Origin of the sequence: Actinomadura barringtoniae, assembly GCF_017573505.1 — a bacterium.
Taxonomy (GTDB): Bacteria; Actinomycetota; Actinomycetes; order Streptosporangiales; family Streptosporangiaceae; genus Spirillospora; species Spirillospora barringtoniae.
The window spans coordinates 1-457,341 of the sequence record NZ_JAGEOJ010000009.1 but is presented as its reverse complement, the minus strand read 5'-3'; the positions used below and the strand labels follow the sequence as shown (position 1 = coordinate 457,341).

At 71.2% G+C, this 457,341-nt stretch carries 417 protein-coding genes, 2 pseudogenes and 1 riboswitch (1 of these 420 only partly in view); of the genes and pseudogenes, 244 read left to right on the top strand and 175 right to left on the bottom strand.

Annotated elements, in window-relative coordinates:
- A protein-coding gene (locus tag J4573_RS24070) for a hypothetical protein (RefSeq protein WP_243773439.1) crosses the window boundary here: on the top strand, window positions 1-175 show its 3' end. The gene continues 545 nt to the left of window position 1, outside the view; the window shows 175 of its 720 coding nt (coding positions 546-720); the start codon falls outside the window, past its left edge; the stop codon is at window positions 173-175.
- Here J4573_RS24070 and J4573_RS24065 read toward each other — a convergent pair.
- Window positions 172-1,104, bottom strand: a complete 933-nt coding sequence (locus J4573_RS24065) for an MBL fold metallo-hydrolase (protein ID WP_208258050.1) — start codon at window positions 1,102-1,104, stop codon at window positions 172-174. The genes J4573_RS24070 and J4573_RS24065 overlap by 4 nt on opposite strands.
- A 76-nt stretch (window positions 1,105-1,180) precedes the next feature.
- On the opposite strand from J4573_RS24065, the gene J4573_RS24060 reads away from it, so the two are divergent.
- Window positions 1,181-1,531, top strand: a complete 351-nt coding sequence (locus tag J4573_RS24060; RefSeq protein WP_208258049.1) for a single-stranded DNA-binding protein — start codon at window positions 1,181-1,183, stop codon at window positions 1,529-1,531.
- A 1,037-nt stretch (window positions 1,532-2,568) separates the two neighbouring features.
- Window positions 2,569-3,759, top strand: coding sequence for a hypothetical protein (locus tag J4573_RS24055; RefSeq protein ID WP_208258048.1), 1,191 nt, complete (start codon window positions 2,569-2,571; stop codon window positions 3,757-3,759).
- A 69-nt stretch (window positions 3,760-3,828) separates the two neighbouring features.
- Here the strand turns inward: J4573_RS24055 and J4573_RS24050 are convergent, their stop codons facing one another.
- Window positions 3,829-5,136 carry a DUF1015 family protein gene (locus J4573_RS24050; protein WP_208258047.1) on the bottom strand — a complete coding sequence of 436 codons (1,308 nt, stop codon included), beginning with the start codon at window positions 5,134-5,136 and terminating at the stop codon, window positions 3,829-3,831.
- A 69-nt stretch (window positions 5,137-5,205) separates the two neighbouring features.
- On the opposite strand from J4573_RS24050, the gene J4573_RS24045 reads away from it, so the two are divergent.
- The gene (locus J4573_RS24045; protein WP_208258046.1) at window positions 5,206-5,643 is read left to right on the top strand and encodes a tetratricopeptide repeat protein; all 438 of its coding nucleotides are present in this window, start codon (window positions 5,206-5,208) and stop codon (window positions 5,641-5,643) included.
- 827 nt (window positions 5,644-6,470) lie between these two features.
- Complete coding sequence (locus J4573_RS24040) at window positions 6,471-7,478, top strand: HAD-IIA family hydrolase (protein WP_208258097.1); 1,008 nt, start codon at window positions 6,471-6,473, stop codon at window positions 7,476-7,478.
- 166 nt (window positions 7,479-7,644) lie between these two features.
- Here the strand turns inward: J4573_RS24040 and J4573_RS24035 are convergent, their stop codons facing one another.
- Entirely contained in the window at window positions 7,645-7,986 is a 342-nt protein-coding gene (locus tag J4573_RS24035) for an SCP2 sterol-binding domain-containing protein (protein ID WP_208258045.1), read from the bottom strand.
- Window positions 7,987-8,707: 721 nt separating this feature from the next.
- Here J4573_RS24035 and J4573_RS24030 point away from each other — a divergent pair.
- The 11 genes and pseudogenes from J4573_RS24030 to J4573_RS23980 all read left to right on the top strand — a co-directional run bounded on the left by J4573_RS24030 (window position 8,708) and on the right by J4573_RS23980 (window position 22,344).
- Window positions 8,708-8,848, top strand: a complete 141-nt coding sequence (locus tag J4573_RS24030; protein ID WP_208258044.1) for a hypothetical protein — start codon at window positions 8,708-8,710, stop codon at window positions 8,846-8,848.
- Window positions 8,845-9,639 (top strand): TlyA family RNA methyltransferase, encoded by a 795-nt coding sequence (locus J4573_RS24025; RefSeq protein ID WP_208258043.1) that lies wholly within the window; start codon window positions 8,845-8,847, stop codon window positions 9,637-9,639. The genes J4573_RS24030 and J4573_RS24025 overlap by 4 nt, the downstream gene beginning before the upstream one ends.
- Window positions 9,636-10,520, top strand: a pseudogene (locus tag J4573_RS24020) (NAD kinase); the annotation flags it as partial. The gene J4573_RS24025 and the pseudogene J4573_RS24020, both read left to right, overlap by 4 nt.
- Window positions 10,521-10,764: 244 nt before the next feature.
- Window positions 10,765-12,468 carry a DNA repair protein RecN gene (recN, locus tag J4573_RS24015; RefSeq protein WP_208258041.1) on the top strand — a complete coding sequence of 568 codons (1,704 nt, stop codon included), beginning with the start codon at window positions 10,765-10,767 and terminating at the stop codon, window positions 12,466-12,468.
- 354 nt (window positions 12,469-12,822) lie between these two features.
- Window positions 12,823-14,055 carry a putative cytokinetic ring protein SteA gene (gene steA / locus J4573_RS24010; protein WP_208258040.1) on the top strand — a complete coding sequence of 411 codons (1,233 nt, stop codon included), beginning with the start codon at window positions 12,823-12,825 and terminating at the stop codon, window positions 14,053-14,055.
- Window positions 14,052-15,005, top strand: coding sequence for a copper transporter (locus J4573_RS24005; protein WP_208258039.1), 954 nt, complete (start codon window positions 14,052-14,054; stop codon window positions 15,003-15,005). Before steA ends, J4573_RS24005 begins: the two co-directional genes overlap by 4 nt.
- A 5-nt stretch (window positions 15,006-15,010) precedes the next feature.
- A complete protein-coding gene (locus J4573_RS24000) occupies window positions 15,011-16,009 on the top strand; it encodes a hypothetical protein (protein ID WP_243773437.1) in 999 nt (332 codons plus the stop codon).
- Window positions 16,010-16,022: 13 nt separating this feature from the next.
- Entirely contained in the window at window positions 16,023-17,636 is a 1,614-nt protein-coding gene (murJ, locus tag J4573_RS23995) for a murein biosynthesis integral membrane protein MurJ (protein ID WP_208258038.1), read from the top strand.
- 58 nt (window positions 17,637-17,694) lie between these two features.
- Complete coding sequence (locus J4573_RS23990) at window positions 17,695-18,906, top strand: glycosyltransferase family 4 protein (protein ID WP_208258096.1); 1,212 nt, start codon at window positions 17,695-17,697, stop codon at window positions 18,904-18,906.
- Between the two features lie 139 nt (window positions 18,907-19,045).
- A complete protein-coding gene (locus J4573_RS23985; protein WP_208258037.1) occupies window positions 19,046-20,059 on the top strand; it encodes a TerC family protein in 1,014 nt (337 codons plus the stop codon).
- An 89-nt stretch (window positions 20,060-20,148) separates the two neighbouring features.
- A complete protein-coding gene (locus tag J4573_RS23980) occupies window positions 20,149-22,344 on the top strand; it encodes an acyl-CoA dehydrogenase family protein (protein ID WP_208258036.1) in 2,196 nt (731 codons plus the stop codon).
- A 79-nt stretch (window positions 22,345-22,423) separates the two neighbouring features.
- Here J4573_RS23980 and J4573_RS23975 read toward each other — a convergent pair whose 3' ends face one another.
- A complete protein-coding gene (locus J4573_RS23975) occupies window positions 22,424-22,786 on the bottom strand; it encodes a hypothetical protein (protein ID WP_208258035.1) in 363 nt (120 codons plus the stop codon).
- 141 nt (window positions 22,787-22,927) lie between these two features.
- Between J4573_RS23975 and J4573_RS23970 the strand changes: the two genes are divergently transcribed.
- From J4573_RS23970 to J4573_RS23960, 3 genes are read left to right on the top strand one after another with little or no spacing between them, the layout of a single operon-like run.
- Window positions 22,928-23,353, top strand: a complete 426-nt coding sequence (locus J4573_RS23970; RefSeq protein WP_307796828.1) for a hypothetical protein — start codon at window positions 22,928-22,930, stop codon at window positions 23,351-23,353.
- Window positions 23,350-24,228, top strand: coding sequence for an AAA family ATPase (locus tag J4573_RS23965; protein WP_208258034.1), 879 nt, complete (start codon window positions 23,350-23,352; stop codon window positions 24,226-24,228). Before J4573_RS23970 ends, J4573_RS23965 begins: the two co-directional genes overlap by 4 nt.
- Window positions 24,229-24,233: 5 nt before the next feature.
- Complete coding sequence (locus J4573_RS23960; RefSeq protein WP_208258033.1) at window positions 24,234-25,667, top strand: vWA domain-containing protein; 1,434 nt, start codon at window positions 24,234-24,236, stop codon at window positions 25,665-25,667.
- 42 nt (window positions 25,668-25,709) lie between these two features.
- Here the strand turns inward: J4573_RS23960 and J4573_RS23955 are convergent, their stop codons facing one another.
- Entirely contained in the window at window positions 25,710-27,128 is a 1,419-nt protein-coding gene (locus J4573_RS23955) for an MFS transporter (protein WP_208258032.1), read from the bottom strand.
- A 92-nt stretch (window positions 27,129-27,220) separates the two neighbouring features.
- Here J4573_RS23955 and J4573_RS23950 point away from each other — a divergent pair, with 92 nt between their 5' ends.
- A complete protein-coding gene (locus J4573_RS23950; RefSeq protein ID WP_208258031.1) occupies window positions 27,221-27,736 on the top strand; it encodes a winged helix-turn-helix transcriptional regulator in 516 nt (171 codons plus the stop codon).
- 30 nt (window positions 27,737-27,766) lie between these two features.
- Here J4573_RS23950 and J4573_RS23945 read toward each other — a convergent pair whose 3' ends face one another.
- The 6 genes from J4573_RS23945 to J4573_RS23920 all read right to left on the bottom strand — a co-directional run bounded on the left by J4573_RS23945 (window position 27,767) and on the right by J4573_RS23920 (window position 32,505).
- Entirely contained in the window at window positions 27,767-28,342 is a 576-nt protein-coding gene (locus tag J4573_RS23945; RefSeq protein WP_208258030.1) for a TetR/AcrR family transcriptional regulator, read from the bottom strand.
- Between the two features lie 69 nt (window positions 28,343-28,411).
- Complete coding sequence (locus J4573_RS23940) at window positions 28,412-28,744, bottom strand: SPW repeat protein (protein WP_208258029.1); 333 nt, start codon at window positions 28,742-28,744, stop codon at window positions 28,412-28,414.
- 96 nt (window positions 28,745-28,840) lie between these two features.
- Window positions 28,841-29,425: a GTP-binding protein gene (locus J4573_RS23935; RefSeq protein WP_208258028.1), complete on the bottom strand. Its 585-nt coding sequence runs from the start codon at window positions 29,423-29,425 to the stop codon at window positions 28,841-28,843.
- On the bottom strand, window positions 29,409-29,768 hold the full coding sequence (locus J4573_RS23930) for a DUF742 domain-containing protein (protein WP_208258027.1): 360 nt from the start codon (window positions 29,766-29,768) through the stop codon (window positions 29,409-29,411). Before J4573_RS23930 ends, J4573_RS23935 begins: the two co-directional genes overlap by 17 nt.
- Window positions 29,765-30,187: a roadblock/LC7 domain-containing protein gene (locus tag J4573_RS23925; RefSeq protein WP_243773436.1), complete on the bottom strand. Its 423-nt coding sequence runs from the start codon at window positions 30,185-30,187 to the stop codon at window positions 29,765-29,767. Before J4573_RS23925 ends, J4573_RS23930 begins: the two co-directional genes overlap by 4 nt.
- The gene (locus J4573_RS23920; RefSeq protein WP_208258026.1) at window positions 30,184-32,505 is read right to left on the bottom strand and encodes a sensor histidine kinase; all 2,322 of its coding nucleotides are present in this window, start codon (window positions 32,503-32,505) and stop codon (window positions 30,184-30,186) included. Before J4573_RS23920 ends, J4573_RS23925 begins: the two co-directional genes overlap by 4 nt.
- Window positions 32,506-32,752: 247 nt before the next feature.
- Here J4573_RS23920 and J4573_RS23915 point away from each other — a divergent pair, with 247 nt between their 5' ends.
- A complete protein-coding gene (locus J4573_RS23915) occupies window positions 32,753-34,396 on the top strand; it encodes an adenylate/guanylate cyclase domain-containing protein (RefSeq protein WP_208258025.1) in 1,644 nt (547 codons plus the stop codon).
- Here J4573_RS23915 and J4573_RS23910 read toward each other — a convergent pair.
- From J4573_RS23910 to J4573_RS23900, 3 genes are all read right to left on the bottom strand, one after another.
- Window positions 34,393-35,172, bottom strand: coding sequence for a hypothetical protein (locus J4573_RS23910; RefSeq protein WP_243773435.1), 780 nt, complete (start codon window positions 35,170-35,172; stop codon window positions 34,393-34,395). The genes J4573_RS23915 and J4573_RS23910 overlap by 4 nt on opposite strands.
- 120 nt (window positions 35,173-35,292) lie before the next feature.
- Window positions 35,293-35,922: an MBL fold metallo-hydrolase gene (locus tag J4573_RS23905; RefSeq protein ID WP_208258024.1), complete on the bottom strand. Its 630-nt coding sequence runs from the start codon at window positions 35,920-35,922 to the stop codon at window positions 35,293-35,295.
- Entirely contained in the window at window positions 35,922-37,007 is a 1,086-nt protein-coding gene (locus J4573_RS23900; RefSeq protein ID WP_208258023.1) for an S-(hydroxymethyl)mycothiol dehydrogenase, read from the bottom strand. Before J4573_RS23900 ends, J4573_RS23905 begins: the two co-directional genes overlap by 1 nt.
- 107 nt (window positions 37,008-37,114) lie before the next feature.
- Between J4573_RS23900 and J4573_RS23895 the strand changes: the two genes are divergently transcribed.
- The 6 genes from J4573_RS23895 to J4573_RS23870 all read left to right on the top strand — a co-directional run bounded on the left by J4573_RS23895 (window position 37,115) and on the right by J4573_RS23870 (window position 45,477).
- Window positions 37,115-38,089, top strand: a complete 975-nt coding sequence (locus J4573_RS23895) for an LLM class F420-dependent oxidoreductase (protein WP_208258022.1) — start codon at window positions 37,115-37,117, stop codon at window positions 38,087-38,089.
- A gap of 25 nt (window positions 38,090-38,114) precedes the next feature.
- A complete protein-coding gene (locus J4573_RS23890) occupies window positions 38,115-39,770 on the top strand; it encodes a class I adenylate-forming enzyme family protein (RefSeq protein WP_243773434.1) in 1,656 nt (551 codons plus the stop codon).
- A 96-nt stretch (window positions 39,771-39,866) separates the two neighbouring features.
- Window positions 39,867-41,291, top strand: coding sequence for a family 2B encapsulin nanocompartment shell protein (locus J4573_RS23885; protein WP_208258021.1), 1,425 nt, complete (start codon window positions 39,867-39,869; stop codon window positions 41,289-41,291).
- Between the two features lie 11 nt (window positions 41,292-41,302).
- Window positions 41,303-42,160, top strand: coding sequence for a geranyl diphosphate 2-C-methyltransferase (locus J4573_RS23880; protein ID WP_208258020.1), 858 nt, complete (start codon window positions 41,303-41,305; stop codon window positions 42,158-42,160).
- Window positions 42,161-42,253: 93 nt separating this feature from the next.
- The gene (locus J4573_RS23875) at window positions 42,254-43,756 is read left to right on the top strand and encodes an MFS transporter (protein WP_208258019.1); all 1,503 of its coding nucleotides are present in this window, start codon (window positions 42,254-42,256) and stop codon (window positions 43,754-43,756) included.
- Window positions 43,757-43,821: 65 nt separating this feature from the next.
- Complete coding sequence (locus tag J4573_RS23870; protein WP_307796826.1) at window positions 43,822-45,477, top strand: serine/threonine-protein kinase; 1,656 nt, start codon at window positions 43,822-43,824, stop codon at window positions 45,475-45,477.
- Here J4573_RS23870 and J4573_RS23865 read toward each other — a convergent pair.
- Entirely contained in the window at window positions 45,459-46,241 is a 783-nt protein-coding gene (locus J4573_RS23865) for a hypothetical protein (protein WP_208258018.1), read from the bottom strand. The genes J4573_RS23870 and J4573_RS23865 overlap by 19 nt on opposite strands.
- Before the next feature lie 225 nt (window positions 46,242-46,466).
- Between J4573_RS23865 and J4573_RS23860 the strand changes: the two genes are divergently transcribed.
- From J4573_RS23860 to J4573_RS23840, 5 genes are all read left to right on the top strand, one after another.
- The gene (locus J4573_RS23860; RefSeq protein WP_307796825.1) at window positions 46,467-46,832 is read left to right on the top strand and encodes a hypothetical protein; all 366 of its coding nucleotides are present in this window, start codon (window positions 46,467-46,469) and stop codon (window positions 46,830-46,832) included.
- A 109-nt stretch (window positions 46,833-46,941) separates the two neighbouring features.
- Window positions 46,942-47,322, top strand: coding sequence for a roadblock/LC7 domain-containing protein (locus J4573_RS23855; protein WP_208258017.1), 381 nt, complete (start codon window positions 46,942-46,944; stop codon window positions 47,320-47,322).
- A gap of 83 nt (window positions 47,323-47,405) precedes the next feature.
- Window positions 47,406-48,581 (top strand): hypothetical protein, encoded by a 1,176-nt coding sequence (locus tag J4573_RS23850; RefSeq protein ID WP_208258016.1) that lies wholly within the window; start codon window positions 47,406-47,408, stop codon window positions 48,579-48,581.
- Complete coding sequence (locus J4573_RS23845) at window positions 48,581-49,357, top strand: SDR family oxidoreductase (RefSeq protein ID WP_243773433.1); 777 nt, start codon at window positions 48,581-48,583, stop codon at window positions 49,355-49,357. Before J4573_RS23850 ends, J4573_RS23845 begins: the two co-directional genes overlap by 1 nt.
- Before the next feature lie 41 nt (window positions 49,358-49,398).
- The gene (locus J4573_RS23840; protein WP_208258015.1) at window positions 49,399-50,532 is read left to right on the top strand and encodes a sulfotransferase family protein; all 1,134 of its coding nucleotides are present in this window, start codon (window positions 49,399-49,401) and stop codon (window positions 50,530-50,532) included.
- 10 nt (window positions 50,533-50,542) lie between these two features.
- Here the strand turns inward: J4573_RS23840 and J4573_RS23835 are convergent, their stop codons facing one another.
- From J4573_RS23835 to J4573_RS23775, 13 genes are all read right to left on the bottom strand, one after another.
- On the bottom strand, window positions 50,543-51,571 hold the full coding sequence (locus J4573_RS23835) for an ABC transporter ATP-binding protein (protein ID WP_208258014.1): 1,029 nt from the start codon (window positions 51,569-51,571) through the stop codon (window positions 50,543-50,545).
- Window positions 51,568-52,557, bottom strand: coding sequence for an ABC transporter ATP-binding protein (locus J4573_RS54175; RefSeq protein ID WP_243773432.1), 990 nt, complete (start codon window positions 52,555-52,557; stop codon window positions 51,568-51,570). The genes J4573_RS23835 and J4573_RS54175 overlap by 4 nt, the downstream gene beginning before the upstream one ends.
- A 10-nt stretch (window positions 52,558-52,567) precedes the next feature.
- Window positions 52,568-53,461 carry an ABC transporter permease gene (locus J4573_RS23825; protein WP_208258013.1) on the bottom strand — a complete coding sequence of 298 codons (894 nt, stop codon included), beginning with the start codon at window positions 53,459-53,461 and terminating at the stop codon, window positions 52,568-52,570.
- A 10-nt stretch (window positions 53,462-53,471) separates the two neighbouring features.
- Window positions 53,472-54,398: an ABC transporter permease gene (locus J4573_RS23820; protein WP_208258012.1), complete on the bottom strand. Its 927-nt coding sequence runs from the start codon at window positions 54,396-54,398 to the stop codon at window positions 53,472-53,474.
- A complete protein-coding gene (locus tag J4573_RS23815; protein WP_208258011.1) occupies window positions 54,398-55,456 on the bottom strand; it encodes a LacI family DNA-binding transcriptional regulator in 1,059 nt (352 codons plus the stop codon). The genes J4573_RS23820 and J4573_RS23815 overlap by 1 nt, the downstream gene beginning before the upstream one ends.
- A 28-nt stretch (window positions 55,457-55,484) precedes the next feature.
- A complete protein-coding gene (locus J4573_RS23810) occupies window positions 55,485-56,990 on the bottom strand; it encodes an ABC transporter substrate-binding protein (RefSeq protein ID WP_208258010.1) in 1,506 nt (501 codons plus the stop codon).
- Window positions 56,991-57,025: 35 nt separating this feature from the next.
- Window positions 57,026-57,349 carry a hypothetical protein gene (locus J4573_RS23805; RefSeq protein WP_208258009.1) on the bottom strand — a complete coding sequence of 108 codons (324 nt, stop codon included), beginning with the start codon at window positions 57,347-57,349 and terminating at the stop codon, window positions 57,026-57,028.
- 14 nt (window positions 57,350-57,363) lie between these two features.
- Window positions 57,364-58,296, bottom strand: coding sequence for a DUF6772 family protein (locus J4573_RS23800; RefSeq protein ID WP_208258008.1), 933 nt, complete (start codon window positions 58,294-58,296; stop codon window positions 57,364-57,366).
- Complete coding sequence (locus J4573_RS23795; protein ID WP_208258007.1) at window positions 58,293-59,369, bottom strand: exonuclease/endonuclease/phosphatase family protein; 1,077 nt, start codon at window positions 59,367-59,369, stop codon at window positions 58,293-58,295. Before J4573_RS23795 ends, J4573_RS23800 begins: the two co-directional genes overlap by 4 nt.
- Before the next feature lie 123 nt (window positions 59,370-59,492).
- A complete protein-coding gene (locus tag J4573_RS23790) occupies window positions 59,493-60,437 on the bottom strand; it encodes a VOC family protein (protein WP_208258006.1) in 945 nt (314 codons plus the stop codon).
- Window positions 60,421-61,530 carry a 4-oxalomesaconate tautomerase gene (locus J4573_RS23785; RefSeq protein ID WP_307796823.1) on the bottom strand — a complete coding sequence of 370 codons (1,110 nt, stop codon included), beginning with the start codon at window positions 61,528-61,530 and terminating at the stop codon, window positions 60,421-60,423. Before J4573_RS23785 ends, J4573_RS23790 begins: the two co-directional genes overlap by 17 nt.
- Window positions 61,527-62,231 (bottom strand): 4-carboxy-4-hydroxy-2-oxoadipate aldolase/oxaloacetate decarboxylase, encoded by a 705-nt coding sequence (locus tag J4573_RS23780; RefSeq protein ID WP_208258005.1) that lies wholly within the window; start codon window positions 62,229-62,231, stop codon window positions 61,527-61,529. Before J4573_RS23780 ends, J4573_RS23785 begins: the two co-directional genes overlap by 4 nt.
- Window positions 62,228-62,974 carry a PIG-L deacetylase family protein gene (locus J4573_RS23775; RefSeq protein ID WP_208258004.1) on the bottom strand — a complete coding sequence of 249 codons (747 nt, stop codon included), beginning with the start codon at window positions 62,972-62,974 and terminating at the stop codon, window positions 62,228-62,230. Before J4573_RS23775 ends, J4573_RS23780 begins: the two co-directional genes overlap by 4 nt.
- 105 nt (window positions 62,975-63,079) lie before the next feature.
- Between J4573_RS23775 and J4573_RS23770 the strand changes: the two genes are divergently transcribed.
- The 5 genes from J4573_RS23770 (at window position 63,080) to J4573_RS23750 (ending at window position 67,149) form a co-directional block, all read left to right on the top strand.
- On the top strand, window positions 63,080-64,042 hold the full coding sequence (locus J4573_RS23770; RefSeq protein ID WP_208258003.1) for an ABC transporter substrate-binding protein: 963 nt from the start codon (window positions 63,080-63,082) through the stop codon (window positions 64,040-64,042).
- A complete protein-coding gene (locus J4573_RS23765; RefSeq protein ID WP_307796822.1) occupies window positions 64,039-64,842 on the top strand; it encodes an ABC transporter permease in 804 nt (267 codons plus the stop codon). The genes J4573_RS23770 and J4573_RS23765 overlap by 4 nt, the downstream gene beginning before the upstream one ends.
- Window positions 64,839-65,621: an ABC transporter permease gene (locus J4573_RS23760; protein ID WP_307796821.1), complete on the top strand. Its 783-nt coding sequence runs from the start codon at window positions 64,839-64,841 to the stop codon at window positions 65,619-65,621. Before J4573_RS23765 ends, J4573_RS23760 begins: the two co-directional genes overlap by 4 nt.
- A 2-nt stretch (window positions 65,622-65,623) precedes the next feature.
- Entirely contained in the window at window positions 65,624-66,415 is a 792-nt protein-coding gene (locus J4573_RS23755) for an ABC transporter ATP-binding protein (RefSeq protein ID WP_243773431.1), read from the top strand.
- A gap of 83 nt (window positions 66,416-66,498) precedes the next feature.
- On the top strand, window positions 66,499-67,149 hold the full coding sequence (locus tag J4573_RS23750) for a GntR family transcriptional regulator (protein WP_208258002.1): 651 nt from the start codon (window positions 66,499-66,501) through the stop codon (window positions 67,147-67,149).
- Window positions 67,150-67,219: 70 nt separating this feature from the next.
- Here the strand turns inward: J4573_RS23750 and J4573_RS23745 are convergent, their stop codons facing one another.
- Complete coding sequence (locus tag J4573_RS23745) at window positions 67,220-68,461, bottom strand: oxygenase MpaB family protein (protein ID WP_208258001.1); 1,242 nt, start codon at window positions 68,459-68,461, stop codon at window positions 67,220-67,222.
- Between the two features lie 192 nt (window positions 68,462-68,653).
- Between J4573_RS23745 and J4573_RS23740 the strand changes: the two genes are divergently transcribed.
- On the top strand, window positions 68,654-69,313 hold the full coding sequence (locus J4573_RS23740) for a TetR/AcrR family transcriptional regulator (RefSeq protein ID WP_208258000.1): 660 nt from the start codon (window positions 68,654-68,656) through the stop codon (window positions 69,311-69,313).
- On the opposite strand, the gene J4573_RS23735 is transcribed toward J4573_RS23740, so the two are convergent.
- Window positions 69,310-70,464 (bottom strand): acetyl-CoA C-acyltransferase, encoded by a 1,155-nt coding sequence (locus tag J4573_RS23735; RefSeq protein WP_208257999.1) that lies wholly within the window; start codon window positions 70,462-70,464, stop codon window positions 69,310-69,312. The genes J4573_RS23740 and J4573_RS23735 overlap by 4 nt on opposite strands.
- Before the next feature lie 45 nt (window positions 70,465-70,509).
- On the opposite strand from J4573_RS23735, the gene J4573_RS23730 reads away from it, so the two are divergent.
- The 4 genes from J4573_RS23730 (at window position 70,510) to J4573_RS23715 (ending at window position 75,523) form a co-directional block, all read left to right on the top strand.
- A complete protein-coding gene (locus tag J4573_RS23730; RefSeq protein ID WP_208257998.1) occupies window positions 70,510-71,730 on the top strand; it encodes an acetyl-CoA acetyltransferase in 1,221 nt (406 codons plus the stop codon).
- A complete protein-coding gene (locus J4573_RS23725; protein WP_208257997.1) occupies window positions 71,720-73,243 on the top strand; it encodes a carotenoid oxygenase family protein in 1,524 nt (507 codons plus the stop codon). The genes J4573_RS23730 and J4573_RS23725 overlap by 11 nt, the downstream gene beginning before the upstream one ends.
- 20 nt (window positions 73,244-73,263) lie before the next feature.
- Window positions 73,264-74,205, top strand: coding sequence for a winged helix-turn-helix transcriptional regulator (locus J4573_RS23720; RefSeq protein WP_208257996.1), 942 nt, complete (start codon window positions 73,264-73,266; stop codon window positions 74,203-74,205).
- 91 nt (window positions 74,206-74,296) lie between these two features.
- Complete coding sequence (locus J4573_RS23715; protein WP_208257995.1) at window positions 74,297-75,523, top strand: alpha/beta hydrolase; 1,227 nt, start codon at window positions 74,297-74,299, stop codon at window positions 75,521-75,523.
- Between the two features lie 14 nt (window positions 75,524-75,537).
- Here J4573_RS23715 and J4573_RS23710 read toward each other — a convergent pair whose 3' ends face one another.
- Window positions 75,538-76,119, bottom strand: a complete 582-nt coding sequence (locus J4573_RS23710) for an AAA family ATPase (RefSeq protein WP_307796819.1) — start codon at window positions 76,117-76,119, stop codon at window positions 75,538-75,540.
- Window positions 76,120-76,179: 60 nt separating this feature from the next.
- Entirely contained in the window at window positions 76,180-77,325 is a 1,146-nt protein-coding gene (locus J4573_RS23705) for an MFS transporter (protein ID WP_208257994.1), read from the bottom strand.
- A gap of 106 nt (window positions 77,326-77,431) precedes the next feature.
- On the opposite strand from J4573_RS23705, the gene J4573_RS23700 reads away from it, so the two are divergent.
- Window positions 77,432-77,923 (top strand): Lrp/AsnC family transcriptional regulator, encoded by a 492-nt coding sequence (locus J4573_RS23700; protein WP_208257993.1) that lies wholly within the window; start codon window positions 77,432-77,434, stop codon window positions 77,921-77,923.
- Here the strand turns inward: J4573_RS23700 and J4573_RS23695 are convergent.
- Window positions 77,895-78,539, bottom strand: coding sequence for a sensor histidine kinase (locus J4573_RS23695; RefSeq protein ID WP_208257992.1), 645 nt, complete (start codon window positions 78,537-78,539; stop codon window positions 77,895-77,897). The two genes, J4573_RS23700 and J4573_RS23695, sit on opposite strands and share 29 nt — an antisense overlap.
- Window positions 78,540-78,681: 142 nt before the next feature.
- Here J4573_RS23695 and J4573_RS23690 point away from each other — a divergent pair, with 142 nt between their 5' ends.
- Window positions 78,682-81,549, top strand: a complete 2,868-nt coding sequence (locus tag J4573_RS23690; protein ID WP_208257991.1) for an AfsR/SARP family transcriptional regulator — start codon at window positions 78,682-78,684, stop codon at window positions 81,547-81,549.
- Between the two features lie 13 nt (window positions 81,550-81,562).
- On the opposite strand, the gene J4573_RS23685 is transcribed toward J4573_RS23690, so the two are convergent.
- Together J4573_RS23685 and J4573_RS23680 are read right to left on the bottom strand one after the other, a co-directional pair.
- Window positions 81,563-83,398: a RiPP maturation radical SAM C-methyltransferase gene (locus J4573_RS23685; RefSeq protein WP_208257990.1), complete on the bottom strand. Its 1,836-nt coding sequence runs from the start codon at window positions 83,396-83,398 to the stop codon at window positions 81,563-81,565.
- Window positions 83,399-83,405: 7 nt separating this feature from the next.
- On the bottom strand, window positions 83,406-85,124 hold the full coding sequence (locus tag J4573_RS23680) for a S8 family serine peptidase (protein WP_208257989.1): 1,719 nt from the start codon (window positions 85,122-85,124) through the stop codon (window positions 83,406-83,408).
- Between the two features lie 200 nt (window positions 85,125-85,324).
- On the opposite strand from J4573_RS23680, the gene J4573_RS23675 reads away from it, so the two are divergent.
- Window positions 85,325-86,665, top strand: a complete 1,341-nt coding sequence (locus J4573_RS23675; protein ID WP_208257988.1) for a S8 family serine peptidase — start codon at window positions 85,325-85,327, stop codon at window positions 86,663-86,665.
- A gap of 53 nt (window positions 86,666-86,718) precedes the next feature.
- Here J4573_RS23675 and J4573_RS23670 read toward each other — a convergent pair whose 3' ends face one another.
- The 4 genes from J4573_RS23670 to J4573_RS23655 all read right to left on the bottom strand — a co-directional run bounded on the left by J4573_RS23670 (window position 86,719) and on the right by J4573_RS23655 (window position 92,640).
- Entirely contained in the window at window positions 86,719-89,085 is a 2,367-nt protein-coding gene (locus J4573_RS23670) for a helix-turn-helix transcriptional regulator (RefSeq protein ID WP_208257987.1), read from the bottom strand.
- Window positions 89,082-89,843: a HEAT repeat domain-containing protein gene (locus J4573_RS23665; protein WP_208257986.1), complete on the bottom strand. Its 762-nt coding sequence runs from the start codon at window positions 89,841-89,843 to the stop codon at window positions 89,082-89,084. The genes J4573_RS23670 and J4573_RS23665 overlap by 4 nt, the downstream gene beginning before the upstream one ends.
- A gap of 2 nt (window positions 89,844-89,845) precedes the next feature.
- Window positions 89,846-91,834, bottom strand: coding sequence for a protein-arginine deiminase family protein (locus J4573_RS23660; RefSeq protein ID WP_208257985.1), 1,989 nt, complete (start codon window positions 91,832-91,834; stop codon window positions 89,846-89,848).
- Between the two features lie 140 nt (window positions 91,835-91,974).
- Window positions 91,975-92,640 (bottom strand): MBL fold metallo-hydrolase, encoded by a 666-nt coding sequence (locus J4573_RS23655; RefSeq protein ID WP_208257984.1) that lies wholly within the window; start codon window positions 92,638-92,640, stop codon window positions 91,975-91,977.
- Between the two features lie 190 nt (window positions 92,641-92,830).
- On the opposite strand from J4573_RS23655, the gene J4573_RS23650 reads away from it, so the two are divergent.
- The 6 genes from J4573_RS23650 to J4573_RS23625 all read left to right on the top strand — a co-directional run bounded on the left by J4573_RS23650 (window position 92,831) and on the right by J4573_RS23625 (window position 102,975).
- Window positions 92,831-93,325 (top strand): hypothetical protein, encoded by a 495-nt coding sequence (locus J4573_RS23650; protein ID WP_208257983.1) that lies wholly within the window; start codon window positions 92,831-92,833, stop codon window positions 93,323-93,325.
- A complete protein-coding gene (locus tag J4573_RS23645) occupies window positions 93,322-97,197 on the top strand; it encodes a tetratricopeptide repeat protein (RefSeq protein WP_208257982.1) in 3,876 nt (1,291 codons plus the stop codon). Before J4573_RS23650 ends, J4573_RS23645 begins: the two co-directional genes overlap by 4 nt.
- 135 nt (window positions 97,198-97,332) lie before the next feature.
- Entirely contained in the window at window positions 97,333-98,004 is a 672-nt protein-coding gene (locus J4573_RS23640; RefSeq protein WP_208257981.1) for a Crp/Fnr family transcriptional regulator, read from the top strand.
- A 186-nt stretch (window positions 98,005-98,190) separates the two neighbouring features.
- Window positions 98,191-101,028 carry an excinuclease ABC subunit UvrA gene (gene uvrA / locus J4573_RS23635; protein ID WP_208257980.1) on the top strand — a complete coding sequence of 946 codons (2,838 nt, stop codon included), beginning with the start codon at window positions 98,191-98,193 and terminating at the stop codon, window positions 101,026-101,028.
- A gap of 373 nt (window positions 101,029-101,401) precedes the next feature.
- A complete protein-coding gene (locus J4573_RS23630; RefSeq protein ID WP_307796817.1) occupies window positions 101,402-101,959 on the top strand; it encodes an RNA polymerase sigma factor in 558 nt (185 codons plus the stop codon).
- Window positions 101,956-102,975, top strand: a complete 1,020-nt coding sequence (locus J4573_RS23625) for a CU044_5270 family protein (RefSeq protein WP_208257978.1) — start codon at window positions 101,956-101,958, stop codon at window positions 102,973-102,975. The genes J4573_RS23630 and J4573_RS23625 overlap by 4 nt, the downstream gene beginning before the upstream one ends.
- Before the next feature lie 49 nt (window positions 102,976-103,024).
- On the opposite strand, the gene J4573_RS23620 is transcribed toward J4573_RS23625, so the two are convergent.
- Entirely contained in the window at window positions 103,025-103,519 is a 495-nt protein-coding gene (locus J4573_RS23620; protein WP_208257977.1) for a pyridoxamine 5'-phosphate oxidase family protein, read from the bottom strand.
- Between J4573_RS23620 and J4573_RS23615 the strand changes: the two genes are divergently transcribed.
- On the top strand, window positions 103,518-104,000 hold the full coding sequence (locus tag J4573_RS23615; protein ID WP_208257976.1) for a MarR family winged helix-turn-helix transcriptional regulator: 483 nt from the start codon (window positions 103,518-103,520) through the stop codon (window positions 103,998-104,000). The two genes, J4573_RS23620 and J4573_RS23615, sit on opposite strands and share 2 nt — an antisense overlap.
- 1,462 nt (window positions 104,001-105,462) lie before the next feature.
- Here J4573_RS23615 and J4573_RS23610 read toward each other — a convergent pair.
- Window positions 105,463-105,888 carry a hypothetical protein gene (locus J4573_RS23610; RefSeq protein ID WP_208257975.1) on the bottom strand — a complete coding sequence of 142 codons (426 nt, stop codon included), beginning with the start codon at window positions 105,886-105,888 and terminating at the stop codon, window positions 105,463-105,465.
- Window positions 105,889-106,385: 497 nt separating this feature from the next.
- Window positions 106,386-106,520 (bottom strand): hypothetical protein, encoded by a 135-nt coding sequence (locus J4573_RS55460; protein WP_279575555.1) that lies wholly within the window; start codon window positions 106,518-106,520, stop codon window positions 106,386-106,388.
- Between the two features lie 367 nt (window positions 106,521-106,887).
- On the opposite strand from J4573_RS55460, the gene J4573_RS23605 reads away from it, so the two are divergent.
- Window positions 106,888-107,142 (top strand): hypothetical protein, encoded by a 255-nt coding sequence (locus J4573_RS23605; RefSeq protein ID WP_208257974.1) that lies wholly within the window; start codon window positions 106,888-106,890, stop codon window positions 107,140-107,142.
- 143 nt (window positions 107,143-107,285) lie between these two features.
- On the opposite strand, the gene J4573_RS23600 is transcribed toward J4573_RS23605, so the two are convergent.
- Window positions 107,286-107,732 carry a VOC family protein gene (locus J4573_RS23600; RefSeq protein ID WP_243773430.1) on the bottom strand — a complete coding sequence of 149 codons (447 nt, stop codon included), beginning with the start codon at window positions 107,730-107,732 and terminating at the stop codon, window positions 107,286-107,288.
- A gap of 98 nt (window positions 107,733-107,830) precedes the next feature.
- On the bottom strand, window positions 107,831-108,268 hold the full coding sequence (locus J4573_RS23595; RefSeq protein ID WP_208257973.1) for an aromatic-ring hydroxylase C-terminal domain-containing protein: 438 nt from the start codon (window positions 108,266-108,268) through the stop codon (window positions 107,831-107,833).
- A gap of 9 nt (window positions 108,269-108,277) precedes the next feature.
- Here J4573_RS23595 and J4573_RS23590 point away from each other — a divergent pair, with 9 nt between their 5' ends.
- Complete coding sequence (locus J4573_RS23590; protein ID WP_208257972.1) at window positions 108,278-108,535, top strand: Lrp/AsnC ligand binding domain-containing protein; 258 nt, start codon at window positions 108,278-108,280, stop codon at window positions 108,533-108,535.
- Between the two features lie 121 nt (window positions 108,536-108,656).
- Here J4573_RS23590 and J4573_RS23585 read toward each other — a convergent pair whose 3' ends face one another.
- Window positions 108,657-109,841 (bottom strand): lactonase family protein, encoded by a 1,185-nt coding sequence (locus J4573_RS23585; protein WP_208257971.1) that lies wholly within the window; start codon window positions 109,839-109,841, stop codon window positions 108,657-108,659.
- A gap of 126 nt (window positions 109,842-109,967) precedes the next feature.
- Window positions 109,968-110,915 carry a LysR family transcriptional regulator gene (locus J4573_RS23580; protein WP_208257970.1) on the bottom strand — a complete coding sequence of 316 codons (948 nt, stop codon included), beginning with the start codon at window positions 110,913-110,915 and terminating at the stop codon, window positions 109,968-109,970.
- Window positions 110,916-111,019: 104 nt separating this feature from the next.
- On the opposite strand from J4573_RS23580, the gene J4573_RS23575 reads away from it, so the two are divergent.
- Window positions 111,020-111,862 (top strand): TIGR03619 family F420-dependent LLM class oxidoreductase, encoded by an 843-nt coding sequence (locus J4573_RS23575; RefSeq protein WP_208257969.1) that lies wholly within the window; start codon window positions 111,020-111,022, stop codon window positions 111,860-111,862.
- 64 nt (window positions 111,863-111,926) lie between these two features.
- On the opposite strand, the gene J4573_RS23570 is transcribed toward J4573_RS23575, so the two are convergent.
- Window positions 111,927-112,103, bottom strand: a complete 177-nt coding sequence (locus J4573_RS23570; protein WP_208257968.1) for an Lrp/AsnC ligand binding domain-containing protein — start codon at window positions 112,101-112,103, stop codon at window positions 111,927-111,929.
- A 147-nt stretch (window positions 112,104-112,250) separates the two neighbouring features.
- On the opposite strand from J4573_RS23570, the gene J4573_RS23565 reads away from it, so the two are divergent.
- Complete coding sequence (locus J4573_RS23565) at window positions 112,251-112,718, top strand: Rieske (2Fe-2S) protein (RefSeq protein ID WP_208257967.1); 468 nt, start codon at window positions 112,251-112,253, stop codon at window positions 112,716-112,718.
- Here J4573_RS23565 and J4573_RS23560 read toward each other — a convergent pair.
- From J4573_RS23560 to J4573_RS23530, 7 genes are all read right to left on the bottom strand, one after another.
- Window positions 112,690-113,205, bottom strand: coding sequence for a DUF1638 domain-containing protein (locus J4573_RS23560; RefSeq protein ID WP_208257966.1), 516 nt, complete (start codon window positions 113,203-113,205; stop codon window positions 112,690-112,692). The genes J4573_RS23565 and J4573_RS23560 overlap by 29 nt on opposite strands.
- A 70-nt stretch (window positions 113,206-113,275) precedes the next feature.
- Window positions 113,276-115,075 (bottom strand): ASKHA domain-containing protein, encoded by a 1,800-nt coding sequence (locus J4573_RS23555; protein WP_208257965.1) that lies wholly within the window; start codon window positions 115,073-115,075, stop codon window positions 113,276-113,278.
- The gene (locus J4573_RS23550; RefSeq protein WP_208257964.1) at window positions 115,072-115,920 is read right to left on the bottom strand and encodes a dihydropteroate synthase; all 849 of its coding nucleotides are present in this window, start codon (window positions 115,918-115,920) and stop codon (window positions 115,072-115,074) included. Before J4573_RS23550 ends, J4573_RS23555 begins: the two co-directional genes overlap by 4 nt.
- Window positions 115,892-116,821: a methylenetetrahydrofolate reductase gene (locus tag J4573_RS23545; protein WP_208257963.1), complete on the bottom strand. Its 930-nt coding sequence runs from the start codon at window positions 116,819-116,821 to the stop codon at window positions 115,892-115,894. Before J4573_RS23545 ends, J4573_RS23550 begins: the two co-directional genes overlap by 29 nt.
- Complete coding sequence (locus tag J4573_RS23540) at window positions 116,809-117,195, bottom strand: methylenetetrahydrofolate reductase C-terminal domain-containing protein (protein ID WP_208257962.1); 387 nt, start codon at window positions 117,193-117,195, stop codon at window positions 116,809-116,811. The genes J4573_RS23545 and J4573_RS23540 overlap by 13 nt, the downstream gene beginning before the upstream one ends.
- Window positions 117,192-117,863 carry a cobalamin B12-binding domain-containing protein gene (locus J4573_RS23535; protein ID WP_208257961.1) on the bottom strand — a complete coding sequence of 224 codons (672 nt, stop codon included), beginning with the start codon at window positions 117,861-117,863 and terminating at the stop codon, window positions 117,192-117,194. The genes J4573_RS23540 and J4573_RS23535 overlap by 4 nt, the downstream gene beginning before the upstream one ends.
- Before the next feature lie 30 nt (window positions 117,864-117,893).
- Complete coding sequence (locus tag J4573_RS23530; protein WP_208257960.1) at window positions 117,894-118,673, bottom strand: IclR family transcriptional regulator; 780 nt, start codon at window positions 118,671-118,673, stop codon at window positions 117,894-117,896.
- Between the two features lie 70 nt (window positions 118,674-118,743).
- Between J4573_RS23530 and J4573_RS23525 the strand changes: the two genes are divergently transcribed.
- The 14 genes from J4573_RS23525 (at window position 118,744) to J4573_RS23460 (ending at window position 136,614) form a co-directional block, all read left to right on the top strand.
- Window positions 118,744-120,222 (top strand): trimethylamine methyltransferase family protein, encoded by a 1,479-nt coding sequence (locus J4573_RS23525; protein WP_307796814.1) that lies wholly within the window; start codon window positions 118,744-118,746, stop codon window positions 120,220-120,222.
- Between the two features lie 42 nt (window positions 120,223-120,264).
- Window positions 120,265-121,905, top strand: coding sequence for a choline dehydrogenase (gene betA, locus J4573_RS23520; RefSeq protein WP_208257958.1), 1,641 nt, complete (start codon window positions 120,265-120,267; stop codon window positions 121,903-121,905).
- A 28-nt stretch (window positions 121,906-121,933) separates the two neighbouring features.
- Window positions 121,934-122,710 carry an IclR family transcriptional regulator gene (locus J4573_RS23515; protein ID WP_208257957.1) on the top strand — a complete coding sequence of 259 codons (777 nt, stop codon included), beginning with the start codon at window positions 121,934-121,936 and terminating at the stop codon, window positions 122,708-122,710.
- Between the two features lie 140 nt (window positions 122,711-122,850).
- On the top strand, window positions 122,851-124,323 hold the full coding sequence (locus J4573_RS23510; protein ID WP_208257956.1) for an aldehyde dehydrogenase family protein: 1,473 nt from the start codon (window positions 122,851-122,853) through the stop codon (window positions 124,321-124,323).
- A gap of 16 nt (window positions 124,324-124,339) precedes the next feature.
- Window positions 124,340-125,410, top strand: coding sequence for a quaternary amine ABC transporter ATP-binding protein (locus tag J4573_RS23505; protein ID WP_208257955.1), 1,071 nt, complete (start codon window positions 124,340-124,342; stop codon window positions 125,408-125,410).
- A 103-nt stretch (window positions 125,411-125,513) separates the two neighbouring features.
- The gene (locus J4573_RS23500) at window positions 125,514-127,466 is read left to right on the top strand and encodes an ABC transporter permease (RefSeq protein WP_208257954.1); all 1,953 of its coding nucleotides are present in this window, start codon (window positions 125,514-125,516) and stop codon (window positions 127,464-127,466) included.
- 23 nt (window positions 127,467-127,489) lie between these two features.
- Window positions 127,490-128,455: an ABC transporter substrate-binding protein gene (locus J4573_RS23495; protein WP_208257953.1), complete on the top strand. Its 966-nt coding sequence runs from the start codon at window positions 127,490-127,492 to the stop codon at window positions 128,453-128,455.
- Between the two features lie 97 nt (window positions 128,456-128,552).
- Window positions 128,553-130,898, top strand: a complete 2,346-nt coding sequence (locus J4573_RS23490) for a GcvT family protein (protein WP_208258081.1) — start codon at window positions 128,553-128,555, stop codon at window positions 130,896-130,898.
- Window positions 130,891-132,108, top strand: coding sequence for a sarcosine oxidase subunit beta family protein (locus tag J4573_RS23485; RefSeq protein ID WP_208257952.1), 1,218 nt, complete (start codon window positions 130,891-130,893; stop codon window positions 132,106-132,108). Before J4573_RS23490 ends, J4573_RS23485 begins: the two co-directional genes overlap by 8 nt.
- Window positions 132,109-132,118: 10 nt before the next feature.
- Window positions 132,119-132,361, top strand: coding sequence for a sarcosine oxidase subunit delta (locus J4573_RS23480; RefSeq protein WP_208257951.1), 243 nt, complete (start codon window positions 132,119-132,121; stop codon window positions 132,359-132,361).
- Entirely contained in the window at window positions 132,358-134,916 is a 2,559-nt protein-coding gene (locus tag J4573_RS23475) for a 2Fe-2S iron-sulfur cluster-binding protein (protein ID WP_208257950.1), read from the top strand. Before J4573_RS23480 ends, J4573_RS23475 begins: the two co-directional genes overlap by 4 nt.
- Window positions 134,897-135,523: a sarcosine oxidase subunit gamma gene (locus tag J4573_RS23470; RefSeq protein WP_307796812.1), complete on the top strand. Its 627-nt coding sequence runs from the start codon at window positions 134,897-134,899 to the stop codon at window positions 135,521-135,523. Before J4573_RS23475 ends, J4573_RS23470 begins: the two co-directional genes overlap by 20 nt.
- 82 nt (window positions 135,524-135,605) lie before the next feature.
- On the top strand, window positions 135,606-136,028 hold the full coding sequence (locus J4573_RS23465) for a Rieske (2Fe-2S) protein (protein ID WP_307796811.1): 423 nt from the start codon (window positions 135,606-135,608) through the stop codon (window positions 136,026-136,028).
- 91 nt (window positions 136,029-136,119) lie between these two features.
- On the top strand, window positions 136,120-136,614 hold the full coding sequence (locus J4573_RS23460) for a Rieske (2Fe-2S) protein (protein ID WP_208257949.1): 495 nt from the start codon (window positions 136,120-136,122) through the stop codon (window positions 136,612-136,614).
- Here the strand turns inward: J4573_RS23460 and J4573_RS56175 are convergent.
- Window positions 136,611-137,687 (bottom strand): mechanosensitive ion channel family protein, encoded by a 1,077-nt coding sequence (locus J4573_RS56175; RefSeq protein WP_307796810.1) that lies wholly within the window; start codon window positions 137,685-137,687, stop codon window positions 136,611-136,613. The genes J4573_RS23460 and J4573_RS56175 overlap by 4 nt on opposite strands.
- A gap of 145 nt (window positions 137,688-137,832) precedes the next feature.
- On the opposite strand from J4573_RS56175, the gene uvrC reads away from it, so the two are divergent.
- From uvrC to whiA, 4 genes are read left to right on the top strand one after another with little or no spacing between them, the layout of a single operon-like run.
- Window positions 137,833-139,890 carry an excinuclease ABC subunit UvrC gene (gene uvrC, locus J4573_RS23450; RefSeq protein WP_208257948.1) on the top strand — a complete coding sequence of 686 codons (2,058 nt, stop codon included), beginning with the start codon at window positions 137,833-137,835 and terminating at the stop codon, window positions 139,888-139,890.
- Complete coding sequence (rapZ, locus tag J4573_RS23445) at window positions 139,887-140,765, top strand: RNase adapter RapZ (protein WP_208257947.1); 879 nt, start codon at window positions 139,887-139,889, stop codon at window positions 140,763-140,765. Before uvrC ends, rapZ begins: the two co-directional genes overlap by 4 nt.
- A gap of 40 nt (window positions 140,766-140,805) precedes the next feature.
- A complete protein-coding gene (locus J4573_RS23440; protein ID WP_208258077.1) occupies window positions 140,806-141,819 on the top strand; it encodes a gluconeogenesis factor YvcK family protein in 1,014 nt (337 codons plus the stop codon).
- A gap of 60 nt (window positions 141,820-141,879) precedes the next feature.
- Complete coding sequence (whiA, locus tag J4573_RS23435) at window positions 141,880-142,860, top strand: DNA-binding protein WhiA (protein WP_208257946.1); 981 nt, start codon at window positions 141,880-141,882, stop codon at window positions 142,858-142,860.
- Between the two features lie 63 nt (window positions 142,861-142,923).
- Here the strand turns inward: whiA and J4573_RS23430 are convergent, their stop codons facing one another.
- Window positions 142,924-144,099, bottom strand: coding sequence for a hypothetical protein (locus tag J4573_RS23430; protein ID WP_208257945.1), 1,176 nt, complete (start codon window positions 144,097-144,099; stop codon window positions 142,924-142,926).
- Window positions 144,096-144,515 (bottom strand): RNA polymerase sigma factor, encoded by a 420-nt coding sequence (locus tag J4573_RS23425; protein ID WP_208257944.1) that lies wholly within the window; start codon window positions 144,513-144,515, stop codon window positions 144,096-144,098. Before J4573_RS23425 ends, J4573_RS23430 begins: the two co-directional genes overlap by 4 nt.
- Before the next feature lie 285 nt (window positions 144,516-144,800).
- Here J4573_RS23425 and gap point away from each other — a divergent pair, with 285 nt between their 5' ends.
- From gap to J4573_RS23400, 5 genes are all read left to right on the top strand, one after another.
- Window positions 144,801-145,805, top strand: coding sequence for a type I glyceraldehyde-3-phosphate dehydrogenase (gene gap, locus J4573_RS23420; RefSeq protein ID WP_208257943.1), 1,005 nt, complete (start codon window positions 144,801-144,803; stop codon window positions 145,803-145,805).
- Window positions 145,806-145,894: 89 nt separating this feature from the next.
- Window positions 145,895-147,082, top strand: a complete 1,188-nt coding sequence (locus J4573_RS23415) for a phosphoglycerate kinase (protein WP_208257942.1) — start codon at window positions 145,895-145,897, stop codon at window positions 147,080-147,082.
- Window positions 147,083-147,085: 3 nt separating this feature from the next.
- A complete protein-coding gene (gene tpiA / locus J4573_RS23410) occupies window positions 147,086-147,904 on the top strand; it encodes a triose-phosphate isomerase (protein WP_208257941.1) in 819 nt (272 codons plus the stop codon).
- Window positions 147,905-148,065: 161 nt separating this feature from the next.
- Entirely contained in the window at window positions 148,066-148,305 is a 240-nt protein-coding gene (gene secG / locus J4573_RS23405; protein WP_208257940.1) for a preprotein translocase subunit SecG, read from the top strand.
- A 94-nt stretch (window positions 148,306-148,399) separates the two neighbouring features.
- The gene (locus J4573_RS23400; protein ID WP_208257939.1) at window positions 148,400-148,774 is read left to right on the top strand and encodes an RNA polymerase-binding protein RbpA; all 375 of its coding nucleotides are present in this window, start codon (window positions 148,400-148,402) and stop codon (window positions 148,772-148,774) included.
- 117 nt (window positions 148,775-148,891) lie between these two features.
- Here J4573_RS23400 and J4573_RS23395 read toward each other — a convergent pair whose 3' ends face one another.
- Window positions 148,892-150,193 carry an acyltransferase family protein gene (locus J4573_RS23395; protein WP_208257938.1) on the bottom strand — a complete coding sequence of 434 codons (1,302 nt, stop codon included), beginning with the start codon at window positions 150,191-150,193 and terminating at the stop codon, window positions 148,892-148,894.
- A gap of 112 nt (window positions 150,194-150,305) precedes the next feature.
- Window positions 150,306-151,136 carry an alpha/beta fold hydrolase gene (locus tag J4573_RS23390; RefSeq protein ID WP_208257937.1) on the bottom strand — a complete coding sequence of 277 codons (831 nt, stop codon included), beginning with the start codon at window positions 151,134-151,136 and terminating at the stop codon, window positions 150,306-150,308.
- 88 nt (window positions 151,137-151,224) lie between these two features.
- Here J4573_RS23390 and J4573_RS23385 point away from each other — a divergent pair, with 88 nt between their 5' ends.
- On the top strand, window positions 151,225-151,938 hold the full coding sequence (locus J4573_RS23385) for a TetR/AcrR family transcriptional regulator (RefSeq protein ID WP_208257936.1): 714 nt from the start codon (window positions 151,225-151,227) through the stop codon (window positions 151,936-151,938).
- A 7-nt stretch (window positions 151,939-151,945) separates the two neighbouring features.
- Here the strand turns inward: J4573_RS23385 and J4573_RS23380 are convergent, their stop codons facing one another.
- A complete protein-coding gene (locus J4573_RS23380; protein ID WP_208257935.1) occupies window positions 151,946-152,806 on the bottom strand; it encodes a M23 family metallopeptidase in 861 nt (286 codons plus the stop codon).
- 73 nt (window positions 152,807-152,879) lie between these two features.
- Window positions 152,880-152,964, top strand: a riboswitch (ZMP/ZTP riboswitch).
- Window positions 152,965-152,985: 21 nt separating this feature from the next.
- Between J4573_RS23380 and glyA the strand changes: the two genes are divergently transcribed.
- Complete coding sequence (glyA, locus tag J4573_RS23375; RefSeq protein WP_208257934.1) at window positions 152,986-154,257, top strand: serine hydroxymethyltransferase; 1,272 nt, start codon at window positions 152,986-152,988, stop codon at window positions 154,255-154,257.
- Window positions 154,258-154,287: 30 nt separating this feature from the next.
- Here the strand turns inward: glyA and J4573_RS23370 are convergent, their stop codons facing one another.
- Together J4573_RS23370 and J4573_RS23365 are read right to left on the bottom strand one after the other, a co-directional pair.
- On the bottom strand, window positions 154,288-155,079 hold the full coding sequence (locus J4573_RS23370; RefSeq protein WP_208257933.1) for a class I SAM-dependent methyltransferase: 792 nt from the start codon (window positions 155,077-155,079) through the stop codon (window positions 154,288-154,290).
- Entirely contained in the window at window positions 155,076-156,152 is a 1,077-nt protein-coding gene (locus J4573_RS23365; protein WP_243773427.1) for a GNAT family N-acetyltransferase, read from the bottom strand. The genes J4573_RS23370 and J4573_RS23365 overlap by 4 nt, the downstream gene beginning before the upstream one ends.
- Window positions 156,153-156,267: 115 nt before the next feature.
- Between J4573_RS23365 and J4573_RS23360 the strand changes: the two genes are divergently transcribed.
- The 3 genes from J4573_RS23360 to J4573_RS23350 are packed head-to-tail and all read left to right on the top strand — an operon-like array spanning window position 156,268 to window position 158,869.
- Complete coding sequence (locus tag J4573_RS23360; protein ID WP_307796807.1) at window positions 156,268-156,924, top strand: carboxymuconolactone decarboxylase family protein; 657 nt, start codon at window positions 156,268-156,270, stop codon at window positions 156,922-156,924.
- Window positions 156,917-157,432, top strand: coding sequence for a GNAT family N-acetyltransferase (locus J4573_RS23355; protein ID WP_208257932.1), 516 nt, complete (start codon window positions 156,917-156,919; stop codon window positions 157,430-157,432). The genes J4573_RS23360 and J4573_RS23355 overlap by 8 nt, the downstream gene beginning before the upstream one ends.
- Window positions 157,433-157,480: 48 nt before the next feature.
- A complete protein-coding gene (locus J4573_RS23350; protein WP_372442874.1) occupies window positions 157,481-158,869 on the top strand; it encodes an NAD(P)/FAD-dependent oxidoreductase in 1,389 nt (462 codons plus the stop codon).
- Window positions 158,870-158,881: 12 nt separating this feature from the next.
- Here J4573_RS23350 and J4573_RS23345 read toward each other — a convergent pair whose 3' ends face one another.
- Complete coding sequence (locus tag J4573_RS23345) at window positions 158,882-159,370, bottom strand: NUDIX domain-containing protein (protein ID WP_208257930.1); 489 nt, start codon at window positions 159,368-159,370, stop codon at window positions 158,882-158,884.
- 146 nt (window positions 159,371-159,516) lie between these two features.
- On the opposite strand from J4573_RS23345, the gene J4573_RS23340 reads away from it, so the two are divergent.
- The 3 genes from J4573_RS23340 to J4573_RS23330 are packed head-to-tail and all read left to right on the top strand — an operon-like array spanning window position 159,517 to window position 161,674.
- Complete coding sequence (locus tag J4573_RS23340) at window positions 159,517-160,089, top strand: dihydrofolate reductase family protein (RefSeq protein WP_208257929.1); 573 nt, start codon at window positions 159,517-159,519, stop codon at window positions 160,087-160,089.
- Entirely contained in the window at window positions 160,086-160,439 is a 354-nt protein-coding gene (locus tag J4573_RS23335) for a YciI family protein (RefSeq protein ID WP_208257928.1), read from the top strand. The genes J4573_RS23340 and J4573_RS23335 overlap by 4 nt, the downstream gene beginning before the upstream one ends.
- Window positions 160,440-160,489: 50 nt before the next feature.
- Window positions 160,490-161,674: an RNA polymerase sigma factor gene (locus J4573_RS23330; RefSeq protein ID WP_307796834.1), complete on the top strand. Its 1,185-nt coding sequence runs from the start codon at window positions 160,490-160,492 to the stop codon at window positions 161,672-161,674.
- On the opposite strand, the gene J4573_RS23325 is transcribed toward J4573_RS23330, so the two are convergent.
- A complete protein-coding gene (locus tag J4573_RS23325; RefSeq protein ID WP_208257926.1) occupies window positions 161,653-161,799 on the bottom strand; it encodes a hypothetical protein in 147 nt (48 codons plus the stop codon). The two genes, J4573_RS23330 and J4573_RS23325, sit on opposite strands and share 22 nt — an antisense overlap.
- 76 nt (window positions 161,800-161,875) lie before the next feature.
- On the opposite strand from J4573_RS23325, the gene J4573_RS23320 reads away from it, so the two are divergent.
- Window positions 161,876-162,769 (top strand): LysR family transcriptional regulator, encoded by an 894-nt coding sequence (locus J4573_RS23320; RefSeq protein ID WP_208257925.1) that lies wholly within the window; start codon window positions 161,876-161,878, stop codon window positions 162,767-162,769.
- Here J4573_RS23320 and J4573_RS23315 read toward each other — a convergent pair.
- On the bottom strand, window positions 162,766-163,677 hold the full coding sequence (locus J4573_RS23315; RefSeq protein ID WP_208257924.1) for a metal-dependent hydrolase: 912 nt from the start codon (window positions 163,675-163,677) through the stop codon (window positions 162,766-162,768). The two genes, J4573_RS23320 and J4573_RS23315, sit on opposite strands and share 4 nt — an antisense overlap.
- A 361-nt stretch (window positions 163,678-164,038) precedes the next feature.
- Here J4573_RS23315 and J4573_RS23310 point away from each other — a divergent pair, with 361 nt between their 5' ends.
- A complete protein-coding gene (locus tag J4573_RS23310) occupies window positions 164,039-164,872 on the top strand; it encodes an SAM-dependent methyltransferase (RefSeq protein ID WP_208257923.1) in 834 nt (277 codons plus the stop codon).
- Here J4573_RS23310 and J4573_RS23305 read toward each other — a convergent pair.
- From J4573_RS23305 to J4573_RS55455, 5 genes are all read right to left on the bottom strand, one after another.
- Entirely contained in the window at window positions 164,869-165,633 is a 765-nt protein-coding gene (locus J4573_RS23305; RefSeq protein ID WP_208257922.1) for an isocitrate lyase/PEP mutase family protein, read from the bottom strand. The genes J4573_RS23310 and J4573_RS23305 overlap by 4 nt on opposite strands.
- A gap of 48 nt (window positions 165,634-165,681) precedes the next feature.
- A complete protein-coding gene (locus J4573_RS23300) occupies window positions 165,682-166,476 on the bottom strand; it encodes an ABC transporter permease (protein ID WP_208257921.1) in 795 nt (264 codons plus the stop codon).
- Entirely contained in the window at window positions 166,473-167,363 is an 891-nt protein-coding gene (locus tag J4573_RS23295) for an ABC transporter ATP-binding protein (protein WP_208257920.1), read from the bottom strand. The genes J4573_RS23300 and J4573_RS23295 overlap by 4 nt, the downstream gene beginning before the upstream one ends.
- Before the next feature lie 91 nt (window positions 167,364-167,454).
- Window positions 167,455-168,129 carry a response regulator transcription factor gene (locus J4573_RS23290; RefSeq protein ID WP_208257919.1) on the bottom strand — a complete coding sequence of 225 codons (675 nt, stop codon included), beginning with the start codon at window positions 168,127-168,129 and terminating at the stop codon, window positions 167,455-167,457.
- Window positions 168,130-168,138: 9 nt separating this feature from the next.
- A complete protein-coding gene (locus J4573_RS55455; RefSeq protein WP_208257918.1) occupies window positions 168,139-169,317 on the bottom strand; it encodes a sensor histidine kinase in 1,179 nt (392 codons plus the stop codon).
- Between the two features lie 171 nt (window positions 169,318-169,488).
- Between J4573_RS55455 and J4573_RS23280 the strand changes: the two genes are divergently transcribed.
- The gene (locus J4573_RS23280) at window positions 169,489-171,009 is read left to right on the top strand and encodes an alpha/beta fold hydrolase (RefSeq protein WP_208257917.1); all 1,521 of its coding nucleotides are present in this window, start codon (window positions 169,489-169,491) and stop codon (window positions 171,007-171,009) included.
- Window positions 171,010-171,024: 15 nt separating this feature from the next.
- On the opposite strand, the gene J4573_RS23275 is transcribed toward J4573_RS23280, so the two are convergent.
- Window positions 171,025-172,230, bottom strand: a complete 1,206-nt coding sequence (locus J4573_RS23275; protein WP_307796805.1) for a L,D-transpeptidase — start codon at window positions 172,228-172,230, stop codon at window positions 171,025-171,027.
- 204 nt (window positions 172,231-172,434) lie between these two features.
- Between J4573_RS23275 and J4573_RS23270 the strand changes: the two genes are divergently transcribed.
- Window positions 172,435-173,109: a response regulator transcription factor gene (locus tag J4573_RS23270; protein ID WP_208257916.1), complete on the top strand. Its 675-nt coding sequence runs from the start codon at window positions 172,435-172,437 to the stop codon at window positions 173,107-173,109.
- Window positions 173,110-173,993: 884 nt separating this feature from the next.
- Here the strand turns inward: J4573_RS23270 and J4573_RS56170 are convergent.
- Together J4573_RS56170 and J4573_RS23260 are read right to left on the bottom strand one after the other, a co-directional pair.
- Window positions 173,994-175,448: a sensor histidine kinase gene (locus J4573_RS56170; RefSeq protein ID WP_208257915.1), complete on the bottom strand. Its 1,455-nt coding sequence runs from the start codon at window positions 175,446-175,448 to the stop codon at window positions 173,994-173,996.
- 34 nt (window positions 175,449-175,482) lie between these two features.
- The gene (locus J4573_RS23260; RefSeq protein ID WP_208257914.1) at window positions 175,483-176,160 is read right to left on the bottom strand and encodes a response regulator transcription factor; all 678 of its coding nucleotides are present in this window, start codon (window positions 176,158-176,160) and stop codon (window positions 175,483-175,485) included.
- A 150-nt stretch (window positions 176,161-176,310) separates the two neighbouring features.
- Between J4573_RS23260 and J4573_RS23255 the strand changes: the two genes are divergently transcribed.
- From J4573_RS23255 to J4573_RS23245, 3 genes are read left to right on the top strand one after another with little or no spacing between them, the layout of a single operon-like run.
- Window positions 176,311-177,042, top strand: a complete 732-nt coding sequence (locus J4573_RS23255; protein ID WP_208257913.1) for a class F sortase — start codon at window positions 176,311-176,313, stop codon at window positions 177,040-177,042.
- Window positions 177,042-178,184 (top strand): alpha/beta hydrolase, encoded by a 1,143-nt coding sequence (locus tag J4573_RS23250; RefSeq protein WP_208257912.1) that lies wholly within the window; start codon window positions 177,042-177,044, stop codon window positions 178,182-178,184. The genes J4573_RS23255 and J4573_RS23250 overlap by 1 nt, the downstream gene beginning before the upstream one ends.
- Window positions 178,185-178,194: 10 nt before the next feature.
- Window positions 178,195-178,773 carry a hypothetical protein gene (locus J4573_RS23245; protein ID WP_208257911.1) on the top strand — a complete coding sequence of 193 codons (579 nt, stop codon included), beginning with the start codon at window positions 178,195-178,197 and terminating at the stop codon, window positions 178,771-178,773.
- A gap of 86 nt (window positions 178,774-178,859) precedes the next feature.
- On the opposite strand, the gene pgl is transcribed toward J4573_RS23245, so the two are convergent.
- The 8 genes from pgl to tkt form a co-directional block, all read right to left on the bottom strand.
- Complete coding sequence (gene pgl, locus J4573_RS23240; RefSeq protein ID WP_208257910.1) at window positions 178,860-179,642, bottom strand: 6-phosphogluconolactonase; 783 nt, start codon at window positions 179,640-179,642, stop codon at window positions 178,860-178,862.
- Window positions 179,639-180,640 (bottom strand): glucose-6-phosphate dehydrogenase assembly protein OpcA, encoded by a 1,002-nt coding sequence (opcA, locus tag J4573_RS23235; protein ID WP_208257909.1) that lies wholly within the window; start codon window positions 180,638-180,640, stop codon window positions 179,639-179,641. Before opcA ends, pgl begins: the two co-directional genes overlap by 4 nt.
- Before the next feature lies 1 nt (window position 180,641).
- Window positions 180,642-182,171, bottom strand: a complete 1,530-nt coding sequence (zwf, locus tag J4573_RS23230) for a glucose-6-phosphate dehydrogenase (protein ID WP_208257908.1) — start codon at window positions 182,169-182,171, stop codon at window positions 180,642-180,644.
- Between the two features lie 91 nt (window positions 182,172-182,262).
- The gene (locus J4573_RS23225; protein ID WP_208257907.1) at window positions 182,263-183,894 is read right to left on the bottom strand and encodes a hypothetical protein; all 1,632 of its coding nucleotides are present in this window, start codon (window positions 183,892-183,894) and stop codon (window positions 182,263-182,265) included.
- Window positions 183,895-183,906: 12 nt separating this feature from the next.
- Complete coding sequence (locus tag J4573_RS23220; protein WP_208257906.1) at window positions 183,907-185,610, bottom strand: phosphoheptose isomerase; 1,704 nt, start codon at window positions 185,608-185,610, stop codon at window positions 183,907-183,909.
- A gap of 148 nt (window positions 185,611-185,758) precedes the next feature.
- Complete coding sequence (locus tag J4573_RS23215; RefSeq protein WP_208257905.1) at window positions 185,759-187,423, bottom strand: phosphoglucose isomerase-related protein; 1,665 nt, start codon at window positions 187,421-187,423, stop codon at window positions 185,759-185,761.
- On the bottom strand, window positions 187,420-188,535 hold the full coding sequence (gene tal, locus J4573_RS23210) for a transaldolase (RefSeq protein WP_208257904.1): 1,116 nt from the start codon (window positions 188,533-188,535) through the stop codon (window positions 187,420-187,422). The genes J4573_RS23215 and tal overlap by 4 nt, the downstream gene beginning before the upstream one ends.
- A gap of 35 nt (window positions 188,536-188,570) precedes the next feature.
- Complete coding sequence (gene tkt, locus J4573_RS23205; protein WP_243773487.1) at window positions 188,571-190,622, bottom strand: transketolase; 2,052 nt, start codon at window positions 190,620-190,622, stop codon at window positions 188,571-188,573.
- 662 nt (window positions 190,623-191,284) lie between these two features.
- On the opposite strand from tkt, the gene J4573_RS23200 reads away from it, so the two are divergent.
- From J4573_RS23200 to J4573_RS23180, 5 genes are all read left to right on the top strand, one after another.
- On the top strand, window positions 191,285-192,262 hold the full coding sequence (locus J4573_RS23200) for a heme o synthase (protein WP_208257902.1): 978 nt from the start codon (window positions 191,285-191,287) through the stop codon (window positions 192,260-192,262).
- A 99-nt stretch (window positions 192,263-192,361) separates the two neighbouring features.
- On the top strand, window positions 192,362-193,630 hold the full coding sequence (locus J4573_RS23195) for a PrsW family intramembrane metalloprotease (protein ID WP_208257901.1): 1,269 nt from the start codon (window positions 192,362-192,364) through the stop codon (window positions 193,628-193,630).
- 57 nt (window positions 193,631-193,687) lie between these two features.
- Entirely contained in the window at window positions 193,688-194,707 is a 1,020-nt protein-coding gene (locus J4573_RS23190) for a COX15/CtaA family protein (protein WP_208257900.1), read from the top strand.
- Between the two features lie 23 nt (window positions 194,708-194,730).
- Window positions 194,731-195,603, top strand: a complete 873-nt coding sequence (locus J4573_RS56165; RefSeq protein ID WP_208257899.1) for an HNH endonuclease family protein — start codon at window positions 194,731-194,733, stop codon at window positions 195,601-195,603.
- A gap of 19 nt (window positions 195,604-195,622) precedes the next feature.
- Window positions 195,623-197,302 (top strand): helicase HerA-like domain-containing protein, encoded by a 1,680-nt coding sequence (locus J4573_RS23180; RefSeq protein ID WP_208257898.1) that lies wholly within the window; start codon window positions 195,623-195,625, stop codon window positions 197,300-197,302.
- A gap of 15 nt (window positions 197,303-197,317) precedes the next feature.
- On the opposite strand, the gene polX is transcribed toward J4573_RS23180, so the two are convergent.
- Window positions 197,318-199,033 carry a DNA polymerase/3'-5' exonuclease PolX gene (gene polX / locus J4573_RS23175; RefSeq protein WP_208257897.1) on the bottom strand — a complete coding sequence of 572 codons (1,716 nt, stop codon included), beginning with the start codon at window positions 199,031-199,033 and terminating at the stop codon, window positions 197,318-197,320.
- Between the two features lie 84 nt (window positions 199,034-199,117).
- On the bottom strand, window positions 199,118-199,957 hold the full coding sequence (prcB, locus tag J4573_RS23170) for a proteasome subunit beta (RefSeq protein WP_208257896.1): 840 nt from the start codon (window positions 199,955-199,957) through the stop codon (window positions 199,118-199,120).
- A 316-nt stretch (window positions 199,958-200,273) separates the two neighbouring features.
- On the opposite strand from prcB (J4573_RS23170), the gene J4573_RS23165 reads away from it, so the two are divergent.
- The 5 genes from J4573_RS23165 to J4573_RS23150 all read left to right on the top strand — a co-directional run bounded on the left by J4573_RS23165 (window position 200,274) and on the right by J4573_RS23150 (window position 203,880).
- Complete coding sequence (locus J4573_RS23165) at window positions 200,274-200,441, top strand: hypothetical protein (RefSeq protein WP_208257895.1); 168 nt, start codon at window positions 200,274-200,276, stop codon at window positions 200,439-200,441.
- A gap of 76 nt (window positions 200,442-200,517) precedes the next feature.
- Window positions 200,518-201,030 (top strand): MauE/DoxX family redox-associated membrane protein, encoded by a 513-nt coding sequence (locus J4573_RS23160; protein WP_208257894.1) that lies wholly within the window; start codon window positions 200,518-200,520, stop codon window positions 201,028-201,030.
- Complete coding sequence (locus J4573_RS54155; RefSeq protein WP_243773426.1) at window positions 201,030-201,557, top strand: TlpA disulfide reductase family protein; 528 nt, start codon at window positions 201,030-201,032, stop codon at window positions 201,555-201,557. The genes J4573_RS23160 and J4573_RS54155 overlap by 1 nt, the downstream gene beginning before the upstream one ends.
- Window positions 201,554-203,386 (top strand): ABC transporter ATP-binding protein, encoded by a 1,833-nt coding sequence (locus J4573_RS23155; RefSeq protein WP_307796803.1) that lies wholly within the window; start codon window positions 201,554-201,556, stop codon window positions 203,384-203,386. The genes J4573_RS54155 and J4573_RS23155 overlap by 4 nt, the downstream gene beginning before the upstream one ends.
- Window positions 203,383-203,880 carry a S26 family signal peptidase gene (locus tag J4573_RS23150; protein ID WP_208257892.1) on the top strand — a complete coding sequence of 166 codons (498 nt, stop codon included), beginning with the start codon at window positions 203,383-203,385 and terminating at the stop codon, window positions 203,878-203,880. Before J4573_RS23155 ends, J4573_RS23150 begins: the two co-directional genes overlap by 4 nt.
- 27 nt (window positions 203,881-203,907) lie before the next feature.
- Here J4573_RS23150 and J4573_RS23145 read toward each other — a convergent pair whose 3' ends face one another.
- From J4573_RS23145 to J4573_RS23135, 3 genes are read right to left on the bottom strand one after another with little or no spacing between them, the layout of a single operon-like run.
- A complete protein-coding gene (locus tag J4573_RS23145) occupies window positions 203,908-204,840 on the bottom strand; it encodes an EamA family transporter (protein ID WP_208257891.1) in 933 nt (310 codons plus the stop codon).
- A gap of 3 nt (window positions 204,841-204,843) precedes the next feature.
- Window positions 204,844-205,635: an ABC transporter permease gene (locus J4573_RS23140; protein ID WP_208257890.1), complete on the bottom strand. Its 792-nt coding sequence runs from the start codon at window positions 205,633-205,635 to the stop codon at window positions 204,844-204,846.
- Window positions 205,632-206,558: an ABC transporter ATP-binding protein gene (locus tag J4573_RS23135; protein WP_208257889.1), complete on the bottom strand. Its 927-nt coding sequence runs from the start codon at window positions 206,556-206,558 to the stop codon at window positions 205,632-205,634. Before J4573_RS23135 ends, J4573_RS23140 begins: the two co-directional genes overlap by 4 nt.
- A gap of 146 nt (window positions 206,559-206,704) precedes the next feature.
- On the opposite strand from J4573_RS23135, the gene J4573_RS23130 reads away from it, so the two are divergent.
- From J4573_RS23130 to J4573_RS23055, 16 genes are all read left to right on the top strand, one after another.
- Entirely contained in the window at window positions 206,705-207,619 is a 915-nt protein-coding gene (locus J4573_RS23130; protein ID WP_208257888.1) for a F0F1 ATP synthase subunit gamma, read from the top strand.
- Window positions 207,620-207,764: 145 nt separating this feature from the next.
- The gene (locus J4573_RS23125) at window positions 207,765-208,034 is read left to right on the top strand and encodes a DUF3040 domain-containing protein (RefSeq protein ID WP_208257887.1); all 270 of its coding nucleotides are present in this window, start codon (window positions 207,765-207,767) and stop codon (window positions 208,032-208,034) included.
- A 203-nt stretch (window positions 208,035-208,237) separates the two neighbouring features.
- Complete coding sequence (locus J4573_RS23120; protein WP_208257886.1) at window positions 208,238-209,671, top strand: amino acid permease; 1,434 nt, start codon at window positions 208,238-208,240, stop codon at window positions 209,669-209,671.
- 52 nt (window positions 209,672-209,723) lie between these two features.
- Window positions 209,724-210,965 (top strand): arginine deiminase, encoded by a 1,242-nt coding sequence (locus J4573_RS23115; protein ID WP_208257885.1) that lies wholly within the window; start codon window positions 209,724-209,726, stop codon window positions 210,963-210,965.
- Between the two features lie 58 nt (window positions 210,966-211,023).
- A complete protein-coding gene (gene argF, locus J4573_RS23110; protein WP_208257884.1) occupies window positions 211,024-212,025 on the top strand; it encodes an ornithine carbamoyltransferase in 1,002 nt (333 codons plus the stop codon).
- An 82-nt stretch (window positions 212,026-212,107) separates the two neighbouring features.
- On the top strand, window positions 212,108-213,043 hold the full coding sequence (arcC, locus tag J4573_RS23105) for a carbamate kinase (protein WP_208257883.1): 936 nt from the start codon (window positions 212,108-212,110) through the stop codon (window positions 213,041-213,043).
- Window positions 213,044-213,084: 41 nt separating this feature from the next.
- Window positions 213,085-214,548 carry an amino acid permease gene (locus J4573_RS23100; RefSeq protein WP_208257882.1) on the top strand — a complete coding sequence of 488 codons (1,464 nt, stop codon included), beginning with the start codon at window positions 213,085-213,087 and terminating at the stop codon, window positions 214,546-214,548.
- The gene (locus J4573_RS23095) at window positions 214,545-215,444 is read left to right on the top strand and encodes a universal stress protein (RefSeq protein ID WP_208257881.1); all 900 of its coding nucleotides are present in this window, start codon (window positions 214,545-214,547) and stop codon (window positions 215,442-215,444) included. Before J4573_RS23100 ends, J4573_RS23095 begins: the two co-directional genes overlap by 4 nt.
- A gap of 144 nt (window positions 215,445-215,588) precedes the next feature.
- Window positions 215,589-216,302 (top strand): helix-turn-helix transcriptional regulator, encoded by a 714-nt coding sequence (locus J4573_RS23090; RefSeq protein WP_208258074.1) that lies wholly within the window; start codon window positions 215,589-215,591, stop codon window positions 216,300-216,302.
- The gene (gene sufB / locus J4573_RS23085) at window positions 216,299-217,711 is read left to right on the top strand and encodes a Fe-S cluster assembly protein SufB (RefSeq protein WP_208257880.1); all 1,413 of its coding nucleotides are present in this window, start codon (window positions 216,299-216,301) and stop codon (window positions 217,709-217,711) included. Before J4573_RS23090 ends, sufB begins: the two co-directional genes overlap by 4 nt.
- Window positions 217,711-218,850, top strand: coding sequence for a Fe-S cluster assembly protein SufD (gene sufD, locus J4573_RS23080; RefSeq protein ID WP_208257879.1), 1,140 nt, complete (start codon window positions 217,711-217,713; stop codon window positions 218,848-218,850). The genes sufB and sufD overlap by 1 nt, the downstream gene beginning before the upstream one ends.
- A complete protein-coding gene (locus tag J4573_RS23075; RefSeq protein WP_208257878.1) occupies window positions 218,847-219,164 on the top strand; it encodes a non-heme iron oxygenase ferredoxin subunit in 318 nt (105 codons plus the stop codon). The genes sufD and J4573_RS23075 overlap by 4 nt, the downstream gene beginning before the upstream one ends.
- Window positions 219,165-219,204: 40 nt before the next feature.
- Window positions 219,205-219,972 (top strand): Fe-S cluster assembly ATPase SufC, encoded by a 768-nt coding sequence (gene sufC / locus J4573_RS23070; protein ID WP_208257877.1) that lies wholly within the window; start codon window positions 219,205-219,207, stop codon window positions 219,970-219,972.
- Window positions 219,969-221,234 (top strand): cysteine desulfurase, encoded by a 1,266-nt coding sequence (locus J4573_RS23065; RefSeq protein WP_208257876.1) that lies wholly within the window; start codon window positions 219,969-219,971, stop codon window positions 221,232-221,234. Before sufC ends, J4573_RS23065 begins: the two co-directional genes overlap by 4 nt.
- A 97-nt stretch (window positions 221,235-221,331) precedes the next feature.
- Entirely contained in the window at window positions 221,332-221,787 is a 456-nt protein-coding gene (sufU, locus tag J4573_RS23060) for a Fe-S cluster assembly sulfur transfer protein SufU (protein WP_208257875.1), read from the top strand.
- Entirely contained in the window at window positions 221,784-222,200 is a 417-nt protein-coding gene (locus J4573_RS23055; protein WP_208257874.1) for a metal-sulfur cluster assembly factor, read from the top strand. Before sufU ends, J4573_RS23055 begins: the two co-directional genes overlap by 4 nt.
- A gap of 71 nt (window positions 222,201-222,271) precedes the next feature.
- On the opposite strand, the gene J4573_RS23050 is transcribed toward J4573_RS23055, so the two are convergent.
- The 4 genes from J4573_RS23050 to J4573_RS23035 are packed head-to-tail and all read right to left on the bottom strand — an operon-like array spanning window position 222,272 to window position 226,284.
- The gene (locus tag J4573_RS23050) at window positions 222,272-222,979 is read right to left on the bottom strand and encodes a GntR family transcriptional regulator (RefSeq protein ID WP_208257873.1); all 708 of its coding nucleotides are present in this window, start codon (window positions 222,977-222,979) and stop codon (window positions 222,272-222,274) included.
- Window positions 222,980-223,014: 35 nt separating this feature from the next.
- Window positions 223,015-223,989, bottom strand: coding sequence for an LLM class flavin-dependent oxidoreductase (locus J4573_RS23045; protein ID WP_208257872.1), 975 nt, complete (start codon window positions 223,987-223,989; stop codon window positions 223,015-223,017).
- Window positions 223,986-225,350: a dihydroorotase gene (locus J4573_RS23040; protein ID WP_208257871.1), complete on the bottom strand. Its 1,365-nt coding sequence runs from the start codon at window positions 225,348-225,350 to the stop codon at window positions 223,986-223,988. The genes J4573_RS23045 and J4573_RS23040 overlap by 4 nt, the downstream gene beginning before the upstream one ends.
- Window positions 225,340-226,284 carry an alpha/beta hydrolase gene (locus J4573_RS23035; RefSeq protein WP_208257870.1) on the bottom strand — a complete coding sequence of 315 codons (945 nt, stop codon included), beginning with the start codon at window positions 226,282-226,284 and terminating at the stop codon, window positions 225,340-225,342. The genes J4573_RS23040 and J4573_RS23035 overlap by 11 nt, the downstream gene beginning before the upstream one ends.
- Before the next feature lie 167 nt (window positions 226,285-226,451).
- On the opposite strand from J4573_RS23035, the gene J4573_RS23030 reads away from it, so the two are divergent.
- Genes J4573_RS23030 through J4573_RS22990 form a run of 9 tightly spaced genes read left to right on the top strand, consistent with a single transcriptional unit; the run spans window position 226,452 to window position 234,109 of the window.
- Window positions 226,452-227,303, top strand: a complete 852-nt coding sequence (locus tag J4573_RS23030; protein WP_208257869.1) for an ABC transporter ATP-binding protein — start codon at window positions 226,452-226,454, stop codon at window positions 227,301-227,303.
- Window positions 227,300-228,076: an ABC transporter permease gene (locus tag J4573_RS23025; protein ID WP_208257868.1), complete on the top strand. Its 777-nt coding sequence runs from the start codon at window positions 227,300-227,302 to the stop codon at window positions 228,074-228,076. The genes J4573_RS23030 and J4573_RS23025 overlap by 4 nt, the downstream gene beginning before the upstream one ends.
- Window position 228,077: 1 nt before the next feature.
- Window positions 228,078-228,890 carry an ABC transporter permease gene (locus J4573_RS23020; protein WP_208257867.1) on the top strand — a complete coding sequence of 271 codons (813 nt, stop codon included), beginning with the start codon at window positions 228,078-228,080 and terminating at the stop codon, window positions 228,888-228,890.
- A gap of 47 nt (window positions 228,891-228,937) precedes the next feature.
- A complete protein-coding gene (locus tag J4573_RS23015; protein ID WP_208257866.1) occupies window positions 228,938-229,966 on the top strand; it encodes an ABC transporter substrate-binding protein in 1,029 nt (342 codons plus the stop codon).
- Complete coding sequence (locus J4573_RS23010; RefSeq protein ID WP_208257865.1) at window positions 229,963-230,991, top strand: alcohol dehydrogenase catalytic domain-containing protein; 1,029 nt, start codon at window positions 229,963-229,965, stop codon at window positions 230,989-230,991. Before J4573_RS23015 ends, J4573_RS23010 begins: the two co-directional genes overlap by 4 nt.
- Window positions 230,981-232,117, top strand: coding sequence for a CaiB/BaiF CoA transferase family protein (locus J4573_RS23005; protein ID WP_208257864.1), 1,137 nt, complete (start codon window positions 230,981-230,983; stop codon window positions 232,115-232,117). The genes J4573_RS23010 and J4573_RS23005 overlap by 11 nt, the downstream gene beginning before the upstream one ends.
- Window positions 232,110-232,967: an amidohydrolase family protein gene (locus tag J4573_RS23000; protein WP_208257863.1), complete on the top strand. Its 858-nt coding sequence runs from the start codon at window positions 232,110-232,112 to the stop codon at window positions 232,965-232,967. Before J4573_RS23005 ends, J4573_RS23000 begins: the two co-directional genes overlap by 8 nt.
- Before the next feature lie 3 nt (window positions 232,968-232,970).
- Complete coding sequence (locus J4573_RS22995) at window positions 232,971-233,810, top strand: DODA-type extradiol aromatic ring-opening family dioxygenase (RefSeq protein ID WP_208257862.1); 840 nt, start codon at window positions 232,971-232,973, stop codon at window positions 233,808-233,810.
- Window positions 233,807-234,109 (top strand): hypothetical protein, encoded by a 303-nt coding sequence (locus J4573_RS22990; RefSeq protein WP_208257861.1) that lies wholly within the window; start codon window positions 233,807-233,809, stop codon window positions 234,107-234,109. The genes J4573_RS22995 and J4573_RS22990 overlap by 4 nt, the downstream gene beginning before the upstream one ends.
- Window position 234,110: 1 nt before the next feature.
- Here J4573_RS22990 and J4573_RS22985 read toward each other — a convergent pair whose 3' ends face one another.
- Window positions 234,111-234,707, bottom strand: a complete 597-nt coding sequence (locus J4573_RS22985) for a Uma2 family endonuclease (RefSeq protein ID WP_208257860.1) — start codon at window positions 234,705-234,707, stop codon at window positions 234,111-234,113.
- A gap of 68 nt (window positions 234,708-234,775) precedes the next feature.
- Here J4573_RS22985 and J4573_RS22980 point away from each other — a divergent pair, with 68 nt between their 5' ends.
- Window positions 234,776-235,549, top strand: coding sequence for a class I SAM-dependent methyltransferase (locus tag J4573_RS22980; protein WP_208257859.1), 774 nt, complete (start codon window positions 234,776-234,778; stop codon window positions 235,547-235,549).
- Here the strand turns inward: J4573_RS22980 and J4573_RS22975 are convergent.
- Window positions 235,518-236,084 (bottom strand): hypothetical protein, encoded by a 567-nt coding sequence (locus tag J4573_RS22975; protein WP_208257858.1) that lies wholly within the window; start codon window positions 236,082-236,084, stop codon window positions 235,518-235,520. The two genes, J4573_RS22980 and J4573_RS22975, sit on opposite strands and share 32 nt — an antisense overlap.
- A 134-nt stretch (window positions 236,085-236,218) precedes the next feature.
- Between J4573_RS22975 and J4573_RS22970 the strand changes: the two genes are divergently transcribed.
- On the top strand, window positions 236,219-237,370 hold the full coding sequence (locus J4573_RS22970; RefSeq protein WP_208257857.1) for a sensor histidine kinase: 1,152 nt from the start codon (window positions 236,219-236,221) through the stop codon (window positions 237,368-237,370).
- On the top strand, window positions 237,370-238,050 hold the full coding sequence (locus J4573_RS22965; RefSeq protein ID WP_208257856.1) for a response regulator: 681 nt from the start codon (window positions 237,370-237,372) through the stop codon (window positions 238,048-238,050). The genes J4573_RS22970 and J4573_RS22965 overlap by 1 nt, the downstream gene beginning before the upstream one ends.
- A 51-nt stretch (window positions 238,051-238,101) precedes the next feature.
- On the opposite strand, the gene J4573_RS22960 is transcribed toward J4573_RS22965, so the two are convergent.
- Both J4573_RS22960 and J4573_RS22955 read right to left on the bottom strand, forming a co-directional pair.
- Window positions 238,102-238,923 carry a hypothetical protein gene (locus tag J4573_RS22960; protein ID WP_208257855.1) on the bottom strand — a complete coding sequence of 274 codons (822 nt, stop codon included), beginning with the start codon at window positions 238,921-238,923 and terminating at the stop codon, window positions 238,102-238,104.
- Between the two features lie 10 nt (window positions 238,924-238,933).
- Entirely contained in the window at window positions 238,934-239,527 is a 594-nt protein-coding gene (locus J4573_RS22955) for a papain-like cysteine protease family protein (protein ID WP_208257854.1), read from the bottom strand.
- Window positions 239,528-239,724: 197 nt separating this feature from the next.
- Here J4573_RS22955 and J4573_RS22950 point away from each other — a divergent pair, with 197 nt between their 5' ends.
- Window positions 239,725-240,651 carry a hypothetical protein gene (locus tag J4573_RS22950; RefSeq protein WP_208257853.1) on the top strand — a complete coding sequence of 309 codons (927 nt, stop codon included), beginning with the start codon at window positions 239,725-239,727 and terminating at the stop codon, window positions 240,649-240,651.
- 15 nt (window positions 240,652-240,666) lie between these two features.
- Here the strand turns inward: J4573_RS22950 and J4573_RS22945 are convergent, their stop codons facing one another.
- Entirely contained in the window at window positions 240,667-241,815 is a 1,149-nt protein-coding gene (locus J4573_RS22945) for an EAL domain-containing protein (RefSeq protein ID WP_307796801.1), read from the bottom strand.
- A 104-nt stretch (window positions 241,816-241,919) separates the two neighbouring features.
- Window positions 241,920-242,315, bottom strand: coding sequence for an ABC transporter permease (locus J4573_RS22940; RefSeq protein WP_208257852.1), 396 nt, complete (start codon window positions 242,313-242,315; stop codon window positions 241,920-241,922).
- A 131-nt stretch (window positions 242,316-242,446) separates the two neighbouring features.
- Between J4573_RS22940 and J4573_RS22935 the strand changes: the two genes are divergently transcribed.
- The 3 genes from J4573_RS22935 to J4573_RS22925 are packed head-to-tail and all read left to right on the top strand — an operon-like array spanning window position 242,447 to window position 244,516.
- Entirely contained in the window at window positions 242,447-243,085 is a 639-nt protein-coding gene (locus J4573_RS22935; RefSeq protein ID WP_307796800.1) for an AIM24 family protein, read from the top strand.
- Window positions 243,085-243,735: an AIM24 family protein gene (locus J4573_RS22930; RefSeq protein WP_208257851.1), complete on the top strand. Its 651-nt coding sequence runs from the start codon at window positions 243,085-243,087 to the stop codon at window positions 243,733-243,735. Before J4573_RS22935 ends, J4573_RS22930 begins: the two co-directional genes overlap by 1 nt.
- Before the next feature lie 25 nt (window positions 243,736-243,760).
- Window positions 243,761-244,516: an AIM24 family protein gene (locus J4573_RS22925; protein ID WP_208257850.1), complete on the top strand. Its 756-nt coding sequence runs from the start codon at window positions 243,761-243,763 to the stop codon at window positions 244,514-244,516.
- Window positions 244,517-244,560: 44 nt separating this feature from the next.
- On the opposite strand, the gene J4573_RS22920 is transcribed toward J4573_RS22925, so the two are convergent.
- Entirely contained in the window at window positions 244,561-245,325 is a 765-nt protein-coding gene (locus J4573_RS22920; RefSeq protein WP_208257849.1) for a VOC family protein, read from the bottom strand.
- Between the two features lie 259 nt (window positions 245,326-245,584).
- On the opposite strand from J4573_RS22920, the gene J4573_RS22915 reads away from it, so the two are divergent.
- From J4573_RS22915 to J4573_RS22905, 3 genes are all read left to right on the top strand, one after another.
- Window positions 245,585-247,183 carry an ABC-F family ATP-binding cassette domain-containing protein gene (locus J4573_RS22915; protein ID WP_208257848.1) on the top strand — a complete coding sequence of 533 codons (1,599 nt, stop codon included), beginning with the start codon at window positions 245,585-245,587 and terminating at the stop codon, window positions 247,181-247,183.
- A 116-nt stretch (window positions 247,184-247,299) separates the two neighbouring features.
- Complete coding sequence (locus J4573_RS22910) at window positions 247,300-247,512, top strand: helix-turn-helix domain-containing protein (protein WP_012852589.1); 213 nt, start codon at window positions 247,300-247,302, stop codon at window positions 247,510-247,512.
- A 187-nt stretch (window positions 247,513-247,699) separates the two neighbouring features.
- Window positions 247,700-248,506 (top strand): enoyl-CoA hydratase/isomerase family protein, encoded by an 807-nt coding sequence (locus J4573_RS22905; RefSeq protein ID WP_208257847.1) that lies wholly within the window; start codon window positions 247,700-247,702, stop codon window positions 248,504-248,506.
- A gap of 93 nt (window positions 248,507-248,599) precedes the next feature.
- Here J4573_RS22905 and J4573_RS22900 read toward each other — a convergent pair whose 3' ends face one another.
- Complete coding sequence (locus tag J4573_RS22900) at window positions 248,600-250,534, bottom strand: Xaa-Pro dipeptidyl-peptidase (protein ID WP_307796799.1); 1,935 nt, start codon at window positions 250,532-250,534, stop codon at window positions 248,600-248,602.
- A 233-nt stretch (window positions 250,535-250,767) separates the two neighbouring features.
- On the opposite strand from J4573_RS22900, the gene J4573_RS22895 reads away from it, so the two are divergent.
- The 3 genes from J4573_RS22895 to J4573_RS22885 all read left to right on the top strand — a co-directional run bounded on the left by J4573_RS22895 (window position 250,768) and on the right by J4573_RS22885 (window position 253,579).
- Window positions 250,768-252,717, top strand: coding sequence for an ABC transporter ATP-binding protein (locus J4573_RS22895; RefSeq protein ID WP_372442869.1), 1,950 nt, complete (start codon window positions 250,768-250,770; stop codon window positions 252,715-252,717).
- Window positions 252,718-252,813: 96 nt separating this feature from the next.
- Window positions 252,814-253,302 (top strand): hypothetical protein, encoded by a 489-nt coding sequence (locus J4573_RS22890; RefSeq protein ID WP_208257846.1) that lies wholly within the window; start codon window positions 252,814-252,816, stop codon window positions 253,300-253,302.
- Window positions 253,303-253,438: 136 nt separating this feature from the next.
- Entirely contained in the window at window positions 253,439-253,579 is a 141-nt protein-coding gene (locus J4573_RS22885) for a hypothetical protein (RefSeq protein ID WP_208257845.1), read from the top strand.
- 28 nt (window positions 253,580-253,607) lie between these two features.
- Here the strand turns inward: J4573_RS22885 and J4573_RS22880 are convergent, their stop codons facing one another.
- Window positions 253,608-254,558 (bottom strand): sulfotransferase family protein, encoded by a 951-nt coding sequence (locus tag J4573_RS22880; protein WP_208257844.1) that lies wholly within the window; start codon window positions 254,556-254,558, stop codon window positions 253,608-253,610.
- A gap of 124 nt (window positions 254,559-254,682) precedes the next feature.
- On the opposite strand from J4573_RS22880, the gene J4573_RS22875 reads away from it, so the two are divergent.
- The 4 genes from J4573_RS22875 to J4573_RS22860 all read left to right on the top strand — a co-directional run bounded on the left by J4573_RS22875 (window position 254,683) and on the right by J4573_RS22860 (window position 259,169).
- The gene (locus J4573_RS22875; RefSeq protein WP_208257843.1) at window positions 254,683-255,450 is read left to right on the top strand and encodes an SIR2 family NAD-dependent protein deacylase; all 768 of its coding nucleotides are present in this window, start codon (window positions 254,683-254,685) and stop codon (window positions 255,448-255,450) included.
- Between the two features lie 88 nt (window positions 255,451-255,538).
- Window positions 255,539-256,528 carry a S66 peptidase family protein gene (locus tag J4573_RS22870; protein ID WP_208257842.1) on the top strand — a complete coding sequence of 330 codons (990 nt, stop codon included), beginning with the start codon at window positions 255,539-255,541 and terminating at the stop codon, window positions 256,526-256,528.
- Window positions 256,525-257,415 (top strand): hypothetical protein, encoded by an 891-nt coding sequence (locus J4573_RS22865; RefSeq protein WP_208257841.1) that lies wholly within the window; start codon window positions 256,525-256,527, stop codon window positions 257,413-257,415. Before J4573_RS22870 ends, J4573_RS22865 begins: the two co-directional genes overlap by 4 nt.
- A gap of 110 nt (window positions 257,416-257,525) precedes the next feature.
- Window positions 257,526-259,169, top strand: a complete 1,644-nt coding sequence (locus J4573_RS22860; protein WP_307796798.1) for an alkaline phosphatase D family protein — start codon at window positions 257,526-257,528, stop codon at window positions 259,167-259,169.
- Here J4573_RS22860 and yczE read toward each other — a convergent pair.
- Entirely contained in the window at window positions 259,069-259,740 is a 672-nt protein-coding gene (gene yczE / locus J4573_RS22855) for a membrane protein YczE (protein ID WP_243773425.1), read from the bottom strand. The genes J4573_RS22860 and yczE overlap by 101 nt on opposite strands.
- Window positions 259,741-259,849: 109 nt before the next feature.
- Between yczE and yczR the strand changes: the two genes are divergently transcribed.
- Window positions 259,850-261,331, top strand: coding sequence for a MocR-like transcription factor YczR (gene yczR, locus J4573_RS22850; RefSeq protein ID WP_208257840.1), 1,482 nt, complete (start codon window positions 259,850-259,852; stop codon window positions 261,329-261,331).
- 6 nt (window positions 261,332-261,337) lie between these two features.
- Here yczR and J4573_RS22845 read toward each other — a convergent pair whose 3' ends face one another.
- Window positions 261,338-261,772 (bottom strand): CBS domain-containing protein, encoded by a 435-nt coding sequence (locus tag J4573_RS22845; protein ID WP_208257839.1) that lies wholly within the window; start codon window positions 261,770-261,772, stop codon window positions 261,338-261,340.
- 200 nt (window positions 261,773-261,972) lie between these two features.
- Here J4573_RS22845 and J4573_RS22840 point away from each other — a divergent pair, with 200 nt between their 5' ends.
- The 5 genes from J4573_RS22840 (at window position 261,973) to J4573_RS22820 (ending at window position 268,197) form a co-directional block, all read left to right on the top strand.
- Window positions 261,973-263,760 carry a glycoside hydrolase family 15 protein gene (locus J4573_RS22840; protein ID WP_208257838.1) on the top strand — a complete coding sequence of 596 codons (1,788 nt, stop codon included), beginning with the start codon at window positions 261,973-261,975 and terminating at the stop codon, window positions 263,758-263,760.
- A gap of 111 nt (window positions 263,761-263,871) precedes the next feature.
- Window positions 263,872-265,134 (top strand): ABC transporter substrate-binding protein, encoded by a 1,263-nt coding sequence (locus tag J4573_RS22835; protein ID WP_208257837.1) that lies wholly within the window; start codon window positions 263,872-263,874, stop codon window positions 265,132-265,134.
- A gap of 103 nt (window positions 265,135-265,237) precedes the next feature.
- Complete coding sequence (locus J4573_RS22830; RefSeq protein WP_208257836.1) at window positions 265,238-266,182, top strand: carbohydrate ABC transporter permease; 945 nt, start codon at window positions 265,238-265,240, stop codon at window positions 266,180-266,182.
- Window positions 266,182-267,012: a carbohydrate ABC transporter permease gene (locus J4573_RS22825; protein ID WP_208257835.1), complete on the top strand. Its 831-nt coding sequence runs from the start codon at window positions 266,182-266,184 to the stop codon at window positions 267,010-267,012. The genes J4573_RS22830 and J4573_RS22825 overlap by 1 nt, the downstream gene beginning before the upstream one ends.
- A 6-nt stretch (window positions 267,013-267,018) precedes the next feature.
- A complete protein-coding gene (locus J4573_RS22820) occupies window positions 267,019-268,197 on the top strand; it encodes an ABC transporter ATP-binding protein (protein ID WP_208257834.1) in 1,179 nt (392 codons plus the stop codon).
- 7 nt (window positions 268,198-268,204) lie between these two features.
- Here J4573_RS22820 and J4573_RS22815 read toward each other — a convergent pair whose 3' ends face one another.
- The 4 genes from J4573_RS22815 to fdhD form a co-directional block, all read right to left on the bottom strand.
- Entirely contained in the window at window positions 268,205-269,968 is a 1,764-nt protein-coding gene (locus J4573_RS22815) for an SDR family oxidoreductase (RefSeq protein ID WP_208257833.1), read from the bottom strand.
- On the bottom strand, window positions 269,965-270,810 hold the full coding sequence (locus J4573_RS22810) for a M24 family metallopeptidase (protein WP_372442866.1): 846 nt from the start codon (window positions 270,808-270,810) through the stop codon (window positions 269,965-269,967). The genes J4573_RS22815 and J4573_RS22810 overlap by 4 nt, the downstream gene beginning before the upstream one ends.
- Window positions 270,811-270,945: 135 nt before the next feature.
- Window positions 270,946-271,878: a metal-dependent hydrolase gene (locus tag J4573_RS22805; RefSeq protein WP_208257832.1), complete on the bottom strand. Its 933-nt coding sequence runs from the start codon at window positions 271,876-271,878 to the stop codon at window positions 270,946-270,948.
- Between the two features lie 165 nt (window positions 271,879-272,043).
- A complete protein-coding gene (gene fdhD / locus J4573_RS22800) occupies window positions 272,044-272,856 on the bottom strand; it encodes a formate dehydrogenase accessory sulfurtransferase FdhD (RefSeq protein ID WP_208257831.1) in 813 nt (270 codons plus the stop codon).
- Between the two features lie 97 nt (window positions 272,857-272,953).
- Here fdhD and J4573_RS22795 point away from each other — a divergent pair, with 97 nt between their 5' ends.
- Window positions 272,954-274,147 carry a DUF475 domain-containing protein gene (locus J4573_RS22795; protein WP_208257830.1) on the top strand — a complete coding sequence of 398 codons (1,194 nt, stop codon included), beginning with the start codon at window positions 272,954-272,956 and terminating at the stop codon, window positions 274,145-274,147.
- Here J4573_RS22795 and J4573_RS22790 read toward each other — a convergent pair.
- From J4573_RS22790 to J4573_RS22780, 3 genes are read right to left on the bottom strand one after another with little or no spacing between them, the layout of a single operon-like run.
- Complete coding sequence (locus tag J4573_RS22790; RefSeq protein ID WP_208257829.1) at window positions 274,053-274,670, bottom strand: trimeric intracellular cation channel family protein; 618 nt, start codon at window positions 274,668-274,670, stop codon at window positions 274,053-274,055. The genes J4573_RS22795 and J4573_RS22790 overlap by 95 nt on opposite strands.
- Before the next feature lie 51 nt (window positions 274,671-274,721).
- Complete coding sequence (locus J4573_RS22785; RefSeq protein ID WP_208257828.1) at window positions 274,722-274,904, bottom strand: DUF3099 domain-containing protein; 183 nt, start codon at window positions 274,902-274,904, stop codon at window positions 274,722-274,724.
- A 24-nt stretch (window positions 274,905-274,928) separates the two neighbouring features.
- Window positions 274,929-275,237 (bottom strand): hypothetical protein, encoded by a 309-nt coding sequence (locus tag J4573_RS22780; RefSeq protein WP_208257827.1) that lies wholly within the window; start codon window positions 275,235-275,237, stop codon window positions 274,929-274,931.
- A 127-nt stretch (window positions 275,238-275,364) separates the two neighbouring features.
- On the opposite strand from J4573_RS22780, the gene J4573_RS22775 reads away from it, so the two are divergent.
- Window positions 275,365-276,258: an ion transporter gene (locus tag J4573_RS22775; RefSeq protein WP_208257826.1), complete on the top strand. Its 894-nt coding sequence runs from the start codon at window positions 275,365-275,367 to the stop codon at window positions 276,256-276,258.
- Window positions 276,259-276,278: 20 nt separating this feature from the next.
- Here the strand turns inward: J4573_RS22775 and J4573_RS22770 are convergent, their stop codons facing one another.
- From J4573_RS22770 to J4573_RS22760, 3 genes are all read right to left on the bottom strand, one after another.
- Window positions 276,279-278,456 carry a Pr6Pr family membrane protein gene (locus J4573_RS22770; protein WP_208257825.1) on the bottom strand — a complete coding sequence of 726 codons (2,178 nt, stop codon included), beginning with the start codon at window positions 278,454-278,456 and terminating at the stop codon, window positions 276,279-276,281.
- 111 nt (window positions 278,457-278,567) lie between these two features.
- Window positions 278,568-279,356 (bottom strand): bestrophin-like domain, encoded by a 789-nt coding sequence (locus J4573_RS22765; RefSeq protein ID WP_208257824.1) that lies wholly within the window; start codon window positions 279,354-279,356, stop codon window positions 278,568-278,570.
- Between the two features lie 93 nt (window positions 279,357-279,449).
- Window positions 279,450-281,300 (bottom strand): AMP-dependent synthetase/ligase, encoded by a 1,851-nt coding sequence (locus tag J4573_RS22760; RefSeq protein WP_208257823.1) that lies wholly within the window; start codon window positions 281,298-281,300, stop codon window positions 279,450-279,452.
- A 204-nt stretch (window positions 281,301-281,504) separates the two neighbouring features.
- Between J4573_RS22760 and selD the strand changes: the two genes are divergently transcribed.
- From selD to J4573_RS22740, 4 genes are all read left to right on the top strand, one after another.
- Window positions 281,505-282,518, top strand: coding sequence for a selenide, water dikinase SelD (gene selD / locus J4573_RS22755; protein ID WP_208257822.1), 1,014 nt, complete (start codon window positions 281,505-281,507; stop codon window positions 282,516-282,518).
- A 76-nt stretch (window positions 282,519-282,594) separates the two neighbouring features.
- The gene (locus J4573_RS22750; RefSeq protein ID WP_208257821.1) at window positions 282,595-284,118 is read left to right on the top strand and encodes a peptide MFS transporter; all 1,524 of its coding nucleotides are present in this window, start codon (window positions 282,595-282,597) and stop codon (window positions 284,116-284,118) included.
- Window positions 284,119-284,181: 63 nt separating this feature from the next.
- The gene (locus tag J4573_RS22745) at window positions 284,182-286,071 is read left to right on the top strand and encodes a CASTOR/POLLUX-related putative ion channel (RefSeq protein ID WP_208257820.1); all 1,890 of its coding nucleotides are present in this window, start codon (window positions 284,182-284,184) and stop codon (window positions 286,069-286,071) included.
- A gap of 135 nt (window positions 286,072-286,206) precedes the next feature.
- Entirely contained in the window at window positions 286,207-286,491 is a 285-nt protein-coding gene (locus tag J4573_RS22740) for a GlsB/YeaQ/YmgE family stress response membrane protein (protein ID WP_208257819.1), read from the top strand.
- 38 nt (window positions 286,492-286,529) lie between these two features.
- Here the strand turns inward: J4573_RS22740 and J4573_RS22735 are convergent, their stop codons facing one another.
- Together J4573_RS22735 and J4573_RS22730 are read right to left on the bottom strand one after the other, a co-directional pair.
- Window positions 286,530-288,419: a propionyl-CoA synthetase gene (locus J4573_RS22735; RefSeq protein WP_208257818.1), complete on the bottom strand. Its 1,890-nt coding sequence runs from the start codon at window positions 288,417-288,419 to the stop codon at window positions 286,530-286,532.
- A gap of 77 nt (window positions 288,420-288,496) precedes the next feature.
- The gene (locus tag J4573_RS22730) at window positions 288,497-289,933 is read right to left on the bottom strand and encodes an MFS transporter (protein ID WP_243773424.1); all 1,437 of its coding nucleotides are present in this window, start codon (window positions 289,931-289,933) and stop codon (window positions 288,497-288,499) included.
- 108 nt (window positions 289,934-290,041) lie between these two features.
- Here J4573_RS22730 and J4573_RS22725 point away from each other — a divergent pair, with 108 nt between their 5' ends.
- From J4573_RS22725 to selB, 3 genes are all read left to right on the top strand, one after another.
- Window positions 290,042-290,578 (top strand): MarR family winged helix-turn-helix transcriptional regulator, encoded by a 537-nt coding sequence (locus J4573_RS22725; protein WP_208257817.1) that lies wholly within the window; start codon window positions 290,042-290,044, stop codon window positions 290,576-290,578.
- Window positions 290,579-290,701: 123 nt separating this feature from the next.
- Complete coding sequence (gene selA / locus J4573_RS22720) at window positions 290,702-292,021, top strand: L-seryl-tRNA(Sec) selenium transferase (protein ID WP_307796797.1); 1,320 nt, start codon at window positions 290,702-290,704, stop codon at window positions 292,019-292,021.
- Entirely contained in the window at window positions 292,021-293,778 is a 1,758-nt protein-coding gene (selB, locus tag J4573_RS22715; RefSeq protein ID WP_208257816.1) for a selenocysteine-specific translation elongation factor, read from the top strand. The genes selA and selB overlap by 1 nt, the downstream gene beginning before the upstream one ends.
- A gap of 51 nt (window positions 293,779-293,829) precedes the next feature.
- On the opposite strand, the gene J4573_RS22710 is transcribed toward selB, so the two are convergent.
- On the bottom strand, window positions 293,830-294,441 hold the full coding sequence (locus J4573_RS22710) for a hypothetical protein (protein WP_208257815.1): 612 nt from the start codon (window positions 294,439-294,441) through the stop codon (window positions 293,830-293,832).
- 188 nt (window positions 294,442-294,629) lie between these two features.
- On the opposite strand from J4573_RS22710, the gene J4573_RS22705 reads away from it, so the two are divergent.
- On the top strand, window positions 294,630-295,823 hold the full coding sequence (locus tag J4573_RS22705) for an RtcB family protein (protein WP_208257814.1): 1,194 nt from the start codon (window positions 294,630-294,632) through the stop codon (window positions 295,821-295,823).
- 17 nt (window positions 295,824-295,840) lie between these two features.
- On the opposite strand, the gene J4573_RS22700 is transcribed toward J4573_RS22705, so the two are convergent.
- Window positions 295,841-296,713: a peptidoglycan-binding protein gene (locus J4573_RS22700; RefSeq protein ID WP_243773423.1), complete on the bottom strand. Its 873-nt coding sequence runs from the start codon at window positions 296,711-296,713 to the stop codon at window positions 295,841-295,843.
- A complete protein-coding gene (locus J4573_RS22695; protein WP_208257813.1) occupies window positions 296,713-296,853 on the bottom strand; it encodes a hypothetical protein in 141 nt (46 codons plus the stop codon). Before J4573_RS22695 ends, J4573_RS22700 begins: the two co-directional genes overlap by 1 nt.
- Window positions 296,854-296,971: 118 nt before the next feature.
- On the opposite strand from J4573_RS22695, the gene J4573_RS22690 reads away from it, so the two are divergent.
- Window positions 296,972-297,418: a group II truncated hemoglobin gene (locus J4573_RS22690; protein WP_208257812.1), complete on the top strand. Its 447-nt coding sequence runs from the start codon at window positions 296,972-296,974 to the stop codon at window positions 297,416-297,418.
- Here the strand turns inward: J4573_RS22690 and J4573_RS22685 are convergent.
- Entirely contained in the window at window positions 297,415-298,221 is an 807-nt protein-coding gene (locus J4573_RS22685) for an alpha/beta hydrolase (RefSeq protein ID WP_372442878.1), read from the bottom strand. The genes J4573_RS22690 and J4573_RS22685 overlap by 4 nt on opposite strands.
- Before the next feature lie 187 nt (window positions 298,222-298,408).
- Here J4573_RS22685 and moaA point away from each other — a divergent pair, with 187 nt between their 5' ends.
- The 3 genes from moaA to J4573_RS22670 are packed head-to-tail and all read left to right on the top strand — an operon-like array spanning window position 298,409 to window position 300,252.
- Entirely contained in the window at window positions 298,409-299,398 is a 990-nt protein-coding gene (moaA, locus tag J4573_RS22680) for a GTP 3',8-cyclase MoaA (protein WP_208257811.1), read from the top strand.
- Window positions 299,391-299,966, top strand: a complete 576-nt coding sequence (gene mobA, locus J4573_RS22675) for a molybdenum cofactor guanylyltransferase (RefSeq protein WP_208257810.1) — start codon at window positions 299,391-299,393, stop codon at window positions 299,964-299,966. Before moaA ends, mobA begins: the two co-directional genes overlap by 8 nt.
- Window positions 299,967-300,012: 46 nt before the next feature.
- Window positions 300,013-300,252: a DUF6457 domain-containing protein gene (locus tag J4573_RS22670; RefSeq protein ID WP_208257809.1), complete on the top strand. Its 240-nt coding sequence runs from the start codon at window positions 300,013-300,015 to the stop codon at window positions 300,250-300,252.
- On the opposite strand, the gene J4573_RS22665 is transcribed toward J4573_RS22670, so the two are convergent.
- From J4573_RS22665 to J4573_RS22655, 3 genes are read right to left on the bottom strand one after another with little or no spacing between them, the layout of a single operon-like run.
- A complete protein-coding gene (locus J4573_RS22665) occupies window positions 300,249-300,455 on the bottom strand; it encodes a hypothetical protein (RefSeq protein WP_208257808.1) in 207 nt (68 codons plus the stop codon). The genes J4573_RS22670 and J4573_RS22665 overlap by 4 nt on opposite strands.
- Window positions 300,452-301,786 (bottom strand): FAD-dependent oxidoreductase, encoded by a 1,335-nt coding sequence (locus tag J4573_RS22660; RefSeq protein WP_208257807.1) that lies wholly within the window; start codon window positions 301,784-301,786, stop codon window positions 300,452-300,454. Before J4573_RS22660 ends, J4573_RS22665 begins: the two co-directional genes overlap by 4 nt.
- Complete coding sequence (locus J4573_RS22655; protein ID WP_208257806.1) at window positions 301,776-302,576, bottom strand: tryptophan 2,3-dioxygenase; 801 nt, start codon at window positions 302,574-302,576, stop codon at window positions 301,776-301,778. The genes J4573_RS22660 and J4573_RS22655 overlap by 11 nt, the downstream gene beginning before the upstream one ends.
- 199 nt (window positions 302,577-302,775) lie before the next feature.
- On the opposite strand from J4573_RS22655, the gene J4573_RS22650 reads away from it, so the two are divergent.
- The 4 genes from J4573_RS22650 to J4573_RS22635 all read left to right on the top strand — a co-directional run bounded on the left by J4573_RS22650 (window position 302,776) and on the right by J4573_RS22635 (window position 307,029).
- Window positions 302,776-303,183 (top strand): hypothetical protein, encoded by a 408-nt coding sequence (locus J4573_RS22650; RefSeq protein WP_208257805.1) that lies wholly within the window; start codon window positions 302,776-302,778, stop codon window positions 303,181-303,183.
- A 7-nt stretch (window positions 303,184-303,190) separates the two neighbouring features.
- Complete coding sequence (locus J4573_RS22645) at window positions 303,191-303,817, top strand: chemotaxis protein CheB (protein WP_279575553.1); 627 nt, start codon at window positions 303,191-303,193, stop codon at window positions 303,815-303,817.
- Between the two features lie 135 nt (window positions 303,818-303,952).
- Window positions 303,953-305,821, top strand: a complete 1,869-nt coding sequence (locus J4573_RS22640) for a CheR family methyltransferase (RefSeq protein ID WP_307796795.1) — start codon at window positions 303,953-303,955, stop codon at window positions 305,819-305,821.
- Window positions 305,822-305,916: 95 nt separating this feature from the next.
- Window positions 305,917-307,029, top strand: coding sequence for a PAS domain-containing protein (locus tag J4573_RS22635; protein WP_208257802.1), 1,113 nt, complete (start codon window positions 305,917-305,919; stop codon window positions 307,027-307,029).
- 16 nt (window positions 307,030-307,045) lie between these two features.
- Here the strand turns inward: J4573_RS22635 and J4573_RS22630 are convergent, their stop codons facing one another.
- The 3 genes from J4573_RS22630 to J4573_RS22620 are packed head-to-tail and all read right to left on the bottom strand — an operon-like array spanning window position 307,046 to window position 309,787.
- On the bottom strand, window positions 307,046-307,705 hold the full coding sequence (locus J4573_RS22630) for a TetR/AcrR family transcriptional regulator (RefSeq protein WP_208257801.1): 660 nt from the start codon (window positions 307,703-307,705) through the stop codon (window positions 307,046-307,048).
- 14 nt (window positions 307,706-307,719) lie between these two features.
- Window positions 307,720-309,210 carry a class I adenylate-forming enzyme family protein gene (locus J4573_RS22625; RefSeq protein ID WP_208257800.1) on the bottom strand — a complete coding sequence of 497 codons (1,491 nt, stop codon included), beginning with the start codon at window positions 309,208-309,210 and terminating at the stop codon, window positions 307,720-307,722.
- Window position 309,211: 1 nt separating this feature from the next.
- On the bottom strand, window positions 309,212-309,787 hold the full coding sequence (locus J4573_RS22620; protein ID WP_208257799.1) for a VOC family protein: 576 nt from the start codon (window positions 309,785-309,787) through the stop codon (window positions 309,212-309,214).
- 93 nt (window positions 309,788-309,880) lie between these two features.
- Here J4573_RS22620 and J4573_RS22615 point away from each other — a divergent pair, with 93 nt between their 5' ends.
- Window positions 309,881-310,984 (top strand): alpha/beta hydrolase, encoded by a 1,104-nt coding sequence (locus tag J4573_RS22615; RefSeq protein ID WP_208257798.1) that lies wholly within the window; start codon window positions 309,881-309,883, stop codon window positions 310,982-310,984.
- On the opposite strand, the gene J4573_RS22610 is transcribed toward J4573_RS22615, so the two are convergent.
- The 4 genes from J4573_RS22610 to J4573_RS22595 form a co-directional block, all read right to left on the bottom strand.
- The gene (locus J4573_RS22610) at window positions 310,956-312,284 is read right to left on the bottom strand and encodes an MFS transporter (RefSeq protein ID WP_208257797.1); all 1,329 of its coding nucleotides are present in this window, start codon (window positions 312,282-312,284) and stop codon (window positions 310,956-310,958) included. The two genes, J4573_RS22615 and J4573_RS22610, sit on opposite strands and share 29 nt — an antisense overlap.
- 63 nt (window positions 312,285-312,347) lie before the next feature.
- Window positions 312,348-312,722: an FmdB family zinc ribbon protein gene (locus J4573_RS22605; RefSeq protein WP_208257796.1), complete on the bottom strand. Its 375-nt coding sequence runs from the start codon at window positions 312,720-312,722 to the stop codon at window positions 312,348-312,350.
- A gap of 7 nt (window positions 312,723-312,729) precedes the next feature.
- Window positions 312,730-314,001 carry a hydroxyacid-oxoacid transhydrogenase gene (locus tag J4573_RS22600; RefSeq protein ID WP_208257795.1) on the bottom strand — a complete coding sequence of 424 codons (1,272 nt, stop codon included), beginning with the start codon at window positions 313,999-314,001 and terminating at the stop codon, window positions 312,730-312,732.
- Window positions 313,998-314,807: an N-acyl homoserine lactonase family protein gene (locus J4573_RS22595; RefSeq protein ID WP_208257794.1), complete on the bottom strand. Its 810-nt coding sequence runs from the start codon at window positions 314,805-314,807 to the stop codon at window positions 313,998-314,000. Before J4573_RS22595 ends, J4573_RS22600 begins: the two co-directional genes overlap by 4 nt.
- A 96-nt stretch (window positions 314,808-314,903) precedes the next feature.
- On the opposite strand from J4573_RS22595, the gene J4573_RS22590 reads away from it, so the two are divergent.
- Window positions 314,904-316,571: a class I adenylate-forming enzyme family protein gene (locus tag J4573_RS22590; protein ID WP_243773422.1), complete on the top strand. Its 1,668-nt coding sequence runs from the start codon at window positions 314,904-314,906 to the stop codon at window positions 316,569-316,571.
- Here the strand turns inward: J4573_RS22590 and J4573_RS22585 are convergent.
- Both J4573_RS22585 and J4573_RS22580 read right to left on the bottom strand, forming a co-directional pair.
- On the bottom strand, window positions 316,540-318,945 hold the full coding sequence (locus J4573_RS22585) for a PA domain-containing protein (protein WP_208257793.1): 2,406 nt from the start codon (window positions 318,943-318,945) through the stop codon (window positions 316,540-316,542). The two genes, J4573_RS22590 and J4573_RS22585, sit on opposite strands and share 32 nt — an antisense overlap.
- Window positions 318,945-320,072, bottom strand: coding sequence for a WD40/YVTN/BNR-like repeat-containing protein (locus J4573_RS22580; RefSeq protein ID WP_208257792.1), 1,128 nt, complete (start codon window positions 320,070-320,072; stop codon window positions 318,945-318,947). Before J4573_RS22580 ends, J4573_RS22585 begins: the two co-directional genes overlap by 1 nt.
- Before the next feature lie 133 nt (window positions 320,073-320,205).
- Between J4573_RS22580 and J4573_RS22575 the strand changes: the two genes are divergently transcribed.
- A complete protein-coding gene (locus tag J4573_RS22575) occupies window positions 320,206-321,198 on the top strand; it encodes a helix-turn-helix transcriptional regulator (protein WP_208257791.1) in 993 nt (330 codons plus the stop codon).
- Here the strand turns inward: J4573_RS22575 and J4573_RS22570 are convergent.
- Window positions 321,195-321,701: a MarR family winged helix-turn-helix transcriptional regulator gene (locus J4573_RS22570; RefSeq protein WP_208257790.1), complete on the bottom strand. Its 507-nt coding sequence runs from the start codon at window positions 321,699-321,701 to the stop codon at window positions 321,195-321,197. The genes J4573_RS22575 and J4573_RS22570 overlap by 4 nt on opposite strands.
- Before the next feature lie 50 nt (window positions 321,702-321,751).
- On the opposite strand from J4573_RS22570, the gene icmF reads away from it, so the two are divergent.
- The 3 genes from icmF to J4573_RS22555 are packed head-to-tail and all read left to right on the top strand — an operon-like array spanning window position 321,752 to window position 326,836.
- Window positions 321,752-324,943: a fused isobutyryl-CoA mutase/GTPase IcmF gene (gene icmF / locus J4573_RS22565; protein ID WP_208257789.1), complete on the top strand. Its 3,192-nt coding sequence runs from the start codon at window positions 321,752-321,754 to the stop codon at window positions 324,941-324,943.
- Window positions 324,940-325,692, top strand: coding sequence for a helical backbone metal receptor (locus tag J4573_RS22560; protein ID WP_208257788.1), 753 nt, complete (start codon window positions 324,940-324,942; stop codon window positions 325,690-325,692). Before icmF ends, J4573_RS22560 begins: the two co-directional genes overlap by 4 nt.
- A gap of 40 nt (window positions 325,693-325,732) precedes the next feature.
- Window positions 325,733-326,836 (top strand): calcium:cation antiporter, encoded by a 1,104-nt coding sequence (locus J4573_RS22555; protein WP_208257787.1) that lies wholly within the window; start codon window positions 325,733-325,735, stop codon window positions 326,834-326,836.
- A gap of 12 nt (window positions 326,837-326,848) precedes the next feature.
- Here J4573_RS22555 and fabG read toward each other — a convergent pair whose 3' ends face one another.
- Together fabG and J4573_RS22545 are read right to left on the bottom strand one after the other, a co-directional pair.
- Window positions 326,849-327,604, bottom strand: a complete 756-nt coding sequence (gene fabG, locus J4573_RS22550; RefSeq protein ID WP_208257786.1) for a 3-oxoacyl-ACP reductase FabG — start codon at window positions 327,602-327,604, stop codon at window positions 326,849-326,851.
- A 43-nt stretch (window positions 327,605-327,647) separates the two neighbouring features.
- A complete protein-coding gene (locus J4573_RS22545; RefSeq protein ID WP_208257785.1) occupies window positions 327,648-328,799 on the bottom strand; it encodes an acyl-CoA dehydrogenase family protein in 1,152 nt (383 codons plus the stop codon).
- Between the two features lie 337 nt (window positions 328,800-329,136).
- Here J4573_RS22545 and J4573_RS22540 point away from each other — a divergent pair, with 337 nt between their 5' ends.
- Entirely contained in the window at window positions 329,137-329,358 is a 222-nt protein-coding gene (locus tag J4573_RS22540) for a hypothetical protein (RefSeq protein ID WP_208257784.1), read from the top strand.
- Window positions 329,359-329,386: 28 nt separating this feature from the next.
- On the opposite strand, the gene J4573_RS22535 is transcribed toward J4573_RS22540, so the two are convergent.
- Complete coding sequence (locus J4573_RS22535; protein ID WP_208257783.1) at window positions 329,387-331,510, bottom strand: VWA domain-containing protein; 2,124 nt, start codon at window positions 331,508-331,510, stop codon at window positions 329,387-329,389.
- A 608-nt stretch (window positions 331,511-332,118) separates the two neighbouring features.
- The gene (locus tag J4573_RS55450) at window positions 332,119-332,448 is read right to left on the bottom strand and encodes a DUF3099 domain-containing protein (RefSeq protein WP_208258099.1); all 330 of its coding nucleotides are present in this window, start codon (window positions 332,446-332,448) and stop codon (window positions 332,119-332,121) included.
- Window positions 332,449-332,499: 51 nt separating this feature from the next.
- Between J4573_RS55450 and J4573_RS22525 the strand changes: the two genes are divergently transcribed.
- On the top strand, window positions 332,500-332,712 hold the full coding sequence (locus tag J4573_RS22525; protein ID WP_208257782.1) for a dodecin: 213 nt from the start codon (window positions 332,500-332,502) through the stop codon (window positions 332,710-332,712).
- Between the two features lie 97 nt (window positions 332,713-332,809).
- On the opposite strand, the gene J4573_RS22520 is transcribed toward J4573_RS22525, so the two are convergent.
- The gene (locus J4573_RS22520; protein ID WP_208258062.1) at window positions 332,810-334,183 is read right to left on the bottom strand and encodes a metallopeptidase TldD-related protein; all 1,374 of its coding nucleotides are present in this window, start codon (window positions 334,181-334,183) and stop codon (window positions 332,810-332,812) included.
- An 11-nt stretch (window positions 334,184-334,194) separates the two neighbouring features.
- Entirely contained in the window at window positions 334,195-335,694 is a 1,500-nt protein-coding gene (locus tag J4573_RS22515) for a TldD/PmbA family protein (protein WP_208257781.1), read from the bottom strand.
- Between the two features lie 178 nt (window positions 335,695-335,872).
- Here J4573_RS22515 and J4573_RS22510 point away from each other — a divergent pair, with 178 nt between their 5' ends.
- Both J4573_RS22510 and fabI read left to right on the top strand, forming a co-directional pair.
- Complete coding sequence (locus tag J4573_RS22510; protein WP_208257780.1) at window positions 335,873-336,577, top strand: beta-ketoacyl-ACP reductase; 705 nt, start codon at window positions 335,873-335,875, stop codon at window positions 336,575-336,577.
- A 3-nt stretch (window positions 336,578-336,580) separates the two neighbouring features.
- Entirely contained in the window at window positions 336,581-337,366 is a 786-nt protein-coding gene (gene fabI / locus J4573_RS22505; protein ID WP_208257779.1) for an enoyl-ACP reductase FabI, read from the top strand.
- A gap of 67 nt (window positions 337,367-337,433) precedes the next feature.
- Here fabI and J4573_RS22500 read toward each other — a convergent pair whose 3' ends face one another.
- The 3 genes from J4573_RS22500 to J4573_RS22490 form a co-directional block, all read right to left on the bottom strand.
- Window positions 337,434-338,102, bottom strand: coding sequence for a hypothetical protein (locus J4573_RS22500; protein ID WP_208257778.1), 669 nt, complete (start codon window positions 338,100-338,102; stop codon window positions 337,434-337,436).
- Between the two features lie 92 nt (window positions 338,103-338,194).
- On the bottom strand, window positions 338,195-339,949 hold the full coding sequence (locus J4573_RS22495) for an ATP-dependent DNA helicase (RefSeq protein WP_208257777.1): 1,755 nt from the start codon (window positions 339,947-339,949) through the stop codon (window positions 338,195-338,197).
- 10 nt (window positions 339,950-339,959) lie between these two features.
- Window positions 339,960-340,913 carry an aldo/keto reductase gene (locus J4573_RS22490; RefSeq protein WP_208257776.1) on the bottom strand — a complete coding sequence of 318 codons (954 nt, stop codon included), beginning with the start codon at window positions 340,911-340,913 and terminating at the stop codon, window positions 339,960-339,962.
- A gap of 128 nt (window positions 340,914-341,041) precedes the next feature.
- Here J4573_RS22490 and J4573_RS22485 point away from each other — a divergent pair, with 128 nt between their 5' ends.
- On the top strand, window positions 341,042-341,860 hold the full coding sequence (locus J4573_RS22485) for an undecaprenyl-diphosphate phosphatase (protein ID WP_208257775.1): 819 nt from the start codon (window positions 341,042-341,044) through the stop codon (window positions 341,858-341,860).
- Window positions 341,861-341,915: 55 nt separating this feature from the next.
- Window positions 341,916-342,542 (top strand): hypothetical protein, encoded by a 627-nt coding sequence (locus J4573_RS22480; RefSeq protein WP_243773421.1) that lies wholly within the window; start codon window positions 341,916-341,918, stop codon window positions 342,540-342,542.
- Here the strand turns inward: J4573_RS22480 and corA are convergent.
- A complete protein-coding gene (gene corA / locus J4573_RS22475) occupies window positions 342,539-343,510 on the bottom strand; it encodes a magnesium/cobalt transporter CorA (protein WP_208257774.1) in 972 nt (323 codons plus the stop codon). The genes J4573_RS22480 and corA overlap by 4 nt on opposite strands.
- 75 nt (window positions 343,511-343,585) lie before the next feature.
- Here corA and J4573_RS22470 point away from each other — a divergent pair, with 75 nt between their 5' ends.
- From J4573_RS22470 to mshC, 10 genes are all read left to right on the top strand, one after another.
- Window positions 343,586-344,284 carry a histidine phosphatase family protein gene (locus J4573_RS22470; RefSeq protein ID WP_208257773.1) on the top strand — a complete coding sequence of 233 codons (699 nt, stop codon included), beginning with the start codon at window positions 343,586-343,588 and terminating at the stop codon, window positions 344,282-344,284.
- A 10-nt stretch (window positions 344,285-344,294) separates the two neighbouring features.
- Window positions 344,295-344,843: a DUF3090 domain-containing protein gene (locus J4573_RS22465; protein WP_208257772.1), complete on the top strand. Its 549-nt coding sequence runs from the start codon at window positions 344,295-344,297 to the stop codon at window positions 344,841-344,843.
- Window positions 344,844-344,976: 133 nt separating this feature from the next.
- The gene (locus tag J4573_RS22460) at window positions 344,977-345,756 is read left to right on the top strand and encodes an SCO1664 family protein (protein ID WP_208257771.1); all 780 of its coding nucleotides are present in this window, start codon (window positions 344,977-344,979) and stop codon (window positions 345,754-345,756) included.
- A 97-nt stretch (window positions 345,757-345,853) separates the two neighbouring features.
- Window positions 345,854-346,669: an NRDE family protein gene (locus J4573_RS22455; RefSeq protein ID WP_208257770.1), complete on the top strand. Its 816-nt coding sequence runs from the start codon at window positions 345,854-345,856 to the stop codon at window positions 346,667-346,669.
- 127 nt (window positions 346,670-346,796) lie between these two features.
- A complete protein-coding gene (locus tag J4573_RS22450) occupies window positions 346,797-348,560 on the top strand; it encodes an ABC transporter substrate-binding protein (RefSeq protein WP_208257769.1) in 1,764 nt (587 codons plus the stop codon).
- Window positions 348,561-348,646: 86 nt separating this feature from the next.
- Window positions 348,647-349,684, top strand: a complete 1,038-nt coding sequence (locus tag J4573_RS22445; protein ID WP_208257768.1) for an ABC transporter ATP-binding protein — start codon at window positions 348,647-348,649, stop codon at window positions 349,682-349,684.
- Window positions 349,685-349,698: 14 nt separating this feature from the next.
- On the top strand, window positions 349,699-350,778 hold the full coding sequence (locus J4573_RS22440; RefSeq protein WP_208257767.1) for an ABC transporter ATP-binding protein: 1,080 nt from the start codon (window positions 349,699-349,701) through the stop codon (window positions 350,776-350,778).
- Window positions 350,775-351,737, top strand: coding sequence for an ABC transporter permease (locus J4573_RS22435; RefSeq protein WP_208257766.1), 963 nt, complete (start codon window positions 350,775-350,777; stop codon window positions 351,735-351,737). The genes J4573_RS22440 and J4573_RS22435 overlap by 4 nt, the downstream gene beginning before the upstream one ends.
- A gap of 7 nt (window positions 351,738-351,744) precedes the next feature.
- Complete coding sequence (locus J4573_RS22430) at window positions 351,745-352,689, top strand: ABC transporter permease (RefSeq protein ID WP_208257765.1); 945 nt, start codon at window positions 351,745-351,747, stop codon at window positions 352,687-352,689.
- Window positions 352,690-352,745: 56 nt separating this feature from the next.
- Window positions 352,746-353,987, top strand: coding sequence for a cysteine--1-D-myo-inosityl 2-amino-2-deoxy-alpha-D-glucopyranoside ligase (gene mshC, locus J4573_RS22425; RefSeq protein ID WP_208257764.1), 1,242 nt, complete (start codon window positions 352,746-352,748; stop codon window positions 353,985-353,987).
- 62 nt (window positions 353,988-354,049) lie between these two features.
- Here the strand turns inward: mshC and J4573_RS22420 are convergent, their stop codons facing one another.
- From J4573_RS22420 to J4573_RS22405, 4 genes are all read right to left on the bottom strand, one after another.
- A complete protein-coding gene (locus tag J4573_RS22420; protein ID WP_243773420.1) occupies window positions 354,050-354,877 on the bottom strand; it encodes an oxygenase MpaB family protein in 828 nt (275 codons plus the stop codon).
- 89 nt (window positions 354,878-354,966) lie between these two features.
- Window positions 354,967-356,484, bottom strand: coding sequence for a serine/threonine-protein kinase (locus J4573_RS22415; RefSeq protein WP_208257763.1), 1,518 nt, complete (start codon window positions 356,482-356,484; stop codon window positions 354,967-354,969).
- 170 nt (window positions 356,485-356,654) lie between these two features.
- Window positions 356,655-357,497, bottom strand: a complete 843-nt coding sequence (locus tag J4573_RS22410; RefSeq protein ID WP_208257762.1) for a PAC2 family protein — start codon at window positions 357,495-357,497, stop codon at window positions 356,655-356,657.
- A gap of 200 nt (window positions 357,498-357,697) precedes the next feature.
- Entirely contained in the window at window positions 357,698-358,156 is a 459-nt protein-coding gene (locus tag J4573_RS22405; RefSeq protein ID WP_208257761.1) for a universal stress protein, read from the bottom strand.
- 192 nt (window positions 358,157-358,348) lie between these two features.
- Between J4573_RS22405 and metH the strand changes: the two genes are divergently transcribed.
- From metH to J4573_RS22335, 14 genes are all read left to right on the top strand, one after another.
- The gene (gene metH / locus J4573_RS22400) at window positions 358,349-361,825 is read left to right on the top strand and encodes a methionine synthase (protein WP_208257760.1); all 3,477 of its coding nucleotides are present in this window, start codon (window positions 358,349-358,351) and stop codon (window positions 361,823-361,825) included.
- 100 nt (window positions 361,826-361,925) lie between these two features.
- Window positions 361,926-362,585, top strand: a complete 660-nt coding sequence (locus J4573_RS22395; protein WP_307796792.1) for an HAD family hydrolase — start codon at window positions 361,926-361,928, stop codon at window positions 362,583-362,585.
- Window positions 362,586-362,739: 154 nt separating this feature from the next.
- Window positions 362,740-363,156 (top strand): hypothetical protein, encoded by a 417-nt coding sequence (locus J4573_RS22390; protein WP_208257759.1) that lies wholly within the window; start codon window positions 362,740-362,742, stop codon window positions 363,154-363,156.
- Between the two features lie 420 nt (window positions 363,157-363,576).
- Window positions 363,577-364,572 carry an ABC transporter permease gene (locus J4573_RS22385; protein WP_208257758.1) on the top strand — a complete coding sequence of 332 codons (996 nt, stop codon included), beginning with the start codon at window positions 363,577-363,579 and terminating at the stop codon, window positions 364,570-364,572.
- A 63-nt stretch (window positions 364,573-364,635) separates the two neighbouring features.
- Entirely contained in the window at window positions 364,636-366,402 is a 1,767-nt protein-coding gene (locus tag J4573_RS22380; protein WP_208257757.1) for an ABC transporter substrate-binding protein, read from the top strand.
- Window positions 366,403-366,483: 81 nt separating this feature from the next.
- A complete protein-coding gene (locus J4573_RS22375) occupies window positions 366,484-367,494 on the top strand; it encodes an ABC transporter permease (RefSeq protein WP_208257756.1) in 1,011 nt (336 codons plus the stop codon).
- A complete protein-coding gene (locus tag J4573_RS22370) occupies window positions 367,494-368,585 on the top strand; it encodes an ABC transporter ATP-binding protein (protein WP_208257755.1) in 1,092 nt (363 codons plus the stop codon). The genes J4573_RS22375 and J4573_RS22370 overlap by 1 nt, the downstream gene beginning before the upstream one ends.
- A gap of 109 nt (window positions 368,586-368,694) precedes the next feature.
- Entirely contained in the window at window positions 368,695-369,798 is a 1,104-nt protein-coding gene (locus J4573_RS22365) for an ABC transporter ATP-binding protein (RefSeq protein ID WP_307796831.1), read from the top strand.
- Between the two features lie 203 nt (window positions 369,799-370,001).
- Window positions 370,002-371,783, top strand: a complete 1,782-nt coding sequence (locus tag J4573_RS22360; RefSeq protein ID WP_208257754.1) for an ABC transporter substrate-binding protein — start codon at window positions 370,002-370,004, stop codon at window positions 371,781-371,783.
- 235 nt (window positions 371,784-372,018) lie between these two features.
- A complete protein-coding gene (locus J4573_RS22355; protein ID WP_243773419.1) occupies window positions 372,019-373,761 on the top strand; it encodes an ABC transporter substrate-binding protein in 1,743 nt (580 codons plus the stop codon).
- Window positions 373,762-373,836: 75 nt separating this feature from the next.
- Entirely contained in the window at window positions 373,837-375,033 is a 1,197-nt protein-coding gene (locus tag J4573_RS22350; RefSeq protein WP_208257752.1) for an ABC transporter ATP-binding protein, read from the top strand.
- Entirely contained in the window at window positions 375,030-376,106 is a 1,077-nt protein-coding gene (locus J4573_RS22345) for an ABC transporter ATP-binding protein (protein WP_208257751.1), read from the top strand. Before J4573_RS22350 ends, J4573_RS22345 begins: the two co-directional genes overlap by 4 nt.
- Entirely contained in the window at window positions 376,103-377,074 is a 972-nt protein-coding gene (locus tag J4573_RS22340) for an ABC transporter permease (protein WP_208257750.1), read from the top strand. The genes J4573_RS22345 and J4573_RS22340 overlap by 4 nt, the downstream gene beginning before the upstream one ends.
- Window positions 377,071-378,015, top strand: a complete 945-nt coding sequence (locus J4573_RS22335) for an ABC transporter permease (RefSeq protein WP_208257749.1) — start codon at window positions 377,071-377,073, stop codon at window positions 378,013-378,015. The genes J4573_RS22340 and J4573_RS22335 overlap by 4 nt, the downstream gene beginning before the upstream one ends.
- Window positions 378,016-378,117: 102 nt before the next feature.
- Here the strand turns inward: J4573_RS22335 and J4573_RS22330 are convergent, their stop codons facing one another.
- From J4573_RS22330 to J4573_RS22310, 5 genes are all read right to left on the bottom strand, one after another.
- On the bottom strand, window positions 378,118-380,622 hold the full coding sequence (locus J4573_RS22330; protein WP_208258057.1) for an ABC transporter permease: 2,505 nt from the start codon (window positions 380,620-380,622) through the stop codon (window positions 378,118-378,120).
- Window positions 380,622-381,416 (bottom strand): ABC transporter ATP-binding protein, encoded by a 795-nt coding sequence (locus J4573_RS22325; protein ID WP_307796790.1) that lies wholly within the window; start codon window positions 381,414-381,416, stop codon window positions 380,622-380,624. The genes J4573_RS22330 and J4573_RS22325 overlap by 1 nt, the downstream gene beginning before the upstream one ends.
- Window positions 381,417-381,653: 237 nt before the next feature.
- Window positions 381,654-382,334, bottom strand: coding sequence for a response regulator (locus J4573_RS22320; RefSeq protein ID WP_208257747.1), 681 nt, complete (start codon window positions 382,332-382,334; stop codon window positions 381,654-381,656).
- Between the two features lie 66 nt (window positions 382,335-382,400).
- Window positions 382,401-383,621: a sensor histidine kinase gene (locus J4573_RS22315; protein ID WP_208257746.1), complete on the bottom strand. Its 1,221-nt coding sequence runs from the start codon at window positions 383,619-383,621 to the stop codon at window positions 382,401-382,403.
- Between the two features lie 119 nt (window positions 383,622-383,740).
- Window positions 383,741-384,658 carry a RecB family exonuclease gene (locus J4573_RS22310; protein ID WP_208257745.1) on the bottom strand — a complete coding sequence of 306 codons (918 nt, stop codon included), beginning with the start codon at window positions 384,656-384,658 and terminating at the stop codon, window positions 383,741-383,743.
- A 287-nt stretch (window positions 384,659-384,945) separates the two neighbouring features.
- Between J4573_RS22310 and J4573_RS22305 the strand changes: the two genes are divergently transcribed.
- The 6 genes from J4573_RS22305 to J4573_RS22280 all read left to right on the top strand — a co-directional run bounded on the left by J4573_RS22305 (window position 384,946) and on the right by J4573_RS22280 (window position 392,679).
- Window positions 384,946-386,043, top strand: a complete 1,098-nt coding sequence (locus J4573_RS22305; RefSeq protein ID WP_208258056.1) for a M50 family metallopeptidase — start codon at window positions 384,946-384,948, stop codon at window positions 386,041-386,043.
- A 73-nt stretch (window positions 386,044-386,116) separates the two neighbouring features.
- The gene (locus tag J4573_RS22300; protein ID WP_208257744.1) at window positions 386,117-387,118 is read left to right on the top strand and encodes a tRNA (adenine-N1)-methyltransferase; all 1,002 of its coding nucleotides are present in this window, start codon (window positions 386,117-386,119) and stop codon (window positions 387,116-387,118) included.
- A 325-nt stretch (window positions 387,119-387,443) separates the two neighbouring features.
- Complete coding sequence (arc, locus tag J4573_RS22295) at window positions 387,444-389,207, top strand: proteasome ATPase (RefSeq protein ID WP_208257743.1); 1,764 nt, start codon at window positions 387,444-387,446, stop codon at window positions 389,205-389,207.
- A 215-nt stretch (window positions 389,208-389,422) separates the two neighbouring features.
- Window positions 389,423-390,712, top strand: coding sequence for an acyltransferase family protein (locus J4573_RS22290; protein WP_208257742.1), 1,290 nt, complete (start codon window positions 389,423-389,425; stop codon window positions 390,710-390,712).
- Window positions 390,709-392,226 (top strand): depupylase/deamidase Dop, encoded by a 1,518-nt coding sequence (gene dop, locus J4573_RS22285; protein ID WP_208257741.1) that lies wholly within the window; start codon window positions 390,709-390,711, stop codon window positions 392,224-392,226. Before J4573_RS22290 ends, dop begins: the two co-directional genes overlap by 4 nt.
- 243 nt (window positions 392,227-392,469) lie before the next feature.
- Window positions 392,470-392,679 (top strand): ubiquitin-like protein Pup, encoded by a 210-nt coding sequence (locus J4573_RS22280; RefSeq protein WP_208257740.1) that lies wholly within the window; start codon window positions 392,470-392,472, stop codon window positions 392,677-392,679.
- A 91-nt stretch (window positions 392,680-392,770) separates the two neighbouring features.
- Here the strand turns inward: J4573_RS22280 and J4573_RS22275 are convergent, their stop codons facing one another.
- Window positions 392,771-394,276 (bottom strand): hypothetical protein, encoded by a 1,506-nt coding sequence (locus J4573_RS22275; RefSeq protein ID WP_208257739.1) that lies wholly within the window; start codon window positions 394,274-394,276, stop codon window positions 392,771-392,773.
- Window positions 394,277-394,435: 159 nt separating this feature from the next.
- Here J4573_RS22275 and prcB (J4573_RS22270) point away from each other — a divergent pair, with 159 nt between their 5' ends.
- The 6 genes from prcB (J4573_RS22270) to J4573_RS22245 all read left to right on the top strand — a co-directional run bounded on the left by prcB (J4573_RS22270) (window position 394,436) and on the right by J4573_RS22245 (window position 399,942).
- A complete protein-coding gene (gene prcB, locus J4573_RS22270; protein WP_307796786.1) occupies window positions 394,436-395,281 on the top strand; it encodes a proteasome subunit beta in 846 nt (281 codons plus the stop codon).
- 21 nt (window positions 395,282-395,302) lie between these two features.
- Window positions 395,303-396,043, top strand: coding sequence for a proteasome subunit alpha (gene prcA / locus J4573_RS22265; RefSeq protein ID WP_208258055.1), 741 nt, complete (start codon window positions 395,303-395,305; stop codon window positions 396,041-396,043).
- 250 nt (window positions 396,044-396,293) lie between these two features.
- Window positions 396,294-397,652 carry a Pup--protein ligase gene (gene pafA, locus J4573_RS22260; protein ID WP_208257737.1) on the top strand — a complete coding sequence of 453 codons (1,359 nt, stop codon included), beginning with the start codon at window positions 396,294-396,296 and terminating at the stop codon, window positions 397,650-397,652.
- A gap of 107 nt (window positions 397,653-397,759) precedes the next feature.
- Window positions 397,760-398,701: an FKBP-type peptidyl-prolyl cis-trans isomerase gene (locus J4573_RS22255; protein ID WP_208257736.1), complete on the top strand. Its 942-nt coding sequence runs from the start codon at window positions 397,760-397,762 to the stop codon at window positions 398,699-398,701.
- 42 nt (window positions 398,702-398,743) lie between these two features.
- Window positions 398,744-399,412, top strand: coding sequence for a helix-turn-helix transcriptional regulator (locus J4573_RS22250; RefSeq protein ID WP_208257735.1), 669 nt, complete (start codon window positions 398,744-398,746; stop codon window positions 399,410-399,412).
- A gap of 32 nt (window positions 399,413-399,444) precedes the next feature.
- The gene (locus tag J4573_RS22245) at window positions 399,445-399,942 is read left to right on the top strand and encodes a DUF3291 domain-containing protein (RefSeq protein ID WP_208257734.1); all 498 of its coding nucleotides are present in this window, start codon (window positions 399,445-399,447) and stop codon (window positions 399,940-399,942) included.
- On the opposite strand, the gene J4573_RS22240 is transcribed toward J4573_RS22245, so the two are convergent.
- Window positions 399,879-400,970, bottom strand: coding sequence for a DUF3866 family protein (locus tag J4573_RS22240; protein ID WP_208257733.1), 1,092 nt, complete (start codon window positions 400,968-400,970; stop codon window positions 399,879-399,881). The two genes, J4573_RS22245 and J4573_RS22240, sit on opposite strands and share 64 nt — an antisense overlap.
- A 95-nt stretch (window positions 400,971-401,065) precedes the next feature.
- On the opposite strand from J4573_RS22240, the gene J4573_RS22235 reads away from it, so the two are divergent.
- The 9 genes from J4573_RS22235 (at window position 401,066) to J4573_RS22195 (ending at window position 409,696) form a co-directional block, all read left to right on the top strand.
- Window positions 401,066-402,034 (top strand): helix-turn-helix transcriptional regulator, encoded by a 969-nt coding sequence (locus tag J4573_RS22235; RefSeq protein ID WP_208257732.1) that lies wholly within the window; start codon window positions 401,066-401,068, stop codon window positions 402,032-402,034.
- Window positions 402,034-403,038 (top strand): helix-turn-helix transcriptional regulator, encoded by a 1,005-nt coding sequence (locus J4573_RS22230; protein ID WP_208257731.1) that lies wholly within the window; start codon window positions 402,034-402,036, stop codon window positions 403,036-403,038. The genes J4573_RS22235 and J4573_RS22230 overlap by 1 nt, the downstream gene beginning before the upstream one ends.
- Window positions 403,039-403,311: 273 nt before the next feature.
- The gene (gene tatA / locus J4573_RS22225; protein ID WP_208257730.1) at window positions 403,312-403,677 is read left to right on the top strand and encodes a Sec-independent protein translocase subunit TatA; all 366 of its coding nucleotides are present in this window, start codon (window positions 403,312-403,314) and stop codon (window positions 403,675-403,677) included.
- An 88-nt stretch (window positions 403,678-403,765) separates the two neighbouring features.
- Window positions 403,766-404,590 carry a twin-arginine translocase subunit TatC gene (tatC, locus tag J4573_RS22220; protein ID WP_307796785.1) on the top strand — a complete coding sequence of 275 codons (825 nt, stop codon included), beginning with the start codon at window positions 403,766-403,768 and terminating at the stop codon, window positions 404,588-404,590.
- 69 nt (window positions 404,591-404,659) lie between these two features.
- The gene (locus J4573_RS22215) at window positions 404,660-407,428 is read left to right on the top strand and encodes a DEAD/DEAH box helicase (protein WP_208257728.1); all 2,769 of its coding nucleotides are present in this window, start codon (window positions 404,660-404,662) and stop codon (window positions 407,426-407,428) included.
- A 155-nt stretch (window positions 407,429-407,583) separates the two neighbouring features.
- Entirely contained in the window at window positions 407,584-407,904 is a 321-nt protein-coding gene (locus J4573_RS22210) for a DUF2470 domain-containing protein (protein ID WP_208257727.1), read from the top strand.
- Window positions 407,905-408,050: 146 nt separating this feature from the next.
- Window positions 408,051-408,704 carry a biliverdin-producing heme oxygenase gene (locus tag J4573_RS22205; RefSeq protein WP_208257726.1) on the top strand — a complete coding sequence of 218 codons (654 nt, stop codon included), beginning with the start codon at window positions 408,051-408,053 and terminating at the stop codon, window positions 408,702-408,704.
- A 153-nt stretch (window positions 408,705-408,857) separates the two neighbouring features.
- Window positions 408,858-409,400 carry a copper chaperone PCu(A)C gene (locus J4573_RS22200; RefSeq protein WP_208257725.1) on the top strand — a complete coding sequence of 181 codons (543 nt, stop codon included), beginning with the start codon at window positions 408,858-408,860 and terminating at the stop codon, window positions 409,398-409,400.
- Between the two features lie 92 nt (window positions 409,401-409,492).
- Entirely contained in the window at window positions 409,493-409,696 is a 204-nt protein-coding gene (locus J4573_RS22195) for a hypothetical protein (protein ID WP_208257724.1), read from the top strand.
- Between the two features lie 21 nt (window positions 409,697-409,717).
- Here J4573_RS22195 and J4573_RS22190 read toward each other — a convergent pair whose 3' ends face one another.
- From J4573_RS22190 to J4573_RS22180, 3 genes are all read right to left on the bottom strand, one after another.
- A complete protein-coding gene (locus J4573_RS22190; RefSeq protein ID WP_307796783.1) occupies window positions 409,718-411,151 on the bottom strand; it encodes an RNB domain-containing ribonuclease in 1,434 nt (477 codons plus the stop codon).
- Window positions 411,152-411,233: 82 nt separating this feature from the next.
- Window positions 411,234-412,052, bottom strand: a complete 819-nt coding sequence (locus tag J4573_RS22185; RefSeq protein WP_208257723.1) for a Crp/Fnr family transcriptional regulator — start codon at window positions 412,050-412,052, stop codon at window positions 411,234-411,236.
- 214 nt (window positions 412,053-412,266) lie between these two features.
- A complete protein-coding gene (locus tag J4573_RS22180; protein WP_208257722.1) occupies window positions 412,267-413,181 on the bottom strand; it encodes a 5'-3' exonuclease in 915 nt (304 codons plus the stop codon).
- A 111-nt stretch (window positions 413,182-413,292) separates the two neighbouring features.
- Here J4573_RS22180 and J4573_RS22175 point away from each other — a divergent pair, with 111 nt between their 5' ends.
- Complete coding sequence (locus J4573_RS22175) at window positions 413,293-413,538, top strand: hypothetical protein (protein WP_208257721.1); 246 nt, start codon at window positions 413,293-413,295, stop codon at window positions 413,536-413,538.
- A 3-nt stretch (window positions 413,539-413,541) separates the two neighbouring features.
- Here J4573_RS22175 and J4573_RS22170 read toward each other — a convergent pair whose 3' ends face one another.
- Window positions 413,542-414,642 carry a helix-turn-helix domain-containing protein gene (locus tag J4573_RS22170; RefSeq protein WP_208257720.1) on the bottom strand — a complete coding sequence of 367 codons (1,101 nt, stop codon included), beginning with the start codon at window positions 414,640-414,642 and terminating at the stop codon, window positions 413,542-413,544.
- Window positions 414,643-414,788: 146 nt separating this feature from the next.
- Here J4573_RS22170 and J4573_RS22165 point away from each other — a divergent pair, with 146 nt between their 5' ends.
- Window positions 414,789-416,144, top strand: coding sequence for an FAD/NAD(P)-binding protein (locus J4573_RS22165; protein WP_208257719.1), 1,356 nt, complete (start codon window positions 414,789-414,791; stop codon window positions 416,142-416,144).
- On the opposite strand, the gene J4573_RS22160 is transcribed toward J4573_RS22165, so the two are convergent.
- On the bottom strand, window positions 416,137-418,641 hold the full coding sequence (locus tag J4573_RS22160) for a SpoIIE family protein phosphatase (RefSeq protein ID WP_208257718.1): 2,505 nt from the start codon (window positions 418,639-418,641) through the stop codon (window positions 416,137-416,139). The genes J4573_RS22165 and J4573_RS22160 overlap by 8 nt on opposite strands.
- 173 nt (window positions 418,642-418,814) lie before the next feature.
- Between J4573_RS22160 and J4573_RS22155 the strand changes: the two genes are divergently transcribed.
- The 6 genes from J4573_RS22155 to J4573_RS22130 all read left to right on the top strand — a co-directional run bounded on the left by J4573_RS22155 (window position 418,815) and on the right by J4573_RS22130 (window position 426,377).
- Window positions 418,815-419,924, top strand: a complete 1,110-nt coding sequence (locus tag J4573_RS22155) for a M24 family metallopeptidase (RefSeq protein ID WP_372442860.1) — start codon at window positions 418,815-418,817, stop codon at window positions 419,922-419,924.
- 273 nt (window positions 419,925-420,197) lie between these two features.
- Window positions 420,198-421,388, top strand: coding sequence for an ABC transporter ATP-binding protein (locus tag J4573_RS22150; RefSeq protein WP_208257716.1), 1,191 nt, complete (start codon window positions 420,198-420,200; stop codon window positions 421,386-421,388).
- Between the two features lie 38 nt (window positions 421,389-421,426).
- Window positions 421,427-422,755 (top strand): ABC transporter substrate-binding protein, encoded by a 1,329-nt coding sequence (locus J4573_RS22145; protein ID WP_208257715.1) that lies wholly within the window; start codon window positions 421,427-421,429, stop codon window positions 422,753-422,755.
- A gap of 69 nt (window positions 422,756-422,824) precedes the next feature.
- The gene (locus J4573_RS22140; protein ID WP_243773416.1) at window positions 422,825-424,468 is read left to right on the top strand and encodes an ABC transporter permease subunit; all 1,644 of its coding nucleotides are present in this window, start codon (window positions 422,825-422,827) and stop codon (window positions 424,466-424,468) included.
- Complete coding sequence (locus tag J4573_RS22135) at window positions 424,465-425,394, top strand: carbohydrate ABC transporter permease (protein WP_208257714.1); 930 nt, start codon at window positions 424,465-424,467, stop codon at window positions 425,392-425,394. Before J4573_RS22140 ends, J4573_RS22135 begins: the two co-directional genes overlap by 4 nt.
- Window positions 425,395-425,483: 89 nt before the next feature.
- Window positions 425,484-426,377 (top strand): hypothetical protein, encoded by an 894-nt coding sequence (locus J4573_RS22130; RefSeq protein ID WP_208257713.1) that lies wholly within the window; start codon window positions 425,484-425,486, stop codon window positions 426,375-426,377.
- A gap of 139 nt (window positions 426,378-426,516) precedes the next feature.
- On the opposite strand, the gene J4573_RS22125 is transcribed toward J4573_RS22130, so the two are convergent.
- Window positions 426,517-427,764: an ABC transporter ATP-binding protein gene (locus J4573_RS22125; RefSeq protein WP_208257712.1), complete on the bottom strand. Its 1,248-nt coding sequence runs from the start codon at window positions 427,762-427,764 to the stop codon at window positions 426,517-426,519.
- A gap of 167 nt (window positions 427,765-427,931) precedes the next feature.
- On the opposite strand from J4573_RS22125, the gene J4573_RS22120 reads away from it, so the two are divergent.
- The gene (locus J4573_RS22120; RefSeq protein ID WP_208257711.1) at window positions 427,932-428,990 is read left to right on the top strand and encodes a LacI family DNA-binding transcriptional regulator; all 1,059 of its coding nucleotides are present in this window, start codon (window positions 427,932-427,934) and stop codon (window positions 428,988-428,990) included.
- Window positions 428,991-429,088: 98 nt separating this feature from the next.
- On the top strand, window positions 429,089-429,553 hold the full coding sequence (locus J4573_RS56160) for an Lrp/AsnC family transcriptional regulator (RefSeq protein ID WP_208257710.1): 465 nt from the start codon (window positions 429,089-429,091) through the stop codon (window positions 429,551-429,553).
- Window positions 429,554-429,605: 52 nt separating this feature from the next.
- On the opposite strand, the gene J4573_RS22110 is transcribed toward J4573_RS56160, so the two are convergent.
- Window positions 429,606-430,523, bottom strand: coding sequence for a TIGR03619 family F420-dependent LLM class oxidoreductase (locus J4573_RS22110; RefSeq protein ID WP_208257709.1), 918 nt, complete (start codon window positions 430,521-430,523; stop codon window positions 429,606-429,608).
- Window positions 430,524-430,773: 250 nt separating this feature from the next.
- Here J4573_RS22110 and J4573_RS22105 point away from each other — a divergent pair, with 250 nt between their 5' ends.
- The gene (locus tag J4573_RS22105) at window positions 430,774-431,043 is read left to right on the top strand and encodes a hypothetical protein (protein WP_208257708.1); all 270 of its coding nucleotides are present in this window, start codon (window positions 430,774-430,776) and stop codon (window positions 431,041-431,043) included.
- 16 nt (window positions 431,044-431,059) lie between these two features.
- Complete coding sequence (locus J4573_RS22100) at window positions 431,060-432,001, top strand: hypothetical protein (protein WP_208257707.1); 942 nt, start codon at window positions 431,060-431,062, stop codon at window positions 431,999-432,001.
- 75 nt (window positions 432,002-432,076) lie between these two features.
- Here J4573_RS22100 and J4573_RS22095 read toward each other — a convergent pair whose 3' ends face one another.
- The 14 genes from J4573_RS22095 to J4573_RS22030 all read right to left on the bottom strand — a co-directional run bounded on the left by J4573_RS22095 (window position 432,077) and on the right by J4573_RS22030 (window position 448,243).
- Window positions 432,077-433,045 (bottom strand): N-acetylglucosamine kinase, encoded by a 969-nt coding sequence (locus tag J4573_RS22095; RefSeq protein ID WP_243773415.1) that lies wholly within the window; start codon window positions 433,043-433,045, stop codon window positions 432,077-432,079.
- Window positions 433,045-434,301: a 6-phospho-beta-glucosidase gene (locus J4573_RS22090; protein WP_208257705.1), complete on the bottom strand. Its 1,257-nt coding sequence runs from the start codon at window positions 434,299-434,301 to the stop codon at window positions 433,045-433,047. Before J4573_RS22090 ends, J4573_RS22095 begins: the two co-directional genes overlap by 1 nt.
- Window positions 434,298-435,215 carry a carbohydrate ABC transporter permease gene (locus tag J4573_RS22085; RefSeq protein ID WP_243773414.1) on the bottom strand — a complete coding sequence of 306 codons (918 nt, stop codon included), beginning with the start codon at window positions 435,213-435,215 and terminating at the stop codon, window positions 434,298-434,300. The genes J4573_RS22090 and J4573_RS22085 overlap by 4 nt, the downstream gene beginning before the upstream one ends.
- A complete protein-coding gene (locus J4573_RS22080; protein ID WP_208257704.1) occupies window positions 435,212-436,177 on the bottom strand; it encodes a carbohydrate ABC transporter permease in 966 nt (321 codons plus the stop codon). Before J4573_RS22080 ends, J4573_RS22085 begins: the two co-directional genes overlap by 4 nt.
- A gap of 2 nt (window positions 436,178-436,179) precedes the next feature.
- Window positions 436,180-437,508 (bottom strand): ABC transporter substrate-binding protein, encoded by a 1,329-nt coding sequence (locus J4573_RS22075; RefSeq protein WP_208257703.1) that lies wholly within the window; start codon window positions 437,506-437,508, stop codon window positions 436,180-436,182.
- Window positions 437,509-437,534: 26 nt separating this feature from the next.
- Entirely contained in the window at window positions 437,535-438,797 is a 1,263-nt protein-coding gene (locus J4573_RS22070) for an ROK family transcriptional regulator (protein WP_208257702.1), read from the bottom strand.
- Window positions 438,798-438,899: 102 nt separating this feature from the next.
- Window positions 438,900-439,991 (bottom strand): ZIP family metal transporter, encoded by a 1,092-nt coding sequence (locus tag J4573_RS22065; RefSeq protein ID WP_208257701.1) that lies wholly within the window; start codon window positions 439,989-439,991, stop codon window positions 438,900-438,902.
- 13 nt (window positions 439,992-440,004) lie between these two features.
- Window positions 440,005-440,598: a DivIVA domain-containing protein gene (locus J4573_RS22060; protein ID WP_208257700.1), complete on the bottom strand. Its 594-nt coding sequence runs from the start codon at window positions 440,596-440,598 to the stop codon at window positions 440,005-440,007.
- 117 nt (window positions 440,599-440,715) lie between these two features.
- Entirely contained in the window at window positions 440,716-441,255 is a 540-nt protein-coding gene (locus J4573_RS22055; RefSeq protein ID WP_208257699.1) for an FHA domain-containing protein, read from the bottom strand.
- 140 nt (window positions 441,256-441,395) lie between these two features.
- Window positions 441,396-443,093 (bottom strand): serine/threonine-protein kinase, encoded by a 1,698-nt coding sequence (locus tag J4573_RS22050; protein WP_208257698.1) that lies wholly within the window; start codon window positions 443,091-443,093, stop codon window positions 441,396-441,398.
- Window positions 443,094-443,154: 61 nt separating this feature from the next.
- On the bottom strand, window positions 443,155-444,381 hold the full coding sequence (locus tag J4573_RS22045) for an acyl-CoA dehydrogenase family protein (RefSeq protein ID WP_208257697.1): 1,227 nt from the start codon (window positions 444,379-444,381) through the stop codon (window positions 443,155-443,157).
- Between the two features lie 101 nt (window positions 444,382-444,482).
- Complete coding sequence (locus tag J4573_RS22040; protein ID WP_208257696.1) at window positions 444,483-445,565, bottom strand: DUF3616 domain-containing protein; 1,083 nt, start codon at window positions 445,563-445,565, stop codon at window positions 444,483-444,485.
- A gap of 89 nt (window positions 445,566-445,654) precedes the next feature.
- A complete protein-coding gene (locus tag J4573_RS22035; RefSeq protein WP_208257695.1) occupies window positions 445,655-446,830 on the bottom strand; it encodes a cytochrome P450 in 1,176 nt (391 codons plus the stop codon).
- Between the two features lie 24 nt (window positions 446,831-446,854).
- Window positions 446,855-448,243, bottom strand: coding sequence for a KamA family radical SAM protein (locus tag J4573_RS22030; protein ID WP_208257694.1), 1,389 nt, complete (start codon window positions 448,241-448,243; stop codon window positions 446,855-446,857).
- Window positions 448,244-448,359: 116 nt separating this feature from the next.
- Between J4573_RS22030 and kdd the strand changes: the two genes are divergently transcribed.
- The 3 genes and pseudogenes from kdd to J4573_RS55440 form a co-directional block, all read left to right on the top strand.
- Entirely contained in the window at window positions 448,360-449,466 is a 1,107-nt protein-coding gene (gene kdd / locus J4573_RS22025) for an L-erythro-3,5-diaminohexanoate dehydrogenase (RefSeq protein ID WP_208257693.1), read from the top strand.
- A 66-nt stretch (window positions 449,467-449,532) separates the two neighbouring features.
- Window positions 449,533-450,864 carry a DUF2252 domain-containing protein gene (locus tag J4573_RS22020; RefSeq protein ID WP_208257692.1) on the top strand — a complete coding sequence of 444 codons (1,332 nt, stop codon included), beginning with the start codon at window positions 449,533-449,535 and terminating at the stop codon, window positions 450,862-450,864.
- Window positions 450,865-451,015: 151 nt separating this feature from the next.
- Window positions 451,016-451,258: pseudogene (locus tag J4573_RS55440) on the top strand (CAP domain-containing protein); the annotation flags it as partial.
- A gap of 1 nt (window position 451,259) precedes the next feature.
- On the opposite strand, the gene J4573_RS22010 reads toward J4573_RS55440, so the two are convergent.
- Window positions 451,260-451,841, bottom strand: a complete 582-nt coding sequence (locus tag J4573_RS22010; RefSeq protein WP_208257691.1) for a TetR/AcrR family transcriptional regulator — start codon at window positions 451,839-451,841, stop codon at window positions 451,260-451,262.
- Window positions 451,842-451,932: 91 nt separating this feature from the next.
- Between J4573_RS22010 and J4573_RS22005 the strand changes: the two genes are divergently transcribed.
- Window positions 451,933-452,280, top strand: coding sequence for an ester cyclase (locus J4573_RS22005; RefSeq protein ID WP_208257690.1), 348 nt, complete (start codon window positions 451,933-451,935; stop codon window positions 452,278-452,280).
- On the opposite strand, the gene J4573_RS22000 is transcribed toward J4573_RS22005, so the two are convergent.
- On the bottom strand, window positions 452,274-454,160 hold the full coding sequence (locus J4573_RS22000) for an elongation factor G (RefSeq protein WP_208257689.1): 1,887 nt from the start codon (window positions 454,158-454,160) through the stop codon (window positions 452,274-452,276). The genes J4573_RS22005 and J4573_RS22000 overlap by 7 nt on opposite strands.
- Window positions 454,161-454,384: 224 nt before the next feature.
- Window positions 454,385-456,574, bottom strand: a complete 2,190-nt coding sequence (locus J4573_RS21995) for a S8 family peptidase (protein ID WP_208257688.1) — start codon at window positions 456,572-456,574, stop codon at window positions 454,385-454,387.
- Between the two features lie 417 nt (window positions 456,575-456,991).
- Between J4573_RS21995 and J4573_RS21990 the strand changes: the two genes are divergently transcribed.
- Window positions 456,992-457,153, top strand: a complete 162-nt coding sequence (locus J4573_RS21990) for a hypothetical protein (protein ID WP_208257687.1) — start codon at window positions 456,992-456,994, stop codon at window positions 457,151-457,153.
- The last annotated feature ends 188 nt before the right edge of the window (window positions 457,154-457,341 follow it).

Sequence of the window (457,341 nt, the reverse complement as noted above, 5' to 3'; positions counted from 1 at the left end):
CGAGCCCGAGGCTCCCGCTGTGCCGGAGATCGAGGTTTCCGGAGTGCCCGGGATCGAGTTCACCGAACCCGACCCCGAGCCGGCACCGGAACCCCCGGCCGAAGCGCCCGAGACCTCAGTGGTGTTCCTGGAGCCCGTCACCGAGGAGACCAGGGAACGCCCGGAAGACGGCTAGGCGTGCTTGTCCAGTGAGTGCATGATGCCCGCGACGTTGCTCTCGGTGCCGTTGAGGATCTCGTACTTCGCGATGTCCTCGGGGTCGGTGAGCTCGGTGGCCATCCGGTAGCGATCCTTCGTACGGTCCCGGACCATCGCGACCGCGTGGTCCAGGTCGAGGCCGAGGTCGCGGGCGTCCTTCACCGCGTCCACCCACACCCGCAGTTCCTCCGCGGACCGTTCCAGGGTGTCGGCCACCTCCGTCACCGGCCCGTAGTGCGCGAACAGCAGCCGTTCGGGCTCAAGCGAGCGGAACTTGTCGAGCGACCGCAGCGCCGTCTCCAGATCGAAGTCCGGAGGCGGCGTCGCGGGCCGTACGTCGGCCGTCTCCTGAACGTAGATTCCCGCCGCGTCCCCGACGTACAGGTCACCGGTCTGCGAGTCCATCAGCCCCACATGGTGCTTGGCGTGCCCGGGCGAGTAATACGACTCCAGCCGACGCCCGCCCCCGAGGTCGATCGAACCGGTGTCCTCCACCGACCGGATCCGCGCCGCGTCCGTCGGCTTGAGCTCGCCGAACAGCTCGTCCAGCTTGTCCCCGTACACCATCCGCGCGCTGCGCATCAGCCGCTCGGGCCCAGCCAGATGCCTGGCGCCCTTCTCGTGAACGACGACCTCCGCCTGCGGATACATCTGCGCGATGTCGCCAACCCCGCCAGCATGGTCAAGATGAATGTGCGTGACGACCACGCTCGCCAGATCCTGAGGTCCCACTCCCAACTCGGTGAGAGCGGCCTGCACCACCGGCGCCGACCCTGACGTACCCGGTTCCACCAGGCATGGCCGGTCGGACAGGATCAGATATCCGGCCGTGATGCCGGTGTAGCCCGCCATCCGGGTGTCGATCTCATATACGTTCCCGCCGAGCGGCCTGACCGTGGTCTCCATCGCTCGATCATCGCCGGTTATCCACAGTTTTCGCCAGGTCTTCCGACCGCGATCCGTGGCCTCCACCATGTGGAACATGAGCATCAACCACATCAACACCGTCGCCCTGCTCGGCCGGCTGGCCGACGACCCGGCCCGGCGCCCCTTACCCGCAGGAGGCACCGTGACGGTCTGGCGCCTGATCGTCGACCGCCCCAAAGAACCCGGCAGGCGCCGCAGAGTGGACGCCATCGCCTGCGCCGCCTTCGACCTTCGCCTCCACGACCAGGCCGCCACCTGGCGCCGCGGCGACCTCATCGAGGTCCAAGGAGCACTCCGCCGCCGCTTCTGGAACGCCGAGGAGTTCACCTACGGCCGCTACGAAGTCGAAATCCACGAGGCCGCCCTAGTAGCCGTAGCCCCCGCCCCTCTCCCCACCAACGCCTAACTCCCACTCACCCCCTGGAGGCCGCCGAGCGCCAAAGCCCACGCCGTGCCCGGGAGCCCACGCCGGCGAGAGTTCACGCCGGGCTCGGGTGTCCACGCCGCTCCCGGGCGTCACCCCGCGCCCGGGAGCGCAGGCTGCTGCGCGCGGGTGTCCACGCCGTGCGCGGGTGTCCGGGCCGCGCGGGGTGTCCACGCCTGCCCGGGTGTCCACGTCCCGTCCTGGCGTTCACGCCGGGTCCGGGTGTCCGCGCCGGGCTCGGGTGTCCGCGCCGGGTCCGGGTGTCCGCGCCGGGTCCGGGTGTCCGCGCCGGGCTCGGGTGTCCGCGCCGGGCTCGGGTGTCCACGTCCCGTCCTGGCGTTCACGCCGGGTCCGGGTGTCCACGCCGGGCTCGGGTGTCCACGCCGGGCTCGGGTGTCCAGGCCGCGCCCGGGAGTCACCCCGCGCCCGGGAGTGCAGGCTGTTGCGCGCGGATGTCCACGCCCCGCCCCGGCCCGGGTGTCCACGCTGCGCCCGGGGAGTCCACGCTGCGCCCGGGAGTGCAGGCTGCTGGCGGGTGTCCACGCCGCGCGCGGGTGTCCACGCCTGCCCGGGTATCCACGTCCCGTCCTGGAGTTCACGCCGTGCCCGGGAGTTCACGCCGTGCCCGGGAGTTCACGCCGTGCCCGGGAGTTCACGCCGCGCTTAGGCGGCCCCTGCATGCTGCGGGTCGCTCGGGAGCCATGCGCCAGCGCCGCCCCGCAGCCAGACGCCCGGCCCGCGGTCGAAGCGAGCTGGAGCACCCGGATGTCAGCGCGGCTCGGTAGGCGCGCCGGCTGGGTCGGCCTGGTTGGCGGGGGCGCCCAAGTGGTGCGATCGGTTCGGTCGGTCTGATGGGCTCGGTCGGTCTGGCGCTGTGAGGTCGGAGTCGCTCGCGTGGTGGGGCGGTCTTGGGGTTGGGGCGTGGCTGGACTGGGGGAGCGGGGCATCGGGGTGGTGGAACGGGGTGGAACGCCTCCTGGGTGGGAGCCGCGATCGGCGGTTCGAGCGTGGGAGGACACATGGCCAGGAAGCGGCGGGTGGGGGTTGTTACGGCGATCTCGGCCGGGGCGGTGCTTGCGGGTTCGCAGGCCTTGGCGGGGCTGACCTGGACGGTCGTGCCCAGTCCTAACCCGTCGGCGTCGTCCAACCGGCTGAACGCAGTGTCGGCCCGTACGGCGACCGATGCGTGGGTGGTGGGGTCGTTCACCGGGCCCGATGCTGACGCGGACGGGCAGCAGATGCTGACGGCGCGGTGGAACGGGGCTCAGTGGCAGCAGGTGACGACGCCTGCGGTGCTGCATCAGGACGAGGTGCTCAACTCGGTGTCGGCGAGTGGGGCGAACGACGCGTGGGCCGTGGGCGTGACCCGGGTGGTGTCGGCTGCGGCGCGGTCGCCGCTGGCGATTCACTGGAACGGAACGGCCTGGTCGATCGTGCCCGTGCCGAACAGCGGGGGCTCGTCCAAGTCCATGTTCAACGGGGTCGCGACGCTCGATGCCGGCAATGCGTGGGCGGTCGGGCGTGGCAAGGACGCCCGTGCTCTGGTGGAGCACTGGGACGGGACTGCGTGGTCGGTGGTTCCGGTGCCCGCGCCGAGCGTGCCTGCCGGGTCGACGCTGGCGAGTGTGACGTTGAGCGGTGTCTCGGCTCGTTCGGCGACCGACATCTGGGCGGTCGGGAGCTTCAGCGCGGTCATGAGCACCAATGTGCTGACCAAGTCGCTGGCCATGCACTTCGACGGCACCTCGTGGACGGTCGTTCCGACTCCGTCCAACGCCTCCAGCACGGTCGCCACTGCGCTGAACGGGGTGACGGCGGTGGCGGCGAACGATGTCTGGTCGGTCGGGCAGCTGTCCACGAGCAACGGGACGACCCTGCCCAACACGATGGTGATCCAGCACTGGAACGGCACCGCGTGGTCGAGCGTCACGACTCCGGCCTTGCAGGGCGGGCTGACGGGCGTCGCCGCGCGGTCCGCCGGGGATGTCTGGGCCGTGGGGTCGGCCACGGACACATCGGGGAACGTGCCGGTCAGCAAGACGCTCACCCTTCACTGGGACGGGTCCACCTGGACTCGGGCGGCCAGCCCCAATGGGTCGTCAGGAGAGTCGCTGGTGAATGGAGTGAGTGCCACGCCGGGCGGCGGGGATGTGTGGGCGGCCGGGTTCGATATCTCCGGTCGGACTCTCCTTCTGCGCAATAGCCCCTGATGGTGGGCGCCTTAAGGGAGGCAACTCTCCCTTAAGGCGGGGCGCCTTAGGGGGTGAAGCGGCGGTGCCTTAGGGGGTGAGTAGGCGGAGGACCATTCCGGTGCGGGGCTTGGGGCCGAACGAGGTGGATTTGCGGGGGACTCGTTCGCCCTCGCCCGCCACCGCGAGAACGTCCTCGACCTGGAGAGGGTTGAGCACGACGGCAGTGCCGGACGTGCGGCGGGCTCGTTCAATGGCGGCGGCGGGGTCGTCGTGGACGACCTCGACGCTGTGCTCGTTCTCCGGGATCTGCCACAGGTCGTCGATGAGGAGGTGGTCGAGAACGGCGGTGTCCAGGCGGCGCCAGCGGTCCGAGTGGCCGGGCGGCATCGTGCGGGCCAGGCGTACGGGATCCGGGTCGGTCAGGAGGTGCAGGCCGTCGCCGCCGAGGAGGAACGCCGGTCCAGCGGCCGTGGAAAGGGCCTGGAGGGCTTCCGGGAGCGTGTCGTAGGGCGTGATCGTGAAAGCGTCCTTGGCGCGCTGCAGGGCCACCTGAGGCGCCAGAGCGGGCAGCACGCGATGGATGGCGCCCAGATGCGGGGGATAGCGCGTGGAATCGACCAGGAGGGCCAGGCCGTAGTCCCAGGGGCCCGGGCCATGCCCGGCCGCGTGCCGACGTGCTTGGAGGGCGCGGTACGTGGCGTAGCGGTGGTGGCCGTCGGCGATCAGCGCCTGGCGGTCGCGCAGGTCCGCGCTGATGCGCGGGTGGTCCTCGATGCGCCAGAGCCGGTGGATCAGGCCGTCATCGGCCAGGAACTCCTGCAGCGGAGGGGTTTCGGCGACCTGATCGATGATCTCCGCGGTGTCGCCTCCGCCCTCGTACACCAGGAAGATCGGCTCCAGGTTGGCGTCGGTCTCTTCCATTAATGCCAGGCGGTTGCGAACCGGGCCCGGGTAGACGTTCTCGTGGGGGAGGACGATGCCGTCGGCCTCCGAACGCAGGCCGAGCGCGCCGATCAGGCCGCGTTGCAGCGGTCCGGCGCCGGTGGCGGCCTCGTAGACGTACAGCGACGGCTCGTGGTCCGAGGTGAGCGCCCCGGTGGCGCGCCAGCCGTTCAGCGTCGTCGCGCCCTCGGCCGCAGTGGGCGGCAGGATCAGACGGACGATGTTGTGCCCATCGCTGGCCAGCAGCCGGGCCACCTCTTGCTCGTCGATCAGGTCGTACGGCGGCGAGGTGACCGTCGACAGGTCGCCCGCGACCTCGGGCGCGAACCGCAGGCCATGGAAGGGCGTCAGCTCGAGACCCCGTCCGGCCGTAGGGTTTGCGGCGCCGAAGACCCAGGCGCTGAACTCTTCCGGATCCAGGCCGGAAGGAAGATCGTCGTCCACTGTGGGCATGGTAACCATCAGAGGGATGTCTCGCGGGAGCCGGGTACGGTCATAGGGGTCGAAGTCCGGGAGGTCCACATGAGTGTGCAAGGGCCAGGAAGGTCGGCGGATTCCCCTGGCGAAGAACCTGGTCCCGCCGGACCGGACGGCGGGGTCTACGAGTGGTATACCCGGGGCCTGGAGCTCCTTAAAGCGGGCAGCGCCGCAGCGGCGGTCCAGCTGCTCGCCCGGGCGGCCGAGTCGGAACCGGAATCCCGCAGCGTCCGGGAGGCGCTGGCGCGGGCCCAGTACGGTGCGCGCCTGTTCGAAGAGGCGGCCGCGAACTTTCGATGGATCGTCGAGGCCGACCCCGCCGAGGATTACGCGCTTTTCGGTCTCGGACTCACGCTGAGCCGGATGGGCGATTTCGAGGCCGCCGTCGAGCACCTGGCGCTCGCCTGCGCCATGCGCCCCGAGAACAAGGACTACTCCCAAGCCCTCCGCCACGCCCGAGCCACACTGGCGTCCCGCCGCTAACGCCGATCGGCCGTGCCTCTACGCGAGCGGGTCTGTGCGTGGGTGACCGGCCGTCCATGAGCGGGTTGGTCGTGCCTGAGCGTCTGGTCCGTGAGTGGGTGGCCCGTACGTGAGTGGACGGCCCGTGCATGAGCGGGCGGCTCCGTACGTGATCGAGCGGCTTGTACGTAAGCGAGTGGGCCGTACGTGATCGGGCGGTTTGTACGTGACCGGGCAGGCCGTGTGTGAGTGGCTGGCTTGTGCGTGAGCGGTTGGCTCATGTGAGCGGGTGGGCCGTAGGCGAGTGGCTGGCCAGTGCATCAGCGGGCGGCTCGCGCGTGAGCGGCTGGTCCGTGCGCGAGCTGGTTGGTGTGCGTGAGTGGCTGGCCTGTGCGTGAGCTGGTTGGTCGTGCGTGATCGGGTGGCCCGTGTGTGAGCGGGACGTCCATGCGGGAGCGGCTCATCCGTGCACGAGTGGGCGGTCCGTACGTCAGCGGGTTGGCCGTGCCTGAGCGGGCGGCCCGTGAGTCAACGGCTGGCCCGTACGCGAGCGGGTGCCCGGTACGCGAGCTGGTTGGTCGTGCGTGAGCGGGGCGGCTCGGGCGTGAGCTGGCGGGCCGTGTGTGAACGGCCGGCCCGTGCGTGTGCGGGTTCGCCGTGCCCGGGCAACAGGCCCGTGCCTGAGCGGGTGGTCCGTGTGTGAGTGGGTGGGCCGCGCGTGGGTGGGTTGGCCTTGAACGGTCGTCCGTGCGCGAGCGGGTGGCTCTTGCGCGGAGGGCGGGTCCGTGTGTGAAGGCGGGGTCCGTACGATCGGGGGTGTGGAGAAACGCATCATGGAGGGCGGCGGGATGAAGGGCAGTGAGCTGCCACTGAGCGAGGCGTACGACGTCGCGCTGCTCGACCTTGACGGTGTCGTCTACGTCGGCCACCGGGGTATCCCGGGCGCGGCCGAGGCGCTGGAGAAGGCGCGTGCGGCAGGCCAGCGGCTGGCGTTCGTGACCAACAACGCCTCTCGTACGCCAAGCGCGGTCTCGGCTTTGCTGAACGAGGTCGGGGTGCCCGCGAGCCCGGAGGACGTCGTGACCTCCGCGCAGGCCTCGGCGCGGCTGCTGTCCGAAAGGCTGCCCGCCGGATCGCCGGTGCTGGTGGTCGGCGGGATGGGGCTGCGGCATGCGCTGTACCAACGCGGCCTGCGTCCGGTCTCCACTGCTGCCGAACGTCCTGCTGCCGTCGTGCAGGGCTACGACTTGCGCCTCGCGTACGGGCTCATCGCCGAGGGCGCCAAGGCTGTCAACAACGGCGCGCTCTTCGTGGGCTCGAACGGTGACCTGACCATCCCGGGCGGCGACGGGCCGCCGCAGCCGGGTAACGGCTCGCTCATGCAGGTCATCCGTACCGCGACCGGTGTCGACCCGATCGTGACGGGCAAGCCGGAACGTCCCCTCCACTATGAGTCGATCCTGCGTACGAAGGCCGAGCGGCCGCTGGTGGTGGGCGACCGCCTCGACACTGACATCGAGGGCGCGTACAACGGCGAGGCCGACAGCCTGCTCGTCTTCACGGGGGTGACCGACCACCTGGCCGCGCTCACCGCCAAGCGTGAGCATCGGCCTACCTATCTCGCGGCCGACTTGTCGGGGCTTCTTGTTCCTCACCCAGAGGTCGGCCAGGACGACGCTGGTTACCACTGTGGCGGCTGGACGGCCCGCTGGGACGGTGACCGGATCGGCCTCTCCGGCGAGGGAGACCCCTACGACGGTCTGCGTGCGCTTGCGGCTGCGGCCTGGCGTGAGGAGACCCCCGCCGCTCCTGAGGCTGTGCGCCCTGCGCTGGACCAGCTCTCTTTCACCCGCTGACCCTGCGCGCCTTCACGTGCTGACCTCGCGCCCTGCCCATTCGCGCCCAGCGCTCTGTCTTTGCGTGGCGATGGGCTGCTTTGGCATTGCCGGCGCGCGTTCGACCTGCAGGCGCACTGGATAGCGGGGTCCCTGCCAACATCTGGTGGCAAGGGCTCACTACCCCTCAGAGCAGCTTGCGCAGGCGCAGCAGGTCGAAGATGCTCGCCTCGATCTTGAGCTTGCCGCTCGCCCAGGCCTTGGCGGGGCTCAGCTCGTCGTTCGCCAGGGCCACCAGGTCGTCGCTGTTCACGGTGAGCCGGACCTGGGCGCCCTTGGCGTCGTCGGTCGGCTCGAACTCGTCCAGGCCGTCCTTGTGGATCCGGGTCCGGTAGGCCACGCCGAGATCAGGTATCCGGCAGCTGATGCTCCGCTCCACGACATGCTCGGCCAGCTGCTCGGGATCCACGTCACCCAGGCGCCCGGCGATCCGCCCGAGCGCCGCGCGGCATTCCTCCTCGTTCGCCATGGTCAGGCCGTTCCCCGTTCGGTCGACAACGATGTCGTGATGGGACGGTAGCGTTCTGACTGAGCCCGAAGCGACTCGCGGCACGCGGTCGGGGGTCTTCTTGGAGGTAAACGTGATGTCCGACGAGGCGGCAGGGGAGTCCGCGTCGCAGCCCCCCATGCCAGGGCCCGGCCCCGCGCCGGAGGAAGGCCTCACCCCGCCCGGGATGAGCCCCCCGGAGCCCTCCGCCGCCGCTGAAGGCACGCCGGAACGCCCAGGCCCGCCCCAGCCGCTGCCGACCGGTGGTAGGCAGGCCGGCCCGAACGCTGCTGGCGGCCCCGCGCCGTCCGGACTTGGACCGTCGGGTGAGCCTGCTTCTGCGGGCGGCCCCGCAACGTCGGGCGACTCTGGCGAGTCAGGGGCGCCTGGAGAGCTGGGGAGCTCCGGAGCGGCTGGTGGGCCCGCATACCCGGGTGGCCTTGCCGCGCCGGCGGGGGCTGCTGGGCCGGGCGGTGCCGCTTCGCCGGGCGATCATGGCGCGTCGGGCGGGCCTGCTGGGCCGGGCGGCTCTGGGGCGTCGGGTGGGCCTGTGTCTTCGGGTGGCGCGGTCGCGGCTGAGGGGGCGCGGGCGGAGTCGGCTTATGTGGTGCCGGCGTTTCGGGCTGGGCCGCCGCCGGAGGCTACGGGGGATGGTCGGGTGGATGAGGCGCTGGCGCCGCTTGGGCGGTTGGGCGGGACTCAGGTGTCCGATCATGTGGAGGTCTTTGAGGACGTTCACCAGCGGCTGCAGGATCTGCTGGCCTCGGCGGGGGACGAGGAGTCCGGGCCGCCGGTGCCTCGGCCGCCGGGGCCCGGGATCGTGCCGCCGGGGGCGCGGCCGTGACCAGGCGGCGGTTGGACGCCGAGCTGGTGCGGCGGAAGCTGGCGCGGTCGCGGGAGCATGCCGGGCAGCTGATCGCGGACGGGCGGGTCAAGGTCGGCGGGCAGGTGGCGGGGAAGGCCGCCACGCAGGTCGAGGCCGCGGCGGCGATCGTGGTGACCGAAGAGACCGGGCCCGAGTACGTCTCGCGGGGCGGGCACAAGCTCGCGGGGGCGCTGGAGGCGTTCGAGGAGCTGAAGGTCGAGGGGCGGCGGTGTCTGGACGCGGGTGCCTCTACCGGGGGTTTTACCGATGTGCTGCTCAGGGCTGGTGCGGCTCATGTCTACGCGGTTGATGTGGGGTACGGGCAGATCGCCTGGTCGCTGCGGACCGATGAACGGGTGACCGTGCTGGAGCGGGTCAATATTCGTGACCTCCAGCCCGAGCAGGTTTCGCCGCAAGCTGATGTGGTCGTTGGGGATTTGTCGTTCATCTCGCTGAAGCTGGTGCTGGGGCCGATCCAACGGTGCGTGGCGGCGGACGCGGATTACGCGGTGATGGTGAAGCCGCAGTTCGAGGTGGGTAAGGAGCGGGTTGGGGCGGGCGGCGTCGTGCGGGACGCCGGTCTGCGCGCCGATGCCGTACGGGGCGTCGCGGAGCACGCGGCGACTCTCGGGCTCGGAGTCAAGGGTGTGACAGCGAGCCCATTGCCGGGTCCGTCGGGCAATGTGGAGTACTTCCTGTGGCTGCGCGCAGGGGCACCGCCCCTGGACGAGGCCGCGTTGAAGAAGGCCATCACGGAGGGGCCCCAGTGAGCACAAGATCGGTGCTGGTCGTCGCGCACACGGGACGGCCGGAGGCGGTCCGCAGCGCGCAGCTGGTCATCCAGCGCCTCAGCGAGGCGGGGATCGTCGTGCGCGTGCTGGAGGAGGAGGCCGCCGACATCGGCTGCTCCGGCGTTCAGTCGATGCCGAGCACGCCCGCGGCCGCGGAGGACGCCGAGGTCGTGATGGTGCTCGGCGGCGACGGGACGCTGCTGCGCGCGGCGGACCTGGCGCGGCCCGCGGGCACTCCGTTGCTCGGCGTGAACCTGGGCCATGTGGGCTTCCTCGCGGAGGCCGAACGCGAGGACCTGGCGGCGACCGTCGACCGGGTCGTCACGCACCGGTACGACGTCGAGGAACGGATGACCATCGACGTGCTGGTCCGCCGGAACGGTGCGGTGTCCGGCACGACGTGGGCGCTGAACGAGGCGACCGTCGAGAAGGCCGAGCGGGAGCGGATGCTGGAGGTCGTCGCCGAGATCGACGGCCGGCCGCTGTCGCAGTGGGGCTGCGACGGGGTGGTGTGCGCGACGCCCACCGGCTCGACCGCCTACGCGTTCTCCGCCGGAGGACCGATCGTGTGGCCCGAGGTCGAGGCGATGCTGGTGGTGCCAATCAGCGCGCACGCGCTGTTCGCCCGGCCGCTGGTCGTGTCGCCGCGTTCGGTGGTCGCGATCGAGCTGGTGCCGAGCACGCCGCGCGCGGTGCTGTGGTGCGACGGCCGCCGCACGCTGGACCTGCCGCCGGGAGCGCGCGTCGAGGTGCGGCGCAGTGCAGAGCCGCTGAAGCTCGCGCGGCTGCATCTGACCCCGTTCACCGACCGGCTGGTGACCAAGTTCGGGCTGCCGGTGACCGGCTGGCGCGGCCGGGCGGCCCGCCAGGCGAACGCTCAGAACGCCCAGAACGTACAGAACGCACAGGGCGGGCAGAACGCACAGGGTGGGCAGAACGTGGAGAACGCCCAGCTCGACGGCCGGATGGCGACGGGAAAGACGCCGAGCTGTGATGGACTCCCGCCCGCGGCGGGGGAGCAGGCGCAGGGACAAGAGCGATAATCTCACCACCGAGGCGCTGAAACCGGGTTCTGTTAGCGAGGGGTTGACGCTGGTGCGGCCGATGGTCGATGAGGTGCGGATCCAGGGCCTCGGAGTGATCGACGAGGCGGTGCTCGAGCTGTCCCCTGGGTTCAACGTCGTGACGGGCGAGACCGGGGCCGGCAAGACCATGGTGGTCACGAGCCTGGGCCTGATGTTCGGCGGGCGCGCCGACCCACAGCGGGTCCGGCCGGGCGCGGACCGTGCGACCGTCGAGGGCCGGATCGTGGTGGATCCCGGCGGCAAGGTGGTCGAACGCGTCGACGAGGCCGGCGGTGAGCTCGACGAGGACACCCTGATCATCACGCGTTCGGTGTCGGCCGAGGGCCGCTCGCGCGCGTTCCTGGGCGGCCGGTCGGTGCCGGTCAGCATGCTCATCAACCTCGCCGACGACCTGGTCGCCGTGCACGGGCAGTCCGACCAGCAGCGGCTGCTGCAGGCGGGGCGGCAGCGGGGCGCGTTGGACCGTTACGCGGGCAACGCGCTGACCAAGCCGATGCGCGCCTACACCGCCTCCTACCAGCGGCACCGCCAGGTGGCCGCGCTGCTCGAAGAGCTGACCACCCGTTCGCGCGAACGGGCCCAGGAGGCCGACCTGCTCCGCTTCGGCCTGGAAGAGATCGAAAAGATCGATCCCAAGGCGGGCGAGGACGTCGAGCTTGCCGCCGAGGAGGAACGCCTCGGCCACGCCGACGGCCTGCGCACCGCGGCGACCTCGGCGCACGAGGCGCTGCTCGGCGACCCCGCCGCCGCGATCGAGGCCGCGAACGTCGTCGGCCTGCTCGGCACGGCCCGCAACGCCCTGGAGGCCGTACGCGAGCACGACCCGGCCCTCGCCGGGCTGGCCGACCGCCTCGCCGAGGCCGGCTACCTGGTCTCCGACGCGGGCACCGAGCTGGCCTCCTACGCCGAGTCCATCGAGGCCGACCCGGCACGCCTCGCCGCCGTCCAGGAGCGCCGCGCCGAGCTGACGAGCCTCACCCGCAAGTACGGCGAGACTCTCAACGACGTTCTGGAGTGGGCGCGCACCTCCGCCGCCCGCCTGACCGAGTTGGACGGCGACGACGACCGCATCGACGAGCTGGCCGCCGAGAAGGACGAGCTCACCGAGCGGCTGACGGCCGAGGCCGGCGAGCTGACCGCCGTCCGTACCCGCGCCGCCGAACGGTTCTCCGCCGCCGTCACCGAGGAGCTCACCGCCCTCGCCATGCCGCACGCCCGCGTGGACGTCGCCGTCACCCAGACCGAGTACGGCCCGCACGGCGCCGACGAGGTCGAGGTCCGGCTCGCCCCGCATCCGGGTTCGCCGCCGCTGCCGCTGCACAAGGGCGCCTCCGGCGGTGAGCTGTCGCGCGTGATGCTGGCGATCGAGGTCGTGTTCGCCGGTGCCGACCCGGTCCCCACCTTCGTGTTCGACGAGGTCGACGCGGGTGTCGGCGGCAAGGCGGCCGTCGAGATCGGCCGCCGCCTGGCCAGGCTGGCCCGCAACGCCCAGGTGATCGTGGTGACCCACCTTCCGCAGGTCGCCGCGTTCGCCGACCAGCACCTCCTGGTCGAGAAGTCCGACGACGGCCTGGTCACGCGCAGTGGCGTCACCGCCCTGGACCGCGAGGGCCGCCTGCGCGAGCTGTCCCGGATGCTCGCCGGCCTGGAGGACTCCGAGCTCGGCCGCGCCCACGCCGAGGAGCTCCTCGACCTGGCAGCCAAAGAGGCCGCTGCTTCTTAATCTTTCACGGCCTCGAGTCCTCGCCTGGCGGCTCGGACTCGAACCGTAAAAGAGGCGAGCGCGACATCGCTTCGCGATCTAACCGGGCAACTTCGCCTTCGGCTCGTCACCCGCTTAGGTAGCGCGCTCGCGTGCGGGCGGGGGTAGGTAGCGCGCTCGCGTGCGGGCGGGGGCGGCTGTGAAATGGCTCGGTGCGGGAGCGGGCTGGCCTTAGGGTGGAAGGGCGGTCGCCAGGGGGCGCCGGATCACCACGGTCGGGCATCGTGCGGGGGTTGTCTTAATGTCTCAATCGGACACGCCGGAACCTGCGGCGACGCCCGTGGGGCCTGATCGGCTCTGGCAGGATGGCTCTCGATGAACGAGCCGTCTCCGATCACAGAGCGTCGCGTACGAATCTCGCCGCGGCTGTCGCGGCGCGTGCGCGCGCTGCGTGGGCAGGACGGGCAGAACGGCGTCAGCGCCGCGGCGCGCCTCGATCGGCGGACCAAGGACCTCACCAAGCGGCTGGAGCCGGGTGAGGTCGCGGTGATCGACCACGTCGACCTGGACCGGGTGAGCGCCGAGGCACTGGTGTCCTGCCAGGTGGCCGCGGTGGTGAACGTCGCGCCGAGCATCTCGGGCCGCTATCCGAACCTCGGGCCGCAGATCATCGTCAAGGCCGGGATCCCGCTCCTGGACGACGTGGGCCCGGAGATCTTCGCCAAGCTCAAGGAGGGCGACCTCGTCCGCGTCGAGGACGAGAGCGTCTACCGGGGCGACGAGGTGATCGCCAAGGGCACCGTGCAGACCGAGGAGAGCGTCGAGGCGGCGCTGACCGAGGCCAAGGCGGGCCTGTCGCACCAGCTCGAGGCGTTCGTCGCCAACACGATGGAGTACGTCAAGCGCGAGCGCGACCTGCTCATCGACGGCGTCGGCGTGCCCGACGTGACCACCAGGATCGACGGACGGCACGTCCTGATCGTGGTGCGCGGCTACCACTACCGCGAGGACATCGCGACGCTGCGCCCCTACATCCGCGAGTACCGCCCGGTACTCATCGGGGTGGACGGCGGCGCGGACGCGCTCATGGAGGCCGGCTACCGGCCCGACATGATCGTGGGCGACATGGACTCGGTGTCCGACGACGCGCTGACCAGCGGCGCGGAGATCGTCGTGCACGCCTACCGGGACGGGCGCGCGCCCGGCCTCGCGCGGGTGGAGGAGCTGGGGCAGCGGGCCGTGGTGTTCCCCGCGACCGCCACCAGCGAGGACATCGCGATGCTGCTCGCCGACGACAAGGGCGCCACGCTCATCGTCGCGGTCGGCACGCACGCCAACATGGTCGAGTTCCTGGACAAGGGCCGCGCCGGCATGGCCAGCACGTTCCTCACCCGGCTCCGGGTGGGCAGCAAGTTGGTGGACGCCAAGGGCGTGAGCCGCCTCTACCGCAGCCGAATCTCCACCTGGTCGCTGCTGTTCCTGGTGCTCGGCGCGTTCATCGCCATGACCATCGCCGTGATCATGTCGCCCGCGGGGGATGTCATCACCCCGCTGCTGGCCGACCGCTGGCACGCCTTCCTCTTCTGGCTGACCGGACTCTTCACGTGATCGATTTCCGCTATCACCTCGTCTCCATCGTCGCGATCTTCCTCGCGCTGGCGCTCGGCATCATCCTGGGCTCCACCACGCTGTCCCAGTCGGTAACCAAGGGCCTGCAGAGCGAGGCGAAGGCCGCGCAGGAACGCGGCGACCGGCTCCGCGACGAGAACACCCAGCTGACCCAGCAGGTGAAGGGCGACGAGCAGTTCGCCCAGGTGCTGGGCTCGCAGATCGTGTCCAACCGGCTGAAGGGCCAGTCGGTGGTCTTCGTCGAGACGCCCGGCGCGGGCGCCGACAGCCTCGAGCAGATCAGCGACCTCGCCCAGCAGTCCGGCGCCGCGGTCACCGGCCGCGTGACGATCCAGAAGAAGTACCTGGACGACAAGCAGGTGCAGACCGTCGACGCGCTCGCGAGCCAGCTGAAGCCCGAGGGCGTCACCGTTCCGGCGGACGCGCAGCCCTACGACAAGGCCGCGGCGGTCCTGGCCAGCGCGCTCGTCACCAAGGACCCGGCCAAGGCGGGACGCGAGGACGCGCCCGGCGGCACGATCCTCAACGCCTTCAAGCAGGCGGGTTACGTGACCACCAGCGGGAACCCCGGTCAGCATGCGACACTCGCCGTCGTGATCGCACCCTCCACCCCCTACACCGGCAGCGGCGGGGACACCGACAACGACGCCCTGCTGTCGCTCACGACGGCGCTCGACGCGGCCGACCGTGGCACCGTCCTCGGCGGCCCCGTCACCGCGTCCCAGAAGGGCGGCCTCATCAAGGCGCTCACCGACTCCGACGACAAGAAGAACGTGTCCTCCGTCAACGTCGCGGACAAGTCGTCCGGGCAGGTGGTCACGATCCTGGCGCTCCAGGAGGAGCTGGGCGGCAAGTCCGGCCAGTACGGGATCAACGCCGAGAACGGCTACCTGCCGTCGCCGGCGCCCGCCGCCGGGAAGCAGGGGTGACCGGGATGAAGCGCACGCTGATCGGCGCGGCCCTCGGCGCCGTCGCCGCCCGCGCCGCCTACACCGCGCTCACCCGCCGCCCGCCCGGCATGAACGGGCTGCCCGGCGACGAGGTGTGGGGCCGCACGAACCACCGCGGCGAGCCCGTCACGCTGCTGGAGGGTCCCGCGTTCGTCGCGGGCGCCGCGGCGGCCGGGCTGCTCACGCCTGGACTCGGCGGCCGGATGCGCGCCGCGACGCTGCTCGCGGGCGCGGGCTCGGGCCTGCTCGGCGGGTACGACGACCTCGCCGGATCGGCCTCCTCCCGTGGCTTCAAGGGCCACCTCACCGCGCTCGCCCGCGGCGAGGTCACCAGCGGCGCGGTGAAGATCCTCGGCATCGGCGCCACCGGCCTGGCCGCCGCCGCGATCGCCGGGTCCGGTGCGCCCACCCGTACCGGCCGTGCGTTCGACACGCTGGTGAACGGCGCGATCGTGGCCGGCGGCGCCAACCTGATGAACCTGTTCGACCTGCGCCCCGGGCGCGCCATCAAGGTCGGCCTGATCACCGGGACGCCGCTCGCGCTCACCTCGTCCGGCTCGGCCGTCGTCGCCGCCCCGCTCGGCGCCGCGGTGGCGCTGCTGCCCGAGGACCTCGGCGAACGCGCCATGCTCGGCGACACCGGTTCCAACGCGCTCGGCGCCCTGCTCGGGCTCGCCGCCACCCGCCTCGGCCGCGGCCCCCGGCTGGCGGTCCTCGCCGGCCTCGTCGGACTGAACGCCGCCAGCGAGTTCGTCAGCTTCACCAAGGTCATCAAGCAGACCCCGATCCTGGACAGGCTCGACATGCTGGGCCGCCGCCCGCCCGCGGTCCCCGCACCGGCCCCGGCGGCCGACCCGGCCCCCGCGGCCGACCCTGCGCCGCAGTCCACGACGGCCCTCCACATCGTTCAGCCGACCGAGGCGCCGCCGGCGTCGGACACGCCGCCGGCGTCGGGCAGCCGGGCGGGTGACTCGGCGTCCTGACGCTTCCGACACGTTGACACCTCGTCTCCGCCGCCTCACCGGTGGCCTCGCGGGCGCCGCCGTCGTCATCGGGGTCATCACGGTCCTGTCGCGGCTGGCCGGCTTCGGGCGCACGTACGTCTTCTCCCAGACGGTCACCACGTCGTGCCTCAGCCAGGCGTACTTCACCGCGACGCAGTTCCCGAGCATCATCTACGAGATCGTCGCGGGCGGCGCGCTGGCGAGCATGGTCGTGCCGGTGCTGGCGGGCCCCGCCGAACGCGGCGACAGGGACGAGGTGCGCCGGATCACCTCGGCGCTGCTGACCTGGATCGTCGTGCTGATGGTGCCGCTGTCGGCGGTGATGGCGCTGCTGTCGCAGCCCATCATGGAGCTGATGGTGGGCGGCGACCTCAAGGGCTGCTCGCGGCCCGACATCGTGTCGGTCGGCACCGACATGCTCGCCATCATGGCGCCGCAGATGATCATGTATGGGCTGTCGGTGGTGCTCTACGGCGTGCTGCAGTCGCACCGCCGCTTCATCGCGCCCGCGCTGGCGCCGCTGATGTCCAGCCTGGTCGTCATCGCCGCCTACCTGATCTACGCGCCGCTCGGCCGCGGCTACGAGAACGACCTGGCGCACCTGCCGGTGTCGGCCGAGCTCGTGCTGGCGATCGGCACCGCGATGGGCGGCGTGGCGATGGCGGCCACCGCGGGCGTCGCGGCCTGGCGGCTGAAGCTCGGCCTGCGCCCGACGCTCTCGTTCCCCGACGGCGTCGCGCGGCGCGTGCGGCGCCTGGCGATGGCGGGGCTGGCGACCGTCGCCGCGCAGCAGCTGTCCGCCCTGCTGGTCGTACGGCTCAGCTACGAGGGCACCGGCGGCGCCCTGGCCAACTACCAGTACGCCTGGGCCATCTACCTCCTGCCCTGGGCGATCCTCGCGGTGCCCATCGCGACCAGCGCGTTCCCCATGTTGTCCGCCCGCATCAGCGAGGGCGACAACGAACGCTTCGACCGCATCACCGCCGCGACCACGCGAGCCGTGATCCTGGTGTCCTGCGCGGGAGCCGCCGCGCTCGTCGCCGTGGCGCTGCCCGTCGCGGTCCTGTTCAACCCGGGCCATCCGGACCAGCAGGAGGTGCTGACCCGCGCCATCTACGCGTTCGCGCCCGGCCTGATCGGCTACGGCCTGGTGGCCCATCTCGGCCGTGTCCTGTTCGCGTGCCGCCGGGGCAAGATGGGCGCGATCGCGGTCGTCGCGGGCTGGCTGCTGGTGATGGTCGCCGACCTGATCCTGGTGGCCGCCGTCGACCGGCAGTGGGTCGTGGCCGCACTCGGCTTCGGCAACGCCGTCGGCATGACGTTGTCCGGGATACTGCTGCTGGGAACGCTCGTACGGGCACGGGGATGGTCCGCGGCCGTCGGCGTCCCGCGCGCGCTCGTGGCGGGCCTGGCGGGCGGCGCCGCCGGGGGAGCGGCGGGTTACGCCACCGCGGCCGCGTTCGGCACCGGGCGCCAGCTCGCCAACGTCGGCGTCGGGGCGCTGGCGGCGTTGGTCGCCTGCGTGGTGTTCCTCGCGGTCGCGTACGTGATCGACGGCCGCGACCTGCGGGCCGTCCTCAGCCGGAAGGTGACGCGCAGTGTCTGAACGCGCCAGGTCTGAACGCGCTAGGTCTGAAACGGAGCCGACGGGTATCCGGGTGGCCATGGTCCTCGGCACCAGCGCCGGGGGAGTCGGGCGGCATGTGCGGTCGATGGCGGCGGGGCTCGTCGCGCGCGGCGCCCGGGTCGTGGTCTGCGGTCCGGCCGCGACCGAGGAGCTGTTCGGCTTCACCGCCGCCGGGGCGAAGTTCGCCGAGGTCGACCTGGCCGACCGGCCCCGCCCGGTGAACGACGCCAAGGCGGTCGCCAGGCTGCGCATCCTGCTGCGCGACGCCGACGTCGTGCACGCCCACGGACTGCGTGCGGGCGCGCTCGCGGTCGCCGCCTGCGCCACGGTCGCTCCGGGGCCGATCCGGTTCGCCAAGGGCGGGCCGCCACTGGTCGTCACCCTGCACAACGCCGTCATCGCGGGCGGCAGGACCGCCGCCGTCTACGCCGCGCTGGAACGGGTCGTCGCGCGCGGCGCCGACCGTGTCCTCGGCGTCTCGCCCGACCTCGAAGAGCGCATGCGCGAGCTCGGCGCCCGTTCGGTCGGCCACGCGCTGGTGCCCGCCCCCGCGCCCCGCGAGCAGCCCGGCCCCGCCGTACGGGCCGACGTGCGCGCCGAACTCGGCGTTGGGGAACGACCCTTGATCCTCACCGTGGGCCGTCTGGCCGAGCAGAAGGGTCTGCCGACCCTGCTCGACGCCGCCGCCGGCTGGGCCCGCCGCAGCCCGGCCCCGCTGGTGGCGATCGTCGGCGACGGTCCGCTGGAGGCCGAACTGCAGGCCAGGATCGAGTCGGAGAAGCTGCCCGTTCGCCTGCTGGGCCGCCGTTCCGGCGTCCCCGCCCTGCTCGCCGCCGCCGACGTGGCCGTGGTCCCGAGCGTGTGGGAGGGGCAGCCGCTGATCGTTCAGGAAATCCTGCGCGCGGGCCGTCCCCTGATCGCCACCCGTGTGGGCGGCATCCCGATGATGGTGGGCGCCGCCGACCCCGGCGACCCCAAGGCCGGCCCGAAGGGTGGGCCGAAGAGCGGACCGCTGCTGCACGGCCCCGAGACCAACGCCGCGCTGCTCGTGCCGCCCGGCGACCCCGAGGCGCTCGAACGGGCCGTGAGCCGCGTCCTGGACGACCCGGCCCTGGCCGTACGGCTGGGCGCCGCGGCCGCCCAGCGGGCCACCGCGCTGCCGTCCGAGGCCGACGCCGTCGACCAGCTCACCACCCTCTACCTAGAAGTTTCCGCCGGTCGGGAACGATCACGATCCCGGCGGCGTTGAGGAGGATAAGTGGAGGGGAGTATCCCCGCGCGGCGATCTCGTCAGCACGGTCGATCCATATCGGCCCGGGACGTCGGCCCTCAGCCTAAGGGCGGGAGAGACCTCCGGCGCTGAAACATGCTGCCGGAGGTGTCACGTTTTGAACGTATCGCCATGGGTGTGGGCCCTGACCCTCACCGGGCTCCTCGCCATCATCGCCGTCGACCTGTTCTTGATCAACAGGGACGAGAACAAGGAGTTCACCACCCGCCGGGCCGCCTTCTGGTCGGTCTTCTACATCGGCCTCGCGGTCCTGTTCGGACTGGGCGTCTGGGCCTTCGCGGGCGGTCGCTACTCGGCCGAGTTCTTCGGGGGCTTCGTCACCGAGAAGAGCCTCAGCGTCGACAACCTCTTCGTCTTCATGGTGATCCTCACCCGCTTCGCGGTGCCCAAGAACGCCCAGCACAAGGTGCTGATGGTCGGCATCGTGATCGCGCTGGTCCTGCGCGGCATCTTCATCGCGGTCGGCGCCGCGGCGATCGCCCAGTTCACCTGGGTCTTCTTCATCTTCGGCGCGTTCCTCATCTGGACGGCCGTCGGCCTGGTCCGCGGCGGCGACGAGGACGAGTTCAAGGAGAACCGCCTGCTGAAGTGGGCCAAGCGCGTCATCCCGACCAGCGACGAGTACGAGGGCCAGAAGATCCTCACCCGCAAGGGCGGCCGCCGGATGGTCACCCCGCTGCTCATCGTCATGATCGCCATAGGCTCGACCGACGTGCTGTTCGCGCTGGACTCCATCCCCGCGATCTTCGGTCTGACCACCGAGCCCTACCTGGTCTTCACCGCCAACGCCTTCGCACTGATGGGCCTGGTCCAGCTCTACTTCCTGCTCGGAGGGCTGGTGGACCGGCTGGTCTACCTCGGCCACGGGCTGGCGTTCATCCTGGGCTTCATCGGCGTCAAGCTGATCTTCCACGCCATGCACGAGTACGGCGTGGCGTGGGCGCCGGAAATTCCGATCTGGCTGTCGCTGGCGGTCATCGCGGGCACTCTGACGGCGACCACCATCGCCAGCCTCACGATCGGCAAGCGGGCCGGAGAGCGCGCCGCCGAGCCGACCCCGGTGGAGGCGGGGGAGGGCGAGAGCCCCACACTGGAGTCGGACCGGGCATGAGAGTAAGGTCACTGCCGCACTCGACCAGAATCCTGTTCTAGAATCTGAGTCAAAGCGGTGTGAGACAGCGGTCTGAGAGAAGGTGACGAATGGCCATCGGGCTGACCGAAGAGCATGAGGCACTCGCCGAGTCGGTGCGCGGGTTCGCCGAGCGCAACATTCCGGCGACGGTCGTACGCTCCGCCCTTGAGGCGGACGAGGAGACCAGGCCGCCGTTCTGGTCGGCCCTGGCCGAGCAGGGTCTGCTGGGCCTGCACCTGGAGGAGGAGCACGGCGGGCAGGGCTTCGGCCTGCTGGAGCTCGCCGTCGTCCTGGAGGAGCTGGGCCGCGCCGCGGCGCCCGGCCCGTTCGTCCCGACGGTGCTCGCCAGCGCCGTGGTGAACGCCTCCAGCAACGCCAAGGCGCGCGGCGAGCTGCTGCCCGCGCTCGCCGACGGCTCCACGACGGGTGCGCTGGCGCTCGCGGACGGCCTCACTGGCCGCCGCGACGGCGACGCCCTGATCGTGAACGGCGCCGTCGAGCCGGTGCTCGGCGCGACCCTCGCCGACGTCATCGTGCTGCCGGTCGCGACCGAAGGCGGCCAGGAGTGGGTCGCGGTCGACGCCGCCGACCTCACCGTCACCCCGGTCGTGAGCCTGGACAAGGTCCGCCGGGTCGCCAAGGTCGAGGCCGCGGACGTGTCCGTCGCCGCCGACCGCGTCCTGGACGGCCTCACCGCAGGCCAGGTGCGCGACCTGGCCGCGGCGCTGCTCGGCGCCGAGGTCGCGGGCCTGTCCGGTTGGCTGGTCACGACCGCGTCCGAGTACGCCAAGGTGCGCGAGCAGTTCGGCCGCCCGATCGGCCAGTTCCAGGGCGTCAAGCACAAGGCCGCCCGGATGCTGATCCAGCTGGAGCAGTCCCGCGCCGCCGCCTGGGACGCCGCCCGCGCCTTGGACGACGGGGCCGAGGACGCCGGCTTCGCCGCCGCCGTCGCGGCCGTGATCTCCGCCGACGCCGGCGTGCAGACCGCGCGCGACGCCATCCAGATCCTCGGCGGCATCGGCTTCACCTGGGAGCACGACGCGCACGTCTACCTGCGCCGCGCCCTCACCGTGCGGGCGCTGCTCGGCTCCTCCAAGGGCTGGGCCGCCAAGGTCGCGGAGCTGGCCCTGAAGGGCGGCCGCCGCGAGGTCGAGCTGGAGCTGGACGACGACACCCAGCCGCTGCGCGAGCGCATCCGCGCCGAGATCGCCGAGCTCGCCGCCATCGAGGACAAGGGCGAGCGCAACCACGCGATGGGCGACCGGGGCTGGACCGTCCCGCACTTCCCCGAGCCCTGGGGACGCGGCGCGGGCCCGGTCGAGCAGATCCTCATCCAGCAGGAGCTGCGGGCCGCCAAGGTCAAGGCGCCCAACCTGGTGATCGGCGCCTGGCTGGTGCCCTCGCTCGTCCGCTACGGCAGCGAGGAGCAGAAGGAGCGCTTCCTGCGGCCGACGCTGCGCGGTGAGATGGTGTGGTGCCAGCTGTTCTCCGAGCCCGGCGCGGGCTCGGACCTGGCCTCGCTGTCGATGAAGGCCGAGCGGGTCGAGGGCGGCTGGAAGCTCACCGGCCAGAAGATCTGGACCTCGGTGGCCCAGTTCGCGCAGTGGGGCTTCTGCATCGCGCGCACCAACCCCGACGCCGCCAAGCACGACGGCATCACCTACTTCCTGGTCGACATGAAGTCGCAGGGCGTCGACGTGCGGCCGCTCAAGGAGCTGACCGGCGAGGCGATCTTCAACGAGGTCTTCCTGGACAGCGTCTTCGTGCCCGACGACTGCGTGGTCGGCGAGGTCGACAAGGGCTGGCAGGTCGCCCGCAACACGCTGTCCAACGAGCGGGTGTCGCTGTCGACCGGCGGCGGCATGGGCATGGGCGTGCCCGAGCTGCTGGAGTTCTTCAAGGGCAAGGAGCTGGACGCGGTCGGGGCGGCCGAGGTCGGCAAGCTCGTCGCCCAGGGTCAGTCGATCGACCTGCTCGGGTTGCGCACCACGCTGAAGCAGCTGAACGGCGTGGAGCCCGGAGCCGAGGCCAGCGTCCGCAAGCTGCTCGGCGTCCAGTTCAACCAGGACGTCGCGGACTACTGCTGGGCGGCGCAGGGCGAGGCGGCGGCGACCGAGGTGCCGATGGCGCAGAGCGGCATCGTCGCCCGGGCGATGCTGTTCAGCCGGGCCATGACGATCTACGGCGGGACGACCGAGGTCCAGCTCAACATCATCGGTGAGCGCCTGCTCGGCCTGCCCCGCGACCCCGAGCCCGGGAAGTGACGAGGCCGCTGTGATCGATCCCCGGCGCGAGGGGGCGCGGGCGCGGCGGACCGCCGTAAGGCGGTGTGCCGCGCGCCGCTCAGCCGCGCCGGGGACGCAGCACGTGCGCGAAGTTGATCAGCACGATCGCGGTCAGCACGATGAACAGCCCGCCGGTGCCCGCGTTCACCACCGCGATGGCGCTCAGCGGGATCGCCGCGACCATCGAGATGATCGCCAGCGCCAGGTCCGCCCCGCCGCCGTAGGAGGCCCTGCGGGGGCCGGGCGCGGGCGGCGCCGGGTACGCGGCGGGGTACGGATGGCCCGCCGCCCGTACCGCCAGGGTCTGCTCGATGCGTTCGGCGAGCGACTCGACGAAGGCGTCGTCGTACTCGTGGCCCAGCTCCTGGCGTGCGGCAAGGGCCGCCTTGAGCTCGTCGCGCGGCAGGCTAGGTGTCGTCATTCTTCGGTTATAAGCGGGCGGGAGCGCCGTCGGCCACCCTCCCAAGGACGAAACGCCGCGTCACTCCCAGGGATGAGACCGGCCACCGGGCTACGCGCCGGTAAGATGCCGATTCCTTCCCTCGTGCCCCGGAGGTCCCCTGTGAGAGTGCGGCCCCGCTCGACCGCGTCCCTGGCCTGCGCGTTCATCGCCGCCGCGCTGCTGCTCACCGGCTGCGGTGGCGGCGACAAGAAGGAGAGCGCCGACAAGCCCGCGGCGGACACGACCAAGCTGGCCCCGCTGCCCAAGGTCGCTCCCGACCAGGTGAAGCCGCTCGTCGGCCGCTGGGTCGCGCAGCAGGCGCAGGACTACTTCCAGTTCAAGCCGGACGGCACCGGCGTCTGGATCAAGCAGAGCCGCACGCTGTGGAGCGGCACCGCGATCCCGGAGGGCAAGGGCAAGTTCCGCTTCTCCTGGGAGGGCGGCGACCCGCAGACCTCCTCGTACTGGGGAGTGGAGATCGCCGACGGCGGCGCCAAGCTGACCTTCGCCGGCACCAACCAGACCTACACGAAGGCCAAAGCATGACCTTGAGCGCCGACGCGCTGTTCATCTCGCCCGAAGACGTCACGCAGCGGCTGGGCGAGGTGGGCTACCTCACCGACGACGCCATCGCCACGACGGTCTACCTGGCGCAGGCTCTCGGCAAGCCGCTGCTGGTCGAGGGACCGGCCGGGGTGGGCAAGACCGAGCTCGCCAAGGCGGTCTCCCGGGCCGGCTCCGCCGAGCTGATCCGGCTGCAGTGCTACGAGGGCCTGGACGAGGCCCGCGCGCTGTACGAGTGGAACTACAAGAAGCAGCTGCTGCGGATCCAGGCCGCGCCGACCGACCAGGCCTGGGACGCCACCCACGACGACATCTTCACCGACGAGTTCCTGCTCGAACGCCCGCTGCTGGCCGCCATCCGCCGCCCCACCACGACGGTGCTGCTGATCGACGAGACCGACAAGGCCGACGTCGAGGTCGAGGGCCTGCTGCTGGAGGTGCTGTCGGACTTCCAGGTCACCATCCCCGAACTCGGCACGCTGACCGCGGTGCGCCGCCCGTTCGTCGTCCTCACCTCCAACGCCGCCCGCGAGCTGTCGGAGGCACTGAAGCGCCGCTGCCTCTACCTGCACCTGGACTACCCCGCGCCCGAACGGGAACGTGACATCGTGCTCGCCCAGGTCCCCGGGATCGAGGCCGAACTCGCCGAGCAGCTGGTCCGCACGGTCAACACGCTGCGCGGCATGGAGATCAAGAAGGCGCCGTCGATCGCCGAGACCGTCGACTGGGCCCGCACGCTGCTCGCCCTCGGCCTGGACGAGCTGGACGAGAAGGCCGTCGCCCGCACCCTCGGCGTCGTCCTCAAGCACGTCTCCGACCAGGAGCGCGCCACCAAGGAACTCGGCCTCAAGGGCTGATCGCCATGCCGAACCCTCCCGAGACCGGCGAGCGGCAGGCGGGCGGGCGCCGCTCGCTCGTCGACCGGCACACCGCCTTCGTCGCCGCGCTGCGCGAGGCGGGCCTGCCGGTGTCGGTCGCCGAGGGGCTGGACGCCGTACGGGCGATGCAGGTCATCGACCTGGTCGAACGCGAGTCGCTGCGCGCCGCCTACGCCGCGACGCTGGTCAAGCGGCCCGTTCACCGCAAGACCTTCGACACGCTCTTCGACCTGTGGTTCCCCGCCGCGCTCGGGGACGGGGCCGCGCGCCCCGGCGACCGCCCGCTGCGCCGCCACGACCCGGGCGAACGGCGCCCGCCGGCCGCCCTCGACCCCGAGGTGCAGCAGCGCCGCGCGGAGCTGTTCGAGCTCCTGCTGGCGGGCGACGACCCGGGGCTGCGGCAGTTCGCCCGCACGGCCGTCGCCGAGTACGGGCAGACGCCCCGCCAGGAGTCGTGGTTCTCCTCCTCGGTGCTGCGCACCATGTCGCCCGAGACGCTGATGGCCGGGCTGCTGGAGGCCGTCCTCACCGGCCAGGACCGCGGCGGCATGGCCGAGCAGGTCGCCCGCCGCACCTTCCGCGACCGCATCACCCGCTTCGAGGACCTGGTCGCCGCCGAGGTGCGCCGCCGCATCGCCGAGGACACCGGCGTGGAGCGGACCGCGCGCCTGGCCGTCCGGCCGCCGCTGGAACGCCTCGACTTCAACTCCGCCACCCGCGCCGACATGGCCGCGCTGCGCCGCGAGGTCTACCCGCTGGCCCGGCGGCTGGCCTCCCGCCTCGCGCAGCGCAACCGCATCGGCAACCGCGGCCGCCTGGACTTCCGCCGCACGGTGCGGGCGTCGCTGGCGACCGGGGGCGTGCCGATCACCACCCATCACCGGCCGCGACGCCCGCACAAGCCCGAGCTGGTGATCCTGTGCGACGCCAGCGACTCGGTCTCGGCGTTCGCGCACTTCACGCTGCTGCTGACGTTCGCGCTGCGCGAGCAGTTCAGCAAGGTCCGCGCGTTCGCGTTCATCGACGCCACCGACGAGATCACCAAATACTTCGCCCCCGGCACCGACGTCGTCGAGGCGATGACCCGGATGGCCGAGGAGGCCGACCTGGTCTGGATCACCGGCCGCAGCAACTACGGCCACGCCATCAAGGTCTTCGACGAGAAGTACGGCGACGCGATCAACTCCAAGACCTCGCTGCTGATCCTCGGCGACGCCCGTTCCAACTACGGCGAGCTGTCCCTGCCGATCCTGAAGCGCATGGCCGGAACGGCCCGCCACGCGTACTGGCTCAACCCCGAACCGCGCCGCCAATGGGACACCGGCGACTCCGCCGCGTCCCGCTACGGCGACCTGGTGCCGATGTACGAGTGCCGCAACCTCACCCAGCTCGCCGAGTTCATCGAAGAACTCGCCTGACACTGCAACCGCGGGTCCCAGTGCCGCGTGTCTCCCCGCGGGTCATGGCCGGGCGGCTGGCCGGGCTCGGTCATCGCGGATGAGGGCGGCGAGCGCGGCACCCGCCAGGGCCAGCGCGGCGGAGACGAGCATCGCGATGCTCGTGCCGTGCGTGAGGGCCTTGGCGGCGTCGGGGCCGTGACCGTGGACGCCGTTCGTGGCGATGGTGACGGCCATCGCCACGCCGAGCGAGGCGCCGATGTAGCGGGCGGTGTTGTTGGCGCCGGAGCCCATGCTCGCCCGGTCGGCGGGGACGCTCTCGACGGCGAGGCGGGCCAGCATCGCGTTCGCGAGACCGCTGCCCACGCCCGCCACGAGGAGACCGGGGACCAGTCGCCACCAGTGGGAGCCGGGGCTGAGACCGGCCATGGCGACCTCGCCGACCGCGCTCAGCAGCAGGCCGATGGCCAGGAGGTGGCGCGGGGACAGGCGTCCGGGCAGCCGCCGGGCCTGCAGCGCGGCGAGGAACGACATGCCCGACCAGATCGCCAGGACCAGGGCCGCGGTGAACGGGGTGAGGCCGAGCGCCAGGTCCATGACGGTCGCCAGGTAGCTCATCACGCCGATGACCGCGAGGCCCGTGACCATCGCGCCGACGATCGAGAGCAGGAACAGCGGGCGGCGGAACAGCCCCAGGTCGAGCATCGGCTCGCGGCGGCGCCACTCGATCGTGACGAACGCCAGCAGGAGCACGGCGGCCACGGCGAAGAGGGCCAGCACGGCGGGACGGGTCCAGCCGGTCCGGCCGAGGGTGATGGCGGTGAGCAGGGCGGCGACTCCGGCGCTCATGGTGACCAGGCCGGGAAGGTCCAGTCCCCGGCGGTGCTGCGCGCGTGACTCGTCCAGGGCGCGTACGGCGGCGATCGCCAGGAGGACGGACGCGACGAGGGTGACCCAGTACCAGAGCCGCCAGTCGCTGAGGTCGGCCAGCGCGGCGGAGGCGATCGGGCCGAGCGCGATCCCGAGGCCGAGCATCGCGCCCCAGACGCCTGCGGCGCGGGCGCGTTCGTGGCCGGTGAACGAGTGACCGATGATGCCGAGCCCGGTGGCGAGCAGCGCGGCGCTGGCGGCGCCCTGCACGATGCGGCCGGTGATGAAGATCGTGGCGTTCGGCGCCAGCGCGGAGGCCGCGCTGGAGACGGCCAGGACGACCGCGCCGATCACGAACAGCCGCTTGCGGCCGTGGTCGTCGGCCAGGCTCCCGACCGCCAGCAGCGCGGCCGCGAGGCCGAGGCTGATCGAGCTCATCAGCCAGATCTGCGCCGTGGCGCCCGCGTGCAGGCCGGCCGCGGTGTCGGTGAGGGTCGCCATCGGCGCCGTGTAGTTCATCAGCGCCAGCAGCGTGGCGGCGCTCGGCAGCGCGAGGGCGGCCAGCGAGGCCTTCCCCGCCGCCATGGCGCGGGGGGACACCGTGGTGGACATGCGTCACTCCAAGTTCATTGAACGAACCCGATGGTGTGAAGCTAACACATCTGGTTCGTTCAATGAACCCGGGGTCGAGTAGGATCTCAGTCATGGCACTGGGCAAGGACTACGCCTGGCAGGACTGCTCGCTGGCCCGGGCATTGGAGGTCGTGGGAGAGCGCTGGACACTGTTGATCGTCCGCGACGCGCTCTATGGCGTCCGAAGGTTCAGCGATTTCCGCGCGCATCTCGACGTACCGAAGGCCGTCCTCGCGGACCGGCTGCAGAAGCTGGTGGACGCCGGAGTGCTCGACAAGAACGGGCACGAATACCTGATCACCCCGATGGGCAAGGGGCTCTGGCCCATCGTGCACGGCCTGGCCCGGTGGGGCGAGGAACTGCACGAGGACTCGCTGCCCGCCAGACTCTTCTTCCATGTCGCCTGCGGCGCCCACATCGACGCCGACGGCAGATGCCCCACCTGCGGCGTCCTCGTCGTGCCCGACGACATCGAGATGCGCCCGGGGCCCGGCTCGGGGCGGCGGACCGATCCGGTCAGCCTGGTCCTGCGCCAGCCCCACCGCATGCTGGCGCCCATCCGTACCGGAGCCCTGACCCGCACCTGAGCGCGGCCCCGCGGCGCCTCGTCGCCGGGGTCAGGTGGCGCCGAGGGCGCGCCCGATGAGGTCGGCGACGGCGTCGGGATCGACGTGCTGGCCGGTCAGCTGGGAGAGGTTCTCCTGGTAGATCAGCACGGCCGCGAACGTGGCCGCCGCGATCTCCAGGCGGGCCTGGTCGCCCCGGCTGCCGGGCAGCGCGAGCTCCAGGGCGCGCCGGGCGCGCTGGAAGACCTCGCTGTTCAGGCGGCCGAGCCGTTCGCCGACCGACTTGTGCGTGTCGGCCTCGCGGAACAGGATCCGGCGCATCGCGGGGGAGGCCCGCAGCGGGAACCGGCGGGCGAGCCCGGCCAGCGTGCCCGCCGGGTCGCCGGGCACCGCCTCGACGGCGTCATCCGGAATTTCCTCGACGAACGTCCGCTCGTCGATGAGGGCCACCAGGACGTCCATCTTCTGTGGGAAGTAGTGGAAGACCAGCCCCTTGGGGACCCTGGCCAGCTTGGCGATCCGTGCCGTGGAGGTGGCGTCATAGCCGCGGTCGGCGAACAGCCGCTCCGCCGCGTCCAGAATGCGCGTGCGGGCGTCCGGAAGGTCGCTCTGCTTCGATGCCCTCATCTCGCGCCCCCTGAGAAAAGCTGTGGCCCCTGGGCGCTCGCGCGCCAGGGACCACCTCGGGACCTCGGTTCAGGCCGTGGCAGCGTCACGTGCCTGGGTGGCTCCCCACAGGCCGACGATAGCCGCGAGGCCGCCGCCGATCCATGCCGTCCAGGCTGCAGCGTGCTCACTCGTGAAGTTGAACGCCCATGGCGACACGAACAGCAGTGTCGCGAAGGCGGTGGCCGTCCATGCCGACGGCCCGGTCGCGCCCAGCAGATTGTACAGGCCCGCCAGGGCCAGCAGTGCGCCGAGCACCATCAGGGGCTGCTGGCCGGCGTTGTCGGCCCACAGCTCCGGCGCGAGAAGGGCGACGAGGCCGGCCAGGAAGGCCACCCCGTCCTGCCACGCGAACTTACCCATCCGCCACCTCCACAGGGGGATCACGTTTGGACCTCTTTGTCCGCTTAGGTGATTCCCTGACTGACCGACCGGTCAATCTGGCGCGGAGGTGAACATTCAGGCACCGACGGTAATCACGACGCTGTCCAACAAGGCCAGGACGACGGCCTTCACCGACTCCCGGTCGCGGGCGTCGCAGGGCACCACCGGCACCCGGTCCGGTACACCCAGCGCCTCGCGCACCTCGTCCACGTCGAACCGTCGCGAGCCCGCGAAATGGTTGATGCCGACAGCGAACGGGATCCCCGTCTCCTCGAAGAAGTCCAGCGAGGGGAACGCCTGGTCGACGCGGCGGGTGTCCAGCAGCACCACCGCGCCGAGCGCGCCCTCGATCAGGTCGTCCCACAGGAAGGCGAAGCGCTCCTGCCCCGGCGTGCCGAACAGGTAGAGGACGATGCCCTCGTCCAGGGTGATCCGCCCGAAGTCGAACGCCACGGTCGTGGTGGTCTTGCGCTCGACCCCGCTGGTGTCGTCGACCCCCGCCGCCGCGTCGGTCATCGCGGCCTCGCTGGTGAGCGGCTCGACCTCCGACAGCGCTCCGACGAAGGTGGTCTTGCCGACGCCGAAGCCGCCGGACACCACGATCTTCGCGGAGAGCACCGTTCCCGGCGCGGCGCGCGGCGCCTCAGAGTGCACGGACACCTTCGATGATCCTCTCCAGCAGGGCGCGCGAGGGACGGTCCGCCGAGCTCACGTGGTCGTGCAGGGTGACCAGGCGCTCGGCGAGCAGGTCGGCGATCAGGACCTTGGTGACCCCGACCGGGACGCCGAGGCCGCGCGCCACCTCGGCGATGGACGTCGGGTACTGGCAGAGCCTCACGATGTGCCTGCGTTCGAAGCTGAGGGGCGCCGCGAGCGCGGCGGGCAGCGCCGTGATCAGGGTCTCCACCCGCAGCCGCTCGTCGGTGGGGCGGGTCCGCCCGCCGGTCAGGATGAACGGCCGGACGAGGCCGTCGATCGCGGGATCGATCCCGCTCTCGGTCATGTGAGGGCCTGGCTCTTCAACTCGGCCACCAGCTGCGGGGTCAGCAGCCCCCCAAAACGGTCGCACAGCACCGCGATCTCGTGGCCGACCAGGCCGAGATCGCAGTCCGAGGTCGCCACGACGCCCAGGCAGCTGCCGTCCGAGATGGCCGACATCAGCAGGAAACCCCGGCCCATCTCGATCATCACCAGCCGCAGTCCCGCGAAGCCGTACTGCCGGGAAGCGCTGCGCGCCAGGCTGGTCACGCCCGACACGATCGCCGCGAGCCGCTCGGCGCCGTTGCGGCCAAGGCCGTCCGACATCGCCATCAGCAGCCCGTCCGACGAGACCGCGACGGTCTCGGTGACCCCGTCGGTGCTCCGGACGAAATTGGCGAGCAGCCAGTTGAAGTCGTGGGTCTGCGGCATCACCTGGGTCATGTCGTCTCCGTAGCGGGATCTGAGGGGTCTGCGGGCGCGCGGTGCGCGCCGGAACGGAAGGTGTCGAGCATCGAGCGCACCTCGTCCGGCGAGCGCCGTGGGCCCGCCGTCGCCGCGGGCCGCTCCTGCCGAGGCGGCTGTGCCTGTGGTCGCGGCCGGCGCTTGACCAGGCCGTTGCGCGTGGTGTCCCGGCCCGCGGGCGGACCGGTGTCGAACGGGACCGCTCCAGTCGGGGCGTGGGCCGGCCTTTCGAGCGTGAACGAGGGATGGGCCGGCGCGGTGATCACGCCGATCGGCCCGGTCGTCGCGGCGGGCGCCACCGTGACGGGTTCGGCAGGCGCCACCGTGACGGGTTCGGCGGGTGTCACTGTGACGGGTTCGGCGGTCGTGCGCAGGCGGGCCGCGTCGCGCAGGCCGCCCGGCGCGAACGCCTGTGCGGCGGCGGTCGCCTCCGCGTCGGGTACCAGCAGGGTCCCCGGCAGGACGATGCGCGCGGTCACGCCGGTGAGCGGCGACTCGTGCAGCCAGACCTGGATGCCGAGTCGTTCGGACAGCCGTCCGACCACGTAGTGGCCCAGGTCGCGGGCGGGGGCGACCAGGAAGCTCTGCTCGCCGCGCAGCCGGGCGTTCGCCGTGGCCATCGCGGTGGGCTCCATGCCGACGCCCTGGTCGATGATGGCGATGTGGTACTCCGAGCCGGTGTGACGAGCCTGGACCTCCACCTCACGGTCTGGCGGTGAGAACGTCAGGGCGTTCTCCACCAGTTCGGCCAGCAGGTGCGAGACGTCGGCGGCGACCGAGCCCCGGACCCGGGCCTCGTCCATGCGCCGCAGGCTGACCCGGCGGTAGTCCTCCACCTCGGCGAACGCCGACCTCAGCACGTCGCCGACCGCGACCGTGCCGGACCAGCGGCGGGGGCTGTGCTCGCCGACCAGGACCAGGAGGCTCTCGGCGTTGCGGCGCATGCGGGTGGCCAGATGATCCAGTTCGAACAGGTTGGACAGGGCGCCCGGGTCGGTCTCCTCGCGTTCCAGCGCGCTGATGAACCCGATCTGGCGGCGCACCAGGTTCTGGTTGCGGCGCCCCAGGTTGGCCAGCGACTCGGCGGTGTTGCGGCGCATCACCGCCTGCTCGACCGCGAGCCGTACGGCGGTTTGCCGCAGATGGGCCAGCGCGCGGGCCACCTCGGCGAACTCGTCGTCGCGGCGGACCAGGTCGTCGCGGGCGGCCGGTGCCGTCTCCTGGACGAGCTCGCCGGGATCGGATGCCTCGTGGATGCGGGCCATCGCGACCGGCAGCTCGTGCTCGGCCGCGTCGAGCGCCTCCCTGGCCAGCAGGCTGAGCGGACGCATGATCGACCGGAACGTGTAGATCCACAGCAGCAGCGCCACCAGCAGGGCGAGGCCCGCCCCGGCGGCGTAGAAGATCAGCTCTTGCCGCGCCTCCGCCGCGATCTGCCGGGCCCGGGCGCGCACGTCGTCGCCGATGCCCCGCTGGACGGTGCGCATGTCGTCGACGACGGCCGTCATCTCCGCCCACCACCGCGACGGGTCGATCTTCAGGCTCCGGCCACGGGCGCCGCCCAGGGCGCGTTGCTCGTCGGCGGTCGCGGCCGTCGCCTGCGGGGAGCGCAGGACCGCGTCCAGCTCGCCCTTGCGGCGCGTGGAGGCGACCGAGGGGAAGCGGGCCAGGGCGTCGAGCTTGCGGGCCCGGACCTCGGAGAAGCGCGTGTAGTCGTCCTGGGCGAACGAGCCCGCGGCGAACACGCCGTTCAGCTGGCCGCGCTCCAGGGCGGTGGCCTCCTTGGCGTCGCCGAGCAGCTGGAGCGCGTTCAGGCCGCGGCCGAGCTCGCGGTCCCGGCGCCCGGCGTCGCCGTCCGCGGTGATCACGCTCAGCGCCGTGTCCAGCCCCTGGATCGCGCCGGTGTAGTAGTCGAGCATCCGCGGCCGGGGGAGGCCGCCGGCGTCCACGGTGCCGCGCACCGTGCCGAGATCGCCCAGCCGCTCGAGCGCGGGCCGCACGGACCGGGCGCCGGCCCCGCCGGTGATCGTCAGCTGCCGGTCCAGCGCCGCGCGCGCCCCGTCGGAGGTGCGGCGCTGGGCGTCGACCTGTGGCCGGTAGGCGGCGGCGCCGCCGAGCAGGCCGCTGGTCAGCCCGCGCTCGCGCTGCAGCGAGTGGATCAGGTCCTGCGCGGCCAGCACCAGATCGACGTCGGTGACCGTGGCGTTCGCGCGCCGGCCCACCTCGTACTGGGCCCACACCCCCGCCGACGCCAGCCCGATGAGCAGCGCGGTCGGGACGGCCAGGATGATCGCCATCCTGGCCCGGATGGTCCGGGCGCCCGCGAAACGGCGTGGCGCCAGGTCCCGTGCGCGATGCCGCGGACTCACGTGTCCCCCCGGGTGATCGATCTGTGACCGCAGCGACGCTAGAGGCGCCTGATTACAGAGGTGTTGCCGGTCTGTTCAGGGCATGTGCAGGGACGCTCACCATGCTCTTCCACGCCTCTCCGGGCACCGGTGTGACGTACGGAACATCGCCCCTGACCGGCTAATCTGCACCCTCATGGAGATCGAGAGGGCGGATCCGCCCGCGCCCGCGCGGGATCCGGCCGCCGGCGCGCGGGATCGGGCGGCCGGGCCCGATCCGGTGCCCGCGCGGTCGCGGCGCAGCCCGTTCGGCCTCCTGTGGCGCCTGATCGACGGACGCCCGGACGACACCCGCCCGCAGATCATGCGCCGCGCGCACGTGCTGGTGACCGTGGCGACGGGCCTGGCCAACCTGGTCGGGGCGCTGGTCGTGCTGCTGTTCAGCGTCGTCGTGCCGACCCCCGACGGGTCGGTCTCGGACCGGATCCGCCTGATCAACTTCGTGGTGTTCGCCGCCTACGTCGTCGCCGCGGTGCCGGTCGGCCTGATCCTCGGCGAGCGCTTCTTCCGGCGGGCCCGCCGCCTGGTCGAGGGCAACCTGAGGCCCGACAACCGTGAGCGTGTCCTGCTGCTGTACGGACCGCTCCGGCTGATGGCCGTCCATCTCACGCTGTGGGGGATCGGCACCGTCGGCTGGGTGATCATCAATCTGCCGTTCTCGTGGCTGCTGGCCGTCAAGCTCGGCGTGACCAGCCTGCTCGGCGGCATCACCACCTGCACCGTGGTCTACCTGCTGACCGAGCGGCTGCTGCGGCGGGCGGTGACCACCGCGCTGAGCGCCGGGATACCCGGCCGCACCGGCCTTCCCGGCGTGGTCGCCCGTTCCGTGCTGGCCTGGGCGCTCGGCACCGCCGTGCCGCTGCTCGGGCTGATCGTGCTCGCGGTCGGCTCGTTCGGGCTGGCCAAGGTCACCCTGCACGACTTCGCGGTCGTGGTCCTGGCCCTCGGCGGCACCTCGCTGCTCGTCGGGCTCGGCGTGACCTACGGCGCCGCGCGGGCGATCGCCGACCCGGTCGAGTCGGTGCGGCTCGGCCTCGCCCGGGTCGAACGCGGCGACCTGGACGTGGAGGTGCCGGTCTACGACGCCAGCGAGGTCGGGCTGCTGCAGGCCGGGTTCAACCACATGGCCGCGGGCCTGCGCGAGCACGCCCGCCTCCAGGACCTGTTCGGCCGCCAGGTGGGCGAGGACGTCGCCAAGGTCGCGCTGGAGCACGGCATCGACCTCGGCGGCGAGCTGCGCGAGGTCGCGGTGATCTTCGTGGACCTGGTCGGCTCCACGCGCCTGGCCGCCGACCGGCCGCCGACCGAGGTGGTCAAGCTGCTGAACGACTTCTTCGCCGTGGTGGTCGAGGTGATCGGCGCGCACGGCGGCTGGATCAACAAGTTCGAGGGCGATGCCGCGCTGGCGATCTTCGGGGCGCCGCTGGCGCTGGAGGGCGCGCAGAGCCGCGCCCTGGCGGCCGCCCGCGAGCTCGCCGAACGCCTGCGCCGCGAGGTGCCGACACTGCGGGCGGCCGTCGGCGTCTCGGCGGGCGAGGCGGTCGCCGGGCACATCGGCGCCGAGGAACGCTTCGAGTACACGGTGATCGGCGACCCGGTGAACGAGGCCGCGCGCCTCACCGACCTCGCCAAGACGACCGCCGACGGGGTGCTGGCGGCGGGTTCGGTCGTCGAGTCGGCGGGCGCGGACGAGGCGGCGCACTGGTGGCTCGGCGAGGAGGTCACGCTGCGCGGCCGTACGCAGGAGACGCGGCTGGCCTCACCCCGCCAGGAGCCCTAGCGGGTGTAGAGAGTCGCGCCGCTCAGCTCGGTGTACCAGGGCGACTTGGCGAAGTTCGGGCCCGTCTCCTCGCCGATGTAGAGGTCGGCGTGGTGCTCGCCGCCGTACCCCGGTCGGAACAGGTCGGTGACCGTCCACTCCGCCGACCGCAGCCGCGTGCAGACCTTGGCGTCGATCGTGTGGCCGTCGTCGTCCTTGCCGCAGTCGGTGATCACGAACCGGTGGCCGCGCGCCAGCACGTCGCGGTCGGCCGCCGCCGTCCCGAACGGGCGCAGCGGCTTGCCCGCCGAGTCGCGCGTGGTGTCGTCCAGCCACCAGCCGACGATGTGCGACCAGTTGAGGTAGCGGCCGCGCTGCGGGCCCGAGGTGATCCGGCCGCTGCCCTCGATCTGCACGGAGTCCAGGAAGTCCTTGGGATACGAGCCGAGCGCTGCCTTGCCGTGGCTGCAGTGGAACTCCGCGCAACCCTTCACCGCCTTGGCGGGCCCGTGGTGGAAGCTCTCGACCAGCGTGTAGTAGACCGTGACGCGCCAGTGGCCGGGCTTGCCGATCGGCTTGATCCCGCTGAGCGGCCTCAGCGGCTCCTTGACGGCCATCGAGGGCGGCGGGGTGGCCGGGACCTCGGCGGGAGGCGGCGAGGCGACTCCGGCGGCCAGCGGCGGCGCGACCGTGGGCGGCGGGCCCTCGTGGCTCCCGGCCGACGAGGCCGCGCCACAGCCCGCCGCGGCGGTGCACAGGAGCAGTAGGGCGGGGACTCGTGCCACGCTGAGCCCCATCGCCCCTCCCATCCCGGTGAGATCACCCGTGTCCGAGGATGGACGATATCCCGGGACGCTGTCCGGCGTGTCCGGTTCGGGCGAGCCGGTCCGGTGGACCGTCCCCGCGCGGCCCGGCGGTCAGTGGCCGCGCGCGATCCACTCCTCCAGGTGAGGGGCCTCGTCGCCGATCGTGGTGCTGTCGCCGTGGCCGGTACGGACAACTGTCTCCGGCGGCAGGGTCAGCAGCCGCTTCCTGATCGACTCGATGATGGTCGGGAAGTCGGAGAAGGACCGGCCGGTCGCGCCGGGCCCGCCCTGGAAGAGGGTGTCGCCGGAGAAGACCGTGCCGAGGTCGGGCGCGTACAGGCAGACGGCCCCCGGGCTGTGGCCCGGCGTGTGCAGCACGCTCAGCATGGTCCCGGCGACCGTGACCAGGGCGCCGTCCTGCAGTTCGGCGTCCGGCTCGGCGTCGGGATGGCGCTGCTTCCACAGCATGAGGTCCTCGGGGTGGAGCAGCACGGGCGCACCGGTCCGGCGGGCCAGCTCCGGCGCGGCGTCGATGTGGTCGTCGTGCCCGTGGGTGGAGACGACGGCGAGCAGCCGACGCCCGCCGAGCGCCGCCTCGATGGCGTCCGCGTCGTGCGCGGCGTCGATGACGATGGCCTCCTCGTCGTCGCCCACGATCCAGACGTTGTTGTCGACGTCCCACGTTCCGCCGTCGAGCGAGAACGTGCCGGAGGTGACCAGGTGGTCGATGCGGGCCGCCATCAGAGCACCACCACCGAGCGCAGGACCTCGCCCTTGCTCATCTTGTCGAACGCGGCCTCGACGCCGTCCAGCGGGATCGTCTCGGACACGAACGCGTCCAGGTCGAGGCGGCCCTGCAGGTAGAGGTCGATCAGCATCGGGAAGTCGCGGGAGGGCAGGCAGTCGCCGTACCAGGACGACTTCAACGAGCCGCCGCGCCCGAAGACGTCCAGCAGCGGCAGCTCCAGCTTCATCTCCGGCGTCGGCACGCCCACCAGGACGACGGTCCCGGCCAGGTCGCGGGCGTAGAAGGCCTGCTCGTAGGTCTCGGGGCGGCCGACCGCCTCGATCACCACGTCGGCGCCGAAGCCGCCGGTGAGCTCGCGGACCTTCTCGACGACGTCGCCGTCCCTGCCGTTCACCGTGTGGGTGGCGCCGAGGCCGGTGGCCAGGCCGAGCTTGCGGTCGTCCACGTCGATGGCGATGATCTTCGCGGCCCCGGCGAGGCGGGCGCCGGCGACCGCCGCGCAGCCGACGCCGCCGCAGCCGATGACCGCGACCGAGTCGCCGCGCCCGACGCCACCGGTGTTGATCGCTGCGCCCAGGCCCGCCATCACGCCGCAGCCGAGCAGCCCGGCGGCGGCCGGCGAGGCGGCGGGGTCGACCTTGGTGCACTGCCCGGCGGCGACCAGCGTCTTGTCGGCGAACGCGCCGATGCCGAGGGCGGGGGAGAGCTCCGTCCCGTCGGCCAAGGTCATCTTCTGGGTGGCGTTGCGGGTGTTGAAGCAGTACCAGGGACGGCCGCGCAGGCAGGCCCGGCACTGGCCGCAGACCGCCCGCCAGTTGAGGATCACGTAGTCGCCGGGCTCGACGTCGGTGACGCCGTCGCCGACCGACTCGACGATCCCGGCGGCCTCGTGGCCGAGCAGGAACGGGAACTCGTCGTTGATGCCGCCCTCGCGATAGTGCAGGTCGGTGTGGCAGACCCCGCAGGCCTGGATCTGGACGACCGCCTCGCCCGGACCGGGGTCCGGCACGTTGATCGTCTCGATGCGGACGGGCTCGCCTCTGCCCGGTGCGATGACCCCACGTACCTGCTGCGCCATTGCCGCCACCTTTCGTTCGGTACCTGCGGGTCCGACCCTACAGAAGACGCGCCCGGCCGCCGGAGCCCCGTCTGGCCTAGTAACTTCGTTTATTGTAGTTTGACCTCATGACACCCGCGCTGTCGGCCTCGCCCGGCTACTGGCAGGACCGCCCGCCGGCCGAGGCGCTGATCACCGTCGCCGCCGCAGACCGGCTCGGCTACGGCGAGCTGTGGCTCGGCGAGATGGCGACCTACGACGTCTTCGCGCTCGCCACCGCCGTCGCCGCGCGCACCGAGCGGATCCCGCTCACGCTCGGGCCGCTGGCGGTCGCCGTACGGGACCCGATGTCGATCGCGCGCGGGGTCGCCTCGGTAGCCGACCTCACCGGACGCCGGGTGGACGTGGCCATCGGCACCTCCAGCCCCGTGGTGGTGGGGGAGTGGCACGGCCGCGACCGCCGCCGTCCCGCCGTCGCGCTCCGCGAGTCCGCGACGGCCCTGCGCGCGTTCCTGGACGGCGAGAAGGTCAGCCAGGACGGCCAGGTCGTCAGCACGCGCGGCTACCGGCTGCGGCTGCCCGCGCCCAAGTCCGGTCTCACGGTCGCGGCGTTCGGCCCGGCCGCCGTACGTACCGCAGCCACGCTCGCCGACCGGATGGTGCTGAACCTCATCACGCCCGCATCCGCCGCCGCGCTCGTACGCGACATGCGTGAGGCGTCCGCCGCCGCCGGACGGCCCGCGCCGCGGGTGGCGGTCTGGGTGACCGCCGCGGTCGACCCCTCTCCCGAGGCGCTGGAGCAGCTGCGGCGCGGCCTCGTCGGCTACCTGGCCGCGCCGGGCTATGGCGAGATGTTCATCGAGGCGGGCTTCGGTGAGCTGGTCGCGTTCGCCCGCGCCCGCCCGCATCCGCGCGAACTGCTCGCCGCGATCGGGCCCGAGGTGGTCGCGGCCGTCGGCCTGGTCGGCGACCCGGACGCGGTGAAGGCCCGGCTGGAGGAGTACGGGGCGGCGGGCGCGGACGAGGTGGTCGTGATCGCCGCCAGCACCGACGATGACCCCGGAGGCGTGCGCACGCTCGCCCGCGTCAAGGAACTGGACTGATCGAACCGGACGACCTGGAGGGGTCATGGGGGCACGGAGGCTGCATCCGCCCGAGCGCGTCGCCGAGTACACGGCGGCCGGCTGGTGGGGCGAGGACACCCTGGACGCGCTGTTCCGCGCCCGGGTGCGCGAGAACCCGGACCGCCTCGCGGTGGTCGACCCGGCCAACAAGCAGGACCTCGTCGGCCTCCCGCCGCGCCGCCTCACCTGGAGCGAACTGGACGCAGAGGTCGATCGCCTGGCCGCCCTGCTGGCGGGCCGCGGCCTGACCGCGGGCCAGGTGATCGGGGTCCAGCTGCCCAACACCGTCGAGCAGGTCGCGCTGTATCTGGCCTGCTGGCGCATCGGCCTGATCGTGTCGCCGCTGCCGATGCAGTACCGCGAGCACGAGATCTCCCAGCTCGCCAAGCTGGCCGAGTTCGCCGCCTACGTCACCGTCGAGCGCTTCGGGGGCCGTTCGATGGCGGCGGAGGCGGCGGCTCTCGGCCTGCCGCTGATCTCCCTGGACGACGCGCCGACCGAGGCGCCGACCGAGGCGCCGACCGAGGCGCGAGGGCGCGTCCCCGCCCACGTCGCCGACCCGAACGACTGCGTCACCATCTGCTGGACGTCCGGCACCGAGAGTACCCCCAAGGGCGTGCCGCGCTGCCACAACGACTGGCTGGCCGTCGCGACCGTGTGTATGGAAGCGCCGCGCATGACGGCCGACGACGTGCTGCTCAACCCGTTTCCGATGGTCAACATGGCCGGGTTCGCGGGCCTGTTCCTGCCGTGGCTGCTCGTCGGCGGCGTGTTCGTCCAGCACCACCCGTTCGACCTGCCGACCTTCCTCGGCCAGATCCAGCAGGAGCGGGTCACCTACACGGTCGCGGCGCCGGCCCTGCTGAACATGCTGCTCGCCCGCGAGGACATGCTCGCGGCCGTCGACCTCTCCTCGCTCACGCGGATCGGCTCCGGCTCGGCGCCGCTCTCGCCCGTGATGGTGCGCGGCTGGCAGGAACGGCACGGCATCGGCGTCATCAACTTCTTCGGCTCCAACGAGGGTGCCGGGATGCTGACCGACCCCTACGACGTGCCCGATCCCGAGCAGCGCGCCCGCTACTTCCCCAGGTACGGAACGCCCGGCGTCTCGTGGTCCACGCGCGCCGACAAGTGGACCCGGATGCGCGTCGTCGACCTGGTGACCGGCGAGGACATCACCGAGCCGGAGCGTCCGGGTGAGCTGCGGCTCAAGGGGCCGCAGGTCTTCGCGGGCTACCTGGGCGGCGCGGGGCCGGCCGGCCCGTTCGACGAGCAGGGCTACCTCAAGACCGGCGACATTTTCGAGATCGCGGGGGAGCGGCGGCAGTTCGTCCGGTATGTCGACCGTGCGAAGGATCTGGTGATCCGGGGTGGCATGAACATTGCGGCGGCCGAACTGGAGCATCTCATCGCCGAGCATCCGGCCGTCGGCGAGGTCGCCATCGTCGGCTATCCCGACGAGATGCTCGGGGAGAAGATCTGCGCCGTCGTCGTCCCGGCGCCGGGAATCGTTGCCCCGTCTCTCGACGATCTGGTGACATTCCTGCGCGACCGGCACATCGCCTCCTACAAGCTGCCTGAGCGGCTCGAACTGCGCGACTCGCTGCCCCGCAATCCGGTCGGCAAGATTCTTAAACGCGAGTTGCGCGCCGACATCTGACCGCGACCGCAAGGTCCCCCTGACGGTCGCGACATATGCAAGCAGTGAAGCTTCGGACACCATCTGTGAGCGTTCCCGTAGATGGAGGCGAAGCCGATGTCGGTGGATGCTGGAACGGATCCGGCACAGCAACCGCGAGAGCGATCGCAGCAACCGTCGAGCCTGGGCACCGCGGCGGCCCGGAACCTCGCGACGACCACGAAATCCGTCCCGCAGATGCAGGGGATCAGCTCCCGGTGGCTCCTGCGGGTGCTCCCCTGGGTGCAGGTGTCCGGCGGCACCTATCGCGTCAACCGCCGGCTCACGTACGCGGTCGGTGGCGGCCGCGTGACCGTCGCCCGCGAGGGCGGTGAGGCGCGGGTCGTCCCGCCCAGCCTGCGCGAGATCCCGCTGTTCGCGGGTGTGACGGACGACGCCGTGCTGGCCGCCCTTTCCGAGGGCTTCGAGCAGGAAGAGGTGGAGGCGGGCGCGAGCATCACCGATGAGGGCGGCCGCGCGGACCGCTTCTTCATCGTCGCGCACGGCCGGGTGGACCGGATCGGCACCGGCGAGTACGGCGAGGGCACCCGGCTCGGCGTCGAGGCCGACGGCGGCTACTTCGGCGGCGAGGCGCTGACCGAGGAGGCGCCCGGCTGGGTCCACACCGTGGTGGCGGCGACCGCGACCACGCTGCTGTCGCTGACCCGGCAGCGGTTCCAGGAACTCGCCGACCGGTCGCCCGAGCTCGGCGACCAGGTCGAGCGGTTCCGGGAGAACGCCGGGAAGCCCCAGAACAGGCGCGGCGAGGCGGACATCGAGATCGCCTCGGGGCACGACGGCGAGCCCGGGATCCCCGGCACGTTCGCCGACTACGAGCTCTCACCGCGCGAGTACGAGCTGAGCGTCGCGCAGACCGTGCTGCGCGTGCACACGCGCGTCGCCGATCTCTACAACGAGCCGATGGACCAGGTCGAGCAGCAGCTCAGGCTGACCGTCGAGGCGCTGCGCGAGCGCCAGGAGGACGAGCTGGTCAACAACGCCTCGTTCGGGCTGCTGAACAACGTCGACTACTCCCAGCGGCTCCAGACCCACTCGGGTCCGCCCACGCCCGACGACATGGACGAGCTGCTCACCCGGCGCCGCGGCACCCGGGTGTTCCTGGCCCATCCGCGCGCGATCGCCGCGTTCGGCCGCGAGTGCAACCGGCGCGGCCTCTACCCCGACGCCGTCGAGATCAACGGCGACCGGCTCCCCGCCTGGCGCGGCGTGCCGATCCTGCCCTGCAACAAGATCCCGATCACCGGCGGCCGCACCTCCACGATCCTGGCGATGCGGACCGGCGAGGACGACCAGGGCGTCATCGGCCTCCACCAGATCGGGATCCCCGACGAGTACGAGCCCGCGCTCAACGTGCGCTTCATGGGCATCAACGACCAGGCCGTCATCTCCTACCTGGTCAGCGCCTACTACTCCGCCGCAGTACTGGTCCCCGATGCCCTCGGCGTCCTGGAGAACGTCGAGATCTCCCGCCCGTTCAGCTGACAAGGAGAGAGATGATCGGACAGAGCCGTCCCGAGCAGGTCCTGGCCACCGCCTACCAGCGCGACGTCGCCGCCTGGTGGGACAACCGGCGCGACGACCGCGTCAACCTCGCGCTCGGCGAGGTCGACGGCATCTACCACCATCACTACGGGCTGGGCGACTACGACCCGGCCGTCCTGGAGGCGGGCGGGGAACGCCGCGGGGAGGCGATCATCGAGGAACTGCACCGGCTGGAGACGGCGCAGGCCGACTTCATGCTCGACCAGTTCGGCGAGGTCGGGCCGGGCGACCGGCTGCTGGACGCCGGTTCGGGCCGGGGCGGCACGAGCATCATGGCCAACGCCCGCTTCGGCAGCGAGACCGACGGGGTGTCGATCTCGGAGTACCAGGTCGGCTTCGCCCGCGAGCAGTCGGCGCTGCGCGGCAAGGAGGACCGGGTCCGGTTCCACTTCCTCAACATGCTCGACACCGGCTTCCCGTCGGGGGCGTTCCGGGGCATCTGGACCAACGAGACGACCATGTACGTGGATCTCGGGGACCTGTTCTCGGAGTTCGTGCGGCTGCTGGCCCCCGGCGGCCACTACGTCTGCATCACCGGCTGCTACAACGACGTGACCGGCCGGTCCACATCGGTCCGGGAGATCGACGAGCACTACCACTGCAAGATCCATCCGCGCAGCGCCTACTTCAAGGCGCTGGCCGACAACGGGCTGATCCCGTCCCGGGTCGTCGACCTGACCCGGCAGACGATCCCGTACTGGGAGCTGCGGGAGCAGTCGCCCGTCGCCACGGGCATCGAGGGGCCGTTCCTCACCGCCTACCGGGAGGGCAGCTTCCAGTACCTCCTGATCGTGGCCGACCGCCCCTAGAGGCGCCGGGCCACAGGTCCCCCGGCGGAGGTGTCCGGCGGGGCCGGGGCGGGAAAGTCATGATCGACCCCCCTTGGACCTGGGGGGGGACGCATGGGCGGCCGGCGCTGGGCTGTGCTGGCGGTGTTGTCGGGCAGCCTGCTCATCATCGCGATGGACACCACGATCCTGAACGTGGCGTTCCCGTCGCTGGTCGCGGACCTGCAGCCGAGCTCGATCGAACAGCTCTGGATCATCGACGCGTACGCGCTGGTGCTGTCCGGGCTGCTCATCACCTGTGGCGCCCTCGGCGATCGCTGGGGGCGCCGCAGGCTGCTCGTCGCCGGTTTCGTGGTGTTCGCCCTGGCCTCGCTGCTGGCGGTGGTGGCGAACGACCCGTGGGTGGTGATCGCGGCCCGCGCGCTGCTCGGCGTCGGCGGGGCCGCGATCATGCCCTCGACGCTGTCGATCGTGCGGGTGGTGTTCACCGACCCGCGCGAACGCGCCGTCGCCTACAGCATCTGGACCGCCGTGATCGGCGCCGGGCTCGCGCTCGGGCCGCTGGTCGGCGGGCTGCTGGTGCAGACCTTCGACTGGCACGCCGCGTTCCTGGTGAACGTGCCGGTCGCCGCGGTCTGCGTCGCCCTGGCGCTGTGGCTGGTGCCGGAGTCGACCAGCCCGCGCGAGGGCGCCTGGGACTGGTGGGGAGTCGCCCAGTCGCTCGGCGGGATGCTGGCCCTGGCCGCCGGGATCAAGCTGGTCGGCGGCCACGACGTGGTCACCGGCGCGGTGCTGCTGGTCGTCGCGGCCGTGCTGCTGACCGTCTTCGTACGGCGGCAGCTGCGCCTGGAGCACCCGCTGCTGCAGGTGCGGCTGTTCGCCAGCCGCCCGTTCAGCGTGGCGTCGGTCTCGATCCTGCTCGGGATGATGGCGCTGGGCGCGCTGCTGTTCCTGCTCGGCCAGTGGTTCCAGTACGCCCAGGGCCTCAAGCCCTTCGACGCCGGGCTGCGGATGCTGCCCGCGCCCATCGCGCTCATCATCGCGCCGCTTTTCACCGCGCGGCTCCTGGACCGGTTCTCGGTACGGCACGTGCTGGGCGTGGGCATGCTCGTCGGCGCGCTCGGGATGGCGATCCCGTGGCTGGCCGACACGTTCGGCGAGCTGAGGTACGTCCACATCGCCATCGCCCTGGCCGCGCTCGGATCGGGCCTCGGCGTGGCCGCGACGGCCGCCTCGGTGACCCTGATGTCGGCGGCCCCCGCCGAACTGGCCGGAGGCGCCGCCGCCGTCGAGGAGATGTCGTACGAGCTGGGCAGCGCCCTCGGTGTCGCGGTGATCGGCAGCATCGCCGCGGCGCTCTACCGCGCAGACATCTCCGACCTCGGGATGCGGCCGGAGGCGATGGAGAAGGTCCGCGACTCGATCGGCGAGGCGGTCGCGTTCGCGCAGAGCGTCGTCGCGCCGCTCGGCCTGCGGATCGTCGATGCCGCCGCCTCCTCCTTCACCCACGCGCTGGGGCTGGCGTGCCTGGCAGGAGGCGTTCTGCTGGCGGTCTCGGGGGTGATCGGCTGGCGCCTGATCCCCAAGGGATTCGAGCCGACCGAGAGCTCCCACTAGACCGCTTGCGGCGTTTGCGGGGACTCGCGCGTTTTCTGTGGTCGGGGCGTTCTAGGCTGTGCGCCGTGACGTCTGGGCAGAAGGTGATCGACGGGCGGTTCGAGCTGCGGGGACGGCTCGGCAGCGGGGGCATGGGGACCGTCTGGCGCGCGCTCGACCTGGCGCTGGAGCGCGAGGTCGCGTTGAAGGAGGTCCGTCTCGCCGGGACCGACTCCGCCGACCTGGACCCCGCGACCGCGCGGATGATGCACGAGCGCGTGATGCGCGAGGCGCGGGCGCTGGCGCGCGTCGAGCATCCGAACGTGGTGACGATCCATCACATCGTCGACTCGCCGGAGCTGCCGCACCCGTGGCTGGTGATGGAGCTCGTACGCGGGCAGTCGCTACAGGACCGGCTGGCGCGCGGGCCGCTGCCGCCCGCCGAGGCGGCGGCGCTCGGGCGGGGGATCCTCGGCGCGCTGCGGGCCGTGCACGCGGCCGGGATCCAGCACCGCGACGTCAAGCCCGCCAACGTCCTGCTGCGCTCGGACGGGACGCCTGTCCTCACCGACTTCGGCATCGCCGTGCTGGACGACGCCTCCCGCGTCACCGCGACCGGCGCGCTGGTCGGGTCGCCGGAGTACATCGCGCCGGAACGGCTGCACGGCAACGAGGGCGACCCGGCGTCCGACCTGTGGTCGCTCGGCCTGCTGCTGTACGTCGCGGTCGAGGGCAACAACCCGATGCGCCGCCCGACGGCCGCCGCGACGCTGGCCGCCGTCATGTCGGCCCAGATCCCGCCGCCGCAGCGGGCCGGTGCGCTCGGACCCGTTCTCCAGGACCTGCTGGTGCCCAACCCGGCGGCCCGGCCCGCGCCCGAACGCCTCGACCAGATGCTCGCGCACGCGGAACGGTCGTCCGGCCCGGTCGCGGCGCCGCCCGGACCGCCCGGCGCGCATGGCATGGGAGCGCCGCCGCCGCTGCCGTCGTCGCCCTCCTGGCCGACCCAGCCGCCGCCCTCGACCCATCCGTCCCACATGAGCGGCACCTACCCGCCGCCGCCCGCCCCCGTGCGGCGCAGCCGCCCCGGCTTGCTCGTGGCCGCGATCGCCGTGCCGGTGGTCGCCGTCCTCGCCGCTCTGGTCGTGCTGATCGGGTTCGTGCTGCCGAAGGTGCTGGACCGGAGCGACGACGCCCGGGCCGGGACCGGCGGCTCCAACCCGACCGCGTCGCGCGGGGCCCCGCGGGCGACCACCAAGGCGGGGTCCGGCACGGCGGTGAACGGCTCGACGCTGCTGACGCCGGCGGCCGTGCGCGCGGTCATCAAGAAGCTGCAGGACGCGTCCAAGAGCAAGCAGTTCGCGGAGCTGACCATCTACGAGGAGCGGGCCAACGCCGACGCCCCGGTGGCCGGGCGGCGCGCCGCGTTCGACAACTACACCTACGAGAAGGGCGCCGACGCGGCCGTACGGGAACGGCCGAGTATCGCGATCACCACCGGCGACGCCAAGGTCGACCCGAGCCGCTTCAACTGGGACGCGCTGCCTGCCCTGCTGGAGCGGGCGAAGCGCACGCTGAAGGTGCCGAAGCCGACGATGCGGTACGTCATCGTGGAGTCCGCGTGGGCGTTCAACGGCGACCGCCCGACGATGATGATCCACTTCACCGACGACTACGGCGGCGGCTATCTGGCGGTGAACGAGAAGGGCAAGGTCATCAGCACCTACCCGTCCACGTCCTGACCGCCCTGGTCCTCTCGCGGACCGGGAAGGGTGCTCGCGCCGCGGCGGCGACGTGGAAGCTCGGTGGTGGCCGGTTCGCCCGTGCCCGGGGCGGGCGAGGCGGCCTGCTCGGGTTCCTCGGCGGCAGCGGGGTAGGTCACGTGCCCGTCCTGGACGAGCTGGGCCAGGTCGTTCATCACCGGGAAGAGGCCGCGGCCGAGCGCGAACGCGATGTCGCGCGTGGTGCGGCGGCCGTTCACCCTGGCCAGGACGTCGGAGGCGGCGGCCAGCGGGTCGACGGCGACGGGCTGAGGGCGCGCGTGGATCTCCAGGCCGAGCGGACGCCACTGCGCCGCGGAGGTGAGGCGGCGGGCGGTCTCGCGCACGACGCGCTCCACCTCCAGGCCCGGATCGACGGGCAGCAGCGGCGCCAGGTCGTTCTCACCCGCGCGTTCGGCGGTGCAGGTGCGCACCCCGCACAGGGCCATCGCGAAGATGGCGTCGACCACCGCGACCTGCGCCAGGATCTGCAGGCCCGCGACGCCTATCAGCTCGCGTTCGACCAGCTCGGCGGCCAGCCGCCCGGCGGGCGCCCCGACGGCGAACGCCTCGGTCCAGTCGTGCTCGGAGATCCGTCCCGAGCGCAGCAGCAAGGGCTCGGGGCCGGGCGCGGCGGCGGTGGCGGCGGCGATGACGAGCCCCTCACGCATCGTCACCGTCCCGTCCTGGCCGCCGTCGATGCGGAGCGTTCCCGAGAAGCGCTCCTGGCCGCGCCGCTTGAGCACTGAATCGAGGATTCCCGTGCGCCCCGGCCGAGCCTGTTCGGTTGAGAAGGATGGTGCGGTCACGTAGTCCGTCCCCCACGGTGTGAATTCCTGCTCATCATGCCAAGGGTCACGAACGAAAACATTGACATCGACTATCTGAAACGTCCCACTTGCACCATCTTGCCCCGCTATCGTGTCGCCACGGCCCGGGGGCCGTGGTCACGAACCTGAAGGGGGACGCGAGTGAACATCGAAACCGCGCTCAAAGAGGCCATGTCCGTCGACGGCGCCATCGGCGCCGCACTCGTCGACTATGAGAGCGGCATGTCGCTCGGCATGAGCGGGGGAGGCCAGGGGCTCGACCTGGAGGTCGCCTCGGCCGGCAACACCGAGGTGATCCGGGCCAAGGTGCGCACGCTGGAGGCCCTGCGGATCGACGACTCGATCGAGGACATCCTGATCACGCTGGGTTCGCAGTACCACCTGATCAGGCTGCTCGAGCGCGGTGGAAGCCGGCTGTTCCTCTACCTGGCCCTGGACCGGTCCCGGGCGAACCTCGCGCTGGCGCGCCACTCGCTGCGCGCCATCGACAAGGAGCTCAGCCTCTAGGGGAGGTCCGGCGGGCGCCGTACGGGCCGCCCCGCCTCCACCATCCACCCGGCGACGTCTTCGTTCGCCGGGTGTCGTCTTGCGTCGTCATCGGGACGGGGGAACGCACATGGAGAATGCGGCGACGACCAGGGAGGCCGTGCTAACGGAACTCCACGCCTTGCGCGACAGCGTGACGGGCGTGACCGACAGCGCGGTCGCCTCCGTGGACGGGATGCTCGTCGCGTCCGACACCGACGGGGTCCGGCCCGACGTGCTCGCCGCGCTCGCGGCCGCGGCACTCGGCCTCGGCAAGAGCACCAGTCACGAGGTGGGGATGGGTGAGCTGCGCGAGGTGGTGACCCGCTGCCAGAGCGGTCACATCATCGTGTACGCGATCGGGGGCACCAAGCTCTTGGTCATCCTCGGCGACGAGGGCCTCGACATCACCCGGCTCCACCTGGAGTCGCGTCCCGCCGTGGGCCGCCTGGGAACGCTCCTCGGCGCCTGAGCCGTCCGAGCCCGGCGGTTGACCCCTCACTAGAACGCGTTCTAGTGTTCGCCCAAGCAAGCTACCGCTTGGTGGGAGGGTTCGTGGCCACAGAGTCGTTCGCCCGGGCGATCGCCGACGCCGAGGAGATCATCCGTGCGGCGCCGCACGTACGGACCGAGCAGGACCTCGCCGAGGGCCTCGACTACCTCGCCGGAAGCGTCAAGGCGTGCCTGCACATGGCGTGGGCCTACCAGCGCGACTTCCCCTACTTCGCGTCCTCGACCGGGCCGTACAGCAAGCTCGGGCTCGACAACCCCGACACCCTCTACTTCCATGCCTACATCCGCGACGACGCCGAGTACGTCGTCACCGGGCGGCGCGGCACCACCTCCGACCTGAGCTTCCAGGTGCTGAACGGCGACTACTCGCCCGCGCAGTCGCCCGACAGCCTCACCGCGTTCGACGACCGGGACATCGAGATCGCCGCGGACGGGAGCTACGAGGTGACCTTCGGGCCCGCGCGGCCCGACGCGGGCCCGAACCACTTCACGCTCGGGCAGGGCTCGGCGATGCTGCTGGTCCGCGAGGTCTTCAGCGACTGGACCGGCGAACGCCCCGGAGAGATCCGCATCCACCGCGCCGACACGCTCGGCTCGTCCCCGCCGCCCGCGTCCGAGGAGCGCATGGCCAAGCGGTTCGACGTGGCGGGCAAGATGCTGGTGTCCCGGATCAAGACGTTCCTGGCGTTCCCGGAGTGGCACTACCTGAAGCTGCCGGTCAACACGATGACCGAGCCGCGGCCCACCCCCGGCGGGCTCGCGACGCAGTACTCCTCGGCCGGCCACTACGACCTGGCCGACGACCAGGTCATGGTGGTCACCGTGCCCGCCGCCGCGCGGTCGGACGCCCCGTACCAGGGATTCCAGCTCGGCAGCCTCTGGTACATCTCGCTGGACTACATCAACCACCAGACCAGCCTCACCGGCGACCAGGCCCGCGTGGACCCGGACGGCAAGATCCGCCTCATCGTCAGCGAGCGCGACCCCGGCATGGCCAACTGGATCGAGCGCACCGGGCACGATCGCGGCTTCATGCAGATCCGGTGGCAGCGGCTCGCCCGCGAACTCAAACCCGACGACGGCCCCACGGTCGAGGTGGTCGCGTTCGACGACCTGCCGAACGTGCCGTTCTACGACCGGCAGCGCGTGAGCCCGCAGGAGTGGTCCGCACGGATCGCCGCGCGGCAGGACGCCGTCGCCCGGAGGATGCTCGGCTGATGCTTCTGGAGAACCGCGTCATCATCATCTCCGGCGTCGGCCCCGGGCTCGGCCGTGGGCTCGCGCTCCAGTGCGCCAAGGCCGGCGCCGACGTCGTCCTGGCGGCCCGTACGGAGGGCAAGCTGGAGGAGGTGGCCAAGGAGGTGGCGGACCTCGGCCGCCGCGCCGTGACCGTGCCGACCGACATCACCGACGAGGCCGCCTGCGAACGGCTGGTGGAGACCACGCTGGAGCAGTGCGGGCGCGTCGACGGCCTGATCAACAACGCGTTCGCGATCCCGCCGCTCACCGACCTGGCCGACGCGGACATGGGCGCGATGCGCACGGCGCTCGAGGTGAACGTGTTCGCCGCGCTCCGCCTGACCCGGCTGTGCGCCCCCGCGCTCGCCGAGCGCGGCGGCTCCGTCGTCATGATCAACTCGGCGGTGCTGCGGCACTCCAGGCGCACGTTCGGCGCCTACAAGATGAGCAAGTCGGCGCTGCTGTCGCTCGCGCAGAGCCTGGCCACCGAACTCGGGCCGCGCGGCGTCCGCGTCAACACGATCGCGCCCGGCTACATCTGGGCGGACAGCCTCAAGTGGTACTTCGACTATCTGGCGCAGGAACGCGGCGTCACGCCACAGCAGGTGTACGACGAGACCGCCGCCACGGTCGACCTGGGCAAGCTGCCCGAGCCCGACGAGATCGCCGACGCCGTCGTGTTCATGCTGTCGCCGCTGGCCCGCGCGATCACCGGGCAGTGCCTCGACGTCAACGGCGGCGAGTTCCACCACTGAGCGAGTTCCACCACTGAGCTGAGCGCAAGGAGCCGCACGGAATGAGCGCGGGACGCGACACGGTCGGCACGGTCGAGGACCTGCACGCCTCGGCGAGCAGGATCACCGGCCTGCACGACTACGGCGACGACGACTACGTGGACGGCATGGAGGTCCTGCTGGACTCCTATGTCAGGGAGTCGCGGCTCACGCCGTTCGGCAACAAGATCATGCGGTCGTTCCTGCGCGGCGCGCTGGCCGCCAGGTCGCTGTCGGAGGCGGCCTGGCGGGCCCACCCCGGGTACGCCGACGTCCGCCTCGAACGCCCGATCTTCGTCACCGGGCTGCCGCGCACCGGCACCACCGCGCTGCACCGGCTGCTCGCCGCCGACCCCGCCCACCAGGGGCTGGAGGTGTGGCTGACGGAGATGCCGCAGCCGCGCCCGCCGCGCGAGACCTGGGCCGAGGACGCGATCTTCCAGGCCATCCAGGCCGGGTACGAGCAGCACCACATCGACAACCCCGAGTTCATGGGCGTGCACTACATGTCGGCCGACATGGTCGAGGAGTGCTGGCAACTGCTCCGGCAGTCGATGCGGTCGATCTCGTTCGAGTGCCTGGCGCACGTTCCGACGTACTCGGCGTGGCTGGACCAGCAGGACTGGACGCCCGCGTACGCGCGCCACAAGCGCAACCTCCAGCTGATCGGGCTGAACGACGCCGACCGCCGCTGGGTCCTGAAGAACCCGAGCCATCTGTTCGCCCTCGACGCGCTGATGGAGGTCTATCCCGACGCGCTGGTGATCCAGACGCACCGGCCGCCGCGGACCGCCATGGCCTCGATGTGCAGCCTCGCCGCGCAGGCCACGGCGGGCTGGTCGGACGTCTTCACCGGCGAGGTCATCGGCCGGGATCAGCTGGAGCTGTGGAGCCGGGGCCTGGAGCGGTTCCGCGCCGAACGAGCCAAGCACGACCCCGCGCAGTTCTTCGACGTGGACTACGAGGACTTCGTCCGCGACCCGCTAGCGACGGTCGAGGCCGTCTACGCCCACTTCGGCCTCCCGTTCGGGGAGGACGTGCGCGGGGCCATGACCAGGCTGCGCGACGAGAGCAGCTCCGGGGCGGGGAAGCCGGCCCACCGCTACTCGCTGGCGGACTTCGGCCTCACCGCCGAGGAGATCGACGAACGCTTCTAGGCGACCGGCGCTAAGCGGCGGGCCAGGGCGCGGTGGAGCCGGACGCGTCGGCGAAGTGGCAGGCCACCGCCTGGGGGAGACCCTCCCGTGTCTCCAGGCGCGGGACCTCCTTCGCGCACCGGTCGGTGGCCATGTAGCAGCGCGTACGGAAGCGGCAGCCCGAGGGCGGCGCGGCGGCCGAGGGGACCTCGCCGGTGAGGACGATGTCGTCCGCCGGGCCGTCCGGCCGATCGCGCACGGAAGGGGCGGCCGACAGCAGCGCCCGCGTGTAGGGGTGCTGCGGGCTGTTGAAGATGTCGGCGGCGCTGCCGTGCTCGACGACCGTTCCGAGGTACATGACCGCCACCTCATGGGAGATGTGGCGGACGACGTCCAGGTCGTGGGAGATGAACAGGTAGGCCACGCCGAGCTCGGACTGCAGGTCGGCCAGCAGGTTGAGGATCTGCGCCCGCACCGACACGTCCAGCGCCGACACCGCCTCGTCGCACACGATCAGCTTCGGCTTGAGCGCCAGCGCACGGGCGATGGCGACGCGCTGGCACTGCCCGCCCGACAGCTCGTGCAGGTGCCGCGACGCGTGCTCGGGACGCAGCCCGACCAGGTCCAGCAGCCGCGTGACCTCGGCGTCGCGGTCCTCGCGGGCGACGATCCCCGGGTGCACGCTCCAGCCCTCGGCGATGACCGCCGACACGGTCATGCGCGGGTTGAGCGAGGTGTAGGGGTCCTGGAAGACCATCTGCAGGTCGCGGCTCAGCTTGCGCCGCCGCCGTGGCGAGGCCGCGACCAGGTCGGCGCCCGCGAACTCGATCGTGCCCGAGAACGGCGGCCGCAACCCGACGATGGCGCGCGCGAGCGTCGACTTGCCGCAGCCCGACTCGCCGACGATGCCGAGCGTCCGTCCGGCCTCGACGGTCAGGTCGATCCCGGCGACGACGGGCACGCGTGTACGGCCGAAGCCGTGGCGGCCGGGGCGTTCGTAGCCCGCCTCCAGGCCGCTCACCTTGAGGACGACCTCGGTGGCTGAGGTGGCGGCGGTCATGCGGACTCCTTGATCACCTGGTCGGAGTGGTGGCAGGCCACGGCGCGGTCGCCGGTCTCGATCAGGGGCGGGTCTTCGGTACGGCAGACGTCGGTGGCGAACGGGCAGCGCGGATGGAACGCGCAGCCGCCCGGTGGGTTGCGCGGGTCCGGGGGCAGCCCGGGGATCGGCTTCAGCCGGGTGGTCCTCTCCTCGGGCATGGCCTCCAGGAGGCCGAGCGTGTACGGGTGGGCGGGCGCGGTGTAGACGTCGTCCAGCGGCCCCTGCTCCACGATCCGCCCCGCGTACATGACCGCGACGTCCTGGGCGAGCCGGGCCACGACCCCGAGGTCGTGCGAGACCAGCAGAGTGGCCAGGTCGTCCTCGCGCTGCCGCCGCGCGAGCAGCTGCAGGATCTGCGCCTGAACGGTGACGTCGAGCGCGGTCGTCGGCTCGTCGGCCAGCAGCACCGACGGGCCGAGCGCCAGCGCCATCGCGATCACAGCGCGCTGCCGCATGCCGCCGGAGAACTCGTGCGGATGGTCGTCGTAGCGTGAGCCGGCGTCGGCGATGCCGACCTCTCGCATGAGCGCCACGGCCCGTTCGCGCGCCTGCTTGCGGTCCAGGCCGAGGCGGCGCCGGAACGGCTCGGCGATCTGCGGGCCGACGCGCAGGCCCGGGTTGAGCGCGGCCATCGGGTCCTGGAAGACCATGGCGACCCGGTCGCCGCGGGACTCGCGCCAGCGGCGGGCGGTGAAGTCCGCGGTGTCCTCGCCGTCCAGCAGGACGCTGCCGCCGGTGATCTCGGCGCCGGGCGGCAGCAGCCCGATCAGCGCGAGCGAGGTGAGGCTCTTGCCGCTGCCGGACTCGCCGACCAGGGCGAGCACGCGGCCGCGGCGCAGGGAGAGGGAGACGCCGCGGACGACGGGCGTGACGTGCCTGCCGTCGCGGAATCCGATCCGCAGGTCGCGCAGCTCGCCGGCGGGGTGGGTGGCGGTGATGGTCATCAAAGGCCTCTCAGAGCTGGGCGCGCGGGTCGGCGAGGTCGCGGAAGGCGTCGCCGACCACGCCGACGCCGGTCACCACGGCGGCGAGCGCGAGCGCGGGCATGGTGGAGATCCACCAGGCGGAGCCGAGGTAGTCGCGGCCCGCCGAGACGGTCGCGCCCCACGAGGCGGCGTCGGCCGGGATGCCGAGGCCGAGGAAGCTCAGCGAGGCCTCGGCGACCATGGTCAGGCCGATCTGGACGGTGGCGGCGACCAGCAGCGGCTGCCAGCAGTTGGGCAGCACGTGCCGGATGAGGATCCGCAGGTGGCCCGCCCCGAGTACTCGCGCCGAGTCGACGAACTCGAGGTCGCGGGTCGCCATCGCCGACGCCCGTACGACCCGGGCGAAGATCACCCAGCGGGTCACCGCGAGCGTGATGACGACATTGGTGATGCTCGGGCCGAGCACCCCCGCGATCAGGATGGCGAGCAGGATCGAGGGGAAGGCGAGCTGCACGTCGCCGACGCGGGACAGGATCGTGTCGGTCCAGCCGCCGAAGTAGCCGGCCGCGAGCCCTGCGACCAGGCCGATCGCGCCGCCGATGACGACGGTGGCGAGCGCGACGATGAGCGAGACGCGGCTGCCGGCGAACAGGACCGCGAGCATGTCGCGGCCGACCTGGTCGGTGCCGAGCCAGGCGATCGAGCCGTCGCCGAGCCGCGAGCCCGGCGCGAGCAGCCGGTGCGGCAGGTCGGTCGCGACCGGGTCATAGGGCTTCAGCAGCGGGCCGACGAGCGCGGCGAGGACGAACAGGGCCAGGACCGCCAGGCCGATCCAGGCGGTGACGGGCAGGCGGCGGCGCGAGGACTTGCGCGGCGCGGTCGCCGCGGTGGGCATCGCCGGGGTGGGTGCGATGGTGCTCATTGAACGTCCCCTATGCGTTCTCGGGGGTGAGGCGCGGGTCCAGGGCCACGCACACCACGTCGACCAGCAGGTTCAGCGCGATGTACGAGACGGTGATCGTCACGATGGCGGCCTCGACCACCGCGTAGTCGCGGTTGGTGATGGCGTCGACCATCAGCGATCCGATGCCCGGCCAGGAGAAGACGACCTCGACGATGACGGCGTTGGCGATGAAGTTGCCCATCAGCAGCCCGAGGACGGTGACGACGGGCAGCGCGATGTTGCGGGCGACGTGCACGTACATGACGGCGGTCTCGCCGGTGCCCTTGGCGCGCGCGGTGCGGACGTAGTCCTTGGCGCTCTCCTCCAGCGCGCCGTTGCGCACCAGCCGGGCGAGCCAGCCGACGAACGGCAGCGCCAGCGTGACCGACGGCAGGATCACCGCCAGCGGCCCGCCGCCCGCCGTGCTCGGCAGCCAGTTGAGCGACCGCGCGAAGATCAGGATCAGCACGATGCCGACCCAGAACGACGGCAGCGCCTGCCCGACCAGCGAGCCGGTCGACACGACCAGGTCGGCGATCCGTCCGGGACGCCGGGCGCAGGCCATGCCGAGCGGGAACCCGACCACGATGGTGATCAGCAGCGCGAGCAGGGCGAGGATGAGCGTCGCGGGGAACCGGTCGAGCGTCGCCCCCATCGCGCTGCCGCCGAGCCGCCACGAGTCGCCGAAGTCGCCGCGCAGCACCTCGCCCATGTGGGTCAGGTACTGCTGCCACAGCGGCTTGTCGAGGCCGAAGCCGGCGCGCACCGAGGCGAGCTGGTCGGCGCTGGCGTCGGGGCCGAGGATGAGGGTGGCGGGGTCGCCGGGCACGATCCGGACGACCACGAACACCAGGCTGATCGCGCCGAGGGCGACGACGACCGCCTGCCCGGCGCGGCGGAGCAGGAAACGGCCCATCAGGGCACCTCCCGGGTGGATGCGCGGACGACGACCTCGGCGGGCAGCAGCGTCCGCCCGTGCACGCCGGGCTCGACTGTGCTTTCCATGGCCATCCGTTCCAGAAGCCGGTCCACGGCGGTGGCGCCGACCTCCGCGGCGGGCAGCCGCACGGTGGTCAGCGGGGGAGCGAGGTAGGCGGCGAACGGGTGGTCGCCATGGCCGACGATCGCGACGTCGTCCGGGATCCGCAGCCCCTGCTCGGTGAACGCCCGGTAGAGACCGAGCGCGAAGTAGTCGTTGCCGGCCAGGACGGCGCTGCCCGGCCTGATCCGCTGGGCGAGGTCGCGGCCGATCTCGTAGGCGTCGATCGGGTCCCACGGCTGCGAGCTGGCCTCGCGGCGCCGCGTCGGCACCCGGATCAGATGGTCGTAGCCGACCGCGATCCCGTGCTCGTCCAGGACCTCCTCGAAGCCGCGCACACGTTCGGCGACCGGCGAGATGTCCAGGTCCTCCTCCATCAGGTAGAGGTCGCGGGCGCCGGAGGCGACGAGCAGCTCGGTGGCCCGGCGGGCGCTGTCGCGGTAGTCGACGCCGACCAGGTCGGCGTCCAGACCCGGCAGGTCGCGGTTGACCAGCACGACCGGGGTGCCGGACTTCTCCAGCCGTTCCCAGTGGTCGGTGCCGTGCTGTATCGGGACGGCCAGCACGCCGTCCACGCCCCAGCGCATGAGCTCCTCGGCGACGCGCCGCTCGTTGTCGGCGCTGTCCTCGGTGACCATGAGCATGAGCGAGTAGCCGTGCACGCGCCCGCGCGCCTCGATGGCGCTGATCAGCCGGGCGTAGAACGGGTTGGAGGGGTTGGTGATGACCAGCCCGATCGTCATCGCGTTCTGCAGCACCAGCGACCGGGCCATCGTGTTCGGCACGTACCCGAGCCGGTCGGCCTCGGCGCGGACCCGCTCGCGCGTCTCCTCGCTGACGGCGTCCTTGCCGGCCAGCGCGCGCGACACGGTGTTGACCGACAGGTCGAGCGCGGCGGCGATGTCGCGCAGGGTGGCCCTGCGGCGCGGCGTCATGACGTCCTCCCTGAATCGTTCATGGGCGTCACCCTCTGCGGACCGGAGCCAGGTCCGGCTGGTTGTTCGCGGCGGGCGTGAAGCCGCTGACGCGCGACCGCAGGCCGTAGGCGGTGGTGAGCGCGGCCGGGAAGATCCCCACCGCGTCCGACCAGATGGTCTTGCAGGCCTCGGCGTACAGCTGTGCGCGCTTGGCCGAGTCGGCCTCGGCGCCCGCCGCCGCCAGGACCTTGTCCAGGGCCGGGTTCTTGTAGCCCATCCGGTTGGCCTTGGAGGTATAGAGCCGGCCCAGGGTGAACGCGGCGTCGCCGGTGGTCACCGTGTTGGTCTGCAGCTCCATGTCCCAGTCGAGGGTGTTGAGCCGCTGCAGCCACTGCGCCTTCTCGATGCTCTGCGGCGTGACCTTGACGCCGATGTCGTCCCACGCCGAGATCATCGACTGGGCGAGCTCGCGGGACAGCGGACCGGTGGCGTCGAACCACATCATCGTGGTCTCGAAGCCGTTCGGCAGGCCCACGTCCGCCAGCGCCCTGCGCGCCGCCACCGGGTCGTGGGCGAACGCGGGCTGCTCGGCGTACCCGAAGACCGTGGACGGGATCGGCGCGCGCATCTGCTCGGCGCCCGCCCCGAACAGCTTCCCGACGATCTCCTCCAGGTTCAGCGCCTGGATCATCGCGCGCCGCACCCGTGGATCGTTGAACGGCTTGCGGCCGCAGTTGAACCAGTTGAGGTAGTAGGTGCAGCTCGGCACCGTCTCGACGCGGACGCCGCGATGCCCCTGGACCTCCTTGAGCTGGTCGGACGGCACCGGCCACAGCAGGTCCACGTCGCCGTTGCGCAGCGCCGTGATCGCGCTGGAGGTCTCGGCGATGAACGGCATGGAGATGCCCGGCAGCCCCGAGGCCCCGCCCCAGTACCCGTCGAAACGGGCCAGCTCGACGTTGGTCGAGGGGGTGAACCCGGTAACGCGGAACGGCCCGGACCCGATCGGCCTGCGCTTCTGCTCCGGGTCGGCGACGAGCTTCGCCGGAACGATGAACAGCAGCGTCAGGTTGACCGGCAGCGTCGCCATCGGCCCGTCGGTCTCGAACACGACCCGGTGGTCGCCGTCGGCCTTGGCCGACTTGACCGTCGCCCAGAGCGCGCTCTGCGCCGACTTCACCGCCTTGGTGCGTTCCAGGCAGGCCACGACGTCGCGCGCGGTGACCGTACTGCCGTCGTGGAACCGCACGCCCGGCCGCAACTCGAACACCCACGTGGTGTCGCCGCTGCGCTTCCACGACGCCGCCAGCCCCGGGACGAGCTTCTCGCCGTCGCGGCGGACCAGGGTGTCGAACACCAGCCGCTTGACGATCAGCGACGCCTCGTCGACCGCCGTGCCCGCGTTGTAGGGATCCAGGTCGGTGACCGGCTGCCCGAACGCGGCGCGCAGCGACCCGCTGGGCGCCGCGCCCGCCTGGGCGCACGCGCTCAGCGCGACGGCGGACGCCGCCAGCCCCGCCAGGGCGAGGAACTCGCGCCTTCGCACCTCCATGCCGCTTCCTCTCAGTCCGCTAGCTCGTCGGTCCGCTAGCTCTTCAGGGCCAGGTAGATCATCACCTTGGCGTCGCCGGACTCGACGTTGCCCTTCAGCCGCAGCCAGCCCCCGAACTCACCGGACGTCCAGCTCTCCAGATCGCCGGTGACGATCCGCTCGGAGTCCAGGTCGCACCAGTTGAGGCCGTCGGGCGAGATCTGGGTGGTCACCCGCAGTTGCGTGGCGGGCCCGCTGCGGTCCAGCGTCTTGATGAACCAGCGGGCCTCTCCGGCCCAGGCCGCCTCGTACGGCTCGGTCGCGAACTCGCCCGACAGGACCCGGGCGCGTTCGAGGACGGCGGTGAACGACTCGCGCATGTTGGTCAAGCTCCTCACCAGTCCACCGAGATCAGTACCGAGTCCAGGAACAGGAAGTTGCGCACGTCGGTGTGCGTCCTGACCGAGACGTAGAAGTTGAGCAGGTTCTCCAGCGAGCCGTACTCCTCGTCGTACGGCGGCACCGGCACGTCGCTCATGTCGTAGACGACGTCGTTGACCTGCAGTTCCACGTTGGAGCGGGTACTGGTGTCGATCACCCAGCGGACATAGTGCCAGTTGACCTTGGTCGGCACCTCGTTGTAGCAGAGCTCCTGGGGCCCGCCGAACGGCTTCCAGTCCTCGGGGTTCGGGGCGGTGAAGTCGGCGGTCGGCGGCAGCTTGAGCTTGCCCTCGAAGTGCTCGCGCGGCGTCGGCTCCGGCACGGTCGGGTAGACCCACTCGCGCCGCAGCTCGTTGTCCAGGTCGGTGTTCAGGTAGCGGGCGACGCAGTGGTAGCGGACGCCGTCGCAGATGTCGGTGGCGATGGTGAACGCGCCGAACTGCTGCTCGGAGGGGTGCAGGTTGGCGTCCCACGCGCCGGCGCCCGCCTTGGTCGCCGCCTGGTTCTCGGCCGAGTGCGCCTCGGTCTTGAACGTCAGGTACGCCTCGAACTGCACCTTGCCCTTGCCCGCCATGGTCAGCCGCCGGATCGCGACGGCCGTGTGGCCCTTCACCGGCCGGGTCGCGACCTTCAGCGCGTACGTCCCGGACATCGCGCCGTGCGTGCCGACGTCGAAGAAGTTGCAGGAGCTGAGCTGCGGTGGCCGGAAGTCGCGCATGTGGTCGTCGACGGTGTCCAGGTCGCCCTGGCCGTCGTAGTTGCCCAGCAGCTCGATCCAGCCGTGCGTGCCGGTGTTGAACTGGTCGTGCACGAGGATCCGCTTCAGCGGGCTGAACCGGGAGATCTCCGGGTTCGCCAGCCGCAGGTCGTCGGGGGTGATGGTCATCGGGCGGGCTCCTCGATACGGACGTCGGCGTGGACCAGGTTGTGGTCCGAGCGCAGCAGGTCCCAAGCGGCGCCGGACTGCGCGGTGGTCTGCGGGACGAGCGTCCAGCGCTTCACCGGCGTCCCGGCCTTGACGAAGATGTGGTCGATCTTGTCGTCGCCCTTCGGGAGCGGGATCTCGCCGCCGTTGAACGACATGTACTCGTCGTTGACGAGCCGCTTGGCCGTGTCGTGGGCGTCGCTGTAGCCGAGGTCGGCGAACGCGTCGTAGGAGCTGGCGCCGTCCTCCTGGGAGGCGGAGTTCATGTCCCCGGCGAAGATGATCGGCAGCTTGCGCGTGTAGGCGTTGTCGCGCGTGAGGTACTGAACGGTCCTGGTGGCGTCGGCGTAGCGCACCTGGTCCCAGTTCTTGGTCCAGCCGTTGGGGTCGGTGGCGCCGTTCTTGCGGTACTCCAGGTGCATGTCGACGACGACGAAGCGCATGCCGGTGCGGCGGTCGCGCAGGGTGTTCCACGTCATCGTCTTGCCGTAGATCTCGGTCGAGTCCGGCAGCCACAGCAGGTTGTGCGGGAGGTCACGGCCGCGCTCGTCCTTGTGGGAGAAGCGGCGGGCGTCGTAGTAGGTGTACCGGCCCGCGCCCGACTTCAGCGGGTAGCCGTACACCGGGTGGCGGGTGCCCGCGTAGTCGGCGGGGGCCTCCTCGTAGCCGCGGGCGCGCATCGCGTCGGTGAGCGGCTTGCGGTAGGACTCCACGTCCACGATCGGCTGGGTCGGCGTCGCGTTGTTGCCGATCTCCTGCGTCACCACCACGCCGGCGCGGGCCCGGGCGACGTCGTCCACCACGGCCGCCGCGCGCCCGTCCGCCCACGGCGGGAGCTTGGTCGCGCAGTCGCGGCCGATGGTCGCTTCGCAGATCTCCTTGGTCGGCAGGCAGCCGTGCCCGCAGACGTTGTAGGTGGCGATCCGCAGATCGAGCTTCTGGCGATGCTGTCCGGCGGTGGCGGGGGCGGCGGTCAGCGCCAGGGCGCAGACCGCCGCCGCGAGCGTGCCGCCAAGACGGACGGGGGGACGCAACGTCCTCATGCTTCGGGAGGCCTTTCCATGTAGGCTACGTCACATTAACGTTAACGTGAGCGTTCACACACCATGGATCGGAGGCCGCCGAACTGTCAAGAGCCGAAAAGAAAGCGGGAGTGATCAGACGGGCGGGGTGCCGTGCGTGTGGAAGGACTCGATGGTCTTCAGGCCCCACGCCTGTCCTTTGGCGCGCTCGGACTCCGACCACGTGATCGTCTTCCAGTCCGGGGCGAGGATCAGGCGCGCGCACGGGTTGCACAGCTCGATGCGGTTGCCGCCCGGCTCGTAGACGTAGAGGAAGAACGTCTGCTGGATCGCGTGCTTGTGCGGGCCGGTCTCGATGTGGACGTTCTTGTCGAGGAAGATGTCGGCCGCCCGCAGGATGTCCTCGCGCGTGTCGGTGGCGAACGCGATGTGGTGCAGGCGGCCGTTGGACCCGGTCCAGTCACGCGTGTAGACCAGGTCGTAGGACTTGTTGGCGAAGTGGGTCCAGCCGCCCGAGATGAGGCCGGTGTCGAGCCGGATCTGCTCGGTGACGCGGCCGCCGAGGACGTCGGTGATGAACGAGGTGTTGGGCTCCACCTCGGCCGACAGGTAGTTGACGTGGTCCAGGCGGCGGACGCAGACGCCGCGCCCGGGGTAGGCCTGGGCCTGGTTCTTGAGCGCCGGGACCAGGCCGGGAGGCGCCTCGTACCACTCGTTCTCCCAGTACAGCTCCATCTCGTGCCCGTCGGGGTCGCGGAAGAGGAAGCACGGACCGATCCCCGGGTCGCCGTCCTGCCAGCCGATGCCGAGGTCCTGGTCCTGGATCGCCTTCACGAGCCGGTCCAGCGCCTCTGGGCTGGACGCGCGCAGCCCCGTCCGGCGGATGCCGGAGGTCGTGTGCGCGGTGAGCTTGAGGGTGTGGTGCTCGTAGTCGTCCCAGGTGCGCAGGTAGACCGAGTCGCCCTCCGAGCCGTTCTCGGTCAGGCCCATGACCTCGGTGAAGAACCACAGGCTCTGCTCTGGAGCCGGGGTGAGCAGCTCGACGTGGGAGACGTGCGCGATCTCATGGCGCAGGTGCATCGGGGCCTCCGTGCGTGACAGGGGTGGAACGAGTGGCCGGTCGGGGGAAGACGGTGCCGTCGAAGAGCTTGCGGGCCGTCCGGACGATGCTGGAACGCCGCGGGGTGGCGCCGTCGAGCTCGACCCGGACCTCCAGCCGGCCGGACGGGTGCTCCACGCTCATCGGCGCGTCCGGCCCGGGGCGGCGGGTGAGGTCGTGGCCGACCGCGCCGTCCATGAGGACGGCGGCGGCCACGCTGACCGCGCCGAGCACGCCGATCGAGGCGTGCACGCGCAGCGGGATGAACGTCCGGGTGCAGATCGCGCCGCCGTCGCGCGGCGGGGCGACCAGCGTCGTCTTCGGCACGGAGGTCTCGGTGACGTCGCCGAGCCCCATGAGGGCGCCGGCCTGGACCCGCAGCGACTGGATCCGGTCCCGGAGGCCGTCGTCGGCGGCGAGGTCGTCCGGCGGCTCGTAGCCGGTGACGCCGAGATCGCTGGCGGCGGCGACCACGACCGGCATGCCGTTGTCGACGCAGGTCACCTCGATGCCGTCGATCACGTCGCGGACGCGGCCGGTCGGCAGCAGCGCGCCGGTCGCCGAGCCCTCGGTGTCCTCGAAGTCCAGCAGGATCGGCGCCGCCGTCCCGGGCACGCCGGAGATCGCGGTGTCGCCGTCGTAGTCGACCGCGCCGCCCGGCGTCGCGAACGTCGCCGTCGCGACGTTGTCGGAGTTCACCATGCGGATGCGGACGCTCGTGCCGTCCTCGCCCGCGCGCACCAGCCCGCGTTCGACCGCGAACGGCCCGATCCCGGCGAGCAGGTTGCCGCAGTTCTGCCGGTCGGAGACGGTCGGCTCGTCCACGCCGAGCTGGAGGAACAGGTACTCGACGTCGATCCCGGGCCGGCCGGAGGGGGAGACGACCGCCACCTTGCTGGTCAGCGGGTGCGCGCCGCCGATCCCGTCGATCTGCCTGGGGTCGGGCGAGCCCATGATCCGCAGCAGCAGGTCGTCGCGCACGGCCGGGTCGGCGGGCAGGTCGCCGGCGAGGAAATAGGCGCCCTTGGACGTGCCGCCCCGCATGAGCATGCAGGGGATGCCGCCGCCGGTCACGCCTCGTCCTTCAGGCGCTGCTCGTAGGTGACGTACTCGATGCCCAGCTCGGTCAGCCGGTCGCGCAGGCCGTAGCGGTCAAGGCCCAGCTGCCCCTCCTGGAACGCAGCGCGGGTCGCCTCCTCCTTGGCCGCGCGCGCCTCCGCCGCCCGTACGGCGTCCGCGACCCGCGACCGGGGAACGCAGACGACGCCGTCGTCGTCGGCGAGGATGGCGTCGCCCGGCCGGATGACCTGCCCGCCGATCGTCACCGGGACGTTCACCGCGCCGGGCGTGGCCTTCACCGTTCCCTGGGCGCTGACGGCCGCCGACCAGGCCGGGAAGCCCATCGCGCCCAGCTCGGCGACGTCGCGTACCCCGGCGTCGATGACCAGCCCGCGCACACCGCGATGCTGGAGCGCGGTCGCGAACAGCTCGCCGAACATCCCGTCGGTGGAGGGCGAGGTGGTCGCGACGACCAGCAGGTCACCCGGGCGGCACTGCTCGACCGCGACGTGGATCATCAGGTTGTCGCCGGGCCAGGACAGGACCGTGACCGCCGTTCCGGCGACGCGGTGGCCGAGGTGGACCGGGCGCAGGCGCGGGCCGAGGTAGCCCGTCCGTCCCATCGACTCGTGAACGGTAGCGACGCCGTGCGCACCGAGCGCCGCGACGTCCTGGGCGTCCGCGCGAGGGGGCCCGGTGACGACGACCGTTCTCATGCCAGCACCCCCGTCGTCTGCGGGTACAGCCGAACATACGCCTCGGCCATCGTGGCGTTGGGCAGGCCGAGGTTGGGGCCCGCGTTGCGCTTCAGCTGGACGCCGCGCCGTCTGGCCAGGTCGGTGTAGTACTCCCACATGTGCTGCTGGGCGGGCAGGCACTCCATCGCCCTGCGCTTGCGCCCGAAGACCGGCGTGATGTCCAGCAGGGTGTCCGGCTTGAAGTCGCACTGCTCCGGCTGGTGGGGCTCGAAGAAGAACACCGGCGGAGCGCCGAGCGGCTCGCCCGGCGCGTCGTAGCCGATCGCCTGCGCCAGCACGCGCGCCTGGAGCGCCATCCGGCAGGCGGCGGGATGGTCGCCGTTGTACGGGTCGGCCGGCGGATGGGTCAGCACCACCGCCGGCTCGACCTCGCGGTAGACGCGGACGAGCCGGTCCACCAGCTCGGGCGTCTCGATCAGCGGGTAGTCGCCGGCGTCGAGGAACTCGATCTCCGCGCCCAGCTCGGCCGCCGCCGCCTCGGCCTCGGCCCGGCGCAGCGCCTTGATCTCGCCGAGGTCGCGGCCCTCGCGCCAGGCGCGGGCGGACTCGCCGCGTTCGCCGAAGCTCAGGCACACCACCCGGGCCGGATCGCCGCGCTCGGTGGCCAGGGCGATCGCGCCCGCCGCCCGCCAGACGAAGTCGCCGGCGTGCGCGCTGACGACCAGCAGCGGGCCCGTGCCGGGCCTGGTCTCGGTAGTCATGCGGACCATCGTGAGAGGCGGTCACCAAGATTGTCAACGATCCTGTTCACAGAAAGTGTTGAAGAAATTGTTGACAATTTTGTCCACGACAACCATCGTCACGGCATGACCAGACTCCGCGCGGCCCTGGCCGCCGCCTCCTCCTCCGTTCTCCTCCTCGCCGCGTGCGGGAGCGGGCAGGGCTCCTCCGACGCGTCCGACAAGGGCCCCACCTCGGTGAAGGTCGACGTCATCCCGATCGTCGACGTGGCGCCGATCTATCTGGGGAACCAGAAGGGCTTCTTCGCCGAGCAGCAGCTCAAGCTGCAGATGGTGACCGCGCAGGGCGGGGCGGCGATCGTGCCCGCCGTCGTCAGTGGCCAGGTCGACTTCGGGTTCAGCAACTACACCTCGCTGATCATCGCCAAGTCCAAGGGGCTGCCGCTGAAGGTGGTCGCCCCCGGCGCGGCCTCGACCGGCAAGCAGCGCAAGGACTTCGGCGGCGTGATCGTCAAGGCGAACAGCCCGATCAAGACCGCCAAGGACCTGGTCGGCAAGCGCGTCGCGGTCAACACGCTGAACAACATCAACGACACCACCGTGCGCGCCTCGATCCGGGCGGCCGGGGGAGACGCGACCAACGTGAAATTCACCGAGCTGGCCTTCCCGGACATGCTCGCCGCGCTGGACAAGGGCAACGTCGACGCCGTCCAGGTCGTCGAGCCGTTCCTGGCGACCGGGCTGAAGAACGGCGGGCGGCTGGTCGCCTCCAACTATGTCGACACCGCGCCCGACCTGACGATCGCCAGCTACTTCACCTCGCAGAAGACCGCGTCGGCCAAGCCCGAACTGGTCAAGCGGTTCACGGCGGCCATGCAGAAGTCGCTGCAGTACGCGCAGGCCCACCCGGACGAGGTGCGGAAGGTGCTGGGGACCTACACCAAGATCGACCCGTCACTCGGCGGGGCGCTCACCCTCCCGGCCTACCCGGCGCAGGTGAACGCCGCCTCGGTGCAGACGCTGGCCGACCTCGCCGTGAAGGACGGCCTCATCAAGAAGGCCCCCGACACGCAGGACCTGCTGCCGTGACGGCTGCCGTACCCCTAGCCCGCCGCCGCTCGCTTCCCACCTGGTCGCTCGGGTTGATCGGTCTGGCCGCGCTGATGGCGGTCGTGGAGATCGCCCCGCGCGCCGGCCTGGTCAACGAACGCTTCCTGCCGCCGTTCAGCACGATGATCTCCTCGCTCGTCGACCAGGCCGGCACGCCGGAGTTCTGGCGCGCGCTGCTGGAGACGGTGCGCGGCTGGGCGCTCGGGCTGGCGATCGCGATGGCGGCGGGCGTGGTGCTCGGCATCGTGATCGGCGCCGTGCCGCTGCTGCGGTCGGCGACGGTCGGCGCGATCGAGTTCCTGCGCCCGATCCCGTCGGTCGCGCTGATCCCGCTCGCCGTGCTGCTGTACGGCACCCAGATGCGGGCCACGCTGCTGCTGGTCGTCTACGCCTCGTTCTGGCAGGTGCTCGTGCAGGTCCTGTACGGCGTGCGCGACGTCGACCCGGTCGCCAGAGAGACCGCGCGCTCGTACCGGTTCCGCCCCCTGACCCGGGTCCGCACGGTCCTCTGGCCGACCGCCCTGCCGTACGTGATGACCGGCTTCCGGCTCGGCGCGGCGGTCGCGCTGATCCTGGAGATCACCGGTGAGCTGGTCATCGGCTCGCCCGGACTCGGGCGGCAGATCGCGGTCGCGCAGACCTCCGGCGCCGTCGACGCGATGTACGCGCTGGTCATCGTCGTCGGCGTGATGGGCGTCGCGGTCAACACCGCCGCCCGCGCCACCGAACGCCGCGTGCTGCGCTGGCATCCCTCCGTCCGAGGGGAGGTGCCCGCGTGAGAGTCCTGTACGTACTGCGCCGGGTCGTCCTGCCGCTGGTGCTGCCCGTCGTGCTCGTCGCCGCGTGGTGGGCCGCCACCGCCAGCAGCACCGACTTCTTCTGGCCGCCGCTCAGCGACATCCTCGGCACGTTCCCCGACACCTGGTTCCAGGGCAGGTTCACCGCGGACGTCCTGCCGAGCCTGGCCAGGCTCGGCGCCGGCTACCTGCTGGCGCTGGTCCTCGGTGTCGGCCTCGGCGTCGCGATCGGCTCGGCGCGCCCGCTCCGGGCCCTGCTGGAGCCGGTCCTGGAGTTCTTCCGGGCCATCCCCGCGCCGGTGCTGGTGCCGATCCTCATGCTGTTCGCCGGCATCGGGAACGGCATGAAGATCCTGGTGATCGTGTCCGGCTGCCTCTGGCCGATCCTGCTGAACACCGTCGAGGGCGTGCGCGGGCTGGACGACGTGCTGAGCGACACCGCTCGCTGCTACCGGATGCGGCGCGGATCGCGCCTGGTCCACCTGGTGCTGCGCGGCGCGAGCCCGCAGATCGCCGCCGGCGCGCGGCAGGCGCTGTCCATCGGGATCATCCTCATGGTGATCAGCGAGATGTTCGCCGCCAGCAACGGCGTCGGCTTCACCATCATCCAGTTCCAGCGCAGCTTCTCCATCCCGCAGATGTGGAGCGGCATCATCCTGCTCGGCCTGATCGGCATCGCGCTGTCGGCCGCCTTCCAAGCCGTCGAGTCCCGGGCGCTGCGCTGGTACACGGGCCTGCGCCGGTCACAGCGAGAGGGTTGAGAATGACCACCGAACTGCTGGAAGTGCGCGGCCTGCGCAAGGTGTACGAGGGGGCCCGGAGCGTCGAGGCCGTCCGCGACCTCACGTTCGCCGTCGGCAAGGGCGAGCTCGTCTGCATCGTCGGCCCGTCCGGCGCGGGCAAGACCACCCTGCTCAAGTGCGTCGCCGGTCTCCTCGGCTGCACGTCAGGCTCGGTGGTGCTCGAAGGGGAGACGGTGACCGGCCCGCCCCCGGGCATGGCCGTGGTGTTCCAGGAGTACGGACGCAGCCTGTTCCCGTGGATGACCGTGTGGCAGAACGTCGAACGGCCGCTGAAGGAGAAGCGCGTCCCCAAGGCCGAACGGCGGCGCCTCGTCAGTGAGGCGCTGGAGGCGGTCGGGCTCGCCGACGTGCACCACTCCCACCCCTGGCAGCTGTCGGGAGGCATGCAGCAGCGCGTCGCCATCGCCCGCGCGGTCGCCTACGAGCCGCACATCCTGCTGATGGACGAGCCGTTCGCCGCCGTGGACGCCCAGACCCGCGCCGACCTGGAGGACCTCGTCCGCGCGCTGTGGCAGCGGCTCGGCGTCACGGTCCTGTTCGTCACGCACGACATCGACGAGTCGATCTACCTCGGCCAGCGCGTCATCGTGCTGTCGAACGCGCCGACGGTCGTGCTGGAGGAGGTGGCCGTCGACCTGCCCGGCGAACGCGACCAGCTCGCCACGCGGTCCGACCCGCGCTTCGCCGAACTGCGGGCCCGCGTCTACACGCTCGTTCAGCGGGCCAAGGAGGGGCACCGGCCGCCGGAGTGACCTTCGGCCGCGAACGGGGCGGCCGCCCCTAGAATTGGCCGACGAGATCGGCGTGCCCGGAGCACGCCTGCGATCGGGGAAGAATGCCACCGCAAGAACAGACAACCGCCGCTACAGAGCGTCCGGACGTCGCCGCCGCCATCCGCGAGGCGATCGCCCGCGGTGATCTGGCGCCCAACCAGCGGCTCGTCGAGGCCGACCTGTCCGAGCAGTACGGCGTCAGCCGCAGCGGCGTGCGCGCCGCGCTGTTCGAGCTGACCAACGAGGGCCTGGTCGAGCGGCTGCAGAACCGCGGCGCCCGGGTCCGCGCGGTCACCCTCGACGAGGCGATCGAGATCTCCGAGGTCCGGATGGTGGTCGAGGGGCTCTGCGCGGCCAAGGCCGCCGAGCACGTCACCGACCAGGAGAGCGCCGAGCTGCGGGCCCTGGGCGAGTCCATGCGGGCGGCCGTCGCCGACGGGCACGTGCTGGAGTATTCCGAGCTCAACAAGGTGCTGCACCGGCGGATCGTGGAGATCAGCGGCCAGGACACCGCCGCCGGGGTGCTCGCGCGGCTGCGGGCGCAGAACGTCCGGCACCAGTTCCGGCTGGCGCTGGTTCCGGGGCGGCCGAACGTGTCGCTGCGGGAGCACCTGGCCATCATCGAGGCGATCCGCGCGCACGACCCCGAGGCCGCCGAACGGGCCGCCCGCCGCCACCTGGTCAGCGTGATCGAGGCGCTCAAGGCGGTGTGAGGGAGGTCGAGCGTCCCGGGCTCGGAGCGGCGCGGCTTCGAGCCCGGGACGGATCGCGGGGCGGGGACCGTCAGTAGTGCGGATTGTTGGTGTCGGGGATCGAGATGCTGATCGGCAGGTCGCCTCCGGACAGCACGAGCAGGATCCCCAGGCGCAGGATCTCGTCGAACGCCCAGTAGGCCTTCTGCAGCGCCCCAGGCGCCTTCTCCAGCGACAGCAGGCCCTCACGGACCTGGACGAACGGCTCCCAGGCCGTCTCGAAGATCGGGTCCCAGAACGGGTCCCGGGGGACCTTCATGTAGTCGGCGATCTCGTCACCGAGCACGTACCGGCTGAGCGCGCCGAGAATGGGCTTGGAGAGGATGCCCCCATCGACGAAGGAGGCGAGGTTGAGCAGGATGTCGGCCAGCTTGATGCCTTCGGGGGTGGGCGCCAGGATCGGGTCGAGGACCTGCTTGGCCTGGGCGTTGGCTTCGTCCCAGGACTTGGGGATGTACTCGTCCCTGATGCCGAGCATGTGCGCGCACACCTGCCATGAGTGCAGGAACGCCTCGGACTCGGCGGCGGGGATCGGAACCTTCCATTTGACGAGGTTCTGCATGACGGTGGTGGGCAGGCTGTGCCAGGTGACCATCATGTCCGCCTGGCTGATCGGGACCTTCTCGTCGGCGACCTTCGTCCAGTAGGAGGACTTGGGCAGCAGGTGCCGCACCCCCGCGTGCGCGAGCCGGGTCTTGACACAGGTCACGATCATCTCGCCGTCGGACTTGTAGGCGTTCGACGTGCCGATGTCGTAGCCGAGCTTGGCGGTCTTGGTGATGCGGTCGCGCATGTCCGCGCCGCCCTTGGAGTAGTACACCGCGCGCGCCTCGTGCGGGATGGCCGTGCTCATCATCCCGCTGGCGAAGCCGTAGGTGACGCCGAGGTAGAGTCCCCGCTTCTCGTTGAAGTTCACCGCGGTGGCGAGCTTGCCCTGGTCGGTCCACGACGGCATCTGCCTGGCGCGCTCCATGAAGTCGCGCAGATCCGCCGGCAGGCCGCTCGGCAATGACTGGCCGTTCTTGGTCCAGGTCTTCAACAACGTGTTGACCTTGGCGACGTCGCCCCGGTCGATGATGGAGGCGACGAGCTGGTCGGCCTCGTCGTCCCACACCCACCGAGGATCGGCCCCTTCGCCGTAGCCCGCCACCGAGCCCTTGGGCGACCACGTCCACAAGGGACTCGCCTTCGCGGGGGTGGCGACGCTCAGCGCACCGAGTGCGCCCAACGTCCCACCCGCCATCAGCACGTTGCGTCTGCTGGGTTTGTCCATGCCTTCGCTCCTCCTCGGGGCCGAGAGCGCTGCCTTTGATACGATGAAACGCATCCTGCATCTGCGTATCATTGACGGCGGATCTCATAACAGCACACGGTGAGGCACATCACAAGACCCGAACCGCACGACTCAAGACCTGAACCGCATGACCGGCGCGCGAGGCAGAATCAGTCGTCATAGGAGGCGAAGATGGAACCCGGGCTGCCCTTTCTCGCGTCGGAGTCGCTGCTGGAACGCGCCTACACCGACGCCGTCGAGCGGGTGGGCGACGATGACGAGACGCGTACGCGCGTGCTCGACGGCGCCTACGAGCAGTTCTGCCGGATGGGCATCCAGCGTTCGACCATGGAGGACGTGGCGCGGCGGGCCGGGGTCTCCCGGATCACCGTCTACCGGCGGTTCGCGACCAAGGACGCGCTGGTCGAACAGGTCGTGGGCCGCGAGTTCAGGCGCTACTTCGACCAGTTCCTCGTGGACATCCGGCAGGCTGAGACCGCCGCCGACCGGGTGGTGCTGGGCTTTGTGAGCTCGCTGCGCGCGATCCGGGGCAACCCGCTGATCGGCGGCCTGATCACCACCGAACCCGACCTGCTGGTGTCCTCACTGATCAACGACGGGGGCCGGACCGTCGCCACCGTCCGGCAGTTCGTCGCCGGCCAGCTGCGCTTCGAGCAGCGCGCGGGCAACGTGTCGGCCGACCTGGACGTCGATCACGTGGCCGAGATGATGGTCAGGATCTCCGCGTCCTTCCTGGCGATCCCGAGCCATCTCATCGACCTCGACGACGACGAGCAGCTGGCCGCCCTGGCCCGCCGCTTCCTGGTTCCCATGCTGGAGCCGCAGCCCTAGACCCGTTCGAGCAGGACCGCCACGCCCAGCCCGGCGGCACCGCTCACCGCCGCGACGCCATAACGCGCGTCGCGCCGTTCGAGCTCGTCGACGCAGTCGCCGACCATGATCGCGCCCGTCGCGCCGAACGCGTGGCCCTTGGCGATCGTGCCGCCGTTCGGGTTGAGCCGGTCGGGACCCGCGTCCAGGTCGCGCCGGAACCGCAGGCAGAGGGCCGCGAACGCCTCGGCGAACTCGAAGACGTCGATGTCGGACGGGCGCAGGCCCGCCCTGGCGATGACCTTCTCGACCGCCATCTGACCCGCCGTGAGCATGATGACCGGGTCCGTCGCGGCCGTCGCGGTGGCCACGATCCGGGCGCGAGGCCGGAGTCCGGCCCGTTCGGCGGCCTGATCGTCGCCCAGCACGAGGAGCGCGGCGGCATCGGCCAGGGCCGGGGAGGTGCCGACCGTGTGAACGTGGTTCAGCTCGCCCGCCTCCGGATGGGCGGCGAGCGCGATCTCGTCCTGGTCGGGGAACGTGGCGAACGCGGGCTCCAGCCCGGCCAGCGATTCGGGAGTGGTGTCCGGTCGGACCAGCTCGTCGTGGTCCAGGCCTGCGACCGGGACGAGGCTGGTCGGGGTGGACTTGGCGGCCTTCTGCTGGGTCTCCAGGCCGTAGGCGTCGAGCTGGTCGCGGGTCCAGCCCTCGAGCGTGGCGTTCAGATCGGCGGCGATGCCCATGTGCACCGAGCCGATCCGCGCGATGGTCTCCGGATCGCAGAACAGGGGCCCGCCGTCACTGAACATCGGCACGCGGGAGGTGCTCTCGACGCCGCCCGCCACGGCCAGGCCGAGGTCGCCGGCGGTGATCCGCGCGGACGTCTGGGCGACCGCGTCGATGCCGGAGGCGCAGAAGCGGTTGAGCGTGCCGCCGGGGACATCGCCCCAGTCGGCCAGGAGGGTCGCGGTGCGGGCCAGATTGGCGCCCTGCTCGTTCACCTGGGAGGCCGTCCCGATGATCACGTCCTCGACCAGGGCCGGGGTGAGGCCGCGTTCGGCCAGGGCCTTCTGGAGGGTGACGACCAGGTCCACCGGGCTCACGCCGTGCAGGGCGCCCCGCTTGGAGCCCTTGCCGCGCGGGGTCCGGAGGTAGTCGAGCACATAGGTCATGGCAGCCCCTTATCGAGTAACTCTGTTAGTTGTAGTCTTGCAGACATGAGCGTATGGGTGCTGGGCGGACATCAGACGGACTTCGCGCGCAACTGGGCACGGGCCGGGCTCGAGTTCTCCGACCTCGTCGGGGAGGTGGTCGAGGACACGCTGGCCGATTCCGGGGTGGCGGCCGAGGATGTCGAGGTCATTCATGTCGGCAACGCGTTCGGCCAGCTCTTCACCGGGCAGGGCCAGCTCGGCGGCATGCCAGCGACCGTGCACGAGGGCCTGTGGGGCGTTCCCTCGTCCCGGCACGAGGCCGCGTGCGCCTCGGGCGGGATCGCCGTGCTGTCGGCCATGGCCGACCTGGAGGCCGGGCGCTACGACTGCGCGCTGGTCCTGGGCGTCGAGCTGGAGAAGACCGTCCCCGGCGATCTCGCGGCGCAGCACCTCGGAGCGGCCGCCTGGGTCGGTCACGAGGGGCAGGACGCCACGTTCATGTGGCCGTACATGTTCAACGAGCTCATCGGGGAGTACGAGCGGCGCTACGGCATCGACGACCGTCATCTCCAAGCGATCTCCGAGCTCAACATGCGCAACGCCAAGGCCAACCCCAACGCCCAGACCCGGGCGTGGAAGTTCACCGACGCCAGCTTCACCTCCGACGCCGAGGCCAACCCGCCGGTCGAGGGACGCGTGCGGCGGCAGGACTGCAGCCAGATGACCGACGGCGGCGCGGGCGTGGTACTCGTGTCGGACCGCTGGCTCCAACGGAACGGACGCGGCGGCGGCGCCCGCATCGCGGGCTGGGGACACCGGACGGTCGGCCTGCCGCTGCGGCAGAAGGTCGACAAGAGCGCGGGCGAGGCGTACGTCCTCCCGCACGTGAGGCAGGCGGTGCTCGACGCGTTCAAGCGCGCCGGAGTCGAGGGCGTGGACGACCTCGACGGCATCGAGACCCACGACTGCTTCTCCATGTCGGAGTACATGGCGATCGACCACTTCGGCATCACCGGCCCCGGCGAGAGCTGGAAGGCCATCGAGAACGGCGAGCTGGAGATCGGCGGGCGCATCCCCGTCAACCCGAGCGGCGGCCTGATCGGCGGCGGTCACCCCGTCGGCGCGACCGGCGTCCGTATGCTGCTCGACGCGACCCGGCAGGTGACCGGGCGCGCGGGCGGCTACCAGGTCGAGGGGGCGCGCCGGGTCGGCACGCTCAACATCGGCGGCAGCACGACGACCACGGTGAGCCTCGTGGTGGAGGGGAACGACGATGGACGTTGAGGTCGTGGGGCGGGCGCTGTCGACGCTGCCCGAGGATGACGATCACCCCTACCGGACCGGCCCGTGGCGCCCCCAGACCACCGAGTGGCGCGCCGACGACCTGGAGGTCGTGGAAGGCGAGATCCCGGCCGACCTGGACGGGGTCTACCTGCGCAACACCGAGAACCCGGTCCACCCGGCGATCCGCCTCTACCACCCGTTCGACGGCGACGGGATGATCCACGTCGTCGGCTTCCGCGACGGCAAGGCGTTCTACCGCAACCGCTTCGTGCGCACCGACGGGTTCCTCGCCGAGCAGGAAGCGGGGGAGTCGCTGTGGGCGGGCATCGCCGACCGTCCCGCGCTGTCCAAGCGGCAGGACGGCTGGGGCGCGCGGACGCGGATGAAGGACGCCGCCAGCACCGACATCGTCGTGCACAACGGCGCCGCGCTGCCCAGCTTCTGGCAGTGCGGCGACCTCTACAAGCTCGACCCGCTGACCCTCGACACGATCGGCAAGGCGACCTGGGGCGGCGGCTTCCCGTCCGACTGGGGCGTGTCGGCGCACACCAAGACCGACGACCACACCGGCGAGCTGATGTTCTTCAGCTACGCGACCGAGGCGCCCTACCTGCGCTACGGCGTCGTCGACGACAAGGACGCGCTCGCGCACTTCGTCGACGTGCCGCTGCCGGGGCCGCGGCTGCCGCACGACATGGCCTTCACCGAGAACTACGCGATCTTCAACGACTTCCCGCTGTTCTGGGAGCCGGAACTGCTCGCGCAGGGCAAGTACGCCTCGCGCTTCCACCCCGACATGCCGAGCCGCTTCGGCGTGATGCCGCGCCGCGGGGACTCCTCACAGATCCGCTGGTTCGAGGCCGACCCGACGTACGTGCTGCACTTCGCCAACGCCTACGAGGACGGCGACGAGATCGTCATCGACGGGTTCTTCCAGGGCTGCCCGGAGCCGCCCGATCCCAGGGGCGAGGGCGTCTACCAGCGCATGTTCCGATTCCTGGCGCTGGAACGGATGCAGACCCACCTACACCGCTGGCGCCTCAACCTGGCGACCGGCCAGGTGAAGGAGGAGCGCCTCAGCGAGCGCTACACCGAGTTCGGCATGATCAACCCCGGTCACGGCGGCCGCCCCTACCGCTACACCTACGCCGCGACGCAGCGGCCGGGCTGGTTCCTGTTCGACGGGATCGTCCGGCACGACCTGCACACCGGCACCGAGGAGCGGTACGCGCTGGACGAGGGCGTCTACGGCAGCGAGACGGCGATGGCGCCACGCGTCGGTTCCACCGGGGAGGACGACGGCTACCTGATTACACTGACCACGGACATGAACACCGATCGTTCCGAGTGCCTGGTGTTCGACGCGGCGCGGCTCACCGACGGGCCGGTGGCCCGCCTGCGGCTCCCGGAGCGGATCTCCAGCGGCACGCACTCCACCTGGGCCCCGGGCTCGGCGCTGCGGGGCTGGCGGGACGGGGACGCCGCCGAGGCGGCCGGGACGATCGGCCTGTAGAAGCGCATGGGAGTCCCGACATGGACGAGGTGACGCCGACGCGGCTGCGTGCCGGGGGCGAGAACGCCATCGGCATCACCATGGGCCTCATCGGGGACGAGTGGGCGCTGCTGATCCTGCGGTACGCCCACCAGGGCGTGCACCGCTACGCCGACTGGCGCGACCGCCTGGCGATCTCCGACTCGGTGCTGTCGGCGCGGCTCGGCCTGCTGACCCGCATGGGGCTGCTCACCCGCAGGGCCTACCAGACCAGGCCCACCAGGTATGAGTACCGCCTCACCCAGAAGGGCCGGGAGGTCTGGCCGATCCTGGTGGCGATCTGGGCGTGGGAGTTCCGCTGGGTCGCCGACCACACCGAGACGCTGCCCTGGATGCGGCACCGGACGTGCGGCCGCCACATGGAGCCGCAGCTGACCTGCGCCGCCTGCGGTGAACGGGTCGCGCCGCGCGACGTGAGCAGCAGCGTGGGCCCGAGCGGCGGGGACGGCCGTTCGGTCCCGGCCGCCGCGACCCGCCGCCGGTCGGCCTCGGGTGCGGGCGACGGCGCGGGGCTGTTCCCCGAGACCATGGCCCTGGTCGGCAACCGCTGGTCGGTCATGCTGCTCGGCGCCGCGTTCCTCGGCGCCCACCGGTTCGGGGAGTTCCAGCAGATGATGGGCGCGCCGCCGACGATGGTGTCCGACCGGCTGCGCACGTTCGTCTCGCTCGGCGTGCTGTCGGAGGAGCCGAGCGCGGAACGGGCCGACTGGGTGTCCTACCGGCTCACCGACAAGGGACGCGCGTTCTTCCCGGTCATCATGACCGCGATCGCGTGGGGGCAGCGCTGGTTCCACGCGCCCGACGGCCCGGCGCTGCTGTCGGCGCATCGCGGCTGCGGCGCGGCGTTCGAGCCGCGGCTTGTCTGCGACGGCTGCGGTGAGGTGCTGGCCGAGGAGGACGTGCTGGTGGTACCTCCCGAGTAGCAGGTCCAAGATCGACTCTGGGAGCGATGCGGGTCCGGTCGGCGGGGCCGGAGGCTGGAGCACAGCAGCCCCGAACCGAACAGGACCCTTCATGGCACACCCGATGACCCGTGTCACCGCCGCCGCAGTGGCGGCCACCACGGTCGCCGGTCTCACCGCGGCCACCGCCGGAGCGAGCACCGCCGTTCCGACTCAGCGGGGGACGCTGGTGTCGGCGACCCACCTGCGGACGATGTCGGCCGAGCAGGCCCGCACCTGGCTGAAGAGCGACCATTTCGACGCCTCGCAGGTCAAGTACGGGGTGGACACCTACCGGCTGGTCTACCGCACGATCGACGCCCGCCACCGGCCCACCACCGCCAGCGGCCTGCTGGTCCTGCCGCGCAACCAGGCCAAGACCCTGCGCACGGTCTCGTACACGCACGGCACGATGAGCTACAAGCCGGACGCGCCCTCGGTGGCCAAGGACGTCTGGGGCTCCGGCCCGGCCGTCACCTACGGCGCGGCGGGCTTCGCCGCCGTCTCGCCCGACTACCTGGGGCTCGGGCTCGGCCCCGGCGTCCACCCATGGAAGAACGTCCCGTCCGAGACGACCGCCTCCATGGACATGCTGCGGGCCGCACGGCAGGCCGCCGCGCGCCACGGACGCACGCTCGACCGCCGGGTGCTGGTCACCGGCTTCTCGCAGGGCGCGTCGTCCGCGCTCGGGCTCGCACGCGCGCTGCAGGCCGGCAACGACCCGTGGTTCCGGCTGCGCGCGGTCGCCCCGATCAGCGGCGGGTACGACTTCAAGGGCGCCGAACTGCCGGCGCTTCTCGGCGGCAAGGTGCCCTCGAAGATCGGCGTCGCCTACACGACGTACCTGCTGACCTCCTGGAACCGCATCCACGGCCTCTACTCCTCGCCCCAGGTGGTCTTCAAGAAGCCGTACGCGGGCCGCGTGAACAAGCTCTTCGACGGCACCACCCGAGGCGACGTCATGCTGAAGAGCCTGCCCGACCGCCTCGACCAGCTGCTGACCCCGCGCGGCATGGCCATGCTCCGCAAGCCGACGGGCCGGTTCGAGCGCGCGCTGATCGAGGACCGCGACGCGCCCACCGCCTGGACCCCGCACGTCCCGATTCGCCTCTACAAGATCAGCAATGACGAGCAGGCGGTCACGCTCAACACGACCCACTACGCGACCTGGCTCCGTCGGCGGGGCGTGAAGGCACCGGTGATCGACGTCGGCGGCCGGACCTACGGGGGCTCCCGGCACCTGGGCTCGAACCTGTCGGGCACCGCCCAGATCGTCCGGTGGTTCGAGACCCTGCGCTAGCCGAAGTGGCCGCGCTAGTCGAAATGAATGGCCTCCAGCCGGTCGGCGGTGGTCCGGTCCAGCACCGTGACGCCGTCGGCCGGCGGCAGCTCGCCGGTCCGGGCCTGCTCCATGATCGGGCCCCAGCGGCGGCAGTGCCGGGCGAACGCGGTGTCGGTCACCACCCGGCCGCGCGCGACCTGCCCCGCCCGCGCCGTCTCGGGGTCGACATCGATGAGGATCAGGTGCATCTCGCCGCCGCGCCGCCGCGCGAGCCAGGCGAAGCCGTGCAGGATGTGCGGCCAGGTGCCGCGGGTGTGGGCGAGGACCGCGTGCCCGCGGATCACCGCGCGGGCGATGCGCCACACGTGCGTCGCGTGGACGAGAGGGGTGCGTACGCGGGTCGGCAGCGGGCGCAGGAACCGCGCCCACCAGTTGCGGGACTGGCGCGAGTCGATGACGCGCACCGGGCCGCGTTCCACCGGCGCGCTCTCGTCGCCCCGCAGCCCGTACAGCCGGTCCATCAGCGTGCTCTTGCCCGCGCCGGGCAGCCCGGCCACCAGCACCAGCGCCCCCGCCGGATAGGTGAGGCCGGCGCCGGTCTCGCGGGTTTCCACATCGCTACGTTTTCGGATCGGTGCTCTCCTGTCTGGTTTCCCCCGAGGTCGATGGTGGTTTCACAAACGAACACACCCGGGCAGTTGTTCCAGTTTCCTGCCGCCGCGCAAGGCTGCGGCCAGCGCGCAGAGCGCCAGGCCGCCCGCCGTCCACGCGAGCACGGTGAATCCGCCCAGCGACAGCAGGGGCGTGGAGATCAGCCCCGCCATCGCAGCGATGGACCATATCGCGGCATCGACCGCACCTTCGAGTTGCGCCCGCCCGGTCTCGGGGAGATCGCGGGCCAGCAGGCTGCTCCCGCCGACGAAGCAGAGGTTCCAGCCGTACCCGAGCACGAACAGCCCGAACGGCGTGAGGACCGGGGCGATCGCGGCCGCGGCGGCGAGTGTCAGCAGGCCAGCGAACATCACCGGCCGCGGTCCCGCCCGGTCGACCAGCCTGCCCGTGACCGGCGACAACGCGAACATCCCGACCGTGTGACCGGCGAGCATCACGCCGACCGCGCCGAGCCCCTCGCCGTGCATGTGCATGTCCAGGGGCGTCGCCGTCATGACCGTGACCATCACCACCTGGGCCGTCGCCATGACCGTGAGCGCCGACCGCGCCACCGGCGTCCGCAGCAGTGAGGACAGCGGAACGCCGGCGACCTGATGCGATCCCCGTGGCGCGCCGAACGCGGCGACGGCCGCGACCGCGCAGGTGACCAGCGCCAGCACGAACGGGCCGGCGAACGTGACCAGTCCCACGCCCCCGGCGAACGAGCCCGCCGGGTCCAGCAGCAGCGGGCCGCCGATCGCGCCGATGGCCGAGCACCAGACCAGCACGCCGATCGCGAACCCCCGCCGCCTTACTGGGTAAAGGTCGGCGGCCGCGTAGCGGGAGAGCTGCGCCCCCGCGTTCCCCAGGCCGAGCAGCACCATCCCCAGGCACAGCAGCCCGACCCGGCCGCCGACCGTCGCGCTGACCGCGAGGCCCGCGCCCACCATCGCCGCCGCGTACCCGAGCACGAACGACACGCGCCGGTTGGCCATGCGGCTCAGCGCCAGCGCCCCGACACCCGTGCCGATGATGCCCGCCGCGTTGGGCACCGCACCCCACGCCGTTCCGAGGCGGTCCGCCGCCACCAGGGTGCTCGTCGCGCTGCTTGCCGCCATCGCCGCGTTCATGAACGCCGCGCTCGCACACAATCCCGTCATCGCTCGCATGCGTTCAACGCTAGAAAGGTCAGCCCGCGCGATGAATGGGCGATGACTGGTCTTCGGCGCCTCTCGCTTCTAGTTTGAAAGGTGTTGTCCGCGAAGGGGGTTGCACATGGACAGACCACTGGATCAGACCGACTGGCGCATCATCGACGAGCTTCAGCGCGACGGGCGCCTCTCGTTCAACAAGCTCGCCGCCCGGATCAACCTCTCCGCCCCGGCCGTCGCCGAACGCGTGCGGCGCCTGGAGGAGCAGGGCGTGATCGCCGGATATCAGGCGCGGATCGACCCCGCCAGGGTCGGCCAGCCGCTGACCGCGTTCGTGCACATGCGCTGTCACCACGGCCGCTGCCTGCTGAAGACCACGACGGCCGAGGACCTTCCGGAGGTCGCCGAGATCCACAAGCTCAGCGGTAACGGCTGCTCGATGCTCAAGGTCCGCGTGGCCTCGATGGAGCACCTGGAGGGCCTGTTCGAACGGCTCGGTGAGCACGGTGAGATGGACACCCACGTCGTCCTGTCCACGCCGTACGAGAACCGTGCCGTCGGGCCCGCCGCGTTCGAGTCCCGCTCGGTTACATCATCGGCCGGCTGGACGCGCTGAGCGCCGGGAACTCGGCCGCCACGGTGAAGCCGGCGCCGACCGGGCCCGAGAGCAGGCGGCCGCCGGTCGCGTGGACGCGCTCGCGCAGTCCGGGCAGCCCGCGTCCGGACGACGGCGCGTGCACGGCAGGGGCCTCACCGCTGCGGCCGCCGTCGTCGGTCACCTGGACGCGGAGCCCGCCGGCCCAGGTGAGCGTCACCCGGACCGAGGCGCCGGGCCCGGCGTGCCTGATCACGTTCGTCAGGGCCTCCTGAACGACCCGGTAGGCCGCCCCTCCCGCGCCCGGAACCAGCGGAACGGGGTTGCCGGTGGCCCGGATCGTCACGCTGACCCCGGTGCCGGCGACGGACTCCAGCAGGTCGGGAAGCTCCTCGATCCCAGGCAGGTCGCGTTCGCCGGGCATGTCCAGGCCCTCCAGCACGTGATGCAGCTCGGTCATCGCCCGTACGGCGCTCCGCTCGATGCTCGCCAGCGCCCGGTCCCGCGTCGCGACGTGCCCGGCGGGGGACCGCCGCGCGCCCGCGGCCCGCAGCGCGATCACGGTGATCGCGTGCCCGAGCGTGTCGTGCAGATCCTGGGCGATCCGCGCGCGCTCGTCGAAGATTGTTCCGGTCATGCCGCCAGCCTCCGCCGCGCTGCTGGAACGGGCGCTGGAGGGGTGGCTGGACGGCCGCTGGACGCGCGGCATAAGCCGGTGACGGAGCGCCGTCCCCAGAGCTATGTTGGTGACCGATTGCTCAACGCGGCGGGAGACGGGGATGAGCGATCCGGGCGATCCGGTGCTCCGGTTCGAGGTCCTGGGGTCTTTGCGTGCCTGGCGTGGCGGTGCGGAGCTGCCGCTCGGACCGCTCCAACAGCGCACCGTCCTCGCCGTCCTGCTGCTGAACGCGGGCAGGCGCCTGCGGCGGGAGCGCCTCATCGAGGCGGTGTGGGGCGAGGAGCCGCCGGCCTACGCGGTCAACCTCCTGCAAAAGCACGTGTCCGGCCTGCGCAGGGTGCTGGAGCCGGACCGGTCGCCGCGTACACCGTCCAGCCTCCTGTCGTGGACCGACACCGGCTACCTGCTGACCGTTCCGCCGGAACGGCTGGACCTGGCCGCGTTCGACGAGCTGGTGGAGACCGCCCGCGCGACGCGTGCGGAGGGTGACCAGGAGGGCGCCGCCGGGGCGTTCCACCGCGCGCTGGAGCTGTGGCGCGGACCGCTGTGCGACGGCCTCGCCGGACCGCTGCTGGACGCCGAACGCGACCGGCTGGGGGAGCGGCGCCTCGACGTGATCGAGCAGTGCGCCGACCTGGACCTGCGGCTCGGCCGTCACCGCGAGCTGGTCGGGCAGCTCCGCGAGCTGATCGGCCGGTATCCCTTCCGCGAGCGGCTGCGCGGCCTGCTGATGCTCGCGCTGTACGGCGCCGGACGGCAGGGCGAGGCGCTGGAGGCGTTCCACGAGGCGCGCCGCTACCTGCTGGACGAGCTCGGCATCGAGCCCGGCCCGCAGCTGAGGGCGGTGCACGAACGGATCCTGAACGCCGACCCGGGCCTGGCCGCCGAGGCGGCCGAACGGTCCCCGCGCGGCTCGCCCGCCCCGGCCCGTCCCGGCGTGCGGGGGCTGCCCGTTCCCGCGCAGTTGCCCTACGGGATGTCGCACTTCGCGGGACGCGAGACCCAGATCGAACGGCTCAACGAGGTGTGCCTGCGAGACGGCGCCGCGGCCGGGGGAGCGGTCGTCATCACCGCCATCGGCGGCACCGCCGGAGTCGGCAAGACCGCCCTCGCGGTGCACTGGGCGCATCAGGTCCGCGACCGCTTCCCCGACGGGCAGCTGTACGTCAACCTGCGCGGCTTCGACCCGGGCGCCGCGGCGATGGAGCCGGCCGAGGCGATCCGCGGTTTCCTGGACGCCTTCGACGTCGAGCCGCAACGAATCCCGATCAGCCTGGAGGGGCAGGCCGCGCTCTACCGGAGCCTGCTCGCCGACCAGCGCGTCCTGGTGATCCTGGACAACGCCGAGAACGCCGAGCAGGTGCGCCCGCTGCTTCCCGGCTCGCCCGGATCGGTCGTCGTGGTGACCAGCCGCGACCAGATGCCGGGCCTGGTCGCCGCCGAAGGCGCCGTACCGCTGACCGTCGACCTGCTGTCGTTCGCCGAGGCCCGCGGGCTGCTCGCCCGGCGGCTGGGCGAGGCACGGATCGCCGCCGAACTGGCGGCCGTCGAGAAGATCGTCGCCCGGTGCGCGCGGTTGCCGCTGGCCCTGGCCATCGTCGCGGCGCGTGCCGCCGCGCATCCGGAGTTCGCGCTCGAACAGCTGGCGGGGGAACTGGAGGACGGCGACGCGCGGCTGGACGCGTTCGAGATCGCCGACCCGAGCACCGACATCCGGTCGGTCTTCTCCTGGTCGCTGCACCGCGTGAGCCCCGCCGCCCAGCGGCTGTTCCGGCAGCTCGGGCTGCACGCCGGGCCCGACATCACCGCGCCGACCGCCGCCAGTCTCGCCGGGGTGTCGCCGATCCGCGCCCGCGCCGCGCTGGCCGAGCTGGCCCGCGCGCACCTGGCGATCGAGCACGTGCCGGGCCGCTTCACCTTCCACGATCTGCTGCGCGCCTACGCCGCCGAGCTCGCCATGGACCGCGACGGCGCCGACGAGCGCCGGGACGCGATCGGCCGCGTTCTCGACCACTACCTGCAGACCGCGTTCGCCGGTGACCGCCTCATCAACCCGCACCGCGACCCGCCCAAGATCGCGCCGCCCGACCGTGGCGTCACCCCGGTGGACCTGCGCAGCGCCGAGCAGGCGATGTCGTGGTTCACCGCCGAGCACGCGGCGTTGCTGGCCGCGGTCGAGCAGGCGCTGGCGACCGGGGCGGACTCCTCCTGCTGGCATCTGGCCTGGGCCGTCTCGACCTACCTCGACCGGCAGGGGCACTGGAACGACCTGTCGACCGTTCACCGGTCCGGGCTCCTCGCGGCCGAACGCATCGGAGACCTCGCCGGTCAGGCGCTGTCTCATCGCGGCATCGCCCGCGGGTTCGCCCGGCTGAACCAGAACGACGTCGCCGACCGGCACCTGCGGGCCGCGCTCGCGCTGTTCGAGGAGCTGGGCGACCGGGTGGGGCAGGCGTACGCGCACCGGACGCTCGCCGCGATGCTCGACCAGCGCGACCGCGACCTGGAGGCGCTCGGCCACGCCGAGCGCGCGCTCGAGCTCTACCGAGCGGAGGGGCACAAGGCCGGGCTCGCCGACGCCCTCAACGCCGTCGGCTGGTTTCACGCGCGGGTGGGCGACTACGAACAGGCCCTCCCGTGCTGCCAGGAGGCGCTGGCGCTTCATGAGGAGCTCGGGGATGAGGGCGGCTGTGCCCAGACCTGGGACAGCCTCGGCTACATCCACCACAACCTGGGCGCCCACGACGAGGCGCGCCATTGCTACCGGCAGGCGGTCACGCTCTTCGCCCGCCTCGGCGACCGCTACAACGAGGCGGCGAGCCTGACCCGCCTCGGCGACGCCCACGACGCGGCGGGCGAACGTTCCGACGCCGAACGTGCCTGGCGGCGCGCGCTGGACATCTTCACCGAGATCGGCCACGCCGAGGCCAGGCATCCGCGCGCCCGGCTGCAGGCCCGCGCGGGCTAGCCGCCGGGCCGGGTTAGGCGCGGGCCGGCCGTCGTACCCCGAGGGAGAGCCATCGGTCGCCGACGCCGGCCATCACGCGGCGCTCGCGGCATTCGGTGAGGAACCGCCGGACCTGGCTCGCGGTGGCGCCCTGTCCCGTTCCCGCCTCGACCGCGACGTGTTCGGCCGTGACGCGATCGCACCGTTCGTAGACGGCCGCCTGCCATCCGCTGAGCAGGAGGGAGCCCGCCGCGCCGGGTCGCGTGTCCAGCAGCACCAGGTCACCGTCGGGACGATGCAGGAGGGTCAGTTCGCCGCGCGGCACACCCGACGCCCATTGCCAGGCGCGTTCGATGGCCGGGGCGGCGTACTCGGCCGGGACGCGGCCGTCGGCGTAGTCGAAATCGAAGTAGAAGGCGATCCGGCGGAGCGTCTCGTCCGGGAACGGATACAGGTGCGCGTAAGCCGGCTTGGGGCGCACGTCGGTCAGGCCGAACCCGGCAGGGTCGCCGTGGTACGGGCTGAAGCGGTCGAGGCGGATGGCGGCGATGTCGCCGGGCGGCTGCAGGAAGTCGATCGCGTCGATGAGGTCCACGGTCGCGGCGTAGTCCTCGGCCGTCTCCCCGGGGAAGCCGTAGAGCAGGTTCCACTCCGGCCGTACGCCGAACTCCGCGCACCACTTGAGCATCTGGACGTTCTGCAGCGCCGTGGTGCCCTTGCGCATGAGGGCCAGCACGTGGTCGCTGAGGCTCTCCAGCCCCGGCTGCACGCAGCGGACGCCCGCCTTCGCCAGCAGACCCACCTGCTCGGCCGTGAGGTTCGCCTTGACCTCATAGAACAGGTCCATCGGCGCACCGGCCTCCGCCAGCGCGGGCAGTACGCCGGTGAAGTACCGCATGTCCATGATGTTGTCGACGACCGCCGCCTGCCGGACGCCGTACCGCCCCGCCATCTCCGTGATCTCGGCCAGGACGCGTTCGGTGGACTTGCTGCGGAACGCCATCGTCTGCCCGTTCAGCCCGCAGAACGTGCAGTGGTGGCGTGCGCCCCACCAGCAACCGCGCGCCGTCTCCAGCAGCAGGACCGGTGCGATGCCGTCGGAGACCTTGCTCGCCGACAGGTCCGCGAAGAAGTCGTCGTAGGCGGGCACCGGCAGCGCGTCCAGGTCGGCGATCGGCCGGGCGGGCGGCGTCCGCACGGTCCGCCCGCCCGCGCGGATCAGCAGGCCGGGGACGTCCGACGGGTCCGCTCCGTCCCGGAGCCGCCGGACGTACTCCGGGAAGGACCGATCCGCCTCGCCCTGGCAGACCGCGTCCACGAACGGGAACCGCGCGTGCAGTTCCTCGCCCATCTCGCCCTCCCAGTTCGCGCCGCCGAACGCGACGACGACCTGCGGATGCCGCTCCTTCACCCGCCGGGCGAGCGCCAGCGAGGCGATGTTCTGCTCGAACGTGGAGGTGAACCCGACGACGTCGTAGCCCGCCCAGTCGATCATCTCCAGGCAGTCCTCGAGGAACGGCTCGCAGTGCGCGCGCACGCGGCGCAGCCGGGCGAGGATCTGCCCGGCCCGCCGCCCCGCGCCGCTCAGCACCTCGGCGGCGTACGCGGTGTCCCCGCCGGGCGCGCCGTCGCCGTACAGCGCCCGGGTGAAGATCCAGTCGCCCGCGAACGCGGTGGTGGGCATCTCCGCGCTCACCCACCGGTAGTCGTCCAGGCCGGTGCGGTCGGCGAACGCGAATCCCAGATGCCGGACGTCGCAATGCACGCCGTCGCGCCGCAGGGCGGCCTGCAGCAGGCTCAACCCGATCGCGGGCCGGTCCAGGGCGTGCCACGGCATGCTGATCAGCAGGACGCGCAGCGGAGCGGACATCCCGGCGTCAGTCCAGGTCCGCGTCGATGATCAGCTTGATGAGCAGGTCGCGCTCCATCCGCGTCATGCCCTGGGACGTCGGCCAGGCGTTCGGCGGCTGGGCGGCGCCGGTGCCCGAGAACATCGTCACCGGTTGCGCCGGTTGCGCCGGCTGCGGTGAGGCCGGCGACGGCGTGGACGGCCTTTCTGCCTGGGGCGGCTGCTCCGGCATCGGGCGGGGCCCGCCGACTCTGATCGAGTAGAACGGGCTGTAGTGGTCGCCGTAGCCGTTCACCTTGGCGACCAGGGCCGCCTTGTAGGCGTCGACCAGGCCGCTGCCCGTCGCGAGATCCTCGCCGACCTCGGCCGGGTGCCCCATGCCGGGGCGGCCGAGGGTGGCGTCGCCGCCGCGTCCCTCGGTGACGTCGCGCGCGGTGCGCCGCAGGATGTCGCGCAGTTCCGCGGGCGTCAGCGAGGGGTTGGCCTCCAGGACCAGGGCGCACACACCGGCGATCTGTGCGGCGGCGGCCGACGTACCGCTGAGCGCGGCCCAGCCGTCGCCGCCCTTGGTCCCGTCTCCCGCCAGGGAGCAGTAGCGGTCGAGTTCGGACCCGGACGGCACCGGCAGCATGATGTAGGCGGCCGTCGGCTGCATGCCGACCAGCCCGCACACGTCGGGCACGTTCCGGCCCGGGTAGACCTTGCTCTCGAAGCCGCTGCTGAAGTCGGAGGCCCGCAGCCGCCGGTCGGGCTCCATGTAGGCGCCGCCGGCCGCGATGACGTCGGGATGCTGCGCCGGGAAGCCGAAGACGCCGTTCCCCGCCGCGCACACGACGGTGATCCCGTGCTTGACCGCGTACGCGACGGCGGCGGCGAGCGCCTTGTCCGGCGCGCTGAGCGGCTCGGCCGCCAGGTCCCCGCCCCAGCTGAGGCTGATGACGTCGGGCGACAGCGACACGGCGTGGTTGAACGCGGCGACGCTGTTGGACGCGTGCATCTTGACCATGGTCAATTCGACGCCCGGCGCCACGGCGAGCAGGTTCGCCGCCTGCGCGGTGCCGTGACCGCATTCGTCCTTGTCCGGCGCGGTCGCTCCGGGACCGGCCTCCACCGGCCGGATGTTGTAACCACGCGCAGCGAAATACGGGTGGTCCTCGAACCCGGTGTCGACCATGACGACGCGGACGCCCTGACCGGTGAGGCCGATCCGGTGGGCGCGCGCGGCACCGCATCCGCCGGAGACGTCACCGGGAACGTTGAGGTGCCAGTAGTCGGTCTTGGGCGCAATGGACTCCTGACTGACAAACCTGGGCTCGTCCACCGCAATGCCTTCGATGAGGCCCGCGTAACGAGTTCCCGTGGTGTCGATCAGGCCCGACTGATCGGTCCTTTTGCAGTCGATGAACGTGGCCTTGTCGGGCCGGGACCTATCTCGCGATACCGGCCTTTCCTTCGCCTTCAGCTTGCAATTGAACTCCCTGGCAAAGAGCTTCGGCGACCCGGCGAAAGAAATGGTCGTCGGCCACACGTGCAGGATGTCGAAACCCGCCTCCTCCAGCGCGGCGGCGGCGTCGCGCATGACGTCGTGCGGCGCGGCGGCCGCCAGGGCGGTCTCGGCCGTGAGGTCGTCCATCTCGAACAGCGAACGCCCGCCGATCGACGTCGGCGAGGCGTGCGCGAATATCTTCTTCGGGAGTTTTGGTTCCGTCCCCGGATCGGCATAGATCGGCTGTGGTCGGTGCCGCATGATCTGATCCTTTTCAGGCAGGGGGTTGATACAGAGACCGTGACGGCAGCCCTCTCGGCAGTCAACCGGATCGGATGGCCGCAGGCGGTCTTCCCGGGAATGCTCTCCCGGCGACCCAGGGACATCCCTAGGTCGTTTACCGGGGACCGATCGCGGCTTTCTCCTCTAACTTCGGCGGTGGCGGCCAGGAAAGGGGAGACATGGCGGCGAACAAGCTCAGCGCGAGGTTTCAGGAAACGCTCGCGGCGGCCGGCGACGACGACCAGGTCGTCGCGCTGGTCCGGACGCGCTCTCCCCAGCCGGGCCGCGAGACGCTGGAGCGGCTGCGGCCGATGGTGAGCGGCGAGCAGCTGGCCACCCGCCGTTCGGAGCTGCTGGGCCTGATCACCGAGCGGTACGGCCGGGGCGACCAGTTCCGGGCGAACCTGCGCAACGACACCGCGGAGGCGCACGCGCCCGTGCTGGAGGCCGCGCCGGGGGCGCACAGCCTCTGGCTCGCCGACGCGATCGTGGTCACGGGCACGCGCAGCGAGCTGCAGTCCCTGGCCCGGCACGAACGGGTGGCGCGCGTCGAGGCCAATCCCGTCCTGCGGATTCCTCGTTTCCTGCGAACGCCCCTGGAGGACAGCCCCGAGGCGGTGGACGGCAGTACGTGGGGCCTGGCGTGCATCGGCGCGCCCGAGACCTGGGGAGGTCTCGGGCGGGGCGAGGGGGTGCTGGTCGGCCACCTCGACACCGGGGTGGACGCGAGCCATCCCGCCCTCGCGGGGAAGGTGGCGGCCTTCCAGGAGTTCGACGCGCACGGCCTGCCGGTACCGTCCGCGCCGCACGACACCGTCGACCACGGGACGCACACCGCCGGCACGATCGTCGGCCGCACCCTGCGCGGCATCAACATCGGGGTGGCGCCGGACGCCCGGCTGGTGTCGGCGCTCGTGCTGCCGGGGGGTGAGGGCACGTTCGCGCAGGTCGTCGCGGGCATGCAGTGGGCGATCGGGCAGGGCGTGCACGTCATCAACATGTCGCTGGGCGGCTCGGGCTACGAACCGCTGTGGAACCTTCCGGTGCTGAACACGGTGCAGAGCGGTGTGGTGCTGGTGGCCTCCATCGGGAACGCGGGGCACGGCACGAGCGGCGGCCCGGGCAACGACGGCCTGGCCATCGGCGTCGGCGCCTCCCACCGGCTGGACGCGGTCGCCGGGTTCAGCGGCGGGCAGACGATGGACTCGGTGCCGTGGTTCGGCGCCCGGGTCACCTACAACAAGCCCGACCTCGTCGCCCCCGGGGTGCAGGTCGTGTCGTGCGTTCCGGGCGGCGGGCTCGCGGCGTTCAACGGCACGTCGGTCGCGGCGTCGCACGTCACCGGCGCGGTCGCGCTGCTCCAGTCGGCCGAGCCGGGCCTGCGCGGCGACGCCTGGGCCACCCGCGCGATCCTGCTCGGCACCGTCGAGGACTTCGGCGAGGCGGGCAAGGACCAGCGGTTCGGCTTCGGGCGGGTGGACGCCCGCTCGTCGGCCGCCCAGGCGATCGCCTTCTGCTAGCCGTGCGAGCAACGATGCGAGCTGTGATGCGAGCTTTGATGCGAGTCCTCGTGCTAGCCGCCGGCCATCCGTACCGCCAGTTCGGTACGGGAGCGGACCCGCAGCTTCGGATAGATGTTGCCCAGGTGGTACTCCACGGTCTTGACGCTGATCACCATCTCGCGGGCGATCTGGCGGTTGGTGAGGCCGCGGGCGGCACGCCCGGCCACGGCCGACTCCTGGGCGGTGAGCCCCACGGAGCTCTCGCCCGCCGAACGTCCGCCGCCCGGACGGCCGCAGGCCGCCAACTCGCGCGCACACCGTGCGAGGTAGGGGCGCGCGCCGAGTGCCTCGAACCCTACGTGGGCGGGTTCGAGGTGCGCGGCCGCGGCGCCGCGCCGCCCCGCGCGCCGCAGGAACGCGCCGAAGCCGAGCCTGGTCAGCGCCGTGAGGAACGGGGCGCGCAGGCCGTCGAGGACATCGAGGGAGTTCTCGAACGCGGCGACGGCCTGCCTGGTCTCGCGGCGGGCCGCGTGCAGGCCGCCGCGCACCCGGGCGGCGGCGGCCATCTCCAGCGGGCGTCCGACGGCGTTCGCCCGCAGCCGGTCCAGCACCGTCTCGGCCTCGTCCAGGCGCCCGAGCGTGATCAGCGCGTCCACGACGAGATCGGACGGCAGCGTGGGGGAGACCCGCAGAACCTGGTCGTCGTCACCGCGGGCGGCGGCCAGGTGAGCGGCGGCCGTCGCCACCGCCGCCGAGACGAGAGGGACGGTCTCGGCGGCGGGACGGTCGCGGGCGGCCCGCAGCCTCGCCTCCGCGGCGTCCCATTCGCCGCGTGCGGCCAGCAGCGGCACCTGACCCGCCTCGCACAGCGGAACGAGCAGGGCCTGCCCGCCGCCCGCGGCGAGTGCGCCACCGGCGTTCCCTTCGCTGAGCGCCTCGTCCCAGTCGCCGGACAGCCACCGTTGCTCGGCGCGCTGGAGATGGGCGATGACGCGGCGGCGGACACCGTCGAGGTCGTCCGGGTCGGCGAGCGAGGCGGCGGACCACGTTCGATGCTGGAGGTGCCGCACGAACCTCAGGTGGCCATTGATCCGCGCGTGCGGGATCCCATCGGAGTCGGAGGCACGCTGCAACTCGGTGAGCAGCGTCGCCGCCGAGTGGATGCGCCCGGCGTTCAGTTCCAGCAGCGCCTGAACGTAGTCACGCCAGGGCGATGGGGCGAGTTCGTGCAGGCGCCTGGCCAGGGCGTGCTGGTCGGCCTCGCCGACAGAGATCAGGCACTCGGAGGCCTCCAGGTCCAGCCGTTCGCGAGCGGCGGCGTCGGGTGCGAGGCCGGCCGCGGCGCCCAGGTAGCGGGCGGCCTCCGGCCAGTGCCCGGTGGTCGCGTGCCGGTGTCCGAGCGCGCCCAGCTCGGTGGCCAGGTCCGCGTCCGGTCCGACCGTGCTGCGCGCCCGGTGCCACAGCCGCGCGGCCCGGTCCGGAACGGCGGCCGCCGCGCGTTCGTGCAGGGCGGCGCGCCGGACCGGACCGAGATGCTCCTGGTAGACGGCCTCGCGGGTCAGCGGGCTCCGGAAGCGGATGTGCCCGGTGCCGATCTCCTCGGCGAGCAGTCCCGACCCGATCGCCTCCTCGAGCGCGGTCAGCGGCTCGGCGACCTCCGCGACGGCGGCGGCCAGATGCAGCGGACAGCGTTCGTCCAGCACCGCGGTCGCGCCGATGAGGCCCTGCGCCGCCGGGGTGCAGGCGTCGAGGGCGGCGAGCACCGGTGCCGCGACCGATCGGGGCACGGGCAGGGGAACGTCGAGTTCGTCCACGGACTCGGGGGAGACCTCGGCCAGCAGCGCGCGAAGGTGACGCGGGTTGCCCTCGGTGTGCTGCCTCAGACGCCGGGCGGCACGCCGGGACGGTCGGTGCCCGGTCAGCTCCGCGCACAGGTCGCGTACGGCGTCCTCGTCGAGTCCGGTCAGCGCGATCCGCAGCGTGCCGTCGGCGCCGAGGATCCGGTGGACGGCGCCGGGGAGGCCGGGGTCGCCAGGATCGCGAACGATCATGACGATGAGCAGCGAGGCGGTCCGGACGCGGCGCGGCAGCGAGCAGATCGCCTGCAGAGACGGGTGGTCCGCCCATTGCGCGTCGTCGACGACCACGACGACCGGGCCGTCTTGGCTGCGTTCGATCGCCTCGTACAACGTGTCCGGCTCGGCCGACCCGATCAGCTGGTGCGTGAGACCGAAGGCGAGTCCGGTGTCCTCTTCGGCGCCGCAGGCCCGCAGCACGGTCGCGTTCACGGCCGTCGCGGCGAACCGTTCGGCCATCGCGGTCTTGCCGATGCCGGGCGGCCCGCTGAGGACCGCGATCCGGCACCGGCCGGGCCCGGCGTCCTGAAACGCCTGCCGGAGCGCGGCGAGCTGACGGCCGCGGTTGACGAAGACGCTCATGGCTTCTCCGCGGGAGGCAGGAAGTACCTGGCCGCACGGAGCACGGCCCGGTTGCGGTCGTTCACCTCTCTCAGGGCCGCGAGCGCGTCCGGCTGTCCCTTGCGGGCCAGCCGGCCGAGCGCCCCGACCAGGTCGAGCGCCAGACCCTCGTCGGTCTCGACCGCCAGCATCCCCGCCAGCGCCTCGACCACCGTGCGCAGGTCGTCAGGGCCGAGATCCGCCGAGCTCGCCAGATCGCCCAAAGCGGTGATCGCGCCGCCGCGCAGCGCCGGGTCGGGCGATTCCGTCGCGTTCAGCAGCGGGCCGATGGCGGCCGGACTGCCGAACTGGCCCAGGCACTGCGCCGCCGCGCTCCGGACCGTCGTGTCCTCGGACTCGGCCGTGAGCCGGTCCTCGACGTCGGCGTACACCCGCGCGGGGACCGGCCCCAGATGGTCGAAGGCGCCGAGCGCGGCCAGCACCAGAGCGCGCGTCGACGGCGCCGGCTCGCCGCGCAGCAGCGTGAGCAGGTCGTCGACCGCCTTTCGATCGCGCATCAGCGCGACGGCCTGCAGCACGATCTGCAGCCGCTGATCGCCCCAGCAGCCCTCAGCGGTCTGCCAGCGCTGAACGAGGGCACGGGCGTCGGGGCGGAACCGCGCCGCCGCGTGCGCCAGCGAGACAGGACCTCGCCTGCCCCCGAGGGGAACGGCCGAATCGGGCACGCGCCCGTCTTCGACGATGGAGACGACGGGACCGGGGATGCCATCGGTGCTCATGATTACCGGACCTCCCACCAGTAGGGGCCGTCGTGGTCGAGTTCGGGCGGCCTGCGCACGACGTTGGTGGCGCAGTGCAGCTCGCCCAGGTACTGGTGGTACGCGTCCCAGGTCTCGATGTAGTGGACCGTCACGCCGAGGGGCGCGAGCACGGTCGACGTGCACGCCTCGAAGAGGTCGACCCTGCCGTCCTCGCCGACCGGCAGCCGCGGCTCGCCGGTCGCCGCGCCGGTCACGCCCGCCGTCTTGAGCGCGGTCTCGGCGTCCGCCGGGCTCATCCGCGGGCCGTGCGGGCGCGGGATCAGCAGGTGATCTCCCACCGCGAGCATGTTCACCACGTTCGGGGTGAGCGCGAACGTGCGGTTGTGGATCCCGTCGAAGGCCACGCCGAACGCCGCGGTCTGGCGCAGCGGGAGCCAGGCGAACAGGACCGGGAGCCGCACGATCGCCTCGGGATCGAGCGCCAGCCCGTCGATGAGCCGCTGCTCGATCGGGATCAGCTTGCCGATCTGCAGGTCCTCGTTCGTCTCGCGGTGCACGCGCAGCGCCTCGTCGACCGACATGGTCGCGGGCTGGTCCTGGCCCCAGGTCAGGCCGTGGAAGAGGCCCGTGACCCGCGCGTGCTCGCCGCCGGGCCCGGAGTCCTGGACGTTCTGCGCCGCGGTGAGCAGGTCGACGGCCAGCCCGGGGGAGACCACCGGCATCGCGAAGCCGCGTGCGGTCGCGGGCGCCGCGACCGTCGTCACGACCTCGTCGATGTGCCCGACCTCGAGCCAGGAGGTGTCGATCGGCAGGATCGGCTGGACGCCCTGCGCCTCCAGGAAGCCGCGGACGTCGTCGAAGATGCTGCGGACGGCGTAGACCCGGGCCACGCCCCCGGCCGCGACGATCTCGAACTGCCGCCACGGCTCGGTGATCCGCCAGCCGCCGCGCGGGAGGGACTGGACGCGGACCTTGTCGTCGGGGCCGAGCGTGAACATGTGCCGCGCGAACGCCTCCCGCACCGTCCGCGTGACCGGCCGCCATGCGGCGAGCCCGATGAGGGCGTCGGCGGCCATCGAGAACACCAGGGACCGGCCGCCACCGAGGAGGATCTTCCCGAAGGGGGCCGGTGGCTGCTCCGGCACCGCGGCTCCCGCCGGTCCGCAGTCCAGGGCGCCCGTCGTCTTCGGCACCGGCGGCGAGACCTCCAGATTGCCGCCGAAGTTGGGGCTGTCGCCCTGCTCGTCGAGACCGGGGAACAGCCCCATCCGCGGGGCGGGCAGCTCACGCTTCACCCACTCCTCCAGCACGTCCCGCTCGCCCGGGGCGGGTTCGCGCGGGAGCTGCAGAACGACGTGCATCCACTCGTGCGGAGCCCAGCAGTAGCCGATCGCGAACTCGTCGCGTAGCCACAGGTCACGGTCGTCGCCGGGCCCGCCGTCCATCTCGGCGGGCGCGAACTCGACGGGCAGGCCCGCCAGGGCGGCCTTGATCTCCCCGATCGCCCGGTCGGTGTCGCCCTTCACGCTCCGGATGAAGATCTTCTCGACCCGGTGGAGGTTCGAGGTGAACAGCAGCGGTGCGACCCTGAAGACCATCGGGTCCTCGTCCGGACGGAACCCGATCGCGATCGACCCGGGGAAGTCGGCCGCGGGCAGGGTCGTGGCCTCGATCGTGAGGTCCGCCGGGCCGGGCGGAACCGCCCACGTGTCGGTCGGGGGCCCGCTCGCGCTGAGCCCGGCGACGCGCTTCCACGTCCCGTTCTCCCGCCTGAACACCCGCACGCGCTTGGCGTCCGACGGCGACAACCGCAGCGTGAGGCCCTGCCCGTTGAGCGAGAGCCGCGTCAGCTCGGCCTCGTCGGCAGGGCCCTCGACCGTGTCGTTCATGTGGTCGAGGCACTGGCTGCGGTCGCCCTGCGGGAGCGGGACCCGATTGACGTCGAGGTTGGCCAGCAGGATGCCCCCGGAACGCTCCCACTCCTTGGCCCACACCTTCTTGTCGCTCATGGCGATCGGCCCTCTCGCGCATCGGTGTTCATGCGGCCACGATGGCGCCGGGGGTTGGACGCCCCACTGGAACACCCGCTGGAACGTCGGTCCCCGGCACCGCGAGAGAATTCGGGACCGCGCACGCCTCCTAAGAGCTCCTACCAGCCGCGTTCGCGCCATTCGGGCAGCGAGGGGCGCTCGCGGTTGAGCGTGGAGTCCTTGCCGTGCCCGGGGTAGAACCAGGTGGCGTCGGGGAGGCGGTCGAAGACGCGCTCCTCGACGTCGGCGAGCAGCTGCTTGAAGCGGGTCGGGTCGCCCCAGGTGTTGCCGACGCCGCCGGGGAACAGGCTGTCGCCGGTGAACAGGTGCGGCCGCTCGGCGAGCTCGCCGCCCGCGTCGTACAGCAGCGCGATCGAGCCGGGCGTGTGGCCGCGCAGGTGGATGACCTCGAGGGTCGCCTGCCCGACGCGGATCGTGTCGCCGTTCTCGACCGGCTCCAGGACCGGCTCGGGTAGCGCCTCGGCGTCGAAAGGGTGGGCGACGACGGGCGCGCCGGTCGCCTGGACCACGTCGCTGAGCGCCATCCAGTGGTCCTGGTGCCGGTGCGTGGTCACCACCCGGGCGAGCGGCCCGTCGCCGATCAGCTCCAGGAGCCGGGACGCCTCGTTCGCCGCGTCGACGAGCAGCTGCTCGCCGGTCGCGGTGCAGCGGAGCAGGTAGGCGTTGTTGTCGTACGGGCCGACCGCCACCTTGGTGATCGTGAGACCGGGCAGCTCCCGGACGTCCGGTTTGCCGCCGACCTCGACGTATCCGCTGTAGCTCATGCGTCCTCCCGTCGCTGTGGTCCGCGTTCCATCCTTCCCTATCCGGGCCCTGAGTCCACGCAGGACGGCGGCACGGCGAAATGCGTCACCAGACGCAGTCGGTCCGTGCCGTACCGGACGAAGATGGACACGGTCATCGCGCACGATCGGAGTGTGAGGTCAGAAGAGCCCTAGAAGAGGAGGTGACGCGATGGCGATGGACACGTTCCCCGCCCCGGCGCGTGAGGCGGACTCCCCGGACGAGATGCTCGGGCACGCGACGACGCTGGTACGGGTGTGCGCACAGGACGCCGTCATCGCCGGGGTCCTGCTCGTCATGGTTCTGGTCGGGGTGCTGACCCAGCTGGCCGAGCGCGGCGTGCGCGATCCGCTGCCGCTGCTCCTCCTGCTGGTTCCGGGGGTCGCGTTCCTCGTCTCGGCGGGGACGGTGATCCGGGTGCGCATGACGATGGTCGCGGCGCTCAGCAGCGTGCGCGGCCACACGGGGGCACCGCTCGACCCGGGCGTTCCGTGGCGGCCGTTCGGCCTGGACACGGCGCTGGAGTCGCGGGTGCGCGACGGCGAGCTGCGCAAGCTGCTGGCCGCCGCCCACCGCTGCAGCGAGCTCTCGTGGCGGGCGGTGGTCTGGGGGGTGGTGACCGCCGTGCTGTTCATCTTCTGGACGATGGCGATGGTGACCCTGTGATCGATCATGATGTGCGCCCCGGCAGCTTCTGGGACCTCCTGGCGGTCACCGACCGGCAGGCGCTCCGGGCGATGGGGCGCTACACCGAGATCCCGCTGGGCGGGATGCTGACCCACCAGGGCGTCGCACCCAGTGGGGTCTACGTGGTGTTCCGCGCGGGGGCGCGGAACACCACCAACGCGCTCGCCAAGGAGTTCGTGGACTCCAGCGAGGGCGACGAGTCGATCATCGATCTGTTCGGGCCGGGCGACCTGGTCGGCGCCCTGGCGCCGTGGGGGCACCCGCAGCGCGGCACCGTGGCCGCGCTGGACCAGGTCGTGGCGCTGCGCATCGACCGCCGGCAGTTCGGGAGCCTGCTGGCGGTCAACCCGCAGGTCGCCGACGCGGTGATGCACACGATCGCCGAGGGCGGCACCTACGGCGGGCGGCGCCACGCGGTCCGCTCGGCCGACCATCCGCAGCGGCTGGCCTACCACCTGCTGGAGCTGGCCCACCGCTTCGGCGAGACCACGTCCCAGGGCGTGGAGATCCCGCTGCGCCTCACCCAGGCCGAGCTGGCCAACTGGTCGGGGATCTCGCGGGAGACGCTGGTGCGCTGGTTCCGGCTGTGGCGCACCCGGGGAATCATGGAGCACCGCAGCCGCATGCTCACCATCACCGACCCTGAGGGCCTGCGCCGTGCGGCCAGCCCCTGGGGCGACGAGTGGCCGGAGGTCGCGCGCGAGCTGGAGCACGCCGGGACCAACGGCTCGGCGGTGCCGGGCACGGGCCTGGTCGCGCTGGCCGGGAGCGGATCGGGCGGCGCCGGCATGAACGGCGCGTCGTCGAGCGGCGTCGGCATCGCCACGCGTGCGCCCGTACGGCTGGAGAACGCCGGGGGAGGGGCGTCGGCGCTGCGGCTTCCGCCCGACAACCCGTACTTCACCGGCCGCGCGGTCGGCCTCGGCAAGCTCGACCTGCTGGTCTCCCAGGCCGAACTGCCGCGCGCGGTCGTCGTGCAGGGCATGGCCGGCGTCGGCAAGACCACGCTGGCGCTGCACTGGGCACACCGCGTCACGGCGCGCTTCCCCGACGGAGTCATCTTCGTCGACCTGCGCGGCACGACGCGTACCCCGATCACCGCGGCCGAGGCGATGGGCCTGGTCCTGCGCGGCGTCGGCGTGCCCGGCGACCAGCTGCCGCGCACCGATGACGAGCTGGTCGCGCAGTGCCGCTCACTGCTGGCCGACCGGCGCGTGCTGCTGATCCTGGACAACGCGGCGGGGGCCGAGCAGGTCCGGCCGCTGCTCAGTGCCATGGGCGTCGGGCTGGTCCTGGTGACCAGCCGGTGGCAGCTGCCGGACCTGCTCGACGGCGCCGACATCCGGACGCTGGAGCTGCGCGAGATGCCGACGCAGGAGGCGGTGGACCTGATCGCCGCCGTGCTGGGCCCCAGCGACCCGCGCATCCGCGACGAGCGCAAGGCGGCGGTGCGGCTGGCCAGCGAGTGCGGGTTCCTGCCGCTGGCGCTCGGCATCATGGCGGGCAAGCTCGCGGAGAACCCCGGTGAGACGATCGCCGACGCCGTACGGGAGCTGGCCGACCGCGACGGGGCGAGCGTTCCCGAGGGGATGCTGCCGCTGCCGCCTCCCGGCCTGCCGGCGGGCGGGCTGCACGGCGTGCTCAGCCCCACCTTCGAGGTCGCCTATCGGGGGCTGCGCCGGGATCAGCGCGAGGCGTTCCGCCGCCTCGGCCTCATCGGCGGGCCGGACTTCACCGCGACCGCGCTGGCCGCGCTCATGGACCGGCCGTTGGAGGAGGCGCGCGACTGCCTGGAGGGGCTGCGGCAGGCCTACCTGGTGCACGACGTGGCACCCGGACGGTTCCGCATGCACGACCTGCTCCGCGACTACGCGCGTGAACGCGGCCTCACCGAGGACGCCGACAACGAGCGGCTCGCGGCGCAGCGGCGCCTGCTGGCCGGTTATCTGGCCGAGTCGCGGGAGCTGGGGCAATCGCTGGTGCGCGGGCGGCGGCCCGTACTGGAAGGCGTGGAGACCCTCGCGCAGCCGCCGACGCCCGACGACCGGGCGCGGAGCCTGGCGTGGTTCGAGGCCGAGCGCCGCAACCTGGTCGCCGCCGTTCACCTGGCGGCGCGGCTCGGCCTGCACCGCACGTGCTGGGAGCTGGCGGACGCGCTGTTCGACTTCCAGGAGTTCCGCCGCTACAGCGAGGACAACATCGCCGTCCACCTGGCGGGACTGCGCGCGGCCCGTACCGAGGAGGACTGGGCGGCCGCTGCGGTCATGCTGCACAACCTGGCGGTCGCGCACTTCGACCTGGGGCGTTCGGTGCAGGCCATCGGCTACGGCGAGGACGCGCGGCGCGGGTTCCGTTCCGCCGACCCGCCCGACGACCTGGGCGAGGCGCTGGCGCTGGCGACGCTGGCCGACGTGCACTGCGCGCTGGGCCGCTACCCGACCGCGATCGAGCACGCCCGCCGTTCGCTGGCCATCCACGAGGCGCTCGGCGACCGCAGCGGCGTCGCGCGCGGCCACGAGACGCTGGCCCGCAGCTACCTCGGCGTCGCCGCCTACGACGCCACTCTCCAGCACGCTGCCCGCGCGCTGGAGATCCGCCGCCGGATCGGCGACATCCCCGGCGTCGCCGAGACCCTGCTGACCACCGCCCAGGTGCACCGCCGCCGGGGCGACATCCACGAGGCGGTCTCGCACGCGCTGGAGGCGCTCTACATTCGCCAGGAACTGGCCGACCGGCACGGCGAGGCGCAGGCGCTCACCGAGCTGGCGCGGGTGTACGCCTCGCTCGGCCTGCGCGACCTCGCGCAGCAGGACGCCGAGAAGGCCCTGCACACCTACCGGACGCTGGGCGCGCGGCACGGCGAGGCGCGGGCGCTGACCACGCTGGCGCGGCTGATGTGCGACGCGGCCAAGTTCGCCGAGGCGTTCACCTACTGCGGGCACGCGCTGCGGCTGCACCGCGAGATCGGCGACCGCAGCGGCGAGGCCGAGGCGCTGGCGCAGATCGGGATCGTGCACTGGCGGCTCGGCCGCTACCGGGAGGCGCGTGAGCATCTCGTACGCGCGCTGGAGATCCGCCGGGAGATCGGCGACCAGCACGGCGAGGCCCACGACCTGGAGCACCTGGCCATGGTCATGCGCCGTCTCTACCGCGACCAGGAGGCGTTCGTCCTCGGGCTGGAGGCGCTCGACCTGTTCCACCGGCTCGGCGCGCAGGGCGGGCTCGCCGGCACGCTCGGCACGATCGCCCGCACGTACCTGCGCCTGGGCCTGTACGACGAGGCCGAACGCGCCGCCGAGCAGGCGCTGCGGATCCGCAGCGCGATCGGCGACCGGTACGGCCTCGGCGCCGGCCTGGACACCTACGCGCTCGTGCTGCGCCGCAGCGGGCGGCCCAAGGAGGCGCTGGAGACCGAGCTGGAGGCGCTGCGCGTGCTCGGCGAGGTCGGCGACCGGCACAGCGAGGGCACCGCCGTGGTCCACCTCGCCGCGATCTACCTGGACCTCGACGAGCCGGACGAGGCGCTCAAGACCGGGAAGCGGGCGCTGGATCTGGCCGCCGACCTCGGCGACACCCGCGAGCAGGCGTACTCCCTGCACACCATGGGCCGCGCCTGCCAGCGCCTGGACCGGCACGGTGCCGCCGCCGAGCACTTCATGACCGAGATCGTGATCCGCCGTGAGATGGGCGACCACAGCGGCCAGCGGCTCGCCCTGGAACGGCTGGCCGAGTCCCATCTCGCGCTCGGCGACCACACCGGCGTCGCCGACTGCAACCGCCGGATGCGGGCCATCGACAAGTGGCTGGAGGCCGAGGGCGCGGAGACCGAGGAGGGCCCGCCGGTCGAATGATCACGCCATGACGGCAGAATGATCATCTGACCGGCGGAACGACCAGCAGAATGATCAAAGACGGCGGCCCGACGTGTGTCGTCGTACGCAGTCCATCGTCGTGCTGCCCCGTTCACTGGACGTGTGGAGGCGACGATGGACATCACCACGTTCTGGGACGCGTTGCCCGGGCCGGGGCGCAGGGCCATCGAGGAGGCGGGCACCACCGTCCTGATCCGGCAGGGCGCGTTCCTCATGCGTGAGCACAACCGCTCGCCGCAGGTCTACGTGCTGCTGTCCGGCGCGGTGAAGGTGTGGGCGGAGAGCGACGGCGAGATCGTCATCCTCGACGTACTCGGCCCGGGAGACCTGGTCGGCGAGGTGGAGGCGGTGGACGGCGGCGCCCGCGCGGCCAGCGTGGAGGCGCTGACCCCGGTGCAGGCCGTCGTGCTGCCCGCCGACCGCTTCCGCACCGTGCTGAACGGCGATCCCGAGTGGGTGTGGGCCGTCGCCGTGGTGCTCGCCGAACGGCTGCGCGACGCCAACGAACTCCGGATCGCGCACTTCCCCGACGACGCCGAGCACCGCCTGGGAACCCGGCTGAAGCGGTTGTTCGCCCGATTCGGCGCGCCCGCGGAGGAGGGGGAGGGGACCGTGGTGCAGGTCCCGGTCAGCCAGCAGGACCTCGGGCGGTGGGCCGGGATGGGGCGGCGCAAGGTCGCCCAGATCCTGGCCGACGACCGCGTCAAGGAGGGGCTCGCGGTGTCGCGCAACATGATCTGCGTACGTTCGATGGAGGTCCTGGACCGGCTCACCCGCCGCCCCTGACCCGCAGGTACGCGGCACCGGCGCGTTCCGGTGGCGAGAGATCTTCGAACACGTGTACGGTTCGAAATGCGACGGCCGGATGCGGTGTTGTCGCTGGACGGGGAATTCTGTCGTACCCCCTCGCTAGCCTGATGAGCGAGCTGTCTCTCCATTCGCTGCGCCCAGAAGAGGACCGGGAAGAACGCTGTGCATGACCGACTCATCGTGCGTGGAGCACGCGAGCACAACCTGAAGGACGTCTCGCTCGACCTGCCGCGCGACGCCATGATCGTGTTCACCGGGCTGTCGGGGTCCGGCAAGTCGAGTCTGGCGTTCGACACGATCTTCGCGGAGGGCCAGCGCCGCTACGTGGAGTCGCTGTCGGCCTACGCCCGGCAGTTCCTCGGCCAGATGGACAAGCCCGACGTCGACTTCATCGAGGGCCTGTCGCCGGCCGTCTCGATCGACCAGAAGTCCACCAGCAAGAACCCGCGTTCCACGGTGGGCACGATCACCGAGGTCTACGACTACCTGCGGCTGCTGTACGCCCGGATCGGCCACCCGCACTGCCCGATCTGCAGCCGCCCGATCAGCCGCCAGGCCCCGCAGCAGATCGTCGACCGGGTGCTGGAGCTGGAGGAGGGCAGCCGGTTCCAGGTGCTCGCCCCGGTGATCCGCGGCCGCAAGGGCGAATACCTCGAGCTGTTCCGCGAGCTGCAGTCCAAGGGCTACTCGCGCGCGATCGTCGACGGCGCCACGATCCGGCTGGACGAGCCACCCAAGCTCAAGAAGCAGGAGAAGCACGACATCTCCGTGATCGTCGACCGGCTGGCGGTCAAGGACTCGGCCCGCCAGCGGCTGGCCGACTCGGTGGAGACCGCGCTCGGCCTGGCCGGCGGCACGATCGTGCTGGACTTCGTCGACCTGCCCGAGGACGACGAGCACCGCACCCGGATGTACTCCGAGCACCTCTACTGCCCCTACGACGACCTGTCGTTCGACGAGCTCGAGCCGCGCTCGTTCTCGTTCAACTCGCCCTACGGCGCTTGCCCCGACTGCACCGGCCTCGGCACCCGCATGGAGGTCGACCCCGAGCTGGTCGTGCCGGACGTGGAGAAGACGCTCGGCGAGGGCGCGATCTCGCCGTGGTCCAACGGCCACGTCAGCGACTACTTCCTGCGCCTGCTGTCGGCGCTGGGCGACGCCATGGGCTTCGACCTGAACACGCCCTGGGAGAAGCTGCCCGCCAAGTCGCGCAAGGCGATCCTGGGCGGGCACGAGACCCAGGTCCACGTCCGCTACAAGAACCGCTACGGCCGCACCCGCTCGTACTACACCGCCTACGAGGGCGCGATCCCCTACATCCAGCGGCGCCACTCCGAGTCCGAGAGCGACTCCACCCGGGAGAAGTTCGAGGGCTACATGCGGGAGATCCCGTGCCCGACCTGCCACGGCGCGCGGCTGAAGCCCGTCGTCCTGGCGGTCACCATGGGCGGCCGCTCGATCGCCGAGGTCGCCTCGATGCCGATCGGCGAGGCCGCCAAGTACCTGCTGGCCATGGAGCTGAACGACCGCGAGAAGCAGATCGCCGAGCGCGTCCTCAAGGAGATCAACGCGCGGCTGGGCTTCCTGCTGGACGTCGGCCTGGACTACCTCACCCTGGACCGCGCCTCCGCCACGCTCGCGGGCGGCGAGGCTCAGCGCATCCGGCTGGCCACCCAGATCGGCTCCGGCCTGGTCGGGGTCCTCTACGTCCTGGACGAGCCGTCCATCGGCCTGCACCAGCGCGACAACCACCGCCTCCTGGAGACCCTCCTCCGCCTGCGCGACATGGGAAACACCCTGATCGTCGTCGAGCACGACGAGGACACCATCGACGCGGCCGACTGGATCGTCGACATCGGCCCCCGCGCGGGCGAGCACGGCGGCGAGATCGTCGTCTCCGGCACCGTCGAGGACCTCAAGAAGTCCGAGAAGTCCCTGACCGGCGCCTACCTGTCGGGCCGCCGCACCATCCCGATCCCCGAGATCCGCCGCCCGCGCACCCGGGGCCGCGAGATCACGGTCAAGGGCGCCCAGCAGAACAACCTGCAGAACGTCGACGTATCGTTCCCGCTCGGCGTCTTCACGGCGGTCACCGGAGTCTCCGGCTCGGGCAAGTCGACCCTGGTCAACGACATCCTCTACAACTCGCTCGCCAAGCAGCTGAACGGCGCCCGTACCGTGCCGGGCAAGCACAAGCGGGTCAACGGCGTCGACCAGCTCGACAAGGTCGTCCACGTCGACCAGTCGCCGATCGGCCGCACCCCCCGCTCGAACCCGGCCACCTACACCGGCGTCTTCGACCACATCCGCAAGCTGTTCGCGCAGACCACCGAGGCGAAGGTCCGCGGCTACCAGCCGGGCCGCTTCTCCTTCAACGTCAAGGGCGGCCGCTGCGAGAACTGCTCCGGCGACGGCACGATCAAGATCGAGATGAACTTCCTCCCGGACGTCTACGTCCCGTGCGAGGTCTGCCACGGCGCCCGCTACAACCGGGAGACCCTGGAGGTCCACTACAAGGGCAAGACCATCTCCGAGGTCCTCGACATGCCGATCGAGGAGGCCACGGTCTTCTTCGAGCCGATCACCGCGATCCACCGCCACCTGAAGACCCTCAACGAGGTGGGCCTCGGCTACGTCCGCCTGGGCCAGCCCGCCCCCACCCTGTCGGGCGGCGAGGCCCAGCGCGTCAAGCTCTCGGCCGAGCTCCAGAAGCGCTCCACCGGCCGCACCATCTACGTGCTGGACGAGCCCACCACGGGCCTGCACTTCGAGGACATCCGCAAGCTCCTCGGCGTCCTCAACGGCCTGGTCGACAAGGGCAACACCGTCATCGTCATCGAGCACAACCTCGACGTCATCAAGACCGCCGACTGGATCATCGACATGGGCCCCGAGGGCGGCTCCCGAGGCGGCACCGTCGTCGCCACCGGCACCCCCGAGGACATCGCCAAGGTCGAGGCCAGCCACACCGGCACCTTCCTCGCCAAGCTCCTCGACTGACCGAGGGGCAGGCCCGCCGCACCGCCGTCGTCCCGGAACGACCGGTCGGCGGGCCTCACCGCCTCCGGCCTGCCCGCCTGCCCAACTCCGGGCACCCGGCGCGGCCCACACCATGGTCATCTCGGTGCTCGAACGCCAGGAGATCGGCCTGCGCTGCCTCCTCGGCGCCCCGGCCGGGCGATCCGCCCGCAGCTCCTCACCGAAATCCCGCTGCCCTCGGCTCTCGGCGCCTTCGCCACGTTCACGTCCGCCTCGCCGTGGACGGGCGAAAAGGGGGAACAGCGGGGCGCCGCCGCACCAAGTACCGGTTGATTGTTCGTGCCGAAGGGAGCGTTCGCCGGTGGTGCCCAGAAACCCGCCCGACGCAGAGGAGGTGTCCGACAGTGCCGCCATCAGCGCGTCCCTCACGGACCCGGAGAGATTCGCCGAGATCTTCCATCGGCACTGGGACGAGATCCACCGCTACATCTACCGGCGGCTAGGCCCCGAGGCCGCCGAGGACGTCAGCGCCGAGGTCTTCACCACGGCCTTTCAGGCGCGGAAGCGGTACGACCCGGCCCGTACGGACGCGCGGCCGTGGCTGTACGGCATCGCGACCAATCTCATCAGCCAGCACCGCCGGGCCGAGCGCCGCCGCAACCAGGTGCTCGCGCGGGCGGACGCCGAATGGATCACGCCGTTCGACGACAGCGTCGACGCGCGGCTGAACGCCCAGCGCCTCGCTCCACGGATCGCGTCGGCGCTCAGCAGGTTGTCGGCGCACGAACGCGACCTCCTGCTGATGATCGTCTGGGCGGAGCTGACCTACGAAGAGGCGGCCCAGGCGCTCGACCTGCCACTGGGCACCGTCCAGTCCCGCCTGCACCGCATCCGCAAGAAGCTCCGCCGCTCCCTCGGCGACCTCGCTCGTTTCAAAGAGGAGTACGCATGAACGACGACGTGATGACCGCCATGCGGGAGACCCTGCCGGCCGGTCCGCCCGACGACCCGGCGGTCAAGGCACGGGCCTGGGCTCGGCTGCACGCGGAGTTCGACGCGCCGCCGGTCCGGCCTCGCGCCTCGGCACGGCGCACCCGCCGGCGGCTGATGGTCGGCGGTGTCGTGGCGGTCACCGCGGGGGCGATCGTCGCGACACAGGTCGGGACCACCCCGGCCAAGACGCCACAGGCCGGTGGCGAGAGCGGCTCCGCCGATCTGCGGATCCTGGAGGTCGCGGCCAAGACCGTCGAGAACCAGACGGCCCCTCGCCCGAAACCCGATCAGTGGATCTACGTTCCGGAGCTGATCGTCTCCAACGCCCCCTGGGCCCGGAACGGCAAGGCGACGATGGAGCAGTGGTGGCGGTTCGACGGTACGAAGACCGCGGACTACGACGCCAAGTGGAAGAAGGTGACCGTCCACGACTCCGGCCTTGAGGGCGACGACAGGTCGCCCCGCCAGTTCTACGACTACGTGAACGGGTTGCCCACGGAGACCGGAGCCCTCCTGACGCGGTTGCGCAAGGACAGCCGGAAGATCGCCGGAAACAACCAGAACGAACGTCTCTTCGGACAGATCTTCGTGATCTTCAGGGACGCGCCGATCATGCCCCCCAAGGTGAACGCCGCACTGTTCCGCGCGCTGGCGAAGATCCCTGGTGTACGGATCGAGAAGAACATCACCGATCTCGCCGGGCGACCCGGCATCGCGGTGACCCGGGACTCCGACATCGGCCGCGAAGAGCTGATCCTGGACCCCAGGACGTACGACTTCATGGGGAGTCGGACCGTCGCCACACGCGACCGGACCATCACGTCCGCCGGTGCGCCGAAGGGCGGCTCTCCTCAAGGTGCGAAGCCCCCCTCCAGGCGCCTAGGAGAATCCACAGAAGTCCAGCACGTCGGGCAGGTGCTGATCAACATCGCGTACCTGCCCAGCAAGGTCGTCGACAAGCCGGGCGATCGTTAACCGAACGGCGATGCGAGTTGTGACGCGGGCTCGGATGTTGTGGGGTACGTCAGCGCTGCCCGGCGGCCTGCTCCGCGCTGGACGGATCCAGTTGCCATGATCTGTTCGGCGTGACGAGCCGCCACGGGGTCATTCTGATGACGGTGATGCTCTCGTCGCGATGGTCCTCGCTGCCCAAGATGCGCGGGTCGTAGCCGAGCGGCTCTTCCGCGGTCGCGAACAGGTCCCAGATCTTGTGCCGGGTCGCCTCGTCGTCGGCGATCTCACCGTCGCACTCGGCGACCGCGATCTCGTGCGCGGGGTCCCAGTATGAGCACGAGACCTGGGATCGATGGGCGAGGTGTGTGATCTTCGGTGAGGTCGCGCGGGTGAACATCCAGCCGGTGACACCGCCCCCATCGCACTCCCAGTACGGATGCACGACGCGGGAACGCGGGCGACCCCGCCGATCCACGGTGGCCAGCGTGCACCAGACGATGCGATGAGCGATGCGGACGAAGTCGCCGACGACGCCGGCATCGGGTCTGCTAGTTTTCACAACCATGGTTGTGAATCCTACCGCTGAGAACATCGACCTGTCGCTGGCCGCTCTCTTCGCCGGCTGGGCCATGGCCGACGAGGTTCAACGGCGGCTGACCGCCGACGGGTTCGGTGAGCTGCGATTCAACGACGGCCTGGTCATCCAGCACGTGCTGAGCGGACCGCTGTCGATCACCATGCTCGCCGAACGCATGAACGTCACCCAGCAGGCCGCGTCCAAGGCCGTCGTCGACCTCGAACGCCGCGGACTGCTCACCCGCGAGCCCTCTCTCGTCGACGCGCGTGTGAAGCTTCTGCGCCTCACCGAGTACGGCGAGGCCGCAGTGGACGCCGCCCGCCGCCACCGTGCGGCACTCGACAGGGAATTGGCCAGCGAGTTCGGAGCGGACCGTGTCGCCGAAACGCGCTTGCTGCTCGCCCAACTCCTGACCCGCTTCAACGTGGGCGATTCGATCCGCAGGCGTACGATCCGCCCGCCGATCTGAACGCCTCGCCACTCGCCAGACCGCTAGGCAGATCGCTGCCACAAGATCACGGCACGCTTCGACGGAGTTGCGAAGACCACCCCCAAGCAAGGCGGGGTGTGGGTGCGGCTCGTCGTCGTCAGCGTGCTGGTGCTGGCGGGTTGGCTGCTGGCCTGCGGGTCCGACGCCGGAAATGCCGCCACGAAACCAGGACACAGGCACAAGCACACGGCCGTCCGGCACTTGGGCGGTCATCGCGGACATCACCTGCATAAGCACATCAGGCTGCATCTGCGCAGCCCCGTCCGGCATGTCAGGGCGCACCATCTGTCGTCCGTGAGGCACATCGGCCATACACGGCACGTACGGGACGCGACTCTTTCAGCGATACGGCATCATGCTGCGCATCGTTCGCACGTTCGGCGCCTGCACCGGTCCGCGAGGACGCATGGAGCACGCACTAGGGCGAGGATCCGGGTCTTCGCCGACGCCTCGCATGAACGGTTGCGCCCGCGCGCCGTTCATACTCATCGCGCCCATGCCATCCACCGTTTCATAAAGCTGGGCGTTCCTCGTCAGGGCGCTGAGGCAATAAGCAGGCCATTGACGCACTCCGAGCCAAGGACGATTCTCGCCACGGCACTAAAGCCGAGCGTCACCGGTGTAAGGAAGCTGGTGTCGAGCGAAGTGGGTGTCGTCGAGACGGTTGAGCCCGTCATCGCGTCCGTGACCGGCAATCGACTGCCGCGGCTCGTCAATGACGCCGTGGGCACGGTGCCGAGGGCGGGCCACAGGGTGGTTGCGACTCTGCGGGGAGCGGCACCGGCCGCGGTGCCTGACCTCTCTCCTCTCCTCCCGTCGACACCTGAGCAGCTCCCTCAGGTCGTTCTGCCTTTGCTGCCAGGCCCTGCCCGCGCCTCTCAGGTTGAGATGCCCCAGCGTCGGCTCTCGGCAACGGCCCCTTCAGCCGTTCACAGCGTGCTCCTCGCCCCACCACGCACCGGTGAACGTGGAAGACGGACCCTGCGAGCATCAGCCGTTCAGGCGCCACAGTTCCCCGCACCGCCGAGCCGACCCACCGCACCGAACGTAAGTGATCTACCTCATGGCATCTCTGACCATGCGTCCGGGCCACCGGCGGCCATTGCCTCGCTGGACACCGGCCCCACCCAACCTGGCCTGCCCGGCCCCGGCGATGCCCCGCCCTGGTTCCAGACCGGTTCGGCGGGTTCAGATTCAACACGGTCCCAGTCGCCGCTTCTGGCTTGCGCGATCGACCGGGCAGATGCTCATTCCACGTGCCTCAGTAACCGTTACGCGCTCAATCCGCTAATCCCAACGGGCCGCACCACGCGCCCGGGCGTTCCCGCAGGCTGATCCGCTCCACGCCGACCCAGGGTCGGCAGCGTCTCTGCCGCGCCATCCGGCGCCGGCATCCCAGAACGAGTTCGAGACGAACGGAGCTTGAGTCATGTCTCGCTGGTCAATCACGCCCGCTTTCCTTCAGGGAAGCTGGCCGCGTAGGGCCGTCGGCGCGGCCCTGGCGGCGGGCGGATGGATGGTCCTCGCCGCAGGCATCGCACACGCCGATGCCAGCCGCGCGCCCACCGGTCTGCCGGTTCGCCCACCCATCTCGGTGAGCAGCAGCCAGGTCTGCGGCCACGCCAAGGCGCGATGCGGAGCCACCGCACACCGGTACCGCAGCCACCACCACGCTCGCCATCACCACGCAAGTCACCGACACCACGTCCGGCATCACCACAACTGGAGGCACCACCCGCATACGCATCTGCGCATCATCCACAAGATCACCCATCACCACTCGGTGCTGAGCCATCGGCGGCACGTCGAACACCACCGTTCGGCCTACCACTCGCACCACAAGGCCCTGCACCACAAGGCCCTGCACCACAGCACCACGCACCACAGCACCACGCACCACAAGGGCATCGGCGGGAGGGTGCCGGCCACACACAGGCCTGCCCAGTTGCTCGCCGGGATGCGGCTGCACGCTCCGATCAAGGTGTGCGGCAACGCTGTCGGTGTGCTCGGCTCGGCCCAAGGGGCGTGTCGTTCGGGAGCTCAACGCCACGCTCAACACCCGACGGCCTCGCCCAAGCGACACCATGCGCACCGCACCGTCCATCACCACACCCTCATCCCTTCACGTCGAGTTAGGGTGAGGGCACCGATCACGGTGTGCGGCAACGCCGTCGGTGTGCTCGCCTCGGCCCGAGCCGGCTGCGCTGAGCAGTACTCGGCTCGCACCTCGCACTGGCGTAGGGGTCCGCTCTCGGTGAGCGCCCCGGTGACCCTGTGCGGGAACGCGGTGGCGGTGCTGGGCTCCTCGCGTGCCTCATGCACGATCGGGGCTCCGGTGAGGGGCCACCGGTCACCCACCACCGGTCACACCGGCTCGATGATCTCGGTCCCGGTGAGGGTGTGCGGCAACGCCGTCGCAGCGCTGGGCTCGGCGCACGGGCGGTGCTCTCCGCAGCCGAACACCGGCGGCCACACGGCAGGCCCGATCACCGGTGTCATCCAGGCACCCATCACTGTCTGGGGTAACGCGGCCGGCGTGCTCGGGCACGCCACCGCCTCGTGCGGTACGCGCCACCAACGGCACCACGGCCCGGCATCTCACCGGTGCCCGCCGCCGTCACCCTGCCCGCCGCCCACGCACGAGCCACCGTGCTCGCACCGTCCGCCGTCCACCCACAGGCCGCCCACGCACGGGCAGCCCTGCTCGCACAACCGGCTGTCCACGCACAGGCCGCCGTCGACTCATCGGTCACCGTGTGCGCACAGGTCACCGTGCGCGTACAGGCTGGCATGCTCGCCGCTCGCGCATCGCCCGGCGGGGCGTCCAGTCTCGCCGACTGCGCCGCCGTCCTGCGCACGGACTGCGATGACCATGGCGTACGCGAGCCCCATGGGGCAGTTCGCGGAAGCCGGGCTGCGTCCGGCTGGTGCAAGCGATCGCGCGTGGCTCACGCCCACAGGCGGCGGCACGTTGGCAGCACCTGCCGCCACCGCGAAAGCCGCCCTGCCGTTCACCGGGGCACACGCCGCGGCGCTGTCGCTGCTCGCCTTCGTCATGACAGCGGCGGGCATCGGCCTCTGCGTCGCCGCCCGACAGCGGCGCGGACCGTCCAGGAGGTGAGATCGGCACCACCCACACAGCCTCCCGTGATGCTGGAGAAGACCAAGGAGGCATGATCGCAGCATCACAAGGGGTCTGCCGGATCCCCGGCAGGCCCCTTGAGGCCTGTCCATCTCACAGGCCATGGCCGGTCGCGGGGCCTGTCAGTTGATGTCGAATTCGTTGCCCTCGGGGTCTTTCATCGCGACGGCGTAGTGGTCGAGGCCTTCGGTGTACAGGACAGCGACGCGTACGGCGCCGAGCTCGGCTAGACGGCTCGCCTCGGTGTCGACGCGCTGCCTGCGTGTGTGGAGGGCGACCTCACGGCCGCCGCTGACGCCGATGTCGAGGTGCAGCCTGTTCTTGACGGCTTTACGTTCCGGTACGACCTGGAACCAGATCCGTGGTCCTCGCCCGCCGGGATCGACGATGCAGTCCGCGCCCTGGCCCAGTTCCTCCTCTGGCACTCCGAGGTCTCGCCGGTAGGCGTCCCAGCTGGAGAAACCATCGGGAGGGGGCTCGAGCTGGTAGCCCAATGCGGCGGCCCAGAAACGCGCGAGCGGCTCAGGGTCAGTGCAGTCGATCACCAGTTGGAAGCTCACGGACGACATCGGTCTCTCCCGGGGTGGCGGCAAGGTGCGTTCGCCACTATGCACAGAGCCTCCGACACTGACCGCCAAGTGGTGATGCCTGAGCGACTCCGCCGCAGTCACCCCGGAGGACGCAGCCGCGCGGTGTCAGTGGGGGTGGCTTCGCCGAACCAGTGGGCGAGGGCCGGTTCGAGGTCGTCGGGGTTGCCGGCCCAGCAGACGTAGCCGTCGGGCCGGATGAGCATTGGCTGGGCGGCGGTGCCCTGTCCCGCCCGGTCTTGCCAGGGTGCGGCGGCCTTGGCGAATCTGTCGGCCGGGTCGATCAGGACGCCGTGCCCGCGCCGCAGGAGTTCGTGCGAGCGGACCGGGCCGAGGTGCTGATCCGGTGCGGGAAGGCCGACGAGTGGCTGGTCCCGAGTGCCCGGCATCGGGTAGCGGATGCCCATCCCGGACAGCATGTCGTCGAGGTGGTACTGCACGTCCCGTAGTTGGGCCAGCGCGGCGAACAGGTCCTTGGCGGCCGTCAGGTCCGGGTCGCGGGTGCCTTGCTGGTCCATGAGCAGGCTTTGTGCCTGGACGTTGCGGAGCACGGCGGCCGCGACCGGGTGGCGTTCGGCGTGGTAGGTGTCGAGCAGGTGCTCGGGTGCCCAGCCGTCGCCGCCGCCACGACCGGGACGACGAACCTGTACGCGACCGTGGTGTGCGCGAGCCAACGGGACCTGTACCAGTACCTCACCACCCGCGTGGCCAAGCTGCCCGCCATCACACACGTCGAGACCGCGCCAGTGATCAGAACCCTCAAACAGGCCGCGAACCAGACCTAGCGACCACGCAGCAGGAGTGGACGTTCCCAAGTGAGGGCCGGGCACAAGCGTGCCGGTGGGTGTCGATCGTGACGCGCAGATCGCGGTAGCGGCGATCTGCGCATCACAATCGGGCTGATTCCTAACGCGGGGTGGTTGCGGGAACGGGGCGTACGGCGAGCGACTGGCTCAGCGGGCGCTTCCCACCGGTGGGGAACGGGGAACCGGGGGCCGGCTTCAGTGCGCCACCGGCTCCGATCGCGGACGCGACTATCTGGCTCGCGTCCTGCATGTTGGAGAAGATGTCCCGGCCGTCGGGTGTGATCGCGACCGACGAGGTGCCTTCGGTAAGGGTGGGCGATTCGGCGGCCGGTGTGAGCGAGCCGTCCGCGTGGATCGTGAAGCCGAGCAGACCGCTGCCGGGGACCTCGGTGGTGTCGAAGTTGGCGCAGACGTACAGGTGCTGGCCGTCCGGCGTGACCTTGAGACCGACCGCGTCCCGCACGGAGATCGGTGACTGGGTCACGGGTGTCAGCGAGCCGTCCTTGCCGACCCGGAAGCCCCGCACGTCCTGCGCGACGTTCGAGGTCACGTACACCAGGCCGCCGTCCGGGCTCACCGTGATCCCGTAGTCGGCGGGCTCGGCCTTCGCCACGTCCTGCGCGGGGCCGAGCGAGCCGTCCGGCAGCACGGCGTACCTGGTGATGGGCCGCGCCGGGCTGTCTTGCGTCTCGTCCGCGTTGGCGTACGAGAGGTAGAGGAAGCGCCCGTCGGGGGACAGCACCGTCTGCTTCGGAGAGTCCGCTGTGGTCTTGAAGTCGCCGATCTTGGAGGGCGTCCCGTCCGGGCCGATCCGGTACGCCGAGATCGTCCCGACACCGTGGGTGGTGTCGTCGTCATCGCCGTCGCCGGTGTTGGTCACGTACAGGGTGCGCCCGTTCGGGGAGACCGTCGCCCCCCACGGTTCGTCGCCGGTCGGGAAGACCTGCGGGTTCGGCAGCAGCGCGCCTTGCGGCCCCACGCGGAACACCGAGAGCTGGTCCGAGTCGCTGTTGACGACGTACGCGGTGGCCCCGTTCGTGGTGAGGGCGATGCCCCGAGGGGTGGCGCCGCCGGTCTTCACGGGGCGGTTGATGAGCTTGAGTTCGCCTCGCGAGCCGATCGCCATGGACGAGACGTCACCCGAGCCCGCGTTGCTGACGTAAAGGACGCCGCCGGCGGGCGGCACCACCGGGTCCGCGGACGCTTGTGATGGGGCGAGACCCGGAACGCCGAGCAGCGCGGCGGCCAGAACGGCCCCACCCGCTTTTATGGATACGGACGACACGAATGTCTCCCTACTGTTCCTGGAACCTGATGTGACGACACCTCGTAGGCGTTCCACCCCGTTCCATGCCGAGGGGTGCCCCGGCACACCTGGCGCGCTCACAGTGGGCCTTGCCCCGTTCTTCGTTCACGCGAGATGGTCACAGGCGCTCGAACCATCGCAGGCGGCGCTGCTTGCAGCAACGATGGTGCGAGCGGCTTCCTGGAGGCAGTTCAGGAAGGCGATCGCAGGCGGCGCCATCGTCGCTCCGCGCAAGGTTGCCGCGTAGATCGTCCGTACGGGCGCATCGTCGGGGTCCAGGGGACTCAGCTTGATGTCGGGGCGGATGGAGCGCGCCGCCAGCAGCGGCACCAGAGCAACACCGAGACCGGCCGCCACGAACCCCTGCTTGGCGATCCATTCACGTGCCCCGAAGGCGATGCGCGGCCGGAAGCCCACGCGCGCACATGCCTCGATGAGGCTCTCCACGCTGCCGGGAAACCCCTCGATCCAGTGTTCGGAGGCCAACTCGGCCAGGCGCAGAACGTGGCCGCCGCCCAGTCGATGACCGGCGGCCAGCGCCACCATCAAGGGGTCGTCCAGCAGGCGATGAAGGTCGAGGTGACCGGTGTCGGGCGTCTGGTCCGGGTACACGCTGATCACGGCGACGTCGACGCGGCCATCCTGGAGATGCCCGAGCTGAAGGCTGCTGTTGGCTTCGACCAGCGACAGTTCGATCTGTGGATGCGCCGCGTGGAAGGCGGCCAGGGCGCGGGGGACGAGCTCGGCGTCGGCGGAGGCGAAGGCACCAACGCGCAGTCGGCCGGCGTCCAGATCGCGCAGCGCGGCCAGGGCCTCATGCGCGGCGTTCATCCGCTCCAGCATCGCCTCGGCATAGGGCAGAAGGCTGCGGCCCTCCTCGGTGAGACGGACACCGCGAGAGAGCCGATCGAACAGGCGCGCACCGGTGGCGTTCTCGAGGGCTGCGATGTGCCGCGACATCGCTGGCTGCGTGTATCCCAGCGACTCTCCGGCCGCGCTCAACGAGCCGCGCGCCGCGACCTCACGGAAGGCCTCCAGCCAGATGGTGTTCATCCGCCCCCCTGATATACGGATTCTGCATGGCAGAGCCACGATCTCATCATTAGACATATACCTCGCCCCCTTCTAGCGTTTCCGCGTGTGAAAGGGGTGCAACGATGAGCGAAAGACTCAAGCTGGGCCTGTACGGGCTGCTGCGCGGCAACGGCATTCAGCCGGACACGCTGGCGCGTCGGGCACGGCTCGCGGAGGAAGCCGGATTCGAATCCCTATGGGTCGGCGACCACATCGCCCTGCCCACCCAATACGACGGCGAACAGCCGCGGCTGGAAGTGGTCGCCGCTGTGAGTTACCTGGCCGCAGTGACCACGCGTATACGCCTAGGGTTCGGCGTTCTCGTCCTGCCGCAACGGCAGCCGGTTCTGTTGGCCAAGCAGCTGTCCTCGATTGACATATTGGCGAAGGGGCGGCTGAGTGTCGGCATCGGTGTCGGATATGTGGAGCCGGAGTTGCGGGCACTCGGCGTGTCCCTGGCCGAGCGCGGTGCCCGGACCGACGAGTACCTCGCTGCGATGCGCGTTCTCTGGACCGAGGCGGCACCGTCATTCACCGGTCGGTTCGTTTCCTTTTCCGAGGTCTTCCAGCGGCCGTATCCGGTTCAGCGTCCGCATCCACCGATCGTGGTGGGCGGGCACTCTGCAGCAGCACACCGCCGGGCGCTCCTGGCCGGAAACGGCTGGTACGGCGTCTACCTGAGTGTCAAGGAAACGGCGGAGCAGCTTGCCCGTCTGCGTGAAGCAGCCGCGGAATGCGACCGCCCCACCGGACTGGGCGATCTCGAAATCACCGTCACCCCTCCCGGCCCCGTCGACCGCGAAACCGCCCTGCGCTATGCCGACCTGGGAGTGCATCGACTCGTGATTCAATCAGCCACATCCGACGGCTCGGACATCGAGCAACTGATCGAGCAGGCAGGCGAAACACTCATCGGCCGTATCTGACCGACGTGATCATTCCTTCGAGGGTGTCACCGCCGGGACGGTGCGCGGCGCCGCCGAAGCGGCGCTAGATGTCGAGGTCTTGGACTAGATCGCGAGTCACGGGGCGGCCGCTGACGGTGGTCGAGTAGACGACGGTCGTGGACGTCGATCCGAAACGGGCGAGGCCCGCGACGACCTCTTCAAGGTGATGCATCGACAGGGCGGCCACCTTGGCGATGAAGCAGTCGTCGCCGGTGATCACCGAACTCGGGCGCTAGCCTCTCGGGCTCCCGTTCATGCCTGTGCGAGAAATGCCGGTCACCCTAGGTGAACCGAATCGGTGGCGGAGCCGTGAGGTGGGGGAAGGCGGGAATTCCGCCGGAGCCTGTGAACACGGGGAGGTCGTCCGATGCGTCAACGATCCACGCCTGAGGCGGACGGAGGCACTCGGCGCGACGTCCTCGCGGGAGCGGGGCTCGTTGGACTGGCCGGTGTGGTGGCGGCGTGCGGTGGGTCGGACAAGGGCGGTACGGCCGCGTCCGCCACGCCGTCACAGGCCGGTCAGTCCTCCGGGGCTCCGGAGCAGGCGAGCGGGGATCTGGGCAAGGCCAGCGAGATCCCCGTGGGCGGCGGCAAGGTCTTCCCCGCGGAGAAGGTCGTGGTGACGCAGCCGCAGAAGGGCGAGTTCTACGCGTTCACCGCCGTCTGCACGCACATGGGCTGCACGGTCGGGGAAGTGTCCGGCGGCACGATCAACTGCCCCTGCCATGGCAGCAAGTACTCCATCGAGGACGGCTCGGTGAAGCGAGGCCCGGCGCCGCGTGCGCTGGCCAAGATGAAGGTCACGGTCAAGGGCGGCGATCTGAACCTGGGGTGAGCAGGCGTTCAAGCTCGGACTCCAGGCCGGAGACACCTGCGGGGAGGATACGCAGGGGGAGGTCCAGGAAGGCGGCGGCCTCCTGGGCCAGATGTCTGTTCTCGGGGGTCAGGTCCTGGGCAAGGTAGAGCACTTGCTTGTAGTGGCGGAAGTAGTCGTCGCGCAGTTCGGGGTAGCGGTCCAGGCCCAGCTGCGCGACGACCGTCTGCTTGAACGAGCGGGCCAGGAAGTCGGTGAGGATGTAGGTGCCTGGTTCGTCGTCCAGGAGGTCTCTGCCGGCGAAGGTCTCGTAGCAGTGCGGGCCGCGTAGGCGGGGGACGTTGAGGCGTGTGCAGACCTCGTCCAGCGCGCCGTATGTTCCGCAGTCGGCGTAGGCGATCGCGATGCGGATGTAGGAGAACCGGAGTACGCGCACCTGTTCTTCTACGGCGGCCGGGATCTGGGCGGGGCGGTTGTGGAGCAGGGGTGCGAGGGCGTGGACGGTCACGGGCCAGTCGCGGACTTTGCAGATGTGGGTGATGTGGGGGGCGAGGGCTCCGCAGGCGACTATCGCGGTGTCAGGGGAACGCGAGGTTGCCGATGAAGCGGTCGTTGAAGTCGGGGCGGTCGGAGAGCTCGACATAGCGGACCTCGTTCATCAGTGCGCTCGCGCCCGCTCGTTCGCGGAGGCTGAGCAGGGCGAGCTTGGCGCCCTCGCCCGCGACGTTGCCGACGCTGACCACGCGGGGGACGGCCAGGCGGGGGACCAGGCCGATGCGGATGGCGTTGGCGGGGGAGAGGTAGGAGCCGAAGGAGCCTGCGAGGAGGACCTGGGCGATCTCAGACTCCTTGATGCCTGTCTCCTCGAGGAGGAGGGTCCAGCCTGTGGCTATGGCCGCCTTGGCGAACTGGAGTTCTCGGACGTCGCGCTGGGACAGGTAGATCTCGTCGTGGAGGGTGAAGACGCGTTCGCCGTTCACGTTGGTGAAATGGTCGGCCAGATCGCCTGCCTGGTCGGGGGTGACCAGGCGGCCTGAGGCGTCCAGGAGGCCCAGGCGGACCAGCTCGGCTACGGCGTCCACCAGGCCGGAGCCGCAGAGGCCGCGGGGTTCTACGTCTCCGATGACGCCGAGCGTCACTGAGGTGGGCGTGAGCCTGACGGTCTCGATGGCGCCGGTGGCGGCTCGCATGCCGCAACGGATCGCGGCGCCCTCGAACGCGGGGCCGGCGGGGGCGGCGGTGGCGACCAGGCCCGCGACGGAGCCGAGGACGATCTCGCAGTTGGTGCCGACATCGATGAACAGGCGCAGGCGGCGGTCGCGGTCCATGCCGGAGGCGAGCAGGCCGGCGATGATGTCGCCGCCCACGTAGGCGCCCAGGGCGGGGAAGACGGTCGCCTGGGCGGAGGGGTGGACGTTGACGCCCAGGTCGGTGGCGGTCGTCTCGGGGAGTGCGCGGGTGGAGAGGATGAACGGTGCCACGCCCAGGGGTTCGGGATCGATGCCCAGGGCCAGGTGGGTCATGGTGGCGTTCCCGGCTATGGCGATCTCGTAGACGTGAGCGGGGTCGATGGAGGCTTCCTTGCAGACCTCCTGCGTTAGTTCGTCGAGGGTGGTGTGGGCTAGGTCGCGGAGGCGGGGGAGGGCTTCGGGGTCGAGCATCGTGGCGCTGATGCGGGTGATGACGTCGGCGCCGAACGGCTGCTGGGAGTTGAGGCGGGACGCGGCGGCCAAGGGTGCGCCGGTTGATAGGTCGAGGAGGGTCGCGACGACGGTCGTGGTGCCCAGGTCGAACGCGATGCCGTAGCGGTGGGCGGTGGTGTCGCCGGGTTCGACGTCGATGAGGAGTTCATCGACGATGACCGCGGTGACCTTCCAGTCGGCCTCGCGGAGGGTGCGACCCAGGTGGCGGAGGACGTTGAGGGTCGCGCGGGGCTCCAGGTCGTCGATCGCGTGGAGGAGGCGGTCCAGATCGGTGCGCTGGTCGGCGAGGTCGGGTTCGTCGAGTTCTACGTAGCGCTTCTGCACGGCGGGGCGCAGGATCACCTGGCGGCCCACGCCGACCGTTGCTGCCTTGGGACGGGTGACCAGGGGCGGGACGTCGATCGTGAGGTCTTCGCGGGCGACTGCGCGGCAGGCCAGACGCCAGCCGTCGCGGAGACGGTCGGGCTCGTAGGCGCGGCTGTCGAGGGAGGTGGGCTCCACGGTGCCCTCGGCGATCCGGACTCCGCATTTGCGGCAGGTGCCGTGGCCGCCGCACGTGGAGTCGATCGCGATGCCGTTCCAGCTGGCCGCGTCGAAGGCCGTGACTCCTTCGGGGGCGCTGACCTCGCGTTCCCGCCCGTCGTCCAGGCGGTAGGTGAGTCGGACGCGGCTCACGTGCGGCTCCGGTAGGCGGCGATCCAGGCGCCGCCCCACGGGTCGTTGCCGAGCAGGAGGTCGCCTGCCTTGGCGGCTTGGACGACCACGGGTGAACGGGCGTCCATGATGGCGCTGGTCAGGCCCGCGGCCATCGCCATGGGGAGGAACCCCGCGCAGATCGTGTGGCGGTCCGGCATGCCGAACGAGACGTTGGACGCCCCTAGCGTCATGTTGACGCCGAGGTCGGCTCGGATCAGTTCGATCGTCTCCAGCGTCTTGCGCACCAGCGTGGTGTCGGCGCCGACGGGCATCGCCAGCGGATCGATGAGGATGTCCTCGGCCGGGATGCCGTACTTCTCGGTGGCGACGGTGACGATCTTGCGGGCCAGCTCCAGGCGGCGGCGGGGGTCCTCGGGGATCTCGTCCTCGTCGTTCGGCAGGCCGATGACGGCGGCACCGTGCCGTTTGACCAGGGGCAGGATCTGGTCGAGGCGTTCGTCCTCGGCGGTGACCGAGTTGACCAGCGCCTTGCCCTCGTAGACCGCGAGTGCCGCCTCCAGCGCCTCCACCACCGAGGAGTCGATGCACAGCGGCAACCCGGTGAGGTCCTGGACCAGCCGGACGGCATTGGTGAGCAGCTCGGCCTCGTCGGCCAGCGGGACGCCCATGTTGACGTCCAGCATCATCGCGCCGCCCGCGACCTGCTCGGTCACGTCCTTCTCGATGGTGGACAGGTCGCCCGCGCGCAGTTGCTCGGCGAAGCGCTTGCGGCCGGTGGGGTTGATCCGTTCGCCGATGACGCAGAACGGGCGGTCGGGGCCGATGACGATCTCGTCACCGCGCGATCGCAGGGTCGTGTCCATGGGACGTCCTTTCCAGTCCTAGGTCGGTGACGAGCCGGGCGACGGAGCCGTCGCGGCGCATGTCGGCCAGGTGCAGGCCGCGGACGCCGGGCAGCGCGAGGGCGTGCCGGGCCTGGTCGAGCGCGAGGTGGTAGGCGGCCTCGCCCGGATCTGCGGCCCGGTCGACGCGCTCGATGACGTCGGAGGGGACGGAGATGCCGGGGACCTTGGCGTTCATGAAGCGCAGCGCCTTGGCGCCGCGGGTGAGGACGATCGTCTGCAACAGGGCCGTGCGGCGGGACAGGCCCATCCGGACGGCCAGCGCGTCGAACTCCTCCAGACGGTCAAGGCGGAAACAGATCTGGAGCTGGAGGAAGCCAGCCCCGGCGGCGGCCTTCTGCAGGGCGCGCCGCACGCGGTATTCGAACGGGGGCGCGCCCGGGTTCTCGACCGCGCCGATGAAGAGGCCTGGCGCCGGGGTGATCGGACGCCCGGACAGGTAGGTGCCGCGCCTCAGCGCCGCCGCAACCCGCACCAGCTGCGGGCCGTCCAGGTCGAACACCCGCCGCGTCTCCGGCTCGTCGCCCGCCGAGACGTCGTCGCCGGTCAGGCAGCAGATGTTGGTCACGCCGTGCAGGGCGGCCCCGACGATGTCGGCCTGGATCGCCAGCCGGTTCTTGTCCCGGCAGACGATCTGGAGGATCGGCTCCACGCCGAGGCCCTGCAGCGCGATGGCGATCGCGACGTTGGAGGCGTGCGCGTGCGCGGCGGTGTTGTCGGTGGCGTTGATCGCGTCGACGTACGGGGCGAGCCGCGCGACGTGCCGCCGCACCGCCTCCAGCCCGCCGCCGTCCACCACCGGCAGCTCCGCCGTGACGATCGTGCGCTCGCCCGACTCGACGAGGTCGCTCAGCCGGGACATGAGGGCTCGGTCCAGCCCGCCGGGACCTCACGATCCCGCCCGCTGAGCAGGTTGACCCACGACGAGGTGCCGTGCAGCCGTTCGTCCACCGGCGGCCGCAGCTCGGCGAACTCCTCGCTCCACGGCAGCCTCCGCGACCGCCCGTACGCCTTCAGCCAGACGCACCGCATCTCCGGCCTGACCTCGCACGAGCCGTCCTCGCGCACCCCGCCGCACGGTCCGTTCCGCAGTGTCTTCGGGCAGTTCATCGGGCACGTCAGCCCGGTCGAGTGCAGCACGCACTGCCCGCACATCCGGCAGCCGAAGAGAGGCCCCTTCACCGCGTGCTCGACCAGCGGCAGGACCTTCCCGGCGACCCTCGTGGCAGCCCTCATGGCGCGCTCGCCGCCAGGGCGCGGCGCCGCTGGATCAGCTCCTTGGCGCGCTTGACCGCGGCCGACGCGTCGGCCGCGTAGCCGTCGGCGCCGACCGCGTCGGCGTACTCCTGGGTGACGGGCGCGCCGCCGACCATGACGATGACCTGGTCGCGCAGCCCCGCCTTGTTGAGCGCGTTGATGTTGGCCTTGAACATCGGCATCGTCGTGGTCAGGAACGCCGAGAAGCCCACGATGTCCGGCCGGTGCTCGCGGATCGCCTCCACGAACTTCTCCGGCGACACCTGCACGCCGAGGTCGATCACGTGGAACCCGGCGCCCTCGAGCATGATGTTCACCAGGTTCTTGCCGATGTCGTGCACGTCGCCCTTCACCGTGCCCATGAGGAACGTGCCGACGGTCGCGGCGCCCGTCTCGGCCAGCAGCGGCCGCAGGATCTCCAGCGCGCCGGCCATCGCCTTGCCCGCGATCAGCATCTCCGGGACGAAGAAGTCGCCGCGTTCGAACCGTGCGCCGACCTCCTCCAGCGACGGGATCAGCGCGTCGAACAGCATCCGCTCGGGAGTGAGCCCCTGCTCCAGACCCGTGTGGGTGAGCTCCAGGACCTTGGGGCCGTTGCCGACGAGGGTCTCGTCGTACAGGCCGGTGAGGATCTCTTCCGGTGACATTCCGCGCCTTCCTGTGAGGGGAACGGGAAATCAGGTGGGAGCGGGGCGGTGACCGAGCAGGGCCGACAGCGACCGCGTCTCCTCGACCAGGAGGAGCGCCGTCGCCTCGGTCCGCCGCCGGTCCAGACGGGCGGTCGGGCCGGTCACCGCGATGGCCGCGATGACCGTCCCGTCCGAGGCGAACACCGGGGCGCCGATCGACACCAGCCCGATCTCCAGTTCCTCCCGGGCCACGGCGTGCCCGCGGCGGCGGATCTCGGGGAACTGGCGGGCGAGCGCGATGCCGGTGGCGACCGTGTGCTCGGTGCGGGGGACGAGGTCGCCCTCGGGCAGGGGGAGCCTGTCGTGGGCGTAGAAGACCTTGCCGGACGAGGTGCAGTGGGCCGGGAGGTCGAGCCCGACCCAGGTCGTGGCGCTCAGCAGGTAGCTGCTGTCGACCTGCGCGATCGTGATGACCGCGCCCGCGCGGACGACGGCCAGCGTGACGGTCTCGCCGGTCCGCTCGCCGATGCGTTCCAGCGTCGGCGCGGCGAGTTCGGCGAGCACGTCGGTGATGTCGCCGCGGAGGGCGTACTGGGTGAAGACCGCTCCGGCGCGGAACGCGCCGTCCCGGTCGCGGCGGACCAGGCGGTGCCGTTCGAGCGCCTGGAGCAGCCGGGACGTGGTGGATTTGGCGAGGCCGGTCTCGGCCACGAGCGAGGTGAAGGTGCGGGAGCCGGGCGACTCGACCACGAGGGTGAGCAGCTCGGCGGCCCGGTCGATCGCCTGGGTTCCGGTGGGGGCCTGGGCGCTGCCGGTGTCGTCGTCCATGAGTTCCATCATATGGAACCTTGGTTCCATAACTTGAGCGTAGAATTCCGGCCGGAACGACGTCAAGAGGGTGGAAGCGCCCTCCAGGTCCCTAGGCGAGGGAGCCTCGATGTTCGTCAACCGGATGCCCCGCTACGAGATCCTGTCGCCCGACGCGATGAACGTCCTTGACGCCGGCTGGCGCCGCCTGATGACCGAGGTGGGGGTGGAGTTCGCCTCCGAACGCGCGGTGAGGCTCTTCCGCGACGCCGGGCAGAAGGCCGACGGCTCGCTCGTACGGCTGGACCCCGACTTCGTCCTCGAACAGGTGGCCAAGGCGCCGCGCGAGTTCGACGTCCGCGCCCGCAATCCCGAGCGCTCGCTGCACATCGGCGGCGACCACATGTCGTTCGGCGCCGTGTACGGCCCGCCGTTCGTGCGCGAGGGCGAGGTGCGGCGCGAGGCGACGATGAACGACTTCCGCGACTTCGCCCGGCTCGCGCAGTCGTCCGGCACGCTCGACTCGGCCGGGGGAGTGGTCTGCGAGCCCAACGACGCCCCGCTCGACTCGCGCCACCTGGACATGACCTACGCGCTGCAGACCCTCACCGACCGCGTCTACATGGGCAATGTCGTGTCGGGCGAGAACGCGCGCGACACCCTGGCGATGTCGGCGATCCTGTTCGGCGGGCGCGAGGCGATCGAGGAGACGCCGGTCACGATCTCGCTCATCAACTGCAACTCGCCGCTGCGCTGGGACGACCGGATGCTCGACGCGCAGTTCGAGTACAGCGCCGCGGGTCAGCCCGTCGTGCTCACCCCGTTCCTGCTGATGGGCGCGATGTCGCCGGTCACGATCCCGTCCGCGCTCGTCCAGCAGATCACCGAGGCGCTGGCCGGGATCGCGCTGTCGCAGCTGATCCGGCCCGGCTGCCCGGTCATCTTCGGGTCGTTCCTGTCCAACATCGACATGCAGTCGGGCTCGCCGTGCTTCGGCACGCCCGAGTCGGCCACCGGGCTGCTGTGCACCGGCCAGATCGCGCGGCACTTCGGCCTGCCGTTCCGCTCGGGCGGGGCGCTGACCTCCTCGCAGGTGCCCGACGCGCAGGCGGCCTACGAGGGCCTGATGACGATGCTCCCGACGTTCCTGGCCGGGACGAACTGGGTGATGCACGCCGCCGGATGGCTGGAGGGCGGGCTGGTCGCCTCGTACGAGAAGTTCATCATCGACCTGCAAATCCTGGAGATGCTCCAGCAGGAGTTCACCCCACTGGAGATCGACGAGGCGTCGCTGGCGTTCGGCGCGCACGAGGAGGTCGGCCAGGGCGGTCACTTCCTGGGCGCGGCCCACACCATGGAACGGTTCCGGACCTGCTTCTACCGGCCGTTCCTGTCGTCCTCGCAGAACTACGAGCGCTGGATGAAGGGCGGCGCCGCCGACACCGCCGCGCGCGCCGCCGAGATCGCCCGCAAGCGCCTGGCCGAGTACGAGCCGCCCCCGCTGGACACCGCCGTCGAGGCCGAACTCGCCGACTACGTGGCCCGCCGCCGCGCCGAGCTCGGAGACTGAGCCCGATGCCGGGGAGATCACGGACTTGCTAGGTTGCCCGGCATGTACGACTTCGTCATCGTCGGTGGTGGATCGGCGGGCAGCGCCCTCGCGAACCGGTTGAGCGCCGACCCCGGCACCAAGGTCCTGGTCCTGGAGGCGGGGCGGCCCGACTGGCTCTGGGACGTCTTCATCCACATGCCCGCCGCGCTGCCGTTCCCGATCGGCAGCCGCTTCTACGACTGGCGATACGAGTCCGAGCCCGAGCCCTACATGAACGGCCGCCGGATCTACCACGCGCGCGGCAAGGTCCTCGGCGGCTCCAGCAGCATCAACGGGATGATCTTCCAGCGCGGCAACCCGCTCGACTACGAGCGCTGGGCGGCCGATCCCGGCATGGAGAGCTGGGACTACGCGCACTGCCTGCCCTACTTCAAGCGGATGGAGAACCGGCTCGCCGGCGGAGACATGCGCGGCGACTCCGGGCCGCTGGTCCTGGAGACCGGGCCCGCCACCAACCCGCTCTTCAACGCGTTCTTCGACGCCGCCCAGCAGGCCGGGTATCCGCGCACCGACGACGTCAACGGCCACCAGCAGGAGGGCTTCGGCCCGTTCGACCGCAACGTGCACCGCGGGCGGCGGCTGAGCGCGGCCCGCGCCTACCTGCACCCGGTCATGAACCGGCCCAACCTCACCGTCGCGACCCGGGCGCACGCCACCCGCGTCCTGTTCGAGGGCAAGCGGGCGGTCGGCGTCGAGTTCACCCGGGGAGGCGACCGCACGCCGCTGCGCGTGCGCGCCGGTGAGGTCATCCTGAGCGGCGGCGCCATCAACACCCCGCAGCTTCTCCAGCTGTCCGGCGTCGGCAACGCCGCCGAACTGCGCGCGCTGGGCATCGAGCCCATCGAAGATCTACCCGGCGTTGGCGAGAACCTGCAGGACCACCTGGAGGTCTACGTCCAGTACGCCTGCACCCAGCCCGTCTCGGTCGCGCCCGCGCTGAAGATGTGGCGCCGCCCGTTCGTCGGCGCGCAGTGGCTGTTCCTGCGCTCGGGGCCCGGCGCCACCAACCACTTCGAGGGCGGCGGCTTCGCGCGCAGCAACGACCGGGTCGCCTACCCCAACCTGATGTTCCACTTCCTGCCGATCGCGATCCGCTACGACGGCTCGCAACCGGCCGCCGACCACGGCTACCAGGTCCACATCGGCCCGATGTACTCCGACGCCCGCGGCACCGTGAAGATCCGTTCGACCGACCCGCGCGAGCACCCGGCCCTGCGCTTCAACTACCTGTCGACCGAGCAGGACCGCCGCGAATGGGTCGAGGCGATCCGCATCGCGCGCGACATCCTCGGGCAGCCGGCCCTCGACCCCTACAACGGCGGCGAGATCTCGCCGGGCGACTCGGTCCGGACCGACGAGGAGATCCTCGACTGGGTGGCCCGCGACGGCGAGACCGCCCTGCACCCGTCCTGCACGGCGAAGATGGGCACCGATGAGACGTCGGTCGTCGATCCGCTGACGATGCGGGTGCACGGCCTGGAGGGACTGCGCGCCGTGGACGCCTCGGTCATGCCCTACATCACCAACGGCAACATCTACGCGCCCGTGATGATGGTCGCCGAGAAGTCCGCCGACGTGATCCTCGGCAACACCCCGCTCCCGGCCGATCATGCCGACTTCCATCGCCATGTGGCCGGGTAAGGGTTGATCCCTGAGGTACCGTTCCTCAATGGGCAACAGTCCTCGCCCCGAGGGGACCGTGCAGTCGGTCGACCGCGCCGTCACGGTCCTGGAGATCCTCGCGCGCGAGGGCGAGGCCGGCGTCACGCAGATCGCCGCCGAGCTCGGCGTCCACAAGTCCACCGCGTTCCGCCTGGTGTCGGCGCTGGAGAACCGCGACCTGGTCGCGCAGGACAGCGAGCGCGGCAAGTACCGCCTCGGCCTCGGCCTGGTCAGGCTCGCGGGCGCGACGACGGCACGGCTGGACGTGGTGCGGGTCGGCCGTCCCCTCTGCCGTGACCTGGCCGCCGAGATCGGCGAGACCGTCAACCTGACGCTGCTGTCGGGGCACGAGGTTCTGTACGTCGACCAGGTCGCGGGGCCGTCGGCGCTGCAGCCCAAGGACTGGGTCGGGCAGCGGCTGCCGACGCACGCCACCTCCAACGGCAAGGTCCTGCTAGCCCACCTGCCCGGCGACCGGCTCGACGAGGAGCTGTCGCGTCCGCTCGAACGCCTCACCGCGCACACGCTCACCGAACGCGGCGCGCTGGAGGACGATCTGCGCCGCGTCCGCGAACGCGGTTACGCCACCGCGGTCGACGAGCTGGAGTTCGGGCTGACCGCCATCGCCGCGCCCATTCGTGACGCGGACGGCCAGGTCATCGCCACGGTGAGCGGTTCGGGGCCGAGTTTCCGGCTGCCGCCCGAACGCATTCCCGCCGTCGCCGGAGTGGTGCGCCGCGCCGCCGACGAGATCTCGCGGCGGCTGGGTTGGAACGGGTCCTGAGCGCGGCCTGAGCCGGTCCCGACGTTGATCTGACAGCGTTCCCGACTCCCCGAAAGCCTTGACGTGGCACCGGCGCGGGTCTTTTATTGTCGCCCATAGTCAAATTTGTTGCGGAATGAGCAACTCGACCGAGGGGCGACGTGCCGGATCTCCATATCGGCGGGCGATGGATCGGTTCCCGTAAAGGAGACCGAAGGGAGATCCGTTGCCCCGCCGACGGCGCCCTGGTCACGACGGTCGACGAGGCGTCGCCCGAGGACGCCGCCGACGCCGTCCGCGCCGCCCGGCAGGCCTTCGACGACGGACCCTGGCCGCGCACCCCGGTCAAGGAACGCGGCGCGCTGCTGCTGCGGATCGCCGACATGCTGGAGCGCGACAAGTTCGAGTTCACCCGCGCCGAATCACTGGACACCGGCAAGCGCGCGGTCGAGAGCGAGTATGACCTCGACGACGTCATCGGCGTCTTCCGCTACTACGGCGGCCTCTGCCTGTCGGGTGACGCGGGCCAGGTCGTCGACACCGGCCGCGACGACGTCGTCAGCCACGTCGTGCGCGAGCCCATCGGCGTGTGCGCGCTCATCACCCCGTGGAACTACCCGCTCCTGCAGACCTCGTGGAAGGTCGCCCCGGCGCTCGCCGCGGGCAACACCTTCGTGCTGAAGCCGAGCGAGCTGACCCCCTCCACCGCGATCCTGCTGATGCGGCTGCTGATCGAGGCGGGACTGCCGGCGGGCGTCGCCAACCTGGTGCTCGGCGCGGGTCCGACCGCGGGCGCCCCGCTCACCGATGATCCGGGCGTCGACCTGGTCTCGTTCACCGGCGGGGTGGTCACCGGCCGCGCCGTCATGGCCGCCGCCTCCGGCACCGCCAAGAGGGTCGCGCTGGAGCTGGGCGGCAAGAATCCCAACATCGTCTTCGCCGACGCCGACGCCGAGGCCGCCCTGGACATGGCGCTCACCGCCGTGTTCCTGCACTCGGGCCAGGTCTGCTCGGCGGGCGCGCGGCTGCTGATCCACCAGGAGCTGCACGACGAGTTCGTGACCGAGCTGGCCGCGCGCGCCGACCGCATCCGCCTCGGCGGCCCGTTCGACCCGCGCGCCGAGACCGGCCCGCTGATCTCGGCGGGGCACCTGGCCAAGGTCGAGGCCTACGTCGGCTCCGGGATCGACGAGGGCGCCACGCTGCGCTGCGGCGGACGCCGACCCGACGATCCCGAGCTGGCGGGCGGCTTCTACTACCGGCCGACGATCCTCGACGACTGCCACGCCGGGATGCGGGTGATCCGGGACGAGTCGTTCGGTCCCGTGCTGACCGTCGAGACCTTCGAGACCGAGGAGCAGGCCGTCCGGCTCGCCAACGACACCATCTACGGGCTGGCGGGCGCGGTCTGGACCGGCGACCCCGGCCGGGCGCGGCGGGTGGCCGGCGAGCTCAGGCTCGGCACGGTCTGGATCAACGACTATCACCCGTACGTGCCGCAGGCCGAGTGGGGCGGGTTCAAGCAGTCCGGCGTCGGCCGGGAACTCGGCCCGTCGGGCCTGGCGGAGTACCAGGAGACCAAGCACGTCTGGCAGAACCTGCGCCCGAGCCCCCAACGCTGGTTCGGTGGCTGACAACCCATGGAGTGATATGACGACCGCCGATCCCGAGACACCGGCCGTGACCGCCGCCCCGGACGGACCGATGATCTCGGTTCGCGGCCTCTGGAAGATCTTCGGTCCACGGGAGCACCGCATCATCGGCACGCCCGACGCCGAGCTGTCGCGCGCGGAGCTCCGTGAGAAGACCGGTTGCACCGCCGCCGTCCGCGACGTGGATTTCGAGGTGGCGCCCGGCGAGGTGTTCGTCGTCATGGGCCTGTCGGGCAGCGGCAAGTCCACGCTCGTACGGTGCCTGGCGCGGCTGATCGAACCGACGGCGGGCGAGGTGACGATCGCCGGTTGCGACATGAACGCCGCGTCGGCCAAGGAGCTGCGCGAGATCCGCCGCACCTGCATCGGTATGGTGTTCCAGCACTTCGGGCTGCTGCCGCACCGGCGCGTCCTCGACAACGTCGCCTACGGGTTGGAGATCCAGGGGCTCGGCAGGGACAAGAGGCACGCGCGTGCCCGCGAGATCCTGTCGCTGGTCGGTCTCGAAGGCTACGACGCGTCCTATCCCGCCCAGCTGTCCGGCGGCATGCAGCAGCGCGTCGGCCTGGCCCGCGCGCTCGCCGTCGACCCGGACGTGCTGCTGTTCGACGAGCCGTTCAGCGCCCTGGACCCGCTGATCCGCCGCGACATGCAGAACGAGGTCATCCGGCTGCACCGGGAGGTCGGCAAGACGCTGGTCTTCATCACCCACGACCTGTCGGAGGCGCTGAAGCTCGGCGACCGCATCGCCATCATGCGCGACGGCGCCATCGTGCAGACCGGCACGCCCGAGCAGCTGGTCGGCGCCCCGGCCGACGACTACGTCGCCGACTTCACCAGCGAGATCGTCAAGGGCAACGTGCTGACGCTGAGCTGGCTGGCCAGGCGCGACGGCGCGCCCGACGCCGGCGACGGACCCGAATTGCCCGGCTCGATGCTGGTCCGCGACGCGGTGCGGCCCGTGCTGGAGTCGGCAGGGCCGGTGCGCGTGGTGACCGACGGGGAACTGGACGGCTTCGTCGACCGCGACACCGTGCTGTCGGTCATCGCGGAGGGGGACCAGCCGTGACGTGCTCATGGTCGCGGCTCCGCCGCTCCGGGTCATGGGGCGACAACGCCTCGTCTTCCCTCGTCGGTCGTTCCTCCCTCCTCAGTCCAGACAAGGCGGCCCCATGACCGGCCTGCCGCTCACCCGGCGCCTGCCCGCCCGGGTGCCGCGCGGCGCGGCCGAGGCCGGGGCGGTCGTGGTGTTCGTCCTGCTCTACCTGCTCTTCAAGGACAAGTGGACGCTCGCGCACGACGCCGAGGACAAGGTCTTCAACGCGCTGAACGACGTCCGCGACTGGGTGGAGGAGCACCGCAACTCCAACCCCGTCTTCATCTACATCGTCAACTACCTGCGCCTGGGCATCGGGAACCTCTTCGACGCGCTCCGCTCGTTCCTGGACCTGGTGAGCTGGCCCGGTCTCAGCGCGATCGCCGGCGCCGCCGGGCTGGTCTTCGCCGGGTGGCGCGTCGGGCTGCTGGCGTTCGCCGGGGTCCTGTGCTTCGGCGTGCTGGGCCTGTGGGACGAGAGCATGGACACGCTGGCTCTGTCGGTGGCCGCCGTGCTGCTGTCGCTGGTCATCGGCATCCCGCTGGGCGTGCTCGCCGGCCAGTCCGACCGGGTGCGCAAGGCGCTCAACCCGGTGCTGGACGTCATGCAGATCATGCCGCCGTTCGCCTACCTGGCGCCGTTCGCCCTGCTGTTCTCCATCGGCGCCCCGGCCGCCGCCGTGGTGACGATGATCTACGCGATCCCGGCCGCCATCCGCATCACCGCGCTGGCCGTCCGCAACGTGCCCGGCGAGACCGTGGAGGCGTCGGAGTCGCTCGGGTCGACCCGGCTGCAGACGCTCCTCAAGGTGCAGCTGCCGATGGCCCGCCCGACCATCGCGCTCGCGGTCAACCAGACCATCATGATGGCGCTGTCGATGGTGGTCATCACCGCGCTGATCGACGGCCCGGGACTCGGGCAGAACGTGATCGACGGGCTCGAGCGGGTCAACGTCGGGGCCTCGCTGGACGCCGGCCTGGCCGTGGTCGTCATGGCGATCGTCCTCGACCGGCTCATGATGGGCGCGGCCCGCCGGGCCGAGGCCGTGCAGAAGGCCGGACCGGGCAAGACCGACGCGCCCCGGACTCGGCGGATCGTGCTCGCGGCCGGAGCGGCCGTCGCGGTCGTCGGCGTCGTGCTGGGGCAGGTGCTGTCCAAGGAGTTTCCCAGCGCCCTGGAGTTCCGGCTCGCGCCCTACGTCAACGACCTCACCGACTGGATCGAGAAGAACCTCTTCTCGGTGACCGACGCGATCAAGAACTTCTTCACCGACGTGCTGCTGAACCCGCTGCAGGACCTGCTGACCTCCAGTCCGTGGTGGCTGGTCATCATCGCGGTCGTGGCGATCGGGCTGCGCGTCAGCGGCCTGGTCCCCGCGCTGGTCGCCGGCGCGTGCCTGGCCGCGATCGCCGCGCTCGGGCTCTGGGAGCACAGCATGCAGACGCTGGCCCAGGTCCTGGTGGCGGTCGTGATCACGATGGCCATCGGCGTGACGATCGGCGTGCTGGCGGCCAGGTCGCGGGTGTACGCGGCGGTCCAGCGCCCGGTGCTGGACGCCGCGCAGACCATGCCGTCGTTCGTCTACCTGCTGCCCGCGCTGGCGCTGTTCAGCGTCGGCCGGTTCACCGCGATCGCCGCGGCGGTCATCTACGCGGTGCCGCCCGTCGCGCGGCTGGTGGAGGACGGCATCCGGCGCGTTCCCGAGACCGTCGTCGAGGCCGCCACCGCGGCCGGGTCGACGCCGCGCCAGGTGCTGTGGAAGGTGCAGTTGCCGATGGCACGGCGCGCGGTGCTGCTGGCGGCCAACCAGGGGATCGTCATGATCCTGGCGATGGTGGTCGTCGGCGGCATGGTCGGCGCGGGCGCGCTCGGCTACGACGTGGTGACGGGCTTCTCGCAGAACGAGGACTGGGGCCTGGGCCTGGCGGCCGGCATCGCGACCGTGCTGCTCGGGGTCATGCTCGACCGCATCACCCAGGGGGCGGGCGGCCGCTCGGAAGAGTTCCAGGCCGCGCGTAAGTCCGGATGACGGAGGACAGGAGACGAGGAGCCATGAAGGTCATCAAGGGCCGGTCGCTGATCGCGGCCGGACTCGCAGTGGGCCTGGCGGTGGCCGGCCTCGCCGGCTGCGGCGGCGCCAAGGTGGACGACAAGGGCGGCGGCGGAGACAAGGGCGGCACCGTCAACATCGCCATCAACCCCTGGGTGGGCTACGAGGCCGACGCGGCCGTCGTCGGCTACCTGCTGGAGCACGAGCTGGGCTACAAGGTCCAGAAGAAGAACCTCAAGGAGGAGGTCGCCTGGCAGGGCTTCGAGTCCGGCCAGGTGGACGTCATCCTGGAGAACTGGGGTCACCCCGACCTGAAGAAGAAGTACATCGACGAGAAGAAGGTCGCCGCCAGCGCGGGCTCCACGGGCAACAAGGGCGTCATCGGCTGGTACGTGCCGCAGTGGATGGTCGCCAAGTACCCCGGCATCACCGACTGGAAGAACCTCAACAAGTACGCGAGCATCTTCAAGACCTCGGAGTCGGGTGGCAAGGGACAGCTCCTGTTCGGCGACCCGTCCTACGTCAGCAACGAGAACGCCCTCATCGCCAACCTCAAGCTCAACTACAAGGTGGTCGTCGGGGGCAGCGAGGCGACGCTGGTGAAGTCGGCCGAGCAGTCGGAGTCGCAGCAGAAGCCGCTGCTGTTCTACTTCTGGGACCCGCACTGGCTGTTCAAGAAGATGAAGCTGGCCCGCGTCAACCTGCCGCCCTACAAGGAGGGCTGCGACGCCGACCCGAAGAAGGTCGCCTGCGACTACGCCGAGATGGACCTCGACAAGATCGTCAGTTCGAAGTTCGCGAGCTCGGGCGGCAAGGCCTACCAGCTCGTCAAGAACTTCAAGTGGACGAACGAGGACCAGAACACCGTCGCCGACGACATGACCAACAACGGCATGACCGCCGACCAGGCGGCCAAGAAGTGGGTCGACGCGCACAAGTCCACCTGGCAGGCCTGGATTCCCAAGTAACCAGGGGTCGATTGGGTCTTGTTCGGGCCCGCAAGTCCGCTTAGCGTGTTGCGTATTGCGACCTTGAGTTGCGTTCAGCGCAACACCGGAGGTGGGCATCGTGACCGAGCCCCGCGTGGTCATCATCGGCGCCGGCATCGTCGGCTGTGCCGTCGCCGACGAGCTGACCGCGCGGGGCCGGACCCGGATCACGGTCCTGGACCAGGGACCGCTCTTCGAGACCGGCGGCTCCACCTCGCACGCGCCCGGCCTGGTCTTCCAGACCAACCCGAACAAGGCGATGGCCGAGTTCGCGAGCTACACGGTGGAGAAGTACTCGGCGCTGGGTGCGTTCGACCTGGTCGGAGGGCTGGAGCTGGCGGCGGCCCCCGACCGCCTCGCCGAGCTGCACCGCCGCCAGGGCTGGGCGACGTCCTGGGGGATCGAGGCGCGCGTGCTCGACCCAGCCGAGTGCGCTCGCCTGCATCCCCTCGTCGATGCCGACCGGGTCCTGGGCGGACTGCACGTTCCCTCCGACGGCATCGCCCGCGCGCTCGACGCCGCGGCGGCGCAGGCCGCCGCCGCGCGCGAACGCGGCGCTGTCTTCCATGGCGGTCGCGAGGTCCTCGACATCGCCCAGCAGGGCGGCCGGGTCACCGGGGTCGTGACGTCCGACGGCCAGATCCCCGCCGACATCGTGCTGTGCTGCGCCGGGATCTGGGGACCGAAGATCGCCCGGATGGCGGGCATGGCGCTGCCGCTGACACCGCTCGCCCACCAGCTGGCCTGGACGAACCCGATCCCCGCGCTGGCCGGGGCGGCGACCGAGGCCGCACACCCGATCCTGCGCCACCAGGGCGCCGACCTGTACTTCCGCGAACGCTTCGACCGGCTCGGCATCGGCAACTACGGCCACGAACCGCTGCCCGTCCGCCCGGAAGACCTCGGCGAGAACGCCATATCGGCCTTCACCGAAGAAGACTTCGCCGAGGCCTGGCACGAGACGCGATGGCTGTTCCCCGCTGTGAAGGACGCCAAGGTCGAAGAGGGCATCAACGGGCTCTTCTCCTTCACCCCCGACGGCCTCCCGCTGATGGGACCCTCGCGTGAACTGGAGGGATTCTGGGTCGCCGAGGCGGTCTGGATCACGCACTCGGCCGGGGTCGCGCGGGCGATGGCCGAGTGGATGACCGGCGAGGAACCCGTCACGCAGGCGCGCGAGTGCGACGTGCGGCGCTTCGAGGAGCACCAGCGCGGACCGGCCTACGTGCGCGCCCGCGACTGCCAGAACTACGTCGAGGTCTACGACGTCCTCCACCCCCTGCAGCCGATGGAGGACCCGCGCCCCCTGCGCACCAGCCCGTTCTACCCGCGCGAGCAGGCCCTCGGCGGCGTCTTCCTGGAGGCGATGGGCTGGGAGCGACCGCAGTGGTACGCCAGCAACGCGCCGCTCCTGCAAGGCCGCGAGATCCACGAACCGGGGGAGTGGGCCGCGCGCTACTGGTCGCCGATCGCGGGCGCCGAAGCGCAGGTCACGCGTGAACGGGTCGCGCTCTACGACATGACCTCGCTCAAGCGCATCGAGGTCAGCGGACGCGGCGCCCGCGACTTCCTCGCCTCCATGACGACCGCACGGCTGGAGCGCGGCCCCGGATCGGTCACGTACTGCATGATGCTGGACGAGCACGGCCGCGTCCTCAGCGACATCACGGTCGCGCGCCTCGGCGAGGAGGAGTTCCAGGTCGGCGCCAACAACGTCCTGGACGCCGACCACCTGGCCCGGCACGCACCCGAGACCGTCGTCGTCCGGGACATCACCGCCGGAACGTGCTGTATCGGCGTCTGGGGGCCGCGCGCCCGCGAGCTGGTCCAGCCGCTGACCGAGGACGACTTCTCGGGCGAGGCGTTCCGCTACTTCCGCTGCCGCCGCGCCGTCGTCGGCATGGTGCCGGTCACCGCGCTGCGGGTGTCGTACGTGGGGGAGCTCGGCTGGGAGCTGTCCACCACCGCCGACATGGGCCTCAAGCTCTGGGACACCCTCTGGGAGGCCGGCCAGGAGCACGGGATCATCGCCGGTGGCCGCGCCGCGTTCAACAGCCTGCGCCTGGAGAAGGGCTACCGGCTCTTCGGCACCGACATGACCAGCGAGCACGACCCGGTCGAGGCGGGCCTCGCCAAGGGCCCCGCCGGGGGCCCCGCGCCCGCACGCCGTCTCACCTGTCTCACGCTGGACGAGGTCGTGATGGGCAAGGAGCCGGTGTATGCGGGTGGTGACCCCGTCGGCTATGTCACGAGCGCCGCCTGGGGCCACACCATAGGCAAGGGCATCGCCTACGCCTGGCTGCCCTCCCCGCTGACGGCCCCCGGCACCACCGTGCAGATCGGCTACTTCGACCGGCGGATACCGGCCGTCGTCACCGAGGAACCGCTGTTCGACCCTGGAATGGAGCGGTTGCGTGGATAGACCCTTCGAGCACCCCGACTTCCTGTGGGAGGACCGGGAGCCCGAAAGCTCCTACGACGTCGTCATCGTGGGCGCCGGCGGCCACGGCCTGGCCACCGCCCACTACCTGGCCCGCAACCACGGGATCACCAACGTGGCCGTGCTGGAGCGCGGCTGGCTCGCGGGCGGCAACATGGCCCGCAACACCACGATCATCCGGTCGAACTACCTCTGGGACGAGAGCGCCGCCATCTACGAGCACTCCCTCAAGCTCTGGGAGGGCCTGGCCGAGGAGCTCGACTACGACATCCTGTTCAGCCAGCGCGGCGTGCTCAACCTCGCGCACAGCCTCCCCGACGTGCGCGAGGGCATCCGCCGCGTCAACGCCAACCGGCTGAACGGCGTGGACGCCGAATGGCTCACCCCCGACGACATCAAGAAGCTCGTCCCGATCCTCAACACCTCCCCCGCACTGCGCTTCCCGGTGATGGGCGGGACGTACCAGCCGCGCGGCGGCATCGCCAAGCACGACCACGTGGCCTGGGGCTTTGCCCGCTCGGCCAACGCGCAGGGCATCCACCTCATCCAGAACTGCGAGGTCACGGGGTTCTGCCGCACGCCCGCCGGAGCGGTCACCGGGGTCGAGACCTCGCGCGGAACGATCGGCGCGGGCACCGTGGCGCTCTGCGCGGCCGGGCACACCTCGGTGCTCGCCGACCTGCTGGGGTTCCGGCTGCCGCTGCAGAGCCATCCCCTGCAGGCGCTGGTGTCGGAACTGCTGGAGCAGGTGCTGGACACGGTCGTGATGTCCAACGCCGTGCACGTCTACGTCAGCCAGGCCCACAAGGGCGAGCTGGTCATGGGCGCGGGCATCGACCCGTTCAACGGCTACGGCCAGCGCGGCTCGTTCCATGTGATCGAGGAGCAGATCGCGGCGGCGGTCGAGCTCTTCCCCGTCTTCGCCCGCGCCCACGTGCTGCGGACCTGGGGCGGGATCGTCGACGTCACGCCGGACGCCTCGCCGATCATCGGCCCGACCCCGGTGGACAACGTTCTCGTCAACTGCGGCTGGGGGACGGGTGGATTCAAGGCGACGCCGGGAGCAGGATGGGTCTACGCCGACACCATCGCCCGCGGGCGGCCACACGGTCTGGCCGAGCCGTTCGGCCTTGAGCGCTTCACGACCGGCGCGCTCATCGACGAACACGGCGCCGCGGCCGTGGCGCACTGAGGAGCCGCCGATGCTGTCCATTCCGTGTCCCTGGTGCGGAGAGCGGCCCGAGACCGAGTTCCGGTACGGCGGCCAGGCGCAGGTCGCCTTCCCCGCCGAGCCCGAGGCGCTCGACGACACCGAGTGGGCCGGCTACGTCTTCATGCGCGACAACCCCAAGGGCTGGTTCGAGGAACGCTGGGTGCACGCGGCCGGATGCCGCCGCTGGTTCGACCTGGCCCGCCACACCGTGACCTACGAGATCCGCCGATGACCGGACCCTTCCGTGCAGCCGAGGGCGGCGACCGCATCGACCGCTCGCGCACGCTGGCGTTCACCTTCGACGGCTTCGAGCTCAAGGCCCATCCCGGTGACACGCTGGCCTCCGCGCTGCTGGCCAACGGCGTCCGCGTCGTCGCGCACGGCCCCTACAGCAGGCGGCCGCGCGGCGTCTTCAGCGCCGGTGCCGAGGAGCCCAACGCGTTCGTCCAGGTCGAGTCGGGCCCGGGCGAGCCGATGGTGCGCGCGACGCGGCTGGAGGTCTACGACGGGCTGGTCGCCACGCCGCTGGCGGGCCGGGGACGGCTGCTGGATCGCCCCGACCCGAGCCGCTACGACAAGGTCTACGCGCACTGCGACGTGCTCGTGGTCGGCGGCGGGTCTGCAGGCGTCCAGGCGGCCCGTGAAGTGGCCGCGACCGGGGCCCGCGTGCTGCTGGTCGACGACCAGCCCGAGACCGCCGTGCCGGTGCACGCGCGCGCCTTCCCCGACCTGACCGTCCTGACGCGCACGACCGTCACTGGCTACTACGACCACAACTTCGTCGTCGCGGTCGAGCGCCGCACCGACCACCTGGGCGAGCTCGCGCCCGCGCACCTGGCGCGGCAGCGGCTGTGGCGCATCCGCGCCGGGCGCGTGGTGCTGGCCACCGGCGCGCTGGAACGGCCGATGCTGTTCCCCGGCAACGACCTGCCCGGGATCATGCTCGCCGGGTCGGCGGCGGCCTACATCCGCCGCTACGGCGTGCTGCCCGGCCGCCGCGCGGTCATCTTCGCCGCCCACGACGACGGGCTCCGCGCGGCCGTGGACCTGCGGGCCGGGGGAGTGGAGATCGTGCGCGTGGTGGACGTGCGCGAGGGCGAGCGCGTCACCGACACCGAGTCCGACGCGAACGGCGTGCTGAGCGCGGTGATCGTCGACGGCGAACGGGTGCCCTGCGACCTGCTGGCCGTCTGCGGCGGCTGGAGCCCCAACCTGCACCTGTACGGCCAGGCCGGCGGGCGGACCCGCTGGTCCGACGACCACGCCGGGTTCGTGCCGTTCGGCGAGAGCCGCGGCGACGTCCGGGTCGTGGGCGCAGCGCTGGGCGTGCCGGGCAGGGCGGGCGAGCACGTGCCGGAGGACGATCCCGGGCGGGTGTACGTCGACCTGCAGCGGGACGCGACCCTGGCCGAGCTGCGCCGGGCCCTTGGCGCGGGCCTGACCTCGGGCGAGCACGTCAAGCGCTACACCACCATCGGAACGGGCGCCGACCAGGGCCGGACCTCGGGCGTGGTCACCGCGCGGATTCTGGGGGAGACCGGGACCACGACGCAGCGGCCGCCGGTGGAGCCCATCTCCATGGCGCTGCTGGCGGGCCGCGAACGCGGCGACCTCCTGTCGCCGATCCGCCGCACCCCGATGCACTCCTGGCACGAGGAGCACGGCGCGCTGTTCGAGAACGTGGGCGACTGGAAGCGGCCCTGGTACTACCCTTCGGCGGGCGAGTCGATGGAGGAGGCGGTGCTGCGCGAGTGCCGCGCCGCCCGCGGCTCCGTCGGCGTGCTCGACGCCTCCACGCTCGGCAAGATCGACGTGCAGGGGCCCGACGCCGCCGAGTTCCTGGACCGGATCTACACCGGCCGCTTGTCGAGCCTGCGCGTCGGCCGCTGCCGCTACGGCGTCATGTGCGGTGTGGACGGCATGGTCTTCGACGACGGCGTCGTCGCCCGGCTCGGCCCCGACCACTTCCACCTCACCACGACCACCGGCAACGCGGGCCACGTCCTGGACTGGCTGGAGGAGTGGCTGCAGACCGAATGGCCCGAGCTGCGCGTGCGGTGCACCTCGGTCACCGACCAGTGGGCCGCGATCGCGCTGGTCGGCCCCCGGTCGCGGGACGTCCTCGGCCCGATCGCGCAGAACGGCTTCCCGTTCATGGCCATCCGCGAGGGCGACATCGCCGGGGTGCGGGCGCGCATCTTCCGGATCAGCTACAGCGGCGAACTGGCGTACGAGATCAACGTGCCCGCCTGGCACGGCCTCACCGTCTGGGAGGCGATCATCCGGGCCGGCGAGCCGTACGGGATCACGCCGTACGGCACCGAGACCATGCACGTCCTGCGCGCCGAGAAGGGCTTCATCGTCGCCGGTCAGGAGACCGACGGCACCGTCACGCCCGGCGACGTCGGTCTCAACTGGACGCTGGCCCCCGAGGGCGACTGGCTCGGCCGCCGGTCGCTGAGCCGCAAGGACACCGCCCGCGCCGACCGCAAGCGCCTGGTCGGGCTGCGCCCCGACGACCCGTCGGTCGTCCTGGTCGAGGGCGCCCAGATCGTCGCCGAGCCGCCGCCCGAGAAGCCGGACGAACCCGTTCCGATGCTCGGGCACGTCACCTCGTCCTACCGGGGCACGGTCGGGTCGTTCGCGCTGGCGCTGGTGTCGGGCGGGATGGAACGTGAGGGCCAGCGGCTCTACGCCGTCGACTCCGGGCACGCCGTGCCGGTCCTGGTGACCGACCCGGTCGCCTACGACAAGGAGGGGAGGCGCCGTGACGGTGACCCCGCATAGCCCGGCCGAGGCCGAGCGCGGTCCGGTCAAACGCGGAGCGGTCGAGCACCTCGCGGGGCGCCTGGCCCGCACCGGCGGCGCGGCGCGGCTGCGCGTGCTGCCCTTCCCCAGCCAGGTCGAGCTGCGCCTGGACGACGAGGACGCCGACTGCTTCGGGCCTCGGGTCGGCCAGTTCCTCGACTGCGGCATGCCCGCGCCCGGGACCGCGACCGGCGAAGGCGACCCGCACATCCTGTGGGCGGGACCCGGCTGGTATCTGATCGTCGACCGGCCGGACCGCGCGCCCGGCATTCTGGCGGGCCTGCACGACGCGCTCGGCGGTGACTGCGGCGGCACGTGCGGCTCGGCGGTCGACGTGTCGGCGGCACGGACCGTTCTGGAACTGTCGGGACCGTCGGCGGGCGACGTGCTGCGGCACGGCTGCGCTCTCGACCTGCATCCGAGGGTGTTCGGCCCCCGCCGGTGCGCGCAGACCCAGCTCGCGCAGGCGCAGGTCATGCTGCACCGGACGGCGCCCGACGAGTACCGGATCTTCGTGCGGTTCTCCTACGCCGACTACCTGACGCGCTGGCTGCTGGACGCGATGACCGAGTACCTCCCGGCCTGAAGCCGCGTAACGCCGGGCTGAAATCGCGCGCCACGCGGGCCCTGCGGACGCCCCGCCGGAGGCGTCCGCAATGATGGTGACCATGAGTGACGATGTGGCGCCCGGGGGATTCGGGCGGCGGACGGTGCTGTGCGGGGTCGGCGTGGTGGGCGTGGCCGCGCTCGCCGGATGCGCGGGCGGCGACGACAAGCCGGCGGGGCTCGCGCCCTCGATGAAGGGCAAGGAGATCGCCAAGACGGCGGACGTGCCGGTCGGCGGCGGCAAGATCCTCGCCGACATCAAGGTCGTGGTGACCCAGCCGACGCAGGGCACGTTCAAGGCGTTCACCGCCGTCTGCACCCACCAGGGCTGCCTGACCGGCAAGGTCGCGGGCGGTCTCGTCCAGTGCCCCTGCCACGGCAGCGAGTTCAAGATCGCCGACGGGAGCGTCGCCCGCGGACCGGCCGCCAAGCCCCTTCAGGAGTACCCGGTTCAGGTGAAGGGCGATGGAATCGTTTTGATTTGAACCATTTACCGGTGACGTACGTATACCTGTGTGACGGCAGGCGATCGCCGTACCGATCATCGCTCGGATCACCGCACATGGAGGCAGATCTATGACCCAGGAGCCCGCACCGCAGGTGGAGGAGCTTGAGCAGTCGACCGCTGCGCCCCCGAACACCCGGCGCGGGCTCCTGATCGGGGTCGGGCTCGCCGGCGTCGCGGGTCTCGCCGCGGCGTGCGGCGGGTCCGGCGGCGACTCGGGCGACTCCGGAGACTCCGGCGAGAAGCCCGCCGCCGGGACCGGACCGGCGGGCTCCGGCGCCGCGCCGCTGGCGCGCGGCAGCGACATCCCGGTCGGCGGCGGCAAGATCTTCAAGGCCGAGAAGGTCGTGGTCACCCAGCCCGCCGCGGGCACGTTCAAGGCGTTCAGCGCCAAGTGCACGCACCGCGGCTGCACGGTGGGCTCGGTCGGCGGCGGCACGATCAACTGCCCCTGCCACGGCAGCAAGTTCAAGATCGAGGACGGCTCGGTGGCCGGCGGTCCTGCGCCCAAGCCGCTGGAGGAGCGTCAGATCAAGGTCGAGAACGGGGAGATCAAGCTCGCCTAGCGCGGGTCCTGCCATCGGCCGATGGCCACCGGGTGCTCGGGCACCTCGGTCCGGAAGCGCGGCAGCGCCTGGGGATGACGCTCGCGGATGTACTTGATCAGATGCTCCCGCACGTCGCAGCGCAGGTCCCAGGCGCTCGCCGAGTCCGCCGCGCTGACCAGCGCGCGCACCTGGACCAGGCCGCTCGGCAGCGTGTCGGTCACCTCCAGGACCCACTCGCGGCGGTCCCAGAGCGGGTGTTCGCCCAGGAAGGCGTACACCTCCCTGCGCAGGTCCTCGACCGGGACCTGCCAGTCGACGTGCAGCAGCACGGTGCCGAGGACGCGGCTGGAGTGGCGCGTCCAGTTCTCGAACGGCTGCTCGGTGAAGCGCGACACCGGCAGGATCAGCCGGCGGTCGTCCCACAGCTGCACGACCACGTAGGACAGCGTCAGCTCCTCGACCCGGCCCCACTGGTTCTCGATCACCACGACGTCGCCCAGCCGCAGCGCGTCGCTGAACGCCAGCTGCAACCCGGCGAGCAGGTTGCCCAGGGTGGGACGGGCCGCGATACCGACGACCAGCCCGGCGACCCCGGCCGAGGCGAGGATCCCCGCGCCGAGCTTCTGCATGGCCGGGAACGTGAACAGGGCCGCGCCGACCGCCACGACGACCACCACCATGGCGGCGAGCCGCCGCATCAGCATCATCTGGGTTCGCGCGCGGCGGGCCCGCCGGTTGCGCTCGCCCTCGACCTTGTTCAGGCGGTTGAACGCCGGGTCGGTCAGCGCGTACGAGATCCGCAGCAGCAGCCAGGTGGTCACGCCGATCGCGGCGATCCGCAGCCCGTGCCGCACCGTCCCGTCCAGGCCGCCGGCCAGCCTGCCGTAGGGCATCGCCGCGTTGGCGCTCACCACGGCGGCGAAGGCGAAGGCGGGCGCCGCGCAGCGCCGCGCCACCGCGCCGACCGCCGGCCAGCGCGCCGACAGCGGACCCGCCAGCAGGCGCCGGCCGCCCTCCACAACGATCACCGAGGTCGCGACGGCGACCCCGAGGACGATCCAGGCCCAGAACGCGGACACGTCCCCACGCACCCCTTTCACTCTCGATTTCGCCGGATTTCGGGCACCAGGGAGCCCTTTCCGGTCGAGGGGGTCCTCGAACGAGATCCAGATCACTCGTGCCGCCGGACGGTCGGCGGGGAGCGGGTGTCGGTGGGGCGCACTAGGCTTTCTCGACGTGGCAGATCCGGCGACCTACCGACCCGCCCCGGGGTCCATCCCAGACTCGCCGGGGGTGTACCGCTATCGCGACGAGCACGGCCGGGTCATCTACGTGGGCAAGGCCAAGAGCCTGCGCTCCCGGCTGAACTCCTACTTCGCCGACTTCGCGGGGCTGCACCCGCGCACCCAGACCATGCTCCAGACCGCCGCGCGGGTGGACTGGACGGTCGTCGGCACCGAGGTCGAGGCGCTCCAGCTGGAGTACTCCTGGATCAAGGAGTTCGACCCGCGGTTCAACGTGCGTTACCGCGACGACAAGTCCTATCCCTATCTCGCGGTCACTCTCGACGAGGAGTTTCCGAGGGTGATGGTCATGCGGGGAGCCAAACGCAAGGGCGTGCGTTACTTCGGGCCCTACTCGCACGCCTGGGCGATCAGGGAGACGGTCGACCAGCTGCTGCGGGTCTTCCCGGTGCGCACGTGCAGTGCCGGGGTGTTCAAGCGGCAGCACCAGCTCGACCGGCCCTGCCTGCTCGGCTACATCGACAAGTGCTCGGCGCCGTGCGTCGGCCGGGTCACGCCGCAGGAGCACCGGCTGCTCGCCGAGGACTTCTGCGACTTCATGGCGGGCAACACCTCCCGGTTCACCAAGCGGCTGGAGCGCCTGATGCGCGAGGCCGCCGCCTCCCAGGAGTACGAGCGGGCGGCCCGGCTGCGCGACGACATCCAGGCGCTGGAACGCGCCCTGGAGAAGCAGACGGTGGTGCTGGCCGACAGCACCGACTGCGACATGATCGCCTTCTACGAGGACGAGCTGGAGGCGGCGGTCCAGGTCTTCTACGTGCGCGGCGGCCGGATCCGCGGCCAACGCGGCTGGGTCGTCGACAAGGTCGAGGCGGTCACCACCGCCGAGCTGGTCGAGCACTTCCTCATCCAGATCTACAGCGAGAGCGACTCGGTCCCCCGGGAGATCTACGTTCCGGCGGTGCCGCCCGACGAGCAGGCCATGACCGAGCTGCTGAGCGAGCAGCGCGGCGGGCCCGTCCATCTGCGGGTGCCCCAGCGCGGCGACAAGAAGTCGCTGCTGGAGACCGTTCAGCGCAACGCCATGGAGGCGCTGAAGCAGCACAAGACGCGCCGGGCCAGCGACCTCACCACCCGCAGCCTCGCCCTGCAGGAACTGCAGGGGGCCCTGGAGCTGGACGACGCCCCGCTGCGGATCGAGTGCTACGACGTCTCCAACCTGCAGGGCACCAACGTGGTGGCCTCCATGGTGGTCTTCGAGGACGGCCTGGCCCGCAAGAGCGAGTACCGCCGGTTCACGATCAAGGCGGTCGAGGGGCAGGACGACGTCCGCTCCATCCACGAGGTGATCACCCGGCGGTTCCGGCGCTACCTGGCCGAGAGCGAGAAGACCGGCGAGTTCGACGGGCTGACCGGCGAGGAGCTGGAGGAGGCCGCCGCGCACCAGCCGATCGATCCCGAGACCGGCAAGCCGCGCAAGTTCGCCTACCCGCCCAACCTGGTGATCGTCGACGGCGGCCCGCCGCAGGTGGCGGCGGCCCAGCGAGCCCTCGACGAGCTCGGCATCGAGGACATCGCGGTCTGCGGCATCGCCAAGCGGCTGGAGGAGCTGTGGCTGCCCGGCGACGACGAGCCGGTGATCCTTCCGCGCAACAGCGAGGGCATGTTCCTGGTCCAGCGGGTCCGCGACGAGGCGCACCGGTTTGCGATCACTTTCCACCGGCAGAAGCGTTCCAAGACGATGACGGCCAGCGAACTCGATAACGTTCCGGGACTGGGCCCGGCCCGCCGGACCGCCCTGCTGAAACATTTCGGGTCGCTGAAGCGCTTGAAAGAGGCGACGCCCGAGCAGATCGCCGAGGTGCCCGGCATCGGGCGCCGCGGCGCCGAGCAGATCGCCGCCGCCCTGCACGGCGGCGTCGTGCCGCCCGGGGGCGGGGGCACGACCGGTACGGCGGACAAGGCCGGCAGCACAGGAACTGCGGGCGCGGCGGGCGGCGCGGCGGGCAGTACGGGCTCAGACGGGGAGAACAGGGGGAAGTCGGGATGACCAGCGAGACACAGATCCCGGACATCGTCATCGTCACCGGCATGTCGGGGGCGGGACGGAGCACGGCGGCCAAGTCCCTGGAGGACCTCGACTGGTTCGTGGTCGACAACCTGCCGCCGGGGCTGCTGGCGACCATGGCCGACCTCGGCGGCCGGGTGAAGGACGCCGTCCCGCGCATCGCCGTCGTGGTCGACGTGCGCAGCCGCGCGTTCACCGAGGACCTGCACTCCTCGATCACCGAACTGGAGAACCGCGGCGTCCACCCGCGCGTGGTGTTCCTGGAGGCCGGTGACGAGGCCCTGGTGCGCCGGTTCGAGGGCGTCCGGCGGCCGCACCCGCTGCAGGGCGACGGCCGGGTGGTCGACGGCATCGCCCGCGAGCGCGAGCTCACCCGCGAGGTCCGCGCCGAGGCCGACCTGGTGATCGACACCAGCGCGCTCAACGTGCACCAGCTGCGCGCCAAGATCGTCAGCTTCTTCGGCAACGACACCGGCGAATCCAGCCTGCGGGCGACCGTCGTCTCGTTCGGCTACAAGTACGGCCTGCCGGTAGACGCCGACCTCGTCGTCGACTGCCGCTTCCTGCCGAACCCGCACTGGGTGCCCGAGCTGCGCCCGAAGACCGGCCGCGACGCGCCGGTCCGCGACTTCGTGCTGGCCCAGCGCGGGGCCAAGGAGTTCCTGGACGCCTACACCGAGGTGTTGCGCCTGCTCACCGACGGCTACGAGCGCGAGGGCAAGCACTACGTGACGCTCGCCGTCGGGTGCACCGGCGGCAAACATCGTAGTGTGGCCATGGCGGAGCAGATCGCCGCCCGGCTGCGGGACGAGGGAATCGACGTTCAGGTCGCCCATCGTGACCTCGGTCGCGAATGAGACCTCTCCGCAGGTCCGGCACGAGGAGACGAACGCCGCGTTGAACACCCCTGGGCCTCAGGTCGTCGCGCTCGGCGGGGGCCACGGCCTGTACGGGTCGCTGTCCGCGCTCCGCCGGGTGACCGACCGGCTGACCGCCGTGGTCACGGTCGCCGACGACGGCGGATCGAGCGGCCGGCTGCGCCGCGAGCTCGGCGTGCTCCCGCCCGGCGACCTGCGGATGGCACTGGCCGCGCTGTGCGGCGACGACGAGTGGGGCCAGACCTGGCGCGACGTGGTGCAGCACCGCTTCCGCAGCCAGGGCGAGCTGCACGACCACGCCGTCGGCAACCTGCTGATCGTCGCGCTCTGGGAGCTGCTCGGCGGCGTCCAGCCCGGCGTCGACCAGACCGGCGGCATCCCGCTGGTCGGCGGCCCGGCCGTGGGGGGATCCACGGTGGCCGGGCTCGACTGGGTCGGCCGGCTGCTCGGCGCGCACGGGCGGGTGCTGCCGATGGCCTCGGTGCCGATGGACATCGTGGCCGAAGTACGCGGCGCCGACCCCGACCGCCCGGACGAGGTGACCAAGGTCAAGGGCCAGGTCGCGTGCGCCAAGACGCCCGGCACCGTGCTCAGCGTCTCGCTGGTGCCGAGCGACCCTCCCGCCTGCCCGGAGGCCCTGGAGGCGGTGCTGGACGCCGACTTCGTGGTGTTCGGCCCGGGGTCGTGGTTCACCAGCGTGCTGCCGCATCTGAAGGTGCCCGAGCTGGCCAGGGCCTTGACCGACACCCGCGCCCAGCGGATCGTGGCGCTCAATCTGGTTCCGCAGCCGGGGGAGACCGACGATTTCTCGCAGCAGACCCACCTGGAGGTGCTGCAGGCGCACGCCCCGGAGCTGCGGATCGACGTGGTCCTGGCCGACCGCGCGGCGGTGGACGATCCAGCGGCCCTGGAGAAGGCCGTCGACGCCCTCGGCGGGGAGCTGGTGCTCGCCGACGTCGCGGCCCCCGACGGGTCGCCGCGTCATGATCCCGCCCTGCTGGCCCAAGCCTTCGCAAGGATATTCGCTGACTGACAACCGCGTGGGCCGCGATCGGCCAGACTGCAGGAAGTTCTTTAGGGGGAGGGTTCATCTATGGCGATGACCGGTCTGGTGAAGGACGAGCTGAGCAGGCTCTCCGTCATGAAGCCGTGTTGCCGTAAGGCCGAGGTATCGACGCTGCTGCGCTTCGCCGGCGGCCTGCACCTGGTGAGCGGGCGCATCGTGATCGAGGCGGAGATCGACACGGGGTCCGCCGCGCGGCGGCTCCGCAAGGACATCGCCGAGGTCTTCGGCCACACGTCCGACGTGGTCGTGCTCGCGCCGAGCGGTCTGCGCAAGGGCAACCGCTATGTCGTACGGGTCTTCCGCGACGGCGAGTCGCTGGCCCGCCAGACCGGCCTGATCGACAACAACGGGAGGCCCGTGCGCGGCCTGCCCCGGCACGTGGTCGCGGGGGCGGCCTGCGATGCCGAGTCGGCCTGGCGCGGTGCGTTCCTGGCGCACGGCTCGCTGACCGAGCCGGGCCGTTCCATGTCACTGGAGGTGACCTGCCCGGGCCCGGAGGCCGCGCTCGCGCTGGTCGGCGCCGCCCGCAGGCTCAAGATCCACGCCAAGGCCCGCGAGGTCCGCGGCGTGGACCGGGTCGTGGTCCGCGACGGTGACGCGATCAGCGCGCTGCTCACCCGGCTCGGCGCGCACGACAGCGTGCTGGCCTGGGAGGAGCGGCGGATGCGCCGCGAGGTCAGGGCGACCGCCAACCGGCTCGCCAACTTCGACGACGCCAACCTGCGCCGCTCGGCGCGCGCCGCGGTGGCCGCCGGGGCCAGGGTCGCGCGCGCCCTGGAGATCCTGGCCGACGACGCGCCCGAGCACCTGGTGAGCGCGGGCCGCCTGCGCCTGGAGCACAAGCAGGCCTCGCTGGAGGAGCTCGGCCAGCTCGCCGACCCGCCGCTGACCAAGGACGCCATCGCAGGCCGTATAAGGCGTCTGCTCGCCATGGCCGACAAGCGCGCGCAGGACCAGGGCGTCCCCGGCACGGAGGCGAACCTCACCGCCGACATGCTGGCGCCGTAGTCGCGCAGTCGCACGTCAAGCAGTCCACGAACGGGCCGTCCGCACCTGCGGGCGGCCCGTTCGTCATAGGACGACCCTGTCCAGCACCTTGCCTGTCGCGTCCAGGCCTTCCAGGGTTCCCACAGTGCCCGGTTTGGCGGTGGCGCGGACGCGGGTCAGGCGGACGGCGAACGCATGGTGCGAGCCGATCTTGACGGTGTCCGCGGCGAGGATCCTGCCGTCGCGGAGCCTGGCCTGCACGCGCGTCATCCTGGCGCCCATGAAGCCGTACCACCAGGGCACGTCGCTGCCCTCGGTCAGCGAGAACAGAGTGCCGAACCCGGTGTCGTCGCCGGGCAGCGCCGGGGCGCTGGTGTCGCTGCCGAAGCCCACAGCGGCCCCGTCGACGTAGACGTGCATGGTGTTGTCGGCCCGGTCGGGACTCCCGAACCGGAACAGCGGCGCGCCCTGGTTGAGGGGCCTGGGCAGGGGAGCCTGAGCGGTCCAGGGGGACCGCCCGTGAGGACTGCGCCACGCGGTCGCCCCGCCCAGGTTCTTGTGCGTGAGCGCCTGCTGCTCGGCGACCTCGTGATCGGCCGGCAGCCGGACGGCCTCGCCCGACGGCTCGGTCGAGAAGACCACCGTGCCCGGCACCCGTGCCGGGTTTCCGGTCGTCGGCTTCGCCAGCCTCGCCTGCCAGACGTGGCGGCCGGGGCCCGGCTCGGTGAAGATCTGCCCGGCGCCGCGGGCGTCATCGCCACCCGTCACCTCGACCTTGGTCACATCGTCGTCGGCCACGCCGTAGAGGATGGTCTGGCTCTCGTGCCCGCCGTTGAAGGAGTAGGTCGCGGCGCGCGCGCCCACGACCACCGCGTGCCCTTTCCGTTCCGAGGCGGGACGGCAGTCGCCGCCGCCCGCCGCCTGCCGCCAGCACAGGCTGTCACCGGCGAACCACATGGACACGCCGGCGCCCGCGTCGATCGCCGGGCCGGTCGGGCGGTAGCGGGGGTCCAGGTCCTTCACGGGCGCGGCGGGCGGGGTGACCGGGTGCGGCGGCCGGTGCAGCACGCCGAACGTCACCACCGCGGCGGTCGCCACGGCGACGGCGGCGGCCATCGGCACGAACACGTGCCGCCTGCGCCGGGCCGCCGCGAGCCGCCGGACGTTCTCGGCGCGCGCCCAGGCATGCGGGACGACCCGTTCGGCCTCGGCGTGCAGGGCCTCGCGGATCCGGTCCTCGTTGATCTGATCCCGGGTCATCGGCCCTCCTCCAGCTTGGCGTTCAGGGCGGCCATCGCACGGGCCGTGTGGGCCTTCACCGTGCCGGGCGCCACCCCCAATGTCTCGGCGGTCTCCCGTTCGGTCAGGTCCAGCCAGTAGCGCAGCACCAGCACCTCGCGCTGCCGCCTCGGCAGCTCGTCGAGCGCCGCCAGCAGTTCGCGCACCGACTCCTTGTGCACCACCGCCAGCTCGGCCGAGGCGATGTCCTCCTCGCGGCCGACCTGCTGGTGGCGGCGCCGCGCGATGCGCAGGTGCCGCACCCGGTTGCGTGCCAGGTTGCAGACCACGTCCAGGAGGCGTTCGTGCGCCTGCACCGGCTGCGGCGCGGACTCCAAGACCGTCTCGGTCCCGACCGCGTCGTCGCCCCTGCGGGTGGTCGACGTGAGCTGGGGCACCGAGGGAAGCGGGCAGGTCCTTCCCGGCCGACGGGAAGGACCGCGGGACGCTGGTCGTGTCCCGCAGGGCAGGATTTACGCCCGGGTCCCGGGAGTGGCGTGGTAATGGTCTAGACCTTTAGCTCCGGTGATGCCCTCCCCCACCTGGGGGAGGGCGACTCACCCGTCGAATCACACACCTCCGGTGGCGATGCGGGGCCCTACGGTTCGATAGGGTCGCTGGTGGAGGGGTCTGGCGGCCCCGTCACCCTGGTTGGCATTCCGACGTACGAGGAGAGTCGTTCCGTGACCATCCGAGTAGGCATCAACGGGTTCGGCCGGATCGGCCGTAACTTCTTCCGCGCGATCAAGGCCAGCGGAGCCGACATCGAGGTCGTGGCGGTCAACGACCTCACGGACAACACCACCCTCGCGACGCTGCTGAAGTACGACAGCATCCTCGGCCGTTTCCCCGAGGAGGTCACCGCGACCGCCGACGAGATCATCGTGGGCGGCAAGGCGATCAAGGCGTTCGAGGAGCGCGACCCGGCCAACCTCAAGTGGGGCGACCTCGGCGTCGACATCGTCGTCGAGTCGACCGGCTTCTTCACCGACGGCACCAAGGCCAAGGTGCACGCCGACAACGGCGCCAAGAAGGTCATCATCTCGGCCCCGGCCAAGAACGAGGACATCACCCTGGTCCTGGGCGCCAACGAGGACAAGTACGACCCGTCGGCCCACACGGTGATCTCCAACGCGTCCTGCACCACCAACTGCCTGGCCCCCCTGGCCAAGGTGCTGCACGACAACTTCGTCATCGAGAAGGGCCTGATGACGACGATCCACGCCTACACGCAGGACCAGAACCTGCAGGACGCGCCGCACAAGGACCTGCGCCGCGCCCGGGCCGCCGCCCTGAACGTCGTGCCGACCTCCACCGGCGCCGCCAAGGCCATCGGCCTGGTGCTCCCCGAGCTGAACGGCAAGCTCGACGGCTACGCGCTGCGCGTCCCGGTGCCGACCGGCTCGGCCACCGACCTCACCGCCACGCTGTCGCGCGAGGTCACCGTGGACGAGGTCAACGCCGCGTTCAAGGCCGCCGCCGAGGGCCCGCTGAAGGGCTACCTGACCTACACCGAGGACCCGATCGTGTCCTCCGACATCGTCACCGACCCCTCGTCCTGCATCTTCGACTCCGGCCTGACCAAGGTCATCGGGGACCAGGTGAAGGTCGTCGGCTGGTACGACAACGAGTGGGGCTACTCCAACCGCCTCGTGGACCTGGTCAAGCTCGTCGGTTCCAGCCTCTAATGACACCCGTTCCGCCGTGATCGCCAGCCGCGCGCCCCGCGCCGCCGGCGATCACGGCGGAGTCATATCCGGAAGGACTTCGCGTTTCGATGCGCACCATTGAGGACCTCGACGTCGCCGGGAAGCGGGTGCTGGTCCGCGCGGACCTGAACGTTCCGCTGCAGGACGGCAAGATCACCGACGACGGCCGGATCCGCGCCAGCCTGCCCACGATCAACGCGCTCCGCGAGAAGGGCGCCAAGGTCATCGTCTGCGCCCACCTGGGCCGCCCCAAGGGTGAGGTCAAGCCCGAGTTCTCGCTGGCACCGGTCGCCGAGCGCCTCGGCGGACTGCTCGGCACCGGCGTCTCGTTCGCCACCGACGTCGTGGGCGAGTCGGCCCAGGCCACCGCCTCCGGGCTCGCCGACGGCGGCGTCGCGCTGCTGGAGAACCTGCGCTTCGAGGCAGGGGAGACCGCCAAGGACGACGCCGAGCGCGGCGCGTTCGCCGACCGGCTGGCCGCCCTCGCCGAGGTGTACGTGGGCGACGGCTTCGGCGCCGTGCACCGCAGGCACGCCAGCGTCTACGACGTGCCCCAGCGGCTCCCGCACGCGGCCGGCGGCCTGATCGTCGCCGAGGTGCAGGTCCTGAAGAAGCTCACCGAGGATGTCGAGCGCCCCTACGCGGTCGCGCTCGGCGGCTCCAAGGTCTCCGACAAGCTCGGCGTGATCGACAACCTGCTGGGCAAGGCCGACCGGATCCTCATCGGCGGCGGCATGGTCTTCACCTTCCTCAAGGCCCAGGGCCACGAGGTCGGCAAGAGCCTGCTGGAGGAGGACCAGCTCGACACGGTCCGCGACTACCTGCGGCGCGCCGAGGAGACCGGGGTGGAGTTCGTGCTCCCGGTCGACATCGTCGCGGCCACCGCCTTCGCCGCCGACGCCGAGCACGGCGTCGTCGCCGCGGACGCGATCCCGGCCGACCGGCTGGGCCTGGACATCGGCCCCGAGTCGGGCCGGCTGTTCGCGGGCCGGCTCCAGGGCACCAAGACCGTGTTCTGGAACGGCCCGATGGGCGTGTTCGAGATGGAGCCCTACTCGCACGGCACCCGCGCGGTCGCCCAGGGTCTGATCGACTCGGGCGCGTTCACCGTGGTCGGCGGCGGCGACTCGGCCGCGGCCGTCCGCACGCTCGGCTTCGACGAGGGAGCCTTCTCCCACATCTCGACCGGCGGCGGTGCGAGCCTGGAGTACCTCGAAGGCAAGACGCTGCCCGGCCTGCAGGCACTGGAGGACTGACGCATGGCTCCCAAGACCGGCTCGACCGGATCTTCCAAGGACGACGGCCGCAAGCCCCTGATGGCCGGCAACTGGAAGATGAACAACAACCACCTCGAGGCCATCGCGCTGACCCAGAAACTGGCGTTCGGACTCAGGGAGGCCGACTACGACGCCGTGGACGTGGTCGTGCTGCCGCCGTTCACCGCGATCCGCTCGGTCCAGACCCTGGTGGACGCCGACCGGCTGCAGCTCGCCTACGGCTCCCAGGACATCTCCCCGCACGTCTCCGGCGCTTACACCGGCGAGATCTCCGGGGCGATGCTGGCCAAGCTCGGCTGCTCGTACGCGGTGATCGGTCACTCCGAGCGCCGGCAGTACCACAACGAGGACGACGCCCTGGTGAACGCCAAGGTGAAGGCCGCGTTCGCCAACGAGATCACCCCGATCATGTGCGTCGGCGAGGGCCTGGAGGTCCGCCAGGCGGGCGAGCACGTCGCCCACACCCTCGCCCAGGTCGACGGCGGGCTGGAGAAGATCCCCGCCGACCAGGCCCGCACCATCGTGATCGCCTACGAGCCCGTCTGGGCCATCGGCACCGGCGAGGTCGCCACCCCGCAGGACGCGCAGGAGGTCTGCGCGGCCATCAGGGCGCGGCTCGCCGAGCTTTATGACGGCGAGGTCGCGGGCTCTGTACGTATCCTGTACGGAGGGTCGGTCAAGGGCGGCAACATCGCCGGGATCATGAAGCAGTCCGACGTGGACGGCGCTCTGGTGGGTGGTGCCAGCCTCGACCCGGGTGAATTCGTCAAGATCTGCCGGTACCGTGACCTGCCAGTCTGATCAATTCTGATCAATTCGGCTACGACATGGGGGTTCTTGCCGAACCAGCGAAGAGTTCGTCGTACCCTTCGTAGCTGACGGGTAAACCGCCCGGCTCGATGCTCCGTCCTAGACAACGAGAAGCCCCGCGTCAGCGGGGGTGGCCAGAAGAGGCAACTGCTGTGATCATCGCATCGTCCATCGTGCTCATCCTTACGAGCCTGCTGATGGTCGTCCTCGTCCTGATGCACAAGGGCAAGGGCGGCGGCCTGTCCGACATGTTCGGCGGCGGCATCTCGTCCTCCCTGGGCGGCTCGTCGGTGGTCGAGCGCAACCTCGACCGGCTGACGATCGGCACGGGCGTCATCTGGTTCGCCTCGATCGTGGTGCTCGGCCTGCTGTTCAAGCACAAGGGCGCCTGAGAGCCCCGACAGGGCGACATCGGCACGTACGTAGGATCGCCGCGCTTTCCCCAGGGTCAGGTGGGCGGCGAGAACTTTGAGCGAGGAGTAGTCCGTGGGTAGTGGCAACGCGATTCGGGGCAGCCGTGTCGGTGCCGGTCCGATGGGAGAGGCCGAGCGCGGGGACGCTGCACCCCGCGTCTGGGTCACCTTCTACTGCGCCAACCGGCACGAGACCCGTCCCAGCTTCGCGACCGACGTCGCGGTGCCCGACACCTGGGATTGCCCGCGATGCGGGTTCCCGGCGGGCCAGGATTCCAACAACCCCCCGGCTCCGCCCAAGACGGAGCCCTACAAGACGCACCTGGCGTACGTGAAGGAGCGTCGCAGCGACGAGGACGGCGAGGCCATCCTCGAGGAGGCGCTCGGCAAGCTCCGCAAGAAGCGTGCAGCCGTCAAGGCCGCCATGGAGGCCGCGGCCAGGGGCTGACCCCCGGCCACCGGCTCGCAGACAGCGAACGGCCCGGCTCCCGCAACATGCGGGAAGCCGGGCCTTTTCGTTGTTCCAGAGTGATCGTGGCCGACGTTGTCGGCCCGGCTCGTCTGCTCAGCCGGTGGCGGCGTGGGCGGGCTCGGGCGCGGGGCGTACGGCCGCCGGGGGAGTGGCGGCCGGGGCGGGCGCGAGCCGCCGGGAGACCTTGCGGCCCAGGCGCTGCATGGGCGCCTCGACCAGCCGGTAGGCGAGGTAGCACGGGATCAGCAGCAGGACCAGGAACGCCGCCAGCAGCCAGGGCCGTTCGGCACCGGGCCCGCCGATGACGGCCTCGACGACGGCCAGCAGGATCGGGTGCAGCAGGTAGACCGCGAAGCTGATCACGCCGGGCCAGGTGAGCCACTTGGCGACCTTGCGGTGGCGCAGCGCGTACCCGATGGCGAAGATCGCGCCCGCCGCCAGCACCGCCATGATCCGGGCCCGCCGGACGTGCCAGTCGGACGGGCTGTCACCCTCCAGCCAGCGGATCGCCAGCGCGATGGAGGCCGCCACCACCGTGGTCGCGGCGAATCCCGCCGTCCGCCAGCGGATCTGGCCCTTCTCGGCCCGGTAGATCGCGGTGCCGGTGAACATCACGCCGAGGACGATCACGCCCTCCCAGGCGCCCTGCCCGCCGTTCAGCAGCAGCAGGACGACGGCCAGCGCGCCGCCCAGCAGCGCGCCGGCCCGCTGCGCGCCCGCGCCGCGCGAACAGGCGAGCGCGATCGCCCCGGCCATCGCGGCCGCCGTCATCAGCACGATCGGCGTGACGCCGAGCCTGGTGGACAGGCCCGCGACGGGCAGGACGCTCGACAGAGTGAGGGCCAGCACCGCCATGATCACCGCGGCGGCGCTGGACCGGTGGTGCTGCCGGACCGAGTAGAGCGCGGAGACCAGCAGGTAGAACGACATCTCGTACGACAGCGTCCACAGGACCGTGAGCGCGTTCGGCATCGCCAGCAGGTCCTGGAGCATCGTGAGGTGCGCGACCGCCGTCGTGACCGGGTCGTAGGTGTTGCCGAGGCCGCCCGCGAACTGAGGCAGGCCGGTCACCTGGAGCAGCAGCAGGATGCCGAACGCCGTCAGCAGCAGCGGATAGATCCGGAACACCCGGCTGATCCAGAACCGCCGCAGCGACCCCGTCCGCTCCAGCGAGGCGGGCACGATATAGCCGCTGACCAGGAAGAAGACCAGCACCCCCGCCATCCCGGGGTCGAACCACTGCATCATCGCCTTGTGGAAGGCGGGCGTGAAGCGCGCCGAGGCGTGATGGAAGACGACGGTGAGGGCGGCGAGTCCGCGCAGGGCGTCGAGCCAGCCGAGGCGGACCTTCGCCCCGGCCTCGCCGGCGGGAGCACCGGCGGTCGGCTGGGACATCTGGACAGGCGGGGTGAGGTGTCCGGAGAGCATTATCGATGGACACTAGTGGCCCTCACGAGCGCCCGAGCACGCTCTTGACCGATCTCACCGGATGTTCATCACATTCTCATCAAGCTGCCAGGGTTCCTCGCCAGAGCTCGACGAGCGCGTCGTTCACCCTGTCCGGGCGTTCGACGTGTGCGCAGTGCGATGCTCCGGGTACGCGCAGCAGGCGCCCTCCGAGCCGTTCGGCGGTGACCCGCGCACAGGCCATCAGCGGCTCGCCGCCCCGCTCCCGGTAGAGGCCGGGGGCGTTCTCCCATGTGCCGCAGATCACCAGGGTGGGCAGCCGGACGGCGGCGAGTTCGGCGACCGGGATCGGCGCCTCCCAGCAGAGCCGTTCGTGCAGCGCACTGTGCGCGGCGCGCAGGCGGCGCGGCGTGGGCCCCAGCGGCGGGAGGCCCACCGACTCCGTCGCGGCCTTCAGGTAGACGTCGGCGGGCAGGTCTGCCGGGAGGTGCCTGCGGCCCTCCCGGTTGGCCGCCAGCGCCGCGGCCACCACCGGGTCGTCCGCGGCGGCCTGGTAGCAGCCGGGCTCGATCAGGGCCAGCGACAGCACCGCCTCCGGGCGGAGCGCCGCCGCAAGCATCGCGCCCACGCCGCCGTAGGAGTGCCCGACCAGATGCGCCCCATCGCCGAGGAGATCGGCGATGTCGGCCGCGTCCACCAGGTAGTCGGAGGCGTACTCGCCGTCCACGCCGGTCACGCCGGGGTCCTCGCTGAGATCGGGGCTGTCGCCGTAGCCCCGCCGGTCCATGGCCAGCAGGCGGAAGCCGTCCGCGAGCGGTCGCTGAGCGGTGAACCCGAAGGCCTCGTCGGTGCCCCAGCTGGTCGAGCCGTGGACGAGGACGACCGGCGCCCCGTCTCCCCACACGGTCACATGCACGTCGCGGGCGCCCATCTCGTCCTCCCTTAAACAGCGTTCAGCTTTCTTAAACAACGTATAGTTGAGATGTACGGCGTATGGCAAGGGGGCTAGGGTGACGTCCGTGTCCACACGAGAGTCGGTTTGGCTGCGCGGCGAACGGCCGCACCGGGACCGGCGGCTGACCCGCGAGCAGATCGTCGGCGTCACCATCGGGATCCTCGACGCCGAGGGCCGGGAGGCGCTGTCCATGCGCCGGGTGGCGAGCGGCCTCGGCGTGAGCCCGGGGGCGCTCTACTGGTACGTGACCACCAAGGACCACCTGATGGAGCTGGCGCTGGACGCCGTTCTGGGTGAGGTCCTGGAGGGGCTGCAAGGGGCACCGGGGGTGCCCGACTGGCGGAGCGCGCTGAGCCGGATCGCGGGCGGCAGCCGCGCGATGTTCCTGCGGCATCCGTGGGTGCTGGCCGACCTGGCCACCCAGCCCAACCTCGGGCCGAACGCGCTCGCCCTCGCCGACGCCGGGCTGGAGATCCTCGCCGACGCCGGGTTCGCCGACGAGGACCTGGACGCGGCGCTGGCCGCGATCAACGACCACGTGGCCGGCGCCGTGGTCGCCGAGAACGCGTGGCGCTCGGTGGCCGCCCGGATGGGCGCCGACGGGGACGACTGGACCGAGCAGGCGGGGGACTACCTCAAGGAGATCGAGGAGCGGCACCCGCGGCTGGCGGCGCGGATGGCGGCCTCCGGCAAGATCGACATCGACCAGGAGTGCGCGCGCCGGTTCGAATTCGGCCTCGCCTGCCTGCTGGACGGCCTGGAGTCGCGGCTGCCCTGACGGGCCTCTACGCCTGGGCCTCGGCGGTCGCCTGAGCCTCTTCGGCCTCCTTCTGGGGCTCCTCGGCCTCCTGGCCGGTGACGGTGAACGGCCGGCAGTTGTGGGGGAGTTCCCGCCCCTCGAAGGCGAACGGCAGGCCCCTGGCCACCAGTGGACGCGGGCTGTCCATGAGGTGGAAGTGCACGTGCGGCTCGGAGGTGTTGCCCGAGTTGCCGCACTCGGCGATGACCTCGCCCGCCCGGACCCGCTGGCCGGTCCTGACCTTGATCGAGCCGCGCTTGAGGTGGGCGAGCGCCGCGTAGGTGCCGTCTCCCAGGTCCAGGATCAAGTGGTTGCCCAGGATGAAGCGCGGGCCGCCGAGCTCCCGGATCGAACCCTCCGCGAAGAGGTAGATCAGGCCCGCCCATGAGTTGCGGCTCCAGTGGTCGCGCTGCCAGTCGCTCGCCCGTACGACCACGCCGTCGGCCGGTGCCAGGACCGGCTGCCCAAAACCGGGGAAGGTCTTGGCGGGGCGTGCGAGCGGCCGGCTGTGCACGCCGCGCCAGTCGTTCTCTGCGTCCGGGTGGACGAGGAGGTCGATCGCGTACGTCTGGCCGTAGGCGTCGATGCCGTGGCTGGGCACCTTGTCGGCCGGGCTGTTCACCGCCACGAGCCGCCCGTTCATCGGAGGCAGCACGGTCCGGGGCGGCGGCGGGTCGCCCTGGCCGACGCGGACGAACATCAGCGTGTACCCGATCACGAGCAGCACCCCGCCGACGAGGGCGACCATGCCGTTCCCGTGGACGAACGTGGACAGGCAGAGGAACACGCCCACCAGGGTCAGCGGGGTCTTGATCCGGGCGAGCAGCACGGCGAGCTTCGGGTTCATGTCTCTAGATTACGTAATTCCGGAATTCCGTCAATGTCGCCGAGCCCGGAACGGACGGGTGGGCTAGGATCGGGGCCGACGACGTGACTGGCGCTATCAAGGTGGAGTGCACCACCAGGGAGCGAGATCGCCGTTCACCGTGCGCCTGGGTGAGCGGAACCGATCACGTGGAGGTTGTCATGCACCAACCGGCCATCCCCCATCTGCAGGCACAGGATCCCGACGTCGCCGGCCTGGTCGAGGCCGAGGCCCGGCGCCAGTTCGAGAAGATCCGGCTCATCGCCTCCGAGAACTACGTGTCGCCCGCCGTGCTGGAGGCGACCGGCTCGGTCCTCACCAACAAGTACTCCGAGGGCTACGCGGGCCGCCGCTACTACGAGGGCCAGCAGAACGTCGACCCGCTCGAGACGCTCGCGATCGAGCGCGCCAAGGCGCTGTTCGGGGTCGAGCACGCCAACGTCCAGCCCTACTCGGGCTCGCCCGCCAACCTCGCGGTCTACATGGCCTTCCTCCAGCCCGGCGACACGTTCATGGGCATGGCGCTGCCGATGGGCGGCCACCTCACCCACGGCGCGCCGGTCTCGGTCACCGGCAAGTGGTTCAACCCGGTTCGCTACGGCGTGCGCGCCGACACCGGCCGCGTCGACCTGGACGAGGTCCGCGACCTGGCGCTGAAGGAGCGGCCCAAGCTGATCTGGTGCGGCGGCACGGCGATTCCGCGCATCATCGACTTCCCCGCGTTCGCCGAGATCGCCCGCGAGGTGGGCGCGGTGCTCGCCGCCGACGTCGCGCACATCGCCGGCCTGATCGCCGGTGGCGCGCACCCCTCGCCGGTCGGGTACGCGGACGCGATCTCGACGACCACGCACAAGACGCTGCGCGGCCCGCGCGGCGCGATGATCATGTCGACGGAGGAGCACGCCAAGGCGATCGACAAGGCGGTCTTCCCGGGGCTGCAGGGTGGCCCGCACGACCACACCACGGCCGCCATCGCGGTCGCGCTGAAGGAGGCGGCGCAGCCCTCGTTCGCCGCGTACGCCCGGCAGATCGTCGCCAACGCCCAGGCGCTGGCCGCCGCGCTGGTGGAGCGCGGCTACGACCTGGTGTCCGGCGGCACCGACAACCACCTGATCCTGATCGACCTGACCAGCAAGGGCATCGGCGGCAAGCCCGCCGCGCAGGCGCTGGACCGCGCGGGCATCGAGCTCAACTACAACACCGTGCCGTTCGACCCGCGCAAGCCGTTCGATCCGTCCGGGCTGCGGCTCGGCACCTCCTCGATCACCACCCGCGGTCTCACCGAGACGCAGATGCCGCAGCTCGCCGCCTGGATCGACGAGGCCGTGCAGGCCGCGTCCAAGGCCGACGAGGGCGTGCTGGCACGGGTGGCCGGGCAGGTGCGCGAGCTGCTGGCCGCCTACCCGATGCCCGGCTGGGCCGCCACGCCCTGACCCGCGGCATCCGCGGCGGCCGCGGTGGCGTCAGGTGCGCCGCAGCACAGTGATCATTCGCCAGGCGTCGGGATCGGTGATCCCGATGTCGGCGAAGTCCCCGTACTGAGCCACGACCTGAAGCGTCCCGGACAGCCTGATGGCCGCGGCCAGCTCGGTCGCGGTCCAGAACCGATAGGGAACGACATCGCTGATCACCCGGGGCGGCCCGCCGTCCCGGGTGATCGTCATCGTGACGTGGTCGTCGGCGATCTGGGTGACCGGGTCGAGCAGGTCGGTCGGCTCGCCCCAGCGGACCGTGGCGTGCACGCCGCCGTCCTCGACCGTCCAGCCGGTGCTGACGGTCGGGTCGTCGCTCAGCCGGTCCCTCGGGTGCGACATCTCCACGATGTAGAGCCCGCCGTCGGCCAGGTGCTCGGCCGCCCGGTCCAGGTGCGCGGTGAACGCGTCCAGCGTCATCAGGTGCGACGTCGAGTCGAGCATGGTCACCACGAGGTCGAACCGGCGGCCGAGCGCGAACGCGGTCATGTCCGCCTCGACCACCTCGATCTCGACGCCCGAGGACTTGGCCTGCTGCCCGGCGTACGCGCACATCGACGGGTTGAGGTCGAGCGCGGTGGCGGCGATGCCGCGCCGGGCGAACTCGCGGGCGTGCTCGGCCGGTCCCGCCGCCAGCTCCAGCGCCGTACGGACCGGGCGGGCGGCGGCGTCCTCACCGGCGTGCCCGGCGTACCAGCCGAGCATCACCTCCACCTCGGCGGGCACGTCGCGGAAGGAGCAGGCCAGCTCGTAGGCCCACGGGTCGTCATAGATGCCGGTCACCCGGCCATCCTGCCAGTCACCCCCGCCCGCGCCCCGGCGGACCGACCGTCCAGCCGCAGCTTGACCTCGACGATGCCGGGCTCCTCCGTACGGATCGTCCGGCCGCCGAGGGACGTCAGCAGGCGGCGGATCCGGGCGTTCTCGCTGAACGCGGTCGCCCGCAACTCCACCAGGCCCCGGTCGCGGCCCAGCACCAGCAGCAGTTCGGCGAGCGCCCGGCCGAGACCGCGCCCCTGCCAAGCGTCCTCGACCAGGAAGGCCAGCTCGGCGACGCCCGGATCCAGGACGTGCATCAGGTGTGCGAGCGCCAGCACCGACCCGTCCGGGCCCTCGGCGACCAGCGTGAGGCCGTGCGACGGCTCGCAGAACTGGGCGATCGCGCGCGGCGACGGGAACGGCTTGGAGCTGAAGTAGCGCATCCGGCGGCTGTCCAGCGAGCTGCGCTCGTGCATGGCCCGTACGGCGTCGCCGTCACGCCGCTCCAGCGGCCGCACGACGATCTCGGTGCCGTCGCGGAGCAGGACGCGGCGGGAGGTCGGCAGCGGTTCGTCGGCGGGCAGTACGGCGCGTACCAGCGCGTCGGCCCGCGCGGCCTCGGTGGCGGTGAACGGCAGGCCCGCGCGGCGCAGCCGTACGACCCTCCGGTGCCCGATCGGGACGATCAGCACGTCCGGCGCCACCTCCTCCGCACTGCCGGCCACGGCCGGAGCCGACGACCAGGAGGCCTCGTCGGCGCGCAGCAGCTCGGCCAGCGCGGCCGGGAGCGCCTGCGGCTCGTGGCGGAGGCGGGCGGCCAGCGCCAGCGCCCTCGTGGGCTCGTCGACCAGCTCGTGCGGGCGGGCGGGCACGACCGCGGTCCGTACGCCGCCCGCGGCCTCCAGGGCGGCGCGCAGCCCGGCCGCGTCGGCGCCGCCCGGCGGGACGTTCACGATGAACTCGTCCACCACGCCCTCGGTGTCCACCTGCACCGACAGGCCGAGGATGTTGGCTCCCCGGCGGGCCAGCGCGGCCGTCAGCACGGCCAGGCGGCCGGGTCGGTCCTCGATCTCGGTGCGGATGCGCAGCAACGTCATGGACGATCACCTTTGTGCATCCCTGTTACGTCTCGGCTACGTCATCATGATCTGACGGTTTCACCTTGTGGGATTGGGTTGAGCCCGCCGCCGCCGAACGCATAGCCTCCCGTGAGTGATCGACCCCCTCAGCGGTGAGCACGTCAATGAGCAACCCCTGGTGGACGGCCCTCCGCCCCGGTTGCCCCTCCTTCCCCCCGGCCATCTGATCGACGAGCAGCGCGAGGTCTACGAGGCGGTGACCGGCGGCCCGCGCGCCGCCCGCCCGCCGGTGTTCCGCTTCACCGACGATCAGGGGCGGCTGCTCGGCCCGTTCAACGCGATGCTCTACAGCCCGGCCGTCGGCCTGCCCCTGCAGGAGCTGGGCGCGGCGCTGCGCTTCCGCACCGCCTTCACCAAGCGGGAACGGGAGATCGCCACGCTGGTGGTCGCCCGCCACTGCCGGTCGGACTTCGAGTGGTACGCCCACGAGCGGATCGGCCGCCGCGCCGGCCTCGAACAGGAAGAGATCGACGCCCTCCGCGAGGGCCGGGTGCCGATGCTCGCCGACGTCCGCGAGCGCGTGATCTGCGAGGCGGCCGGCCAGCTGGTCGCCGAACGCGATCTCAGCGACGCGCTCTACAACGAGGCGGTGGCGACGCTCGGCCGTCCCGCCCTGGTCGAACTGGTCACGCTCGTCGGCTACTACTCGGCGCTCGCGCTCCAGCTGCGGGTGTTCCGGGCCGGCGTGCCCGAGGGCGAGCCCGCGCCCGACTGGGGGGAGCATGAGTGACGTCCTGCGCACCGGGCGCCTGGCGCTGCACCCGGTCAGCATGAGCGACCACAGCGCGCTGCTCGCGCACTGGACGGGCCCGAAGGTGCGCCGCCACCTCTTCGAGGGCGTCGCGCTCTCGCCGACCCAGGTCACCGAGGTGATCGCCTCCAGCCAGCGCGACTTCGCCACCGAGGGCTACGGCCTGTGGGGGCTGCGCGACGCGGGCACGGCCCTGGACCACGCGCTGCCCGACGGCGACCTGATCGGCGTCGCGGGCCTGCGCGGCCACGGCGCGGACGTCGAGATCGTCTACAGCCTGCAGCCGGACCGCTGGGGGCAGGGGCTGGCGGCCGAGGCGGGACGCGCCGTGCTGGAGTACGCGTTCGAGGTGCTGCGGCTGCGCCGCGTCACCGCCGAGATCGACGCCGGGCTCGCCGACGTCCTCGGCATGCGGCCGCACGGCGACGGCCACTACGCCGCCGAACGGTCGGCCTGGTTCGGATCGCGTCACACAGTCGACGTCTGACGACCGAATTAGTTTCCGAGGGTGCCATTCGCTGTCGGATGCAGCAGTATGAGCGCCATGAGTTCCGTGCGCGCCGCCGATCACGTCAACGGCTCCGTCTCGTACTGGTACCGGCAGATCGGCCTGCCGCGCCCGGGCGAGCCGCTGCCGGGCGACCGGACGGCGGACGTGTGCGTCGTCGGCGCGGGCTACACGGGCCTGTGGACCGCGTATTACCTGAAGAAGGCGCAGCCGGACCTGCGGATCGTGATCCTGGAGAAGGAGTTCGCCGGGTTCGGCGCGTCCGGCCGCAACGGCGGCTGGGTCGTCGGTGAGCTGGCCGGGTCGCGGGAACGGTACGCCCGGCGGCACGGCCGTCCCGCCGCCGTCGCCCTCCAGCGGGCCATGTTCGCCACCGTGGACGAGGTCCTGCGGGTCGCGGCGGCCGAGGGGATCGAGGCGGACCTGGTCAAGAGCGGGGTGCTGACGGTGGCGCGGAACGCCGCGCAGTCCGCCCGACTGCGCGAGGTCATCGCCACCTCCCGCGACTGGGGCTGGACCGAGGACGATCTGATGCTCGTCGACCCCAACCTGAACGTCGAAGGCCTCACCGGCGCGATCTGGAGCCCGCACTGCGCCCGCGTCCAGCCTGCCGCCCTGGCCCAGGGGCTGGCGCGGTGCGTCAGGGACCTGGGAGTGGAGATCTTCGAGCGGACCGCGGTCACCCGCATCGAGCCTCGTACGGCCGTGACGCCGCACGGCACGGTCACCGCCGACCACGTCATCCGCGCCACCGAGGGCTTCACGGCGGCCGTGCCCGGCCACCACCGTGATTGGCTCCCGATGAACAGTTCGATGATCGTGACCACGCCGCTGCCGGAGACCGCCTGGAAGGCCATCGGGTGGGAGAACGCCGAGCTGCTGGGCGACATGGCGCACTACTACATGTACGCGCAGCGCACCGCCGACGGCCGCATCGCCTTCGGCGGGCGGGGCAAGCCGTACCGCTACGGCTCCCGCATCGACGACGCCGGCCGGACGCGGGCGCAGACCACCGGCGCCCTCTGGCAGATGCTGACCGCGATGTTCCCCGCCGCGTCCGAAGCCCAGGTGGCGCACTCGTGGAGCGGTGTGCTGGGCGTGCCGCGCGACTGGTGCTCGACCGTGGTGCTCGACCACGAGACCGGGCTGGGCTACGCGGGCGGCTACACCGGTCACGGCGTGGCGACGGCCAACCTGGCGGGCCGTACGCTGCGCGACCTCGTGCTGCGCCGCGACTCCGAACTCGCCCGGCTGCCGTGGGTCAACTGGAAGGTCCGCCGCTGGGAGCCGGAGCCCCTGCGGTGGCTGGGCGTCCAGTCGATGTACGCGCTCTACCGCACCGCCGACGCGCGAGAGCAGCACTCATCCCGCACGTCGGTCCTCGCCCGCGTGGCCGACGCCATCACGGGCCACTAGCGACAGGCGGCCTCAGGCCGCTTCGCAGAGGAAGGCCGCCGAACGGGTGCGGCGCGCCTCGTCGAGCGCCGTCACGCGGGCGTAGAGACGCATGCTCATGGTCGTCTCCCACTCAGTGAGGGACTGGACGAGCCACTCCGAGTGCTCCTCCGGATCGAGGACGATCCGGTCGAGCACGTCGGGCGTCAGGATTCCGCCGTCGAAGACGAAGCCGACCTTCGCCGACGGCCAGCGGCGTTCAGGGGGCAGGAAGTGGGTGAGCAGCAGGACGGGCGGGCCCTGGAACTCGATGCCGGTCTCTTCGCGGCACTCGCGTACCGCCGCGGCGAAGGGAGAGGCGTCGCAGTGCTCGACGTTGCCGCCGGGAAACTGCCACCTCTCCACGTTGTGCGCCGACCGGAGTGCGAAGGGATTTCCTTCGAAGTCGGTGAAATACAGAGCGGCGTACATCGTCGCGTTCGGTAGCGTCCGGATGTACTGCTCGGGAGGGAGCCAACTCATACAAACAATTGTCCGCGCTGGATGTGAAAAGCGCCTGGGACGCGCTCCGAATGATGTGACCTGAATCACAATGGCGGGCTGTCCCCTGACGGAGTCCCGGTTCGTCCTCTCGCCGAACAACCGGAACGGCACAAGGGAGCAGCATCATGGGCAAGGTCATCGTCATGGAGTTCATCACCCTCGACGGCGTCATCGACGACCCGGACGGCTCGGGCGGCACGGCGTTCGGCGGCTGGGCGTTCCGGCACGGCCCCGAGGCCGTCGCGGGCGACAAGTTCCAGCTGGGCACGATCCTGGACACCGGCGTCATGCTCCTCGGCCGCGTCACCTGGCAGCTGTTCACCCACATCTGGCCGGGCCGCGAGGACGAGTTCTCGCAGAAGATGAACGCCATTCCGAAGCTCGTCGCCTCGCGGACGCTGGACGACCTGTCGGCGTGGAACAACTCCGCGCTGCTGGACGGCGACCTCGTCGAGGCCGTCACCAAGATCAGCCGGGACCAGGACATCGTGATCACCGGCAGCGCCGCGATCGTCGAGGCGCTGCGGGAGCGCGACCTGGTAGACCAGTACCGGCTGATGGTCTTCCCGACCGTGGTCGGTCAGGGGCGGCGGCTGTTCGACGGCGCCGGACCGATCGAGCTGGAGCTGACGAAGGCCGAGCAGGCGGGCGCGGGCGTCCGCATGGTGTACGACCGTCCCGAAGGAGACCGTCGATGAGGTACGCACTGCTGATCAACGAGCGCCCCGGGTCCTACGACGGCCTGGACGGCGACCAGCGCGCCGCGATCACCGCGGAGTACATGGCCGTGCGGCGGGACGGGCGGACGCTCACCGGGGCGCGCCTGGAGCCGGGCGACACCGCGACCACGGTGCGGGACCTGGACGGCGAGCTGCTGCTGACCGACGGGCCGTTCGCCGACACCAAGGAGATCTTCGGCGGGTTCTTCCTCGTGGAGGCCGCCGACCTGGACGAGGCGCTGGAGCTCGCGCGGCGCATCCCGGCCCTGCGCATGGGCGGCTCGGTCGAGGTGCGGCCGCTGGCGGAGTACACCGAGCACCTGAGCTGACGGATCACCGAGGACACGGATCACCGACGACACGGAGAACCGAGTTGAACGTGCTGGAGGACGTCTTCCGCGACCAGTGGGGCAGGGTGTTCGCCTCACTGGTCGGGTACCTCGGCGACGTGGACCTGGCCGAGGAGGCCGCGCAGGAGGCGTTCGCCATCGCGGCCGAACGCTGGGCGAGCGACGGGCCCCCCGACAACCCGGGGGCCTGGCTCGTCGTCACCGCGCGGCGCCGGGCGGTCGACCGGCTCCGGCGCGACCGGACCTACGCGGAGAAGCTCCGGCTGCTGGATCGGCCGGAGCCGGTGGAGATCGAGATGAACGAGACCATCATCCCCGACGAACGGCTCGAGCTGTTCTTCCTGTGCTGCCATCCGGCGCTGAATCCCGAGGCCCGCGTCGCGCTCACGCTGCGCTCGCTGGGCGGCCTGGAGACGCCGGAGATCGCGCGGGCGTTCCTGGTGAACGACGAGACGATGAAGCGGCGCCTGACGCGCGCCCGCACCAAGATCCGGGTCGCCGGCATCCCGTTCACCGTGCCGCCCGACCACGCGCTGCCCGAGCGGGTGCGCTCGGTGCTGGCGGCGCTGTACCTGATCTTCAACCAGGGGTACGGCGACGGACGGGCCGACCTGGCCGCCGAGGCGATCAGGCTCGGGCGGATCCTGATCGGCCTCATGCCCGATGAGCCCGACGCGCGGGCGCTGCTGGCGCTCATGCTGCTGCACGACTCGCGGCGGGCGGCGCGAGTGCGCGACGGCGAGATCGTTCCGCTGCACGAGCAGGATCGCGCGCTGTGGAACGACGCCCAGATCGAGGAGGGCAAGGCGCTGCTCGACCATGCGGTCAGGCTGGGCGCCCGCGGCGCCTACTCGGTGCAGGCCGCCATCGCCGCGCTGCAGACCGAGACGCCGATCGACTGGCCGGCCGTCGCCGCGCTCTACGACCGGCTGCACGAGCTGACCGGGTCGGCCGTCGTCGCGCTGAACCGCGCGGTGGCGATCGCCGAAGTCGAGGGCCCCGCTGCCGCGCTGGCGATCGTGGACGAGCTGGACCTGGGCGAATACCGGTACTTCCACTCGACGCGAGCCGAGCTGCTGCGGCGCATGGACGACGTCGCGGGAGCGCTCGCGGCCTACGAGCGGGCGCTCGACCTGTCCACGACGGAGGTCGAACGCCGTTTCCTCGAACGCCGCATCGACGAGCTGAAGGGTCACAGACTCGCGAACGGCTGATGATCGGCTGTGGCGAGGTCGTACACGAACGCCCGGACCGCGAGGGCGCGGCGGGCGAGGAAACGGGTGATCGGCGAGCGGTCAGGGCCGTAGGCGGCCGACCAGAAACGGGGTACGTGGTTCATGGCTCCCAGCCTGGTCCGGCCGCCTCCCATCGGTCCAACACATCGTTTAGCTGTCCGCCATCCATAGAATCGATGGATGGAGATGCGCCAGCTCCGCCATTTCGTGGCGGTCGCCAACCACGGGAGCTTCACCGCCGCCGCCCGCGCGGAGCTCATCGTCCAGTCGGCCCTGAGCACGTCCATCCGCAAGCTGGAGCACGACCTGGGCGCCGACCTGTTCGACCGGACCGGGCGCAGGCCCGTGCTCACCCCCGCCGGGCACGCCCTGCTGCCCGCCGCCCGCGCGCTGCTGGCCGACGCGGTGGCGGCACGGGACGCCGTCGCGGCCGTGACCGAGCTGACCACCGGACGGGTCGCGATCGGCAGCATCCAGACGCTCACGGGCGTCGACCTGCCCGCCGAGCTCGCCGCGTTCCACCGCCGCCGGCCGGGCGTGCAGATCTCCGTACGCGAGGCGCCCACCGGCGAGCTGCTGGACGCCCTGCTGGCGCGGGAGCTGGACCTGGCCTACGTCGCCCTCGACGGTGCCGAGCTGCCCGACGGGCTCACGACGTTCGCGAGCTGGGACGAGGAGCTGGTCCTGGTGACCGCTCCCGACCACCGGCTGGCGGGGGAGGAGCGGGTGCTGCTGTCGGACCTGACCGAGGAGCCCTTCGTGGACTTCCGCGCGGGCACCGGCCTGGAGACGGCCGTCCGCCGCCTGGCAGCGGGCTGCGGCCTGCATCGCCAGATCACCTGCGAGGTCACCCAGATCAGGTTCCTGGTCGATCTGGTCCGGGCGGGCATCGGCATCGCGATCGTGCCGCGCCTGGTGGGGGAGAGCGCCGGGCTGCCCTGCGTACGGATGCGCCAGCCAGACCCCGCGCGCACCGTGATCCTGGTCGGCCGCGCGCCGCGCCCTCGCAACCCCGCGGCGTCCGCCCTCCTGGACCACCTGGCCCCGCGGGCCGATGAGGCCGCCTCCGCCTAGTAGGGGTCGTAGCCTGCCGCGAGCGCGGCCGGTGACCGCCTCAGGTAGTCCAGCGCCACCTGCGTCGAGCACACCTGCGAAGGATGGTGTGAGGGCCTCAGATAGGTCAGCGCTTCGCGTCCGAAGAAGAACCCCACCATGCCCGGAATCTGTTTCCTGCGGACCGACTTGCGATACGAGCGGTATACGCGCCCGAATGTCACCGGCTTAGTGATCGTTGGGTCGCATTTCAGCAGCATGACCGTTCCACGGGCCAGCGTCGTGGAGAGCAGAAAGACCGCCACCGCCCACGACAAGATCCGCAACAGATAGCCGCCGCCGAGCTCGGCGTAAACGTCGAACACCACCGAACGATGTTCTACCTCTTCGGCCCCGTGCCAGCGGAAAAGATCGAGCATCGTCGGATCGGCGCCGCATTCGTCGAGCCGGTCGTTCTCGATGATCCATTGGCCGATCACCGCCGTGTAGTGCTCGATCGCCGCCACCGCGCCCAGCTCGAAGAGCAGCCGCCGCCGGAACCGGCGCGGTGACCGCCGCGCCATCGCCGCCATCGCCTCCTGGCGTTCGGCCAGCTTGACGTGCGCCTCACGGGTGATCTCGCCGGTGTCCATGCCGTTGCGCGCGAGCAGCCGGTCGAGCACCCCCTGGTGGCTGCGCGCGTGCACGGTCTCCTGCCCGATGAACCCCTTGATCTCCGCCCGCAGCCGCTCATCGCGCACCCAGGGCGTCGCCTCCTGAACGCACTGCACGAACCATTTCTCCCCGGTCGTCAGCAGCACCTGGAAGAAGTTGACCATGTGCGTGGCGACCGGCGCGCCGGGAATCCAGTGCAACGGCGTCGATTCCCAGTCGAACGCGACCCGCCGCGTCTTGATCGGCGGATGCCGCTCAATGTCCGAAGGCACCATTCACTCCCGCCCCTCATGCCGCAAATGTGCCACGAGACATGCGACCACAAGGCCCCACGCGGAACCATCGATAAGCCTGAACCGGACAAGGATTCCCCGTTAATTGTCCAATCCTGCGCACGTACCGTGTCCCACCGCGGGCACCCCGTAACGAGCCGCTCGATCCCCCCGAATTCCCGTCGCGATGAAATGCGGAGAGAGACCAAGAAGCTCCGGAACGCGTTCAAGCGCCCGCGCCGTATCCAGTACCACGGCCCGATCAGCCGGGCGGTTCAGCCGCCGGCGTGTGGATCCATGGGCGGTGACCGTATCTGGAGTGATTTACTGGGGCTTAGAAGATCTTGAAGGGGAACGGTGCCTGATGACCGAGAGGCGTTTGGGTGGTCTGCACGACCCGGCCGACGGGTGGACGCCCACGCAGCTGGAGATGGAGACGCCCTCCGTCGCCCGCATGTACGACTACCTGCTGGGCGGTAAGGACCATCTGTCGGTCGACCGGGAACGCGCCGACGAGGCCGTGACCGCCGATCCGCTGTTCCCTCGGGTCGTGCGGGAGAACCGGGCGTTCCTCGCGAGAGTGGTGCGGTTCCTGGCTGAGGAGCACGGGATCGACCAGTTCCTCGACATCGGCACCGGGCTTCCCACGCAGGACAACGTTCACCAGATCGCGCAGCGCTACAACCCGCACGCGCAGGTCGTGTACGTGGACAACGACCCCGTGGTGCTGTCGCACGGGCGGGCTCTGCTCGCCAACAACGACAAGACGACGGTCATTACGGCGGATCTGCGGGAGCCAGAGAGTCTTCTGGACCACCCGGACGTCAAGCGGCTCATCGACTTCGAGCGGCCGGTGGCGTTGTTGTTGCTGGCCATACTGCATTTCGTTCCCGACCATCAGGACCCGCACGGGATACTGGACCGGCTTCGCGACGCGCTTCCCTCGGGGAGTTTCCTGGCCGTCTCGCATGGGTGCCCGGATCTGCGTCCGGACGTGGTGCACCGGCTTGAGGAGATCTACAGCCGGACGGCCTCGCCCGCGAAGGCGCGTACGCGGGATGAGGTGCAGCGCTTCTTCGGGGACTTCGAGATGGTGGAGCCCGGCCTGGAGTGGGTGCCCTGGTGGCGGCCCGAGACCGAGCCCGGCGAGGACGCCGACCTGGTGTGGTTCCTGGGCGGCGTCGGGCGCAAGCCTTAGTCCACCAGCTTCATCACCTCGGAGTAGGAGGGGATGGGGCGGTCGACCGGGCCGTTCGTGATTTCGAGCGCTGTGGTGACTGCGGTGTTGAGGGCTGCGCGGAAGAGCAGTGAGCCCGTGCTGATACGGCTTACGCCTAGGTCAGCCAGGTGCTCGTAGGTCATTTTGCCTGGCATGTAGAGGACGTTCAGCGGGAGGTCGATCCCGGTCACTAGTGCCTCGATGTCGGCGTCGGTGGCGGCGCCGGGGACGAAGATGCCGTCGGCTCCGGCGTCCGCGTAGGCCTTCGCGCGGCTCAGCGTCTCGGGGGCCGAGCCCTGGTCGAACTGCCAGTACGTGTCCGTGCGGGCGTTCACGAACACGTCGGGAGCGGCTTGCTTCACGGCCGCGATGACGGCGGTGTGATGTTCGGTGGAGGCGAGTGGGCCCGTGGGCCTGCCGTCCTCGATGTTGATCCCGGCGATGCCGTACGAGGCGAGCTCGGCGACCAGGTCGCCGACCTCCTTCGGGTCGTCGAAGAACCCGCCCTCGATGTCGACGCTCACCGGGGCCGGCAGCCGGGCGAGGGAGTAGGCGAGGATCATCGTCTCCTCGACCGTGCCGCCCCGGGCGTCCTGCTTGCCCGCCGCCACCGCGACGCCGAGGCTGGTCGTGGCGACGGCGGGGAAGCCCGCGGCCGCGAGCGCGGCCCCGCTCGCGAAGTCCCAGGCGTTCGGCAGCAGCAGCGGGCGGTCACCGTGGTGCAGGTCGCGGAAGTTCATGTCCCGACGCTAGAACGGGGACGCTTCGGCGGCGGTCGAAGGATCGGCCTATTTCACCTCGCGGCGGGACAGCCTGATGAGGCCGATGACCATGGGGATGAGCAGCCAGACCAGGAGTGATGTGCCCGCCCGCGCCCATTCGCCGGCCGAGACGTTCGCGTCGCCGATGGCCGACAGGGTGCGGTTGGTGTCGAGCCAGCCCGCGGGGCCCTTCAGCCAGTGCACCATCTGGCCGAGCGTCGTCCAGACCGTCGGCAGCACGAAGTAGAGCACGATGGCGAGCGGCGAGTTCATGAAGGCCATGCCGAACGCGGCACCGCTCAGCAGCGCGATCACGGCGAGCAGCAGCATCTTGCCCAGACCGGAGATGGGCAGGTCCCAGCTGCCGCCCGACTGGCCGGTCACCGCGCCGACCGTGCGCGCGAGGACGGCGGTGACGGTGCCGACGGCGACGAACACCGCGGCGAGGGCGGAGCCGCCGGCCAGCTTGGCGATCACCACGCGATGGCGTTCGGGCGTCAGGCAGAACGTGCTGAGCGCCGTGCGCTGGGACCACTCGCTGGTGATCGAGAGGATCCCCAGAACGGGCAGCAGCAGCGTCACGCCGATCTGCGAGGCGGACAGGAACTCCATCAGGCTCTGGTCGTCCTTGTCGGCCGCGAAGAGGATCACCGGCATCATCGCGACGGCGGTCAGGCCGATGAGGATGAGCAGCCAGCGTCCCGCGCGGGTGTCGACCATCTTGCGGACCTCGACGGCCGTGAGGATGGCCAGCGACGGCCGCGCGGGCTCGGTCAGGGCGCTGGGCGTGGCCTGGGCGGTCGCGGTGGTCGTGGCGGTCATGCTGCGGCTCCGTGGGTGAGGCTGAGGAAGAGCTGCTCCAGGCCGCCCCCGTCTTGGGCCTGGCGAAGCTCGAGAAGGACGGTGCCCGCGGCCGCCGCCGCGCGGCCGACGGCCTCGGCGGAGGCCTGGACGACGAACGAGCCGTCGGCCTCGGGCCGTACGGCCAGGCCCGCGGCGGTGAGCGCGGCGTGCAGCGCGGCCGGGTCGAGGCCGCGGACCAGGACGCCGCCGGGCGCGTGCAGCAGCTCGCTCTTGGTGCCCTGTGCGGCGATCCGCCCGCCCGCGATGACGACGAACCGGTCGGCGACCGCCTCGACCTCGCGCAGCAGGTGCGAGGACAGCAGGACCGTGCCGCCCCGGTCGGCGAAGTCGCGCAGCAGCGTGCGCATCAGGAAGATGCCCTCGGGGTCCAGGCCGTTGGCGGGCTCGTCCAGGATCAGCACGCTCGGGTCGCCGAGCAGCGCCTGGGCGATGCCGAGCCGCTGCCGCATGCCGAGCGAGTAGCCGCCGACGCGGCGCCTGGCCGCCTTGGGCGGCAGCCCCACCAGGTCGAGGACCTCGCCGACCTTGGTGCCCTCGACGCCGAGGATCTGCGCGGTCAGCGAGAGCGTCTCCCGGCCCGTGCGCCCGCCGTGCTGCGCCGCCGCGTCCAGCAGGACGCCGACGTGCCGGCCGGGGTTGCCGATGCGGCGGTACGGCACGCCCTTCACCGTGGCCGACCCGCTGGTCGGCGGGGTCAGGCCGCAGATCATCCGCATCGTGGTGGACTTGCCCGCCCCGTTCGGGCCGAGGAACCCCGTGACGGTCCCCGGCTCGCAGCGGAACGACACGTCCGCCACCGCCGTGGTCTCCCGATAGCGCTTGGTCAGGCGCTCAACACTGATCATGCCTCTCAGCGTGCCGCCTGCGCCCGTTCCCCCGCATCGGCCGGGCGTCGGCCGCCGCATCGACCAAAGTCGATGGTCAGATCACCGAACGTCAGATCTCCGAACGTTCCTCCGGGCCCGCGTCGTGCACGAGCAGCGCGATCTGGACGCGGTTGTTCAGCTCCAGCTTGGTGAGCAGCCGCGACACGTACGCCTTGACCGTTGCGACGCTGAGCGACAGCTCCTTGCCGATCTCGCTGTTGGTACGGCCCTGGCCGACCAGCCCCGCCACCGCGCGCTCGCCCTCGCTCAGCCGGTCCAGCAGGTCGCGGGCGCGGGCCTGGCGCGGGTCCATCCCGGCGTCGGCGACGTAGGTCATCATCCGCCGCAGCACCGCGGGCGACATCATCGGCTCGCCCGCCGCGACCTGCCGGATCGCCCGGATGATCTCCGGCGGCGGGGTGTGCTTCAGCAGGAACCCGCTGGCCCCGGCGCGCATCGCGCGCAGGATGTGGTCGTCGGTGTCGAACGTGGTGAGGATGATGATCTCGGGCGGGTCGCTGCGGGAGCGTAGCCGTTCGGTCGCCGCCAGCCCGTCCAGCCGCGGCATCCGGATGTCCATCAGCACGACGTCGGGCCGGTGCTCGTTCACCGCGGCGACCACCTCGGCGCCGTCGGCGACGTCGGCCACCACCTCCAGGCCCTCGGCCCCGGCCAGCATCATCAGCAGCCCCGCCCGGACCAGGGCGTCGTCGTCGACGATGAGCACGCGGATCGGAGAGTCCATGACCTCAGCCTATGGGGACGCGGGATGCGGAAGGGGCAGGCGGGCGCGCAGGCGGAACCGGTCGCCGGTCCTGCCGTGGTCGATCGTTCCGCCGACCAGCGCGACGCGTTCGCCGAGCCCGACCAGGCCGGCGCCCGCGCCCGGCATCGGCGGCGGTCCCGGGTGCGCGACCGCGCCGCGCGGCAGCGGGTTGGTGATGTCGACGACGAGCTCGCCGCCGGACGCCTCGACCGTGACGTGGACGTGCGCGCCCGGGGCGTGCTTGCGGGCGTTGGTGAGGCCCTCCTGAACGATCCGGTACGCGTGGCGGCCGACCCGCGCGGGGACGGCCGCCGGATCGAGGACCTTCACCTCCAGTTCGATGTGCGCGCCCGCCTCGCGGGACTCGGCGACGAGCGCGGGGATGTCGGACAGCGCGGGCTGCGGCCGGTCCGGCTCGGCGGCGTGCTCGTCGTCGCGGAGCACGCCGATCACCTCGCGGAGGTCCTCCATCGCCTCGTACGCGGACTGGCGGATGATCCCGGCGGCCTCGCGCTGCTCCCGTGGAGCGTCGGCGCCGAACTCCAGGGCCCCCGCGTGCACCGCGAGCAGCGAGATCCGGTGGGCCAGCACATCGTGCATCTCGCGGGCCAGCCGCTCGCGTTCCAGCAGCCGCGCCTCCTCGACGCGCAGCCGCTGCCCCTCCTCGGCCTCCCGCGCGCGCTCTCGCAGCGACCGTATGAGCTCGCGCCGTGACCGCACGACCAGGCCGATGGCGACCAGGAGCCCGTAGCCCAGATAGAAGACGACCAGACCGTCGCGGAACTCGCGGGCCGACAGCCCGGCGAGCGAGAAGACCGTCGTGATCACACCGAGCGTGGCGGCGGCGACCCAGGCGGTCACCTTCCACGGGCGATGGACGGCGACGGTGTAGACGGCGATGGCGGCCGAGCCGTAGGCCGTCGACGAGGTGATCTGGACGAGCATCAGCGTGATGGCGAGCGCGACGGGCCAGCGGCGCCGGTAGAGCAGCAGCACCAGGCACGCGACCGCGCCGATGGCGATGTCGCGCACCACCCGGCCGTCCTGCTTGTCCTCCGGGAAGGAGTCGACGGACCCGGCGAGCACGAGGAGGCCGAGCGCCGCCGCGCAGATCGCCGCGCACACGTCGGCGAGCCACTCGCGCCCGGTGCGCCGCGGATCCACCACGGCGCCAACGCTACCGACCGCGCCGCCCTGCGGCAGTCACCGCAGGTAGGTGGCGGTGCGACTTTGGTATACGGGGGCTGTCCCCCGGGCGGGAGGTGGCGCAGGCCCCCAGGCCGATCCGGGAGGACGCTCGAATGATCAAGCGGCCCGGCGAAACTAGCGTCGAAACCCATGAGGAACACGAATCTGATCGTGGGCGCGGCCGCCTTCGCCGTCATCGGAGGCGTCGTCGCGGCGCCCTCGTCGGCGTCGGCCGGCGGGCTCGACCGCTACTACAAGCAGCACCTCGCCTGGAAGGCCTGTACGCAGGGGCCCGACGACGAGGTCGGCAAGGAGCTCGACAAGGCCGGCGCGCGCTGCGCCGACGTGACCGTGCCGCTGGACTACGCGAACCCGGGCGGCCGGACGATCAAGATCGCGATCTCGCGGCTCACGGCGAGCGACCCGGCCCACCGGATCGGCACGATGCTGATCAACGGGGGCGGGCCGGGCCCGGCGATCGACATGCCGCCGTACATGAAGGGCGTGATGGGGGAGGCGGGGCCGCGGTTCGACCTGGTCGGCATGGACCCGCGGTCGCTCGGCCGCAGCGCCGGCGTGGACTGCGGCTGGCCGTCGGCCACCTGGATCCGCCCGGCCGGGCTGACCCGCGGCGGGTTCGACCGGCAGGTCACGTTCGAGAAGGACCTGGCCAAGCGGTGCGAGCAGCGCGGCGGCGACGTCATGCCCTATATCAGCACCGCCAACATCGCCCGCGACATGGACGTCGTCCGCGGCGCGCTGGGGGAGCGCAAGCTGTCCTACAACGGCGCCTCGTACGGCACCTACCTGGGCGCGGTCTACGCGACCCTCTTCGGCGACAAGGTCGACCGGATGGTGCTCGACAGCGCCGTCGATCCCGCCCGCTGGAGCCCGACCCTGCTGCGCGGCACCGAGGGCGCCAACGAGCAGGCGCTCGCGCACTGGGCCACCTGGACGGCCGCTCGCAACGCCAAATACGGGCTCGGCACAAGCCAGGCGAAGGTCCTCGCCTCGGTGCACCGCATCCAGCGCGCCGCGCTGCGCAAGCCGCTCAGCATCGGCACGTACAAGGTCGACGACGCCATGATGCCGGGCCTGCTCTTCGCCGGGCTGCAGGACGACCGTGACGAGCCGAGGGCCTCGCTGGCCGAGAGCGTGGCCATCTTCGACAAGGCCGCCAGGACCGGCGAGACCGTTCAGCCGTCCGCCGACCTGGAGGACGGGCTGAAGTTCATGCTCACCGGCGACGAGTCGCGCTACGGCAGCGGCCAGGCCGCGATCATTTGCGGCGACGCGTCGGCGCCGCGCGACGTCGAGGGCTACTGGCGCGACATCCAGCGCGTCCGCAAGTCCGCGCCGCTGTTCGGCCCGCTGACGTACGCCACCACGCCCTGCACGTTCTGGCCGAGGCCGCCGCGCGAGAAGCCGGTGAACGTGACGACGAGCGTGCCCGCGCTGATCGTCGCCGCCACCGGGGACACCCGTACGACCTATGCCAGCAGCCAGGGCCTGTATCGCGCCATGAGCGGCTCGCGCCTCATCACGCTGCGCGGCGCGGACGTGCACGCGCCTTACCAGGCCGGCTACGGCAACGCGTGCGTGAACGACCTGGTCAACCGCTACCAGGTGACCGGCGTCCTGCCCGCCGGAGCACCCGTCTGCGAGAAATAGCTCAGAGGCAGTAGATCAGAGCTGCTTGCCGGTGACCGGGGCGCCCAGCGCGCTGCCCTTCAGCCACGCGTCCCACGACTTGGCCCAGGGCGTCGGCCCGTTGCCGAACTGGAGCTTGCGGGAGGTCCCGGTCACCTCGATGATGTCGCCGCGGTTGGTGAAGTTGTAGAACCACTTGGCGTCCGACGGCGAGGCGTTCACGCAGCCATGGCTGACGTTGGAGTTGCCCTGCGCGCCGGTCGACCACGGCGCCGCGTGCACGAACGTGCCGCTGTAGGTCATCCGGACGTTCCAGTCGGTCGGGATCCGGTAGGCGCCCGGATCGCCGGTGGTCGCCGAGTCCATGATGATGTGCGCGGCCTTCTCCTGCGCGATCATGATGCCGGAGTAGCTGTCGTCGCCGGGCTTGCCCAGGCTGACCGGCATCGTGCGCACGGTCTTGCCGCCGCTGGTGACGGTCGCCTCGTGCGAGTTGGAGTTGACCTTGGTGATGTGGCGTTCGCCGACGCTGAAGTTCAGCTCCCGGTCCTTCATGCCCCACATCCCGTTGCCGGCCTTGACGCCGGCCAGGTGCGCGACGACCTTGACCTTGCTGCCGCTCGGCCAGTAGTCGCGAGGCCGGAAGTCGACCTCCTTGTCGCTGATCCAGTACCAGGCGCCCTCGACCGGCTTGGACATGCTGATGTCGAGCGACTTCTCGACGGCCTGCCTGCCCTCCTTGGTGGAGACCGCCTGGGTGAGCAGCAGCTGCACCGGCATGCCGACGCCGACCGTCTCGCCCTCCAGCGGTGACATGCCGCTCTCGAGTTTCTTGGTCGGCTTGAGCGTGGTGAACGTCGCGGTGGAGGAGATCGGCTTGTCGTCCTCACCCGTGCCCTGGGCGGTGACGGTGTACGTCGTGGACGGGGTGAGCGGCCAGGTCGTCTGCCAGGACTTGCCATCGGCGGCGAGCTTGCCGTCCGCCTTCTTGCCCTTACCGTAAGTGACCGAGACGGTCGAGACCTTGCCCTTGTCGGCCTTCACGGTGATCGGCTGGTCGGGGGAGACGTTCTTGGTCCCGGTGGCCGGGGCGATCGCCAGGGTGCCCGCGGCACCCGCCGCGCCCTTGCCGTTCCCGCCCGACGTGCCACCGTCGTCCTTGCCGGACGAACATCCCGCGGCGGCCATCGCCACCGCGCAGATCACCGCGATACCGGCCGTTCCGGCCCGACCCTTGAGCACACGTCCTCCACATCGTCCGACAAGGGGTTCCCCCCGCCTCGGCAGACCTTGCGTTGCCAGAGTATGCGCAGATCGCTTCCTGAACGCCGCTTCAGGTACTTCAGGTCGGCTTCAGCCGGATTGTTCCACGATCAATGCCGTGCCGGTGGCCTCCGGCTCGGGGGGAGTGGGGGGTCACCGGCATGACAGTGGAAGGGGGTGGCCGTGCGAACGCTGATCGCTGAGAACGACCCCGGAACGGCGGCACGGCTGATCCGGGAGCTCGCGCGCGAGGGGTACGCGGTAGACCTGGCCGGATCGGCCGAGGACGCGCTCTGGTGCGTGCGCGAGCACGACTATGACGCCGTGGTGCTGGCGAGCGGGCTTCCCGACCCGGGCGGCCTGCAGGTCTGTCGCACCATGCGGGCCGAGCACCGCTGGGCGCCGGTTCTGCTGATCACCCCCGAGGGGGACGTGACGGCCCGCGTCGCGGGCCTGGACTCGGGCGCCGACGACTGCCTGACGGCGCCGTTCGTCTTCGCTGAGCTGTTCGCCCGGCTCCGCGCCATCACGCGCCGCGAGGCGATCGCCCGGCCCGTGGTGCTGCAGGTGGCGGATCTCACGCTCAACCCGGTGACGCACTCGGCCAGCAGAGGTGCCTCCGACATCGTTCTGTCACCGCGGGAGTTCGCTCTGCTACGGGAGCTGATGAAGCGGCCCGGCGGGGTGCTGTCGCGCACCTACCTCATAGATCACGTGTGGGACTTCGCCTATCGCGGCGGCTCCAACGTGGTCGACGTCTACGTCCGCTATCTGCGGGACAAGGTGGACCGCCCGTTCGGCCGGGAGACGATCCGGACCGTCCGGGGAGTCGGTTACCTGCTGGACCCGGACGCCTGACCGCCAGGACAGCGGCGCCTGCCGCCGCCAGCGCCAGACCGGCATAGACCTCGAGGCGATAGTTCCCTCCCGCCGACGAGCCGTCTCCGGTGGCCGCCCCGCCCCTCGGAACGGGACTCGTCGGGGCATACCGGTCCTGGACGGCCCCCGCCACCTCGACGGCGCCCTGGGCCAGCCCCTCACCCGTGCAGTCCACGTAGACGGGGTAGCGGCCCGCCGTGGCGTTCGCGCCGATCACGGCCCAGCCGGACGGCGGGTCGTCGGCGGTCTGCGAGGCCAGCGTGATCGAGGCGGCGAACGCCGTGGACCGCGCGGAGGCCCCGTGACCGCAGTTGTGCACCACGACCAGCACCCGGTCGCCGGGCTGGGCCCGTTCGGGCCGTACGGTCACCGCGCGCGCCAGCGTGTCCGGGCCGGGCAGCGGGTCCGCGGCGGCCGGGGCGGCGGCCGCCGCGGACAGGCCCCCCATGAACGCGCCCGCGAGCAGCACCGTCGCCGCGCCGGGGAGAGCGCGGTCCCGGAAACCCATCACGAAACGCATACCGGCGATCGTGCAGCGCGCCGCCTGAAGGCAAGCTGAGCCGCCTGAAGGCCGCTTCAGGTCTCACCCTTCTCTCACCTGGGCCCGAGCACATTGAAACGGGCGGACCGGATGGACCCGCCCGCCCGCGCGAGAGGGGTGTGCGCCGTGCGCGAGATCATGTTGGCGGACGAGCGTTGGCGGTTCGTCTGCACGAACTGCTCGTTCGCCTGGGACGAGGAGTTCGTGGTGCGGACCGCCGACGACGGCCACGGCGGGGCCTGCGTCACCTACTGGAGGAACGGCGTTCAGCTCATGTCGCCGTGGACCGAGGTGCTCTGCCAGGACTGCCACCGGTCGGGGGTCAGGGCGATCGCCCGTCCGGCGGCGCGGGAGCCGGCAAGGGAACGCGGAGCACGAGCCGGGCGCCGGCCGCGCTCTCGCCGACCCTGAGCGTCCCGCCGTGGGCGATCGCCACCTCGCGTGCGATCGCCAGGCCGAGGCCGGCGCCGCCGGTCTGACGGCCCCTGGCGGCGTCCAGCCGGGTGAACCGCTCGAAGACGCGCTCCCGGTCTTCGGGCGGGATGCCGGGGCCGTCGTCGACCACCTCGACGACGGCCTCGCCGGCTCCGGCGTCGGCCGCGACGCGCACGGTCACGCGTGCGGTCGCGTAGCGCTGCGCGTTGGCGATGAGGTTCTCCAGGACCCGTGACAGCTGCCGTTCGTCGCCGCGCGTGAGCACGCCGTCGGCGACGTCCAGCCGGATCGGCACCCGGTTGCCCTGGCGCCGCGCGACCTCCTCGGCGGCCAACAGGCCCAGGTCGAGCGTCTCGCGCCTGCGCCGGACGCCCGAGGACTCCCTGGCGGCGCCCCCGGACTCCGACCGGATCTCCGAGTCGGCCTGGGCGAGCAGCAGCAGGTCGGCGGCGATGGCCTGGAGCCGTTCGGTGTCGGTCAGCGCCTCGCGGATCGCCGCCCGCAGCGACTCGGCGTCGCCGTCCTCGGCGAGCATCGTCTCCAGCTGGAGCCGGACCGTGGCGATCGGGTTGCGCAGCTCGTGCGAGGCGTCGGAGACGAACTGGCGCTGCCGCTCCCCGGCCCGGTCGAGCCGGTCCAGCGTCTGGTTGACGGTCGCGGCGAGCGCGGCGACCTCGTCGCCGGTGCGCGGCTCGGGCACGCGGCGGCCGAGCGCCCGCGCGGTGATCGCGGCCAGCTCGGCGCGGATGGACTCGACCGGGCGCAGCGCGCGTCCCGTCGTCCACCAGGTGAGGACCGCCACCATCGTGATGAAGACCGGCGCCGCGATGAGCAGCGCGATGAGGATCGCGCGGGTCGCCTTGTCGGTGTCGGTCAGCGCCGTGGCCGCGTACACGTAGACCGGCCCGTCCTGGCTCTGGGTGCGGACCACGACGACCTGCACGGGATGGCCGCGCGCCAGCTCGGGCACCTTCACGACCGTCGAGACGCTGTCCTGCCCGGGGCGGGGCCGGATCCGGATGAGCGGCTGCCCCTCGCTGATCAGGCCGTTGGACTTCAGGATGCCGCCCGCCTCGCTGACCACCTGGATCAGGTCGACGCCCTCGCCCGCCCGCGGCAGCGGGCCCTTCAGGCTGCCCGCCGACTCGCTGTCGGCGACCCGCCGGGCGGTCAGCTCGGTCCGGTCGCCGACCTCGCTGGTCAGCTCCGAGTGCAGCAACACATACAGCAGGGCCCCGGCGGCGGCGAACGCCAGCGTCACCACGAGCGTGGCCGCCAGCGTCGTCCGCGCCCGTACCGAACGGGGCCGCACCGACCGGGGTCGCACGGAACGGGACCGCACCGCCGCAGGGTGCAGGGGACCGGTACCGGCGGCCCTAGTCACCGTCGGGGACCAGCCGGTAGCCGGCGCCGCGCACGGTCTGGATGGTCCGCCGGCCGAACGGGGTGTCGATCTTGCGGCGGAGCGCGCTCACGTAGACCTCGACGATGTTCGGGTCGAGCTCGTCGGCCCAGTCCCACACCTCGTCGAGCATCTCCCGCTTGGACACCACCTGCCCGGCCCGTTCGACCAGGTAGGACAGGACGGCGAACTCGCGGGCGGTGAGCTCGATCCGGGTGTCGCCGCGCCGGCACTGCAGGGACCGCGGCTCCAGCGTCAGATCGCCCGCCTGCAGGGTCTTGGGGCCGTCCCGGCCGTCCCGGCGCAGCAGCGCCCGCAGCCGGGCGAGCAGGACCACCGAGGAGAACGGCTTGGTCACGTAGTCGTCGGCGCCGATGTCCAGCGCCTCCGCCTCGTCGTACTCGCCGCTCTTGGCCGTCAGCATCAGGATCGGCGTGGTGACCCCGGCCTCGCGCAGCCGGGAGCAGACCGCGTAGCCGCTGAGGACCGGCAGCATCACGTCCAGGATGATCGCGTCGTAGGAGTCGGCCAGCGCCCGTTCCAGGCCGGAGCCCCCGTCGTAGGCGACGTCGGCCCAGTAACCCTCCGCCGACATGCGCCGTTTGAGGGAGTCGGCGAGCCGGCGTTCGTCTTCGACTATCAGGAGGCGCACGGACCGACTTTACATCGCCAAATCGGGCGTAGCGCCCCTGGTCAACCCGTGCCTGAACGTTTCCTGAAAGCCCGTTCAGGTCCTTCAGCTCCGGTTCAGGCGGTCTGTCCCACTCTTTTCCTGTCGGCGATCATTCGGGGGAGGGATCCCATGCGTGCGCGGTTCTTGGCGGGAGCCCTGGTCGTCACCGGCGGCCTGCTGCTGATCTCCGGGCTGAACGGCCCGGGCGGGCCGCCGCAGCCGCCCGCGTCGGCCGCCGCCGAGGACCATCCGGTCCCGGCGTCCGGCATGGCGGGCTCGCAGCCGACGACGATCGCGATCTCGGCCATCGGGGTGCGCGCCCCGATCATGAACGTCGGGATGGCGGCCGACGGCACGGTGGACGTGCCGCCGCTGGACCACGCCGGGACCGCCGGCTGGTACGACCGCGGCCCGAGCCCGGGCCAGCGCGGCCCCGCGGTGATCCTCGGCCACGTCGACTCGGCGGCCTCCGGCGCGGCGGTGTTCTACCGCCTGGGCGACCTGCGCCCCGGGGCACTGGTCGAGGTCCGGCGCCGGGACGGCTCGACGGCGGAGTTCGACATCGACTCGGTGGAGCGCTTCAACAAGGACTCCTTCCCCACCCAGCGCGTCTACGGGCAGCTGAACTATCCGGGTCTGCGGCTGATCACCTGCGGAGGCACCTTCGACCGGGCCACCGGCCACTACACCGACAACGTGATCGCCTTCGGGCACCTGGTGCGCAGGCCCGACCTGATCGCCACGACCAGGTCGCTGCGCGACTTCTGGTATCTGGCGCGCCCAGGCCTGCGCTGGGTGAGCAAAGGGCGGTTTTCGGGGGGCGTGGGGGGTCGTCCCCCCTCGAGCGGAACGGAGCGTTGATGTTCGGACCAGAGAGCAAAGCGACCATCGTCCTGCTCCTGATCGTGGCCGCCGGTCTCCTGGTCGCACTGGTCAGAACCCGATATCTGGCGTTGCGGATCGCGGCGGGCCTGGTGTCGCTCACCATGGCGATGGTCCTGGGCGTCCTCCTGGTCAACGACTACTACAGCTACTACAACAGCTGGGGCGCCATGTGGGACGACGTCACCGGCGGCGGGCCCGCGAACGTGCGGAGCGTCGCCTCGGTGGGGGAGGAGTCCCGGGGCCAGCTCGACACGCTGCTCCGCCGCGCGGGGGTGAGCCGTGAGGTGCGCAAGAACGGGATGCTGCTCACCATGCCGTTCGCGGGCGTCGAGAGCGGCATCACCCGCAACGGGTTGGTCTACCTGCCTCCCCAGTACTTCAAGCCCGGGCACGGACGACAACGCCTGCCCGTCGTGGAGCTTCTGCACGGCGATCCCGGCACCCCGGCCAACTGGGTGAGCAACCTGCACGCGCCCACGATCTTCCGCGCCCTGCTGACCCGCCGCCAGGCCGCGCCCGCCGTGCTGGTCATCCCCGACACCAACGGCGGCAGGACCAACTCCCTGCAGTGCCTGAACGAGCCGGGCGGCCCGCAGGACGAGACCTACCTGGTCGACGACGTCCCCCGCTTCGTGGCCTCGCGGCTGCGCGTCGAGCCGCCGGGCCGCCGCTGGGGCCTGCTGGGCTTCTCCGAGGGCGGCTACTGCGCGGCCAACCTGCCGCTGCGCACCCCCACCGCGTACGGCGCGGTCGGCATCATGAGCGGCTACTTCGAGCCCGACCCGAATCGGAACGGTGCAGGCCAGTACGACCCGTTCCACGGCAACGGGCAGCTGCGCGCGGCGAACACCCCGCTCGCCGAGTTGCAGGGTCACACGCCCACGGCAAGCCCGCCGCCGTTCTGGCTCGCGGTCGGCGGGGCCGACCGCGAGGACACGACCCAGGCGAACGCGTTCATCAAGGCCCTGGCCCCCTACCAGCCGCATCCGCCGCTGATGGTCGTCGGCGGCGGACGCCACAACTACGACGTCTGGCGCGCGGGCTTCGCCGGGTACATGAAGTGGGCCGCCACCCTGCTCACCGGAAAATCGGTTGCCCCACCCGCCGCCCGCCGGTGAACCTGGCTGGATGAAGGTCATCTTCCACAAGGTGTCCGAGCGCTCCTACTTCAGCACGGCGGCGCGCGACGACGGCGTGACCGTACGGGTCCCCGGCTACGACCGGACCAGTCCGGTGCCGCACGACCTCGCCCACTTCATCGCCGAACGCGAGCTCGGGATCGGCCGCGGCTTCTGGGGCTCGGTGGCCGCGGGCGCCATGTTCACCAACATGACCGTCGTCGAGGGCCGGCGCCGCCCGCACGCGGACGAACGCTCCAGGCTGATCATCAAGGCGAACGGCGAGGGCCTCGGCCAGTGCGAGGGCGTCGCCGGAGCCGTGCACGAGGCGGTGGAGAAGGGGCAGAGCGCCGAGATCGCCCTGGAGCACCTGCGCCGGATGCACGGCGTCGTCAGTGCCGAGCCGCTGGCGGTCGGCGCCGCCGACCTGGCGGAGGCGATCAGCTCTCTGAGTGCCGCCGCCGACCGCTGGGCCGAGACGCCGATCGGGGAGGGCATGGCCCTGACCTGGGAGCTCCCGACCTACGAGCCGCGCCGCCGCGCGCAGAAGTCCAACGGACGTAAGGGCCGCATCCGCCGCAGCGCCTGAACGGGACTGAACGGGACTGAACGGGACTGAACGGCCCGGACGCGGTGCGGGCGACTCAGGGTCGCCCGCACCGCGTCCATGCAGGCCTACGGGGAGGCGATGCGCTCGATGCCGTGCGGGAGCTGGGACGCGGCGGCCCGGTCCAGCAGGAAGAGCGTGCGCTGCCTGCCGCGGGCGGCGGCGACCGGGACCTGGACGGGACCGGCGCCCTCAAGACCCAGGCGGCACGCCCTGGCCTTGGAGTCGCCCGCCGCCAGGATCCAGACCTCACGGGCCGCCCGGATGGACGGGAACGTCAGCGAGATCCGGGTCGGCGGCGGCTTCGGAGCGCCCCGCACCGCCACGGCCGGGCGCTCGTCGTACAGCGCCGGCATCTCCGGGAACAGCGACGCCACGTGCGCGTCGGGGCCGACGCCCAGCATGAGGATGTCGAACGAGGGGACCGGCGCGTGGTCCTCGGGCCGCGCGGCGGCCCGGAGCGCGGCGGTGTAGCGCTCTGCCGCCGCCTCCGGGTCGTCACCGTCGGGGCCGTCGATGGCGCCCATGGGGTGGACCCGTGCCGGGTCCACGTCCACGTGGTCGAGCAGCGCCTTGCGGGCCCCGGTCTCGTTGCGCTCGGGGTCGCCGGTCTCCAGGAACCGTTCGTCGCCCCACCAGATGTCCAGCCTGCGCCAGTCGATCGCGTCGTGCGCGCGGTTGGCCGCCAGCTCGGAGAGCACCGCCGTGCCCACGCCGCCGCCGGTCAGCACGATCGACGCCGAGCCGCGGGCCGACTGCACGTCCACGATCCGCGTCACCAGCCGGGCGGCGACGGCCTTGGCCAGCACCTCCTGGTCGCGGTGGATGACGACGGTCGGTGTCCCGGTCACTTCTTGTCCGTTTGCTTGGACGGGGTCTTCTTGCGGGGCGCGGGCTGCTTCTTGGGGGCCGGGGCCGGCTTCAGCGGAACGTCCTCGCCCGCCAGGCTCTTGGCGAACCGCTGGGCCGCCTCCTGGTAGATCTCGTCGGGATCCAGGCGGCGCAGTTCCTCGGCCAGCAGCTCGGGCATCGGGCGGCGCAGCAGCGCCACCTGCCGGTCCGGCTGGCCCGGACGCGACAGCGTCGCCACCCGGCCGTCGGGACGCGACACGACCAGGTCGCCCTCCTTGGTGGTCAGCGTGACCCCGGTGATGCCCGGACCGTCGGAGACGGCCCGCTGCACCGGAACGCCCAGCCGCGTCTCCAGCCAGGCGGCCAGCAGCTCGGCGCTCGGGCTGTCGGGCTCGGCCGAGACCTCGCCGCGCATGATCTCGTCGTGGTCCTGGTCGAGCGCCGCCGCCAGCAGCGACCGCCACGAGGTGAGGCGGGTCCAGGTGAAGTCGGTGTCGCCCGGCCGGTAGGCCTCGGCCAGCTTGGACAGCGTGCCGAGCCGGTCGCGGGCGGCGTAGGCGTCGGTCACCCGGCGCTGCGCGAGCGCGCCGAGCGGGTCCTCGTTCGGCACCTTGGGCACCTTGCCGCCCGGCCACCAGGTGACGACCGGGGTGTCGGGCATGAGCAGCGGCACGACGACCGAGTCGGCGTGCTCGGCGAGCGGCCCGTACATGCGCAGCAGCACGGTCTCGCCCGGGCCGGTCTCGCCCATCCGGATCTCGGCGTCCAGCCGGGACGAGCTGCCCCGGGCGTCGCGCGAGATCACGGTCAGCACCCGGCAGGGGTGCTCGCGGGACGCCTCGGTGGCGGCCCGGACCGCGTCGTACTGCGCCGACTCGTCGGTCACGATGATCAGGGTCAGCACCATGCCGACGGCGGGGCCGCCCATGAGGTGCCGGGCCTGGGTCAGCGCGTCCTGGATCCGGCGGGTCGTGGTGTCGGTGAGATCGATGTTCATCTCAGAGTCGCCTCCATGCGCGGCCGTCCCGAGCCATGAGCTCGTCGGCGCTGTTCGGCCCGTAGCCGCCGGACTTGTACTGGTCGAGACCCTTCTGGGTGGCCCAGTACTCGGTGATCGGGTCGAGGATCTTCCAGGAGAGCTCGACCTCCTCCTGCCGCGGGAACAGCGGGGGATCGCCGATCAGCACGTCCAGCAGCAGCCGCTCGTAGGCCTCGGGCGAGGACTCGGTGAACGACTCGCCGTAGGCGAAGTCCATGTTGACGTCGCGGATCTCCATCGAGGTGCCGGGCACCTTGGAGCCGAACCGCACCGTGATGCCCTCGTCCGGCTGCACCCGCATGACCAGGGCGTTCTGCCCGAGCTCCTCGGTGTCGGTGTGCGAGAACGGCAGGTGCGGCGCGCGGTCGAACACCAGCGCCACCTCGGTCACCCGGCGGCTCAGCCGCTTGCCGGTGCGCAGGTAGAACGGGACACCGGCCCAGCGCCGGTTGTCGATCTCCAGCTTGATGGCGGCGTAGGTCTCGGTCTGGGAGTCCTTCGGGATCCCGTCCTCGGCCAGGTATCCCTGGACGCTGACCCCGCCCTGCCAGCCGGCGGCGTACTGCCCGCGCGCGGTGGACAGCGACAGGTCCTCGCCGGGCGACCGCACGGACGAGAGGATCTTGGCCTTCTCGGCCCGGACCGACTCGGCGCCGAAGGAGACCGGCTCCTCCATCGCGGTGAGCGCGAGCAACTGGAGCAGGTGGTTCTGGATGACGTCGCGGGCCGCGCCTATGCCGTCGTAGTAGCCGGCGCGGCCGCCGATGCCGATGTCCTCGGCCATCGTGATCTGCACGTGGTCGACGTAGGAGCGGTTCCAGATCGGCTCGAACATCGTGTTGGCGAACCGCAGCGCCAGGATGTTCTGCACGGTCTCCTTGCCGAGGTAGTGGTCGATCCGGAAGATCGACTCCTCGGGGAAGACGCGGTGCACCGTGTCGTTCAGCTCCAGCGCGCTCTTCAGGTCGTGCCCGAACGGCTTCTCGATGACGACCCGGCGCCAGGCCTCGTCCGACTGGTCGGCGAGGCCGCTGCGCTGCAACTGCTCGACGACCTGGGGGAAGAACTTGGGCGGTACCGAAAGGTAGAACGCGTAGTTGCCGCCGGTGCCGCGGGTGGCGTCCAGCTCCTTGACGGCCATCGCCAGCGCGTCGAACGCGCCGGGGTCGCTGAACTCGCCGGGGACGAAGTGCATGCCCTCCGACAGGTGCTGCCAGACGTCCTCGCGGAACGGCGTGCGCGCGTGCGCCTTGACCGACTCGTAGGCGATCTGCCGGAAGTCCTCGTTCTCCCAGTCGCGGCGGGCGAAGCCCACCAGGGAGAAGCCGGGCGGCAGCAGGCCCCGGTTGGCCAGGTCGTAAATGGCGGGCAGCAGCTTCTTACGCGACAGGTCCCCCGTCACGCCGAACAACACCAGGACGCACGGCCCTGCGACCCGGGGCAGCCGCTTGTCCCGCGGATCCCGGAGTGGATTGGTTGCAACACTCACGTGGCGGCCCCCTCTTCTCGCAACATGACAACGGGCATGCCTACCCCGCGCCTGGTCCGATTATCTCGTCGTGCCGGTGTTCGCGGCGACCTCATGCCTCTCCTCGCGCGGATTCGAGCAGCCGGGCGAGCCCCGCCCGGCGATTTTGCAGATGCAACCGGACCACCGGGCGGCCACCGGTCCGGGCCGCGCGCGCCTCACCGAGGGCCTGCGCGATCTGGAGCCGGCTGAGCCGGTAGTGCCGGTCGGGAACCGGCACGTCGTGGACGACGTTCCCGGTCAGCATCAGATATACGCCCCTCTCCCGACGATCATTCCCGATCGCCGGGTAACGGCAACCCCAGTTGATCGTCACGGGGCGGGCACAGCGGGCCGCCAGCAGCGCGGCCAGCCGCCCGACCTGGGTGCCCTGGCCGCGGGTGCGGTCGGGGTCCAGGTGGGCGACGATCGCCAGGTGGCCGTCGTCGGCCGCGGCTTCGGCAACTGCGGCCAGGACTCCCGGCAGGTCGGTGGCGCGGGCGAGGTCGGGGTCGCCGGTGTGGACCTCGACGGCCCGTCCGGGCTCGCCCTCGGTCAGCACGGCGGGGCCGGAGGCGTCCTCGGCACCGGTGAGATCGGGGCTCGCGGCCCCGATCCGCGGTGGGCCGAGGTGGAACGGGTCGGGGCGCAGCGGATCGGCGCCCAGCAGGTGGGCCGCGACGGCGGCGGCGTACTCCCAGACGACCAGCTGGGCGGGCAGCGGCGCGCTGACGGTGGCGTCGTCCTGCTGCGGCCTGCCGTCCAGGGTGACCAGGAAGACGTCGTCGGCGGGCTGGACGGGGAGCCCGCCGTGCTGGACGAGCGGCAGCAGGCGGCCGCCCGAGGCCTGAACGAGCAGGGTGGAGATCCAGTCGGCCAGGCCCGGCACCGCCGCCGGATAGGCGCCCAGCACGACCGTGCCGCGGCCGCTGCGGACGGCCCCGCCGAGGATCGCGCCGAGCACCAGGCCCGGGTTGTTCTCGGGCCGGGTGAGCGAGGGGAGCGCGGCGGCGGCCTTGTCCAGCAGCTTGCCCACGTCCACTCCGGCCATGGCGGCGGGCACCAGCGAGTAGGGCGACAGCGCCCCGAACACCGTGCGGGCGGGCGCCTCGACGACGGGACGGCCCTCCTCGGCGGCCCGCCGGGCGGGCATCGAGCCGGGGTCGGAAACGGTGACGAACCGGGCGGCGACCTCGCCCGGCGACAGGTCCAGGTCCTGGAACATCCGGACGAAGACGCGCCGGAGCGTCTCGGTGCCCGCGTCGTCGCCGGTGACCACGACGATCGTGCGGCGCAGCCGTTCGCGGTCGGCACCGAGCCGTACCAGCGGGCCCGGCTCGGCGCTGTCCAGCACGGTCACCGGCCCTGCCATGGCGTCGCGGGCGATGAGCGCCGCCGCGCGGGCCGGTGCGCCCCTGCCGAGCAGCGCCACCTCGCGCAGCCCTGCGGAACGGGCCTGGCCGCGCAGCCGGGCCAGCCGGGGCAGCACCGAACGCGCCGGGCCGGGCTGGCCCGGCCAGCACAGCGTGCGGCCCTCCTGGTCGGCAGCGGTGGCGGACGGGAAAAGCGCCGGGTCCTCAGAGGCCAGCCGCACCGGGACCTCGTCGATCCACAGGCGGCCGAGGACGCGTTCAGCCGACTCCCGGACCGCGCCCCGGGCGGTGATGGTCGTGTCCCCTGCCACGACCGCGGTGAAGCTGGTCACGGTCGGGTCCGCCTACTGCGCGCCCGCGGCCGCACCCGGTGCCGAACGGGCCGCCTCGGTGAGCCGGCCGGCGCCCGAGATCGGGTCGCGCAGGTGGAGCCGTACGACGGGCAGCCCGCGGTTGCGCAGCGCCCGCACCTCGGCCAGCGCCCGTGCCAGCTGGAGCTTGCCCAGCGTGTACGGGCGGCCGGGCACCTGGTGGTCGGCCGCGGGGTCACCGGTGACGATGAGGAACGCGCCGTTGCCCGGCCCTTCCTTGTGGAGCGGACCGGTCGCGTGCAGGTAGCCGGGGCCGGGCCCGTACGTCACGGGCCGTCCCGTACGGCGTGCCAGGGCCGGGGCGAGGTAACGGCCGGAGAAGTCCCCCGACAGGTACGTCACGATCGACAGGTAGCCGGTGGGCGGAACGTGGGCCAGCAGGCTGTCCAGCACGCCGTCGAGGCCGCCCCGGGCGTGCGACAGGTCGGCGTGGATCTCGATGTCGCCGTCGACGAACGCGGGCTCCCCGCTCAGCAGCGGGCCCGTGCCCGCCGCCCGGAGCATCGTCGCCGCCTCGTCCTCGGCGTCCTGGACGACCGGGCCGCCGGGCTCGAACGGGTTGATGCCGAGCAGCCAGCCCGCCACCGCCGTCGCGTACTCCCAGAGCAGGAACTGGGCGCCGAGCGGCGCCCACAGCGCGGTGTCGGCGTCGCCTGCCGAGGAGGCGCGTGGGTTGATCGCCACGCCGTGCACGTCGGGCATCTCACCGGGGCTGCCGGGCGGCTCGAACGCCAGCACGCCGCGGCCGTGCTTGCCGGTGCCGACGGCCAGTAGCTGGGAGATCCAGGCGCTCAGCGCGCCGGGGCCGCCCGGCTCGCGCAGCACGACCTTGTCGCGGGCCCGGCCGTCGGGGCCCTGCTGGGCGCAGCCGCCGAGGACGGCGCCGAGCAGCAGGCCCGGGTTCTCGTCCTCCTTGGCCAGCGAGGGGTACAGGGAGGCGGCCTCGTCCAGGATCCGGTTGACGTCGGCGCCCGCCAGCACGGCGGGCACGAGGCCGTAGGCCGACAGCGCGCCGAAGTGGCCGGGCAGGTAGGGGTCGGTGAGGCCGACCCGGTAGCCGCACTGGCGGGCGAAGTCGTGCAGCGGGCTGCCGTGGTCGGTGATGACCAGGAACCGCGCGGCGATCTCCCGCTCGGACAGCCCGCGCTCGCGGAACGCGGCGGAGAAGATCCGCCGGTAGGCGTCGCCCTCCAGGGACACGCCGACCTTGCTGGACAGCACGACGAGCGTCCGGTCGAGGCGTTCGAGGGCGAAGTCCAGGGCCGCCGCGTCGGCGCCGTCCAGCACCGTGAGCTCGCCGGTCCGCTCGCCCGCGCCGCCGGTGCCTGCCGCGCCGCCGAGGGCGCCGGGCACGGCCTGACCGGCCATCGCGGGGGAGTAGGCCTCGACGATCGCCTGCGCGGCGAGGCTCTCCGCGCCTATGCCGATCAGCACGATGTGGTCGAGGCCGCTGTAGCGCGCCTCGGCGACCAGGCCGTCGATCTGGCTCAGCAGGCCGTGGGAGGCGAACGGCAGGTCCAGCCAGCCCAGCCGGCTGTGGTCCACCGTGCGCCGCCCCCACAGCCGCGGGTCCTTGGCGGCGAGCGCGCCGGGCACACCGCAGCTCACGAGGTAGTCGCGAGCCTGCAGCGCGGCCTCGAGGGCGTCACCGCGGGTCAGTACGTCGAATCCGGACACCGTTCCTCCCGGCACCATCGTTTCAGGAGAGAACGGGCGTTCGCGACCAACTCATCGATCTTTGGGAAATCCGGACGCTAGAGCGGACGTTTCGGGGCGCTTCCGACTGAAACGTTCGGCTCGGGTTCACACCCGCGCCGAGCGCCGGTCAGGTGAGGGCGGCGCGCAACTGGGCGACGCCCTCGGCCCGGTCCCGCAAGTGGAGCCGGATGACCGGGCGGCCGCGCGAACGCAGCACCCGCAGGTCACCGAAGGCCTGGGCGAGCTCGAGCTGGCCGAGCGTGTAGGGCCTGCCCGGAACCGGGACGTCCTTGTCCACCACCCCGGTGACCTGGACGAACGCGCCCTTCTCCGGCCCGCCCTTGTGGTACTGGCCGGTCGAGTGCAGGAACCTCGGGCCCCAGCCGAAGGTGACCGCGACCGGGTTCTTGCGCACCTTGCCGCCCAGCCTGGCCAGCAGGGGCCGCACCTCAGCGAGATCGGCGTCCCCGGCACGGTCCAGGTAGGCCATGACCGCCAGGTAACCGCGCTCGGGGGCGGCCTCCAGAATCGCCTCCAGGGCGCCCCGCAGGTCCTTGGCGTCCTTCAGCAGGCTGTCGGGCCCGTGCACCTCGACGACCCCCGACACCATCACCGGAGCGGTGTGGATGACCGTCGGAGCGCCGCCCTCCTCCACACGCAGCAGGGCCGCGGTGTTGTCCTTGGACTCCTGCACGTTCGGCTGGTCGAACGGGTTGACCCCCAGCACCCGGCCCGCCACGGCGACGGCGTACTCCCAGAGCAGGAACTGCGCGCCGAGCGGCCCGGTCACGGTCAGGCCCGCCTCGCGCGCCGGTCCGGGCTGGTCCGGCCGTGCGCCGAGGACGACCCGCCGGACGTCGTCGGTGAGCGTGAAGCCCGGGTCGTCCACCGAGTCGACCACGACCGGCAGCAGGCCCTTGCCGTCCTTGCCCGTCGACTCGGCGACCAGGTGCTCGGCCCACGCGCCGAAGCCCACCAGCCCCGAGCCGTGGTCGGCGATCACCAGCTTGTCGCGCCCGCTGATCGCCGAACCGCCGAGGACGGCCCCGAGCGCCAGGCCCGGGTTGTCGTAGGGCTGGCGGAGCACCGGAACGAGCCGGGCGGCGTCGTCCAGCAGCTGCGCCACGTCCACGCCCGCCAGCGCGGCCGGCACCAGGCCGAAGGCGCCGAGGGCGCTGAACCGGCCGCCGAGGTCGGGGTCGGCGAGGACCAGCCGGTAGCCGGCCTCCTCCGCCAGGGCCGCCAGCGGCGAGCCGGGGTCGGTGACGACGACGAAGCGGCGCTTCAGCTCCTCGTCCCCGATGCCCGCCTCGCGGAACGCGCTCTCGTAGATCCGCCGGACCGCGTCGGTCTCGGCGGTGCCGCCGCTCTTGCTGGACACCACGACGACCGTGCGCTCCAGCCGGTCGGCCACGGCGGCCGCGACCTGGTGCGGGTCGGTGGTGTCCAGAACGGTCAGCTCGGCGCCCGCCGTACGGGCGATGACCTCGGCGGCCAGCGACGAGCCGCCCATGCCCGCGAGCACGACATGGTCAAGGCCGGCGCCCCGCGCCTCGCCCGCGAGCTCGGCCAGCCGGCCGAGCAGCGGGCGCGAGGCCTCGGGCAGGTCGAGCCAGCCCAGGCGCCGGCGCGCCTCGGACGAGGCGTCCGGGCCCCACAGATTGGCGTTCTTGGCCATCAGGGAGCCCGGTACGCCGTCGGAGGCGAGACGGTCCAGGACCGTCTCGCTCTCATCGACGACCACACCCCGGATGGTGACCGACACTCCGCCTGCGGTCACCACCGATGTCACGCGTTGGCCCCCTTGGCCTCGAGCTCGCGCTGGATGGTGCCGAGCATCTCGTTCCAGGAGACCTCGAACTTGTCCACGCCCTCGTCCTCGAGGACCTTCACGACGTCGTCGTAGTCGACGCCGACGTTCTTGAGGGCCTCCATGTGGGCGCGCGCGTCGCCGTAGTTCGGGGTGACCGCGTCGCCCTGCGGGTCGCCCTTCTCCGCCTCGGCGTCCAGCGTCCCCTCCGGCATGGTGTTGACCGTTCCGGGCGCGATCAGCTCGTCGACGTACAGGGTCGGCGGCAGGTTCGGGTCCTTGACGCCGGTGGAGGCCCACAGCGGGCGCTGGGGACGGGCCCCGGCGTCCTTGAGCGCCTTCCAGCGGTCGGTGCCGAACTTCTCCTCGTACAGCGCGTACGCGAGCCGGGCGTTGGCGACGCCGGCCTTGGACCGCAGCGCCTTGGCCTCGTCCGAGCCGATCTTGTCGAGCCGCTTGTCGATCTCGGTGTCGACCCGGCTGACGAAGAACGACGCCACCGACGCGATCTTGGACACGTCGTGGCCGTTCTGGCGGGCCCGCTCCAGGCCCTCGAAGAACGCGTCGATGACCTTGCCGTAGCGCTCCAGCGAAAAGATCAGCGTCACGTTCACGCTGATGCCCTCGGCCAGCGTCGAGGCGATCGCCGGGATGCCCTGCTCGGTCGCCGGGATCTTGATGAACAGGTTGGGCCGGTCCACCATCCACCACAGCGCCTTGGCCTCGGCGACGGTCTTGCCCTCGTCGCGGGCCAGCCGCGGGTCCACCTCGATCGACACCTTGCCGTCCAGGCCGTCGGTGCGGTCGAACACCGGCCGCAGCACGTCGCAGCCCCAGCGGATGTCGTAGGTGGTGATGGCCCGGGAGGCCTCCTCCACCGTCACGCCGCGCAGCGCCAGGTCGCGGACCTGGTCGTCGTAGGCGTCGCCCTTGCTGAGCGCCTTGGCGAAGATCGTGGGGTTGGACGTCACGCCCACCACGTTCTTGTCCTTGACCAGCTGCTCCAGGTTGCCGGTCCGCAGCCGCTCGCGGCTGATGTCGTCGAGCCAGATCGACACGCCCTCGTCGGAGAGCCTCTTCAGGTTGTCACTCATCGTTTTTCTCCTCTGGCCTCTTCGCGGGCTCGTCGTCAGTTGCCGGTGGTGGAGCCGCGGCCCTCGTCGTTCGGTCCGGCCTTGATCAGGCTCGACTTGGCGGCGGCGACGACCCGCTCCGCGGTGATGCCGAACTGCTCGAAGAGCGTCTTGTAGTCGGCGGAGGCGCCGAAGTGCTCGAGGCTGATCGACTCGCCGGCCTCGCCGACGTAGGTGCGCCAGCCGAGCGCGACGCCCGCCTCGACCGAGACCCGCGCGCGGACCGCGTGCGGCAGGACCTCCTGCTTGTAGGCCTCGTCCTGCGCGTCGAACCACTCGACGCACGGCATCGACACCACACGGGTCGGGGTGCCCTCGGCCTCGAGCGTCTCGCGCGCCTGCACCGCGAGCTGCACCTCGCTGCCGGTCGCGATCAGGATGACCTTCGGCTGCCCGCCGGAGGCGTCCACGAGGACGTAGCCGCCCTTGGTGACGCCCTCGGCCGAGGCGAAGTCCGAGCCGCGCTCGTAGGTCGGCAGCTTCTGCCGGGTGAGGGCCAGGCCCGCCGGGCGGTCGGTGTGCTCCAGCACGGTCCGCCAGGCGACCGCGGTCTCGTTGGCGTCGGCGGGCCGGACCACGTCCAGGCCCGGGATCGCGCGCAGCGCCCACAGGTGCTCGACCGGCTGGTGGGTCGGGCCGTCCTCGCCCAGGCCGATCGAGTCGTGCGTCCAGACGTAGGTGACCGGCAGCTTCATCAGCGCGGCCAGGCGGACCGCCGGGCGCATGTAGTCGCTGAAGATCAGGAACGTGCCGCCGTAGGGGCGGGTGCCGCCGTGCAGGGCGATGCCGTTCATGATCGCGCCCATCGCGTGCTCGCGGACGCCGAAGTGCAGCGTGCGGCCGTAGCGGTGGCCCGGGAACTCCTTGGTCTGGAACTCCTCGGGGATGAAGGACGGCTCGCCCTTCATCGTGGTGTTGTTGCTCTCGGCCAGGTCGGCCGAGCCGCCCCACAGCTCCGGCAGCACCGGGGCCAGCGCGGTGAGGACCTCACCGGAGGCCGCGCGGGTCGCCAGGTCCTTGCCCGCCTCGAAGACGGGCAGCTTGTCGGTCCAGCCCGCGGGCAGCTCTCGCTTGGAGATCCGGTCGAACTCGGCGGCGCGGTCGGGGTTGGCCGAACGCCAGGCCTCGTAGCCGGTGTTCCACTCGGCGTGCAGGGCGCGGCCGCGGTCGGAGACCTCGCGGGCGTGCGCGAGCACTTCGTCAGGAACGTTGAAGGACTTCTCGGGGTTCTGGCCCATGATGCGCTTGGTGGCGGCGATCTCCTCGGCCCCCATCGCGGAGCCGTGGATCTTGCCGGTGTTCTTCTTGTTGGGCGCGGGCCAGCCGATGATGGTGCGCAGCGCGATGAACGAGGGCCGCGCGGTCTCGGCCTTGGCGGCGGCGAACGCCTCGGCGAGCCTGCCGACGTTCTCCTCGTAGTCGCCGTTCACGGTCCAGTCGACGTGGTGGACGTCCCAGCCGTAGGCCTCGTAGCGGGCCCGCACGTCCTCCGACAGCGCGATCGCGGTGTCGTCCTCGATCGAGATGTGGTTGTCGTCGTACATCAGGATGAGGTTGCCCAGGCGCTGGTGGGCGGCCAGGGAGCTGGCCTCGTGGCTGATGCCCTCCTCGATGTCGCCGTCGGAGCAGAACGCCCAGACGGTGTGGTCGAAGGGGGACTGGCCGGGCGCGGCGTCCGGGTCGTACAGGCCCCGCTCGCGGCGCGCCGCCATCGCCATGCCGACGGCGTTGGCGATGCCCTGGCCGAGCGGCCCGGTGGTCGTCTCGACGCCCGCGGTGTGCCCGTGCTCGGGGTGGCCCGGGGTGAGGCTGCCCCACTTGCGCAGCTTCTTCAGGTCGTCCAGCGCCAGCGGGTATCCCGACAGGTAGAGCTGGATGTAGAGGGTCAGGCTCGAGTGCCCGCAGGAGAGCACGAACCGGTCCCGGCCGGCCCAGTTCGGGTCCGTCGGGTCGTGGCGCAGGAACCGCTGGAACAGCAGGAACGCCGCGGGCGCGAGGCTCATCGCCGTGCCCGGGTGCCCCGAGCCGCACTCCTCCACCGCGTCCATGGCCAGGGCGCGGACCACGTCCACGCTCTTCTTGTCCAGGTCGGTCCACTCAAACGTGCTGTTGTCCCCACTCACGGAACGCCCGGCTCCCTTCGAAACGCTGTGCCGGCAAAGGGCCACAGCTCAATCGCAATGTCAGTACGCAACGGCGCGGCCGCCTGTTTCCGTAGGAACAAGATCACCCCCGTGGATCTTCCCCCCCGGACGGCACGCGCGGCCGCCCCGGCGATCTTCACCACGGAGCGGGCACTCGCGGCGCCCCGATGGAGATCACGCCTTGCCCTTCGAGCCTATCGAACCGGCGGGCCGCACCTATTGACGTCAGGGTGAACGGCGGGCGTGTGCGCCCTATGCCACCCAAAACGACCCTTGCCCGATCGTTTCTCTGGCTAACCCCCCGGCGGAGTGAACTCGCGGGGGAGCGGAAGGCCACCCGGAGGCGCGTCGCGGCACGCCGGTCCCGGCCCGTTCACAAGGAGATACGGCGCGTCCGGTGCCCCGGTGCTCGACCCTGGGAGGGGGCGGACTACAGTGATTGCGCGGTTGACAAGCCGAAGGTGCGGTCCTGATCGGGGCGCTGTTCCGATGCCGGGGGGCACCGCCCGGTCCGTGCGCGGTCGCGTGCGTGATCTTCTCATGCCTAGTTGGACGTGGACCCGATTGTGACGGTGCTCAGTAACAAGCCCGGCGTCGATCTCGCCGATGAGATTCCGGCCGCCCTCCCGGCGCAGCCGGAGCAGGCGGCCGGACGCCGCCCGCTGACCGCGCTGGTGCGCGCGTACGTCGCGCTGACCAAGCCGCGCGTCATCGAGCTGCTCCTGATCACGACGCTGCCGGCGATGTTCCTGGCCGCGGGGGGCGCACCGCCGCTCGGCACCGCGCTGTGGACGCTGGCCTTCGGCACGATGTCGGCGGGCGCCGCCAACGCGATCAACTGCTACATCGACCGCGACATCGACGCCAAGATGCGCCGCACCCGCCGCCGCCCGCTGGCCCGCGCGCAGGTCTCGCCGGCCGAGGCGCTGGTGTTCGGCATCACGCTCGCGGTCGCGTCCACGGTGGGCTTCGCCCTCGCGGTGAACGCCTTCGCGGCGGCCCTGTCGGCCTTCGCGATCCTGTTCTACATCTTCGTCTACTCGCTGCTGCTGAAGCGGCGGACCTCGCAGAACGTCGTCTGGGGCGGCATCGCGGGCTGCATGCCGGTGCTGATCGGCTGGGCCGCGATCACCCACAGCCTGTCGGTGACCCCGTTCGTGATGTTCGGCGTGGTGTTCCTCTGGACGCCGCCCCACACCTGGACGCTGGCCATGCGCTACCGCGAGGACTACGCGGTCGCCAACGTGCCGATGCTGCCGGTGGTCGCGACCGAGAAGCGCGTGGTCGTGGAGAGCCTGATCTACACCTGGGCCACCGTCGCCTGCTCGCTGGTCCTGTGGCCGGTGGCCGGGATGGGGCCGGTGTACGGCGCGGTCGCGGTCGTGCTCGGCGCGGTGTTCCTGCTCGAGGGGCACAGGCTGCTGCGGGCGGTGCGCGCCGGGGTCACCGGGGTGCACCTGCGCCCGATGCGCTTCTTCCACCTCTCGAACGTGTATCTGGCGTTGCTGTTCACCGCGGTCGCGATCGACCCGATGATCTTCTGATTCTTTCGCCCTGATCCCTTCGAGTTTGTCCGGATCTGGTTGCCCGCCTGGGCGGCTCCCGCCTTAACGAGCCTCTGACGGTCCGGTTACGCTCACGGCATGGCACGCGTTGATCCGAAAGCGGTGCTCGAGGGGCGTATGCCCGGGCGCCCGGCGATCGGCCTGATCTTCGGCTTGATCGTCTGCTCGCTGTGCGCCCTGCTGGCGCTCGGCGTGGACGCCGTCTTCGGCGGCGCCGGGTTCTGGGTCGGCCTGATCCTGGCCATCCTGCCCATCCCGCTGCTGGTCGCGCTCGTGCTGACGCTGGACCGGCTGGAGCCCGAGCCGCCGCGCGCGCTGATCTTCTCCTTCATGTGGGGCGCCGGGGTGGCGGTCCTCGGCGCGCTGGTGCTGAACACGCTCGGCCTGCTGTACGTGACCGTGCCGATCTTCGGCGAGACCGAGGGCCACTTCGTCAGCGCCACCTTCGGGGCGCCGCTGATCGAGGAGTCGCTCAAGGGCTCGGTCCTGTTCGTGCTGCTGTGGAAGCGCCGCAACGAGATCGACGGCTTCGCCGACGGCATCATCTACGCGAGCATGGTCGGACTCGGCTTCGCGATGATGGAGAACATCACCTACTACATGCGGGCCTTCGAGGACGGCGGCGCGCAGCAGCTCCAGGCCGTCTTCATCCTGCGCGGGGTGATCGCCCCGCTCAGCCACCCGCTCTTCACCTCCATGACGGGCCTCGGCGTCGCCTACGCGGCCACCCACCGCGGCAAGCAGGTCATCGCGCCGCTGCTCGGCCTGCTGGGCGCCATGCTCCTGCACGGGCTCTGGAACGGCGCCACCACGTTCGGCATGGGCGGCCTGCTGATCGTCTACGCGCTGGACTTCTGCGTGCTGATCGTCCTGATCACCATCGTGGTCCTGGAGCGTCGCCAGACGGTCAAACGCATCGAGGCCTACCTTCCGCAGTACGAGAGCACGGGCCTGGTGACGCCGCAGGACATCCAGATGCTGCGCAGCCTGCACTCCAGACGGGCGGCCCGCCGCTGGGCCAAGTCGGTCGGCGGGCCCACCGCGGGCAAGGCGATGTTGGACTACCAGCTGGCCGCCACGGAGCTGACGCTGCTGCACAAGCGGGCCGAACGCGGGAACGCCGATCAGCGGTGGTTCGTGGCCCGGCGCGACTCGCTGCTGTCGCTCATGGGCATGGCACGGCAGGCGTTCCTGCGCACCCCGCCCCGGATGGCGCCCGCCGCGGGGCCGCCCTGGGCCCCGCAGGGCCCCTCGGGCTTCATGCCGCCGCCCGCCCAGCCCGGCCCGCCCGGGCCGCCGCTCGGTCCGCCCCTGGGCCCGCCGCCGGGGCCGCCGTACCGGGTCTGAGCCTTGTGAGACACGTGACCCGGGGTCGGGTCAAGGTCGCGGACGGGCGGCCATACGATGAATTCCGTGGCTGAGCGATCCGATGCTGTCTCCTCCCGTTCCTCGTGGGGTAACCCGCTGACCCGAGCCTGGGGCGCCGTCTGGCATCCCACGCCCGGCTCGATGCGGCTGCTGGCCCTGCTCGGGGTGATCGGGAACGCGGGCATCATCGGCACCGGGGGAGCGGTCCGGGTCACCAAGTCCGGCCTCGGCTGCCCCGACTGGCCCAAGTGCACGGGCACCAGCCTCGTCCCGACCTCCAACCCCGACCACCACGCGGTCAACATGGCGATCGAGTTCGGCAACCGCATGCTGACCTTCCTCGTCCTGGCCATCGGCGTGCTGGTCTTCGTGGCCGCGCTGCGGCTCCGGCCGCGCCGCAAGGACCTGGTGCTGCTCGCCCTGGCCCAGCCGATGAGCGTGGTCGCCCAGGCCGTCGTCGGCGGCATCGTGGTCCTCACCGACCTGCACCCGGCCGCGGTCGGCCTGCACTTCCTGATCTCGCCCGCGCTGCTGATCTTCTGTGTGGCGCTGTGGGTCCGCGCCGGGGAGGGCGACGAGGCGCCGCGCCCCCTGGTCGGGCCGGGGCTTCGGCGGATGGCGTTCGCCCTGTGCGGGGCCGCCGGGATCGTGCTCATCGCCGGGACGGTCGTCACCGGCACCGGCCCGCACGCCGGGGACGACAAGGCCCACCGCTGGGGCTTCGTGATCGAGGACGTGGCCAAGGTGCACGCCGGGCTCGCCTGGATCACCGTGGCGCTCACCGTGACCCTGCTGATCATGGCGCACCGCTCCGGGGCACCGGCGGCGCTGCGGCGGCGCGTGCTGGAGCTGTTCGTGCTGGAGCTGGCCCAGGGCATGATCGGTTACATCCAGTACTTCACCGGCGTGCCCGCCACGCTGGTCGTGATGCACATGCTCGGTGCGGCCCTGATGTGGATCGCCGCGCTGCGGGTGGTGTTCGCCACCCGTGACCGCGGCCAGGTCCCGGCGGCCGAGCCGGTCACCGTCGTCCGCGAGGCGCCGCAGCCCGCCTGACCTCGGGCTTCTATGATCGTCATGTGACCTACCGTGACCGGGATCGCACCCATCGTCGCCGGGTCTGGCGGCGCGCGCGGTGGATCGGCACGATCGCGGTCCTGCTCGCGGCGGTCTGGTGGGCCACGGGCGACGGCCCGCTGCGCCACCTGGTGAAGCCCGCGTCGCATCTGTGGTCGGCCACGCCGTCGGCCTCCCCGACGCCCGAGCCGTCGCCCGCCGGGGGCTCACCGTCGGCGTCACCGTCTCCCTCGGCCGCCGCTTCGGCGCCCGCCTCCGCGTACGCGACCGTGACACCGCCGACGGCCGCCAGCGGGTTCCCGCCCGCGCCCGCCACGGCCAAGAGCGAGCTCGCGACCCTGGTGGAGGCGCGCAACCGCGACTCCGAGCACTACCAGCGCGGCGCGTTCGGCCCCGGCTGGTCGGGGGAGGGCCACTATCCGAAGCTCCCGGGCGGCTGCGAGGCGCGCGACGAGGTCCTGCGGCGCGACCTGACCGGAGTGAAGGCCGGGGACCGCAACCGCTGCATCATCTTCTCCGGGACGCTCACCGACCCCTTCACCGGGGCCGTTCACCCCTACTCGCGCTACAAGCCGTCGCAGATCCAGATCGATCACGTCGTGGCGCTCGGCGCGGCCTGGCGTTCGGGCGCCTCCACCTGGACCCAGGAACGGCGGGTCCAGTTCGCCAATGACATCGACGACATGCTCGCGGTCGACAAGCGGGCGAACCAGGACAAGAGCAGCAAAACCCCAGATCAGTGGAAGCCGCAGCGCTCCTCGTGGTGCTCCTACGCGTCACGCTGGGTAGGGATCAAGAAACGATACGGACTGTCGGTGACGACACAGGAGAAGGCGGCGCTCGGCGAGATGCTCGGCGCCTGCCCAGCCGGCTGACCGCGACACGGGGGTGCGCATGGCCGACAAGGAAACAGGCCCGGACGGGGGCGATCTCGCCGCGTCGATCGCGAGCGGGTACGCCTTCGACGGGCCGGTGCTGGAGGTCGGCGCGCTGGTCGTCGACGGCCAGGGCCGCCCGGACGCCAAGGTCCGCATCCCGCTGCGGATGCTGAACCGGCACGGGCTGGTCGCCGGCGCGACCGGCACGGGCAAGACCGTGACCCTGCAGGTGCTGGCCGAGCAACTGTCCGCGCAGGGCGTCCCGGTCTTCCTGGCCGACATCAAGGGCGACCTGACCGGCATGGCCTCACCGGGTGAGGCGGGCGACAAGGTCAAGGAGCGGGCGGCCTCGGTCGGTGCCGACTGGGCCGCGGCGGGCTGCCCCACCGAGTTCTTCGCGCTGGGCGGCGAGGGCGAGGGCGTCCCGCTGCGCGCCACCGTCACCGACTTCGGCCCGACGCTGCTCTCCAAGGTCCTGGACCTGAACCAGACCCAGGAGTCCTCGCTCGGCCTGATCTTCCACTACGCCGACACGGCCGGGCTGCCCCTGCTGGACCTCAAGGACCTGCGCGCGGTGATCCAGTTCCTCACCAGCGCCGAGGGGGCCGAGGAGCTCAAGGGCGTGGGCGGCCTGTCCAAGGCCACCGCCGGGGTGATCCTGCGCAACGTGGTCAACCTGGAGGCGCAGGGCGCGGACCAGTTCTTCGGCGAGCCGCAGTTCGATCCGGCCGACCTGCTGCGCACGACGATCCAGGACGGCCGGGGCGTGGTCTCGATCCTGGAGCTGCCACGGCTGCAGGACCGCCCGGCGCTGTTCTCCACGTTCCTGATGTGGCTGCTGGCCGAACTGTTCCAGGAGATGCCCGAGGTCGGCGACGCCGACCGGCCCAAGCTGGTCTTCTTCTTCGACGAGGCGCACCTGCTCTTCAAGGACGCCTCCAAGGCGTTCCTCAGCGCCGTCACCCAGACCGTGCGGCTGATCCGCTCCAAGGGCATCGGCGTCTTCTTCGTCACCCAGACGCCCAAGGACGTGCCCGAGGACGTTCTCGGGCAGCTCGGCGCGCGCATCCAGCACGCGCTGCGCGCCTTCACCCCGAACGACGCCAAGGCGCTCAAGGCGACCGTCTCGACCTTCCCGTACTCCGAGTACGACCTGGAAGAGGTGCTGACCCAGCTCAGCATCGGCGAGGCCGTGGTCACGGTGCTGTCGGACAAGGGCGCCCCGACCCCGGTGGCCTGGACGCGGCTGCGCCCGCCGCAGTCGCGGATGGGCCCGTCCGACCCGGCGCTCGTCCAGCAGATCATCACCGGGTCGCAGCTGAACGGGAAGTACGGCCAGGCCGTGGACCGCGAGTCGGCGTACGAGATCCTGGCCGCCCGCATGGCCGAGCCGGAGCCCGAGCCCGCTCCCGCCGCGACGCCCGAGCCGGCGCCCGCACAGCAGGCGCCGACCTACTACGAGCCGCTGCCGCCCTACGACCCGATCCAGGACCCGCTGCCGCCGCCGAGCCGGTCCCGCAAGTCCTCGTCGGGCTCGAGCCGGTCGACCTCGACCCGGTCCCGGCGCTCGACCAAGAGCTCCGAGCCGGACAACATGCTCGAGGACATGCTGCTTTCGGTCGGCACGTCGCTGGGCAACACGCTCGCCAAGAAGATCGAACGCGGCCTCTTCGGCACCGCCCGCCGCCGACGCTAGAACGGCACCTGTCCGCTAGGACCGCTTGCGGAGGAAGGCCCGCAGACGGTCCAGCGGCCAGGTGTTGATCACGTCGTCGGGGGTGAGCCAGCCGCGCTGGGCCGTGCCGACGCCGTAGCGGATGTTGCGGTGGTGGCCGAGCGCGTGCGCGTCGGTGTCGATGGAGAACTTCACGCCGAGGCGGCGGGCCCGCCGGATCAGGTCGGCGGGCAGGTCGAGCCGGTCGGGGAACGAGTCGACCTCCAGCGCCGTCCCGGTGCGGGCGGCGGCGCGGAAGACCTCGTCCCAGTCGGCGTCGACGGGGGAGCGCTTGCCGATGAGGCGGGCGGTCGGGTGCCCGATCACGTGGACGTGCGGGTTCTCGCAGGCGCGGACGAAGCGGCGCGTCATCTCGGCCTGCGACTGGGTGAACGCCGAGTGCACCGAGGCGACGCAGACGTCGAACCCGGCGAGGAAGTCGGCGTCCCAGTCGACCTCGCCGTCGGGGTCGATGTTGAGCTCGGTGCCGTGCAGCAGGGTGAGGTCCGGGTACTTGGCCTGCAGTTCGCGGACCTGCTCGCGCTGGGCGAGCATCTTCTCGTCGGTCATCCGCTGCATGAACAGGTTGGGCGCGTGGTCGGTGATCGCGTAGTACTCCAGGCCGCGCTCGGCGGCGGCCGCGACCATCTCCTCCAGCGTCGCCACGCCGTCGGTGAGGTCGGTGTGGCTGTGCAGGTCGCCCCTGAGGTCCTGGGCGGTGACCAGGCGCGGCAGCTCGTTCTTGAGCGCCGCCTCGATCTCGCCGCCGTCCTCGCGCAGCGTCGGCGGGACCCACGGGAGGCCGAGCCGCTCGTAGACCTCCTCCTCGGTCTCGGAGACGATCAGCTCGCCGCTCTCAGCGGAGAACAGGCCGTACTCCGACAGCTTGAGGCCCGCGCGGACCGCGATCTCACGGGTGCGGATGTTGTGGCCCTGCGAGCCGGTGAAGTACTGCAGGGCCGCGCCCCACGACTCGGGCGGCACGACACGCAGGTCGACCTGCAGACCCCGGGTGGTGCGGATCGAGGTCTTCTTGTCGCCGCTCGCGATCACATCGGTGACGAACGGGAGCGCGGTGAACGCCTCCATGATCGGCCTGGGCTCGGTAGAGGCGGCCAGGATGTCGACGTCGCCGATGGTCTCGCGCATCCGGCGCAGCGACCCTGCGTGGGTGCAGCGCTCGGCCAGCGGGGAGAGCGCCGCGACGATCTCCTCGGCCAGGTCGGCGGCCACATCGATCAGCACCCGCTCGCCGGCCTGCCGCATCAGGTCGATGCCGTGCAGGATGTTGTCCTCGGTCTTGGCGCCGAAGCCCTTGAGCCCGCGCAGCCGGCCCTCCTTGATCGCCTCGGCGAGCTCGGGGACCGAGGAGATGCCGAGCTCCTCGTAGACCGCGAGGGCCTTCTTGGGTCCGAGCGTCGGGATCGCCGTGAGGGCACGTACCCCGGCGGGGATCTGCGCCCGCAGGTCCTCGACCTGGCGGATGGTGCCGGTCGCGTTGTAGTCCAGGACCTTCTTGGCGATCGCCTCGCCCACCGCAGGGATCTTGCGGAGCCCGGCCAGGTCCATCCCCGAGATGTCGTCGGGATGGCCCGCGATCGCCCGCGCGGCCTTCTCGTACGCACGGATCTTGAACCCGTCGCCGCCGGTGATCGAGAGCAGGTCCGCCAGCTCCTGGATGAGGTCCGCCGCCTCGTCGTTCGCCCTAGCCATGCGGGCAATCCTACGGATCGCCGGTGACACTCCGGCGAGGCGGCGACCGCGACCTGACCGGGCTGGCGCAGCGGCGCGACCGGGCTAGCGCAGCGGCGCGACCGGGCCGTCCGGCCGCTCCATGCGGGCCTCGACGACCTCCTCGACGATCGCGGCGATCTCGTCCTCGGGCAGCCTGCGGTAGCCGTCGGCGGTCACGACCGAGATCGTCGGGAAAAGGCGGCGGGTCAGGTCGGGCCCGCCGGTGGCCGAATCGTCGTCGGCCGCGTCGTACAGCGCCTGCACGCAGACCGCGGCGGCCTCCCGCTCGGACAGGTCGCGCCGGTAGAGCTTCTTGAGCGCGCCCTGGGCGTACGGGGAGCCCGAGCCGTCGGCGTGGTAGTCGCGGGCCTCCTGCGGCACGCCGATGATGTCGTAGGTGTAGATCCGGCCCGTGCCGGTCTCGGTGTCGAACCCGGCGAAGAGCGGCACGACGGCGAGACCCTGCAGTGCCTGCGCGAGGTTGGCCTGGATGACGGCGCCCAGGCGGCGCGCCTGCCCCTGCAGGGACAGGGTGACCGTCTCCATCTTCTCGTAGTGCTCCAGCTCGACCTGGAACAGCCGGACCATGTCCAGCGCCAGCCCGACCGTTCCGGCGAACGCGACGACCGAGTGCTCGCCCGCCTGCTGCACCTTCTGCAGCTCGCGGTAGGCGATCTCGTTGCCCCGGGTGGCGCGCCGGTCACCGGCCATCATCACGCCGCCGGGGAACGTCAGCGCCAGGATCGTCGTGCCGTGCGGCAGCTCCAGGGAGGAGCGATCGCGGGGGTTGCGGTTCACCGGGAGCAGCTCGGGCGACCTGGCCTTCAGGAAGTCCACGAACGAGGGCGACCCCGCCACGAAGAACTCGGGCGGCAGACCCTCATCTTCACTCCAGGCGGTCACGGCGTCCCCTCCTCGGATTCGTCCTTGCAGAGATCCTTGCACGCTACCCGAGCGCCACGCCACCGAGACGGGCCCGGCCACGGTGCGTCGCGAACCTGGCTACGCAACGCTACGCAACCGACCGGTATTACCGGGTTTCAAGATCGTTTAGGACATGAATCGTTAATGATCTTGGAATCTCCGAAACCGGCGCGAGCTGGGCTTCTTGATCATTAAAAAATCGGTCGTCTTGCACGTCTTGCGCCGAAAATCCCGCCGTTCTCATGATCGAAATTGTCAACACGGGCCGGAGACCCCGGGCCGGAGAGGAGACACCATGACCCGTCTCGCCGATCGCATCATCACGCGGCTGGCCGGAAAGGCCACCGCCGACGCCAGCTGCAGCCGCGCCCTGAGCTGCAAGAGCGGCAAGCTCTGCTGGTGGCAGTGCTGCAGCGACGGCGGCGGCTGCCAGTGGGTCGGCTGCACGACCAAGAAGTGCTGACGACCTCCTGAAGGTTGACGCCGTTCGTGGACGGCGGCGGCACGCGCCGCCGCCGTCCGCCCCGGGGAGGCTGATCGTGGAATACCTGTCCGTCGGATGCGCCAGCCTGCTGGCCCTGGTCTTCGCCGTGTCGGCGATCTCGAAGACGCGGGACCTGGACGGCTTTGTCGCGTCCATGCCCGACCTCTTGCCGCGCCTGTCCGGCGGGACGGCGGCGCGGCCGGTGGGCCTGCTGGTGGTCGCCCTGGAGGCGATCGCGGCCGTCCTGCTGGTGGTGCCGGCGACCGCGCCGTACGGCTTCGGGCTCGCCTTCCTGATGCTCGCGGCGTTCACGGTGGCGATCGCCGCCGCGATCCGGCGGGGGAGACGCGCCCCCTGCCGGTGCTTCGGAGCCTCGGCCGCCCCGCTCGGCGTCCGCCATCTGGGCCGCAACGCGGTGCTGCTCGCGGCCGCCGCGCTCGGGGCGTTCCCGGCCGGGTCCCCGGGGGCCGCGGCCGGTGTGGCGGTGGCCGTGGCGGCGGGCGCGGTCGGCGCCATCCTCATCGTCTCGCTCGATCCCCTCGCCGACCTGTTCATGGAGAGCCCCTGATGCCGTACCTGACCGCGGCCGTCGTCCTGATCGGCCTGCTGAGCGTTCTGAACCTCGCGCTCACCGTCGCGCTCGCCAAGCGCCTGGCGGCCCGCCCGGCCGCGCCGGCCCCCGACCACGGGCCGCCGACGGTGCTGCAGGCGGGCATGCGGCCGGCCGCGGCGACGGCGGTGACGACCAAGGACGAGCCGGTGTCCACCGCGGAGCTCACGGGCCTGGTCGGCTTCTTCTCCGCGGACTGCGACCCATGCCACCGGATCCTGCCCGAGTTCGCCGAGCGCGCCCGCGAGCTCGGCCGCGACAACGTCCTGGCGGTGATCGGCACGGCCGGGCCCGGCTACACCGACCAGGTGCTCCTGGACGCCCTGCTGCCGGTCGCCCGGGTCGTGGTGGAGGACTTCGAGGGCGCCCTGTCGGAGGCCTTCAAGAACGACCACACCCCGGCGCTGTACGTGCTGAACGGCGATCACATGATCACCGCGACCGGCGCGCGACCCGAGATGCTGCCCCGGGAAGCCTTCGCGTGACGGGGCGGGCGCGCGGGCGTGACCTCGGCCCCCGGGCCTTCGCCACCGCCGGGGCCGAGGCCCTCGCGGTCCTGGTCCGCGCCGCGCCGGTCGGCATCGCCGGATACCTGGTGTTGACGATCGCCGAGTCCGGAGCGCCGATCGCCACCGCCTGGCTCACCAAGCTGGTGATCGACCGGCTCACCGACCCCGGCGGCGGCGCGGTCGCCGGGCTGGCGGTCGCCCTGGCCGCCGCGGGCCTGGGCGCGGCCGTGCTGCCCGCCATCGCCCGCTATCTGCACGCGCAGACGGGCCGTGCCGCCGGGATCGTCGCAACCGACCGCCTGTTCGCGGCGTCGGAGCGCCAGGTCGGGCTGCGCCGGTTCGAGGACCCCGCCTTCCTCGACAGGCTGCGGATGGGCCAGGAGGGCGCGCAGCGGACCGGTGAGCTGCTCGAAGGGGCCGGGGGGCTCGTGCGGGGCGCGCTGGTCCTGGCCGGGTTCGTCGGCTCCCTGCTGTTCATCAGCCCCGCCATGACCGGGCTGGTGCTGCTGGCGGCCGTCCCCGCCCTGGTGGCCGAGCTGATGCTGTCCCGGGCACGGGCGGAGATGGAGTGGGGCAACGAGCAGACCCATCGCCGCGAGTTCTTCTACTCACAGCTCCTCACCGGCGTCGACGCGGCGACCGAGATCCGGCTGTTCGGCATCGGGGCGTTCCTGCGCGGCCGGATGATGGCCGAGCGCCGCCGGGCGAACGAGGCAGAACGCGCGATGGACCGCAGAGAGCTGGCGACACAGGGCGGCCTCACCACCCTCAGCGCCGTCGTGGCCGGGGCCGGGCTGTGGTGGGCCGTCACCGCCGCGCGCAGCGGCGACCTGAGCGTCGGTGACATCGCGATGTTCGTCGCGGCCGTGGCGGGTGTCCAGGCGTCCCTCGACACCCTGGTCACCTCGATCTCCGCGCTGCACGGGAGGCTGCTGTCGTTCACCCACTACGCGGCGGTCGTGCGGGCCGAGCCCGACCTGCCCTCGGTCGCCGATGGCGCGGCGGCCGAGCTGCGCGGCGGCATCGAGCTGCGGGACGTGTGGTTCCGCTACAGCGATGATCACCCCTGGGTGCTGGCCGGGGTGGACCTCACGATCCCGCAGGGCTGCTCGCTGGCGCTCGTCGGCTTGAACGGCGCGGGCAAGAGCACGCTGGTGAAGCTCCTGTGCCGGATGTACGACCCGACCCGCGGGCGGATCCTCTGGGACGGCGTGGACATCCGCGAGATCCCGCCGCAGGAGCTCCGCGCGCGCATCAGCGCGGTGTTCCAGGAGCACATGCACTACGACATGACGGCCGGGGAGAACGTCGGCTTGGGCGACCTGGCCGCGCTCGACGATCCCCGGCGGCTGGAGAAGGCGGCCGAGCAGTCCGGGATCCACGACCGGCTCGCCGCCCTCCCTCGCGGGTACGACACGCTGCTCACCCGCACCTTCTTCACCGAGGCCGACAAGGACGACCCCGACACCGGCGTGGTGCTGTCGGGCGGGCAGTGGCAGCGGCTCGCCCTGGCGCGGGCGTTCGTGCGCGACGGCCGGGACCTGATGATCCTGGACGAGCCCAGCTCCGGCCTGGACCCGGAGGCCGAGCACGAGATCCATGCCAGGATGCGCGAGCACCGCGAGGGTCGCACCAGCCTGCTGATCTCGCACCGGCTGAACACCGTCCGGGAGGCGGACCTCATCGTGGTGCTCCAGGAGGGCCGCGTCACCGAACAGGGGCCGCACGAGGCGCTGCTCGCGTCCGGCGGGGAGTACGCGCGGCTCTTCCGCCTGCAGTCCGCCGGCTACCAGGAGGCTCGATGACCAGGGGAGGCCGGGCCGCGCTGCTGCTCGTCGCGGCCGGCGGGCTGTCGGCACTGTGGATCCGGCGGCGCTACCTGGTGACGACCGTCCGGGGACCGAGCATGCGGCCGACCTTCGGCCCGGGGGACCGGATCCTGGTCCGTCGCACACGCCGGGTCCGCACCGGCCAGGTGGTGATCGTCATCGCCCCGGATCCGCCGGTGGTCGAGCTGACCGGCGACGAGCCGTTCGATCTGGGAGAGCCGCCCGAGGCCGAGCTTCCGGCGGCCGCCCTGCCGTCGCCTTATCTGGTCAAGCGCGCAGCGGCCGTGGCGGGTGAGCGGGTGCCCAAGGAACGGTTCCCGGACCTCCGCACGATCCCCTACGACGTCGTGCCGCCCGGGTCGCTGGTCGTGCTCGGCGACGATCCCGAGACGAGCTGGGACTCCCGCGACTTCGGCTTGATCGGGCCCGAGTCGCTCGTCGGCGTCGCGATCCGCCGCTTGGGGACGTGACCCCGCCGGGCCCCGGGGCTCAGGCGATCAGGCTTCGGGTGTCGCGGGCGGGGTGCGTTCGCCCAGCGTGGCGCCGACGCAGGCCACGATGACGCAGCCGATCGCGATCCACTGCCGCCAGGACAGGATCTCGCCCAGCAGCACCAGGCCGATCAGCGCGGCCACGGCCGGCTCCAGGCTCATCAGGATGCCGAAGACCCGGGTCGACATGCGCCGCAGCGCGTCCAGCTCCAGCGAGTAGGGGATGACCGACGAGAGCAGGCCGACGCCGAGGCCGATGACCAGCAGCTCGGGGCTCAGCAGCGACGATCCGCCCGAGTGCACGCCGATGGGCAGCATCGCCATGGTGCCGACGACGCTGGCGACGGCCAGGCCGCTCGATCCGGCGAACCGCTTGCCGGTGGCCGAGCTGAACAGGATGTAGGCGGCCCAGCAGACGCCCGCCAGCACGGCGAACGCGATGCCGACGATGTCCACTCCGCCGCCGCGTGCCAGCAGGATCACGCCGCCGAACGCCAGCAGCGCCCACACCACGTCCCGGAAGTGCCGGGAGGCCGCGATCGCCACGGCCAGCGGCCCGAGGAACTCGATCGTCACGGCCACGCCCAGCGGGATGCGGGAGAACGACTGGTAGATCGAGAAGTTCATGAGGGCGAGCGTCAGCCCGAACCCGGCGGCGATCGCCAGGTCGCGGCGGGAGGCGCCGCGCAGCACCGTGCGCAGCACCTTGCGGCTGACGAAGGTCAGCACGATCGCGGAGGTGGCCAGCCGCATCAGCACGACCGCGTCCGGGGAGGTGCGGTCGAAGAGGTTCTTGGCCAGTCCCGCGCCGGTCTGGACCGACAGGATGCCGAGCAGGATCAGCGCGGGCGGCGGCACCGCCCCGAGCGAGAGCGTCCGCGCGCGGCGCGTGAGCCCGCCGGTGCCGCTGATCGAACCGGGGGCCTCAGCCAGTGCCACGGATCACTCCCACTTGAAGAAACGGGCGGCCAGGGCCAGGCCGGTGACGGCCCACACCGCGAGGACGATCAGGGGCTTGCCGGGCAGCGCCGTGCCGTGCTGGAGGACTTGGCGGAGCCCGTCGGCGAGCGCGGAGATCGGCAGCAGCTCCAGGGCGCCGCGCACGCCGGAGGGGAACTTGTCGAGCGGGAACACCACGCCGCCGACGGCCAGCAGCAGGATGTAGACCAGGTTGGCGGCGGCCAGCGTCGCCTCGGCGCGCAGCGTGCCCGCCATCAGCAGGCCGAACCCGCTGAACGCGGCCGTGCCGAGCAGGATGAACAGCACCACCGAGAACGGGTTGCCGTGCGGGTGCCAGCCCAGCGCGAGCGCCACCGCCGAGATCACCACGGCCTGCAGGATCTCCACCGCGATCACGGTGAGGGTCTTGGCGCCGATCAGCCCGGCGCGCGGCAGCGGCGTCGCGCCGAGCCGCTTCAGCACGCCGTAGCGGCGCTCGAACCCGGTCCCGATCGCCTGACCGGTGAACGCGGTGGACATCACCGCCAGCGCCAGGATGCCCGGGGTGAGGAAGTCGACCCGCTTGCCGGGGCCGAGGTCCAGCAGCGAGGTGGCGCTGAACAGGACCAGCAGCACCACCGGGATGATCAGCGTGAGCAGCAGCTGCTCGCCGTTGCGCAGCAGGGTCCGCAGCTCGTAGGAGGCCTGCGACACGATCATGCGCGGCAGCGGCACCGCTCCGGGCGCGGGGGTGAGGTCCAGCGCGGGCGCGGCGGCGGACGGGGTCGAGGTCATGAGCGCAGCTCCCGTCCGGTCAGCTCCAGGAAGACGTCCTCGAGCGTGCGCCGCTCGATCCGCAGGTCCTCGGCCAGGACGCCGTGCGAGGCGCACCAGGCGGTCACGGTGGCCAGCAGCTCGGGCCGCACGTCTCCCTCGATCAGGTAGTGGCCGGCGGGCGACTCCTTGGCCGCGCTGCCCGCCGGGAGGGCCGACAGCAGCTCGTCCAGGCCGAGCGCCGGGCGGGCGCGGAAGCGCAGCTGCCGCTCGGCTCCGGTGAGCTCGGCCGGGCTGCCCTCGGCCACGACCCGGCCGTGGTCGACGATCACCACCCGGTCGGCGAGCCGTTCGGCCTCGTCCATGTGGTGGGTGGTGAGCACGACCGAGACGCCGGAGGCGCGCAGCTCCTCGACCAGCTCCCAGGTGGCGTGGCGGGCCTGCGGGTCAAGACCGGTGGTCGGCTCGTCCAGGAAGACCAGCTCGGGCCGCCCGACGAGGGCGATGGCCAGCGAGAGCCGCTGTTGCTGCCCGCCCGACAGGCGCCGGAACGGGGTCCGTGCGTGCTCGGTGAGGCCGAGCCGTTCCAGCAGGGCCCCGGTGTCCAGCGGGGTGGCGTGGAACGAGGCGACCAGCTTCAGGAAGTCGGCGGCCGGCACGGTGCCGGGCACCCCGCCCGACTGTGGCATGACCCCGACGCGGGGCTTCAGCGCGCGGGCGTCGCGGACCGGGTCGAGCCCGAGCACGCGGACCGTGCCGCCGTCGGCGCGGCGGAAGCCCTCGCAGATCTCGATCGTGGTCGTCTTGCCCGCCCCGTTCGGCCCGAGGAGAGCGGTCACGGCGCCCCGTTCGGCACGGAAGGTCAGGCCGTCGACCGCGGTCGTCGTGCCGTAACGCTTCACCAGCGCGTCGAGCTCGACCGCGCCGTCTCCGGGGGGTGCCATGGGCTTGAGTCTAGGTGGGAGGGCCGACAGCCACGCGCGCGGTACGGCGGTAGCAAGCGCGCCGTTCGGTGAAGGCACGGTAAAGGCTCGGGCCCGGCGCGGCAGGGAGTGATGAGCCAGGTCACCCCGCGTGCCAGTTTGGAGGCATGGCTGCTGCTCAACTGCGCGCGCTGCGGTCGCGCATCCGGTCGGTGAAGTCCACCGCGAAGATCACCCGTGCCCAGGAACTGATCGCCTCCGCGCGGATCGCCAAGGCGCAGCAGCGGGTCGCGGCGGCCAAGCCGTACGCCCGGCAGGTCACCGCCGCGGTCTCGGCGCTGATCAGCCACCACGTGCACCTGGATCACCCGCTGCTGAACGAGAAGCCCGACGCCTCGCGGGTGGCGGTGCTGATGATCAGCAGCGACCGCGGCTTCTGCGGCGGCTACAACCACAACGTGATCAAGCAGGCTCAGGCGGTCGGGGAGCTCCTGCGCGAGCAGGGCAGCGAGCCGGTCTTCTACCTGGTCGGCCGCAAGGCCATCGACAACTTCAGGTTCCGCGGCCGGGAGGCGGCGGGGCAGTGGGGCGGCTTCACCGGCCAGCCCGCCTACGAGCACGCGGCCGAGATCGGGGAGACGCTCCTCGAGGCGTTCTGCATGCCGACCTCCGAGGGCGGCGTCGGCGGCGTGCACGTCGTCTACACCGAGTTCGTGTCGATGCTGACCCAGCGGCTGACCGTGCGGCGGATCCTGCCGCTGGAGATCGAGGAGGTCGAGGGCGAGGAGGCCCCCGCGAGCGCCGGGGCGCTGCCGGACTACGAGTTCGAGCCGCGGCCGGACCTGGTGCTGGACGGCCTGCTGAAGCAGTACGTGAACGGCCGCGTCTGGCACATGCTCCTGGAGTCGGCCGCCTCTGAGTGGGCCGCCCGGCGCGCGGCGATGATGGCGGCGACCGAGAACGCCCAGGAGCTCGTGGAGAAGCTCAGCCGGCAGGCCAACGAGGCCCGCCAGGAGCAGATCACCATGGAGCTGAGCGAGATCGTCGCGGGCGCCAACGCGCTGACCGACACGTCGGAGTGAGCCCGCCCGGCGACGCCCGGTGCGACGCCGGCCGCGGGGCCCGGTGACCTGGGTCACAGGTAATGACCTGGTCAAAGATTTGGACATGAGCCGCCAAGTCGATTAAAACCGTCTCCTTAAGGACGAATCAGAACTTGGGGGACGCATGGGGCTGTCGGTCGCCGAGACCCGGAAGCTGAACGAGATCGCCGCGCTGGTCGCCAAGGATGACCCGGACTACAGCCGGCGCATGGCCTCCTTCGGCGGCTACGAGGGCAGCGTGCTCGGGCTTCCGGCGCGCTGGACCCTGGTCCCGGTGATCCTCGCCGGCGCCCTCATGGTGATCGGGTTCTTCGCCGCCACGGTCATCGCCGCCAACAGCGCCGAGGGCTCGGGGGCGGCCGACAAGGCCCCCGCCGCCCGCCTGCACCGCTGACCGCGGGCGCCCACCCCTTTAAAAGGCTGCCAAAGCCAAACCCTTCCAGGCAGAAAAAGAAAGTCCCGTCACTGCGGCATCACGTTCTTGCTAATGAACGGCAAGGACGCCGGAGTTTTCCTCGGGAACCCCTCGGGTAATCCCTGATTGTCATCCGATCAACGTGGTGACCTGGGCTTCTGCTGTCTGTCGGGGGGACGAGAATGGGCGAGCCTAAATCAGCCTGGGAAGCCGCCGAGCTCGAAAAGGCGGGTGCGGAACACCCGCAGACCGACCTCTCGGAGGCCTCCGGCGGCGCCAAACTCGGACTGCCGCAGGCGACCGCCCTGGTCATCGGGAACATCGTCGGGACCGGCATCTTCCTGCTGCCCGCCTCGCTCGCCCAGATCGGCGTCATCAGCTTCCCGGTGATGATCGCGACGATGGTCGGGGCGATCGCCCTGGCCCTGGTCTTCGGCAAGCTCGGCGCGCGCATCCCCGCCAGCGGCGGTCCCTACGCCTACGCGCGCGACGCGTTCGGCGAGTTCGCCGGCTTCTGGACCTCGTGGTCGTTCTGGCTCACCGCGTGGGGCGGCAACGCCGGCATCGCGGTCGCGTGGGTCGGTTACGTCAACTACTTCCTGCACTGGGACAGCACGTTCGGCAAGATCATGATCGGCATCGTCGGGCTCTGGATCCCGGCGCTGATCAACATGACCGGCGTGAAGAACATCGGCATGTTCCAGCTGGTCACGACCGTCCTGAAGTTCGTCCCGCTGATCTTCGTCGGCATCGTCGGGCTCTTCTTCATCAAGTCCGGCAACTTCGGCCCGTTCAACGCCAGCGGCGACTCGATGTGGGATGCCATCTGGCTCGCGGCGGGGCTCATCCTGTTCATCTACTCGGGCATGGAGAGCGTCACGATCGTCGCCGAGCGGATCAAGAACCCCGAGCGCAACGTCGGCAAGGCGAGCATCTACGGCGTGCTGGCCTGCAGCGCGCTCTACCTGCTGGCCACGCTCGCGGTGTTCGGCACCGTGCCGCACGACCAGCTCGCCAACTCCTCGGCGCCGTTCGCCGACGCGATCAACCACATGTTCGGCGGCAGCGCCTGGGGTGGCGTGATGGCCACCTGCGCGATCATCTCCGGCATCGGCGCGCTGAACGGCTGGACGATGCTGGTCGCCGAGATGCCGATGGCCGCGGCCCGGGACGGCATGTTCCCCGCGATCTTCGGCCGGCTGAACCGCCGCGGCGCCCCGGTGGCGGGCATCCTCATCGGCACGGTCCTGACCTCGCTGATGCTGGTGTTCGGCTACTTCCAGGAGAACGCGTTCAACACGATCCTGCTGTTCGCCTCCTTCACCACCGCCATCCCGTACTTCTTCTCCGCCGCCGCGCAGCTGTTCTGGCTCGTCACCGGCGGGCGCACGGTGCACAAGGGTCAGTTCGCCAAGGACATGACCATGGCCACCGTGGCCCTGCTGTTCGCGTTCGCCATCGTCTACGGCTCGGGCGAGCAGGCGGTCATGCTCGGCATCCTCGCGATGCTCATCGGCGTCCCCGTCTACATCTGGACCAAGGCCAAGCGGGGCGAGTACGGGCCCAGGGAGACGGTCTCCGCCGCCCCTGCCGCGCCGACCGAACCCGCCTCCTGACCGCCCGTCGCTCTCACGCGCCTTCTCGCACACATCTACAAGGAGTTCTGGAATGTCTTTCCATGTCGATTCCGAGGTCGGCAAGCTGCGCCAGGTCCTGGTCCACAAGCCGGAGCTGTCGCTGAAGCGCCTCACCCCGTCCAACCACGACGAGTTCCTCTTCGACGACGTGCTGTGGGTGCAGCGCGCCGGTGAGGAGCACGACGAGTTCCAGGAGGTGCTCCGGTCCCGCGACATCAAGGTGCACCAGCTGCTGGACCTGCTGCGCGAGACGATCGAGATCCCCGAGGCCAAGAAGCACATCCTCGACTACGTGATCGACCCGCACTTCTTCGGGCCGCTGTCGACCGACCCGATCCGCAACGCCTTCGACGCGATGGACCTGAAGGAGCTCGGCTCCTACCTGATCGGCGGCATCACCAAGCGCGAGCTGCTGAGCTACATCACCGAGCCGAAGTCGATCGCGTTCCACTCCATGGAGATGGACGACTTCATCCTGCCGCCGCTGCCGAACCATCTGTTCACCCGCGACACCTCGTGCTGGGTCTACGACGGCGTCTCCATCAACGCCATGCGCAAGAAGGCCCGCATGCGCGAGACGGTGAACATGGAGGCCGTCTACAAGTGGCACCCGCTGTTCGAAGCCGGCTATGACAAGCCGGACGCGGGCGGGTTCAACGTGTGGAACCACGGCACCGAGATGGCGCCGGCCACCATCGAGGGCGGCGACGTCCTGGTCATCGGCAACGGTGCGGTCCTCATCGGCATGAGCGAGCGCACCCAGCCGCAGGCGGTGGAGATGCTCGCGCAGTCGCTGTTCAACAAGGGCGCGGCCGAGCGGATCGTGGCCCTGCAGATGCCGCAGAAGCGCGCGTTCATGCACCTGGACACGGTGATGACGATGGTGGACCACGGCGTGTTCACCAAGACCTCGCTCATGGGGATGCTGCCGTCCTACACCGTCGAGCCGGGCGACAACGAGAAGGAGCTGAAGGTCACCGACCACGCTCCCGAGGACATGCACGACGCCATCGCCAAGGCGCTGGGGCTGGACTCGATCAACGTCCTCACGCCGACCACCGACGTCTTCTCCGCCGAGCGCGAGCAGTGGGACGACGGCTCCAACGTGCTGGCGATCGAGCCGGGCGTCGTCGTCGCGTACGAGCGCAACACCACCAGCAACAACTACCTGCGCAGCAACGGCATCGAGGTGCTGACCATCCGCGGCAGCGAGCTCGGCCGGGGCCGTGGCGGTCCCCGCTGCATGAGCTGCCCGATGGAACGCGACGCCTGACCGGGCGCCTGACGCCTCAAGACGCCTCACGAGACCCCTGAAACGGAGCGAACGAACCATGGCATTCAACCTGCGCGGGCGCAGCTTCCTCAAGGAGCTGGACTTCACGCCCAAGGAGTGGAAGTTCCTGCTCGACCTGTCCGCCGACCTCAAGGCGGCCAAGTACTCGGGCACCGAGCGGCAGCACATGGTGGGCAAGAACATCGCCCTCATCTTCGAGAAGACCTCGACCCGCACGCGCTGCGCGTTCGAGGTCGGCGCCCACGACCAGGGCGCGCACGTGACCTACCTGGACCCGAGCGGCTCGCAGATGGGTCACAAGGAGTCCACCAAGGACACCGCGCGCGTGCTGGGCCGGATGTTCGACGGCATCGAGTACCGCGGCAAGAGCCAGCAGGCCGTCGAGGAGCTGGCCGAGTACTCCGGCGTCCCGGTGTGGAACGGTCTGACCGACGAGTGGCACCCCACCCAGATGCTGGCCGACCAGCTCACCATGCGCGAGCACAGCGACAAGCCGCTCCACGAGATCACCTTCGCCTACATGGGCGACGCGCGGAACAACATGGCGCACTCCTACATCGTCTCCGGCGCGCTCATGGGCATGGACGTGCGGATCGTCGCGCCGAAGAGCCTGTGGCCCGACCAGGACATGGTCGTCAAGCCCGCCAAGGAGATCGCGGCCAAGACCGGGGCGAGCATCACCATCACCGACAAGGTCAACGAGGGACTGAAGGGCGCCGACTTCGTCCTGACCGACGTGTGGGTCTCGATGGGCGAGCCCAAGGAGGTCTGGGACGAGCGCATCAAGCTGTTGAAGAAGTACCAGGTCAATGCCAAGGCGCTGAAGGCGACCGGCAACCCGGACGTGAAGTTCATGCACTGCCTGCCCGCCTACCACAACCGTGAGACCGCGGTCGGCGAGGACATCTACGAGAAGACCGGCATGGACGCCCTCGAGGTGACCGAGGAGGTCTTCGAGTCCGACGCCTCGATCGTCTTCGACGAGGCCGAGAACCGCATGCACACGATCAAGGCGATCATGGTCGCCACGCTCGGCTGAGCGCGGTCGCGGGCCGCCGGGGCACCGCGCCCCGGCGGGGCGTCGGGGACAACGGGGACATCAGGGATTCGGGGGAGAGAACATGCGCGTCGTAGTCGCGCTCGGGGGCAACGCGCTGATGCAGCGCGGCGACAAGCCCGACGCCGAGCTGCAGCGGGCCAACGTCATGACCGCGGTCAAGTCGCTGGCGCCGCTCGCCGAGCAGCACGAGCTGATCATCACGCACGGGAACGGGCCGCAGGTCGGCGTGCTGTCGATGGAGAGCATCAACGACCCCAACCTGACCAGGCCGTACCCGCTGGACACCATCGGCGCCGAGACGCAGGGCATGATCGGCTACTGGATGCTCCAGGCGCTGCAGAACGCCCTGCCCGGGCGTCAGGTGCTGGCCCTGATCACCCAGACGCTGGTGTCGGCCGTGGACCCGGCGTTCGAGGACCCGACCAAGTTCGTCGGGCAGGTCTACGGCAAGGACGAGGCCGAGAAGCTCGCCAAGGAGTACGGCTGGAAGGTCAAGCCGGACGGCGAGTACTGGCGCCGCGTGGTGCCCTCGCCGCTGCCGCAGCGCGTCATCGAGACGCGGCTGATCCGCCAGCAGGTGCGGTCGGGCACCGTGGTGATCTGCGCGGGCGGCGGCGGCATCCCGGTCTTCCGTAACGACGTCGGCCAGCTCGAGGGCGTCGAGGCCGTCATCGACAAGGACCTCACCGCGTCGCTGCTGGCCGAGACGCTGGAGGCGGACTGCTTCCTCATCCTCACCGACGTGCCGCGCGTGATGCGCAACTTCGGCACGCCCCGGCAGGAGGAGATCAAGTCCACCACCCCGCACGAGCTGCGGGCCGAGGACTTCCCGGCCGGGTCGATGGGGCCCAAGGTCGACGCGGTCTGCGGCTTCGTGGAGCGGACCGGTGACATGGCGGCGATCGGGCGGCTCGACCAGTGCATGCAGATCCTGGCCGGCACGGCGGGCACGATCGTCACGCCGAACGCCCAGTGGCCCCTGCAGAGCACGCTCTGACCGGCCCCGCCGGTCGGACCGCATAGAGGACGGGGAAGAGCGTGGCCACGGGATTCCAGGCACCGGGCAGCGGCTCGCTGCTGCACAGCCTGATCAGGACCAAACCGGTCGACCAGATCGTCTCCGAGGGCGGCCAGGGCGAGGGCGGCGAGCTGAAGCGCTCGATGAGCCTGCTCCAGCTGACCTTGTTCAGCGTCGGCGCCACCCTGGGCACCGGGATCTTCGTGGTGCTCGGCGAGGCCGTGCCCCTCGCCGGGCCCGCGGTCGTCCTGTCGTTCATCCTGGCCGCCGTGACCGCGCTGTTCTCCGCGCTGTCGTACGCCGAGCTGGCCGGCACGATCCCCGTCTCGGGGTCGTCGTACTCCTACGCGTACGCGACGCTGGGCGAGCTGGTGGCCTGGGTCTGCGGCTGGTGCCTCCTGCTGGAGTACGCGGTCTCGGTGTCGGCGGTCGCGGTCGGCTGGGGCTCGTATCTGAACGAGTTCTTCGACAAGACCTTCGGCTTCACGATGCCGGCCGCGATCAGCAACTCGCCCGGCGACAACGGCGGTGTGATCAACCTGCCCGCCGTCGCGGTGGTGCTGATCGCCACGTTCCTGCTGCTGCGCGGCACGTCCGAGAGCGCCACCGCCAACACGATCATGGTGTTCCTCAAGATCGGTGTGCTGATCTTCTTCTGCGTGGTCGCGTTCACCGCGTTCGACTCCGGCAACATGACCCCGTTCGCGCCGATGGGCTGGGCGGGCATCAGCGCCGCCGGGTCGAAGGTCTTCTTCTCCTACATCGGCTTCGACGCGGCCTCCACGGCGGGCGAGGAGGCCAAGAACCCCAAGCGCGACCTGCCGCTGGCGATCATCTTCTCGCTGGTCATCGTGACCATCGTGTACGTGGCGGTCGGGCTGACCGCGGTCGGCGCGATGCCCTGGCAGCAGTTCGAGCTGAGCGGCTCGGAGGCCTCGCTCGCGCGGGTGCTGGACGTGGCCACCGGCGCGTCCTGGCCCTCGATGATCCTGTCGCTCGGCGCGGTGATCGCGATCGCGAGCGTGGTGCTGACCGTGATGTACGGCCAGACCCGCATCCTGTTCGCGATGTCGCGCGACGGCCTGATCCCGGACATCTTCCAGAAGGTGAACCCGCGCACCTCGGTGCCGGTCGCCAACACCTTCATCGTGGCGACGTTCATCTCGGTGCTGGCCGCGCTGATCCCGCTCGGCAAGCTGGTCGACGCCACCAGCATCGGGACGCTCTTCGCGTTCTCGCTGGTCAGCGTCGGCGTGATCGTGCTGCGCCGGACCCGGCCCGACATGCCGCGCAGCTTCCGCACGCCGTTCTATCCGATCACCCCGCTGCTGGGCATCGGGTTCTGCGTGTACCTGATGTACGGGCTCGGCGGCGTGACCTGGACGGTCTTCCTGCTCTGGACGGCGGTCGGCCTGGTCGCCTACTTCGCCTACGGCCGCCGCCATTCGCGACTCGCCAAGCCTGACGGGGGGATGAACCGATGACCGGCCTGCGCGTCCTCGTCGGCTATTCGCCGGACGAACGGGGCGACGACGCCCTGGCCCTGGCCTGCCTGGTGGCCCGTACGGCCAAGGCCAAGCTGACGGTGGCCAACATCCACCCGCCCGCCTGGCCCGCGCGCGGACCCGGCTCGGTCGACGCCGAGTGGGTCGCCTACCTGAAGGAGCAGGCCGAGGCCGCTCTGGAACAGGCCAGGGAACGCATGTCCGGCGCGAAGGTGCCCAAGAAGGACGTGGACTTCGTCGTCCACGCCAACCGGGGGAGCGGGCGCGGCCTGCTGGAGGTCGCCAAGGAGATCGACGCGGGGCTGATCGTCGTCGGCTCGGCGCCGCGCGGCCGCCGCGACCGGATCGCGATCGGCAGCACGTCCGACCAGTTGCTGCACGGGTCGCCGGTGCCGGTGCTGATGGCGCCGCGTTCCTGGGCCGAGGACGCGCCCAGGAAGTTCGACCGGCTGACGGTGGCGTACTGGCACCGCCCGGCCGGTGAGCGCGCGCTCACCGCCGCGGCGACGTTCGCGGGCTCGCTCGGGCTGCCGGTCCGGCTGGTCACGCTCGTGCTGCGCCCGCCGGGGATCGCGGCCAAGTTCCGCAACGCCGACGAGGTGATGGAACGCCAGTTCGCCCAGGCGGAGAAGGACCTCGCGCACGCCGCCAAGATCATCGGCGAGTCCACCGAGGTCAACACCGAGGCTGTCGGTGGCGCGGGCATCGCCAAGACGCTGGGTACGGTCGATATGCTCGCCGGCGAGGTGCTGGCCGTCATGTCCAGTCACGACGGGCCGCTGCGCAAGGTCTTTCTCGGCGAGAGCTCCGGCAAGATCGTGCGCGCGGCGTCCTGCCCGGTCCTGGTCCTGCCCAGGGGCACCACGGGCCGCTGATCTCGCCCGCTTTTCACCCTTTTTCAGGGAGAAGGTGCAGGTTAGGTAAGGCTTACCTGCGTGAGCGACGACATCGTGAATCGTTTGGCCTGGCGGAATGAATTAAGGCACACTGATGTTGTGAAAAACGTGAGCGAGAACCCGATGCACACCGAGCGCGATACTCGCGCCCGGGTCGCTCGGCTCATTCTCGAGCACGGCCCGGTCACCGCCTCCGTGCTCGGAGAGCGGATGGGGCTCACGCCCGCCGCCGTCCGGCGTCACCTCGACGCCCTCCTCGCGGAGGGCATGATCGAGATCGAGACCCGGCGTTCCCCGGCGAAGAAGGGGCGCGGACGCCCCGCCAAGTGGTTCGCCATCACCGATGCCGGGCGGAACGCGTTCGTTCACGCCTACGATGACCTGGCGACCAGTGCCCTGCGGTTCCTCGCCGAGACGGCGGGGGAGCAGGCGGTGGCCGAGTTCGCGCGACGTCAGGTCGCCGACCTCGAACGACGCTACCACCCGGCCGTCCAGGCGGTCCCGCCGCACCAGCGGGTCCGCAAGCTGGCCGAGGCGCTGTCGGCGGACGGCTACGCGGCCGCCGCGGGCAAGGCGCCGCAGTCGGGCGGCGGGGAACAGCTCTGCCAGCACCACTGTCCCGTCGCGCACGTGGCCGCGGAGTTCCCGCAGCTGTGCGAGGCCGAGACCGAGGCGTTCAGCCGCCTGCTGGGCACTCCGGTGCAGCGGCTGGCGACGATCGCGCACGGCGACGGGATCTGCACGACCCACGTCAGCCCCCGGTCCCTCTGCGGAGGAGAGCCGGCGGCGGACGGACAGATCACAGATGACGAGGAGTCCGGAGGGATCTCCCTATGACTACGGCAGCCCACCCCGAGCTCGAAGGACTTGACAGGTACAAGTTCGGCTGGGCCGACAAGGACGTGGCCGGCGCCTCCGCCCGGCGCGGCCTGAACGAGGATGTCGTGCGCGACATCTCGGCCAAGAAGGGCGAGCCCGACTGGATGCTCGACCTGCGCCTCAAGGGGCTGCGGCTGTTCGACAAGAAGCCGATGCCCTCCTGGGGCTCGGACCTGTCGGAGATCGACTTCGACAACATCAAGTACTTCGTCCGGTCCACCGAGAAGCAGGCCGCCTCCTGGGAGGACCTGCCCGAGGACATCAAGAACACCTACGACAAGCTGGGCATCCCCGAGGCGGAGAAGCAGCGCCTCGTCGCGGGCGTAGCGGCCCAGTACGAGTCCGAGGTGGTCTACCACAAGATCCGTGAGGACCTCGAGGAGAAGGGCGTCATCTTCCTCGACACCGACACGGGCCTGAAGGAGCACCCGGAGATCTTCCAGGAGTACTTCGGCTCGGTGATCCCGGTCGGCGACAACAAGTTCGCCGCGCTGAACACCTCGGTGTGGTCCGGCGGCTCGTTCATCTACGTCCCGCCCGGCGTGCACGTGGAGATCCCGCTCCAGGCCTACTTCCGGATCAACACCGAGAACATGGGCCAGTTCGAGCGGACCCTGATCATCGCCGACGAGGGCTCGTACGTGCACTATGTCGAGGGCTGTACGGCGCCGATCTACAAGTCGGACTCGCTGCACTCGGCCGTCGTGGAGATCGTGGTGAAGAAGGACGCCCGCGTCCGCTACACCACCATCCAGAACTGGTCGAGCAACGTCTACAACCTGGTGACCAAGCGCGCCGTCGCCTACGAGGGCGCGACCATGGAATGGGTCGACGGCAACATCGGCTCCAAGGTCACCATGAAGTACCCGGCCGTCTACCTGCTGGGCGAGCACGCCAAGGGCGAGACGCTGTCGATCGCGTTCGCCGGCGAGGGCCAGCACCAGGACGCCGGCGCCAAGATGGTGCACGCCGCGCCGCACACCTCCAGCAGCGTCATCTCCAAGTCGGTGGCGCGCGGGGGCGGCCGGACCTCCTACCGCGGCCTGGTCCAGGTCCAGGAGGGCGCCGCGCACTCCAAGTCGACGGTGAAGTGCGACGCGCTGCTGGTCGATCAGATCAGCCGGTCCGACACCTACCCCTACGTGGACGTCCGTGAGGACGACGTGGAGATGGGCCACGAGGCCACCGTCTCCAAGGTGTCGGAGGACCAGCTCTTCTACCTGATGAGCCGCGGCATGACCGAGGACGAGGCCATGGCCATGATCGTCCGCGGTTTCGTCGAGCCGATCGCGCGCGAGCTGCCGATGGAATACGCCCTTGAGCTGAACCGGCTCATCGAGCTGCAGATGGAAGGAGCCGTCGGCTGATGGGGCTGGACGAAAGGCCTCTCTCGACTCTGCACGAGAAGGCCTCCTACGAGGTCGCCGATTTCGAGGTGCCGACGGGGCGCGAGGAGGAGTGGCGGTTCACCCCGCTGCGCCGCCTGCGCGGCCTGCACAACGGCAAGGCCGAGCCGACCGGCAAGGTCATCGTCGAGATCGAGGCGGCCCCCGAGGTCACGGTCGAGACCGTCGGCCGGGACGACGAGCGGCTCGGCAAGGCCTACGTGCCTGCCGACCGGGTGAGCGCGCAGGCCTACGCCTCGTTCACCCACGCCACGGTCGTCACGGTGCCCAAGGAGGCGGTCGCCTCCACGCCGACGATCCTGCGCGTCCGGGGCGAGAGCGCCGAGGGCGCCGCGTTCGGCCACACCACCGTGATCCTCGAGCCGTTCGCCGAGGCGACCGTGGTGCTCGCGCACCGCGGCAGCGCCACCTACGCCGACAACGTCGAGTTCATCGTCGGCGACGGCGCCCGGCTGTCGGTGATCAGCCTCCAGGACTGGAACGACGACGCCGTGCACGTCTCCCACCAGCACGCCAAGCTGGCCAAGGACGCGCGGTTCGTCAGCCACAACGTCAGCCTCGGCGGCGACGTGGTGCGCATCTCCCCGTCGGTGGTCTACGACGCGCCCGGCGGCGACGCCGAGCTCTACGGGGTCTACTTCGCCGACGGCGGCCAGCACCTGGAGCACCGCCTGCTGGTCGACCACGTCGTGCCAAACTGTCGCAGCCGCGTCGACTACCGCGGCGCGCTGCAGGACCAGGACGCGCACGCGGTCTGGATCGGCGACGTGATCATCCGCGCGGAGGCCGAGGGCACCGACACCTACGAGCTGAACCGCAACCTGGTGCTTACCGACGGCACCCGGGTCGACTCGGTGCCGAACCTGGAGATCCTCACCGGCGAGGTCGCCGGCGCGGGGCACGCCTCGGCGTCCGGGCGGCTGGACGACGAGCACCTGTTCTACCTGCAGGCGCGCGGCATCACCTTCGACGAGGCCCGCCGCATGGTCGTGCGCGGCTTCCTCGGCCAGCTCATCGAGCGCATCGAGGTGGCCGAGGTCCGCGACAAGGTGCAGGAGGCGATCGAGGCCGAGCTCGACCAGGGAGCACGCACGCGATGACCTTCGTGAAGGTGTGCCCGCTGGCCGAGATCCCCGCCGACGGGGCGATGGCCGTGGAGATCGACGACACGCCGGTCGCGCTGGTGCGCAGCGGCGAGAGCGTCTACGCGCTGAACGACATCTGCTCCCACGCCGAGGTCTCGCTCTCCGAGGGCGAGGTCTACGACGGCACCATCGAGTGCTGGCTGCACGGGTCGTGCTTCGACCTGCGCACCGGCAAGCCCACCAACCCGCCGGCCACGCAGCCGGTCGCCACCTACAAGATCAAGGTCGAGGACGGCGACGTCTACGTCTCGCTCGGCTCCGACGACTGACGACGTTCCGACCGACGACTACGAGAGAGCTCAGATAGATATGGCCACGCTAGAGATCCGCGACCTCCACGTCTCCGTCGCCGACGGCACGGACGGGACCAAGGAGATCCTGCGCGGGGTCGACCTGACCGTGAAGGCCGGCGAGACCCACGCGATCATGGGGCCGAACGGCTCCGGCAAGTCCACCCTCGCCTACGCGATCGCCGGGCACCCGAAATACGACGTGACCTCCGGCACCGTCACGCTGGACGGCGAGGACGTCCTGGCGATGAGCGTCGACGAGCGCTCCCGCGCGGGCCTGTTCCTGGCGATGCAGTACCCGGTCGAGGTCCCGGGCGTCTCGGTGTCCAACTTCCTGCGCTCGGCCGTCACCGCGGTCCGCGGTGAGGCGCCGAAGCTGCGGGAGTTCTCCAAGGAGATGAAGCAGGCGATGGAGAACCTCTCCATCGACCCCGCGTTCGCCCAGCGCAGCCTGAACGAGGGCTTCTCCGGCGGCGAGAAGAAGCGCCACGAGATCCTCCAGCTGGAGATGCTGAAGCCCAAGCTCGCGATCCTCGACGAGACCGACTCCGGCCTCGACGTCGACGCGCTGAAGGTCGTCTCCGAGGGCGTCAACCGCTTCTCCGAGGGCGGCGAGACCGGCGTCCTGCTGATCACGCACTACACCCGCATCCTGCGGTACGTGAAGCCCGACTTCGTGCACGTCTTCGCCGGCGGCCGCGTCGTCGAGGAGGGCGGCCCGGAGCTGGCCGAGCAGCTGGAGAACGAGGGCTACGAGAAGTACGTGAAGGCGGCGGCCGCGTCATGAGCCTGCTCCCCGAGGAGATCAAGAAGGACTTCCCCCTGCTGTCCCGCACCGTCCGGGGCGGCCGGCCCCTGGTGTATCTCGACTCGGGGGCGACCTCGCAGAAGCCGCTCGCCGTGCTGGACGCCGAGCGCGACTTCTACGAGCGGCATAACGCCGCTCCGCACCGCGGCGCGCACCTGCTCGCCGAGGAGGCGACCGAGGCCTACGAGAACGCGCGGGCCGCGATCGCGCAGTTCATCGGCGCGGTGCCGGGCGAGATCGTGTTCACCAAGAACGCGACCGAGGGCATCAACCTGGTCGCCTACGCGATGAGCAACGCCGCCACCTCCGGGCCCGAGGCCGAGCGCTTCAGGGTCGGCCCCGGCGACGAGATCGTCGTGACCGAGATGGAGCACCACGCCAACCTGGTGCCCTGGCAGCAGTTGTGCCAGCGGACCGGCGCCACGCTGCGCTGGTTCGGCATCACCGACGACGGCCGCCTGGACCTGGACGAGCTCGACACGATGGTGAACGAGCGCACCAAGCTGGTCGCGCTCACTCACCAGTCCAACGTGCTCGGCACCGTTCCGCCGATCAAGCAGATCACCGAGCGGGCGCACCAGGTGGGCGCGCTGGTCCTGCTGGACGCCGCGCAGTCGGTGCCGCACCAGCCGGTCGACGTGCGCGACCTCGGCGCCGACTTCCTGGCCTTCTCGGGGCACAAGATGCTCGGCCCGACCGGCATCGGCGTGCTGTGGGGCCGCCGCGACCTGCTGGACGTCATGCCGCCGTTCATCACCGGCGGGTCCATGATCGAGGTCGTCCGGATGGAGGGCACCACGTTCATGCCGCCGCCGCAGCGGTTCGAGGCGGGCGTCCCGATGACCGCGCAGGCGATCGGTCTGGGCGCGGCGGTCGACTACCTGGCCGAGATCGGCATGGACCGCGTCCAGGCGCACGAGGAGACCCTCACCGCCTACGCGCTGGAGCGGCTCGCCGAGATCCCCGGCGTCCGGATCGTCGGCCCGGAGACCACCGACGCCCGCGGCGGCGCGCTGTCGTTCACCGTGAACGACATCCACCCGCACGACGTCGGCCAGGTCCTGGACGAGCTCGGCATCGCGGTCCGCGTCGGGCACCACTGCGCGTGGCCGATCTGCCGCCGGTTCGGCATCCCGGCGACCACCCGGGCGACGTTCTACCTCTACAACGACCTGCACGACGTGGACGCGCTCGCCGAAGGCGTCCGCCAGGCGCAGAAGTTCTTCGGCACCCAGCCTTGATCGGGGGGGCTCAGGGGGGTCGTCCCCCCTGAGAGGAACAGCCTGAAAGACCCCGGTGTTGTAGCCGGAAGAGAACCCTCAGAAGGAAAAGGGAGTCATGCAGCTCGAGGCGATGTACCAGGAGGTCATCCTGGATCATTACCGCAACCCCCACCACAAGGGGCTGCGGGAGCCGTACGAGGGCGAGGCGCACCACGTCAACCCGACCTGCGGTGACGAGGTGACGCTGCGCGTGCACCTGGACGGCGAGGGCCAGGACGCCACCGTCGCGGACGTCTCGTACGACGCCATGGGCTGCTCGATCAGCCAGGCCAGCGCGTCGGTGATGACCGACCTCATCATCGGCAAGTCGGTCAAGGAGGCGATGGCCGTCGGTGACGAGTTCCTCGCGCTGATGCAGTCGCGCGGCCAGGGCGAGCCCGACGAGGATGTTCTCGAGGACGCCGTCGCCTTCGTCGGGGTCTCCAAGTACCCCGCCCGCATCAAGTGCGCCCTGCTCGCCTGGATGGCGTGGAAGGACGCGACCGCTCGTGCTCTTGGAGAGGCATCATGACTGACACCCCGGCCACCGAAACCCCGGCTCCGGCGAGCGACGCCGCGGCTCCGGAGTCCGGCGCCACGGCTCCGGAGACGGACGCCACGGCGAGCGCCGCGACCGGCACGATCCCGGACGAGGAGCTCCTCGAGGCGCTCAAGGACGTCGTCGACCCCGAGCTCGGCATCAACGTGGTCGACCTCGGCCTGGTCTACGGCGTGAACGTCGACGACGAGATCGCCACCCTGGACATGACGCTCACCAGCGCCGCCTGCCCGCTCACCGACGTGATCGAGGACCAGGCGCACAGCGCGCTGGAGGGCATGGTCAAGGACGTCAAGATCAACTGGGTCTGGCTGCCGCCGTGGGGCCCTGACAAGATCACCGATGAGGGTCGCGACCAGCTCCGCGCCCTCGGCTTCAACGTCTGAGACAGCGACAGAGGCAGAGACACAGACAGCGACGAGCCGGGTCCCGTCCTCCGGGGCCCGGCTCGTCGTCGTCAGGCGCCCTTGCCCTTGTCTCCGCCCTTGTCCTCGGCCTCTTCGGACAGGGCCTCGATGATGTGCTGGCGGACCAGGGCCAGATGCTCGCGCAAATGCCGTTCGGCCGCGTCGGCGTCGCCCCGGGCGGCCAGCCGGGCCAGCTCGCGGTGCCCGCCGGCCGGATGGTCGACGTGCAGGCCCAGCAGGTAGCGGCCGACCGCGTTGCGGAGATCCTCGATGATCTCGACGGCGGTGGGGTTCTCCGCCGCGTCGTACAGCTCCCGGTAGAAGGCGACCCGGTCCTCCAGCGAGGGATGCTCGTCCAGCCCGGCGCCGAGCTCGCGCAGCCGGGCCGCCCGCGCGGAGGTCATCCGGGCGACCGACCGGCGCAGCACGTGGGTCTCCAGCAGCAGCCGCAGCTCGTAGATCTCCCGGACCTGCTCGACCGTCAGGGACCGCACGACCGCGCCGCGGTGCGGATGGAACGAGACCAGCCCCTCCGACTCCAGCTGCATGAGCGCCGTGCGGACCGGGATGCGCGACACCCCGATCCGCTCGGCCAGGTCCTCCTGCCGCAGGCGCTCGCCGGGCGCGAACACCCCGGCCAGGATGCACTCGCGGATGATCTCGAAGGTCATCTCGCCGACCGTGCGGTAACGGCTGGACAGCCGGGCGACGACCTCGGCGATCGCCGGGTCCGGAGCGGCTGCCTGCTTCAGGGCCATCGGCCTCCCACTTCCACTGGATTCTGCATCCAATCCTAGCGAAGCCGGGGGAGCACCTCCGTCGCCAGGAGGTCGATCTGCTCGAACCAGCGGGCGAACTTGAACCGGAAGTCGAACACCAGATGCTCGACGCCCGCCTCCTCGAACTTGCGGACCTCGCGGACCACGTCGTCGGGGTCGCCCGCGATCAGCTGACCCTCCAGATCCTCGGCGGTCTCGAACCGCCCCGACGGCGGCTTGACGGCGAACTTGGACTTGTTGGCCCAGGCCAGCAGGCCCGGAACGTTCACATCGCGCAAGGCCTCCTCCCGGGTCGCCTCGATCGAGGTCGGCGGGATGACCGCGACGGTCGGCATCGGGCGGCCGTTGTCGCCCGTCAGCTCCCGCATCGACTCGATCCGCCGCTCGATGGTGCGCAGGGAGATGCGCCCGGGCATCCAGCCGTCGGCGTACTCGGCGGCCAGCCGGGCCGAGCGGGGCGTGGCGCCGCAGTACCAGAACGGGACGGGCCCGCCGACCGGCTTCGGCTCGATGGTGATGTTCTCGAACGCGAAGTTCTCGTCCTTGTAGGTGACGTCGTTCTCGGTCGCCACCCGCCGCAGGATCTCGGCGTTGGAACGGACGAGCGAGACCCGGTCGCGGTCGCCCCAGCCGATCGCCTCGAACTCGTGGTCATAGGTGCCCGCGCCGAAGCCCAGGATCAGGCGCGGCCCGACCAGCCGCGTCATCGTTCCCGCCATCAGCGCGGTCGTGAGCGGATGCCGGAACGGGATGAGCGAGCCGGTGCCGAGCTGGATCCGTTCGGTCACCGCGCCGATCGCGGTCAGCGTGGTGAGCGCGTCGTAGAACGAGCGGTCCGGCTTCTCCATCTCGCCGTGCGGCTCGAACACCAGGTGGTCGCGGACCCAGACCGAGTCGAAGCCCGCCTCCTCCGCGCGCCGCGACCCGTCCAGGATCTTGCCACGGTCGGCGTGCTCGCCGAAGTGCGGCAGCAGCAGTCCGAATTTCATGCGAGCCTCCCATGACCCGGGGCGCCGGTGACGCACCCGTCGGCGTAAACCTCGGTACCGCGGACGAAGGTCCGCTCGATCCGCACCCGGCAGTCACGGCCCGCGTACGGAGTCCAGCCGCAGCGCGAGAGCACGTCGGCGTCGGTGATCGTCCAGGGCGAGTCCGGATCGGCGATGACGATGTCGGCGTCGTGGCCGGGCAGCAGCGCGCCCTTGCGTCCCGCCAGCCCGAACTCGCGCGCCGGGACCTCGGCGACCAGCTCGGCCACCCGGGCGAGCGTCAGGTCGCCGCGCGCGGCGGCGTCCAGGAGCAGCGGGTAGTAGTACTGGATTCCGGGAGTGCCGGTGTGGGCGCTCCACATCCTGGTCCAGCCGATCTCCTTCTCGTCCCGGGTGTGCGGGGCGTGGTCGGAGGAGCAGACGTCGATCGTTCCGTCGCGCAGGCCCTCCCAGACCGCGGCGCGCGCGTCGTCGGGCACCCAGTAGGACAGCGCGTACGGGCCGAGCCGCTCCACGTCGTCCCAGGTGGCCAGGAACAGCGCCCAGTGGTTGACCTCGCAGGTCACGTCGACGCCCGCCGCCTTGGCGCGGCGCACGGCCTCGATCGAACGGCGGGTCTGCATGTGCGCGAGGTGAACGGGGCAGCCGGACGCCTCCGCCAGCCGGAGCACGACGTCGATCGCGGTGTCCCAGATGACGCCCTGCCGTTCGGCGTAGGCGCGGGCGTAGGCCTGGGGCGTGTTCTCGCCGCGTTCCAGGTAGGCGCCCTCGATGTAGTCCATGAGCGCCTGGTCGTGCGGGTGGACGATGAAGCGCTTGCCGGTCTTGGCGATCGTGTCCATCATCCGCAGCAGGTCGCCGTGGTCGTGCATGCCCGTCCCCGCCGGATGCGGGTACGTGCGGCCCGTGTCGACCACCATGTAGACCTTGTAGGCCCGCACCCCCTGCTCGGCCATGAGGGGGATCTGGTCGGGGATCGTCGCGGCGGGGTTGTGGTTGTAGTCCACGATCGAGGACGCCTCGTACAGCTTGAAGGTGTCCGCCAGGACCGTGGCGGTGGTGGTCGGCGGGTTGAGGTTGGGCATCCCGAAGATGGTGGTGACCCCGCCGGCGGCCGCCTGCTCGCTGGTCGTGCGGATGTCCTCCTTGTGGGTGAACCCGGGCTCGCGGGTGTGCACGTGAACGTCCACCATCCCGGGCAGCACGAGCCGTCCCGTGGCGTCGACCACCCGTTCCGCCGGCGCCTCCGCGCCGGGCTCGACGAGGCCGGCGACGCGGCCCCCGGAGACGAGCACGTCGGCGTTCAGCTCCCCGCCGGGGACGACGACGCGCCCGCCGTGAATCCTCAGGTCAGCCGGCATCGGGGACCTCCAGCCGCTCCACCCCGCCCGGCGCGCAGATCACGACGTTCGCGGGGCCGAGGTGCCGGTCGAACCACGCGACGATCCGCGGCGTCACGGTCTCCCAGTAGCGGTCGTAGGCGGCGTAGTGCGTGGTGTGCCTCTGCATGATCAGCTCTTTCGGGCCGCGCGCCGCCGCGTAGACCCGTTCGGCATGGTCGGTCGGGGTCGTCGCGTCGCCCTCGATGCCGATCACCAGCAGCGGGACGGTGAGCGCGGCGGCGGCGTCCACCGGCCGGTAGGCCAGGATCTCCTCCACCGCAGGCGCGAATTCGACCTGCTCCGGAACGCGCCCGTCCACGTCCGCCTTGACCTTGGTCGCCCGCCGCTCCTTGGTGGGCACCATGATCTCCTCGCGCGGGTGCACCGCCCGGCCCTTGCCGGTGGCGACCCGCTCGCGCCGATCGGCGCGCACGCTCGCCAGGAAGTCCAGCCACTCGTACTCGCTGCGCATCCGGTGCAGCCAGTCGGCACCGTCGGCCACCGGGAGCTGGCTGACCGCCGCGCGCACGCGCGGGTCGGCGGCCGCCAGCAGCACCGCGTTCCCGCCGCCCGTGCCGCCGCTGCCGAACACCCCGATCCCGTCCGGCACGACGTCGTCGCGGGTCTCCAGATAGGTCACCGCGCTGCGCAGGTCCTGGAGCTGCCGGGCGGGGGAGAGCAGGCCGCGATCGCCGCCCGAGCCGCCGAACCCGCGGTAGTCGAAGACCAGGACCGCGAAGCCCGCGTCGGTGAGGGCCTGGTGGTAGCGGACATAGAGCCCCGCGTCCTTGAGCCCGAGCCAGCCGGGGCCCTGCACGATCACGCGGTACGGCCCGGGGGAGTCGTCGGGGGTGCGCCACAGGGCGCCGATCTGATCACCGTCGGAGAACCAGCCGACCTCTTCGGTACGCATGGACCCCAGGGTGAATTTTGTATCCAATCAATGTCAAGAGAGAGCGGCTCTGAGGTTGATATGCCGGTTCTGGTGGGCGGTATACCCATCTTGAACGGGGATGGAGGACCCATTGACCCTTCGAAAGTCAGATGAATAATGTAGCCAACTCTCAGATCGGAGCGCCTATGGAGATCGGCTCCGTCCCCGCGGGAACGAGGGGCGCCGTGCACCAGACCCCGACCCCCACCCCCACCCATCCGCTCATCCGCGTCGCGGGCCTGTCGGTCCGGTACCGCGTCGCCCGTACCGGCACGTCCCTGACGGCCGTCAGCGACGTCGACCTGGACGTTCACCACGGCGAGTTCCTCACCGTCCTCGGCCCGAGCGGCTGCGGGAAGACGACGGTGATGAACGTGATCGCCGGGCTGGTCGAACCCGCCACGGGGACGGTGACCGTCGACGACCGGCCGGTGACCGGCCCCGGCCCCGACCGCGCCGTGGTCTTCCAGGACTACGCGCTGCTGCCGTGGCGGACCGTCGCAGAGAACGTCCGCTTCGGCCTGGAGATGCAGCCGCGCCTCCGCAAGGGCGCGGCCGAACGCGTTCGCGAGACGATCGCGCTCGTCGGCCTGGAGGGCTTCGAGAACTCCTACCCGCGCGAGCTGTCGGGCGGCATGCAGCAGCGCGTCGGTCTGGCCCGCGCGCTGGTCGCCGATCCGCGCATCCTGTTGATGGACGAGCCGCTCGGCGCCGTGGACGCCCTCACCCGCGAGGTGATGCGCGGCGAGCTGGAACGCATCATCGCCGCCACCGGCACCACCGTCGTCCTGATCACCCACAGCATCGACGAGGCGATCCTGCTCGGCGACCGCATCGCCGTCTTCCGCTCGCACCCGGGCCGGATCGCGGAGATCCTGCCGGTGGACCTGCCGCGCCCCCGTTCCGAACGCCGCACCATCGCCGATCCGCGGTTCGTCGAGTTGCGCGATCACCTGTGGGATCTGCTGCGGGGAGAGGTCGAGAGGCCGGGGCCATGAAGGCGCCGTGGACGGATCGCTACCGGTCGCCGCTGCTCGCGCTGGCGGACCTGGCCGTCTTCCTGCTGCTGTGGCAGCTCGCCGTGGTCCAGTTCGGACTGGTCGACCGGATCTTCGTGTCCGCGCCCGCCGACGTGTGGGCCGCGCTGCGCGACCTGTGGAGCGCGGGCGAGCTGCAGAACGCCCTCACCACCAGCGCGCAGTCCTGGGTCGTGGGTTACGTCGCCGGAGTCGTCGTGGGAGTGGCGCTCGGGCTGGTCATCGGCGCCGTGCGCGTCGTGCACCGGCTCGCCATGCCGCTGCTGTGGTCGCTGTGGACCACCCCGCTGATCGCCTTGCAGCCGATGCTGACCGTGTGGTTCGGGTACGACTCGGGCCCGATCATCGTGCTGGTCTTCCTCAGCACGTTCATCCCGGTGGCGCTCAACACGGTGGTGGGCAGCGCGGGCGTCGGCCCGTCGCTGCTGGAGGCCGGGCGGGTCTTCGGCGGCAGCCGACTGGCCCTGTACCGGAAGGTCCGGCTGCCGTGGACCGTCCCGTACATGATCGGCGGGATGCGGCTGGCCGTGCCGACCTCGTTCATCGGCCTGCTGGTGGGGGAGATGGTCGGCTCGCCCAGCGGCGTCGGCGCGCTCATCACCAACGGCACCGCGCGGTTCCAGACCGGCCAGGCCTTCGCCGGGATCGTCCTGTACGTCGCGGTGTCGGTGGCCCTGGTCCGCCTGATCGACCTGGCCGAACGCCGCGTCGGCCGCTGGCGCGAGGAGGCCTGACATGCGCTGGAAACCCGGTCTGCGCTGGAAGCCCGGCCCGACCTGGAAAGCGGACCTGCGCTGGAAGCTCGCCGTCGCCCTCGAGGTCGCCGCGCTGATCGCGATCTGGGAGCTGGCCGTCTCCGCGTTCGGCCTGGCCAACCCCAAGCAGGTCCCGCCGCCGAGCGAGGTCTGGTCGGCGTTCTGGCGGATGGCCGGGGACGGCAGCCTCGGCGGGAACCTGGCGTTCAGCACCCGCAACGCCGTCGCCGGGTTCCTGCTCGCGGTCGTGGCCGGCATCGGCTGCGGCCTGGCGCTCGGCTCCTCGCGCTGGGTCCGCGACATCGGCGGCCCGCCGTTCTGGACCGCCTACTCGATGCCGCGCATCGCCTTCCAGCCGCTGCTGGTGCTGTGGCTCGGCTTCGGCGCCGCCCCCAAGATCCTCATCATCTTCCTCATGGCGGTCTTCCCGATCGCCATCAACACCATGGACGGCGTGCGCGGCGTTCCGCCGTCCCTGGTCAAGGCCGCCCGCGTGTACGGCGCGCGCCGCCTGACCATCTTCTTCAAGGTGCAGCTGCAGGCCGCGCTGCCGCTCATCCTCACCGGCGTCCGGATGGGCGTCGCGCGCGCCATGGTCGGGATCGTCATCGGCGAGTTCATCGGCGGCAGCCAGGGCCTCGGCTACCTGATCTTCCGCCGTTCCGCCGACTTCGACCTGGCCTCCGCGCTGGCCGTCACCCTCCTCCTGGTCGTCATCGCCAACGTGCTCATGGCCCTGGTCAGCCTGGTCAGGCGGCTGGTCGCGCCCTGGTACGCCGAGGGACTCTCCTGAACGGAGCCGCAATGAGACCTGCAACGAGACCCAAGATGAGACCCGCAATGAGACACCGTCCGCTCGCTTTCCTGACCGCCGTCGCACTCACCGCCTCGCTCGGCACGGGCTGCGCGTCCCGCGCCGACGACGGCCCGGTCAAGGCACAGCCGACCGGGCCGATCGGGACCGCCGAGAAGACCACCGTGAAGATCGGCATGCGGCTGCCCAACCTCGACACCAACGCGCCCGTCGAGATCGCCATCGACAAGGGCTACTACAAGCAGGAGGGCCTCACCGTTCAGCGGATCGAGGCCCAGTCGATCCGGGAGGGCCTGGTCGGCGGCAGCCTGGACTTCGGCGTGGAGGCCGCCCTCGACGTGGTCACCGCCGCGCGAAGCGGCACCGGTCTGCGCGTGGTCGCGGGCTGGCGCAACCGCGAACCGTACGTCGTCGCCGTCCAGCCCGGCATCAGCAAGCCGGAGGACCTGTCCGGCAAGCCGGTCCTGCTCGGCGCCAACCCCGGCACCATCGAGTACGACGTCCGCGTGCAACTCCTCAAGGACGCCGGGTTCGACATCTCCAAGGTGCGGGTGAAACCGGTCAACCTGCCCGGCGGCTCCAACGCCTGGGTCGAGCAGTTCAAGCAGAAGAAGCTCGCGATGACCGTGGTGTTCCCCCGGCACAAGAAGCCCGTCCAGGAGGCGGGCGGCCGCATCGTCCTGGACGTGATGAAGGAGTGGCCGAACGACGTGCTGACCGCCAAGCAGTCGTTCATCGCCAAGAACCCCAACACCACCGCGCGCTTCCTGCGGGCCACCCTCAAGGCGATGAAGGTCTGGAAGGACCCTGCGCAGCAGGCCTACGTGCAGGCCCTCATGCAGAAGAAGGGCTTCACGGTCACTCCGCTGGAAAAGCAGCCGGACGTCTACGCGAACGGCCCGCAGCTCTATGACGCCGACATGGGCCTGGACCCCAAGGGCTTCGACACCCTGCTGAGCACGCTGAAGCTGCCGCCGTCGAAGTTCGGGTCGTACACCGACCTGGTGCAGCTTGGCCGCGCGCAGCGTGAGGCCGGCGTGAAGGCCCGGCCGTGAGAGCGGCCCGGCTCTCGGATCGTCTCCGCGTCGAGGAGATCGACAGCCCCGTGCCCGGTCCGGACGAGGTGCTGGTCGAGGTGCACGCGGTCGGGGTCAACCAGCTCGAACGCGCCGTCATGAACGGCGCGCGCCTCGGCGCTCCGGCTCTGCTGCCTCGTACGGTCGGGATCGATCCGGCCGGCGTGATCGTGGCGCAGGGCGCCGCGGTCGCGGGGGACCACGTGGGCGAACGCGTCGCGATCAAACCGAACGTGCCGTGCGGCGACTGCGGCTTCTGCGCGGACGGCGCCGAGGCCGACTGCCGCCGCCAGCAGGTGGTCGGAGTGCATCGCGACGGCGGCGCGGCGGAGTACGTGGCCGTCCCCGCCCGCGTCGCGATCCCGATCCCCGGGCAGGTGCCGTTCACCGTCGCCGCTGCGGCGGTTCACAGTGTTCCGATCGCACTGCACATGATCCGGCGGGCGGGCGGCATCCGGCCCGGCGACACCGTCCTGGTGACGGGTGCGACCGGCGCGCTCGGCTGCGCCGCGCTGCAGGTCGCCGCCGGTCTCGGCGGCAAGGTCCTGGCCGGGGCGCTGGAGGACGAGCCCGTCGACGGCCTGCCCGGTCTCGGCGCGGCCGCCGTCCTCACGTATGGGCGCGACGACGCGGACGGCCTCGCCGAGCAGGTCCGCGGCCACGCTCCAGACGGCGTCGCGATCGCGATCGACGCCACCGGGAGCGGTCCGCTGATCAGCGCGGGCGTGCGGTCGCTCGCCTGGGCCGGGCACGCGGTGTTCGCGGCCGCGCTGCCCGGAGCGCGCCTCGACCTCGATCCCCGCGAGCTGTACACGCGGCGGCTCACCCTGCACGGCAGCGCGGCGGCCGACTACGCCGACGTCCGCGACGGGCTCGCACTGGTCGCCGACGGCACCGTCACGCCTCCCGTCGCGGCCGAGTTCCCGTTGGCCGAGGTCGTGGACGCCTACGCGATGGCCGGACGCCGTGACCACGTCGGAAAGGTGGTGCTCCATGTCCGCTGAGAAGTCCGCCGGGAAGCCGGCTGAGCGCGGTCCGCTGATCGGGCTGCGCGTGATCGAGGCCGGGCAGTACATCTCCGGCCCGTACGCCGGGCGGGTCCTGGCCGACCTCGGCGCCGACGTCGTCAAGGTGGAGCCGCCCAGCGGCGATCCGATGCGGCGCTGGCAGGGCGGCGGCGAACGGCCCCACAGCCCGCAGTTCGGCGCGTACAACCGAGGCAAGCGCGGCGCCGTGCTCGACCTGAAACAGGAGGCCGGGCGGGACGCGCTGCTCGGCCTGCTCGCCGACGCCGACGTCTTCATCGAGAACTTCCGTCCCGGCGTCGCCGACCGGCTCGGCATCGGATGGAACGTCGCGCACCGCCTCAACCCGGGGCTGGTGTACTGCTCGATCACCGGGTTCGGACCGGCCGGGCCGTACGCGCGCCGCCCCGCCTACGACACCGTCATCTCGGCCATCGGCGGCATGTACGCGCACCTGGTGCCGCTGGACGCGCCCCGGCCGGTCGGCCCCGCGTTCTCCGACCTGCTGTCGGGCGCCTCCGCCGCGCAGGGGATCCTCGCCGCCCTGCACGCGCGCGGAACGCACGGGGAGGGGCAGCACGTCGAGGTGTCGATGCTCGGCGCCCTCACCGACTTCCTCACCGAGCCGATCGCGACCTACCTGGAGACGGGCGCCGTCGTCCAGCCCGGGACCCGCGCGGCGCGCGCCCAGGCGTACGGCTGCGTGGGCCGCGACGGCAGCCCGTTCGTGATCCACCTGTCGGTGCCGGAGAAGTTCTGGCGCGGCCTGCTCACCGTCATCGAACGCCCCGACCTGGCGGGCGACCCGCGCTTCGCCACCCGCGAGGCCCGCTACCGCAACTACGACGCGCTCGACGAGGTGCTCAAGGCCGAGACCCGCAAGCTGCCCCGCTGCGAGTGGTTCGAGCGGCTGACCGCGGCCGACATCCCGCACGGCCCGCTGAACACCATCGCCGACCTCGTCCAGGACCCCCAGGTGATCCGGATGGGGCTGATCGACGACCACCAGATCCTGCCCGGGACCCGGTTCTCCGCCGGGGACCTGCCCCGCCCCGAGCCCGCGCCCGGCCTGGGAGAGCACACCACGGAGGTTCTCGATGCGTGACGACCTGCTGGCCATCGACGTGCACACCCATCCGCAGACCGAGGAGTTCCTGGCCGCGATGGGCGCGCGGCGCGCCCAGATGGGCTCGCACTTCGGCAAGCAGCGCAAGCCCGTCTCGTTCGCCGCGCAGGCCGACCTCTACCGGGAACGGCGCATGATGGCGGTCATCGTCAACTCCGACGACGAGACCCAGTCGGGCGTCCGCGGCGCCCCGAACGACCTGCTCGGGCAGGCCCAGGCCGACCACCCCGACGTCTTCCTCGCGTTCTGCGGCATCGACCCGTGGAAGGGCAGGGCGGCGATCGAGGAGATCCGGCGTTGCCACGAGACGTACGGGATCCGCGGCGTCGGCGAGCTCAACCCGGCACGCCAGCGATTCCACCCGAACGACCGCCGCTTCTACCCGATCTGGGAGACCTGCGCCGAGCTGGGCCTCCCGGTGATGTTCCACGGCGGATTCCTCGGCGGCGGCGCCGGAACCCCAGGCGGGATGGGCTACAAGCTGGAGTACGCGCGTCCCGTCCCCTACCTCGACGACGTCGCCGCCGACTTCCCCGAGCTGAACGTCATCGCCGCCCACCCCGCGTGGCCCTGGCACCTGGACAACCTCGCGGCCTGCTGGCACAAGTCCAACTACTTCATCGACCTGTCCGGCTGGGCGCCCAAGTACTGGCCCGCCGAGGTCGCCCACCACGCGAACAGCATCATCACCGACCGGGTGTTGTTCGGCACCGACTGGCCGGTCCTCGACGCCGGCCGGTGGATGAAGGAGTTCGACGCCCTGGACTTCAAGGAGACGTCCCGCCGGAAGATCCTCCTCGACAACGCCCGCGCACTGTTCGGGATCTGAACGATGGCAGAGATCACCGGAATCTACGGCGTCCCGCACAACCCGCTCCTCTGGCGCGCCCTCCGCCAGGACCCCCTGCCCGACGACCTCAAGGCCGTCGCCCGAGAATTCGCCCGGCTCCGCAGCCGCCTCACAGAGACCCGCCCCGACACCCTCCTCGTCATCTCCACCGACCACCTCACCCAGTGGTTCCACGACAACATGCCCGCGTTCCTGGTCGGCAAGGCCCCCGAGATCCCGGCCACGTTCTGGGCGGAGGAACGCGAGTTCGGCATCCCGCCCGCCACCCTTCGCGGCGACGCCGAGCTAGGCCGGGCCCTCCTCACAGGCGGCGTGGCACGCGGCGTCGACTTCGCCGCCTCCGACGAGTTCCGCGCCGACCACAGCGTGCTGATCCCGCTGCTCTACCTGCGCCCCGAGCTGGACCTGCCCATCGTCTGCCTGTTCACCAACTGCATGGCGCCGCCCCTCCCGCCCCCCGAACGCTTCTACCGCGTAGGTGAGATCGTCCGGCAGACCCTGGAGGAGTCACCGCTACAACGCCGCATAGCCGTCATCGCCAGCGGCCACCTCGCGACCGAGGTAGGCGGCCCCCGCCACTTCGCCGGCTCACCCGACACCGACTTCGACGCCTGGTCGGTCGGCCTCCTCCGCAAGGGAGCGGTCGAGGAGACCCTGCGTTCCATGACGTTCGAAAGACTCCTGGCCGCAGGAAACGTCAGCCACCAGTTCCTGAACTTCCTGGTCACCATGGGCGTCGCGAACGGAGCCCCCGCGATGTCGGCATCCGGCGAGCCCTCCCGCTTCGCCACCTCGCCGTTCTTCGAGTGGAGTCCCCGATGAGCAGGTACGGCATCAACAAGTTCATGCGGGCGGTGAACATGAACCCCGACGCCCTGGCCGCCTACATCGCAGACCCCGCAGCCTTCGTCACCGCCTGGCCAGGCGGCCGCCTAGCCCCCGACGAGGTGAACGCCTTGGCCCAACGCGACTACGGAGCCCTCTACGCCTTCGGCGCCCATCCCTACCTCCTGTGGAGCTTCGCCGAAGCCGTCTGGGTCCCAGAGATCTCGCGCCCCGACCTGGTAGAGCGCTACCGCCAGGCCGCCCTCCGCTGCGGCTACCCCGACTTCTCCACCTGAGTCAGGTGTACCTGAGGAACTCGGAGGTATCGAGCTCGCCGCCGTCCATGCAGTCCACACCGGCGAGCGGCCGGCCGAACTTAGTCTCGGCCACCCGCTTGTAGGTGCCCTCAGACTTCACCGGTTCGCTGTACAGCAGGCAAAGCCCCTCGCGCGGATCAACGAGCAGATACTGGGGAGCGCCAGACAAGGCGTACCGCAGGCGCTTGCCCTCGTAGTCGGCTCGGAAGTTGCGCTGAGAAACCACCTCGACGAGCAGCTCGGTCTCGTGCGCCCACGGCTTGGCCCCAGGCTTGAGTGGCTCCGGGACAACGATCAGGTCCGGAATCGGTTCCTGCGGCTCGGACGTCAGTTGGAGATCAACGTTGGTGATCTTGCAGCGCCGCTGGCGCGGAATCTGCTCCCGGATCTGGACGATGATGTCGTCGTGCTCCCAGCGAGTGCCTGCCAGCATGACGATCTCGTCGCCTCGGGCCTCGAACTTGGAGACCGAAAGGCCCTTGCTCTCGGCGAATTCCGCGAGCATCTGCAGCGCCTTCTCTCGCGTGCCTTCGCTGAACCTGGGCTCGTCCGTCATCCGATCCTCCGTCGCGGTCACGCCCTTAAGCCTAACTTCGTCATGCGGGCCCGGCAGGCTGGACGGGGCCGGCTGATTAGCGTGGGGGTGTGACTGACTCTGAGACGGACCAGGAGCTTCGGGCGCGCAGGGCGGCGTCGTTCGGGGGTGAGGCCGCTGCTTATGCGCGGGAACGGCCTGACTATCCCGACGCGGTTGTGCGCTGGGTGTTGGAACCGCTAGGTGCGCGGAGGCCGTTGCGGGTGCTGGACCTGGCCGCCGGGACGGGCAAGATGACCGAGACGCTGCTGCGGGTGGGCGTTCCGGCCGCTGATGTGGTGGCCGTCGAGCCTGATCCGGGCATGCTGGCCGAGCTGCGTCGGGCCTTTCCCGAGGTTCGGGCGCTGGAGGGGCGGGCGGAGGAGATTCCGCTGGCGGACGGGTCGGTGGACGCGATCGTTGTGGGGCAGGCGCTCCACTGGTTCGACCTCGGCCGCGCCTATCCGGAGATGGCGCGGGTGCTGGCGGGAGGCGGGGTGCTGGCGGCCGTGTGGAACAGGGACGACGCGAGCGTCCCGTGGGTCGCCGGGCTGCAGCGCGTGCTCGGGGGCGGGCTCAGCCAGCGCTCGCGGTCGGGGGAACTGCCGGTGTCGGCCGAGTTTCCCGAGTTCGAGCGGGCCGAGTTCCCGCACGTTCAGCGCCGTACGGCCGAGTCGCTGGCGGCCACGATCGGGACTCATTCGCACATGCTGGTTCTCGGTGATGCCGAACGGGCGGAGGTCGAGGGGCGGATCCTCGGGCATCTGCGGGCGACGCCCGAGACCGCCGAGGGGGAGTTCGACCTGCCGATGGTCACCCTCGGCGTGCGGGCTCGGCGGGGGTGACCTTCTTGGGCTTGGCGGGCCAGATCGTGTAGGTGATCGGCCACAGGGACCAGATGCCGGCGATGGCGGACAGGCGGATCAGCCAGCCGGTGAGCTGCTCGGTCTTGGACGAGTCGCCGACCATGGCGATCATCGCCAGGAGCAGGGCGCAGGAGACGGCCCAGGCGATGATGGCCTTGAGGAACTCGCGCCACTCGTACTTGGCGCGGGCCGTGCCGTACTTGGGCTTGCCGGTGGGCTTCGGGCCGCCGGCGAAGCGGTGCGCGAAGTGGCGGTCGCCCCAGCGGATCATGCTGTGGCCGAACGCGACGGAGAAGCCGATGTAGGCGGCGGCGAGGCCGTGGGTGACGTCGGCCGTGGTGCCGTTGCGGAGGTCGATGATCGTGGCCGCCAGGAGGATCAGGTCCACCAGCGGGACGCAGAGGAGGATGAACGCGCTGGTGCGGCGGAGGCGGAGCAGGTAGCGGGTGGCGAGACCGGCGAACAGGACGACCCAGAACCCGATCTCACAGGCGGCGATCACGGCGAGAAGCATGTATCCAGGATCGGGTGGGGATCGCGCCGAATCCTCGGCGGAGGTGACGAGATCTCGCGTACTTCGAAGGATGTACGCGGCACCCTCAGCGGGGCGGACGCGGGCACGCTTCGGAGGATGCTGAGATAGGGAACGTGCGCCTCACCACGACCAGGCAGGACGTTCTGCTGGCCGCCGCGGCCTTCGCGGGCGGCCTGCTCCTGCTGGTCGCGCGCGGCTACGACACCTGGACGGACGTCGGGTTCGGCTGGCGGATCATCCCGCTGGCGGGATTGTGCTTCGCGATGCTGTTCCGGCGGACGCGGCCGATGGCGGCGCTGGCGATCTCAACGCCGTTCAACCTGCTGGACATCACGTTCGGGGCGAGCCTGGCCAGCCTGGTGATCTACGGCGACGCGCTGTATGCGGCCAGCCTGTACGGGCCGCGGCGGACCGCTCCTGTGCTGCTGACCCTGACCACCGTGGCGAGCCTGGCGGTCGGGGGCGCGGTGGGGATCGCGTTCACGACGCTCCAGGGCGCGGTCCTGATCGCGGCGGTCGCGGGTGTCGGCTGGGTGGGGCCGGTGCTGACCGCGATGGTCGTGCGCGAGCACCGCGACCGGGCCGAGGCCGAGCGGGAACGGGTGCGGCAGATGTCGCAGCTGGCCGAGCTGGACCGGCGCAGCGCGGTGACCGCCGAACGGGCCCGGATGGCCCGCGAGCTGCACGACGTGATCGCCAACCATCTGAGCGCCGTGGCCCTGCACTCCTCGGCCGTCCTGAAGGTCTCCGACCTGGACCGCGAGGGCATCAACCGGGCCATGGAGGTGATCCGGGAGAACAGCGTCCAGGGCCTGGCGGAGATGCGCCGCATGATCGGGCTGCTGCGGGACGGCGAGGACGGCGACTCCGCCGAGGTCCCCGGCCTGGACGGGCTGGAACGCCTGGTCGAGCGCACCGCGCGAACGGACCTGACCGCCGGGCTGAAGGTCACCGGGGACCGGCCCGAGCTGCCCGCCCCGGTCGAGCTGGCCACGTACCGGATCGTGCAGGAGTCGCTGACCAACGCGCTGAAGCACGCGGCGGCGGGCCGCGTCGAGGTCGCGCTGGACTTTCGCCCGGACCGGGTCGTCGTAACCGTCGACAGCCCGCTCGGGCAGGAGGGCTCCCGGCTGCCCGGCTCGGGGAGCGGCCTGATCGGGATGCGCGAACGGGCCGCCATGCTGGGCGGCGAGTTCGCGGCCGGACCGGACGGCGGGCGCTGGCGGGTGCGCGCGGAACTGCCCATCGAGACGGAGAACGCCTGATGATCACAGTGCTGGTGGCCGACGACCAGGCGGCGGTACGGGCCGGCCTGGTACTGATCCTCGGGGCCTCACCCGACATCACCGTCGCGGGTGAGGCCGCCGACGGCGAGGAGGCCGTCGCGCTGGCCAAGCAGCTGCGGCCCGACGTCGTCCTGATGGACATCCGGATGCCCAGGCTCGACGGCATCTCGGCGACCCGCGAGCTGGCCGGGATCGCCGACGTGCTGGTGCTGACCACGTTCGACGTCGACGAGTACGTGTTCGGCGCGCTGCGCGCGGGCGCGGCGGGCTTCCTGCTCAAGGACGTGGACGCCGATCATCTGGTCGAGGCGGTGCGCACGGTCGCGGCGGGTGAGGGCATCCTCGCCCCGCAGGTGACGCGGCGCCTGATCAGCGCGTTCGCGGGCCGGTCCAGCCTCGCGGCGACGGCGCCTCCCGGGCTGAACGAGCTGACCCCGCGCGAGCGGGAGGTCTTCGCGGCCCTGGGCGACGGGCTGTCCAACGCCCAGATCGCCGAGCGGCTCGACATGGCCGAGACCACGACCAAGACGCACGTCAGCCGGATCCTGGCCAAGCTGGGGCTGCGGAGCCGCGTGCAGGCGGCCATCCTCGCCCAGGAGACGGCCGCAGGCGGCCCGGGAGCCATGATCGCTGACACTGGGTCACCCGGCGATCGCTGAGCCCGCAGGATCGCGCTGAGAGCGATCCTGCGGGCTCAGATCGGGCAGATGTCAGTCGCCGTTCCTGCGAAGGCGGCGGGCTCCCAGCGCGCCCGCCCCGCCGGCCATGACGATCCCGCAGACGATCAGCGGGGTCCGGCCGCTGCCGGTGGAGCCGCCCTTGTCCGCCGGGGCGCCGTAACTCCCGGTGGGGGCGGCGGCGTAGCCTCCGGCCGCGCCGTTCCTGGCGTACGCCGAACCGGGCATCTTGTCCGCGTAACGCCGCTGGACGAGGCGCTGGTACGCGGCGAGGGTCGTTCCGGCGCGCACACCGGACCGGGCGGAGTCGTTGAGCGGGGTCACCTTGCCGTCGCGCAGCGCGTACCAGGCGTCGATCTGCGGTTCGTGGAAGGCGATCGCCCCCGACCCGGCCCGCTGGGCGTAGGTCTGCTCGTCGGTCCCGGAGGCGATGTTGACGATCTTCCAGGTCCCGTTCGAGACCCGGGCCGCCCAGACCGACGCGGTCTGGCCGTCGGCGGCGACGGCCGGCGTGGCCAGGAAGGCCAGGTGGGCCACCTCGCCCGACTTGCCGGTGACGAAGCCGGGGGACAGCTCGTAGACGGCGGTCGGGGCGGCGGTCAGCCGGGGCCTGGTCGCGGCGGCGTTCGCCGCCGTGGCGGTGCGCGAGCGCAGCCCGGCCTGCGAGGCGAAGAAGCGGCCCAGCGTCGGGACGGCGCCGGTCGCCGCCTGCCGTGCGGCCGCGACATCGGTGGCCGACGGGGGAGCGACGGGGGCTGGCCCGGAGGAGGCCCAGGCCGCCGGTGCGGCGGCCGTGAACAGTGCGGTGGCGCCGAGGATCACTGCCCCGGCGGCGGTACGGGTGCTGCGGGTCATGGTCGTTCCCCTACTCGTTGATCCGGTCGAGGGAGTGAGTCCAGGAGAACGACCCGTTGCTGACGTAGTAGTCGTAGGTCGCCCAGTTGTAGCGCGGGCTGGAACCCCAGGGGTTGCCCCAGTAGACCCAGCTGTTGCTCTGGTCGTAGCCGTACAGGACCTCCATGTGCCCGCCCCCGGACGACCACTGGATGCGGGCGAGGACCGGCCGCTTGGCGTCGATCTCGCGGATGACCGAGGAGTAGTAGAGGTAGTCGTAGACGTAGGTGCCGGGGTTGATGCCGATCTGCTGGAAGGCCGTCTGGTCGTTGGCCAGCGTGGCCTGGTTGTTGGGGCAGGCCGAGTTCATCGAGCGGTTGAAGGCCAGGTTGCAGAACTGGTTCTGGCTGTAGCTCTTGCCGAGGAAGGCCGCGACGCTGTTGCCTGCCGCCGCCCAGCACCAGTTGGACTTCTCCTGGGCCTGCTGGGTGAAGTTGAGCTTGGCCGCGGTCGCCAGGCTCGCGTTGGCGGCGTTGGCGGCGTTCGCCGGTGCGACGACTGCCGTCGCCGCGGTGCACACCGCCGTCAGGCTCACGAGCCTGCGGAGGGGTTTGCGGACGTGCATGCTGCGCTCCAGGGGGTTGCGCTCAGCGGGTGTGAGGGGGCGCCCACGCCGATGGTCAGAATCCGCCCGGAAAGCGGCAAGAGGGATGCGGGCTCGGGCGGTGCGAGCGTGAACGCACACGTGCGTGGACCACGCGGAAGCGCTATATCTGTGAACATTCACGGAACATGCGGGTTTAAGACACGGAGGTCTTCAGGGTGGAGGCGAGGATCGCGGCCGCGCTGCGCACCGGCCCGTTCCACGAGGCTCTGCGCACCGCCCTCGCCGTGCGCGGCCTCTCACTGCACCGCGTTCGGCACCACCTGGCCCAGCAGGGCGTGGACGTCGGCGTGACGACGCTCAGCTACTGGCAGCAGGGCAAGCGCCGCCCCGAACGACCCGAGTCCCTGCGCGCCGTGGGCGTCCTGGAACACCTCCTCGACCTGCCGGAACACTCCCTGACCGCGCTGCTCGGCCCGCCCCGCCCGCGCGGCCGGGCGGCGGCGAGCCCGGACGAGGTTGTCGGCTTCGCGGCGATCCTCGAACCGGCGCCCGCCCTCGCGCGGCTGCTCGCGGCGTTCGACGGCGCCGACGACGGGCGGCTGCAGGTGACGCTGCAGTACGAGCGCCTCGACATCGGGCCCGGGCGCGCCAGCCGCAGCAGGGAGACCATGCAGGTCCTGCGCGGCACCCGCGACCGGACCGACCGGCACCTGATGATCTACCGGGGCGATCCGGGCTGCGACGTCGGCCAGGTCGAGGTCCGCGCGCTGGAGAACTGCCGGATCGGCCGCGTACGCCGCGACCCCGGCAGCGCGCTGGTCGTCGCCGAGCTGCTGTTCGACCGCGTCCTGCACCCAGGGGAGACCTGCGTGCTGCGCTACCTGCTGACCGACGACGGCGCCCAGGTCTGCACCGACTACGAGCGCGGCTTCCGGTTCCCCGCGCTCCAGTACGTCCTGCAGGTGTTCTTCGACCAGGACGCACTGCCGGTGCGCTGCCACAGCTTCACCCGCGGCGCGGCGGGCGAGCAGGAGCCCGAGCGCGAGATCGCGGCGCTCACGCTGAACGCGCACCGGTCGGTGCACCTGGTCGTCGACGACGTCCGTCCCGGCGTCTACGGGATCCGCTGGGAGTGGGACTGACGCAGGCTCGACGTCTCAGGGAGACGTCGAGCCGGACAGGCTCCTGATCAGGTCGCCGACGCGGACGATGCCGAGGCAACGGCCGACCTCGTCGGTCACCACCAGGTCGTCGTAGACCCGTTCGTCCTCCTGCCCGGCCGCCCGCAGCGCCGCGATCGCCGGAACGGTCCGGGGGACCAGGCGCGGGGCGTCGGCCAGCCGGAGCGCCGGCTTGTGCGCGTGCAGGGCGTGCCCGTACGCGCCCGACAGCTGCAACAGGAACCTGGTGCGGTCCACGGTCGCCTTCGGCCGCTGGCGGTCGTCGACCAGCACCACGCTGGTGGCGCCGGTCTCGGCGTTCAGCGCCGACAGCACGTCGTCGGCCGTCGCGTCCAGCCGCAGCGTCATCGCGGGCAGCGTGAACTCCGAGACGCGCGGCCCCAGCGAGATCTGGGGATCGGTGCGGTGGCTGGGCTCCTCGCGCGCTATCACCGGCACCGTCACCCGCATCCCGGGCTGCCACTCCGGCGGCGCCAGCACCGGACCCTGAACGAGCCGGACGCCGAGCTCGCGCAGGTGCAGCACCTGCTCCTCGGTGGCCAGGCCCGGCGCGAGCACGTGCGTGCCGATCCGGTGGGCGAGCTCCACGAGCGTGCTCACCAGCGCCGAGCGCCGCTGGTCGGCCGTGGTGCGGCGGGCCAGGTCGGGATCGAGCTTGACCAGGTAGGGGACCGCGTCGACGAGCATGTCGAGCGGTGCGTGGGCGGCGCCGAACCCGCCGAGGCCGACCAGGTAACCGGCCCGCCGCAGGCCCTGCACGGCGCCGGTCACCGCCTGCCGAAGGACGGGCGGGAACCCGCCGGTGACGCAGATGATGACCTCGTTCGGGCGGCGTCCCGCCTCGTTCAGGCCGCGGTGCAGGTCGTTGAGCACGGCCTCGCCCTGGGCGAGGGTCTCGGCGCGCACGCCGAGCTGCAGGGGGAGGTGCGTGCCCAGGTCGGCGGCGGCGCGAGCCGCCCCCAGCGTGCGCCGCACCTCCTCGGCCACGGGGTCCGGCCGGATGGACCCGGTCGGCTCGGCCGACGGGCCCGTATGCGGTTCCACGGCGACCACTGCGCCGGTGTCCAGGTCGACGACCGGCTGGAACACCGCTCGCGCCGGGACCAGGAGATCGAGGGCTGACACAGGTGAATCATGCCGCCGTGATCATGCCGAATCGTCCGTTGTCAGCAGAAATTAACGCATAGTTCGTCGTTTCACTGGACAGCGGCGCCCGCGGAAGATCATGATCAGAGGCTTCGGCCGCCGAACATCGCGGAGAGTGCGTACGTGACTCCGGCGAGTGCGGCCAGCCAAGCGTACGGGGTGATGTCGGCGTCGCGCAGCGACTGCACCACCACCGCGCCCACGATCGCGAGGGCGAGCACGTCCCCGGTCATCGCCGCCGACTTCAGGTGCGCCCGCGCGCGGTGCCCGCTGCCGAACGCCTCGCTCAGCGGCAGCGCGGGCTCGTTGCGCCGGTAGGACAGGTGGGCGGCGTACCCGGCCAGCACCGCCAACGCGATCAGTCCCGTGCCGGTGCGGCCGTCGGACGCGAGCACGGCGGCGACCACCACTCCTGCGGCGAGGGCGATTCCGGGGGCGATCCAGCGGCCGAGGCCGCGGTGTTCGGGAGCGAGCCACATGACGCACATCCTTCCTGATTCGGTCGGGCGGCGGGGGCTCCGCCGCGCCGATCGGCTCGCCGCGGATGTCAACGCACCATTGATCCGTTTGGCGGAATCCTGACCTGGCTTGACCGGTAAGTTGGGGTCGCGTGGCTCAATTTCGACTGAACGGCTCAAAAATGCTGGCCGTCGATCTGGCCGGGGACACCATCAGGGCGCTGAACGGCTCGATGGTCGCCTACGACGGGCAGATGACGTTCAAGCGGCAAGGCATGACCGGGGGCGAGGGCCTGCGCGGCGCGCTGAAGCGCAAGATCGCCGGCGAGGGCATGACGCTGATGGACATCACCGGCCAGGGGACGGTGTTCCTGGCCAGTGAGGCGACCGAGGTGACCCTCGTGCCGCTGAACGGCGAGACGCTGTTCGTGGAGTCGGAGAGCCTGCTCGCGCTCGACGGGCGGCTGCAGACCGGGGTCCAGTTCATCGGCCTGCGCGGCATGGGCACCGGCCAGGGCCTGGCCACCACCAAGGTGGAGGGCCAGGGGACGGTCGCGATCCTGTCCGACGGGCCCGCGATCGCCCTGGAGGTCACGCCCGGCACGCCGCTGTGCGTCGACCCGCACGCCTACGTCGGCCACCGCGGCCAGCTCCAGCAGGACGTCGTCACCGACGTCAACTGGCGCACCGTGATGGGGCAGGGCTCGGGGGAGAGCGTGCAGTTCCGCTACCAGGGTCACGGCCTGGTCTACATCCAGCCGGCCGAGCGCGGCGGAATTCTGGAGATCTGATGCCCGGATACACCTCGATCAACTCCAAGATGCTCCAGGTGCCGATCGGCCCGGGCCAGGAGGTCTACAGCAGGCGCGGCGCCATGCTCGCCTACACGGGACACGTCAACTTCGCCCCCACGGCCACGGCCGGGCAGGGGATCGGCCGCACCCTCGGCCGCGCGGTGGCCGGTGAACGCACCGAGATGATGCACGTCACGGGCCAGGGCAGCGTGATGTTCGGCAAGGGCGGCCTGCACGTCGAGGTCGTCCACCTGGCCGGGGACACCCTCTACGTCGAGGCCGACCGGCTGCTGGTCCACGACGCGACGCTGCAGGTCGGCACGATGTTCATGGGCGAGCAGGGCGGCATCGGCGGCGTGGTCCGCGGCGCCGTCAGCGGCCAGGGCCTGTTCACCACCACGCTCACCGGGCAGGGCGCCTGCGCGCTGCTGTCGCACGGCGGCGTCATGGAGATGCCGATCAGCCCCCAGCGGCCCGTGCACGTCGATCCGCAGGCCTACGTCGCGCACCGCGGCCAGGTCCAGAACAAGCTCACCACCGCGATGGGGCTCCGCGACCTCGTCGGCCGCGGCTCGGGCGAGGGCTTCCAGCTCGAGCTGAGCGGCAGCGGCGTCGTCTACGTCCAGGCCAGCGAGAGGAAGATCTGACGTGAGCGAGCCTGCGAGCGAACCAATGAACACAGTGTCCTCGTTCAACCCGACGACGCTGCCGGTCAACGACAACGTCAACCCCTACGCCTTCAGCGTGGACCTGAACGGGCAGTGGTTCACCCAGAAGGGCAAGATGATCGCCTACTACGGGCAGATCAAGTTCGAGGCGCTGTCGGCAGGGTTCCTGGACCAGCTGGTCGCGACCAGCTTCCACTCGCCGCTGTACGCCCACGACTGGGTCGTCGCCCAGGGGCAGGGCAAGCTGCTGCTGGCCGACCGGGGCTTCGACGTCAACTCCTACGACCTGGACGACGGCAACCTCACCGTCCGGGCGGGCAACCTGCTGGCGTTCGAGCCGGGCCTGGAGCTCAAGCAGTCGATCATCCCAGGCTTTCTCACCCTGATCGGCACCGGCCGCTTCGTCGCGGCCTCCAACGGCCCGGTGCACTTCGTGGAGCCGCCGATCCGGGTGGACCCGCAGGCCCTGCTCGGCTGGGCCGACTGCCCCTCGCCGTGCCACCACTACGACCACTCGTACATGCGGGGCGCGCTCGGCATGGCCCGGCACGTCTTCAACATCGGCGGCTCGTCGGGCGAGGAGCACCAGTTCGACTTCACCGGCCAGGGCACGGTGCTGATGCAGTCCTCCGAGCACGTCGCCAACGAGGACACGCTGCTGCGCGACCTGGAGGGCCAGGTGAACGTCCTGGGCGTGAACGGCCTCCAGCGCCTGCACAGCACGATCGGCCAGCGCCTGCAGGCCGAGAAGCAGCAGTAGCCCGCAGGCCCCCGGGAGCCACTCGCCCCCGGGGGCCACGGCGTCTACTGGGACATGAGCTTGAACCGGGCGCCGAAGGGATCGTCCACGACCGCCAGGCGGCCGTACGGGCTGTCCTCGGGCTCGGCGACGACCGAGCCGCCGCCCTCCCTGACCCTGCCGACGGCATCGTCGGCGCTCTCGACCAGGAAGTAGGTGAGCCAGGCGTTGAGATTGCTGCCGGGCTCGCTCATCACCCCGCCGACGCCGGGGTCGTCGGCTTGCGCGGTGAGCTTCAGCGCCGTGTAGTCCAGATCGCCGGGCATGCGCTCCTGCACGTACCCGAAGACGGCCCCGTAGAAGTCCAGCGCCGCCTTGGAGTCGGTCGTGGACAGCTCGCTCCAGGCCATGGCGCCCGGCTCGCCCTTGATCCGCGTCCCGATGTGCGCCCGGCCCTGCCACAGGCCGAACTGCGCGCCGGTGGGGTCCTTGAGCATGGCCATGCGGCCCTGGTCCATCACGTCGTCGGCCGGCAGGACGAGCGTCCCGCCCGCGTCGGTGGCGCGCTTGAGGGTGCCGTCCACGTCGTCGGTGGCGAAGTAGATCTGCCACCAGCACTCGCTCGGGGCATCGTCGGGGTTCCGCATCATCCCCGCGATCGGCTCACCCTGCAGGAGGCAGGCGTGGTAGTGCCCGGCCTCCTCGCCGTAGTCCTGGAACTCCCAGCCGAAGACCGCCCCGTAGAACTCCTTCGCCCGGTCGAGGTCGGGTATGCCCAGATCGAGCCAGTTGGGCGTCCCGTTGGGCTGGTTGCCTGTGACATGCACCATCGAAAGCCACGCTCCTTCGCGCCGGTTCCGCCCGCTGCATGAAATCCTGGCCTGGTCAGCGCGGCCGCACCCGGGTTTGGCCAGGTTCGGCACCGGTGAAGACAGGGCCCGCCGTCGCGTAGACTGATCAGATGGTTTCGCTCCCGAGCTGACAGGCCCCCAGCGGCGCGTCGTGGTCCACCGACCGTGACGCGCCTTCGTGTGTGTGCCCAGCCCGCCGACGCCTCGCCGACCTTTCCGCCAGTGGAGCACTGTCACTGTGATCATTGCGAACGACATCGAGCTGCGCGCCGGTTCCCGGCTGCTGATCGAGGCCGCGTCCTTCCGCGTCAACCCCGGCGACCGGGTCGGCTTCGTCGGCCGTAACGGCGCCGGCAAGACCACCCTCACCAAGGTGCTGGCGGGGGAGGCGCTGCCCGCGCAGGGCGGCGTGACCCACTCGGGCACGATCGGCTACCTGCCGCAGGACCCGCGCGGGGTCGACCTCGAGGAGCTGGCCCGCGACCGCATCCTGTCCGCGCGCGGGCTGGACGAGGTGATCCGCAAGCTGCGCGCCGCCGAGGATGCCATGGCGACCTCCACCGGCGACGAGCGCGACAAGGCCGTACGCCGGTACGGGCGGCTCGAGGAGCGCCTGCACGTGCTGGGCGGCTACTCCGCCGAGCACGAGGCCGCCTCGATCGCCTCCAGCCTGGGCCTGCCGGACCGGGTGCTCGGGCAGTCGCTCGGCACCCTGTCGGGCGGTCAGCGGCGCCGGGTGGAGCTGGCCCGCATCCTGTTCTCCGACGCGGACATCCTGCTGCTGGACGAGCCGACCAACCACCTGGACGCCGACTCGATCGTCTGGCTGCGCGACTTCCTGAAGTCCCACCAGGGCGGACTGGTGGTCATCAGCCACGACGTGGAGCTGCTGGACGCCGTGGTCAACCGGGTCTTCCACCTGGACGCCAACCGCAGCGTGATCGACATCTACAACGTCGGTTGGAAGAAGTACCTGGACCAGCGCGAGACCGACGAGCGGCGCCGCAAGCGCGAGACGGCCAACGCCCAGCGGCAGGCCTCGGCGCTGCTCTCGCAGGCCGACAAGATGCGCGCCAAGGCCACCAAGGCCAAGGCGGCCCAGCAGATGGACCGGCGGGCCAGGCAGCTGCTGGCCGGCGTGGAGGGCGAGCGGCAGGCCGACAAGGTCGCCAAGATCCGCTTCCCGGACCCCGCACCATGCGGCAAAACCCCCCTTACCGCCGAGGGTTTGTCGAAATCGTACGGATCCTTGGAGATCTTCACCGACGTCGACCTGGCCATCGACAAGGGCAGCCGCGTCGTCGTGCTTGGCCTGAACGGCGCGGGCAAGACCACCCTGCTGCGGATGCTGGCCGGGGTGGACAAGCCCGACACCGGCGTCGTGGTGGCCGGACATGGCCTGCGGATCGGCTACTACGCCCAGGAGCACGAGCTTCTGGAGGTCGAGCGCTCGGTCCTGGAGAACATGCAGTCGGCCGCTCCCGGCCTCGCGCCGGTCGAGGTGCGCAAGATCCTCGGCTCGTTCCTGTTCTCCGGCGACGACGTCGACAAGCCCGCCGGGGTCCTGTCCGGCGGCGAGAAGACCCGGCTGGCCCTGGCCATGCTCGTGGTCTCCAGCGCGAACGTCCTGCTGCTGGACGAGCCCACCAACAACCTGGACCCGGCCAGCCGCCAGGAGATCCTGGCGGCCCTGCGGACCTTCGCCGGCGCCATCGTCCTGGTGACCCACGACGAGGGTGCGGTGGAGGCGCTCCACCCGGAAAGAGTGATTTTGCTGCCGGATGGGGTTGAGGACATCTGGAGTGACGAGTTTGCCGATCTGGTGGCACTTGCGTGACCTGCACGGCAGCTATCGCAGATCTTTTCTGGCGGAGTGGGTAGCCGAACTCGCGGGAATGACTGATCATGGCGGGGGATAACGCAGCGGTCACCACATCACTACGGGAGGTACTCGTGGCCGAGACCCTTAAGAAGGGCACCCGCGTGACCGGTGCCGAGCGCGACAAGCTGGCGGCGGAACTCAAGAAGAGGTACGACTCCGGCGAGAGCATTCGCGCTCTGGCAGCCGCCACCGGCCGCTCGTACGGGTTCATCCATCGGATTCTCACCGAATCCGGCGTCAACCTGCGGGGACGCGGCGGCGCCACCCGCGGTAAGAAGTCCTGAACGGACGACGACCCCCGGATGAGCACACCGCCTGACCCGTCGCCGCGACCTACCGAGTAAGGTTCGGTCGCGGCGACGGGATCAGGTGGCGGGAGCGCCGCCGATACCGCGTGACGCCGGTCCGGGCATAAGTCAGGTGACTTAGGTCCGGGCGCATCGCTCAGTCACTGCGGGAGGGTGAGGTTTCATGGCGGACTCCACGGGAGGGGACCCGCGGCCGGATCTGGCCACCGAGCTGGATGCGGCCGGGGTGCGGTTCGAGGCCCACGGCGCGGTCGCGACGGTCACGCTGAACCGCCCCGAACGGCGCAACGCCATGACCTTCCGAACCTGGCGGGCACTGGCCAGGATCGGCGACTCCCTTCCAGCCGATGTGCGCGTGGTCGTCCTGCGCGGCGAGGGACCCTCGTTCTCCGCAGGGATCGACCTCAGCATGTTCTCCGGCGGTGGGGATGAAGGCTTCCCCGATGGGGAGGACCAGCAAGCGGGAGACGCCTTCATCGCCGGGCTGCAGGCCGGGTACACCTGGCTCCGGCGGCCGGAGATCGTGTCGATCGCGGCCGTGCACGGCCACGCCATCGGCGGCGGCTTCCAGCTCGCGCTGGCGTGCGACATCCGTGTCGCCGCCGACGACACCAAGTTCTGCATGAAGGAGCCCGCGCTCGGGCTCGTGCCCGACCTCACCGGCACCAAGCCGCTGGTGGAGATCGTGGGCGTCAACCGGGCGCTGGAACTGTGCCTCACGGCCCGTACCGTGCTCGCCGACGAGGCGGCGCGGCTGGGCCTCGCCGAGTACGTCGTCCCCCGGGACGAGCTCGACACGACCGTCACCGACCTGACGACCGCCCTGCTGGCGGTCAACCCCGGGGCCGCGGTGGCCACCAAGCGGCTGCTGCTGGAGGCCCCCGACAACAGCCTGGAGGAGCAGTGCGCGGCCGAAGGCCGCGAGCAGCTCGGCCGGCTGCGTGAGCTGTCGGCCGCCCTGAAGGGCTGAGCCAAGCCCGCGAAGGGCTGAGATCAACCAAGCGCGGCCCGGACCCCCGAACGGGGTCCGGGCCGCGATCTTTGTCGTACGTCCGCTACAGGCCTACTGGAGGGCCTCACGGCCGCCGCGGGCGAGCGGGAGGATCACCTTGCTGGAGCCGGGCTCCAGGGTCACCTTGGTGCCCGCCGGGTAGCGCAGCGTGTAGTCGTAGTCGGTGGACAGGACGATCACGCCGAGCCGGTGCCCGGGCTTGAACACGTAGTCGGTCGGCTGGAAGTCCCAGCTGAACTCGTAGGTCTTCCCGGCCTTGATCGGCTCGGTGCGGCTCGGGCTGTGCCGGTTGTTGGCGTCCAGCCAGCCGCGGGTGACGACCTTGTACGGCGCCGTCTCGGTGGCCAGCGTCTGCCGGGTGGTGCAGCCGCCCTCGTCACCGGGCACGTTCTCGCCGAAGCAGACCTTCTGGCCGGTGTCGACGCGCGGGCCGGTCGGGCGGGTGTCGGTGCCGTAGTCGACCAGCAGCGCCGTCAGGTAGGGCGAGCGCCCGTCGAGCGAGGCGCGCACCGAGGCCTTCGGGATGCCGTTCAGCCGGACCGGCTGCTTCAGCGACGGGGTGAGGAACGCCAGCCGGTTGGGGTCGGCCTTGTCCTCGTTCACCAGCAGCTGCTCGGCGGTGCGGGTGCGGCCCTCGTCCACGAACGACTGGGTGGCGCCGTGCTGGGAGCGCAGAGCCAGCGTGCCGGGCTGTCCTGACGGGCCCGCGTTCATGCTGAGCGGCACGTCACGGGTGCCGGGCACCGGCCAGTCGGAGGCGTGCTCCCAGGTGCCGGGGGACCGCTCGATGTCGACGCGCGGCTCCTTGGTGATGCCGTTGTCGACGTTGTAGAGGAACCGGTCGAACCAGTGGTGGGTCTGGCGCAGCCACTCCTCCAGCCGCCACCGCATCGGGGTCGCGTGGTTGGCCTGGTGCAGCCAGAGCTTGCGCGGGACGCCCGCCTTCTTGAGGGCGTTCCACCACTGGATGGAGTTCTTGACCTTGACGTTCCAGTCGTTCAGGCCGTGCACCACCATGACGGCGGCCCGCACGTTCTTGGCCTGCCCGACGTAGTCGCGCTGCGCCCACGCCTTGGAGTAGTCGCCGGTCACCCGGTCCTGGGTGGCCTCGATGTCATCGATGATCTTCTTGCAGACCTCGGGGTTCTTGCGGGTCAGCACCGCGCGGGCCAGCACGTCCAGGTCCTCGCCCTGGAAGGTGCCGGGGGCGACCACGCCGCCGTTGGCCCGGTAGTAGTCGTACCAGCTGGAGATCCCCGCGATCGGGATGATCGCCTTGAGGCCCACGACGCCGGTGGCGGCGGCCATGTTGGGCAGCGTGCCGTTGTAGGACTGGCCGATCATGCCGACGTTGCCGGTCGACCAGCCCGCCTTGACCTGCGTGCCGTCCGGCGCCCAGCCGCGGGCGCGGCCGTTCAGCCAGTCAACGGCGGCCTTGGCGCCCGCCTGCTCGCTGCGGTCGCCCGAGGTCGGGCAGCCGGTCGAGCCGCCGGTGCCGATGCTGTCCAGCTGCGCGACCGCGTAGCCACGCGGGACGTAGTAGTTGTCGAGATAGCCGGGGTAGATCGCGGCCAGGTCCCGCTTGGAGGACGACAGCGACTTGGCCTGGAGGCCGTCGATGTCCACCGAGTGGTTCGGGACGTCGTTGATGCCCGCCCAGTACGGGCTGGCCTCCATGACCGTCGGCACCCGCAGGCCCGCGTCGGTCTCCTTCGGCCTGATGATCCGCATCTGCACGCGGTCGCGGACGCCGTCCTTGTCGCTGTCGGCGGTGGTCTCGATGTCGACCGTCTGGGTCACCGCGTCGGCCCGCGAGAACACCGGCTGCGTCTCGCCGCCCGCGATCTTGACCTGGGGCCGCGGCGCGGCGGGGGCCGCGGGGGAGGCGTGCGCGGTGGCGCCCGCCGGGAGTGCGGTGAGGGCGAGCAGCGCGGCGGTGCCGAGGGTGAGCACGCCGGCGCCGATCGACGTTGATCTTCGCGTCACTGGGGCTCCTGAGGGGTGTGAGCCGGGAGGTTGTCGATCTGATCTACTACCGGATCGGCCGATAAGTCCACAAGATCGCCCACAACCGGCCGATCTGGTACACAACCCTCGCGCCCAGGGGATTTTCGCCCAGAGCGGAGCCGGGAAGCGGAGCGGGGGATGGCGCGTTGTCGTCCCCGCAAGCTGAGATGCTTACTTGATTACGTGGCTGACAACCCCCTCGGAGGCTGCAGATGGGCATGCCGGGCAACGGCTGGCAGGTGATGGCGTCGTTCCGGCGCGACGACTCGGTGACCCAGCAGCGGCTCAAGCCCGGGACCGTGAAGCGCATCGCGGGCTACGCCCGGCCGTACATCCGCGAGCTGGTGTTCTTCCTGGCGCTCAACTCGCTGGCCGCGGTGATCGTGGTCGCCAACCCGCTGCTGCTCAAGGCGATCATCGACAGCGGGATCGTGCCCGGCAAGCAGAAGGTGGTCGTCTGGCTCGCCGTCGCGGTCGCGGGGCTCGCCCTGCTCGAGGCGGTGCTCGGCCTGGCCCAGCGGTGGTACTCGGCGCGGATCGGTGAGGGGCTGATCTACGACCTGCGCACCCAGGTGTTCGGGCACGTGCAGCGCCAGCCCGTCGCGTTCTTCATGCGGGCGCAGACCGGCTCGCTGGTCAGCCGTCTGAACAGCGACGTGATCGGCGCCCAGCGGGCGCTCACCACCACCCTGTCCTCGGTGGTCTCCAACGTGATCAGCCTGGTCCTGGTGCTGATCACGATGCTGGTCCTGTCCTGGCAGGTCACCCTGATCGCCCTGCTGCTGCTCCCGATCTTCGTCTTCCCCGCCAAGTGGGTGGGCAAGCGGCTCCAGCGGGTCAGCCGCGAGCAGATGCAGCTGGACGCCGAGATGAGCTCGCTCATGACCGAGCGCTTCAACGTGGCCGGCGCGATGCTCGCCAAGCTCTACGGGCGCCCCGCCGAGGAGGAGGAGAACTTCTCCGGCCGCGCCGCCCGGGTTCGCGACATCGGCATCGTCGCGGCGATGTACGGCCGGGTCTTCTTCACCGCCCTCACGCTCGTCGCGGCCCTCGCCACCGCCATGGTCTACGGCGTCGGCGGCTTCCTGGTCGTCGACGGGACGCTCGAGCTCGGCACCCTGGTCGCCCTGGCCACCCTGCTGACCCGGATGTACGGGCCGCTGACGGCGCTGTCCAACGTCCACGTGGACGTGATGACGGCGCTGGTGAGCTTCGACCGCGTCTTCGAGGTCCTGGACCTCAAGCCCCTGATCGACGACAAGGAGGGCGCCGGCGAGCTGGCCCGTCCCCAGCCGAACGGCGACCGTACGGCCGTCGCGGCCCCGGCCATCGAGTTCGACCGGGTCGAGTTCCGCTACCCGGCCGCCGACGAGGTCTCGCTGGCGTCGCTGGAGTCGATCGCGCGCTCGGACACCTCACCGGGCCGCGACGTCCTGCACGAGGTCTCGTTCACCGTCCCGCCGGGCGCGATGGTCGCCCTGGTCGGCCCCTCCGGCGCGGGCAAGTCGACGATCACCCACCTGGTCTCGCGGCTCTACGACGCCACCGACGGCGCCGTCCGGATCGGCGGCCAGGACGTCCGCGACGTCACGCTGGACTCGCTGCGCACGCAGGTCGGCGTGGTCAGCCAGGACGCCCATCTGTTCCACGACTCGATCCGCGAGAACATGCGCTACGCGCGACCGGACGCCACCGACGAGCAGATCATCGGGGCGCTGGAGTCCGCCTACATCGGCGACCTGATCGCCGACATGCCCGACGGCCTGGACACCGTCGTCGGCGACCGCGGCTACCGGCTGTCGGGCGGCGAGAAGCAGCGGCTGGCGATCGCCAGGCTGCTGCTCAAGGAGCCCTCGGTGGTCGTGCTGGACGAGGCGACCGCGCATCTGGACTCCGAGTCCGAGGCGGCCGTCCAGCGGGCGCTGCGGACCGCGCTCGCCGGGCGCACCTCGCTGGTGATCGCGCACCGGCTGTCCACCATCCGCGAGGCCGACCAGATCCTGGTGGTCGACGACGGCCGCGTGGTGGAGCGCGGCAGGCACGAGGACCTGCTTCTGGAGGGCGGCCTGTACGCCGAGCTCTACCGGACGCAGTTCGCGACCCAGAATGGGCACGCGGGCGAGCTGGACGACCTCACCGTCGAGCCCCTGCCCGCGGAGTGACCGCGCGGAGTGACCGCGCGGAGTGACGCAGCCGATACACATCCGTGATGCATAGCCGCTTTCGGCTGGGTACATAACCCCGTCGGGGGTGGTCGCATGCGAAAGGTGATCCTGCTGGCGGTGACGGGCCTGGTGGGGACCGTGGCGCTGAGCGGGTGCGGGCGGCAGCACGCGCAGGTGGCGCCCGCGGGCGGCACGTTGGTGCGGCATCAGGCCGCCGCGGCGGCGCCGGTCGGCAAGGCGTTCGCGGTCGTACGGCCCGGCGCGAGCCCCGACCAGGTGCTGGTGGCGCGGGCGACGCGCAAGCAGCCTGCCGGGCCGGAGACGCTGGTGCCGTCCAGGGTCGGGACGCCCGCGCCGGTCGCGCTGGCGCCCGGGGCCCGGATCAGGATCACGGCGCCCCTGTACGACGGCGAGCTCACCGACTGGCTGCGCGGGGCGGCGGTGACGCCGCGGCAGTTCGCGGACATGTCGCAGGCCTCCGAGCACCGGTACGGCCCGTTCCCCGACCGGGCGCGCATGTTCGACGTCTGGCTGGACGCCCAGGGCCGCGTCGCGGGGATGCGGCAGATCTTCAGTCCCTGACGACTTCTCGCGAATCTCCCGTCACGCGGCGGCGGATGCGGTTTCCTTGTCTTCCTTTGATCGCGCCAGGACGGCAACCCGGCGGCCATCTGGTGACGTCACAGTCATTGTGAGGAAGTCGAGGGGAGGAACGAGAATGCGTCTCATGGTCAACCCCACCACCGTCGTCAAGACCGGTACGGGCCGCTACACGGTGCTGCTCGTCGGGCTGGGCGCGGCGGGCGTCGCCCTGGGCTGGCGCGGCCCCGAGGTCGCCGCCGTCATCAAGCGCCGCTAGGCGTGAAGCCGCCGGAAATGAGGCAGAGCTAGCCGGCGGGCGTGCTGAGCGAGTAGCCCAGCCGGGCCAGCTCGGTGCCCGCGACCTTCTCCACCTGGACCACCTGGCGGGCGGTGAGCCGGTCGCGCCACGCGCCCACCTTGCGTTCGTCGGCCTCGCGGTCGCCGGTGCGCACCAGGCCGCCCGACAGCGCCACCTTCGAGATCGGCGTGCCGAGGTAGCCCGAGACGGCCCCGGCCACCTCGCCCGGCCGGGCGATCAGATCCTCGTACCGCACGGTGAACAGCTGCTCGTTCGGCGTCTGGGCCCGCAACCGCGCGCTGAGGCGCACCGAGCCCCGCCAGCGCAGCGCGCACCGCACCGCCATCGCCGCCCGCGGCCACTTGTCCCGCTCGGCGACCTCCTCGACTCCGAGGAACGGGTTCGGGAAGACCTCGTTCAGGTTCGACAGCCCCGGCCGGAACCAGGCCAGGCACCGTTCGTCGCCCATCATGTCGGCCACCACGTCGCGGCCGTCGCGGATCACCTGCAGCAGCTGGGCGTCGGGAAAGGCGTCCAGGAGCACGTCGGCGCTGTAGAGCAGGTCGGGGGAGGCGTCGGCGAATCGCTGTACCCCGCGCGGCTCGACGCAGGGCCCGTCGAGGTCGTCGTCGCCGTGCCGCGGCCGCAGCCCCGACAGCTCCCTGCACTCGGCCGGGCATTCGGCGCAGCCGCGTTCGGTGATCTGCCAGGCCTCGGCGTAGGCGTCGCGCAGCACCCGCGCGGCGCCGCGTTCGCGTTCGGTGGCGATCGACGGCCGGCGGGCGAAGGCGTAGGTGACCCGCAGCACACCGGGGCGGCCGGCGGTCAGGTGGAAGCCCGTGGACCGCTTGACCGCACGCGCCAGGAGGTCCGCACCGGAGTGGGGGGCGCCCAGGATGAACACCGGGCGGCGGACCTTGGTGCCGTTGATCACCAGGATGTGCGAGGTCGACCTCATACGAGAGCCCAGTTTCTCACCTCCAGGCCTGCCCGGCACCAGCCGACGCGCCGTCCTGCGACCCCGGTGTCAGCCCTGGGGATAATCGGAGCAGACGGGGGCGTTCCGGGCCTAGCCTAATCGCATGGACGGCCCCATGACCCTCGCAGACTGGCTGCCGCAGGCCGAGTCGATCACCGTGCTGAGCGGCGCCGGGATCAGCACCGACAGCGGAATCCCCGACTTCCGGGGGCCTCAGGGCGTGTGGACCAAGGATCCGGCGGCCGCCGCGATGTCGACGATCGACGCCTATCTGGGCGATCCGGAGGTCCGGCGCCGCGCCTGGCGGTCACGGCGCGACCACCCGGCGTGGTCGGCCGAGCCCAACGCGGGGCACCGCGCCCTGGTCGATCTCGAACGCGCCGGGCGGCTGCGGGCGATCGTGACCCAGAACATCGATGGACTCCAGCAACTGGCAGGTTCCGATCCGGAGCTGGTCATCGAGATCCACGGCACGATGCGCGACGCCCAGTGCCTGTCGTGCGGCCTGCGCACGCCCATGCCGCAGGTCCTGGAGCGGGTCGACGCGGGGGAGGAGGACCCGCCCTGCGCGGTGTGCGGCGGGATCCAGAAGTCGGCGACGATCTCGTTCGGGCAGTCCCTGGACCCGGACGTCCTGGAGGCGGCGATCATGGCCGCACGCTCGTGTGATCTCTTCGTGGCGGTCGGCACCTCGCTCACCGTCCAGCCCGCCGCCGGCCTGTGCCTGGAGGCCGTCGAGCACGGCGCCCGGCTGGTGATCATCAACGCCCAGCCGACCCCGTACGACACCCTGGCCGACGCCGTGCTGCGGGGCCAGATCGGGGAGACGCTGCCCCGGCTCGCGCGCCTCGCCTCGGGCGCGGACCTGTGATCTGTTGGCGGGTCGTGACCGGACGCCCCTTCCGCTGGAGTGCTTCTCCTGACAAGCTCTATCCGTCGCGGTGCGAGGAGGGATCGGGTTGAGAAGCGGGGGCGCCCGAAGATTCGCCAGGCTGCGGCCGGGCGACCGGGTGGCCGTGATCGCTCCCAGCGGCCCGGTGGATCCCGGTCGGCTGGAGGCGGGCTGTGCCGTGCTCCGCGATCTGGGCCTGGACCCGATCGTGGCCAAGCACGCGCTTGATCGGGACGTTCTCGGTGGTCAGAGCCGTGCGCCGGAGAATTGGCATCGGCTGGCGGGGTCGGACGCCGACCGCGCCCTGGACCTTCAGACCGCCTGGTGCGACCCCGAGATCCGTGCGGTGGTCTGCGCCCGCGGCGGCTACGGGGCGACCCGGATCCTCGACCTTCTTGACTGGGACGCCATGACCGAGGCGGCCGCGGACGAGCGCGGCCCGAAGCTGCTGCACGGCTCCAGCGACGTCACCGCGCTCCACACGGCCTTCGGTGAACGGATCGGCATCACGACGGCCTTCGGGCCGATGCCCGCCACCCACCTGGTCGCGGAGTCGCCCGGCGAAGATCGGGAACGTTCCCTCGAGGCGCTTCGCGCCGTCTGGTTCGGCGCGGACGTCCCGTTGACCATCCCCGGGGCCCACGCGCTGAGCCCGGGGCAGGCCGAGGGACCGCTCACCGGCGGCACACTGTCGATGCTGACCGCGACGCTCGGTACTTCGTACGCCCCGCCGCCCGCCGCCGGTTCGATCGTCTTCCTCGAGGATGTGAACGAGGCGCCCTACCGGGTCGACAGGATGCTGACCCAGCTGCTCCAGGCCGGATGGTTCGACGGGGCCGCGGGCGTGGTGCTCGGGCCCTGGACCGGCTGCGGTGATCCCGTAGAGCTCGACGCCGTCGTTTCCGGGCGGCTCGCGCCGCTCGGCCTTCCCGTCCTGGCGGGCATCGCCGCCGGGCACGGGCCGCGCCAGCTCACACTCGAGCTCGGCGCCCTGGCCCGGCTGGACGCCGGTGCCCAGATCCTGACCGTGCACGCACCCGGGGGAGGTGTGCGATGAGCGGCCGCCATTCCCGTCCCAGCGAATGGGACGACGGGGCCCTCGATTCGCTGCTGGTGCTGGTGGCCGAGAGCCTGGGCTACGGGTGCCGCAGGGTGCCCGGGGACGTGATGCTGCTGGAGGGCGCCAACCGGCTGCACGTCAGCATGCGCAACCTCCGCCAGCTGGCCCGCCTGGTACCGCGCGACGACTGGCCCGCGCTGGTCTCCGACCACGTGACCACGATCGTCACCGCGATCGAGGAGCCGCTGGACCTCAGCGACTTCGAGCTCGCCCAGAACCTTCTGCGCACCCGGATCTACCCGGCCGAGGCCGACAACGGCGTGCTGGCCGCCCGGCCGTTCGCGCCGGGCCTGATCGAGGCGGTCGTGGTCGACACCCCGACCACGGTCCGCACGGTCACGACCGAGGAGATGAACGGCTGGCCGGTCTCCGGCGACGCCCTGTTCATGCTCGGCCGCGCCAACGTGCGCGCCGACGGTCCGCTGCAGCTCGACGAGCAGGAGCTCGGCGGGGTGCGGATGTCGGTGCTGCACGGCTGGACGTTCTACGCCGTCACCCACCTGGCCTGGCTCGAGGAGTACCTGCAGATCGGCCCGCACGGCGCGCTCGTCGTGGCGCCCAACCGCAGCCTGATCGTCGCGCATCCCCTCCAGCCCCAGGCCGGCGGCATCCGGGCCGGTTACCGCGCCGCGGTCGCCGCCGCCAGGGAGCTCCAGGCGCAGGCCGCGCAGGCCTACGAGGACGGCCCGGGATCGCTCAGCCCGCACCTGTACTGGTGGCGGGCCGGCGAGCTCAGCCTGCTGGAGACCCGCTACGACGGCGACACGCTGGTGCTGCCCGAGGACTTCCGCTCGGTGCTGACCACGCTGGCGGCCGAGCACTGAGCCCGGGGTCCGTTCCCAGCCGCTAACCCGCCGCCAATGGGCGGTCAAGACACCGGCGAACGCGGCCGGGCCTGGCCTGAGGCACGCTCGTTCGCCGCCAGGCTTCTCCGGTGACGTCGTACAGCGGGGCCGGGGCGGGTCTGGGCCGGAGGGAGTTCCTGGGCAAGGCCGGCACGGTCGGCCTTGTGCTCGGCATTCCGGGAAGGGCCGGGCCGAGCCCCTATCCGTTCGGGCTCGGTGTCGCGTCCGGTGATCCGTGGCCGGACGGCGTGGTGCTGTGGACCCGGCTCGCGCCCGAGCCGCTGTGCCCCGATCCGGCGCGCCCCGGCGGGATGGCGGGCCGCGACGTCGAGGTGGACTGGCAGGTCGCCGCCGACGAGCGCTTCACCAAGGTCGTGCGCCACGGCCGGACGCGCGCCCGCGCGGGGCTGGCCCACTCGGTCCACGTCGAGGTCGGCGGCCTGCGGCCGGGCCGCGACTACCACTACCGGTTCCGTACGGCGGGCGAGATCAGCCCGGCCGGGCGCACGCGTACCGCGCCGGAGGGACGGCCCGCCCAGGTGCGGTTCGCCTTCACCTCCTGCCAGAACTACCAGCACGGGTTCTACACCGCCCACCGGCACCTGGCGGCCGAGGACGTCGACGTGGTCCTGCATCTCGGCGATTACATCTACGAGTGCGACACGGCCCCTGCGGGCGGAACGGTCGTCCGGCCGCACGGCACGCCAGAGCCTGTCGACCTGGCCGGGTACCGCCTCCGCCACGCGCTCTACCGAACCGACCCCGACCTGCGGGCCGCGCACGCGGCGGCGCCCTGGATCGTCACCTGGGACGACCACGACGTCGTCAACAACTACTCCGGCGGCGAGGCTCCCGGCATGGACCGGCAGGCGTTCGCGCGCCGCCGTGCCGGGGCCTACCAGGCGTACTACGAGCACATGCCGCTGCGCCGCGCCTCGGTGCCGAGAGGGCCGGACATGCGGATCAACAGGCGGCTGCGGTACGGGCACCTGGTCGACTTCTGGGTGCTGGACACCCGCCAGTTCCGGGTGGCCCGGCCGCCGTGGGTCGATCTGCTGCCGCCCGACCTCGCGTCGCGGCTCGGCGTGGACCGGCGCTCGCCCGACCGCGCCATGCTCGGCGGCACTCAGGAGCGCTGGCTGCTGGACGGCCTGGCCCGCTCGCGGGCCCGCTGGAAGATCCTCGCGCAGCAGGTGGTGATGGCCCAGCGCAACATGGCCCCGCCCGGCGGCGGCGAGGTCTACCGGCTCGACACCTGGGACGGCTTCCCGGTGGCCCGCGAACGGCTGCTGCGCGGCATCGCCGACCGCCGGATCGACAACGTCACCGTCCTCACCGGCGACGCCCACACCAACCTGGCGGCCGAGCTCAAGACCGATTTCGACGACCCCGCCGCGCCCTGCGTGGGCGTCGAACTCGTCGGGACCTCGGTCACCTCGCGCGGCGACGGCGGCGACGTGCGGCCCGACACCCCGGCTCTGCTCGCCGCCAACCCGCATGTGAAGTTCGCCAACGATCTGAGGGGCTACGTCGTGTGCACCGCCACCGCCGGGACGCTGCGGGCCGACTACCGGGTGCTCCCGTACGTCGGCCGCCCGGGCGCGTCGGTCCACACCCGGGCGACCTTCGAGATCACGGCTGGCAGGCCCCGGCTGGAACGGGTCGCGGAGCGGCGTCCTCCGGGCGCTCGGCGGGTGTCCCCGCCGTCTCCTCCGGACGCGGTCGAGGGCTGACCGTGAGCGCCGGGATGAACACGTGCGCGAGCGGTCCGATGGCCACCGCGTACAGCAGCGTGCCGATCCCGACCGTGCCGCCGAGCAGCCACCCGGCGACGAACACGCTCAGCTCGATGCCCGTACGGACCACCCGGATCGAGTGGCCGCGCGCGGCGAGGCCGGTCATCAGCCCGTCGCGCGGCCCCGCGCCGAAACCGGCGCCGATGTAGCAGCCGGTCGCGAAGCCGCCCACCAGGATCGCCGCGACGAGGTAGGTCCAGCGGATGGCCAGGGGGTGCGGATCGGGCAGCAGGTAAAGGAACAGGTCGGCGAAGACTCCGACCAGCACGACGTTGCTGATCGTGCCGAGCCCGGGCCGCTGTCTGAGAGGGATCCACAGCAGCATGACCAGGGCGCCGGCGATCACGATCCAGGTGCCGATCGACAGTCCGAACTGGCGCGACAGGCCCTGGTGGAACACGTCCCACGGGTCGTTGCCCAGCCCGGAGGACACCTGCAGGGCGATTCCCAGGCCGTACAAGGCCAATCCCACGTAGAGCTGCACCAGCCGCCGGGCCATCAAGGCCATTTCTTCGCTCCCCTTCGGTTCAATACCTGCACCGATACGGTGTTTCGCCTGGTCAGTCTCGCGAAAAGTGGCCTGGTCTTTAAAGAGCCAATATGCGAAAGTGGTCTGCATGAGCACCAGGTACGTGAGCGGCACCCAGCTGGCCCGTCTCCTCGGCGACGTCCCGCACGAGCGCCCGTACTACGCGGCGCTGGCCCGGGCCGTGCGCGGCCTGATCCTGGACGGGCGGCTCGCCCTGCGGACCCGGCTTCCCGCCGAACGTGACCTGGCCACCGCCCTCGGCGTCAGCCGTACCACCGTGACCGCCGCCTACGACCGCCTCCGCGACGAGGGCTTCGTCGAGAGCCGGCAGGGCGCCGGCAGCTGGACGGCGCTGCCGCCGACCAACATGTCCGCGCCCGCGGCCCGGGGCCTGCCGTCGGTCTCGGTCCCGTTCGGCGCCGGGCAGTTCGGCATGGCGTACGCGCCGGAGGGGCCCGGCTTCATCGACCTGGGCTGCGCCACGCCCGCCGCCCCGGCGATCTTCGACGAGGCGGTCGCCGCCGGCGTCGCCTCCCTGGCCCGCTACAGCTCGGGTCCGGGCTACGAGCCCGCCGGGATCGCCGAGCTGCGCGAGACCATCGCGGCCACCTACGAGGCCCGCGGCGTGCCGACCCGGCCCGACCAGATCGTGGTGACCACCGGCGCGCAGCACGCCTTCACGCTGCTGATCCAGGCGCTCGTCGAGCCCGGCGACTCCGTGCTGGTCGAACGGCCCACCTACCCGCACGCGCTCGGCGCGCTGCGGCGGCGCGGCGCCCGGCTGGTGCCGGTCGGGGTGAACGAGGGCTGGGACCTGGAGCTCATCGCGGGCAGCATGCGGCAGGCCGCGGTCCGCGTCGCCTACACGATCCCCGACTTCCAGAACCCGACCGGCCGGCTCATGGGCGACGCCGACCGGGCCGCGTTGGTCGAGGCGGCCCGCCGCGCCGACGCGTTCGTCATCGCCGACGAGACGTTCGCCGAGCTGGCGCACGACCCCGCCGCGGACCGGATGCCGCCGATGGCCGGCTACGACACCGGCGGGCGCGTCATCACGATCGGCTCGTCGTCCAAGCTCATGTGGGGCGGCCTGCGCATCGGCTGGATCAGGGCCACCGCGCCGCTCGCCCGGCGCATCGTGCTGGCCCGCGAGGCCGTGGACATGGCGAGCCCGGTGCTCGACCAGCTGATCGTGCGCGAGCTGCTGCTGCGGCTGGGCGAGGTGCGCGCCGAACGGGCGTCCCACCTGGTGCGCAGCCGGGACGCGCTCGCGGCGGCGCTGCGCGAGCGGATGCCGGACTGGGAGTTCACCCTGCCCGACGGCGGCATGTCGCTGTGGGTACGGCTCGGCGCGCCGGTCGCGTCACTGCTGGCCGAGGCCGCGGGCCGCTACGGGGTCCGCGTCGTCCCCGGGCCGGTGTTCGGCGTCGACGGCGTGCTGGAGGACTGCGTCCGGCTGCCGTACGTGCTGCCGCCGGACGTGCTGCGCGCGGCGGTGGACCGCCTCGCCCAGGCCTATCGGGAGGTCGAGGCGGCCCCGCTCGCCGGGCCGTTGCCGGCCTACGTCTGACGTGGGTCAGGGAGCGCGCTGGATGTAGTCCACCAGGTGCTCGCGCTCGCTCTCCAGCTCGTCGATCGAGCTCTTGACGATGTCGCCGATGCTGACCACGCCCGCGAGGCGGCCCTCGTCGACGACCGGGATGTGCCGGATGCGCCGGTCGGTCATGGTCTTGCGCAGATCGTCCACGGCCGCGTCGGGATCGGTGGTGAACACCTCGGTGGTCATGATGTCGGCGACCGGGCGGTCCAGCAGGTCCGCCCCGTGATCGTGCAGCCTGCGCACGACGTCGCGTTCGGACACGATTCCGGCGATGGCGGCGCCGTCGGGCGAGACCACCGCCGCCCCGATGTTGTGCTGTGCCAGCGTGGCCAGCAGTTCTCTCACAGTGGCACCGGGCGGCACGGTGGCCACCAGGTCGCCTTTTCTCCGCAGGATGTCGCGAATTCGCATGCATCACACTCCGGCGACGGTTCGGTCGGGCCTCGCGGCCCGCCTCGGACCTGTTCTTGTCAACCTCGCATGTTCGGCCGCCCGCGAAAACCCCGCGCTGGTAAACCCTTGGCCGAGTTCCCGGCCGGGCGGCCGGGCCCTGGCATGTGCCCAGTGGATCAAGGGTAGGCAGGTCGGCGGGGAGATCACAGGGGGATGACGTGCCAGGACGTATCGAGGACTATGCCCTGATCGGGGACTGTCAAAGCGCCGCATTGGTCTGCAACGACGGTTCGATCGACTGGTTGTGCCTGCCGCGCTTCGACTCGGGGGCGTGTTTCGCGGCGCTGCTCGGGGACGAGGAGAACGGCCGCTGGCAGCTCGCGCCGTCGGGCGCCGGGCGCGCGACGCGGCGGCGCTACCGCGGGGACACGCTGATCCTGGAGACCGAGTGGGAGACCTCGGCGGGATCGGTACGGGTCATCGACTTCATGCCGCACCGCGGCGAGGCGCCCGACATCGTGCGCATCGTCGAGGGACTGGCGGGCGAGGTCTCGATGACGATGGACCTGCGCCTGCGCTTCGACTACGGCCACCGCGTGCCGTGGATGCACAAGGCCGACGGCCAGCTCGCGGGCATCGCGGGACCGGACTCGATCTGGCTGCGCACTCCGGTGGAGGTCGCGGGCCAGGACTTCGCGCACACCGCCGAGTTCTCGGTGTCGGAGGGGGAGCGGATCCCGTTCGTGCTCACCTGGCACCCGTCGCACATGCCGCCGCCCAAGCCGGTCGAGCCGCTGACCGCGCTGATGGAGACCGAGGAGCTGTGGAACGAATGGGTGGGCCGGATCTCCTACACCGGCACCTACCGTGACGCCGTCGTCCGCTCGCTCATCACGCTGAAGGCGCTGACGTACGCGCCGACCGGCGGCATCGTCGCCGCGCCGACCACCTCGCTGCCCGAGGCGCTGGGCGGCGTCCGCAACTGGGACTACCGATTCTGCTGGCTGCGCGACGCCACGATGACGCTGGACGCGCTGCTGCGCAGCGGCTGCACCGACGAGGCGGCGTCCTGGCGCAAGTGGCTGCTGCGCGCGGTCGCGGGCAGCCCCGAGGACGTCCAGATCATGTACGGCGTCGCGGGGGAGCGCAGGCTCACCGAGTGGGAGGTCGACTGGCTCCCCGGGTACGAGGACTCCAGTCCCGTCCGGGTGGGCAACGCGGCGGCCGGGCAGCTCCAGCTCGACGTGCCCGGCGAGGTGATGAACTCGCTCTACCTGGCGCGCAAGGCCGGCCTGCCGCGCGAGGAGCACATGTGGTCGATGCAGCAGGCGCTGGTGAAGTACGTCGAGGAGCACTGGGCCGACCCCGACGAGGGGCTGTGGGAGATCCGCGGTGAGCGGCGCCACTTCGTGCACTCCAAGATGATGTGCTGGGCCGCGATGGACCGTGCCATCCGCATGTCGGAGGAGTTCGGCTATCCCGGCCCGGTGTCGCACTGGCGCGGCATCCGCGACGAGATCCATGCGCAGGTCTGCGAGAAGGGCTACGACCCCGTGCGCGGGACGTTCACGCAGTCCTACGGCTCGACCGAGGTGGACGCCGCGCTGCTGATGATGACGACGATCGGCTTCCTGCCGCCCGACGACCCGCGCGTGATCGGCACGATCGAGGCCGTGCAGCGCGAGCTGGCGGGCGACGGGTTCGTCCGCCGCTACCCGACGCACGAGGGCGAGGCGTCCGACGGCCTGGTCGGCGAGGAGGGCGCGTTCCTGGCGTGCTCGTTCTGGCTGGCCGAGAACCTGTGCCTCATCGGCCGCGAGGAGGAGGGGCACGCGCTGTTCGAGCGGCTGCTGTCGCTGCGCAACGACGTGGGCCTGCTGGCCGAGGAGTACGACCCGCGGGCCGGCCGCCTGGTCGGCAACTTCCCGCAGGCCTTCAGCCACGTGCCGCTCGTGCACACCGCCTATGAGCTCGACGGGCACCGCCTGGATCTGAACGGCGGCTGAAAGAAACCGAAAGTAATGAATCGGTAGCGATAGGTGATCACTGCCGGGTGTCCGGGTAGGTCGTGATCATCCGGCACGCCGTGCCGGAGTCGTTCACGGGGGGAGCGGGGGATGCGGAGACGTGTGCGCGTGCGTGCCCGCGGGCCTGTCGCCGCCGTCACCGCCGCCGTCCTGCTGGCGGGGGTCGCGGGCTGCGGCTCCGATGCTTCGGGTGCGCGGGTGGTGAACCTCTACAACGCGCCGCAGCAGAACCTCGCCTCCATCGTCAAACGCTGTAACCAGGAGGCGAAGGGGCGCTACCGGATCGTGCTGAACACGCTGCCGCGCGGCGCCGACGACCAGCGCGAGCAGCTGGTCCGGCGCTTGGCGGCGGGCGACTCCGAGCTGGACGTGCTCGGCCTGGACGTCACCTGGACCGCCGAGCTCGCCGAGGCGGGCTGGATCCGTGAGTGGACCGGCGCGTTCGCCCAGCAGGCCAGGCAGGGCACGCTCGCGATGCCGCTGGACACCGCCATCTGGCACGGCAGGCTCTACGGAGCGCCGTCCAACACCAACGTCCAGCTGCTCTGGTACCGCTCGGACCTGATCACGCAGCCGCCGGCCACGTGGGCCGGGCTGATGGCCGCGTCGGCGAAGCTGGCGGCCGAGCGCAAGCCGCACTACGGCGAGGTCACCGGGGCGCAGTACGAGGGCCTGGTCGTCTGGTTCAACAGCCTGGTGATGTCGGCGGGCGGCCGGATCCTCACCCCGGACGGCCTGAAGGTCGACCTCGGCCCGCCCGCGCTGAAGGCGCTGCAGACGATGCGCGACTTCGCGCGTTCCAAGGCCGCCGACCCGTCGCTGTCCAACACCAAGGAGGACGACGCGCGGCTGGCGGTCGAGTCGGGACGCGGCGCGTACGAGATCAACTGGCCGTTCGTGTACGCCTCGATGGCGGCCAACAAACCCAAGATGCTGCCGAACTTCAAGTGGGCGCCCTACCCGGGCATCGACGGCACCGGCCGGTCGCCGCTCGGCGGCTCCAACTTCGCCGTCAGCAACTACTCCAAGCATCCCGCCGAGTCGTTCCAGGCGGCGCTGTGCCTGCGCGACCCCGAGAGCCAGCGCGTCTCGGCGGTCAAGGACGGCCTGCCGCCCACGATCGAGGCGGTCTACGACGCGCAGGGGATGGCCGAGGCCTACCCGATGCGGCAGACGATCCTGGACGCGCTGAAGACCGCCGCTCCCAGGCCGAAGACGCCCACGTACCAGAACGTCTCCACGGTGACGGCGGTGACGCTGTCGCCGCCCGCCTCGATCAACCCGCCCAGCACGCTGAAGACGCTGCGCGGCCTGATCTCCGACGCCCTCGACAGCAAGGGGGTGCTGCCGTGACCTGCTCATGGTCGCGGCTTCGCCGCTCCGGGTCATGGGGCGCCGACGCCTCGTCTTCCCTCGTCGGTCGTTCCTCCCTCCTCAGTCCAGACAAGGCGGCCCCATGACCTCGGCGGACGTCTCGACGGGAACCACACCGGCCAAGACCAAGAAGCCGATCAGCGACGGCAAGCGGTCCGAGCGCAGGCTCGGCCTGTGGCTGTGCGCACCGGCCGCGCTGGTCATGGTGCTGGTCGCGGGCTGGCCGATCATCTACTCGGTCATGCTGTCGCTGCAGCGCTATGACCTGCGCTTCCCCGACAAGCGGGCCTGGATCGGCTTCGGCAACTATGGAACGGTCCTGACCAGCGGCTTCTGGTGGGAGGCGTTCTGGGTCACCGCGTTCGTCACCGTCGTCAGCGTCGCCGTCGAGCTGGTGCTCGGCATGGCGATCGCGATGGTGATGTACCGGACCCTCTTCGCCAAGGGCCTGATCCGCACGGTCGTGCTGATCCCGTACGGCATCGTCACCGTGGCGGCGGCCTACGGCTGGAAGTACGCCTGGACGCCCGACACCGGCGGCGGCTGGCTGGCCGGGCTGATGCCGACCGGCTCCGCGCCGCTCACCGAGCACTGGCCGTCGATCTGGATCATCATCCTGGCCGAGATCTGGAAGACCACGCCGTTCATGGCGCTGCTGCTCATGGCCGGGCTCGCGCTGGTGCCCGAGGACGCGCTGAAGGCCGCCTCGATGGACGGCGCGAGCGGCTGGCAGCGGTTCCGGATGGTGACGCTGCCGCTGATGAAGCCGGCGATCCTCGCGGCGCTGCTGTTCCGCATGCTGGACGCGTTCCGCATCTTCGACAACATCTACGTGCTGACCAACGGCGCGCAGAACACCTCGTCGGTGTCGGTCATCGCCTACCACAACCTGATCGGCGGGCTGAACCTCGGCATCGGCTCGACGATGTCGGTGCTGATCTTCCTGACCGTCGCGCTCATCGCGTTCATCTTCATCAAGGGCTTCGGCACCTCGGCGCCCGGCCAGGACGGGGGAGGGAAGCGCTGATGGAGCGGACCGGCGGCCGGATGGCCAAATGGAGCCTGATCAACCTGCTCGTGCTGCTGTACGCGCTGATCCCGGTGGTGTGGATCGCCTCGCTGTCGTTCAAGGACCCGGGCACCATCACCGAGAAGACGTTCTGGCCCACCAAGTGGACCTTCGACAACTACAAGGGCATCTTCAAGAACGACGACTTCACGCGCGGCCTCATCAACTCGATCGGCATCGGCCTGATCTCCACGGTGATCGCGATCGTGATCGGCACGATGGCCGCCTACGCGGTCGCCCGGCTGGACTTCCCGGGCAAGCCCGCGGTCCTCGGCATGTCGCTGCTGATCGCGATGTTCCCGCAGATCTCGCTGGTCACGCCGCTGTTCCAGATCGAGCGGCAGCTCGGGCTGTTCAACACCTGGCCGGGCCTGATCCTGCCGTACATCACCTTCGCGCTGCCGCTCACGATCTACACGCTCTCGACGTTCTTCAGGGAGATCCCGTGGGACCTGGAGAAGGCCGCGAAGATGGACGGCGCCACGCCGTTCCAGGCGTTCCGGATGGTCATCGCGCCGCTGGCGGCGCCCGGCGTGGTCACCACCGCGATCCTGGCGTTCATCGTCTGCTGGAACGACTTCCTGTTCTCGATCTCGCTGACCTCCTCCAGCGCGGCCCGGACCGCGCCGGCGACGATCTCGTTCTTCACCGGCAGCTCGCAGTTCGAGGACCCGACGGGCTCGATCGCGGCCGCCGCCATCGTCATCACGATCCCGATCGTGCTGTTCGTGCTGTTCTTCCAACGCCGGATCGTGGCCGGCCTGACCTCGGGCGCGGTGAAGGGATGAGCGACCATGGCTGAGATCGAGCTGGCCGGGGTGACCAAGCGCTACCCGGACGGGACCGTCGCGGTCGACGACCTGAACCTCAAGATCGCCGACAAGGAGTTCATCATCCTGGTCGGGCCCTCGGGGTGCGGCAAGTCGACCACGCTCAACATGATCGCCGGGCTGGAGGACATCAGCGAGGGCGACCTGCTGATCGGCGGCGAGCGGGTGAACGACCAGGCGCCGCGCGACCGCGACATCGCGATGGTGTTCCAGTCGTACGCGCTCTACCCGCACATGAGCGTCCGCGACAACATCGGCTTCCCGCTGCGCCTCGCCAAGGTCGACAAGGCCGAGGCCAACGCCAAGATCGAGAAGGCCGCGCGGATCCTGGACATCGAGCCGCTGCTGGACCGCAAGCCCGCCAACCTGTCGGGCGGCCAGCGCCAGCGGGTGGCGATGGGCCGCGCGATCGTGCGCGAGCCCAAGGCGTTCCTGATGGACGAGCCGCTGTCCAACCTGGACGCCAAGCTGCGCGTCCAGATGCGCACGATGATCTCGCGGCTGCAGAACGACCTCGGCACCACGACCGTCTACGTCACCCACGACCAGACCGAGGCGATGACGCTCGGGGACCGGATCGTGCTGATGCGCAAGGGCGTCGTGCAGCAGGTCGGCTCGCCCGAGGAGCTCTACGAGCACCCGCACAACCTGTTCGTCGCGGGCTTCATCGGCTCTCCCGGCATGAACTTCCTGCCCGCTGAGATCACCGGAGACGGCCTGGAGACGGTGATCGGCAGGATTCCCCTGTCCGACCGCGTCCGGAGCGCCCTGGAGCGCCATGACGCGCCCAGGCAGGTCATCATGGGCATCCGCCCGGAGGCCTTCGGTGACGCGAGCCTCGAAACCGCGAGCGGCAACCCCGACGGACGCGACTGCACGTTCAGCGGGGAGGTGGAGATCCTGGAGTCGCTCGGCGCCGAGAAGTTCGCCTACGTCGACCTGGGACGGGCCGGCGCGATCGACTCCGAGCACCTGGCCGAGGCCTACCAGGGCAACGTCGACCACGGCCGGGTGCAGCTGGTCGCCCGGCTCGACGCCCGCTCCCGGGCACGCGAGGGAGAGAGCGTCGAGCTGGACTTCGACCCGGCCGACATCCTGCTGTTCGAGCCCGAGAGCGGGCTCAACCTCACCGAAGAGGTCTGACCGGCCCTTAGCCGACGTCGAAGCGGGCCAGCAGCCGCATCACGCGCGGCGACACCCGGCTGGTGAGGTAACTGAGCCGCGCCTCGGGCGTGACGGGAACGACGGCCCGGTCCTTGCGGACGGCGGCGACGATCTGCTTGGCGACGCCCTCGGGCCCGAAGTTGCGCATCGCGTAGGCGCGGGCCGCGCGGCCCTGGCTCTTGGCCTGCTCCTCGGCGCTCTGCCCCACGAACCGGGACGTCTTGGTGATGTTGGTGTTGACGATCCCGGGGCAGATCGCGCTGACCCCGATGCCCTTGCCCGCGAGCTCGGCGCGCAGGCACTCCGACAGCATCAGCACGGCCGCCTTGCTCGTCGCGTACGCGGGCAGCGTGCGGGACGGCGTGAACGCCGCCGCCGAGGCGGTGTTGACGATGTGCCCGCCCTGGCCCTGCTCGACCATCTGCGCGGCGAACAGACGCGAGCCGTGGATCACGCCCCACAGGTTGACGTCCAGGACCTTCTCCCAGTCCTCCACCGAGTGGTCCAGGAACGAGCCGGCCATGCCGATCCCGGCGTTGTTGACCACGACCTCGGGGACGCCGTGGCCGTGCAGCACCGACTTGGCGAAGTCCTCCATCGCGGTCGGGTCCGACACGTCCACTCCGAAGGCGTGCCCGTGCGGCCCGAGGAGCCCGGCGAGCTCGGCGGTGCGCTGCGCCGACTCCAGGTCCAGGTCGGCGGCGACCACCTCGGCGCCCAGTTCGGCGAACGCCAGCGACGTGGCCCGGCCGATGCCGCTGCCCGCGCCCGTCACCACGACCAGCGAGCCGTCGAACGGGCGGCGGTCGCGGGACACCTTCGCGCGCCGCAGCGCCCGTTCCTCGGTCGTGGTGAGCGCGCCGCCCTCGACCGCGGTGATGTGCTCGTTGATCCAGCGCGCGAGGACCTCGGGGTGGCTGCGCGGCACCCAGTGCCCGGACGCGATGGTCCGCAGCGACAGGTTGGGCACCCGCTCCTGCAGCCCGCCGACCAGATGCGGCGAGACGAACAGGTCCTTGGTCGGGACGATGACCTGGGTCGGCACGTCGGTGCGCCGGTCGCGCGGCCTGCGCAGCCGCTGGACCATGTTGGCCCGGTAGAGCCCGACCCCGGCCGCGCCGTCGCGCGCCAGGGTCCGCGCCGGGTGGCCCTCGCGCGGCTCGATGCCCTCACCGATCTCCAGGGACCGCGAGAACGACGTGGACAGGCCGGTCCGCCACATCACCTCGGGGACGACGGGCGTCTGGAAGAAGTAGATGTACCAGGAGCGGGCGCTCTGCCCGGCGGCCTGCCTGAGGTTGCGCGGCGTCGGGCGGCTGAGCTTGCCGCGCAGCCAGTGCCCCACGTGGTCCAGGCACGGCCCGGACATCGAGGTGAACGACCGGAACCGCTCCGGCATGGTGCACGCGGCCTCCCACGACTGGATGGACCCCCAGTCGTGCCCGACCAGGTGCACCGGCCCGTCCGGGCTGGTCGCGTCCAGCACGGCCCGCATGTCCGACATCAGGTAGTCGAAGGCGTAGTTCTTGCGCCCGAACGGCCGCGAGGACGCGCCCGCGCCCCGTACGTCGTAGCGGACCACGTGGTAGCGCGCGGCCAGCCGTTCGGCCACCTCGTCCCAGACCGCGTGCGTGTCGGGGTACCCGTGCATGAGCAGCACGGTCGGCCGGGACCGGTCGCCCTGCTCGTAGACGGCCAGGTCGACCCCGTCCCCGCGAACGTGCCGGGTGGTCTTGGAAGTGGTGGTCACGCGGTCGCCTTCCGTGCGGCCCAGCGGTGAACGTGCGGCAGGTCGTCGTCGAGCCAGAACGCGTCGTCCTCGGTCACGACGAGCAACTCCTCGAACTTCACGCCCACGTCGCGGAAGCCGATGTGCGGCTCGACGGCCCACAGGCCGGGTGTCGGCGGGTGCTGGGACTGCTTGGCGCCGTTCCAGAGCGGGGAACGCCCCTCCATCCGCTCCTTGACCAGCTCGCGCCCGATCGTCTGCAGGAAGCGGACGCCGAACGGGAAGCCGACGCCCTTGGGCAGCATGCCGCCGATGATGCCGACCTGGTGCCCGATGACGCGCCCGGGGTACTTGCGGTGCCGGTTGTCGTAGCCCTGCCGGTCGATCAGCGCGTCGACCTCGGCGTAGATGTCGGCGAACGTGCGGCGCTGCCTGACCAGGTCCAGGATCAGCGTGCGGTACGCGGCGAGGTCGGCGTCGAGCTGGTCCCAGATGCGGTTCTCGCCCAGCACGCCGCCGTAGCCGATGTCGGCGGAGAAGCCCTGCTTCACCGGCGCCATGTCGAGGATGTAGGGCATCCCCTCCTCCAGGCGCGTGGCGCTCGGCAGGAACTGCGTCGGGACCTTGAAGCCGCGGAAGGCGGTGCGGTCGCCGAACCAGGCGAACGGGGTGTGCAGCCAGTCGTCCACGCCGTGGTCGCGCAGCCAGTGGCGCATGGTCTTGCACACCTGGCGTTCGGTCACGCCCGGCTCGAGCGTGGCTGCCACCTCGTCGGCGCACTGGTAGCACAGGCGCTGGATCTCACGGAATCGCTCGAGCTCCGCGGCGTTGTCGGTGCGGGCGAGCGCCACATTATTGGACACATCGTTAATTAACCGCTGATGTGAACCTCGGTCAAGTAATCGAGGCGTGAGCCGCACCACGTCATGCCGTGAAAGCGAGAACCCGGCCGGGCCCCTTGCGGCGCCGGCCGGGTCGCTGGTGATGGTGCCGATGGTCTAGTACGGGTCGTACCCGCCTGCCTTGGCGGCGGGCGACGTCAGCAGGTAGTCCAGCGCCTGGGGCGTGGAGCAGACCTGCGAGGGGTGGTGCGAGCGCTTGAGGTAGATCGGCGCCTCGCCGAGCAGCAGCTTGAAGATCCCCGGGATGTGGCCCCTGCGGACCGACTTGCGGTAGGAGCGGTAGACGCGGGGGAGCGTCACCTTCTTCTTGATCGTCGGGTCCTGCTTCAGCAGGTAGAGCGTGCCGCCGATCAGCGCCCAGTAGAGGAAGAACAGCGACACCACCCAGGCGGCGACGCGCAGCGGGTAACGGCCGCCCATCTGCTGGTAGACGTCGAACACCACCGACCGGTGCTCGACCTCCTCGGCGCCGTGCCAGCGCAGCAGGTCCAGCATCGTCGGGTCGACACCGGCCTTGTCGAGGTTGTCGTTGTCCATGATCCACTGGCCGAGGACCGCGGTGTAGTGCTCGATGGAGGCGACGGCGGCGAGCTCGAACAGCAGCCGGCGGCGCCACTTGCGCTGGGACTTCTCCTTGAGCGCCGCCATCTGCGCGGGCCGCTCGGCGTTGCCCTTGCCCGCCGGGCCGGTGATCTTGGTGACGTCGATGCCGTTCTGCTCCAGGAGCCGGTCCAGCACGCCCTGGTGGGAACGGGCGTGCACCATCTCCTGGCCGATGAAGCCCTTGATCTCCTCGCGGAGCTTCTCGTCCTTGATGTAGGGGGTGGCGTCCTTGACGCACTGGATGAACCACTTCTCGCCCTCCGGCAGGACGATGTGGAACGAGTTGATCATGTGGGTGCCGACGGGATCGCCCGGTATCCAGTGCAGCGGGGTCTTCTCCCAGTCGAAACTGACGCGCCGGGGCCGGATCGGTGGGTGCCGCTCGTCGATCTCGAACGTCGATCCTGCTTCCACGGGCCTCGTCATTCCCTCTCCTCACCTCAGCGCGCCCCGACCCTTATTGGACGCAGCGTACAGACCTGTGCGCCGGTCCACTGAGATAGGAGTGAACTAGCGATAAGTGCCGGGTTTCTTGGGGGCTGGCACACAAGTTACCGGCCGGTGTTCGTTGCCGGGTGATAAATCCGGCACTCACACCTGGATGCGATGCGCTCCGGTGTAGACGTTCATGCTCTCGCCGCGCAGGAACCCCACGAGCGTCATCCCCGCGTCGTCGGCGAGCTCGGCCGCCAGCGACGAGGGGGCCGAGACCGCGGCGAGCGCCGGAATGCCCGCCTGCATGGCCTTCTGGGTCAGCTCGAACGAGGCCCGGCCGCTCACCATGAGGATCCGCCCGGTGAGCGGGAGCAGGCCGGCGCGCAGCGCCCAGCCCACGACCTTGTCGACCGCGTTGTGGCGCCCGACGTCCTCCCGTACGGCCAGCAGCTCGCCCGTGGCGTCGAAGAGCCCGGCGGCGTGCAGGCCGCCGGTGCGGTCGAAGACGCGCTGCGCCTCGCGGAGCCGGTCGGGGAGCGCGGCGAGGATCTCCGGGGTGAAGGTGACGGGATCGGCGGCGACCTCGTAGGGCCGGTCGGTCCGCAGCGCCTCGATGCTGGCCTTCCCGCAGACGCCGCAGGCGCTGGTGGTGGTGAACGCCCGTTCCATCGACGCGTCCGGGGGCCGCACGCCCTCGGCGAGGACGACGTCGAGGGTGTTCTGCTGGGCGGCGTCGGCGCAGTAGCGCATGGCGCGCAGGTCGCCCGCCGCGCCGATGATCCCCTCGGCGGCCAGGAACCCGGCCACGAGGTCGAAGTCGTCGCCCGGCGTGCGCATCGTGATCGTCAGCGGCCGCCCGGCGACGCGGATCTCCAGCGGCTCCTCGACGGCCAGGGTGTCGGGCCGCCGGCCGCGCGTCCCCCCGGCGCCGAGCCGCAGCACCGGCCTGCGAACCGTTACCCGACCCATGTAGGTGACCGTACCCCCAGGTGCCGCGCCATGCGACAGCGGTCTGTCCCCTTCCCGGTCACTCTGAGTAGTCGATTTAGGGCCTAACGTAATAGCCATGGTTCTCCGCACGTTCGGCTGGTCCTTCGCCGCCACCGTGGTCGCGCTCGCCGCCGCCTTCCTCTATCAGGGCGTCACGGCCTTCGTGCTCGTCGCGGTCCTGGCGATCCTGGAGATCTCCCTGTCGTTCGACAACGCCGTGGTGAACGCCAAGGTCCTGGAGCGGATGAGCCCGTTCTGGCAGAAGATCTTCCTGACCGTCGGCGTCGTGATCGCGGTGTTCGGCATGCGGCTGCTGTTCCCGCTGATCATCGTGGCGGTCACCGCGGGGATGGGCGGCCCGGTCAAGGCGTTCGACCTGGCCCTGGACGACCCCGACGCCTACCAGCACGCGATGGAGTCGGCGCACCCGCTCATCGCGGCGTTCGGCGGGATGTTCCTGCTGATGCTGTTCCTGGAGTTCGTCTTCCAGGAGCACCCCGAGCGGTGGCTGCCCTGGCTGGAGGAGCCGCTGGCCCGGCTCGGCCAGGTCAACCAGCTGCCGGTCGTGGTCGCGGGCCTCGCGCTGGTGCTGGTGTCGGGCATCTACGCCGACGACCCCGGGAACGTGATGATCGCCGGGGTGCTGGGGATCATGACCTACATCCTGGTGAACGGGCTGGGGGAGCTGTTCTCCGAGGTCGGGGCGTCGGCCGCCCGCGCCGGGTTCTTCCTGTTCCTCTACCTGGAGGTGCTGGACGCCTCGTTCAGCTTCGACGGCGTCGTCGGCGCGTTCGCCATCAGCTCCGACCCGATCGTGATCGCGCTCGGCCTCGGCGTCGGGGCGATGTACATCCGGTCGCTGACGGTCTACCTGGTCCGCAAGGGCACGCTCAGCGAGTACATCTACCTGGAGCACGGCGCGCACTGGGCGATCGGCGCCCTCGCGGTGTGCATGCTCGTCAGCATCGCCCGCGACGTGCCCGAATGGCTCACCGGCGGGCTGGGCGCCGGGCTGATCCTCGCCGCGTTCCTCAGCTCGGTGGTGCACAACCTGGACCGCCGCTCGGCCGCCGCGGACGCCGGATCCGGGACGGATCCCGAGGCCGATCCCGAAGCAGGGCCCGTGACCGAATCCGAGGCTGAGCCCGTGGCCGATTCCGACGCGGGCGCGGACGTCAGTCCCGAACGCCTCGAGGACGGGGAGTACGCCAGCCGTAACGCATCGCCGATACCCGCAGCACGAACGCCAGAAGGGCAGCGCCGGCAGTGACGCCTGGACCGTGCCACCCGGTGACGTCGGCGACCGCGACCAGGGCGGCGCCGAGGAGGGCGGGCAGCGCGTACAACTGCCGGTCGTAGAGCACCGAGGGGATCAGCCCGCTCAGCACGTCGCGCAGCATGCCGCCGCCGACGGCCGTGATGACCCCCAGCAGGACCGCGTGCAGCGGTGACAGCCCGAAGTCCAGCGCCTTGGCGGTGCCGGTGGCGCAGAACAGGCCGAGCCCGGCGGCGTCGAACAGCAGCACCGTCGGCAGGATGCGGCTCACCTGCGGATGCCAGAAGAAGACCAGGACGGCGGCGGCCACCGGGACCAGCACGTACCCGACGCTGGTGAACGCGGTCGGCGGCACCGCGCCGATGACCAGGTCGCGCACGATCCCGCCGCCGAGCGCGGTGATCTCGGCGAGCACCACCATGCCCACCATGTCGAGCCGCTGCCGCACCGCCGTGAGGCCGCCCGACACCGCGAACACGAAGATGCCGGCCAGGTCGAGCAGCTCGGGAACGTCCATGGTCCGGCACTCTGGCAGGTCACCGGCCCCCGCCGGAACGCGGCGCGCGGATCATTCGCGCTTGTCGGCGTTCCAGTTGGCGACGATGGCGGCGAACGGCGGGATGACCATCGCCACGACCGACATCGCGATCGCGGCGGGCGGCGAGAACAGCCGCACCACCGACCAGGCCAGCACGAACAGGGTGAGGCAGGTCCCCATCATGATCGCGTAGGCGATCCTGCGACGCCTCATGCCTCCCACGATACGACCCGCGGGTCACTCGGCCTGAGGGCAGAGGTCACCGGGCTCCGGACCGGGCGATGTCGAGAGCACCAGGGGGAGGCACAGCGGGAGCGACAGGCTCATCCCGGAGAGGAAGCCGAGCGGGCTCGCCGGGGTCCGGGCCGGGGTACGGCGCTTGAGCCGGACCTTGGAGGCATCGGTGGCGGTGCCGGTCACGGGCCGCGCGGTCACGGGGTGCGCGGCGGCGGGATGCGCGGCGGGCTGCGCGGAGGCTGCGGGCGGGGCCGGGGCCGCCCCGATGAGGGCGGCGAACGCGGCGGCGCCGGCGGCGAGGAGGGTCACCCGGGACAGTGTCGCGGGCCGGACCGGACCGAATGGCCCGGGCCGACCGTATCTACTTCAACTGTAGTCATCTCATTACACTTAGTTAGCGTCTCTTTAGGGCAATCGGTCCGTCAGAAGGAGAAGCATGGTCGAGAACGATGGCGCTCCCCGAGCCGTCGGTCCGTCGTCCGAGGTCGCCGCGGCGACCCTCACCGCGATCCAGGCGGCGCGGGAACGGGTGCGCCGCCTGGTCGACTCCACCCGCTTCCAGCTCGCCGTCACCGTGCTCATCATGGTCAACGCGGCCTCGCTCGGCCTCGACACGATGCCGGCGGTCATGCGCGACTACGGCGACTGGCTGGAGGCGACCGACCGGGTCTGCCTGATGGTCTTCACCGTCGAGCTCGGGCTGCGTGCCTTCGCGCACGGGAAGGCGTTCCTGCGCGACCCCTGGTGCATGTTCGACGCCCTGGTCGTCGGCATCGCGCTGACGCCGAGCGCGGGCGGCCTGTCGGTGCTGCGGGCGCTGCGGATCCTGCGGGTGCTGCGGCTGATCTCGGCCGTGCCGAGCCTGCGCCGCGTCGTCGGCGCGCTGCTCACCGCGATGCCCGGGATGGCGTCCATCACCGGGCTGCTGGTCCTGATCCTGTACGTCGCGGGCGTCATGGCGACCAAGCTGTTCGGCTCGGCCATGCCGGCCGCCTTCGGCAGCCTCGGCGACTCGCTGTTCACGCTGTTCCAGATCATGACCGGCGACAACTGGTCCGACGTCGCCCGCGAGGTGATGCACCACCAGCCGCTGTCGTGGATCTTCTTCGTGCTCTACATCCTGGTCTCCACGTTCGCCGTGCTGAACCTGTTCATGGCGGTCGTGGTGAGCGCGATGGAGTCGCAGATCTCCGGCGAGCTCGCCGACGACATCGAGCGCGCGCAGGAGGAGGACCGGCAGCGCGACGTGGAGACCCTGGACGCGGTCAAGGCCCTGAGCGAGGACGTGGCGGCCATGCGGGACGAGCTCGCCCGCCTGCGCCCCGCGTGAGCCGCACGGCCGCGTAAGCCTCACCCCACCGGCCTCGGCAGGGTCGCCTCCCTGCGCTCGGGCTGGGTACGCGAGGTGAACCTCCCACCGCTCCAGACGATCAGCTGGGAGATCACCGCCATCGCCAGCCCGAGCGCCAGGCAGTACGCCAGGACCCGCACGTACCCGCCGACGAGCCCCGGGTCCAGGAACGGGTACGGGTACCAGTCGGCGAACGGGCCGCGCAGCATGCTGTAGACCAGGTAGGCCAGCGCGATGACGGCCCAGCCCCGCGTGACCCGGGTGCGCATGCGGCCCGCCGGAGCGTCGATCAGCCAGTCGAGCAGCACGACGACGGGCACGACCACCTGCAGCAGCCAGCCGACCGGCGCCGACGGGCCGACGGGCGCGGGCATCGTCAGGAACACGACGGCGGTCGTGGCCATCGCCAGCAGCGCGCCGCCGCGAATCCGCGCCGGGACCTGCCGTACGACCCCGACCAGCAGCACGACGGCGGCGAAGGTCCCGGTGAGGAACGCGAACGAGCTCAGGTAGTCCATCACCGAGAAGTCCGGCTGGCCGAGGCCGAGCAGCATCCCGTACAGCTCCTCGGTGAGGATCACCACGCCGCAGACCGCGCGGTACCCGGCGATCGGCCAGGGGATCCGCCAGCCGAACCGGCCCGACGTGCGGTGCCCGGCGCCCGACCCCTCGCCGCCGCCCGCGTCGCCGCCGCCGCGGACGGCGCCCGCGATGGCGGTCACCACGAACGTGCCCATGAGCAGCAGCAACGGGATCTGCTTCGCGCCGCCCGACGCGGCCTTGGCCTTGTGCACGTCCCGGATCGGCGTGATCTTCTTGGGTGCCGGCGGCACGGGCGGCACGGCCGGGGGAGGGGGCGGCGGAGCCGGGGCGACCGCCGCGGGCGCGGGCGCCGGCGGCGGGGGAGGCGGCGGAGCCGGTGGCTGCACGATGCTCGCGACGCCCGCGGTGTTGATGAGCCCGGCGACGCCGAAGGAGTTGGCGAAGCCGCCGAGCGCCGCCTTGTTGACGTAGCCCGCGACGCTGCGCTTCTGGCCGCGCGAGTTGTCGCTGGACGACGTCGTGGTGCCGCCCGCGCTGTGCCCGCCGGCCGTGCCGCCCGCGCTGTGCCCGCCGACGGTGGCGGCGGCCGCCCGCGTGGAGGAACGCGCCAGCACCCGGATCGGGACCCGGATGAGGTTGTCGCCGCCCTGCGGGTCCTTGGAGGCGCTGGTCAGCTTCAGCTCCAGCACGCGCTTGCCGGGCTTGGCGTCCGGCGTGGCCCGCAGCGTGATCTTCAGCCAGCGGTGCTCGCCCGGCTTCAGCCGCCCGATGACGCAGCGCAGTTTGTGGTCCTTGACCTGGCACACCGGCTTGGCTCGCCGCTCCGACCGCTCGGGTACGCGCGGCGCCGACCGCTCCGACGAGGCGCTCCGTTCCGGGGAAGCGCTCCGTTCCGGGGAGACGCTGCCCGGCTTCGCCGCGGTCAGCTCCGCGCCCTCCAGGCTGAAGCCGTCCGGCAGCGTCCCGGTGAGCACGATGTCGTCGGCGACCGACGGCCCCCGGTTCAGCACGTCCGCGGTGAACGTGGCGACGCCGCCCGGCTCGATGTCCAGCGAGCGGTCGGCCGTGCCCTTGGGCGACAGGACCAGGTCGCTCTCACGGGTCAGCGTGAACTGCAGACCCGGCTTGCCCTTGGTCCCCTTGGCGGGCTTGGCCTTCTTACCGCCCTTGTAGGTGACCGTCGGCTGGCCGATGACCAGCGACCCCGACGACAATGACGCGTCGGGGAACAGGCCGAGCGTGGCGGTGGCCGACTTCTTGTACGGGATGTTCTTCCACACGCACGTCACCACGACGCTCTGGTCCGGCTTGGTGGCCGACGTGCACTCCCGGGGCATCTTGAGGATCTTGACGCCCTTCGGGAACGGCTGGTTCAGCGTGACCTTGCCGGAGGGCACCTGGCCGACGTTCTTGACCTTCACCTTGTAGAGGAACGCCTTGCCGGCCACCGGATGCGCAGGGACCGTGGAGACCTCGAAGACCACCTTGGGCTTCTTCACCGGACCGTCGGCCGCCGCGCCCCCCGCCACGGCCAGCAGCCCGAGCACGGCCACCGCCGCCGCCGCGGTCACCGCCAGGACCGCGCCCGCGCCCGTTCGCGCGCATGCCAAAAGCCTCGCCCATGTGGCGATCATCAGGTCGACCCCCCCGATCAACGCCCCCTACCCGGGGACCGCACCATTCCTAGTGATCGGCAACGGGGAGATCAAGCCGCCGCACGGAACCCGGAAACACGCGCTTGACCTTTACTTTTTCGCCGGGGCGAGGCGGGTCGGAGGATAGGTGTCGATCCGGGCGAACTGCTCCTGCGCGCCGAGCATGGCGCCCGGCCGGATGCCGACGGCGCCGCCGTAGGGCCGTTCGAACTGGAACACCACGAGCACGGTCACGGTGAACAGCATCGAGGTCGTGATGGCCCACGCCAGGCTGTGCAGGCTGCCCTCGAGCCCCATCACCAGCGGGAAAATGATCATGAGTAGCGAGGTGCCGATGACGCCGAGCAGCAGCATCGCGGGCAGTCTGCTGCCCGCCAGCGAGGACCGTTCGTCATGGAAGCCGGACAGGTCGCGCAGCCGGTCCATGGCGTCCAGGCGCCGCTGCTCCACGCTGAAGTCCTTGGGGTGGAACCGCAGCAGCCGCAGCCTCGCCTGGTCCAGGATCAGCCCCGAGTCGTCGCCGAGGTCGCCGCGCCGCATCATCGGCCACTCCTTGTGGATCGTGACCTGGGCGTACGTGCGGACGTCGCCCTGCACGGCCGCGCCGACCGGGTTCGGGACCGCGCGCGCCGACCAGTAGAGCTCGATGGCGCGCTTGGCCTCGTTGTCGGCGCTCGTGTCGGCGTCGGTGACCGACTGCCATCCGGCGACGAGCGCGAACGCGACGATGAGCATGTGCAGCGCGCCGATCGACGGGCCGAGCACCCCCATCACGATCTCGTCCCGCCTGCTGGCGTTGCGGCGCATCATCCGCACGGTCACGACCGTGCCCGCCGCGGTCAGGGCGAGAGCCGTCGCCATGACACCCGCGCCCTGCATACGCGTCCTCCTGTCGTCCCAAGCGCTCCCCCTCCCCGTCTTTGACCGGCGGTGACCAGGTAAAACACCGGGAAGGGAGAGGTTAGGAAGGAGTCACGACGCGTATAGGGACTCGATGGCGTCGGTGTACTTGCCGTGCACGACGCGGCGCTTGAGCTTCAGGGTGGGCGTGAGCTCCTCGCTCTCGGCGGTCCACTCGGCGGGCAGCAGCCGCCACTTCTTGACCTGCTGAACGCGGGCGAGGCGAGCGTTGGCGTCCTCGACCGCCTTCTCGACCTCCTCCAGCACGAGCGGGTGCTCGGCGAGCGCGGCGAGGTCGGTGGTGTCGACGCCGTGCGCGGCGGCCCAGACCGGGGCGACCTCGCCGTCGAGGGTGATGAGGGCGACGACGTAGGGGCGGCGGTCGCCGTACGCGAGGGCCTGGCCGACCAGCGGGTGCTCCTTGAGCAGGTTCTCGATCATCGACGGGGCGATGTTCTCGCCGCCCGCGGTGATGATGAGCTCCTTCTTGCGGTCCACGACCCTGAGGAAGCCGTCGTCGTCCAGCACGCCGACGTCGCCGGTGTGCACCCAGCCCTCGGCGTCGATCAGGTCGGCGGTCGCCTCGGGCCTGTTCAGGTATCCGGGGGTGCAGCTCGCGCCGAGGACCAGGATCTCGCCGTCCCCGGCCAGCCTCAGCTCGACCCCGTCGAACGCGCGGCCGACCGTGCCGAGCTTGAACGAGTCGCTCAGGTTGGCGGTGATCGCGCCGGTCGTCTCGGTCATGCCGTACGCGTCGAAGATCTTCAGGCCGAGCCCGGCGAAGAAGCGCGCGACCTCCTCCGGCAGCGGCGCGGCGGCGCTGGAGGCCTGGCCGACCCGGTCCAGCCCGAGCAGCGCCCGCATCGGGGTGAGCACGGCGGCGTCGGCCCGCTCGAACGCGGCGGCGAGCTCGGGCGGGCTGGTGTTGCCGTACTCCAGGCTCGCCACGTACCGGCGCCCGGCGTCCAGCGCGCCCTGGACCGCGGCCTTCTTCTGCTCGTCCTGCTCGGCGCCGAGGACGGCCTGGATGCCCGCCATGATCTTCTCCCAGACGCGCGGCACGCCGAAGAACGAGTGCGGGCGCACCTCGCGCAGCACGGTGGTGAGCTGCGCGGGGTCGGGGCAGAAGTGCACGTGCGCGGCCCGGCCGACCGGCAGGTAGTAGCTGAGCACGCGGTCGGCGATGTGGGCGAACGGGAGGTAGGAGATGCCGACGCTGTGGTCGGGCAGCACCGAGCTGCGCTCCACCATCGCGCACTCGTGCATCGCCATCGAGTGCGTGATGATGACGCCCTTGGGGTTGCCGGTCGTGCCGGAGGTGTAGAGCAGGGTGAGCGTGCCGCCCGGCTGGACCGCCTGCCAGCGGGCGTCGACCGCGGCCGGGTCGGCGGCCAGCCGTTCACGGCCGAGCTCGGTGAACGCCTCCCATGTCATGAAGCGCTCGCCCTCGGGGCAGGCGCCGGAGTCCAGCACGATCACCGTGCGGAGGGCGGGCAGCTCGTCCAGGACGGGCAGCCACCGGTTCAGCTGGTCCTTGCCGTCCAGGACCGCGAACCTGGCCGTGCTGTTGCTCGCCACGAACGCCACCTGGTCGGGGGCGAGCGTCGCGTACACGGTCGTGGGGACGCCGCCGGCGTGCACGGTGCCCAGGTCGGCGAGGACGTGCTCGGAACGGTTGGGCATCATCAGCGCCACGACGTCGCCGGGCTCCAGCCCCAGCGCGGCGAACCCGGCCGCCGTCTCCAGGGCGCGCCTGCGGGTGTCGGCCCAGGTGAGCGTCCGCCACTCGCCGTCCACTCGGTCGGAGTAGGCGGGCAGCCCGCCGTGCGCCGCCGCGGTCGCCGCGAGCCGGGTGCAGATCGTCTGCCCGGCCACCGCGGCCTCCAGTTCCGCCCGCCGTGCCAGGATCTCGGCCTCACCCATCGCGCGCCCCTCTCGGCCAGTCCAGTCCATGGAAGTCATCGACGATCCGTCGAAGTAACCGTTCACTTGCAGGACAGGATCGCATCATGCCGAACGCGGTTCGGGCAAGGGGTGGGCGGGTAGGGGAAGCGGGTGGTCACAGGGTGACCGAACCGGCACCGTGTGTTTCTTGATCGTTAGGGTCGGGATTGGAAGGATTCCCACGTGACCTCCCCGCTCGCCGCGCCCGTCCGGCTGACCCAGTACGCCCGCGGCGGGGGATGCGCGTGCAAGATCCCTCCCGGTGAGCTCGAGACCGTGCTGGCCGGGCTGGCAGGCCCGGTGAGCGCCGCCGGCGACGGCGAGCCGCTGCTGCTGGGCGGCGACGACGGCGACGACGCGGCGGTGCTGCGCGTCGGCGACGGACGGGCGGTCGTCTCCACCGTCGACTTCTTCACGCCCGTGGTCGACGACGCCTACGACTGGGGCCGCATCGCGGCCTGCAACGCCCTCTCCGACGTCTACGCCGTCGGCGGCGAGCCGGTCATGGCCGTGAACCTGCTCGCCTGGCCGCGCGACGCGCTGCCCTGGGAGGTGGCGCGCGAGGTCCTGCGCGGCGGCCGCGACATGGCCGCGCTGGCTGGCTGCCCGATCGCGGGCGGCCACAGCATCGACGACGCCGAGCCCAAGTACGGCCTGGCCGTCACCGGGATCGCCGACCCCGACCGGCTGCTGCGGCTGGACGCCGGGCGGCCCGGCGTGCCGCTGTCGCTGACCAAGCCGCTCGGCCTCGGCGTCCTGAACGCCCGGCACAAGGCGACCGGCGAGGTGTTCGCGGACGCCGTCGACACGATGACCACGCTCAACGCGGAGGCCGGACGGCTCGCCTTGGAGCGCGACATCGGCTGCGCCACCGACGTCACCGGCTTCGGGCTGCTCGGCCACCTCTACAAGCTGGCCCGCGCCAGTGGCGTCACCGCCGTGGTGGACTCCTCGGCCGTGCCCTACCTGGACGGCGCCCGCGCGGCCGTACGGGACGGCTTCGTGCCCGGCGGCAGCAGGCGCAACCTCGCGTGGGTGTCGCCGCACACCGACTTCGGCCGGATCGCCGAGGAGGAACGGCTCCTACTGGCCGACGCGCAGACCTCGGGCGGCCTGCTCGTGGCGGGGGAACTGCCCGGAGCGCCGGTCGTGGGCGAGCTCGTCGGTCGGGGCCGGCACACCCTGATCGTCCGCTGACCTCCTCTCTCTCCGTTCATTGATGATCACTCTGGGTATATGAGCCCGCGACGAGCGATCATCGGGGGGAACCGCCATGGCGGTGTCGCAATCGGGCCGTGCGCAGGGCGGGCGCACGTTCTTCGGTCATCCGTGGGGCCTGGCCACCCTCTTCTTCACCGAGATGTGGGAGCGGTTCAGCTTCTACGGGATGCGCTCCCTGCTGGTGCTGTTCCTGGCCGCGCCCGTGGCCCAGGAGGGCATGGGCCTCTCGGACGGCACGGCGAGCGCCGTCGTCGGCGTCTACCAGGGCATGGTCTACTTCGTCGCGCTGCCCGGCGGCTGGATCGCCGACCGCATCCTCGGCGCCCGCAGATCCGTGCTGTGGGGCGGCGTCGTCATCATGTCGGGCCACATCTCGCTGGCGATCCCGGGTGACGCGTTCGTCTGGATCGGCCTGGTCCTGATCGTCATCGGCACGGGCCTGCTGAAGCCCAACATCTCCACGATGGTCGGCTTCCTCTATCGCGGCGAGGAGGAGGCGCGCCGCGACGCGGGCTTCTCGATCTTCTACATGGGCATCAACCTCGGCGGGTTCGTCGCCCCGTTCATCACCGGCACGCTCGGCCAGAACGTGAACTGGCACCTGGGCTTCGCCACGGCGGCGGTCGGCATGGCGCTCGGCCTGATCCAGTACGTGCTGGGCGGACGCGGCCTGGGGGAGGCCGGCCTGAAGCCGACCAACCCCGCCCCGCCCCAGACCCACAGGCGCTTCTACCTGCTCCTGGTCGCCACGGCCGTGGGCCTGGTGGTCGTGGGCGGGCTCTCGGCGGCGGTGGGATGGTTCAGCGTCGACAACGTCACCTACGCGATCGCGGTCTTCGCGGTGCTGACGACGGTCGGGTTCTTCTTCTACGTCTTCCGTGGCAAGCACGGCCTGACGCCCGTCGAGCGTTCGAACATGCGCGCCTACATCTGGCTGTTCACGGCCGCCGCGATCTTCTGGATGATCTACGACCAGGCGGCCAGCGTGCTCAGCCTGTTCGCGCAGGACAACACCGACCTCAGCGTCTTCGGCTGGGACATGCCCTCCAGCTGGACCCAGTCGATCAACCCGGTGATGATCATCGCGCTGGCGCCGGTCTTCGCCGCCCTGTGGGTCGGCCCGGGCCGACGGTTCAGCACGCCCGCCAAGTTCGCCTCGGCGCTGATCCTGGTCGGCGGCAGCTACGTCGTCATGGCGCTGGTGCAGTCGTTCGCCGACAGCGGCGTAAAGGTGACCGTGCTCTGGATGGTGCTGGTCTACTTCCTGCAGACCTGCGGTGAGCTGGCGCTGAGCCCGGTCGGCCTGGCGATCACCACCAAGCTCGCGCCGGCCAAGCTCGCCAGCCAGATGCTGGGCGCCTGGTTCCTGGCGACTGCCGTCGGCGACGCGATCGGCGGCCAGATGGCGCGCCTGAAGGGCACCGTGCTGTCGGGGCCGATGTACTTCCTGTTCCTCGGCCTGCTCGCCGTGCTGGCGGGCATCGCGCTGTTCATGTTCGTCACCCGGCTGCGCGCGCTGATGGGCGAGAACGAGGAGGAGGCGGCGGCCGCACAGGCCGGTCCGCCCACGGCATAGGCCGTCCTTCCTGCGACGTTCGCACTAGAGACGCTGAGCGTCAATTCTTGTTACTCATGGTGAATGAATCGAATCCGTTACCGGTTCGACAACCTCATGGCGCGCGGCATGCCGGCGATGATCGGCCTGCTGGTCACGGTGACGCTGCTGCTGGTCGCCGCCGGGGGAGGCCTGCTGATCTACGGGCCGCACGCGGGCCGCGCGCCCACCCTCTTCCAGGCGATGTGGACCGCCTTCATGCACGCCCTCGACCCGGGCGCGCTCGGCAACGACGGGCCCGGGCCCTCCCTGGTGATCGTCCTGCTCGTCACCCTCGGCGGCCTGTTCATCGTGAGCGCCCTGGTCGCGGTGGTGGGCGCGGGCGTCGACAACCGGCTCGCGCACCTGCGCAAGGGCCGTTCCACGGTCGCCGAACGCGGCCACACCGTCGTGCTCGGCTGGTCCGAGCAGATCTTCACCATCATCTCCGAGCTCACCGAGGCCAACCTGTCGCAGGGCGGCGGCTGCGTCACCGTGCTGGCGGCCAAGGACAAGGTCGAGATGGAGGACGCGCTGCGCGAGCGGGTCGGCCGGGGCAAGCGGCTGCGGCGCACTCGGGTGGTCTGCCGTACCGGCGACCCGATCGACCCGGCCGACCTCGCCATCACCAACCCCCGCGACGCGCGCTCGGTGATCGTGCTGCCGCCGACCGGCGACGACCCCGACTCCCAGGTCATCAAGTCGCTGCTGGCGCTGTCGCAGTTGCTGCGCGGCGGCCACCGCAAGCGCGGCGGGCCGAGTCCGCACGTCGTCGCGACCATCGCCGACCGGCAGAACCTGGCCGCCGCGCGCCTGGCGGGCGGATCGGCGGCCTCCCTCATCGACACCGGCGACTTCATCTCGCGGATGATGGTGCAGACCAGCCTCCAGTCGGGGTTGTCGGCGGTCTACCAGGAGCTGCTGGACTTCGCCGGCGACGAGATCTACATGCGCGAGCAGCCCGAGCTGGTCGGCCGCCCGTACGGCGAGGCGCTGCCGGCCTACCGCGACTGCGCGGTCATGGGCGTGTGCACGGCGGCCAAGCAGATCCTGCTGAACCCGCCGATGAACCGGCTCCTGGAGCCCGGCGACCAGCTCATCCTCATCGCCGAGGACGACGACCTGATCGAGCTCGGCGAGAACCCGCGCCCGCCGGTCGACGAGTCGGCGATCTCGCTCGCCGACCGCGCCGCGCCCGCGCCGAAGCGGGTACTGATGCTCGGCTGGCACGTGCGCGCCACCGCCATGGTCATCGAGCTGGACGCCTACGTGTCGGCCGGGTCGGTGCTGGACGTCGTCAGCGACCACCGCGACATGAAGTCCGACATCGTGATGCTCGGCGAACGGCTGAGCTCGCTGACGGTCGAGGCGATCGAGGGGGACGCCGCGCGGCGCGAGACCCTGGAGAGCCTGGACCTGGGCTCCTACGACCACATCATCGTGCTGTGCAGCGACGAGATGGACACCCAGCGGGCGGACTCGCGGGTGCTGGTGACGCTGCTGCACCTGCGCGACATCTCCTCACGCAACGCCCGGCCGTTCACCCTGGTCACCGAGATGGGCGACGACCGCAACCGGGTCCTGGCCGGGGTGGTGCATCCCGACGACTTCATCGTGAGCGAGAAGCTGATCACGCTGCGGATGGCGCAGGTGTCGGAGAACCGGCATCTGGAGGCGGTCTTCAATGACCTGTTCGACCCCGACGGCAGCGAGATCTACCTGAAGCCGGCCGGCGACTACGTGCTCCCGGGCGCCCAGGTCGACTTCTACACCGTGGTGGAGGCGGCCCGCAGGCGCGGGGAGACGGCGATCGGCTACCGGCTGCAGACGGGCGTGCAGACCCCGCCGCTGTACGGGGTGTCGCTGAATCCGGACAAAGCGGAAAAGCTGACGTTCACCGCCAGCGACCGGATCATCGTCGTCGCGGAGGACTGACCAGGACTGAGCAGGGGTGACCAGAGGGTGTAAAGATCCGCACAGGTCGTGTCAAAGATCCCTACAGTGGGTATCGGACCGGTGACGGGCCCGCGGCGGAAGCGGGTCCGGCGACTCATGACCGAAGGAGCGGACATGACCATCGGGGGCATTCTCACCGCCATCATCTTCGGCGCCATCATCGGGGCTCTCGGCCGGCTCATCGTGCCCGGCAAGCAGAGCATGTCGATCTGGCTGACCGTGCTGGTGGGCATCGTGGCCGCGTTCGCGGGAACCGGCCTCGCACACCTGTTCAACCTGAAGACCAGCGGCTGGAACTTCTGGGAGACGCTGTTCCAGATCGCCTTCGCGGTCATCGGCGTCTACCTGGTCTCGGCGTTCTGGCCGAAGAAGCCCAGCGGCAGCGGCAGCGGCGTCTGAGCGGACGCCTTCTGAGCCGACCGAGCTGAGCGGGCCCGTCAGGGTGCCGTCGGCGGACGCAGGACCGGGCGCAGCGCGTCCAGCACGCCCGGGTCCTCGATCGTCGACGGCACCGACACGTCCTCGCCGTCGGCGATGCCGCGCATCGTGCCGCGCAGGATCTTGCCCGACCTGGTCTTCGGCAGCGCCTGGACCACGGCGACCTCCTTGAGCGAGGCGACCGGGCCGACCTGGTCGCGGACCATCGCGACCAGTTCGTCGCACAGCTCCTCGGGGTCGGCGAGGACGCCGCTCTTCAGCACGACCAGGCCGCGCGGCACCTGACCCTTGAGCGGGTCGTGGACGCCGATGACGGCGCACTCGGCGACCGCCGGATGGGCCGAGATGACCTCTTCCATGGTGCCGGTGGACAGCCGGTGCCCGGCGACGTTGATGACGTCGTCGGTGCGGCCCATCACCCACACGTAGCCCTCGTCGTCGATGTGGCCGCCGTCGCCGGTCAGGTAGTGGCCGGGATGCCGGGTCAGGTAGGACTCGACGAACCGCTCGTCGTCCTTCCAGAGCGTCGGCAGCGTGCCCGGCGGCAGCGGCAGGCGCACCACGATGTCGCCGTCGGTACCGGGCTCGGCGGTGGTCCCGTCGGGGTTCAGCACCCGTACGTCATAGCCGGGCACGGCGACCGTGGGGGAGCCGGCCTTCACCGGCATCTGCTCCAGGCCGCGCAGGTTCGCCACCATCGGCCAGCCGGACTCGGTCTGCCACCAGTGGTCGATGACCGGCTTGCCGAGCATCTCGGCCGCCCACTCGTAGGTGCCGGGGTCCAGCCGTTCGCCCGCCAGGAACAGGGTGTCCATGGCCGACAGGTCGTACCCCGCGAGCAGCGCGCCGTGCGGGTCCTCCTTCTTGATGGCGCGGATCGCCGTCGGCGCGGTGAACAGCGCCTTCACGCGGTGCTGCGCCGCGACCCGCCAGAACGCCCCCGCGTCGGGCGTGCCGACCGGCTTGCCCTCGTACAGAACGGTCGTGCACCCGGTGAGCAGCGGCGCGTAGACGATGTAGGAGTGGCCGACCACCCAGCCGACGTCGGAGGCGGCCCAGAAGACGTCGCCGGGGCCCACGCCGTAGATGTTCTCCATCGACCAGCGCAGCGCCACCGCGTGCCCGCCGTTGTCGCGGACGACACCCTTGGGGCGGCCGGTCGTGCCGGAGGTGTAGAGGATGTAGAGCGGGTCGGTGGCGGCGACGGGAACGCAGTCGGCGGGCTGCGCGTGCGCCACGGCCTCGTCCCACTCCACGTCGCGCGGCCGGACCAGGTCGGCGTGCAGCTGCGGGCGCTGCCGGATCACACACCGGTCGACCTTGTGGGTGGCCAGGTCGAGCGCCGCGTCCAGCAGCGGCTTGTAGGGCACCACGCGGCCGCCCTCGATGCCGCACGAGGCCGACACCACGGCCTTCGGGCGGGCGTCGTCGATCCGTACGGCCAGCTCCTTGGCGGCGAACCCGCCGAACACCACCGAGTGCACCGCGCCGAGCCGCGCGCACGCCAGCATGGCGATCAGGGCCTCGGGGATCATCGGCAGGTAGATCACCACGCGGTCGCCGCGTTCGACGCCCAGCTCGCGCAGGGCGCCCGCGAACCGCGCCACCAGGCCGGTGAGCTCCCGGTAGGTGTAGGTGGCCGTGGTGCCTGTGACGGGGCTGTCGTAGATCAGGGCGGGCTGGTCGCCGCGGCCCTCCTCGACGTGCCGGTCCAGGGCGTTGTCACAGGTGTTCAGCTCGCCGCCGGTGAACCATCGGTAGAACGGGGGCGCACCGTCGTCCAGCACCCGGTCCGGAGGCACGAGCCATCGGATGTCCCGGGCCGCCAGGCCCCAGAACCGGGTCGGATCGGCGATGCTGCGCTCGTATGCGGCCGCGTAGGCCCCCATGTCGTCCTCCGAACGTCCCCCGCCCTCATTCGTGGTTCAGGGCGTCCCCCTATAGGGCATGTCCGAAGCCCGTTTCGTCAAGGGGTGGAACTCTTGTGGCGCAGGCCGTGGACCACCGCGACCGCCGCCGCCAACGCCGCTCCGATCGCGACGATGTAGAAGCAGAGTTCGTAGGCGTCCAGGGTCGGCACCGCGCTGCCCGCGATCGTGTGGCCGGTGAGGATGGCGGCCGTCACCGCGCCCGCGACGCTGCCGCCCGTGGTGCGCACGAGCGAGTTGATGCCGCTGGCGATGCCGCTCTGGTCCATCGGCACGTGCTGCACGGCGAGCGTGCCGAGCGCGGCGTAGGCGATGCCGAACCCGATGCCCTGCAGCGCGCTGAACGCCAGCACGTCGTACACGTGCGCGTTGGACACCGCCAGCCACAGGTAGCTGAGGCCCGCGAAGACCGACCCGATGGCCAGCGTGTACGCCGGGCCGAGGCGTCCGGCGATGCGGCCCGCCAGGGAGGAGAAGACCAGCATCGTGACGGTGCTCGGAAGCATGTAGAGACCGACGTCCAGCACCGAGCCGCTCAGCCCGTACCCGATCTTGTCCTTGGGGGCCTGGACGAAGTTGGAGATCAGGGTGAACGCGGCGAACATCGAGAAGCCGAGCAGCATGGACGCCACGTTCGCCGACAGCGACTTCGGCCCGACGAGCAGGTTGAGCCGTACCAGCGGCTGCTTCACCTTCAACTCGATCAGCACCCAGAGCGCGCAGAGCGCGGCGGCGCCGGCGAACAGGCCGATCACGCCGCCGGACGCCCAGCCCCACTCGTTGCCCTCGCTGATGCCCAGCAGCAGGCAGACCAGCCAGCCCGCGAGCACCGCGGCGCCGATCAGGTCGGGCCGCCCGCCGGTACGGCCGCCGGTGTCGGGCGCGCTGAAGGCGATGAGCACCAGCCCCACCGCGGCCAGCCCGGCGGCGATCCAGAACATCGGGTGGTAGCCGGTGACGCGGTCGGCGATCAGGCCGGTCACGATCATGCCGAGCGTGCCGCCGACGCCCATCGTCGCGCTCACGATCCCGATCGCGCTGGTCACCCGGTCGCGTGGGAACACGTCCCGGATCATGCCGATGGCCAGCGGGATCAGCGCCGTGGAGGTGCCCTGCAGGACCCGCCCGACGATCAGTACGCCGAGCGATCCGGACACCGCGCAGACGACCGAGCCGACCACCAGCAGGGCCATCGCGACGAGGATCATCTTCTTCTTGCCGTACATGTCCCCGAACCGCGACAGCAGCGGCGTCGCGACCGCGCCCGCCAGCAGCGACGCGGTGAACACCCAGGTCACCGCGGTGACCGAGACGTCGAAGGCGGTCATCAGCCGGGGGAGGAGCGGGATCACCAGCGTCTGCTGGATGGAGACCACGGCACCGGCGGTGGCCAGGGCCAGCAGGGTCAGACCGGGATGCGCGGGCCGGTCCGACTGCCCGAGCTTCTCGGGCGCCGCTGTGATGGCGCCGGACAAGGTGACCTCCTGGGGGGAAGGAGTAAGGAGAGCGGCGCCGCGGGGCGGCGCGAGATGATCGCGATTCTACTTACTTAAGTTAAGTAATAAGCATGTAAGGTCGATCACATGTCGTCAAGCCAGCGCGTCCCGGCGGGCGGGGGAGTCCCGCCCGACATCGAGGACATCGAGCGCGCGCTCACCCGCATCGCGCACCTGTTCGGCCGCCACCGGCAGCACAACCGCCAGGCGTCCGAGGCGGGCGTGCCGATCGACCGCGCCGCCGTGCCGCTGCTGCGGCTGCTGGCCGAGGCGCCCGACCCGATGCGGCCGAGCGAGCTGGCGGCGCGCCTGGGCGTGGAGGCGCCGCATGTCACCCGGCAGGTGCAGCGCCTGGAGAAGGCCGGCTACGTCGAGCGCGTGCCCGACCCCGACGACCGCCGCGCCCAGTGGGTGCGGCTGCGCGAGCCCGGCTACGAGGCCGTCGAGGCGATCCGCGCCGTCGGCCGCCGCTGGATGTTCGAGGCGCTCGCCGAGTGGTCGCCCGCCGAACGGCAGCGGCTCGCCACGCTCTTCCACCGGATGGTCGACGACTTCGTCGCGCACTCCGACTACCTCGACGAGGCCGCCACGGCCCACAAGGCGGGCGGGCGCGCCGCCTCCTGAGCCGCGCGAGATCGCTTGAGCGCGTGCCGTCCCGTGACGTTCGCCACACCTGCTCCGGCGAACCCGAGGTGTAGGCCGGATCGGCTTCCGCCAGGGGGCTCCGCGTCCTTAGGGTTGCCTATCGTGGACCCCGAAGGCGCGGCCCCCGCGCACATGGACCCACGGCGTCTGGTCCCCCGTACCGACGCCGTTCTGGCGGACCCGCGACTGCGGGAGGCGGCGGCCCGGCTCGGCCGGGCGATCGTCAAGGCCGCCGTCACCTCCGCCCAGCAGGAGGCACGCGAGGGCACGATCGCGCCCTCGTCCGTCGCGGACGCCGCGTTCGCCGCACTGCCGGACAACGCCACCGGGCTGCGGCCGGTGGTGAACGCCACGGGAGTCCTGCTGCACACCAATCTCGGCCGCGCGCCCCTGTCGGACGCCGCACGCGCGGCTGTCACGACCGCCTCTGGCTGCGCCGACGTCGAATACGACCTGGCCACCGGCCGGCGCGGCCCGCGCGGGGCCGGAGCGCTGGCCGCGTTGTCGGCGGCCTGCCCGGCGGCCGAGGCCGTCCAGGTCGTCAACAACAACGCGGCGGCCCTCGTTCTCGCCGCGACCGCGCTCGCCGCCGGCCGCGAGATCGTCATCGGCCGCGGCGAGATGGTCGAGATCGGCGACGGCTTCCGGCTGCCCGACCTGCTGACGTCCACCGGCGCCCGGCTTCGCGAGGTCGGCACCACCAACCGCACCGTGGCGCGCGACTACGCCGACGCGATCGGCCCCGACACCGGCTTCGTGCTGAAGGTCCACCCGTCCAACTTCCGGATCGAGGGGTTCACCGCGGAGACCTCCGTAAACGACCTGGCCGGGCTCGGCGTCCCTGTTGTCGTGGACATCGGCTCGGGACTCCTCGCACCCGACCCGGTCCTGCCCGACGAGCCCGACGCCGCGACCGCCCTGTCCGCCGGAGCGGCCCTCGTCACCGCCAGCGGCGACAAACTGCTCGGCGGCCCGCAGGCGGGACTCCTCCTCGGCCGACGCGACATCGTCGAACGGCTCCGCCGCCACCCGCTCTACCGGGCGCTGCGCGTCGACAAGCTCACCCTCGCCGCCCTGGAGGCCACGCTGCGCGGACCGCGCCCGCCCGCCGTTCAGATGCTGCACGCCGACGTCACCGACGTACGGCGCCGCGCCGAGACGCTCGCCAAGGACCTCGCCGCCACCGGAATCGACGCCCTCGCGATCGACACGGCCGCCGCAGTCGGCGGGGGAGGCGCACCCGGAGTGGAGCTGCCCAGCGCCGCGGTCTCCCTCCCCGCGGCCTACGAGAGCCCGCTGCGCGAACGCCGCGTCATCGGGCGCCTGGACTCCGGCCGCCTCCTGCTCGACCTGCGCTCGACCGACCCAGCCGACGACGCGACGCTCCGCACCGCCGTCCGCGCCGCACGAGAAGAGACCTGATGCACGTCGTCGCCACCGCCGGCCACGTCGACCACGGCAAGTCCACGCTGGTGCGGGCCCTGACCGGGATGGAGCCCGACCGGCTCGCCGAGGAGCGCCGCCGCGGCCTCACCCTCGACCTCGGGTTCGCCTGGACCGACCTGCCCTCGGGTGAACGCCTCGCCTTCGTCGACGTCCCCGGCCACGAGCGGTTCATCACCACGATGCTCGCCGGGCTCGGCCCCGTCCCCGCCGTGATGCTGGTCGTCGCCGCCGACGAGGGCTGGATGCCGCAGACCGACGAGCACCTCGCCGCCGTGAACGCGCTGGGCGTCCGGCACGGCATCCTCGTCATCACCCGTACCGACCTGGCCGACGGCAAGATCGCCCTGCGCCAGGCCCGCGAGCACCTCGCCGAAACGAGCCTGCGCGGCGTGGAATCGGTCTTCGTCAGCGCCACCACCGGCGCGGGCATGGACGAACTCACCGCCGCCCTGGACCGCCTCGCCGCCCGCCTCCCGGTCCCCGACAGCCACGAACCCGTCCGGCTCTGGATCGACCGCTCGTTCACCGTCACCGGCAGCGGCACGGTGGTGACCGGCACCCTGGCCGCAGGCACCATCACCACCGGCGACGAGCTCCTCCTGCTCCCCTCCGGCGACCGCGTCCGCATCCGCGCCATCGAATCCGCCAAAGAGCAGACAGACACCATCTCCGGCGTAGCCCGCGTAGCCCTCAACCTCCGAGGCATCGACCACGACCAAGTCGAACGTGGCATGTCCCTGGTCACCCCCGACAGCTGGACGTACACCACCTGCATCGACGTGCGGACCCGCTTCGGCGAGGCCTCCGGCCGCCTGGCTCGCCAGATGACCCTCCACATAGGCTCCGCCGCCGTCCCCGTCCGCCTGCGCCCCCTGGGCCCCGACACCGCGCGCCTCACCCTCAACGCGCGCCTCCCGCTCCACGTCGGCGACACCGCCCTCCTCCGAGACCCGGGCCGCCGCTCGATCGCCGGAGTGAGCGTCCTGGACGTACGCCCGCCGACCCTCGTCCGCCGCGGCGCCGGAGCGGCCCGAGCACGCGAGCTCGCCTCCTGGCCCGACCGCCCCACCGGCGAGACCATCCTCGGCAGGCACGGCGTCCTCAAGCGCTCCGAACTGGCCGTCATGGGCTGCGCCCCACCCACCACCGCCGTGGACCTGGGCCCCGAATGGCTGGCCGACCCCTCGCACTGGGAGAGCCTGCACCGCAAGCTGACCGAAGACCTGGTCCGCCACGCCGCCGAGCACCCCCTGGCCCCCGGCATCCCCCTCGAATCAGCACGCCTCCAGCTGGGCCTCCCGTCCCGCCAGCTGGTGGCCTCCCTGGTCCGCCCACCCCTCCGCCTGAACGAGGGCCGCGTCTACGGCCCAGGCAACGGCCTCCCACCCCAGGTCAAAGACGCCGTGGACAACCTCCGCGCTGCCCTCCAGGCGTCCCCCTTCCAAGCCCCCACCCCCACCCAGCTGGCCGAGATGGGCTTCACCCCCAAGGTCCTGGCCGCCGCCGACCGCGCCGGAGCCGTCCTCCGCCCCGCCGACGACATAGTCCTCCTCCCCGGCGCCGACCAGGCAGCCCTGGAAATCCTCCAAGCCCTCCCTCAGCCCTTCACCGCAGGCCAGGCCCGCCAGGCCCTGGACACCACCCGCCGAGTAGCCATCGCCCTCCTCGAACACCTGGACCGCCAAGGCCTCACCGAACGCACCGGCGACACCCGCCGGGTCCCCGGCGACTAACGCTCATCCGAGCGAGGCGGGCGTGATGGGCGTGGTGGGTGTCAGGCGAACTCAGCGGCAGATCATGAAGTCGGGGAACTCGGCGGCTGTCGGGAGCGGCGCGTCCGCGGCCAGGGCGCCGATGTAGACGACGGCCTCCTCGAACTGCGAGTAGGAGAAGCCCTCGAAGGTCTGGCCGATGACCAGGATGTTCCCGTCCCGGCGCCAGGCCGCGTACCGCCACGAGTACGAGCCGGTGGACACCGCGCTTCCCCCGGTCCTGACGTCGCGCTCCGGTGGGCCGAGCCGTTCGGCGAACCGGCCGATGGCCGCGTCGACGTGGGCGTCGAACTGCCCGCGGCCGGCACCCGCGCGGCTCGACCAGCCGGGCAGCGAGCCCCAGGCGTCGTAGCCCCACACCTCTCCGCCCACCTGGTAGGACTGCGAGAACGGCATAGAGAAGCAGGTGTCACCGTGCACCACATGACCCAGGTCGGTGACGAAGCGCCCATCGCCGGTCGGCATGTCCTCGTCCTGCCAGCCGAGCTCACGCATCGCCTGATCGGTGGCCTTCGGGTCGTCCCAGGACAGATCCGCCAGCTCGACGATTGCGCGGACCAGATCCGGGGTGACGGGGCAAACGGCGACGTAGTCCTCGATGCCGCTGGCTTGGTCTTCAGGCATGTGCGGCGTCCACTCTCGAACTTCACGACCAGGCATCGAACCCCCGCGAACCTATCCGGCCGGTCGGGCCGGTCGGGCCGCGCCTTCTCCAGACCGCGGGTGCGGGGAAAATGGTTTGAAACGGGTCTCGGCTTTCTGGCGTCATAGATCACGGTTCGGATCCCTCAGACGACGGAAAGGAGCAGGTGATGCCGTACCAGACGCTCAAGGGCGGCCGCGTTCCGATCCGGATGTGGACCGATCCCGGCGCTGTCGAGGACGTGGCGCTCGAGCAGCTGCAGAACGTGTCGCGGCTGCCGTGGATCGAAGGCCTGGCGGTCATGCCGGACGTTCACTACGGCAAGGGCGCGACGGTGGGGTCGGTGATCGCGATGCGCGACGCGGTGTCGCCGGCGGCGGTCGGGGTCGACATCGGCTGCGGGATGACCGCGGTCAAGTCGAGCCTCACGGTCGAGGACATGCCCGACGATCTGGCGAAGCTCCGGAGCAAGCTGGAGAAGGCGATTCCGGTCGGCCGCGGTTCACACAAGGACGCGGTGGACCCGTCGGGTCTGCCCAACCTGAAGGAACGCGGCTGGTACGACTTCTGGAAGGAGCTCGACGAGCTCCATCCGGCGGTCCGCGGCCGGCTCGGCCGTGCGCGCAGCCAGCTCGGCTCGCTTGGCTCGGGAAACCACTTCATCGAGCTGTGCGCCGACGACGACGGCGCGATCTGGCTCGTGCTGCACTCGGGGTCGCGCAACATCGGCAAGGAGCTCGCGGAGCACCATGTCGAGGCCGCGCGGAAGCTGCCGCACAACCAGGACCTGCCGGACAAGGACCTCGCGGTCTTCCTGGCGGGCACGGTGAAGATGGACGCCTACCGGCGTGATCTGTTCTGGGCTCAGGACTACGCGCGGCGTAACCGTGCGGTCATGATGGCGCTCGCGCAGAACGTGATGACCCGTGCGTTCGGCGAGAAGCGGTGCAGGTGGGGCGAGGTGATCTCCTGCCACCACAACTATGTGGCGGAGGAGACCTATGACGGGGTGGAGCTCCTGGTGACCCGGAAGGGCGCGATTCGTGCCGGTGCCGGTGACCTGGGGATCATTCCGGGGTCGATGGCCACCGGCACCTACATCGTGCGAGGCCTGGGGAACGAGGCCGCGTTCAACTCCGCGTCGCACGGCGCGGGGCGCAAGATGAGCCGGAACAAGGCGCGCAAGGCCTTCACGGTGGAGGACCTGGTCGAGCAGACCAAGGGCGTCGAGTGCCGCAAGGACGGTGGGGTGCTCGACGAGATTCCGGGGGCCTACAAGGACCTGGAGACCGTGATGGAGTCGCAGGCCGACCTCGTCGAGGTCGTGGCGCACCTGCGCCAGCTCATCTGCATCAAGGGTTGACCGGGGCGGTCCTCCTGCTAGTGGACGCGCAGGAGGACCGGCCAGGTCGAGGGGCCGACGACGCCGTCGTCGCTGACGCCGCCCCAGCGCTGGACGGCCTTGACGGCCTTCTCGGTGCTGTCGCCGAACGTGCCGTCGATCTTGATCTCGGGGTGGCTGCGGGCCATCAGGAGGCCCTGGAGGGACTCCACGTGCTCGCCTTTGGCGCCGTGCTTGAGGGTGGGGAGCTTGTCCACGATGGTCTCCGTCCAGTTGGAGGTCGATCCGGAGTAGTCGGGGCGGCCGTAGCCGGCGATGACGCTGGAGGAACGGACGCGGCGGCGGACCGAGTCGGAGGTGTTGGCCTCGATGGTCTGGACGCGGCCGTTGCCGAGGGCCTTCTCGACGATGCCGACGTGGTCGATGGCGCCGACGGAGTTGGTGCTGCCCCAGTCGAAGAAGACGATGTCGCCGGGCTTGGCCTTGTTCACGTTGGCGGTCGTGCCGGAGTACCAGCGCTTGATCTTCTGGAAGTCCTCGGCGTGCCAGACGGTGTAGGCGCGGTCGCCGGCGGGGAGCACGGCCTTGGCGTTGTCGGAGTGCCTGGCCCAGTAGGTGATCCCCATGTCGCACCAGCTGGCCTTCAGGAACTCCGAGCCGTGGCGGCCCGCGTACTCGCGCGTGATGGTGTTGGGCCGGCCCGACATCCCGAGCGACTTGCGGGCCTGGGCGATCATGTCCCCGGCGGTGCCCTGTCGCGCCGCGGCGGCCGCAGGCTCGGCGGCAGTGGCCTCAGCGGCCGTGGGCTCGGCGGCCGTGGGCTCGGCGGCCGTGGCCTCGGCCGCGGGCTGCTCGCGTCGGCCGAACAGCTGTCCGATGCGCCTGAACGCGTTCTTGATGCCCTCGACCATCAGGTGCCCTCCCCGCGGTAGACGCCGTCGGCGTCGGGCTCGCCGTAGAGCTCGCGCAGCACCTGTTCCTCGTCGGGTTCGGTGGCGCGGTGGACGTCGGGATTGGCGTCCACCTGGTCCATCAGGTCGATCTCTTTCATCGCTCCTCCGGCGGTCTCTGCGAGCAAACCAACACGAAGCGCGACGATAGTGGCACAAACGATCTCGTGTCCGGCTTTTGCCATTGACGGGGCCCGGGTGGCCTGTAACTTTGTAATCATGGTTACGATCTTGGAGCATGGCGGCGGCGAGGACGCCTGGCACCACTTCGTGGACGTCTTCTATGGGCACTGTCTGACGGACCCTTTGCTGAAGCCGCTCTTCGGAGCGGGCAAGCCGGAGCACGTGCCGCACCTGACCGCCTTCGAGATCGAGGCGTTCGGCGGGCCGGACCGGTTCACCGAGGAGCTCGGCGGGATGCCGCACCTGATCGACGTGCACCGCGGGTTGAAGATCACCGAGGAGCAGCGGCAGCGGTTCGTGGAGCTCTACCTGGCCTCGGCGGACGAGGTGGGCATGCCGAAGGACGCCCCGTTCCGCGAGGCGCTGCGCACGCACGTCGAGTTCGGGACGCAGGTCGCCAAGCAGAACTCGCACGCCGAGGCCGACGACGAGCTGCACCCGCTGCGGACCGTGCCGAAGTGGGACTGGCCGGACGGCTCCTAGGGGAGGTTGCGGTCGATGAAGGCCGTGACGTCGCCCAGCACCTCGTCCTTGTTGGTCTCGTTGAAGACCTCGTGGCGGGCCTCGGGATAGATCTTCTCGGTCAGGTCGTCGCCGCGGATCGCGTCGATGCCGGTCCGGGTCCCGTCCAGCGGTACGAGCTGGTCGTCGGAGCCGTGCACCCAGAGGGTCGGCAGCGCGCCGAGCGAGCCGTGGGCGTTGATCGCCTGCACGGTGGCGTCCAGCGCCTCGACGGTCGGCCGCTTGAACGGGCCGTGCCAGACCAGCGGGTCGGCGCTGTAGGCCTTGCCGACCTCGGGGTCGCGCGACAGCGTGTCGGTGTCGATCGGGATGTCGGGGATCTCGTCCAGGGCGAGGAGCGCGGCCAGGGCGTCCCAGCGGCCGAGGACGGGGCCCGAGAGCACCAGCGCGGTCAGCTCGGACCCGTAGCGCTGGGCGTAGCGGGCGGCGATCATGCCGCCCATCGAGTGGCCGATCATGACGACGGGCACGCCCGGGTGGTCGACGTGCGCGGCCTCGACGACGGTGTGGAGGTCGGTGACGACCTCCTCGAAGTCGGTGATCAGCACCCGCTCGCCCGCGGACCGGCCGTGTCCCTGGTGGTCGGGGCCGCAGACCACGGCCCCGTGCGCGTTCAGGACGGCGGCGACGTGCTCGTACCGGCCCAGGTGCTCGCCGTAGCCGTGCACGAGGACGGCCACGTAGCGCGGCGGCTCGTGCGGCCAGGAGTGGGCGGTGACGGCGCCGCGCACCCCGGCGAACTCCCAGTGTCGTGCCGTGGTCACGCGCGCCTCCCACATCAGCGTTGAGATCATCGATTGGATGATCCGCCAAAGGATCCACCCTCGGGCGTGGCCGATACCGTCTCTCGGGATGCGGCAGAACGTCAACCGGCGGCATAGGCTGGACTGATCCACCCGATACCGGGCGGCGAACCGCACAGGGGCCGTCCAGCGGCAGAAAGGGGCGCCCGTGCTGGTCGACACCTTCGGTCGGACCGCGACCGACCTGCGGGTCTCCCTGACCGACCGGTGCAACCTGCGGTGCTCGTACTGCATGCCGCCCGAGGGTCTGGACTGGCTGCCGAAGCCCGAGCTGCTCACCGACGACGAGGTGATCCGCCTGGTCGGGCTGGGCGTGCGCGAGCTCGGCATCACCGAGGTCCGCTACACCGGCGGCGAGCCGCTGCTGCGCCGCGGCCTGCCCGCCATCGTGGCCCGCACCGCCGAGCTGGAGCCGCGGCCCGAGATCTCCCTGACCACCAACGGGATCGGGCTGGACCGGCTGGCGGCGCCGCTGGCCGAGGCGGGCCTGGACCGGGTGAACGTCTCGCTGGACACCCTGGACCGCGAGACCTTCAAGCGGCTGGCGCACCGCGACCGCCTGGACGACGTCCTGAAGGGCCTCGCGGCGGCCAAGGACGCGGGCCTCGGCCCGATCAAGATCAACGCGGTGCTGATGCGCGGGATCAACGACCACGAGGCGGTGCCGCTGCTGCGCTACTGCCTGGAGCACGGCTACCGGCTGCGGTTCATCGAGCAGATGCCGCTGGACGCCCAGCACGGCTGGACCCGCGAGAACATGATCAGCGCGGACGAGATCCTGGCCCTGCTCGGCGAGGAGTTCGACCTCGCTCCCGACGAGCCGGAGGCGCGCGGCAGCGCGCCCGCCGAGAACTTCTTCGTGAACGGCGGACCGGAGACGGTCGGCGTGATCGGATCGGTCACCCGCCCGTTCTGCGGAGCCTGCGACCGGGTGCGGCTGACCGCCGACGGGCAGATCCGCAACTGCCTGTTCGCCACCGAGGAGTCCAACCTGCGCGACGGGATGCGCGCGGGCGCCTCCGACACCGAGCTCACCGACCGCTGGCGCAAGGCCGTGTGGACCAAGCGCGCCGGTCACGGGATCGACGACCCGTCGTTCCTGCAGCCCGCGCGCCCGATGTCGGCGATCGGTGGCTGAGCCGGCGGCTTCCTTCGACGCCGTCGTCCTGGCCGGCGGCCGGGCCCGGCGGTTCGGCGGCGCGGACAAGCCGGCGATGCCGGTCGGCGGCCGCCCGCTGATCTCCTGCGTCGTCGAGGCCGTCTCCGGCGCGGAGCAGGTCGTGGTCGTCGGCCCGCAGCGTCCCGGTCTGGAGAACGTGATCGTCGTACGGGAGGACCCACCCGGCGCCGGGCCCGTTCCGGCGCTGCGCACGGGCCTGGCCCGCGTGCGCGCGCCCAGGCTGGTCCTGCTGGCCGCCGACCTGCCGTTCATCACCGCCGCCGACGTCGACCGCCTGCTGCGGGCCGTGAGCGGCACCGGAGCGGTCATGGTCGACGACGACGGCCGCGAGCAGTGGCTCACCGGCGCCTGGCGCACGGACCGGCTCGCCGCCGCCCTCGACGGCTACGACGGCGCCTCGCTGCGGGGCCTCCTCGCGCCGCTGGCCCCGGTCACCCTCGCCTCGGCGGCGGGGGAGCGGCAGCCCTGGTACGACTGCGACACCCCCGAGGAGCTGGCGCGCGCCGAACGCCTCGCCGGGCCCTAGCCGTGCCAGAGTGGGACCCTGCGCACGATCGAGGGGGAGGACGACGGTGCTGGAGGAATGGATCGAGGCGGTCTGCCTCGAACTGGGCATCGACCGCGACCGGGTCGACCGTGACCTGGTGCTGGACCTGGCCAAGGACGTCGCCCACGGGGTCGCCCGCCCCGGCGCGCCGCTGACCACGTTCATGCTGGGCGTGGCCGTCGGCCAGGGCGCGAACGCGCGTGACACCGCGGCCAGGATCACCGCGCTCGCCGAAGGCTGGAAACCGGAGAAGAACGAAGGCTAGGGCGCCTCGCGGTCGGCGACCGGGACCACGTCGCGCAGGAAGTCGCGCCGGTCCAGGAACGCCGACAGCGACTCCTTGTGGTCGTCGCAGGCCAGCCAGATCTTCCGCCGGTCCGGCGTGTGGATCTTGGGGTTGTTCCAGCGCAGCGCCCACACGGCGTCGGCGCGGCAGCCCTTGGCGGAGCACTGGAGCTCGTCGTTCACCCCTTCACCCTGGCATACCGCCTGATCGCCAGCGCGCCCAGGCCCGCCACCAGCACGCCGCCGAGCAGCGCGGCGCCGACCACCGCGTTCTGCCGCCGGACGCGCGCCGGGATCTCGGCGTACGGCACCGTGGAGAACGACACCAGCTCGTACCGCGAGACGTAGCGGCCGCCGGATCGGCGCTCCAGCGCGTGCTGGGCGGCCTGACGCAGCCGGAAGACGGGCGAGCTGACCCGGTCGCGCATCTCGATGAAGTTGTCCAGCGCCATCTCGGCGATGACGTCGGTGTTCGGCTTGCGCCGCTCCTGGTAGAGCGACAGCGCGCGCGCCCAGTCGCCGTCGGTCTCGCCCAGGCACTGGTCGATCTCGATGCAGTCCTCGAACGCGCAGTTGGCGCCCTGGCCGAAGAACGGCACGATCGCGTGCGCGGCGTCGCCGATCAGCGCCACGATCGCGCCCTCGCCGTAGCGCACCCACGGCCAGCACCGCACCGTGACCAGCGACCCGACCGGGTTGTGCGCGTAGTCGTCGGCGAGATCGGGCATCAGCGAAGCCACGTCCGGATACTCCGCGGCGAAGGAGGCGGCCACCTTGTCGGGCGTGTCCAGCGCCGCCAGCTCGCCCTTCGGCCAGAACAGCGTGCAGGTGAACGAGCGGTCCAGGTTGGGCAGCGCGATCATCATCGACGTGCCGCGCGGCCAGATGTGCAGCGCGTCGGGATCGAGCGCGAAGTCGCCGTCGCGCGGCGGGACGGTCAGCTCCTTGTAGCCGTGCTCCAGGAAGTCCTGGTCGCAGTCGAACCCGCCGTCGGACTCCAGCGACCGGCGGACCGCGCTGTAGGCGCCGTCGCTGGCCAGCACGATCCCGGCGCGTTCGGTCCGGTCGGAGTCCTCGAAGTGCAGGAGCCCCGCACCCGCGTCGACCGCGTTCACGCGTTCGGAGAACCGCAGCGTCACGCCGGGCGTCGCCTCGGCCGCGTCCAGGAGCGCGGCGTTCAGCTCGGCGCGGCTGATGGAGTTGATGTGGCGTTCGCCGTCGGCGCTGTAGGGCTGGAAGTTCGGCTTGGCGCCCGTCGGGTGCACCATCCGGCCGTGCATCGGCAGCGCGCGCTCCAGCGCCTGCTTGCGCAGCCCCACCTGTTCCAGCGCCGCGAGCCCGCGCGCCGAGATGGCCAGGTTGATGGAACGACCGCGCTCGGGTCCGGCGACCCGCGGATCAGGTCGCCGCTCGTACACCGTCACCTGCAGGCCGCGCCGCGCTAGCAGCGTGGCCAGCAGGCACCCCGCCAGCCCGGCCCCGACGATCGCGACCCGTTCACTCTCAGGAGTCATGAACGGGACCCTCCTCGATCCGTGACCGGACCTCCCACAGATCCGGGAACGCGGGCGTGAACAGCGTGGAGCGCAGGTAGTCGGCCCCGGCCGAGCCGCCCGTCCCGATCTTGGCGCCGATCGTCCGCTCGACCATCTTGACGTGCCGGTAGCGCCACTCCTGGATGCCCTCGTCGACGTCGACCAGCGCCTCGCAGACCTCGATGGCCGGACCGCTGTCGTCGGCGTAGACCTCCAGCAGGATCTTCTGCACGCCCTCGTCGGCGTGCCACGGTTCGGCGGGGTCGCGGTTCAGCGCCTCCTCCGGCACGGCGTGGTCCTGCCCGGCCAGGTAGCGCAGCAGCGAGTCGAACAGCGAACGCCGCGAGACCGCGGCCTGAAGCCGCTCGTCGCCGCGCAGGTCCGACGCGGGGAACACGCGGCGGCCGAGCACCGCCTCGATCTCGCGGAACTGGGCGGACTGGAACCCGCTGGAGGTGCCGAGGGCGTCGCGGAACGAGGCGAACTGCCGCGGCGTCATCGTCTCCAGGATGTCCAGCTGGCCCACCACGGTCTTGAGGATCTTGGCGATGCGCCGCGCGGTGTGCAGGGCCCCGGCGCTGTGGCCCACCTCCAGCCGCCGCTGGAGCTGCTCGGCCTCGTGCAGGATCTGCTTGAACCACAGCTCGTAGACCTGGTGGATGACCACGAAGAGCATCTCGTCGTGCGCGCCGGTGGCCGGTTCCTGGCAGGCCAGCAGGCGGTCCAGGCGCAGGTAGTCGCCGTAGGTCATGGCGGGTGCGTCGCCCATCCCCGCATCCTCCTTGATGTCAGGATGTTCTCCGCACCATCTTGGACCGCTCCCGTCATGGCCGGAACCGTGGGATCTCGTCCAAGGCTATGACGATACTGTTATACCGGCGAAACTTCACCCCGCGGTGCCGGTCCTGTAGGCCGATTGTCACAGGCCGCTCCTAGCCACGCGGGCTGGGAGGGAGGTTAATGGAAGTGTGACGCCCGAGGGTCCGTCCGCTCATTCCATCGGCCGCCGCCTGGACGAGATCCACGCCCGGCTGTGGGAGCTCTTCGCACGCAACGAAGAACTGGACTTCCTCGGCAGGCCCCTGCAACCGCGCCGGACCCGTGTCCGGCGTTCCGCGGAACTGGTGGAGATCGCCAAGGTCCGCGCTCAGGCCGCCGCCGACGCGGCACAGCGGGCCTACCAGAACGCGGCGGAGGTCCACGAACGCGCCGCCGCGCTGCACGACCATCTCGTCGAGTCAGGGATCGGCGACATCGGACGGCATCGTGAACGCGCCCGCGACCATCGCTCCCTGGCCGCGGCAGACCGTTCGACCGCCGCAAGAATGCGACACAGGTCCTCGGCTCGTGCGGGGGTGAGCTTGAGGAGGGCGTGAACCCGAGATGCAGACAGCGCCAGGACGCGATGTCGTCGTGGTCGCGGCTTCAGCAGGAGGTGTCGAGGCACTGATGAGATTGGTCGCCGGTCTGCCCGCTGGGCTCCCGGCGGCGGTCCTCGTCGTGCTGCACGTTCCGGCGACCGGCGGCCACGCGCTGCCCAGGATTCTCGACAGAGCGGGCGTGCTGCCCGCCGCGGTGGCCGTCGACGGCGCCCAGCTGGAGAACGGCCGCATCTATGTGGCGCCTCCCGACCACCATCTGCTGGTGAAGGATCACGCGATCCACGTCAGCGCCGGTCCCCGCTACCACGGCCACCGCCCGGCCGCCGACCCGCTGCTGGTGAGCGCCGCCAAGGCCGCCGGCGCGCGCGTCCTGGCCGTGGTGCTGAGCGGCACCCTCGACGACGGCGCGGCCGGTTGCGCGGCGGTGGTGAAGGCGGGCGGGATCGTGGCCGTTCAGGAGCCGTGCGAGTGCGCCTACGACGGCATGCCGCGCGCGACGCTGAACGCCGTGCCGACCGCGGCGCGGGTGCCGGTCGCGCGGCTCGGCGCCTACATCGACCGGCAGAGCAGGCGGGAGGCAGGGGACGACTCGTCCCGGGACGAGTCGTCGAGGACCGGGCGGGGCTGAGGCCTCCCAGAGGCCCGGATGGGCCGGGCGGGCCGGAGCCCGGACGCGGCCGAGGCGGAATCGAGACGAGAAGGCGACACGGATCTCCCTTGACCTATGCGGCGTTGCCTCCCATCCGGCGTACGCTTCGTAGGCGTGGCGGACAATGCGGCGACCGGCGACGAGAACGGCCAGGAGTTCGAGGATCTCCTGCTGATGCTGAAGGAGACCCGAGGCTTCGATTTCACGGGTTATAAACCGACGACCTTGACACGCCGGATCAAGCGTCGGATGGACGCGCTCGAGCTGAGAACGGTGGAGGAGTACCGGGACTTCCTGGAACTGGAGCCCGAGGAGTTCGCCCGCCTGTTCGACAGCCTGCTGATCAACGTGACCAGCTTCTTCCGCGACCCGCCCGCGTGGCGGGCGCTGAAGGAGACGGTCCTGCCCGAGCTGCTGGCGGCCAAGGACCCCAGCCGCCCGATCAGGGTCTGGAGCGCGGGCTGTGCGACCGGCGAGGAGGCCTACACTCTGGCGATCCTGCTCGCCGAGGAGCTCGGCGCGGACGAGTTCCGCGACCGGGTGAAGATCTACGCGACGGACCTGGACGAGGACGCCCTGCACCAGGCGCGGACCGGGTCTTACACCGAGCGGCAGGTGGCCGAGGTCCCCGAGGAACTGCGACGGACTTACTTCGAGCCGGCCGGACCGCGTTACGCGTTCCGCCGGGACCTGCGCCGGCAGGTCATCTTCGGGCGCAACGACCTCACCCACGACGCCCCGATCTCGCGCGTGGACCTGCTCGTGGCGCGCAACACGCTGATGTACTTCAACGCCGAGACGCAGACGGGCGTCATCCGGCGCTTCCATTTCGCGCTGTCCAACCCAGGCTACCTGTTCCTGGGCAAGGCCGAGATGCTGCTCAACCACGGCGACCGCTTCGAGCCGCTCGATCTGCGCAAGCGGCTGTTCCGCAAGATCCCGAGCGTGCCGCCGAGCGGGTTTCCCTACAAGGCCTGGGACGAGGGGGCGACGCCCCGGCTCACCACCAGCAAGCTGGAGCAGGCCGCGCTGAACGCCGGGTCGGTCGCTCAGATAGCGGTCGACTTCGAGGGCCGCCTCGCGGTCGTCAACGCCCGGGCGGAGATGCTGTTCAACCTGCGTCCCCGCGACCTCGGCCGCCCGTTCCAGGACCTGGAGGTCTCCTACCGCCCCGTGGAGCTGCGCTCGGTGATCGAGCGGGTGAAGAAGGACGGCAGGGCCGTCGAGCTCCACGACATCGTGTGGCACCGCGCCGCGGGATCCGAGCCGAGCGTCTACGACCTCCAGGCGGTGCCCTTGTTCGCCCAGCCCGGCGAGATGGCGGGCGTCGCCATCAGCTTCTCCGACGTGACCCACTACCGGCGGCTGCGCGACGAGCTCGAGCACTCCAACCAGGAGCTCGAACGGGCCTACGAGGAGCTGCAGTCACTGAACGAGGAGCTGGAGACCACCAACGAAGAGCTCCAGTCCACCAACGAAGAGCTCGAGACCACCAACGAAGAGCTCCAGTCCACCAACGAAGAGCTCGAGACCATGAACGAGGAGCTCCAGTCGACCAACGACGAGCTCCAGGAGATCAACGACGCGCTGCGGATCCGCAGCGAGGAGCTCGACTCGGCCAACTCCTTCCTGGGCTCGGTCCTGCGCAGCCTGGGCTCGGCGGCCGTGGTGGTCGACCGGGACCTGCGCGTCCAGGTGTGGAACAAGGGGTCGGAGGAGCTGTGGGGGATGCGGGCGGAGGAGACGCAGGGGCGTGAGCTGCTCTCGCTCGACATCGGCCTGCCGCTCGCCGAGCTCGAACCGCCGCTGCGGATGCTGCTCGCCGAGACCTCCCTGAACGGGACGGGCGTTGCGGTCGACGCGGTCAACCGGCGCGGCCGCTCCGTGCGCCTCACCGTGGAGTTCAACCTGCTCCGCGACGAGGAGGGCCAGGTCAGGGGAGTGATCATCATCATGGATCACCTGACCGGCGAAGATAATTGACGACACGGAAAGTGACCGCGTGAAACCCTTCCACTTTAAGGTGGAATTGGGAGAATGCCAGGTACCGATGACCTTGCGACGAAGGGGGCGTGACGATGCCCTCACAACCCGACTTGGCGGCCTTCAAGCGAGGCCTTGACGCTTTCACCGGACGCATCAGCGCCCTGCGTGCCGACCCCGCCGTCGAGACGGCGCTCATCGAACTGGAGAACGCCGAAGAGGAACTGCGGGTCTGTGCCGAGGAGATCGAACGGCTGGCGCTGCTCGGCGGCGACGACGCGCGGCAGGGCGCGATGCTGCGGCGGGCCTTCCAGGACCTGCCGACGGCGGTGTTCGTTCTCGACCGCAACGGGGTGATCAGGGGCCTCAACCGGCACGCCGCGGCGATGCTCGGCGTCACCGCGTTCTACGCGGTCGGCAAGCCGTTCGCGGTGTTCGTCGAGCTGCCCTGGCGCGTCTCGTTCCGCTGCGAGCTGTCGGATGCCATGCGCGAGTCCCGGCTCGGCCTGGTCTCCTGCCGGGTGGGATCGGGCGGGCGTCGGACGCCGCCGCTCGAGCTGCGGCTCACCCCGCCCGAGACGGCCGACTCCGAAGAGGCGCTGATGCTGATCACCGTCGATCCGGCGCCGCCCGAGCACGAGCATCAGGAGATCATGGCGGCGGCCGGGGACGTGCGCAGGCTCGACATCATGGGCCGCATGACCCGCATGCTGCTCGGCGCGGGCGAGCGGGACCAGCCGCCGCTGCTGGACCGGGTGGCCGGCCTGCTGGCGGGCGAGTGCGCCGACTTCGTGGTGATCGACCTGGTCGAGGACCGGGCGGTCCGGCGGGCTTCGGTGGCGGGTCCGGGCACCGGCGACGGCGCGGCCGCGTTCTCGGTGCCCGAGGCGCTGGACCGGCTGGACCCGAGCCGTTCCCAGGTCACCCGCTACATCGTCGAGACCGGCGAGTCGATGCTGCACATCCCGCTCTGGGAGGAGGGCGCGCTCGGCGGCGACGGCGAGGCCGTGCCCGTCGTCCGCGCGCTCGGCACCGGGGCCGCGGCCGGGGTCGCGATCCGCGACGACACCCACGTGTACGGTGCGCTGCTGCTCATCAGGGAGAAGGACCGCCCCGCGTTCACCATCACCGACCTGGCGCTCTACGAGGAGCTGGGCGTGCACATCGGGATGGCGCTGGAACGCGAGGCGGACCAGGGCAAGGACTAGGGCAAGGACTAGGGCGTCAGGCGGGGCGCCAGTAGATCGACTTCACCCAGATCGTGGCGACCGCCTCGATGGCGCGCTCGTCGTTGAAGTCGGTGGCGACCTGCTCGCCGCCCTGGCCCTGCCAGATGTAGCAGAAATGCTCCAGCATGGCCGACAGTGCCGAGGCCGTGAGCACCGGATCGACGCCGGGGCAGAAGCCGGCCCGCTGGGCGCGGCGGACCTCGGCGGCGATCCGTTCGATGGCCTCGGCTCGGATCGCCAGCCAGCGGTCGCGGAACTCCTCCTCCAGCATGCTGGCCTGGAAGACGCCGATCAGCTCGCCGCGCCGCCGCGCGTAGGTGCGCCAGAAACCCGCGACGGCCTCGCGCAGCGCGTCCTCCGACGACAGCCCTTGCCGGAACGGCAGGACGGCGAGCTCGGTTGCCTCCTGGTGGAACTCCTCGGCCAGCGCGATCAGCAGCTCGGCCTTGGTCTCGTAGTAGTTGTAGAACGAGGCGACCGACTTGCCCGCCTCGGCGGCGATGTCGCTGATCTTGGCGTTGAAGTAGCCCTCGCGGGCGAACACCGTCCGGGCCGCGTCGCGGAACGCCTGGTCGGTCTCGCGGCCCTTCCTGGTGCTCTTGGCGGGGCGCTCGCCGGCGCTCGGGCGCGCCTTGGTGATGGTGTGCTTCTTCATGACCGGCGCCAAGGCTATGACACCCGGCGGTCGCGGCCGGCCCAGTGCGGGTCGCGCAACGCGGATTTGACGATCTTCCCGGTGGCGTTACGCGGGAGGCCGGGGGCGAAGGTGACGCCGGTCGGGCACTTGAACCCGGCCATCCGCTCCCGTGCCCAGGCGATCATCTCCGCCTCCTCGGCGCCGTCGGCCGCGACCACGACCGCGTGGACGGTCTCGCCCCAGGTGTCGTGCGGAACGCCGATCACCGCGACCTCGCGCACGTCGGGATGGCGGGCCAGCACCGCCTCGACCTCGGCGGGATAGACGTTCTCCCCGCCCGTCACGATCATGTCCTTGAGCCGGTCGACGATGGTCACGTAGCCGGCCTCGTCCACCGCGCCGATGTCGCCGGTGCGGTAGAACCCGTCGCCCGTCATCACGCGGCGGGTCGCCTCCGGGTCGTTCCAGTAGCCGGGGAACGGCGCGGCGCCGCGCACCTGGATCTCGCCGAGGTCGCCCAGGCGCACCTCCCAGCCCAGCGAGGGACGGCCCGCGGTGGCGAGCCTGCCGAGCGCCGGGTCGTGGTCGGCGGGCGGCAGCGTCGTCACCGGCAGGGGACCGGTCTCGGTGGAGGCGTAGTTCTGCCGGAACCGGCAGCCGAGCGTCTTCACGGCGAGCCCGAGCAGGTCGGGGGAGATCGGCGACGCCCCGTACACGACCTCCACGAGGTTCGACAGGTCGGGCGGCACGTCGCGGCGGCGCACCTCCTCGGTCACCGCGCGGATCAGCGTCGGGACGAGCTGCGTCAGCTGGATCCGGCGCGCCGCGAGCTCGTCGACGAACCCCGCCGGGTCGAACGCGCCGAGCACGCGCAGGCTGCCGCCGGTGAACATCGAGTAGACCAGGTTGGCCAGCCCCGCGATGTGGAAGAGGGGCAGCGCCGACAGGTGCCGCGCGCCGGGGAGCGCCTCGGGCACCTCGAGCTTCATGAACGTGACGGCCCCGATGAGCTGCTGGTGGGTGACCGGCACGAGCTTGACCCGGCCCGTGGTGCCGCTGGTGTGCAGCAGCAGGCACGGTTCGGGGCCGCGCAGCCGCTCGACCGGCCGTTCCGGAACGGGACCGGTCGCCGGCTCGTCCTCGATCCGCAGCACCGGCACGCCCGGTGCGCCCGGCGCGCCGACCAGCTCCGCGCACGCCGCGTCGGTGACGATCGCCGCGGGCCGCATCAGCTCCAGCAGCGCCGCCAGCTCGGGCGGCGCCAGCCGCCAGTTGACCGGCGCGGGCAGCGCGCCCGCCCGCATCAGGCCGTGCAGCGCCACCGCCCACTCGGCGCGGTTGCGCGCCACGACCGGCACGACGTCCCCGGGGACGATCCCGGCGGCCGCGTAACCGGCCGCGGCGCGTTCGGCCGCCGCGGCCAGCTCGCCGTAGGTGAGCTCGGTGCCGAGGTCGTCGGCGATCGCGACCTGGTCCCGGCTGACGGTGGCCCGCCATTCCAGGACGTGGATGAGCGACAGCACCTCAGACCGTCGAGGCGGATCGGGGCCGCCGGTCGGAGGCGGTCTTGGGCGTGTGCCCGACGTCGCCGGGCTGGGCCAGCTCGCGCCGCCAGCAGGCGAACTCCAGCAGGATGCCGTCGGGGTCCTGGAAGTAGAACGAGCGGATGTACACGTCGTCGTGGAACTCCGGCGCGTACCCCATCGGGCTGTCGTCGTGGTCGATGATCGGGGCGACCTTGACGCCCTTGGACTTGAGCTTGGCCCGGTACTCCAGGAAGCGCTCCTCCGGGACGCTGATCGCCACGTGGTTCATGGTGCCGACCGCGGTGGTGAAGTCGCCGATGCCGGGCGAGGTCGTCGCGGTGGAGACGCCGGGCACGGCGTCCGGGGCGTCCTTGAACCAGAAGAACGCCAGCAGGTTGCCGCCGCCCATGTCGAAGAAGAAGTGCTGCCCCGCGTCCATCGGCAGGTCGATGGTCTTCACCAGCCGCATGCCGAGAATCTCGGTGTAGAACTCCACGGTCCGCTGCATGTCCGAGCAGACCAGGGCCAGATGGTTGACCCCGCCGAGCTCGAACTCGGTGTTGCGCCACGTCATGGAACTGAATCTAAACTCAGTTTCGGATTTACGCTAGCCTTCGAGGCGAATCAGATTCGGTTCGGGTTCGCGCCCGGGGTCGAGGAGGTCGGGATGACCGAGGTCGTCAGGGAGTTCGTGGGGCTGCCGTCGCCCCTCATCGGGAGGGCCGGCGCGGGCGGCCATCCCTGCCAGGGGGTCTATCACCGGCCGGCCGGCGCGCCGCCGAAGACCGCGTTCATCGCCACCCACTACAACATCGACTTCTCCGAGCACTACCTCGCCGAGCACATGGCCGCGCGCGGCTACGGCTTCCTCGGCTGGAACACCCGCTTCCGCGGCGCCGAGGCCTACTTCCTCCTCGATCACGCGCTCGCCGAGATCGGCGTCGGCGTCCGCTGGCTGAAGGAGCAGGCCGGGGTCGAACGGGTGATCCTGCTCGGCAACTCCGGCGGCGGCTCGCTGATGTCGGCCTACCAGTCGCAGGCGGTCGAGCCGAACGTCACGCCGGTGGCCGGGATGCGCCCCGTTCCGGCGATCGAGGACCTGCCCGCCGGAGACCTGTACGTGGCGCTCGCCGCCCACTCGGGCCGCCCCGAGGTGCTGACCGCCTGGATGGACCCCTCCATCACCGACGAGACCGACGCGCTGTCGGTCGACCCGGCGCTCGACCCGTTCAACCCCGAGAACGGCCCGCCCTTCAGCGCGGAGTTCCAGACCCGCTACCGCGCCGCCCAGCGCGCCCGCAACGAGCGGATCACCGACTGGGCGCTGGAACGGCTCGCCGCGCTCAAGGACACCCGGGCCCGCGACCAGCTGTTCAACCTGCACCGCACCTGGGCAGACCTGCGCATGATCGACCCCTCCATCGAGCCGTCGGACCGCAAGCCCAACTGGTGCTACCAGGGCGAACCGGTCAAAGCCAACTACGGCGTCTTCGGCATCGGCTCGCTCTGCACATTGCGGACCTGGCTGTCGATGTGGAGCCTGCGCACCTCGCAGTGCATCGCCGCGCCGCACCTGGCCCGGATCACCGTGCCCTCACTGGTCATCCACGCGACCGCCGACGAGTGCGTCTACGACAGCGACGCGCGCGCGGTCTTCGACGCCCTCGCCGCGCAGGACAAGCGGCTGGAGTTCGTCAAGGACGAGCACTACGTGCGCAACTCCCGGCCGCAGGTCGCCGACCTCATCGACGGCTGGGTGCGCGAGCACTGACCGCCGCGTCCTCGCCGCCGGGCCCGGCCAGCTCCGACAGGTCGCGCCCGGCGGTCTCGGGCAGCCGCAGCAGCACCGGGATGACCGCGACGGCGACGGCCATGACGAGCAGGCCGGGGCTGAGCCGCCAGCCCGTCCAGCGGATCAGCACGTCGGCCAGGAAGGGCGACAGGCCGCCGAACGCCGCGGTCGCCATCGTGTAGCCGAGCGCCAGGCCGCTCATCCGGCCCGCCGTGGCGAACTGCTCGGGCACGGTGGCCGCCGCCGCGGCGCTGACCGCGCCCGCCCCGGCCGCCAGGATCACCGCGCCCGCGATGCCGCGCGCCCAGCCGCCGCTCGCCATCAGCGCGAACATCGGCAGCGGCAGGACGACGAACACGGCCGTGAGCGCGAGCAGCATCGGACGGCGCCCGAGGCGGTCCGACCACGCCCCGATCGCGGGCGTGACGACGATGACCGCGACCGCCGCGATCGTCGACATGGTCAGCGCCTCGCCGTCGGTCACCCCGCCCACCGAGGTCAGGTAGGTCGGCACGTAGGTGACGGCGACGTAGTAGGTGGCCGAGCCGAGCGCCGAGATCGCGAACGTGCGCAGGATGGCCCGCCACTGGTGCCGGATCACGTCGGCGAGCGGGTTCTTGGGCAGCTTCCCCTCGGCGCGGGCCTGCTCGAACGCGGGCGTCTCCTGGACCGTGGTGCGCATGACCAGCGTCAGCAGCGCCAGGAACCCGCCGAAGAAGAACGGGATCCGCCAGCCCCACGCGTCCAGGTCGCTGGTCGCGAGCAGGCCGACGACCAGCGCGCTCACCCCGGCGGCCAGCAGCGCGCCGACCTCGCTGGCGGCCGAGGCGAGGCTGACCACGAACCCGCGGTTCCTCTTGTCGGCGCTCTCCACCAGCATCGTCAGCACGCCCGAGTACTCGCCGCCCACCGAGAAGCCCATCGCGCAGCGCAGCAGGAACATCAGAAACGCCGCGCCCACCGGCAGCAGCCCGGTCGCGAACATCGCCACCGTCATGATCGTCATCGAGATCAGCAGCACCTGCCGCCGCCCGATCCGGTCGCCGAGATGGCCCAGCACGCCGCCGCCCACCGGCCGCAGCACGTACGCCACCGCGAAGACGCCGAGCGTGGCCAGCGTCGAGTTCTCGTTCCCACCGAAGAAGACCCGCGCCAGCACCGGCGTCAGGTAGAGGTACAGCGTGAAGTCGTACCACTCGACGATCGTGGAGAACGCGGCGATCAGCATGGACCGGCGCGGCACCACGGTGACGGGCGCCGCGGTCAGCGGGACCGTCACCGCTTCGGGACGTGGGTCGTCGGCCTCATAGGGGGACGATTCCCCTGGAGCCGGCCCGGTCCGTCAACCGGTGGTAATGCCGGGCCCATCTTTCGGATCGCCCGCCCGGAGCGGGGCGTTCTCGTAGCGTCCCTCGTGGGCCAGGATCGGGCGGCGATCGCCCGCCAGCTCGGGATGCCGTTCCTCCAGGGACCGCCGCTCCTCGGCCGTGCGGCGCAGCCCGGCGACGTAGTCGCGGTCGGCGCCGTAGGTGCCCCGCCAGGTCTGGGGCATCGCCTCGTTCGGCGGGGGAAGATTCGCCGCACCGGCCAGCCCGCAGCGGCTCGGCACCTTGGCGGTCGCGGCGCCGCACTCCCGGCAGTCCGGCAGCGCCGCGGTGAACGACTGGATCACCTCGAACCGGTGGCCCGCCTCGCACTTCAGCTCGTAGATCGGCATCGGCGCCTCACCACAGGGCGATCGAGCGCTTGAAGATCTCGGCGATGACGTCCGCGGACACCTCACGGGGCGAGGTCGCCAGCAGCCGCTGCTGCTTCATCGTGCCCTCCACCAGCGCCGGGACGTCTCCCTCGGTGTAGCCGACGCCGCCGATCCCGTCCGGGATGCCGATGTCGTGCATCAGGCTGAGCAGGGCGCGCGGCAGGTGCTCGGCCGGGTCGTTGGGCCGGTCCAGGTCGGGCGCGAGCAGCTCGGCGGCGTGCACGTGCCGTTCGGGCCGGGCCTGGTAGGTGAACCGGAACGCCTCGGGCGCGGTGAGCGACACCGACATGCCGTGCGGCACCATCGGCTCCTCGTCCGGGTAGCCCTCCGGGCGGAAGCTCTTGACCTGACCGGCGATCGGATAGGCGTTGGCGTGCGGGATGTGCACCCCCGCGTTCCCGAAGCCCAGGCCCGCGAAGGTCGCGGCGAGCGCCATGTCCGCGCGCGCCTGGCGGTTGTCGCCCTCGCGGACCGCCGTACGGAACGACTTGGCGAGCAGGGCCAGCGACCGTTCCGCCCACATGTCCGACACCGGGTTGGCGCCGCAGTAGGGCACACGCTGCTCGGGAGACTTGCGCTCGTAGGAGTCGTAGGGGCGGGCCGTGTAGCTCTCCAGCGCGTGGCAGACGATGTCCATGCCCGAGGAGGCCGTCACCCCGGACGGCTGCGAGACGGTCAGGGCGGGATCGACCACGGCCAGCGCCGGCCGCAGCCTCGGATGGCTGATCCCGGTCTTGACCTTCAGCTCCAGCACGTCCAGGACGCACACCGTGGTGCTCTCGGCGCCCGTCCCGGTCGTCGTCGGCACCGCGACCAGCGGCAGCAGCGGGCGCTCGGGTGCGCGGCCCGCGCCGACCGGCGGGTTCAGGTATTCGCTCAGGTCACCGTCGTTGGTGGTCAGCAGGTTGATCGCCTTGGCGGTGTCGATGCTGGACCCGCCGCCGACCGCCACGTAGGCGTCGTACGGGCCGTTCGCGCGGGCGTGCTCCAGGGCGGCGCGCATGCTGGCGTCGGTCGGCTCGACGTGGACGCCGTCGAAGACGTCCGCGTCGATGCCATAGGTCTTCATCGCGTCGGCGATGCGCTGCGGGCCGCCGGTCGCCGCGACCCCCGGGTCGGTCACCACCAGCGCCCGCCGCGCGCCGTACTGCGCCAGGTCGTAGCCGATCTCGTCGGCCGCGCCCTCGCCGAACTTCAGCTGCGGGGCGCCGTAGGTGAAGACGGTCTCCTCGGTCATGAGTAGAAGCCCTCCGGCGCGCGGCGCATGCCGCGCAGTTGGTCGGCGTCGTGACCGAAGACCACCGTGGCGTCGTTCTTCTCGGCCAGGAGCCGGATCTTCTCAACGGACGAGTACCAGGCTCCCAGATCGTTGACGATCGCGGCCGGGGTGGCGGGCGGCCCGTAGGAGTCGCCCAGGTAGACCGCGTCCGAGGTGAAGATCATCATGCCGGTGTCGGGCAGGTCGACCGCCATCGCCATCGTTCCCGGCGTGTGCCCGGGGGCCTCGACCAGCGTCACGCCCGGCAGGATCTCGGTGTCGCCCGACACCGTCTCGAAGTCCAGCCCCTCGTAGTCGGACTTCAGGTGCGCGCCCTCGAACGCGCCGCTGATCCCGAACGCGAACTCCTTCTCCTTGTCGTTGCAGACCAGCCGCGTGCTCGTGCCCGCGAACTGCCGCACATTCCCGGCGTGGTCGAAGTGCAGGTGCGACAGCACCACGTATTCGAGGTCCTCGGCGCCGACGCCGAGCTGCCCGAGCCGCTGGTCCAGGTACTCCTCCTCGGAGACCCGGTCGTAGGGGAAGAACTCCTGCAGCCCGGTCGGCTCCCAGCGGGTCTCCCAGTCGCGCGGGCAGCTGGTGTCCCACAGCAGCGTGCCCTCCGGCGTCTCGACCAGCACCGCGTGGGTCGTACAGGCGACCCATTCGGGCGGCCTGTCCTTCTCGGCGCGCGGCCGGATCGTCCTGCCGGCCTTGAGCAGCAGCCAGGTGAGGTCGCAGCTCATCGCCCCGCAGTCCAGAATGTGCAGCTTCGTCGCCGCCATCGGGCACCTCCGTGGAACGGGTGACCTTTCCACCGTCCCATCGGAAGTGGATAAGTCAACGATGGGCAGTTCTCGACCTACCAGCCTGTTTGGGGTATGCCTGACCGCATGAACGGCTACCAGGAACGGCCCTGGCTGGCCAGGTACGACCAGGGCCTGCCGGCCGACCTCCAGCCCGAGTACACGAGCGCGCTGGAGATGTTCGCGGCGACGGCGGCGGCGCACTCCGCCGCGGACGCGATCCGGCATTTCGACGAACCCATCAGCTGGCGTGAGCTGGACGTGCTGTCCGACGCCTTCGCCGCGGCCCTGGCCGACCTGGGGTTCGCCCCCGGCGAGCGCGCCGCCCTCTACCTGCAGAACGTCCCGGAATTCGTGATCGCACTCCTCGGCGTCTGGAAGGCGGGCGGCGTCGCGGTCACGGTCAACCCGATGAACAAGTCCCGCGAGCTCGACCTCATCCTGCGCGACTCAGGCGCCACCGTGCTCGTGTGCCTGTCCGAGCTGTACGACGAGGTGGCCCGCGACACCGTCACCGGCACCGACGTGCGGACCGTCGTCACCACCGAGGACCTGGCGCGGATGCTGGAGCGCTTCCTCGGCCAGGGCCCGCCGCCGCCCAGGTTCGGGCCCGGCGACGTGGCGGTGCTGACCTACACCTCCGGCACCACCGGGCCGCCCAAGGGCGCCATGAACACCCACGGCAACCTGGTCTTCAACGCCCAGACCTACCGGGACTGGATCGGGATCGGCCCCCTCGACGTGATCCTCGGCGTCGCGCCCCTGTTCCACATCACCGGCCTGGTCGGGCACGTGATGCTGTCGCTGCTGACGGGCGCGCCGCTGGTGCTGATGCACCGGTTCGACCCCGAGCGGACGATCGACACGATCCGGGCCGAGCGCGCCACGTTCACCGTCGGGTCCATCACCGTGTTCATCGCGCTGATGAACGCCACCAACGCGAGCAAGGACGCGCTGTCCAGCCTCACCAAGGTCTACTCGGGCGGCGCTCCCATCCCGCCGAGCACGGTCGCGGCGTTCCAGGACAGGTTCGGCCAGTACATCCACAACATCTACGGCCTCACCGAGACGACGTCGCCCTCGCACGCCGTCCCGCTGAAGGCCGAGGCCCCGGTCGACAAGCTGACCGGCGCGCTGTCGGTCGGCGTCCCGGTCTTCAACACCGTCGTGCGGGTCGTGGGGGAGGACGGCCAGGACCTGCCGCCCGGCGAGATCGGCGAGCTGGTCACCTCCGGGCCGCAGGTCGTCCCCGGCTACTGGAACAAGCCCGGCGAGACCGAGCACGCCCTGCCCGGCGGCGCCCTGCACACCGGCGACGTCGGCTACATGGACGCCGACGGCTGGTTCTACCTGGTCGACCGCAAGAAGGACCAGATCAACGCGGGCGGTTACAAGATCTGGCCGCGCGAGGTCGAGGACGTCCTGTACGAGCATCCGGCCGTCCGGGAGGCGGCGGTCGTCGGGGTGCCCGACGAGTACCGGGGCGAGACGGTGAAGGCGTACGTGAGCCTGCGCCCCGGTGCCGCCGCCTCTCCGGACGAGCTGATCGATTTCTGCAAGGAACGGATGGCCGCCTACAAGTACCCGCGCGAAGTCGAGCTCCTCGACGACATTCCGAAGACGGTCACGGGTAAGCTCCTGCGCCGCGAGCTGCGCACCCGCTCCGTCCTCGAAGCCGCGCCCGAAGCCTCACCCGGACCAGCATCCGAACCTACGCCCGAGCCGTCGCCAGGGCCCGAATGATCTCCTCGCTGAAGGTGTTGCCCTGCGTGTCCTCCACATGGGCTCGCAGGGAGACCGCCTCGGCCCCCTTGGGCGGGTCGAGGCGGGCGGTGTAGGAGTCGCCGTGCCCCTTGCGGACCTGGACGTCGCGCCAGGTGGCGCCGTCGTCGTAGGAGACCGCCAGGGTCATCGTCCGGGAGGGGATCTGCGGTGAGCCCTGCTGGTGCCCGGCGGTGAGCGTCACCGTCCGGCCGCGCAGCCGGTTCTGCAGGTCCAGGGGCGCGTCGACGCCGATCAGGGGGAGCGGGAGGACCGCGCGCCGATCCTCCGCCGGGCGCGCGGACCGGAACGTCCACACCGCCTTCGTCCGGGTCGACAGCTTGGCCCAGGCGGCGCTGTTGTCGACGTCCTGCTCGATCCGGAACGCGGCGTCCTCGGCCGGGACCGCCACCTGCCCGCGCGGCAGGTAGCGCGTCTGCGCGATCAGCTGGTCGTCGCGGTAGACCCGGAAGTCGGTCGAGAGGCCGTTCGCGAACATGCTGGTGTAGGCGTCGGCGGAGTTGCCCGCGGCGTCGGTGAACCCCTTGGTCCGCAGCGCGATGACGTCGCCCTCGCGGTAGGTCGGCGACTTGGGGTTGAGGCCGGGCGCGACCGGTGCCTTGAGCCAGTCCATCTCCGTACGGCCGCCCGGCCTGACGTCGGTGTGCGGCGCGTCCAGCACCATGCGCGGGGTGTCGGGACGAGGCCACTGGTGGTTGTACGGGCTCTCCGGCGCGATCATCGCGGAGTCCCAGCGGGTGTCGGGGTCGGGCGTCACGTACTCGGTCCTGGCCCGGGGCGCGCCGATCAGCGGGTGCATCGTCGCGAGCGCCACATCCTCCCAGGGACGCAGATGGAAGCGCATGGTCTGCGCGGTGAGGTCCACGCCCGGCTGGCCGTGGTAGCCCGCCTGGATCTGGGCGAGCCGCCGGTCGCGCACGGTGTAGTGCAGGTCGGACGGGATGCGGCCCTTCTCGGGGAAGATCAGGTCGTAGAGGTACGGGCTGGCGGTGACGCCTCGCGCGTCGATCGTCACCCGCCCCTTGGCCAGCAGCTTCAGCAGGCCGACGCCCTGCTCATGCGGCAGGTGAACGGTCGGCACGTTCAGCCGTGTCCCGTACTCGGCGTCGGTGTAGAGGCCGGGTGTGTCGTTGTAGACGGCCACGATCCTGGCGCCCGCCGCCGCGGCGGCGTTGGCCTGCTGCGCCACCGGGATCTGGTCGGAGCGCCGGATGAGCGCGAGCTTGCCGCGCAGATCCCGCCCGGCCAGCCCCTGCGCGCTCCCGTCGCCCGCGTCGACCAGCGACAGCGACGCCTTGCCGTCGAACCGCGGGAACTCGGCGGAGACGTCGCTGAAGAACTCGGGGCTGTAGTAGCCGGCGTCCAGCCGCACGTTCCCATGCCCGCGCGCCCGCAGCGTGATGGCGGGCGCCTCCAGCCGCCACCTGGTGTAGGCCTCGAACGAGCCGGTGCGGACCGGCCGCGTCGGCTGCATGTAGGCCCGTTCCTCCATCTGGTGGCCGCCGACCAGGAAGCCCTGCCAGACGCCCGTTCCGTGCGCGGGCGCCCGGTACCACTTGATGTGGCTGAGCCCGCCGGTGTTGGCCTTGGTCTCGTGGTCGGGAGTGGAGACCGTCACCTCCTTGGCCTTGCGCGCGTCGAGCACGATCTCGGTGTCCTTGGTGATGGTCACCTCGGGGTCGCCGACGATGCTGCGGTTCAGCGGGGTGCCGTCGGCGGTGCCGTCCTGCGACAGCGGCATCGTGTAGACGAAGCCCATCACCGAGTAGGTCCCCGGCGGCACGCTGACGCAGGAGCTCGTGCGGTCGCCGCAGGGCTTGGCGGGGTCGCCGGGCAGCATCCGCCCGGCGTCCAGGGTGCCGTTCTGGACGTCGAACACGCGCACGATGCCGCGCGCCGGGCGGCCGAACCGGTCGATCGCCTTGACGTGCAGGTCGACCGCTCCGGCGCCCGGGTCCTCGGTGGCGGTGCGGGCGGAGCGCGGCGCCTTCTCGCCGCGCGCCAGGCGCGTGACGTTGAACGCCTCCATGTCGGTGAGCCCGGCGAGCGAGTCCTCCGGTACGACGTAGAGGTTCCCGGCGCGTCCGGTGGTGAGGAACGCGGGCGGCGCGCCGTTCTTGCGCGGGGCGGCCTGGACCTCGCTGACCTGGGTGCCGTCGGCACCGGACGCGACGGTCACCTTGTCGCCGGTCGGCAGCGTCACGGTGGTGGGCGTGGGGGAGTCCCAGGTGGCCGTCGCGGGGGCGGCGGCGTGTCCGGGCGTGGCGGCGAGCGCCGTGACGACCAGGGTCAGCGCGGCGGTGGCGGCGATGTGGGGAAGCGGTGTGCGTCGCATCAGGACAGGTGCTCCTGGATGAGTCCGAGGTACATGACCTCGCGGGCGCCGGGGTTGAAGGCGATCGTCTTGATGCCGTCGTACTTGTTGCGGGTGATGGTCAGCTTCCCGGTGCGGCTGTCGAAGGCGTAGAGCTTGGTGCGCTGCCAGGGGTCGCCGTACTCGAAGTAGACCAGGTCGCGGTTCCACGGGCTCGGCTTGACCAGGCCGCCGTTGGTGACGGTGACCTCGCCGCCCTGGTCGACGATCGGGCGGAACGAGCGGCCGCCGTCGGAGGACCGGTAGAGGTGCCGGCCGTCGCTGGGCGCGTCCTCGTTGGACTCGGTGATGTCCAGGCCCTGCGCGTAGACGACCCGCGAGTCGACCGGGGAGAACGCGACGGTGAAGGCGTTCACCCGGTCGCCGGGGCCGCCGATCGTGATCCGCCGCCAGGTCCGGCCGCCGTTGTCGCTGACGAACCCGCCGAGGTCGGTCATGCCGACCACGATCCGGTTCGGCCGCGTCGGGGCGATGCTCGCGCCGTAGACCAGGTAGTCGCGGCCCGCCTGCTCGACCGGCGCCCTGCCCGCGACGCGGAAGGAGCGTCCTCCGTTGTGGGAGTCGACTACCGCGCCCTCTTCGGTGACGCCGCGCAGGTGCCAGGGGTTGGACCGTTCCGCGTTGAGGGTGATGAGGCCGCCGAGGCGTTCGGTGTCGATCACCGCGCCGCCGGTGACCGCGCTGCCGTCGGCGCGGTACACGCGGTCGCCGCGGAACGACCACAGGTAGGCGCCGCCGTCGCGGGTCGGGACGACCGACCAGGTGCCCTGGTGGGGCAGCGTCGCGGTGTTGCGCCAGGTGCAGCCGGAGTCCGCCGAACGGGTGACCCGGCCTTTCTGGTCGACCGCCAGCAGCTCGTTCGGCCTGGCCAGCGGCTCCAGGCCGGTTACGTAGGTGACCCCGCCCATGACGCCGCTCGTCGGGGCGATCGTGGTGCCGGCGTCGCGGGTGAAGGAGACGGATCCGTCGCTGGTCACCGTCTCGCAGCCGGGCGCCTGCCACCGGTGGCCGGGTGCGGACGCACGGGCCGCGGAGACCGGCGCCAGGGCGAGGCCCGCCGCGGCGATCACTGCCATCAGGCTTCTCACGTGGGACTCCTCTGGACATAGGGGCTATGTCTAGGAAGTAGCGTGATCCACCCGGCGTCGTCCATGATCTTGATTGGCGGACTATCGCCACGGCGAGAACACGTCATCGGAAGGACGGCTGGGAGGGCTCGCCATGCTGGAGGCGTTCGGGGTCGCGGAGATCGACGAGGACGTGTACCGCCTGCTGTTGCGGCACCCGCCGCTCACCCGCGAGGGGCTGGCCGCTCGGTCGGGCCTGCCCGCGGGGGAGCTGGGCACGGTGCTGGCGAGGCTGGAGGACCTGGGGCTGGTCAATCTGCTGCCCGGCCGCCCGGTGCGGCTGGCGGCGGCCCGGCCCGACATGGCCGTCGAGCTGCTGGCGACGCGCTGGCAGGAACGGGTGACCAGCGCGCGGGCGGCGGCTCGCGCGCTGCTGGCCGAGCTGCCCGTCGACCGGCGGCACCGGCCCGAGGACCAGGTGGAGATCCTGTTCGGCCGGGACGCGATCGCCGCGCGCTTCGACCAGCTCCAGCGGGCGGCGGCGACCGAGCTGCTGGTGCTGGACCGGCCACCGTACGCGCAGGAGCCCGCCGAGCCGAACCACGCCGAGCTCGACCTGCTCGCGCGCGGCGTGAAGGTGCGCGGCCTGTACGCGCCCGAGGCGCTGGAGCTTCCGGGCGCGTTCGAGACGTTCGGGCAGATGGTCGCGGCGGGCGAGGAGGCGCGGGTGCACGTCGACCTGCCGCTGAAGCTGGCGATCGCCGACCGGGCGACCGCCATCCTGCCGTTCAGCCGGGACGAGCGGGAAATGGTCGACAGCGCGTTCGTGATCCACACCGGGAACCTGCTCGACGCGCTGGTGCGGCTGTTCGAGCTGCTGTGGGACGTGGCCGTACCGCTGCCGGGCACGCCCGAGCCCGCCGCGACCGCCTCCGAGGACTGGCTCGACCAGCAGCTGCTCACGCTGCTGGCCGCCGGGCTGAAGGACGAGGCGGTCGCGCGGCAGCTGGGGATCAGCGTGCGGACCCTGAACCGGCGGGTCAGCGACCTGATGCAGCGCCTGGGCGCACGGACGCGTTTCCAGGCGGGCCTGAAGGCCGCCGAGCTGTGGGAAGGGGCCGGGGACGCCGGGGATGAGCGCGGCTAGGCGGAGACCTCGCCGACGGCCGCGCGCACGGCGCGCAGCGCCTCGGTCACCTCGGTGGCCTGCTCGGCGGTGAAGCCCGGGAGCCCGAACGACGCCTCGTGCAGGGCGGTGGTCGACTCCTCGGCGAGCTCCAGCCCGGCCGGGGTGATCTCGGCGAGCACCACCCGGCGGTCGTCGGGGGAGGGGTGGCGCTGGACGAGCCCGCGCTGCTCCAGCCGCCCGATCACGTTCGTGACCGAGGCGGGGTGGACCATCAGCCGCTCGCCCATCTTGCCCATCGGCAGTGAGCCGGACCTGGTGAAGGCCAGTAGCCGCAGCGCTTCGTAGGCTGCGAAGGTGAGGCCGAACGGCTTGAGCGCCGCCTCGACCCGGCTGAGCAGCAGCTGCTGGGCCCGCATGACCGAGGTGACGGCGGCCATGTGGTCGGCGTGCTCGGGCCACCGGGCGCTCCACTGGCGGTGCGCCTCGGCGATCGGGTCGAGGGAATTGACTGGGTCGGCCACGAGGAATTATTTTAGCTTCAAAATATTGGAAGTCCAAGGGTGGGGTTCTGATGCATGTCCCGGTGAATCCGGTGCGGTTCGTGACGGCGGCGGCGCTGTTCGACGGTCACGACGCGGCCATCAACATCATGCGGCGGATTCTGCAGTCCCAGGGGGCCGAGGTCGTCCATCTCGGCCACGACCGCTCGGTCCAGGCCGTCGTGGACGCGGTGCTGGAGGAGGACGCCCAGGGCGTGGCGATCAGCTCCTACCAGGGCGGCCACGTGGAGTACTTCGAGTACCTGGCGAAGTCCCTGGCCGAGGCGGGCGCCGGGCACGTGCACGTCTTCGGCGGTGGTGGCGGCGTGATCGTCGCCGAGGAGATCGCCCGGCTGGCGAGCGCCGGGGTGCGGATCTTCTCGCCGGAGGACGGCCAGCGGCTCGGCCTGCCCGGGATGATCAACGAGCTGATCCGCGACTGCGACGTGGACCTGGCCGCCGACCCGGCCCCGGCCGACGCGGTCGTGGCGGGCGAACGGCGCGCCCTGGCCCGCGCGATCACCTGCCTGCAGGCCGGCAAGCTCCCGGACGCCGACCGTACGGCGCTGTCGCAGGCGGCCGGCGAGCGGCGCGTCCCGGTGCTCGGCATCACCGGCACCGGCGGCTCGGGCAAGTCCTCCCTCACCGACGAGCTGGTGCGGCGGCTGCGCGTCGACCAGCAGGACAAGCTGCGCGTCGCGGTGCTGGCGGTCGACCCGACCCGGCGGCGCGGCGGCGGCGCGCTGCTCGGCGACCGCATCCGGATGAACTCCCTGGACGGCGACCACGTCTTCTTCCGCTCGCTGGCCACCCGCGGCGCGCGCGAGCTGCCCGAGGGCATCGAATCGGTCATCGAGTCGTGCAAGGCCGCGGGCTACGACCTGGTCATCCTGGAGACCCCCGGCATCGGCCAGGGCGACGCGGCCGTCGCCGACCTCGTCGACGTCTCGCTGTACGTGATGACGCCCGAGTTCGGCGCCGCCTCCCAGCTCGAGAAGATCGACATGCTGGACTTCGCGGACGTCGTCGCGATCAACAAGTTCGAGCGGCGCGGCGCGGCGGATGCCCTGCGCGACGTGTCTCGGCAGCTGATCCGCAACCGGGAGGCGTTCGGCGCCAGGCCCGAGGACATGCCGGTCTTCGGCACCAGCGCCGCCACGTTCAACGACGACGGCGTCACCGCGCTCTACCAGCACCTGCTCGGCCTGCTCGGCATCGAGCGCGGCGTGTTGCCCGAGGCGACCACCAAGATCTCGACCGGCGCCGCGCAGATCATCCCGCCCGCGCGCGTCCGGTACCTGTCCGACATCGCCGGGACCGTGCGCGGCTACCACGACGAGACCGACGAACAGGCCGGTGCCGTACGGCGCGTTCAGCGGCTGGACGAGGTCCGCGCCGAGCTCACCGAGGCCGGCGAGGTCGAGGGGCTGCTGGAGAAGGCCCGCCGCGACGTCGACCGCGGCAACGCCGAGCTGATCGAGGGCTGGCCCGCCGTCGTGGAGTCCTACTCCGGCGACGAGCAGGTCGTGCGGATCCGCGACAAGGAGATCCACACCAAGCTGACCCGCGAGTCGCTGTCGGGCAGCAAGATCCCGCGCGTCGCGCTGCCGCGCTACACCGACCACGGCGAGCTGCTGAAGTTCCTGCGCCGCGAGAACCTGCCCGGCAAGTTCCCCTTCACCGCGGGCGTGTTCCCGTTCAAGCGCGACAACGAGGACCCGGCGCGCATGTTCGCGGGCGAGGGCGACCCGTTCCGCACCAACCGGCGCTTCAAGCTGCTGTCGGAGGGCCAGCCCGCCACCCGGCTGTCCACCGCGTTCGACTCGGTCACGCTGTACGGCCGCGACCCCGACGAGCGCCCCGACGTCTACGGCAAGGTCGGCACCTCCGGCGTCTCGATCGCCACGCTCGACGACATGAAGGCGCTCTACGACGGGTTCGACCTGTCCTCGCCCACCACGTCGGTGTCGATGACCATCAACGGGCCCGCGCCGACCATCCTGGCGTTCTTCCTCAACACCGCCATCGACCAGGGCCTGGAGGAGTTCCGCGAGGAGAACGGGCGCGAGCCGTCGGAGGAGGAGGCCGCCCTCGTGCGGGCGCGCGTCCTGTCGACCGTGCGCGGCACCGTGCAGGCCGACATCCTCAAGGAGGACCAGGGCCAGAACACCTGCATCTTCTCCACCGAGTTCTCGCTGCGGATGATGGGCGACATCCAGGAGTGGTTCATCGCCAACAAGGTCCGCAACTTCTACTCGGTCTCGATCTCGGGCTACCACATCGCCGAGGCCGGGGCGAACCCCATCAGCCAGCTGGCGTTCACGCTGGCCAACGGGTTCACCTACGTCGAGTCCTACCTGGCGCGCGGCATGGACATCGACGACTTCGCGCCCAACCTGTCGTTCTTCTTCTCCAACGGCATGGACCCCGAGTACAACGTGCTCGGCCGGGTCGCCCGCCGCATCTGGGCGGTGGCGATGCGCGAGCGCTACGGCGCCAACGAGCGCAGCCAGAAACTGAAGTACCACGTGCAGACCTCGGGGCGTTCCCTGCACGCGCAGGAGATGCACTTCAACGACATCCGCACCACGCTGCAGGCGCTCATCGCCATCTACGACAATTGCAACAGCCTGCACACCAACGCCTACGACGAGGCCGTCACCACCCCGACCGCCGAGTCGGTGCGCCGCGCCCTGGCCATCCAGCTCATCATCAACCGCGAGTGGGGCCTGGCGATGAACGAGAACCCGCTCCAGGGCTCGTTCATCATCGACGAGCTCACCGACCTGGTCGAGGAGGCCGTGCTCACCGAGTTCGACCGGATCAGCGAGCGCGGGGGAGTGCTGGGCGCGATGGAGACCGGCTACCAGCGCGGCCGGATCCAGGACGAGTCGATGCTGTACGAGCAGCGCAAGCACGACGGCTCGCTGCCCATCATCGGCGTCAACACCTTCCGGAACCCGAACGGTGACGAGGAGTCCGGGCACACCATCGAGCTGGCCCGCGCGACCGAGGACGAGAAGCGTTCGCAGCTCGATCGCGTTCGCGGCTACCAGCAGGACCACCGCGAGGACGCCGAGGCGGCGCTCGCGGCGCTCAAGGAGGTCGCCAGGACCGACGGGAACGTGTTCGGGGTCCTGATGGACGCCGCCCGGGTGTGCAGCCTCCAGCAGATCACCGACGCGTTCTTCGAGGTCGGCGGCCAGTACCGGCGGAACGTGTGACCTCGCCGGTCCGGCGCGTCGTCTCGCTGGTCCCGTCGCTGACCGAGACCGTCGCGGCGACCGCGCCGGACCTGCTGGTCGGCGCGACCGACTGGTGCACCCACCCGGCGGGCCTGGACGTCGTCCGGGTGCGGGGCACCAAGAACCCCGACGTCGAGAAGATCGTCGAGCTGCGGCCCGACGTCGTGCTCGGCAACACCGAGGAGAACCGCGCGGCCGACGTCGAGGCCCTGCGCGCGGCGGGCGTGCGGGTCTGGATGACCGAGATCCGCACGGTCGACGAGGCTCTGGTGTCGTTGCGCCGCATGCTCACCGAGGCCTGCGGCGTGGCGGCGCCCGCCTGGCTGGACGAGGCCGAACGCACGTGGGCCGCTGCCGCTTCCAGCGAGCGCAGGACGGCCGTCATCCCGATCTGGCGGCGGCCGTGGATGGTCGTCGGCCGCGACACCTTCACCGGCGACGTGCTGTCGCGGCTCGGCGTCGACAACCTCTACTCGGGCAGTCCCGAGCGCTACCCGAAGGTCCCGATCGACGAGCTGAACGGCGCCCGGCCCGATCTGGTCGTGCTGCCCGACGAGCCGTACCGCTTCACCGCCGAGGACGGGCCCGAGAGCTTCCCCGGCATCGACGCCGCGCTGGTCGACGGCCGCTACCTGACCTGGTACGGCCCGTCGATGGTGGAGGCCCCGGCCGTGCTGGCCGGGCAGCTGACCGCCACGATCCGGACAGAACGCCCGCGCAGGACGTGAGAAGGTTGGGAAAGCGGCTCGCCGGGGCAACACTGTGTACATGATCGATCTCGTACGGCGCTGGGCAGGGCGGTGGACGACGCTCGTTCCGGCGGTGGCGATCGTGGTCCTCGCGCTGACCTGGGGGCGCTCGCTGGCACCCCTGGTGGTGACCATCGTCGCGCTGCTGCTCGCGGGCGCCGTGCTGGCCGCCGTCCACCACGCCGAGGTGGTGGCGCACCGGGTCGGCGAGCCGTTCGGCTCGCTGGTGCTGGCCGTCGCGGTCACGGTGATCGAGGTCGCGCTGATCGTGAGCATGATGGTGTCCTCGTCAGGCGACAAGTCCGCGACGCTGGCCCGCGACACCGTCTTCGCCGCCGTCATGATCACGTGCAACGGGATCGTCGGCCTCACGCTGCTGGTGAGCGCGCTGCGCCACCGGGTGGCGGTCTTCAACGCCGAGGGCACCGGTGGCGCGCTGGCCAACGTCGCGACCCTGGCCACCCTGTGCCTGGTGCTGCCGACCTTCACGACCAGCCGCCCGGGCCCGGCCTTCTCCCCGGCCCAGCTGGCCTTCGCCGCCGTGGCGTCCCTGGTGCTGTACGGCCTGTTCGTGCTGACCCAGACGGTCCGGCACCGCGACTACTTCCTGCCGGTGACCACCGAGGGCGAGATCGTCGACGAGGACAGCCACGCCGAGCGGCCGACCATGCGCACGACGATGATCAGCCTCGGCCTGCTGCTGGTCGCGCTGGTCAGCGTGGTGGGATTGGCCAAGGTCGAGTCGCCGGTGATCGAACGCGGCGTCGCCGCCGCCGGCCTGCCGCAGGCCGTGGTCGGCGTCGTGATCGCCCTGCTGGTGCTGCTGCCCGAGACCCTCGCGGCCGTGCACGCCGCCGCGCGCGACCGGGTGCAGACCAGCCTGAACCTGGCGCTCGGGTCGGCGATGGCCAGCATCGGGCTGACCATCCCGACCATCGCGCTCGCCTCGATCTGGCTGAGCGGCCCGCTGGTGCTCGGCCTCGGCTCGACCCACATGGTGCTGCTGGCCCTCACCGTCGGCGTCTCCACGCTGACCGTGGTGCCCGGCCGCGCCACCCTGCTCCAGAGCGGCGTGCACCTCAGCATCTTCGCCGCGTTCCTGTTCCTGGCGATCAGCCCCTGAGCCGGAGCCCGGTCAGGCGCGCGGGCCGCCCGCGACGTAGATGACCTGGCCGGTGACGAACGAGGCGTCGTCGCTGACCAGGAACGCCACCGTTCCGGCGATGTCCTCGGGGACGCCCACCCGGCGCACCGGGATCTCCTTGGCGGCGGCCGCCTTGAAGTCCTCGAAGTCCACGCCCATGCGGGCCGCGGTCGCCGCCGTCATCTCGGTGGCGATGAACCCGGGCGCGATGGCGTTGGCGGTCACCCCGTACCGCCCGAGCTCGATCGCCAGGGTCTTGGTGAAGCCCTGCAGGCCCGCCTTGGCCGCCGAGTAGTTGACCTGGCCGCGGTTGCCCAGCGCCGACACCGACGACAGGTTGACGATGCGGCCCCAGCCCTGCTGTGTCATGTGCGCCTGCGCGGCGCGGCTCATGAGGAACGCGCCGCGCAGGTGGACCGACATGACCGAGTCCCAGTCGTCGTCGGACATCTTGAAGAGCAGGTTGTCGCGGATGATGCCGGCGTTGTTGACCAGCACCACCGGCGGGCCCAGTTCGGCGGCGACCCGTGCCACCGCCGCCTCCACCAGGGCCGCGTCGGCCACGTCCACGCCGACGGCCAGCGCGCGGCCGCCGTTCTTCTCGATGGCCTGGACGGTCGCCCCGCAGGAGGCCTCGTCGAGGTCGCACACGGCGACCGCGAACCCCTCCCGCGCGAGCCGTACGGCCGTGGCGGCGCCGATGCCGCGCGCCGCTCCGGTGACGATGGCGACCCTGGTCTCGGTCATGTCCGTTCCTTCCGGGGATGTCGGATGGGGTTCGGGGCGGGGCTCAGACGCCGATCTGCTTGGCGATGATGGTCTTCAGGACCTCGCTGGTGCCGCCGTAGATGCGGGTGACGCGGGCGTCGGTGTACAGGCGGGCGATCGGGTACTCCAGGATGTAGCCGTAGCCGCCGTGCAGTTGCAGGCACTTGTCCACGACGCGGGCCTGCACCTCGGTCGCGAACAGCTTGACCTTGGCGGCGTCGGCGGGCGTGAGCTCGCCCAGGTCGTGCGCGTCCATGGCGCGGTCGACGAAGGAACGGGCCGCCTCGACCTCGGTCTCGCACTCGGCGAGCACGAACTTGGTGTTCTGGAACGAGGACACCGGCTTGCCGAAGACCTGGCGGTCCTTGACGTACTGGACGGCGAAGCCGACGGCGGCGGCCGCGGAGGCGTAGGACTGGACCGCGATGGCCAGGCGCTCCTCGGCCAGGTTGTGGGTCAGGTAGTCGAAGCCCCTGCCCTCCTCGCCGAGCAGGTTCTCCACCGGCACGCGGACGTCGGTGAACGACAGCTCGGCGGTGTCGGAGGTGCGCAGGCCGATCTTCTGCAGCTTGCGGCCGACCTCGTAGCCGTCGCTCTTGGTGTCCACGCACAGGATCGACAGGCCCGCGCGGCGGTTCTCGGCCGTGGCGGGGGAGGTGCGGGCGACGACCAGCACCATGTCGGCGAGCACGCCGCCGGTGATGAACGTCTTGGCGCCGTTCAGCACGTAGTGGTCGCCGTCGAGCCTGGCCGTGGTGGTCATGCCCGCCAGGTCAGAGCCGGTGCCGGGCTCGGTCATCGCGATGGCGGTCATCATGTCGCCGGAGATGAAGTCGGGCAGCCAGCGCTTCTTCTGCTCCTCCGATCCGTAGGCGAGCAGGTAGGGCAGCACGAGGTTGACGTGCACGGTCGTCGCGCCGAAGTTCACGCCCTGCTTGGCGCACTCCTCGGAGATGACGGCGGCGTACTTGAAGCTGGTCTCGCCGGCGCCGCCGTACTCCTCGGGCACCGTGATGCCGAAGACGCCCAGCTCGCCGAGCTTGTTGTAGAAGTCCCGGGGCGGGTGACCCGCCTCTTCCCACTCGGGGAACTGCGGCACCACCTCGGCCGCGACGAAGTCCCGGATGGTCTCCCGGAACGCCTCATGGTCCTCATTGAACACGGTACGGCGCACGGCCCCGCTCCCTCTCTCGACGACTCCCCATCATTCTCGAATCCGATTCTAGATTTCCAGTCCGGGTGCCACGAACCTCACCCCTCTTCTTGGCGCAGCGCCAATAAGCGTCTAGTGTCGTGGGTCACAGGAATAAGGAGCTGCCGCTCACGCCCGGGCACGTCAACTACTGGGACTCCACCTGGGCCATCACCTCGATCAGCCAGGCGCAGTTCTGAAGCCGCGACTTCGCCACCTACGGCGACGGCACGGTCAAGGACAACCTCTCCACGATCATCTCCGACTGGAACAGCCCGGGGATGTTCAGCAAGAAGACCGCCAGGCAGTCCACCCCTGGGTGCGGACCGCGCTGTACGTGTCGACGATGGAGACCGCCAACGAGGGCGGGCGCCAGGCCGCCAACGCGCTGCTGGACGCCTCCGGCCACACGGCCCAGAAGGCGACCATCGAGGGCCTGTGGTCGCCGCCCGCGTTCGACGACGCCAAGCGGCTCGACCGCGACCGCTACCGCATGGGCCTGCCGCACGTCCTGGACACCGAATGGCCGATGAAGCCCTGACCTGACCTGCCCTGCTCAACCTGCTCCGTCAGCAGTTGGGCGCGCACACCCGGCGCGACACGGCCTGCAGGAAGAACTTCTGCACCTCGGCGGGGGTGTTGGCGACCATCGTGTCCCCGTGAGTCGCGTCGGCGATCTGCCGCAGCTCGGAGACGTCGACGCCCTTGCCGTAGCCGAACATGAAGACCATCACCGGGCGGTCCGGGTCGTACTCGCGGCGCAGCGCCGCCAGCGTCGCCTCCAGGCTCGGCCCGCCCGGGTCGTCGTTCTTGCCGTCGGTCCACAGTAGGATCGAGTTGACGAACTCGGGCTTGTAGGACCGCTTCATCTCCCTGAAGGCGGCCAGGATCGTGTCGTACAGACCCGTGTCGCCGTGCGGCTTCGGGCGCATCTGCGCGAACGCGGTCAGCACGAGCTGGCGCCGGGTGGCCGAGCCGAGCCGTTCGCCGAGCGGCCCGACGCTGACCAGCTGGCGCCAGTCCTGGTCGCCCTGGAGCTTGGTCGAGAAGATCCACTGGCCGAGCTCGGTGTCGTCGGGCAGCAGCGACAGCCCGCCCTGCGCCGTGCGGATGGTCGACTGCAGCCGGGTGGTGCCGGGCGCGACCGTGTCCTGCATGGAAGCCGACACGTCGATGATGCTGAGCATGCGGATGCTCAGCGACAGCCGGGCCCACGCCTGGAGGGTCTGCTGCACCTGCGCGGGCGTCGGCAGGGGAAGCGCGCGGGGGAGCTTGGAGGTGACCCCGGTCGCGCTGCCGAACGCGGCGGGGGCGTTGCCCTCGGGCGAACGGAAGCCGAGCCGCCGGACGTCGTCCTGGGTCGCCTTGTCGGTCATCGCCGTCTCGAACAGGCCGCTCGCGCCGGCCTTGTCGCCGTTCAACCCCACCCGCAGGTAGGGGTGGTCGAGCATGAACGTGCCCTCGGACGGATAGAGCGCGATCGCGGGCTCGGCCGGGCCGCGCGCGTTGTAGGCGTACACCGCCTGCTCAGGGGCGAGCGCGATCGGGTAGCGGCCCTGCCTGTCCTTCCTGAACGAGGTGAACTCGGCCTGGACCGAAGGCGTGATGCCCTCCCGTACGGTCCGCACGAGCCCGGTGAAGGTCGTCTGCCCCGCGCCGTCGCCGCCCAGCAGCTGGTCGGCCAGCAGCAGGGTGCCCATGCCGACCGCCGAACGGTTGGGGTCGGGCACCTGCAGCCTGAGCTGCCCCGCCGGGATGGGGCTCTGGTCGTCCGTCCCGGCCTCCTCGGTCGGGCTGGCCGCCTTGAGCAGAGCGCTCCACGACGGCGCCGTGCCCTGGGCCTGCAGGTGCGCGGCCAGCGTGCGCGGAACGGCCACGACGAGCGGGCTGGTGGCCAGCGACCCGCGCCGCACGAGATGTGCGCCACTGGCGCCGCCCTTGGCGTCCGACTCGGCCGGACCGATCCACAGCGAGGAATCCGGAATCCAAATATCCGGCCGCCGGGTCACGCCGGCGACGCCGCGTCCCGACAGCAGCGTCGAGACCGCCGCCGGATCGGTCGCCGTGACCACGGCGCGCACGCACTTGCCGCCGCTCTTGCGCCGGGCGCCGTTCAGGCGTTCCGCCGCCTTGGTGACCGCGGGCGCGACGTCGGGTGCCGCGGACACGTTCAGCGTGATCGAGCCGTCGCCACCGCAGCCGCCACGTCCGGCGAAGGTGTAGATGCCGAGGCCCACCAGGACCGTCAGGGCGACGGCGGCCGCCATCGGGCCGAGCAGGATCGTCCGCCGCCGGCCGCGCGGGGGAGAGGGCGGCCTGGTACCGCCGCTGTGCCTGCCGCCGCCGTGGCCCCCGTGACCTCCGTGCGCCGCGTGGGACCCGTGCCCGGGGTGGGTGCCGTGACCAGGGTTGGTCACGCGTCCGGGGTGGCTCCCGTGGCCGGGGCCGGTTCCGTGCGCCGGGTTGGTTCCGTGCGTGGGGTTGGTTCCGGGGCCGGGGCGGGGGCCGGGCCAGGAGCCCGGCACCGGCGGGGGAGGAGCGCCCGGGCCCGCGGCGGAATCGGGCCGGGAGGGGCGTGGCGGGCGGCCGCCACCGGCGTCGGAGGCGCCCATGAACATGCGGGGGGTGCTCGGGCCGCCGGAGTCCGCCGGACGCTCGGGCACCCACTCCGGCACGTCGCTGTGGTCGCTCATCGCCGATCTCCGTTCCGGCTCGCGGGATCACATGTGGCGGACGAGTGAGACAGACGCTCGGTCTGTCTCAGGGCGCATGTGTGATGCTCGTCTCACTCCCCGCGGGCGTCAAGCGGAATGCTCCAATTGTGAGAGTTGCCTGACTCGCGTGTCGTGACGGCGCGTTCTCGATTTCGGTCCATGGCCGGACGAGGCCACCTCAGAGCCTTGTCAACACCCGTACGGGATGAAGGGGCTGGCCCGTTCAACGCGGCCGCGCCGGCATGGGCGGCGTCAGCGGCGAGCGGGCGTCCGGCGGCAGGTGGCCCGGCATCAAGCCTGAAGGTGACCTGGAGAGCGCCTGAACGCGACTGTGGGGCTTGCGGAGACCTCGGGCGGATCCGGATGGCCGGGGGCGGCCACGCGCCCGGCAGGGAGTCGCTCAGAGGGGGAGGGAAAAGTCCCGGAAATTGAAAGCGACGCCGGGTGGATACGGGGGCAATCCACCCGGCGTCGCATCATCGGTGTTCCGACGGGGGCCCGGAACACCGGCACGGGCGCTCCGACGGGGGACCAGAGCGCCGGTACAAATCGTACACCGAAACCCCCTGCGGTTAGTCAAGAGAAAGTCACGACCCGATTTCTGGACCCTGTCCGGAAATCTGCTTGTGGTGCGGGCTAACCGGGTCGCCGTACCGTGCGGTGGGCGTGGGCTCGCGACCTCCGTTGGCGAAGATCACGCTGATGTAGGGGAGGAACAGGGCTCCCACGACCATCAGCCCGACGATCCACAGCGGGGCCCCGGCCATCGCGGTGATGACCGAGCCGATGAAGCAGACCGTACGGATCCCCATGGAGATCAGATAGCGCCGCTGCCGGTAGCCGATGTCCTCCGACATGGGACGCGGTGCGTTGGTGACCGTGTAGACCTCGGCCTGCCTGCGGGGATTGACCTTCACACTTCCACGGTAAGCCCATGGGGGCTGACTGGCGACACCAGGGAGGGCATGATGTCCGATCGCACCTACCGCGTGACCGAGATCGTCGGGACCTCGCCCGACTCGATCGAGCAGGCCGTACGGAACGGGGTCAGGCGAGCCTCGCAGACCCTGCGGCATCTGGACTGGTTCGAGCTGACCGAGGTGCGGGGCCAGATCGAGGACGGCGAGGTGGCCCACTTTCAGGTGGGCATGAAGGTCGGCTTCCGGCTGGAAGACGCCTAGGGCGCGCAGGCAGGCGCCTGAGCGCCCGCTGAGACGCACGCTGAGGGGCGAGACCGTCCGGTCTCGCCCCTCAGGCGGCTTCGCCGCTCCCGTCGCGTCAGGAGGCCTGTGAGACCGTCGACATGTTGAAGTCGGCCACCCGTACGGGCGGCATCGCCGAGCGGGTGAAGTAGTCCGACCACTCGCGCGGCAGCGTCGGCCCGGTCGCGCCGACCTCGGTCAGCCGCGACAGCAGGTCGACCGGGCTCTCGTTGAACCGGAAGTTGTTGACCTCGCCGACGACCTCGCCGTTCTCGACGAGGTAGACGCCGTCGCGGGTGAGGCCGGTGAGCAGCAGGCTCTGCGGGTCGACCTCGCGGATGTACCACAGGCATGTGAGCAGCAGCCCGCGCTCGGTACGGGACACCATGTCCTCCAGCGACGCGCCGCCCTGCGGACCGGTGAGGCTCAGGTGGTCGATGGCGGGCGTGAGCGGCAGCCCGGTGCGCTCGGCGGACCGGCGCGTCTGCGTGAGCGCCCTGAGCGTGCCGTCGGCGATCCAGTCGGTGGCCTCCAGGCCCAGCCCGTTGTCGAACACCGACGAGTCGCGGCTGGAGGCGTGCGCGACGACGAACGGCGCGCTCTCCATGCCCGCCGCGCGCGGGTCGCTGGACAGCGTCACCGGCAGGCTCGCCAGCTTCTCGCCGACCCGGGTGCCGCCGCCGGGCGCGCTGAACACCGTGCGGCCGTCCTGGGCGTCCTGCGCCCCGGCCGACCAGTACAGGTAGATCATCAGGTCCGCGACCGCGCTCGGCGGCAGGATCGTCTCGTAGCGGCCCGCGGGCAGGTCCACCCGGCGGGCGCCCCAGTCCAGCCGGCGCGCCAGGTCGCCGGTGAGGCCCGGCACGTCCACGTCGGTGAAGTCCTGGGTGCCGACGCCCGCCCAGGCCGAGCTGCCGCCGCCCTTGGCGTTCAGCTCCAGCAGCCCGGTCGGCTGGTCGTGCCGCAGCCGCAGCCCGGTCGAGGAGCCCAGGAAGGTCGAGGTCAGCTGGTGGTTGGCGAACCCGTACAGCTTGCGGCCGACGGACTCGGCCTGCGCGAACGCCTCGCCCAGCGCGGGGGAGAAGTCGGCGAAGACCCCGATCCCGGTCGTGGCGGGCTCGTCCTCCCAGCCGTCCGAGCGGGTCCCGGTGATCAGCGGGGACGCGTCGTCGGCCGGGGCGTTGCCCGCGGCGTCCTTCTCGGCCGCGCGCACCAGGTCCTCGATGTCGTCGGCGCCGACGGCGGCCCGCGAGACCACCCCGGTCGCGATGCCGTCGCCGGTGTCGTGCAGCGCGATGACCGTCAGCCGGCTGGACCGGGTGACGCCGTTGGTGGTGAGCGTGTTGCCCGCCCAGCGCAGGTTGGCCGTGCTGGACTCGTCGGCGAGGACGATGCAGTCGCCCGTGCGCGACAGCTCCAGGGCCCGCTCCACGGCCTCCTGGGGCCGCATGGTCTCCCGGGTCACGAGCCGGCCTCCTTGAGGGCGTTGAGGATGTTGACCCCGCGGAACAGCGCCGACGGGCAGCCGTGGCTGACCGGGGCGACCTGGCCGGGCTGGCCCTTGCCGCAGTTGAACGCGCCGCCGAGCACGTAGGTCTGCGGGCCGCCGACGGCCTCCATGGAGTTCCAGAAGTCGGTGGTGGTGGCCTGGTAGGCCACGTCGCGGAGCTGGCCGGCCAGCCGGCCGTTCTCGATCTTGTAGAAGCGCTGGCCGGTGAACTGGAAGTTGTAGCGCTGCATGTCGATCGACCAGCTCTTGTCGCCGACGATGTAGATGCCCCGTTCGACCCGCGAGATCAGCTCGTCGGTCGAGGGGCCGTCCGGCGCGGCCTGCAGCGAGACGTTCGCCATCCGCTGCAGCGGCATGCTGGAGGAGGCGTCGGCGAACGCGCAGCCGTTGGAGCGCTCGGCCCCTGTCAGCCGGGCGATGCGCCGGTCCAGCTGGTAGCCGACGAACAGGCCGTCCTTGACGATGTCGAACGACTGCCCCTCGACGCCCTCGTCGTCGTACCCGATCGTGGACAGGCCGTGGTCGGCGGTGCGGTCGCCGACGATGTTCATCACCGGCGAGCCGTACTGCAGCTTGCCGAGCTTGTCCGGCGTGGCGAACGAGGTGCCCGCGTAGGCGGCCTCGTAGCCGAGCGCGCGGTCCAGCTCGGTCGCGTGGCCGATCGACTCGTGGATGGTGAGCCACAGGTTGGACGGGTCCACGACCACGTCGTAGGTGCCCGCCTCCACCGACGGCGCGGCCAGCTTCTCGGCCAGCAGCTCGGGGATGCGGGCCAGCTCGCCGTCCCAGTCCCAGTGGGAGCCGGTCAGCCACTCCCAGCCGTACCCGGCGGGCGGCGCCAGCGTGCGCATGGTGTCGAACAGGCCCTCGGTGATGCCCACGGCGTTCACGACCGGGTGCAGCCGGACCCGCTGCTGGGTGGTGACCGTGCCGGCCAGGTCGGCGAAGAACTTGTTCTCCTTGACCTGCAGCAGCGTGGCGTCGACGTGGTCGACCCGGTCGTCGGCCAGCAGCCGGTTGCTCCAGTCGGTGAGCAGCGCGACCTTGTCGGCCGTCGGCACCGAGAACGGGTCGATCTCGTACGCCGAGATCCAGGTCCGCTCGCCGTGCACCGGCTCGGGCGCCAGCTCGATGGGCTCGCGGTTGACCGGCTTGGCCACCGCGGCCACCTCGACGGCCTGCTCGGCCAGCCGGGCGGCCCCGGCCGGGGTCAGGTCGATGCCTGCGGCGAAGCCCCAGGTTCCGTCCTTGACGACCCGGACCGACATGCCCAGGTCGTCGGCGTCCAGTGCGGTCTCGAGGGAGGCGTCCTGCAGCCTGAGGGTCTGGCTGCGGATGCGCTCCAGCCGGAAGTCGGCGTGCTCGGCGCCCAGCTCGCGAGCCCGGCTGAGAGCCGCGTCGGCGAGGGTGCGCAGCGGTAGCGCCGCGAAGGCGGGATCGATTTCATGCACCTACGGCAACCTACCCCGTCGGCCCGCTATCGGGCCGGAACAAAGCCGGTGGACAGGATCTTGTCGGGAAGCCACATTCGGCTTCCAGCCGAGGACCGCTACGCTCGGTCGCTGTTGTGACGTAGCTGACAAAGCCCGCCGGCGAACCTGCCGCGGACCGACAACTGAGAGGTACGACATGAGTCGCTCGGTCCTGGTGACCGGTGGAAACCGGGGCATCGGCCTGGCCATCGCCCGCGAGCTCGCCGCGGCCGGGGACGCCGTCGCGGTCACCTACCGCTCCGGCGAGCCGCCCGAGGGGCTGTTCGGCGTGAAGTGCGACGTCACCAGCAGCGAGGACGTGGACGCCGCGTTCGCCAAGGTCGAGGCCGAGCAGGGGCCGGTCGAGGTCGTGATCGCCAACGCCGGGATCACCAAGGACACGCTGCTGGCGATCATGAGCGAGGAGTCGTTCACCTCCGTGCTCGACACCAACCTGACCGGTGCCTTCCGCGTCGCCAAGCGCGGCGTGAAGGGCATGATGCGCAAGCGCACCGGGCGGATCGTGCTGGTCTCCTCCGTCGTCGGGCTGCTCGGCTCGCCCGGCCAGGCCAACTACGCCGCCTCCAAGGCGGGCATGGTCGGCTTCGCGCGCTCCCTGGCGCGCGAGCTCGGCTCCCGCAACATCACCGTCAACGTGGTCTCCCCGGGCTTCGTGGAGACGGACATGACCGACGCGCTGACCGACGAGCAGAAGGCCGGCATCACGGCCGCGATCCCGCTCGGCCGGATCGCCAGGCCGGAAGAGGTCGCCAAGGCCGTCCGGTTCGTCGCCAGCGAAGACGCCGCCTACATCACCGGGGCCGTGATCCCGGTCGACGGCGGCCTGGGAATGGGGCACTGAGACATGGGAATCCTCGAAGGCAAGCGGATCCTGGTCACCGGCGTCCTCACCGACGCCTCGATCGGTTTCCACGTGGCGCGGGTCGCGCAGGAGCAGGGCGCCGAGGTCGTCCTCACCGCCTACCCGCGCCCGACGCTCACCCAGCGGACCGCCAAGCGGCTCCCCACCGGCCCGGACAACCCGCCGCCGGTGCTGGAGCTGGACGTCACCGACGCCGACCAGCTCGGCGCGCTCGCGGGCAACCTGCGCGACGTCGGGTTCGACAGCCTGGACGGCGTGATGCACGCCATCGCGTTCGCGCCGCAGACCGCCCTGGGCGGGAACTTCCTCGAGACACCGTGGGAGGACGTGGCCACCGCGGTGCACGCCTCGGCGTACTCGCTGAAGTCGCTGACCATGGCCTGCATGCCGCTGATGAAGGAGGGCGGCTCGGTCGTCGGGCTGGACTTCGACGCGACCAAGGCCTGGCCGGTCTACGACTGGATGGGCGTCGCCAAGGCGGGCCTGGAGTCGTGCGCCCGCTACCTGGCCAAGTACCTGGGGCCGCAGGGCATCCGGGTCAACCTGGTGGCGGCGGGCCCGCTGGCCACCATGGCCGCCAAGAGCATCCCCGGCTTCGACGGCACCGTCGAGATGTGGACGCAGGCGGCCCCGCTCGGCTGGGACACCAAGAACAGCGAGCCGACCGCGCGCGCCTGCGCGGCCCTGCTCTCGGACTGGTTCCCGGCGACCACGGGCGAGATCGTGCACGTCGACGGCGGCCTCCACGCCATCGGTGCGACCTCCTAGTCCTGATCTTCAACGGAACGGGCCCGCCCCCTGAGGGGGCGGGCCCGTTCCGTTGTCTCGCCGGACGTCAGGAACGCGCGCGCTGGCGCAGGCGGCGGCCGAGGACGCTGATGTTGAGCGCGCCCACCGCGCCCGCGGCACCGGCCGCGGCGGCCACCCAGACGATCTGGAGGTCGTTGCGCGGCGGCGTGGCCTCGGCGGAGGAGACCAGCCGGGTCTGCGGCGCCGAGCTGGTCCGCTGGTAGGCGCTCGGGTCGGCGGCCACCTGTGGCGTCGGCAGCACCCCGGGCAGGTTCGGGGTGGTGGTCGGGACCTTGCCCGAGTACGGCTGGACGCTACCCGGCGCGTTCAGCGTGGTCGCCCCGCCGCTGCCGCCCGAGGGCAGTGTGCCGGTGCCACCGCCGCCGGAGGAGCCGGACGACTTCTTGGGCGTCTTGCTGGACCCGTCGTCGCTGGAGCTGCCCTTCTTCAGCGGGGGCTTCTTGGACGGCGTCGGCTTCGGTGTGGCCGCCGGCTTCTTGGGCGTCAGCTTCTCGCGCAGGTTGCCGAGGTTGCACTTCCAGTTCTCGATGGTGCTGGCCGGGTCGGTGCCCTTCTTGCACTTCTGCTCGACGGCCGAGCTCTCCGCGTACGCCGCCGGCGCTCCCATGAACAGCAGTACGAGTGCGCCGGCCGACACCGCGGTCGAGGCCGAACCCAGCCGCCTGAAACGCCGCCTGGCATGTTCTCGAGGCATCTCGCTCCCCACGTCGCCGCCACCCGCCGAGTCTGTTGACACTCTGTCCAACGACATCGTGCCGCAAACGATGACAAGCGTAAAGATGCGACTTACTGCACCACAAGCCTCGCCAGCCTGGTACGTCGCTCGGGCACGCCCTCCTCGCGCACGGCCTTGGCCAGTGCCGGGCCCGCCGCCTGCACCACCGACAGGTGCCGCCGGGCCAGCCCGAACGCGGTGGCCACCAGCGGCCTCGACAGCGCGGCCTCGGCGTCGGGGGCCATGACCGCGACGACGGCCGGATGGCGGGTGCCGCGGCCCTGGGCCACCGTCACCGCCCAGCCGTGCCGCAGCAGTGCCGTACGGGCCGCCGGGACGTCGGCGGTGCCGGCGGCGAAGGCGATCTGGAGCGCGCCGCCGGACGCGCCGGTGACCGTGCCGATCTCGCCCGCCGCGGCCTGGGGGAGCGGCGCGGCGACCACGACCCGGTCGCCCGGGTCGAAGCCGCCGTAGGCGCCCGGCCCCGGGTTGACGCGTGCCTTGAGCGCGGCGTTGAGGGCGGCGGTGCCCGCGTCCCCGCGTACGGCCGGGGCGACGACCTGGATCTCCTCGACCGGGATGCCGAGCGCGCGCGGGATCGAGTCGGTGACCAGCTGCACGGCCCGGTGGACCGCCTCCGCGCCGTCCTTGGCGGGAACGATCACGACCTCCTTGCCAGGGGCCTCGACCGCCACCAGTTCGCCGCCGCGCACGGAGGCCGTGAGGGTGGCGAGCGGGTCGTCGGCGGGCGCCGGGTCGAGCTCGATCACCGGAACGGTCTCCGAGGCCTCCAGGTCGGCGAGCACCTGGCCGGGCCCGGCGGGCGGCAGCGCGCCGCTCTCGCTGCCCAGCACCAGGTGCGTGCCGTCGGCGCAGGCCTCGACCAGCACCGCGAACAGCTCGACGTCGAGCCCGGCCGCGTCGGGCAGCACGACCAGGTCGAGCTCCAGCGGGCGCTGCTCGCCGCGCGCGAAGACCACCGCACCGGGTGCGGCCTCGGCCTCCTCCAGCGGCTCCAGGAGGCGGTGCAGGGCGACGACCGTCGCGGCGCCGTCCTCCGGCGCCTCCATCCCGGCCGCGGCACGTTCGGTGGGCGTGACGATGGCGGCCCGCAGCCCGTGCCCGGCGGCGGCCGTGACCAGGCCCAGCGAGGCCTCGGCGACGTCGTCCGGCGTCCCGCGCAGCATGCACACGCCGGTGCGCAGGGAGGCGGTCAGCGCGAGCGAGCGGTCCTCGCCCAGCCCGGCCCGCGCGGCCTTGATCGTGGCGTCGTCCAGCAGCGGAACGGCCGTGGCGTTCAGCCGCTGGAACCCCTCGGCGGCGGCCTCCTCGGCCAGCGCCCAGCGCGCCAGCCCGAGGGTCTCCTCGGGCTCGGGGAAGTCGTCGGGGCCGTCCTCGTCCTCGAACGCGGCCTCGTCGAACTCGGGCTCCTCGGCCAGCGACAGCACCTCGGCCTCGTCCAGCGCGGCGTCGATGGCGCGGCGCGCCTCGGGGACCCGCATCGTGCCGAGCTGCTTCTCCACCTCGGCCGCCGGGGTGGCGGTGTGGCCCTGCCGGGCCGCCTCGGTCAGCAGGTGCACCACCATGGCCTTGCCGCGGCGCGGGTCGTCGGGCTGGGCGGCCTCGCCCAGCAGCCCGCGGGCGAACAGGTCGGCCTGGCGCGGCTGGACGCCCGGCACCCGCAGCAGCCGCCACGGGTCCTCGCGCAGCCGCTGCGCGGCGTCGTCGCCCAGGCGCGCCGCGGCGCGGGCGGCGAACGACTCGGGCACGCCGGCGGAGGCGAACAGCTCGGTGAGATCGGTGGACTGGGTTGGCGAGTCGGTCACTGATTCCCCGTCAAGGATGGGACACGGACATGTCGGAGACGTCGTCGAGGGCGGCGCGGATGGAGGCGGGCAGGGCCAGGTCCTCGCTCTCCAGGGCCCCCGACAGCTGGGACGCCGAGCGCGCGCCGACGACCGGGGCGACCACGCCTGGCCGGTCGCGCACCCAGCTGAGCGCCACGCTGAGCGGCGATACGCCGAGGCCCTCGGCGGCGGTCACCACCGACTCCACGATCCGCGCGCACTCCTCGTCCAGGTAGGGCTGGACGAAGTCGGCGAAGTGCGGGGCGGCGGCCCGCGAGTCGGCCGGGATGCCGGTGCGGTACTTCCCGGTGAGGACGCCGCGGCCGAGCGGCGACCACGGCAGCAGGCCCGCGCCGGCGTCCAGCGCGGCCGGCACCGCCTCCCGCTCGATGTCGCGGCTCAGCAGGGAGTACTCCAGCTGGGCGGACACGATCGGCGTACGGCCGGGCCAGGCCCGCTGCCACGCGGCGGCCTTGGCCAGCTGCCACCCGGAGTAGTTCGACACCCCCACGTATCTGGTGCGGCCCGACAGCACCGCCTCGTCCAGCGCGGACAGCGTCTCCTCTATGGGCGTCGCCGGGTCGTACACGTGCAGCTGCCACAGGTCGACGTACTCCAGGCCCAGCCGGTCCAGCGACGCGTCCAGCGCGGCGAGCAGGTGCCGCCGGGAGGCGTCGTAGCGCCCGTTCGGCCGGATGGCCGCCTTGGTGGCGACGACGAGTTCGTCACGGTCCACCAGCTCGCGCAGCAGATGGCCGAGGATGCGCTCGCTGTCGCCCCCGCTGTAGACGTCGGCGGTGTCCACGAGGGTTCCCCCGGCGTCCACGAACGCCGACAACTGCGCGGCCGCCTCGTCGGGGTCGGTGTCCTGGCCCCAGCTCATGGTGCCCAGGCCCAGACGGGACACCAGGAGGCCGCTCCGCCCGAGGTGACGCTGTTCCATAGGCGGCCAATCTAGCGGGCCGCGGGGCGTCCACGCGGCCGTGAAGGCGCGTCCACCTGCCGTGGCTACTACGCTTCCACGGTGGCGGAGCACCGGGGCTCGCGCCCGTGGGTGAGGGGATTCAACCAGTGAACGTCGTGGAAGCGGCCGTGCTCGGAGTCGTCCAGGGGCTCACCGAGTTCCTGCCGATCTCCAGCTCCGGCCACCTGCTGATCGTGCCCAGGCTGGCAGGCTGGGACGACCCGGGTGCGGCGTTCACCGCGGTGATCCAGCTCGGCACGATGGCGGCCGTCATCATCTACTTCTGGCGCGACCTGGTGAACATCGCGACCACCTGGACCAAGAGCCTGTGGCGGCCCGAGCTGCGGCACCACCAGGACGCCCGGATGGGCTGGTACATCGGCCTCGGCACGATCCCGATCAGCGTCTGCGGGCTGGCGTTCAAGGACCTCATCGAGGACCCCGCCCGGAACCTGTGGATCAATGCCTCCTCACTGATCGTGATGGGCCTGGTGCTCATGGTGGCCGAGTGGGCGGGCACCAAGAAGCGCGACGTCGGCGACCTCAACCTGCGCGACGGCCTGATCATCGGCGGCTTCCAGGCGCTGTCGCTGATCCCCGGCTCCTCGCGGTCCGGCTCGACCATGACCGGCGCGCTGTTCCTCGGCTACTCGCGCGAGGCGGCGGCGCGCTACTCGTTCCTGCTGTCGGTGCCGGCGGTGGTGCTGTCGGGCGCCTTCGAGATGCGCAAGGCCTTCGACGGCTCGCTGCAGGTCGTGCCCACCGTGGTGTGCACGCTCGTCTCGTTCGTCGTCGGCTACGCCTGCATCGCGTGGCTGCTGAAGTTCCTCACCCGCCACTCGATGCTGATCTTCGTCTACTACCGCGTGGCGCTGGGCGGCATCCTGCTCGGGCTCTTGGCGGCGGGCGCCATTTCGGCGACCTGATTCTCGTCCTCACATAACTCCCTATTCGGGTCTTCGCGCACTAGAGTGCGCAGCCATGACGCCACCGCAGTTCTCGATGTACTCGCCGGGTTCCGGCGAGTCCGGGCGCGAGGTCGACGCGGTGTTCGGCGCGGGCCGCGGCGACGACCCGGGCTTTCGCGCGTCGATCACGTCGGGAACGGTCCTCGGGCGGATGCGCACGATGATGCTGGTGCTCCTGACCGCCCCCGTGCTGATCGCGGCGATCACGCCGCTGATCGTGCGGGACGGGCAGGGGCGGCTGGGCGCGGCGCCCTGGTGGTGCTACCTGCCGGTCGCCGCCGGGGCGCTGCTCGCCGTGCTGGTCGGACCGCGGGTGCCGCGCCCGATGGCACCCGGGCAGGAGCCCGCCCAGGCCGTCCAGAGCGCCATGGTGGCGTTCCGCCAGGCCGTGCTGCAGCGGTTCGCGCTAGCCGAGGCCGTCATCCTGATCGGGCTGCCGCTGGCGATGGTGGCGCACAGCGAGACGGTGTTCGCCGTCGCGTTCGTGCTCGGCTACCCGCTGCTGTTCTGGCTGGTGCTGCCGACGACCGGGACGATCGAACGGATCAGGCTGCGGCTGGAGGCCGCGGGCGCCGAGTCGCACCTGTGGGCCGGGCTGCTGGCACCGGCCCCGGCGCGCTCCGCGTCCTCCGGGGGCTAGAGCCAGCCGTTCTTGCGCAGCTTGCGGTAGACGATCAGGCAGGCCACCACCATCACCACGATGGCCACCGGATATCCGAGCGCCCAGTGGAGCTCGGGCATGTGGTCGAAGTTCATGCCGTAGATCCCGGCGACGGCCGTCGGCACCGCGATGATCGCAGCCCAGGAGGAGATCTTGCGCATGTCCTCGTTCTGCTGCTTGCCGAGCAGCGCGACGTGCGCGGTCAGGATGCTGGTCAGGAGCTCGTTGTGGGAGTCCACCTGGCCATCGACGCGCAGCAGGTGGTCCAGCACGTCGCGGAAGTACTCGCGGGTGCCGCTGCATTCGGCCACCCGGCCCTTGACGATCTCCTGCAGTACGGGGATCAGCGGGTCCTCGGCGGTGCGGAACTCCAGCACCTCGCGCTTCAGCGAGTAGATGTCGGCGGTGACGTCGTCCGAGCGCGGGTCGAACACCGAACGTTCCAGCCCGATGATGTCGACCTCGACCTCGTGGGCGATGACGCCGTAACGGTCCACCACCTCGTCGCAGACCGCGTACAGCACGGCGGTCGGGCCGTGGTCGAGCAGTTCGGGGTCGGCCTCCAGGCGCTCGCGCACCGGGCCGAGCGGGTTGCCGATCCCGTGACGCACGGTGACGACGAAGTCCTGGCCCATGAAGACCATGATCTCGCCGACCTCGATGTCGGACGTCTCGTCCTTGTAGGCCAGGGTCTTCAGCACGAAGAAGAGGGTGTCGTCGTAGCGCTCGAACTTGGGGCGCTGATGGGCCAGGACCGCGTCCTCGACGGCCAGCGGATGCAGCTTCAGCTCGTCGCGGATCAGTTCGAACTCCGACTCGGAGGGTTCGAAGAGGCCGATCCAGACGAAGCACTCGTCCTTGGCCCGGGCCTCGTCGAAGGCGTCGCTGATGTCGCCGTCGATGTCCTGCCGATGGCCGGCCACGTAGATCGCCTTGTCCACAATCACCGTGACATTCTCCCCGGAATGTCAAAGAACACGTAATGATCTCCAAATTTCCCGTGGTCTCGTAGAGTGCGTGCTGTGACGACGCTTCTGCTGGTGCGGCATGGCCTCACGGCGATGACCGGCCCGGTGCTGGCCGGGTGGACGCCCGATCTCCATCTCGACGAACGCGGCCGGGGGCAGGCCGGGCGGCTGGCCGCCCGGATCGCCGGTCTGCCGCTGGCGGCGGTGGTGTCCAGCCCGCTGGACCGGTGCCTGGAGACCGCCGAGGCGATCGCCGCCGGACACGCCGAGCCGATCGAGAAGATCGAGACCGACGACCGCTTCGGCGAGGTGCGCTACGGCGACTGGACCGGCAGGCCGCTGAAGGAGCTGGCCGAGGAGCCGCTCTGGCGCGTCGTCCAGGCCCATCCGAGCGCGGCGCGCTTCCCCGGCGAGGACGGCGAGTCCCTGGCCGAGGCGCAGTTCCGCGCGGTCGCCGCGGTGCGCGACTGGAACGAGCGGATCGAGGCCGAGCACGGCAAGGACGCGCTCTACGCGGTGTGCAGCCACGGCGACATCATCAAGGCGATCGTCGCCGACGCGCTCGGGCTCCACCTGGACCAGTTCCAGCGGATCCAGGCCGACCCCGCCTCGCTGACGGTGATCCGCTACACCGAGCTGCGGCCGTTCGTCGTACGGACCAACGACACCGGCGGCGACGTCGAGGCGCTGGTGCCCAAGCGCGACGAAGACGCCGGTGGGGACAGTGACGCGGCCGTCGGTGGCGGCGCGTAGGGTCATTGTCATGCCGGTCATCTCCTATGAACAGCCGGACAGGTTCGTCGCCGGCGCCGTCGGGCAGCCCGGGGACCGGGCCTTCTTCCTCCAGGCGCGTGCCGGCCGCCGTGTCACCAGCGTCGGCCTGGAGAAGTTCCAGGTGACGCTGCTCGCCGAGCGCCTGGAGGAGCTGCTGGACGAGGTGCTGCGGCGCAGCGGGGGAGAGGCCCCCGTCCCGGCCGTCACGCCGAGCGAGCTGAAGGACGACGGCCCGCTGGACCAGCCGGTCGAGGAGGAGTTCAAGGTCGGCACCATGGCGCTCGCCTGGGACCCCGACGACGAGCGGGTCATCATCGAGGCCCAGGAGGTCACCGAGGAGCTCGAGGAGGCCGAGGTCGGCGACGACGACCCGGCGATCGTCGTGCTCCGGGTGCGCATCACCGCCGCGCAGGCCAGGGCGTTCGCCGAGCGCGCGCTCCAGGTCGTCGCCGCGGGCCGGCCGCCGTGCCCGCTGTGCGGCCTGCCGCTGGACTCGGTCGGGCACGTGTGCCCCAGGCAGAACGGGCACCTCGGATGACAGGCGACCGCAGCGAAGCGAGGATCGCCTGTCATCCGTCGCGGGGGTCTGGGGGTCGTCCCCCGGAAGAGAGGGCGCGCCACCACGGGGGGTGTGGCTGGATCATGCGGCCGCGGCACGGGAGAATGGCGGCATGACGCAGTCCTCCCGGGATCGCACCCCCGCCGGCGACGGCACCGCGCCGGGCGGCGTCTCGCCGCACGACGTCGAGACCGCCGAACGGGTGCTCCTGAAGGGGCGCCTGAGCGTCGAGGGCAGGCTGGTGCAGGCCTCCAACGCCACGCTCTACTGCTCGATCGAGTGGGAGGGTCACCAGGCCGCCTGCGTCTACAAGCCGGTGGCGGGCGAGCGGCCGCTGTGGGACTTCCCCGACGGCACGCTGGCCGACCGCGAGGTCGCCGCGTACGCGGTGTCGGAGGCGATGGGCTGGAGCCTGATCCCGCCGACCGTGCACCGCGACGGCCCGTACGGCCCCGGCATGGTGCAGCTGTGGGTGGAGCCCGACCCCGACATCGACCTGGTCGCGCTGTCGCGCTCCGATGACGACGCGATCCGGCGGATGGCGGTCTTCGACGCCGTCGTCAACAACGCCGACCGCAAGATCGGCCACCTGCTGCCGCCCGGCGACGCCCACGTCTACGGCTGCGACCACGGGGTCTGCTTCTCGGTGGAGTACAAGCTGCGCACCGTGCTGTGGCAGTGGCGCGGCAAGAACCTCACCGACGAGGCGCTGAAGGCGCTCGCCCGGGTGGAGAAGAGCATGCGCGAGGGCGCGCTGCGCGACCGGCTCGCCGGCCTGCTCACCGCCGAGGAGATCGACGCGACGCGGCGCCGGGTGGAGCTGATGCTGAAGCACCGCATCCACCCCTACCCGCCCGAGGACTGGCCCGCGATCCCCTGGCCGCCGCTGTAATTCAAGAACCTCGGCCTACGGACGCGCTCGCGCGATGGCTGATCTTGCAGGACCCCCGGCCGAACGGCATTTCGGGCGTAGTGCTCAAATGGTCCCCATGTGCACGGCGATCGTCAGCGTTGACCCCTCGTCGCCCGTCCCGGTGCTGCTCGTCGGCGTCCGGGACGAGTTCGTCGCCCGTTCCTGGGACCCGCCCGCCCGGCACTGGCCGGACCGCCCCCGCCTCGTCGGCGGCCGCGACCAGCGCGCCGGCGGCACCTGGCTCGCCGTGGACCCGGACGTGCCGCGCGCGGCCACCGTGCTGAACGGGCGCGGCCGGATGGCGCCCGAGGCCGGCCGGCTGTCGCGCGGCGAGCTGCCGCTGCGCGTCGCCGCCGACGGCAAGCCCGGCGACCTGGACCTGCCGCGCTTCGACCCGTTCCACCTCATCGGCGCCGAGGCCGTACTGCCCCTGGGGGCGGACCCCCAGACCCCCGGGGCTCCGCCCGACCGCGCCTACGCGGTCCGGATGTGGAGCTGGGACGGCGAGGAGATGGTGGAACGGTCCCTCGGGCCCGGCCTGCACCTGGTGGTGAACCGGGGTCTGGAGGGCGGCGGCCCGTCCGGCGACGACACCGAGGACGCCCACATGTCGCGGCGCATCGAGCACTTCCGGCCCCGGCTCGCCGCCGCCGCACGGCCCGAGCCGCGCCCGGGTGGCACGGTGACCGGCTGGGGCGAGTGGCTGCCCCTGATCGAGGGCGACGGCCTGCCGCGCACCGACAAGCGCGCCCTGCTGCCGCTGATCGACCTGGGCGGCGGGCGGGTCTGGGGGACGACCTCGGTCAGCCTGGTGGCCCTCGCGCGAAACGGGATCGGGTACGAATTCTCCCCTTCGCCAGGCGATCCGGGGGCCTGGACCACAATCCTCTGACGCCATCTGAACGCCTGTTTTGGAGTCCGCGGCCACACCCCGGTCACCCTCAGTGCTAATTTGACTACCTGGTGCGATCATCTCGAGATCGCGTGGTATCGGTCATCAGGCAGACGGGGGAATGCAGATGGCAGCAAGCAAGCGGGTGGTCACGGGCACAGCCGTGCTCGGCGCGGCCGTGCTGGGGCTGGCCGCCTGTGGCGGCGGGGGCGGGTCCGGCGGCAGCAGCGGCGGCACGCTGAAGGTGGTCGGCTCTGCCGACGTGGACCACCTGGACACCTCCAGTGGTTACACCACCGTCAGCGGCGGCCTCACCCGGCAGTTCGCGCGGCAGCTGTTCAACTTCAAGGGCGCCGACAACTTCGAGGACGCCATCAAGGTGCAGGGCGACGTCGCCAGCGAGGTCCCGAGCGCCGACAACGGCGGGATCAGCTCGGACGGAAAGACCTACACGATCAAGCTGCGCGACGGCGTCCAGTGGAACACCAACCCGGCGCGCGACGTCACGGCCGAGGACTTCATCCGCGGCCTGAAGCGCCTGTGCAACCCGGCCAAGCCATCGGGCGGCAGCGCGTACTACTCCGAGACCATCCTCGGGATGGCCGAGTACTGCGACGGCTACGGCAAGGTCGACGCCAAGAGCGCCGGCGCCATGGCCGAGTACCAGAACCGCCACACCGTCGCGGGCCTGGAGGCCAAGGACCCGAAGACGCTGATCGTGAAGCTGAAGCAGCCCGCCAGCGACTTCACCAACATCCTGGCCCTGCCGTTCGCGGCCGCGGCGCCGAAGGAGTACGACGCCTACGTCCCCGACAGCCCGCAGTTCCGCCAGCACACCGTGTCCGACGGCCCGTACAAGATCACCTCGTACACGCCGAACAAGGACTACGTGCTCGACAAGAACCCGGTCTGGAAGTCCGACACCGACTCGCTGCGCGGCCAGAACCCGGACAAGATCCAGGTCACCATGGGCCAGGACTCGCCGGACGTGGTCCAGCAGCAGATGGAGCAGGGCACCGCGGACCTGGCCTGGGACCAGCCGGTCCCGACCGCCAAGATCCCGAGCCTGAAGAGTAACTCCAACTTCAAGATCATGGACGGCTCGACGAGCAACCCGTACCTGGTCTTCAACACCCTGAGCCCGAACAACAGCGGGGCGCTGGGCAAGAAGGAGGTGCGGCAGGCGATCAACTTCGCCGTCGACAAGACGGCGCTGGTGCAGATCTACGGCGGCCCGGACGTCAGCGAGATCCTGAACCAGGTGATCCCGCCGCGCAGCGTCGGCTACCAGCAGTTCAACCTGTACCCGACGCCGAACAACGCGGGCGACCCGGCCAAGTGCAAGCAGATGCTCGCCGCCGCCGGTTACCCGAACGGGCTGAACCTGAAGTTCCCGTACCGGGTGAGCAGCAACCACCCGAAGATCGCGCAGTCGGTGCAGGCCAACCTGAAGGCCTGCGGGATCAACTCCAACCTGACGCCCGACACCAACGGGACCTTCTACAACACCACGCTGGTGACCCCGGCCGACGCCAAGGCCGGCAAGTGGGACATCGCCGCGCCCGGGTGGGTGCCCGACTGGTACGGCAACAACGGCCGCACCAACATCGTGCCGCTGTTCGACGGCCGGCACTACGGGCCGAACTCCACCAACTACGGCGGTTACAACAACCCCGAGGTCAACGCGCTCATCGACAAGGCGCTCACGGCCAAGGAAGAGGACGAGGCGGCCAGCTCCTGGGCGGCGGCCGACAAGAAGATCATGGAGGACGCCGCGGTGGTGCCCTTCATGAACCAGAAGTACCCGATCTTCCACTCGTCCCGGGTGAGCAACGCCCTCTACCTGCCGCAGTTCCAGGTCTACGACTACGGCCAGGTCAAGTTCGGCTGAACCGGCCCCGGCGGCCGGGCCACGCCTGTCTCAGGCGTGCCCGGCCGCCGTGTGGACCGTCCCAACCCTGACGCGAAGGGGCGTCGATGAGTCTTCTCGAGGTGACCGATCTCCGGGTCTCCTTCTCCACCGCCGACGGCGTCGTGCACGCCGTGCGCGGCATGTCGTTCAGCGTGGACAGCGGCCGGACGCTCGGCATCGTGGGCGAGTCCGGCTCGGGCAAGAGCGTCAGCACCCAGACGCTGATGCGCCTCACGCCGGGCGCCGAGGTGAGCGGCCGGGCGCTGTTCGAGGGCGAGGACCTGCTCACGGTCAGCGACAAGAAGATGCGCGAGCTGCGCGGCGCCGAGATCGCCATGATCTTCCAGGACCCGCTGTCCAGCCTGCACCCCCTCTACAAGGTGGGCTGGCAGATCGAGGAGCTCATCAAGGCGCACGATCCCGGCACCTCCAAGGACCAGGCGCGCAAGCGGGCGATCGAGATGCTCGGGCTGGTCGGCATCCCCAAGCCCGACCGCCGCGTCGACGACTACCCCCACCAGTTCTCCGGCGGCATGCGCCAGCGGGCGATGATCGCGATGGCGCTCGCGCTGAACCCCAAGCTGCTGATCGCCGACGAGCCGACCACCGCGCTCGACGCGACCGTTCAGGCGCAGATCCTGGACCTGATGCGGCGCCTGCAGAGCGAGTTCGACACCGCGCTCATCATGATCACGCACGACCTCGGCGTCATCGCCGACATGGCCGACGAGGTGCTGGTGATGTACGGCGGCAAGCCCGCCGAGTACGCCGGGCGCCGCGAGCTGTACTACCGGCCGCACCACCCCTACACCAAGGGCCTCCTGGAGTCGATCCCGTCCTCGGCGAGCATTCACAGCCGGCTGAAGCCGATCCCGGGCCAGCCGCCGAGCCTGATCAACCTCCCGTCGGGCTGCGTCTTCCACCCGCGCTGCGAGTACGCGATGGACCGCTGCCGCGAGGACGAGCCGCAGCTGGAGGCGGCCGGGGACGGCTCCGACCCGACGCACCGGTCGGCGTGCTGGCTGCCGCACGACGCGGTCGGGCTGGACGAGGCCACCGACGAGATCCGCCGCCGTACCGCCGAACGCGGGAGGACCGAGTGAGCGCTGAGGACCGAGTGAGCACTACCGACGACGAGGTCCTGGTCTCGGTCGAGGGCGTCTACAAGCACTTCCCCATCAAGCAGGGGATCGTCTTCAAGAAGGAGGTCGCCCGGGTCCACGCGGTGGACGGCGTCGACCTCCAGGTCCGGCGCGGCGAGACCCTCGGGATCGTGGGGGAGTCGGGCTGCGGCAAGTCCACGCTCGCGCGCTGCGTCACCGGCCTGCACCCGGTCACCAAGGGCCGCATCCTCTTCGAGGGCGAGGACATCACCGCGATGTCGCGGGCGGGGCTGAAGGCGTTCCGCCGCGACGTGCAGATGATCTTCCAGGACCCGTACGGCTCGCTGAACCCGCGCCGCCGGGTCGGCTCGATCATCGGCGACCCGTTCGCGATCCACGGCATCGCCGACGGCGCCGACCGCAAGAAGCGGGTCCAGGAGCTGATGGAGCTCGTGGGTCTCAACCCCGAGCACTACAACCGCTTTCCCGCCGAGTTCTCCGGCGGCCAGCGCCAGCGCATCGGCGTCGCGCGAGCCCTCGCGCTCAAACCCAAGCTCATCGTCTGCGACGAGCCTGTGTCGGCGCTGGACGTGTCGATTCAGGCGCAGGTCATCAACCTCCTGGAGGACCTCCAGGAGGAGCTCGGCCTCACCTACGTCTTCATCGCGCACGACCTGTCGGTCGTCCAGCACGTCAGCGACCGCGTCGCCGTGATGTACCTCGGCAAGGTCGTCGAGGGCGCCGAGGGCGAGGACCTCTACCGCGCGCCCCGGCACCCCTACTCGGCCGCGCTGCTGTCGGCCGCGTCGGTCGCCGACCCTGACCAGGCCGAACGCGCCGAACGGGTCGTGCTCATCGGCGACGTCCCGTCGCCGATCGACCCGCCGTCCGGCTGCCGCTTCCACCCGCGCTGCCCGAAGGCGCAGGAACGCTGCGTCAGCGAGGAGCCGGAGCTGGTGAGCCGCGGCGCCGACCCGGCCGACCACCTGACCGCCTGCCATTTCCCGGTCGAGCCCGAGGAGAGCCTCGCCGCCAGCCACGCGGGGATCGACCAGGTCTCCACCGAGCCGGAGCTTCCGGAGGTCGAACAGTGAGCTACTCCGATCTCGAGGCGGAGACCATTCCGGCCGACGCCGAGGCCAAGAGCGTCCAGGGCCGGTCGCCGTTCCAGCTCGCCTGGGCACGCTTCAAGGGCGACAGGCTAGCCGTGGTGTCCATCGTCGTCATCGTGCTCGTCGTCCTGTTCGCCCTGTCGGCGCCGCTGTGGGCGTCGTGGACCGGGCACCCCTACGACGCCACGTTCCCCAAGACCGGCCTCGACCCCGACGGGCAGCCGGTCGGGCCGGGCAAGGACTTCTGGCTCGGCGCCGACCAGCTCGGCCGGGACGTCCTGGTGCGCTCGGCCTACGGCGCGCGGATCTCGCTGATCGTCGGCATCTCGGCGTCGCTGCTGGCCACCCTGCTCGGCGTCATCGTCGGCACGCTCGCGGGCTATGTCGGCGGGGTCGTCGACACGCTCCTGGCCCGCCTCATGGACATCACGCTCGCGCTGCCGTACCTGCTGGTCGCCATCATGCTGGCGACCACGTTCCAGATCTCCTCGGTGAGCGCCAGCCTCACGATGACCATCATCGTCATCGCGTTCTTCTCGTTCGCCGCGACCGGCCGCATCATCCGCGGCCAGGTGCTGTCGCTGAAGGAGAAGGAGTTCATCGAGGCGGCCCGCTCGCTCGGCGCCGGACGGCTGCGGATCATGGTCGTGGACGTGCTGCCGAACCTGGTCGCGCAGGTGACCGTCCTGATGTCGCTGCTGATCCCCACCTCGATCGTGTTCGAGGCGACCCTGTCGTTCCTCGGCGTCGGGGTCCGGCTGCCCATGCCGAGCTGGGGCAGCATGCTCGGCGAGGGCAGCGACATCTTCCAGACCGCCTGGTGGCTGCTCGCCGTGCCGGCCGTCCTGCTGCTGCTGACCACTCTGTCGTTCAACCTGCTCGGCGACGGCGTCCGCGACGCCCTCGACCCGCGCAGCGACCGCGTCATCGGGAAGAAGTGAGCCGTCCATGCTGCGCTTTGTGATCCGCCGCCTGCTGTACGCGATCCTCGTGCTCTGGCTGGTCTCCACGCTGGTCTTCGTCTTCCTGCACGTGTCGCCGGTCCCGGTCGAACGGGTGATAGGCGGGCCGCGCGCCACCACCGACACGCTGAACCAGATCCGCCAGAACCTCGGGCTCGACGACCCCGTGCTCGTCCAGTACTGGGACTTCCTGAAGCGCCTGCTCCAGGGGAACCTCGGCGACTCCTACGTCAACGGGACCTCGGTCGCCTCGCTGATCTCCGACCGGCTGCCGACCACGATGTGGCTGGTCTTCGGCGCGGGCGTGATCTGGTTCATCGGCGGCGTCGCGACCGGCGTGCTGAGCGCGACGCACGCGCGCAGCTTCCGGGACCGGTTCGCCACGGTGTTCGTGCTCATCGGGCTCTCGACGCCGCCGTTCGTGATGGCGCTCGTGCTGCTCTACCTGTTCTCCACCAAGCTCGGGGAGGCGGGCATCCACTTCTTCGAGGCGGGGCCGCCGCTCCAGGAGCACTTCCTGCAGCGGATGATCCTGCCGTGGATCGCCCTGGCGTTCCTGATGGTCGCCACCTACACCCGGCTCACGCGAAGCTCGATGCTGGACGTGCTCGGCGAGGACTACATCCGGACCGCGCGCGCCAAGGGCCTCACCGAACGGCGCGTGGTCTACCGGCACGGGCTGCGCTCGGCGCTGACCCCGGTCATCACCCAGTTCGGCATCGACCTGGGCGCGCTGATCGGCTCCACCATCGTCACCGAGAAGGTCTTCGGGCTGCAGGGCGTCGGCCAGCTGGTCTACCAGTCCATCGCGCTGGGCGACACGCCGGTGATCATCGGGGTGACGCTGGTGGTGACCGCGTTCGTGATCGTCGCGAACCTGATCGTGGACATCGCCTACTCGTTCCTGGACCCGCGCGTGCGGCTCGCCTGATCGCCAAGGCGATCTCGGCGTTATGTCGTGGATACAGCCCGGATAAGCTTTCTCGTATGCGATCGTGGCCTGCTTCCGAAGTGCCCAGCCTCCCCGCCGCAGGGCTGCCGGTTCCGGCGCATCCCCTGCGGCTGCACGACTCCGGGACGGGAACGGTCCGGCCGACCGAGCCGGGCGAGACGGCGCGGATGTACGTCTGCGGGATCACGCCCTACGACGCGACCCACCTCGGGCACGCCAACACCTACCTGGCGTTCGACCTGGTGAACCGCGTCTGGCGTGACCTGGGCCACACGGTCCACTACGTGCAGAACGCGACCGACGTCGACGACCCGCTGCTCGAGCGCGCCGAGCAGACGGGCGTCGACTGGCGCGAGCTCGCCGACCGCGAGATCGAGCTGTTCCGGGAGGACATGACGGCGCTGCGGGTGCTGCCGCCCGACCAGTACGTCGGGGCCGTCGAGTCCATCCCGCTGATCATCGAGATGATCGAGAAGCTGCGGGCCAAGGACGCCACCTACGACCTGGACGGCGACGTCTACTTCCCGATCGGCGCCGACCCGCACTTCGGGCAGGTCAGCGGGCTGGACCGGGAGGCGATGCTGCCGCTGTTCGCCGAGCGGGGCGGCGACCCGGACCGGACCGGCAAGAAGGACGCGCTGGACGCGCTGCTGTGGCTCGCCCAGCGGCCCGGCGAGCCCGGCTGGGACTCCCCGTTCGGCAAGGGCAGGCCCGGCTGGCACGTCGAGTGTTCGGCGATCTCCATCGAGCACCTGGGCATGGCCTTCGACGTGGAGGGCGGCGGCAGCGACCTGGCCTTCCCGCACCACGAGATGGGCGCCTCGCACGCCCAGGTGGCGACCGGTGTCCGCCCGCACGCCAAGGCGTACGTGCACTCGGGCATGGTCGGCCTGGACGGCGAGAAGATGTCCAAGTCGCGCGGCAACCTGGTGTTCGTGTCCAAGCTGCGCGCCTCCGGCGCCGACCCGATGGCGATCCGGCTCGCCCTGCTCGGCCACCACTACCGCAGCGACTGGGAGTGGACGCCCGCCGAGCTCACCGCCGCGACGTTCCGCCTCGACCGGTGGCGTTCGGCCGTCGAGCTGCCCGCCGGGCCGCCCGCCGCGCAGGTCGTCGACGACGTGCGCAGGCACCTGGCGAACGACCTGGACTCCCCGGCGGCGGCCGAGGCGATCGACCGCTGGGCCGACGAGGCGCTGGCGGGGGAGCGGACCGACTCCGCCGCACCCGGTCAGATCCGCGCCCTTGCCGACGCCCTCCTGGGCATCGCGCTGTGATCTAAAGCCTCCGCGACCTGACCGGCTCGCCTGGCGGCTCGCCGGTCAATCGCCACAGCGGTCTAGGCGGCCGTGGTGGTCTTGGCCGCCGCGTACTTCTTCGCCCGGCGTGCGATTCTGCGGCGGGAGGCCCAGAGCATCAGCGGGATGCCCGCGCGCCGCAGCCTGCCCGGCACCAGCCGGTAGAAGAACGCGCCCGAGCGCAGCAGGAACCACAGGAACCGGTCCTTGCGGTCGCTCCACGGCAGGCCGTACTGCTCCCTGATCCGTGCGGGCAGCAGGCCGGTGGTGATGAACCGGTTGAGCCACAGGGCGGGCCAGAGCCACACCAGCTTGCGCGACCACAGCACGGCGCGCATCACCTCGCGGCCGGTGCCGGTGACCTCCAGCGAGCCGATCATGTCGTCCATGTAGCGGCGGAACGCCGCGATGTCGGCGGGCTGGGCGCCGGGCGGGCAGCCGAGCACGTCCGCGACGAACCGGGCCTGGTCGATGTAGCCGGCGGCCAGGTCGCCGCTCGGCGAGCGCAGGATGTCCTCGTAGACGTACAGCGCCGCGTCGATCAGCGTGGCGTTCACCCACACCTGCAGGTCGGGGTCGTTGCCGGAGTAGCCGGGCCCGGTGATCCGCTCGTGCATCTTGCGGATCGCCCGGCCCATCCGGTCGGCCTCCTCCTCGGTGCCGAACGCGACGATGGTGAGGAAGTCCAGGGTGCCGAACAGCCGCTGCAGCGGGTGGTTGCGCAGGTCGCTGTGGTCGGCGACGCCCTGGGCGACCTTGGGGTGGGCGACCTGGAGCAGCAGCGCCCGGCCCGCCGCGAGCATCACCGCCGGCTCGGCGGCGAGCAGCTGGAGAACGGACCGGTCGCGGGTGGGAGCCAGGGAGGTCAACGTGATCCTTCCGCCGGAACTGCGGTGGGTCACATCCAACACCCCGTACCGGGCCCGCCACAATCCCTGTTGGCGACCCGCCAACAGGTTTACTGGATCAGGTAGCACTCCCAGTCGCCGGGCCGGCTCGCGCTTCCCTTGAGCTTGGCCTCGGCGGCGGGCCGGTACTGCGACCGGCAGACCTGGGTCATCGTGATGGGCGTCTCGACGCCGATGCCGCCGTCGGGCACGCAGTACCAGGTGCCGGACCGGTAGTCGGCCTTGAACTTGCCGCCCGCGGCGCAGTAGCCGTTGGGGTCGGGGGAGCCCAGCCGCACCAGGCTCGGCGACGGCTTGGCGGAGGGGCTGCCGGAGTCCCCGGGGCCGGGCCCGTTCTTGTCGCGGCCACGGGAGGGCGCCCTGGAGGAGCCGGAGGCGGCCTGCTGGCCGGGAGGCGGCTTGGCCAGCTGCTCGGAGTCCCGCTTCTTGTACTTGGGCACCAGCCCGTTCGCCCCCGACTGCGTGCCGCCCTCGGCGATCGCGGCCGAGCCGCCTTCACCGCCGTCGCCCTGCTGCGAGTCGGACGGCCAAGCCCACACAGCACCGGCGCCCGCGCCCACGAATCCCGCCGTGACAGCGGCGACCGTGGCGGTGACGACCATCCGGCGCCGGTCCCGCGAGGCGGCGGGCCTGGCATCGTGTGAACCGCCCGTCGGATGGGTGGTCAGGGCGGCCGACCCCGGCAGGGTCTGGGACGGGCGCGAGGACGCGCCGCCCGGCAGCGTCGTGAGCGGCCCTGGCCGGTAGGCGTCGTCGTGGCCCACCAGCCGCAGCAGCAGCTGGGCGGCCGTCGGGCGCGCCGCGGGATCCTTGGACAGCGCGGCGGCGACCAGCTCGCGCAGCTCACCGTCCAGCTCCTCGAGCTCGCCCAGGTGCGGCTCCTCGTGCAGGATCCGGTAGATCACGGCCGGGATCGAGTCGTCGCCGAACGGCGGGTGGCCGGTGGCGGCGAACGTCATGATCGAGCCCCAGGCGAACACGTCGGCCGCCGGGCCCACCTCGTCGCTGTTGATCTGCTCGGGGGACATGTAGGCCGGGGTGCCGATGGCCGTACCGCTCACCGCGCTCACCGCGTCCAGCGCCCGGGACAGGCCGAAGTCGATCACCCGGGGGCCGTCCGGCCCGAGCAGCACGTTCGGCGGCTTGAGGTCGCGGTGGATGATCCCGGCCCGGTGGATCGCGGCCAGCGCGCTCGCGGTGCTCACCGCCAGGCGCTCCAGGGCCCCGGCGCGCAGCGGCCCGGACCGGTCGACCTGGGTGCTGAGCGCCGGCCCCGGCACGTACTCGCTGACCAGGTAGGGGGCGTCCCCGAAGGTGTCGGCGTCCAGGATCTGGGCGGTGCAGAAGCGCGCCACCTGCTTGGCGACCGCGGCCTCCCGGATGAACCGGGCCCGCGCCGAGCCGTCCTCGTCGAACTGGACGCGCAGCAGCTTGACCGCCACCCGCTCGCCGCACGGCCCCGAGCCGAGGAAGACGGTGCCCTGCGTGCCCGACCCGAGCCGCGCCGTCAGCTCGTAGGAGCCGACGCGCCGCGGGTCGTGCGGCAGCAGCGGCTGTGCCTCCGGCACGGGGAGCTCCCTCTCGGGCCGACGTATTGGACCAGAGGAATAATGCCATTAATGCCGGTTACGTGACGATCGCGCCGAGTAAAACATGCGGCGACCAGCGATTCGCCGGGCCCTCCAGGCCCGGTCGGCCGGCGCCGCAGGCCCCGCGCGGCAGGCCCTGCGGGCCCTGGTCAGCCGGCGTCGCGGCGGCGCAGGTAGCGCTCGAACTCGCGGGCGATCGCGTCCCCGCTGGCCTCGGGCAGCTCGGCGGCGTCCTTCTGCTCCTCCAGCGTCCGGACGTACTCGGCCACCTCGGAGTCCTCCTCGGCCAGCTCGTTGACGCCGTTCTCCCAGGCCCGGGCCTCTTCGGGGAGCTCGCCCAGCGGGACGGTGACGTCCAGGAGGTCCTCGACGCGGCGGAGCAGGGCCAGCGTGGCCTTGGGGGAGGGTGGCTGCGCCACGTAGTGGGGCACGGCCGCCCACAGCGACACCGTGCTCAGGTCGGCCTTGGCGCAGGCGTCCTGCAGGACGCCGAGGATGCCGGTCGGGCCCTCGTAGCGGGCGGGCTCCAGGTGCAGGGTGTTGACCAGTCCCGCGTCCGAGGAGGCCCCGGTGACCGGGACCGGCCGGGTGTGCGGCGCGTCGGCGAGCAGCGCACCCAGCAGCACGACGTTCTCCACGCCGAGCTCGATCATGAGCCCGACCAGCTCGCGGCAGAACGAGCGCCAGCGCATGTTGGGCTCGATGCCGTGCACCAGGACCACGTCGCGGCCGGTGGGCAGGCGGGCCCAGGAGATCCGGGTGGTGGGCCAGGTGATCCCGCGGCTCTCGCCGTCGGTCATCTCGATGATCGGCCGGGTCACCTGGAAGTCGTAGTAGTCGTCCGGATCGAGCTCGGCGACGGGGACGGCGTCCCAGGACGACTCCAGATGCTGGATGACCCCGCTGGCGGCCTCCCCTGCGTCGTTCCACCCCTCAAAGGCCGCAACCAGCACCGGATCCACGAGTTCTGGCACGTTTTCGAGCTCGACCACGCGCTGCCTCCTTCCGACGTCGGGTACAGCATCACCGAGCGGGCCGTCATTCCCGGGGGGTCCGGGGCCCGATCATGAACGGTGGCTGTCAGCCTACGTCCTGAGATTGACCTACCCCACCGTTCCGCCGCCCAGACCCGCGCCGGGGGCCGGGCGGCCGCCAGGGCCATCACGATTGGGTCACTGGCCGCTCGCTTACCTCACTTCCCGCCCGTGGTGTGGACGATCAGGATGTCGCAGGGTGAACGGTGCGAAAGGTTGGCCGGGACCGAGCCGAGCAGGCGCCCGGCCAGGCTGTTCAGGCCCCGGTTGCCGACCACGACGAGGTCGGCCGAACGGTCGCCCGCGATCTTGGAGATGACGTCGACCGCGTCGCCCTCGACGGCGATCTCCTCGATCTCCTTGGCGCCGGCCGCCACCGCCCGCTCGCGGGCCGCGCGCAGCGCGTCCTCGGCGGGGTTGGAGCCCTGCACCTTGTAGGACAGGTCGCCCAGGCGGTCGGCGGCGCTCAGCCGCTCACGCGTGGGCATGGGGTGGTACGCCGACGCCAGCAGCAGCCTGCCGCCGGTGGCGGCCGCCAGCTGCGCGGCCCGGTCGACAGCCAGGAACGAGGTCTCCGAGCCGTCGGTGCCGACGAGGATGGTGCGGTACGCGCTCATGCCGCTCCTTACCGGTAAGTAGTTGCAGAGGGGAACGTTATCGGTCTGATGACCCATCCGTCACGAGGGAACTCGTTCCGCAACGTGACGGGCGTCTCACGCGTCGCTCACCCGCCAGGGAACGCAGAGATGTGCGTCCGCCATACGGACGCTTTAGGGGTTCGCGAGTGAGCCCGGATAGGGTTGGACACCATGAGCTCACCCACTCCAGAGTCCCTCCGCCAGGCCCTCAAACAGCGCGTCGTCGTGGCCGACGGGGGAATGGGGACGATGCTCCAGGACCGCAACCCCACCCTGGAGGACTTCGAGGGTCACGAGGGCTGCAACGAGATCCTGAACGTGACCCGGCCCGACATCGTGCGCTCGGTGCACCAGGCCTACTTCGACGCCGGCGTGGACTGCGTCGAGACCAACACCTTCGGCGCCAACTTCGGCAACCTCGGCGAGTACGACATCACCGAGCGCATCGAGGAGCTGTCGGAGTCGGGCGCGCGGCTGGCCCGCGAGGTCGCCGACGCGATGTCGACGCCCGACCGGCCGCGCTGGGTGATCGGCTCGGTCGGCCCCGGAACCAAGCTGCCGACCCTCGGGCACGTGCCGTTCGCGACGCTGCGCGACGCCTACCAGCGCAACGTCGAGGGCCTCATCGCCGGCGGGGCGCAGGCCGTGCTGGTCGAGACCTGCCAGGACCTGCTGCAGGCCAAGGCCGCGCTGATCGGCGCCAAACGCGCGATCACGGCCGCCGGGGTCGACACCGTCCTCATCGGCCAGGTCACGATCGAGCAGAACGGCGCCATGCTCATGGGGTCGGAGATCGGCGCCGCGCTCACCACGCTGGAGCCGCTGGAGCTCGACCTGATCGGGCTGAACTGCGCGACCGGTCCCGCCGAGATGAGCGAGCACCTGCGCTACCTGGCCCGGCACGCCCGCATCGGCCTGTCGTGCATGCCGAACGCGGGCCTGCCCGAGCTGACCGCCGACGGCGCCCACTACCCGCTCACCCCCGGGCAGCTGGCCGACGCGCACGACACCTTCACCCGCGAGTTCGGCCTGAACCTGGTCGGCGGCTGCTGCGGCACGACGCCCGAGCACCTGCGCCAGGTCGTCGAGCGGGTGCGCGGCCGTGAGATCGCCGACCGCCGCCCGCGTCCCGAGGCCGGTGCCGCCTCGCTCTACCAGCACGTCCCGTTCCGCCAGGACACCTCCTACCTGGCGATCGGCGAGCGGACCAACGCCAACGGCTCCAAGGCGTTCCGCGAGGCGATGCTGGAGGAGCGCTGGGACGACTGCGTGAAGATCGCGCGCGACCAGGCCCGCGACGGCGCCCACATGCTCGACCTGTGCGTCGACTACGTCGGCCGCGACGGCGTCGCCGACATGAAGGAGCTCGGCTTCCGCTTCGCCACCGCCGCGACCCTGCCGATCGTGCTGGACTCCACCGAGACCGACGTGATCGTCGCCGGCCTGGAGATGCTCGGCGGCCGCGCGGTCATCAACTCGGTCAACTACGAGGACGGCGACGGGCCCGACTCGCGGATGGCCCGGCTGATGCCCTCGATCAAGGAGCACGGCGCGGCGGTGATCGCGCTGACCATCGACGAGGTGGGCCAGGCCCGCACCGCCGACAAGAAGGTCGAGATCGCCTCCCGGCTGATCGAGGACCTGACCGGCAACTGGGGCATCCGCGTCGGCGACATCATCATCGACTGCCTCACGTTCACCATCGGCACCGGCCAGGAGGAGTCGCGCCGCGACGCCGTCGAGACCATCGACGCGATCCGCGAGCTGAAGCGCCGCTACCCGGACGTGCAGACCACGCTCGGCCTGTCCAACGTCTCCTTCGGCCTGAACCCGGCCGCCCGCATCGTGCTGAACTCGGTGTTCCTCGCCGAGTGCGTGGACGCCGGGCTCGACTCGGCGATCGTGCACGCCTCCAAGATCCTGCCGACGGCGCGGATCCCCGAGGAGCAGCGCAAGGTCGCGCTCGACATGGTCTACGACCGCCGCTCGGACGGCTACGACCCGCTCCACAAGTTCATGGAGCTGTTCGAGGGCGTCGACACCAAGGCGATGAAGGCCGACCGCGCCGCCGAGCTGATGGCGCTGCCGCTGTGGGAGCGCCTGAAGCGCCGCATCGTGGACGGCGAGCTGGACGGCCTGAACGCCGACCTGGACCAGGGCCTGACCGAGCGGCCCGCCCTGGAGATCGTCAACGACGTGCTGCTGGACGGCATGAAGACCGTCGGCGAGCTGTTCGGCTCCGGCCAGATGCAGCTGCCGTTCGTGCTGCAGAGCGCCGAGGTCATGAAGACCGCCGTCGCCTACCTCGAGCCGCACATGGAGAAGGCCGAGGACGGCGGCAAGGGCCGGATCGTGCTGGCGACCGTCAAGGGCGACGTGCACGACATCGGCAAGAACCTGGTCGACATCATCCTGTCCAACAACGGCTACGAGGTCGTCAACCTCGGCATCAAGCAGCCGATGTCCTCGATCCTGGACGCCGCCAAGAACGAGCGCGCCGACGTGATCGGGATGTCGGGCCTGCTGGTGAAGTCGACCGTCATCATGAAGGAGAACCTCGAGGAGCTGAACTCCCGGGGTCTCGGCTCGGAATGGCCGGTGCTGCTGGGCGGCGCCGCGCTCACCCGCGCCTACGTCGAGCAGGACCTGGCCGAGCTGTACGAGGGCGAGGTCCGCTACGCCCGCGACGCGTTCGAGGGCCTGCGCCTGATGGACGCCTTCATGGCCGTCAAGCGCGGCGAGGACGGCGCCCAGCTCCCGCCGCTGCGCGAGCGCCGGGTGAAGAAGGGCGCCACCCTCAAGGTGACCGAGCCCGAGGAGATGCCCGCCCGGTCCGACGTGGCGACCGACAACAAGGTGCCCGCGCCGCCGTTCTTCGGCGACCGGATCGTCAAGGGCATCCCGATGGCCGACTACGCGGCGTTCCTGGACGAGCGGGCCACGTTCATGGGCCAGTGGGGCCTCAAGCCCTCCCGCGGCGACGACGGCCCCTCCTACGAGGAGCTGGTGGAGACCGAGGGCCGGCCGCGGCTGCGCATGTGGCTGGACCGTGTCCAGACCGAGGGCCTGATCGAGGCCGCGGTCGTGTACGGCTACTTCCCGGCCGTCAGCGAGGGCAACGACCTGGTCATCCTCAACGAGGACGGCTCGGACCGGGAGCGCTTCAGCTTCCCGCGCCAGCGCCGCGACCGGCACTTGTGCCTGGCCGACTTCTTCCGCTCGCGCGAGTCGGGGGAGACCGACGTGGTCGCCTTCCAGCTGGTCACCGTGGGCTCCAAGATCGCCGAGGCGACGGGCGAGCTGTTCGCCAAGAATGCCTACCGCGACTACCTGGAGCTGCACGGCCTGTCGGTGCAGCTCACCGAGGCGCTGATGGAGTACTGGCACACCCGGATCCGCTCGGAGATCGGGTTCGGCGCCGAGGACGCCGACGACGTCCAGGACTTCTTCAAGCTCGGCTACCGGGGCGCCCGCTACTCCTTCGGCTACCCGGCCTGCCCGGACCTGGAGGACCGCGCCACCCTGGTGCGGCTGCTCCAGCCCGAGCGGATCGGCGTGAGCCTGTCGGAGGAGCTCCAGCTGGTTCCCGAGCAGTCCGCCGACGCCATGGTCGTCCACCACCCCGAGGCCAAGTACTTCAACACCTGATCGCCGCCGGTCCACCCGGATCGCACCCGCCGTTTTCGCAGCGCCCGGCGCCGTCACCTAACCTCGAGATCCGAAGGATCGGTTTTTCGAGGGGGATCGTGTGAGCGGCGCCGGACGACTGCAGGCCGTGCTGTGCGACATGGACGGGACTCTGATCGACTCCGAACGGCTCTGGTTCGAGGTCGAGGAGGGCATCATGGCCCGGCTCGGCGGCACCTGGTCCGAGGCCGACCAGACGCACCTGGTCGGCGGGTCGCTGGCCATCGCGACCGCGTACATGGTCGCCAAGACCGGCACCGACGTCCCGGAGGAGGAGATCGGCCGCTGGATGATGGACGGCATGTCCGAGCTGCTGTCGTCGCACGTGCCGCTGCTGCCGGGCGCCAAGGAGCTGCTGTGCGAGGTGCGCGACGCGGGGATCCCGATCGCGCTGGTCACCTCCAGCCAGCGGCTGCTGGTCGAGCCCGTGCTGGACGCGATCGGCCGGGACGCCTTCGACCTCACGCTGGCCGGTAACGAGGTCGTGCACATGAAGCCGCACCCCGAGCCCTACCTGACCGCCGCCGAGCGCCTGGGGGCCGATCCGCGGCGCTGTGTGGCCCTCGAGGACTCGCCGAACGGCCTGGCCTCGGCCGCCGCCGCGGGCTGCCCGACGATCGCCGTTCCGGGCGTCGTGCCGCCCGAGCCCGCCCCCGGCCGCACGATCGTCGGCTCGCTGACGGAGGTCGACGTTCCCTTCCTGGTCTCACTCGTGGACTGATACTGACGTAGTCGGTCCGGGGGGTGCGGAGGGTGGAGGTACTGATACCTGGGTTTCAGCCCCTAGGGGCGGGATCCTCCGTGTGGAGGAGTGGTCTTGCCCGATTACCGTGTGACCATGGGATGAGCACGGAGGCACGGACTAAGGGGCCCGCATGATCGACCTGATCAGTTACGCCGTCACCGCTCTCGGGCTGTTCATCAGCTGGGGCGTCTACCGCCGCAGGGGAGCGGCGTCGGGGATGCGCGGGGCGGCCCTGTCCCTGGTGCCCGCGGCCGCCGCGATGACCGGCGTCACCAAGTTCATCACCGACCTTGCGTTCAGCCCTGTGAAGTGGGCCGGCGTCATCCTGGCCGGCGTGGCGGTCATGCTCTACCTGACCTCGGGGGTCATGCTGAGCCGCCGGGCGGGCGCCGACGGCGAGGTCCCGGAGGGCAAGCGCGCCAAGCAGGCGAAGGCGCCCAAGGGCGGCCGGCCCAAGCGCGCCGTCGAGAAGGGCGGCGCCTCGGCGGGCATGGACCCGGACCTGGCCGACATCGAGGAGATCCTCCGCAACCGCGGCATCAAGTAACGCACGAGCCACCCGCACGGCGGATCGGACCGGCCCGGAAGGGCGGTCCGGTCCGCCGTTTCTGCGTGAACGCCCGGTGACCTGCGGACGATCGATCTCGAAACGGACTCAAGTCGGTAAAGCTTCCCGGTCTAGACCGCTGTTTCCTTGCAGAGCACTCGGTGGGCGAACGTAATATCTGGGCGATTTGTCCGGAGTGTTGTGCAGGTCACGTGTGCCCCAGATGACGACGAGATCACAAGTCAGAAACGGGTACTAGCAGACGCCCGTTCACGCGATGGACAGTCGTGCCGAGGGGTTAGGTTTCCCAGCAGCAAACACGGCGTAACGGGCATCGACGGCGGACGATCTCCGCGGTCGGGCCATGTCCGGGTCGGCCGAGGGGTGGCCGAACAGGCCGAACTGTAGGAGGTACGGAGCGTGACCGCACCGATCGAGGCGACCGGCTCTGAGGCTGAGGCCCAGCCGGAAGCCGTCCTTGCGGGCATCGACCGCAAGGCGATCCAGGGCCGCTCGCTCGGGCAGATCGCCTGGCTGCGGCTCAAGCGCGACAAGGTCGCCATGGGCGGCGGCATCATGGTGGTGCTGCTGATCCTCATGGCCGTCGTCGGGCCGTTCCTGGTGAGCGACCCCGACCAGCCGCACACCGATCTGATCGACCCGACGCTGTCGCGGCCGAAGACCGGCTTCATGCACTCGGGCATCAGCGCCTCCCACTGGTTCGGCGTTGACCTGCCGGCGGGCCGTGACATCTTCGCCCGCATCGTGCACGGAGCCCAGTACTCCCTGCTGATCTCGTTCCTGGCGACCATGCTCGCCGTCGTCATCGGGGTCACCCTGGGCGTCATCGCCGGCTACTTCGGCGGCTGGGTCGACACCATCATCGCCCGCGCCATGGACATCTTCCTGGCCTTCCCGCTCCTGCTGTTCGCGATCGCCCTGGTCGGCGTCTTCCCCTACAGCGCGTTCGGGCTCTCGGGCAACGGCCTGCGCGTCGCCTTCCTGATCTTCGTGATCGGGTTCTTCAGCTGGCCCTATATCGGCCGCATCATCCGCGGGCAGACGCTGTCGCTGCGCGAGCGCGAGTTCGTCGACGCCGCCCGCAGCATGGGCGCGCGGGCGCCCTACATCCTGTTCCGCGAGCTGCTGCCCAACCTGTGGGCACCGATCCTCGTGTACGCGACCCTGATGATCCCGACCAACATCATCTTCGAGGCGTCGCTGTCCTTCCTCGGCGTCGGCATCATCCCGCCCACCCCCAGCTGGGGCGGAATGATGAACGAGGCCAAGGAGGTCTACGAGGTCGCGCCGCACTTCATGTTCTTCCCGGGCATGGCGATCTTCATCACCGTGCTGGCCTTCAACCTCTTCGGTGACGGCCTCCGGGACGCGCTGGACCCGAGGTCCTCGCGCTGACCCCGCAATCACTGTCCCTCGCGTAATCGAGACCGACACACCTCCAAAGGGAGAGCGAACACAATGAAGAGAACGACACGGAGGGGCACCGCCGTTCTGGCGGTGGGCGTCAGCGCCGCCCTCGTGCTCGCCGCCTGCGGCGGTGGGGATGATGACAGCAGCTCAGGCGGCAGCGGCGTCTTCGACCAGGGCAGCAAGCAGATCGTCAACCCTTCTGACAAGAAGGGCGGGCAGCTGCACATGCTGCGCACGGGGGACTTCGACTCGACCGACCCCGGCAACATGTACTACGCCACCGCGTGGAACTTCAGCCGTCTCTACGCGCGCCCGCTGCTGACCTTCAAGTCGGTCGGCGGCCAGGGCAACCTGGAGATCACCCCCGACCTCGCGACGGGCCTCGGCCAGCCGAGCAAGGACCTGAAGACCTGGACCTACAAGCTGCGTCCGGGCATCAAGTTCTCCGACGGCACCCCGGTCACGGCCAAGGACGTCAAGTACGCGGTCGCCCGGTCGAACTACTCGCCCGAGGTCATGGAGAAGGGGCCGGTCTACTTCCGGCAGTACCTGTACAACCCCAACAAGTACAAGGGCGTGTACAAGGACTCCAACCTCGACAACTTCAAGGGCGTCACCACGCCGGACGACAACACCGTCGTCTTCCACCTGGCGCAGCCCTTCGCCGAGTTCGACTACCTGGCGACGATCCCGCAGACCGCTCCGGTCCCGAAGGCCGCCGACACCGGCGCCAACGGTGGCGTGAACTACGCCAAGCACGTCGTCTCCACCGGCCCGTACAAGCTCGACAGCTACGAGCCCGGTAAGTCGATCAAGCTGAGCAAGAACCCGAACTGGGACACCAGCGACTCCAACCGCAAGCAGCTGCTCGACGGCATCGACGTGCAGCTGGGCGTCGCCCCGGACGAGGTCGACAACCGTCAGATCGACGGCAGCGCCGACATGGACGTCCAGGGCAACGGCGTGAACGCCGCCGCCCGGTCGCAGATCCTGACGGACTCGGAGAAGAAGGGGAACGCCGACAACCCCAAGTCCGGCTTCCTCTGGTACACCGCGATCAGCCGTCAGGTCGCGCCGCTGGACAACAAGGAGTGCCGCATCGCGGTGCAGTACGCGGTCGACAAGACCGGGTACCAGAACGCCTACGGTGGCACCACCGGCGGCGACATCGCGCACACCGTGCTCCCGCCGAGCAACCCGGGCTACAAGGACTACGGCAACCTGTACCAGACCGCTGGTGACAAGGGCGACGTGGCCAAGGCCAAGGAGCACCTGGCCAAGTGCGGTAAGCCGAACGGCTTCACCACCAACATCTCCTACCGCACCGAGCGGCCCAAGGAGAAGGCGGCCGCCGAGTCGGTGAAGGCCTCGCTGGCCAAGGCCGGCATCACGGTCAACATCAAGAACTACCCCGAGGACGGCTACACCGGCGGCGTCGTCGGCGACCCGAAGTTCGTCCAGAAGAACCAGCTCGGCCTGATGGTCTACGGCTGGGCGGCCGACTTCCCGAGCGGTTTCGGCTTCCTGCAGCAGATCACCGACCCGGGCGCGCTCAAGGGCACCGGCTCGTCGAACATCTCGCACATCGACCTTCCGGACATCGCCAAGGACTTCCAGCAGGTCGTGTCCATCAAGGACGAGGCGGGCCGTAACGCGGTCTACCAGAAGATCGACCAGGCGGTGATGGAGGACGCTTCCATCATCCCGATGCTGTACGCGAAGAACCTGTACTACCGGAACCCGAAGCTGACGAACGTGTTCATCAACTACGGCTACTCCGGCATGTACGACTACGCCAACCTCGGCCTCAAGTAAATCTGAAGAGGTGAAGGCAGAGGTCTCCGGCCCGGCACCGTCCCACAGGGCGCGCCGGGCCGGGGACCGCCGCCGCACGAAGTGATCCGATACATCATCCGGCGTCTTCTGGTCGCCGTGCTCCTGCTGGCGATCATCAGCCTGGTGACGTTCGGCATCTTCTTCCTGCTGCCGAAGCTGGCGGGTCAGTCGACCGACGACCTCGCCGCGCGCTACCTCGGCCGGGAGGTGACCCCCGAAGGTCTGGCCGGCGTCAAGGCAAAGCTCGCCCTCGACGACCCCTTCCTGGTGCGCTACTGGCACTTCATCGAAGGGATCTTCGTCGGTTCCGACTACAAGTTCGGAACCAGCGTCACGCACTGCCCGGCCCCGTGCCTGGGCTACTCCTACCGCACCACCGAGCCGGTCACCGACCTGCTGCTGGACCGCGCGCCGGTGACCTTTTCCATCGCGCTCGGCGCCGCGATCCTGTGGCTGCTCTCCGGTGTGACCATCGGCGTCATCTCGGCGCTCAAGAAGGGCACCATCTTCGACCGGCTGTCGATGGGCACCGCGCTCGCGGGCGTCTCGCTCCCCATGTTCTTCACCGGCCTGGTGTCGATCTGGCTCGTCTGCCGGCAGCTGAAGCTGCTTCCGACACCGCGGTACCACGAGTTCGCCGCCAACCCCGGTCTGTGGGCCCAGGCGCTGATCCTGCCGTGGATCACGCTGGCCTTCCTGTACGCCGCCATGTACGCGCGGCTCACCCGGGCGGGCATGCTGGAAACGATGAGCGAGGACTACATCCGCACCGCCCGCGCCAAGGGCCTGCCGGAACGGACCGTGATCACCAAGCACGGCCTGCGGTCGGCCCTGACCCCGATCATCACCATCTTCGGCCTGGACATCGGCCTCCTGCTCGGCGGCGCCGTCATCACCGAGACCACGTTCTCGTTCTCCGGCCTCGGGCAGCTGATGCTGCAGGGGATCTCGCGCAGTGACCTGCCCGTCGCGCTCGGCGTGACGATGGCGACCGGGCTGTTCGTGATCCTGGCCAACCTGGTGGTGGACATTTTGTACGCGGTCGCCGACCCGAGAGTGAGGCTGGCCTGATGGCGGACAAGAAGACGCGGCGCGCCGAGACGCTGAACGGCGGCACGGCCGGCGCCGCCGCCTCCCGGCCGCCGTCGGCCTACCTGGAGGTGCGCGACCTGCGCATCCACTTCCCGACCGACGACGGTGTGGTGAAGTCGGTGGACGGGCTGTCGTTCGAGCTGGAACGCGGCCGCACGCTGGGCATCGTCGGCGAGTCGGGCTCGGGCAAGAGCGTCACGAGCCTCGGGATTCTCGGCCTGCACAACCGGCGCAACGCCCAGGTCTCCGGTGAGATCTGGCTCGGCGAGACCGAGCTGGTGAACGCGTCGGAGGAGCGGGTGCGCAAGCTGCGCGGCCGCGACATGGCGATGATCTTCCAGGACCCGCTGTCCTCGATGCACCCCTTCTACACGGTGGGGCACCAGATCATCGAGGCGTACCGGATCCACAACGACGTCTCCAAGAAGGTCGCGCGCAAGCACGCGATCGACATGCTCGGCCGGGTGGGCATTCCGAAGCCCGACATGCGGGTGGACGACTACCCGCACCAGTTCTCCGGCGGCATGCGCCAGCGCGCGATGATCGCGATGGCGTTGTCGTGCGACCCCGAGCTGCTGATCGCCGACGAGCCGACCACCGCGCTCGACGTGACCGTGCAGGCGCAGATCCTGGACCTGCTCCGGGACCTGCAGCGCGAGTTCAACTCCGCGATCATCATGATCACGCACGACCTGGGCGTCGTCGCCGAGCTGTCGGACGACATCCTGGTGATGTACGGCGGCCGGTGCGTGGAGTACGGCTCGGTGGACGACGTCTTCCACAAGCCCGAGCACCCCTACACCTGGGGGCTGCTCGGGTCGATGCCGCGCCTGGACCGCGAGCGGACCGAGCGGCTGCTGCCGATCAAGGGCACCCCGCCCAGCCTCATCAACCTGCCGGAGGGCTGCGCGTTCAACCCGCGCTGCGCGTTCGCGGACAGGACCGGCGGCAAGAGCACCAGCGAGCGTCCCGAGCTGCGGGAGGCGGCGCCCGGCCACAAGGTCGCCTGCCACCTGCCCGCCGAGACGCGGCGGCAGATCTGGAACGACGAGATCGCGCCGAAGCTGTGATGGGGAGCAACGGGGGAGCCTCCCCGATCGAGAACGTGGAGACATCGTGAGCACATCGGAGAACCGGGCGACCGGACCCGAGGACACCCGGGCGGAGGGCGCGCCCGCGGTGACGACGAGCAAGGAGGCGGGCGCCTCGCGCCGCGGTGAGCCGCTGCTGGAGGTCGAGAACCTCGGCAAGCACTTTCCGGTGACCCAGGGCATCGTCTTCAAGCGCCAGATCGGCGCGGTGAAGGCCGTGGACGGGGTCTCCTTCTCGGTCCGCAAGGGCGAGACCCTGGGCCTGGTCGGCGAGTCGGGCTGCGGCAAGACCACCACCGGCCGCATGGTCATGCGGCTGCTGGAGCCGAGCTTCGGCAAGATCACCTTTGAGGGCCAGGACATCACCCACATGTCCCAGGGGCAGCTGCGACCGCTGCGCCGGGACATCCAGATGATCTTCCAGGACCCCTACTCGTCGCTGAACCCGCGGCAGACCGTCGGCGCCATCATCGGCGCCGCGTACAAGCTGCAGGGCGAGCGGCCGCAGCAGGGCATCCGGGCGGCCGTGCAGGAGCTGCTGGAGATGGTCGGGCTGAGCCCCGAGCACTACAACCGCTACCCGCACGAGTTCTCCGGCGGTCAGCGGCAGCGCATCGGCATCGCCCGCACGCTGGCGCTGCGGCCGAAGCTGATCGTGGCCGACGAGCCGGTCTCGGCGCTGGACGTGTCGGTGCAGGCCCAGGTGGTGAACCTGCTGGAGGACCTGCAGGACGAGCTCGACCTCACCTACGTGGTGATCGCGCACGACCTGTCGGTGGTCCGGCACATCTCCGACCGGGTCGCGGTCATGTACCTCGGCAAGATCGTCGAGGTCGCGGACCGGGCGGACCTGTACGAGCGGCCGATGCACCCGTACACGACGGCGCTGCTGTCGGCGGTCCCCGCGCCCGACCCGAGCAGGCGCGAGCGCAAGGACCGGATCCGGCTGCAGGGCGACGTGCCGAGCCCGCTCGACCCGCCGCCCGCCTGCCGCTTCCACACGCGCTGCTGGAAGGCGCAGGACATCTGCAAGCAGGTCGAGCCGCCGCTGGTGGAGCTGAGCCCCGGCCACCAGGCCGCGTGCCACTTCCCGGAGAACACCTCGGTCAGCGCCACCGACCTGGTGGCCAAGGCCGCGGTGACCCCGGGCGCCGGCGCGCCCGCGGACGCCCCGGCGGAGGACACCGAGTAACGGCGTTCACCAGCAGTAACACGAGCACCTCATCGCCTCCCGGCGGCAGGTGACCGGCCCGCGCGGACGCGTTCCGCGCGGGCTCTCGCGTTCCCGGCCGATATAGCTTCGGTCACGATCCTCCAAGCCGTATGGCGCCAGCCTTCCCGGCCTTGCAAGGTCTTCCGGATATGAGGTGACTCAAGGCAGCCGGGAGGACGCGGATGGTGTGCAGGTCCAGGTTCGTCGTCACGGCCGGGGCGATCGCGGGGATCCTCGCGGCGTCGCTGGCCGGCTGCGGGGGCGGCGGTGACGACGGAGGCGGCAAGGACGGCCGGGGCGGCACGCTCCGGATCGTCGGCTCCTCCGACCCGGACCACCTCGACCCCGCCAGCGGCTACACCTTCGCCTCGCTCGCGCTGACGAGGACGTTCGCGCGCCCGCTGTTCCTCACCCGGTCCTCGAACACCTTCGAGGAGACCATCCCGATCCAGGCCGACGTCGCCGCCGAGGTGCCGACCAAGGACAACGGCGGCATCAGCGCGGACGGCAAGACCTACACCATCAAGCTGCGCAGCGGCGTCACCTGGAACAGCAAGCCCGCGCGGGAGGTCACCGCGGGCGACTACGTGCGTGGCCTGAAACGGCTGTGCAACCCGGCCTCGCCCTCGGGCGGCCAGGGCTACTACCGCTCGACCATTCTCGGCATGGACGCCTACTGCAAGGCCTACGGCAAGGTGGACGCCAAGAACGCGGCGGCGATGGCGGGCTACCAGAACGGCCACGACATCGACGGGCTGAAGGCCAAGGACGACAGGACCCTGGTCGTCAAGCTCACCCGTCCCGCCGGCGACATGCTGAACATCCTCGCCCTGCAGTTCGCCTCCGCGGCGCCCAAGGAGTACGACCAGTACGTTCCCGACGGGCAGGAGTTCCGCACGCACACGCTGTCGGACGGCCCGTACGAGATCACCGGCTACTCGCCGAACCGGACCATCACGCTCGGCCGCAACCCCGCCTGGAAGGGCGCCTCGGACCCGCTCAGGCCCGCCTACGTCGACGCGATCCAGATCAACCTCGGGCAGGACTCGCCGGACGCCGTACAGCAGCAGCTGGAGCAGGGCACCGCCGACCTCGCGCTCGACTCGCCCGTGCCGACCGCCGCGATCTCGCGGCTGAAGTCGGCCAAGGACGACCGGTTCGCCATCCGCCGCTCGCCGAGCATCAGCCCGTTCCTGGTCTTCAACAGCCAGAGCCCGAACAACGGCAAGGCGCTCGCCGACAAGCGGGTCCGCCAGGCGATCGAGTACGCGATCGACAAGTCCGCGCTGGTGAAGATCTACGGCGGTCCGGACGTCGCCGAGCCGCTCAACCAGGTCATCCCGCCCGGCAACGTCGGCTACCAGAAGTACGACACCTACGGCACGCCCGGCGACCAGGGCGACGCCGCCAAGTGCAAGGCGCTGCTCGCCGCCGCCGGGCACCCCGCGCTCACGCTGAAGTTCCCGTTCCGGGTGAGCGGGAACAGCCCGAAGGTCGCACAGTCGGTCCAGGCGAACCTGCGCTCGTGCGGCGTCAACGCGCAGATCACTCCCGACAGCAGCGGCGACTTCTACGGAAAGAGCCTGGTGTCACCGGCCGCCGCGCGCGAGGGAAAGTGGGACGTCGCGGCGCCGAACTGGAGCCCGGACTGGTATGGAAACAACGGCCGTTCCGTGATCCAGCCGTTGTTCGACGGCCGGACCTACGGCCAGAACTCCACGAACTACGGAGCCTACGACAACCCGGCCGTCAACGGCCTGATCGATCAGGCGCTCGAGGCGCAGGACCAGGGCAAGGCCGCTGACCTGTGGCATCGCGCCGACCGGCAGATCATGGACGACGCCGCGGTGGTCCCGTTCCTCAACCCCAACTTCGCCATCTACCACTCGAACCGCATCCGTAACGCGATGTTCATTCCGACGATCCAGGCTTACGACTACACCAAGGTGCGCCTGGGCGGCTGAAGATCGGCCTCATTCTGAGAACAGTCTGAGAAACCGGTCCGTGAGGGACCCTTTCATTAAGGTCTTGTGTGGCGAAGGCTACGGCGTAATCACAACTCGCGCATGGGACTGGTGCACAGGCGCCGCACGCAGGACATTCATCCGCAACTCGGGGTTTTCCTACCGGTTCTGGGTTGTGGAGGTGCAGATGGTGCACATGCGTACGAGTGTCACGGCGATTGCCGGGGCAGCCGTCTTGGTCTTCGGACTGGCGGCATGCGGCGGCAGCGGCGGAGACAGCGGCTCCGGCGACGGGTCACCGAAGAAGGGGGGAACCCTCAAGATCGTCGGTTCCTCGGACCCGGACCACATCGACCCGGCCGCCGGGTACAGCACCGTCTCGCAGGCCCTGTCCCGTCAGTTCGCCCGGACACTGTTCATCAGCAAGTCCTCGAACAATTTCGCCGAAGCGATCCCGATGCAGCCCGACGCCGCGTCCGAGGTGCCGACGAAGGCGAACGGCGGCATCAGCGCGGACGGCAAGACCATCACCATCAAGATGCGCACGGGCATCAAGTGGAACACCCAGCCCGCGCGCGAGGTGACGGCCGAGGACTTCATCCGCGGCTGGAAGCGGCTGTGCAACCCGGCGAGCCCGTCGGGCGCCCAGGGCTACTGGATCACGACCATCGACGGCATGGAGGCCTACTGCAAGGGCTACACCAAGGTCGACCCCAAGAACGCCAAGGCGATGGCCGACTACCAGAACGGCCATCAGGTCTCCGGCCTCAGCGCCCAGGGCGACAAGACGATCATCGTCAAGCTGAAGCAGCCCGCCGGTGACCTCTTCAACATCATGAGCATGGGCTTCGGCAGCGCCGCGCCCAAGGAGTACGACGCCTACATCCCCGACAGCCCGGAGTTCCGCAGCCACACCGTCTCTGACGGCCCGTACCAGATCACCTCGTACACGGCCAACAAGACGATCGTGCTCGACCGCAACCCGGCCTGGTCGGGTGCGAGCGACCCGCAGCGGCCCGCCTACGTCGACAAGATCCAGGTCACGCTCGGCCAGGACCAGCCCGACGCGGTGCAGCAGCAGCTCGAGCAGGGCACGGCCGACCTGGCCTGGGACCAGCCGGTGCCGACCCCCTCGATCCCGCGGCTGAAGTCGGCGAAGGACCCCAACTTCGCCATCATGAAGGCGCCGCAGAGCAACCCGTACCTGGTGTTCAACACCCTCAGCCCGAACAACGGCGGGGCGCTGGGCAAGAAGGCCGTCCGGCAGGCGCTGGAGTACGCGATCGACAAGACCGCGCTGGTGAAGATCTACGGCGGGCCCGACGTGGCCGAGCCACTGAACCAGATCATCCCGCCGGAGAACGTGGGCTACCAGCAGATCAACCCGTACCCGACGCCGGGCAACGCGGGCGACCCCGCCAAGTGCAAGTCGCTGCTGGCGGCGGCTGGCTACCCCAAGGGTCTCACGCTGAAGTTCCCGTACCGGGTCAGCAGCAACCACCCGAAGATCGCCGAGTCGGTCAAGCAGAACCTGGCCGCCTGTGGCGTGACCGCGCAGACCGCGCCCGACACCAACGGCAACTTCTACGGCGAGTCGCTGGTCACCCCGGCCAACGCCAAGGCCGGTAAGTGGGACATCGCGGCCCCCGGCTGGATTCCCGACTGGTACGGGCCGAACGGCCGCACGCTGATCCAGCCGCTGTTCGACGGCCGCACCTACGGTCAGAACTCCAGCGACTACGGCGGCTACAGCAACCCCGAGGTCGGCAAGCTCATCGACCAGGCGCTGCAGAGCATCGACGAGAACCAGATCGCCTCGTACTGGCACCAGGCCGACGTCAAGATCATGGACGACGCCGCGGTGATCCCGTTCATGGCGCAGAAGTACCCGATCTACAAGTCCAAGCGGACCAAGAACGCTGAGTTCATCGCGGCCAACCAGGCCTACGACTTCAGCAAGATCTGGCTGTCCTCCTGACCGATCGCGGCCGAGGCCGGGTGAGTCCCACGGGGCTCGCCCGGCCGTCGGGCGCCCAATGACGAAGGGGGGACGATGAATCTTCTCGACGTACGGGACCTGAGGGTCTCCTTTCCGACCGCGGACGGGATCGTGCAGGCGGTGCGCGGTGTCTCGTTCACGGTCGAACCCGGACGCACGCTCGGCATCGTCGGCGAGTCCGGATCCGGTAAGAGCGTGAGCGTGCAGACGCTGATGGGCCTCACCGCCGGCGCGGACGTCGACGGCGAGGCCCTTTTCGACGGCCAGGACCTGCTCACCATGGGCGAGCGCGAGATGCGCCGGGTCCGCGGCGCGCAGATCGCGATGATCTTCCAGGATCCGCTGTCCAGCCTGCACCCGCACTACCGGGTCGGCTGGCAGATCATCGAGATGATCCGCGAGCACGAGCCGCAGATGAGCAAGGCCGAGGCGCGCAAGCGCGCGATCGAGATGCTCGGCCTGGTCGGCATCCCGCAGCCGGACCGGCGGGTGGACGACTACCCGCACCAGTTCTCCGGCGGCATGCGGCAGCGCGCGATGATCGCGATGGGGCTGTCGCTGCATCCGAAGCTCATCATCGCCGACGAGCCGACGACCGCGCTCGACGCCACCGTCCAGGCCCAGATCCTGGACCTGATGCGCCGGCTGCAGCGCGAGTTCGACACCGCGCTCATCATGATCACGCACGACCTGGGCGTCATCGCCGACATGGCCGACGACGTGCTGGTGATGTACGGCGGCAAGGCGGCCGAGGAGTCCGACCGCCGCACGCTCTACTACCGGCCCCACCACCCCTACACCAAGGGGCTGCTGGAGTCGGTCCCCGGCGCGTCCGGGGCCAAGGGCACCCGGCTGAAGCCGATCCCCGGCCAGCCGCCGAGCCTGATCAACCTCCCGGGGGGCTGCGTCTTCCACCCGCGCTGCGAGTACGTCATGGCCCGGTGCCGCACCGAGGCGCCGCCGCTGCACGCGGTCGCGACCGACGAGTCCGGGACCGACGGCACGCACCTGTCGGCGTGCTGGCTGCCCAGGGACGCCATCGGGCTGACCCCTGCCGCGGAGGAGATGCGCCTGGCCGCCGTCACCGAAGGCGGCGGACCCAAGGCCAACGGCGCCGCGACCCCCGCTCCCAAGACCGACGTCACCAAGACCGACGCGTCGGCGTCCGACGCGCCCGACGCGTCCGCTCCCAAGACCGACGTGTCGAAGGCGCCCGCGCAGGCCGAGCCGAACGAGGAGGGAACGGAATGAGCACCGATCCCGACGTCCTGGTCTCGGTCGAGGGCGTCTACAAGCACTTCCCCATCAAGCAGGGGATCGTCTTCAAGAAGGAGATCGCGCGCGTCCACGCCGTGGACGGCGTCGACCTCCAGGTGCGCCGCGGCGAGACCCTCGGCATCGTGGGGGAGTCGGGCTGCGGCAAGTCGACCCTCGCGCGCTGCATCACGGGCCTGCACCCGGTGACCAGGGGCCGGATCACCTACGAGGGCCGGGACATCACCAAGTTCTCGGCGCGTGATCTGAAGGCGTTCCGCCGCGACGTGCAGATGATCTTCCAGGACCCGTACGGCTCGCTGAACCCGCGCCGCCGCGTCGGCTCCATCATCGGCGACCCGTTCGCCGTGCACGGCATCGCCGACGGCGCCGACCGCAAGAAGCGCGTGCAGGAGCTGATGGAACTGGTCGGGCTGAACCCCGAGCACTACAACCGGTTCCCCGCCGAGTTCTCCGGCGGCCAGCGCCAGCGCATCGGCGTCGCCCGCGCGCTCGCGCTGAAGCCGAAGGTCATCGTCTGCGACGAGCCGGTGTCGGCGCTGGACGTGTCGATCCAGGCGCAGGTCATCAACCTGCTCGAGGACCTGCAGGACGAGCTGGGGCTGACGTACGTGTTCATCGCGCACGACCTGTCGGTCGTCCGCCACGTCAGCGACCGGATCGCCGTGATGTACCTGGGCCGCACCGCCGAGCTGGCGGAGGCCGAGACGCTCTACGGCGCCCCGCGTCACCCCTATACGGCCGCGCTCCTGTCGGCCGAGTCGATCCCCGATCCCGACGAGGCCGAACGCGCCGAGCGGATCGTGCTGATCGGCGACGTCCCATCGCCGATCGACCCGCCGTCCGGCTGCCGGTTCCATCCGCGCTGCCCGAAGGCCAAGGAGCAGTGCGTGGAGGAGGAGCCGGAGCTGATCGCCCGCGAGGGCGACCCGGCCGACCACCTGACCGCCTGCCACTTCCCGGTCGAGCCGGGCGAGAGCCTCGCGCGCGAGCAGGCGTCCATCGAGCAGGTCTCTACCGAACCGGTCCTCCCGGAGGTGTCCACATGAGCCTCGCAGAAGCACAGGCCGAGGTCGTTCCGGCCGACGTCGAACCGACCGGCAGGCAGATCGAGGGCCGCAGCCCGCTGCGCCTGGCGTACGCCCGGCTACGCCAGGACCGCCTGGCGATGGTCTCCCTCGTGATCGTCTTCCTGATGATGCTCCTGGCGCTCTCGGCGCCGCTGTGGGCGCACTGGACCGGCCACAACTACCACCAGACCTACCCCAAGACCGGCGTCGACGAGAACGGCCAGCCGGTGGGCCCGAACGGCGAGTTCTGGCTCGGCGCCGACTCGATCGGACGCGACGTGCTGGTCCGCGCCATCTACGGCGCCCGCGTGTCGCTCCTGGTCGGGCTCAGCTCCACCCTGCTCGCCACGGTGTTCGGCGTGGCGGTGGGCGTCCTGTCGGGCTTCCTGGCCGGCTGGGTCGACGGCGTGCTGGCCCGCTTCCTGGACATCCTGCTGTCGTTCCCGTACGTGCTGGTCGCCATCCTGGTGGCCGTCACCTTCGGCGCCAGCGTCCCGCTGACCATCTTCGTCATCAGCTTCTTCTCCTTCGCCGCGATGGCCCGGGTGGTCCGCGGCCAGGTGATCTCCATCCGGGAGAAGGAGTACATCGAGGCGGCACGGTCGGTCGGCTCCAGCAAGATGCGCATCATGGTCGTCGACATCCTGCCGAACCTGATCGCGCCGGTGACCGTGCTGGCCACGCTGCTGATCCCGCAGGCGATCGTGTTCGAGTCGGTGCTGTCCTACCTGGGCGCCGGCGTGGACCCCTCCACGCCGAGCTGGGGCAGCATGCTGAGCGAGGCGCAGGACTACTACCGCACCGCGTGGTGGTTCCTGTTCGTCCCGGCGGCCCTGCTGCTGCTGACGACCTTCTCCTTCAACATCCTCGGTGACGGTGTCCGCGACGCCTTCGACCCGAGGACCGAACGGCTGTTCATGCGGAAGCGGAAGAAGGCCAAGAAATGATCCGTTTCATCATCCGGCGGCTGCTGTTCGGCGTCGTGGTGCTGTGGCTGGTGTCCACGGCCGTGTTCTTCTGCATCTTCGTCGCCTCCGGGCACCCCGAGCGCGTCATCGGAGGCCCGCGTGCGACCGCCGACAACCTCGCGCAGATCCGGCACAACCTCGGCCTGGACAAGCCCCTGATCGTTCAGTACGGGGAGTATCTCGGCCGGCTGGCCAAGGGCGACCTCGGGATGTCCTACGTCTACCAGACGAAGGTCTCCTCGATGATCACCGACCGGCTCCAGACCACCGCGATCCTGGTGCTGGGCGCCTCGGTGATCTGGCTGGTGGGCGGCGTGCTGATCGGAGTGGTGAGCGCGACCCGCGCCCGCGGCTTCCTGGACCGCGTCTCGACGCTGTTCGTGCTCGTCGGGCTGTCGATGCCCGCGTTCGTGGTCGGCCTGCTGATGCTGTACGTCTTCTTCAGCAAGTTCGGCGACGCCGGGATCCACCTGTTCGAACCCGGCCCGCCCATGCAGGAGCACTTCCTGAAGCGGATGATCCTGCCCTGGCTCGCGTTGGCGTTCCTGCTGGTCGCCGGCTATGCCCGGCTGACACGAGGATCGATGCTGGACGTCCTCGGCGAGGACTACATCCGCACCGCCCGCTCCAAGGGCCTGTCGGAACGCCGCGTCATCTACCGGCACGGGCTGCGCGCCGCGCTCACGCCCGTGGTGACGCAGTTCGGCGTGGACGTCGGCGTGCTCATCGGCAGCACGATCGTCACCGAGAAGGTGTTCGGCCTGCAGGGCCTGGGCCAGCTCATCGTCCAGTCCATCAGCGTGGGCGACGCCCCGGTGATCCTCGGCGCCATCATGCTGGTCGCGCTGTGCGTGGTCGTGGCCAACCTGCTGGTGGACATCGCCTACTCCTTCCTGGATCCGCGCGTCCGGCTCGACTGAGTGGCCTGGAAAGGGAAGCGCCCCGTACGGTCGGCGGACCGTACGGGGCGCTTTTCTCCTGTTGGGCTCTCTATCGAGCCCCCCTCGCGTCGCGCCGTGCTCCTAGTCGGTGGAGATCGCCTTGAGGACGTCCATCCGGCCGGCCCGCCAGGCGGGCCACAGCGCCGCCAGGACGCCGATCACGGCTCCGACCACCACGTAGATGGCCAGGGTCGTCACCGGGACGCTGAGCTCGCTCAGGCCCTGGTCCTTCAGCGCGTTCTGGACGGCCGCGCCGAAGATGATCCCGATCCCGATGCCGAGCCCGGCGCCGAACACCGCGATCACGATCGACTCCACCCGGATCACCCGGCGCAGCTGGCGGCGGCTGATGCCGATCGCCCGCAGCAGCCCGATCTCCCTGGTCCGTTCGATCACCGACAGCGCCAGCGTGTTGATGACGCCGACCGCCGCGATGATGACCGACATCACCAGCAGGATGGTGAGGAAGGTGACGAACGAGTCCACCTGCTTGCGCGCGTCCTTCTTGATGGCCGCCTGGTCGGAGACCTTGAGGTTCGGGTACTCCTTCAGCGTGTTCTCGATGGCCGTCTTGGTCGTGGCGTTGGTGTTCGCGGCGTTCACCACGATGCTGTCGACCGTCGGCCGCGCCGTGTGCGCCATGTAGACCGGCTGCGCGATGAGGCGCGGCCCGATCATGTCGCTCTTGTCGTAGACGCCGGTGACCCGCAGCTGCTGGGACTTGCCGTCGGGGAACAACACCGGCACGGTCGAGCCGACCGCCCACTTCTGCTTCTTGGCGGTGTCCTTGTCGACCATCATGCCGTCGTTGCCGACGTTTGCGTTGCCGGTCAGCAGCTTGATGCGGGCGCCCGGGACGAGCACCCCCATGTCGCCGGACACGTAGGCGGCGCGCTTGCCGTTGATCTTGGCGTTGCCGGTGTAGACCGGGGAGGCCGCGTCGACGCCCGGCGTGCCGGACACCTTCTTGGCCACCTCGTCGCCGACGCCGCCCGCACCGGTCGGCTCGATGATGTAGTCGGCGCCGAACTGCTTGTCGACCTGCGCCTCGACCGAGGCGCGCATCGACGCGCCCATCACGTTCACCGTGGTGATGAGGGCCAGGCCGATCATCAGCGCGGCCGCGGTCGCGGCGGTGCGGCGCGGGTTGCGCAGCGCGTTCTGCTGGGCGAGCCGGCCGGGCGTGCCCATCAGCGCGGCGAACGGAGCGCCGAGCACCTTGATGACCGGGACGCTGATCACCGGCGCCAGCATCGCGATGCCGATGAACACCAGGAACACCCCGACGCCGACCGGCAGGACCGGGTTGCTGCCCCCGCCGAACAGCCCGAGCGAGATCAGCGCCGCGCCGATCAGGGTGATCGTGGAGCCGAGCGCGACCCGGATGCGCAGCGAGCGCTGCGGCAGCGCGACGTCGTCGCGCATCGCCGCGACCGGCGGCACCTTGGCGGCCCGGCGGGCCGGGAAGTAGGCCGAGATGACGGTCACCAGGATGCCGACCGCGTACGACCAGATGACCGGGGTCGCGGTGAACACCAGCCCGGACGCGCTGTCCTTCATCATCTGCGCCTGCAGCAGCGACGCCAGGCCCGCCCCCGCGGCGAGCCCGATCGTCGAGCCGACGAAGCCGACCGCGACCGCCTCCCCGATGACCGCACGGGTCACCTGGGGCCGTGCCGCGCCGATGGCGCGCAGCAGCGCCAGCTCCCTGGTGCGCTGGGCGACCAGCATGGAGAAGGTGTTGAAGATGATGAACGCGCCGACGAAGATCGAGATGAAGGCGAACACCAGCAGGAAGGTGCGGAAGAAGCTCATCATCTTGCCGATCTCGCTCTTGCTCTCATCGCGCAGCTTCGTGCCGGTGACGGCCTCGTAGTTGCCCGGGAGCACCTTGGCGACCGAGTCGCGCAGCTGCGCCTCGCTCGGGCCGGTGCTGCCCATCTCGATGTCGCTGAAGTAGCCGGGCTTCAGCATGAGCCGCTGCGCGGTCGGGGTGTCGAACGCGGTGACGGTGGCACCCATCAGGTTGCCGGTGTCGATCAGGCCGACGACCTTCATCTGCTGCGGCGGGCCCTGCACGGCGACCTTGATCGTGTCGCCGAGCTTGAAGCCGCCCTTCTTGGCGGTGGCCTCGTCGATCGCGACCTCGTGCGGCCCCGCGGGCGGGCGCCCTGAGGACAGGTCGTTGCCGCTGCCGGCCGGGTTCCAGTTCGTGCCGATCTGCGGCGGCCCGTTCTGCTCCGAGCCGATGGTCTTGCCGTTGCTGCCGACCGCGGCGGCGTAGCCGTTGACGTTGCCGATCGGGTTCTTCACGCCCGGGATGGCGCGGACCTTCTCCAGGACCGAGGCCGGCACCGGCAGGGCGGTGTTGCCGTCGCTCTCGCCCTCGTCGACGATCTTCTTGGCGCGCACGTCGACGGCGACGTTCTTGCCGACCTTGTTGAACAGGTCGTCGAACTGCTTGTTCATCGTGTCGGTGAAGATGAGCGTGCCGGCCACGAAGGCCACGCCGAGGATCACCGAGATGGCCGTGAGGACCAGCCGGATCTTGTGCGCCGCGAGGTTGCGGAGCGTCACCTTGCCCATCATGACGCGGCGACCCCCGGCCGGTCGAAGCCCTTCATGCGCTCGAGCACGCGCTCGGCGGTCGGGCCCTGCATCCTGTCGACGATCTGCCCGTCGGTGAGGAAGAGCACCTCGTCGGAGTAGGCGGCGGCGGACGGGTCGTGGGTGACCATGACGATGGTCTGGCCCATCTGCCGGACCGACTCGCGCAGGAACCCGAGGATCTCGGCGCCCGAACGCGAGTCCAGGTTGCCGGTCGGCTCGTCCGCGAAGATGATCTCGGGCCGGGAGGCGAGCGCGCGGGCACAGGCGACGCGCTGCTGCTGGCCGCCCGACAGCTCGCTCGGGCGGTGCTTCAGCCGCTGGCGCAGGCCGACGGTGTCGATGACCGCGTCGAGCCACTGCTTGTCGGGCTTGCGCCCGGCGATGTCCATCGGCAGCGTGATGTTCTCCAGTGCGGTCAGCGTCGGCACCAGGTTGAACGCCTGGAAGATGAAGCCGATCTTGTCGCGGCGCAGGCGGGTGAGCTGCTTGTCGCGCAGCCGGGTCAGGTCGGTGTCCCCGATGAAGACCTGACCCGAGTCCACCGAGTCCAGCCCCGCCATGCAGTGCATCAGCGTGGACTTGCCGGACCCGGAGGGACCCATGATGGCGGTGAAGCGGCCGCGCGGAATGCCGACGGTCACGCCGTCGAGGGCGATGACCTTCGCGTCTCCATGGCCGTACACCTTGGCGATCTGATGGGCCCGTGCGGCGAAGTCGCCCGCCCCGGGCGCGGAGTGCGCGTCAGCGGTCGATGGGGCGGTGTTCGTCACGTGAACTCCCCTGTCTGAGAATGAGCCGGAAATGGGTGTCGAGCTTCGAGACCGCGAAGCATCCCCCGGTGCGATCTCCATGGCACAGAACACTAGGAGTTCTCGGCATCGTTGAGATGCACCCAGGGAATGGACTTCGCGCTCCACCCACGGCAGGAGGAGTGCGACGGGCCATCGTCCTCCCGGGGGAGGACGATCAGCCGAAGGGTCAGGGGCAGCCCTGAGACAGGGCCGGGGTCAGCTCTGACCGGGGCGGCTCAGGCCCGTTTCGTAGGCGTAGACGACGGCCTGGACGCGGTCTCGGAGACCCAGCTTGGCCAGCACGTTGCCGACGTGTGTCTTGACCGTAGTCTCGCTCACGACCAGCGCCTTGGCGATCTCGGCGTTGGACAGGCCGCGGGCGACGTGCGACAGCACCTCGCGCTCGCGGTCGGTCAGGGTGTCGAGCCCGGGCGGGGGAGAGGCGTCCCGGACGGCCGGCAGCCGGGTCGCGAACTTGTCCAGCAGCCGCCGCGTGACGCTCGGCGCCACGATGGCGTCCCCGGCCGCGACGATGCGGATGGCCTGCACCAGGTCCTCGGGCGGCGAGTCCTTCAGCAGGAACCCGCTGGCCCCGGCCCGGACCGCCTCGATCACGTACTCGTCGAGGTCGAACGTGGTGAGGATCAGCACCTTCGGGTCGTGCGAGGCGGCGCCGTCGCGGATGATCCGCCGGGTCGCCTCGATGCCGTCGACGCCCGGCATGCGGATGTCCATCAGCACCACGTCGGGCAGCAGCGACCGCGTCATCTCCACCGCCGCCGCGCCGTCGCCGGCCTCGCCGACCACCGCCAGGTCGCCCTCCGCCTCCAGGATGAGCCGGAAGCCCGTCCGCAGCAGGGGCTGGTCGTCCACGAGCAGAACCCGCACCGTGCTCATTCACTCGCTCCGCTCGTCGAAGAACTCATCGCCTCGTCCTCGCCCCTCAGCCTCGCCGCCATCGGCTCAGGCTTCCAGAGGAAACCGCGCCCGGACGCCGAAGCCGCCGCCGACCCGCGGGCCGATCCGCAGCTCGCCGCCGTACAGCGCGACCCGCTCGTACATGCCGACCAGGCCGTGTCCTGGATTGTCGCCGTTGTCGGCGATGATCGTCGCGGTGCCACGCCCGTCGTCCTCGATCTCCACGGTCAGGTCGTCCTCGGTGTAGTACAGCCGGACCCAGGCGCGCGCCTGCGGCCCCGCGTGCTTGAGCGTATTGGTGAGGGCCTCCTGGATGAGGCGGAAGGCCGCCACGTCCACCCCCGGTGACGGCGTGCGCGCCTCGCCCTCGATCCACAGCTGCACCGACAGGCCCGTCTCGCGGACGTGGTCGAGCAGCTCGCCGAGGTCGCCCAGGCCCGGCTGCGGCGCGAGCTCGCGGCCGGCGGGCTCGGTGTCGCGCTCGGTGCGCAGCACGCCCACGATCCGGCGCATCTCGCTCAGCGCGGTGCGGCCGACCTCCTCGATGGTGGTCATCGCCTCGCGGGCGTTGGCCGGGTCCTTGTCGAGGATGCGGCGCGCCGCGCCCGCCTGGACCGTCATCACGCTCACATGGTGGGCGACGACGTCGTGGAGCTCGCGTGCGATCCGCGACCGCTCCTCGACGCGGGCCGCCCGCGCGTCGGTGCCGCGCGCCCGTTCCAGCCGCGCGGCCCGGTCCTCCAGCTCGGTGAAGTAGGCGCGGCGCAACCTCAGGTTGCGGCCGAGCGCCCACACGCCGACCAGCAGCGCGGTGTTGGTGAGCCAGGTGATGACGCCGACCTTCAGCGGTGAGACGAACATGGTGACGTTGAACATCACCAGCGCCAGCAGCCCGCCCGCCGCGCTGTGCGCGAGCCCCCGGTGCGCGGCCACGCTGTAGATCGCCAGCAGCGAGGCCACCACGTCCGGGATGGTGGGCTGGTAGTTGGCCACCGAGATCCACAGCTCGCCGCCCATGATGAAGATCAGCGTCGACAGCGGGTAGACCCGCCGGAAGGTCAGCGCCATCGTGATGACGATGACCAGCAGCACGTGCAGCGCGTCGGTGTGCGCGTAGTGCGCCGCGATCTGCTCGGGGACCTCGTCGAAGTAGAGCTGCGGCAACCCCGCCGCCAGCAGCGCCAGCGCCAGGACGGCGTCGGCGGCCTGCGGGCGCGCCTCCAGCCAGGCACGGCAGGCACGAAGACCTCGGATGCGGGGTGACACAATTCTCACCCTAGGAGGTCACGCCAGGTGGTGAGCCCATCCTGGACGCGGATCTCACATCATCCGCAAGGAGGAGTGGCGGGCGTCCCGCGAAGGGCTAAAGGCCCTCGCGCGGGGGTTCACAGATCGTCGCCGCGCTCGTGCGGCGACACCTCCAGGTCGGCGGGCGAGGGCCGGTCCGGCGGCGCGTCGGGCAGCGGCGGGGGAGTACCGCCGAAGCCCGGGCAGCGCTGCTGGTGGTCGCACCAGTCGCACAGCCGGCTGGTGCGGTGGCGCCACTCGCCGGTCTCGGTGGCCCGGCGGATCGCCACCCACAGCGCCTCGATCTTGCGCTGGGTCGCGCGCAGGTCCGACTCGTCCGGCTCGTACCGCAGGATCTCGCCGTTGCCGAGGTACATCAGCTGGAGGAGCCGGGGCACGCGGCCCTGCAGCCGCCACAGCACCAGCGCGTAGAACTTCATCTGGAACAGCGCCCGCGCCTCGAAGTCGGCGCGTGGCGCGGTGCCGGTCTTGTAGTCGACGATCCGGACGTCGCCCGAGGGCGCCACGTCCACCCGGTCGATGTAGCCGCGCAGCTTCAGCCCGTTGTCGAGCACGGTCTCCACGAACAGCTCGCGGTCGGCGGGCTCCAGGCGGCGCGGGTCCTCCAGGGTGAAGTAGCGCTCGACCATCTTGCCGGCGTGCTCCAGCCACTCCGGCTCGGTGAGGTCGCCGTCCCCGAGGTCCTCGAAGATCTGCTCCAGCTCGGGGGACTCGGTGCGCAGCCGCTCCCACTGCGGCGCCAGCAGCTCCAGCGCCGCGGCGGGCGTCCGCTCGGCCGTCGGCAGGTCGTACAGCCGCTCCAGCACGGCGTGCACCAGCGTGCCGCGGACGGCGGCCGAACTCGGCTTCTCCGGGATCCGGTCGATCACCCGGAACCGGTAGAGCAGCGGGCAGGTCATGAAGTCCCCGGCCCGCGAGGGCGAGAGGGAGCCGATCACCGTGGGCGCCTCGGTGGTCTCGATGCCGGTCTCGCCCTGAGCCTCGGTGGTCGTCATGTCCAGCAGCGTAGGGGACGCCTCCGACGAAAACCCGTATCCCGGCCGGGTGCGCCGGGCACGCCGCCCACGACGTCTCCGGGTGGCCTCCGCGACGCCTCCCGGTCGCCTCCGGGACGATCATCGGGCGCGCCTCCGGGCACGTCGTGCGGCTCCCAGGAGGTCAACCGAGGCTACGGGGCCGTAGCATCGGGTGCGTGGCAGACACCGCACCGCCGACCGAAGGCAAGACGCCCCCCGAGGATCCCGTGCGGCCCGCCGCCGGGCGCGGCGGGCCGGGCCTGTACATGGGACGGCCGTTCGGCGTGCCGGTCTACGTCTCGCCCAGCTGGTTCCTGGTGGCGATCGTGGTCACCGTCATGTTCGAGAACCAGGTCCCGCACGCCGTCGCTGGCCGCCCGGCGAGCTTCCTGATCGCCTTCGCCTACGCGGTCCTGCTGTACGCCTCGGTCTTCGTCCACGAGCTCAGCCACGCGGTCACGGCCAGGGTGCTGGGCCTGCCGGTGCGCTCGGTCACCCTGCACATCCTGGGCGGGGAGACCTCCATCGAACGCGAGGCCCCCACTCCGGGCCGGGAGTTCCTGATCGCCTTCGCCGGGCCGGTGGTCAACCTGGTGCTGGCCGGGCTCGGCTTGGCCGCCCGGATCGTGCTGCCGCTGCCGGACGTGGCCGAGCTGCTGGTGGAGGCGCTGACCTTCGCCAACCTGCTGGTCGGCGTGTTCAACCTGCTGCCGGGCCTGCCTCTGGACGGCGGGCGCCTGGTGCGCGCGGCGGTCTGGAAGGCCACCGGCCGCAGCCGCAGCGGCGCGATCTTCGCGGGCTGGGTCGGGCGCGGCGTGGCGGTCCTCACCCTGGTCGCCGGGGCCTTCCTGGCCACCCGGCCGACCGGCGGCGGCGAGAGCGGGTTCGGCTGGCTCGCGCTGCTGTGGTCGGCGCTGGTCGCCTCGTTCATCTGGGTCGGCGCCACGCAGGCCATCCGCGCCGAACGGGTCCGCGACCGCATCCCGCTGCTGCAGGCCCGCCGCCTGGCCCGCCGCGCCACGCTGGTGACCGCGCAGGTGCCGCTGGCGGAGGCGGTGCGCCGGGCCCAGGAGGAGCAGGCAGGCGCCCTGGTCGTCGTCGATCATGACGGGCGGCCGCTCGGGCTGGTGAACGAGAAGGCCGTGACGGCCACGCCGCCGCAGCGCCGCCCCTGGATCGAGGTCGGCGACCTGTCGCGCGGCCTGGAGGACGACCTGAAGCTGCCGGCCGACCTGTCGGGCGAGGAGCTGATCATCGCGCTGCGCCGGGCCCCGGCCTCGGAGTACCTGCTGATGGAGCCGGACGGCTCGGTCTACGGGGTGCTGGCCGTCAGCGACGTCGACCGCGCGTTCGCCGGGATCTGAGGGTCCGGACGCGGCGTGAGCCCGGCCTGAGCACGGCCCGAGCGGGGTCCGGCCACCGATAACCTTGGTGGCCATGAGTGACGACTCCCTTCCGGACGCCTACGGCCGCATTCCGCACGGCCCCTTCAGGGCGGGGGACCAGGTCCAGCTGACCGACCCCAAGGGCCGGATCAACACGATCACCCTCCAGCCCGGCAAGGAGTACCACTCCCACAAGGGCGCGATCGCGCACGACGAGATCATCGGCAGCCACGAGGGCACGGTCTTCCGCTCCTCCGGCGGCACCGACTACCTGGCGTTCCGGCCGCTGCTGGCCGACTTCGCCGTCCGGATGCCGCGCGGCGCGGCCGTCGTCTACCCCAAGGACGCCGGGCAGATCGTCGCGATGGCCGACATCTTCCCCGGCGCGCGGGTGGTCGAGGCGGGCGCCGGATCCGGCGCCCTCACCTGCTTCCTGCTCCGCGCGGTCGGCGAGCGCGGGCTCGTCTCGTCCTATGAGCGCCGCGAGGACTTCGCCGGGGTGGCCAAGGGCAATGTCGAGAAGTTCTTCGGCGGCCCCCACCCCGCCTGGCGCCTCACCGTGGGCTCCCTGGAGGACTCCCTCACCGAGACCGAGGTGGACCGGGTCGTCCTGGACATGCTCGCGCCCTGGGAGTGCCTGGACGCGGTCGCCAAGGCCCTCATCCCCGGCGGGATGATCTGCGTCTACGTCGCCACCACGACCCAGATGTCGCGTGTGGTGGAGGGGCTGCGCGAGCAGGGCGCCTTCGCCGAGCCCTACGCCTTCGAGACCATGCTGCGGTCCTGGCACGTCGAGGGACTGGCCGTACGGCCCGATCACCGCATGGTCGGCCACACGGGCTTCCTGGTGACCGCCAGGCGGCTCGCCGACGGCGTGACGCCGCCGCTGCGGCGCCGCCGGCCGGCCAAGGGCGCCTACGCCGAGGCGGAGGCGGGGACCCCGGCGCAGGGAGCCCAGGGGGCTCAGCCGGAACACGGGACCCTGGGGGCTCAGCCGGGCGGTCAGGCCGTCGGCTCGCCCGGCGACGCGCCGGAGACGATCACCGAGTCGTAGATCACACTTTCGGGCGGCGCGGGCCCGCGCCCGGGGACGACGCGCGGGTCGTAACAACGATTTCACCTAGCGTGCGTGGCCCTCGAACGCGGCTTCGGGCAGGGCCGTAATCAGCAAACTTTGCTTCACTGCGCGGGGGCGCGCCGGGAATTTCGCTGTTTTTCGCCCGCCATGGAGGATTCTCTGTGCCCACTTGGCGAGGGGTTCCGGCCGGGAGTGATCGGTCCCGTACGACACGAGTACCGAATGGGCAGGTTACGGAAGCCCTCCAGATAGGTAGGGTCTCAGTAGGTCGTCGGCTCTCTTCGTGAGGAGGTGACGGGGCGTGGCCGCTCGTGACGATGCTGGGGCGCGCAGGGCGCAGCACGACAAGGAGGTTAGGGACCTCCAAACGCAGGTGTCCTTCCTGGAGGAGGAGATCTCCGTGCTGCGCCGGAAGCTCGCGGAATCCCCGCGCCAAGTACGTGTTCTGGAAGAACGACTCCATGAGGCGCAGGCCAACCTTGCCGCCGTAACGGGTCAGAACGAGCGTCTCGTAGCGACCCTCAAAGAGGCTCGCGAACAGATCGTGGCGCTCAAGGAGGAGGTCGACAGGCTCGCTCAACCGCCGTCCGGCTTCGGGGTCTTCCTGGAGGCACGCGACGATGGAACGGTCGACATCTTCACCGGAGGCCGGAAGCTGCGGGTGAACGTCAGCCCCGCGGTCGAGGTCGACGAGCTGAAGCGCGGCCAGGAGGTCATGCTCAACGAGGCGCTCAACGTCGTCGAGGCACTGGAGTTCGAGGAGCAGGGCGAGGTCGTCATGCTCAAGGAGCTCTTCGACGACGGCGAACGGGCCCTGGTGATCGCGCACGCCGACGAGGAGCGCGTGATCAAGCTCGCCGAGCCGCTGCGCGGCGTCCCCCTCAGGGCGGGCGACTCGCTGATGCTCGAGTCCAGGTCCGGATACGCCTACGAGAAGATCCACAAGGCCGAGGTCGAGGAGCTGGTCCTCGAAGAGGTCCCGGACATCTCCTACGACGAGATCGGCGGGCTGGGGTCGCAGATCGAAATGATCCGCGACGCCGTCGAGCTCCCCTATCTGCACGCGGACCTGTTCCGCGAGCACCAGCTGCGTCCCCCCAAGGGCGTGCTGCTGTACGGGCCCCCCGGCTGCGGCAAGACGCTCATCGCCAAGGCGGTCGCCAACTCGCTGGCCAAGAAGGTCTCCGAGAAGACCGGCGAAGAGGGCAAGAGCTTCTTCCTCAACATCAAGGGCCCCGAGCTCCTGAACAAGTACGTCGGCGAGACCGAGCGGCACATCCGCCTGGTCTTCCAGCGGGCCCGGGAGAAGGCCTCGGCCGGCACCCCGGTGATCGTGTTCTTCGACGAGATGGACTCGATCTTCCGTACCCGCGGCTCCGGCGTGTCCTCCGACGTCGAGAACACCATCGTTCCGCAGCTGCTGAGCGAGATCGACGGCGTCGAGGGCCTGGAGAACGTCATCGTGATCGGTGCCTCCAACCGGGAGGACATGATCGACCCGGCCATCCTGCGCCCGGGACGCCTCGATGTGAAGATCAAGATCGAGCGCCCGGACGCCGAGGCGGCCAAGGACATCTTCTCCAAGTACATCCTCACCGGTCTGCCGTTGCACCCCGACGACCTGAAGGAGAACGGCGGGTCCGGTGACGCGACGGTCGCCGCCATGATCCAGCGGACCGTCGAGCGGATGTACACCGAGACGGAGGAGAACCGGTTCCTGGAGGTCACCTACGCCAACGGTGACAAGGAGGTCCTGTACTTCAAGGACTTCAACTCCGGGGCGATGATCCAGAACATCGTCGACCGGGCCAAGAAGATGGCCATCAAGCAGTTCCTCGACACCGGCCAGAAGGGGATGCGGGTGGCCCACCTGCTCGCCGCCTGCGTCGATGAGTTCAGCGAGAACGAGGACCTGCCGAACACCACCAACCCCGACGACTGGGCCCGGATCTCCGGCAAGAAGGGCGAGCGGATCGTCTACATCCGCACGCTCGTCTCCGGAACCAAGGGCGCCGAGGCCGGCCGTTCCATCGATACGGTCGCCAACACCGGTCAGTACCTGTAGTTCGTACGTCGGAGGCGGCGGTCACCCATTCCGGGTGGCCGCCGTTTCTCTTTCGGCAGGCGGAAGTCCCCGCGGCGGCTTTGTCGTGATGTGCGCGACTCGCGGCTGTGAGTTCCCTAGGAAATGGTCAAAGGGGGGCAACGTGTCCTTTAGGCTCGTCCCCAATGTCTGGAGATGCTCAAGCCGCGCCCCCTCGGCCCGCCCGACGGGTGCGGTTGCACGAAGTCGACCTGCTGCGGTTCATCGCGGCGCTGGCCGTGGTGCTCTACCACTACACGGGCACGCTCGGCGGCCCCTGGAAGGGTGAGACGGCGCGGGAGCTGTTCCCCCGCCCGATGACGGCGCTGACCCAGTTCGGCTTCATGGGCGTCGAGCTCTTCTTCCTCATCAGCGGCTTCGTCATCCTGATGAGCGTGTGGGGCCGGTCGATGGCCGATTTCGCGGTGTCGCGCATCATCAGGCTCTATCCGGCGTACTGGTTCGCCGTCCTGCTCATCGGCGGCCTCTACCTGGCCACCGGCGAGGGCAGGGGCAAGCCCGACCAGATCATCCCGAACCTGACGATGTTCCAGCAGGGGATGGGCATCCGGAACGTCAGCGGCGTCTTCTGGACGCTGTGGGCCGAGATGCACTTCTACGCGCTGATCTCGCTCCTGGTGCTGGCCGGGGTGACCTACCAGCGCTGCGTCACGTTCATGTCCAGCTGGACGGTGCTGGCGATCTTCGCTCACGAGAGCGGGAACGACCTGCTGCAGAGTGTGCTGATCCCCGAGTTCGCGCCCTACTTCATCGGCGGGATGGCGTTCTTCCTGATCCACCGCTTCGGCCAGTCGCTGCTGCTGTGGGGCTTCGCCGCGTTCTCCTGGGCCTGCTCGATGCGCTACGCGCTGCCCGCCGCCACCGACAAGCCCTACAACGTCGCCCCCTCCGACGCCTGGCCGGCGGTCGCGATCATCATCACGCTGCTGTACGTGGTGATGGGCCTGGTCGCCACCGGCAAGCTCGGCTGGCTGCGCTGGCGCCACTTCGCGACGCTGGGCGCGCTGACCTACCCGACCTACCTGATCCACTACGAGGTGGCGCCGCCGATCGCGCACACGATCTACCCGCGGATGCCGCTCTGGGCCGCCACCCTGCTGATCATCGCGATCGTGCTGCTGGCCGCCTACCTGATCCACCGGATCGTCGAGGTGCCGCTGTCGGAGTGGCTGAAGCCGCGCCTGCGCGACTCGTTCGCCCGGCTCACCGCGACCGACCCTGGCCGCCCTCGCGGGCGCCGCGCACAGCCCTCCGAGCAGGCCGCCGGGGGCTTGGCCGCGCCGCTGAACGGGCACCCCGAGCCTGACCAGGCACGGGAGAAGACGGGGGCCGCGGCGGAATCGGCGGGCGACACGCCGTCGGCGGGCGATTCGGGGGCCCTGACCCCGTCAGCGCGGGCCCTGACAGAACCTGGTGAGGAGCCCCATGGCTCCACCCCGTCCGCCCCGATAGGCTCGACGATATGAGTGTTCGGCGGGTGATGGGCATCGAGACCGAGTACGGCATCTCCGTACCCGGTCAGCCAGGGGCCAACGCGATGGTGACCTCCTCTCAGGTCGTCAACGCCTACCTGGCGGCTTCTGCGGCACGGGCCAGGCGGGCCCGCTGGGACTTCGAGGAGGAGAACCCGCTGCGGGACGCCCGCGGGTTCGACCTCGCCCGGGAGGTGGCCGACCCGACCCAGCTGACCGACGAGGACCTGGGCCTCGCCAACGTGATCCTGACCAACGGCGCGCGGCTGTACGTCGACCACGCGCACCCGGAGTACTCCGCGCCCGAGTGCACCAACCCGCGCGACGCGGTGATCTGGGACAAGGCCGGCGAGCGCGTGATGGCCGACGCGGCCCAGCGCGCCGCGATGGTCCCGGGCACGCACCCGATCCAGCTCTACAAGAACAACACCGACAACAAGGGCGCCTCCTACGGGTGCCACGAGAACTACCTGATGAAGCGGGAGACGCCGTTCGCCGACGTCGTCCGCCATCTCACCCCGTTCTTCGTCTCGCGGCAGGTCGTCGCGGGCGCCGGCCGGGTCGGCATCGGCGTGGACGGGCGCGGCGACGGGTTCCAGATCAGCCAGCGCGCCGACTTCTTCGAGGTCGAGGTCGGGCTGGAGACCACCCTCAAGCGCCCGATCATCAACACCCGCGACGAGCCGCACGCCGACCCCGAGAAGTACCGCCGGCTGCACGTGATCATTGGCGACGCCAACATGAGCGAGGTGTCGACCTACCTCAAGCTCGGCACGACCGCGCTGGTGCTGGCCATGATCGAGGACTCGTTCCTCACCGTGGACCTGTCGGTCGACATGCCGGTCGCCTCGCTGCGGGCGGTCTCGCACGACCCGAGCTGCAAGCACCTGCTGACGCTGCGCGACGGCCGCAAGATGACCGCCGTCCAGTTGCAGATGGAGTACCTGGAGCAGTCCCGCAAGTACGTCGAGGACCGCTTCGGCGCCGACGTGGACGAGATGACCAAGGACGTCCTGGACCGGTGGGAGTCGGTGCTGCACCGGCTCGGCGAGGACCCGATGCAGCTGTCGCGCGAGCTGGACTGGGTGGCCAAGCTGGAGCTGCTGGAGGGCTACCGCAGCCGCGACGGCCTGGACTGGTCGCACCCGCGCCTGCAGCTGGTCGACCTGCAGTACTCCGACGTACGCCCCGACAAGGGCCTCTACAACCGCCTGGTGGCCCGCGACCGGATCGAGCGGGTCGTCACCGAGGAGCAGGTCCAGACGGCCATCGAGGACCCGCCCGAGGACACCAGGGCCTACTTCCGCGGCCGTTGCCTGCGCCAGTACGCCGACTCGGTCGCCGCGGCGTCGTGGGACTCGGTGATATTCGACGTCCCGGGCCGCGAGTCCCTGCAGCGCGTGCCGACCCTGGAGCCCCTGCGCGGCACCAAGCAGCACGTGGGGCCCCTCCTGGACCGCTGTCGTACAGCCGCCGACCTGGTGGCCGTACTGACCGGCCAGAGCTGACCTGAGCGGGTCAGGGCCGCCCGCCGGTGGTCCTCCTGGTCAAGGCGTCTTCTGAAGGCCATCTGGGCCTTCAGGGGCCGCAGCGCATTCGTGACCGGTTTGCCCGTTTCAGGGGTTGGCGGACGGGCGATAACCTCGGCAGGCCCCCCGCGCTGTCGAAGGTGGTGAAACGGACCGCGATGTCCGCTCGCCGTCGGTGATCGGAGATAGGGTTGGGGGCACCGGCAGGAGTGGAGGTACGGGATGGCCACGAAGGACACCGGCGGTCAGAAGCAGACCACGCGCCGCACCGAGGAGGTCGAGGAGACCCAGGCCGCGACCGAGGGCGACGTTCAGGAACGCCAGGAGAAGCTCACCGACGACGTCGACGCCATTCTCGACGAGATCGACGAGGTTCTCGAGGAGAACGCCGAGGAGTTCGTGCGGTCCTACGTTCAGAAGGGCGGCCAGTGACCGGGTCTCTCCAGAGCCCGGTCCGCACGCGGCCGTAAGAGCAGTACCAGCAGTAGCCGCAGGACCAGCTGTACCAGCGGTGATCGAAGGACTAGACGGGGTCGTCGTTCGCCGACGTCGTGAGGGCGTCCAGGTGGGCGATCAGGGCGTTGGCGACGGCGAAGCCGTCCGGGGGGACGGGGATCCCGCCGGTGAGGCGGGTCCAGGCGATCCCGGCCGCGGCGGAGGCGCTGAGCGCCTCCAGTGCGGCCTCGGGGTGAGGGGGAGCGATCTCCTCCGGCAGCCGGCCCTCGGCCGGCCAGAGCCCGCGCAGCTCGTGCGCGGGATCGCCGAGGATCTCGGCGAGCAGGGCGCGCAGCTCGGGATCGAGCCACGCGCCGACGGGAGTGGCCAGATCGGGCCGGTAACCGGCCATGTCGGCGGCCAGCAGCGCGACGGCGGCCCGGCGCGGCTCCAGGTAGTCCGGCGCCCCGGGATCGCCGCACAGCGGTAGCAGGGCCGTGGCCAGGTCGTAGAAGGCCAGCTGGAAGCGTTCACCCAAAGCCGAGTCGGCGAAGAGCGTGGCGTGCAGCGGCGCGGCGCAGCGGGACCGCCACTCGCGCTCGACGGCCTGGTCGCCGTAGGGGAGCGCGGGGTTGTCCAGGGCGGGGCTGGCCTGGATCGGCTCGATCATCGACAGCAGCGCCGAGGCCCGGATGCGGAAGCGCGGATCGTCCCGCATCGCCTGCGCGGTCATCACCATGCACCGGACGAGCTGGCCGGCGGCGTCGGCCCGGCCCGCCCGCAAACGCTCGGCGTACAGCCCGATGATCGTGTGCAGCGGCGGCGGGACCAGCCAGCGCAGCCGCCCGCCCTCGGGCGCGGGGGCCAGGTGCGGCTCCCACAGGCCCAGCAGGTCGCCCGCCAGGGCCGGGTCGAACACCGGGACCGACGCGCACCACAGCATCGCGCTCCAGGTCGCCGCGACCGTGCTCGGCGTGCCGTGCAGGAAGTGGTTCCAGCCGAGCGGGAAGTCCTGCGGCGGCGCCTGCATGGCCTCCGACATGACCATCTTCAGCCGGTAGGACACCGCTCCGGGCGGCGGCTCGCCGACCACGGCCATCGGCGGGCCGTAGTCCTGGGCGTAGTCGGGCCCGGTCGGCAGGATCTCGGCGGCGATCAGCGGCGGCGTCAGGCCCGGCCGCATCGGCTCGGCCGCCTCGCGTGCCGCGGCCGAACGCGGGGGAGCGGCGGGGAACCAGCGACCGTCGGCCGGATGCCAGCGGTACCAGCGCGCCCACGCCCCGTACAGCCACCAGGCGAGGTCGGGCGTGGCGACCAGCCGGGGAACGAGCGCCTGCTGGCGCTGCAGCGGCGTGGCGCCGGGCCACCAGGGGCTCCCGACGGCGATCCGGGTCTCGTGCTCGGAGGCCGCGAACGGGTCGCCCTCGGGGGGCGGCTCGGGCCACTCGGGCTCCTGCGCGGGCGGCTGCGCGACGTACGGACGGCTCCAGGGCACCTGGCCGGGAGCGCTGGGCCAGGTCGGCTGCCCGAGCGGGCTCGGCCACCCCGGCCGTCCGGGCTGCGGGCCCTGAGGGCCGGGCGATCCCCACACCACGCCGCCATCGTAATGGCCGCGAGCGAGGGTTCGCCCTCGGCTGACTACGGTAGGGATCACGCAGCATGCAGTGGCCGTCGTTTGAACAGTAGGGTCATAACCGTCCGCGCCGGTGCGCTCGAAGGGGGAGCCGGCGCCATGGTGGAGGGAAGGAGTCGCGTGGCGTCCCACGAATCGCACACAGGACGTCTGCCGGGGCTGTTCGGTACCCCGGGCACGTCCTCGTTCACGGATTTCCTGGGGGGATACTCCCCGGAAATGCTGCCCGGGCGGCGCACGCCACCGGCGGCTCCGGTGGGTGACGAGATCCCGCACGGCACGACGATCGTGGCCGTGACCTTCCCCGGCGGAGTGGTGATGGCGGGGGACCGGCGGGCGACCGCGGGCAACGTGATCGCTCAGCGGGACATCGAGAAGGTGTTCCGCGCCGACGAGTTCTCCGCGATCTCGATCGCCGGGACGGCCGGGATCGGCATCGAGATCGTCCGGCTGTTCCAGGTCGAGCTCGAGCACTACGAGAAGATGGAGGGCCGCACGCTCTCCCTGGAGGGCAAGGCCAACCGCCTCGCCACGATGGTCCGGGGCAACCTGGCCATGGCGATGCAGGGGCTGGCGGTCGTGCCGCTGTTCGCCGGTTACGACGAGGACCGCGACGCGGGCCGGATCTTCTCCTACGACCCGGCGGGCGGCCGCTACGAGGAGCGCGACTTCTACTCGATCGGCTCGGGCTCGGTGTTCGCCCGGGGCGCGCTGAAGAAGCTCTACCGCCCCGAGCTGTCGGCCGAGGACGCCGCGATGGCGTGCGTGCAGGCGCTGTACGACGCGGCCGACGACGACTCGGCGACCGGGGGCCCCGACCTCACCCGCCGGATCTTCCCGGTGGTGGCGACGGTGACGTCCGACGGTTACCGCAGGCTCGGCGAGGACGAGGTGGGCGCCATGGCGCAGACCGTCGTCGACGGGCGTTACGACTCGCCGGGCGGGCCGACCGCCCCGCTGCGATAGAAGGGATCCAGACCGGTGTCCATGCCGTTCTACGTGTCGCCCGAACAGCAGATGAAGGACAAGGCGGACTACGCGCGCAAGGGCATCGCGCGCGGCCGCAGCGTCGTCGTGCTGCAGTACGACGACGGCATCCTGTTCGTGGCCGACAACCCGTCCCGGGCGCTGCACAAGATCAGCGAGATCTACGACCGCATCGCGTTCGCGGCGGTCGGCAAGTACAACGAGTTCGAGAACCTGCGGCTGGGCGGCGTCCGCTACGCCGACGTGAACGGCTACCAGTACGACCGCAAGGACGTGACCGCCCGCGGGCTGGCCAACGTCTACGCGCAGTCGCTGGGCACCATCTTCACCGAGACCAACAAGCCGTACGAGGTGGAGCTGGTCGTGGCCGAGGCGGGCACCGAGGCCGCCAGCGACCAGATCTACCGGCTGACCTTCGACGGCTCGGTGGCCGACGAGCACGGCTACGTCGCGATGGGCGGCCAGGCCGACGCGGTGGCGCAGGCGCTGAAGGACCGCTTCCAGGAGGACATGTCGCTGGCCGCGGCGCTGAAGGCGGCGGTGCAGTCGCTGGAGGCCCAGGACACCGACCGGCACCTGGAGGCCAAGTCGCTGGAGGTGGCGGTGCTGGACCGCAACCGCGAGCACCGGCTGTTCAAGCGGCTGCCGGCGGCGCGGATCGAGGCGCTGCTGGGCGAGGCGGGCGAGTCCGCCTCCGACGGCTCCGGCGGCTCCGGTGACGACGACGCCGGGGAGTCCTGACCGGGAGCCCGCAGGAGCTCGATCAGATTCGATCAGGCCCGCCACGATCCGCGCCGCGCGGTCGTGGCGGGTCTTTTCGCGACCATTAATGATCTACAATGTAAAGGCGCCGGGCGGTGGCCGTACGCAGGGCGATCGGCCCCGGTCACCGGCCGTGATCGGGCTTTCGATGTCGCGTGATCGGATGTGCCGCGAAATCCAGGGAATCAAGACACTGCCAACTGGGGTCCCGGCCGCATAGGGTCAAGGTGTGGACAGGCGCATTTTCGGGCTTGAGAACGAGTACGGCGTCACCTGTACCTTCCGCGGGCAGCGGCGGTTGTCACCGGACGAGGTGGCCCGCTATCTGTTCCGCCGGGTGGTCTCATGGGGTCGCTCCAGCAACGTGTTCCTGCGCAACGGCGCGCGGCTGTACCTGGATGTGGGAAGCCACCCCGAGTACGCCACGCCCGAGTGCGACAGCGTCGTGGACCTGGTGACGCACGACAAGGCGGGCGAGCGGATCCTGGAGGGGCTGCTGGTCGACGCCGAGCGGCGCCTGCGTGAAGAGGGCATCGCCGGCGACATCTACCTGTTCAAGAACAACACCGACTCGGCCGGCAACTCCTACGGCTGTCACGAGAACTACCTGGTCGGGCGGCACGGCGAGTTCGGCCGGCTGGCCGACGTGCTGATCCCCTACCTGGTCACCCGCCAGATCATCTGCGGCGCCGGCAAGGTGCTGCAGACCCCGCGCGGCGCGGTCTACTGCGTGTCGCAGCGGGCCGAGCACATCTGGGAGGGCGTCTCGTCGGCGACCACCAGGTCCCGGCCGATCATCAACACCCGCGACGAGCCGCACGCCGACGCCGAGCGGTTCCGCCGCCTGCACGTCATCGTGGGCGACTCGAACATGAGCGAGACCACGATGCTGCTCAAGGTCGGCGCGACCGACCTGGTGCTGCGCATGATCGAGGCCGGGGTGGTCATGCGCGACCTCACCCTGGAGAACCCGATCCGCGCGATCCGCGAGGTCAGCCACGACATGACCGGCCGGCGCAAGGTGCGCCTGGCCAACGGCCGCGAGGCCAGCTCGCTGGAGATCCAGAAGGAGTACTTCGGCAAGGCCAAGGACTTCGTGGACCGGCGTGGCGGCGACGAGACCGCCAAGCGCGTGCTGGACCTGTGGGAGCGGACCCTGCGCGCGGTGGAGACCGGCGACCTGGACCTGGTGTCGCGGGAGATCGACTGGGTGACCAAGTACCAGCTGATCGAACGGTACCGGCGTAAGTACGACCTGCCGCTGTCCTCGCCGCGGGTGGCCCAGCTCGACCTGGCCTACCACGACGTGCACCGCGAGCGCGGCCTGTACTACCTGCTGGAAAAGCGCGGCTCGGTGGAACGGGTCGCCAAGGACCTGGAGATCTTCGAGGCCAAGTCGGTGCCGCCGCAGACCACCCGGGCGCGGCTGCGCGGCGAGTTCATCCGCAAGGCCCAGGAGAAGCGCCGCGACTTCACCGTCGACTGGGTCCACCTCAAGCTCAACGACCAGGCCCAGCGCACCGTGCTGTGCAAGGACCCGTTCCGCTCGGTGGACGAGCGCGTCGACAAGCTCATTGCCGGAATGTAGGGCAAGCCCGACCTTCCGGAGACTTCCCGGTACGCCATGCTACTGGCGGGTCACCAGGGGGTAGGGTGAGCGCCATTGCGCTCCCCACCCCCGGAGGACCCACCCGCATGCGCCGTCGCCTCACCGCGCTGTCCGCGGCCGCCGTACTGGCCGCGACCCCCGCGCTGACCTCCTGCGGCATCCTCGGCGGCGACGCCGACGTGAAGGTCAAGGTCAAGGGCGCCTTCGGTGCGCGGCCGGACGTGAACTTCCCCAAGGGCAAGCCGGGCAAGAGCCTGGCGATCAAGACCCTGGAGCAGGGCAAGGGGACCTCCGCGCACAAGGGCGACCTGGTGATCGCCGACTATGTGGGCTACCGCTGGGGCGCGGGCGGCTACAAGCTCCTGGCCAGCAGCTACAACGCCGGCCAGCCCGGCGCGTTCCCGGCCGGCCAGCTGGTGAAGGGCCTCGACAAGGCGCTCGACGGCGCCAAGCCCGGCGGCCGGGTGGTCGCCGAGATCCCGCCCAAGGACGGCTACGGGGACAAGGGCGACGCCGCGCACCAGGTGAACGCCGACGACTCGCTGGTCTACGTGCTGGACGTTCGGGCGGTCTACCCGCGGTCGTCGGCCGCGACGGGCAAGGCGCAGCCGCTGAACGACGCCAAGCTGCCCACGGTGTCCAACGCCCCGGCGGGCGTGGCCCCGTCGATCAGCGTCCCGAAGGCCGCCGCGCCCAAGAGCCTCCAGATGCGCGTCCTGGTCCAGGGGCAGGGCCAGCCCGTCCGCAAGGGCCAGCTGCTCGCGCTGCAGTACGAGGGCGCGTTCTGGCGGGACGGGAAGATCTTCAACTCCTCGTGGGCCGACGGCCGCCCGTACGCGGTCACGATCGGCACCGGCCAGGTGCTGAAGGGCTGGGACCAGGGCCTGGTCGGGCAGAAGATCGGCAGCCGGGTGATGCTGGTCGTGCCGCCGTCGCTCGGCTACGGGCCGCTGGGCGGCCTCCAGCAGGCCGGGATCAAGAAGGACGACACGCTCGTCTTCGTCGTCGACATCCTCGGCGCGCACTGAACCACTTCTAACGCCCACTCTCGTTGTTCTTAGAATGGCGGGGTGGAGGACATCGACGCCATCGCCGTTCTGCAGGACCCCGTCCGCAGGCGGCTCTACGACTACGTGGCCGCCCAGGACCACGAGGTGGGCCGGAACGAAGCGGCCGAGGGCGCCGGGATCCAGCGCACGCTCGCCGCGTTCCACCTGGACAAGCTCGTGGACGCCGGGCTGCTGGAGACCGAGAGCAGGCGGCTCAGCGGCCGTTCGGGCCCGGGTGCGGGGCGGCCCGCCAAGCTCTACCGCCGTTCGGGCGCCGAGCACCAGTTCTCGATCCCGGCGCGCGACTACCGCACCGCCGCCGACCTGCTGGCCGAGGTGGCCGAGGTCGCGCGGCTGGACACCGAGCTCCAGGACGCCGCACGCCGCGAGGGGCGTGCCGCGGGCCGGGCCGCCGGGCCGGTCGAGGACCTGGACGCGGCGGCGGCCGTGCTGGCCGCTCGCGGCTACGAGCCGCGCATGGACGACGAGGCGGGCGTCCTGCGCATGGCCAACTGCCCCTTCCATGCCCTCTCCGAGGCCCATCCGCCCCTGGTGTGCGGGATGAACCTGGCGTTGCTGGAAGGGCTTCTGGAGGGCGCTGAGGGTGCTGAGGGTCTGCGGGCGCGCATGGACGCGCGGCCGGGGCTGTGCTGCGTCGTCGTGACCGCTTCTAAAAATAATGACTGTTGACATAGAGATGCCGCGATGGTGAGGTGGGGGACATGACGGGACACCACCTCGCCCAGCTCAACGTGGGCACCTTGACCTTCCCCCTCGACGACCCGCGGATGAACGGCTTCACCTCGATGCTCGACCCGCTGAACGAGGTCGCCGACAACGCGCCCGGCTTCGTGTGGCGCCTGGTGGAGGACGGCGGCAACGACGCCACCGCGCTCCGGACGTCGCTGGGCGACGACGTGCTGGTGAACATGTCGGTCTGGGAGAGCCGCGACGCGCTGTGGGACTTCGTCTACCGCAGCGGGCACCTGGACATGCTGCGCCGCCGGGGGGAGTGGTTCCGGCTCCCGAAGGCGCCGTTCCAGGTGCTGTGGTGGGTCCCGGCCGGGCACGTACCCACCGTCGAGGAGGCCGTGGAGCGCCTGCTGCTGCTGCGCGACCAGGGCCCCTCGCCCAGCGCCTTCGGGTTCAGGGACGCCTACACGCCCGAGGACGCCGCCGCCGCGCAGTGGCGGCCCGCGGCGGCGGCGGTCAAGAAGTAGGCCAGGTCGCCGTCCAGGCGACGCCCCATGGTGGACATCCGCACGCCCCAGTCCTTCTCGTACCGGCGCAGGACGTCCTCCAGCCCTTCCACGCCGACCGGCACGAGCGTGTGGCGCTCGCCCAGCGTGGCGGCCTGGGCGGCGACGCGGGTGCCGAACTCGCCGCCCAGCTCGGGAACGACGATCTCGGCGGGGGAGAGGGCGACCCGCCCGTAGGCGGTCAGGCTGTGGTGCGAGACCCCAAGGTGGCGCTCGCGCTTGTCGCCCTCGCTCACCCGCAGCGATCCGATCGGGCGCCCGCCCAGGACGCCCGCAGCGTTGATCGCCTCGCCGGCCGACACGCCGGAGAACCCCCAGCGCGTGCCGGTGCCGAGGTTGCCCGGGCCCTGCGCCAGCACCACGACCTCGGCGTCCAGCACGTGCCGCGCCGCCAGCAGGCCGGTGTGCACGGTCACCGCCTCCAGATCGCCGCCGAACGCCTGCCCGACCGTCACCGTGGCGGCCAGCGCGCCCGCGTCCTTCAGCTGCGCGATCGACATCGAGAACCAGGCGGGCAGCGCGCCGCCGTCGGGCATCACGTACGCCACGCGGGTGCCGGGCCGGGCGGCCAGCAGCCCGGCCAGGATCGGCGGCAGCGCCGAGTGCAGGTCGGCGACGATCACCGGCATCCCGTCCAGGGAGTCGGCCTCGCGCAGCGTCTCGTGGTGGGGGGAGTCCTGCTCGTCCGCGCCCAGCACGGTCGCCTGGAGCGGGGTGTAGCGGGCCTTGACCAGGTGACCGGGCCCCGACGGGTCGGGCGGCAGCCGGTCGGGAATCGCGATCACCATCGCGTAACCGCCGGTGCCCAATCCCATCGCCAAGGCCGTAGTGTTGAGCAGGACGGTGTCGCCTGGCTCCGGCCTGCCCACCAGGGCGGGGTAGGCGAGCGCCCGGTGCGCGCCGTCACCGTCGATCGAGACCGCCAGTTCGACCGCCCCCGGCCACTCGCGGCGGATGGTTTCTACCGTGCCTTTGCGCCATCGGATCACACCGAAACGGTAGCGTCCTGATCGGGAGAAAAGACGGAGGCCGACCAGGCCGGTCGGGGGACCGGGGGAAACCGGCGGAAGAGGGTGGTGTGCAAGTGTCGCGGCGCAAGACCGAGCGCCTGCTCAACCTGGTGGTCTGCCTGCTCGCCACCAGGCGTTATCTGACGGCCGAGCAGATTCGCCGGGCCGTGCCCGGCTACCCGGACGCAGGCGAGGCGTTCAAGCGGATGTTCGAGCGCGACAAGGAAGAGCTGCGCGAGCTCGGCGTCCCGCTCGAGGTCGGATCCGACATGGACGGCGGCGGTGGCGAGGAGATCGGCTACCGGATCTCGCCGCAGGCCTACGAGCTCCCCGACATCCACCTGACGCCCGACGAGGCGGCCGTGCTGGGCCTGGCCGCCCGCGTCTGGCAGCGCGCCAGCATGGCCGACGCCGCCTCGGGTGCGCTGCTCAAGCTGCGCGCCGCGGGCGTGGAGACCGACGGGTCCACCACGCTCGGCATCGAGCCGCGCGTCGACACCGGCGACCCCGCCTTCCCCGCGCTGTGGGAGGCCGTCCGCGAGGGCCGCCCGGTGACGTTCGACTACCAGGGCATCGGCCGCACGTCGCCCTCCCGCCGGCACCTGGAGCCGTGGGGCGTGGTGAGCCGCCGCGGGCGCTGGTACGTGGTCGGCCACGACCGCGACCGCGACGACACCCGGGTGTTCCGCCTCAGCCGCATCAGCGGCCAGGTGACCTCCGACGGGCCCGCGGGCAGCGTGAGCGTCCCGCAGGGCGTGGACGTCCGCAAGATCGCCTTCGACTGGGGCGACCCGGTCACCGAGCCGCGCCCGGCCACGGTGCGGCTGCGCGTCGGCGCCGCGCAGGGCCCGCGCCAGTGGGCCAAGGACGTGCGCCCGGTGGGCGACGGGACCTGGGACGAGGCGACGCTGACCTTCCACGACCTGGACCGGTTCGCCCCCTACCTCGCCCGCTTCGCCGACGACGTCGTGGTGATCGACCCGCCCGACCTGCGCGAGGCGGTCATCCAGCAGCTGAAGGCGGTCCTGGCGGTGAGCGAGTGATGGCGGCGAGAACCCCGGCCAGGACGGCGGTCAAGGCCCCGGCGAAGAGCGGCACGACCTCCACCGACCGGCTCGGCCGCCTGCTGGCCCTGGTGCCGTACGTGGTGAGCCGCGACTCGGTGGCGCTCGACCAGGCCGCCGCCGCGTTCGGCGTCAGCGAGAAGCAGCTGATCGACGACCTGAACCTGCTGTGGTGCGTGGAGCTGCGTGCGCCCGACCCCTACTGCCCGATCGACCTGTCCTACGAGGGCGGCGAGATCATCGTCACTGAGGCCGAGTCGATAGCCCGGCCGCTGCGGCTGAAGGTGGACGAGGCGAGCGCGCTGCTGGTCGCGCTGCGGATGCTGGCCGGGATCCCCGACCTGGAGGACCGCGACGCGCTGAGCCGCGTGATCGCCAAGCTGGAGTCGGCGGCCGGCGCCGCCGCGGCGGCGAGCAGCCACCTGTCGGTCGAGCTGGACGTGCGCGGCGAGAACCTCGCACTGCTACGCTCCGCGGTCGCCCGCGGACGCCGCGTGCACCTCTCCTACTACGTGCCGACGCGCGACGAGAACACCGAACGTGACGTCGATCCCATGCGCGTGCTGGTGGTCGAGGGCAACACCTACCTGGAGGGCTGGTGCCGCCGCGCCGAGGCGGTCCGGCTCTTCCGCATCGACCGCATCCAGGACCTGGAGGTGCTGGACGTCCCGGCCGAGGTCCCCGCGGAGGCCGAGCCCCGGGACGTGGACGCGGGCCTGTTCCGGCCCTCGCCCGACGACGTCCGGGTGACCTTGGAGCTCACTCCTCAGGGGCGCTGGGTCGCCGACTACTACCCGTGCGACAGCGTCGAGGAACTGGGCGAGGGGCGGCTGCGGGTCGTCCTGGGCACGCCCGACACGCGGTGGGTGCGCGGGCTGGTCCTGCGGCTCGGTGATCAAGGCCGCGTGGTGGCCCCCACGGAGCTGGCCAGGGGGATCAGGGACGACGCCGCGCGAGCGCTGGCCCTGTACGACAAGGCTTGACCGTGTCCGCTACGGTGACGTGGTGGCGTGGGTTCCGGTGTCGGTGGCGTTGGGCTTCATAGGCCTGGCGGTGCTCGCCGTGTGCGGGTTCAAGGTCTACCTGGGCGTTCGCCGCTTCGGACGTGAACTCGACCGGACCCGGCGGCGACTCGAACCGAAACATTCCGATCTTCAGCGTGAACTTCGGACACTGAGCGACGCGCGTAAGACACAAGACCCCGAGGACGGCGTACGATCGTCCTGAGTACCACCTGCGCGAAAGAGGTTTGTTCCATGCCTAATCTTGGTGGCGGCGAGTGGCTGATCATCCTGGTCGTCGTGTTGCTGCTGTTCGGGTCGGCCAAGCTGCCCCAGCTGGCGCGCTCGCTGGGCAAGTCCGCGCGCATCCTCAAGGCTGAGACCAAGGGCCTGCACGACGACGAGGACGGGCAGGACAAGGCTCAGGAGGCTCCCGCCCCCGCCGCACCGGCCGCGGCCGACGCCGCCCAGTCCAACCGGGACCGCGCCGCGCAGCTGCGCGAGGAGGCCGCCCGCCTGGAGCGCGAGGCCGCCCAGCAGAGCGCCCCGCAGCGCACTCTCGGTTCCGGTGAGCCCATCCAGGGCGTGCCCGTCGACCCCGCTCAGGTGCGCAAGTCCTGATTCCCCTCCTCACAAAGACGGGCCCCAGTCACCGGCATAGAAGAAGACGATGAGCCGACAGGCGAACAATGAGGGCCGGATGCCCCTCATGGATCACCTCCGTGAGCTGCGCAACCGGTTGGTCAAAGCCATGCTCGGCCTGGTCGCGGGCGCGATCGTGGGCTGGATCTTCTTCGACCCGATCTGGGACTTCCTGAAGAAGCCCTTCACCCGGATCCCGCCCGAGCACTGCATCAACCACCACTGCGACCTGGTGGTGCACGGGATCTTCGACGGTTTCTTCATCCACCTGAAGGTCGCGCTGATCGTCGGGGCGGTGATCTCGTCCCCGATCTGGCTCTACCAGCTGTGGGCGTTCGTCGCGCCCGGGCTCTACAAGCGCGAGCGGCGCTGGACCTACATCTTCATGACGGCGGCGGTCCCGCTGTTCCTGGCGGGCGGGGCCCTGGCCTACCTGACCATGGACAAGGGCCTGAAGATCTTCATCGGGCTCGCGCCCGGTGACACCACGGTCCTGGTGGGCATCCAGGAGTACCTGGGCTACGCCCAGGCCATGCTGCTGATCTTCGGCCTGACCTTCGAGCTGCCGCTGTTCGTGGTGGTGCTGAACCGGGCCGGGGTGCTCACCCACGCCCGGATCCGCAAGTCCCGGCGGATGCTGATCTTCGGAATCTTCGTGTTCGCGGCCGTGGCGACGCCCAGCCAGGACCCGTTCACGATGCTGGCCCTAGCGCTGCCGACCCTGGTGCTGTTCGAGGTCGCCGAGGTGCTGGCCTACTTCCATGATCGCCGCAAGGACCGCGCGCCCGACCCCTACGAGGGCCTGTCGGACGACGAGGCCTCGCCGATCGACCTGGACGAGATCGACCGGCAGATCGACAGCGGCGACCGCAGCGGAGACCGGACCCACTGATCGCTACGCGGGACGCGAAACCGGGGTCTAATTGGGTATCGGGCCGGTCGAAACCGTAGGCTCGATTCCATGACCACCCCCGACACGCCGTCGGCCACCGAAGCACCGTCCGAGCGGTACGCCGCCTATCGCAGGCGCACCGCCGGGAACGGACCCGCGCTGCTGGACTTCAAGACCCTCTACGACTTCGAGCTGGACGCGTTCCAGATCGAGGCCTGCCGGGTCCTGGAGAGCGGCAGCGGGGTGCTGGTCGCGGCGCCGACCGGTTCCGGCAAGACCGTGGTGGGGGAGTTCGCCGTCCACCTGGCCCTCACCGGCGGCCAGAAGTGCTTCTACACCACGCCGATCAAGGCGCTGTCGAACCAGAAGTACGCCGACCTGGTGAAGCGCTACGGCGCCGACAAGGTCGGCCTGCTGACCGGCGACAACAGCGTCAACGGTGAGGCCCCGATCGTCGTCATGACGACCGAGGTGCTGCGCAACATGCTCTACGCGGGCTCGCAGACCCTGGCGGGCCTGGGCTTCGTGGTGATGGACGAGGTGCACTACCTGGCCGACCGGTTCCGCGGCGCGGTCTGGGAAGAGGTGATCATCCACGTTCCGGACTCGGTCCGGATCGTGGCGCTGTCGGCGACGGTCAGCAACGCCGAGGAGTTCGGCGAGTGGCTGCAGGAGGTGCGCGGCGACACCGGCGTGATCGTCGACGAGCACCGGCCGGTGCCGCTGTTCCAGCACATGCTGGTCGGCAACCGGCTCTACGACCTGTTCGTCGACAGCGGCAAGGGCAAGGACCGGCAGGCCAGGGTCAACCCCGAGCTGCGCCGCATCGCGCTGGACGAGGTGCGCCGCGCCAAGGTCAACCAGGGCCGCCGCACCGGCCGCAGGCGGACCGCCCGGCCGCAGCGCTACCGGCCGCCGATGAGGTCGGACGTGGTCGCCCGGCTGGAACGGGCGGGCCTGCTGCCCGCCATCACGTTCATCTTCAGCCGCGCCGGCTGCGACGCCGCCGTTATGCAGTGCCTGCACGCGGGGCTGCGCCTCACCTCCAAGGAGGAGGCCGAGGAGATCCGGGCGCACGTCGAGCTGCGCACCGACGACATCGCCCCCGAGGACCTGCGGGTGCTCGGCTACCACGACTTCCTGTCCGGCCTCGAGCGCGGCGTCGCCGCCCACCACGCCGGCATGCTCCCCACGTTCAAGGAGATCGTCGAGGAGCTGTTCACGCGCGGGCTGATCAAGGCGGTGTTCGCCACCGAGACGCTGGCGCTCGGCATCAACATGCCCGCCCGCACGGTCGTGATCGAGAAGCTCGACAAGTGGAACGGCGAGGCGCACGTCGACCTCACGCCGGGGGAGTACACCCAGCTCACCGGCCGCGCCGGCCGCCGCGGCATCGACGTGGAGGGCCACGCGGTGGTGGTGTGGGGCCCGAGCGTGGACCCCGGCTCGGTCGCGGGCCTGGCCAGCACCCGTACCTACCCGCTCAACTCCAGCTTCCAGCCGTCCTACAACATGGCGGTCAACCTCGTCGGCGCGGTCGGCATCGAGCGCGCCCGCACGCTGCTGGAGGAGTCGTTCGCGCAGTTCCAGGCCGACCGCGCGGTGGTCGGCCTGGCCCGCCAGGTCCGCAAGAACGAGGAGGCCCTGGAGGGGTACGCCAAGGCCGCCAAATGCCACCTGGGCGACTTCATGGAGTACGCGGCGCTGCGGCGGCGGCTGTCGGACCGCGAGGCCGAGCTGTCGCGCGAGCGTTCCTCTGAGCGCCGCGCGGAGGCCGCCAGGTCGCTGGAGCACCTGCGGCCAGGCGACGTCATCCTGGTCCCCTCGGGGCGCCGTTCTGGCCTCGCCGTGGTCATCGACCCAGGAGTCGGGCGCCGTTCGGACGGGCCCGCGCCGCTCGTGCTGACGGTCAACCGGTCGGTGCAGCGGCTGTCGATCCTGGACTTCCCGCGCCCGGTCGAGCCGATCGAGCGGATCCGCATCCCCAAGTCGTTCAGCCCGCGCAACCCGCAGGCCCGCCGCGACCTGGCGTCCACGCTGCGCAACAAGGTCCCCGAGGACCCGCGCGAGCGCAGGCGCGGCCGCGCCGACTCGCAGGCCGCCGACGACGCCGAGATCACGCGGCTGCGCGCTGAACTGCGGCAGCACCCGGTGCACGGCTGCGACGAACGCGAGGACCACGCGCGCTGGGCCGAGCGCTACTTCCGGTTGGAGCGCGAGACCGAGCAGCTGCGCCGCCGCGTCGAGGGCCGTTCCCAGGTCATCGCGCGCACCTTCGACCGGGTGTGCGCGGTGCTGGAGCAGCTCGGCTACCTGCACGGCGACGAGGTCACCGACGAGGGGCGACGGCTCGGCCGCATCTACAACGAGCTCGACCTGCTGACCGCCGAGAGCCTGCGCGAGGGCGTCTGGGAGCGGCTCGACCACGCCGAGCTGGCCGCGTGCGTGTCGGCGCTGGTGTACGAGTCGCGCCAGCCCGACGACGCCGCGCCGCCCAAGACCCCCGACGGCAACGCACAGGAGGCGCTGGCCGCGATGGTGCGGCTGTGGGGCCAGCTGGACGCGGTCGAGAAGGACAACCGGGTGTCGTTCCTGCGCGAGCCCGATCTGGGCTTCGCCTGGACCGCCTACCGGTGGGCCAAGGGGCACGACCTGGACGAGGTGCTGCTGGAGACCGACATGACCGCGGGCGACTTCGTCCGCGCGGTCAAGCAGTTGCTGGACCTGCTCGGCCAGGTCACCGACGCCGCGCCGCCCAACAGCCACATCCGCAAGACCGCACGCCGGGCCATGGACGCCATGCGCCGAGGCGTCGTGGCCTACTCCTCAGTGACCTGACAAAGCGTCTCCGCGGGGCAGGGTCGACGCCGACGACTCCCGATCGAGTCGACCGTCACCGGCAGCGGGCGGGGTCAAGGCCGGGGCGGTGTGAGGTTAGGGTGGCCGCACTGGACGACCCCGATGGCGAGAGCTCGAGACCGAGAGGCGGTTCCATGGCGGAGACGGCGGGGGTCGACCCCTTCACCCCGGACGTGGTGGCCCAGATCATGCGGCACATGAACGAGGACCACGCCGGCGACTGCCGGATGATCTGCCAGGCACTCGGCGGCGCGCCGGAGGCCGAGTCGGCGGTGATGAGCGGGATGGACGCCGACGGCCTCGACTTCGTCGCCGTCGTGGGCGGGAGCGATGTCGCGGTCCGGGTGCCGTTCAGCGAGCGGCTGACCGAGCGCCTCCAGGTCCGCCGCGAGGTCGTGCGCATGTCCGACGAGGCGCGTGACGTGCTCGGACTCGCGCCGCGCGACGGGCGCTGACCCTGCGATCACATCCGCCGAACTGGTGATCTCGACGCCGCGTCGGTAACGTAGCCGACATGGCGTCGGAAAAATGCTCCGACCCCTTCCGGTGAGAGTTAGGTAAGGCTAACCTAATCTCGAACTCGAGAGGCGAGGGGACGTGCATGGCGGATCAGGGGTTCGCGGCCGAGCTGCGGACGGCGACCTGGAGCGACCACGGCGACAATGAGGGCTCGTCCTACATGAGCGCCCTGGTCGAGGGCAGGCTAGGCCGCGCCGAGTACGCGGTGCTGGTCGCCCAGCTCCATCCCGTGTACGACCTGCTGGAGGAGGCGGCCGACGCGCTGTCGGCCGATCCGGTGGCGGCCCCGTTCGCCTTCGACGACCTGCGGCGCCGCGCGGCCCTGGAGGCCGACCTCGCCTACTTCTACGGCCCGGACTGGGCGGACCGGATCGGCCGCAACCAGGCCACCCGGCGCTACTGCGAGCGGATCAAGGAGGTCTGCTTCGCGTGGCCGGGCGGCTTCGTCGCCCACCACTACACCCGCTACCTCGGCGACCTGTCCGGCGGCCAGTACATCGCCCGGCAGGTGGAGCGCTCCCTGGGCATCGACCAGGGCGAGGACGGCGTGCGGTTCTACCGTTTCCCGGGCAAGCCCAAGGCCTACAAGGACGCCTACCGCGCCCTGCTGGACGCCGCGCCCTGGGACGCGGGGGAGCGGGCGAAGATCATCGATGAGGTGCGGCTGGCGTACCGGCTCAACGCCGAGGTGACCACCGAGCTGAGCCGCGAACTGCGCATCGACCCGGCCGCCTGACCGAAGGCGGCCTGTTCGAGAGGCCGCCTCGATCCAGAGTGTCGGCACCCCGCCGGGCGCGCCGGTGAAGCATCATGATCCCCTGATACGGAGAGTGTCCGGGCCGGTGAGCCCGGTGACCGATTCGGGGGAACGGTTATGCGGAGCAGGTGGGTGACGGCCCTGGGGGCCGCGGGGGTGACGGCCGCGGTCGCGCTCGGCACGGGCGGGTGCGGGGCCGAGATTCCGGCGCAGCTGGCCGCGGCGCCGGCCTCGGGCGTGGCGGGCCGGGTGGGCCCGATCGCCATCCGCAACCTCTTCGTCCTCGGCAGCGGGCCGGACGGGGTGCTGGCGGCGGGTGCCTCCGCGCCCGTCTACCTCAACATGGTCGACAGCCCCGCCCGTACCGAGACCGACAACTCGGTCGGGGACGTCGAGCGCCGGACCGGCGGTGACACGCTGGTGGCCGTGGCCTCGCCGCAGGCCACGTCGGGGCGGCTCATCGGCGGGCCGATCCAGGTCCCCGACGGCGTGAACGTCAAGGTCGGCCCGGACGCCAAGATCGTCCTGGACGGGCTCAGGCGGCCGCTGTCGCCCGCCGACATGGTCGAGGTGACGCTCCGCTTCACGACCGCGGGCTGGCGTACCTTCCGGGTCCCCGTCCTGCCGCAGAACACCTTCTGGGAGAGCTACTCGCCCGCCCCGGCCGCGGGCTGACGAAAACCGGGCAGTGTTTGAACGTCCGTTATGCGGACATTCCCGAAGAGCGCCTCGGGGGAAGCGCGCCGAACACTCACCCGGAGGTCGCCATGCTCGCGGTCGTCGCTGCGATCGTCTTCGCCATAGCTCTGCTGTTCGACCTGGCGGACGTCACCTCGGACGCCTTCGACTACCAGACGCTCATCACGCTCGGCCTGCTGCTGCTCGCCCTGCACATGGCCGGATTCGGAACGTCCACGAACTGGCGCCGGTCGTTCGCGAAGACCAGGACGCGGACGCGCCGGAGGCGGTGACGCGCCGCCCGGCAGGGACGTTCAGCCGGAGAACGAGAAGCGGACCTGGCGGCGTGCCGGGTCCGCTTCCTCCAGCCGCACCTTCACCGGCTCCCCGAGCGGCAGGCCGTCGCCGTCGCAGCGGGCCAGCACGGCCGGCGACAACAGCTGGACGAGCCCGCCCGAGCCGTTGCCGGACACGTCGATGACGACGGCGTCGAAGACCTTCCCGACCTGGTCGCGCAGCAGCAGCGACTCCACCAGGTCGATGCAGGCGCGTTCGACCGAGCCGCTGCGCTGGAGGCTGCGCTGCATGACCTCCGGAAGGTCCGGCAGGCCCGCACGCGCCCATTCGGGCACCGGCGTGCCCGCCGCCAGCGCCAGGCAGATCTCGGTCACGTAGCGGTCGGCCAGGCGCCGCAGCGGCGCGGTGACGTGCGCGTACGGCGCCGCGACCGCTGCGTGCACGACCGCGTTCTCGTCCGCGGGCGGTCCGCCGGTGAACGCGGTGTAGCCGGCGCCGCGCATCAGCCCGACGGCTTCGTGCAGGAACGCCGCGTGCCGCGAGTTCTCCGGATCCAGGTCGCGGACGACCGCGCCGTAGGAACGGTCCTTGGGCCAGTCGATGCCGAGCGCCTCGGCGACCCGCCGCAGCTGCTCCACGGCGTCGGCGGGCGGGGCCGGCATCGTGCGCAGCAGCCCGATCCCGCCGTCCAGCATCAGCCGCGCGGCGGCCCGCCCGGTGAGCAGGGAGATCTGCGCGTTCCACGTCTCGCTGGGCAGGCCGCCGCGGAACGCCAGCTCCCACGACCCGTCGGTCCGCACGACCTCCTGCTCGGGCAGCGGCAGGCTGACGCCGCCGCGCGCCGCCTCGGCCTCCAGCAGGACCGTTCCGATCTCGGCGAGCAGGACGATGCGCTCGTCGGCGGTCGCCTCGCGCTGGGCGCCGTCGTAGTCGAGCCGGTCGCGGCTGGTGACCAGGGCCCGGCGGACCGCGACGTCCGTGATCGTGCCGGAGCCGTCGATGTCGATCGTCCAGACGACCGCCGGGCGCCGCTCGCCGGGCAGCAGGCTCGCCGCGCCCTCCGACAGCCGGCGCGGGTGCAGCGGCGCGTTCTCGTCGGGCAGGTAGAGGGTGACGCCGCGCAGATGGGCCTCGGCGTCGATCGCGCCGCCCGCCGTGACGAACGAGGCGACGTCGGCGATCGCGTAGTGCACGCGGTGTCCGCCCGGCCGCCGCTCCAGGTGCATGGCCTGGTCCAGGTCCATCGAGCCTGGCGGGTCGATGGTGAAGAACGGCAGATCGAGGACGTCCGGAACCGGCGCGGGCGCCCGCATGGCAGCGGCCTCGGCCTCGGCGCGGACCGCTTCGGGGAACGCGCCGGGCACCGCCATCTCCTGGCGGATCCGGTCCAGTCCTGCGCGGACCTCGGTGTCGGCCTCCTCGTTGCGGAGGCGAATGGGCCGATGGGGCACTCCCCGAGAGTAGGGGACCGTGCCTGCAAGATCGGGCAAAGCGCCTCGATCTTCCTGGCAAAGCCGCGGCTCGCGGCCCTCGTCAGCCGTCACCCGGCGCCGCGGCGGGCGTGTGCGCGAACTCCCTGAGTCCGGGCAGGTCGACGACGGTGATGCGGCGCCAGCCGGTGCGGACCAGCTTCTTGGCGCGCAGTTCGCTGAGGGCACGCGCCACGGTCTCCCGCGAGGCGTCCATCCAGCTGCCGAGCTCCTCCTGGGACAGCGGCGGCGCGATGTCGACGCTGCCGTCGGCGACGGCGGGGCCGTGCCGGGCCGACAGCTCGGCCAGGTCGGCCAGCAGCAGCGCCAGCCGCTGCGTGCCCTTGGCCCACACGTGCGCCTCCAGGCGGCGGCCCGCCTCGTCCTGGCGTCGGACCAGCGTGCTGCTGACCAGCATCCAGGCGCGCGGATGGCCGTCCAGGAACGCGGTGAAGCGGGCGGCCGGGACGACCAGTGCCTGCAGCGGGCTGAGCGCCGTCAGCGTCGCCGACCGGCTCCGGCTGCCGAGCACGGCGCTCTCGCAGACCAGGTCCCCCGGACCGCGCACCGCCAGCACGACGTCGTGGCCGTCCTCGGTGGTGGAGGTCACCTTGGCCCAGCCGTCCTGAATGATGATGATGTGGTCGGACTCCTCGCCCTGGTAGCACAGGGGCGACTTGGCCGTGTAGGCGCGCGGCCGTCCGGCCTTGCGCAGGGCTGTGCGCTGGAGCTCGTCGAGCGCGCTCCAGAAGCTCTCCCAGGTGCCGCCCGCAGGCGGGCCCTGGGTGCTGTCGTGTGTCGGGGCGGCGGCCGGGGCGCCGCGCGGGGTGGTCCTTTCGATCACCGGGGATCCGTTCGGGTCGGCGTCATCTCCAGTGGACATTCGGCGCGCATGGTCTGGCAAGCCCATTGTGGACCGGTACCCACGACAGATGGGGGGAGTGGGGCGATGAGGCCCAGTGCCGCGGGTACCGGCTGCCCAACGGGTTCGCTGCTCACATGTCCAGGAAAGCCCGCCATTGATCGCCATGCTGCGCCCGCGAGACCGGCCTGTCTGCGTCACCTGACACAGAGGCCAGGTGGTGGTCACCGCCGGGTCAGCCCGCCATCGCGTTGAGCAGGCGGTTCACCGGGCTGTCGAGGTTCCAGCGGTCGGCGAGTTCGACCAGCGCCTCGGGGTCGCGGGGCGTCTTCGGCAGCCGGTCGTCCAGCTTGGCCAGATCCGGGTCGTCGATGTCGGTGACGACGCGGACGACCGTCTCGGCGGCGGCCAGGTAGTCGCGTGAACCCTCGAGCTTGCGGCGGGCGCCGGCCGGGAACCCGTCGGTCTCGCCCGCGTCCAGCGCGGCCAGCATGCCCTCGACCGACCCGAACCGGGTGATGAGGGCGGCGGCGCTCTTGTCGCCGATCCCCGGAACGCCCGGCAGGCCGTCGCTCGGGTCGCCGCGCAGGGTGGCGTAGTCGCCGTAGCCGCGGCCGGGGATGCCGTACTTGGCCGCGACCTCGTCCTCGCCCATGATCTGCAGGTTGCGGATGCCGCGCGCGGTGTAGAGCACCTTCACCGGGCCGCCGTCGTCGACCAGCTGGAACAGGTCGCGGTCGCCGGTGACGATGTCGACCGCGCCGTCGGCGGCGCCCCGCACGGCGAGCGTGCCGATGACGTCGTCGGCCTCGTAGCCCGCCACGCCGATGCGCGCGAGGCCGAGCGCGTCCAGCACGTCGTCGATGATCGGCAGCTGGGCCTCGAGCGGGTCGGGGGTCTGGTCGCCGCCGTCGTCGGCCACCCGGTGCGCCTTGTAGGAGGGCAGCGCCTCCACCCGGAACGCGGGCCGCCAGTCGGCGTCCATGCAGCAGACCAGCCGGTCGGGCGACCGGTCCTGGACCAGCCGCGCGATCATGTCGATCAGGCCGCGGACGGCGTTCACCGGCGTGCCGTCCGGCGCCTTGATCGACTCGGGCACGCCGTAGAAGGCGCGGAAGTACAACGACGGTGTGTCCAGCAGCATCAACATGAGGCGAACAGCTTATATAAACGCGGATCGGAAGTCCTCCCGACGCGTCGTGATCGTGGTTCGCGGGCATATCCCTAGGTGAAAGCCCTGCTCGTAGGAAGTCGGAACCCCATGCCCCCCGTTCTCAAGCTCGAGCCTGCCCTCGTGGGCTCGACGATCGCGGCCGTGTACGCGGCCGTCGCCATGCTCTACCGCGCCTTCGTCGCTCATGAAGGCGTGTTCGATCTCGACATCGTGGTCGCCGCGGTGACCGCCGTCTGGGGCCTCTACACGCGGATGCGGGTGACCCCGCTCGCCAGGCCGCGGGACGCCCAGGGCACCCCGCTGCAGGCCCAGGCCGAAACGGTCCAGAGCTGACCGTCAGCCGCGCGCCCGCGGCCAGTACTGCTCGGCGAACAGCCGCGCGACCAGTTCCCCTCTGCTGGACACCCCCGCCTTCTCGAACACCGCCTTGAGATGATCGCGGACGGTGTGCGGCGAGATGAACAGCCGCGCGGCGATCTCGCCGGTGGGCAGGCCCCGCGCGATGAGCTGGGTGATCTCCAGCTCGCGCGGTGTCAGCCCGTACGCCTCGGCGACGATGACCGCCAGGTCGGACGCCGCCGCCGGCTCGATCACCAGCGCGACCGGGCCGGGCGACCCGCCGGGTCCGGTGAGGCCGGAGGCGTGGCAGACCAGCCAGCGCCCGTCGGTCGTGCGGATGCGGGTGCGGGCGTCGCCGCGGTCTCGGCCGCGTGCGACGGCCCGCGCCTGCAACGCTGTGCCGAGGACCCAGATCGGCAGCCGGACGCCGAGCGCGGACGGCACCGAGGGTCCGGGCGGCAGCGCGGCCAGGTGCTCGCGTGCCTCGTCGTTGATCGAGGTGGCGGCGCCGGACGGGTCGAACAGCACCAGTCCCGGACCGGGCACGCCCGGCATCGTCGTTGCCGCCGTCGGCACTGACGGGCGGGCGAAGCGCCGCAGGCGCGAGGCCATCGGCCCGGACAGGCCCGCGACGAGCTCGGCGTCGTGGCGGCTGAACGCCGCGCCGTTCTCGGAGCGGAACAGGCTGACCACGGCCCACGGGCGTCCGCCCGTACGCAGCACCGCGCGCAGTTCGTCGTGCACGCCCTGGTGACTCAGCAGTGTCCGGAAGCGGTCGCTGCGGGCCGGGGCGTCGCCGGTCGCTGCGCGCAGTCCGGCCGCGGGCACGTCGGCGCGGGCCAGATCGCGGAACGGCAGGACGTTCTCCTCCAGCAGTTCGCTCTGCCAGTACTCGGCGCAGCGTTCACGGTCGCCCAGGCCCTGAACGAGCATCGGCGCCGTGATGAGGCCGGTCTCGGGGTCGGTCGCCGCCCACACCGCCGCGTCGAACGGCACGCTGCGCCGCAGCCTCGCCGAGGCACGGGTGAACAGGTCGGTCGCGTCGGCCGCGCGGTCGGTTCCGGCCAGCACGTCGACGCCGCCGCGCCGTCCGCCCATCGGGCCTCCTTCGTCAGGTGATCGCGTTCCCAGCGTGCGCGAGCCTTCGTGTCCGGGCCAACCCCTCATGTGAGGGGGTCATTCCCGGGCGAACGCCCGCGTCAGGGGGATGGGGACGGCCCGGCGGCGCGGCGAGGCTGACGGGCATGGACATTGCGATCATCGGCGGCGGTGCCGCCGCAGTGGGACTGCTGGACGCGCTGGCGCGGGCCGGGACGTCGGGACCGGTCACGGTCTTCGAGCCCTCGCCGCACCTGTGGAGGGGGCGGCCGTACGGGCCGGACCTGGATTCGGTGCTGGTCAACGTGCCGCCCGCGATCATGTCGATCCGGCACGGCGACCGTGACCACTACGCCGCCTGGCTGGGCGCGCGTGCCACGGAGCACATGGACGAACGGCTCGGGCACCCGATCGTTCCGCGCCCCCTGTACGGCCGGTATCTGGAGGACACGGCGGAGAAGGCGGCCGCCGAGCTCGGGGTACGGGTGGTGGAGTCGGCGGTCGTGGCGGTGACGCGGGCGGGAGGCCGTCTGGCGCTGCGCACGAGCGACGGGAGCGTGCACCTGGCGGATCAGGTGGCGCTGTGCGTGGGCGGAGGCCGGCCCCGCGACCACTACGGGCTTGAGGGAACGCCCGGCTACATAGGCGATCCGTATCCGCTCGCCCGGACCTTGGAGAACGTGGCGCCGGATCGCGAGGTGATGGTGATCGGCAGCGGGCTCACCGCCATCGACGTGGTGGTGTCACTGGCCGCGCGCGGCCACACCGGGCCGATCTCGCTGGTGTCGCGGACCGGCATGCTGCCCTACGTCTGGCAGCGCCCCGGCCCGTACCGGCCGAGGCACGTCACCGTCGAACGAGTGCAGGCGCTCGGGGAGGTCACGCTGGACGGGCTGGAGGGCCTGCTGCGGGCGGAGATGGCCGAGGCGGGCGAGGACCTGGGCGCGCTGGTCGAGGATCTGCGCGGCGCGTGGACGGAGGACCCGGTGGCGCGGCTGCGCCGGCAGCTCGCCGATATCGACGGGCCCGAGATCGGGCGGCGGGTGGTGCAGGAGACGGCGCACACGGTCGGCCCGCACGCGTGGCGGCTGCTCGGCGAGGCCGACCGGGAACGGCTGCGGGCATGGTCCCGCGTCGCCACCGGGGTCGCCTCGCCGATGGTGCCGGTGAACGCGGCGCGCCTGCTGGAGCTGTTCGACTCGGGTCAGCTCAGCGTCGTGCGCGGCGCCGCCGGGATCGGGCCGAACGCCGCGGACGTGGTGGTCAACGCCGTGAACCCGCCGCCGCACTCGATCCCGGGCGGTGCCGCCGAGCTTGCCGCCTCGCTGGTGGACGAGCGCCTGGCGGCGCCTTACCCCTCCGGCGGGCTGGTCCCGGCCGATCCCCGCGTGCACATCGTGGGCGACCTCGCCGGGGACGGGCCGTTCATCACCTCGGGCATCCCTGGAGTGGCGGCTCAGGGCGCGGCGGCGGCCCGGGCGATCGGGGCCGCGCTCACCTGATCTGGACGGCCAGCAGGCAGGTGTCGTCGTTGGGGTTGGCCGCGCCGACCGCCTGCAGCACGCGGTCGATGAGGAGGTCGGGGCTCGCGTCGGAGTGGGCCTCGGCCGCCTCCCGCAGCACCCGGAACCCGTCGGTGAGGTCGCGGTCGCGGCGCTCCACGAGACCGTCGGTGTAGAACAGCAGCAGGTCGCCCGGCTCCAGGCGGGTGTCGGCCAGCGCCAGCGGCGGCTCGTCGAGCGCTCCGAGCAGCACCCCGTCGGGGGTGTCGAGCATCTCGGCCTTGCCGTCGCGCAGCAGCACCGGCGGGGGATGCCCGGCCTGCGCCCAGGTGAGGGTGCGGCTGACCGGGTCGAACCGGCCGGCGATCACGCTGGCGGTGAGGGACTGGTGGCGTTGCATCAGCAGGCGGTTGAGCCACCGCAGCAGCTGGTCGGGGGAGGCGCCGGTGCAGGCGAGCCCGCTGAGGGCGTTGCGCATCCGCGCCATCGCCGCGGCGGCGGCCAGGCCGTGCCCGGACACGTCGCCGATCGCCAGGAAGACCTCGTCGTCGGCGAGCGCGGAGGCCTCGTACCAGTCGCCGCCGACACGGGTCTGGCTCTGCGCGGGCAGGTAGCGGACGGCGACCTGCAGGCCGGGCAGCTGCCGGGGGCCGCGCGGCAGCGGCAGGATCGCGCGCTGCAGCTCGACGGCGATGTGGCGTTCCTCGGCGATGCGGCGGCGCTCGCGCTTCAGCTCCTGGCGGGTCGCCGCCAGCATCGCGTCCGAGCGGCGGCGCTGGCTGACGTCCTGGAACACCGTGTGCAGCGCGATCGGCTCGCCGAGGGCGTCCAGCACCGGCTCGGCCATCACCCGCAGGTGCCGTACGTCGCGGCCGACGCGGACGCGCAGCTCCAGATCGGCTGCCTCGCGGCGGCCCAGCAGCGTGCGCATGAGGTGCTCGGCGTGCGGGAGGTCCTCGGGCACGACGTAGTCGGCGAGGCGTTCCAGCGGCACCGGGCCCTCGGAGCGCGGCCTGCCCAGGATCGTGTAGAGCTGGTCGGACCAGCGGATGTCGCCGGTGGTGAGGTCCCAGCGGCTCCAGCCGAGGTTGCCGAGCCGTTGCGCCTGCTGGAGCTGGGCGGCCAGGTCGGTCGAGTCGTCGTGGAACTGCCAGCTGGCCAGCAGGCCGCCGCCGACGCGGCAGGCCCGCACGCTGAGCGTGGCCGGGACCAGCTTGCCATTGTCGAGGCTGGCGTAGTCGCGCGGGCCGCGGCGCAGTGGTACGCCGGTCTCCAGGACCTTCACGTACTCCTGGAAGACGTCGGTGACCGCGAGCGCGGGGTACTGCTCAAGCAGCCGGACGCCGACGAGGTCCTCGGGACGGTGGCCGGGCAGGTCGGTCGCGTCGGAGTTGACCGCGTCGACGTGGAAGTCGACCACGCGGCCGGACTCGTCGCGGATCGGGGACATCAGCGCGCACGGGCCCTGCACGGCGTCCAGCACCGCGCGCAGCCACGGCGCCTCGGTCGCGGCGGTGGTCTCGGGGGCCAGCTCGAGGAGCCGCCGCGCGCAGGCCGCGATGACCGAACGGACGTAGCGGCGGGTGCCGTCGTCGGGGTCGGGCGGCTGCGACCAGGTGATCTCGGCGGCGCCGACGATCTTGCCGCCGACGATCAGCGGCAGGCAGGAGTAGGGGCCGCTGAGCTTGGCTGCCTCGCCGACCACCGCCAGGCGGGTGGTGTCGGCCGACCACAGCGGCGTGCCGGTGCGGACCGTGCGGACCAGGCCGACGTTGGTGTGCGGGGGGATGCGGGTCCACTCGCTGACCACGTGCGCGGGCAGCCCGTACGAGCCGCCGACCCGCAGCGCGCCGTCGGGCTCCATCACGGTGAGGATCGCGGCGCGGGCGCCGAGCCAGCCGAGCGCCTCGTCGGTGAGGCGGCGCGCGAGCTCGTCGGCGCTGCGCGCGGCGGCGAACGCGGCCGAGGCCAGGTGCCGTGCGGCGGCCAGCGGCGGGGTCAGCTCGCCGTCGCCCTCGACGTGGTCCTCGTCGGCGCGGGCGTGCACGGGGGCGCCGTCGGCCAGCGTCGAGCCGTTCGCCCCATTGACGCCGTTCGACCCGTTATGTCCGCCCGTCGGGTGCGTCCCGCCGGTGGTGCCATTGGTGGCGCCACCGGCGGTGGTGCCGGGGGAGCCGTCGGACGTGCCGTTCGCGAGCGGCGCGAGGTAGGTGGCGGGGTCGAAGATCGAGGTGGCCCGGTGCCGGGGCTCCTCGGCGGAGCCGATATCGGTGCCGAGCAGCAGCGCCGCCGCGACCGCGGGCTCCACGTCGGCGTCGGCGGCCAGCTGCAGCAGATGGTCGTAGGCGGACTCGACGCCGCAGCCCAGGCGCTCGGCCAGCAGCCCCTTCGCCTGCTCGATCACCGTGCGGGAGCGCAGCTCGCGCCGCTGGTCCTCCAGCTCACGGCGCAGCCGCTCCACGGTGGCGGCGAGGGCGACGGTCTGGGTCTGCTGCATCAGCGCATCCTGGTCCCTGAGATCCTGGAGGCGAATCCGAAGCGGACGATCCGGTGTCGGAGCACGTACAGAATGTAACAGGACCTGGTCACAGGGGAGGGAGGAAGCGGTAAATCCGTTCCGCGCCTGATGTCAAGCGGCGGTTGACACCGCGACCTGAGATGGAGATGGATGTGACGACGGAGTTGTATCCACGCGAGCGCCTCGCGCAGGTGCAGAAAGCCACGGCCGAGTCAGGGCTGGGCGCCCTGTTCCTGACGCCGGGGCCGGACCTGCGCTATGTCACCGGCTATAACGCGTTGCCGCTGGAGCGGCTGACCTGTCTGGTGGTTCCGGCGGCGGGCGACCCGTTCCTGGTGGTGCCGCGGCTCGAGCTGCCCGCGGCCCAGGAGTCGCCGGCCGGCGGGCTGGGCGTCGAGCTCGTGCCCTGGGACGAGACCGACGACCCGTACGCGCTGGTCGCCAAGCGGCTGCCTCAGGGGGTGAACAGCGTCGGCCTGGCCGACCGGATGTGGGCGATGATGGTGCTGCGCTTCCGCGCCGCGCTGCCCGCCGCCGAGCAGGTCCTGGCCGGCAAGGTGCTGCGGGGGCTGCGGATGCGCAAGAGCGCCGCCGAGGTCGCGGCGCTGCGCGAGGCGGGCGCCGCTATCGACCGCGTGCACCAGCGCGTGCCCGGCTTCCTGCGCCCGAGCCGTACCGAACGGGAGGTCGGCCGCGACATCGCCGACGCCATCATCGCCGAGGGCCACGAGACGGTCGACTTCGTCATCGTCGGCTCCGGCCCGAACGGCGCCAACCCGCACGCGGAGCTTTCGGACCGGGTCATCCAGCCCGGCGAGCCCGTCGTGGTCGACATCGGCGGCACGATGCCGAGCGGCTACTGCTCGGACTCCACGCGCAACTACTGCATCGGCACCCCGCCCGGGGACTACCTCACCTACTACCGGGTGCTGCGGGAGGCGCAGCAGGCGTCCTGCGACGCGGTGAAGCCCGGCGTGACGCCCGAGGCCGTGGACGCCGCGGGCCGAGACGTCATCGCCGCCGCCGGCTACGGCGAGTACTTCATCCACCGGACCGGACACGGCATCGGGCTGGAGACCCATGAGGAGCCCTACATCGTCTCGGGCAACACCGAGCCGCTGGAGCCGGGCATGGCGTTCTCCATCGAGCCGGGCATCTACCCCGGTGAGCACGGCGCCCGCATCGAGGACATCGCGGTCTGCACCGAGGACGGCTGCGAGCGCATGAACCTCACCGACCGGGACGTGGTGGTGGTCGGCTGACCCGAGGCTCGTCGAGCAGCGCGAAGCGCCCATCGAGCAGTGTGAAGGCGGGATCCCGGGGAGGGGTCCCGCCTTCGCGGCGTTCACCGGTCCACCTCGCGGCGTGCGGTGATCGGCCACATAACGATCTCTACGCGAATGGCGCACTTTTGCGATCGGCATATTGCGGCGCGGCACCGCAGCCCTGTACGACATCTATTCACTGTTCCGCCGGGGTTACAGGCATATGTCCACCGGCGACAGGGCTCGATGGCCGGACGCAGAGGAGACGCCGTGGCAGAGGTCGACCTGACGGGTGTCGGGAAGGTCTATCCCGACGGGACCAGGGCGGTCACCGATCTGAACCTGGCCATCGCCGACGGGGAGTTCCTCGTGCTGGTCGGCCCCTCCGGCTGCGGCAAGACGACCGCGCTGCGGATGGTCGCCGGCCTGGAGGAGATCTCCGAGGGCGAGGTCGTCATCGACGGCCGGGTCGTGAACCGCATCCCCTCGCGCGACCGCGACGTCGCCATGGTCTTCCAGAGCTACGCGCTCTACCCGCACCTGTCGGTGCGCGACAACATCGGGTTCGGGCTCTCGCTGCGCAAGCTGCCCAAGGCCGAGATCCGCACGAAGGTGGAGGAGGCCGCCGAGATCCTCGGCCTCACCGACCACCTGGACCGCAAGCCACGCAACCTGTCGGGCGGGCAGCGGCAGCGGGTCGCGATGGGCCGCGCCATCGTCCGTTCGCCCAAGGCCTTCCTGATGGACGAGCCGCTGTCGAACCTGGACGCCAAGCTGCGCGTGCAGATGCGCGCCGAGATCGCCCGCATCCAGCGCGACCTCGGCGTCACCACGATCTACGTCACCCACGACCAGACCGAGGCGATGACGCTCGGCGACCGGGTCGCGGTGATGAAGAAGGGCGAGCTCCAGCAGGTGGCGCCCCCGCAGGAGCTCTACGACCGGCCCGCGAACCTGTTCGTGGCCGGTTTCATCGGCTCACCGGCCATGAACCTGCTTCACGGCACGCTGACCGGCGACGCGGACACCCCGCGGATCGACGTCGGCGGCCAAAGCCTGACGATCCCGTCCGAGGTGCTCGACCAGCGCAGCGAACTGCGCTCCTACCTCGGCAGGGACGTCGTCATCGGGATCCGTCCCGAGGACATGGAGGACGTCGAGCTGGTGGACGGGCCGCAGAACGCCCGCCTCACCGCCACCGCCGAACTGGTGGAGGCCATGGGCTCCGACGTCCTCGTGCACTTCGCGGTCGAGGCAGCCCAGGTCGTCACCGAGGACACCAAGGAGCTGGCCCGCGACGCCGGGACCGACGTGCTGGGCAAGCTCGAAGCGCCCCGCACCGACATGGTGGCGCGGTTCAGCCCGCGCACCCGCGTCAAGGTGGGCGACCCGCTTGCCGTTCAGGTCGACACCGGCCGCCTGCACTTCTTCGACCCCGAGAGCGGCGCGTCGATCTGGTGATCGGCGTGACCGTCGTCCAGGAAGGAACCTGACTAAAGATGCGCAGCAACCGACTTACCGTGCTCCGGGGCACCGCCCTGGTCGCCGGTCTCTCCCTGGCCCTCGCCGCGTGCGGCGGCGGGGACGACGACAAGGGCGACAAGGGCGGCGGCTCCGGCGGCCAGTCCCTGAAGGGCGTCAACCTGGAGCTGGCCGCGGTGTGGACCGGCGCTGAGGGCGCCGGCATGAAGCGGGTCCTCAGCGCCTTCGAGAGGAAGACCGGCGCGACGGTCAAGCTGACCCCGACCGGTGACAGCACCGCCACGTTCCTCCAGACCAAGATCCAGGGCGGCGCGCCGCCGGACATCGCGATGCTGCCGCAGCAGGGCGTCATCGCCGAGTTCGCGAAGAAGAACTGGATCAAGCCGCTGAGCCCCGAGGTCCAGCAGGCCGTGCAGGCCAACTACGCCAAGGTCTGGCAGGACTTCGGCACCGTGGACGGCAAGCTGTACGGCGTCTACTTCAAGTCCGGCAACAAGTCGCTGGTCTGGTACCGCGCCAAGGCGTTCGACGACGCCGGCGTGCAGCCGCCGACCGACTGGGCCGGGTTCGCCAAGACCGTGCAGACGCTGTCGGACGCGGGCACCACACCGCTGGCGATCGCGGGCGGCGACGGCTGGACGCTCACCGACTGGTTCGAGAACGTCTACGCCTCGCAGGCCGGCGTCGACAAGTACCGCCAGCTGTCCAAGCACGAGATCAAGTGGACCGACCCGTCGGTCAAGGAGGCGCTGAAGACGCTCGCCCAGGTGTGGGGCAAGCCCACCAACATGGCGGGCGGCGCGTCCGGCGCCCAGTCGCTGCTGATGACCCAGGCCGTCACCAGCGTCTTCGGCGACAGCCCCAAGGCCGCGATGGTCTCGGGCGCCGACGTGGTCTCGGCGACGATCGGCGGCGAGACCAAGTCCAAGGTCGGCACCGACGCCAAGGTGTTCCCGTTCCCGAAGGTGGGCGCGCAGCCGCCGCTGGTCGGCGCCGGTGACGCCGCGGTCATGCTGAAGGACAACAAGGGCTCGCAGGAGCTGATGAAGTTCCTGGCCTCGCCGGAGTCGGCGGCCGAGTGGGCCAAGGCGGGCGGCTACATCTCGCCGAACAAGAACGTGGACCTGGCGTCCTACCCCGACGACATCCAGCGGGCGAACGCCAAGGCCGTCATCGACTCGGGCGACAACTTCCTGTTCGACATGTCCGACCTGTACCCCGCCGCGTTCGGCGGCACCAAGGGCTCGGGCGAGTGGAAGCGCCTGCAGGACTTCCTGAAGAACCCGTCGAGCGTGGACGCCACGGCCGCCGGGCTCGAGGCGGACGCCACCAAGGCGATGAAGTAACACCGCCGTAGGAATCGCTGAAAGCCGCAGTAGTAGCCGAAGAGTCGTACGGGACAGACGGAGAAGCGCATGACCGACACCCCGGAGAGTCCGGCCGGGTCCGAGCCCTCCGGGGAACGGTCAACGGACCAGTCGTCCGTCTCCACGGCCAAGCCGTCCAAGGCGCCGTCCTCCGGGACGTCCGCCGAGGCATCGGCTGCGGCGCCGGCGGCCAAGCCGTCGGCCCAGTCGTCCGCCGCGAGCGGGCGGCTGGGCCCGGCGCCCTGGATGGCGGGCGGGTTCCTGATCCCGGCGCTGCTGGTGCTGGGCCTGCTGGTGGTCTACCCGATCGTCTACACCGTCTGGCGCAGCCTGTACGACGCGTCGGGCGACAAGCTGGTCTGGCTCGGCAACTACATCGACATGTTCACCGACGACGTGACCCTCAGCTGGGGCTCCAGCCCGGGGAAGATCGTCGTCAGCTTCCTGCTGCTGCTCGTCGCGGCCGGCGTCGTGTGCGCCGGGGCGCTGAGCATCATGGCCTGGCGCCGCGTCGTCATCACGCTGCTGGTGCTGCTGGCCGTCGAGGTCCTCTCCTACGCGCTGCTGTCGGCACGTTCGGAGATGTACGTCGCGTTCCGCAACAACCTGATCTGGGTCGTCGTCGCGCCGTCGGTCATCGTGGCGCTCGGCCTGGTGTTCGCGGTCGTCACCGAGCGGATCCGGTGGGCCGCCGCGTTCAAGCTCATCGTGTTCATGCCGATGGCCATCTCGATGCTGGCCGCCGGTGTGATCTTCACGCTGGTGTACGACCGGGCGCCCGAGCGCGGCGTGCTGAACGCGGCCGCGGTCGGCGTGCACGACACCTTCAAGGAGGCGTCGCACTACCCGGGCGTCCGGCCGCGTGAGAGCGGCGGCCCGCTGCGCGCCGAGGGCAAGGCGTTCGCCACCCAGGCGCAGGTCCAGCCCGGCCAGACCGTGCTGCTGCCGCTGGTGGCGGTCACGCCGGAGATGCAGAAGAAGCTGTCGCCCGCGCAGGCGCCCTCGCCCAAGCCGGGCACGGTCGCTGGAACGGTCTGGGCGGACTTCTCCCCGGGCGGCGCGGCCAAGCCCAACCAGGTCGACGCGTCCGAGAAGGGCCTGCCGAAGATCACGGTGGAGGCGGTCTCGGGCACCAAGGTCGTCGCGACGGCGACCAGCGCCGCCGACGGCACCTTCGCGTTCAAGAACCTGCCGGCCGGGTCGTACACGATCCGGCTGCCCGCCTCGAACTTCGCCGCCCCCTACAACGGCGTCAACTGGCTCGGCTCGGACCTGGTGACCGCGTCCATCATCGGCGCCTACATCTGGATGTGGGCGGGCTTCGCGATGGTGCTGATCGGCGCGGGCCTGGCCGCGATCCCGCGCGACGCCCTCGAGGCCGCGCGCGTGGACGGCGCCACCGAGCTCCAGGTCTTCTTCCGGGTCACGATGCCGCTCCTGGCGCCGGTCCTGGTCGTCGTCCTGGTCACCCTCGTCATCAACGTCCTCAAGGTCTTCGACCTCGTCTACATCATCGCGCCGGGCTCCACACAACAGGACGCCAACGTCCTGGCCCTGCAGATGTACCTGAAGTCGTTCACCGGCGAAGGGGCCGACCAGGGCGTGGGCAGCGCGATCGCGGTCGTGCTGTTCCTCCTCGTCCTGCCCGCCATGGTCTTCAACATCCGCCGATTCCGTCAGGAGCAGGCATGACGAGCGAAACCACCACGGCGCCCGCCGGCCCTGCCCAGAAGGGCGTCGCGGGCGCGCCCCGGCGCAGCGTCGCCTCGCGGATCGTCAACCGCCTCGGCGGCGGCGCGGTGCAGATCGGCCTGATCCTGATCGCGGTCATCTGGCTGGTCCCCACGTTCGGCCTGTTCATCGCCTCGCTGCGCAGCCAGACCGACAACAACGACAGCGGCTGGTGGAAGATCTTCACCAAGCCCGCCGAGCTGACCCTGAAGAACTACTCCGACGTCCTGTCCAACGACGACATGACGTCCGGGTTCGTCAACACGATCCTCATCACCGTCCCCACCACGATCCTCGTCGTCGTCATCGCCTCGCTGGCGGCCTACGCGTTCGCATGGATCGAGTTCCCCGGCCGCGACTGGCTGTTCCTGGTCGTGGTCGGCCTGCTGGTCGTCCCGATCCAGGTCGGCCTGATCCCGATCGCCAAGCTCTACAGCGGCATCCACGTCGGCGGCTTCAAGATGTTCGGCTCGATCCCGGGCGTCATCCTCTTCCACGTCGCCTACGGCCTGCCGTTCGCCATCTTCCTGCTGCGCAACTACTTCGCGGGCATCCCGCGCGACCTCCTCGAAGCGGCCCGCATGGACGGCGGCACGGAGTGGACCATCTTCCGCCGCGTCATCTTCCCCCTCGGCGGCCCCGCGATCGCCTCGCTCGGCATCTTCCAGTTCCTCTGGGTCTGGAACGACATGCTGATCGCCCTCATCTTCGCCAACCGCGACTCCCAGCCCCTCACCGTCGCGATCCAGCAGCAGGTACGCCAGTTCGGCTCCAACATCGACGTCATCGCCCCCGGCGCCTTCCTGTCCCTGATCGTCCCCCTGGCCGTCTTCTTCGCCTTCCAGCGCTACTTCGTCCAGGGCGTCCTTGCGGGCTCTGTCAAATGAGTCAGTGATTGCAGTAACAACCAGGTATTCGGGGCATAGGTCTGTTAGGTGTGCAAGCCTGGCCGTTCCGACGGCCACCAGGAGGGTCGATGGCGGATCTTTGGATGCCCGGAGTCCAGCGACGTCCTGAGAACAACGGCAGCAACATGGTGGGCGGCCCGCCCCGCGCGGTCTGGCACATCACCTGGGACGAACTCGGACCGGGCGGCAAGATGCCGTCGTTCGACGCGATCGCGGACTACCTGAAGCGCGTGAACTACGCCCCGCACATCATGTGGGACCCGTGGACCGGCAGGACCGTGCAGTTCTACCCGGCCGACATGTCCGCGCGCGCCCTGGTGAACCTGTCGGGCGGCGTCGAGACCAACCGCATGGGCAGGGCCTGCATCCAGGTCGAGGTCTTCTTCTCACCCGGCGCCGTGGTCGGCGGCAAGAAGTACAAGACCGTCGCCGACACCCCCTGCAAGGGCATGGACAAGATCGTCGACTGGATGCGCGAGTGGGACATCCCCGACCGCTGGCCCCGCGGCTGGCCCCGCTGGTCCGGCAACTCCCGTTCCACCACGACCTGGCGCGAGCAGGCCGGGCACTTTGGCCACTGTCACGTTCCGGAGAACGATCACACCGACCCGGGGCCCATGCCCAAGTCGATGTTCACCGCCGAGCCGGGACCACCTGAGGAGGAACCCGTGCGGTACTACGGGCAGCTGAACAACGGACCTTCGGCGGTGACGCCGATCTCGCTGCACCCGGGGGACGTGGGTTCGATCGGGTTCGTCGCGGACAACGGGATCATGGGCAAGCCGCCGGTGAGGCTGCGGGTGGGCGTGCACGACAAGAACGGGTGGTACGCGCGGGAGATCACCGTGGACTCGGCCGGGGCCAAGCCGTGGTTCGACTTCCGCGACGCCAAGACGACCGACGGCGTGAGCGTGCTGCGCGAGGACGACGGGTCGGTGCCCGTCGCCTGGGACGCCAGCTGAATCACCGGTTAACGGGCTGACCTGGGAGTTACGGGCAAGCGTCGCGAATGTGACGCGCGTCATGTTGCCCACAGCCTGTGGACGAGGCTGTGGGCAACATGCGGACGACCTGTGCGCGGGCGCCTTCAGGCTGTGGAAATCAGTCCTTCTTGAGGGTGTCCACGGGGGTGTCCACCGCGGCGGCGTCGGTGTGGCCGATCGCCAGGCCGGTGTCCGGGTCGAAGAAGTGCAGGCGCCGGGTGTCGACGGCCAGCTCGATGTCCTGACCGGGGCGCACGTGCGAACGGGCGTTCACGCGGGCGGTCCACAGGGCCTTGTTCTCGATCAGCGGGATCGCCATCTCCGACTCGCCCTCGGCGGCGTCCTCGGCCAGGTCGGCGGTGTCCTTGTGCTCGACCGGCGGGGCGTCGATGGTGAAGATGACGTTGATCTCGCTGCCCAGCTCCTCGGTCACGCTGCTGGTGGCGGCCATCGGCGCCCAGTCGGCGGAGGCGTGCGAGGAGTCCTCGAAGTCCGACGGGCGGATGCCGAGGATCAGCTTGCGGCCCAGGTAGCCCTCCAGCCCCGGGCGCTCGGTCATGACCGCGTCGGGGACGGGGAGGGTGTAGCCGGCGAACGCGACCTGCGCGCCGCCGTCGCCGCGGGTCAGCTCGGCCTCGACGAAGTTCATGGCCGGGGAGCCGATGAAGCCCGCGACGAACAGGTTGACCGGGTTGTCGAACAGCCGCTGGGGCGTGTCGACCTGCTGGAGCTTGCCCTCGCGCAGCACGCAGACGCGCGAGCCGAGCGTCATGGCCTCGACCTGGTCGTGGGTCACGTAGACGGTGGTGACGCCCAGGCGCTCGTGCAGCTGGCTGAGCGAGGCGCGCATGGACACGCGCAGCTTGGCGTCCAGGTTGGACAGCGGCTCGTCCATGAGGAAGGCCTGCGGCTGGCGGACGATCGCGCGGCCCATCGCCACGCGCTGGCGCTGGCCGCCGGACAGGGCGGCGGGCTTGCGGGCCAGGAACTGCTCGAGGCCGAGCATCTTGGCGGCCTCGTGCACCTTCTGCTTGATCTCCGACTTCGGCGTGCCGCGCAGCTTGAGGCCGAACGCCAGGTTCTGCTCGACCGTCATGTGCGGGTAGAGCGCGTAGTTCTGGAAGACCATCGCGATGTCGCGGTCCTTCGGGGCCAGGTCGTTGACGACCTGGTCGCCGATCGAGATCTTGCCGCCGCTGATCTCCTCCAGGCCGGCGATCATCCGCAGCGCCGTGGACTTCCCGCAGCCCGACGGGCCGACCAGCACCATGAACTCGCCGTCCCGGATCTCCAGATCCAGGGAGTCCACGGCCTTGACGCCGCCCGAGTAGACCTTGTCGACCCGGTCCAGCACGATCTTGGCCATCTCGCACCCTTCGATGGAAACGTTTCCAATGAACCCTGCCGAACAGGGTGTTTACCTCACGAATGGATTAAACATCATGGAAACGTTTCCAATGCAAGGTCTGGATCATGAAAAGATGGCAGGGATGTGACCCGCGGGCGTGAGGACGCGAGGAGGAGATGGGCCGGATGGCGGAGAAGGGTGCCGGTAAGGGCGCGTACGCCGAGGGGCGGCCGGCGACGATCAAGGACGTGGCGGCGCGGGCCGAGGTCGGGATCGCGACGGTGTCGCGGGTGTTCTCGGGTGGGTCGGTCAGCGCGCGGACCCGGGAGCGGGTGCGGGCGGCGGCCGAGGAGCTGGACTACCGCCCGAGCGCCGTGGGCCGGAGCCTGAAGACGCGGCGGACCGGGGGGATCGGGCTGATCGTGCCGGATGTGACCGACCCGTTCTACGCCGATCTCATGGCCGGGGTGCTCAACTGCGCGCGGTCGCTGGGGGAGCACGTCGTCGTGGACGCCGCCCACGGTGATCCCGAACGGGAGGCGCTGATCGCCGACCGGATGATGGAGCAGCGCGTCGACGGGATCGTCGCGGTTCCGGCGGGCGGTAACGAGGCGTGGGAGTCGGTGCTGCGGGCGGGCGGCAACGTGGTCTTCGCCGACCGGGAGTCGCCGGCCGGGATTCCGGCGGCGCCGGCGGTGTTCACCGACGACCGGGCCGGGGTGCGGGCCCTGGTCGAGTATCTGGTCGGGCTCGGGCACCGGCGCATCGCGTTCCTGGGCGCGGCTGAGGCGGGTGACTCGGTGGGCGTACGGGAGGGCGCGTTCCGCGAGACGCTCAAGCAGCGCGGCGTTCCGGTCAACGAGGACCTGATGGTCGCGGCGCGGCCCGAGCGTGACAGCGCCTACGCGGCGGCGGCCGGGCTGCTGCAGGGCGGCGCGAACGCCTCGGCGGTCCTGGCGTCCGGCCACCTGCTGGGGGAGGCCGCCGTGCTCGTGGCGCGCGAGCTGGACCTGCGGGTGCCCGCCGACGTCTCGATCGCGATGGTGGGCGACGTGCCGTGGGCGGAGCTGTGCGACCCGCCGCTGACCGCGGTGGCGCGCCCCGGGCAGGACGTCGGTTACCGTGCGTGCGAGCTGCTGCTGCGCGATCGGGCCCGCCGGGGACGCGGCGAACCGGTGCTGGTCCCGACGGAACTGCTGATCCGGGGGAGTTGCGGGCCGCCGCGCGGGTCGCGGGGCCGGTAGGGATCGGGTGGCGGCGCGGCGGTGTTCGCAGTCGCTTGGTGCCGATCTGTGACACGTCCGGCTCGGCAGCGCCGCGCCAGGCACGCTAGATTCGCCGCGTGGAGGAGATCGATCGCCAGATCCTGGCGCTGCTGGCCGATGACGGACGCATGAGCTTCACCGACCTGGCGAAGGAGACCGGCCTGTCGGTGTCGGCCGTTCACCAGCGGGTCCGCAGGCTGCAGAAACGCGGGGTCATCAAGGGGTTCACCGCGCAGCTGGACGCCGAGCAGGTGGGGCTGCCGATGACCGCGTTCGTGTCGATCAAGCCGATAGACCCGTCGGCGCCCGACGACGCGCCCGAGCGCCTGAAGTACATCAGCGCGATCGAGGCCTGCCACTCGGTGGCGGGCGAGGAGAGCTACATCCTGAAGGTCCGGGTCGCCACGCCGAACGAGCTGGAGGACCTGCTCCAGCAGATCCGGGCGGCGGCCAACGTCGCCACCCGGACCACCGTCGTGCTGAGCACGCCCTGGGAGGGCCGCCAGCCGCAGATCCAGGGTCCCGAAGCCGAAGGCTCGTAAGAGGACGCGGAGCGGCGCCTGACGGCGAAGGCGCCCCGCTGCGGAGCGGCGTCTAGCGCGGGGCGAGGGCCTGCAGGGCCTCGCGCGCGAGCCACATCGCGTCCCACGGGTCGGCCGACGGGCCGCTCAGCATCGGGTCGAAGTTGAGGTCGACGAACAGCTCGGTCACGCCCTGCGCGGCGAGCGCCTCGAAGTCGGCGAGGATCTCCTCGTACGACCCGGTGAGGGGCTTGCGCGGCTCGGTGTCCTCGGGTGCGCCGTCGGCGCGGACCTGGACGGCGCCGCGCACGACGAAGCGCAGCGCGGCCGAGTCGCGTCCGGCCTTGTCGGCGGCCTCGCGGACGATCTCGATGGAACGGCCGAGCCCGGTGAGGTCGGCGCGGCTGGAGCTGATCCAGCCCGCCGCCAGCCGCCCGGCGCGGCGCAGCGCCGCCTCGGAGGCGCCGCCGAGCAGGATCGGGGGCTCGGGGGACTGCAGCGGCGCGGGGTCCATCCGGACCGGCGGGAAGTCGTAGAACTCGCCGTGGAACTCGGCGACCTCGTTGTGCCAGAGCGTGCGCAGCGCGGCCAGGAACTCCTCGGCGCGGGCGCCGCGGCGTTCCATCGAGGCGCCCGCGGCGGCGAACTCCTCGGGCATCCAGCCGAGGCCGAGCCCGAGGTCAAGGCGCCCGCCGCAGATGTGGTCGAGCGTGGCGGCCTGCTTGGCCAGCATCGCGGGGGAGAAGAACGGCATGTTGACCACGCCGACGCCGAGCCGGACCTGGCTGGTGTAGCCGGCCACGTAGGCCAGCGTCAGCAGCGGGTCGGGCACGTTGCGGTAGGTCTGGTCGGTCGACTCGGCCGGGTTCACCAGTCGCTGGAGCGTCCAGAGCGAGTGATAGCCGAGCTCCTCGGCCTGCTGGGCGATCAGCACCTGGTTGGCCGGCGTGGCCCACGGCCCCGACACCGGCACGGCGAACCCGATCTGCACGTGCGCTCCTCCTCGGTCGTCTCGGCGGTCGGCGCCGACCCTACCGCCCCTCAGTCGCGACCTTACAGCGTCAAGGCCGGAGACTTTGTGAGGCTTGTTGGCAATATGTGCACATCGAGTGAGATTCCGCAGGTAGGCGAGATCTGGGCGGACACGCCGCAAGATCACGCAACCCCGCCGCCTGTGGCGATCCGGAACTCGCGCGCCGATGAAGATCATTTACGGCGGGGTGTCCCGCGAGAGTTGGCGCATGGGTACGCAAGTGCGACGTGGCCGGGCCTCGGGCCCGGCCGAATGGTTCCTGGTGTTCCTCCAAGCGCGCGACGCGCCGCCGCGCGCCCGCGCGGGCAGCGCGGTGGGCCCCGCCGAGTGGCTCCTGGTCTTCCTGGACGCCGCCAAGGCCGGCGACCGCGACCATGGCCTGCTGGGCCCCAGGGCCGTTCCGAGCCCCCAGGACCAGCCCGGCCGGTCGGCCGCGCCCTCGGTGCCCGCCCGCCGCGCCTCCGCCGTCGGCGCCTGAGACCGGGACGACCACGATGATCATTACTCTGCTGTGCGCCGCCGTGCTGGGCGGCGTGATCGGCGGCGCCGAGCTCGTCGCGCGCTACCGCGACAAGCCCGCCAACGCCGTGCTGTCGCCGTCCGGGCTGCTGTACGTGCTGGTGAACGCGACCGCCTCGGTGATCGCGCTGGTGGCGACGCAGACGGCGGGCTGGCGGTTCGGGCTGCCCGCCTCGGCGCCCTCGGTCAGCCTGTACGTGGTGCAGGTGATCGCGGCCGGGCTCGGCGCGGCCGCGCTGTTCCGCACCTCGTTCACCCTCGCGCACGACAAGGGCATCAGCATCGGCCCGATCTCGGTGCTGCACGGCATGCTGAAGATCGTGGACGCGGCGCTGGAGCGCAAGCGGGCGCTCAGCCGGCTGTCGCACGACGATCTGGCCGGGCTGTCGTTCACCCGCGACCACGCGGCGATGACCGAGCTGTGCTGCCACGCGCTGGAGACCTTCGACCTCGCCGAGGCGCAGCGCCTCGGCGAGCTGGCCTCCGACCTGCGCTACCGCGAGGACCTCACCGACGCCGACAAGCTCGACTGCTTCGGGCTGGAGCTGAACCGGCTGGTGGGGGAGCGCGCGCTGCGCAAGGCGGCCGACCGGCTGCGGGACCGGCCCGAGGCCGAGCCCGTTGCGGCGCCGCACTACGACGAGCGGCTGGTCAGCGTGAGCGGCGGCACCGCCGCGACCGCCCCTCAGGCTCCCGCGCCCGCGGTGCCCGCTCAGGCCCCGGCAACGGCCCCGGTGCCCGCCCAGGCCCCGGCGCCCGCTCCGGCGGCGGTCCCCGCTCAGGCCCCGGCGCCCACCGAGGTGCTGGAACGCCCGGAGGGGCTCACCGGCGAGCACGACGGTGACCCGGCGAGGCCGGGCGATCTGCCCCGGCCCGTCGGGGGACGGCTCACCCGCCGTTCGTTCCGCGACAACTGATCACTCCTGGACCGGTCGGCGACCTGCCGATCCTCGCGGGCGGCGCCCCGCGGCCACACCGGCCGCGGGGCGCCGTCATGTCCGGTACGCGGCGCGCAGCGCGTCGTGGGCGGTGGCGGAGGCGTCGAGCCGGTCCAGCCCGTACAGCGCCGCGCCGAGGACCGGCGGGGCGTCGGCGACGATCAGGTGGGCGAACGGGGCGCGCTCGGCGAACCGCCACTCGATCGTGTCCATCAGCACGGCGCGCCGGGCGGTGAGCACGCCGCCGCCGAGCACGACCTCGGCGGGCCGGTCGAGCAGCCCGACGCGGCGCAGCGCCACCTCGCCCATCCCTACGACCTCTTCGGCGAGCCGGTCGGAGATCTCGCGGGCCACCGCGTCCCCCGCCTCGGCCGCGTCCATCAGCACCGGCGCGAGCGTGTTGAGCCGCTCACCGTCCAGGTCTCCCCGGTGCAGCGCGAGGCCGACGTCCAGCGCGGTCGCCAGGCCGAAATGGGCGGCCACGGCGGTGGCGAGCACGGTGCCGGGTCCTCGCCCGTCCTCGGCGCGGATGCCGTGCCACAGCGCCTCGTTGCCGAGCTCCCAGCCGCCGCCCCAGTCGCCGGTGATCCGGCCGAGGGAGGGGAAGCGGAGCGTGCGGCCGTCGGCGTTGGAGCCGACGCAGTTGATCCCCGCCCCGCACACGACCGCCACGCCGTGCCCGCCCGCCGAACCGACGCGCAGCAGCGCGAACGTGTCGTTCTGCACGCGCACGCTCAGCGCCCAGCCGCGCGCCGCCAGCGCCTCCTCCAGTTGCTGCTCGTCCTCGGGGGAGTCGGCGCCCGCCAGGCACGCCGACAGGTGGTTGACCTTGTCGGCGCCGGCCTGGGCGAGCGCGGCGGAGACGCTGTCGGACAGGCGTTCCACGGCGCCGTGCACGCCGTGGGTGTGCGGCCGGAACCCCGGGCCGCGGACGGTGGCCAGGAGCTCGCCCTGCGACGACACCACCGCCAGGTCGGTCTTGCTGTTGCCGCCGTCGACGGCCAGCAGGAGAGAAGCGGTCATCACCGGGCCCAGGCCAGGTGCGCGGCGTTGGCGTGGACCAGGTCGCGGGCGAGCCGGTCGGCGGGTTCGCGCTGGCCGATCAGCGGATGCGCCAGCAGGGCGTCGGCGACGCGGTCGACGCCGCCCTCCAGCGCGGCGGTGAGGGCCAGGTCCTCGTACGCCGACACGTGCGCGACGAGCCCGGAGAACAGCGGCCCCATGCGCGGCACGGGGAGCGGTACGGGCCCGCCCGCGGTGATGCGCGCGGGCACCTCCACGACGGCGTCGTCGGGCAGGAACGGCAGCGTGCCGTTGTTGCGGACGTTCACCACCTGCACGTCGCCGCGGTCGGACATCAGCGAGGCGAGCAGGTCCACGGCGGCCTCGGAGTAGAAGGCGCCGCCGCGCCGTTCCAGCAGGTCCGGCTTGGTGGCCAGCGTCGGGTCGGAGTACATGGTGAGCAGGCGTTCCTCGAGCTCGGCGACCTCGTCGGCGCGGGAACGCTCGTGCCGCTGCTCCTCCACCACCCGGTCGTGCTCGTAGAAGTAGCGCAGGTAGTAGGACGGTACGGCGCCGAGGCGGCGGATCAGCGAGGCGGGCATCACCACGTCGCCGGCGATGGCGTCCAGCTGCTCGTCCAGGAGCCGGGGGAGCATCTCCTGCCCGTCCACCTTGACCGAACGGATCCAGGTGAGGTGGTTGAGGCCGGCGTGCCCGAGCTCGACCTGCCCCGGCTCCACCCCCAGCACCGAGGCGAAGCGGCGCTGGAAGCCGATCGCCACGTTGCACAGGCCGACGGCCTTGTGCCCGGCGTCCAGCAGGGCGCGGGTGACGATGCCGACCGGGTTGGTGAAGTCCACGATCCACGCCTCCGGCGCGAGCTTGCGGACCCGTTCGGCGGCCTCCAGCACGACCGGCACCGTGCGCAGCGCCTTGGCGAGCCCGCCCGCGCCGGTGGTCTCCTGGCCGACGCAGCCGCACTCCAGCGGGATCGTCTCGTCCAGATGCCGCGCGGCCTGCCCGCCGACGCGCAGCTGGAACAGCACGGCGGTGGCGTCGGCGACCGCCGTGTCCAGATGCGTGGTGACGCGCACCGTGCCGGGATGGCCCGCGTGGGCGAACATCCGGGTGGCCAGGCCGCCGACCAGGTCGAGCCGGCCCGCGTCGGGGTCCACCAGGACCAGCTCCTCGACGGGCAGCACGTCGCGCATGCGCGCGAGCCCGTCGACCAGTTCCGGGGTGTAGGTCGAACCACCCCCGATGACAGTCAGCTTCAACCCTTCACTCCCGTCAAGGTCACACCCTGGATGAAGACGCGCTGGGCGAGGAAGAACACGATGAGCACCGGCATGATCGTCACGAGTGTGGCGGCCATCGTGAGGTTCCACTCGACGTGGTGGGCGGCGCGGAAGGTGGCCACGCCGATCGCCAGCGTCCAGTTGTCGGGCTTGGCGTACACCAGCGGGCCGTAGTAGTCGTTCCAGCAGTAGAAGAACTGGAACAGCGCCGCCGCCGCGATCGCGGGCTTGGCCATCGGCAGCACGACGCGGATCATCGTGCCGAACTCCCCGCACCCGTCCACGCGGGCCGCGTCGGCGTACTCGCGCGGGATCGTGATGAGGAACTGCCGCAGCAGGAAGATGGAGAACGCGTCGCCGAACAGCTGCGGGATGATCAGCGGCCACAGCGTCCCGGTGAGGTGGAACCGGGACCAGATGATGTACAGCGGCACCATCGTCACCTGCGGCGGCAGCATCATCGCCGAGATCACGATGACCAGCGCCAGGTTGCGGCCGCGGAACCGGAACCGCGCGAGCGCGTAGGCGACCGGCACGCTCGACACCAGCATGAACACCGTGGACAGCACCGCGTACACGGTGCTGTTCAGCGTCCAGCGGATCATGTCGTCGGTGAAGACGCGCCGGAAGTTGCCGAAGTGCCACGAGGTCGGCCAGAGATTGCCGCTGAGGGCTTGCTGGTCGCTCATCACCGCGGTGAGGAACATGAACACCAGCGGGGCCAGGAACATGATGGCCAGCGCGATCGCGATCGCGTGCGTGCCGATCCAGGCGAGCGACTTGCGCATGCCCGGGCTCGTGCCGTTCGCGCGGCGCGGCCGGCGGGGCGCGGTGGCGGCGGGACGCACGGGCGCCGTGGCGGCGGGCCCGGCGCCGGCGGTCTGGCTGGTCATCCGGCCTCCTCTCCGGCGAACGCGCGGAACTGGCGCAGCAGCACCAGCGTGAACGCCATCGCGACGACGAACATCACCAGCGCGAGGACGCACGCGTACCCCATGTTGAACTGCCGGAAGCCCTCGTCGTAGAGCCACTGCGGGAAGGTCAGCGTGGAGCCGTCCGGATAGCCGGGCGCGAACTGGGTGCCGGGCTGGTCGGCCTGCCCGGCCGCGACCTTGGCCGCGACCAGCGCCTGGGTGAAGTACTGCAGTGTCTCGATGACGCCGGTGACCGCCGCGAACGCGATCACCGGGGAGACCGTCGGCAGCGTGATGTGCCGGAACCGCTGCCAGGCGCCCGCGCCGTCGATCGCCGCCGCCTCGTACAGCGACACCGGGACGTTCAGCAGCGCCGCCAGCAGCAGGATCATCACGTCGCCGACCGCCCACAGCCCGAGCATGCTGAGGCCGGGCTTGGCCCAGTTCGGGTCGTTGAAGAAGTCGGGCATCGTGAAGCCCAGGTGGCGGGTGATGGTCGGCAGCGGGCCGGTGCCGGGGTTCATCACGAACACGAACGCCACGGTCGCCGACACCGGCGGGATCAGGTAGGGCAGGTAGTAGACCGACCGCAGGATGTTCCCGCCCATGCGGATCTTGGTGAGCAGCTGGGCGACGCCGAGGCCGAACAGCACCCGCAGCGGCACCATGATGACCACGAGCCACAGCGTGTTCTTCATCGCCGTGCGCGCGTCGGTGTCCTCCAGGAAGAACCTGTAGTTGTCGAAGCCGACGTACTTCAGCGTGAACAGGTTGTACCGCGTGAAGGAGAAGTAGACCGTCGCGGCCAGCGGGTAGGCGAAGAACAGGCCGATCCCGATCAGCCAGGGGGACATGAACCCCAGGATCGTGACGCGCCGGCGGCGCCGCGCGCGCGGCGCCGCCGCCGAGGGCCGCCGCCCGGGCAGGGTGATGGCCGTCATCGTCAGCCGCCGGCCAGGTCGAGGGCCTTGTCGACCTTGGTGTCCAGGTCGGCGAGTCCCTTGTTCATGTCGACCTTGCCGGGCTCCCACTGGTCCTGCACGAACTGCTGGAACTTCACCACGTAGTCGTTGCCGTTCGGGGTGGGCGGCGTGGTGGAGCTGTTGGGGTTCTTGAAGACCTGCAGGAACGTCTGGAACTGCGGGGGCAGCGTCAGGCCGGGAGAGGACAGCGAGGTGATCGTGGTGGGCACGTTGCCGAGCGCGTTGGCGAAGGTGACCAGCGCGGTGGTGTCGGTGGTCAGGTAGCGGATGAACTCCCAGGCTGCCTGCGGGTGCTTGGAGCCGCGCGGGATGCCGATGACGGTGCCGGCGATGAAGCCGCCGCCGTAGCGGGAGGTCTGGTCGTCGGGAACGGGCGCGGGGGCGGTGCCGTAGTCGAGCTTGGGCGCCTCCTCCTGGATGAACTTGGTGCGCCACTCACCGTCGATGGCCATGGCGACCTTCCCCTTCTCGAAGGGGTTGGAGGACTCGAACTCCTGGCCCATGGACCGCAGGAACTTCTTGACGTTGGCGTAGCCGTACCAGTCGATCAGGCTCTTGTTCCACTGCAGGTAGGCCTTGAACGCGGGGTCCTTGGAGAAGTTGGCCTTGCCCTGGTCGTTCAGCCACTTGACGCCGAACTGGGTGGCGACGTGCTGCGGCACGTGCTCGTAGTACTGCACCGACGGCATGAAGCCCGCGACCTCGATGGTCCCGTCGGGCTTGCGCTTGGTGAGCTTCTTGGCCAGGGCGGTCAGCTCGCTCATCGTCTTGGGCGGCTGCTCGCCCTTCATGAGGGCCTTGTTGTAGTAGAGGCCGTAGGTGTCGGCCAGCAGGGGCATCGCGCACCGGCGCCCCTGGTACTGGGTGTACTCCTGGACGGCCTTGGGGAACTGGTTGAGGTCCAGCTTGGACTTGGCGACGTACGGCGCCAGGTCCTGCCACGCGCCGCTCTGGCACCACTGCCCGACGCTGTCGGTGGTGAACGAGGAGACGACGTCGGGCGGGTTGCCGCCGCGGATGGCGTTGGTGATGCGGTCGTCGGTCTGGTCCTTGACGAGCTTCACCGTGATGTTCGGATGCGCCTTGCGGAAGCCCGCGACGGCGTCGTCGAACGCCTTGACCTCGTGGTCGGCGCTCCAGCCGTGCCAGACCTCGATGGTCTGCGGCGCGTCGGCCTTCGGCCCGCTGGTGGACTGGTCGCTGCCGCTGCTTCCGGCCGTGCAGGCCGCTGTCAGGGTGAGGGCCGCGGCGGTCGCAGCCGCCGCGAGCCGACCGGGATGGGTGCGCATTCCGGTTCTCCTTAGGAAGGGGGTATTCAGGGGGCGGTGCTGGAGAAGACCTCGTCGCGGGTCTCGCCGAGGGCCAGGTGCAGGGCGCCGGCGAGGACGGGGTTGCCGTCGATCGAGCTGAGCCGGACCGGCGGCCGGGGGATCGTCATCGTGTGCAGTTCGCGTTCGACCAGCTCGCGCAGCGCGTCGCCGCCCGCCATCAGCACCTCGCCGGTGAGGACGATGAGCTGCGGGTCCAGGACGGCGACGACGGTGGCGAGGGTGGCGCCGAGCCGGGTGGCCAGCTCGCCGAGCGCCTCGCGGGCCCGGCCGGTGGCCTCCGGCGCCGACCCCGGGCCCGCCGCCGCTGCCGCCGCGCGGCTGAGCGCCGTTCCGGGGTCGCGGCCGCCGAAGCCGTGCGCGCGCATCAGCTTCAGTACGGCCGAGCCGCCGGTGAGGGTGTGCACCCCGCCGGTGTGGGTGCGGCGGACGTCGCGCATGAGCGGCGCGCCGGCGACGGGCATGTAGCCGATCTCGCCGGCGCCGCCCGTCGCGCCCCGGTGCAGCGCGCCGCCCAGGACCACCGCCATGCCGACGCCGTCGGCGACCCACAGGAGGACGAAGTCTTTGACTCCGGCGAAGTCGGTCCGGGGGGCGTGGGGGGTCGGCTCCCCTCGGGCGAAACCGGCGTCGCCGGCCTGCCCGCCCGCCAGCTCGGCGAGCGCGGACAGGTTGACGTCGTTCTCGATGGAGACCGGCGTGCCGAGCGCGTCGGTCAGGAGTTTGCCGAGGTCGGGCACGTGCCAGCCGGGGATGTGGGCGGCGTAGCCGAGGCGGCCGGTGGTCGGGTCGACCGCGCCGCCGATGCCGATGACCACGCGCCGGAGCCGGTCGCGGGGGATGCCCGCGGTGGCGGCGTCCAGCGCCGCCCGCACGCGCGCCACCGCGTCGACGCCCGAACGGGACGGGGTCGGCAGGGTGTGCTCGCCGACGACCGCGCCGGTGAGGTCGGCGGCGACCGCGCGGATCCGCGCGGGCGTGACGTCCAGGCCCGCGACGTAGGCGGCGGCGGGGTTGACGCGGTAGAGCTCGGCGGTACGTCCGGGCAGGCCCTCGCGCACGCCGTCGCGCAGCACCAGCCCGGCGTCCTCCAGCCGCGCGAGCAGCTGCGAGGCGGTCGGTTTGGAGATGCCGGTGAGCCCGGCGAGCTGCGGCCGGGTGAGCGGACCCTGAGTGAGCAGGACCTCCAGGGCGGCGCGGTCGTTGATGGCGCGCAGCAGGCTGGGGGTGCCGGGCGTGGGGACCGTCACGGGCGCCTCCGCTCTCCCTTGAGTTAGGAAGGTTTCCTAACTTGGATGAGAAAGTAAGGAGTCCTGCCGAATCCGTCAAGGGGTCCGTGGAAGCCGAGACCGTTAGGTGACCCGGCGGCGCCGCCGGTCGCGCGCCGTGCGCCGCGCGGGCCTGCGGCTGGTCCTGCCGCCCGACCTGCGGCGGGTGCGCTTGCGGTGGGACCGCCGGTGCTGGTGGTGCCCGCGCCGGTCCGACTCGTGCGGCGAGGGAACCGGGCCGCGGGTCGGCGCCGGATCGGCGTCCGGCCCGGGCGTGAGGCTCCGCCCGGAGGCCGACGGCGATCCCGGTACGCCCGGCAGCCCGGCCGTCGCGGTCGAGTGGTCGCGCAGCGCCGCGGGCGTGCCCGGCCCGTCGGGCGCGATGAGCGACCCGCCGGTGCGGGCGAGGATCAGCGGGGCCGCGACCAGCAGCACCGTCAGCGCGGCGACCGCGCGGTGACGCTGCGGCGGACGCCCGCCGTTGCGGTGCAGCGCGAGCTTCAGGCCGAGCAGGGCGGTGTGCACCAGCTCGCCCGCCGCGATCGCCAGCAGGATCGGAATCGCGTGCGCGGGCAGCGGGACGACCAGCCCGACCAGCGCCCCGACGGTCGGGCTGACGCAGGCCAGCAGCAGCCATGGCCGCAGCCGCTGCCGCGCGGTGTCCAGCAGCGCCGTGAGGGTGAGGCCCTCGCTCGCCGAGTGGACCAGCAGCGACACGACGATCATCGAGGAGGTGGTCATCGCGACCGCCGCGCTCTCGATCGTGCGGTGGCTGGCCAGGGCCATCGCGGTGCCGACGCCGCCGAACATCATCTGGGTCGCGGGGCGGACCTGGCGATGCTGGCCGGGCGCGTGCCGGCCACCGGGACGGCGCGACCGCAGCCGCACCAGCGGATGGCCGTGATGCTCACGCCGGGTGAGCAGGCTGACCGCCGCGTAGCCGAGCGCGGCCGCCACCACGATCTGCGCGGTCGGCACCCGGTCGCGCAGCGCGTCCAGCCACGCGTCCGGCAGCACCTCGGTGAGCGCGACCACCAGGATCAGGCCCGAGGTGATGAGCAGCCACAGCGTCATGCGCCGCGCTCCGCGCCGCGCCATCAGGGAACCGGCGAGCGTGGACGCGCACACGCCCGCGGCGGTGGCACCGGCGGCGTACACCGGATAGATCGGGGTCATGGAAGTCGGGTCCTCAGCCGAGCGTGTCCTGGGCGGCGGGTGCGTGCTGCTGAACGGGCACCAGCACGGGCGGCGAGTGCGTGATCGGCGAGGGCGTGATGCGCGACGGTGTGAGCGGCGAGGGGGTGAGCGGCGGCAGGGTGCGGTGCTGCTGCTCCAGGTCGGCCAGCATCGTGCGCATGTGGTCGATGCGGTCGCCCAGCCCCTCGCGCAGCCGCGCGCCGTGGCGTACGACGGCCTCCACGGCCTCGGTGGCCTCGCGGTAGCGGGCGTCGGCCTCGTCCAGCGTCACCGACGCCGAACGGCGGGCCTCCTCCTCCATCGCGGCGGCGCGTTCACGCGCCCGCTCCAGGATGCCCGCCGCCTCCTGGCGGGCGGCGGCGACGGCGCGTTCGGCCGTCTCGTGCGCGAGGCCGACGATGCGGGCGGCGCTCTCGGGCGCGCTGCCCGGCCGGGCGCGCAGTTCCTCGTTCTCGCGATACAGCGCGGCGAGCGTCGCCTCGACCTCACCGAGGAAGTTGTCGACGTCTCCCAGGTCGTAGCCTTCGCGGAGCCGGACCGTGGCGAACACCTTGGTGTGCACGTCCGAGGGGGTCAGCACGTCCACCTCCGGGGGGTACGGAGACGATTACTCAGAGTCGCACATCACCTTCCCGTGACTACGGCCCGTAAAACGGCCGGACCCGGGTCGGCTTCGAAATGGCCCCGGAGGAGTCGCGGGAGGTCAGGGCGCCGCGACGATGAAGCTGGAGTTGCCGAACCCGACCTCGTCGCCCGGGCGCACGCGCGCCGGGCCGGTGAGCCGCCAGCCGTTCACCCGGGTGCCGTTCATCGACCCCAGGTCGGAGATCATCCAGCCCTCGTCGCCCCGGTAGATCTCGGCGTGAAACCGGGAGACGGTCAGGTCGGTGAGGATGAACTGGCAGCCGGGCGCGCGGCCGACGACGATGCGGGTGAGCCCGGACGGCGGCAGCATGAAGCGCGGCAGCCGGGGCGCCCGCCAGGCGGCCTCGACCCGCGCGGTCACCTGCGAGACCGAGGAGATGAGGCTGGTCAGCCGGTTGACGACGCGGTTGGTGGGCGGCAGGTCGTGCACGATGTCGGCGAGCTCGGACTGGCTCTGCGCGCGCAGCACCTGATCGACGCGGCGCTCGAACGTCTCGTGGGACATCCGGCCCTCGGCCACGCGGTCACTGAGCACGCGCAGCACGCGGTCGCGCTCCATATCGGACGCTCTCACCGGATATGAGGGCTGACCGTCCATAGCTGTGAGTATCCAGATCCCGTCGTCGCCTGTCCAGAAAAGCCGTCACCCGGAGCGCCGGTGATCATCCTCACCGGCCCTCCGCATGTTGGATGCCCGTTCGCCACTCCGGGTTCGCGCGAATGACGATCAGTTTTCGATCATGCCGGGCGGTACAGGTAGAAGTCGTCGTAGGAGGCGTACAGGCTCCCGTCCGCGCTGCTCTCGGGGATCTGGAGGTAGAAACCGACCTGGCTCACCGGGTCCTCGGGCAGCCCGGGGGAGTCGGTGGCGTCTACCATCTGGGCGTTGTTGACCCAGAACGTCACGTGGGTGCCCGAGGCGTCCCGCCTGCACGCGGCGCGCAGCGCGACCGTCCTGCCGACGTCGGGCACGACGGCCTTGCCGGGCGCGCCCAGGTCACGGTTGACGCCCCGGTCGTAGCGGACGATCCGGGCCGTGCCGTCGCGGCCGAGCAGGAACTCATATCCCCGGGCGACGTCCTCGTCCCACAGGCACACCAGCCCGACGAAGCCGCGTCCCGACGCCCGTCGGATCTGCACGGTGGCGCCGACGACCACGTTCCGCTCGGCCTGGCCGGACGGCGGGTTCTTGGGCGGCGTGGGCGACAGCGAGGTGTTGGTCCTGGCGGTCTTGTCGACGTACATCGAGTAGACCTCACGGCTCAGCTCGTAGCCGTGGTTGACGCGCTCGGCGGCGGTGCCGGTGATGTTGAAGGTGTCGCCGTCCCAGCCCGCCCGTTCGCTGAAGTCGTCGCGGTTCAGCAGCGTCCCGTTCACCGCCGGGGGAGCGGGCGGCTTGCCGCCGTCACCGCTGGGCCACAGCACGATCGCCGTGCCGATGGCGGCGGCCAGGACCACGACGCCTCCGACGGCCGCCACCTCCAGGGCGCGCCGCCGCGGCCGTCGCATGGGCGCTGCGGGCGGCATGGGAGTGGGAGCCGTGTGCGCGGGCGGCGAGGGCGGCAGGGTCCGTGCGGCGTCGGGGGTGGTGTGGCCCCAGGATGTTCCCTGAAGGGTGGCGTGGTCGGCGGGCGCCTGCCGGTCGCCGATGAGGCGCAGCAGCACGTCGCGGGCCGCGGGGCGGCTTCTCGGGTCCTTGGCCAGGCAGTCGCGGACGACGGCGTCCAGCTCCGCCGGGAGCTTGGGCAGGCCGGGCTCGCCGTACATGATCCGGTGCGTGACGGCGGCGAGGCCGTCGCGGCCGAACGGCGGCCCGCCGCCCGCCGCGAACGCCATCGTCCCCGCCCAGGAGAACATGTCCGAGGACGCCTCGACGTGACCGCCGGAAGCCTGCTCGGGCGACATGTACGCGACGGTTCCGAGCACCTGACCGGTCACGGTGGCGCCCGAGTCCAGCAGCCGCGCGATGCCGAAGTCGACCACCCGTGGCCCGTCCCGGCCGAGCAGCACGTTGTGCGGCTTGAAGTCGCGATGCACGATCCCGGCGGCGTGGATGGCGGCCAGCGCCGTCATGGTGCCGACCGCCAGCCGGTGCAGCGCGCCGCCAGACAGCGGGCCGTCGCCGGTGACGCCGGCCTGCAGCGACGGCCCGTTCACGTACTCGCTGACGATGTAGGGCCGCTCGCCCTCCAGGTCGGCGTCCACGATCTCGGCGACGCAGAACGAGGACACCTGCCGTACCAGCGCGACCTCGCCCGCGAACCGCCGCCGGGCGACCGGGTCGGCGACCGAGGCGGCGTTCAGCGTCTTCACGGCCACCAGCGCGCCGGACGCGCCGCGGCCGAGGTAGACCACGCCCTGCCCGCCCGCGCCGAGCCGCCCCAGCAGCGCGTACCCGCCCAGGGCCTCGGGATCGCCGTTGTGCAGCCCGTCCATGGCGACCGCCCATCGTCAGCAGAGCACGGGGGAGCTGTCACCACATCGTCTCAGAAAGTGGTCACCGTGACAGGAGGTCCCGCGCGATGTGGGTCACCTGGATCTCGTCGGTGCCGGCGTAGATCTGGAACGACTTGGCGTCGCGGGCGAGCTGCTCGACGCGGTACTCGCTCATGTAGCCGTTGCCGCCGAACAGCTGCACGGCCTCCATCGCGACCTCGCTGGCGGCCTGCGCGGCGTACAGCTTCATCGCCGACGCCTCGGCCAGCGTCGGGGTGCGGCCGTTCTTCTGCATCTCGATGTGGCGGAACACCAGGTTCTGCACGTTGATGCGGGCGACCTCCATCTTGGCCAGCTTCAGCTGGATGAGCTGGTAGTCGCCGATCGGCTTGTCCCACAGCACGCGCGTCTTGGCGTACTCGACCGACAGCTTCATGCACTCCTCGATGACGCCGAGGGACATCGCCGCGACGCCCGCGCGCTCGGTGACGAAGTTCTGCTTGGCCGACTCCTTGCCGCCGCCCGACCCGCCCGACAGCAGGCGGTCGGTGCCCGCGCGCACGTCGCTCAGGAACAGCTCGCCGGTGGGGGAGGAGTGCAGGCCCATCTTGCGCAGCGGCTTGCTCTGCTCCAGGCCCGGCATGCCTCGGTCCAGCACGAACGTGAGGATCTCGCGGTCGCGCGGGTCCTTGCCGTCGTCGAGCTTGCAGTAGAAGACGATCGTGTCGGCGTAGGGGCCGTTGGTGATGAAGGTCTTGCTGCCGTTGATGACGTACTCGTCGCCGACCTTGCGCGCGGTGGCCTGCATGCCGCCGAACGCGTCGGAGCCGGAGTTGGGCTCGGTGATGGCCCACGCGCCGACCTTGTCCATGGTGAGCAGGTCCAGGCCCCAGCGTTCCTTCTGCTCGACCGTGCCGCGCTTCATGATCGTTCCGGCGGCGAGGCCCAGGCTCACGCCCATCGCGGTGACCAGGCCGGGGGAGACCTTGCACAGTTCGATGATCGGGAGCATGTTCATGGCCGCGTTGCCGCCAGGACCGCGCTCCTCGCCGTCCTCGCCCTTGGCGCCGCTCGTGGAGCCGGCGCCCGCCTTCTCCTTCTCGATCCGGGACGCGAACGAGGACCGTGCCATCTCGTCCATGCCGAAGGTCTTGAAGAGCCCGCGGATGAGGTCGTAGGGCGGCAGCTCGCCCGCGTCCAGGGCGTCCAGGTTCGGCCGGACCTCGGCCTCGATCCAGCCGCGCACCGCGTCCCGGATCATCAGGTCTTCGTCGGTCCACTCGATCATGCTCGCCCCAATCGTTCAGCGCCTCTGCTCAGATGCATGCCCATCCAAGCAGAGGCCGAAAGCGAGCACTTATTCGGGTGGCCGCCCGGGTCGGCGGCGCCTTACTTCTCGAACGAGATCACGTCGGCGAGGATGCCGCCGTCCTTGGTGAGGCGTTCGGGGCTCGGGCTGTCGTAGACGACCAGCAGCTTGACCCCGGCGGCGTCCGGCTCGTCGAGGACGGCGATGCCCTCGGCGTGGTCGTCACCGTCGCCGAACGGCAGCTCGCCCAGCAGCTCCAGCTCGGCGGCGCCGACGACGTCGGGCGCCTCGACCCGGGCCGCGTCGCGCCACCGAACCACGCGCACGGGCCCGTCCAGGTCCATGGTCGGGCCGGTGAGGATCAGCAGGTCGTCGCCGTGCGGGCACAGGTCGCGGATGCCGAGGCCGCCCAGGTCCAGGAAGTGCGTCCGGTAGAGCTCGCCGTCCTCGCCGATGGGCTGGAGGCGGAGCCGGTGCGGGTCGCGCGGGTGGGTCTCGGGGCGGATCTCGATCAGCACCGCCCAGCCGCGCAGCACCGGGCCGCGCAGCCCGATGTAGAGGCGGTCCTCGTGGGCGGCGATGCCCTCGATGTCGATGCCGTTGTCCTTGCTGGGGATCGGCAGGAACATCGCCAGGTGCGGGTCGTCGGTCAGCAGGTCGGTGATCGAGTCGCCGTTCCCGCCGAGCACGGCCGAGGTGCGCTCGCCGTCCTCGCGTACGACCTCGGGCAGCCCGTCCGCGCCGGTGATCAGGGGGAGGCGGGCGAGGATGAAGCGGTTCTCCTCGCGGACGACGCTGGCCAGCCGCTTGCGCGCCTTGGAGTCGGACTGCCCGTCCTTGACCTTCTTGCGCTTGAGGCTGTGCGAGCCGATCGCCCACAGCCAGCCGTTGGTGCGCGCGAGGCCCTCGATGTCGGCCTCCTCCTCGGGGCCGGCGGGCAGCTCGACGAGGTCGGCGAGGGCGACCGTGCGGTGGTCGCCGTAGGTGGCGACGTGACCGGCGGCGTCGGTGGTCGCGGTCAGCCGCTCGATGGTGGCGGTCTCGTCGCCCGCGACCCACAGGCACGTGCCGTCCTGCCGGACGGCGGAGAGGTTGGTGTGCGTCTCGGCTTCACGGCTCTCGAGCCCGAAGCGCAGCTCCACCCGGCGTTCCACGATTGGCATTGGCCGATATTCCCACAGAAAGCGGGGTGAAATGACCGGCCAGTTTTTGATCTACAATGTAAAGCCGCGAGGCCGATCGGCCCCGCGGATCAGCCCCAGAGCACGTGCAGCTCCGGCGGCTTGCGGAACACCAGCCCGCGAGCTGCGGCGGGACGCTGCGGATCGAGCCGCAGTCCCGGCATACCCTCCAGGAGCGCGGCGAGCGCGGTGCGCGTCTCCAGGCGGGCCAGGTGCGCGCCGAAACAGAAGTGTGGCCCGTGCGCAAAGGCCAGGTGATCTGCGGCGTTGTCGCGGTGGACATCGAAGCGGTCGGGGTCGGGGAAGGCCGCGGGGTCGCGGTTGGCGCCCGCGATCGACACCCGGACGAGATCGCCCTTGCGCACCGGAGCGCCGCCGAGGTCGATGTCGGCGGTGGCGTAGCGGTCGACGACCGAGGCCGACGGCTCGAGCCGCAGCGACTCCTCGATCGCGGGGAGCATCAGCGCCCGGTCGGCCAGGACGAGGTCCAGCTGGCCGGGATGGGCCAGCAGCTGCTGAACGGCGTTGACGATCATGCCCTCGGTGGTGTCGATGCCACCGAACATCAGCACCGCGGCGTTGGAGACCACCTCGCCCGCGGTCAGGCCCTCCTCCTGGTGGGCGGCGACGGCCAGCAGCGACGCGGACTCTGGTCCGGTGATCGCGGCGCGGACCGCCTCGTTCAGGCGGGCGTAGGCCTCGTCGGCGCGCCCGGGGCGCCCGGCGGTGATCTCCGACACCGCGATGACGAACTGGTCGTACCAGGACCGCACCGTCGCCACGTCGACGCCCGGCAGGCCGAGCGCCTCGGCCACCACGGCGACCGCCAGCGGCCCTGCCAGCTCGCCGCGCAGCTCGGCGCGCCCGGCGGGGGAGAGGCCGCCGACCAGGCGGTCGACCTCGTCCTGGACGAACGCGGTGAAGCGTTCACGGGTCTGCGCGGGCCGGAACGGGCGCGCGAACGGCTCGCGGTGGCGGGTGTGGATCCTGCCGTCCAGCGACAGCATGCTCGGCCCGACGACCTGCGCGGTGGAAAAGCGCGGGTCGTCGACGGTGAAGGTCGCCGAGTCGCGCATCACCTTCAGCGCGAGGTCGCGTGAGGTGACGAGCCAGCCGTCGAACGCAGGCAGCCACGAGACCGGCTCGGCCGCCCGCAGCCGCGCCAGCAGCGGATGCGGGTCGGCCTCCAGCTCGCGCGCCGTCGCCGAGGCGCCGATGGGGAAGCGCCGGGTGAGATCAGTTGCCACCCACGCACACTATGCGCCCGCAGGTCATGCGGCGCCGGCGCGGTCCTCCCACCAGGCCTGCCCCTGCTCGGGCAGGGTGTGGATCGGGTCGTAGTACTCGTACCGGCGGGTGAGGGCGTCGGGGGCGGCCAGCTCCAGCCCGGTCCGGTAGTTCTTGGTCCAGTAGGAGATGCCGCGCTCGCGGTCGTAGTCGGCGAGCTGGTGCACCCAGCGCTTGCCGACGTAGGGGACGTCGCACACGATCCGCGGGGTGGCGAACCCGGGCAGGTAGCCCATGATCGCGTGCTGCAGCTCCTGGGCCTCCCAGACCGGCACCCGCCAGTGCTCGCTGAAGGGGATCATGTCGCACATGTAGAGGTAGTAGGGCAGGATCCCGGCCTCGTCCAGCAGGGCGAACGACAGGTCCAGCAGCTGCTCGGGGCTGGTGTTGACGCCGTTCAGCAGCACGCCCTGGTTGCGCACGTCGCGGATGCCGGTGTCGAGCATGGCCTTGGCGGCCTTGGCGACCAGCGGGGTGACCGACTGGGCGGCGTTGACGTGGGTGTGGATGGCGATCTGGGCGCCGCGCCGGTTGGCCTTGGTCGCCAGGCGTTCCATCCCGGCGCGGACCTCGTCCTGCAGCCAGTGCTGGGGCAGGCCCATGAGCGCCTTGGTGGCCAGGCGGATGTCGCGGATGTTGTCGATGTCCAGGAGCTGGTCGACGAACGACTCCAGCCGCGGCCAGGGCAGGTTGGCCACGTCGCCACCGGAGACCACCACGTCCCGTACGCCGGGGGTGCGGCGCAGGTAGTCCAGCATCGCCTCGTGCCGGTCGGGGGCCTTGATGGTGAACTTGTGCTTGTCGACGGCGGGGGTGGAGGTCCCCACCAGGTCCATGCGGGTGCAGTGCCCGCAGTACTGCGGGCAGGTGGGCAGCAGCTCGGCCAGCACCTTGGTCGGGTAGCGGTGGGTGAGTCCCTCCACCGCCCACATCTCCGCCTCGTGCAGGGAGTCGCGTGAGGCCATCGGGTGCGAGGACCAGTCGGCGCGGCGGTCACTGAAGACCGGGAGCATGTAGCGGCGCACCGGGTCGGCGTAGAACGCCTCGGTGGAGTCCACGTTCATGGTGTTGACCATCTGCGGCGGGATCAGCATCGACATCGTCGCCCGCTCGGCCTGGTCACGTTCGAGGTCGGCGTAGAACGCCTCGCTCAGCAGGTCGCCCATGACCTTGCGGAGCTGCCGCAGGTTCTTCACGCAGTGGGAGCGCTGCCACTGGGCAGACTCCCATTCGGCGGCGGTGACGTCGCGCCAGCCGGGGAAACGGCGCCAGTCGGGCTCCACCAGAGGCTTGTGCCGGTAGACGTACGGCTGGGGGCCGGTGACCTGGGCGGAACCGGTCGTGCCGGACTCTGGGTGCAGGGCAGTGGTCATCGTTGACCCCTCCTCTTGCCGCTACAGTGATCGCGTAAAAGTCTTGTATATGGCCGACGTTACGGGAAGACTTTCACGATAACCAGTGGTGACCAAAACATCTTTCGGGACAAGGTATGACTGAACGGCGTTCTGAGGGCCCGCAGGGCTCCCCGGTCGGGCTGCACAGGGTTCTGGAGCCGGCGGGGGTGCTGCCGCAGGCCGCGCGGCGGCTCGACACCGATCCGCGGATCCGGCCCGACGAGGTGCGCGTCCGGGTCGAGCGGCTGAACCTCGACGCCGCCTCGTACCGGCAGCTGCACACCGCGCACGGCGGCGATCCGGGCGCGATCCGCCGCGAGGTCGCCGAGATCATCGGCGCGCGCGGCAAGATGCACAACCCGGTCACCGGCTCAGGCGGCATGCTCGTCGGCACCGTCGAGGAGGCGGGCCCCGAGTCGCCGCTCGGCCTGAAGCCCGGCGACAGGGTCGCGACCCTGGTCTCGCTCACCCTGACCCCGCTGGCGATCACCGACGGCCTGGCCGCCTGGGACGGGCGTTCCGAGCAGATCCCCACCGACGGGCACGCGATCCTGTTCGCCCGTTCCATCGCCGCCGTCCTGCCCGGCGACCTGCCGGTGCCGCTGGCGCTGTCGGTCATGGACGTCTGCGGCGCCCCAGCCCTCACCCACCGCGTCGTCCGCCAGTTTCAGGGGCCTGGCGGAGCCAGTCCGGGGGGTGTGGGGGGTCGTCCCCCCTCGGAAGGCACTGCGCCTGGCGGACCCGTGGTCGCGGTGCTGGGCGGAGCCGGCAAGAGCGGGTCGCTGTCACTGGCGGCGGCCCGCCGCGCCGGGGCCGCCCGGACCATCGGCCTGGTCCCGAACGAGGCCGAACGCGACCGGCTGGCCGCCACCGGCCTCGCCGACGCCGTCGTGCTGGCCGACGCCCGCGACCCGGTCGCGGTCGCCGAGGCGCTCGGCGAGCCCGCCGACGTGACCGTGGTCTGCGTGGACGTGCCCGGCTGTGAGCACGGCGCGATCCTGGCGACCGCGCCCGGCGGCACGGTGATCTTCTTCTCGATGGCCACCTCGTTCTCGGCCGCCGCGCTCGGCGCCGAGGGGCTGGCCGCCGACGTCACGATGCTGATCGGGAACGGCTACGTACCCGGGCACGTTGAGCTGGCGTTGGATCTGCTGCGGTCGGAACCGGCGGTTCGCGCGTTGTTCACAGCCCGCGAGGGGTGAATTCGGAACAATGACCTCGATGGCCCCGGTATCGGCGGGGCGCCCCCCGGATCATCGAGGAGAACGATGGCGAGCATCACCCGGTCCCTGCGCGAACGGGACCCCAAGGAGCGGCAGAACCAGATCGTCGAGGTACTGGTCGACGCCTTCTCCGACCTGATGGAGCGCAGCCCCGCCGAGTTCCGCCGCCGCTTCCGCAAGATGGCCTCCGACCCGTTCGCGTTCTACCGGGGGAGCGCCTGCCTGTTCTACGCCGACGTCAAGGACGACGACGACCCCTGGGCCGACGAGCGCACCGGCCGCGTCTGGATCCAGGGCGATCTGCACGCCCAGAACTTCGGCACGTACATGAACGACGACGGCGTGTTCGTCTTCGACGTCAACGACTTCGACGAGGCCTACGTCGGCCACTTCACCTGGGACGTCAAGCGCCTGGTGGCGAGCCTGGCCCTGCTGGCCTGGAGCAAGGCGATCTCCGACGCCGACATCCGCCGCCTCATCGAGACCTACGTGCACGCCTACGTCGACCAGGTCCGCACGTTCGCCACCCACACCGGCGACGAGAAGTTCGCGCTCACCCTCGACAATTCCGACGGCCACGTCCACGACGTCCTGGCCGCCGCGATCGCCAACACCCGCATCACACTCCTCGACGAGATGACCGAGGTCGACCAGCACCAGCGCCGCTTCAAGGCCCGCGCCGGGGTGCGCCGCCTGGACGACGCCGAACGCGCCAGGGTCGAGGAGGCCTACCTGGCCTACCTGGCGACCATCCCGGCCGACAAGCGCCTGCGTCCCATCACCTACGAGGTGAAGGACATCGTCGGCGCCTCCGGCTTCGGCATCGGCTCCGCGGGGCTCTCCGCCTACAACATCCTGGTGGAGGGCAACAGCCAGGCCCTGGAGAACGACGTCGTCCTGTCGATGAAGCAGGGCAACGTCGCCGCCCCCAGCCGGGTCGTGCCCGACCCCCGCATCCGCGACTACTTCCAGCACCACGGCCACCGCACCGCGGTGTCCCGCCGCGCCCTGCAGGCCAACACCGACCCCTGGCTCGGCCACACCGAGATCGACGGCGTCGGCTACGTCGTGCAGGAGCTGTCTCCCTACGAGGAGGACCTGGACTGGTCGGGCCTCACCGAGCCCGACGAGATGGTCTCCCTCCTCGACGACCTCGGCCGCGCCACCGCCAAGATCCACTCGGTCTCCGACAGCGACTCCGATCACTCCCTGGTCGGCTTCCAGGTCGAGGACGCCATCAACTCCGTCATCGGCACCGACGACAAGCAGTTCGTCGAGGCCATGGTCGAGTTCGGCATGGAATACGCCGCCGTCGTCCGCGACGACCACCGCCTCTTCGTCGACGCCTTCCGCAACGGCGACATCCCAGGCCTCTAACCCCCACCCCGCCGGGCGGCCCCCGCCCGCCCGGCGCCTTGGGCTGTTTCGGGCTCTGGTCGAGTGGGCTGACCGGGTTCGGTCCGGTGGGGCGTCACATCTCGTTCCTGGGGCCAGTGGATGAGGCGGCGGCTCGTCGGGGCAGCAGCCGCGGCCGGGGTCGGACGCGGTCAAGTCCTGGTACGACGAGATCGCCGACTACGACTTCGGCAGCCCTGGGTTCAGCGCGAAGGCCGGCCACTTCACCCAGCTCGTCTGGAAGGGCGGCACCAAGGTCGGCATCGGCCGTGTGTCGGGGCAGGGGGCCGACTTCTACGAGACCTACATCGTCTTCGTGTTCGAGCCGCCGGGGAACATGGAGGGCGAGTTCGCCGACAACGTTCTGCGCGCCTGACTCATCGGGGGCGCAGGCCGTCGAGGATGAGCTGAGAGATGTGCGCGGATCGGTCGGGGCTGGTCTCGGCTCCGGCGTGGCGGATCGCGGCGAACGCGCCGGCTACCAGTGCCATGACCTCGCCGACGCTGAGGTCGGCTCGGACGGCGCCTACGGTGTGGGCGCGGTCGAGGAGGCCTGCCACGTGACGGGTGAGGTCGGCGGCGACGTCGGGGGCGGCGATGCGCAGGTCGAACTCGGTGGCGGCGAGGGCGCTCTTGACCGTGGCGTTCTCCGCGCCTGAAGCCATCATCAGCGACAGGAGGGTGAAGAGGGCCTCGGGGTCGTTGGTCTTGGCGAGGGCCTCGGCTTGGGTCACCAGGCGTTTGATCTGGTCGATCGAGACGGCGAGGTAGAGCGCCTCCTTGGTGGGGAAGTGCCGGTGAACGGTGCCGGGCCCGACGCCGGCGCGGCGGGCGATCTCGTCGAGGGAGATGCCGAGGCCCTCGGCCGCGAACACCTGCTGGGCGGTCCGCAGCACCCGGTCGCGGTTGCGGCGTGCGTCGGCCCGCAATGTTCGGTCCCCGGTCGGTTCTCTGGTCATCGCGCCCTAGCTTAACCGGGGCGTCGCCCCGTATGCTTCGAAATGAAGCGGGGCGAGGCCCCGGTTAAGCTGATGAGAGAGGAGAGCGTTGATGACCACACGTGAGGAAGCCGAGGGCCTGGTGCTGCGGATGCAGGAGTGCTTCAACTCCCGGCAGTTCGACCAGGCCGCCGACCTGCACACTCCCGATTTCTTCAGCCATCCGCTCGGCGCGACCGGGTTCGAGGCGGGCAAGACCGCCTGGCGCACGCTCACCACCCGGTTCCCCGACATGCGGGTCGTGGCCGAGGACATCCTGGTGGACGGCGACAAGGTGGCGGTTCGCTCGTCGGTGGAGGGGACGGCGGCTCCGGGGATGCTGCTCGAGATCTTCCGCATCGACGACGGCCGGTTCGCCGAGATGTGGGGGATCACGGAGGGGCCGGACCCGCGTCACTGACCGCGGGCCAGGTGGCGCAGGTAGGCGGGGCGGTTGCGGGGGTCGGCGCCGGTACGGGGACGCGTCGGCGGTGTTCCGGTCACGGGGCGTTCACCGGACGGGCCGGACCACCAGGTGCCCTCACCGCGGGTGAGCGCGGGCAGCGCGGTCTCGGCCTCGCGGGCACGGGCGGCGGGGATCTCACCCTTGATCGTCCAGCCGTCGGGGCCGGGGGAGGGCTCGAGCGTGGCGCCCAAGGCGGCGAGGGCCGAGAGGACTGCGCTGAGAGTGTCGGCGGGGCTTTCCGCCTCGAAGGTGCTGGTGGGCTCGTAGACGCGCGCGCCCGCCTGGGTTAGGGCCTCCATGAGGATCAGGGGAGTGAGGCCGCGGAAGTCGGCGGCGGTGCTGATCGGCCCGGCGAATCCGGAGTGGGTCAGGACGACGGCGCAGTCGGTGACGGGCCAGCCGTGCAGGCCCTGTTCGAGGGTGTCGTGAACGGTCTCCTCGATCGCGCGGTCGAACGCGTGGGGGAGCGCGCCCTGTTCGGTGTCGCGGCGGAAGGTGTTGCCGCTGCCGTGGGGCGCGGGTTCGACGCGCAGGCCGATGGTCGCCCAGAAGTCGGGCATGCGGCGGCGCCAGTTCATGTCCTCCGCGGCCTCGCCGATGCCCGCGGGACGCTCGGTGTAGAGGGTCCGGGTCTCCTCGAAGACCGCCTCGATCCCGGCTTCGGTGAGCAGGCGCGCGGCGATGACCTCCTTGTGGACCTCCCCGTACAGCAGCACCGACGTCGCGCCGGACGGGGCGGGGCGGGCGCGGATCAGCGGGTCCTCGTCGGCGAGGTCGAGCAGCGCGGCGCGTAGCCGTCCCGCGTCGGCGGGGCGCCGGGTGCGCACGATCGTCTCCAGGGAGGGCGGCGGGAACGGCGGTACGTCGCGGACGGGCGGGCCGATCCGGTCGCCGACCCGGGCCTGCGAGAGGCCTCGGACGCGGGCGATGTCCCCGGCGGTCAGCGTGCTGCCGGGGGCGCCGATGACCTCTAGGCCGGTGATGCGGCCGCCGTGGCCGGTGGCGAACGTGACGTCCTCGCGGAGTCGCAGCTCGCCGGAGAACAGGCGCAGGTAGGCGACCCGCTCGCCGGACCTGGTGCGTTCGACGGCGAAGACGCTGCCGCGCGTCTCGCCGTCACCAGCGGCGGCCGGGGGAAGGAGCGTGCCGATCCCGTTCAGGAGGTCGGGGACGCCGCCGCCGGTCATCGCCGAGCCGAAGTAGAGCGGTTGAACGGCGCCGGCCGCCGTCTGCCTGCGGAGGGACGCCCACAGGGTCTGGGGCGGGGTCTCGCGGCCGTCGATGTAGTCGGCGAGCAGGGCGTCGTCGCCGTCGGCGAGGATCTCCGGTGACGGCTCGCAGGAGACGAGGTGTCCTGAGCGGAGCCGGTTGAGGGGAACGGGCCGCGCGGGCAGGCGGCGGCTGATCGCGGCGAGGACCGCGTCCGGGTCGGCGCCGGGCCGGTCGGTCTTGTTGACGAAGATCAGGGTCGGCAGCGCCAGGGCGTGCAGGGCCCGCATCAGGACCCGGGTGCGGGCCTGCACCATCTCGATCGCCGACAGCACCAGGACGGCGCCGTCGAGCACGCCGAGGGCGCGTTCCACCTCGGCGGCGAAGTCGGCGTGGCCCGGGGTGTCGATCAGGTTGACGCGCAGGTCGCCGAGCCGGAACGAGGCGACGGCGGACCTGATCGTGATGCCGCGGGCGCGTTCCAGCTCGCCGCGGTCGGTCTGGGTGTCACCGGTGTCGACGCTGCCGAGCCGCGCGATCGTGCCGGTGTCGAAGAGGAGGCGTTCGGTCAGGCTGGTCTTGCCTGCGTCAACGTGCGCCAGGATGCCGAGGTTGAGCGTGGGCATGTGCGGAGGTGTCCTCGAGAGTTCTCGTTGGGAAGGGATTCCTGTGAGATTCCGAGGACCTGGCGCATTTCGCCTCCGCTGCTTGGTGGACACCGCTCGTACGTGAGCAGGAGACCACCGGTGGGGCGGCGGGCTCAAACCATTTTCGGCGGCCGCACACCCAGGGGCATGCGAAGGGGCGCCGGGCGGGCCACATCCGCCCGGCGCCCCTTCGTGCTGATGACCTAGCGGAGGACGGTCAGGGTGACCGCGTTGTTCTTGTAGGACACCTTGAACAGGTGGCCCTGCGAGCGGACCGTGGCCCCTTCGTGCAGGCCGCGGAACGTGCCGCTGATGGAGCGGCCGCTCATGAGCGTGAGCGTGGTGCCCTTGGTCACCGGGCCCTGCACGTCCAGGTCGAGGCTGCCGCGCAGGACGATGTCGCCGCCGGCCTTGACGCCGGTGGCGGTGGTGCCGGAGACGGTCGCGGCGAGCTCGCCCTTGCGGCCGATGGTGACGTCGCGGGCGACGCTCAGGACGCCGCCGGTGGACAGACGGGCGAGCTTGGCCTCGTCGGAGGTGACGCCGGGGCTGAGGGTGCCGTCGGCGACGTCGACGCTGTCGCCCACGGTGCCGTTGCCGCCGAGGGTTCCGCCCTTCACCTGGATGGAGGTGGCGTGCGTTCCGGCGACCGACAGCTTGCCGTCGCGGACGGTGCTGGTGCCGTGCCAGGTGTTGTCGCCGGTGAGCAGGAGGGTGCCGCGGCCGTCCTTGCTGAGGCCGCCCTCGTAGACGCGGGTGTTGCGGGCCTGCTCGCGGCGGGTGCCGACGGCGTAGTCGAACTTGTCCTTGTCGCTGGCGCCCGCGGGCAGGCCGTGGGTCCAGCCGCGGTCGGCCTTGGTCTGCTTCCAGGCGGCGGCCTCGGCGGCGTCCTCGCCCTTGCGGGCCTGGACGGCGGCGTCGGAGATGTCGTTGGACCACACGTCGCTGCGGCCGTGGGTGTTGACGTCGAACCGCCCGATCAGCTGGCCCGGGCCCTGCACGGCCTCGCGCAGGCTGACCGTTCCCCAGCCGTTGCGGGAGTCGGGCACCTGCACGATCTTGCCGGCGTTGGGGTTGGGAACGGCGGTGCCGGACGCGTCGTTGATCGTGCTGTTCTGGCGGCCGGTGGTGAACATGGTCTGCATGGCCTGGGTGTTGGTCATGTACGGGAACCGCTGCATGATCAGCGACAGGGCGGCCGCCGAGTGCGGGCCGGCCATCGAGGTGCCGGAGGCGGCCCGGTAGCGGGCGACGGGCTTGCCGTCGACGACCTCCACCCAGGTGCTGTTGATCAGGCGGCTGGGCGCGGTGACGCAGGACCACTTGGCCACGCCGCACTGGTTGAACTCCTGCTGGCCGGGGACCAGCACCGAGCCGTCGGCGTTGAACGTGCGGCCGATGTTGGGGTTGACGCCGGAGGTGGTGTAGAAGGTCGGCTCCAGGTCCGGTCGGTAGTACGTGGTGGCGGCCCGCGCCGTGGGGTTGGCGACGCCCGCGTTGCCCGCGGTGAACTGCAGGACGGTCCCGCGCTTGGCGACCCGCATGGCGCCGTTCAGCCAGTGCTCGGTGTTGCCGTTGGCGTCGGCGACCCCGTCGGGGGTGGACAGGTAGCGCCAGGCCGCGTTCAGCCCGAACGTGGCGGGGCTGCCGGGGGGCGGCTCGAGGGTGTTGAAGTTCTCGAGGGCGGACGGGCTGCCCCAGCTGGTGGTGATCAGCCTGATCGGCTTGCCGTCGGCCGTTTTGGCCTTGGCGACGGCCTTGTAGACGTTGGACAGGTAGCCGTTGTCGAGCCGCTGGGTCTCGGGCGCGCCCTCGGGCACCAGGCCGTAGAGCACGCCATCGGTCTTGTGGGTGTTGCCGATGTAGGCGTCGGCGTTGAACGCGACGCCGTGCATGTTGGCGTCGGGACCGTCGGGGGTGGTCTCGCCGACGCCGTCGCGGCTGGCGGCCACGGTGCCGCTGACGTGGGTGCCGTGGCTGTCGTTGAACGCGGGGTCGAAGTCGCCGGGCGTCGGGCCGGTCGTGCCGCCGCTGGCGGTCACCGAGTGGAACCGGTCGGGGACCTTGTAACCGGTGGCCAGGCTGCCGTGCTCGCGCACGTGCCCGGTGTAGTAGCCCGAGTCGACGATGCCGATGTTCATGCCGCCGCCGGCGAGGCCCCGGGCGTAGGCGTACTCGGCGCCGATCGTGACCAGGCCGGAGTCGCGGTTGAACTCGGGGGTGCGCCAGCTGGCGGGGTCCCCGGCGCGGCCGGGGTCGCCCGGGTAGGTCGTGATCGGCGCGGGGCCGGAGGTCTGCGCGACCGCCGGGTGCACCACCACGCAGAGCGCCACCAGGAACGTCGACGTTGGCGCCGCGAACCGCACTGTCCGCTGGAGCTTGGCTATCGGCATCCGGTCTCCTTCAAGATCGATTTGGCCGAAAACGTACCGTTGCCCCCAAACCGGATCAATACGTTGACCGATCCCGGTTCGATGTCTGGCAGAAGCCGCCATGTCACCTGCTGTCCGGTCGTATGACTCGTCCCGTTCGGTACCGGCCGTTACCTGCCGTCGCCGACCGGGTACGCCCTGAGTCGTCGATCACTGTTCGGGGGGACGGTCGGGTGCCGGAACGGGGGAAGAGCGCCGCCGCGCTGACCCACCGCGCCATCGCCGCCCACCGGGACGGGGACACCGCCCGCGCCCGCGAGCTGCTGGCCGCCGCGCTCGCCGAGGAGACCGACTACGAGCGCGCCTGGACCTGGTTCGCGCACATCACCGAAGACCCCGGCGAACGGCTGTTTCAGCTGGCTGAACTCGGTAACCGGCGTGCTGCCCGAGGTCAGCTACACCGTCGCGATCGAGTGGGCCTATTACGCCTTCATCGTGCTGTCGGCGGGGTGCATCGTGGTCGCCATGCCCGGGGACCGGCTGGAGACCCGGCACGACCAGGTGGCGATCGGGCTGATGTACTTCTGGAAGTACGGCTGACCGGCGACGCGATCTCCGTTACCAGAGGTTCTTGCGGAACAAGGGGTGTTTACCGGAGGATCTCCCGTAAGAGACGCATCAATGTGGATGATTGTTCGAGGGGAGGCGGCAATGGCGCCGCAGCGGAAACTCGATCTCGACCCGGAGACGGTGCGGCGGGGGCGCGGGGGCGGCGCCCCCGCCCCCCC

Excerpts from the sequence above, each read along its gene's own strand:
- J4573_RS23805 (WP_208258009.1), bottom strand. The coding sequence starts at position 57,349 with ATGCGCGAGTCGTTCACCGCCGTCCTCGAACGCGCCCGGGTCCTGTCG.
- J4573_RS23305 (WP_208257922.1), bottom strand. The coding sequence starts at position 165,633 with ATGAACTTCCGCGACCTGCACCACGGTGACCGCCCGCTGCTGCTGCCG.
- J4573_RS24040 (WP_208258097.1), top strand. The coding sequence starts at position 6,471 with ATGAAGGGCAGTGAGCTGCCACTGAGCGAGGCGTACGACGTCGCGCTG.
- fabG (WP_208257786.1), bottom strand. The coding sequence starts at position 327,604 with ATGACCGAGACCAGGGTCGCCATCGTCACCGGAGCGGCGCGCGGCATC.
- J4573_RS23130 (WP_208257888.1), top strand. The coding sequence starts at position 206,705 with ATGGCTGCTGCTCAACTGCGCGCGCTGCGGTCGCGCATCCGGTCGGTG.
- J4573_RS22760 (WP_208257823.1), bottom strand. The coding sequence starts at position 281,300 with ATGGGTGAGGCCGAGATCCTGGCACGGCGGGCGGAACTGGAGGCCGCG.
- yczR (WP_208257840.1), top strand. The coding sequence starts at position 259,850 with ATGAGCACCAGGTACGTGAGCGGCACCCAGCTGGCCCGTCTCCTCGGC.
- J4573_RS22330 (WP_208258057.1), bottom strand. The coding sequence starts at position 380,622 with ATGGGCAAGGTGACGCTCCGCAACCTCGCGGCGCACAAGATCCGGCTG.
- J4573_RS23715 (WP_208257995.1), top strand. The coding sequence starts at position 74,297 with ATGGCACACCCGATGACCCGTGTCACCGCCGCCGCAGTGGCGGCCACC.
- J4573_RS22930 (WP_208257851.1), top strand. The coding sequence starts at position 243,085 with ATGCCCGGATACACCTCGATCAACTCCAAGATGCTCCAGGTGCCGATC.
- J4573_RS23015 (WP_208257866.1), top strand. The coding sequence starts at position 228,938 with ATGAGACACCGTCCGCTCGCTTTCCTGACCGCCGTCGCACTCACCGCC.
- J4573_RS23890 (WP_243773434.1), top strand. The coding sequence starts at position 38,115 with ATGGGGGCACGGAGGCTGCATCCGCCCGAGCGCGTCGCCGAGTACACG.
- J4573_RS23035 (WP_208257870.1), bottom strand. The coding sequence starts at position 226,284 with ATGCGTACCGAAGAGGTCGGCTGGTTCTCCGACGGTGATCAGATCGGC.
- J4573_RS23925 (WP_243773436.1), bottom strand. The coding sequence starts at position 30,187 with ATGACCCAGGTGATGCCGCAGACCCACGACTTCAACTGGCTGCTCGCC.
- J4573_RS22020 (WP_208257692.1), top strand. The coding sequence starts at position 449,533 with ATGGCGAGCATCACCCGGTCCCTGCGCGAACGGGACCCCAAGGAGCGG.
- J4573_RS23000 (WP_208257863.1), top strand. The coding sequence starts at position 232,110 with ATGCGTGACGACCTGCTGGCCATCGACGTGCACACCCATCCGCAGACC.
- J4573_RS22450 (WP_208257769.1), top strand. The coding sequence starts at position 346,797 with ATGGCAGCAAGCAAGCGGGTGGTCACGGGCACAGCCGTGCTCGGCGCG.
- J4573_RS23770 (WP_208258003.1), top strand. The coding sequence starts at position 63,080 with ATGACCAGACTCCGCGCGGCCCTGGCCGCCGCCTCCTCCTCCGTTCTC.
- glyA (WP_208257934.1), top strand. The coding sequence starts at position 152,986 with ATGCACCAACCGGCCATCCCCCATCTGCAGGCACAGGATCCCGACGTC.
- J4573_RS22785 (WP_208257828.1), bottom strand. The coding sequence starts at position 274,904 with ATGAGGCGTCGCAGGATCGCCTACGCGATCATGATGGGGACCTGCCTC.
- J4573_RS22135 (WP_208257714.1), top strand. The coding sequence starts at position 424,465 with ATGACGAGCGAAACCACCACGGCGCCCGCCGGCCCTGCCCAGAAGGGC.
- J4573_RS22660 (WP_208257807.1), bottom strand. The coding sequence starts at position 301,786 with ATGACTCCTGAGAGTGAACGGGTCGCGATCGTCGGGGCCGGGCTGGCG.
- J4573_RS23540 (WP_208257962.1), bottom strand. The coding sequence starts at position 117,195 with ATGAGGGCTGCCACGAGGGTCGCCGGGAAGGTCCTGCCGCTGGTCGAG.
- J4573_RS23980 (WP_208258036.1), top strand. The coding sequence starts at position 20,149 with ATGGCCATCGGGCTGACCGAAGAGCATGAGGCACTCGCCGAGTCGGTG.
- J4573_RS22175 (WP_208257721.1), top strand. The coding sequence starts at position 413,293 with ATGCCCCCCGTTCTCAAGCTCGAGCCTGCCCTCGTGGGCTCGACGATC.
- J4573_RS23755 (WP_243773431.1), top strand. The coding sequence starts at position 65,624 with ATGACCACCGAACTGCTGGAAGTGCGCGGCCTGCGCAAGGTGTACGAG.
- J4573_RS22500 (WP_208257778.1), bottom strand. The coding sequence starts at position 338,102 with ATGCCTCGAGAACATGCCAGGCGGCGTTTCAGGCGGCTGGGTTCGGCC.
- J4573_RS23605 (WP_208257974.1), top strand. The coding sequence starts at position 106,888 with ATGACCATGGCGTACGCGAGCCCCATGGGGCAGTTCGCGGAAGCCGGG.
- J4573_RS23745 (WP_208258001.1), bottom strand. The coding sequence starts at position 68,461 with ATGGACAAACCCAGCAGACGCAACGTGCTGATGGCGGGTGGGACGTTG.
- J4573_RS22430 (WP_208257765.1), top strand. The coding sequence starts at position 351,745 with ATGCTGCGCTTTGTGATCCGCCGCCTGCTGTACGCGATCCTCGTGCTC.
- J4573_RS54155 (WP_243773426.1), top strand. The coding sequence starts at position 201,030 with ATGCCGTACCTGACCGCGGCCGTCGTCCTGATCGGCCTGCTGAGCGTT.
- J4573_RS22705 (WP_208257814.1), top strand. The coding sequence starts at position 294,630 with ATGCCGTACCAGACGCTCAAGGGCGGCCGCGTTCCGATCCGGATGTGG.
- J4573_RS22740 (WP_208257819.1), top strand. The coding sequence starts at position 286,207 with ATGACCATCGGGGGCATTCTCACCGCCATCATCTTCGGCGCCATCATC.
- J4573_RS23310 (WP_208257923.1), top strand. The coding sequence starts at position 164,039 with ATGACCGAGAGGCGTTTGGGTGGTCTGCACGACCCGGCCGACGGGTGG.
- J4573_RS22350 (WP_208257752.1), top strand. The coding sequence starts at position 373,837 with ATGAATCTTCTCGACGTACGGGACCTGAGGGTCTCCTTTCCGACCGCG.
- J4573_RS23300 (WP_208257921.1), bottom strand. The coding sequence starts at position 166,476 with ATGACCGCCACGACCACCGCGACCGCCCAGGCCACGCCCAGCGCCCTG.
- betA (WP_208257958.1), top strand. The coding sequence starts at position 120,265 with ATGTACGACTTCGTCATCGTCGGTGGTGGATCGGCGGGCAGCGCCCTC.
- J4573_RS23920 (WP_208258026.1), bottom strand. The coding sequence starts at position 32,505 with ATGGCGATCATCCTGGCCGTCCCGACCGCGCTGCTCATCGGGCTGGCG.
- J4573_RS23390 (WP_208257937.1), bottom strand. The coding sequence starts at position 151,136 with ATGGGCGCCCGCGACGTGCATGTGACCGTGTGGGGAGACGGGGCGCCG.
- J4573_RS22120 (WP_208257711.1), top strand. The coding sequence starts at position 427,932 with ATGGCGGAGAAGGGTGCCGGTAAGGGCGCGTACGCCGAGGGGCGGCCG.
- J4573_RS22920 (WP_208257849.1), bottom strand. The coding sequence starts at position 245,325 with ATGGTGCATGTCACAGGCAACCAGCCCAACGGGACGCCCAACTGGCTC.
- J4573_RS24000 (WP_243773437.1), top strand. The coding sequence starts at position 15,011 with ATGAAGCGCACGCTGATCGGCGCGGCCCTCGGCGCCGTCGCCGCCCGC.
- sufU (WP_208257875.1), top strand. The coding sequence starts at position 221,332 with ATGCAGCTCGAGGCGATGTACCAGGAGGTCATCCTGGATCATTACCGC.
- J4573_RS23280 (WP_208257917.1), top strand. The coding sequence starts at position 169,489 with ATGAGGAACACGAATCTGATCGTGGGCGCGGCCGCCTTCGCCGTCATC.
- J4573_RS23350 (WP_372442874.1), top strand. The coding sequence starts at position 157,481 with ATGAGCGCCATGAGTTCCGTGCGCGCCGCCGATCACGTCAACGGCTCC.
- J4573_RS23325 (WP_208257926.1), bottom strand. The coding sequence starts at position 161,799 with ATGAACCACGTACCCCGTTTCTGGTCGGCCGCCTACGGCCCTGACCGC.
- J4573_RS23140 (WP_208257890.1), bottom strand. The coding sequence starts at position 205,635 with ATGACCTCGACCCCGTCCGCCGCCGCGCCCGCGCTGGACCTCACCCCC.
- J4573_RS22455 (WP_208257770.1), top strand. The coding sequence starts at position 345,854 with ATGTGCACGGCGATCGTCAGCGTTGACCCCTCGTCGCCCGTCCCGGTG.
- J4573_RS22050 (WP_208257698.1), bottom strand. The coding sequence starts at position 443,093 with ATGGACGGGCTGCACAACGGCGATCCCGAGGCCCTGGGCGGGTACGCG.
- J4573_RS23255 (WP_208257913.1), top strand. The coding sequence starts at position 176,311 with ATGCGTGCGCGGTTCTTGGCGGGAGCCCTGGTCGTCACCGGCGGCCTG.
- J4573_RS23945 (WP_208258030.1), bottom strand. The coding sequence starts at position 28,342 with ATGAGGGCATCGAAGCAGAGCGACCTTCCGGACGCCCGCACGCGCATT.
- J4573_RS22180 (WP_208257722.1), bottom strand. The coding sequence starts at position 413,181 with ATGTTGATGCTGCTGGACACACCGTCGTTGTACTTCCGCGCCTTCTAC.
- J4573_RS23880 (WP_208258020.1), top strand. The coding sequence starts at position 41,303 with ATGATCGGACAGAGCCGTCCCGAGCAGGTCCTGGCCACCGCCTACCAG.
- J4573_RS23595 (WP_208257973.1), bottom strand. The coding sequence starts at position 108,268 with ATGGACCAGCAAGGCACCCGCGACCCGGACCTGACGGCCGCCAAGGAC.
- J4573_RS22445 (WP_208257768.1), top strand. The coding sequence starts at position 348,647 with ATGAGTCTTCTCGAGGTGACCGATCTCCGGGTCTCCTTCTCCACCGCC.
- J4573_RS24060 (WP_208258049.1), top strand. The coding sequence starts at position 1,181 with ATGAGCATCAACCACATCAACACCGTCGCCCTGCTCGGCCGGCTGGCC.
- J4573_RS23045 (WP_208257872.1), bottom strand. The coding sequence starts at position 223,989 with ATGAAATTCGGACTGCTGCTGCCGCACTTCGGCGAGCACGCCGACCGT.
- J4573_RS22040 (WP_208257696.1), bottom strand. The coding sequence starts at position 445,565 with ATGCCAATCGTGGAACGCCGGGTGGAGCTGCGCTTCGGGCTCGAGAGC.
- J4573_RS22465 (WP_208257772.1), top strand. The coding sequence starts at position 344,295 with ATGCCGGTCATCTCCTATGAACAGCCGGACAGGTTCGTCGCCGGCGCC.
- recN (WP_208258041.1), top strand. The coding sequence starts at position 10,765 with ATGGTCGATGAGGTGCGGATCCAGGGCCTCGGAGTGATCGACGAGGCG.
- J4573_RS23840 (WP_208258015.1), top strand. The coding sequence starts at position 49,399 with ATGAGCGCGGGACGCGACACGGTCGGCACGGTCGAGGACCTGCACGCC.
- J4573_RS23660 (WP_208257985.1), bottom strand. The coding sequence starts at position 91,834 with ATGAGCGACAAGAAGGTGTGGGCCAAGGAGTGGGAGCGTTCCGGGGGC.
- J4573_RS23430 (WP_208257945.1), bottom strand. The coding sequence starts at position 144,099 with ATGACCCGGGATCAGATCAACGAGGACCGGATCCGCGAGGCCCTGCAC.
- J4573_RS23655 (WP_208257984.1), bottom strand. The coding sequence starts at position 92,640 with ATGAGCTACAGCGGATACGTCGAGGTCGGCGGCAAACCGGACGTCCGG.
- J4573_RS23580 (WP_208257970.1), bottom strand. The coding sequence starts at position 110,915 with ATGAACACCATCTGGCTGGAGGCCTTCCGTGAGGTCGCGGCGCGCGGC.
- J4573_RS23705 (WP_208257994.1), bottom strand. The coding sequence starts at position 77,325 with ATGCGAGCGATGACGGGATTGTGTGCGAGCGCGGCGTTCATGAACGCG.
- J4573_RS23025 (WP_208257868.1), top strand. The coding sequence starts at position 227,300 with ATGAAGGCGCCGTGGACGGATCGCTACCGGTCGCCGCTGCTCGCGCTG.
- J4573_RS22905 (WP_208257847.1), top strand. The coding sequence starts at position 247,700 with ATGGCGGACTCCACGGGAGGGGACCCGCGGCCGGATCTGGCCACCGAG.
- J4573_RS23965 (WP_208258034.1), top strand. The coding sequence starts at position 23,350 with ATGACCTTGAGCGCCGACGCGCTGTTCATCTCGCCCGAAGACGTCACG.
- J4573_RS22480 (WP_243773421.1), top strand. The coding sequence starts at position 341,916 with ATGACGCCACCGCAGTTCTCGATGTACTCGCCGGGTTCCGGCGAGTCC.
- J4573_RS22770 (WP_208257825.1), bottom strand. The coding sequence starts at position 278,456 with ATGATCGCCACATGGGCGAGGCTTTTGGCATGCGCGCGAACGGGCGCG.
- J4573_RS22605 (WP_208257796.1), bottom strand. The coding sequence starts at position 312,722 with ATGCCGATCTACGAGCTGAAGTGCGAGGCGGGCCACCGGTTCGAGGTG.
- J4573_RS23825 (WP_208258013.1), bottom strand. The coding sequence starts at position 53,461 with ATGAGCACCATCGCACCCACCCCGGCGATGCCCACCGCGGCGACCGCG.
- J4573_RS22835 (WP_208257837.1), top strand. The coding sequence starts at position 263,872 with ATGCGGAGACGTGTGCGCGTGCGTGCCCGCGGGCCTGTCGCCGCCGTC.
- J4573_RS22160 (WP_208257718.1), bottom strand. The coding sequence starts at position 418,641 with ATGCAGCAGACCCAGACCGTCGCCCTCGCCGCCACCGTGGAGCGGCTG.
- J4573_RS22790 (WP_208257829.1), bottom strand. The coding sequence starts at position 274,670 with ATGGACGTTCCCGAGCTGCTCGACCTGGCCGGCATCTTCGTGTTCGCG.
- metH (WP_208257760.1), top strand. The coding sequence starts at position 358,349 with ATGAGCTCACCCACTCCAGAGTCCCTCCGCCAGGCCCTCAAACAGCGC.
- J4573_RS23165 (WP_208257895.1), top strand. The coding sequence starts at position 200,274 with ATGACCCGTCTCGCCGATCGCATCATCACGCGGCTGGCCGGAAAGGCC.
- J4573_RS22765 (WP_208257824.1), bottom strand. The coding sequence starts at position 279,356 with ATGCAGGGCGCGGGTGTCATGGCGACGGCTCTCGCCCTGACCGCGGCG.
- J4573_RS22100 (WP_208257707.1), top strand. The coding sequence starts at position 431,060 with ATGATCATTACTCTGCTGTGCGCCGCCGTGCTGGGCGGCGTGATCGGC.
- J4573_RS22510 (WP_208257780.1), top strand. The coding sequence starts at position 335,873 with ATGAGTCGCTCGGTCCTGGTGACCGGTGGAAACCGGGGCATCGGCCTG.
- J4573_RS22405 (WP_208257761.1), bottom strand. The coding sequence starts at position 358,156 with ATGAGCGCGTACCGCACCATCCTCGTCGGCACCGACGGCTCGGAGACC.
- J4573_RS22975 (WP_208257858.1), bottom strand. The coding sequence starts at position 236,084 with ATGCTTCTCGCCGTGATCGCCGCCTGTGAGATCGGGTTCTGGGTCGTC.
- J4573_RS23720 (WP_208257996.1), top strand. The coding sequence starts at position 73,264 with ATGGACGAGGTGACGCCGACGCGGCTGCGTGCCGGGGGCGAGAACGCC.
- icmF (WP_208257789.1), top strand. The coding sequence starts at position 321,752 with ATGCATGTCCCGGTGAATCCGGTGCGGTTCGTGACGGCGGCGGCGCTG.
- J4573_RS23495 (WP_208257953.1), top strand. The coding sequence starts at position 127,490 with ATGAAGGTCATCAAGGGCCGGTCGCTGATCGCGGCCGGACTCGCAGTG.
- fabI (WP_208257779.1), top strand. The coding sequence starts at position 336,581 with ATGGGAATCCTCGAAGGCAAGCGGATCCTGGTCACCGGCGTCCTCACC.
- J4573_RS23905 (WP_208258024.1), bottom strand. The coding sequence starts at position 35,922 with ATGGCGGCCCGCATCGACCACCTGGTCACCTCCGGCACGTTCTCGCTC.
- J4573_RS22700 (WP_243773423.1), bottom strand. The coding sequence starts at position 296,713 with ATGGTCGAGGGCATCAAGAACGCGTTCAGGCGCATCGGACAGCTGTTC.
- J4573_RS24045 (WP_208258046.1), top strand. The coding sequence starts at position 5,206 with ATGAGTGTGCAAGGGCCAGGAAGGTCGGCGGATTCCCCTGGCGAAGAA.
- J4573_RS23320 (WP_208257925.1), top strand. The coding sequence starts at position 161,876 with ATGGAGATGCGCCAGCTCCGCCATTTCGTGGCGGTCGCCAACCACGGG.
- J4573_RS22130 (WP_208257713.1), top strand. The coding sequence starts at position 425,484 with ATGGCGGATCTTTGGATGCCCGGAGTCCAGCGACGTCCTGAGAACAAC.
- argF (WP_208257884.1), top strand. The coding sequence starts at position 211,024 with ATGGCATTCAACCTGCGCGGGCGCAGCTTCCTCAAGGAGCTGGACTTC.
- J4573_RS22305 (WP_208258056.1), top strand. The coding sequence starts at position 384,946 with ATGGGACGGCCGTTCGGCGTGCCGGTCTACGTCTCGCCCAGCTGGTTC.
- J4573_RS22885 (WP_208257845.1), top strand. The coding sequence starts at position 253,439 with ATGCGTCTCATGGTCAACCCCACCACCGTCGTCAAGACCGGTACGGGC.
- J4573_RS23800 (WP_208258008.1), bottom strand. The coding sequence starts at position 58,296 with ATGACCATCACCCCCGACGACCTGCGGCTGGCGAACCCGGAGATCTCC.
- J4573_RS23725 (WP_208257997.1), top strand. The coding sequence starts at position 71,720 with ATGGACGTTGAGGTCGTGGGGCGGGCGCTGTCGACGCTGCCCGAGGAT.
- J4573_RS23625 (WP_208257978.1), top strand. The coding sequence starts at position 101,956 with ATGAACGACGACGTGATGACCGCCATGCGGGAGACCCTGCCGGCCGGT.
- J4573_RS22820 (WP_208257834.1), top strand. The coding sequence starts at position 267,019 with ATGGCTGAGATCGAGCTGGCCGGGGTGACCAAGCGCTACCCGGACGGG.
- J4573_RS23690 (WP_208257991.1), top strand. The coding sequence starts at position 78,682 with ATGAGCGATCCGGGCGATCCGGTGCTCCGGTTCGAGGTCCTGGGGTCT.
- J4573_RS22990 (WP_208257861.1), top strand. The coding sequence starts at position 233,807 with ATGAGCAGGTACGGCATCAACAAGTTCATGCGGGCGGTGAACATGAAC.
- J4573_RS22065 (WP_208257701.1), bottom strand. The coding sequence starts at position 439,991 with ATGACCCCGATCTATCCGGTGTACGCCGCCGGTGCCACCGCCGCGGGC.
- J4573_RS22085 (WP_243773414.1), bottom strand. The coding sequence starts at position 435,215 with ATGACCAGCCAGACCGCCGGCGCCGGGCCCGCCGCCACGGCGCCCGTG.
- J4573_RS22105 (WP_208257708.1), top strand. The coding sequence starts at position 430,774 with ATGGGTACGCAAGTGCGACGTGGCCGGGCCTCGGGCCCGGCCGAATGG.
- J4573_RS23680 (WP_208257989.1), bottom strand. The coding sequence starts at position 85,124 with ATGCGGCACCGACCACAGCCGATCTATGCCGATCCGGGGACGGAACCA.
- J4573_RS22000 (WP_208257689.1), bottom strand. The coding sequence starts at position 454,160 with ATGCCCACGCTCAACCTCGGCATCCTGGCGCACGTTGACGCAGGCAAG.
- J4573_RS22635 (WP_208257802.1), top strand. The coding sequence starts at position 305,917 with ATGCCCTCACAACCCGACTTGGCGGCCTTCAAGCGAGGCCTTGACGCT.
- J4573_RS23780 (WP_208258005.1), bottom strand. The coding sequence starts at position 62,231 with ATGAGAACGGTCGTCGTCACCGGGCCCCCTCGCGCGGACGCCCAGGAC.
- J4573_RS23550 (WP_208257964.1), bottom strand. The coding sequence starts at position 115,920 with ATGGACACGACCCTGCGATCGCGCGGTGACGAGATCGTCATCGGCCCC.
- J4573_RS23535 (WP_208257961.1), bottom strand. The coding sequence starts at position 117,863 with ATGTCACCGGAAGAGATCCTCACCGGCCTGTACGACGAGACCCTCGTC.
- J4573_RS22165 (WP_208257719.1), top strand. The coding sequence starts at position 414,789 with ATGGACATTGCGATCATCGGCGGCGGTGCCGCCGCAGTGGGACTGCTG.
- J4573_RS22735 (WP_208257818.1), bottom strand. The coding sequence starts at position 288,419 with ATGGGGGCCTACGCGGCCGCATACGAGCGCAGCATCGCCGATCCGACC.
- J4573_RS23895 (WP_208258022.1), top strand. The coding sequence starts at position 37,115 with ATGACACCCGCGCTGTCGGCCTCGCCCGGCTACTGGCAGGACCGCCCG.
- J4573_RS23315 (WP_208257924.1), bottom strand. The coding sequence starts at position 163,677 with ATGGTGCCTTCGGACATTGAGCGGCATCCGCCGATCAAGACGCGGCGG.
- J4573_RS23990 (WP_208258096.1), top strand. The coding sequence starts at position 17,695 with ATGGTCCTCGGCACCAGCGCCGGGGGAGTCGGGCGGCATGTGCGGTCG.
- J4573_RS23500 (WP_208257954.1), top strand. The coding sequence starts at position 125,514 with ATGACCGGCCTGCCGCTCACCCGGCGCCTGCCCGCCCGGGTGCCGCGC.
- J4573_RS23885 (WP_208258021.1), top strand. The coding sequence starts at position 39,867 with ATGTCGGTGGATGCTGGAACGGATCCGGCACAGCAACCGCGAGAGCGA.
- J4573_RS22230 (WP_208257731.1), top strand. The coding sequence starts at position 402,034 with ATGGCGGCGAGAACCCCGGCCAGGACGGCGGTCAAGGCCCCGGCGAAG.
- J4573_RS22745 (WP_208257820.1), top strand. The coding sequence starts at position 284,182 with ATGAATCGAATCCGTTACCGGTTCGACAACCTCATGGCGCGCGGCATG.
- J4573_RS23415 (WP_208257942.1), top strand. The coding sequence starts at position 145,895 with ATGCGCACCATTGAGGACCTCGACGTCGCCGGGAAGCGGGTGCTGGTC.
- J4573_RS22795 (WP_208257830.1), top strand. The coding sequence starts at position 272,954 with ATGGTTCTCCGCACGTTCGGCTGGTCCTTCGCCGCCACCGTGGTCGCG.
- sufD (WP_208257879.1), top strand. The coding sequence starts at position 217,711 with ATGGGGCTGGACGAAAGGCCTCTCTCGACTCTGCACGAGAAGGCCTCC.
- J4573_RS23050 (WP_208257873.1), bottom strand. The coding sequence starts at position 222,979 with ATGGCCCTGAAGCAGGCAGCCGCTCCGGACCCGGCGATCGCCGAGGTC.
- J4573_RS23700 (WP_208257993.1), top strand. The coding sequence starts at position 77,432 with ATGGACAGACCACTGGATCAGACCGACTGGCGCATCATCGACGAGCTT.
- J4573_RS23910 (WP_243773435.1), bottom strand. The coding sequence starts at position 35,172 with ATGGGGCTCAGCGTGGCACGAGTCCCCGCCCTACTGCTCCTGTGCACC.
- J4573_RS23750 (WP_208258002.1), top strand. The coding sequence starts at position 66,499 with ATGCCACCGCAAGAACAGACAACCGCCGCTACAGAGCGTCCGGACGTC.
- J4573_RS23295 (WP_208257920.1), bottom strand. The coding sequence starts at position 167,363 with ATGATCAGTGTTGAGCGCCTGACCAAGCGCTATCGGGAGACCACGGCG.
- J4573_RS23115 (WP_208257885.1), top strand. The coding sequence starts at position 209,724 with ATGTCTTTCCATGTCGATTCCGAGGTCGGCAAGCTGCGCCAGGTCCTG.
- J4573_RS22300 (WP_208257744.1), top strand. The coding sequence starts at position 386,117 with ATGAGTGACGACTCCCTTCCGGACGCCTACGGCCGCATTCCGCACGGC.
- J4573_RS22205 (WP_208257726.1), top strand. The coding sequence starts at position 408,051 with ATGGCGGATCAGGGGTTCGCGGCCGAGCTGCGGACGGCGACCTGGAGC.
- J4573_RS23600 (WP_243773430.1), bottom strand. The coding sequence starts at position 107,732 with ATGTCGTCCGTGAGCTTCCAACTGGTGATCGACTGCACTGACCCTGAG.
- J4573_RS21995 (WP_208257688.1), bottom strand. The coding sequence starts at position 456,574 with ATGCCGATAGCCAAGCTCCAGCGGACAGTGCGGTTCGCGGCGCCAACG.
- J4573_RS22360 (WP_208257754.1), top strand. The coding sequence starts at position 370,002 with ATGGTGTGCAGGTCCAGGTTCGTCGTCACGGCCGGGGCGATCGCGGGG.
- J4573_RS23180 (WP_208257898.1), top strand. The coding sequence starts at position 195,623 with ATGGCCGACAAGGAAACAGGCCCGGACGGGGGCGATCTCGCCGCGTCG.
- J4573_RS22725 (WP_208257817.1), top strand. The coding sequence starts at position 290,042 with ATGTCGTCAAGCCAGCGCGTCCCGGCGGGCGGGGGAGTCCCGCCCGAC.
- J4573_RS23545 (WP_208257963.1), bottom strand. The coding sequence starts at position 116,821 with ATGTCCCGGCTGAGCGACCTCGTCGAGTCGGGCGAGCGCACGATCGTC.
- arcC (WP_208257883.1), top strand. The coding sequence starts at position 212,108 with ATGCGCGTCGTAGTCGCGCTCGGGGGCAACGCGCTGATGCAGCGCGGC.
- mshC (WP_208257764.1), top strand. The coding sequence starts at position 352,746 with ATGCGATCGTGGCCTGCTTCCGAAGTGCCCAGCCTCCCCGCCGCAGGG.
- J4573_RS23475 (WP_208257950.1), top strand. The coding sequence starts at position 132,358 with ATGACCGGACCCTTCCGTGCAGCCGAGGGCGGCGACCGCATCGACCGC.
- J4573_RS23480 (WP_208257951.1), top strand. The coding sequence starts at position 132,119 with ATGCTGTCCATTCCGTGTCCCTGGTGCGGAGAGCGGCCCGAGACCGAG.
- J4573_RS22925 (WP_208257850.1), top strand. The coding sequence starts at position 243,761 with ATGAACACAGTGTCCTCGTTCAACCCGACGACGCTGCCGGTCAACGAC.
- J4573_RS22890 (WP_208257846.1), top strand. The coding sequence starts at position 252,814 with ATGCGAAAGGTGATCCTGCTGGCGGTGACGGGCCTGGTGGGGACCGTG.
- J4573_RS22590 (WP_243773422.1), top strand. The coding sequence starts at position 314,904 with ATGCCTGACCGCATGAACGGCTACCAGGAACGGCCCTGGCTGGCCAGG.
- J4573_RS22880 (WP_208257844.1), bottom strand. The coding sequence starts at position 254,558 with ATGAGGTCGACCTCGCACATCCTGGTGATCAACGGCACCAAGGTCCGC.
- J4573_RS23095 (WP_208257881.1), top strand. The coding sequence starts at position 214,545 with ATGACCGGCCTGCGCGTCCTCGTCGGCTATTCGCCGGACGAACGGGGC.
- J4573_RS23090 (WP_208258074.1), top strand. The coding sequence starts at position 215,589 with ATGCACACCGAGCGCGATACTCGCGCCCGGGTCGCTCGGCTCATTCTC.
- J4573_RS23790 (WP_208258006.1), bottom strand. The coding sequence starts at position 60,437 with ATGCACCTGCGCCATGAGATCGCGCACGTCTCCCACGTCGAGCTGCTC.
- J4573_RS23735 (WP_208257999.1), bottom strand. The coding sequence starts at position 70,464 with ATGACCTATGTGCTCGACTACCTCCGGACCCCGCGCGGCAAGGGCTCC.
- J4573_RS23355 (WP_208257932.1), top strand. The coding sequence starts at position 156,917 with ATGAGTGACGTCCTGCGCACCGGGCGCCTGGCGCTGCACCCGGTCAGC.
- J4573_RS23040 (WP_208257871.1), bottom strand. The coding sequence starts at position 225,350 with ATGCCGGCTGACCTGAGGATTCACGGCGGGCGCGTCGTCGTCCCCGGC.
- J4573_RS22695 (WP_208257813.1), bottom strand. The coding sequence starts at position 296,853 with ATGAAAGAGATCGACCTGATGGACCAGGTGGACGCCAATCCCGACGTC.
- J4573_RS22125 (WP_208257712.1), bottom strand. The coding sequence starts at position 427,764 with ATGGCCAAGATCGTGCTGGACCGGGTCGACAAGGTCTACTCGGGCGGC.
- J4573_RS22370 (WP_208257755.1), top strand. The coding sequence starts at position 367,494 with ATGGCGGACAAGAAGACGCGGCGCGCCGAGACGCTGAACGGCGGCACG.
- J4573_RS22140 (WP_243773416.1), top strand. The coding sequence starts at position 422,825 with ATGACCGACACCCCGGAGAGTCCGGCCGGGTCCGAGCCCTCCGGGGAA.
- J4573_RS22875 (WP_208257843.1), top strand. The coding sequence starts at position 254,683 with ATGGACGGCCCCATGACCCTCGCAGACTGGCTGCCGCAGGCCGAGTCG.
- J4573_RS22340 (WP_208257750.1), top strand. The coding sequence starts at position 376,103 with ATGAGCCTCGCAGAAGCACAGGCCGAGGTCGTTCCGGCCGACGTCGAA.
- J4573_RS22075 (WP_208257703.1), bottom strand. The coding sequence starts at position 437,508 with ATGCGCACCCATCCCGGTCGGCTCGCGGCGGCTGCGACCGCCGCGGCC.
- J4573_RS22280 (WP_208257740.1), top strand. The coding sequence starts at position 392,470 with ATGGCCACGAAGGACACCGGCGGTCAGAAGCAGACCACGCGCCGCACC.
- J4573_RS22210 (WP_208257727.1), top strand. The coding sequence starts at position 407,584 with ATGGCGGAGACGGCGGGGGTCGACCCCTTCACCCCGGACGTGGTGGCC.
- tatC (WP_307796785.1), top strand. The coding sequence starts at position 403,766 with ATGGATCACCTCCGTGAGCTGCGCAACCGGTTGGTCAAAGCCATGCTC.
- J4573_RS23810 (WP_208258010.1), bottom strand. The coding sequence starts at position 56,990 with ATGGAGGTGCGAAGGCGCGAGTTCCTCGCCCTGGCGGGGCTGGCGGCG.
- J4573_RS22080 (WP_208257704.1), bottom strand. The coding sequence starts at position 436,177 with ATGACGGCCATCACCCTGCCCGGGCGGCGGCCCTCGGCGGCGGCGCCG.
- J4573_RS23875 (WP_208258019.1), top strand. The coding sequence starts at position 42,254 with ATGGGCGGCCGGCGCTGGGCTGTGCTGGCGGTGTTGTCGGGCAGCCTG.
- J4573_RS23975 (WP_208258035.1), bottom strand. The coding sequence starts at position 22,786 with ATGACGACACCTAGCCTGCCGCGCGACGAGCTCAAGGCGGCCCTTGCC.
- J4573_RS22645 (WP_279575553.1), top strand. The coding sequence starts at position 303,191 with ATGCAGACAGCGCCAGGACGCGATGTCGTCGTGGTCGCGGCTTCAGCA.
- J4573_RS23815 (WP_208258011.1), bottom strand. The coding sequence starts at position 55,456 with ATGACGCCGCGCCGCAGGGCCACCCTGCGCGACATCGCCGCCGCGCTC.
- sufC (WP_208257877.1), top strand. The coding sequence starts at position 219,205 with ATGGCCACGCTAGAGATCCGCGACCTCCACGTCTCCGTCGCCGACGGC.
- J4573_RS22005 (WP_208257690.1), top strand. The coding sequence starts at position 451,933 with ATGACCACACGTGAGGAAGCCGAGGGCCTGGTGCTGCGGATGCAGGAG.
- J4573_RS23650 (WP_208257983.1), top strand. The coding sequence starts at position 92,831 with ATGGCGATGGACACGTTCCCCGCCCCGGCGCGTGAGGCGGACTCCCCG.
- J4573_RS22095 (WP_243773415.1), bottom strand. The coding sequence starts at position 433,045 with ATGACCGCTTCTCTCCTGCTGGCCGTCGACGGCGGCAACAGCAAGACC.
- J4573_RS23250 (WP_208257912.1), top strand. The coding sequence starts at position 177,042 with ATGTTCGGACCAGAGAGCAAAGCGACCATCGTCCTGCTCCTGATCGTG.
- J4573_RS24035 (WP_208258045.1), bottom strand. The coding sequence starts at position 7,986 with ATGGCGAACGAGGAGGAATGCCGCGCGGCGCTCGGGCGGATCGCCGGG.
- J4573_RS23675 (WP_208257988.1), top strand. The coding sequence starts at position 85,325 with ATGGCGGCGAACAAGCTCAGCGCGAGGTTTCAGGAAACGCTCGCGGCG.
- J4573_RS22575 (WP_208257791.1), top strand. The coding sequence starts at position 320,206 with ATGCTGGAGGCGTTCGGGGTCGCGGAGATCGACGAGGACGTGTACCGC.
- J4573_RS22215 (WP_208257728.1), top strand. The coding sequence starts at position 404,660 with ATGACCACCCCCGACACGCCGTCGGCCACCGAAGCACCGTCCGAGCGG.
- J4573_RS22555 (WP_208257787.1), top strand. The coding sequence starts at position 325,733 with ATGATCGATCTCGTACGGCGCTGGGCAGGGCGGTGGACGACGCTCGTT.
- prcA (WP_208258055.1), top strand. The coding sequence starts at position 395,303 with ATGCCGTTCTACGTGTCGCCCGAACAGCAGATGAAGGACAAGGCGGAC.
- J4573_RS55460 (WP_279575555.1), bottom strand. The coding sequence starts at position 106,520 with ATGACACCGGTGATCGGGCCTGCCGTGTGGCCGCCGGTGTTCGGCTGC.
- polX (WP_208257897.1), bottom strand. The coding sequence starts at position 199,033 with ATGGCTAGGGCGAACGACGAGGCGGCGGACCTCATCCAGGAGCTGGCG.
- J4573_RS23845 (WP_243773433.1), top strand. The coding sequence starts at position 48,581 with ATGCTTCTGGAGAACCGCGTCATCATCATCTCCGGCGTCGGCCCCGGG.
- J4573_RS22710 (WP_208257815.1), bottom strand. The coding sequence starts at position 294,441 with ATGCCTGAAGACCAAGCCAGCGGCATCGAGGACTACGTCGCCGTTTGC.
- J4573_RS23930 (WP_208258027.1), bottom strand. The coding sequence starts at position 29,768 with ATGACCGAGAGCGGGATCGATCCCGCGATCGACGGCCTCGTCCGGCCG.
- J4573_RS23565 (WP_208257967.1), top strand. The coding sequence starts at position 112,251 with ATGCGTCAACGATCCACGCCTGAGGCGGACGGAGGCACTCGGCGCGAC.
- J4573_RS22145 (WP_208257715.1), top strand. The coding sequence starts at position 421,427 with ATGCGCAGCAACCGACTTACCGTGCTCCGGGGCACCGCCCTGGTCGCC.
- tatA (WP_208257730.1), top strand. The coding sequence starts at position 403,312 with ATGCCTAATCTTGGTGGCGGCGAGTGGCTGATCATCCTGGTCGTCGTG.
- J4573_RS22995 (WP_208257862.1), top strand. The coding sequence starts at position 232,971 with ATGGCAGAGATCACCGGAATCTACGGCGTCCCGCACAACCCGCTCCTC.
- J4573_RS22955 (WP_208257854.1), bottom strand. The coding sequence starts at position 239,527 with ATGCACGTCCGCAAACCCCTCCGCAGGCTCGTGAGCCTGACGGCGGTG.
- J4573_RS22845 (WP_208257839.1), bottom strand. The coding sequence starts at position 261,772 with ATGCGAATTCGCGACATCCTGCGGAGAAAAGGCGACCTGGTGGCCACC.
- J4573_RS22490 (WP_208257776.1), bottom strand. The coding sequence starts at position 340,913 with ATGGAACAGCGTCACCTCGGGCGGAGCGGCCTCCTGGTGTCCCGTCTG.
- J4573_RS23670 (WP_208257987.1), bottom strand. The coding sequence starts at position 89,085 with ATGAGCGTCTTCGTCAACCGCGGCCGTCAGCTCGCCGCGCTCCGGCAG.
- J4573_RS22245 (WP_208257734.1), top strand. The coding sequence starts at position 399,445 with ATGACGGGACACCACCTCGCCCAGCTCAACGTGGGCACCTTGACCTTC.
- tal (WP_208257904.1), bottom strand. The coding sequence starts at position 188,535 with ATGAGTGACAACCTGAAGAGGCTCTCCGACGAGGGCGTGTCGATCTGG.
- J4573_RS22965 (WP_208257856.1), top strand. The coding sequence starts at position 237,370 with ATGATCACAGTGCTGGTGGCCGACGACCAGGCGGCGGTACGGGCCGGC.
- J4573_RS23695 (WP_208257992.1), bottom strand. The coding sequence starts at position 78,539 with ATGACCGGAACAATCTTCGACGAGCGCGCGCGGATCGCCCAGGATCTG.
- yczE (WP_243773425.1), bottom strand. The coding sequence starts at position 259,740 with ATGGCCTTGATGGCCCGGCGGCTGGTGCAGCTCTACGTGGGATTGGCC.
- opcA (WP_208257909.1), bottom strand. The coding sequence starts at position 180,640 with ATGAACATCGATCTCACCGACACCACGACCCGCCGGATCCAGGACGCG.
- J4573_RS23125 (WP_208257887.1), top strand. The coding sequence starts at position 207,765 with ATGGGGCTGTCGGTCGCCGAGACCCGGAAGCTGAACGAGATCGCCGCG.
- J4573_RS22585 (WP_208257793.1), bottom strand. The coding sequence starts at position 318,945 with ATGCGACGCACACCGCTTCCCCACATCGCCGCCACCGCCGCGCTGACC.
- J4573_RS22310 (WP_208257745.1), bottom strand. The coding sequence starts at position 384,658 with ATGACGACCACCGAGGCTCAGGGCGAGACCGGCATCGAGACCACCGAG.
- J4573_RS23190 (WP_208257900.1), top strand. The coding sequence starts at position 193,688 with ATGAATTCCGTGGCTGAGCGATCCGATGCTGTCTCCTCCCGTTCCTCG.
- J4573_RS23335 (WP_208257928.1), top strand. The coding sequence starts at position 160,086 with ATGAGGTACGCACTGCTGATCAACGAGCGCCCCGGGTCCTACGACGGC.
- J4573_RS22775 (WP_208257826.1), top strand. The coding sequence starts at position 275,365 with ATGGTCGAGAACGATGGCGCTCCCCGAGCCGTCGGTCCGTCGTCCGAG.
- J4573_RS23640 (WP_208257981.1), top strand. The coding sequence starts at position 97,333 with ATGGACATCACCACGTTCTGGGACGCGTTGCCCGGGCCGGGGCGCAGG.
- J4573_RS23030 (WP_208257869.1), top strand. The coding sequence starts at position 226,452 with ATGGAGATCGGCTCCGTCCCCGCGGGAACGAGGGGCGCCGTGCACCAG.
- J4573_RS22830 (WP_208257836.1), top strand. The coding sequence starts at position 265,238 with ATGACCTCGGCGGACGTCTCGACGGGAACCACACCGGCCAAGACCAAG.
- J4573_RS23855 (WP_208258017.1), top strand. The coding sequence starts at position 46,942 with ATGGAGAATGCGGCGACGACCAGGGAGGCCGTGCTAACGGAACTCCAC.
- dop (WP_208257741.1), top strand. The coding sequence starts at position 390,709 with ATGAGTGTTCGGCGGGTGATGGGCATCGAGACCGAGTACGGCATCTCC.
- J4573_RS23290 (WP_208257919.1), bottom strand. The coding sequence starts at position 168,129 with ATGGACTCTCCGATCCGCGTGCTCATCGTCGACGACGACGCCCTGGTC.
- J4573_RS22595 (WP_208257794.1), bottom strand. The coding sequence starts at position 314,807 with ATGGCGGCGACGAAGCTGCACATTCTGGACTGCGGGGCGATGAGCTGC.
- J4573_RS22045 (WP_208257697.1), bottom strand. The coding sequence starts at position 444,381 with ATGATCGAGTGGACCGACGAAGACCTGATGATCCGGGACGCGGTGCGC.
- J4573_RS23465 (WP_307796811.1), top strand. The coding sequence starts at position 135,606 with ATGAGTGACGATGTGGCGCCCGGGGGATTCGGGCGGCGGACGGTGCTG.
- J4573_RS23365 (WP_243773427.1), bottom strand. The coding sequence starts at position 156,152 with ATGACGTTGCTGCGCATCCGCACCGAGATCGAGGACCGACCCGGCCGC.
- J4573_RS23515 (WP_208257957.1), top strand. The coding sequence starts at position 121,934 with ATGGGCAACAGTCCTCGCCCCGAGGGGACCGTGCAGTCGGTCGACCGC.
- J4573_RS23345 (WP_208257930.1), bottom strand. The coding sequence starts at position 159,370 with ATGAGTTGGCTCCCTCCCGAGCAGTACATCCGGACGCTACCGAACGCG.
- J4573_RS23380 (WP_208257935.1), bottom strand. The coding sequence starts at position 152,806 with ATGAACCCGAAGCTCGCCGTGCTGCTCGCCCGGATCAAGACCCCGCTG.
- tkt (WP_243773487.1), bottom strand. The coding sequence starts at position 190,622 with ATGGACGCGGTGGAGGAGTGCGGCTCGGGGCACCCGGGCACGGCGATG.
- J4573_RS22055 (WP_208257699.1), bottom strand. The coding sequence starts at position 441,255 with ATGGACGGTCAGCCCTCATATCCGGTGAGAGCGTCCGATATGGAGCGC.
- J4573_RS23620 (WP_208257977.1), bottom strand. The coding sequence starts at position 103,519 with ATGGTTGTGAAAACTAGCAGACCCGATGCCGGCGTCGTCGGCGACTTC.
- J4573_RS23730 (WP_208257998.1), top strand. The coding sequence starts at position 70,510 with ATGAGCGTATGGGTGCTGGGCGGACATCAGACGGACTTCGCGCGCAAC.
- J4573_RS23915 (WP_208258025.1), top strand. The coding sequence starts at position 32,753 with ATGGAGATCGAGAGGGCGGATCCGCCCGCGCCCGCGCGGGATCCGGCC.
- J4573_RS24050 (WP_208258047.1), bottom strand. The coding sequence starts at position 5,136 with ATGCCCACAGTGGACGACGATCTTCCTTCCGGCCTGGATCCGGAAGAG.
- J4573_RS23820 (WP_208258012.1), bottom strand. The coding sequence starts at position 54,398 with ATGGGCCGTTTCCTGCTCCGCCGCGCCGGGCAGGCGGTCGTCGTCGCC.
- J4573_RS22615 (WP_208257798.1), top strand. The coding sequence starts at position 309,881 with ATGACCGAGGTCGTCAGGGAGTTCGTGGGGCTGCCGTCGCCCCTCATC.
- J4573_RS22335 (WP_208257749.1), top strand. The coding sequence starts at position 377,071 with ATGATCCGTTTCATCATCCGGCGGCTGCTGTTCGGCGTCGTGGTGCTG.
- J4573_RS23195 (WP_208257901.1), top strand. The coding sequence starts at position 192,362 with ATGGCACGCGTTGATCCGAAAGCGGTGCTCGAGGGGCGTATGCCCGGG.
- J4573_RS22895 (WP_372442869.1), top strand. The coding sequence starts at position 250,768 with ATGGGCATGCCGGGCAACGGCTGGCAGGTGATGGCGTCGTTCCGGCGC.
- J4573_RS23055 (WP_208257874.1), top strand. The coding sequence starts at position 221,784 with ATGACTGACACCCCGGCCACCGAAACCCCGGCTCCGGCGAGCGACGCC.
- tpiA (WP_208257941.1), top strand. The coding sequence starts at position 147,086 with ATGGCTCCCAAGACCGGCTCGACCGGATCTTCCAAGGACGACGGCCGC.
- J4573_RS22620 (WP_208257799.1), bottom strand. The coding sequence starts at position 309,787 with ATGACGTGGCGCAACACCGAGTTCGAGCTCGGCGGGGTCAACCATCTG.
- J4573_RS22185 (WP_208257723.1), bottom strand. The coding sequence starts at position 412,052 with ATGTCCACTGGAGATGACGCCGACCCGAACGGATCCCCGGTGATCGAA.
- J4573_RS22805 (WP_208257832.1), bottom strand. The coding sequence starts at position 271,878 with ATGACGAGGCCCGTGGAAGCAGGATCGACGTTCGAGATCGACGAGCGG.
- J4573_RS23615 (WP_208257976.1), top strand. The coding sequence starts at position 103,518 with ATGGTTGTGAATCCTACCGCTGAGAACATCGACCTGTCGCTGGCCGCT.
- J4573_RS22690 (WP_208257812.1), top strand. The coding sequence starts at position 296,972 with ATGGTTACGATCTTGGAGCATGGCGGCGGCGAGGACGCCTGGCACCAC.
- J4573_RS22460 (WP_208257771.1), top strand. The coding sequence starts at position 344,977 with ATGACGCAGTCCTCCCGGGATCGCACCCCCGCCGGCGACGGCACCGCG.
- J4573_RS23340 (WP_208257929.1), top strand. The coding sequence starts at position 159,517 with ATGGGCAAGGTCATCGTCATGGAGTTCATCACCCTCGACGGCGTCATC.
- J4573_RS23960 (WP_208258033.1), top strand. The coding sequence starts at position 24,234 with ATGCCGAACCCTCCCGAGACCGGCGAGCGGCAGGCGGGCGGGCGCCGC.
- J4573_RS22825 (WP_208257835.1), top strand. The coding sequence starts at position 266,182 with ATGGAGCGGACCGGCGGCCGGATGGCCAAATGGAGCCTGATCAACCTG.
- J4573_RS22655 (WP_208257806.1), bottom strand. The coding sequence starts at position 302,576 with ATGGGCGACGCACCCGCCATGACCTACGGCGACTACCTGCGCCTGGAC.
- J4573_RS23075 (WP_208257878.1), top strand. The coding sequence starts at position 218,847 with ATGACCTTCGTGAAGGTGTGCCCGCTGGCCGAGATCCCCGCCGACGGG.
- fdhD (WP_208257831.1), bottom strand. The coding sequence starts at position 272,856 with ATGGGTCGGGTAACGGTTCGCAGGCCGGTGCTGCGGCTCGGCGCCGGG.
- J4573_RS23395 (WP_208257938.1), bottom strand. The coding sequence starts at position 150,193 with ATGTCCCAGCCGACCGCCGGTGCTCCCGCCGGCGAGGCCGGGGCGAAG.
- rapZ (WP_208257947.1), top strand. The coding sequence starts at position 139,887 with ATGACCAGCGAGACACAGATCCCGGACATCGTCATCGTCACCGGCATG.
- J4573_RS22865 (WP_208257841.1), top strand. The coding sequence starts at position 256,525 with ATGAGCGGCCGCCATTCCCGTCCCAGCGAATGGGACGACGGGGCCCTC.
- J4573_RS22195 (WP_208257724.1), top strand. The coding sequence starts at position 409,493 with ATGCTCGCGGTCGTCGCTGCGATCGTCTTCGCCATAGCTCTGCTGTTC.
- J4573_RS23665 (WP_208257986.1), bottom strand. The coding sequence starts at position 89,843 with ATGAGCACCGATGGCATCCCCGGTCCCGTCGTCTCCATCGTCGAAGAC.
- whiA (WP_208257946.1), top strand. The coding sequence starts at position 141,880 with ATGGCGATGACCGGTCTGGTGAAGGACGAGCTGAGCAGGCTCTCCGTC.
- J4573_RS23575 (WP_208257969.1), top strand. The coding sequence starts at position 111,020 with ATGAGCGAAAGACTCAAGCTGGGCCTGTACGGGCTGCTGCGCGGCAAC.
- J4573_RS23245 (WP_208257911.1), top strand. The coding sequence starts at position 178,195 with ATGAAGGTCATCTTCCACAAGGTGTCCGAGCGCTCCTACTTCAGCACG.
- J4573_RS23940 (WP_208258029.1), bottom strand. The coding sequence starts at position 28,744 with ATGGGTAAGTTCGCGTGGCAGGACGGGGTGGCCTTCCTGGCCGGCCTC.
- J4573_RS23955 (WP_208258032.1), bottom strand. The coding sequence starts at position 27,128 with ATGTCCACCACGGTGTCCCCCCGCGCCATGGCGGCGGGGAAGGCCTCG.
- J4573_RS22390 (WP_208257759.1), top strand. The coding sequence starts at position 362,740 with ATGATCGACCTGATCAGTTACGCCGTCACCGCTCTCGGGCTGTTCATC.
- J4573_RS22380 (WP_208257757.1), top strand. The coding sequence starts at position 364,636 with ATGAAGAGAACGACACGGAGGGGCACCGCCGTTCTGGCGGTGGGCGTC.
- J4573_RS22320 (WP_208257747.1), bottom strand. The coding sequence starts at position 382,334 with ATGAGCACGGTGCGGGTTCTGCTCGTGGACGACCAGCCCCTGCTGCGG.
- J4573_RS23775 (WP_208258004.1), bottom strand. The coding sequence starts at position 62,974 with ATGACTACCGAGACCAGGCCCGGCACGGGCCCGCTGCTGGTCGTCAGC.
- J4573_RS24055 (WP_208258048.1), top strand. The coding sequence starts at position 2,569 with ATGGCCAGGAAGCGGCGGGTGGGGGTTGTTACGGCGATCTCGGCCGGG.
- J4573_RS22535 (WP_208257783.1), bottom strand. The coding sequence starts at position 331,510 with ATGAGCGACCACAGCGACGTGCCGGAGTGGGTGCCCGAGCGTCCGGCG.
- J4573_RS22750 (WP_208257821.1), top strand. The coding sequence starts at position 282,595 with ATGGCGGTGTCGCAATCGGGCCGTGCGCAGGGCGGGCGCACGTTCTTC.
- J4573_RS22345 (WP_208257751.1), top strand. The coding sequence starts at position 375,030 with ATGAGCACCGATCCCGACGTCCTGGTCTCGGTCGAGGGCGTCTACAAG.
- J4573_RS23150 (WP_208257892.1), top strand. The coding sequence starts at position 203,383 with ATGACCAGGGGAGGCCGGGCCGCGCTGCTGCTCGTCGCGGCCGGCGGG.
- steA (WP_208258040.1), top strand. The coding sequence starts at position 12,823 with ATGAACGAGCCGTCTCCGATCACAGAGCGTCGCGTACGAATCTCGCCG.
- J4573_RS23135 (WP_208257889.1), bottom strand. The coding sequence starts at position 206,558 with ATGGCACCCCCCGGAGACGGCGCGGTCGAGCTCGACGCGCTGGTGAAG.
- J4573_RS23900 (WP_208258023.1), bottom strand. The coding sequence starts at position 37,007 with ATGGCGCAGCAGGTACGTGGGGTCATCGCACCGGGCAGAGGCGAGCCC.
- J4573_RS23950 (WP_208258031.1), top strand. The coding sequence starts at position 27,221 with ATGGCACTGGGCAAGGACTACGCCTGGCAGGACTGCTCGCTGGCCCGG.
- J4573_RS54175 (WP_243773432.1), bottom strand. The coding sequence starts at position 52,557 with ATGACCATCACCGCCACCCACCCCGCCGGCGAGCTGCGCGACCTGCGG.
- sufB (WP_208257880.1), top strand. The coding sequence starts at position 216,299 with ATGACTACGGCAGCCCACCCCGAGCTCGAAGGACTTGACAGGTACAAG.
- J4573_RS22520 (WP_208258062.1), bottom strand. The coding sequence starts at position 334,183 with ATGCGGCCCCAGGAGGCCGTGGAGCGGGCCCTGGAGCTGTCGCGCACG.
- J4573_RS22010 (WP_208257691.1), bottom strand. The coding sequence starts at position 451,841 with ATGACCAGAGAACCGACCGGGGACCGAACATTGCGGGCCGACGCACGC.
- J4573_RS22170 (WP_208257720.1), bottom strand. The coding sequence starts at position 414,642 with ATGGGCGGACGGCGCGGCGGCGTCGACGTGCTGGCCGGAACCGACCGC.
- J4573_RS22255 (WP_208257736.1), top strand. The coding sequence starts at position 397,760 with ATGCGCCGTCGCCTCACCGCGCTGTCCGCGGCCGCCGTACTGGCCGCG.
- J4573_RS22960 (WP_208257855.1), bottom strand. The coding sequence starts at position 238,923 with ATGACCCGCAGCACCCGTACCGCCGCCGGGGCAGTGATCCTCGGCGCC.
- selB (WP_208257816.1), top strand. The coding sequence starts at position 292,021 with ATGCACGTCGTCGCCACCGCCGGCCACGTCGACCACGGCAAGTCCACG.
- kdd (WP_208257693.1), top strand. The coding sequence starts at position 448,360 with ATGACTGAACGGCGTTCTGAGGGCCCGCAGGGCTCCCCGGTCGGGCTG.
- J4573_RS23685 (WP_208257990.1), bottom strand. The coding sequence starts at position 83,398 with ATGTCCGCTCCGCTGCGCGTCCTGCTGATCAGCATGCCGTGGCACGCC.
- J4573_RS23120 (WP_208257886.1), top strand. The coding sequence starts at position 208,238 with ATGGGCGAGCCTAAATCAGCCTGGGAAGCCGCCGAGCTCGAAAAGGCG.
- J4573_RS23005 (WP_208257864.1), top strand. The coding sequence starts at position 230,981 with ATGTCCGCTGAGAAGTCCGCCGGGAAGCCGGCTGAGCGCGGTCCGCTG.
- J4573_RS23740 (WP_208258000.1), top strand. The coding sequence starts at position 68,654 with ATGGAACCCGGGCTGCCCTTTCTCGCGTCGGAGTCGCTGCTGGAACGC.
- J4573_RS22940 (WP_208257852.1), bottom strand. The coding sequence starts at position 242,315 with ATGTGGCTCGCTCCCGAACACCGCGGCCTCGGCCGCTGGATCGCCCCC.
- J4573_RS23530 (WP_208257960.1), bottom strand. The coding sequence starts at position 118,673 with ATGGACGACGACACCGGCAGCGCCCAGGCCCCCACCGGAACCCAGGCG.
- J4573_RS23020 (WP_208257867.1), top strand. The coding sequence starts at position 228,078 with ATGCGCTGGAAACCCGGTCTGCGCTGGAAGCCCGGCCCGACCTGGAAA.
- J4573_RS22030 (WP_208257694.1), bottom strand. The coding sequence starts at position 448,243 with ATGACCACTGCCCTGCACCCAGAGTCCGGCACGACCGGTTCCGCCCAG.
- J4573_RS23065 (WP_208257876.1), top strand. The coding sequence starts at position 219,969 with ATGAGCCTGCTCCCCGAGGAGATCAAGAAGGACTTCCCCCTGCTGTCC.
- J4573_RS23460 (WP_208257949.1), top strand. The coding sequence starts at position 136,120 with ATGACCCAGGAGCCCGCACCGCAGGTGGAGGAGCTTGAGCAGTCGACC.
- J4573_RS23505 (WP_208257955.1), top strand. The coding sequence starts at position 124,340 with ATGACGACCGCCGATCCCGAGACACCGGCCGTGACCGCCGCCCCGGAC.
- J4573_RS24065 (WP_208258050.1), bottom strand. The coding sequence starts at position 1,104 with ATGGAGACCACGGTCAGGCCGCTCGGCGGGAACGTATATGAGATCGAC.
- J4573_RS23835 (WP_208258014.1), bottom strand. The coding sequence starts at position 51,571 with ATGACCGCCGCCACCTCAGCCACCGAGGTCGTCCTCAAGGTGAGCGGC.
- J4573_RS22630 (WP_208257801.1), bottom strand. The coding sequence starts at position 307,705 with ATGAAGAAGCACACCATCACCAAGGCGCGCCCGAGCGCCGGCGAGCGC.
- J4573_RS22525 (WP_208257782.1), top strand. The coding sequence starts at position 332,500 with ATGTCCGATCGCACCTACCGCGTGACCGAGATCGTCGGGACCTCGCCC.
- J4573_RS22600 (WP_208257795.1), bottom strand. The coding sequence starts at position 314,001 with ATGACCGAGGAGACCGTCTTCACCTACGGCGCCCCGCAGCTGAAGTTC.